Source organism: Citrobacter amalonaticus (assembly GCF_001559075.2).
In the GTDB taxonomy this organism is placed as follows: Bacteria; Pseudomonadota; Gammaproteobacteria; order Enterobacterales; family Enterobacteriaceae; genus Citrobacter_A; species Citrobacter_A amalonaticus_F.
This window is the reverse complement of record NZ_CP014015.2, coordinates 4,196,599-4,657,971: the sequence shown is the minus strand read 5'-3', so window position 1 is coordinate 4,657,971 and position 461,373 is coordinate 4,196,599. Positions and strand designations below refer to the sequence as shown.

Sequence of the window (461,373 nt, the reverse complement as noted above, 5' to 3'; positions counted from 1 at the left end):
CACGCGGTTCAGGCCCGGTTCTTCCAGCCCCAGTTCCTGCATGAATTCGTCGCGCTCGTCATCGTCAAGTTCAGCGATGTCCGCTTCAACCGCCGCACATACCGGAACCACGACGGAACCTTCCTTCGCGGCAATTTCGCGGACCTGGTCGAGATATGGGTTGTTTTCGAAACCGTCTTCGTTAACGTTGGCAATATACATGGTCGGCTTCAGGGTCAGGAAGCTCAGGTAGCGGATCGCCGCTTTGTCTTCGTCCGTCAGGTCCAGAGAACGCAGCATGCCAGCTTCAGAGAGCTGCGGCAGGCATTTTTCCAGCGCGGCCAGCTCGGCTTTTGCGTCTTTATCGCCGCCTTTGGCTTTCTTCTGTACGCGGTGAATCGCGCGTTCGCAGGTATCGAGATCCGCCAGCGCCAGCTCGGTGTTGATCACGTCAATATCTTCCGCCGGGTTCACTTTGCCCGAAACGTGAATAATGTTGTCGTTTTCAAAACAGCGCACCACGTGGCCAATCGCTTCGGTTTCACGAATGTTGGTCAGGAACTGGTTACCCAGACCTTCACCTTTGGACGCGCCTTTTACCAGACCGGCAATATCAACAAATTCCATTGTGGTCGGCAGGATACGCTGCGGTTTGACGATCTCAGCCAACTGGTCCAGACGCGGGTCGGGCATCGGCACGACGCCGGTATTCGGCTCAATCGTACAGAATGGGAAGTTTGCCGCTTCAATACCGGCTTTGGTCAGCGCGTTGAACAGGGTGGATTTCCCGACGTTGGGCAAACCGACGATACCGCATTTGAATCCCATGATTTAAATCACCTTAATATCTTGATAATCAACCTGTTGTAGAAAACAGATTGTAGAAATGGAAATAACTTTGCCTATTATACACAGCGTACGGCAAAAATGCCGCACATCACTGCTTATTGCGCTTTAAAGGCGTGCAATCGGTTCGTTGCTTTGGTCAAACCGTCTTTAAACCATACCTCAGTGCAACGCGCCGCTTCGTCAATCGCGTCGTCAATTAACTTCTGTTCTGAAACAGGCGGTTTGCCTAACACAAAGCCGACAACTTTATTTTTATCGCCCGGATGACCGATTCCGACACGTAAGCGATGAAAGTTAGGGTTATTGCCGAGCTTGCTGATAATGTCTTTCAGCCCGTTGTGTCCGCCATGACCTCCGCCGAGTTTAAATTTTGCCACGCCGGGGGGAAGATCCAGTTCATCGTGGGCCACTAAAATTTCGTCGGGATTGATGCGATAAAAACTCGCCATTGCGCCGACCGCTTTGCCGCTCAGATTCATAAACGTGGTGGGAACTAATAAACGGACATCTTCACCTTCCAGACTGACTCTGGAAGTGTAGCCAAAGAATTTCGGCTCTTCGCGCAAAGGGGCTCGCAACCGCTCTGCCAGTAAATCGACGTACCATGCGCCCGCATTATGTCGGGTGGCTGCATATTCAGCGCCGGGGTTCGCCAGGCCGACAATCAGTTTAATCGTCACGTTTTCTATCCTGAGTGTTTCAATAACTGGCGCGTAGTTTACTGTCTGTCGCCCCGCTTGACAAAGAACCGTGTCACTTCTCCCGGAAACTGAATAATTGCCTGTCTTGATTATTGGAAAGTCAAGGTGTTCAGGGGCTTATTTGTAAAGTTTTGTTGAATAATGAGTTGTAATTGTGATCGCAGGCTCACTACCAAAGCGGTGTGTTGTCTATACTTTACACATAAGGATTAGGGATATTCCCTGAAGCAACCCAAAAGTTCCGGAGGTGACACATGAAACGCAAAAACGCTTCGTTACTCGGTAATGTGCTCATGGGTTTAGGGTTAGTGGTTATGGTGGTTGGCGTGGGTTACTCCATTTTAAACCAGTTGCCGCAATTTAACCTGCCACAATTTTTCGCGCATGGTGCCGTGCTCAGTATCTTCGTCGGTGCCATTTTGTGGCTGGCGGGTGCCCGTGTAGGCGGACATGAGCAAGTCAGCGACCGCTACTGGTGGGTGCGCCACTACGACAAACGTTGCCGCCGTAACGACAATCGTCGTCACAGTTAACGTTTCGCCGCAAGATAATGACCAGCCAGCATCAGGCTGACTGGTCACAGATTGTGATTTCTTTCTCGCGTTTAATGCTGTGCGCGTCTTTTCATTCGTCGCATCATCCATAATAATGCCAGCATAATGGCGAGATACCCCATGACGTACATTCCCTGATGTTTTCTCGCCGTCAGGTCGGGATCGGCCACCCAGGCCAGAAAGGCGGTGACATCCCGTGCGTATTGTTCTTCTGTTTGCGCGACCTGCGATTCTGAATGCCATTCGATTTCGCCATCCGCCAGCGGTTTTGGCATGTTAATCACCCCACCCGGATAGTAACGATTCGCCTTCAGTTCCGGGTCATCGGGCAGATAACCGGTTAAGAGCGCGAAGAGGTAATCCGCTCCTTGCTCAGTGTAGGGAATAAACGCGTCCAGCAGAAATTGCGGAAAGCCGCGATCGTAGGTACGGGCGCGAACGATATAACTCAAATCCACGGGCAGGGCGCCGTTATTCAGGTATCTCGCCTCCTGGTCATTGAGATAAGGCGAAATAAAGCTGTCGTTCAGGGTGCCGTCCCGCTCGCCGGGTTGGCCGTCATCCTGAATAATCGGAAAGACATAGCCGCTGGCGAGGTTTTTTGCGTCTTCTGGCGTCAGTTCCGGGCCGCCGGGTTTGGTCAGCGTGCGAAACGTCAGGTATTTCATGCCATGACAGGCACGACACTTCTCTTCATAGACCTGCAAACCGCGCCGCAGTTGCGCCTTATCATATTCTCCGGAGAGACCGCTGAAGCTCCACGCCTGGCGAGTGGGAACCGGTTCTTGCGCGAATGTAGGGCCTGTCGTGCAAAATGCCACCCACAGCATGCCATATCTGAGTAATTGTCTCATCATTTCAGTCCTGCTTTTCCAGAAAACGACGACAGGGCAGCACCAGTAAAAACCAGGCGAAATAGCCGATTGTCGACAGTTGCGAGACCGCGCGGATCCATCCCTCTTCATTACGAATGCCTTCCGTCAGATCGGGGCCAACCAGTGCTTTTGATCCCAGCCATCCCAGAAAACAGACATTCAGCACCCACAGGCAGAAACCCCATTTCACCCATTTGTTGTAGTGGCGAAAACGCGCGCGGGAGGTATCCAGCCACGGGAGAAAATAGAAGATCAGCACTGCGCCGCACATCGCCGCCAGCCCGACGAGTTCGTTCGGGAAGCAGCGCAGAATGGAAAAGAAGGGGAGAAAGTACCACTCCGGGGCAACAATCGCCGGAGTCACCGTGGGATCTGCCGGGATGAAGTTATCCGCGCTGCTCAGATAATGAGGCGCGAAAAATAAAAACCAGGTGAACAGCATCAGGAATAACGTGATTTTAATGGCATCTGAATCCGTGATTCGGTAATCGAAGAGCAGACTACGGGACGCTTTCTCGCTGAAGGTCCGTTTCATCGCGTGAGCAAAGGCCGACTGTACCGTACGGACGTGGAAAATCGTCATCACCACGACCGCAAAGGGAAGAATAAAGTGCAGGACGTAAAAACGCCCCAGCGTGGGGGTGCCAGGCGCATAGCCACCCACCAGGAAGGTATACAACTTGTCACCCACCACCGGGATGGCGCGGGCGAAACTGGTGATCACCGTCGCGGCCCAGTAGCTCTTTTGCCCCCAAATCAGGCTGTAGCCGAGAAACGCGGTGATCATCAGCAGCACGTACAACGTGACGCTAATCATCCACATCGGCACATACGGTCTGCGGTAGACGCTGTAATACATGCCACGGAAAATATGCAGATAGCAGGCGAAGAAAAACAGCGATGCGCCGATGGTGTGCATACTGCGCAGCAATTCTCCGTGACTCACTGCGCGCATGATGTGGACGATGGAATCAAACGCCAGCGATGTCGTCGGGACGTAAAACATCGCCAGCACGATGCCGGTCAGTATCTGTATTCCAAGCATCACCAGCAGGATCGCACCGACGGCAAACAGCCATACACCGGCGATGGAGCGCGGGAAAGGAATGCGCCAGCGGATCATCTTACACGTCCTTAGCGCCAATACGCACGGTCAGACCATCAGGATGAAAGGCAAACTCTGGAACGGCCAGATTGGCGGTTGCGGGGCCGCGAGTGACCCGTCCGGAAGTATCAAACTCCGAACCGTGACACGGACAAATCCAGCCCTGTCCACCGGGTCTGGTATTGGGTACGCAGCCGGCGTGCGGACAATACCCCTGAACAACCAGCCACTGCGGATAGTCAGACGCGACCCGTTCGCTGTCCGCCTGCGGATCGATAAGCGCGCGGTGGTCAGCCTTGCGGGCCGCGACGATCTCTTCCGGCGTGCGATGATGGATGAGGATCAGCTTTCCTTGCCAGATGCGTCTGATAGTTTGCCCCGCGGCGATCCCCGCCAGCGAGACGTCTATCGGTTCATTTTCCCCGCGCGTTGTTTCGTCCGGGCCTAATGCGGAAATTAACGGCCAGACGGCGGCGGTCACTCCCGCTGCGCCGACAAATTTTGTCAATTTGCACAGGCAGTTGCGTCGTTGTTGCTGAATGTCCTTATCCGGCTGTTTGTTCTCCACCACCACAGCGCTCTCCCTTACTGTTTATCAATGCGCGAATAGATGTCCTGGAAGCGTTTATCGGCGATCCCGGGTGCCGTAAACGCGCGATAACTGTCCGGCAGAGTGGCGTCGCCGACTTTAATCAGCATGACCATCCCTTGCGCATAATGTGGGGTGCATTTAATGCCGTAGAAGCCCGCGTTGTCATACTTCACTGCGATCTCCTCATCGATTTTGCCGATAAATCCTGGGTAGCCCGCAGGCGACAGTTCAGCAATTGAGGCCGCGTTATGACTCTTATGCTTGCGGATAAATTTCACCGTATCGCCAGGTTGAATCTCCAGGTAGTCCGGCTCATAGACCATGGGGCCTGCTGAACCGCGATTCTTCATCAGTACTTCGTGGGTTTGCGCGAAGGCAGAGGCGGTGAGGGCCAGCAAACACAATACGTTCAGGCTCTTTTTGAGATAGTTCATGGGGTCTTCCTTAGGCTTCTTCAGGTCTTTGATAACGAATAAAACAGTTCGCACCATGGGGATCGCGCTCGACGATAGCGTCAATGCCAAACCAGGCGCGGAGATTCTCGCGGGTGAAAATGGCGCAGGGACGGCCCTGCATTTCCAGACGACCGGCGTTCATCACGATGATGCGATCGCAGAACATGGCAGCATGATTGAGATCGTGGAGAGCGGCGACAACCGTCAGTTTTTCGCGTTTCACCAGGCTGAGAAGGCCAATCTGATGTTGAATGTCGAGGTGATTCGTGGGTTCGTCCATCAGCAGCAGTTGTGGCTGCTGAGCGAGCGCGCGGGCAATATGCAGGCGTTGTTTTTCGCCGCCGGAAAAGGTGTGCCAGCAACGATGGCGAAGATGCTGAAGATCGACTTTCTCCAGCATGGTCTGGACGATATTGTCATCGTTGTCCGACCACGGATTCAGCAGGCTCAGCCACGGGGTTCGTCCCAGCGAGACGGCCTGTAGCGCGGTCAGGCGCTCACTGGTTTCTGCCTGCTGCTCAACCAGCGCGACTTGCTGCGCCAGTTGACGGCGTGAATAGCGATGCAGCGCTTTTTGCTGCAACAGGATGTGACCGGCGGTGGGCTTCAGTAGACCGGCCAGCAACGAAATCAGCGACGTTTTCCCGGAGCCATTGGGGCCGATAATGCCGACAAACTCCCCCGGCGCCACGCGGAGTGAAACGTCATTGACAATCACTTTGCCTTTCACCTGCCAGTGCAGACATTCCGCCTGAATCATCGCGTCGCAGGCGGCAACCGGAGTCGGTACAGGATTAACGGTCATTTGGTCGGGTTTCCTCTGATCAGGATGATGGAAAACGCGGGCGCGCCGACCAGAGCCGTAATGACGCCGATGGGCAGAACTTGTCCGGGGAGAAGCGTGCGGGAGATGACATCGGCGACGATCAGGAAAATGGCGCCGATCAGCGCGCTGACAGGCAGCAGACGATGGTGCTGATTGCCTACCAGCAGACGGGCGGCGTGAGGGATCACCAGTCCCACAAAGCCAATTGCGCCGACGATGGAGACCATAATGGCCGTCATACCGGTTACGGCGGCAATCAGCACGCCACGAGTGCGTTTTACCGGAATCCCCAGTGAGGCGGCGGACTCCGCGCCAAAAGAGAAGGCATCCAGATGACGGGCATAACAGAAACATATCGCAACGCCAACTAACGCGGTGGGGATTGCCAGTACCACATCGGGCCAGCGGACGCCGCTCAGATTCCCGAGCAACCAGAACATAATGCCGCGTGCCTGTTCCGCGTTGGCAGAGCGGGTGATGATCAGTGAGGTCAGCGCATTGAATAACTGGGAGCTGGCAATCCCGGCGAGAATGATTTGCGTCGTAACCCCACCGCCTTGCCTGCCGCCTGCCGCTACCGCCAGAAGGGCCACAAACAAAAAGGCGGTCAGGGCACCGACAAATGCGCCGAACGACATGCTGATCATCCCGGCACCCAGTCCGGTCAGCGCAACCAACACCGCACCGGTTGAGGCGCCTGCGGAAATGCCCAGCAGATACGGCTCGGCAAGCGCATTGCGCAGTAACGACTGTAAAACCACGCCCGACACGGCCAGGCAGGCGCCACAACTGGCGGAGACCAGCGCACGGGTCAGGCGATAGTTCCAGACAATCCCGGCATCCAGTGCATCAACCGGATAATGGGTGTCAAACAGATGATTTGCCAGCGTGTTGAGTACGTGCTGCCAGGGAATAAACGTCTCGCCAATGGCGATCCCTGCCAGCAGGACGCCGCACATCAGCACGCTAACCCAGAGGGCGTGGGCGCAAACATTGACCGCTAACCGACTGACGGCGTGACGCGTCCTGCGTAAATCGCTCATAGTGACCTGCGTTTCGGAGTGCATAAAACGCGCCGGACCCGTCGGGATCTGGCGCGAAACGAGGATTAATGCGCGGCCTGAGGATGCGCTAAACCGTACTCAACCAGGGCGTCAGCCAGTTTCTCAACACCGTCGATCGTTCTGATTCCGGCATTCATAGTCTGTACATCAATCACCGGTAAATGATCGGCTTTAACGGCGGGGATCAGTTGGGTGACCGGGTCGGATTTCAAATATTCCATTTTCACCTGCCAGTCATCGGCCGGGAAACGCCGGCGACTCATTTCCCCCAGCACAATCACTGTCGGCTGGGCTTTGGCGATGGTTTCCCAACCGACCGTTGGCCATTCTTCGGCGGAATCAATGACGTTTTTGATACCCAGGGTCTGCGCAATCCAGGCGGCAGGTCCTAATTTCCCGGCGACGTAGGGATCCAGTTGCAGGTCGGCGCTGGAGAACCAGAAAACGGCGGAGACGTTGTTGTCCATCCCGGCGATTTTGTTTTTCGCTGCCGTTTCACGTGCTTTGAGGCTGGCAATCAGTTCGTTGCCCTTATCCTGAACGTCGAAGATCGTCGCTAAGTCGGCCACTTCCTGATAGACCATTGCGATATCAAACATGCCTTTGCGCACGCCGTCACCGCCATCTTCGTTATCTTTCGCGCAGTCTGCCGGTGCGGTATAGACCGGGACCTTCAGTTCGCTGAACTGTTCATAAGAGGCCACCGTGCCCGCAGGACCGATCTGCCATTCGAACTGGCTGGCGACCAGATCTGGTTTTTTGGCAATGATGCCTTCGAAGCTGGGGATGTTCTGGGCAATAACTGCAATCTTGTCATTTGCCGCCTTATACGCGTCGGGAACAGGCCCGAACCACAGCGATGTGCCTACCACTCGATCGGCCAGGCCCAGCGCATACAGGATCTCAGTGCTGTTTTGTCCTACGGTGGCCACACGTTTTGGCGCTGCGTTAAACGTGATATCCCGACCACAGTTTTTTATCGTCAATGGATATTCCGTTTTGGCTGCATGAGAAAGACCTGAGGTGAGAAACAGCGCGGTACCAGCAACAACCAGAAGCATTTTTTTATAAGGTACAGAGGTAACATTAGCGTGCATTATTATCATCCCGTTCATGCCAGAATCTGAACGTCTGGTCATGGATTATATCGTTCCATATATCGGGAGAGTTCATGACGATAGATGACAGGACATCGTGAAATTTACGCATGACGTTATGAAAATAAAGAAAGTCAGCAGTTCAGTCAGAAATCTGATTCACTCTTTCACGGTGGCTTATATCAAATAAATCATCACATGGACCATCCCGTCCACTCAATGGGGCATAAATTTGACAGCAGGTCTCCTGACTCACGGTAATCAGAATATCGGCCTTCCCATAAAGATTCGCTTTACAGTGACCTGCAACAAAATATGCTGCACGAGGATATTCTGCATCCGCCTACAGTTGCGGGGGCAGTCATGGCATGGGATTGTAATAATCCGCACCATGTTCCTATTCATTACAATGTTGGTGTAATGAAATGCTGTCGGAAAAGACTGTATCGGCATTTGTTAACAAGATCAATCGCAAGGGGAAAGAAGGGTTTGTTTGAGATAAATAATGTCTATTTATTAAATATCAATGAGTTATGTTTTATCTGGTAATAAAATTCTGGATAACGAAACGTCATAGTGAAAAGCTAAATGAGAATTGATTGACGTTGATCAAGTAATATTCTTATTCATGCTAATTTATGTGATCTCTCCATATGCACTAATTGCCAGTCATCGTGCATATCCATTACAACCTGAAAATGATTACGTCGCCAGAATGAATAACCTCCCGGTAAAAAATGGTGGGTATGTAAGTATAATAAGTTGTACTGCTGTTGCTCGCAGAATGTTTCAGCAAAAGCGAGTAACTGACCCCCAATACCTTTTCTGCGATAACGTTTGTCCACATAGCAGCGACAAATTTCTGCCGTTTCTGTCAAAATATAGCGTCCGCGAAGTTCGGTAATGCGGTCGTCATATTGGCAGACGGCCAGGGTAGCAATGAGTTCATGCTTTTCGCTCCAGGCACACAGCAATACATTCCGCTGCTGTTGAATATACTGCTGTTGCAGGTTAAAAACATCCTGTCCGGCATCAGGGACTGGCCTGTCCGCCGCAAAGAACTCGTTCAGATGTTGAATCAGAAATAACTGAACCGCCGGAATATCTTCTCCGGTCATTTCACGTAGCGTAAATGAAATCACGAGTTGTCACTCTTATTCGCAGGAACAGAAAGCAGATAATAACAACACGGGAGGGGAAAAACAGGGGGCAGAGCGGAAAATGTTACCGGCCTGTACAGGAACAGACCGGTAATCGCAAAAAGATTATAAATCAGCCAGCGCCGCGTCGCGGTTCGGGAAGAAGGCCAGACGACCCGGAATCGGTTTAATACCAGCGCGCGCCATCGTGCGCAGCGGCTGGAACTCGAGGTTACTTACGCGCAGCTCGCAGCCTTCTGGCAATCTTTTCACAAAGCGCTGGAAGGCATCGAGACCGCCAGCGTCCAGCACCGGTACCGCGTCCCATTTCAGTACGACAATGCGCTTGCCTTCGATGCGCGACTCCAGATCGGTAAACAATCCTTCCGCGGCCGCAAAGAACAGCGGGCCGATCACGCGCAGCACCAGCACATCTTCGGGTACTTCGACGTTCACCGCTGCCAGTCGCGTCATGCGCGCGATACGGCGCATAAACAGTAACGAGGCCAGCACAATCCCGACGCTGATGGCAATGACCATGTCAAACAGCACCGTCAGCGACATACACATCATCATCACAATGATGTCGTCTTTGGGCGCATGACGCAGCAAATCCACAACTTTGTGCGCTTCGCTCATGTTCCAGGCCACCATCAGCAGCAGGGCCGCCATCGCCGACAACGGCAGCCATGAAAGCAACGGCGCCAGCGCCAGCAGCGCCATGATCACCAGCAGCGCGTGGATCACCGCGGAAATGGGGGACGTTGCGCCAGCGCGGACGTTTGCTGCCGAACGGGCAATTGCCGCCGTTGCGGTAATCCCACCAAAGAAGGGGGCGACAATATTACCGAGTCCCTGGCCAATCAGTTCGCTGTTGGCTTTGTGTTTCGTGCCGGTCATCCCGTCGAGCACCACGGCGCAGAGCAGGGACTCGATCGCCCCCAGCATGGCCATTGAGAATGCCGCCGGAAGCAGGGCGCGCAGGGAATCCCAGCTCAATGTGAAGTCAGAATCCGGTAGATTCCACGGCAGCACCAGTTGCGGCAGCAGTTGCGGGATCCCGTTGCCCTGTGAGCCGTCGGCGAGAATATAGTGGAACTGAGAACCAATGGTGGCAACGTGGCCGCCCAGCAGGTTGATGATCCCCATGACGGCACAGCCGGCGAGCAGGGCGGGCAGGTGACCTGGCAGGCGAATGCCCAGACGCGGCCACATCATCAGCGTACCCAGCGTGACCACCCCGATGGCGGCATCGCCCAGGTTAATGGTCGGCAGAGCCATGAAGAGCGCGCCGACTTTTTGCAGATAGTGTTCCGGGACGTGGGCCATCTGCAGACCGAGGAAATCTTTGATTTGCATGGTACCAATGGTGATACCAATCCCTGAGGTAAAACCTAAGGTAACCGAGACCGGGATGTACTCAATCAGGCGGCCAAAGCGGGCCAGGCCAAAGAGGATCAGGAAGACCCCGGACATCAGCGTCGCGACAAGCAGGCCTGCCAGCCCAAATTGTTGCGAAACGGGATAGAGGATCACCACAAACGCGGCGGTCGGGCCTGAAACGCTAAAACGCGAGCCCCCGGTTAAGGCAATAACAATCCCGGCCACAGCGGAGGTATAAAGTCCGTACTGCGGCGCGACACCGCTCCCGATAGCCAGCGCCATCGCCAGCGGGATAGCAATAATCCCGACGGTGATCCCGGCAATCACATCACGGGTAAACCGTGAGGCGGTATATTTTTCCTTCCAGCAAGCGTCGATGAGGGCGCGGAAAGGCATCACATGTGAGGAAAAAATTCTGTTCACAATAATGTTTCATCCATGAGCGCATCATCTGTCAACTCAATGAAATGGCGGGTTGGCAGGTGAAGGAGGCATAAGTCATACAAATAAAGGTTACAGATAAAAAAACCCGCCGCAGCGGGTCTTTGAGCCGGGTTCGATTAATGCTCGAACATAGCAGAAATTGATTCTTCGTTGCTGATACGACGAATCGCTTCGGCCAGCATACCCGACAGGGTCAACGTACGCACGTTCGGCAGTGCTTTGATTTCGTCGGTCAGCGGAATGGTATCGCAGACAACAACTTCATCAATCACAGAGTTACGCAGGTTGTTTGCCGCATTGCCTGAGAAGATCGGGTGAGTGGCGTAAGCGAATACGCGTTTTGCACCACGTTCTTTCAGCGCTTCAGCTGCTTTACACAGCGTACCACCGGTGTCGATCATATCGTCAACCAGGACGCAGTCACGACCTGCAACGTCACCGATGATGTGCATCACCTGAGAGACGTTTGCACGCGGACGGCGTTTGTCGATGATCGCCATATCGGTGTCATTGAGCAGCTTAGCGATAGCGCGGGCACGCACGACGCCACCGATGTCCGGAGAAACCACAATCGGGTTATCCAGATTCAGCTGCAGCATATCTTCTAACAGAATGGGGCTACCAAATACGTTATCAACCGGTACGTCGAAGAAGCCCTGGATTTGTTCAGCATGCAGGTCAACGGTCAGAACGCGGTCAACGCCGACGCTGGACAGGAAGTCAGCGACAACTTTTGCCGTAATCGGCACACGGGCGGAACGTACACGACGATCCTGGCGCGCATAGCCAAAGTAAGGGATAACGGCGGTGATACGGCCTGCGGAAGCACGGCGCAGGGCATCAACCATAACGACCAATTCCATCAGGTTGTCGTTCGTTGGAGCACAAGTGGACTGGATGATGAAAATATCACCACCGCGTACATTTTCGTTAATTTGTACGCTGACTTCGCCGTCGCTAAAGCGACCTACAGCGGCGTCGCCGAGAGAAGTGTACAGGCGGTTGGCAATACGTTGTGCTAGTTCCGGGGTGGCGTTACCAGCAAAAAGCTTCATATCAGGCACGAGAAGAACCTCAGGCATGCGTCCATTGGTGGAAAGAGTTTGCCAAAAACTGTGCGGGCCAGGCAGCACTCTCTCCATGCGGTGTATTAACGAGCGCGATGCAACGTCTGGAACAGGGTGACGTTGTCACCGAAACTCAGCTTGCCCGGCTTACCCGTCATCATTCATGTTTTATGCGCGCTGGCTTCAAGGCCTCACACCAGTCACATACGGGTGTATGCGCCTGGCAATTCGTCATCTCGCCAACGTACTGAAACGTCAATGATTCAGAGTAACGCTCTATGCAGTGGAGAGAGGTTGACACCCTTCGCCACAAAGGCATTGAGCCATTCCGGGGCTTGCTCAAGCACCTGCCGGGCACGAGACTCTGTATCGAATTCAGCAAAGACACAGGCTCCTGTACCAGTCAGGCGCGACGGCGCGTATTCTAACAGCCAGGAAAGCGCCGCATCAACCTCGCGAAAACGTTTTCTTGCGATAACCTCGCAATCATTGCTGAATTCACATTTTAATAACGTTTCTATTGACCTTTTTGGCGTATTACGGGGGAGGTCGGGATCGTTAAAAATCATCGGCGTAGGAATGCTGACGCCAGGATGCGCCACCAGATACCATTTTTCGGCCGGTTCCACCGGCGTCAGGATCTCTCCGACGCCTTCGGCAAAGGCGGCGTGTCCGCGGACAAACACCGGAACATCAGCCCCGAGCGTTAATCCGAGCGCGGCCAGTTCGTCCAGCGACAGACCACACTGCCAGAGATGGTTTAGCGCGACCAGCGCGGTTGCCGCGTTTGACGATCCGCCGCCCAGGCCTCCGCCCATCGGCAGACGCTTTTCGATACGGATATCCGCACCGCTACCGGCTGGCAGCCGACCACGCTCTGCAGCTGTTTTCATCAGCAGTCGCGCGGCGCGGACGATCAGGTTGTCTTCATGCGCCACGCCGTCAACCGGCGTCAGGAGATGAATTTCGCCGTCGCGGCGCGGTTCCAGGCTGAGGGTGTCGCCATAATCGAGAAACTGAAACAGCGTTTGCAGCGTGTGATAACCGTCCGCACGTCGTCCGGTGATGTATAAAAACAGATTCAGTTTTGCCGGAGAGGGCCACTGGGTCATCATTTTACAATCCAGTTATCCATTTTCAGCTTGATACGCTGAGCGCCGTCGGACAGTTCCATATTGGCTGGCATCGCCGGGGTGGTTTTGCTGTCGTACGCGCTGTAGACCACCTTCCAGTTTTTTCCGTCCTGGCGGTAGTTCACTTCGCTCAGGCGGTACTGGTCGTCGAGTTTATAGTCGGTCGCGTCGCCAGGCAGGCCAAGGATCCACTGACGCAGGCTGTTCAGCGGAATCGGCATGCCGGTCAGCTTGCCGATCATCTCTTCGGCATCATCAGCGGTATAGCGCTGGCCTTTATTGTCCATCAACTGCACGTTACCCGGCTGCGCGTTCAGTTCAAGCTCGGTGCTGCCAAGCGGGTTGGTCAGCAGCAGGCGATAGCGATCCTGGCCGGTCTGTTGCCAGAAAAAGCGCGCATAGACCTTCTGCTCGTCGGAAATATAGGCAAACGCGCCGCGCGTCTGATACTGATTCAATTGACGGACCTCCTGCTGATGCTGCCGCCATTGAGGAGAGTCCGGACTTTTCCCCGGGCCTTTCGGCGCGTTGATCGTACAGGCGGTCAGAACCAGGGTTGCCAGCGGAAGCAGGCGGATCAGGCGAAAATCGGGCAGGGTCATAATGATGACGAATCCTTGTGATACGTTGCAATAATAACCCTTAATGCTAGCGCCGCGCGGGTATATCGTCTACGTTCACGTTATCTTAATTTAAGCGGTCAGCGATTACTCCAAAAGGGGGCGCTCTCTTTTATTGATTCCGCGCATCCTGTATGATGCGAGCAGACTAACCATATCAACGCTGGTACTACTCCCGCAGACATGACCCTTTTAGCGCTCGGCATTAACCATAAGACGGCACCTGTATCGCTGCGAGAACGCGTAACGTTTTCGCCGGATACGCTCGATCAGGCGCTGGAAAGCCTGCTTGCGCAGCCAATGGTGCAGGGCGGCGTGGTTTTGTCGACGTGTAACCGCACGGAGCTGTATCTTAGCGTGGAAGAGCAGGACAACCTGCAGGAAGCGCTGATTCGTTGGTTATGTGATTACCACAATCTTAATGAAGAGGAGCTGCGCAGCAGTCTCTACTGGCATCAGGATAACGATGCGGTCAGCCATCTGATGCGTGTCGCCAGCGGTCTGGATTCACTGGTACTCGGTGAACCACAGATCCTCGGTCAGGTGAAAAAAGCCTTTGCGGATTCGCAAAAAGGTCACCTGAACGCCAGCGCGCTGGAACGTATGTTCCAGAAATCTTTCTCCGTCGCCAAACGGGTCCGTACCGAAACCGATATCGGCGCCAGCGCCGTGTCCGTTGCGTTTGCCGCCTGTACGCTGGCGCGCCAAATCTTTGAATCGCTTTCCACAGTCACCGTGCTGCTGGTCGGCGCAGGCGAAACCATCGAGCTGGTGGCGCGCCATCTGCGCGAACACAAAGTGCAGAAGATGATCATCGCCAACCGCACCCGCGAGCGGGCGCAGGTTCTGGCCGATGAAGTGGGCGCCGAAGTGATCGCACTCAGCGACATCGACGAACGTCTGCGGGAAGCTGACATTATCATCAGTTCAACCGCCAGCCCGCTGCCTATCATTGGCAAAGGGATGGTGGAGCGCGCGCTGAAAAGTCGCCGCAATCAGCCGATGCTGCTGGTGGATATCGCCGTTCCGCGCGATGTCGAACCGGAAGTCGGCAAACTGGCTAACGCCTATCTCTATAGCGTTGACGATCTGCAAAGCATCATTTCGCACAACCTGGCGCAGCGCAAAGCCGCGGCAGTGGAAGCCGAAACGATTGTCGCGCAGGAAACCAGCGAGTTTATGGCCTGGCTGCGCGCTCAGGGCGCCAGTGAAACCATTCGTGAATACCGGAGTCAGTCTGAGCACGTACGGGATGAACTGACCGCAAAAGCGCTTGCTGCTCTGGAGCAGGGCGGCGACGCGCAGGCCATTATGCAGGATCTGGCATGGAAACTGACCAACCGCCTGATCCATGCGCCAACCAAATCTCTTCAGCAGGCTGCCCGTGACGGGGATGACGAACGCCTGAATATCTTGCGCGACAGCCTCGGGCTGGAGTAGCAACACATCCTTCTTTTTACAAGGTGCATTTACGCCTATGAAGCCTTCTATCGTTGCCAAACTGGAAGCCCTGCATGAACGCCATGAAGAAGTTCAGGCGCTGCTGGGTGATGCGGGAACCATCGCAGACCAGGAACGTTTTCGCGCACTGTCGCGCGAGTATGCACAGCTAAGCGATGTTTCTCGCTGTTTTACGGACTGGCAACAGATTCAGGACGATATCGAAACAGCACAAATGATGCTCGACGATCCTGAAATGCGTGAAATGGCGCAGGAAGAACTGCGCGAAGCGAAAGACAAGAGTGAACAACTGGAACAGCAGCTACAGGTATTGCTGCTGCCGAAAGATCCGGATGATGAACGCAATGCGTTTCTGGAAGTTCGCGCCGGGACCGGCGGTGATGAAGCGGCCTTGTTTGCCGGCGATCTGTTCCGCATGTACAGCCGCTATGCCGAAACGCGTCGCTGGCGCGTGGAGATCATGAGCGCCAGCGAAGGCGAGCACGGCGGCTATAAAGAGATTATCGCCAAGATCAGTGGCGACGGCGTCTATGGTCGACTGAAGTTTGAGTCCGGCGGGCATCGCGTGCAGCGCGTACCGGCAACGGAATCACAGGGGCGTATCCACACCTCTGCCTGCACCGTGGCGGTGATGCCGGAGCTGCCGGAAGCCGAACTGCCGGATATCAACCCGGCCGATCTGCGTATTGATACTTTCCGTTCCTCCGGGGCGGGTGGTCAGCACGTTAACACCACCGACTCCGCCATCCGTATTACCCACCTGCCGACCGGCATTGTGGTGGAGTGTCAGGATGAACGTTCGCAGCACAAGAACAAAGCCAAAGCGCTCTCGGTGCTCGGCGCGCGTATTCGCGCGGCAGAAGTGGCGAAACGCCAGCAGGCCGAAGCGTCAACCCGTCGTAACCTGCTGGGCAGCGGCGACCGCAGCGACCGCAACCGGACCTACAACTTCCCGCAGGGGCGTGTGACCGATCACCGCATCAACCTGACGCTCTACCGTCTGGATGAAGCAATGGAAGGCAAACTGGATATGCTGATTGAGCCGATCGTGCAGGAATACCAGGCTGACCAACTGGCGGCGCTGTCCGAGCAGGAATAATGGATTTTCAGCACTGGTTACGTGAGGCGATAAGCCAGCTACAGGAGAGTGAAAGCCCACGTCGCGATGCCGAGATCTTACTCGAATTCGTGACCGGAAAAGGGCGCACCTGGATACTGGCGTTTGGCGAAACGCCGTTGACCGACGCCCAGCAGGCACAGCTGGCGACGCTGCTGTCTCGCCGTCAGCGGGGTGAACCGATCGCGCACTTAACCGGCGTGCGGGAATTCTGGTCGTTGCCGCTGTTTGTTTCACCGGCCACGTTGATCCCGCGTCCGGATACCGAATGTCTGGTGGAGCAGGCGCTGGCGCGACTGCCATCAAGTCCGTGCCGCATTCTCGATCTTGGTACCGGCACCGGCGCGATTGCGCTGGCGCTGGCGTCTGAGCGTCCTGACTGCGAGGTCACGGCGGTTGACAGGATGCCGGATGCCGTTGCGCTGGCGCAGCGTAATGCGGCCCATCTGGCGATCAATAACGTCCACATTCTGCAAAGCGACTGGTTTAGCGCCTTGTCGGGGCAGCAGTTTGCGATGATTGTCAGCAATCCGCCCTACATTGACGAGCAGGATCCGCATCTGGCGCAGGGCGATGTTCGCTTCGAACCGCTGAGTGCCCTGGTCGCCGGTGACTGCGGAATGGCCGACATTGTGCACATCATCGAGCAATCTCGCACGCGGCTGGAAGCGGGCGGTTTTCTGCTGATCGAGCATGGCTGGCAGCAGGGTGCCGCGGTGCGAGACGCCTTTATTCGCGCGGGCTACCAGGCGGTAGAAACCTGTCGCGATTATAGCGACAACGAACGCCTTACGCTCGGACGTAAGCCCGTATGAACAGCATTACGCTCCTGCTTGGGGTTCACCTTATCAGCATTGCGCTTTCCGTTAGTCTGTTTGTGTTGCGTTATGGGTGGCGTGAATGTCACTCTGCGCGGGCTCACGCGCGCTGGACGCGCGTTGTCCCACCGATGGTTGACACCGTTTTGTTGCTCAGTGGTGTGGGGTTGATCGCTAAAACGCACATCCTGCCATTCACAGAACAGGGGACATGGCTGACTGAGAAGCTGTTTGGAGTTATCATTTACATCGTTTTGGGTTTTATTGCGCTCGATTACCGTCGGGCGCGCAGTCGGCAGGCGCGATTAATCGCGTTCCCGCTGGCGCTGGTGGTGCTGTACATCATCATTAAACTCGCCACCACAAAAATACCGTTACTGGGGTAAGTCATGAGGTCGTTAGCTGATTTCGAATTTAATAAAGCGCCATTGTGCGACGGGATGATCCTGGCATCGGAATCGATCCGCCTGGATTTCCCTTCGCAAACTGTCTATGACGAGCTGGAACGTCTGGTCAGCCAGGCGCAAGAAGAAATTAGCCAGCTTTTGTCTCAGGATGAGCAACTGGAAAAATTGCTGGCACTTTTCTACGGCGAGTGGGGTTTTACTGACACCCGCGGCGTTTACCGTCTGTCCGACGCGCTATGGCTTGACCAGGTACTGAAGAACCGCCAGGGCAGTGCGGTATCACTGGGGGCAATCTTATTGTGGATTGCCAACCGGCTGTCATTGCCGCTGGTGCCGGTGATCTTCCCGACGCAGCTTATTTTGCGTATTGAGTCGCTGGAAGGCGAAATGTGGCTCATCAACCCGTTTAACGGCGAAACGTTGAATGAGCATACGCTGGAAGTGTGGCTGAAGGGGAATATCAGCCCGGTCGCTGAGTTATTTAACGAGGACCTGGATGAAGCGGATAACGCGGAAGTGATTCGCAAGCTGCTGGACACGCTGAAATCTTCCTTAATGGAAGAACAGCAGATGGAGCTGGCGCTGCGAGCGAGCGAGGCGTTACTGCAATTTAACCCGGAAGATCCGTATGAAATACGTGACCGGGGCTTAATTTACGCGCAACTGGAATGTGAACATGTCGCGCTGACCGATTTAAGCTATTTCGTTGAGCAGTGTCCGGAAGACCCGATCAGCGAAATGATTCGTGCGCAGATTAATAACATCTCGCATAAGCAAATTGTCCTGCATTAATTTATCGACATTCTTACTCATCATTAAGGCGATCCTATGAAACAAAAAGTGGTTAGCATTGGCGACATCAAGGTAGCAAACGATCTGCCGTTCGTGCTGTTTGGCGGGATGAACGTGCTGGAATCGCGCGATCTGGCGATGCGCATTTGTGAGCACTACGTGACCGTTACCCAGAAACTGGGTATCCCTTACGTGTTCAAGGCCTCTTTTGATAAAGCCAACCGTTCCTCTATCCACTCCTACCGTGGACCGGGCCTGGAAGAAGGGATGAAAATCTTCCAGGAACTGAAGCAGACCTTTGGCGTGAAAGTGATCACCGACGTTCATGAAGCCAGCCAGGCGCAGCCTGTCGCTGACGTTGTGGATGTGATTCAGTTACCGGCGTTCCTCGCGCGTCAGACCGATCTGGTGGAAGCGATGGCGAAAACCGGCGCGGTCATCAACGTGAAGAAACCGCAGTTCGTAAGCCCGGGTCAGATGGGCAATATCGTGGATAAATTCCATGAAGGCGGTAACGACAAGGTGATCCTGTGCGACCGTGGGGCAAACTTCGGTTATGACAACCTGGTTGTCGATATGCTGGGCTTCAGCGTAATGAAGAAAGTTTCCGGTAACAGCCCGGTGATTTTCGACGTGACCCACGCGCTGCAGTGCCGCGACCCGTTTGGCGCCGCTTCTGGCGGCCGTCGTGGTCAGGTGACTGAGCTGGCGCGTGCCGGTATGGCGGTCGGTCTGGCCGGTCTGTTCATCGAAGCGCACCCGGATCCGGCCAACGCGAAATGCGACGGCCCGTCCGCGCTGCCGCTGGCGAAGCTGGAACAGTTCCTGGTGCAGATGAAAGCGGTTGACGATCTGGTGAAAAGCTTCGACGAGCTCGATACCGAGAACTAATTGAAAGATTGTGTGCCCGATATTGCATCGGGCAAGATGTAGGCCCGATAAGCGTGTTAGCGCCATCGGGCTTTTTTATATCAGGCAAAGATGGTCATCAGATAGGCGGCAAACAGCGCCAGATGCGCCGCACCGTTCAGTACGTTAGTGCGCCCCGTTGAGAACGAGATATGGCACAGCACCAGCGACGCCACCATCACTACCATTTCTGGTGCGCCTAAGCCGAACACCAGGTCATTCCCTGTAGCCCACGCAATCAGCGTGACCACCGGTACCGTCAGGGAGATAGTGGCCAGCACGGAACCAAAGAACAGATTCATTGCGCGCTGTACCTGGTTATTCAGCACTGCTTTCAGCGCCCCAAGCCCTTCCGGGGAAAGGATCAGCAGCGCGACCAGGAAACCGGTAAAGGCGACCGGGGCGTTCAGTTCGGTCAGCAGTGTCTCCAGCGGGTTTGCGTTCATCTTGGTGACGGCAATCACCGCAATCAGATGGATCACCAACCAGACGGCATGCCACAGATTGCTGTGCGCAGAAGGCTTACCGTGGTGGGGGTCGTCGTCATCGCTGTCATCTTCGTGCTCATAAACAAACAGACTCTGGTGCGTCTTGGTCTGGATGAGCAGGAATACGCCGTACATCGCAGCAGAAATTAAGGCCACCAACAGCGCCTGGCCGGTGGTGAAATTCGCGCCGGGCAGCGCCATCGGAAACACCAGCACGATAATCGCCAGCGGAAACAGGGCAATAAGATACTGTTTAATACCGAACAGATTCATATACTGAGTGGCGAACTTACGCCCGCCCAGTAACAACGAAAAGCCCACCAGACCACCCGTGACAATCATGATGATGGAATAGAGCGTGTCGCGCATCAGCGTAGGCGCCGCATCGCCGGTCGCCATCAGCGCTGAGATCAGGCTGACTTCAAGAATAACCACGGACAGACTCAGAATGAGTGAGCCGTAGGGTTCGCCGAGGCGATGAGCCAGTACGTCGGCGTGACGAACAACGCTAAAGGCGCTGCTTAAGATACCAATCAGGGCAAGAAGGTTAATTCCGATTACCGCTGGTAGTGAATGGCTGCCTCCCCAAAGGAACAGCACTACCAGCGCCACAACCGGGAAAATAAGCGATGTCTCCTTATGGCGGGTTTTCACCGCCTCATGTGCATGTGTCATGAATGCTCTCCATCTCTGCAGGTCGATTTTAGTTATAAATGTAATAAAGAGTGTAAAAAATAACAGAAAACGCAGGCTTTACGGTGATATTTTACGAAATTTTACGGCATTTCGGCCTTTCACCTTTAAAACGACAGAAAGAGAAACTCTTGTTTAGATAGTGTTTAAATAACAGAAGCTTATGCTGGCTGTAGGACGAATAAACCTTATTGTAGTGGCAGAGGCGGTCAGGGTTGACCACACTTAAGGTTTAGCCAAAAAGCGGAGTCAATGATGCCTTATCAAGCAAAAAAAGATCTGCCAGACAGCGTACAACACGTCTTACCCGCCCATGCCCAGGAGATCTACAAAGAGGCGTTCAATAGCGCCTGGGAGCAGTACAAGGACAAAGCCGATCGCCGCGATGATGCCAGTCGGGAAGAGACCGCACATAAGGTGGCGTGGTCGGCAGTGAAAAAAGAGTATGCCAAAGGTGAAGATGATAAGTGGCATAAGAAAACCTAACCACTTCAATTATAAGGTCTAACGCTATAGCCCCCGTGAACGCGTAGGCGAATCGTGCTACCCGTAACCGTTGCTGCCTTGCAAGCGGCCCATGAATTGCATATTGTCGTGATATTGGTTTCAAAATGAGCAGTTAAAATGCCCGGAAGGCGTCAAAAAGTTGTCGCAGGGAAGTATGCAGTGGCGGAGGTGTAAGGTGTTAACGCGTGATTTCTTGATGAATGCCGATTGTAAAACGGCATTTGGTGCTATTGAAGAATCACTCTTATGGTCAGCAGAGCAACGTGCAGCGTCCCTTGCGGCGACGCTGGCCTGTCGACCAGATGATGGACCGGTGTGGATCTTCGGTTATGGATCGTTGATGTGGAACCCGGCGTTAGAATTTGAGGAGTCATGTACCGGTACGCTGGTGGGATGGCATCGGGCATTTTGCCTGCGTCTCACGGCAGGGCGCGGAACCGCGTGCCAGCCGGGACGAATGCTTGCACTCAAAGAGGGCGGACGCACCACCGGTGTGGCTTATCGTCTCCCGGATGCCTCGCTTGAGCAGGAATTAACCCTGTTGTGGAAGCGCGAAATGATCACCGGCTGCTATCTGCCGACCTGGTGCCAACTGGCGTTGGACGACGGGCGAACGGTGAATGCGCTGGTATTTATTATGGATCCGCGCCATCCGCTGTATGAGTCGGACACGCGTGCGCAAATTATCGCCCCGTTGATTGCCGCTGCCAGTGGGCCGCTTGGCACCAACGCGCAGTACCTGTTTTCGCTCGAACAGGAGTTGCAGAAACTGGGGATGCAGGATGAGTGTCTTAACGATCTGGTGACTAACGTGCGCGGTTTGTTAGGGGAGTCTCTGCCTGAAGGTGTTTTGCGACCGGGTTTCGCGTGAGACTTATGTCGGCCCGGCAGGCGTAAGCGCTACCGGGCCATTTGCATATCAGGCGGCAATATAACTGATGGAATGTTCAAGCGACTGGCTATGGCTGTCGATCAGAACATTCCAGACGCCGGTATACGGTACGGTCAACCATGCGTTATCACGGTTCTGCACGCTTAATATGTCGGTCTGCGCGTCTTTAACGTGATTTTTTTCGCTCATCAGATGGATGTGGCAACGCTCCGAACAGCGAACGACCACGGTATCCCCACCAAATAACTTCAAACTTGCCTTTACTAATGCCATTTCTCACCCCGTATTGAAAACAACGTACTTCCTTTCGGAAGTGCTGCGTGATGTTGTTCACATTTTACCCATGAGGAATAACACCAAAGAGTTAGGCTTCGGATGCTGATTTTGATCAAAAAATGGCATAACGATTAAACAATAGTGACAAAATCCCGGAGAAAAGCGTGATCGGGCGCACTTACTTTTGGTAAAGATACGCCCCAATAAGATTAAATTCGGAAATAACCGGATGTTTCAGCAAGCTTGCCTGAAAGGGGGGTCAGAAGGTCAGCACTTTGTCGGCGGCCAGCGTCCATTGTGCCAGTTCCACCAGCGTACCGACTTCCACGCCGTCAATCAGCGGCAGCGTCGTGATCCCGCGCCCGTCCGTGCAGGTTTTGCACAGTTTTACCGGGACGTTCTGGGCAGTAAGGATCTCCAGCATCTGCTGGATGTTATAGCCTTCTGTGGGCTTCTGACCGCGCAAACCCGCCGTAACGGCATCCGACATCAGAAACAGACGCAGGTCGAGGTCGCTCGCCTGCTCACGTAACGCGATCGCCAGCCGCAGGCTGTTGAATAACGATTCGCTACCGTATGCCGCACCGTTGGCAATGATCACTATCTTTTGCATGTTGACTCCTGTTAGCGGGGAAGTTTGTGTTGCCAGTCAGTTATGTTACCGCGCAAGCGGGGTGATACCAACGAAAGTCTGAGGAAAAGGAGAGCCTGGCAAGAGTAAGGATATTCCTGAAAGTGTGAGAAAACCTGCAAAACGACGGGGAGTCAGGTAAGCTTTCAGGGGTTAAGTTAACTGCATTCCGTAAGAAGCTATCGTCGATTTGAGTCATTTTGTATCGCATTCCATCCCTCTCTGGTTACTCTTGCTGCTGGCAGGCGGTCCCGCCAGTGCGCAATCCTCCTTTATGCAACAGGCCGAAAATCCCTTTGATAATAACCAGGACGGGTTGCCCGATCTGGGCATGGCCCTCGAATCGCATGAGGGCGAAAAACATTTCGCTGAGATGGTGAAAGCCTTTGGCGAGGCGAGCATGATCGACAACGGTCTGGACACCGGCGAGCAGGCAAAGCAGTTTGCCTTTGGTCAGGTGCGCGACGCGGTGAGTGAGCAGGTGAATCAACAACTGGAATCCTGGCTGTCGCCGTGGGGGAAGGCCAGCGTCAACGTGCAGGTCGATAACGAAGGCAATTTCAACGGGAGTCGCGGAAGCTGGTTTGTCCCCTGGCAGGATAACTCGCGCTACCTCACCTGGAGTCAACTGGGACTCACCCGGCAGGATGACGGGCTGGTGAGTAATGTGGGTATCGGCCAGCGCTGGGCACGCGATGGCTGGCTGCTCGGCTATAACACTTTCTACGATAATCTGCTCGATGAAAACCTCCAGCGTGGTGGACTGGGTGCTGAAGCGTGGGGGGAATACCTGCGGCTGTCGGCTAATTATTACCAGCCGTTTGCCTCATGGCGCGCCCATACGCCGACGCTGGAGCAACGAATGGCGCGCGGTTACGACGTCACGGCTGAAATGCGTATGCCGTTTTATGAATATCTCAATACCAGCGTCAGCGTGGAGCAATACTTTGGCGACAGCGTCGATCTGTTCGATTCCGGAACGGGCTATCACAATCCGGTGGCGGTGAAGCTGGGGCTGAACTATACCCCGGTCCCGCTGGTCACGGTCACCGCTCAGCACAAGCAGGGGGAGAGCGGTCTCAGCCAGAACAACCTCGGGCTGAACCTGAACTACCGCTTCGGCGTACCGCTGAAAAAACAACTGGCTGCCAGCGAAGTGGCGGAAAGTCAGTCGCTGCGCGGAAGCCGTTATGATCACCCGCAGCGCAACAACCTGCCGACGATGGAGTATCGTCAACGCAAAACCCTGAGCGTATTTCTGGCAACCCCACCGTGGGATCTGCATCCGGGCGAAACGGTGCCGCTAAAATTACAGGTGCGTAGTCTGCATGGCGTTCGTCATGTCACCTGGCAGGGGGACATGCAGGCGCTGAGCCTGACGGCGGGGGAAAATGCAGAAAGCGTTGAGGGCTGGACGGTCATCATGCCGGCCTGGGACAGCCGTGAAGGCGCGAGTAATCGCTGGCGATTGTCGGTGGTGGTGGAAGATGAGAAGGGGCAGCGTGTCTCTTCCAATGAGATCACGCTCACGCTGACGGAGCCCTTTATGGCAATGCCTGAGGACGATCCGCGCTGGAGGTTGCTCCCGGAGGAGTAATCAGAAGATACGTTCCTGATGCACCCACACTGCCGCTTCAACACGTGATTTAAGCTTCATCTTCTTCAGCATATGCTTCACGTGGACTTTCACCGTGCTCTCGGTGATATCCAGGCGGCGGGCAATCATTTTGTTCGGCAGGCCCTGGGCGATAAGCTTGAGAATGTCACGTTCACGCGGAGTCAATTGGCTGACATCGCGATCGGAGGTGGCGCGGTTGGCGCGCAGGCTGGCAGCCAGCACCGGCGTTAACGCTTCGCTTAAGACCATCTCTCCGGCGGCAGCCTGCTGTAACGACTTAAGCAGATCTTCCGGTTCCATATCCTTCAGCAGATAGCCATCAGCCCCGCGCTTGAGCGCCGTCACGACATCTTCCTCATGATTCGACACGCTGAAGACGACGATCCGTCCGGACAGCGCTTTCTCGCGTAATTTGTCGAGGGTTTCCAGCCCGTTCATTCCCGGCATGTTCAGGTCGAGCAGGATCAGATCCGGGTCAAGCGATTCGGCCAGTTCGATACCCTGTTCGCCGTTGCTGGCTTCACCGACCACGGTGATATCGGGCGCCATGCTGACAAGCTGTTTGACGCCGGTCCGCAACATCGGATGATCGTCGATGAGCAGGATAGTTGCCGGTTCCTGATTATTCATGGGTATCTCCTTGAACTTCTGTGAAGTATTTTTCGGGAATAAAAGTGACAGCGACTTCAGTGCCTCCCGTCTCGCGACGGCGTACCTGACAATCTCCGCGCAGGCTCTGTGCCCGGTCGCGCATAATGATCATGCCATAGTGGTTACTGCGTTCGGCGTTCTCAGGAACGCCGCAGCCGTTGTCCTGTACAGTCAATTTTACCTGCTTGCCTTTCAGCGCCACGGTGACCACCACGTCATCAGCGTGAGAGTGCTTAAGCGCATTGCTTAAGGCTTCGCGGGCAATTTGCAGCAGGTGAATCGCCTGATGCGAAGGCACCAGACGCGGGGGTAACTGGTAATCCAGTTTCACCGTAAAACCAAAACGGGCGCTGTATTCCTGACAGCTGGCTTCCAGCGCGGGGCGCAGACCGGGTTCGGTCAGCCGTAAGCGGAACGTCGTCAACAGTTCGCGCAACTGCGCCCATGACGCATTCAGTTCGTTGCGGATCTGGCTCAGCAGGTCGCGGCTGCTGTCCGGCAACGTCTCTCCCTGCATTTGCAGGCAACTGACCTGCATCTTCATACAGGACAGCGATTGTGCAATAGAATCATGCAGTTCGCGCGCAATGGTTGCACGCTCTTCCATGACAATCAACTGCTGCTGACGTTCCTGATTGCGATCCAGCGCCAGCGTGGCGGTGAGCTGTTCCACGACGGTATCCACCAGTTGCTGCTGATCGTGACTCAGGTGACGCCCCTGCGGCAGGGTCGCCAGCAAAATGCCGTACTGGGTATGGGTGTCCGTTAAGCGCCATTTCAGCGTCATTCCCCCTTCACTCGGGGGCAGCGACTCGCGTGGGCAGAGATGACACCCTTTATCATCACAGCTGATATCGGACTGGCAGGTAAATTCCTGATGGTTCTCTTCATCTTCCTGGTCATAAACCCGCAGTTCGATGTCATGCATTTGGGTCAGGTTTTGCAAACCGTTCAGCACCGGGGAGAGACGTTCGCAAAGCGGCACTGGCGAATGCAGACGGCGGTTGGCCTGCCAGAGAAAAGAGAGGATCTGGTTTTTCTGCTCCAGCCCGGCCGTTTTTTCTCTGACGCGTTGTTCGAGCACCGAATAGCTTTCCGCCAGTTCGTCGGACATGTTATTAAGCGCGTCGCCGAGCATCGCCATCTCATTGCGCCCGCCGATCTGTGCGCGCTGAGTAAAATCGCGCTGGCTGACCGCGCGGGCCATCGACAGCAGTTGTTTCCACGGCTGGAGCAGACGTGCCCGCAGCCAGATAATGGTAAAGACCAGCAGCAGTGCCATGAAAATCGCCATCACCCGGTGCACCATCACCACGCGTTCGATGCGCATTTCGGTGGTGTGGTCAAACGCGGAGACGAGCCGATCAAGGCCAGCGACAAACTGGTTAACGTCGGCGGCGACGGCGTCTCTGCTGCGGGCCTGCTGCAGGCCGGGGGAGAGTTCGCGATGCCAGTAATCCTGGAGTGCGCGCAGTTGCTCCTGCTGGCCGTCGCGTTCTGCCGCGCGGGTCAGTTCAGGACTAAACGCGGTCTGTTCCATCTCATCAACCCATTTCTGGTCGTCAGCGCGCAGTGGTACCGCGGCGAGCAGGCGATAGCTTTGCATCCGCAGCGATCCGGCTTTATTAATGGCGTGCGCGCTACCCTGGACGCCCTGAACCAGCCAGCCAGAGACCGCCATACCCGCTACGCCGATAGCGGTAGAGAGCATCACAATGAGCGCCACCTGGTTAACCAGCGTGAGCGGAGAGAGACAACGTTTTAGCATAAAACCTTCTTCCTTCAGGTCTCCGGACAGCGAATGGGGAAACCTCAATGAATGACGAGACTGCCGGGCAGAATCGGCAGTGGCGTTATTCTCGACCATCCCCTGGAGTATACCCATACCTAAAGCGAGTTACCTCTTAATTGCCGTGTTCGGAGGGGATTTGAGGAAGGGGGTAGCAGCGACAGGCAGCACTGTGAAAAACCACGTATTTTTTGGCGGATTATCCTACTCACTTAGGGTGATCATGATTTTTTCGTTGTGATATCGACAACTTTTCCTTTGATTTATATCAACTTACCTCGCGCTGTAAACCCTAATGTTGCAGGCATCGAATCGAGTATCAGAGGTGTCTATGAGTCACTCATCCGCCCCGGAAAGGGCATCTGGAGCTGTAATCACAGAATGGCGGCCGGAAGATCCGGCATTCTGGGCACAGCGGGGTCATCGTATCGCCAGTCGCAACCTGTGGATTTCCGTCCCCTGTCTGCTGCTGGCGTTTTGCGTCTGGATGTTGTTCAGTGCTGTTGCGGTGAATCTGCCGAAAGTCGGTTTCAACTTTACCACTGAACAGTTGTTTATGCTGACGGCGTTACCGTCGGTCTCCGGCGCGTTATTACGTGTGCCTTACTCCTTTATGGTACCGGTCTTCGGCGGTCGTCGCTGGACCGCGTTCAGTACCGGGATCCTGATTATTCCGTGCGTCTGGTTAGGGTTTGCTGTGCAGGATACGTCCACACCGTTCAGTACCTTTATCCTGATCTCCCTGCTTTGCGGTTTTGCCGGCGCAAACTTTGCCTCCAGTATGGCGAACATCAGCTTCTTCTTTCCAAAGCAGAAGCAGGGCGGTGCGCTGGGGCTGAACGGCGGTTTGGGAAATATGGGCGTCAGCGTGATGCAACTGGTTGCGCCGCTGGTGGTCTCGCTGTCAATCTTCGCTGTCTTTGGCAGTCACGGCGTTGAGCAGCCGGATGGTTCGCAACTGTATCTGGCGAATGCCGCATGGATCTGGGTACCGTTCCTCGCCTTCTTCACGCTGGCGGCCTGGTTTGGTATGAACGAACTGGCGACCTCAAAAGCATCACTAAAAGAGCAATTGCCGGTTCTCAAGCGCGGTCACCTGTGGATCATGAGCCTGCTCTATCTGGCGACATTCGGCTCGTTCATTGGGTTTTCCGCAGGTTTTGCGATGCTGTCAAAGACCCAGTTCCCGGAGATTCAGATCCTGCATTATGCATTTTTTGGTCCTCTGGTCGGCGCGCTGGCGCGCTCTGCGGGCGGGGCGATCTCTGACCGCTTAGGCGGGACCCGTGTCACGCTGGTGAACTTCGTGCTGATGGCAATTTTCAGCGGCCTGCTTTTCCTGACCTTACCGACCAACGGCACGGGCGGCAATTTCATTGCCTTCTTCGCGGTCTTCCTTGCCTTGTTCATGACGGCCGGACTGGGCAGCGGTTCCACCTTCCAGATGATCTCCGTTATCTTCCGTAAGCTGACGATGGATCGCGTGAAGGCTGAAGGCGGCTCTGAAGAGAAAGCGATGCGCGAAGCGGCGACCGATACGGCGGCAGCGTTAGGCTTTATCTCTGCGATTGGGGCGATTGGCGGCTTCTTTATCCCGAAAGCGTTTGGTACCTCGCTGGCCTTAACCGGCTCACCGGTTGACGCGATGAAAGTCTTCCTGATCTTCTATATTGCCTGTGTGGTTATCACCTGGTTGGTATACGGACGACATTCGAAAAAATAAAAACAGCAGTCATGTATTCCCCATTGCGCGGCGTTAGACCGCGCTTTTTTTTTACCCGCGCTTCAGAGCAACATCTCCCGGTTAATGGCGCTGCCAGCCTGAAACCCCAACTGGTGATACGCTTCCCACTGTGCTTCATCGAAGAACTGATCGCCGGTCGTTTGCTGCGGAAAATCGCTGTGCCGCCCGGCGTAGCTGAGCGTATCGAGCCCCATTCCTTTCAGCGAGTGTGGCTTCACGATGATGAGCGTGCCCGGCAACACCGGCTGCCCATTGCAATGGGGATAGATAATCTTCGCCCTGAGCAATGGGGGCAGTTCACCGCCTTTCTGCAACTGAGCTAATGAGGTGAAGTGTGGTGAGTGGGCGGCATGAAATACGATGTCGATGCCGTAATCAATACGCGCTTTGCGTACCAGATTTTCCAGATCGTCGAACTGACGTTTGGGGTCGGCGCCGCAGTCTGCCACGACAATGGTCTTCAAATTCCTTTTCAGCAGCGGATAGACCCCCGTATTTTCAAAATGTCCGCCATCTGACAAAAACCAGTATTTGCTGTTGCGGCCAGGAAAACGGGCAAACATTTCGGCAAATAACGCCGGAACGGCAAAGGGGGGCGGTTTCTTCGTCGTCGCCGTTTCCTTTACCGGGCATAAATTTTTCGACCAGTAGCCCAGTCGACCACCTATCACGAAAAGCAGAAATGCCAGACCTGGCGCGGTGCGGGAGCCCATCCCCGTCGCGGCGGCGGCGCCTGAAATCGCAATCCAGTGCGACAGGGTCGCGTCCTTCATGTTGACGACAGGTCCAGGCAGGCGGGTGCCAGTTTCTACACCTAACGCACTGAGCGTTAAGGCAATTCCTTTACGATCGGCGTTGTAATTCCCCGTACGATCGTCAACGGTCTGGTTAATACAGCAGGTGATGAGGTGAATTGGGCCGCCTTGCCTGTGCGGGGCGTATTTATTGAAATTAATATCGTCGCCGGGCAGGTGATCGGTGACACGATGGATATCATTCAGTTTTCCGGACGGTTTGCTGTCGAGGGGATTGTCTGCGAAGCGTTTATTTTTTCCGCCGCCGTAGTTGGCCACCGACAACCAGGCGCGCTCGAGTCGCGAACGATATAAGTTATGCAGCGAACTGAGATTCAGAAATGGGATCAGGATCTTCCCATAGCAAAAGAGGGCGAATATCCCCGCAATCCCCAGCGTCAGCATTGCAGGCAGCCAGGCCAGCATGGTTTGACTGATATTCAGTGTATGGGCTTTACACAGTAAAAAATCAATTTCCGCCGCGCACACGGTCAACAGGGAGAAAATCATAATGACGAAGCCTAAAATATTCGCCAGTTGCAACAGGCTGACGGATACCACCGGGCTTTTATTGGCTAACGAGGTCGCCAGTAATTTGAGGGGGCGCAATTCCCAGATGATTTTTACCCCGGCAACCACGGTAGGCGGGACGATAAGCAGGGAACTGTGAAAGCGCAGGTATAACGCCCATCCACCGCAGTAAATCAACCACAAAAGTAAAACGGCCAGTGCCAGGGTCAGACTGCGGGTTAATGCCAGCGTAAGTCGTTGCCTGAATTGCGCGACATTTTTCCCGGGACAACCGATCGCCAGCGCGATGGCGATAATATTAATCAATCCCAGAGTTCCCGTGACGAACAGGGAATCATTGAAATCGGTCTGCTCCGCGTACTGGCACATCATAAAATAGATACTGGCTGCGGCGGCAACGGTCAGGATAAACCCGACCGTCAGGTCAAGGAGAAAGGGCCATTTTGACAGCGTTAACCAGTAGGTGATCGCCATCCAGGCACTGAACGCGAGGGGCACGGCCAGCGTCATAAGCCATTGCTGTTTTGCGGCAGGAAGCAGTGCCAGACGAAGATCCAACGGGCTCTGCAACGCTAAATTCACGGAAATCGCAATGCCCGCGATCGCGACACATAACAGCGTGACCAGAAATAACGCCGCCACGAATGAACGAAGTATTTGTGCGATACCCAACGAGGTATCCCGCATGCCAGCCGGGATCAGATAGCGACCATTATTGCGCAGCCACGCCAGTAAAATGGTGTCATCCCGGGCAAGCGCGTCCTGTACGGCGACGGGGTCTTTATTTTTCTGATAGAGTCGACCCAGCATACCGCCTAAATATCCGCCGCCGGAAACGGTAGAAAGATAGTCAAAGTGAATGAGCAATTTATTTTTCGCCAGCGCACGCACCACCCCCAGACAAAACGTCGCGCTGCGGATCCCGCCACCCGAAAGCGCCAGTCCAATTGTCGCTGACTGCGCCTGATATTCTTCAGGAAGTTGAGCCCGGCGCGTATTTACGGCATCACGTTCCTTATTTAATTCATCCAATAAACTCGCTGTCTTATCGCTCATTTTTTCACCTGCATCTGAAGTGCGTGAAGAGATAATGTGAATGTAGGTGAAGAAATAAATAATGAGGCTCATACGCAATTCTGAATGACAGCGGAATATGTACCACTTAATAACTATTTGCCGCAGCGTAAATCAGGGGCATTAAACGAAACGATTAAAATGCCTTTAAAAACATATAGTTAAAAAATAGAAAACCGTACCACTTTGGTGGCATCCTCCTGATGGCCTGCCTGAAACAACCTTGCCGCTCTTGATCGTTATCAATTCTCACGACCTTTCAGAGCGTTACCTTCGCTCTCAATCAAGCAATGTCGATTTATCAGAGAGCCGTCAGGCTCCACAGGAGAGAACCGATGAGTAAATTCCTGGACCGGTTTCGCTACTTCAAGCAGAAGGGTGAAACCTTTGCCGATGGGCACGGCCAGCTTCTCGAAACCAACCGGGACTGGGAGGATGGATATCGCCAGCGTTGGCAGCACGATAAAGTTGTGCGCTCAACCCACGGGGTTAACTGCACCGGCTCATGTAGCTGGAAAATCTACGTTAAAAACGGTCTGGTAACCTGGGAAACCCAGCAAACCGACTACCCACGTACCCGTCCGGACATGCCAAACCACGAGCCTCGTGGCTGCCCGCGTGGTGCCAGCTACTCCTGGTATCTCTACAGTGCTAACCGACTGAAATACCCGCTGATGCGCAAACGTCTGATGAAGATGTGGCGTGAGGCGAAGAAACTGCACAGCGATCCGGTTGACGCCTGGGCTTCCATCATCGAAGACGCCGATAAAGCCAAAAGCTTCAAACAAGCGCGTGGCCGGGGTGGTTTTGTCCGTTCTTCCTGGCAGGAAGTGAATGAGCTGATTGCCGCTTCTAACGTCTATACCGTGAAAACGTACGGCCCGGACCGCGTGGCGGGTTTCTCACCGATCCCGGCGATGTCGATGGTCTCCTATGCGTCCGGCGCGCGTTATCTCTCCCTGATTGGCGGCACTTGCCTGAGCTTCTACGACTGGTACTGCGACCTGCCACCAGCATCTCCGCAGACCTGGGGTGAGCAGACCGACGTGCCGGAATCCGCTGACTGGTACAACTCCAGCTACATCATCGCCTGGGGATCTAACGTTCCGCAGACCCGTACGCCGGATGCTCACTTCTTTACTGAAGTCCGCTATAAAGGCACCAAAACCGTTGCGGTAACGCCGGACTACGCTGAAATCGCCAAGCTGTGCGACCTCTGGCTGGCGCCGAAGCAGGGCACCGATGCGGCGATGGCGCTGGCAATGGGTCACGTCATGCTGCGTGAATTCCATCTCGACAATCCGAGCCAGTACTTTACCGACTACGTGCGTCGCTACACCGACATGCCGATGCTGGTCATGCTGGAAGCGCGCGACGGTTACTATGCCGCGGGTCGCATGCTGCGCGCGGCTGACCTTGTGGATTCACTGGGTCAGGAAAATAACCCGGAATGGAAAACCGTTGCCATTAACAGCAATGGCGACATGGTTGCGCCGAACGGCTCGATTGGTTTCCGCTGGGGTGAGAAAGGCAAATGGAACCTCGAGCAGCGCGACGGTACAACCGGTGCCGAGACAGAGCTGCAACTGAGTCTGCTGGGTAGCCAGGACGAGATCGCTGAGGTGGGCTTCCCGTACTTCGGCGGTGAAGGCACCGAGCACTTCAATAAAGTAGAACTGGAAAACGTGCTGCTGCACAAACTGCCGGCTAAACGCCTGCAACTGGCAGACGGTACGACGGCGCTGGTTACCACCGTGTATGACCTGACAATGGCTAACTACGGTCTGGAACGCGGTCTGAACGATGCCAACTGCGCCACCAGTTATGACGACATCAAAGCGTATACCCCGGCGTGGGCAGAGCAAATTACCGGCGTGCCGCGTGCGCAGATCACCCGCATCGCGCGGGAATTTGCCGACAACGCGGATAAGACGCACGGTCGTTCGATGATCATCGTCGGTGCCGGTCTGAACCACTGGTATCACCTCGACATGAACTATCGTGGCCTGATCAACATGCTGGTGTTCTGTGGCTGTATCGGCCAGAGCGGCGGTGGCTGGGCGCACTATGTCGGCCAGGAAAAACTGCGTCCGCAGACCGGCTGGCAGCCACTGGCGTTTGCCCTTGACTGGCAGCGTCCGGCACGTCACATGAACAGTACGTCGTACTTCTACAACCACTCCAGCCAGTGGCGCTATGAGACGGTTACCGCGCAGGAACTGCTGTCACCGCTGGCGGACAAATCGCGTTACAGCGGTCACCTGATTGATTTCAACGTGCGTGCTGAGCGCATGGGCTGGCTGCCGTCCGCACCGCAGCTTGGCACCAACCCGTTGACTATCGCCGAAGCAGCGAAGAAAGCCGGGATGACGCCGGTGGATTACACCGTTAAGTCACTGAAAGAAGGTTCGATTCGTTTCGCCGCCGAACAGCCGGAAAACGGCAAAAACCATCCGCGCAACCTGTTCATCTGGCGCTCCAACCTGCTGGGCTCATCCGGTAAGGGGCATGAATACATGCTGAAATACCTGCTGGGGACCGAAAACGGGATCCAGGGGAAAGATCTGGGTCAGCAGGGCGGCGTGAAGCCGGAAGAAGTGGAATGGCAGGACAACGGTCTCGACGGCAAGCTGGACCTGGTGGTGACGCTGGACTTCCGTCTGTCGAGCACCTGTCTGTACTCCGATATCGTGCTGCCAACGGCGACCTGGTATGAAAAAGACGACATGAATACCTCGGATATGCATCCGTTTATTCATCCGCTGTCCGCCGCCGTTGACCCGGCCTGGGAATCGAAAAGCGACTGGGAAATCTACAAAGCTATCGCGAAGAAATTCTCAGAAGTCTGCGTGGGGCACCTCGGGAAAGAGACGGACGTGGTCACGCTGCCGATTCAGCACGACTCCGCCGCCGAACTGGCGCAGCCGCTGGACGTGAAGGACTGGAAAAAAGGCGAATGCGACCTGATTCCGGGCGTCACCGCGCCACACATTATGACCGTTGAACGCGATTATCCTGCGACGTATGAACGCTTCACCTCTATCGGCCCGCTGATGGAGAAAATCGGTAACGGCGGTAAAGGGATCGCCTGGAATACCCAGAGCGAAATGGACCTGCTGCGTAAGCTTAACTACACCAAGGCGGACGGCCCGGCGAAAGGTCAGCCGATGCTCAACACCGCCATTGATGCGGCAGAGATGATCCTGACCCTGGCGCCGGAAACCAACGGCCACGTGGCGGTGAAAGCCTGGGCGGCGCTCAGCGAGTTTACCGGGCGCGACCATACGCATCTGGCGACGAACAAAGAAGAGGAAAAAATCCGCTTCCGCGATATCCAGGCGCAGCCGCGTAAGATCATCTCCAGCCCAACCTGGTCCGGTCTGGAAGACGAACACGTCTCGTATAATGCGGGCTATACCAACGTACACGAGCTGATCCCGTGGCGCACGCTGACCGGTCGTCAGTCGCTGTATCAGGATCACCAGTGGATGCGTGATTTCGGCGAAAGCCTGCTGGTTTACCGTCCGCCTATCGATACCCGTTCGGTGAAATCGGTGATGGGCGAGAAGTCCAACGGTAACCCGGAAAAAGCGCTCAACTTCCTGACGCCGCACCAGAAGTGGGGGATCCACTCCACCTACAGCGACAACCTGCTGATGCTGACCCTGTCACGCGGCGGTCCGATTGTGTGGATGAGTGAAACCGACGCCAAAGAGTTGGGCATTGAAGATAACGACTGGATCGAAGTGTTCAACAGCAACGGTGCCTTAACGGCGCGTGCGGTGGTAAGTCAGCGTGTTCCGGCCGGGATGACCATGATGTATCACGCGCAGGAACGTATCGTGAACCTGCCAGGGTCTGAAATTACCCAGCAGCGTGGCGGGATCCATAACTCAGTGACCCGTATTACGCCGAAACCGACCCACATGATCGGCGGCTATGCGCAACTGGCCTACGGCTTTAACTACTACGGCACCGTCGGTTCAAACCGTGATGAATTTGTTGTGGTACGTAAGATGAAGAACATTAACTGGTTGGATGGCGAAGGCAATGACCAGGTACAGGAGAGCGTAAAATGAAAATTCGTTCACAAGTCGGCATGGTGCTGAATCTCGATAAGTGCATCGGCTGCCACACCTGTTCTGTGACCTGTAAAAATGTCTGGACCAGCCGCGAAGGGATGGAATACGCCTGGTTCAACAACGTTGAAAGCAAGCCTGGCGTTGGTTTCCCGAATGACTGGGAAAACCAGGAGAAATGGAAGGGCGGCTGGATCCGTAAAATCAACGGCAAACTGCAGCCGCGTATGGGGAACCGTGCGATGCTGCTCGGTAAAATCTTCGCCAACCCGCATCTGCCGGGGATTGACGACTATTACGAGCCGTTTGACTACGATTACCAGAACCTGCACAACGCGCCGGAAAGTAAGCACCAGCCGATCGCCCGTCCACGCTCGCTGATTACCGGCAAGCGGATGGACAAAATCACCAGCGGTCCGAACTGGGAAGAAATTCTGGGTGGCGAATTTGAAAAACGCGCCAAAGACCAGAACTTCGAAAACATGCAGAAGGCGATGTACGGCCAGTTTGAAAACACCTTCATGATGTATCTGCCGCGCCTGTGCGAGCATTGCCTCAACCCGGCGTGCGTGGCGACCTGCCCGAGCGGCGCCATCTACAAGCGTGAAGAAGACGGCATCGTGCTGATCGACCAGGATAAGTGCCGCGGCTGGCGGATGTGTATCACCGGCTGTCCGTACAAAAAGATCTACTTCAACTGGAAGAGCGGGAAGTCCGAGAAGTGCATCTTCTGCTACCCGCGCATCGAAGCCGGTCAGCCGACCGTCTGTTCCGAGACCTGCGTAGGCCGTATTCGTTACCTTGGCGTACTGCTGTATGACGCAGACGCGATTGAGAGTGCGGCGAGCACCGAGCACGAAAAAGATCTGTATCAACGCCAACTGGATGTGTTCCTCGATCCGAACGACCCGGCGGTCATCGAACAGGCGCTGAAAGACGGCATTCCGCTGAGCGTGATTGATGCCGCACAGCAGTCGCCGGTTTATAAAATGGCGATGGACTGGAAGCTGGCGCTGCCGCTGCATCCGGAATATCGCACGCTGCCGATGGTGTGGTATGTGCCGCCTCTGTCCCCGATTCAGTCGGCGGCGGATGCGGGCGAACTGGGTAGCAACGGCATTCTGCCGGACGTCGACAGCCTGCGTATTCCGGTTCAGTACCTTGCTAACCTGCTCACCGCAGGCGATACCCAGCCGGTACTGCTGGCGCTAAAACGTATGCTGGCGATGCGTCACTACAAACGTGCGGAAACCGTTGACGGTAAAGTGGATACCCGCGCGCTGGAAGAGGTGGGTTTAAGCGAAGCGCAGGCGCAGGAAATGTACCGCTACCTGGCGATTGCCAACTACGAAGATCGCTTTGTGGTGCCGAGCAGCCATCGTGAACTGGCACGTGATGCGTTCCCGGAGAAAAGTGGTTGTGGCTTTACCTTCGGCGACGGTTGCCACGGTTCTGACACCAAATTCAACCTGTTCAACAGCCGCCGCATTGACGCCATCGATGTGACCAGCAAAACGGAGCCGCACCAATGATTGAACTCGTCATTGTTTCGCGTCTGCTCGAGTACCCGGATGCTGCCCTGTGGCAGCATCAGCAGGAACTGTACGATGCACTCGCGTCATCTGAAAATCTTGATAAAGAGGATGCGCATACGCTCAGCGTTTTCCTGCGTGATTTAACCGCGCAGGAGATGCTGGATGTGCAGGCCAACTACAGCGAACTGTTTGACCGCGGTCGGGCAACCTCGCTGCTGTTGTTCGAACATGTCCACGGTGAGTCCCGCGATCGTGGTCAGGCGATGGTTGACCTGATGGCGCAGTATGAGCAGCACGGTTTACAGCTCGACAGTCGCGAATTGCCAGACCATCTGCCGCTGTACCTGGAATACCTGGCTCAGTTGCCGAAGAGCGAGGCGTTGGGCGGGTTGCAGGATATCGCCCCGATTCTGGCGCTGCTGAGCGCGCGTCTGCAACAGCGTGAAAGCCGCTATGCGGTGCTGTTCGATCTGCTGCTGAAGCTGGCGAATGCGGCGATCGACAGTGACAAAGTCGCCGAAAAAATTGCGGATGAAGTTCGCGACGATACGCCGCAAGCACTTGATGCGGTCTGGGAAGAAGAGCAGGTGAAATTCTTTGCCGATCAGGGCTGCGGCGAGTCTGAAATCTCCGCTCACCAGCGTCGTTTTGCTGGCGCCGTTGCGCCGCAATATCTGAATATCACCACCGGAGGACAGCAATAATGCACTTCCTGAATATGTTCTTCTTTGACATCTATCCATACATCGCCGGGTCCGTATTTCTGATTGGTAGCTGGCTGCGTTATGACTACGGTCAGTACACCTGGCGCGCCGCGTCCAGCCAGATGCTGGATCGCAAGGGGATGAACATGGCATCAAACCTGTTCCACTTCGGGATTCTGGGGATCTTCGCCGGCCACTTCCTCGGCATGCTGACGCCGCACTGGATGTATGAAGCCTGGCTGCCCATTGACGTGAAGCAGAAGATGGCGATGATCGGCGGCGGTGCGGCGGGTCTGATGTGCCTCGTCGGCGGCGTGCTGTTGCTCAAGCGTCGTCTGTTTAGCCCACGCGTGCGGGCGACGACCACCGGCGCCGATATCCTGATCCTTTCGCTGCTGGTGATCCAGTGCGCGCTGGGACTGTCGACCATTCCGTTCTCCGCCCAGCATATGGACGGCAGCGAAATGATGAAACTGGTGGGGTGGGCGCAGTCTGTGGTGACCTTCCACGGTGGCGCATCTGCGCATCTGGAGGGTGTGGCGTTTATCTTCCGTCTGCATCTGGTGCTGGGGATGACGCTGTTCCTGCTGTTCCCGTTCTCCCGCCTGGTACACATCTGGAGCGCGCCGGTCGAGTACCTGACGCGCAAATACCAGATTGTTCGCGCCCGTCACTGATGGGTGGCTTTCCCAGAAACCTCGCATTCGCGGGGTTTTTTTTCGCCCCAGCCGAGGTTATTGCCTGCCGCCGCAAACAGAATTAACGCGCCACCGGCCAGTTGTGTCGCGTTAAGCGAATGACCAAACACCACGTTATCGACGACGATCGCCACCACCGGATAAATAAAGGATAACGAACCGGTAATCGGCGTGAGCAATTTCTGAATGGCGCTGTACAACAACTGGTACATGATGCCGGTGTGAACAATCCCCAGCGTCAGCAAGATACCCCACGGGTATGCGCTGGAAAGCGCCGGGAACTGGGCCAGCGGCAAGAGCATGATCACCCCCGTCAGCACCTGAATAAAGGCAATATGCTGTGGCGCGATGCTTTTTAGTCTGCGGGTAATGATCGCCGTCAGAGCGTAAAAGAAGGCGGCGCCGAGTGCGAGGGCCACGCCGGTTAACCAGGCCGCGGAATGGCCTCCGGTTAGTTCACCCGATAATAAAATGACCACGCCACCAAAGGCGAGGAACAGCCAGCCCCATTTCACCGCACTGACTCGCTCACCCATCAGCATTCCCATCATCACCAGCATAAAAGGCTGGGTGTTATACACTACGGTCGACAGGCCGATCGAGATGCGCGCATAGGCGGCAAACAACAGCAACCAGTTTACGACCAGCGCGATGCCGCCCAGGATTGCCAGCCCCAGCGTGACGTTGGTCAGCGGGCTAAACGGTTGTTTGCTGATACGGATAAAGAGAAACAGCGCGATAGCCCCAATCAGGCAGCGCCAGAAAACCACGTCAGTAACCGGCAGGCCGGAAAGTAACACAAACGCGCCGATTGAACCGGAAATTACCATTGCCAGGCTCATTTGCCAGACGCCTTGCTGAAGTTCACGCATCACACACCTCCTGATTGAAGGCTCTATTTTCGAAAAAGGGTGTTCGCTTTTACAGCGCTGATATAAGGTGAAAATCGTGAATAACTTTTTATTCTTAGGAAAAATCGATGAATGACCTTATTGATGAAATCGACCGACGGATCGTGGCGTGTCTGGTAGAAGATGCGCGGATGTCGTTAAAGGTTCTGAGTGGCAAGGTAGGGTTAACTTCACCGAGCACCGCTGAGCGAGTGAAACGCCTGGAGGAGCGCGGCGTCATTCAGGGGTATGGCGCGCAGGTGAACCTGACGGCGCTGGGGTATACCTTGCAGGCGCTGGTACGGGTTCGACCATTACCGGGGTTGCTTCATAAAGTAGATAAATACATTCAGGCGATGCCCGAATGTATTGAAAGCGACAAAGTGACCGGCGAGGATTGTTTCGTTATCCGGCTGGTGGTGCGCACCATCGAACAACTCGATACGCTGCTTGATGGACTTTCCGAGCATGCGCAGTGTAATACATCGATCGTGAAAAGCTCGCCGGTGAAGCGCAGATTGCCACCGATGTAGCGTTTTGCCGGGGGGCGGCGATGCCTTACCCGGCCTACGATCGCGGGCTGTCTGCATGGCTATTTGTAGGCCCGGCAAGCGGAGCGCCACCGGGCAACAGGCTTACGCTCGAATCGAACCTTAATCGACGCTTCTCATCCTTCCCCACATGGGCAGAATACAGGGCAATATGGATTGATTTGGCTAAGGTGCAGCAGAAGAGGATGGTGGTGGGGGAAGGATTACTCGCCGCGTTGCGCCTCGCCCTTCGGGTCGTTGCCTGCGGCAACGCGTTCTCGCTACGCTCGAATCGAACCTTAATCGACGCTTCTCATCCTTCCCCACATGGGCAGAATACAGGGCAATATGGATTGATTTGGCTAAGGTGCAGCAGAAGAGGATGGTGGTGGGGGAAGGATTCGAACCTTCGAAGTCGATGACGGCAGATTTACAGTCTGCTCCCTTTGGCCGCTCGGGAACCCCACCAGGGGTAAATATTGTGTCAGAACTCACAGCGTGAATGGTGGTGGGGGAAGGATTATTCGTCGCTTCGCTCCTCACCCTTCGGGCCGTTGCCGTTGGCAACGTTCTCTCGCTTTCGCTCGAGCCGAACCTTAATCGAAGGTTCTTACCCTTCCCCGACAAGCGCAAACTTTTGCATTGCTCATCGAGTTAACTACATCTCTGTAGTGAATAATGGTGGTGGGGGAAGGATTCGAACCTTCGAAGTCGATGACGGCAGATTTACAGTCTGCTCCCTTTGGCCGCTCGGGAACCCCACCACGGGGTAAAAATATTGCGTGCATTCGATAACAGGGAAGGATTACTCGGAGCTAAAGCTCCTCACCCTTCGGGCCGTTGCCGTTGGCAACGTTCTCTCGCTATCGCTCGAGTCGAACCTTTGAAGTCGATGACGGCAGATTTGCAGTCAGCTCCCTTATGATCGCTCGGGAACCCCACCACGGGGTAATGCGTTTTACTGGCCTGCTTCCATTTCGGGAAGCGGGGCGCATCATATCAAATGATGCGCCCCTGTAAAGCATTCCGGTGAGAAAAATAAACTGGTTGTCTGATTTTTACCCGCAAAGGCGTAAAGGTAACCAATTCATTTCTCAGTCGATTAAAGAATAATCGTCCGGTTGCCGTACACAAACACGCGCTGGGCAAGCACCTGATACAACGCGCGGCTCAGAACGTTCTTTTCGACGTCGCGCCCGGCGCGCATCATGTCTTCCGCCGTGTAGGTGTGATCCACATGAATGACGTCCTGCATGATGATCGGACCTTCGTCCAGATTGTCATTCACGTAGTGCGCCGTCGCGCCGATGATCTTCACCCCGCGCTCATAAGCCTGGTGGTATGGGCGGGCGCCGATGAACGCCGGCAGGAACGAGTGGTGAATATTAATAATCTGGTTCGGGAAGCGCGCTACAAATTCCGGTGTCAGCACACGCATATATTTCGCCAGCACCACGTAATCCGGTTGGTGCGCGTCAATCGCGTCCGCCATCTTCTGATCGTGCTCTTCGCGGGTTAAGCCTTCGTGACTGACCAGTTCGAAAGGAATTTCAAAACGCTCGACCAGCGAACGCAGCGTTTCGTGATTACCAATTACGGCGGCGATATCCACATCCAGACCGCCATAGTTGGCTTTCATTAACAGATCGCCCAGACAATGCGCCTCTTTGGTGACCAGAATCACCACGCGACGACGCCCGGCAGGATTCAACTCGCGAATGGAGCCTTCCGGTAAGGCGCTGTCCAGATCGGCCAGCAGCGTGGAGTCGTTAAAAATGCCTTCCAGCTCGGTACGCATGAAAAAACGACCGGTGCGGTGGTCTACAAACTCATTGTTCTGCACGATATTCAGTTCATGCTTGTAGCAAATATTCGTAATGCGCGCGATAAGCCCCTTCTGGTCAGGGCAGATGGTACGAAGCACTTTTCGTTGTAAAGAATGCATTGCAGCGGTAATCCTGTTGATGATGTTTGCTGAGTGAATACTGTCGGGCAGTTGACTAGCCGCAGCATTTTTTAAATTTTTTACCTGAGCCACAAGGGCAGGGGTCGTTGCGTCCAAATTGCGGGCGTGTACCATCGATATAGTACCACTGACTGTTTTCTTTTAAAAAACGAGAACGTTCAATGATCGCCCCCGGTTTTCCGTGTTCGCGAAACCGGGCGACAAAACTGACGTAGCCGGTGTTGTCCGCTTCAGACACGGTGTGTTCGAAAACGGTCAGCCCCAGCCATTCGGTTGTGGCAAATCCGGCACTGATCTCATCCCGGAAACGGGCCGCGTGACAGGCCGAATGCCAGGTTCTGATCAAATAATCTGCGTCTTTCATCACAAAAGCGCAGTAGCGCGAACGCATGAGGTGCGATGGATCGGGTGCGACTTGCTCGCCAGACAGATATCGCTGGCAACATAGGCTATACTCGACTGCGCTACCACAGGGACAAAGCTGAGACACAAAAAACTCCCTGATAAAAAAACGGCGTATAAAAAAGCCTGGGTAGCACTATGTTAACTGAGCGTTGGAGATGTTGCTACGCCCGTAAGCCAGGGGAAGTTTGTCGGTCAAATGAGAAAAATGAAAATAGGTCTGGCGCTAGGCTCAGGTGCTGCGCGAGGCTGGTCCCATATTGGTGTCATCAAAGCTCTCAAACACATGGGCATTGATGTTGATATCGTCGCTGGGTGCTCCATCGGTTCGCTGGTTGGTGCCGCCTACGCCTGTAATAAATTGCCCGCGCTTGAAGAGTGGGTCTGCTCGTTCAGCTATTGGGATGTCCTGCGCCTGATGGATCTTTCCTGGCGTCGGGGCGGACTGTTGCGCGGCGAGCGCGTCTTTAATCAATATCGCAACGTCATGCCCGTGGCTGAAATTGAACAGTGCAGCCGTCGGTTTGCGACGGTGGCGACCAATCTCAGTACGGGGCGTGAACTATGGTTTACGGAGGGCGATCTCCATCTTGCCGTTCGCGCCTCCTGCAGTATTCCCGGCCTGATGTCTCCCGTTGCCCACAATGGCTACTGGCTGGTGGATGGCGGCGTTGTTAACCCGGTTCCTGTCTCACTGACCCGCGCGCTAGGTGCGGATATTGTGATTGCCGTCGATCTGCAACACGACGCACATCTGATGCAGCAGGATCTGTTGTCGTTGAACGTCAGCGATGACGGTCCGGAGGGGAGCGATGACGGACTTTCCTGGCATGCGCGCCTGAAAGAACGGCTGGGCAATATCACCGCGCGCCGCGTGGTGACGGCGCCTACCGCGATGGAAATCATGACCACCTCGATTCAGGTGCTGGAAAATCGCCTGAAGCGTAATCGCATGGCGGGCGACCCGCCGGATATCTTAATCCAACCGTTCTGTCCACAAATCTCCACCCTGGATTTTCATCGCGCCAGCTCTGCCATAGAAGCAGGGCGATTAGCGGTAGAGAAAAAGATGGACGAGCTTTTGCCTCTGGTGCGTGCCGGCGTTTGACGCACCATTTTTAACTACACTTAAGCATATTCTGACAGGCGTGTGTGGCAATAGCATGCCACTATTGAGTAAAGCCAGTCAGGGGAGAGAACATGACGCAGCCATTGGTCGGAAAACAGATTCTAATCGTTGAGGACGAGCCGGTTTTCCGCTCGCTTCTGGATTCGTGGTTTTCCTCATTGGGAGCGACAACAGCACTGGCGGGCGATGGCATAGAAGCACTGGAGCGTTTAGCTGATTTCACGCCCGATCTCATGATTTGCGATCTTGCGATGCCAAGAATGAACGGCCTCAGTCTGGTGGAGCATTTGCGTAATCGCGGTGACCAGACGCCGATTCTGGTGATCTCGGCGACAGAAAATATGGCGGATATTGCCAAAGCCTTACGTCTTGGCGTAGATGACGTCCTGCTGAAGCCGGTGAAAGATCTGACCCGACTGCGGGAAACCGTGTTTGCCTGCCTGTACCCGAATATGTTTAATTCCCGGGTTGAAGAAGAAGAGCGTCTGTTTCGCGACTGGGATGCGATGGTGGACAATCCTGCCGCTGCCGCCAAATTGCTTCAGGAACTTCAGCCTCCGGTGCAGCAGATTATTTCGCATTGCCGGGTCAATTACCGACAGCTGGTTTCGGCGGATAAACCTGGACTGGTGCTGGATATCGCACCGCTTTCGGATAACGATCTCGCATTTTATTGTCTGGACGTTACCCGGGCTGGCGACAACGGTGTGCTGGCGGCGTTACTCCTGCGGGCGTTATTTAATGGCCTGTTACAGGATCAACTCGCGCATCAGAATCAGCGTCTGCCGGAACTGGGGGCATTATTGAAACAGGTCAACCATCTGCTTCGCCAGGCCAATTTACCCGGACAGTTTCCGCTATTGGTCGGTTATTATCACAGTGAGCTTAAAAATCTGATTCTGGTTTCTGCCGGACTCAATGCGACATTAAATACCGGATCGCATAATGTGCAGATCAGTAACGGCGTTCCACTGGGAACATTGGGTAATACCTACCTTAACCAAATTAGCCAACGCTGTGACGCCTGGCAGTGCCAAATTTGGGGGGCGGGAGGTCGGTTGCGTCTTATGTTGTCTGCGGAATGAACAATCGGGAGGGCGGATGCAAATTGCCGTATCTGCCTTTCTCTGCGGGTGTTACTATCTGCGCCAGTCTTATACGTATTTATCTTAATTATACGAACACGCATCCTTTTCGGACCTGAGGCTTGTGTCAGTCCTGATATACTCGATGCGATACAGATTGATGAACACGTTCAATACATGAACAGTCCAGGAGAATTTAAATGGCTGCCATTAACACGAAAGTCAAAAAAGCCGTTATCCCGGTAGCGGGATTAGGAACCAGGATGTTACCGGCGACGAAAGCGATCCCGAAAGAGATGTTGCCGCTGGTTGATAAGCCATTAATTCAGTATGTCGTAAACGAGTGTATTGCCGCGGGCATCACCGAAATTGTACTGGTGACACACTCCTCGAAAAATTCGATCGAAAACCACTTTGATACCAGTTTTGAACTGGAAGCGATGCTGGAAAAACGCGTTAAGCGCCAGTTACTCGAAGAAGTACAGTCTATTTGTCCGCCGCACGTCACGATAATGCAGGTTCGTCAGGGTCTGGCAAAAGGCCTGGGCCATGCGGTATTGTGCGCCCATCCGGTTGTCGGTAATGAGCCTGTCGCGGTTATTTTGCCTGACGTTATTCTTGATGAGTTTGAGTCCGATTTATCCCAGGATAATCTGGCTGAAATGATCCGTCGATTTGATGAAACCGGAAATAGCCAGATTATGGTTGAACCGGTCGCGGATGTGACCGCATACGGTGTGGTTGACTGTAAAGGCGTACCGCTGGCACCGGGTGAAAGCGTGCCAATGGTGGGCGTTGTTGAGAAACCAAAAGCCGATGTCGCCCCGTCAAACCTGGCGATTGTTGGCCGCTACGTGCTGAGCGCGGATATCTGGCCTCTGCTGGCGAAAACCCCTCCAGGCGCGGGTGACGAAATTCAGTTGACTGACGCGATTGACATGCTGATCGAAAAAGAGACGGTTGAAGCCTATCATATGAAAGGGAAGAGCCACGACTGCGGCAATAAATTAGGTTATATGCAGGCGTTTGTGGAATATGGCATTCGACATAATTCGCTTGGTAGCGAATTTAAGGCCTGGCTCGAAGAAGAGATGGGTATTAAAAAGTAACCAGACGTTATAATTAACGAACTGAGACGGCGCTGACATCCAGCGCCGTTTTTTTATACCAACGCTTTATGAAAAATCGGCAGATTGCAGGCATAAAAAATCCCGCAGAACGCGGGATTTTAAGCAGGGTAGTTACAGATTATTCCTTGATCAGGAAATCGTCCAGTTGTTTACCTTGCTCTTCCATTGCTTTCTTGATCACTGCCGGAGTACGACCCTGACCAGTCCAGGTTTTAGTTTCACCGTTTTCGTCAACGTAGCTATATTTAGCCGGACGCGCTGCACGTTTAGCTTTGGTGCCGGATTTAACCGCCGCCATGCTATTCAGCAGTTCATTCGGATCAATACCGTCAGCAATCAGCATTTCACGATATTGTTGCAGTTTACGAGTACGCTCTTCAACTTCAGCGGCTGCCGCGCTTTCTTCTTCACGACGTTCGTTAACAACAACTTCTAATTTTTCCAGCATTTCTTCCAGCGTCTCAAGGGTACATTCTCTTGCCTGCGCACGAAGAGTACGGATGTTGTTCAGAATTTTAAGTGCTTCGCTCATTGTAGTAATCTCAAACTTATATTGGGGTGGTTTGTTGAGCTAATAATAGAGCGTTAAATTCAGATGTGCAATAGCCAGGAATGTAAGGAATTCAAAATTGCCCTTTATTTTTTGCCTGCTATAAATATCCGAACTTAAATTTTTCTTGAAGGAACGCACAAAAAAGGGCTTATTGGCTGAGCGGTTACTCCTTTTTTCAGTCGAGAACATCCGGATTCAGGTCACATTTTCACATGATGAAATAGACGTTCATTGTAGTGATTTCAACCTTTTGTATTAGTTTTGTTGATGGGCACTGTCTATTACTTCGCAACAGTTATGTAGAACAGTAACAATAAGTTCAGGGTTTCCATTAGGTCGGCGTTGATAAGCAGCGTTGATGAATATCAAACGCACATTACGACAAGAATGGGATCTGTCGCGCGTTGTTTGTTCAATTGTTAATTCGTATTTTCCGTACATTCGGCCCTACAGATTTTTCTCGCGCCGGGAGGGTGAGGCGAAAGATATAGCCAACAGGAGCAGAACCAGGCACCGATAACGATTGAAATTATGCTACACTGCGCCCCGTCTTTATTTCACTTTGGTGAGGGTCTGTGGCCGATGGCACAGCTATATTTCTACTATTCAGCAATGAATGCAGGTAAGTCGACTGCCTTACTGCAATCTTCATACAATTACCAGGAACGCGGGATGCGTACTGTCGTATATACCGCGGAAATAGACGATCGTTATGGCGCGGGGAAAGTGAGTTCGCGTATCGGGTTGTCTTCCCCCGCCAAATTGTTTAACCAGAATTCATCGTTGTATGAAGAGATTGCAGCCGATAATGCGCAACAACCTATTCATTGCGTGCTGGTGGATGAATGTCAGTTTTTAACCCGGCAGCAGGTTTATGAATTATCGGAAGTTGTTGATCAACTGGATATTCCGGTGTTGTGCTACGGATTACGTACCGATTTTCGCGGTGAGCTGTTTGTGGGCAGCCAATACCTGTTGGCGTGGTCAGATAAGCTGGTGGAATTAAAAACGATCTGCTTCTGCGGGCGTAAAGCAAGTATGGTGTTGCGTCTTGATCAGGCTGGCAGACCCTATAATGAAGGCGAGCAGGTGGTTATTGGCGGCAACGAGCGGTATGTCTCGGTCTGCCGTAAGCATTATAAGGAAGCGCTGGAGGAGGGCTCTCTGACAGCGATACAGGAACGCCATAGCCACGACTAGTCTCTCTCCTGATAAACGGTTAGCGACGCGCTGAACCGTTTACAGAGCCGCAGAGACGGATTTCGAAGACAAAAAAAGCGGCCTCATCAGAGGCCGCTTTTACGTGGTAACGGTTTAGCGAGAATTACGCAGATTTCTTCGCTTTTTTCTCTGCTTTCGGTGCAGCGGCAACGTCTTTCGCCGCCGGGGTCCCTTCAGAGAACTCACGACCGTAGAAGGTATCCAGCAGGATCTGTTTCAGTTCGGAGATCAGTGGGTAGCGCGGGTTAGCGCCGGTGCACTGGTCATCGAATGCATCTTCAGACAGCTTGTCTACGTGAGCCAGGAAGTCAGCTTCCTGAACGCCTGCTTCACGGATTGACTTCGGAATACCCAGTTCAGCTTTCAGGCTTTCCAGCCATACCAGCAGTTTCTCGATCTTCGCAGCAGTACGGTCGCCCGGTGCGCTCAGACCCAGATGGTCTGCGATTTCAGCATAACGACGGCGTGCCTGCGGACGGTCATACTGGCTGAAAGCAGTCTGCTTGGTCGGGTTGTCGTTCGCGTTGTAGCGAATAACGTTGCTGATCAACAGGGCGTTCGCCAGACCGTGCGGAATGTGGAACTGCGAGCCCAGTTTGTGCGCCATGGAGTGACACACGCCGAGGAAGGCGTTCGCAAACGCGATACCGGCGATAGTGGCTGCACTGTGAACACGTTCACGGGCGACCGGGTTTTTAGACCCTTCGTTGTAAGACGCCGGCAGGTTTTCTTTCAGCAGTTTCAGCGCTTGCAGTGCCTGACCGTCAGAGAACTCAGAAGCCAGTACGGAAACGTAAGCTTCCAGGGCGTGAGTGACGGCATCCAGACCACCGAAGGCACACAGGGACTTCGGCATGTCCATGACCAGGTTAGCATCGACAATCGCCATATCCGGGGTCAGGGCATAGTCAGCCAGCGGGTATTTCTGACCGGTCGCATCGTCGGTAACAACCGCAAACGGAGTCACTTCAGAACCGGTACCAGATGTGGTGGTGACCGCAACCATTTTCGCTTTGACACCCATTTTCGGGAACTTGTAGATACGTTTACGGATATCCATAAAGCGCAGCGCCAGTTCTTCGAAGTGAGTTTCCGGATGTTCGTACATCACCCACATGATTTTCGCGGCGTCCATCGGGGAACCGCCACCCAGCGCGATGATCACGTCAGGTTTGAAGGAATTTGCCAGCTCTGCACCCTTACGGACAACAGAGAGGGTCGGGTCCGCTTCCACTTCAAAGAACACTTCAGTTTCAACGCCAGCCGCTTTCAGCACAGAGGTGATCTGGTCTGCATAACCGTTGTTGAACAGGAAGCGGTCAGTCACGATGAGCGCACGTTTGTGGCCATCAGTAATCACTTCATCCAGCGCGATTGGCAGTGAGCCACGGCGGAAGTAGATAGATTTCGGAAGTTTGTGCCACAACATGTTTTCAGCTCGCTTAGCAACGGTTTTCTTGTTGATCAGGTGTTTCGGACCAACGTTTTCAGAGATGGAGTTACCACCCCAGGAACCACAACCCAGAGTCAGGGAAGGTGCGAGTTTGAAGTTATACAGGTCACCGATACCACCCTGAGATGCCGGGGTGTTGATCAGGATACGTGCGGTTTTCATCATCTGACCGAAGTAAGCCACGCGCTCCGGCTGGTTGTCCTGGTCGGTGTACAGGCAAGAGGTATGACCGATACCGCCCATCGCCACCAGTTTCTCCGCTTTAATGACCGCGTCTTCAAAATCTTTCGCACGGTACATCGCCAACGTCGGGGACAGTTTTTCGTGAGCGAACGGTTCGCTCTCATCAACCACTTTCACTTCACCGATCAGAATCTTAGTGGTTTCTGGCACCGTGAAGCCTGCCAGTTCAGCGATTTTGTACGCAGGCTGACCCACGATAGCGGCGTTCAGCGCGCCATTTTTCAGGATCACGTCCTGAACGGCTTTCAGCTCTTTACCCTGCAGCATGTAGCCGCCGTGGCTGGCGAAACGTTCGCGAACGGCATCGTAAACGGAATCAACCACAACAACAGACTGTTCAGAAGCACAGATAACGCCGTTGTCGAAGGTTTTTGACATCAGTACAGAGGCGACAGCACGTTTGATATCAGCGGTTTCATCGATAACCACCGGGGTGTTACCTGCGCCCACGCCGATTGCGGGTTTACCGGAGCTGTATGCAGCTTTAACCATGCCCGGACCACCGGTCGCCAGAATCAGGTTGATATCCGGGTGGTGCATCAGCGCGTTAGACAGTTCAACGGATGGTTGATCGATCCAGCCAATCAGGTCTTTCGGTGCACCGGCAGCGATAGCAGCCTGCAGCACAATATCAGCCGCTTTGTTGGTTGCATCTTTTGCACGAGGGTGCGGAGAGAAGATGATCGCGTTACGGGTTTTCAGGCTAATCAGAGACTTAAAGATTGCCGTAGAGGTTGGGTTAGTGGTTGGTACGATACCGCAGATGATACCGATTGGTTCAGCAATGGTGATGGTCCCGAAGGTGTCGTCTTCAGACAGCACGCCGCAGGTTTTTTCATCTTTGTAAGCGTTATAGATGTACTCAGAAGCAAAGTGGTTTTTAATCACTTTATCTTCGACGATACCCATGCCGGATTCGGCAACGGCCATCTTCGCGAGAGGAATTCGAGCATCTGCGGCAGCCAGAGCGGCGGCGCGGAAGATTTTATCAACTTGTTCTTGAGTGAAACTGGCATATTCACGCTGGGCTTTTTTGACGCGCTCGACGAGTGCGTTAAGTTCAGCGACATTAGTAACAGCCATAATGCTCTCCTGATAATGTTAAACTTTTTTAGTAAATCATCTGCTCGATACGTGAGTATAGACAGCGGGCGTTAGTTTGTATAACAGCCAGAAAATCAATTGGTTACTTAACGTTCAGTTGGCTCTGATTTACTAAAAGAGCTTATGCGTCAGCGTCATCTAACTCTAACGCGTTACTTCCAGGTGGCGTAAGCAAGGTTACTCACTTCTGAGTAGCGATTACGTGATCTGGATCAAGATTTAGCAAAGCTGACACCTTTCAGCAGGCCGTTTTAGCCCTAAACGCTAAGTGTTGTTTAATTGTAGTGGTGAATGGGTCTTAAATTATCATAATTAAAACATATTAATAACACTCAGGAATGGTAGCAATTTTACGTTTGCCCTGGTGAAATGTGCTGTGAAAAGGCGTATCTTCAGCACGGTTTTTACCCGGTTATTTTAACTTACTTTATACGGCTAACGCTTCGGAGCTAACCGTGATCCAATCGCTGTTTGATTTTCCTGTTTATTTCAAATTTTTCATCGGGTTGTTCGCGTTAGTGAACCCGGTTGGGATTATTCCTGTCTTCATCAGTATGACCAGCTACCAGACAGCGGCGGCGCGCAACAAAACGAACCTCACTGCCAACCTGTCCGTAGCGATCATTCTGTGGACCTCGTTATTCCTCGGCGACGGCATTCTGCAACTGTTCGGTATCTCGATTGATTCGTTTCGTATCGCCGGCGGGATCCTTGTGGTCACCATTGCGATGTCGATGATTAGCGGCAAACTGGGTGAGGATAAGCAGAACAAGCAGGAAAAATCAGAAACGGCGATCCGCGAAAGCGTGGGCGTGGTTCCTCTGGCGCTGCCGCTGATGGCAGGCCCCGGTGCGATCAGTTCAACCATTGTGTGGGGAACGCGTTATCACAGTGTGATGTACCTGCTTGGCTTCTTTGTGGCGATTGCGATTTTTGCCCTGTGCTGTTGGGGACTTTTCCGCATGGCACCGTGGCTGGTGCGTGTTCTGGGCCAGACGGGCATTAACGTGATTACCCGAATTATGGGCCTACTCCTAATGGCGCTGGGCATTGAGTTTATTGTCACAGGTATTAAGACCATATTTCCTGGGCTATTAAGCTAATTCGCTTTCAGATGAAATAACCTACGGAGCTGTTCGCGGCTCCGTCTGTCTTTATCTTCCCGTCTCGTCACCTTTTTTACTTTCAGTTCTGTCCATCGGGAATCATTGATGCCTCTGCCTGTATTAAGCCCCTTGATTTAATTGTGCTTTTAATCCCGTAACGAGCCTTTGCTTTGTTATTTTGCTCACATCACAATCCTGGGCTTGCTGAAGGATAATTGAGATGATATTAGTTAATTCAATGAACTTGCAGAGGAATGTGCTAAAAAATAACCAATTGTTAAATTTTCGTACATTTTTTCGCCTTTTGCAGCGCTCAACGGTCTCAGGCTGATGAGTTGTCAATAATTGCATGATTAATAAGCAATTATCGTTGTTTTGTCTGTTTCGGAACGTTCCGCCGGAACGCTATTTTTTCTCCAAAAGAGAATTGCTTAACAAATCTGTAAATTGTATTGGCGGTTAATTAATGCTTTTGTTACTTTCCGACAGTTCATATTGCAGCGGATTGCTCGTTGATGAGAATAAATATCAACAAAGCGGTTTGGCCACTATTCATGCGCCCCTGGCAGGGGAGGCGTATAACGAATCGACGTAAGGTGATCAAACGAATCGCCAGAATAATTAAAGTCGGTGATAGCAGGCAGTAAACGACCTGACAGCTGAAAGTCTCCGGAGCTGCTCAGAGATCCCTAAGGGGATTAACAGGCTGGTGATAAAACCAGTAATTATAATGAGGGAGTACAAACACAATGACCAACACGAAGAAAAGTTTAGTGGCGGCAGGAATTTTAACTGCGCTCATCGCCGGAAATGTGGCGACGGCTGCCGTCGTCCCCGCAGGTGTTCAACTGGCGGAAAAACAGACGCTGGTGCGAAATAATGGTTCGGAAGTTCAGTCCCTCGATCCGCATAAAATCGAAGGGGTGCCGGAATCCAATATCAGCCGCGATCTGTTTGAAGGGTTAATCATCAGTGACGTCGACGGTAAACCGTCTCCTGGCGTGGCTGAGAAATGGGAAAATAAAGATTTTAAAGTCTGGACATTCCATCTGCGCAAAGACGCAAAATGGTCCGATGGCTCACCGGTGACGGCCCACGATTTTGTTTACAGCTGGCAGCGTCTGGCGAATCCGAATACCGCATCCCCGTATGCCAGTTATCTGCAGTATGGTCATATCGTCAATATTGATGACATCGTTGCCGGCAAGAAACCGCCAACCGATCTTGGCGTTAAAGCCATCGATGATAATACCTTTGAAGTGACCCTCAGCGAGCCTGTTCCATATTTCTACAAACTGTTGGTGCACTCATCCGTTTCCCCGGTTCCTAAAGCTGCCGTTGAAAAGTACGGTGAGAAGTGGACTCAGCCAGCCAATATCATCACCAACGGTGCGTATAAGCTGAAAGACTGGGTCGTTAACGAGCATATCGTGCTCGAACGCAATCCTAATTACTGGGACAACGCCAAAACGGTCATTAATCAGGTGACGTACCTGCCGATCGCGTCAGAAGTGACAGACGTTAACCGCTACCGCAGCGGTGAAATCGACATGACCTATAACAACATGCCGATTGAACTGTTCCAGAAGCTGAAAAAAGAGATCCCGAACGAAGTTCACGTTGACCCGTATCTGTGCACCTACTATTACGAAATCAATAACCAGAAAGCACCGTTTACGGATGTTCGCGTGCGTACCGCGCTTAAGCTGGCGCTGGACCGCGATATTATCGTTAATAAAGTGAAAAACCAGGGCGATCTGCCGGCATACAGCTTCACGCCTCCGTATACTGACGGCGCAAAACTGGCTGAACCAGAATGGTTTGGCTGGACGCAGGAAAAACGTAACGAAGAAGCGAAAAAATTACTGGCCGAAGCCGGATATACCGCTGATAAACCGTTGACCTTCAACCTGCTGTATAACACCTCCGATCTGCACAAAAAACTGGCTATCGCCGCGGCGTCCATCTGGAAGAAAAACTTAGGTGTGAACGTCAAGCTGGAAAACCAGGAGTGGAAAACCTTCCTCGATACGCGTCATCAGGGCAACTATGATGTCTCCCGTGCGGCCTGGTGTGCGGATTACAACGAACCGACCTCCTTCCTGAACATGGTGTTGTCTGATAGCTCAAATAACACGACGCATTATAAGAGCCCGGCGTTTGACAAGATCCTCGCCGATGCGCTGAAAGCAACGAATGAAGAGCAGCGCACTGAGCTTTACGGTAAAGCCGAGCAGCAGCTTGATAAAGATTCTGCGATCGTGCCGGTGTTCTACTACGTCAACGCCCGTCTGGTGAAACCGTGGGTGGGTGGTTATACCGGTAAAGACCCGATGGATAATATCCACGTCAAAGACTTGTATATTATCAAGCATTAATGGCAAAGGGTGGGGCAGCAGACGTTGCCCCACAGTGTCTTTTTTCGTCGACTCTCAACACCTCTCATTAGCGGTTCTGCGTGAAGGGGTGTAAAGGCACTCGCCAGAAGGTACGGGCAATGTTGAAATTTATTCTACGCCGCTGTCTGGAAGCAATTCCGACGCTGTTTATTCTTATTACCATTTCGTTCTTTATGATGCGTCTAGCGCCGGGAAGTCCCTTCACCGGTGAACGCGCGCTGCCGGCAGAAGTTCTGGCAAACATTGAAGCGAAATACCATCTTAACGACCCCATCATGACCCAGTATTTCAGCTATCTGAAGCAGCTGGCGCACGGTGATTTCGGTCCTTCTTTTAAATACAAAGATTATACGGTTAACGATCTGGTCGCTTCGAGTTTTCCGGTATCGGCAAAACTGGGCCTTGCCGCCTTTTTTCTGGCCGTGATCCTCGGGGTGAGCGCTGGCGTGATTGCCGCGTTGAAGCAAAACACGCGATGGGACTATGCGGTCATGGGGGTGGCCATGACCGGGGTGGTGATACCGAGCTTTGTGGTTGCGCCTCTGCTGGTCATGATATTCGCGATCACCCTCAAATGGCTGCCGGGCGGCGGCTGGAATGGCGGGGCGTTGAAATTTATGATCCTGCCGATGGTGGCGTTATCACTGGCCTATATTGCCAGTATTGCGCGTATCACCCGTGGCTCGATGATTGAAGTGCTGCACTCAAACTTCATCCGCACCGCGCGAGCCAAAGGGCTGCCGATGCGCCGTATCATTTTCCGCCATGCGTTGAAACCGGCGTTACTCCCGGTGCTCTCTTATATGGGGCCGGCATTTGTCGGGATTATCACAGGTTCAATGGTTATTGAGACAATCTATGGTTTGCCGGGGATCGGTCAGCTGTTTGTTAACGGCGCGTTGAACCGCGATTACTCGCTGGTGCTCAGCCTGACGATCCTCGTGGGGACATTGACTATTGTCTTTAATGCGATTGTTGACGTGCTCTATGCCGTCATCGACCCGAAAATTCGTTACTGATACTGGAGCTCGCGATGATGCTAGGTAAGAAAAACAGCGAAGCGCTGGAGAATTTCAGTGAGAAGCTGGAGGTCGAGGGGCGCAGCCTGTGGCAGGATGCGCGCCGTCGTTTTATGCATAACCGCGCGGCGGTTGCCAGTCTGATTGTGCTGGTGATGATTGCGCTGTTCGTGACGCTGGCACCGATGCTGTCGCAGTTCACCTACTTTGATACCGACTGGGGAATGATGTCCAGCGCGCCGGATACCGAGTCTGGCCACTATTTTGGTACCGACTCCTCCGGGCGCGACCTGCTGGTGCGCGTGGCGATTGGCGGGCGGATTTCACTGATGGTCGGCATCGCTGCCGCACTGGTGGCGGTGGTAGTGGGGACGCTGTACGGCTCGCTTTCAGGCTATCTGGGCGGCAAAATCGACTCTGTGATGATGCGCCTGCTGGAAATCCTCAACTCCTTCCCGTTTATGTTCTTCGTTATTCTGCTGGTCACCTTCTTCGGACAAAACATTCTGCTGATTTTTGTGGCGATCGGGATGGTCTCCTGGCTGGATATGGCGCGTATTGTGCGTGGGCAGACCCTGAGTCTGAAGCGGAAAGAATTTATTGAAGCCGCGCAGGTAGGCGGCGTGTCGACTGGCAACATTGTACTGCGTCATATTGTACCTAACGTGCTGGGCGTGGTAGTGGTGTACGCCTCCTTGCTGGTGCCAAGCATGATCCTGTTCGAATCCTTCCTCAGCTTCCTGGGGCTGGGGACGCAGGAGCCGCTGAGCAGTTGGGGCGCGTTGCTGAGCGATGGCGCCAACTCGATGGAAGTGTCGCCGTGGCTACTGCTGTTCCCGGCTGCTTTTCTGGTGGTGACGTTGTTCTGTTTTAACTTTATTGGCGATGGCCTGCGTGATGCCCTCGACCCGAAAGACCGTTAAGGAGTGCAGCCATGAGCGTAATTGAAACTGCAGGCGTGCCGTTCGCGCAGCAAAGGGCTAACGCACTGCTGGACGTAAAAGATCTTCGGGTGACGTTCAGTACCCCGGACGGTGATGTCACCGCGGTGAATGATTTAAACTTTACGCTGCGCGCCGGAGAAACCCTCGGCATCGTTGGTGAGTCTGGTTCAGGTAAATCACAGACCGCGTTTGCGTTGATGGGGCTGCTGGCCGCGAATGGCCGGATTGGCGGTTCGGCGACGTTCAGTGGCCGCGAGATCCTCAATCTGCCGGAGCGCGAACTGAATAAGCTGCGCGCCGAACAGATCTCGATGATTTTCCAGGACCCAATGACCTCGCTGAATCCCTACATGCGTGTCGGGGAGCAACTGATGGAAGTGCTGATGCTGCATAAAAGCATGAGCAAAGCGGAGGCGTTTGAAGAGTCGGTCAGAATGCTGGACGCGGTCAAGATGCCGGAAGCGCGTAAGCGGATGAAGATGTTCCCGCATGAGTTTTCCGGCGGTATGCGTCAGCGCGTGATGATCGCAATGGCGCTGCTGTGCAGGCCGAAGTTGCTGATTGCCGACGAACCGACGACCGCGCTGGACGTCACCGTTCAGGCGCAAATCATGACGCTTCTCAATGAACTGAAGCGTGAATTCAACACCGCCATTATCATGATTACCCACGATCTCGGGGTCGTGGCCGGGATTTGCGACAAAGTGCTGGTGATGTATGCCGGGCGGACTATGGAATACGGTAATGCCCGCGATGTCTTTTATCAGCCCGTTCATCCATATTCGATTGGTCTGCTGAATGCGGTGCCGCGTCTGGATGGCGAAGGTGACGAGATGCTGACTATTCCGGGGAACCCGCCTAACTTACTGCGTCTGCCGAAAGGCTGTCCGTTTCAGCCGCGCTGTCCGCATGCGATGGAGATTTGTAGCACCACTCCGCCGCTGGAAGAGTTCAGTCCAGGACGCCTGCGCGCCTGCTTTAAACCGGTGGAGGATCTGGCATGAACGCTGTAGATGAAAAACGTAAAGTCCTCCTGGAAATCGCCGATCTGAAAGTGCATTTCGACATTAAAGATGGCAAGCAATGGTTCTGGCAGCCCTCGAAAACGCTGAAGGCGGTCGATGGCGTCACGTTGCGACTGTATGAAGGGGAGACGCTGGGTGTCGTTGGCGAATCCGGCTGCGGGAAATCAACCTTTGCCCGGGCCATTATCGGGTTGGTAAAAGCAACCGATGGTCGGGTGGCATGGTTGGGTAAAGACCTGCTGGGGATGAAACCTGATGAATGGCGCGACGTGCGCAGTGATATTCAGATGATTTTCCAGGATCCGCTGGCGTCGCTGAATCCTCGCATGACCATTGGTGAAATCATCGCTGAACCGCTGCGGACCTATCATCCGAAACTGCCGCGTCAGGAAGTGCGCGATCGGGTGAAGGCGATGATGATGAAGGTAGGCTTGCTGCCAAACCTGATTAACCGCTATCCGCATGAGTTTTCGGGCGGCCAGTGCCAGCGTATCGGGATTGCCCGGGCGTTGATTCTGGAGCCTAAGCTGATCATCTGCGATGAGCCGGTCTCCGCACTGGACGTGTCAATTCAGGCGCAGGTCGTTAACCTCTTGCAGCAGCTTCAGCGGGAAATGGGCCTGTCGCTGATCTTCATCGCCCATGACCTGGCGGTTGTCAAACACATCTCTGACCGCGTGCTGGTGATGTATCTGGGCCATGCCGTAGAACTGGGGACCTATGATGAGGTCTATCACAATCCACTGCATCCCTACACCAAAGCGCTGATGTCGGCGGTACCGATTCCCGATCCCGATCTGGAAAAGAACAAGACGATTCAGCTACTGGAAGGGGAGTTACCGTCACCGATTAACCCGCCGTCAGGCTGCGTATTCCGTACCCGCTGCCCAATAGCCGGACCGGAGTGTGCGAAAACGCGTCCGGTACTGGAAGGCAGTTTCCGGCATGCGGTTTCCTGCCTTAAAGTAGACCCGCTATAATCGCAAGGGCTGACAAACTGTCAGCCCTTCTTTTCGCAGAGGTTATCGTGTCGTTTACCTTGTCATCGCTTCGCAGGCAGATTTATCACCGTTTGTTCGACCTGAATACCCGTTCTGGCCGACAGGGTGAGATATTTTGTGCATTGTTTGCGTTGCTGAGCGTTCTGGTTATTTTTATTGAATCAGGCATTGGCACGCAATATCACCTGACGTATGACGAATGGCATATTTTTGTCTGGCTTGAAGTGATCATCACGCTGGTCTTTACGCTGGAATATTTTCTGCGTTTAGTGAGCTGGCCGAATCCGGCGAAATATGTCTTCAGCTTCTGGGGATTAATTGATTTAGCCACTATCCTGCCTTTGTATGTTATGTGGCTGTGGCCGGAAATCAGCCTCGATTACGTTTTTGCCTGGCGGGCCATGCGAGCCATTCGTATCCTGCGGATCCTGAAGCTGTTGCGTTTTATGCCTTCGTTAGGGGTATTCTGGCGGGCGATTTTGAGTGCCAGGCATCAGCTGATTCTGTTTTATTCGTTTATTGGCATTTTGATGATTATCTTCGGCACGCTGATGTATCTCATCGAAGGGCCGGAATATGGATTCACCACGCTGAATGCGTCGGTTTACTGGGCGATTGTGACCGTCACGACGGTCGGGTATGGTGATATTACGCCCCATACGCCGTTGGGGCGGATCGTGGCGTCAGTCCTGATTTTGATTGGTTATTCAGTGATTGCCATTCCTACCGGGTTGATTACCACCCACATGAGCATGGCGTTTCAAAAGCGGAATCAACAGCGCCAATGCCCGCAGTGCCAGCAGAGCCTGCATGAGCATAGCGCGAAATTCTGTAACCACTGCGGCAGTAAATTGCCGGACTAAATAAAAAGAGCCGCGCTGGCGGCTCTTCTTTTCGTCATTACTCGCGCCAGAGAATATGGCAGAGCTTGTGATCTTTTTCGCGACACAGCAGCACGCGGGCAAAAATATCGTTGATCTCACCGTCTTCGCTGTCCGCCAGACCAATCACCACTTCGGCAAAGAAGTCCGGGTTCAGGTCATAATCCACGTGATCCTGCCAGTCTTCCGACGGGTCAAATAACTCTGCGCCGCCGCGCTCCTCAAACTGCAGGTTGAACAGAATAATGTCCGCCGGGTCGAGGTTATCGGCCGCCAGTTCGAGAAAAATATCGTAAGCCTGCTCAAGCGTTTCGTCTTCAGTCAGGCGATTGTTCAGATCCATATCCATAATGACTACCTGTTTACCGTCTCTTGGGCACGTTTTACAGCAACGGACTGAAGAAGTAAAACAGTCGCTCGGTGATCCGCTGCCAGAGTGGGCGTTTTACCCACAAACTCGCGTCCAGCAGGCGAGAACGGGAAATATAATCGTCCTGCACGGCAGCCAGATCGCCGCCGAATCCGACGTCATCAATGACCAGCGTGATCTCAAAATTCAACCACAGACTGCGCATATCCAGATTCACGGTCCCGACCAGACTGAGTTCACCATCGACCAGTACGCTCTTGGTATGCAACAGGCCGCCTTCAAACTGATAGATTTTCACCCCGGCCGCCAACAGCTCGGTAAAGAAGGCGCGGCTGGCCCAGCCAACCAGGAGCGAATCATTCTTGCGCGGCAGAATAATACTGACGTCCACACCGCGCTGCGCCGCCGTACAGATGGCATGCAGCAAATCGTCGCTTGGCACGAAGTAGGGGGTGGTCATGATTAAATATTCACGCGCCGAGTAAGCCGCCGTCAGCAGCGCCTGGTGAATCAGATCTTCCGGAAAACCAGGGCCGGAAGCGATGGTATGAATCGTGTGTCCGCTGGCCTCTTCGAACGGCATTATGTTGACGTCCGGCGGCGGAGGCAGGATCCGTTTCCCGGTTTCAATCTCCCAGTCGCAGGAATAGACGATGCCCATCGCGGTAGCGACCGGACCTTCCATTCGCGCCATCAGATCCACCCACTGACCGACACCCGCATCCTGTTTGAAAAAGCGCGGATCCACCATGTTCATACTGCCGGTATAGGCAATATAGTTATCAATCATCACCATTTTGCGGTGCTGCCGCAGGTCCATGCGACGCAGGAACACACGGAACAGATTAACCTTCAGCGCTTCGACCACTTCGATACCGGCATTGCGCATCATCGCCGCCCAGGGGCTGCGGAAGAAAGCGACGCTACCGGCAGAGTCGAGCATCAGTCGGCAATGGATCCCGCGTCGTGCGGCAGCCATCAGGGATTCCGCCACCTGATCCGCCATTCCGCCGGGTTGCCAGATATAGAACACCATTTCGATGTTATGTCGCGCCAACTGAATATCGCGGATCAGCGCCTGCATCACATCGTCAGAATCGGTGAGCAGCTGGAGTTGGTTGCCTTTAACCCCCGCGATGCCCTGGCGACGCTCACAGAGTTTGAACAGCGAAGCGGCGACGCTGCTGTTCTCTTCGGCGAAGATATGTTTGCAGGCTTTGAGATCGTTCAGCCACTTTGCGGTGGATGGCCACATTGCCCGAGCGCGTTCTGCCCGACGCTTGCCCAGATGCAGTTCCCCGAAGGATAAATAAGCAATAATTCCGACCAGCGGCAGAATATAAATGATCAGCAGCCAGGCCATCGCGGAAGGAACCGCGCGACGTTTCATCAAAATACGTAATGTTACACCGGCAATGAGCACCCAGTAGCCCAGAATGACCAGCCAACTCACCACCGTGTAGAAGGTTGTCATAGATTAAAAATCCTTTTGAAAGCGTATTGTTATGAGTTTACGCGTCATGATAAATCTGGCAAATAAAAACACGGCAAAAGCGCTAGCCTGCCTGTCTGTGGGGGGTATAATGCCCATTCTTGCACTGTAAGAGTAGGTATCATGAAGCGGAGTAGAACGGAAGTGGGACGCTGGCGGATGCTGCGTCAGGCCAGTCGCCGTAAAGCGCGTTGGCTTGAAGGACAGTCGCGTCGGAATATGCGGATCCACTCAATCAGAAAATGTGTCCTGAACCAGCAACGTAACTCGCTGCTGTTTGCGATCCATAGCCTCTGAGTGAACAGGGCACCGCATGCGGTGCCCAATGAACACGTCTTTCAGAACGTCTTCTTAAAGGGTTTCACCGAAACCTGCGCGTAAACCCCGGCGGCAACATACGGGTCAGCCTCGGCCCAGGATTTCGCCTCTTCCAGCGAGTCAAATTCAGCAATCACCGTGGAGCCGGTAAAACCTGCCGCACCGGGATCGTTGCTATCTACCGCTGGCATGGGGCCTGCAGTCAGGAGACGTCCTTCGTCGTGAAGCAACTGTAGTCGTGCCAGATGCGCGGGGCGGACGGAAAGACGCTTTTCAAGTGAGTTCTGATTATCTTGCGCGTAGATGACATAAAGCACGGATAGGGCTCCTTGTTCGGTAAAAGTGCTAAATACGTTATTTGAAAGGTCCCTTTACTGCAACGCAAAGATGACAGCCTTGTTAAGGCCGTACAATTGTCAGGGAGTTTTTAGGATAAAAATGGCGCTTATGGCGATGGCTTATTGAATATGATTGCTATTTGCATTTAAAATCGGGGCCTGGTTTTTCAACTGAAACGATTATGACTTCAATGACCCTTGATTTACCTCGTCGCTTCCCCTGGCCGACGTTACTCTCCGTTGGCATTCATGGCGCTTTAGTGGCGGGACTCTTGTATACCTCGGTACATCAGGTTATTGAACTGCCTGCCCCTGCGCAGCCCATCTCCGTAACGATGGTTTCGCCAGCCGACCTGGAACCACCGCAGGCGGTCCAGCCGCCGCCGGAACCGATTGTCGAGCCTGAACCCGAGCCGGAGCCGATTCCCGAACCGCCCAAAGAGGCGCCGATTGTTATCGAGAAACCGAAGCCTAAACCCAAGCCAAAACCGAAGCCGGTGAAAAAGGTGCAGGAGCAGCCGAAGCGTGATGTTAAACCTGCCGAGCCGCGCCAGGCGTCGCCGTTTGAGAACACCGCGCCTTCGCGTCCGGCCACCAGCACCGCGCCGGCAACCAGTAAGCCGACGGTGAGTGTTCCGGCAGGTCCACGGGCGTTGACGCGTAACCAGCCGCAGTATCCGGCGCGCGCCCAGGCATTACGCATTGAGGGGCGGGTAAAAGTGAAGTTTGATGTCACGGCCGATGGCCGGGTGGACAACGTACAAATCGTATCAGCGCAACCGGCCAACATGTTTGAACGTGAAGTGAAGAATGCGATGCGCAGATGGCGCTATGAAGCCGGTAAACCGGGTTCAGGGCTGGTCGTGAATATCGTCTTCCGCCTGAACGGCACCACGCAAATCGAGTGATCGTGACGCGCTAAGAGAAAAGCCTCCACAATGGAGGCTTTTTTGTCATTATTGCGCCGGAAGCGGGCGGGGTTTACCGTCCGGATCCACCGCGACGTAGATAAACAGCGCTTCTGTCGCTTTGTAGCGCTGGCCAATCGGCTCTGACGCCACTTTCTTCACCCAGACTTCAATATTGATGCTGACGGAAGTGGTTCCGCGCTTCACGCAACGGGCGTAGCAGCACACCACGTCGCCGACGGCGACCGGGCGCAGGAAGCTCATTCCTTCCACGCGGACGGTCACCACGCGACCATGGGCAATCTCTTTGGCCTGAATGGCACCGCCAATATCCATCTGCGACATCAGCCAGCCGCCAAAAATATCACCGTTGGCATTGGTATCGGCAGGCATAGCCAGTGTGCGTAAAACCAGTTCGCCCTGCGGGGCGTGAATTGTTGTTGTCATTGTAAAACCGACTGTAGAAAAAAATTCCAGCCGCGATGCTACTATGATTTTAACATGGAGAACAGAGGGGAAACGCCCGCGAGACGGGCGTTTGGGTGATTAGAATGACATCGTTACGCCCGCATAGTAAGCGCGTCCGGGTTCGTTATAGGTTGAGGCGCCATCGTTTTCACGATAGATCTGCTTGTCGAACAGGTTGCTGATCCCGGCGTTCAGGCGAAGATTTTTCGTCATCTGGTAATTAGCGCCGAGTCCGACAACCGCATAGGCACCAATTTCCTTATCCGACATGGCACCCGTCTCATTGCGCGTTTCAGCATACTCGCGCGGTTTTTGTCGACCGTACTGCGTCCACTGTAGCTGCGTGGAGAGCTTGTCGTTCACCTGCCAGTCGAGCAGGGTATTAATGGTGTATTTCGGGATCACGGAGAGCGGGTTACCGGTGTCCTTGTTCTCGGATTTGATCATATACGTCGCGTTGGTGCGCCAGCTTAACGTCTCCGGCACCAGCGGGATCACCACGTTACCTTCCAGACCTTCGACAATCGCTTTGCCGCCATTTTCCCATTGCAGGATGTTATTCCCGTTGGAGGCGTAACCGATAATATCGGTCCCGGCGACAATCTTGTTCTTATAGTCGTTACGGAACCAGGTGATTCCCGCATCCCAGCCAGCGTAATTAAATTCCAGACCGATCTCTTTGTTAATACTGATTTCCGGGTCCAGATCCGGATTGCCCAGCAGATAACAACTGCCGGTGGCGATCGTATTTGGACAGCCGTTGCCGCGCGTGGAGAGCAAATATCCCTCGCTGGACTGATACAGGTTTGGCGCTTTAAAGACGCGCGCAATCCCGGCTTTCAGCTTGAACAGATCGCCCAGTTCCTGCGACATATTCAGACTGGGGCTCCAGTTGCTGCCAAATTCATCGTGATAGTCAAAACGGATCCCCGGAATAATATCCGTGCCAGGCCGCGCTTCGATATTATCTTCCAGATAGATACCGGTGAGCGTGGCGCTATTTTTGGTGCTGCGACTGGAGGCATCACCGGAGACATTGCCAATCTGCACGCCGGATGCGCTGGTGGCCTGCATAGACGCCGGATCGTTGAGTTCGTCACGGTTCCACTCCGCACCCAGCGTCAGGGTTTGATCAACCAGCCAGAAGACAGGGATGTTGAGTTCTCCGGAAGAACGATAGGATTCCAGGCGGCTGGTGGCGTATTCGGTGTTATTGATCATCCCTTCCACTCTACCGGTCGAGCCTTCCTGCATTCGGGTATTGTTGGTTTTTTCGTAGTAGACGCCGAATTTGGACTGTCCCCAGTCCCAGATGCCGTTATGCGTCAGTCCCCACGACTGACGATACATCCGGTTGGTTTCATCGCCGTAGAGGGTACTGACCAGCCCGTCAGGACTGACGTTGCTGTTGCTGTACTGCGTATCTCCGGCATAGATATTACCCTGACGGCTGTAGCTGTAGTCGAAATCCACAATTTGCTGTGGCGTCAGTTTCCAGGAGAGTAGGGCGTTGATGTCTTTATTGCGTACCCCTTCGCGCCCTGCGGCATAGGATCCATTTTGCTGAGTATTAATATCCGCCGCATCGGCGTCGGTTTTGTTGATGTTGCCGTACAGACGCATGGTGAGAACATCGTCAATGAGCGGACCGCTCAGATTGAAGTTCGCACGTTTGGTGGCACCTTCTTTGCTGTTCTCGGGCTGGTTGGTATAAAGAGACAGCGAGCCATGCCAGTCGTTCGTTGGCTGTTTAGTGATGATATTGACGACGCCACCCGCCGCACCGGAACCGTAACGTGCCGCTGCTGGGCCGCGCAGAACTTCAATACGTTCGACCATCTCCGCCGGTACCCAGTTTGTATCACCACGGGTATCACGCTCGCCGCGCCAGCTATAGCGTACTGAGTTTCGCGAGGTGACCGGCACGCCGTCAATCAGGATCAGCGTGTTTTCCGGACCCATGCCGCGAATATCAATCTGACGGTTATTTCCCCGACTGCCGCTGGCGCTGTTGCCCGTCAGGTTCACACCGGGCATGGTGCGAATAATATCGGAGAGGTCGTTGACCGGCGGGGATTTTTCAATGTCTTTGGCGGTGATAATAGAAACGCCGGGTTGCTGCTTGAGGGCTTCTTCGGCGGTGGCCTGGACGACCATCGTTTCACCGTCATTCATGACGTCGTCTGCGGCGAATGCATTTCCGCTTAATGCTGTGGCAATCAAAAGCGCCAGAGGGCGTGGAGAAATTTTTGTTATCGTATTCATCAACTGACATCCATATTGTTTAAAATGCGATACGGAATATCAATGATAATTATTATCATTACAATGTTATGAAGGCAATCTCCATAATATCTTCATGATTCATGCAATTTCGGGTAAGTACGTCAGGGATTGTGCAGAAAGCAAAACCAGGCCCATAGGCCTGGTCTGATGGGCGTTTACGATTTGTCTTCTTGCGGGAGATGGCGATAGATATAGACGCCACTCAGCAGGGTAAAGATCAGCGTCAGCGCGGTGAGGCCGAATACCTTAAAGTTCACCCAGATATTTTGCGGCAGCCAGAAGGCGATGTAGATATTGGCAAGCCCACACAGAATAAAGAAGATGGCCCACGCGAGGTTGAGCTTCGACCAGACCGGCTGCGGCAGCGTCAGTTCTTTACCCAGCATGCGCTGGATCAGCGGTTTTTTCATGATCCACTGGCTAACCAGAAGCGCACCGGCAAACAGGCCGTAAATCACCGTCACCTTCCATTTAATAAATTCATCGTTATGGAAGAAGATGGTCAACCCGCCGAACACGGCTACCAGAACAAAGGTGATCAGCGCCATTTTTTCAACTTTGCGATAGCGGACCCAACTGTAGATGAGCACGATAGCCGTTGCGACAATGAGCGCCGAGGTGGCCGCATAGATGTCATACACTTTGTAAAAAACAAAGAAGACCACCAGCGGTAAAAAATCAAGAAACTGCTTCATTCTTCGATTCCGTAATCAAACGCGTCGGGCATTTCTGCCGGCGACGCAGACAGGGTTATTGGCGAATCAACATATACAGACGGAACAGGTAGATGAGCAATATGGCGGAGATCAGATTGCTCAACGTATTCGCGATAACGGCGCCAACGTTAGGGTCAAGGGCGGCGAAGCTGGAGGCAAACAGCAACAGTAGCGTTTTTGCCAGCAGCCAGCCCATCACCGCCGGGGCGACCAGTCGCATATTAGACCACGCCAGACGCATACTGTTGCGCATTGCGGCGAAAACACCCATTTTATCCTGCACCAGCATAATCGGCGCAAGCGCCAGCAGGATAGCCAACAGGATGCCTGGTACCACGACCAGCATAATCCCGAGCTGTACCAGCAGGGTGGTCAGTAAAATCAGGATGAACAGACGCGGCAGGATCGGCGCACTGGCACCGATCGCGCGCAGGGCGCTGACGCGATGACCCGCTGAAATTAACTGAATCATCAGCAGTACGCCACCGGCCAGGACGGCATTACCAATCAGTCCTGAAAAGGTGGACGCTGCCGAGGCGCGCAACAGGATCTGCTGCTGCTCCGGCGTCATGTTTTGCACCAGTTCGAACAAACCCACGCTTCCCGCAAGATGATCCCCTTCACTCAGTTGCGCAATCTGCGCATCGCTGGGTGAGAAGGCATGCCCTAATACCACCGTGATGAACGCGCACAGCAGCGAGATCAGCAGGATGGTTAAAAATTGATTACGGAAAAAATTCCCGGTGTCACGGTATACGGACTGCGCCGTGATAGACATGCACTCTCCTTGAGTTCTGCAGGTGTTGTTAAGCGGTCAATTGTACCCTGGATAACTGCGCAGTGGCAGCATCAAGGGGTGTATGGAAAAGCATATCTTTGTAAAGCCAGAGTAATTTGAACAACAAATCCACAGCGTGATGACGTTGCCGCCACAAAAATTAAGAAAATACTTTCACCTTGTAAATATTGCAAAATTGATCTGAACAGGAATAACCAGGATTTTGAATGCTACTTCTAACTTAATCTGGATCAATAAATGTTAAATTACACGGCCTAATGTGATCCAGGTTAGATCACTTATTACTCCAATGTAGGTATATTCGTGACGCATTTATAACCATAACGATGGAGCGGGTATGAAAAAGTTAACAGTGGCGGCATTGGCAGTAAGTACTCTTCTCTCTGGCAGCGTTTATGCGCATGAAGCTGGCGAGTTCTTTATTCGCGCCGGTTCGGCGACGGTAAGACCGACGGAAGGCGCGGACGGCACCTTAGGCCATTTAGGCGGCTTTAACGTCAGTAACGACACGCAGCTGGGTCTGACATTCACTTACATGGCGACCGAAAATATCGGTGTTGAACTGCTGGCGGCGACGCCATTCCGCCATAAAGTGGGCACGCAGTTGACCGGTGATATCGCCACCGTTCATCACCTGCCGCCAACCCTGATGGCGCAGTGGTATTTCGGTGATTCCAGCAGCAAGCTGCGTCCGTATGTCGGTGTTGGGGTTAACTACACGACCTTCTTTAATACTGACGTCAATAAGAATGGCAAAGAGACCGGCGTTTCCGATTTGAGTCTTAAAGATTCCTGGGGTGCAGCAGGTCAGGTCGGGATGGACTATCTGATCAACCGTGACTGGCTGATTAACATGTCAGTCTGGTACATGGATATCGATACCACCGCGGACTACAAGCTGGGTGGTGTTAAGCAGCATGACGATATTCGCCTCGATCCGTGGGTGTTTATGTTCTCAGCGGGTTACCGTTTCTAAAAAAAGTCACAACAAATAAAAGCGGGCGCCTTTAGCCCGCTTTTTTTATGCGCCGCGAACAGAACTGCTATCTTTTCTAACAGGCACGCTCTGTGAGTATTGCATCATGAAATTAACACCGTCTTTGCTGGAACAAAAAATCGCGGCGCTTGAGCAGTCACCGACGGGTGAAAACAGCCTGTTTTATCTGCAGGTCTCACGATCGTTACTGGAAGCGATGCGCAAAATTGACTCGCTGGAGAAAGCGCTCGCCACGCCCATCCGCTTACCCTCTTGTAGCGCCAGTCCGGTGTGTGAAATTGAGGCCGGATACGCCGCTGGCGTGAGCGATTGCCGCACTGCCATTCGTCATGCGGGTTATCTGATAGAAGGGGATGATTAACCGTTCTGACCTGTACTGCGTGGGTGAAATCGAATACCGTAGTGATAACAGCGTGTTGATGCTCAGGGTGCCTTGGTGAAAATTGTGCAGGACAGTTTAAGAAACAGACAGGCACTTATTATTTCAGCGCTAATCACGCTGCTTTTTACGTCGCTTTTCCTGTTCATTATTTATGAGCAGCGACTGGCGACGGTCAATGAAGGGATGAACCGCCTGCAAACGCGGATGCTCGATATCTTCAATGATAATGAAATGATCGCGGATGCGACCGGCGTACGCTATCGGCAGATTAAAAGCGCTGGCCAGTGCGGCCAGATGTCGCAATTGACTCCCCGTGGGGAGGCCTGGGGAATTAACGCCGACAGCAAACGCATTCATTCCGCAACGGGTGCGATGGTAGCGCGTGAGCCGACGTTAAACGCGTTGTGTATGTATACCGCCGCTGAGTTTATTCGCGGCAGGGTGAACGCGCTTAATCCGGGTAATTTCGATGCCCATCGCTACGTTATTGCCGAGGATGCAAGCTATTTTTACTGGTTCACTCCCGCCGATGCTAAAGCGTTTGATTATCACTCATCGAAGATGGCGCGTAATATTTCCAGTTTCTTTCTTCCTCCCGTCGATTTTTACACCCGTCTGCTGGAAAAGAACGTCAAAACGAAAGCCTTAAGCTCTACGGATTTTTATGACGATAAAATCACGGATGAGAAAGCCTTCAGCGTCGTGAGTTATATTTATGACCTTTCTGGCAATGAGATCTCCGACCATATCGTAGGCTATCTGGTTTACGATCATGCGAAGCCGGAACTTCAGGAGGCATTACGCGATGCCTTCGATGGACAGGTGCCGCACGGACTGAACGTTTCGCTGGTGAATACTCTGAATCAGCAGTCGCTTTGTCTGACGGGGGAGTGTAAGAAGCGCCCGGAAATCGCCTTCAAGGTGCTCTCCGAAAAGTATGTCATTCACTACGCCATCTCGCTCAGCGGGTTTGCGATGCATGACACTCAGGCGGGGCTGCTGATCCTGATGGCGCCGTTCTTCTTTGTACTGATCATGATGGGGTTAAAATCCTGGCTGAATGAGAGCGATCTGAAAATCTACATCGACTCGTTGACGGGCTGCTTCAACCGTAAAATTCTCGACATCATCAAGCGGCGGGATCTTTCTGACTGTTCGGTGGTGCTGGTTGATTGCAATAAATTCAAGGCAATTAACGATACCTGGGGACACGTCGCCGGGGACAGAGCGCTACAGATCATTGCCAACCGGATGTTGTCCAACACCCGCACCAGCGACGATCTGGTGATTCGCACCGGAGGGGATGAATTCGTGATTGTACTGTATCACGCGAAAACGGCCGATGCGGTCGCCATCGCCGAACGTATCGCCCATCAAATCAATGCGTATCAGTTTATCGTGCAGGACACGCTGGTGCCGCTCTCCATCTCCTGGGGGGTTGCCGAAGTGAATGAGGGAATTGATGATGCCATTCAGTATGCGGATGGCGAGATGTACAAAATGAAGCAGGCCAAATAATGAGACCGCCAGTGCGAGTCTGGCGGTCCCGGTGTTTTATCGGCGGGTGGCGGCTTTTAACCCGCTGACGAATGTCTTCAGTTCAGCCAACATCTGCTCAGGTTGTCCGACGTTCTTTTCAATGATTTTAACGATCGCGGAACCGGAGATTGCGCCAGCGGCGCCTGCGTCAATGGCGGCGGAAACCTGATCCGGCGCCGAAATACCAAAGCCCTGCAAAGACGGCGCGGCGTTGTACTCTTTCAGTTTCTCTACCAGATGATGTAAAGGCAGCGCGGCGCGATTTTCTGCGCCCGTCACGCCCGCGCGCGACAGCAGATAGGTATAACCCCGGCCATAAGAGGCGATCTGGCGCAGCAGGTCATCATCGGCATTCGGCGGGCAGATGAAGATCGGCGCAACGTTGTGGCGCAATGCGGCCTGACGGAATGGCGCAGATTCTTCAATCGGTACGTCGGCAACCAGCACGGAGTCGACGCCGACTTTTTCACACTGCGCGTAAAACGCGTCAATGCCTTTGCTGAACACCAGGTTCGCGTACATCAGCAGGCCAATAGGAATAGTCGGGTGCTTTTCGCGGATGGCGGCCAGCATCTCAAAACAGCGGGTCGGCGTGACGCCAGCGGCAAATGCGCGCAGCGTGGCGCTCTGAATGGTCGGGCCATCAGCGAGCGGATCGGAGAAAGGGATCCCTAACTCCAGCGCATCCGCACCCGCCTCAATCAGAGCATCGATAATGTTCAGCGACTGCTCAACGCCTGGGTCGCCGAGGGTCACGAAGGGAACAAAAGCACCTTCCTTGCGATCGTTCAGTTGTGCAAACAAGCTTTCATAGCGTTCCATCAGATTTCCCCTCGCGCTTTCAGAATATCGTGTACCGTGAAAATGTCTTTGTCGCCACGACCGGAAAGGTTAACCACCAGCAGTTGCTCTTTTTCCGGGTTCTCGCGCATCATTTTCAGCGCGTGGGCCAGGGCGTGTGACGACTCGAGCGCCGGGATAATGCCCTCGTGCAAACAGAGCGTTTTAAAGGCGTCCAGCGCTTCGTCGTCGGTGATCGACACGTAGTCGGCGCGACCAATGCTGTTCAGGTACGCATGCTGTGGGCCGACGGACGGGAAATCCAGACCCGCAGAGATGGAGTAGGACTCCTCGATCTGTCCCTCATCCGTCTGCATCATCGGCGCTTTCATACCGAAATAGATCCCGACGCGACCGTGCTTCAACGGCGCACCGTGCTCACCGGTTTCAATCCCGTGACCACCGGGTTCTACACCAATCAGCCCAACGTTTGGCTCATTAATAAAATCGGCAAACATCCCGATTGCGTTGGAACCGCCGCCCACGCAGGCGATCACCGCATCCGGCAGGTGACCCTCTTTTTCGAGGATCTGCGCTTTGGTTTCTTCGCCGATCATGCGCTGGAATTCACGCACGATGGTCGGGAATGGGTGCGGGCCAGCAGCGGTACCGAGCATGTAGTGCGCGGTTTCGTAGCTACCAGACCAGTCGCGCAGCGCCTCGTTACAGGCGTCTTTCAGCGTGGCTGAACCACTGTGAACCGGGATGACTTCGGCACCCATCAGGCGCATACGGAAGACGTTCGGCGACTGGCGCTCAACGTCTTTCGCTCCCATGTAGATACGGCATTTCAGGCCGAGCAGGGCGCTGGCGAGCGCTGAAGCCACCCCGTGCTGGCCTGCGCCGGTTTCCGCAATAATCTCGGTTTTGCCCATACGTTTTGCCAGCAATGCCTGACCTAACACCTGGTTGGTTTTATGCGCGCCGCCGTGCAGCAGATCTTCACGCTTCAGGTACAGCGTGGTATGGGTTCCGGCGGTGATATTCTGACATTTGGTCAGCGCAGTGGGACGTCCCGCATAGTTCTTCAGCAGGTCGGCAAACTGGGCCTGAAACTCGGGATCTTTTTGCGCACTGACAAACGCGTCTTCCAGTTGACGCAGAGCCGGCATCAGGATCTGCGGCACATACATGCCACCGAATTCACCAAAATAGGGATTGAGTAATGTTGTCATGTCCTTTTCCTTAATATGCGCGCAGTGTCTGAAATACCGAGGCCAGAAGGCGTGCATCTTTGATGCCCGGCTGTGACTCTACACCAGAATTAAAATCGAGACCGGCACAGCCGGTTTTAGCCGCGTCAACGCAGTTGTCCGCGCCAAGACCACCAGCCAGCAATACGTTATCCAGCGATTGTCCTTGCAGTAACGACCAGTCAAAACGCTGACCGCTGCCGCCCTGGCCGTTATCCAGCACGTATTTGTCGACATGCTGATAATCGCGGGCCGGGAGGGTGTCACCGACGCTCAGCGCTTTCCAGATCTGTACGTTTTCAGGCAGCGCGGCGCGCAGCGTATCGACATACGCCTGGTCTTCGCGCCCGTGCAGCTGAACGGCTTTCAGCGAAAGCTGCGTCGCTTTTTCACAGACGTCGGCGATGTCGTGATTACGGAATACGCCAACATACTGTAGCGTGGCGGCGGACTGCACTTCGCGGGCCTGTTCAATGCTGACAAAACGGGGTGAAGAAGGGACAAAAATCAGTCCGCCATAGATCGCGCCAGACTCGCAGGCGGCTTTGGCATCTTCCGGACGCGTCAGGCCACAGACCTTATTTTCGCCAAGCAGAACACGGCGTACGGCGGCGTTAAGATCGTCATGCGCCATGAGGGCGGAACCAATCAGGAAGCCATTGGCAAAATGGCTCAGCTCGCGAACCTGAGCGTAGGTGTTGATCCCTGATTCACTAATCACCGTCACGCCCTGACCCAGTTTCGGCGCCAGTTGACGTGTACGATTCAGGTCAATCGACAGGTCGCGCAGGTCACGGTTGTTAATCCCGACCACTTTCGCGCCGAGCGCAATGGCGCGTTCCAGTTCGTCTTCATTGCTGACTTCCGTCAGCACGCCCATCTTCAGACTGTGCGCCACGGCAGAAAGCTGGCGATACTGCTCGTCGTCGAGTACCGAAAGCATCAGCAGGCAGGCGTCGGCCTGATAGTGGCGCGCAAGGTAAATCTGGTAAGGGTCGATAATAAAGTCCTTACACAGAATCGGCTGCGGCGCGATGCTACTCACGATCGGCAGGAAATCAAAACTGCCCTGGAAGTACTTCTCATCGGTCAGAACGGAAATGGCGGAAGCGTAATGTTTATACACCCCGGCAATCCGTGCCGGGTCGAAATCATCGCGGATCACGCCTTTAGACGGGGAGGCTTTCTTACACTCCAGAATAAAGGCCGTACGCGCGCCCTGTAAGGCGTCATAAAAGTGACGTGAGCTGGGCTGGACAGCGTTCTGAAAACTGGCCAGCGGTTGTTGCTGTTTGCGGGCTTCTACCCAAATCGCCTTGTCTGCGACGATTTTCGCTAAAACGGTTTGCATCATTTACCCTCTTGCCGCCAGAGCGGTGACTCGGTCATAAGCGGAACCACTGTGCAAGACCTCGAGAACGGTTTGCGCATTAGCCTTGAGATCTTCTTCACCATGCAGTCGCATTAACATTGCGACGTTTGCGGCAACGGCAGCCTCATGGGCGGCGTCACCTTTACCTTGTAGTAAGCGTGTCAGAATGTCACGGTTTTCTTCCGGCGTACCGCCTGCCAGCTGTTCCTGGTGGTAAGGGGTCAGGCCAAAGTCGTCCGCCGTCAACTGATAGCTTTTGATCTCGCCGTCATGCAGTTCCGCCACAATGGTCGGCGCATGCAGGGAGACTTCATCCATTCCGCCGCTGTGTACGACCGCGGCACGCTGGTAACCCAGCACGCGCAGGGTTTCGGCAATCGGCAGAACCAGCTCTGGGCTGTAAACGCCAATCAGCGCCAGCGGCGGATGCGCCGGGTTAATCAGCGGCCCCAGTACGTTGAACAGCGTACGGGTCTTCAACTGCTGGCGTACCGGCATCGCGTGGCGGAAACCGGTGTGGTATTTCGGGGCAAACAGGAAGCAAACGCCCAGCTCGTCCAGCGCCTGACGCGATCGGTCGGCATTCATGTCGAGATTGATACCGAAGGCGGCCAGCAGGTCTGACGAGCCAGATTTACTGGAAACGCTGCGGTTGCCGTGTTTTGCCACCTTCAGGCCGCATGCCGCCGCGACAAATGCGCTGGCGGTAGAAATATTAATGCTGTTGCTGCCGTCGCCGCCGGTGCCGACGATATCGGCGAACAGATAGTCAGGGCGCGGGAACGGCGCGGCATTTTCCAGTAAGGCGGTTGCCGCACCGGCAATCTCGTTCGGATGCTCGCCGCGAATCTTCATGCTAACCAGAGCGGCAGCCAGCTGTTCCGGTTTCAGTTCACCGCGTACCACGGCGGAGAACAGCTGGTGGCTTTCCTGCTGACTCAGGGTCTGTGCCTGATACAGTTTTTCGAGGATCGGCTGCAGGGTATTGGTCGGCTCCAGTTTCTGCTGCGCCCAGGCCAGCGTCTGCTCAAGCAGGCGCGCACCCTGGGTGGTCAGAATGGATTCCGGGTGGAACTGTAAACCGCACACGCGATCGGCGTCATGACGAACAGCCATCACCATGCCGTTAAAATGGGCGTTGATGGTCAGGCCAGCGGGAATATTGCTACCGATCAGAGAGTGATAGCGGGCAACCGGCAGCGGATTCGTCAGGCCGGCAAACATGGCCTGTCCATCATGTTCAATACTGGATGCCTTGCCGTGCAGGATCTCGCCAGCCTGGCCGACGTAGCCGCCGTAGGCTTCGACAATCGCCTGATGGCCCAGACAGATGCCGATAATCGGCAGCTTGCCGCGCAGTCGGGTCAGCAGTTCCGGCATACAGCCTGCTTCACTGGGGACGCCAGGACCGGGAGACAGCACCAGAACCGGGTTCTTCATGGTGGCCAGACGCTCAATCAGGGTCTGAGCCGGAATATGGTTACGGTAAATCACCACGTTATGACCGTTGGTACGCAGCTGATCTGCCAGGTTATAGGTAAATGAGTCGATGTTGTCGAGCAGCAGAATGTCAGCCATCAGAAAGTCTCCTGTGCGTGGTGCGCGGTGGCAATGGCACGCAGGACCGCGCGCGCTTTATTACGGGTTTCGTCGGCTTCTGACTGGGGAACAGAATCGAGCACAATACCGGCGCCCGCCTGGACGGTGGCGATACCGTCTTCCACCAGCGCGGAGCGAATCACAATGCAGGTATCCAGATCGCCGTGTGCGGTGAAGTAACCGACCGCACCGCCGTAGCTGCCGCGTCGGCGGCCTTCGGCGTCGGCAATCAACTGCATTGCCCGCACTTTCGGCGCGCCACTCAGCGTGCCCATGTTCATGCAGGCGCGGTAGGCGTGCAGGACATCGAGATCGTGGCGCAGTTCGCCGACGACGCGAGAGACCAGGTGCATAACGTGAGAATAGCGGTCAACCTTGGTCAGGTCTGCCACGTAGCGACTGCCTGGCGTACAGATGCGGGCGAGATCGTTACGCGCCAGGTCAACCAGCATCAGGTGCTCGGAAAGCTCTTTATGGTCGGTGCGCATTTCCAGTTCAATGCGGCTGTCGAGGTCGCGGTCCAACGTGCCGTCGGCGTGACGACCGCGAGGACGCGTACCGGCAATCGGGTAAATTTCAATCTGGCGGCTGGTGGCATCGTATTTCAGCGAACTTTCCGGCGACGCGCCAAACAGGGTGAAATCGTTGTCCTGCATAAAGAACATGTACGGGCTGGGGTTGCTTTTCTTCAGCACGTAATAGGCCGCAAGCGGTGACGGGCAGGGCAGTGAGAAGCGGCGGGACGGGACCACCTGGAAAATTTCCCCGGCGCGGATCGCTTTCTGCATTGAGCGAACCACCGCGCCAAATTCTTCATCGCTCTGATTACATTCGCAGCGCATGTGTGGCACGGAAACGACCGGCAGCGGCGGCGCTGGTTCCGTCAGTTGCTGGCTCAGACGCGCCAGACGAGCGGTGAGACGCTGTTTTTCCGCGTCATTATCGCTAAACAGGCTGGCCTGAATGCGGGAGCTTTGTTTCTGGTGGTCGATCACCACAAGCGTTTCCGCCAGATAGAAACAGTAATCCGGGCAGCGGTTGCCAGCCTCAAGCTGCGGTAAATCTTCAAAACCGGCAACCAGATCGTACGCAAACAGACCGCCAAAGAACATCGCTTCGCGCTCTTGCGCCGGGACGTTAACCAGTCCCTGCAGCAGGCGGAAGGCGTCAAAGACTGAGAGTGCGCACAGACGCGCGTCTTCGTCTAATAATGGGCTGACCGGCGGGAAACGCAGCACGCGACCTGCATCCTGCAGTTCATTCTCAACGCCTGCGGGCAGTGCGGCATCGAGTAAAGTCAACAGCGCGGCACCATTGTTGGTTAAGGCCTGAATAGTGACAGTGTCACCGATGGCGGTAATGCGCAGCGCGCTATCCACCAGCAACAGGCTTTTGAGGTCGTCTTTGCTGTCGATATCCGCAGATTCCAGCAGCAGCGTTGCCGGGCGGTCGCCGCAAACCTGATGGAACAACTCCGTCGGGTTTTTGCGATAGGCGGCATCGCAGGTAATGAGTTCGAGTGTCGGTTTTGATGTCTGCATGGTTATTCTCATTAATTTTGTTCAAAAAAAAGCCCGCTCTGTTGGCGGGCCGGGTATCTGGTGGCGATCTACACGCGAAATACACTGCCCGAAATCAGGAAGTGCGCCACCCACCGTGCAGAACAAACGTTGCTTTCATTTCGATACCCTTTTGCTTGTGAACTTTCGTACTAGTTAACTAGTTCGATGGGTTATTGTCAACACCTGATTTCAGTAAATTTGCCGGAACCGTTATGATGCGCAGGAAAGACTATTTTTGAGAGACGGGAGTTCGCCTTGAGCGACACGAATTATGCAGTGATTTATGACCTGCACAGTCACACCACAGCATCCGATGGACGACTGACGCCAGAAGCGTTAGTCCACCGCGCCGTCGAGATGCGTGTAGGCACGCTGGCGATTACCGACCATGACACCACAGCCGCGATTCCCGCGGCAAGCGAAGAAATTTCACGTTCCGGCCTTGCGCTGAATCTGATCCCTGGCGTTGAGATCTCTACAGTCTGGGAGAATCACGAAATCCATATTGTGGGTTTGAACATCGATATTGAAAATCCGGCGATGCGTGCGTTTCTGGCGCAACAGACGGAACGCCGACAGCAGCGGGCGCGTCTTATCGCTGACCGCCTGGAAAAAGCGCACATCACTGGCGCATGGGAAGGGGCGTTGCGCCTGGCCGACGGCGGCGCGGTGACCCGCGGCCATTTTGCCCGCTATCTGGTGGAGTGTGGTAAAGCGACCACCATGGCGGATGTCTTTAAAAAGTATCTCGCGCGCGGGAAAACAGGATACGTTCCGCCACAGTGGTGTACAATAGAACAAGCTATTGATGTCATTCATCATTCTGGCGGTAAGGCGGTACTGGCCCATCCTGGGCGGTATGATCTTAGCGCTAAGTGGCTGAAAAGGCTGGTGGCGTATTTCGCGCAACATCGTGGTGATGCGATGGAAGTCGCGCAGTGCCAACAGTCCCCTAATGAGCGCACGCAACTGGCCACGCTCGCCCGCCAGCATCAGCTATGGGCATCGCAAGGTTCTGATTTTCATCAACCTTGTCCGTGGATCGAGTTGGGCCGCAAGCTCTGGCTGCCGGCAGGCGTTGAAGGCGTCTGGCAGACGTGGGAGCCGCCGCAGAACACCACAGTGAGGGAAGTATGAGCCAGTTTTTTTATATTCATCCTGATAACCCACAGCAGCGCCTGATCAACCAGGCGGTTGAGATTGTGCGTAAGGGTGGGGTGATTGTGTATCCAACCGACTCCGGCTACGCGCTCGGTTGTAAAATTGAAGACAAAGGCGCGATGGAACGGATTTGCCGTATTCGCCAGTTGCCGGATGGACATAACTTCACCCTGATGTGTCGCGATCTGTCCGAACTGTCGACCTATTCGTTTGTCGACAACGTGGCCTTTCGCCTGATCAAGAACAATACGCCGGGTAACTACACCTTCATCCTGAAAGGGACAAAAGAGGTGCCGCGTCGGTTGTTGCAGGAAAAACGTAAGACCATCGGTCTGCGCGTGCCGTCGAACCCGATCGCGCTCGAACTGTTGCAGGCGCTGGGCGAGCCGATGCTCTCCACCTCGCTGATGCTGCCAGGCAGTGAATTTACCGAGTCCGATCCGGAAGAAATTAAAGATCGCCTGGAAAAACAGGTGGACCTGATTATCCACGGCGGTTATCTGGGCCAGCAACCCACAACGGTGATTGATTTAACCGATGATTCCCCGGTTGTCTTGCGTGAAGGCGTGGGAGACGTTAAACCTTTCTTATAAGGGCGCAACTCTGTATACTACGCGGCCTTAAAATGGCGCTGAGAGGCGCCGTTGATTCTCCTGTTCGACGCCTGTGAAGGCGACAGCTAAAGGAAGCTCTATGAGCGAAAAGTTACAGAAAGTGCTGGCGCGCGCTGGCCACGGCTCTCGCCGTGAAATTGAATCCATCATTGCAGCAGGTCGCGTCAGTGTAGACGGCAAAATTGCCACGCTGGGCGATCGCGTTGAAGTGACTCCCGGCCTGAAAATTCGTATCGATGGTCACCTGATTTCGGTGAAAGAGTCGGCGGAACAAATTTGTCGCGTTCTGGCTTATTACAAGCCGGAAGGCGAACTGTGTACGCGTAACGACCCGGAAGGTCGTCCTACGGTCTTTGATCGCTTACCGAAACTGCGCGGCGCGCGCTGGATTGCGGTAGGGCGTCTGGACGTCAATACCTGCGGTCTGCTGCTGTTCACCACCGATGGTGAACTGGCGAACCGTCTGATGCACCCAAGCCGTGAAGTTGAGCGTGAATACGCGGTGCGCGTCTTTGGCCAGGTTGACGATGCCAAACTGCGCGATCTGAGCCGTGGCGTGCAGTTGGAAGACGGTCCGGCGGCGTTCAAAACCATCAAGTTCAGCGGTGGTGAAGGGATCAACCAGTGGTACAACGTCACCCTGACCGAAGGGCGCAACCGTGAAGTGCGTCGCTTGTGGGAAGCCGTTGGCGTGCAGGTAAGCCGTCTGATTCGCGTCCGCTACGGTGATATTCCGCTGCCGAAAGGTCTGCCGCGCGGCGGCTGGACGGAACTGGATCTTGCCCAGACCAACTATCTGCGTGAGCTGGTGGAGCTGGAGCCGGAAACCACCTCGAAAGTGGCGGTGGAGAAAGATCGTCGCCGCATGAAGGCAAATCAGATTCGCCGTGCGGTGAAACGCCACAGCCAGGTGAGCGGCGGTCGCCGTGCTGGCGGTCGTAATAACAACGGTTAATCTACGATTCCGCAATGCAAAAAGGCCCCGAGGGGCCTTTTTGCGTGATGACAAACTTTATCCCGATACCGGACACGCAAAGATCACTTTATTAAAAACCAGGAAAATCAATTTATTGATTTTCGGCTGATAACCACAAAGAAGGAAAAACCACGTTTTTTCCTTCTTTGTCAGCGGTCAGAAAGGCCCCGAGGGGCCTTTTTTAATAGTCGATCCCCATCTGGGCTTTGACCCCTGCCTCAAAGGCATGTTTGACCGGTCGCAGCTCACTGACGGTATCGGCCAGCTCGAGAATATCCCGATGGCAGCCGCGACCGGTGATGATCACCGTCTGGTGAGACGGGCGCGCATTCAGCGCGTTAATCACCTCTTCAAGCGGCAGATAGTCGTATGCCACCATATAAGTCAGTTCGTCCAGCACCACCATGTCCAGTTGCGGATCGGCAAGCATGCGTTTGCCGTGCTCCCATACTGCCAGACAGGCTGCGGTGTCGGCTTCGCGGTTTTGCGTCTCCCAGGTAAACCCGGTCGCCATTACCTGAAATTCAACGCCGTGCGGCTCCAGCAGGTTACGCTCGCCGTTGGGCCAGGTCCCCTTGATGAATTGCACCACGCCGACCTTTTTACCGTGTCCCACTGCGCGAGTGGCGGTGCCGAAGGCGGCGGTGGTTTTTCCTTTCCCATTGCCGGTAAAGACAATCACGATACCCCGTTCGTCCTGGGCCTGGGCTACCCGGGCGTCAACCCGGTCTTTCACGCGCTGCTGGCGCTGTTGATAGCGTTCTTCACTCATTGGGCGATTCCTGGTTTGCGGCCCGGTTGGGCGTCGAAGGTCATGCCGGTTTTGCGACGGCTGTCATCGCCCATTAGCCACAGGTACAGCGGCATAATATCGGCGGGTGTTTTGAGCTTTTGCGGATCTTCAGCCGGAAAGGCGTTGGCGCGCATGCCAGTGCGGGTACCGCCCGGATTGATGCAATTCACGCGCAGCGGACGGTTTTGGTACTCATCTGCCAGCACCTGCATCATGCCTTCGGTAGCAAATTTAGAAGCCGCGTAGGCGCCCCAGTTAGCACGACCCTGCTGGCCCACGCTGGAGGAGGTGAAGACTAACGATCCGGAATCTGACTTAAGTAATAAAGGAAGCAATGCCTGGGTCAGCATAAACGTTGCATTGACGTTGACCTGCATCACCTGTTGCCAGACCTGCGGGTCTTGCTCGATCATCGGACAGACGTCGCCCAGTAAACCGGCATTGTGTAAGACGCCGTCCAGCCGTGGATATTGTCCGCCGATGCGCTGCGCCAGTTGATGACAGTCATCAGCGGTGCAGGTTAACAGATCGAGTGTAAACCACTGCGGCTGACGGCCCGTTTGCTGGGCAATCCTGTCGGCGACGTGGCGCAATTTCTCATCATTACGGCCAAGCAAAATGACGCTGGCGCCGTAGCGGGCGTAGGTCATGGCCGCTTCACGGCCAATGCCGTCGCTGGCGCCGGTCACCAGAATAATGCGATCCTGCAGGAGGTCTTGTTTCGGTTGATAATGCATGGGGACTCCTCGGCGACATGCCTGGTCGCTCTGCTTCTCGTTGGTGTGTCGGGTTTATGCCTGAAACAGGACCCAATTTCAATCAGCCAACGGCGATAACGCCCTAAAATGAACACTTTGTCATACTTTTATCCATCCGCATATCCCGCGAGACGACGCATTACGCCTGATGTACACTGAGCTGACGCTAAGTTGTTTAACCAAGGTGGAACGTGTGGAATTGTTGTCTGAATATGGCTTGTTTTTAGCAAAAATCGTGACTGTTGTGCTGGCTATCGCGGCGATTGCCACCATTATCGTGAATGTTGCCCAACGTAAGCGCCAGCGTGGCGAACTGCGGGTTACCAACCTCAGCGAACAATATAAAGAGATGAAGGATGAACTGGCGATGGCGATGCTGGATAGCCATCAACAGAAACTCTGGCACAAAGCGCAAAAGAAAAAACACAAGCTGGAAGCGAAAGCCGCCAAAGTGAAAGCCAAACAGGGCGACAGCGGCACGTCAGATAAACCGCGCGTCTGGGTGCTGGATTTTAAAGGCAGTATGGATGCCCACGAGGTCAGTTCGCTGCGTGAAGAGGTGACGGCGGTACTGGCGGTGGTGAAACCGCAGGACCAGGTGGTGGTGCGACTGGAAAGCCCGGGTGGCGTAGTCCACGGCTACGGTCTTGCCGCATCACAACTGCAACGCTTACGCGATAAGAAAATCCCGTTGACCGTGACGGTGGATAAAGTCGCGGCGAGTGGCGGCTACATGATGGCCTGCGTGGCGGACAAAATTGTCTCCGCCCCCTTTGCGATTGTCGGTTCGATTGGCGTGGTCGCGCAGATCCCCAACTTCAACCGTTTCCTGAAAGGAAAGGATATTGATATCGAGTTGCATACCGCCGGACAGTACAAACGGACGCTGACACTGCTGGGTGAGAATACCGAAGAAGGGCGGCAGAAGTTTCGCGAAGATTTGAACGAAACCCATCATCTGTTTAAAGATTTCGTGCATCGGATGCGTCCATCTCTGGACATTGATCAGGTTGCGACGGGTGAACACTGGTACGGGCAGCAGGCGCTGGAGAAAGGACTCATTGATGAAGTCAACACCAGCGACGAGGTGATTCTGGGGCTGATGGAAGGACATGAAGTGCTGAACGTTCGCTATCTGCAGCGTAAGAAGCTGGTGGATCGGGTGACGGGCAGTGCCGCGGAAAGTGCCGACCGTCTGCTGCTGCGCTGGTGGCAGCGCGGACAAAAACCGCTGATGTAAAAAGCTGTATTAACGAAAAACGCGAGGCATTCAGGCCTCGCGTTTTTGCTTTAATCGATCAGGTGATACTTTTCAGAAAGTACATGCGCCAGATGTTTAAACATATTGAACACGGCTGTGCTCTTTGGCGTTGGTAGACCTTGCTCGTCTAAAAAGTAATCCCCACTGAAGACCAACACCCCATTTCGCTGGGTCACACCGGTGGCAACAATGCCAGCCAGCGTATCTTCATGCTCACGAATGATTTTGTTGGCTTCAATCAACAGCGTTTCGCGATCGATAGGTTGTGTCTCTTTGCGCATTTTTTACTCCTTAAACAAGGACATTAGTCTACGCCGACCGACTCTTTTGGGCAAATATTCCCTGAGTGTGTACAAGGGTTTGTCAACCTTTGCTGACTGGCAGGATTTGGTTTTGCATGCTAATAAAGTTGCGTAACGAATTTTATCAGGTACAGTGTGACGCTTTCGTCAACCAGGCAACAGATTTGCTTGACATTCGACCGAAATTCCGTCGTGCTATAGCGCCTCTGTGCGAAAAAACCTGTTAACTCAGTCACCTGGCTATTTAGTGTACAGAGTCAGTACAAGGGGTTGATATCCGCAGACGCTGGGACCATATCCATGGCTCGTCGCCAGTGGATGGTGTATCAACGTGCGACGCATTCCTGGAAGAATCAAATTAGGTAAAGGTGAATATGGGTAAAGCTCTTGTCATCGTTGAGTCCCCGGCAAAAGCCAAAACGATCAACAAGTATCTGGGTAATGACTACGTGGTTAAGTCCAGCGTCGGTCATATCCGTGATTTGCCGACCAGTGGCTCAGCAGCTAAAAAGAGCGCCGACTCTACCTCCACCAAAACGGCTAAAAAGCCCAAAAAGGATGAACGTGGCGCGCTCGTCAACCGTATGGGGGTTGACCCGTGGCACAACTGGGACGCGCATTATGAGGTGCTGCCCGGTAAAGAGAAGGTCGTCTCTGAACTGAAACAACTGGCTGAAAAAGCCGACCACATCTATCTCGCAACCGACCTTGACCGCGAAGGGGAAGCCATTGCATGGCACCTGCGGGAAGTGATCGGGGGTGATGACACGCGTTACAGTCGCGTGGTGTTTAACGAAATTACCAAGAATGCGATTCGTCAGGCGTTTGAAAAGCCGGGCGAACTGAACATTGACCGGGTTAACGCTCAGCAGGCGCGTCGCTTTATGGATCGCGTGGTGGGCTATATGGTCTCGCCGCTGTTGTGGAAAAAGATTGCTCGCGGTCTGTCAGCCGGTCGCGTTCAGTCCGTGGCGGTGCGTCTGGTCGTTGAGCGTGAACGCGAAATTAAAGCGTTTGTACCGGAAGAGTTCTGGGAAATTGACGCGAATACCACCACGCCTTCCGGCGATGCGCTGCCCTTGCAGGTGACCCATCAGAACGACAAGCCGTTCCGTCCGGTGAACCGCGAGCAGACGCTTGCGGCGGTAAGCCTGCTGGAGAAAGCGCGCTACAGCGTTCTGGAACGTGAAGACAAGCCGACCAGCAGCAAGCCGGGCGCGCCGTTTATCACCTCCACCCTGCAACAGGCGGCCAGCACGCGTCTCGGTTTTGGCGTGAAAAAGACCATGATGATGGCGCAGCGTCTGTACGAAGCGGGTTACATCACCTATATGCGTACCGACTCGACCAACCTGAGTCAGGATGCCGTGAACATGGTGCGCGGTTACATCGGCGATAATTTTGGTAAGAAATACCTGCCGGAAAGTCCGAATCAGTACGCCAGTAAAGAAAACTCGCAGGAAGCGCACGAAGCGATTCGTCCTTCCGACGTCTCTGTGCTGGCGGAAACCCTGAAGGATATGGAAGCCGACGCGCAGAAACTGTATCAGCTGATCTGGCGTCAGTTTGTCGCCTGTCAGATGACCCCGGCGCAGTACGATTCCACCACGCTGACCGTTGGCGCGGGTGATTTCCGTCTGAAGGCGCGCGGTCGTATTCTGCGCTTCGACGGCTGGACGAAAGTGATGCCCGCGCTGCGTAAAGGCGATGAAGACCGGACGCTACCGGCGGTGAATAAAGGCGATGCGCTGTCTCTGGTTGAACTGACCCCGGCTCAGCACTTCACCAAACCACCGGCGCGCTTCAGCGAAGCCTCGCTGGTGAAAGAGCTGGAAAAACGCGGAATTGGCCGTCCGTCGACCTATGCGTCGATCATTTCGACCATTCAGGATCGTGGCTACGTGCGGGTGGAAAACCGTCGCTTCTATGCGGAAAAAATGGGTGAGATTGTCACCGACCGTCTGGAAGAGAATTTCCGTGAGCTGATGAACTACGATTTCACCGCGCAGATGGAAAACAGCCTCGACCAGGTCGCGAATCACGAAACCGAATGGAAAGGCGTGCTCGATAACTTCTTCAGTGATTTTACTCAGCAACTGGATAAAGCGGAGAAAGATCCGGAAGAGGGCGGGATGCGTCCGAACCAGATGGTATTGACCAGCATCGACTGCCCAACCTGCGGACGCAAAATGGGAATTCGCACCGCCAGTACCGGCGTGTTCCTTGGCTGCTCGGGTTATGCGTTGTCGCCGAAAGAGCGCTGCAAAACCACCATTAACCTGGTGCCGGAAAACGAAGTCCTGAACGTGCTGGAAGGTGATGACGCGGAAACTAACGCCCTGCGCGCCAAACGTCGTTGTCAGAAGTGCGGCACGGCGATGGACAGTTACCTGATCGATCCGAAGCGCAAGCTGCATGTTTGTGGTAATAACCCGACCTGCGACGGCTATGAGATCGAAGAAGGCGAATTCCGTATCAAAGGGTATGACGGTCCGATCGTCGAGTGCGAAAAATGTGGCTCTGAGATGCACCTGAAGATGGGGCGTTTCGGTAAGTACATGGCATGTACCAACGACGAGTGTAAAAACACCCGTAAGATCCTGCGTAACGGTGAAGTTGCGCCGCCGAAAGAAGATCCGGTTCCACTGCCCGAGTTGCCGTGTGAAAAATCGGATGCGTATTTCGTGTTGCGTGATGGCGCTGCCGGGGTCTTCCTGGCCGCCAATACTTTCCCGAAATCCCGTGAGACGCGCGCGCCGCTGGTGGAAGAGCTGTTCCGCTTCCGTGACCGTCTGCCGGAAAAACTGCGTTATCTGGCCGATGCGCCGCAACAGGATCCGGAAGGCAATAAAACGCTGGTGCGTTTTAGCCGTAAGACCAAGCAGCAGTATGTTGCCGCTGAAAAAGACGGGAAAGCGACCGGCTGGTCCGCCTTCTTTGTTGAGGGTAAATGGGTCGAAGGCAAGAAGTAACCGCCCACGGTGTTGTTGTTCTGAAGAGGGTCGCGTAAGCGGCCCTTTTTTTGTGTTTATAGCGGGCTTATTATTTTTTACTCACCGCTATACAGCCCGGTTATTAATGATATAGTGGTTATAGTTAACAGCTTTTTTATTATTAAATCGTATTAGCAGCGCATCACTGCCTGCTCTGAAACGATGACCTGATGGCGCTAATCTGGATGGTTTAACATGAAATTACAGCAGCTTCGCTACATTGTTGAGGTGGTGAATCACAACCTTAACGTCTCCTCCACCGCGGAAGGCCTTTACACCTCGCAACCGGGTATCAGTAAGCAGGTCCGCATGCTGGAAGATGAACTTGGCATCCAGATCTTTGCCCGTAGTGGTAAGCATCTGACTCAGGTGACGCCGGCAGGTCAGGAGATTATCCGCATTGCGCGCGAAGTGCTCTCCAAAGTGGATGCGATAAAGTCGGTTGCTGGTGAGCATACCTGGCCGGATAAAGGCTCTCTCTATATTGCGACGACGCATACCCAGGCGCGTTATGCGCTACCGAATGTGATTAAAGGTTTTATTGAGCGCTATCCGCGCGTGTCGCTGCATATGCACCAGGGATCGCCCACGCAGATTGCCGAGGCGGTTTCAAAAGGTAATGCCGATTTTGCCATCGCGACCGAGGCGCTGCATCTGTATGACGATCTGGTCATGTTGCCATGCTATCACTGGAATCGTTCGATTGTGGTGACGCCTGAGCATCCGCTGGCCAATAAAGGGTCGGTGACCATTGAAGAGCTGGCGCAGTATCCACTGGTGACGTACACCTTTGGTTTTACGGGGCGTTCTGAACTGGATACCGCTTTTAACCGCGCAGGTCTGACGCCACGTATCGTGTTTACGGCGACCGACGCGGATGTGATCAAAACTTACGTACGTTTAGGCTTAGGAGTAGGGGTGATTGCCAGCATGGCCGTCGATCCGCTGTCCGACCCGGATCTGGTTCGCGTGGACGCACATGATGTCTTCAGCCACAGCACGACGAAGATCGGTTTTCGTCGCAGCACGTTCCTGCGTAGTTACATGTATGATTTTATTCAACGTTTTGCGCCGCATTTGACGCGTGACGTGGTGGATACCGCCGTGGCGTTGCGCTCGAACGAAGAAATTGAAGAGATGTTCAAAGATATAAAATTACCTGAAAAGTAATCGTCACAGAAAACGGTCGGTATCTTTTGTTCGCAGGGGATACCGAAAGTTTTAATTAAGTCGCCATTGGTTTTATTAAGGCTGGCGTAATAATAATTCCCGCATAAGAATTATGGATAATCAGCCATAAAGTAGTGTCTTATTCCCCGCCTCGCAAATTTCCCATTCCAAATATTTATTTTCGATCAAAAGATTGATTTATTCACTGGAAACGATTCGTAAATTCACTGGATTTTTGACTAAAGTTTCATTAGGATTTGTCTCATCTGATGATTAATTGTACCGATTGTTGGTGCTTAAATGATAAGTGATGCCGATTGTATGAGGTTAGCAATGCCGTCTGAAAACCAGGAACCACGTCGGGACCCTGAGATGAAACGCAAAGCATGGCTTGCGGTTTTCCTGGGCTCAGCGCTGTTCTGGGTCGTGATCGCACTGTTGATCTGGAATGCCTGGGGGTAAAAATGGTGGTTCACGACCCACAACAGACGTCGTTACCCACATGTCACTCTGGTGACACTGTACGAGAAACGAAAAATGGCGCGTGCGTGAAAACTGTTCCCGAATCCTGGAAGCTGACTCAACAACAGCAAAAGTTTATTGAACTATTCGACGAAGACGATCAACAGAAACAATAATCGTCACCATTCTTATTACCGTTTCTTTTGTACCGATAAATTATCGCGGTACGCTTTTACCTATACACCGCTGCAATAAAGCGTTGAGAAAGTCTCAACACAATGTATTAAACAAAACGGGTATAGCCGATGATTACTGCAAATATGAAATACTGGTCCTGGATGGGCGCATTTTCCGTCTCGCTGCTCTTTTGGGCTGAACTGCTCTGGATCATGATGAATTAATCTGAAACCTCGCTGCGGCGAGGTTTCATTTTCTCCCCCTCATACACGCGTTCTTCCTCTCTTGTGTGCTCACCGTTCGGTTTTTCCTCTTTTATCAATTTGGGTTGTTATCAAAACGTTACAGTCTGTTTGTGTTATCTTTAATATTCACCCTGAGGAGAATCAGGGCATCGCAACCCTGTCATTAAGGAGGAGCTATGTCGTCAACCCTACGAGAAGCCAGTAAGGACACACTACAGGCCAAAGACAAAACCTACCACTATTACAGTCTGCCGCTGGCTGCGAAATCTCTGGGCGATATCACCCGTCTGCCCAAATCACTGAAAGTTTTACTGGAAAACCTGCTGCGCTGGCAGGACGGCGATTCCGTTACCCATGAGGATATCCAGGCGTTGGCAGGGTGGCTAAAAAACGCCCATGCCGATCGCGAAATTGCTTATCGCCCTGCACGCGTACTGATGCAGGACTTTACTGGCGTCCCCGCGGTGGTGGATCTCGCCGCAATGCGCGAAGCGGTAAAACGCCTGGGCGGGGATACGGCGAAAGTGAATCCTCTCTCGCCGGTGGATCTGGTGATCGACCACTCTGTCACCGTTGACCATTTTGGTGATGACGATGCGTTCGAAGAGAACGTACGCCTTGAAATGGAACGTAACCACGAGCGCTATGTATTTCTGAAATGGGGCCAGCAGGCCTTCAGTCGCTTCAGCGTCGTGCCGCCGGGAACCGGTATTTGCCACCAGGTTAACCTGGAATACCTCGGCAAAGCGGTGTGGAGCGAATTGCAGGACGGTGAATGGGTGGCTTATCCTGACACGCTGGTCGGCACGGATTCACACACCACCATGATTAACGGTCTGGGTGTTCTGGGCTGGGGCGTGGGTGGTATCGAGGCTGAAGCGGCAATGCTGGGACAACCTGTCTCAATGCTGATCCCGGATGTGGTGGGTTTCAAACTGACCGGAAAACTGCGTGAGGGGATCACCGCAACGGACCTCGTGTTAACCGTCACCCAGATGCTGCGTAAGCACGGTGTGGTCGGCAAATTTGTCGAATTTTATGGTGACGGGCTGGATTCCTTGCCGCTGGCTGACCGGGCCACCATCGCCAATATGTCGCCGGAGTATGGCGCGACCTGTGGCTTTTTTCCGATCGACGGTGTGACGCTGGACTATATGCGGTTGAGCGGACGCAGTGAAGATCAAATCGAGCTGGTTGAAAAATACGCGAAAGTGCAGGGCATGTGGCGCAATACCGGCGATGAGCCAGTCTTCACCAGCACCCTGGCGCTGGATATGAATGATGTCGAGGCGAGCCTCGCCGGGCCGAAACGTCCGCAGGATCGTGTCGCCCTGGGCGATGTGCCGAAAGCTTTTGCCGCCAGCAGTGAACTGGAACTGAACACTGCGCAGAAAGACCGCCAGCCGGTAGAATATGTGCTGAACGGGCAGTCATATCAGCTCCCTGACGGGGCGGTGGTGATCTCGGCCATCACCTCCTGTACCAATACCTCTAACCCCAGCGTGCTAATGGCGGCTGGCTTGCTGGCGAAAAAAGCCGTTACGCTGGGACTGAAGCGTCAGCCATGGGTGAAAGCCTCGCTGGCGCCAGGGTCGAAAGTGGTATCGGATTATCTGGCAAAGGCAAAGCTGACGCCGTATCTCGATGAACTGGGTTTTAACCTGGTGGGATATGGTTGTACGACCTGTATTGGTAACTCTGGACCGCTACCGGAGCCTATCGAAACCGCGATTAAGAAGGGTGATCTGACCGTAGGCGCGGTGCTGTCGGGCAACCGTAACTTTGAAGGCCGAATTCACCCGCTGGTGAAAACAAACTGGCTGGCGTCACCGCCGTTGGTCGTTGCCTACGCGCTCGCGGGCAATATGAACATCAACCTTGAGAAAGATCCGCTCGGCCACGATCGCAAAGGCGACCCCGTCTATCTGAAGGATATCTGGCCGTCGGCGCAGGAAATTGCCCGCGCCGTCGATCTGGTCTCTTCAGAAATGTTCCACAAAGAATATGCGGAAGTGTTTGAAGGGACGCCGGAGTGGAAAGCGATCAATGTCGACCGCTCAGATACTTACGGCTGGCAAAACGACTCGACTTATATTCGCCTGTCGCCGTTCTTTGACGAGATGCAGGCGCAGCCAGCACCAGTGACCGATATTCACGGCGCGCGCATTCTGGCGATGCTGGGGGATTCGGTGACCACTGACCACATTTCTCCGGCCGGGAGTATTAAAGCTGACAGTCCCGCAGGGCGCTATCTGCAAAATCACGGCGTGGAACGCAAGGACTTTAACTCTTATGGCTCACGACGTGGGAACCATGAGGTGATGATGCGCGGGACCTTCGCTAACATCCGTATCCGCAATGAAATGGTGCCGGGTGTGGAAGGCGGAATGACGCGACATCTGCCCGGCACTGAGGTGTTGTCTATCTATGATGCGGCTATGCAGTATCAACAGGAGAACATCCCGCTGGCGGTGATTGCCGGCAAAGAGTACGGATCGGGTTCCAGCCGTGACTGGGCGGCGAAAGGGCCGCGACTGCTGGGGATTCGCGTTGTCATTGCGGAGTCGTTCGAACGTATCCACCGCTCCAACCTGATTGGGATGGGGATCCTGCCACTGGAGTTCCCACAGGGCGTAACGCGTAAAACGCTGGGGCTGACCGGGGAAGAGGCGATCGACATTGCTGACCTGCAGAAACTGAAACCGGGCGCAACCGTGCCGGTGACGTTAACCCGGACAGACGGGAGTAAAGAGGTGGTGCAATGCCGCTGCCGCATCGATACCGCGACCGAGTTAACGTACTACCAGAACGACGGTATTTTGCATTACGTCATTCGTAACATGCTGAAGTAAGTTGAAAAAAAAAGCCTGCATAACGCGATGCAGGCTTTTTTACCGCATGACTTACTTACTCAACAAGTGACCCATCTTGGCCGCTTTGGTATCCAGATAATGTTCATTATTGGGATTACGGCCCACAATCAGCGGGACCCGCTCCACGATGTTGATCCCCGCTTCAGTGAGAATCTCAACTTTCTTCGGGTTATTGGTGAGCAGACGCACTGCGTCAACGCCCAGCAGCTTGAACATATCCGCGCAGAGGGTGAAATCGCGTTCATCCGCGGCAAACCCTAACTGGTGATTGGCCTCTACGGTGTCGTAGCCCTGGTCCTGCAACGCGTAGGCGCGAATCTTATTGAGCAGGCCGATGTTACGTCCTTCCTGACGATGATAAAGCAGAATACCGCATCCTTCTTCCGCGATATGCGTCAGGGCGGCTTCCAGTTGAAAACCACAGTCGCAGCGCAGGCTGAACAAAGCATCGCCCGTCAGACATTCTGAATGGACACGGGCCAGAACCGGCGTCTGACCTGAAATATCACCATACACTAACGCGACGTGATCGTGCCCGGTTGCCAGTTCTTCAAATCCCACCATCAGGAAATCGCCCCATGGGGTTGGCAGTTTGGCTTCTGCCACTCGTTTAAGCTGCATGTATTTCTCCAGATATAGCCGGCACGCGATGTTGTGCCGTTGCCTGTTGGCTTATCGTCTTATTTTGCCATAAGGCGACGGACTTCACCTAATCACTGCCGCGCAATCATCATGCGAATGGCACAAATCTGTCAATTTCCCCGGACAGGGGATTTTTCGGTTATGATTGTGGCACTTATCCGTCAAAGAGGTGTTCATGCTGTCGATTGCAAAGCGTACTGCGGCTGGCGCGGGATTGTTGTTGATTATGCCCGTTGCCGTGTGGGTGTCCGGCTGGCGCTGGCAACCGGGTCAGGATACCGGATGGCTGAAAGCGATGTACTGGGTAACCGAAACGGTCACTCAGCCGTGGGGTATCATCACACATGTTATTCTCTGTGGCTGGTTCTTCTGGTGTTTGCGCTTTCGTCTTAAAGCGGCGGTAATGCTTTTTACTATTCTGGCGAGCGCGATCCTGCTTGGTCAGGGCGTCAAGTCGTGGGTGAAAGAGCGCGTACAGGAACCGCGTCCTTTCGTGATATGGCTGGAAAAAACGCATCATATCCCGGTTGATGAGTTCTACACTTTAAAACGTAAGGATCGCAGCGACCTGGTGAAGGAGCAACTTGCCACCCAGCAGGCTATTCCACACTTCTTACGCCAGCACTGGCAAAAAGAGACCGGGTTTGCGTTTCCGTCTGGTCACACGATGTTTGCGGCAAGCTGGGCGCTGCTCGCTGTCGGCTTATTGTGGCCGCGTCGCCGGACGGTGACGATTGCCATTTTACTGGTGTGGGCGACGGGCGTGATGGGCAGTCGTTTGCTGCTCGGCATGCACTGGCCGCGCGATCTGGTGGTCGCGACGCTGATTTCATGGGCGCTGGTGACGCTGGCAACCTGGCTTGCACAGCGGTTCTGCGGGCCACTCACGCCGCCGCCAGAAGAAAGGCAGGAGATTGCTGAACGTGAGCAAAACCGCTGACCAGGGTTGATTTTGTCTGGTTTGCTCTTAAATCATCCAATAGCTGACTGCTTTCCCATTTCGCACACGCCGTGAAAATGGTAATTTAAAAGGCTAAATGCGGTAAGTTGAACACGATTTATTCGCTTAAACCACATAACGGGAAGTAATGTGAAATATTTACTCATTTTCTTACTGGTGTTGGCGATATTTGTTATCTCGGTAACATTGGGTGCGCAGAACGATCAACAGGTGACCTTTAATTACCTGTTGGCTCAGGGCGAGTATCGTATCTCAACCTTGCTGGCCGTTTTGTTCGCTGCGGGTTTCGCCATTGGTTGGTTGATCTGCGGTCTTTTCTGGCTGCGGGTTCGTGTTTCTCTGGTGCGTGCTGAACGTAAAATTAAACGACTGGAAAACCAGCTCTCGCCTGCGACAGACGTTGTGGTGACGTCTGGTACGTCGGTCGCGAAGGAATAATCGTTTATGCTGGAGTTGTTGTTTCTGCTTTTACCTGTTGCTGCCGCCTATGGCTGGTATATGGGTCGCAGAAGTGCGCAACAAACAAAACAGGATGAAGCTAACCGCCTGTCCCGCGATTACGTCGCGGGGGTTAACTTCCTTCTGAGCAACCAACAAGATAAAGCGGTGGATCTGTTCCTCGATATGTTGAAAGAGGATACCGGCACCGTTGAGGCTCATCTCACCCTCGGAAACCTGTTCCGCTCTCGCGGCGAAGTCGACCGTGCCATCCGTATTCACCAGACCCTTATGGAAAGCTCTTCGCTGACCTATGAGCAGCGACTGCTGGCGGTTCAGCAGTTGGGCCGTGATTACATGGCCGCCGGGCTGTATGACCGGGCGGAGGATATGTTTAATCAGCTTACCGATGAAACGGAATTTCGCGTAGGCGCGTTGCAGCAACTGTTGCAGATTTATCAGGCGACCAGCGACTGGCAGAAGGCCATTGAGGTTGCTGAACGACTGGTCAAACTGGGTAAAGATAAACAGCGTATCGAAATCGCCCATTTTTACTGCGAACTGGCGTTGCAACAAATGGGCAGCGACGACATGGATCGCGCCATGGCGCTGCTGAAAAAAGGGGCTGCGGCGGATAAAAATAGCGCCAGGGTCTCTATCATGATGGGCCGCGTCTGGATGGCGAAGGGCGATTACGCGAAGGCTGTTGAATGTCTCCAGCGGGTGATTTCCCAGGATAAAGAACTGGTCAGCGAAACGCTGGAAATGCTCCAGACCTGCTATCAACAGCTAGGCAAAAATGAGGAATGGGCGGAATTCCTGCGCCGTGCGGTAGAAGAGAATACCGGCGCGGCTGCAGAACTGATGCTGGCCGATATTCTCGAAGCGCGCGAAGGGACGGAGACTGCGCAGGTGTATATTACCCGTCAGCTCCAGCGTCATCCGACGATGCGCGTTTTCCATAAGCTGATGGATTATCACCTTAACGAAGCCGAAGAGGGCCGTGCGAAAGAGAGCCTGATGGTGCTGCGTGATATGGTGGGCGAGCAGGTGCGTAGCAAGCCGCGCTACCGCTGCTCTAAATGCGGTTTTACCGCGTATACCCTGTACTGGCACTGTCCTTCCTGCCGCGCCTGGTCAACGATTAAGCCAATTCGCGGACTTGATGGATTGTAATTTTTAAAAAAATCCCGCTTTAGTTACAACATACTAATGGATTTATTCACTTCCTTACGTTGGCATCGGCGCCACATCGCCTGGCAGAGGTGTAATCGCGTCTGTTAATTTGTGCGCCTGACAGGTAGAATGCACGCCGTTTACCCATTTGCCCCCTTAGCAAGAAGGCCTGGTTATGACGTTAACTGCTTCATCTTCTCCCCGCGCTGCCACCGATTCTCCCGTCGTCGTTGCTCTCGATTATAATAACCGTGATAGCGCCCTGGCGTTTGTCGACCGAATCGACCCGCGCGACTGCCGCCTGAAAGTTGGCAAAGAGATGTTCACGCTGTTCGGACCCCAACTGGTTCGCGATCTCCAGCAGCGTGGCTTTGATATCTTTCTGGATCTGAAATTCCATGATATCCCGAACACCGCGGCTCATGCGGTGGCTGCCGCAGCGGATCTTGGCGTCTGGATGGTCAACGTCCATGCGTCGGGTGGGGCGAGAATGATGACAGCCGCCCGTGAAGCGCTGGTGCCGTTTGGTAAAGATGCGCCGCTGTTAATCGCGGTCACGGTGTTAACCAGCATGGAAGCCAGCGATCTGGCGGATATTGGCGTGACACTGTCACCTGCCGGGCACGCTGAGCGCCTGGCGGCATTGACGCAAAAATGCGGTCTGGATGGCGTGGTCTGTTCAGCTCAGGAAGCAGTACGCTTCAAGCAGACGTTTGGCCGTGATTTCAAACTGGTTACCCCTGGTATCCGACCGCAGGGTAGCGCCGCTGGCGATCAGCGGCGGATTATGACCCCTGAGCAGGCACTGGCGGCGGGTGTCGATTATATGGTCATTGGGCGTCCGGTGACGCAGTCTGACGATCCGGCACAGACGCTGAAGGCCATCAACGCGTCACTGAAGCGGGAGGCGTAATGAGCGATTCCAACAGCCGTCTGGTTTATTCGACGGAGAGTGGACGGATTGATGAACCTAAAGCCGCGCCCGAGCGTCCGAAGGGCGACGGGATTGTCCGTATCCAGCGCCAGACCAGCGGGCGCAAGGGGAAAGGCGTGTGCCTGATTACCGGTATTGACCTCGATGACGGCGAACTCAGCAAACTGGCTGCGGAACTGAAGAAAAAATGTGGCTGCGGCGGGGCAGTCAAAGACGGCGTAATTGAAATTCAGGGCGATAAGCGTGATTTAATTAAGACGCTACTGGAAGCCCGGGGCCTGAAAGTGAAACTGGCCGGCGGTTAACGAAAAAGCCACGATATAAATATCGTGGCTTTCATTATTACTGCTAAATAAACTGTGTAGTGCAGACCAGAAAAAAATAATCGTATTATTATATCGAGCCGGACAACCGTAGATTATTTACGATTATTTACCTACCTGGTGGCCGATAATACCACCGACAGCGGCACCACCCAGCGTACCCAGCGTGCTACCATCCGTTAAGACAGCACCACCTAATGCACCAGCACCCGCACCAATAGCGGTGTTACGGTCACGTTTAGACCAGTTAGAACAGGCGCTCAGAGACATTGCCAGGGCAATCGCCAGCACGGCGGCGGTCATTTTTTTGCTCGTTACAAACATAATACTTTCTCCTGAATTAACGATTCACGAAAGTAAGCTCTCTTTAACTATAGTTAAAATATCGGCCATTAAAGAGGGCATCCGTGAAACCTTAGTGCGCAGGGTAATATCACGCAGGTGATAGTCACTTCCTGTTATATCGCTAATATTAATTTTACGACTTTCGCCTGTGAACAACAGGTAAATAGTCTTAATTCAGGCGTCAGAATAGTCTCAGAGCGCAAATGATCTGCGATGAGCAAATCATTTGCGGATATTTTACTCAGCGTCGACGATATTAACGGTCAGCCCACGCTGTTCCATCAGCGCGCGGTCGCCGGCGCTGATTCTGGCATCGGTGATCACACGACTGAACCGTTCGATAGGGCCAAGGGTGTAGGGATGGACCGCGCCGAATTTAGAACTGTCAGTCAGGACAATGGCTTCCGATCCTTTCTCCAGCACGGCATTAACCACATCAGCCCGCATCATGTCGCGTCCAGTGAAGCCGGTCTCGGTCTGCCAGCCATCAATGCCAATAAACGCCTTACTGAAATGGACCTGCTGGATAAACTGGCGGGTCAGCGGTCCCACCATGCTTTCGCTCTTTTTCTGATAAATACCGCCGAGCAGGATCACTTCGCATGGCGTCTCTTTCAGCAGATGCGCAATGTAACTGCTGACCGTGATGATGGTGACGTCTTTTTGTTCCGCCAGCGTTCTTGCCAGCAGGGCATTGCTACTGCCATTTTCAATGAACACCGACTCGCCAGGACTGACCAGCGACGCCGCGAACTCGGCAAGCTGACGCTTCAGGGTGTAGTTGGTCATCATCCTGGTCTCCACATCTTCGCTATCCAGCGAAACGGCGAAACCGTGCGCGCGGCGCAGAAAGCTCTGCTTCTCGAGGGTATTCAGATCCTGTCGAATGGTGACTTCGGAAACGCCAGTGATTTTGGCCAGTTCAGAGACGCTCATCTGGCCTTTATCAATGACCATTTGCAAAATTTTTTGTTGTCGGGAGTTCATAGCGTTAGTTTTTATAGCGGTAATGATACCGCGAGATTAAACACATGCGGCGGTGGGGCATCCAGGCGACGCAAACCGGCAAACCGCGCGCGAAAAATTTAGATCTCCCACGGCGCCCGGGGCTTGTTCGTCGATGATACGACGTCATGCTGCACCTTACTCAACAATTCCGCTTTCAGAATTTCGAGATTATGGATGGCGGAGTGGACATCACCGGCCACCAGGATATCAAGCACGGTATCAATACGCTCGGCAACCCGTTTAGCATCGATATCAAACATGGGGGGATCCTTGGTCAAAGTATGAAAGAATTTAATGATGCAAAAATTGACGGCAAAAGAGAAGGGAAAAATCAGCCAGCGCTGTACCTTTGGGGAATATTATATATTCCGCGATTACATACAGATATGAATAGGGCGAAAAGCGAAACTTTCCGTTCCGCCCGGATGATCATGTTGCCGGCTTAGCGCTTTTTCTTGTTGAGATAACGTCGGTACCAGCGCTCAAACGCAGCGGCAGGCATCGGTTTGGCGAATAAAAATCCCTGTCGCTCATTAACACCGTTTTTCGTCAGAAAAGCATCCTCTTTGCTGCTCTCCACGCCTTCGGCGATCACCTGCAGATTCAGCGCCTGCGCCACGGCGACGATTGCACGCACCATCGATTGCGACACCGATTTTTTGTGAATGTCGCGGACGAAAATCTGGTCCAGCTTGATGGCATCGATCGGGAAACGGGTCAGTTGCGAGAGCGAGGAATAACCGGTGCCAAAGTCATCCAGGTGAACCTGGGCGCCAAGCTGGCTAAACTGCTGAATGACGGACAGCGCGAGCGCTTCGTTCTCGATCAGGCAACTTTCCGTCAGTTCGACATCGATAGGACAATATTCAAAATTGAGCTCGTGCAGGACGCGCTTCAGATCGGTGAAAATTGTCTGGTCGGCCAACTGCCGGGCAGAGATGTTAACCGCTACCCGCAGGTTGATGCCTTTATCACGCCATTTCGCGACCTGGCGCACCACGTCGAGGATCACCCAGCGCCCGAGCGGTACAATCAGCCCGGACTCCTCGGCGTATGAGATGAACTCCAGCGGAGGGATAAGCCCACGTTCAGGGGATTGCCACCGCACCAGTGCCTCAAGGCTGCGGACTTCTCCCCGCCAGGTGACTTTCGGCTGATAGTGAATCAGCAACTGATCGTTTTCCAGTGCTTTGCGCAGGTTGGTGTCCAGCCACAGGTATTCGAATACCCGATCGTTCATCTCCGGCGAGAAGACGCAGAACTGCCCACGTCCGCCTTCTTTGGCGGTATACATTGCGGTATCGGCATTGCGGATCAGGTTCCCGCTATCCTCACCGTGCTGAGGCGCCATCGCGATACCGACAGAACAGCCGGTATAAACTTCTATCAGGCCGATGCGGAAGGGCTGGCGTAGTCGGGTGAGGATCCGCGAGGCGACTGCCTCAAGCGAGCTCTGGGAGGTCTGACTGGCCAGCACAATAAACTCATCACCACCCAGTCGCGCCAGCAATTGATTCTCTTCCAGACAGCTCAGGAGCGCTAACGACACCGCCTGCAAAAGCTGATCACCAAACATATGACCATAGGCATCGTTCACTTTTTTGAAGTTATCCAGGTCGAGATAAACAATGCCCACCTGACTGTCGCCAGCCTGTTCGATGGCCTCATTGATCAGTTCATGGATCGCGTTGCGGTTTGGCAACCCGGTAATGGTGTCGGTATTCGCCAGTACGCGCAACCGCTCTTGAGCACGTCGTTCTTCAGTAATGTCCGTACCGGAACAGATCAGGTAGATTTCGTTTTTGCCGCTGCCGCTGTGGACAAACTTATTACGGAACAGAAACAGACGCTGTCCTTTGCGGGTCTTTACCCAACGTTCCACTTCATACGAATTGCCGTTGCGAAAGAAACCGCTGATGTTGCGACGCGAGGCGGCGGCTTCCCGGCGGCTCATGAAGAGTTTGAACACGCTCTGCCCAATCACTTCCTGCTCTTTCAACCCGGTGTACTCTTCACACAGGCGGTTGAAGCGTTGAATGTTGCCCCGACTGTCGAGGATCACAATCGCAGAGTTGGCTTCAGTCACCACCTGTTCAGCAAACGACAGCCCCTTGACCAGATCACGCGCCACGGAAGGGGTGTCGTGCCACGCCGAGGCGCTGCCAGCCCATTCATGTTTGTTGATTTTGCGGCCCACCAGATGCACCGGGACATCGTTGTCATCAAAGGGGAGCGTCATCATCACACTGGAGGTGATGACGGTCATTTCGCGGATCCGTTCGGCTTGCTCGGGCGCAAGCTCAACGCGCTCCGCTCGGTCGGTCGCTTCGGTGACGGACAAATGCAGGGTGTTGGAATCTTCTGACAAACGCCAGTAAGGCGTGTGAGTACCCAAAAAGCTATACAACGTTGCGGACTCCAGAATGTCTTTCATAATGAACACCCTCCCGTTTAAAGCGCGAAAACCCTTAATGGAAGGGATTAGCCAGCGTTAATTAACAATTACGGTAGCTGAACATCTTGTTTTGTTTATGTATTTATTTGTAATTCAGATCCGGGAAAAAGCATAGGCGCTGTTGAAAATATATCCGGCTGACAGTCAGAGTGTAGTGAGAGAATGGCGATTTGGGGGAAAGAAAACGGCCTTTCCTTAAAAGAAAAGGCCGTTACAGGGCAGGTCGTCAGGCGGCAGGACGGGCGATGATGCTGCGGGTTTCCATCCGCACTTCGGCAATGGTGACATCAATCACATCCGTCACTTTATAGACGGTTTCGCCTTTGATCTGGATGGTGCCGCTCTCCTGGCTACAAACCAGTTCATCGCGCACCGCATGCAGGAATGGCGCAGGGATAAAGGCAACCGCGCCGTTATCCACCAGACGTACACGCATCCCGCCACGGCTGACATCGATGATTTCCGCCGCGAAGCGGGTATCCGTGCCGGCTTTATCACTCAGAAAACGGGCATATAACCAGTCGCCAACATCGCGTTCCGCCATGCGGTTCAGGCGACGGCGCTCAGCCATCTGCACGGTGATCTCTTCCTGCGGACGGTCAATGCTTTCACCTTTGATGACCGCTTTCAGCAGGCGATGGTTGATCATATCGCCATACTTACGAATCGGTGAAGTCCAGGTGGCGTAAGCCTCCAGACCCAACCCGAAGTGCGGACCCGGCTCAATGCTGATTTCCGCAAAGGACTGGAAGCGACGAATACGGCTGTCAAGGAAGCCCGACGGTTGCGCATCCAGTTCACGACGCAGCTTGCAGAAGCCTTCCAGAGTCAGTACCTCTTCGGCGTTCACATGCATTCCGTGGGATTGCAGCAGCGCGGCCAGCGCATCGGCATTGGCCGGGTCAAAGCCCAGATGAACGTTGTAAATGCCAAAGCCGAGTTTGTCGCGCAGCACGCGTGCGGCGCAGATGTTGGCCGCAATCATGCACTCTTCGACAATCCGGTTCGCGATGCGACGCGGTTCTGCGACGATATCCAGCACTTCGCCTTTTTCGCCGAGAATGAAGCGGTAGTCAGGGCGATCTTTAAACACCAGTGCATGCTGATGACGCCACTCGCCGCGGCTCAGGCAGATACGCTGCAGCAGACGAATCTGCCGGGCAATTTCTTCACTTTCAGGCTGCCAGCTACCGCTGTTTTCCAGCCAGTCAGAGACGTTGTCATAAGCCAGTTTTGCTTTCGACTCAATGGTGGCGGCGAAGAACGTGATGTCATCTTCAATGGTGCCGTCAGCGGCAATGGTCATGCGACAGGCGAGCACCGGGCGCACTTCATTGGCACGCAGTGAGCAGAGGTCGTCAGACAGTTCGCGTGGCAACATGGGAATGTTGAAGCCCGGCAGATAGTTGGTGAACGCCCGGATTTTCGCGGCGTTATCCAGTTTGCTGCCTTCGGCGATCCAGGCGGTAGGATCGGCAATCGCCACGGTCAGTTGCAGTTTGCCGTCAGCCCGTTCTTCGGCATACAGCGCATCGTCCATATCTTCCGTGCTGGCGCTGTCGATAGTGACGAAATTCAGCGCCGTCAGATCCTGACGTTCCAGTCCTTCATCCAGCATTTCCGTCGCTACGCCATCCGGCGCTTCTTTTTCAAGATTATGCCGCGCCAGGGTGACCCACCACGGTACGAAGTGGTCGTCAGCGAACGTGATGAACTGGGTTAATTCGGCGTAGAAGGTGCGATCGCCTTTAAGCGGATGACGGCGCATTTCAGCAACGGCCCAGTCACCCTCTTTAAATTCATGCTCCACCCCGCGTGCGGCGCGGCAGGGAATGGCGTCTTTCAACAGCGGATGATCCGGCACGATGGACAGGCGATCGTTCTTACCCTGCACTTTACCGACAAAGCGGGTCAGGAACGGCTCAACCAGCTCTTCCGGCTCCGCAGATTCACGATCTTTTTCAGTGTGAATGACGGCGATGATACGGTCGCCATGCATCACTTTTTTCATCTGCGGTGGTGGAATGAAATAACTTTTTTGCGCATCGACTTCCAGGAAGCCAAAGCCTTTTTCCGTGGCTTTTACCACCCCTTCAGCACGTGGCGTCTGGGAATGCAGTTGCTGTTTAAGCTGCGCTAGCAGCGGGTTGTCCTGAAACATATTTGTCTATTTTCGTGGCCATAAGAGCGGCTGACAGTTTTACGCGAAAGTACCTGATGCGGCAAGCGCTCTTTATGACAATGCAAGGGTTAATGTGTCTCACCCAGCGCGATTTTCAGACGATTCAGCCATCCGCATAACCCCGACCAGACCAGCAGGTTGATTGCCTGTTCAACGGAGGCACAGGACTCGCTGAACGGGTTGAACTGCGCGGCACTGAAACGGTCAGGTGCGCGCGTCAACAATTGTATCGCCTGGAACAGCGGACGCTCAACCGGCTGCTGTCGTTCCCGACGTTCTATTTCGTGTTCGCTCTGGCGCAGTAAGTCGGCGATTTCCGGTGACGTCACCTGTTGGTTAAAGCAGCTTGCACTGCCGTTAATTCGCGATGTCAGCAGCGTGGTGAAACCATGCGCGGGGGACTCAATAGACAATGTACTTTTAAGCAGGGTACCGAGCAGAGTAAGCAGCGTCGGTTGGTGAACCAGATTAGGGGCGATGGGCTGAAGGGCGGCGATTGGCTGATAACACGACAGACACTCTAACTGTTCTGCCGTTGCATAGCGCAGTTCGACCTGTTCGTGTGCTGAATGCCAGACGGCATCGGGTTGCTGGAACAGAGATACGTCGGCGAATGATTGCGTGTCCAGACCCGGTACCCAGCGTACCGGTTGCCCCAGCCATGCCTGAAACGTAGCGACGACACGCGCCTGAAAACCGATATAGCCAATGATTTGGTTCATCAATGCAATATCCCAGGCGGAGAGGCCAACGTCGCATAAATGCTGGCGCGCGCGGTTATCAATCACCGAGGGTGAACTGGCAAGCTGGCGCGCGTACTGAGTAATCTGCGCCAGCCGGTGATTACTCTCACGTGACGAATCCGGGCCGGGAAGCGGCGTCAAACGGGCGGCATAGTGGTTGCAAAGCCGCTGTACGCCATACACCTGGGCGACCGTTAACGCGGTACTCATGCGCTCGTAGGCGCTAAAGGTATGCAGGCGGTTCAGTAAAACGGAGTCAGGGAACAGTTCGTGAGCAAGATGGCGGGCCGGTTGCAGCCAGGACTGAAAGGGTAAAAGCGCGTCTTCAGGGATCACCAAATCCAACAGAAAGCGGTCATCAACGTGTGCGGCTTCGGGCACCAGCGGCAACACGTCCTGCGGGCCGGTGCTGGACTGGGTTTCATGATACCAGTGGCTTTTGCCGTTGAGTCGGCGTTGTTCCATGGGCGTTCCTTGGTCTGTATGTGGCGACCCGGACACGTCGTCGTCGAATCACGCCGGATCGTTTTCGCTGCTTTATCCTGGCGTAAGCGGGGGAAGGGATGAAAGATTGTTGCGTGATAACAAAGATCAAAAAGCTATATTGCGGGGGAAGGCTTTAGAGCATGGGCGGCAGGGCGCCGCCCATGGGGGAAGTCGGAACGATTATTTCAGTTCCAGTTCGTTCATTGCAGCGATGCTGAAGCCGCCGTCAACGTGAACCACTTCACCAGAGATACCGCCGGACAGATCGGAGCACAGGAAGGCGGCTGAGTTGCCCACATCTTCGATAGTCACGGTACGACGAATCGGGGTCACCGCTTCGCAATGCGCCAGCATTTTACGGAAATCTTTGATACCGGATGCTGCCAGAGTACGGATCGGACCCGCAGAGATGGCGTTAACACGTACACCTTCCGGACCCATCGCGTTCGCCATATAACGAACGTTCGCTTCCAGAGACGCTTTTGCCAGACCCATTACGTTGTAGTTCGGGATCGCGCGCTCAGCACCCAGGTAGGAGAGGGTCAGCAGGGCAGAACCCGGATTCAGCATAGAACGGCAGGCTTTCGCCATTGCCACAAAGCTGTAGGAGCTGATGTCGTGAGCGATTTTAAAGCCTTCGCGGGTGACCGCGTTCACGTAGTCGCCGTCCAGCTGATCGCCAGGGGCAAAACCGATCGAGTGAACGAAACCGTCAAATTTCGGCCAGGCTTTGGCCAGCTCTGCGAACATGGTGTCGATGCTTTCGTCTTCTGCAACATCGCATTGCAGAACGATGTTTGAACCCAGTTGAGCAGCAAATTCTTCCACGCGGCCTTTCAGTTTGTCGTTCTGGTAGGTGAATGCCAGTTCCGCGCCTTCGCGGTGCATCGCCTGAGCGATACCGTAGGCGATGGACAGTTTGCTGGCAAGACCGGTTACCAGAATACGCTTACCGGAAAGAAAACCCATAGCTTAAATCCTTATGTTATTGCTTGTTTTAGCTTTGTATTCATGCGATTACAGCCATGAAGCCAGAATCGAATAGAGAGCAAAACGAAATTATAGCCCACTCTGTGCGTGAATTGTCACGTTGTTTTTACAAAGCCCCGGGAATCACGACGCCCGGTACCAGAGAAGAAAGGCGGCATTATAACAGTGACTGTCCACCGAACTGATCCAACCTCATCACTCGTTACCCCGTATTTCTGCGGGAGACCACGCATTTCATCATGATGCGGTGGGAGAGGGGGGGGAGCCTAAGCGTGTTTCTGGATCTGAACGACGTCATTCGGATGCGGTAAGCGAAAATACAGAATGAACATTGAACCTGCACAGTTTGTGTATTTTGTTAAAAAACTGTTGGTTTTAACAATCAAGCACAACAAAAAAATAATATAGGGATATATTTTTTCCGAAAGGGATGGCAAGAAATAATCGTTGAACTGCACGAAATAGCAATTATTTTAAATGTAAAAATACATTAGTCCAAAATTGGACTGATAAGATATTGTTACGATTTTACATCGAAATATAATATTCTTCGAGCGTTGCAGAAGTATCTTGAATTTAATAGGTTTAGTTTGACTAGCTGGTTATGCGTTAGTGTTATCTGTTCCATCGACATCTTTACTGTCCGTGTAATAATAATGGATTAAGCATAAGCCAGTTCTGCATTGCGCGAATGATAAGAATGTTATTTTAAAAAGGAATTAATAAAATGAAACTTTTTACGCTGTTTAAAGTGGGCTTGATTGCGTCTGCGTGCTGCGCTGTTTCGGGTATTTCTATTGCGGCTTCTACTGGTACCATTACCTTCAATGGCAGCATTACTTCCTCAACGTGTGCTGCTGCAGTTGATGGCAAAGGGGCCGACGGCAGTGGTGTCGTCAGTATGCCGGAATCTTCAATCACCGATTTTACAAATGATGGTGATACCGCAGGGCGTACGGAATTTTCACTGGTGTTGACTAACTGTACTCTTACTGACCCGGATACAAAGGTTGCCGCTTTTTTTGAACCGGGCGCCAATGTCGATAGCAATACCGGACGGTTACTCAATACGGGGACTGCGACAGGGGTTAGTCTGCAACTGCTGGACAGTAAAGCGAATGTCATTAATGTAGGTGATTCAAGCCAACTAAATGATGCTGAGTATATTACACCCGATGCTTCTAAAGGCGGAATATTACCTTTCTCCGTCGAATATTATAAAAATGCCGGAGGAACACTGGCGGGGGGTACAGTGAAAGGGACCGTCGTTTATTCACTGATGTATAAATAAACATATCCATTTATGTAGAGTGTTATAAAAGAATGTTAGTTTCTATGAATCCCCAAAAATTTAATCGGAAATTCATCGTTATTGCTTTTTCATGGATGATAACAGGGAGTTATAGCACTCTTTCCTGTGCCGGGATGGTGTTGAATGGAACTCGAGTGGTTTATTCCGCTGAGCAACGCGAAGTCACGGTGAATATGAAAAATACAGGTGCTAACCCTGTGCTGGTACAAAGCTGGATTGATATGGGGAATCTGTCTGACACGCCGGATAAAATCATCTCGCCGTTTATTTTAACGCCTCCGATTACTCGTGTAGATGCAGGAAAAGGACAAACGTTGCGGATTAGCCTGGTTGACGGGAAAAAGCTATCCTCTAATAAGGAATCTGTTTTTTATCTGAACGTGCTGGAAATTCCCGCCAGGTCGAAAAATAATGAACAGCCCAACCACCTCAGCATCGCCTTTCGGACGAGGGTTAAGCTTTTTTATCGTCCACAGGGATTGCCGGGAAATGCTGAGGATGCTCCAGAACAATTAAAGTGGAGTCTCAGTAATGGTGGCGTGACGGTAAATAACCCGACCGCTTATTACGTGACTCTGGGGACCGTTACCTATTCAGAAGATGGAAAGAAGTATGTCGCAGAGGGTGACATGATCGCCCCCGGCGCTTCGGATAATGTCCATTTTAATAATGTAAGCTGTCAGGGATATTCATTCACTCAGTTTTACGTCATTAAATGATTATGGTGCTCCGGTAAAACATAAGCAGATTCAGTAGTTCAGCTTTCTGCCTCTGGTAGCGACTATTATGACAATATTATTCTCTTTTATATTTTTTTTAGCTGTCAATATTTTTGTTGTGCAATATTCCCTGGCTGCAACGCCTGGTGAGGTTACGGCACCATCAGATGGAGATGATATCGAATTCGAGTCATCTTTTGTAAAGCTGCCAGTTGGGCAGTCGGTCGATCTCAGCCGTTTCGCCAAGGGTACATATGTCCTGCCTGGTGTTTACAAAGTAGGGGTTACGCTTAATAAACATTTACTGACAGTGGCTGAAGTCGAGTTTAAAACGACAGACAGTAAAAAAGTCACGCCATGCATTCCCGTCGCGGTACTGAATTTGATCAATTTTAACAAAGATCGAATTAGCGTTAACCAGTGGGATTCGTTAACAGCAGATGCGCAATGCGTCGACATGAAAAAAATCATTCCTGAAGCCACTCTGGAATTTGATAACCAGGCTCAGCAGTTGAATATTTCTGTCCCGCAAATTTATATCAATACTCAGCCTAGAGGATCGGTACCGTCTTCCATGTGGGACAGTGGTATCCCGGCGCTGATGCTGAGTTACAACATGAATGCCTATCAATCGCAAAGTAATGGGTATGAATCTAAAACATATTATTCATCCATTAACAGCGGACTGAACATCGGATCCTGGTATCTTCGCCACAATGGATCGTACAACTGGGCGAATGGGACTGGAGGGCGGTATACCGTTCTCAATACCTATCTCCAGCACGATTTACCGCGGATATCCGGACGTATGCTGGTTGGGCAGTCCAATACCAGCGGGCAACTTTTCGATACGGTTCCGATTACCGGGATTCAGGTCTCTAGTGATGAGCGTATGCTGCCGGAGTCGCAACGTGGTTATGCCCCAGAAATTCGCGGCATTGCGAAAACCAACGCCAAAGTGACGGTTAAACAGGGGGGCGCAACAATTTATGAAACAACCGTTTCTCCGGGCGCGTTTGTCATTAACGATCTTTACCCTACGGGATATGGCGGCAATCTTGATGTCACCATAGAGGAGGCTGATGGGTCACAGCAAAATTACTCCATTCCTTATGCTGCGGTGTCACAGCTATTGAGGTCAGGCAGCCAACGCTACAGCCTCAGTGCCGGTAAATTGCGCAGTGATAACGTGCCGAACGATCCCTCGCTGCTTGAAGCGACCTATCAGCGTGGGTTCAGCAATACCCTTACCGGCTATGGCGGAGTACAGGCCAACCAGGATTATCTGGCCGTAAAACTGGGGGCTGCGCTGGGAATGTCGATTGGCGCACTGGCTTTTGACATCACGCAATCTGAAGCCCGTTTGCCGTCGCCTCAGAACAAGAAACTGTCAGGGCAAAGTTATCAGCTGAGTTACAGCAAACTGGTTACTGAGACAAACAGCAACATCACGCTTGCGGCTTATCGCTTCTCCAGCAGCGGTTACATGGACTATATGACTGCAATGGAGAGTATTCAGGCGATTCATGATGGCGAAGACCCCAATACCATCCAGAGACAGAAGAATCGTTTTACGGTGACGATCAGTCAGGGGCTGCCGGATGAATGGGGACAAATCTATCTCAGCGGATCTCTGGAAGATTACTGGAATCAGGATAATTTTAACCGCCAGTATCAGTTTGGCTATTCCAATCGCTATAACCAACTGAATTACAGCATCAATGTCAGCCGCAGCCAGGATGCGTGGGGAGAAAGCCAGATCAGCTACTATCTGAATTTGTCATTTCCGCTGTGGGAAAGTCACAGTAGCACCTATGCGCCGCAGATGAGTCTCAGTTACAACCAGGACACGGAAGGCGGGTCAAACGAACAGGCGGTGATCTCGGGGAATGCCGGGGCGACTAACCAGTACACCTGGAACGTCAGCGGGTCGCATGACAGCAACGCAGGGAGTTCTGGCAGCTTCGGGGGATCGTATCGTGGTGCCATTTCTCAACTCAGCGGCAGCTACAGTAAAGGTCCTGACTATCATAGCGCATCGCTGGGGATGTCCGGTTCGCTGGTGGCGCATTCCGGCGGGATCACCGCGTCACCATACACCAGCGATACTTTTACGCTGGTGGAAGCCAAAGGCGCGGAAGGGGCCACTGTCCCCTCATATCCCGGTGTTTCAGTCGATCGTTTTGGATATGCCCTATTGCCAGCATCGAACCCTTATCAGATGAACGATGTGGTCATTGATCCGAAAGGAACCTCGCGCAATATAGAACTGGATAACACCTCGCAAAAAATTGTACCTCGCTATGGCGCGGTGGTGAAAGTAACGTTCAATGCTGACAAAGGAACGCCCATTCTGATCAGCTCAACGCTGAAGGGGAGTCCGCTGCCTTTCGGCGCTGAAGTGTTCGATGAACACGATCACAGCGTCGGTATTGTTGCCCAGGGTAGTGTTATTTATGCCCGTGTAGCAAACCCGAAAGGGCAGTTGCGTGTGAAGTGGGGGGATGACGCCGGTTCATCTTGCTCTGTGAGTTACATGCTGGCCCCCGTTCAGGAAGGCGGGCAGGAAAATGCCATTCAACGTTTTAGTCATATATGTGGCTAAATAGTTTGCAGCCAGTACTATATATGACCGCTAAAGGAATACCATGTTTTTAAAATTATACAGACCTTGCTGGCTTTTTTTACTCATTGGCGTCATGACGATATTGATGCCAGTTAAATCTCATGCTTTTGGTTGTGACGGTGCAACAACCGTTTATGTTGATCTTACACTTACGGATTCCAATGAAATGGCGCTGGTGTCGGACATGAGTACATACACCACATGTCATGGAAATATTGGTAATGGTTCGCAAAACGATGCCTTACGCACGAAGACATTCACAATTTCCAATGAGTTAGCTAAAGAAGGATATATGGGATATTTTCAGACACCCACGTCAACATATCCGGATACAACGGCTTTCGCGATTTGCGTTTGGCCAGTTGAAAGCGATGTGAACTGCGACCCCCTTTCTGGAGGTGCTAAATCAGTAACAGAACCGCTGGCAATTAAAATTTATGTCAAACGGGTCGGTATAACCATCGATGATGATCTTATTCTTAAGGCAGGAACAGAAATAGCCAGGCTTTCGCTCGACCAACGTTCAGCCAGTACATGGGGATGGACCAGAACCTGGATCTTTATCCTGAAAAACGATGTTCCTATTCCTGTTCATACCTGCGATCTTGATCCGACAACTCCAGCCATAGTGCCTCTTGAATCTATAGCAAACTCAAGCCTGCCACATCAGGGAAGTACCAGCGAAGCAACAGATTTTGCGATAAAGCTTAACTGCCAGGGAAATGTTGCAGTCAGCGTGTTACTCGATGGTACGGAAGATCAGGATGCACGGGGAAAAGGCGTGCTGGCGAACAATAGTGCGCAAGGTGATTCTTCAGGTGTTGGACTGCAGATATTATTTAACAACAATCCGGCAGCATTTGACGAAACCTTCTATACCGGAACGTCATCGATGGGGGGATACTCAATTCCGATGCAGGTTCGCTATTACAAAACTAAGGCTACACAAATAACAGCAGGTAAGGTCTCAGCATCGATGGTGTACACGCTATCCTACAAATAACAACTGATAACCCTTCTAATGCACAGGAGCAGAAAACTGCCATGTCTTTTGTTCCGTATCTGCCGATAAATTTTGCTACTGACGTTTCCAGATGTATTCATCTCATCACTATTGTTAGTTCCAATAATCAAAGTGTAGCTATATTGATCTCTGATTGTTTCTGAATTGTATGTGAAATAATGGTGGATTATTGTAAAAAAGCCACAAAATGATAATTATCCTCATGTTATCTGATGTTACGTACGTCCAGAATTGGACTGATTAGATATTGTCATAATATAGATTTAAAATATAATATTATTCAGATGCAGAGTATATGTAATATTAATAAGCGTATTCATAGATTACAGGAAAGCATTCTATTAGTATGCTTGTACATGTGAGTAATTAGTGACTGCTTTTAATATTGACTACTTCATCCTGGTGTAGGCTCAGAATCGGATTCGCGTGTCTATATTGCTAATCGCTAAATGTATTAAAGGAATAAGTTATGAAATATCTCTCATACTCTGTTTTGGCTTCCGCATTATTAATGAGCGGTGTCAGCCATGCAACTAACACCATTACTTTTACGGGATCCATCACAGACGTAACCTGCGATGTGAAACTTGTTGATGCTGCGGGAAAAGTACTGGGAGCGGACGGTACGGGGACCGTTGCGTTGATTCCTGTTCCGGCGACAGAACTGAGTGGTGCCGGGTCCACTGCACAGCAAACGCAATTTTCTATTGTAGCGTCTAACTGTGCTTTGGGGACACCGGCAAAAACTAAAATGGCGGCATATTTTACCAGTTCGCATGCAGATAACCTGGGTTATCTTGACAATACCGTGGGGACAGGGGCCGCGACTAAAGTGCAATTTGAGCTGCTTGATTCAAAATTGAATCAGATTAAGGTGAATGATCCTGCTCAGTCTACGGGTATCGTCACTACGGATATCGTTGAGGATGGCGATACCGTTATGGATTATTATGTTCAGTATTATTCAGCGGCAGGCGGTGCGACATCGGGTGATGTATCCAGTACTGTGAATTATGAATTAGTCTATCCGTAATTTTTCGAAAGTTATTTCCCTGATTAAAACCTAGGTATCGTATATGAAGTTGTTATCAAAAAAAACGGCATGGGCAATTTTTATTGCCAGCGCAGGCATGGCGATCAGTCAGCCGAATTATGCCAGCATTGTGATGAATGGAACCAGAGTAATATATCAGGGAAATAAAAATGAAGTCACCATCAGTCTGACGAACAAAAATACAAGACCGGTATTGATTCAAAGCTGGATTGATACCGGGAATGAAAATGCTACACCGGAAAAAATTTCTGTTCCCTTTGTATTGTCCCCTCCGGTCAATCGGGTCGATCCGGATAAAGGCCAGACCATTCGTATCAGTTACACCGGTGTCCCTGCGCTCCCTCAGGACAAGGAATCGGTATACTGGCTAAACGTGCTGGAGGTCCCGTCAAAAGATAAAAAACAAGAAGCCAGTCAGCAAAAATTGAATGTGGTTTTCCGCACAAGGATAAAACTCTTTTATCGACCTGAAGGTTTAGAAGGTGACAGTATTCAAGCGGCCGATAATTTGCACTGGCGTCTGAATGGGCAGAATGCTACAGCACAAAATAATTCAAAATATAACGTGACGGTATTCGCTATTAACTTCAAAGGAAGTGGTGTTTCATCAGAAGCCAAAGGCGCAATGATTGCGCCTGGAGAGTCGCATACGTTCTCTCTGAAAAACAGTGGCAACATTGATGGGCTTTCATTTGACACCATTAATGACTATGGAGCGCTCATAAATCATAAAGCGAAAAGCTAATTTCTTCTCAGGGTGGCAGGCGTGTCCACAAGAAAATATTTTTCTCTAAAAATTCATGTATGTTGTTTTTCAACATTTATGCTGTTTGCATCAACTATTGTTCATGCAGATGACGTCGCTACTGCCATCAAAGAAGAAAAAGCCGCCACTCCAGACGCTGAAAGTAATATCGCGGAATTTGATCCAAGTTTATTACGCCAGGAAGGGCAAAGTCAGATTGATGTAAGCCGTTTTGTGTATGGCTCAAACGTACTTCCGGGGAAATACCGTATTGATATCCTTGTGAATCAGAATATGATAAGTCACCAGGAGGTGACGTTTAAATCAAGCGAAGAAAACAAAAATAAAGTTGAACCCTGTTTATCTCCGGATATTATAAAACTTGTTAATTTGAACAATGAAAAACTGCCTTTCGCTGTGCGTAAGGCATTAACAGAAGCGGCGGCCTGTACCGATCTGCCACAGTTGATTACAGGTGCGACAGTGAAGTTCGATGCTGACCGGCAACAACTTAATATTGACGTTCCGCAAGTCTACTTACAGCATACAGCACGCGGTAATATTGACCCCTCACTCTGGGACAGCGGCGTTCCGGCATTGATGCTGGGTTACTACATGAACGGCTATGAATCGCATTACAGCGGTATGGATACGTCGCGTTCATTCTATTCTTCTCTTAATGCCGGGCTTAATATCGGCAAATGGTACTTCCGGCATAATGGCTCCTATAACTGGGATCAGGATATGGGCGGGCGTTACCAGAGCAACAATACTTATGTGCAGAGGGATATCGAAGCCGTTCGCGGCCATCTTTACCTCGGGCAGTATTACACTTCCGGGCAGATGTTTAATACGGTGTCCTATACCGGTGCGCAGCTGGCAACTGATGATCGCATGTTACCTGCATCTCAGCGCGGATATGCACCGGAAATCAGAGGCGTGGCCAAGACCAATGCCAAAGTCACGGTACGGCAGTCGGGTAATATTCTGTATCAAACCACCGTTCCCCCCGGCGCTTTTCTGATAGACGATCTGGGGCCTACGGGTTATGGCGGCGATCTGGATGTTACCGTGGAAGAAGCCGACGGCACGTTGCAGCAGTATTCCATTCCTTACTCTTCACTGGCGCAATCCCTGCGTCCTGGCGCTCAGCAATTCACTGCGACCGCAGGCAAAATGGATGACTACAATACGTCGGAAAAGCCACTGTTCTATGAAGTGACCTTTATGCGTGGTATTACCAACATCCTGACAGTTTATACCGGTGCACAATACAGCCAGAACTATCAGGCCGTGTTGGCGGGGGGGGCCGTGGGGACAGAAGCAGGGGCAGTCAGCGCAGACGTGACCCAGGCCTGGAGCCACCTCGGAGGAGAAACGGGCGATCTGGTCGGGCAAAGTTATCGTGTTAGCTACAGCAAACTCATTGATTCCACCAACAGCAATATCTCTATTGCGGCGTATCGCTATTCCAGTTCCGGCTATATGGATTTACAAACCGCCGTACAGACGCGCGATGCGGTAAATCATGATGAGGACCCAAATTCAGTCTGGCGTTCTAAGAACCAGTTTTCAGTAAGCCTGAATCAGGGATTACCGGCCGGTCTTGGAAATATCTATATCAGTTCTTCGATGCAAAACTACTGGAACAGCGGCAACGGCTACAACACGCAGTACCAGATTGGCTATTCCAACAGCTATAAATGGCTCAATTACAGTATCAACGCCAGCCGTAATAAATCGGGCACCGGCGAGGATCAAACCAGCTGGTATCTCACGCTTTCTATGCCGTTGTGGCCGGGGCATGCCGGTTCGGTGCCATATATGAGTATGCGTTACAACGAAGACAGCGATGGTCAGCGTGGTGAGCAGGTTAACCTTTCGGGTTCATTCGGCAACACCAGTCAGTACGGTTACAACGTCAGTGGCTCTCATGACAACTATTCGGGAAGTTCTGGCAACGTCAGCGGTTCATGGGCGGGAAGCAAGGCCACGCTGAACGGCAGTTACAGCACCGGCAGCGGCTACAACAGCACGTCCGTCGGGATGTCTGGCGGGGTGGTCGTGCATTCTGGCGGTGTGACGTTTTCGCCGTACAACAGTGACAGCTATGCGTTGATTGAAGCCAAAGGCGCGGAAGGGGCTGAAGTGGCCGGTTATGGCGGTGCAACGGTGGATTCTTCTGGCTATGCGCTGTCGCCTTCACTGATCCCGTACCAGCAAAACCACGTGGCGATTAACCCGGAAGGGTCGGACTTAGGCGTCGAGTTTGAAAATACCTCGCAGAACGTGGTGCCGCGCGCAGGGTCGGTGGTGAAAGTGAAATTTAACACCCATACCGGTACGCCGCTGCTGATTGTCTCCACCTGGAAAGAAGAACCGCTGCCGTTTGGCGCGGATATTGTGGATGATGATAACACCACGATCGGCGCGGTATCGCAGGGCGGGGTGATTTACGTCAAGGTCAGCAAACCGAAAGGGGTGCTGACCGTCAAATGGGGTGAAGACGACCGCTCTCAATGCCGGGTAGCCTATGTGCTGGACTCCTCTGACCCGGATAAAGATAGCAAAAATACCATTCAGCGCTTTACCAGCGTTTGCCAGTAGGGTGAGCCTATGTCTGTTTTTAAGTTAATTGTTATCGTTATTTGTTTTCATATTTATTCAGCTTTAGCAGTAGTAGATACTTGCAATGTTAATGGAAATACTGACGATTGGACTACGGTCCATACTAACTATGAGTTAAAACCCTCAGATGTAAATATAACTTTAGGGTCACAGTTATCAGATTGGGCGCTTATTTACCAGATAAGTGATATCGTCGTTGGACATTCGGATATTCGCTGCACGGCTGGAAATACACAGCTGTATTACACTATGTTTTATAGCTTTGAACAAATTGGGCAAATAGGACAGGATGTTATTTATAGAACCGAGGTGCCTGGTATTGGTATTTCTGTTACCGATAGTCACTATGCTAATTATAATGCATTAAAGCCTTTCCCTTATGTTATTCATTATGGTTACGCCGAGTATGGTACTGTATTTCGTATAACAGTCAAATTCTGGAAAATACCAGGTGAGAATATTCCTATGACGGGTGGGGCAATTTCGGTTACTGGGCCAGAAGTGGCTGAAGTTTATATGGGCAGCGGCTATACTTTTCAAAGTGATGAGCCTGACCGTATTTTTGATGGAGGTAGCGCATTTCTGGTGAATTCAAGAATATTACATGCAACGATGATGTTTCAACCAGGAACCTGTAATATTGAAGGTGATAACATTATTGTGAAGCTAGGTGATTACGATGGTGCAAATGGTCATTCTGACTGGAAGGATGCTAGCTTCAAATTAGATTGCCCTACAGCGTACGGATATAACGGCTCAGTGGAGGCTAACGATGACAACAGCAGCCCCTACAATTTACCAAAAAATCATACAACCAAGGCGAATGCTTCTAAAAACGGCCGAGTCCAAATCAGCATCGTTCCCTATACCGAAACCCTAGACGCCAACCGAGGCATTATCGCCCTCGACGGCACCGGCGCGCAGGGCTACGGCATCCAGTTGGCCTGGGGCGATTACAGCACCCAAAATTTAGCCGAACCCTCGAAACCGGTAATAGTAAACAGTTACGTCGACGCCCACTCTCTTAATGCCGCCTTCAGCGCAGACGACACACCTATCGGTGGTAATGGACTAGTCGGCCTTGATAACACCATCAAAATGGCCGCCCGCTATATCCGCACGACAGGAAAAACGCAACCTGGCCCGGCAAACGCCGTCGTGCAGGTGATTGCCAATTATCAGTAACAAAAGTGGCAGAGAAAGCTCTGCTGCTTTTGCCTTCAACACCGATCCTTCTTAACAAACCAACCTCATTCATTAGTCGCACTTGATCAACCGCCGGTGACATCACTCGCACAAAAAATTGTAAATGGATTTACAAAAAATATCTTGTTTATCTTTTTCTGGACTGAAATATGATTGCGCAATATCTGCGCAATGATACCTTGTTCTTCTTATTTAATTTTTAAAGCATCAAAATCTATGAGATGGCATGCAAATGCGGATGAATATCGTCGGGATCGGGATGAATTTTTTCTCTGAATTTCACCGATAACGATAAAAACCGTAAAACGGTATTTCATTGTTTATCAGCAGGGTAATCCTATGTCTGTTTTTAAGTTCGTTATTATTGGTTTTTGTTTTCAGGTTTGTTCCGCATGGGCAGGCACTTACGATTGTGAACCGTCAAGTTCGCAACCAGACTGGACATCAATGCATACTAATCTGGAATTGAAACCAGCTAATGTGAATATAACATTAGGATCTGACTTGGCAGACTGGCAAGTTATTTATGAAATGGATAATGTGGTTTTTGGTCGACTTTATGCAAATTGCAATAGTTGGAATGATAGTCAATTTACATTGCTTTCAGCGGGTGCTGAAGTAAAGGAAACTGATAGCGATGTTATTTATAAAACAGATGTTCCTGGGATTGGTATATCTGTTCGCTCTAGCAATGGGCACGCGTTAAAGGTATTTCCTGAGACAGCTTATGGTTATGACTCGCCAAGCCAAGGGAGTAGTTACATTATTAATATTAAGTATTGGAAAATTTCTGGGGAAAAAATTCCTTTAAATAACGGTGCGATATCTGTGACAGGGCCTGAAGTTGCAGGGCTGATCGGCGTGGGCTCGTATGACAGTGTAACGAGCAGTCAGATTGATAGAATAATTACCTCTCAATACAGTTATTATATTAATAACTCAAGAATTTTACACGGGACTCTTATATTTCAGGTAGGGACATGCAATGTTGAAGGTGACAACATTAATGTTGATATGGGGGATTATGATGGTTCAAACGGGCATTCGTCCTGGAAGGATGCTAGTTTTAAACTTGTTTGCCCCGATGCCTATGGATATGGTGGATCGGCAGATGCCCAGTCAAATACCAATTATCCCTATCAACTTTCGCCTGGTGCAAAAATTACGGCTAATAACAAACAAAACGGCCGAGTCCAAATCAGCATCGTACCCTATACCGAAACCCTAGACGCCAACCGAGGTATTATCGGCCTCGACGGCACCGGTGCACAGGGTTACGGCATTCAGCTGGCCTGGGGCGATTACAGCACCCAAAACTTAGCCGAACCCTCGAAACCGGTAATAGTAAACAGTTATGTCGATGCTCATTCTCTGAATGCGGCCTTTAGCGGGGGTGACACACCTATCGGCGGTAATGGACTAGTCGGCCTTGATAACACCATCAAAATGGCTGCCCGCTATATCCGCACGACAGGAAAAACGCAACCCGGCCCGGCAAATGCCGTCGTGCAGGTTATCGCCAACTATCAGTAAACAAAAAGGCAGAGAGAACCCTGCCTTTGTTGTCTTTCCGATAAATGAATTACCTGTCCTTTCGCCACGCATCTGCCGTCAGCGCTTCGCCAAAATGACCGGCGATTAATCGTTTTGTCAGTTCATGCAGCGGAGAGGCCAGCACGTCGGCGGTGCTACCGCGCTCGACCACTTCACCCTGGTGCATCACCAGTACCTGGTCGCTGATGTGTTTCATCATGCCCAGATGCTGGGTGACGTAGATGTACGAAATTCCCTGTTTTTCCTGTAGTTCCAGCATCAGGTTGATTAACTGCGAGCGCATCGACATATCAAGCGACGCCAGCGCTTCATCGGCAATAATCACTTTCGGGCGCAGAATCATTGCGCGGGCGAGTCCCAGACGCTGTTTTTGTCCAGGCGCCAGCATATGCGGGTAGTAGCTGACATGATCGGGCAGCAGTCCTACCATCCGCATGGTCTCAATAATCTGCTTGCGCCGCTGTTCCGGCTCCAGATCGGTATTCAGACGCAGTGGAAAATCAAGGATCTGCGAAATACGCTGACGCGGGTTCAACGAGGTCGACGGGTCCTGGAAAATCATGCGGATGCGCTGGCTGCGAAACGAATAATCACCAAATTCGAGCGGATGATCGTCAATCAGTAACTCGCCGCTGGTTGGCTCAACCATTCCTGCCAGCATTTTGGCCAGCGTGGATTTGCCGGAACCGTTCTCGCCGATGATGGCCAGCGTCTGCCTTTCGCGCAGCGTAAAGCTCAATGGTTTCACGGCTTCTACGGTCTGACGGCGAAACCAGCCTGTCCGATAGCGGAAGGTTTTACTCAGATTACGCACTTCAAGTAAGGTCTCGACCATGTCACTCTCTCTCCATATTCAGCGGGAAATGACAGGCGTAGAGATGGTTTTTCACCCCGGTCAGACGCGGCGTTTCAATACATTCGCGCTGTGCGTAGGGACAGCGCGGCCCAAGACGGCAGCCGATGGGCAATTGTTCCAGCAAAGGGATGGCTCCGGGCATGGTGTTCAGACGACTTTTGTGCGGCATGGCGCTACCAAAGTCAGGAATGGCGCGGATCAGCGCCTGGGTGTACGGATGATGCGGCGTCGTCACCAGCTCTTTGCTCAGCGCGGTTTCCACCGTCTGACCACAGTACAGCACGTTAATTTTATCCGCCCACTGGCTGAGCATTTGCAGGTCATGGCTGATCAGCAAAATGGTGGTATTGCTGTTCTGATTCAGCCGCGTCAGCAGGCGGAAGATCTGCGCCTGGGTGGTCGGTTCCATTGCGTTAGTTGGTTCGTCCGCAATCAGCAGTCGCGGTTGATTTGCCAGCGCAATGGCGATCATCACTTTCTGGCATTCACCGTCGGTCAGTTCATACGGGAAGCTGCGCATGGCGTCTTTATGATCTTTAATCCCCACGCGGTGCAGCAGTTCAATGGCGCGACGTTTCCGCCAGCCAATACGCTGCCACCAGCGGCCTTTGTAGGTCCACGCCGGAATGTTTTGCATCAACTGGCGACCCACGCGCTCGGACGGATCCAGACACGACTGCGGCTCCTGGAAGATCATCGAAACGTTATGTCCCACCAGTTTGCGTCGTTCACGTGGCGAAAGGCGTAGCAGGTCGATATCGTCAAAACGCATTCGGTCGGCGGTGACGCGCCAGTTGTCTTTGGCGACGCCGCAAATGGCTTTGGCGATCAGGCTCTTACCAGAACCGGATTCACCCACCAGCCCGCGAATTTCACCTTCGCTCAAGGTCATACTGACGCGGTCGACGGCTTTGACCCACTCTTCGCCAGCTTTAAATTCAATGGTCAGGTTGCGGATATCCAGTAATGGCATTATTCCACCCCCGCAATGATCGCGCGGCGAACGCCGTCACCCAGCAGGTTGACCAGCAGGACGCTGATCATGATGGCCGCACCGGGCAGCATCACCGTCCACGGCGCAACGTAAATCAGCTCCAGCGCATCGCCCAGCATCGCACCCCATTCGGGAGAGGGGAGTTGCGCGCCAAGATCGAGAAAACCGAGCGCGGCAATATCCAGTATCGCCATCGACAGCGCACGGGTGATTTCGGTGATCAGCCCCGCGGTAATGTTGGGCAATATGGCGAACCAGAGGATGTTCAGCGTCGAGGCGCCATCAAGACGCGCCGCGATGACGTATTCTTTTTCCAGTTCGTCATGCACCATGCTGTAAACCGAACGGACCATGCGCGGCAGCAGCGCCAGCCAGACGGCAAACATGGCATGGGTTAAATGCGGCCCGGCGAAGGCGACCACGATAATCGCCAGCAGCAGGGACGGAATCGACAGCAGGGTATCGAGAATATGGTTCAGCACGGCGGAACGCAGACCGTGTGTTGCTCCGGCGACCACGCCGAGAAACAGTCCGCACAGCGTGGCGGCGAGGGTAACGACAAACGCGCCGCCCACGGTGGGGGCCGCGCCACTGAGCAGACGGCTCAGAACATCGCGTCCCAGATCGTCAGTACCGAGGAAGAAGGAGACTTCGCCATAGCGTGACCAGGAGGGCGGCAGCAACTGATAACCGAGGAACTGCTGATCGATGCCATACGGCGCAAACCAGTTGCCGAACAGGCATAACACCACCAGTCCCGCGCAGCCGTACAGGCCGACCATTGCTGTCGTATCGCCATAAAATTTGCGCCATGCGGTGCGCAGCGTACCCGGCGGGCGCTTTTCGCTATAAACGCTATCGTAAGGCATACCATTCCTTATGTTTCAGAGGGTTAGCCATAGCACCCAAAATGTCGGAAATCACGTTGACGATGATGACCAGCGAACCGATCACCATCACGCCAGCGGAAATCGCCGCGTAGTCCTGCTGACGGATGGCGTTAATTAGCCAGCGACCGAGACCCGGCCAGCTAAAGACCATCTCGGTGATCATCGCCAGCGTCAGCATCGTTGAGAACTGTAAGCCGAGGCGGGGGATCACCGGCGGTAAGGCGTTATGCAGTACATGGCGGCGCAGGATCGTAAACCGTGACAAACCGCGCGTGGCCGCGGCCTTCACGTAGTTCTGATCAAACACTTCAATGGTACTGATACGCATCAGGCGAATCACTTCCGTGGTCGGCGCAACCGCCAGCGTCAGCACGGGCAAGACCATATGGCGCACGGCGCTCATTACCATCTCATCGCGCCAGGGAGAGTCAGAGATCCAGGCGTCGACAATAGCCAGACCGGTGACCGGCTTCACTTCGTAGAGCAGATCGAATCGGCCCGACACCGGCAGCCAGCCGAGGGTCAGGGAAAAGAAAAGGGTCAGCAGGAGCGCCAGCCAGAACACGGGGATTGAAAAGCCGAGCAGGGCGAGGGCGCTGATCAAGCGATCCTGCCACTTGTTGCGGGTAATGCCAGCCAGCATACCCACCGGAATTCCCACCATTAGCGCAAAGCCGAACGCCAGCGTGCAGAGTTCCATCGTGGCCGGGAAGACCTCTTTGAGCTGTTCAGAGATAAGCTGTCCGTTGATGCTGGAGACGCCAAAGTCCCAGTGGATGAGGCCATTGAACCAGAACACCCACGCATTCCACAACGATGCGCCTTGTAGCGGCGCATGCGGCGTAAAATAGCTCAGACTGAAGCCAATAAAGGTCAGAAAAAACAGCGTGACCATCAGCAACAGCAAACGACGCAGGGTGAAGATAATCATGGTTTTTTCACCTCATCGTTTTTTTCGCGCGACACGCCGGCGAAGGAAGCATTACCAAACGGGCTTAACACTAGGCCTTTAATGTCATACCGATAGGCCTGCAGGCGCAGTGACGAGGCGAGCGGCAGGATTGGCAACTCTTTGGCGAGGATGTTCTGCGCTTCATCATACGCATCAATACGCGCAGAAAGCTGCTGAGAAGAGAGCGCTTTGCGCAGCACGTTGTCGAACTCCGGATTGCACCAGTGGGCGAAGTTAGTCTGTGAATTGATGGCCGCGCAGCTGAGTAACGGGCGGAAGAAACTGTCCGGGTCATTACTGTCAGTTGCCCAGCCGGACAACGTCAGATCATGGTTCATGTCCATCAACCGCGCCTCCTGGAAACGACCTTCAACCGGTACAATCACCACTTTCACCCCAACCTGCGCCATGTCCGCCTGGATAAGCTCAGCGGTTTTTAACGGACTGGGGTTCCACGCCTGCGAACTGGTTGGCACCCACAGTCGCAGCGTCAGATTCTCCAGTCCCAGCGCTTTGAGCTGCTCACGGGATTTGGCCGGATTGTATTCTGTTATTTTAGCCTCGTTGTCATACGCCCACGAGGCGCGAGGTAAAATAGAGGCTGCCGTTTCCGCCGTGCCGTAATAGATAGACTGCATCAGACGCTGGTTATTGATGGCCAGCGCCAGGGCGTGGCGAACCGCCGGATTATTCAACGGGGGTTTATCGGTGTTAAACGCCAGATAGGCGATATTCATCCCCGGACGCAGCGTCAGACGCAGACGCGGATCGTCACGCAGGATCGTCAACTGGCTGGCGGCAGGCCAGGCCAGTACATCACATTCACCGGTAAGCAGTTTCGATAAACGTCCGGTTCCGCCGGATCCCAGATCCACTACCACCTGCGGCATCAGCGGCTTACCTCGCCAGAATTTTTCATGACGTTGCAGACGGATGTATTGCCCGGCACGATATTCGGAAAGCTGGAACGGACCGGTACCTACCGGCTGGCGGTCGAGCTGCTCCTGGCGATCCTGTTTTGTTAACTGCGCGGCATATTCGGCTGATGTTACGGATGCGTAATGGGTCGCCAGATGCCATAAGAAAGAGGCGTCCGGTTGCGTCAGACGAAATTCTACGGTGTTGTTATCGAGCTTACGCACGCTCTGTACGTTATCGGCGAACTGCAGACTGTCGAAATAGGGGAAATTGCCGCCGTTGACGTTATGCCACGGATGGTTGCGATCAAAGATGCGCTGAAAGGTAAAAACCACGTCGTCGGCATTCAGTTTACGCGTAGGCGTAAACCAGGCCGTTTTTTGAAATGCCACATCGCGACGCAGGTGGAAGCGATAGGTTGCGCCGTTATCCAGCACCTCCCAGCTTTCCGCCAGTTCCGGGACCAGACGATAAGTATAGGGATCAACATCCAGCAGCCGGTCATAGAGCTGGGCGGCCAGGGTGTCGACGATCAGCCCACTGCTCACTTTTTGCGGATTAAAGGTGTTGACCTGCCCACTCACGCAATAGACAAAGCCACTGTCGCGAATATCTTCACGCGGGGCGGTTTCAGGCGCAGCAATAGCCTGACCACTCAGAAGTCCAGCCATCACGATCAGAGACGATAAAACCAGGCGCATAATTTTTAAGGTTTTTAGGTACGATTTGCAAAGTGTATCGCACTATCGCCCGCCAGGTACAAATGTCTGCGGGCAACTGGCGTAAATATGCGCAATCAGGGGGCGGGAAGTGCTAAATCTGATGTTTTTTGAGCAATGCGCGCAACTGGTGATAGGTCAGCCCCAGCAATTCCGCTGCCCGTTTCTGGTTAAATTTTGCCTGTTGCAGACTCGATTGCAGTAGCGTTTTCTCCTGCTGTTGCTGAAATTCGCGTAAATCGAGGGGCAGCGAAGGACCCGTTGCTGCGGTGTCTGCGATGGGGGGCGTTGGCACGTGGCGTTTAAAGGGGTCGATCACAATCTCATCCAGCGGCGCCTCACTGGTGCCGTGCCGGTATACCGAACGCTCGACCACGTTTTTTAGTTCGCGGATATTCCCCGGCCAGCCGTAGTTCAGTAGCGTCTCTCTGGCACGCGAAGTAAATCCGGGGAACAGCGGCAGACGAATTTCACGGCACATCTGGATGGCAAAGTGTTCCGCCATGAGCATGATATCCGCCTGACGCTCACGCAGAGGCGGCAGTTGCACCACGTCGAACGCCAGTCGGTCCAGCAAATCGGCCCGAAAGGCCCCTTCGCTAACCATCGCCGGAAGATCCGCATTGGTCGCGCAAACCAGCCGCACGTTCACCTGTAATGGCTGGCTGCCGCCGACGCGCTCGAGCTCACCGTATTCAATCACTCTGAGCAGTTTTTCCTGCACCAGCATTGGGGCGGTGGCGAGTTCATCCAGAAACAGCGTGCCGCCGTCGGCCCGTTCAAAACGTCCGGGATGGCGCTTTTGCGCCCCGGTGAATGCCCCGGCTTCATGGCCGAACAGTTCGCTGTCGAGCAGGTTTTCATTCAGCGCCGCGCAGTTAAGCGAAATAAACGGCCCCTGCCAACGAGAGGAGAGATAATGCAGGCGGTTGGCAATCAGCTCCTTCCCGGTACCGCGTTCGCCGATAATCAGTACCGGCTTGTCCAGCGGTGCGAGGCGGGAAACCTGCTCCAGTACCTCCAGAAAGCTGTTGGCTTCCCCTAACAAATTATCTTTGTATTCTGCCATGATGAATTTCGCCACATGTTAGTGTATTTCACCACTTTACTCTGTTTTTTTGTCGAGGTAAAACGGTACATCCCTTGCTAAATCAATGGATTAAAAAGTTGGCACGCAGATTGTATTAGAGAATCAGCAGGGCATCGCCCGACATCAGAAAAATGTGAGGATAGAATTATGGGTATTTTTTCTCGTTTCGCCGACATCGTGAATGCCAACATCAACGCACTGCTCGAGAAAGCGGAAGATCCGCAGAAGCTGGTTCGTCTGATGATTCAGGAAATGGAAGATACGCTGGTTGAAGTACGTTCCAATTCGGCACGTGCGCTGGCGGAAAAGAAACAGTTATCACGCCGCATCGAACAGGCGACGGCTCAGCAGTCAGAGTGGCAGGAAAAAGCGGAGCTGGCGCTGCGTAAAGAGAAAGACGATCTGGCTCGCGCTGCGCTGATCGAAAAACAGAAGCTGACCGATCTGATTGGCAATCTGGAGCATGAAGTGACGCTGGTCGACGATACGCTGACGCGCATGAAGAAAGAGATTGGCGAGCTGGAAAACAAACTTAGCGAAACCCGTGCCCGTCAGCAGGCGCTGACGCTGCGTCATCAGGCCGCCAACTCATCCCGTGACGTGCGTCGTCAACTGGACAGCGGTAAGCTGGATGAAGCGATGGCGCGCTTTGAATCTTTCGAGCGTCGCATCGACCACATGGAAGCGGAAGCCGAAAGCCACAACTTTGGCAAACAGAAAACGTTGGATCAGCAGTTTGCCGACCTGAAAGCGGATGATGAAATCAGCGAACAGCTGGCGCAACTGAAAGCTAAAATGCAGCAAGACAAGCAATAATAATACCTGGCGGCGCCCGAACGCGCCGCCGCTCATCACCTGTAAGGAGACCTCATGAGCGCGCTATTTCTGGCCATTCCGTTGACCATCTTCGTGTTGTTTGTGTTACCGATTTGGTTATGGCTGCATTACAGCAACCGTTCCAGTCGCGGGGAATTATCGCAAAGCGAACAGCAACGTTTAGTTCAGTTGACCGATGACGCGCAGCGCATGCGTGAACGTATCCAGGCGCTGGAAGATATTCTCGATGCGGAACATCCGAACTGGAGGGATCGCTAATGGGCGGTATTGATCTGAACAAAAAATTATGGCGCATTCCGCAGCAGGGCATGCTGCGGGGCGTGTGCGCGGGGATCGCGCAGTATCTGGATGTACCGGTAAAACTGGTGCGTATTTTAGTGGTGTTGTCGATCTTCTTCGGGCTGGCCTTTTTCACCCTGGTCGTCTACATCATTCTGGCGTTTGTGCTTGATCCGATGCCGGACAACCTTGCCGCAGGCGAGCAGCAACCGTCCAGCGGTGAGCTATTAGATATCGTCGATAAAGAGCTGGCGGCGGGGGAGAAACGCTTACGTGAAATGGAGCGTTACGTCACCTCGGACACGTTTACGTTGCGTAGCCGCTTCCGTCAGTTGTAAGTCATTAGAGGGCTGAGATGAATAATCGCTGGCAACGCGCCGGGCAAAGGGTAAAACCCGGTATGAAAATAGCAGGTAAGCTGGTGCTTCTGACTGCGCTACGCTACGGCCCCGCGGGTGTCGCAGGGTGGGCGGTGAAATCCGTCGCCCGCCGTCCGCTAAAAATGTTGCTGGCGCTGGCACTGGAACCGTTTTTAAGCCGTATGGCGGCGAAAATCTCAAAACGTTATTCTTGAAGCTAATGTAGAACCAGGCATTGCGTGAGGTTATCGGGTTTGATAAAACCGAAAACCTCATCCTTTAATAACGCGACACTCATGATGCAAAGCCACTCTTTCCAGGTCCCTTTTCAGGGCGAAACGCTTTACGCTGAAAGTACGTCTGGCCGTAATGGACATGTCCTGATGCTACACGGCGGTGGGAAAGACAGCACCATTTTCCACAAATATCGCGTTATGTTGGATGAGTCAGGTTTTGGAACGACGATATTCGATTTTTTAGGTCATGGAGCAACCGGGGGAGACATTCACGATTCCTCGCTGTTCAGCCGCACCCGGCAGGCACAGGCGGTGATGGATTTCCAGGGACAGATTTTTACCGGTTGTGTGGGCGTCAGCATGGGGGCATACAATGCGCTTCAGCTCAGTAAGGTGGTTCCACTGCGCTCGCTGATTCTGATGGTGCCGGGTGTTTATGCAACATCCGCGTATCCGGTTAAATTCGGCCCCGATTTTTCGGCCATCATACGCGAGGATCGCAGTTGGGACGCGACGGATGCCTGGGCTATCGCCGCTCAATTTACCGGTGATTTGTTAGTTATCGCTGCCGAAAATGACACCATCATCCCCGCAGAGATACCGAATAAGCTGGTCACGTCGGCAACGCAGGCCTGTCAAAAGAAACTACTCACGATCGCTGGGGCGGATCATAACTCGCTCTGGGAGCAACTGATGCGTTCAAGAGAGTGCTATGAAAGCGTACGCTCGGCTTTTGAACGCTGCTTATCTCATTAGCATAATTTAATTTCGACCTGTCCTGTTTTCTCTTACCGGGGTTAGTCGGGTGAACACCCCACCCAACACAACACGGTTGATAATCAACGACCTGACCCCATATTACAGGCTATGCGTTATACTTTTTTCTGGTCTTCAGGCATAACGGGATGGCGATGAAGAGACTCACCAATGAACTCAATGCGCTGGTTAATCGCGGCGTAGACCGGCATTTGCGCCTCGCGGTCACCGGGCTGAGCCGGAGCGGAAAAACCGCATTTATCACAGCGATGGTTAACCAGTTGCTGAATATTCATGCCGGGGCGCGACTGCCGCTACTCAGCGCAGTGCGTGAAGAGCGCCTGCTTGGGGTGAAACGCGTTCCGCAGCGCGATTTTGGTATTCCTCGCTTTACCTACGATGAAGGGCTGGCCCAGCTGTATGGCGATCCGCCGACGTGGCCGACACCCACCCGTGGCGTTAGCGAAATTCGCCTGGCGCTACGTTATAAATCCAATGACTCCCTGCTGCGCCACTTCAAAGAGACGTCGACGCTGTATCTGGAAATTGTTGATTATCCCGGCGAGTGGCTGCTCGACCTGCCGATGCTGGCGCAGGATTACCTGAGCTGGTCACGGCAGATGACCGGTCTGCTTACCGGGCAGCGGGCGGAATGGTCGGCGAAATGGCGACAGCTGACGCAAGGGCTGGATCCGCTGGCACCTGCCGATGAGAACCGCCTGGCCGACATTGCAGCGGCGTGGACGGACTATTTGCATCAGTGTAAACAGCAAGGACTGCATTTCATCCAGCCGGGACGGTTCGTTCTGCCTGGTGATATGGCCGGCGCGCCAGCGTTACAATTTTTCCCCTGGCCGGATGTGGACGCGTGGGGCGAATCAAAACTGGCTCAGGCAGACAAGCATACCAACGCCGGGATGCTGCGTGAGCGCTTTAACTATTACTGCGAAAAGGTGGTGAAGGGGTTCTATAAGAACCACTTTCTGCGTTTCGACCGCCAGATTGTGCTGGTGGATTGCCTGCAACCGCTCAACAGCGGGCCACAGGCGTTCAACGACATGCGTCTTGCGTTAACCCAACTGATGCAAAGTTTCCATTATGGTCAGCGTACGCTGTTCCGTCGGCTGTTCTCGCCGGTGATCGACAAACTGCTGTTTGCCGCCACCAAAGCGGATCATGTGACGATCGATCAGCACGCCAATATGGTGTCGCTGCTGCAACAGTTGATTCAGGATGCCTGGCAGAACGCTGCGTTTGAAGGGATCAGCATGGATTGTCTGGGGCTGGCTTCCGTCCAGGCAACCACCAGCGGGTTGATTGACGTTAACGGCGAAAAGATTCCGGCGCTGCGCGGAAATCGCTTAAGCGATGGCTCCCCGCTGACGGTCTACCCCGGTGAAGTGCCGGCGCGACTGCCGGGACAGGCGTTCTGGGACAGTCAGGGGTTTCAGTTTGAAGCGTTTCGACCGCAAAAAATGGACGTCGATAAGCCGCTGCCGCATATTCGTCTGGATGCCGCGCTGGAGTTTTTAATAGGAGATAAATTGCGATGAGCGAACCGATAAAACCGCGGATTGATTTCGCCGGTCCGCTTGAAGTCGAGCAGAACCCGGCCTTTAAAGCGCAACAAACGTTTAGCGAGACGCAGGCCCAGTCCTTTGCCCCGGCCACCGTTGATGAACCGCTGGAAGAAGAGGGGCAAGCCGAAGCGGTGATTGACGCAGCGCTACGCCCGAAGCGCAGTCTGTGGCGCAAGATGGTGATGGGTGGCCTGGCGCTGTTCGGCGTAAGCGTGGTTGGACAAGGTGTGCAGTGGACAATGAACGCCTGGCAAACCCAGGACTGGGTGGCGCTCGGGGGTTGCGCGGCTGGGGCGCTGATTATTGGGGCGGGGGTCGGATCGGTGGCAACCGAATGGCGACGTCTGTGGCGTTTGCGTCAGCGTGCTCACGAGCGCGATGAAGCGCGTGACCTGCTGCACAGTCACGGTGCCGGCAAAGGGCGTGCCTTCTGCGAGAAACTGGCGCAGCAGGCCGGAATCGACCAGTCGCATCCGGCGTTGCAGCGCTGGTATGCCTCGATTCATGAAACGCAAAACGACCGCGAAGTGGTTAGCCTGTACGCGCATCTGGTTCAACCGGTGCTGGATGCCCAGGCGCGGCGCGAAATCAGTCGTTCAGCGGCGGAGTCGACGCTGATGATCGCAGTCAGTCCGCTGGCACTGGTGGATATGGCATTTATTGCCTGGCGTAATTTGCGACTGATTAACCGCATCGCCACGTTGTACGGGATTGAGCTGGGCTATTACAGCCGTCTGCGTCTGTTCCGCCTGGTGTTGCTCAACATCGCTTTCGCCGGAGCCAGCGAACTGGTGCGGGAAGTGGGGATGGACTGGATGTCGCAGGATCTCGCGGCGCGCTTGTCGACCCGTGCTGCGCAGGGGATCGGCGCGGGGTTGTTAACCGCACGACTGGGGATCAAAGCGATGGAGCTTTGCCGCCCGTTGCCGTGGATGGATGATGACAAACCACGCCTGGGAGATTTCCGGCGTCAACTGATCGGGCAGCTCAAAGAGACGGTGCAGAAAAACGGCTCCCCGCGAGAAAAGTAATCTAATCGCAGGCGTTGACCGCGTAACTTTACGCCGAAACGCCTGTTTTTCCGTCATGCTGTCAATATTTGTTGACAGAATCCTTCCTGCTTCCCCATTCCTGGCTTATCATCTTATCTATAGCTCATTATTCAGGTGAAGGTCCCCCCATGCGTCTGGAAGTCTTTTGTGAAGACCGACTTGGTCTGACTCGCGAATTACTCGATTTACTGGTGCTACGCAGCATCGATTTGCGCGGTATCGAGATTGACCCCATCGGGCGAATCTACCTTAACTTTGCCGAACTGGAGTTCACTAACTTCAGCAGTTTGATGGCGGAAATTCGCCGCATTGCGGGCGTCACCGACGTACGCACCGTGCCGTGGATGCCGTCAGAGCGTGAGCATCTGGCGCTCAGCGCGCTGCTTGAGGCGTTGCCAGAACCGGTTTTGTCGCTGGATCTGAAAAGTAAAATTGAGATGGCGAACCCGGCAAGCTGCCAGCTGTTTGCGCTTAACCCGGAGCGGATGCGCAACCATACCGCGGCACAACTGATCAACGGTTTTAACTTCCAGCGCTGGCTGGAGGGCAATCCGCAGGCGTCCCATAACGAACATGTGGTGATCAACGGGCAGAATTTCCTGATGGAAATCACGCCGGTCTATCTGCAAGGGGAAACTGACGAAACCATGCTCACCGGTGCAGTGGTAATGCTGCGTTCAACTATCAGGATGGGGCGTCAGTTGCAGAATCTGGCAACTCAGGATGTCAGTGCTTTTAGCCAAATCATTGCCGTCAGCGGCAAAATGAAACATGTTGTCGAACAGGCACGCAAACTGGCGATGCTGAGTGCGCCCCTGTTGATTACCGGCGATACCGGCACCGGTAAAGATCTGTTTGCTCATGCCTGTCATCAGGCCAGCCCGCGCGCGGGCAAACCGTATCTGGCGCTCAACTGCGCGTCGATCCCTGAAGATGCGGTGGAAAGCGAACTGTTCGGTCATGCGCCAGAAGGGAAAAAAGGCTTCTTCGAGCAGGCGAACGGCGGTTCGGTGCTGCTTGATGAGATTGGTGAAATGTCGCCGCGCATGCAGACCAAGCTACTGCGGTTCCTCAATGACGGTACGTTCCGTCGAGTGGGGGAAGATCATGAGGTGCATGTCGATGTGCGCGTGATCTGCGCGACGCAAAAGAATCTCATTGAACTGGTGCAGAAAGGGCTGTTTCGCGAAGATCTCTATTATCGCCTGAACGTGTTGACGCTGAATCTGCCGCCGCTTCGCGATTGTCCACAGGACATCATGCCGCTGACCGAACTGTTTGTGGCGCGTTTCGCCGATGAGCAAGGCGTGCCGCGTCCTAAACTGGCTGCCGATCTCAGTACGGTATTGACCCGCTACGGCTGGCCTGGCAACGTGCGTCAACTGAAAAACGCCATCTACCGGGCACTGACGCAGCTTGAAGGTTACGAACTGCGACCTCAGGATATTTTGCTGCCTGACTACGATGCGACGACGGTTGCGGTAGGTGAAGATGCGATGGAAGGTTCGCTGGATGATATCACCAGCCGTTTTGAGCGTTCGGTGTTAACCCAGCTTTATCGCAGTTATCCCAGTACCCGCAAACTGGCGAAACGTCTGGGGGTTTCCCATACCGCGATTGCGAATAAGCTGCGTGAATATGGCCTGAATCAGAAGAAGGGCGAAGAGTAAAAAAATGCCTCCGCAATGGAGGCATTTTTGTATGACGGCTGCCTTACGCTTTCAGGACTTCCAGCGCAGCGGCATAGTCAGGTTCGTTAGTGATTTCATTCACCAGCTGGCTGAAGATGACATTGTCATTTTCATCCAGAACGACAACCGCACGAGCGGCCAGACCTTTCAGCGGACCTTCGGTGATTTCAACGCCGTAGTTTTTCAGGAATTCAGCGTTACGCAGCGTGGACAGCGTGATAACGTTGCTCAGACCTTCCGCGCCGCAGAAGCGGGACTGGGCAAACGGCAGATCGGCAGAAACACACAGCACCACGGTGTTGTCGATTTCGGTGGCCAGTTGGTTAAACTTACGTACCGATGCCGCGCAAACGCCGGTATCGATGCTCGGGAAAATGTTCAGCACTTTGCGTTTGCCAGCAAACTGGCTCAGTGCGACGTCAGACAGATCTTTTGCCACGAGGGTAAAAGGCTGCGCTTTGCTACCCGCTTGAGGAATGGAGTTGGCGACTGCAACCGGGTTGCCCTGGAAATGAACGGTTTGTGACATGGTTATCTTCCTGTTTACATATAGTTAACGTCACAGCTAGTTTATGCCAACAGCCGATAACACGGCAAACGCTATTTCGGTGAAGCGCACAAACCACCACGTCATTACTTAAGGAGAAAAAATGCGTTCTGTGAAGGTATACGAGGAAGCCTGGCCGTTACATACCCCTTTTGTGATTGCCCGTGGCAGCCGCAGTGAGGCGCGTGTCGTGGTGGTTGAACTGGAAGAAGAGGGCGTGAAAGGGATCGGTGAGTGCACGCCCTATCCGCGTTACGGGGAAAGCGATGCATCCGTGATGGCGCAGATCATGAGCATTGTCCCGCAACTGGAAAAGGGACTGACCCGGGAAGCATTGCAAAAACTGCTCCCGGCAGGCGCGGCACGCAACGCGGTTGACTGTGCGCTGTGGGATCTGCAGGCCCGCCAGCAGCAACAAACGCTGGCGGAAACCCTCAACGTGGCGCTGCCGGCGACAATCGCCACCGCACAGACCGTGGTGATTGGTACCCCGGAACAAATGGCGGCCAGCGCAGCGGCGCTGTGGGAAGCCGGAGCCCGACTGCTGAAGGTGAAACTGGACGATCGGCTGATCAGCGAACGTATGGTGGCGATTCGGTCGGCGGTACCGGAAGCGACCTTAATTGTCGATGCCAATGAGTCATGGCGGGCGGAAGGGCTGGCGGCGCGCTGCCAGCTGTTGGCCGATCTGGGTGTCGCGATGCTGGAACAACCGCTTCCGGCGCAGGATGACGCCGCGCTGGAAAATTTTATCCATCCGCTGCCGGTCTGCGCCGATGAGAGCTGCCATACCCGCAGCAGCCTGAAAGCGCTGCATGGGCGTTATGAAATGGTCAATATCAAACTGGACAAAACCGGCGGACTGACCGAGGCGCTGGCGCTGGCTACCGACGCCCGCGAACAAGGATTTTCCCTGATGCTGGGCTGCATGCTTTGCACGTCACGGGCCATTTCTGCCGCATTACCGCTGACGCCGCAGGTCAGCTTTGCCGATCTTGATGGTCCTACCTGGCTGGCGGTTGATGTGGAGCCCGCACTGCACTTTACGACCGGACAACTGCATCTTTAGGATGCCAGCGCAGAAGCGTGGACATCGCCTGGAGATATTTCTCGCTGGCCTCATCTGATGAGATCGGCGGGAATTCCGCAGTGATGCAGTGTAAATTCAGATCCGCACACCAACTGCCGAAAGAGCCGGGCGTTTCGTAACCTACGCTTGTCACCAGCGGTAGTTCAAACGCCTGCGCCAGCCATTCACCGAGCTCGCTGCTTTTGGGATCTTCAATACAGGCCAGTGGATCATGGAAAGAGACCACCCACGCGGGGTGAATGCGGTGAATGAGCTGACATAATGCCTGGGTCTCCGGTTCCGAACCCGGATGATCTCCCGTCAACAACACCACGTCACGCGTGTCTGCGGCGCTGTTCCAGCGATAAACCGTCTCTCCGGCTTTCCAGTTAGCCGACGGGAAATTGCGATTAAGATCGACGCCGTTAGCGTTCGCACGCAAACCGAGCTGACAGCCATCCGGGTTCACTGCGAGGATCACATGGTGGCGGCGCAGTGAAGGCGTCAGCGTGCGCAGTGCGCAGGAGAGCGTGACCACTGATGCGTTTTCGTCGCCGTGCGTTCCCGCGATAATCAAGCCACTGTCACGACTGGCAACGGCTGCCGGAAACCAGATCAGCGGTGCACCCAACAGTGAACGTCCATAATGTTCGGTTCCTGGCGGAAAGGCGCCGCGTTCGGCGCGAGGGCGGGTAACGGTCATAAGCGTCTCTGAATTCAGGGATTATTACTCGCAGTGTTGTGCAAATTGGGTCGATAATCAAATCGTTTTCGCATGGACAGATTTTTAGTCGTAATATCAATTTTCTGCAGGAAGATGTTTGCATTTCCTTCAGGCGAAACAAATAATTACGCCATCGTGAATAAGCCGGATTGAGGGGACTCTATGAAGCACGCTGTTTCAGTAACCTGTTGTGCGCTGTTGGTTAGCAGCATTTCTCTGTCATATGCTGCGGATGTTCCCAGCGGAACGGTACTGGCAGAGAAGCAGGAGCTGGTTCGCCATATAAAAGATGAACCGGCGACGCTTGATCCGGCTAAAGCGGTTGGCCTGCCGGAAATTCAGGTTATTCGCGATCTGTTTGAAGGACTGGTGAACCAGAACGAGAAGGGCGAAATCGTGCCTGGCGTCGCCACACAATGGAAAAGCAACGACAATCGAATCTGGACGTTTACGCTACGGGATAATGCATGCTGGTCAGATGGCACGCCGGTGACCGCCCAGGATTTTGTCTATAGCTGGCAGCGTCTGGTGGACCCGAAAACGCTGTCGCCCTTTGCGTGGTTTGCCGCGCTGGCAGGGGTTAATAACGCCCAGGCGATCATTGATGGCAAAGCGACGCCTGATAAGCTCGGCGTGACCGCCATTGATGCCCGAACCCTGAGAGTGCAACTGGATAAACCGCTGCCGTGGTTCGCCAATCTCACCGCCAGCTTTGCGTTCTATCCGGTGCAAAAAGCCAACGTGGCAAGCGGTAAAGACTGGACCAAACCGGGCAACCTGGTGGGTAACGGTGCCTACGTGTTGCAGGATCGCGTGGTGAATGAAAAGCTGGTGGTGGTGCCGAATACGCAGTACTGGGATAACGGTAAAACGGTGCTGCAAAAAGTGACTTTCCTGCCGATTAATCAGGAGTCCTCGGCCACCAAACGGTACCTGGCGGGGGATATTGATATCACCGAGTCCTTCCCGAAAAATATGTACCAGAAGCTGTTAAAGGACATTCCGGGGCAGGTCTATACGCCACCGCAGTTGGGGACCTATTACTACGCCTTTAACACGCAGAAAGGGCCAACGGCGGATTCCCGCGTGCGTCTGGCGCTGAGCATGACCATCGACCGTCGCATTATGGCGGAGAAAGTGTTGGGGACCGGGGAAAAACCGGCCTGGCATTTTACGCCGGACGTCACTGCCGGCTTTACGCCTGAACCGTCTCCGTTCGAGCAGATGAGTCAGGAAGAGCTGAATGCCCAGGCGAAAACGCTGTTGCGTGCGGCGGGATACGGTCCGCAGAAGCCGCTTAACCTGACGCTGTTGTACAACACCTCTGAGAACCACCAGAAAATCGCCATCGCGGTAGCTTCGATGTGGAAGAAAAACTTAGGTGTGGATGTAAAGCTGCAAAACCAGGAGTGGAAAACTTACATCGACAGCCGTAATACCGGGAACTTTGATGTGATTCGCGCTTCCTGGGTGGGGGATTACAACGAACCTTCCACTTTCCTGTCGCTGCTGACGTCGACGCACTCCGGCAATATTTCCCGTTTTAACGACCCGGCGTATGACAAAGTCATCACTCAGGCGACGATGGAAAACACTGATAAAGCGCGTAACGCGGACTACAATGCGGCGGAAAAAATCCTCATGGAGCAGGCGCCCATCGCGCCAATTTATCAGTACACCAACGGGCGCTTAATCAAGCCGTGGCTGAAAGGGTATCCGATCATGAACCCGGAAGATGTGGCCTACAGCCGGACCATGTACATCATCAAGCATTAACCATCTGTCAGCGGGCGCGGGAACGCGCCTGCTGATCACACTGTATAAATGCGAATATCATGTTCGCGAAACGCCTCGCAGTACTCCTTGCTGATATTCGCTTCAACCACAATGACATCGATCTCACCACTTTGGGCGACAACATAGCGAGCCACGGCCGGGATCTTGTCTGCCGTCAGCGCGACAATGGTCTCATTGCACTGCCGGAGCACTGCGCGCTTAAATTCACAATCGGCGTAATCAAACCCGGTCAGACCGGATTCCGGCGCCATCGCACAGCCGCCGATAAACCCCTGGTCGAATAACATCCCCTGAACCTGCGCGATCGCCGATGCGCCGACGCAACCACCCGAAGAGCGCTGCAGCTGACCGCCGAGCATGATGACGTCATACAGAGGCTTTTTTAACAGTACGGCAGCGATTTCCGGCGAGTTGGTCACCACGGTCAAAGAGAGTTCTGCCGGAAGCGCCTCCGCCATCGCCAGGTTGGTCGTGCCGGTGTCGATAAAAATACAGCTACCGGATTTGACCAGTCGTGCACATTTTTGCGCGATACTGCTCTTTTGATCTGGCTTCTTCGTTTTGCGGATCGAATAGTCACCCGCTTCCGGCAGCATCATTACCGCGCCGCCATACACTTTCTTGCAGATGCCTTCCTTGCTGAGTTCATGGAGATCGCGGCGAATCGTGTGCTCCGACACGTTCAGCCGGGAGGCGAGGTCACTGCATACCACGCGCCCATTCTCCTGCAGGATCTGCTGAATCAGGGCTTGTCGTTGTTCCGGGAAAGCTGCATAATCGAGCATAATAAATCCTGAAAACCATATCATCGAGCAATATAGCGCATGATCGGGCAAAACGGTCGGTGCTGTCAACATTCTGACGGGTTGAAACGAGGTGAAACATGAAAATCGCACATATGGCGCTATGGACCACGGAACTGGAGGCGCAGGCGCGCTTCTGGTCTGGCTTTTTTGGCGGAACGCTTAATGAGAAATACATCAGCAAGAACAATCCCGGATTCGAATCTTACTTTGTGCGCATCGGTGATGATATTGCGATTGAACTGATGACGAAACCCGCACTGCGAGCCCTGCGCCCGGATAACCAGACGACCGGGTGGGTGCATCTGGCGATCGCGGTTGGCAGTGCTAAAAAAGTGGATGCGCTGGCAAAAAAAGCGCAGGCGCAGGGGATTCTGGTTTCACCACCGCGTACGACCGGGGACGGTTATTATGAAGCGGTCATCAAAGACCCGGACGGGAATTTTATCGAAATTGTTGAGTGAACGGATAATAACGCATTATCTGAGTAAGGTGCCTCAGGTCAATATGTCCTGAGGCTATCACGTGTCGCGAATAGCGTTTTACTTTAACCCTGACTGCTATTATTGAGATAGAGTGTCTGGCTCGGGAAGGCGAAATCAGCGCCATGGCTCTGCACGATATCAATAATATTAAGATAAACCTGTTGCTGAACCGCTAACCACTCTTCCCAGACCGTTGTCCGGGTAAAACAATACACCATAATATTTAATGAAGAGTCACCAAAGCCGTTAAAATAGACCAGCAGCGTTTGTTGCTGATCGATATCGGCATGGGTTTGTAGCATTTGCCGAATGGCATTGACGATCGTACCCACTTTACTGGCATCTTCGTAACGTAACCCGACAACCGTGTTGATTCGACGGTTGCTCATCCGGCCGGGATTCTCTACGCTAATCGAGGAAAAGACAGAGTTAGGAACGTATAACGGACGATGATCAAAGGTGGTGATTTTGGTCATCCGCCAGCCAATTTCCGCCACGGTGCCTTCAATATTGCGATCCGGGGAACGCACCCAGTCGCCGATACTGAATGGGCGATCGAAATACAACATAATGCCGGAAAAGAAGTTGCTCAGGATATCTTTCCCTGCCATGCCCACGGCGATGCCGCCGATACCGCCAAAGGTGAGTAATCCCGACAGGCTCATGCCGAAGTGTTCACCATAAAGCAAAATAATGACGACAATGAGGGTGATTTTGATAATCCGCGATAAGATTCGCGCGCTGGTGACGTCTCGCCCTTTTTTAATTTGCGATTTTTCAAACTGATTAATCACCAGAAACAGTTTTATCGTCAAAATCAGGGCAATCAACGACGTACAAACAAAGTCGATAATACTGGATGAAACCGCGCTGATGTTATAATGAGTAATAACGGTATTAGCGATGCGTCCTAATGTACCGATCATCAGCGCATAAATAAGAAACTGAGCCGTATGGAAGACAAACCCTTTCTTGCGTTTATGTGCATGACGAAAGAAAACATTCATCAGGATTAAGCTAAAGACGCTACTTAAAATAACCGTCAGATTGAAGATGTTTTTGACGAACAGCTCTGCAAACATATTTATCCCCGGCTTTCCGCTGCCTCTGAAATGACAAGAAATAACCTGTATATTACTAATGGTACTCAGGATAAACATTCAAGTCATCAATAAAAAGGGGTAATAAATAGCGCTTTCAGCGATTTTACGCCAAGAAGCTTTCAATGTGACGGATTTATCGGGGGAACTGATGCAGACTTTTTCATAATGTCATGGTATTGTTGCGCCAAGGTAACAAAAATTTGGTAACAGAAGGACACTACGATGATAATGGAAAAGCTGAAGACGGCGAAGGGCAAAAAGTTTCTGCTCTGCCTGCTGGGTGTGTTTATTATTGCCGCATCGGTTGTCACGCGCGCCACGATCGGTGGGGTGATTGAACAGTACGATATTCCGCTTTCTGACTGGACGACGTCGATGTATGTCATTCAGTCATCAATGATTTTCGTCTATAGTCTGGTTTTCACCGTGCTGCTGGCCATCCCGTTGGGGATTTATTTCCTTGGCGGTGAGGACAAGCACTAAAAGAAAAGGCCCAAATAATTGGGCCTTTCGTTTTTTTACAACGCGTTAGTCGTCTTCTTCGTCGTCGAGTTCAACGGGCGTCTGATACTGGTCAGGTTTGATGACCAGCAGGTCACAACGCAGATGATCGATGACCTGTTCTGCCGTATTCCCCAGGAAGGCCGCGGAAATTCCCGTGCGGCCCACTGTACCCAGAACCACAATCCCCGCCTGCAAATGTTCCGCTAAATCGGGGATCACCTCTTCCGGTAATCCTTTCTCAACGTGTGTGACTTTCTCGTCGATACTGAATTTTTGCCGCAGCGCTTTCATTGCCAGCAGGTGCTGACCGCGAATCGCATCGTTGTAGACGCTGGGATCAAATTCCGGCAGTTCAATCGCGATATTGATCGGCGTGACAGGGTAGGCCCCGACCAGATGCACCTCAGTATGGTTAACCTGTTCGGCGAGTTGCAGCGTCTCTTTCACCAGTTTTTCATTCAGTGCATTGTGGTAGGGCTCTTCACTGGCGAGGTTCACCGCCACCAGCGCTTTGCCGCCTTCCGGCCAGGGCTGATCTTTCACCATCCATACCGGACTTGGACATTTACGCAGCAGATGCCAGTCGGTAGGAGTGAAGATCACGGCCTCCAGTCGGTCATGCTGATGCGCCATTTTCAGCACCAGATCGTGCCCGGCGCTGATCACTTCCTGAATAATGGCTTCAAAAGGACGGTTGTGCCAGACCACTTTAATGTCAACAGGAACGCCTGCTTCAATGTAGTATTTTGCTTGTTCGCGTATCCACGCCGTGCGTTGACTAATGACGCCCTGGCGCATTGCCGTACGCTCATCGGGCGACAGCAGGGTGGTCATCTCGTAGGAAAAGTCATAGATCGGCAAAAAGGCTTTAATTTTGCCACCAATCCGTTGATGCAAATAAACCGCACGCCGTAACGCAGGTTGATCGTCCTGATTCGGATCGATAACCACCAGCATGTTTTGATACATAGCCATACAGGGTCTCCTTACAACTGTCATCGCAGTTTGTAACTAAAAGAGTAACCCAAGAATGTGAATTGAAACAGGGAAGAACCTTCTGTCAGATCAATAAATCAGGAAAATTTAACGATTCGACAGAAGGGTTTCTGAAGGGTTGCGGAAAGATTAAGCAACGTTGCGGGTGTGTCCGGCGAGAACCGCCAGCGCATCACTGTTTTCGATAGTGATGTATTTCCCTTTCACCGCCAACATCCCGCTTTTCTGGAAACGACCCAACAGACGGCTGATCGTTTCAACGGTCAGGCCCAGGTAGTTACCGATATCGCCACGGGTCATGGTCAGACGGAATTCACGTGGAGAGAAGCCACGCTGCGCAAAGCGACGGGACAGGTTATAGATAAATGCTGCCAGACGCTCTTCCGCGTTTTTCTTCGACAGCAACAGGATCATATCCTGGTCACCTTTGATCTCACCACTCATCAGACGCATCATCTGCTGACGCAGATTCGGCATTTTGCCGGACAGATCATCAAGTGTCTCAAACGGGATTTCACAGACCATTGAGGTTTCCAGTGCCTGCGCAAAACTCGGATGATGACCGCTACCGATCGCGTCGAAACCGACCAGGTCGCCCGCGAGGTGGAAGCCGGTGATCTGCTCATCGCCTTGTTCAGTAATGGTATAGCTCTTGATCGTACCGGAACGAATGGCATAGAGCGATTTCAGCTCATCACCCGCTTTAAACAGCGTCTGGCCTTTCTGGATCGGCTTTTTACGCTCGATAATATTATCAAGCTGATCAAGCTCATGCTCGTTAAGTGTGAACGGGATGCAAAGCTGGCTGATACTGCAATCCTGGCAATGGATAGCACAACCGCCAGACTGAATGCGCCGTATAATTCGCTTTTCCGGGATCATAGGTCTGCTCAAGCCGTAATTGATATTTGTCAATTTTAACATCTTTTTGGTGAGCACGTAAGTCTGAGGTAACCCCAATAGCGGATAATTCCGGCATGTGTGAGCAAAATATTTCTATCCCTTTGAAAATCCTTACTTTCCGTGTGGCGTCTTTACGTAAAAGTGTGAGCAAGAAGGCACGAATTGCCTGGAGACTACAGCAACAGGTAACCTTCATGGCGCAACAACCACTCTTTCCGCTGCACGCCGCCGGCGTAACCGGTCATGGTGCCGTTTCGTCCGATGACGCGATGGCAGGGCACCACAATGCTGATTGGATTCGAACCGTTCGCCGCGCCAACCGCTCGTGCCGCGCCTGGGCGTCCCAGCTGCTCAGCCAACTGACCGTAGTGCATCACCTGACCACAAGGAATGGTTCGCAATGTTTGCCAGACTTCCCGCTGAAAAGGGGTGCCGCCGGTGGCGGTGGGCAACGCATCGATCGCGCTGAGGTTACCGGCAAAATAGTCGGCAAGTTTGTCGCACAGACCACCAGGATTGGTTGCACTGATGCGGGTATAACCTTCGACGCGGTAATGAATATCCAGCAGTTGCACCATGCGTTCGCTGTACTGTTCCCACTCGATAGCGCGAAGCCTGAACTGCTCATCGCAAATTACCCAAAGTGGACCCAGCGGGGTCATCATTTTCTCTTCCAGTAGTGTCAGCATCGGTTGCCTCGTTGGCATGCAGTCGGTGGGGCGTCAACGTATCATGGTCACTGCCAGCAGTGCTATACCCCTGATTTGGGATAAAAAAATAGAGCCTGTCGACATCCGCCAGACTCTACAGTACACACAGCAGTTTATCCTTCATGTGTTCCCGTTATTATTCCGTGTGGCGGGTAATGTCTTATAGCAAGAACTGTTTACTGAAGCCAGCCATCATGGGTGATTGATTTCACGAAAATCTAAGTTAAATCAAACGGATTTAAGAATCACTCAATTTGAGTTAATCACGAATGAAATCGCATGGGCTTAGTGCATCATGGCTTTATGACACCCTGATGTTTACTGGAAGCATCTGTAAACCGTTGTCGCCCTCCTGGGGGACGGCTATGATAGTGCCTGTCTTTAAAAAGCGGGAGGACACAGCATGAACCTTGACGACAAATCGTTATTTCTTGACGCCATGGAGGATGTTCAGCCGCTGAAACGTTGCGCCGACGTATACTGGCAGCCCGTGCGCAATGCGCGGACCCCGCAGCGTATTGATACACTCCAGCTTGATAATTTTCTCACCACCGGCTTTCTGGAGATCGTCCCGCTGACGCAACCGCTGGAGTATCGCCGGGAAGGGCTGCAGCAGGGCGTGCTCGATAAGCTGCGCACGGGGAAATACAGCCAGCAGGCGAGCCTCAATCTGTTGCGTCAGCCGGTGGAAGCCTGCCGTCAACAACTGTTCAGTTTTCTTCTCCAGTCGTTACAGGATGGACTGCGTAACGTGCTGATCATTCACGGTAAGGGGCGAGACGATAACTCACATGCCAACATCGTGCGCAGCTATCTGGCACGCTGGTTGACCGAATTCGACGACGTTCAGGCCTACTGCGTGGCGCTGCCGCATCATGGCGGCAGCGGGGCGTGCTATGTGGCGTTGCGCAAATCCGCGCAGGCGAAGCAGGAAAACTGGGAACGTCACGCCAAGCGCAGCCGTTAATGCAGTAAAAGCGACAACTCCTGCGCGGCTTTCTGCAGCTCGGGCAGTACGCGGCTGCGCAACTCGTCCGCCGTCACCTGTCCGGCATGTACGCCCACGTTAAGCGCCGCCAGCACCTGACCCTGGCTGTTCATCAGCGGCACGGCAATGGACCGCAATCCCATCTCCAGTTCCTGATCGTTTAGCGCATAACCCTGGTGCCGCACTTGCTTCAGTTCGGCGCGCAGGGCGGGGACGGAATCCACGGTCTGCGAGGTGTAACGGATCATGGTGATGCGCCCGAGCATGTCGTTCAGTTTGTCCTCGGAAAGATGACTGAGCAAAACGCGTCCCATTGAGGTGGACCACGCGGGCAGCCGACTGCCGATGTCCAGATCGATGGTCATAATGCGTGAGCTGGAGGCGCGGGCGATATACAAAATATCGTCACCGTCGAGGGTGGCGATGGAACAGGATTCATTGAGCATTTCGCTCAGATGTTTCAGAACCGGTTGAGTGGCGCGAGCCAGCGGAGTGGAGGCCAGATAGGCATGGCCCAGCGCCAGGATCCGCGGGCGTAGTTCGAAATTTTTCCCATCTTCGGCATAGACGAAACCCAGTTTTCCCAGCGTATACAGACAGCGTCTGACCGCCGCGCGCGGGATCCCGGTTTTCTGGCTAATCTGCGATATCGACATCACCCGCCGCTGCGGCGTGAACGCCTGAATCACCTCCAGCCCGCGTGCCAGCGACGCCATATAGTTTGGATCGCCCTTGAACGGATCGGTCTCATTGTTCAGTCGGTCATCAGGATGTTTTTCCACTGTTTTCCTCTCGTTGTTCGCCACGGATCACATTCTTCGTACAAACATAAACGATGTTCGATTATCGCACCATATTTCGATTATCGCCCTTGCCTGACTTCGTTAAGTGGGTCACATTTTGTGCGAACAACGCAAAAATGTGCGAAATCCGCACCACAAGGAGCGAGCTGATGATTGATAAAAGTGTGCCTTCGCTGGAGGAGGCCATCGCCGGGATCCCGGACGGCGCCACCATCATGATTGGTGGTTTTGGTACTGCCGGACAACCCACCACATTGATCGATGCGCTCATCGCGCAGGGCGCTCGCGACCTTACCATCATCAATAACAATGCGGGCAACGGTGAAGTCGGTCTGGCCGCGCTGTTGAAGGCCAGACGCGTACGCAAAATGATCTGCTCTTTTCCGCGTCAGGTGGATTCACAGATTTTCGATGCCCTGTATCGCCGTGGCGAGGTTGAACTGGAGCTGGTACCCCAGGGGAATCTGGCGGCGCGCATTCAGGCGGCCGGGGCTGGCCTGGGGGCTATCTATACGCCAACAGGCTTCGGTACGCCGCTGGCTGAAGGCAAAGAAACCCGCCACATCGAAGGGAAAAACTATGTGCTCGAATACCCGATTAGCGCTGATTTTGCCCTGATAAAGGCACATCAGGCCGATCGCTGGGGAAATCTGGTGTACCGCAAAGCGGCGCGTAATTTTGGCCCGATCATGGCAACCGCCGCGCAAACCACGGTGGTGGAGGTGAATCAGATTGTCCCTCTCGGCGAACTTGATCCCGAGCACGTCATCACGCCGGGGATTTTTGTCCAGCGCGTGTTTTCTCTGGAAAACCTCACCCATGCAGCGCTGCGCGCCTAAGGAGTCAACGATGAAGACATTATCCCGTGACGACATGGCCAAACGCGTGGCGCAGGATATCCCGGAAGGGGCATATGTCAATCTGGGGATCGGTTTGCCAACCCGTATTGCGAACTACCTGCCAGCGGAAAAAGAGATTTTCCTGCACAGTGAAAATGGCCTGCTCGGGATGGGGCCAAAACCGGCGGAAGGGGAAGAAGATCCGGAGCTGATTAATGCCGGGAAAGAGTACGTCACGCTGTTGCAGGGCGGTTGCTATTTCCACCACGGCGACTCCTTCGCCATGATGCGCGGCGGGCATCTGGATATCTGCGTGTTGGGGGCGTATCAGGTCTCGGCCTCCGGGGATCTCGCTAACTGGAGCACCGGCGCGCCGGACGCCATTCCCGCCGTGGGCGGCGCGATGGATCTGGCGATCGGCGCGCGTCAGGTATTTGTAATGATGGACCATCTGACCCGCGACGGCGAATGCAAACTGGTTGAACACTGTACTTATCCCTTAACCGGCATGGGCTGCGTCAGTCGCATCTATACCGACCTGGCGGTGATCGACATTACCGATTCGGGCCCGGTTGTCCGGGAAATTTTCAACGGTCTGTCTTTTGAGGAGCTGCAACGTCTGACGCCGGTGACTCTGAGCTGTGAACCGCTGGCGCAAAGCGCATAAGGAACTATGATGAATCAGGCATTTATCTGTGATGCAGTGCGCACGCCGTTTGGTCGATTCGGCGGAACGCTGGCGAACGTCAGGGCTGACGATCTGGCCGCTATTCCACTGAAGGCGCTGCTTGAACGCAACCCTGGCCTCGATCCCGCGTTGATCGATGACGTGATTTACGGCTGTGCGAATCAGGCGGGAGAAGATAACCGCAACGTGGCGCGAATGGCGCTGCTGCTGGCCGGGTTGCCGGAAAGCGTTCCGGGCAGTACGGTAAACCGGCTGTGTGGTTCCAGCCTCGATGCCATTGGTATTGCCGCGAGAGCGATTAAAAGCGGCGAAACACAACTGATGATCGCCGGTGGCGTGGAGAGCATGTCACGTGCGCCGTTTGTGATGGGCAAAGCGGAAAATGCCTTCAGCCGCAACATGAAAATCGAAGACACCACGATTGGCTGGCGCTTTATCAACGCGCAAATGAAAGCACGCTATGGTGTGGATTCTATGCCGGAAACGGCAGAAAACGTGGCGCAGGAGTTTGGCATAACGCGCGCCGATCAGGATGCGTTTGCGCTGCGCAGCCAGTTGCGCACCGCTGCCGCTCAGGAACAGGGGCTGTTCGCGCAAGAGTTAATTTCAGTGACAGTGTCACAAAAAAGAGGCGAGCCGCTGATTTTTGGCGAAGATGAACATCCGCGTGCGACATCGCTGGAGGCGCTCGCCAGGCTGAAAGGCGTCGTCCGTCCTGACGGTACGGTGTCGGCGGGCAATGCGTCTGGCGTTAACGACGGTGCCTGTGCGCTGCTCATCGCCAGCGAGCAGGCGATGGCGCAGCAAAGTCTACAACCGCTGGCGCGGATTGTCGGCGTGGCAACGGCTGGCGTCGCCCCGCGAATTATGGGGTTTGGCCCGGCGCCAGCGGTTCGCAAAGTACTGGCGCAGACGGGTTTAACGCTTGGTCAGATGGATGTTATCGAGCTTAACGAAGCGTTTGCCGCGCAGGCGCTGGCGGTGATGCGTGATTTGGGGTTACCCGATGATGCCGCGCAGGTGAATCCTAACGGCGGTGCGATCGCCCTCGGTCACCCGTTGGGGGCATCGGGCGGGCGTCTGGCGATGACCGCCGCTTACCAGCTACAGCGTACCGGCGGACGCTATGCGCTCTGTACCATGTGCATTGGCGTCGGTCAGGGGATCGCATTGATTATTGAACGCGTGTAAGGAGCAGGAATGACCTTGCTAACCCCGTTGATGCGCGGAACGGCGCTCACGGCAGAATTTTCAGACATATCGCTTCTTCAGAGGATGCTCGATTTTGAGGCCGCGCTTGCCCGCGCGCAGGCTGCCTGCGGCGTGATACCGGCAACGGCTGTCGGGCCTATCACCCAGGCCTGTCGCGCGCAGGAGTTTGATCGGCAGGCGCTGGCGGAATCGGCGCGGGCGGCGGGCAATCTGGCCATTCCGCTGGTGAAACACTTAACCGCGCGGGTGAAGAGCGAGGATCCTGACGCCGCACGTTACGTACACTGGGGGGCAACCAGCCAGGATGTGATCGATACCGGGCTGGTCCTGCAACTGCGAGCGGCGCTCAATCACACGCAACGTGCGCTGGAGCAATTGACTGCGGCCTTTGCTCAGCAGGCGCATCGCTATCAGCATACCGTCATGCCGGGTCGCACCTGGATGCAGCAGGCGCTGCCGGTGACCTGGGGACTGAAACTGGCCGGTACGCTTGATGCGCTGCTGCGCTGGCAGGAACGCCTGCAACCTCTGCTGTCGCGTGTACTGGTGCTGCAGTTTGGCGGCGCGGCGGGAACGCTGGCGTCACTCGGGCAGAACGCTCTACCGGTGGCAGAGCGACTCGCGCAGGAACTGGCGCTGACGCTGCCGGATACGCCCTGGCATACCCAGCGCGATCGGCTGCTGGAAGTGGGGGCATGGTACGCCGGTGTTGGCGGTACTCTCGGCAAGTTTGCTCAGGACTTCGCGCTGTTGATGCAGACCGAAGTGGCGGAAGTGAGCGAACCCGTCGTCGCGGGTCGGGGCGGATCGTCGGCGATGCCGCACAAGCGAAATCCGGTGAGCTGCGCGGCGATCCTCACTGCCATGCAGAAAACGCCAGGACTGATGGCCACACTCTACAGCAGTCAGTTACAGCAGCATGAACGCGCGCTCGGCGGCTGGCAGGCAGAATGGGAAGTCCTGCCGGAGATCGTCATGCTGGTCGGGCATGCCATCGAGGAAACCCAACAGCTCGTCCTGAATATGCAGGTCTTCCCGCAAAAGATGCGTGACAACCTGGATATCACTCACGGCCTGATGATGGCGGAATCGGTCACTCTGGCTTTGGCGGCATTTATCGGCAAACAGGATGCCCATCATCTGATTGAAGGGCTGTGCCATCGCGCGGTGGCAAGCGGTCATTCCCTGCATTCGGTACTCGTTAAGGAGCCGCAGGTGATGGCCCATCTTAATGAATCACAACTGGCGGCGTTACTGGACCCAGGCACGGCAACGGGCTGCGCGGCGCAATTTGTGCAACGCGTGCTTGCACGTTATGAGGAACAACAGCATGGAACTGAATTACCAGATTGATGGCCCGGACGACGCGCCGGTGGTGGTGCTATCCAACTCTCTGGGCACGACGCTGGCGATGTGGGCGCCACAGCTTGCGGTGCTGAGCGCGCAATATCGGGTGCTGCGCTATGACACCCACGGGCATGGCGCGACGAACAATGCGGGGCCAACCGATCTCGCCCGGCTGGGGCAGGATGTGATTGCGTTGCTCGACCACCTGGATATCCCGGCAGCGCATTTTTGCGGGATCTCGATGGGGGGACTCACCGGACTGTGGCTGGCCTGTCATCAGCCGCAGCGACTGCTGAGCGTAACGGTGATAAACAGCGCCGCGCGTATAGGCGACGAGGCGGGCTGGCGCGCCCGCGCGCAAAGCGTTCGTCAGAATGGACTGCGCGATATTGCCGTCAGCGCTCCGGAACGCTGGTTCAGCCCTGCTTTTCGTCAGTCGGCACCGCAAACGGTCGCCGCATTGTGTGAGGCACTCGCTGCGTCGTCAGCCGAAGGGTACGCCGCCTGCTGTGAAGCGCTGGCAACGGCCGATTTGCGTGAGCAGATTGCCGGGATTACACGACCGACGCTGTTGATTGCCGGTGAAAATGATCCCGTCACCACCGTGGCCGACGCTCAGTTTATGCACCAGCGTATTGTCGGTTCTGTACTGACCGTGGTGAAGGCGTCCCATTTATCCACTATTGAAGCGCCGGGTGCGGTGAACGCGGCGTTGTTATCGTTTCTGGGAGGACAACATGCAGGATGAAGAACGCTATCAGCAGGGAATGGCCGTACGCAGGGCGGTTCTGGGCGATGCGCATGTTGACAGGACGGTGCAAAACCTGACGCCGCTGAATGAAGACTTTCAGCAGTTTATTACCCGTTATGCCTGGGGCGATATCTGGAGTCGCCCCGGACTGGATCGGCATACGCGCAGTATGATAACCATTGCGATGCTGATTGCGCTGAACCGCGAGGCGGAGCTAAAAATGCATCTCAATGCCGCGTTCAACAACGGCGTGACGCGTGAGGAGTTGAAAGAGCTGATCATGCATTCGGCACTTTATTGCGGTCTGCCCGCCGCCAATGCGACGTTGCATCTGGCGCAGCAAGTGTTCGACCAGCGCGACGCCGACGGGAAGTAAATCAGGTTCCCCGACGACGGTACGCGCCGTCGGGGCATCGTTTCTCAGGCGGCCAGTACCCGGTTTCTGCCATCGTTTTTGGCCCGGTAGAGCGCGGCATCCACCCGTTTAAACAGTTCATCGATACTTTCGTTCGGTTCGCGGTGGGCGACGCCAATACTCACGGTAAAGCGCGGCAGGCCGGGAAGGCCGATTTTCGCTACCGATGCGCGTATGGATTCGGCTAACTGCAACGCGGTCTCCAGCGGAGTGCGCGGTAACAACAGGACAAACTCCTCGCCGCCCCAGCGAAACACTAAATCCCCTTTGCGTGCACAGGACTCCAGGTTTCGAGCCAGCTCGCAGAGAACTTCATCGCCTTTCAGATGACCATACAGGTCATTAATGCTTTTAAACCGATCGGTATCAATGAGCAGCAGACTGTAATCCTGGGCCAGGGTGAGATGCTGCATCTGCCCCTGTTCGGTCAGTTGATAGAACTGGCGGCGATTGAGTAATCCGGTCAGAGCGTCATGCAGGGCGGCGCGCTCCAGTTCCTGTTCGAGACGTTTCTGTTCGGTAATATCGTGAATGATGCACAACATCAGTCTGTCGCCGTAGATTTCAATCGGCCCGGCATAGGTTTGCACATGACGGGTGGTGCCATCGGCAATTTTATGGACAAAATTTAACGGCTTATGCCCGCCCGGCAGTCGCGCGATCTCATGCATAACGGGCAGAACCTGGCGACCCAACATATTGATTTCCCAGGTGTGCTTTTGGCACATCGCTTCCAGGCTGTAGCCGTAGAAATTGAGTGCCGCCAGGTTGGCGTCGACAATCAGGCCATCTCTTGACGGATCGATCAGCAGCATAGGGGCGGAGTTAGTGAGAAAAAATCGGGCATAGAATCCCTGCTTTTTACGCTGATAAGTGGCGGACCGGCTGGCTTTCAACCCCTGTACCGCCGGGATATCAATGCCTTCAAACAGAATCACTTCACCGGTTCCTGGCAGATCGTTAATCGACAACCGACAGGTGAGTGCAGCCTGATGATTCTCACGAGGCACCGTCAGAATCTCGACAATATCCCGCTGGCGACGAAGATCGGTAATATAGTTCGGCAATGTATTCTGCGCATGGGTGGAATACACCCCTTTACGCAGTTGGCTGAAGGTGTACCCCTGCATCACCTCTCTGGCGATACGATTGGCAAAAACTAATTCTTCGGTACAGGGGGAGACGATCCAGACCGGCAGTGTTAATAAATCCAGTGCATTCAGGTTGTGTGCAATCATCAGTAATCCTGTTATTTTTATTAATTATTGTGCAACCATGCGAATATCGTTTTTTATAGTGTGATAGAACGTTGTTGCGGTAAACAGGAAACAACGTTCAGCTGTTTAATGAGGCTATCCCTTTGTAATAGTGTTGGTATTTGCTGCGCTGGTATGGGTTGCGCATATAAAAAGCCTTGCAGTACGCCACAGCCCATCTGCGTCAGAAGTCGCTCTTGTTCTGGCGTTTCGATCCCTTCCGCGACGACGCGTAAATTCATAGAGTGGGCAATATCAATAATCGTCGAGACAATTTTGCTGCTCTTGTTGTTCTCATTGATATCTTTAATAAAGATACGATCGATCTTCAGTTCCCGGGCCGGGAGGGATTTCAACATTAGCATGTTTGAATATCCGGTTCCGAAATCATCAATAGAAACCGTGATCCCGGCAGTCGAGAAAGCATTAAGGATCTCGATGCTCCGCCCGAGATTTTTCAGCGCGGCACTTTCGGTTATTTCCAGCGTTAACCGTGACGGCGGGATCTGATAGCGGGCAAGCGCGCTACAGACGATATCAACAATATCATGCTGTTCAAACTGTGTGGGAGAAAGGTTAACCGCGAGCGACCAGTCGGTATGCCCTTGCTGGGTCCACTGACAGAGCTGTGAGCAGGCCTGCTGAATCACCCATTTCCCGACCGAAAGCATGAGGCCCGTATCTTCAAGCGTGGCAAGAAACGCGCCAGGCAGCAGTAACCCGTGTTCCGGATGCCGCCAGCGCAGTAGCGCCTCGAAGCCGGTCAGCGTGTGATCGCTGGCGGTGTATTTGGGCTGATACCACAACTCGAATTCATTACGCGCCAGTGCCTGGGACAGGCCCTGTAAGAAGGCTGGCGCAGTGGTCACAGTGGCTTCCATTTCCGGCTGGTAGATGGCCCAGCCATCCCGACCCTGTTGTTTCACATGATACATCGCGACATCCGCCTTCACGCGTAACTCATGGGTGGTGGTGCCATGTTCGGGATAGAAGCTGAGTCCGGCGCTGAGCGAAACACGAATAATATGACCTGAAAGGGAGAAAGGCATTCGCAGGGCGTTGGCAATACGGTCCATTCGCGAGGAGATGGCTTCGGTATTGTTCTCTGGCATCAACAGAATAAATTCATCGCCGCCTAAGCGGGCTAGCGTCATGGTGTCATCAAGGCAGGCGAGGATGCGTTGGCTACTGGCTATCAATAACTGGTCGCCTATATGGTGCCCCCAGGTATCATTGACGATTTTAAAGCGGTCAAGATCGATAAAGGCAACGGCAAATCGCCGCTGCTGGAGCGCCGAATCTTCCATACAGTTGAGTAAGCAGGTATCGATTTGCGCGCGGTTTGGCAGTCCTGTTAGCGCATCAAAATGACGTTGCTGCGTCAGTTGTTTGTTGAGTTGAGAGAGCGTTTCCGCCAACTGCGACGTCCGCATGTGCGAGTCCAGCATCGCGATGATTAGCATCATACCCAGCGTGACCAGCGTAATACCTGCGACGCAAACGGCGAGTTCGACCTGGCTTAAGCCCGTGTGGAGTTCGTGGTTGTGATGACTGAATGTGGCGGCGCTCATGCCGGTGTAATGCATGGCGGAGATCGCCAGGGCGACAATCAACGACGCGGCCAATCGGTTAAGCAAGGCCTGACGTGTAGTCTGGCGCGGCGTAAAAGCCAGCCGCAGGCCGAGACCGGAGGCCGCAACGGCAATAATAACGGACAGAGCAACCAGCCCCTGATTCCAGACGATAGCGCCGTGCCCAACGATCGCTGCCATCCCGATATAATGCATGGCCACCATTCCTATGCTCAGAACCGTGGTGGCGGCAAGTAGTCTGATTCGTGAAAGTGGAATACCGGAAATGGCAATGTGAATCGCCAGCGACGCCGCAATCAGGGCGATCGCAAAGGAGAGGGCGGTCAGCGGAAGATGATAGTTAAGGGGCATGCTCATTTTCATCGCCAACATTCCGATGAAGTGCATTGACCAGATCCCCATACCGAGCGTAATACCACCCGATAAGCGCCAGAATGTCGATTCTCGCCGCACAGAAATAGCCACTTTACCCGCGCTATCGAGGGAGACAAATGCAGCTATGAACGCAACAAGAAACGAGATGCCGATTAAAACCGGATCCCATGATACGTGCAACATCTGGCTTTCCATCGAATGTCTGTCGTGCAGTTAAATTTAGCAGGGATTCATCCATTCGCATGAGAAATGAAAGGACAAATACCGAAATTTTTGCCCACCTCATTAGCGTTCAAAGGCGAAAAGCGGCAAGAGCGTGACTGTGCGTACTCAAACGTTATGAAATCTAATCATTTAAGTCAGATTAAACGTTTATCAAAGAGAGTGTTGTATCGCTTAACTGTTAAGCAGTGGAATCGCTTGGGCGTGCAGGGGAAAGCGGTCTCACCTCATGATTAACGGTAAGCATAAGGCAAACTTAATTGGCATTATCCTTCTTTAAAGTAAATTCGATGGATCTCTGCGTGAAGTTCGAATAGCGAGCTGAACGTGAAGAATATATGCTTTTCTGATGCTATATAAATATGACCTGCCATATTAACCACTAACAGGTTTAAAATGTTAAAACACATTAGCGTCAGAACATTTATTATCGTATTTCTGCTATTTACCTTTAGTCTGATTAACATTGTACAAATAATGTACTCGGTCAGGCTGTCGGTTATTATTTCAATGAACGTACTTTTTTTGTTGGCGTTATTCGCATTATGGTGCTACATGACAATATATCTTGTCACGCCCATCAATACGGTAAAGAAAAGTATTGAACAGGTGACAGCGGGAAATCTCGCCGTTCATATTCCTGAATTTGGTAATAACTGCGCCGGGAGACTGATTCCGGGTATCAACAGTTTATCCGGCAGTATCGCGACGCTGGTGCGCGAGATCCGACTTTCCTCGAAAACGGCGCTGTTGTTGTCAGAGCAACTGGCCGCCCGTAGCGCTGAATTATCCGTAAAAACGGAACAACAGTCTGCCTCTTTAATCCAGACGGCTGCCAGCATGGAACAGATGGCGGCCAGCACGCGTAACAACGCTGACCACACGCGACTCGCTAATCAGCAGGCCAATAGCGCGATGCAATGCGCGTACAAAGGCAGCGAATTAATGGTTCAGGTTGCCAGCAACATGCATTCGATCACGACGTGTACACAGCAAATGACAGAAATAATTACCCTGATTGATGATATTGCGTTCCAGACCAATATTCTGGCCCTGAATGCTGCAGTCGAAGCGGCGCGCGCCGGTGAGCAAGGAAAAGGATTTTCCGTTGTGGCGACGGAGGTGCGAAATCTGGCGCACAGAAGTGCCGAAGCCGCAAAAAATATTCGGGGACTTATCGACGTCACGCATCAAAATGTACAACAAGGCGCAACGGTCGTAGGCGAAACAGAAAAGAATATGCAGGAAATCGTTCAGGGCGCAGGGCAGTTAAGTCAGTTGATGCAGGAAATATCAACCACCACGGCTGAGCAGGAAAAAGGAATAAATCAGATAACCCAGGCAATGAACGAACTGGAAAAAGTTACCCAAAGTAACGCGTTGATGGTGGATGAATTATCCGGATCGTCGGATGTGCTGAAATCGCAGGTTGTCGATCTCCAGTCGAAAACACATCAGTTCCGTTTAAGTGATTCGACAGAAGAGATTTCTACCTCAGCACACAAGCGCTACGCCCGTGGCTTTTCATGAGCCCTGGCAGCACATTGGGAGAATGAGTGGTTGCTTAACATACGTCGACGGCTAGACTAACCAGAAAAGCGCGAAGTATGGGAAGCAAAATGGAAGCCATTAAAGGGTCTCAAGTTAGTGTGCCGGATGCGGTGTTTGCCTGGTTGCTGGACGGCAAAGGCGGCGTGAAACCGCTGGAAGATGATGATGTGATCAGCCGTGAACATCCGTGCTGGCTGCATCTGAACTACACGCATCCGGACAGCGCGCAATGGCTGGCGACAACGCCGCTGCTGCCGAATAATGTCAGGGATGCGCTGGCGGGAGAAAGCCTTCGTCCACGCGTCAGCCGCCTGGGCGAAGGGACGCTTATTACGCTGCGCTGTATCAATGGCAGCACTGATGAGCGCCCGGACCAACTGGTGGCGATGCGTCTGTATATGGATGAACGGCTGATTGTCTCCACGCGTCAGCGGAAGGTGCTGGCGCTTGACGATGTCGTCAGCGATCTCCAGGAAGGCACCGGGCCTGCTGACTGCGGCGGCTGGCTGGTTGACGTATGCGATGCGCTGACCGATCACGCCAGCGAATTTATCGAACAGTTGCACGATAAAATCATCGACCTCGAAGACAATCTGCTCGATCAGCAAATCCCGCCGCGCGGCTTCCTCGCGCTATTGCGAAAACAACTGATTGTGATGCGCCGCTATATGGCGCCGCAGCGCGATGTCTATTCGCGACTGGCCAGCGAGCGTCTGGCGTGGATGACGGACGATCAGCGACGCCGGATGCAGGACATTGCCGACCGGCTGGGAAGAGGGCTGGATGAAATTGATGCCTGTATCGCCCGCACCGGCGTGATGGCGGATGAAATTGCCCAGGTGATGCAGGAGTCACTGGCAAGACGTACCTATACCATGTCATTGATGGCGATGGTTTTCCTCCCCAGCACGTTTCTGACCGGACTGTTCGGCGTCAATCTCGGCGGCATACCCGGAGGAGGATGGCAATTTGGCTTTTCACTCTTTTGTATTCTGTTAGTGGTTCTGATTGGTGGTGTTACTTTATGGTTGCATCGTAGTAAATGGTTGTAAAAACGGGTGTTTTAAGAGATTTCTCTGCCTAAAAACGGTGTTAAGATTGAGCGAAGTCAATAAATAGCACGCCTGTTCGGGGCAATATCACTCTTGCAGGTGAATGCAACGTCAAGCGATGGGCGTTGCGCTCCATATTGTCTTACTTCCTTTTTTGAATTACTGCATAGCACAATTGATTCGTACGACGCCGACTTAAATAAGTCGGCTTTTTTTTGTCTGCCTGTTTTCAGCGACTACCCTAAGAAGGGAGTCCACGACAGACCGGAGGCAACTATGTATCAATTGTTAACTCTGCACGATCGGACGATTCATTTCTCTGATTCTGTGCCAACTGAACCCATTCCCATCCCTGACCCGATTCCTCGTCCGCAGCCGATGCCGGATCCGCCGCCGGATGAAGAGCCGATTAAAATGTCGCATCGCACGCGCAGATCTGCGAGGATACGCGCCTGCCGACTGTGAGTCGTTTACCGTGAGATTAAATTGTGACTGCTTTTGCTACCCTGAATGTGTTACCCGCCGCCCAGCTCGAGAATCTGAACGAGTTGGGGTATCTGTCCATGACCCCCGTCCAGGCGGCGGCGCTGCCAGCGATCCTTGCCGGGCAGGATGTTCGGGTGCAGGCGAAAACCGGCAGCGGTAAGACGGCAGCATTTGGTCTCGGCTTGTTACAGCATATTGATGTCGCCCTGTTTCAGACGCAGTCGCTGGTTCTTTGCCCGACGCGAGAACTGGCGGATCAGGTGGCCGGTGAACTGCGTCGTCTGGCGCGTTTCTTACCGAATACCAAAATCCTGACGCTTTGCGGTGGCCAACCCTTCGGAGCGCAGCGCGATTCTCTTCAGCATGCGCCGCATATTATCGTCGCCACACCCGGTCGTTTGCTCGACCACCTGCAAAAGGGCACCGTTTCGCTGGACGCGCTGACCACTCTGGTGATGGACGAAGCTGACCGGATGCTGGATATGGGGTTCAGTGAGGCAATCGACGAGGTGATCCGTTTCGCGCCCGCGTCGCGTCAGACGCTGCTGTTTTCTGCCACCTGGCCGGAAGCGATTGCGGCAATCAGCGGTCGCGTGCAGCGTAATCCGCTCTCTATCGAAATTGATGCGGTGGATGCGCTCCCCGCCATCGAACAGCAATTCTTTGAAACCTCTGCGCACGGTAAGATTCCGCTGTTGCAAACGCTGCTCAGTCAGCATCAGCCAGCTTCCTGCGTGGTGTTCTGTAATACCAAAAAGGATTGTCAGGCGGTGTGCGATGCACTCAATGAGGCCGGGCAAAGTGCGCTGGCGCTTCATGGCGATCTGGAACAGCGTGACCGCGATCAGACGCTGGTGCGTTTTGCCAACGGCAGCGCGCGGGTGTTGGTGGCGACTGACGTTGCGGCACGCGGGCTCGATATTAAATCGCTGGAGCTGGTGGTGAATTTCGAACTGGCGTGGGACCCGGAGGTTCACGTTCACCGGATTGGCCGTACCGCGCGTGCCGGGAACAGCGGTCTGGCTATCAGTTTTTGTGCTCCGGAAGAGGCGCAGCGGGCGAATATTCTCTCTGAAATGCTGCAGATCACCCTTAACTGGGTCCCTGCGCCAACGCAACGCAGCGTAGCGCCGCTGGTCGCTGAAATGGCGACGTTGTGCATCGACGGCGGCAAGAAAGCCAAAATGCGTCCAGGCGATGTGCTGGGGGCGTTAACCGGAGATATTGGTCTGGATGGCGCGGACATTGGCAAAATTGCCGTGCATCCGGCACATGTCTATGTGGCGGTCCGTCAGTCGGTCGCGCATAAGGCGTGGAAACAACTGCAGAACGGGAAGATTAAAGGTAAAACCTGTCGGGTTCGTTTGCTGAAATAAACCCGTGTTGGGCCGGAGATGAAAACTATCCGGCCCATTGCTATTACTTCACTTCGACAACGTTCAGGCGAAGTTCATCAAGCTGATTGTCGTCTTCTTCCGGTTGCCAGCCTGCAGGCTGGAGCGGGATCTCTTCACGATCAAACGCCAGATCGCCGCCGTCAACAATGTCAGAACCGTGCTTAATACCTTTGAAGTCGAACAGGTTAATGTCGCTCAGGTGTGAAGGCACCACGTTCTGCATGGCGCTGAACATCGTCTCGATACGGCCAGGATAACGCTTATCCCAGTCACGCAGCATATCGGCAATCACCTGACGTTGCAGGTTCGGTTGCGAACCGCACAGGTTGCAAGGGATGATCGGGAAACCTTTGGCTTCGGCAAAGCGTTCGATGTCCTTTTCGCGGCAATAGGCCAGCGGGCGGATCACGATATGTTTACCATCATCGCTCATCAGCTTCGGCGGCATACCTTTCATCTTTCCGCCGTAGAACATATTCAGGAACAGGGTTTGCAGAATGTCGTCGCGATGGTGACCCAGCGCAATTTTAGTGGCGCCCAGCTCCGTCGCCGTGCGATAGAGAATACCGCGACGCAGGCGTGAGCAGAGAGAGCAGGTGGTTTTGCCTTCCGGGATCTTATCTTTCACGATCCCATAGGTGTTCTCTTCGACAATTTTGTACTCAACGCCCAGTTGCTCAAGATACTCAGGCAGAATGTGCTCAGGGAACCCGGGCTGTTTCTGGTCCAGGTTAACGGCAACCAGCGAAAAGCTAATCGGGGCGCTTTGTTGCAGATTGCGCAAAATTTCCAGCATCGTGTAGCTGTCTTTGCCGCCGGACAGGCAGACCATGATGCGGTCGCCATCTTCAATCATATTAAAATCGGCAATCGCTTCGCCCACGTTACGACGCAGACGTTTTTGCAATTTGTTCAGGTTGTACTGCTCTTTCTTATTCATTTCTTGATTTTGCGACATGTAATCTTTACTCAACGCTCAAATGGGGCACCAGTGAGGCAAAGGCGTTTTAATTCGCCTGCATCGATTTCATACACTATCTGCGCATATTTGTGCCCCATCTGATTAGCTATATAAGACGGGTTTGCGCCTGCGGGCCAAAAACCGCATGCGAAAGTGTGCCGTGTATGGTACGGATTGCGGCGACGAATGCCAGCACGTTTTACCGCTGAGCGACAAATCGTAGGGATGCACACTGAGCATCAGGTAACGCATCCGGTCTGCATTACTCATCATTAAGGATGATGATCAGAAGCCTGCGCGTATTCCGGGTCATGGCATCGTAGGGTATATTGCGAGTCATGCCGGGCATAATGATTGGTTTTATCGTCAATTATCCCGAATAAACTGGATACGCATTGTGCTTACCATGAATCGGGATGATTAATCAGATGGCTGCCGAACATACCCTGCCTGTCGCCGCACAAAATAATAATATTCTTCGCCTGTCTGCCGCGCAGGCGCTCGCTGGCGCTAACTCTGTGGTTTTCTACGCCACAGGGGCCATTGTCGGGGATGCTATCGCGCCCAGTAGCACGCTGGCCACACTGCCCATCACTATGTTTGTACTGGGAATGGCGGCCTGTATCTTGCCATTAGGCGCGCTGGCGCGAAAACGCGGTCGTAAAGCCGCATTCATGGTCGGCACGGGGGCGGGGGTTATTACCGGCTTGAGCGCAGCTCTGGCCGTGGTTATTGGTTCATTTTTGCTGTTTTGCGCGGCGGCATTCATGGGCGGCGCATACGCGGCGGTCGCGCTGAGTTTCCGTTTTGCGGCAACCGATGGCGTCACGGCCGAACGCCGGGCGCGGGCGTTGTCACTGGTGATGGGAGGCGGTGTCATTGCCGGAGTGATTGGTCCAACGTTGGTTTCCGGTACGATGAACCTCTGGCCGCCTCACACCTTCGCGGTGACGTTCCTTGCGCAGGCATTCGTCGCCGTGATATCGGCGCTGATACTCAGCGGTGTGACCCCAGCGGAATCGACTGTCGCGACAACATCAGGGGGGCGCCCTTTGCGCGAGATCGTGCGTCAGCCTGGGTTTATCCGAACGGTATTCAGCGGCGCGGTGACGTACATGATCATGAACTTTCTGATGACCGCAGCTCCACTATCCATGCACATGCACGGGATCTCACAGCAGGCGTCGAATCTCGGTGTCCAGTGGCATGTTATTGCAATGTATGGCCCCGGCTTTTTCACCGGCAGATTGATTCAGCGCTTTGGCGCCATGCGAATAGCATCGGTCGGATTATTGATCACCGCAGGCTCTGTGCTGGTCGGTCTTAGCGGAACCGACATCTTCCATTACTGGCTGTCGCTGATTTTGCTGGGGCTGGGCTGGAACTTTGGGTTTACTGGCGCATCGGCGAAAATCATTGACTACCACCGGCCCGAGGAAAAAACACAGGTACAGTCTCTGAACGATTTTGTCGTATTTGGGGTAATGATCGTAGGTTCATTCTCGTCGGGAGCATTACTGAATCACTACGGCTGGAATGCGGTGCTCTGGGGTTCACTGATACCGGTTGGCATTGCGCTGCTTTGCAACGTCAACGCGTGGAATGTGAAAAACACGCGTAAATAAGCCTCTGAAGAGTGATGCAAAAAGCCCGCAGCGATCTGCGGGCTGAAAATGTCAGCGTACGACCAGTACGGAACACTCGGCGTGGCGTACCACGGCTGCGGCGTTTGACCCCAGCAAATACGTGGTAATGTCCGGGCGGTGTGAAGCAATAATCACCATATCCACCGCTAATTTTTTCGCCATTTCCAGAATTTTGTCTTTTGGCGAGCCTTCAACGACATGGATCTGTACTCTGTCCGACGGGATAGTGAACTTCTTGATAATCTCTTCCAGTTGAGATTTCGCTTCGGCTTTCAGATCATCCATGGCAGGCAACTCCGCAGAGTAGGCCAGGCCCAGTGCAGAATAGTAAGGCAGAGACGGGATGACGGTCAGGAAATGAACCTGTGCATCGTCAATTTTCGCCTCGGCCTCGACATGATTAATCACACGTTGAGTTAATTCTGAGTCTGAAATATCGATGGGTACAAGAATTGTTCTGTTCATTAAACCTCCTGTTTGAGTATCCATATAAAGTGTAACGTCTTATCACCGATTCAGTACAATGACAAAGATCACAATTCAACATTATTTGCTTTTGATTTCCGGGTACTTTCCCTTAATTACCCCGTCATAAAATCGGCCTTTTGAGACCACGGAAAGAAAATTCCGGTATATATGCGCAGGAACGCCGCGATATTGCAGAACACCCGTCTGGTAGAAACGGATTTCCAGCGTAGAGGATTTCTCGTCATAGCCGACGGATGCAATTCGTGATGATTTTACAGGCTGATGGTTCATGGCGGCATCCTCAACGGCAGGTCATACCCTGAATATATCATTTAACCAACGGGGATTTTAGTCTTCGTGATATCGCATTTTGTTATAGGCAAAACGAATGGGTTATGACGGCGAGGAAAATGAAAAATGCCCGCCGTTGCCAGCGGGCAGAAGGGGCTTAGAACTGATAGACCATACCGAGTGCGACGACATCATCGGTATTAATATTGTTACGAGAATAGAAGCTGTCGTCGTTGTCCAGCAGGTTGATTTTATAATCAACGTAGGTGGACATGTTTTTGTTGAAGTAGTAAGTCGCGCCAATATCCGCGTATTTCACCAGATCTTTACTGTCATCATTGCCCTGGCCGGTCAGATCTTTACCTTTTGACATCAGGAAGGACACCGCCGGACGCAGACCGAAGTCGAACTGGTATTGCGCCGTCACTTCAACGTTCTGGGTTTTGTTTGCTACGCCGTCATCACCGTACGGGGTCATGTTACGGGTTTCAGAGTACATGGCAGCCAGATAAATGCTGTTGGCGTCATATTTCAGGCCCGCCGTCCAGGCATCTGCCTTATCGCCACCCGCAACGCGGCCACCGGCATTGACTTGCTCGTTGGTACGATCGGAGGTGGTGTAGGCAGCGCCGAAACTCATTCCCATCCCGAAGTCATAGGTCGAAGAGAGACCAAAACCGTCGCCATTAGAGTTCTGGACAGTACGATCGCCGCCGTTGCCGGTACCTTCCTGTTCATTGGTGATTTGATCTTCGTTAGCCCCTTGATACTGAAGGGCGACGTTCAGGCCATTAACCAGACCGAATAAATCCGTATTGCGATAAGTCGCGACACCGTTGGTACGGCCAGTCATAAAGTTGTCTGAGCGGGTATAGGAGTCACCACCGAATTCAGGCAGCATATCGGTCCAGCCTTCCACGTCATACATGACGCCGTAGTTACGACCATAGTCGAATGAACCGTATTCACCCCATTTCAGACCTGCAAAAGCAAGACGAGTGAAGCTGTTGCCATGATCGCTTTCGGTGGTGTTGGCGTTAACCTGATATTCCCACTGGCCGTAACCGGTCAGTTGGTCATTAATTTGTGTTTCACCTTTAAAACCCATACGGACATAAGTTTGATCGCCATCACTGTTAGCATCATCAGAGAAATAATGCAGACCATCAACTTTGCCATAGAGATCTAATTTGTTGCCGTCTTTATTATAAACTTCAGCGGCGTGTGCTGCGCCTGCCGCTAACAGAGCAGGGATAACAAGGGCCAGTACTTTTCTTTTCATCGAAATAATCCTTTAGTTTTTTATTTGCCTGTAACTCCCTCTCTTGGGGAGTAAAAACATGCTAAAGGAGAAGTTCCGTAAAGAGATAAGTATCAATTGTTACGTCTTAAGTAAAACCTTAATGAATTAATTCCATAGAAATGATAATAATTGGCATGAATATAATTCTATAAAGCATACAAAATAAAAATTATACAAAATAAATCCAGTGCGATATTCTTCGTTCGTTATATGCCTTTATTGTCACATACTGCTTTTTTGTTGGTCCAATGCGACGCGTACTGATTTACCGACAACGAATTTGACAAGCCCGAACAGCTGTTCGGGCTTTTTTTTGGTATCCAGATAACGACATTTATCAATCGATCAGTCGGTACTGGTTTTCTCTGCTTTACCGGCGAGTTGCGCCAGGAAGTCATAGCGTTTTTGCAGATCGGCCGCGGCGTCCTTCCATAACTGCTCGGCCACTTCCGGTTGCTGTGCATTCAGGCGACGGAAACGTTGCTCGTTGAGCAATGTCTCTGCCAGCGCATCTGACGGCGGGCGAGAATCCAGCGCCAACGGCAATTTGCCTTCATCCGCACGACGTGGGTCAAAACGGTAGAGTGGCCAGAAGCCGGTCGCCGTCAACTGACGCATCTGATCGTGACTCAGCGCGAGGTCATAGCCGTGTTCTTCACACGGGCTGTAGGCGATGATCAGCGACGGACCAGGGTACGCTTCCGCTTCCTGAATCGCCTTCACGGTCTGGTTGAGTTGCGCCCCGAGCGAAATCTGGGCGACATAGACATGACCGTACATCATCATGCTGACGCCCAGATCTTTACGCGCCTTCCGCTTGCCGTGCTCACCAAATTTCGTCACCGCGCCAAGCGGCGTGGCTTTTGAGGCCTGACCGCCGGTGTTGGAGTAGCACTGCGTATCCAGCACCAGAATATTGACGTTTTCAGTCAGGCTCATCACATGATCCAGCCCGCCGAAGCCAATATCGTAGGCCCAGCCATCGCCGCCAATCAGCCAGATGGATTTTTCAACCAGCGCGTCGGCGTCGGTGAGCAGTTCACGTGCGCCATCGACATCCTTCAGATGCTGACGCAGCGCGGCAACCTGCTCACGACGCACGTCAGGGGTCGCGTCTGTATGTAATGCCTCGTTCAGTTCAGCCGGGATCTGGTCGGCAAACTGTTCGAGCAGACGCAGCACGCGTACGCGATGCTGATCGACCGTCAGACGAAAGCCCAGACCGAACTCTGCGTTATCCTCAAACAGCGAGTTTGCCCACGCGGGGCCGCGCCCATTGGCATCGGTCGTGTACGGTGTGGAAGGCAGGTTACCACCGTAAATTGACGAACACCCCGTGGCGTTGGCAATCAGCATTCTGTCGCCATAGAGTTGGGTCAGTAACTTGATATACGGCGTTTCGCCACAGCCGGAACAGGCACCGGAATACTCAAACAGCGGCGTAATCAACTGAGAGGTACGAATATCGATGCGCTCGAGTTTACTGCGGTCAATTTCCGGCAGATCGAGGAAGAAGTCATAATTCACTTTCTCTTCTTCGACGTGTTCAAGGCGCGACATCATATTGATGGCCTTGATCTCCGGATTCTGACGGTCTTTCGCCGGGCACACTTCCACGCACAGATTACAGCCGGTGCAGTCTTCCGGCGCGACCTGCAGAACGTATTTCTGTCCGCGCATATCGCGTGATTTCACATCCAGCGAATGCAGGCTGGCGGGAGCGTTCTCCATTGCTTCAGGCGAAACCACTTTGGCACGAATAGCCGAGTGCGGGCAGGCCGCAACGCAGTGGTTACACTGGGTGCAAAGTTCCTCTTTCCAGATGGGGATCTCTTCGGCGATGTTGCGTTTTTCCCAGCGCGTAGTACCCATAGGCCAGGTGCCGTCGGGCGGCAGCGCAGAGACAGGAAGGGCATCGCCGAGCCCCGCGAGCATCGCCGCGGTCACGGTCTTCACAAAGTCAGGCGCGGCGTCAGACACCACCGGAGGACGGTTGGCGCTGTGCGGATCAACCGCCTGCAGCGGCACTTCAGCAACAGATTCGCGCGCCAGCGCCAGTGCCTGCCAGTTGCGTTCCACCAGGTCCTGACCTTTGCTGCTGTAGCTTTTGGCGATTGCTCCCTGAAGTTCAGCCAGCGCGCTATCGCCCGGCAGAATTTGTGTCAGATGAAAAAACGCCATCTGCATGACGGTGTTAATACGCGCCGCCAGTCCACATTCACGGGCGATTTTCGCCGCATTGATGACGTAAAAACGCGCTTTCTTCTGGTTCAGTACCGCCTGTACTTCCTGCGGCAAGCGCGACCAGACCTCATCCGCGGGATACGGCGTATTCAGCAGGAAAATACCGCCAGGCTTCAGTCGCTCAGCCATCTGGTACTTATCGATAAACTGCAGCTGGTGACAGCCGACAAAATCGGCCTGTGAGATCAGGTAAGCAGAGCGGATCGGCTGTTCACTCACGCGCAGGTGAGACACCGTCAGACCGCCTGCCTTCTTGGAGTCATACACGAAGTAGCCCTGGGCATACCACGGCGTCGAATTACCAATGATCTTGATGTTGTTCTTGGTCGCCGAAACGCTACCGTCACTGCCGAGACCGTAAAACAGCGCTTCCAGCTTCGCCGTCGCCGGCAAGGTGTTATCAGGCAGCGGCAGCGACAGGTTGGTGACATCATCGTAGATGCCGACGGTGAAGCGCGGTTTCGGTTTCGCCTGGCGGAGTTCATTAAAGACCGCGAGCACGCAGTCCGGGCCAAACTCTTTTGACGAGAGGCCATAGCGGCCGCCAATCACGCGCGGCAACGTTTCACGTTCACCGCTGTTGAAAGCTTCCGCCAGCGCGGTCATCACGTCGAGATAGAGCGGTTCGGCCTGGGCACCCGGTTCTTTGGTGCGATCGAGCACGGCAACCGCACGGATAGAGTCAGGCAAGGCCTGCAGCAGATGTTTAGCCGAGAAGGGGCGGAACAGGCGGACTTTCAGCACTCCGACTTTCTCGCCGCGCGTCAGCAGTTCGTCAACCACCTCTTCGCTGGTGCCGATAGCAGAGCCCATCAGAATGATGACCCGTTCGGCCTGCGGATGACCGTAATATTCGAACGGCTGATAGTGACGGCCGGTTGCGGCAGCGAAATCATTCATCGCCTGCTCGACATGATCGTATACCGCGTCATACCACGGGTTGGTCGCCTCGCGGGACTGGAAGTAAGTGTCCGGATTCGCAGAAGTGCCGCGGATCACCGGGTGCTCCGGGTTGAGCGCCCGGGCGCGGTGCGCGTCAATTTCAGCCTGCGGCATCAGGCCGCGAATCGTGTCATCTGCCAGCGGGATGATTTTGTTGATTTCATGCGAGGTGCGGAAACCATCAAAGAAGTGAATAAAGGGAACCCGGCTTTTCAGGGTCGCGATTTGCGAGATCAGTGCGAAATCCTGCGCTTCCTGTACGCTCGCGGCGCACAGCATGGCGCAACCGGTCTGGCGGACCGCCATGACGTCAGAATGATCGCCAAAAATGGACAACGCGTGGGTTGCCACGGTACGGGCGGCGACATGCAGTACAAAGGGGGTTAATTGCCCCGCCAGTTTGTACAGCGTGGGGATCATCAGCAGTAACCCCTGTGAAGAGGTAAAGGAGGTGGCAAGCGCGCCGGTTTGCAGCGCACCGTGAACGGTCGCGATCGCACCGCCTTCCGACTGCATTTCGACGACGCGCGGCGTATCTCCCCAGATGTTTTTAAGCCCGTTGCCTGCCCAGGCGTCAGCCTGTTCAGCCATCGTTGAACTGGGCGTAATGGGGTAGATGGCGATAACTTCACTGGTACGAAACGCCACCGAAGCGACTGCACCATTACCGTCAATTGTTTGCATATGACACCCTTACATTGCGCAAAAAAAGAGGGACGCAGGAAACCACTTAGCGTCCTGATAGTTATTCCTTTAGTATAGGACTTTCCTGTATTCCCTAGAAGTTGTGCCGCTTTCGAGTGCACAAATTGACACAAGGCTCGCAAAAACAACGACAATTTCATTACCCGGCACGTAACACCGGGTTGTATATTTAATTGTGCTTTTTTGTTATGAGTTAGTTATTGCTTGCGCGAGAGTCGATATATAAAACGCATTGTCCAAAAATGGATTGAGATTTCCTTTGAGGATTTTCTTAATGAATTTATTATCCTGGCCATTATCTCATGATGTGAATTTCTTAATAAGACTTTTTAAGTTCGGTATCAGGCCGCCCGCGTCTATACTGAGCGCCGTTCAGGACGGGAAGGGGATGTAAACCTTTGCGTTATTGAATGCTAATAATCTTTTTTATCGCGAATACGCGTTATAACAAAAATGACTCTTTTATTTATCGTTATCGATAACTCTTCTTCGTGCGCCAAAAGTATGGATGTGTTCAGATATTTAATTGTTTTGATTAGGTTATGTTACGAATATTACTGCTTACTTTACTTATTTCCGTCTCATCGTCGTCATTTGCCTTCGTGAAAATCCAGGCCAAAGACTGGGGATTCAATACCTTTTCGCAACTCTCTTATTCTGAAGGGCACTTTTCACAAGCGCCTGTTCAGAATAAGAAAGCGCAACTTAAGCGTCGCATTATGAGTGAATTTGCGGTGTGGAGAGGAACCGATTACCGCTGGGGAGGTGACAGCCGCAATGGTATTGATTGTTCGGCGTTTACGCGCAGAATTATTGCCTCGGTTATCCATAGACGCTTGCCGCGTACCGCGCAGGAGCAAAGTCATATGGGGCAGAGAGTCAGTCAGCGTGAGCTGAAAGTCGGCGATCTGGTGTTCTTTAAGACAGAGCCGAACGTGCATCACGTTGGCGTCTATATCGGCAATGATGCCTTTATTCATGCCTCCAGCTCGCAAGGCGTGACAATGTCACATTTATCGAATCAGTACTGGCAGGCGCACTATTTGACCGCTCGCCGGGTGAGCGCATAACGACAGAACAGGGCCATGGGATCCAAATCCGGGTGAAAAAGCGCAATAAAATGCGGCGGGGCCGCATAATTGCGCGTTTTGACTCTCGACGCGACGGATTCGGATGCCTATTATTAGTGCGGCTTGTTTACGCTTACAGAATATGAGGGGAGTCAAATGCGCGCAGCGTTTTGGGTAGGATGTGCCGCGTTATTATTGTCGGCTTGCAGCAGTGACAATGAACCTGTTCAGCAGGCGACAGCAGCGCATGTCGCACCGGGTTTAAAAGCATCGATGACCAGTTCCGGTGAGGCCAATTGCGCCATGATAGGCGGTTCACTTTCCGTTGCCCGTCAGTTAGACGGATCGGCAATCGGTATGTGCGCGCTTCCCAACGGCAAACGTTGCAGCGAACAATCCCTCGCCGCGGGAAGCTGTGGTAGCTATTAAGCGCCCATTACTGCATTAAATCGGCAAGTTTATAGCTTAACGTATGTTCCGCTGTGGCCAGAGTGAGCTGGTTGGCGGTCAGGTCTACTTGTGCGCCCTGTTTCAGCATGGTGCTGAGGGTATTATCCAACTCGCTAAGCTGGGGATCGGCGCACATCATCCGGGTCATCGCCATCTCTTTTACCTTCAATGCACCGTCAGAAAGTGATGCCTGACCGTTGAAGCGATTACACATATTGCCCGAAATCATCATCTTTTCGCCAAAACTCAGTTCAAGCGGATGACCCGTCGCATTGATCGGTTTACCGTCTACGCTCTCCAGCACAAAGCGGTGATGCTGTAATTGCTCACGGCTGACCGACACTTTTCCATTGCTTACACAACCTGCAACCAGCAGGCTCAGCGCAACCAGCGCTACGACCTTCTTCATGTTAACTCTCTGCATTAAAACGTAATCGCCACCGACAGCATACCGATCTTATCGCCAGTGGCATTGGGGAAATTCTGAAATGCCCTCCTGCGAACAGGAGGGCGGCGGATCAGAACAGGGCGTTAGGGCAGGTTTCTCCGTTCGCTAACTGCTGTAAATTTTGCAGCGTGGTCTCAGAAATACTGGTCAACGCTTCAGCGGTCAGGAAGGCCTGATGCCCGGTGAACAGGACGTTATGACAGGCCGACAGGCGACGGAAAACATCATCCTGGATAACGTCGTTCGACTTATCTTCAAAGAACAGATCGCGTTCGTTTTCGTAAACGTCCATTCCCAGTGAACCAATTTTCTGATTTTTCAACGCTTCAATCGCTGCCTGAGAATCGATCAGGGCGCCGCGACTGGTGTTGATGACCATCACGCCATTTTTCATCTGATCAAACGCTGCATGGTTCAGCAGGTGATAGTTTTCCGGCGTTAACGGGCAGTGCAGCGAAATCACATCGGATTCGGCGAACAGCGTCGGCAGGTCAACATATTCCACGCCGAGCTCGAGCGCAGCTGCGCTGGGGTACGGATCAAACGCCAGCAGACGCATTCCAAAGCCTTTCAGGATACGCAGGGCGGCGATGCCGATCTTCCCGGTACCAATCACACCCGCTGTTTTTCCGTGCATTGTGAAGCCGGTTAACCCTTCCAGTGAGAAGTTAGCATCGCGGGTACGCTGATAAGCGCGGTGAATGCGGCGGTTAAGGGTCATCATCATGCCCACTGCATGTTCCGCGACGGCTTCCGGAGAATAGGCCGGGACACGAACGACCTGCAGACCTAACTCTTTTGCCGCATCCAGATCGACGTTATTGAAACCCGCGCAACGCAACGCAATGTACTTAACACCATGATTTTTCAGTTCTTCGAGCACCGGACGACTGCCATCATCGTTCACGAAGAGACAAACCGCTTCGCAACCATGTGCGGTTTTAGCCGTTTTCTCCGTCAACAGAAAATCAAAGAATTCAAGCTCAAAACCAAAGGCTTCGTTAACCTGCTGCAGGTACTTTTTGTCGTACTGTTTTGTACTGTAGACGGCGAGTTTCATAAGTCTTTCTCCAGTGATGTCGAATCACAATTATCGAATTAAAATTATTTTACAAAACATAAAATATTATTGAAAGTGATACCTCTAATGAATAATTCTAGAGCATCCATAGGCTGTTCGTTCAGTGTGTCGATTGCAGATTTTAGTAAGGTGGTCGCGCTGCTCCTCACATCTGTTTCGGTGACACAAACAACCCTTAGTTCGTCAGGTTACGACAGATATGGCGTCAACATCGATTAATATCAATATGTTCCTGTGTAACAGACTGCATAAGCAGAACAAGGAGATAAGTAAATTTAACAATACTGATGATTAAATAAAACAACAATGCAACAATAAGCCCAATATCACTTTTGCTGTCTATATAAAATATTTATTACTTCATTGATGTAAGGTTTAACTACCGAACAAACCACAATCACAAAATCAATTATTTGAATATAAAAGCTAATTGTGAATTACGTTTAGGTGTTTTGTTCTTTAATTTTGCATTTATGTGGACTTTTATTCTTCACATATGCTTTTATAGCTATCTGGGTTTAATGAGAAAAAATGCGCGTTATGATAGCAAAAACAAAATTAATTTTAGAATATAGATCAGTGACGAATAAGCATATGAATAAACCGTACGGATATCTCATCGATTCCTCTGTTCTTTATTTACCCTCGCAGTTGCAACTTATAAGCAACAAAGGAAAAGCTTGCCAGCTCAGGCATACGATGAGCAAGTTGCTTCTTTATCTTATACAGCATGCTGGAGATGGCATTGTTACTGATGAGGAAATTATATTTAACGTGTGGGAAAGAAACAATCTATCTGGTACCTATAACCGCCTCTGGCAGGTTATGCAGAATTTGAAGAAAATCTTTAGTAAGGTGGGTATCGAAAACGAACTATTTATCCGCGTCAGAGGGAAAGGGTACTATCTGAGAGGCGATATAATCACGCCGCTATACACCCGAGCGGATGAAATTAATTGCGATATTAATGGGCTTGAGAAATAAACTATTTCTACGTGATGCCATGTAATAAAAATTCATCATTGGAGATGCCAGGATTAACCTGGCAGGTATTCAACCCTTTAATGTGGGGGGGGGGGTTACGGCCGGTATTGATAAAGCATCTCTGGATGATAATAAATCTGCAGGAAAACCAGCAGATAGGGTTATATCAATAAAATGGAGTTTTACATATGAAAGCAAATCGTTTGTTACTTTCTGCACTGGTCTCTTCTGCACTGATGTCTGCAGGGGCGATGGCGGCGGATGGCACCATTAACTTCTCGGGCAGCATCACGGCATCGGCCTGTGAAACCATTGTTGGCGCGGTTCAGGACGGTAACAGCACCCCAAGCCTGACTGCCACGGTCAACCTGCTCAGTGCAACCAGCGATGCATTCTCCGCAGTCGGTGACATTGTTAACAAAACCCCGTTCTCAATCCAGCTGTCGGGTTGCGCTGCCTCGACTGGCGCTGAAAACGTCAGGGCCCTGTTCTCCGGTACGGCACCTGTAGCAGGTGAACCTAACCTGCTGGCGAACACCGGTGGGGCGACCAACGTCGGAATTGTGATCCTCAACTCAGCCGGAACCAGTGAAATCAGCCTGAACCAGAGCAACCCCAGCCCTGATGATACCACCATCAACCTGGATGAAGGCGCGGCGATGCCTTCCACATCTGGAGACGTCACGCTCAGATACCAGGCGGCCTACAAAGCCAGCGCGCTGCCTGTCGGTGAAGGGACGGTGACGTCACAGGCCACCTACGTCATTAACTATTTCTAAACGCCTTTGGACATTTCTTCAGGCCCCGGTGAGTTGGGGCCTGTAACAGAGCGTGGTTGATAAAGGGAATATACCCGGCGGGGTGAAGGGAGTGTTTTATGCGCGAGTTAAAGCCAGAGTCTTCTGCCATCAACAGCCTGCAGGTGATGGTCAGGTTGTTGTTGACAGCGGGATTCATCAGCGCCGGCTGTGCTCTGCCTGGATATGCGCTTGCCGAATCTGGTTTTGAAGAGGCCTTTCTGCTGAAGGATAAAAATGGCGTCACACCGGATGTGTTTATTACCCGTAACGCTATTTCGCCCGGCTTAAAGCAGGTAGATATTCGGGTTAACGATCAGCTTGCAGAAAACTGGGAAGTCATGTTTGTGGTGAACCAGGATCAGTTGACCGTGCCTTGCCTGACTCATTCACAGTTGAAAATGTTGGGACTGAAGGTCAGCCTTTACGAAGGCTGGGCAACCCGTGACCAGAAAGGCATGGAGGCGGTGTCCGGCTCTGAATCGCAGCAATGTGAAGATCTCCCGCAGCGGATACCGGCGTCCATCATCAGTTACGATGATGCCAGCCAGGTTCTGCAGATTACGGTGCCTCAGGAAGCCGTCGACAGGCAGCGCTTCGCCATGATTTCCCCTCTTGAATGGGACGAGGGGGTGCCCAGTCTGCGGACGGCTTACCGGGGGTATTTCTATTCCTCCAGCGTCAAAGGGCACTCGGGTAATGGCTCGAGAACCAGTGACAGCACATATCGCAGTGCTTATCTCAGCCTGAACAGCGTGGGTACGCTCGGCGCATGGCGGTTTTACAGTATCGATTCTTTCTACCGGAATCCGGGAAAGGGCTGGGATTCAAATCATGACCGGAGCTACCTTGCCCGTGACATTGCGTCACTTCGCAGCCAGTTCCAGGCCGGGGAAATTTACTCCAAAACGTCAGGTTACATGACAGGAACGGTGCCGGTCAGCGGTGTTTCGCTGGCTACCAGTGAGCGCATGCTGCTGGACAATCAGTTCCGTTACGCACCCGTGATCCGGGGCGTTGCGCGGACTAACGCCCGCCTGGTGGTCCGCCAGCGGGGGAACATTATCTACAGTAACACGCTGACCCCGGGGCCATTTGCCATTGATGATCTGTACAGTGCGCAGGTTGGCGCAGATCTTGACGTTACCGTGGAAGAATCTGACGGCCAGTTCCAGGTGTTCCGCGTACCCTATACGGCGCTGCCGAATATGATTCGCCCGGGTGCATTTCGCTACAGCGCCACCGCAGGGAAATACCGCAGCCAGAATTCCGGAACGGAAGAGCCGCTGCTGGTCACTGGCAGTATGGAATATGGTTTTGAGCACTTCACGCTTAACAGCTCCCTGTTGACCTCAGAAGATTATCAGTCCCTCAGTACCGGGTTGGCCTGGAATATCGGCAGTATTGGCGCCTTTTCCACGGAGGTGGCCTATGCCCGTCACCGGGAGACCTGGAATAAGGATCAAAGCCAGGAAGGTGCGGCAGTGCGCTTTCTTTATGCCCGTTATTTTGACCTGACCGCCACCTCCCTGCAGATCCTGGGCTACCAGTACCGTTCAAAGAATTATCTCGATTTCTCCGAATTCATCTCGCGGCACAGCCATACTGACATCGACGGCTATGAGCCGGGACAGTCGGAATGGAATCGCCGTAAGCGCAGTCGGGTAGAGATGAACGTCAATCAGAATTTGTACGATTTTGGCAACCTGTATCTGTCCCTGAGCCAGGATCGGTTTTATGGCACAGGCCGTAAAAGTACCTCGATCAGCGGCGGGACAGGGACAACCATCGGCCCGGCCAGCGTGTCACTCTCCTGGACGCATACCCGCGACAGCAGCATTAATGACAATATTCTGAGCCTGTCCGTCAGCCTGCCGCTGGGGGGCTACGATGAGCGGAGAAGTAATTACGGTTCAGTGAACTATGGACTCACCCGTGACCGGGATAACCGTTACAGCCAATCACTGGGATATTCCGGTAGTGCCCTTGACAGTGCCGTGAGCTATTCCGCCAACGTCCAGCGCAGCAGTCAGGGGAAATACAGCGAGTCTGGCTCGCTGGGATATAACGGTAGTATGGCGAACTTCAGCGGCGGCGTGAGCCACAGCAGCGATTACAACCAGTATTCCGCAGGAATGAGCGGGGGCGTCACGCTGTACAGCGGAGGTGCCATTCTCTCCCCGGCGCTTGGCGATACCATCGCCATTGTCGAAACCCCCGGGGCATCAGGCATTGGCGTGTCAGGAAACAACCGCGCCCGGACTGATTATTTCGGCCATGCCGTCGTGACGTATCTCACGCCTTACCGCTACAACACCGTCAGCCTGGATACCACCGGAACAGACAACGTGGAGCTGAAAGAGTCCTCCCGCAAAGTGGTACCGACCCCTGGAGCAGCGGTTCACCTTAAATTTGCGACCCGTGTAGGACGTCGGGCGATGGTGGAAATCCGCAGTGCCAGATCGGTTCCTCTCGGTGCCATGGTGTATCTGGACGGGGAAAAGGATGAGGCCGGTATTGTGGGGAATAAGGGGCTGGCCTATCTCAGTGGTCTGGATGCCCGCCAGTCCCAGACGCTTCGTGTGGTCTGGGGTGAAGGAAAAAATGAACAGTGCACGTTTACGGTACCTGTTGCCACCGAGGAGCAGCGTAAACCGGAGAACTGGCATCATAAGATTGTGGTGGACTGCCGGTAACGCAGCCATAGCCGTCACACGTTAAGGAGATAACAGGATGAAATTCAAAAAAGGAATTTGGGCAGGTCTGCTGATGGCCGGTGTGCTGGTGAGTGATACGGTCAGTGCCGGGGTGCGCCCGCAGCTGACCCGCATTGTGGCGTACGCCTCCGATAAAGAAACGCCGGTGGAGGTGATTAACGACAGCAGCGAGACCTATATGCTGCAGTCGTGGCTGGAAGACCTGCAGGGACAGGACAACAATATTCCGCTGGTGCTGACGCCTCCGGTGATGAAGATAGAAGGGAAAAAGCACGGCAAGCTGCGCCTGGTGGTGATGAAAAGCGAAATCCCTCAGGACCGGGAGTCGGTGTACTGGCTGTCCCTGCAGGAAATCCCCCCGAAGGCGAAAAACGGCGCGGATAATCGTCTGGTGGTCGCTGTGCGCAGCCGGCTGAAGGTATTTGTTCGCCCGGACGGTCTGAATGCGGCGGGAGCCATAGAGGCAGCAAAACAGCTGACCTGGCGTGTGGAGCAGGAGGGGGGGAAGCGCTGGTTAACCGCCACCAACCCGTCGGCCTATTACATCAGCTTTGGCGAGCTGTCTGTCAGCCAGAACGGCGGAAATAAAGTCAGCGTAGCCGGTAAAACCCGGATGCCGCCACCGAAAGGCAGTCAGCGCTATCCGCTGCCGGAGTCGATGAAAGGTGGAAAACTGACCGTGACCTGGACGGCCACCCATGACTGGGGCGGGCAGGGGGAAGCGCTGAAAGCAGAGGTCGGGTTATGAGGATAAATAAACTGAAAAAAGGTGAGGGTCGGAAAACCGGCAAACCTGCACCTCTGATCTTTTCGGCAATGCTCTATTTTGTGCTAATGAACAGTAGCGATGCCGGTATGAAAACGGGGACAGTGTACTGGCCAGATACGGATACGTATGCACCAGGACAGGTTGCAGAGTCCTGCACGTTCAACTGGAGTGATATTAAACCCTTTCAGCAGGTACGGAACCTGATCGTTGATAATACCGCTCCGGTTGGAACGGTGCTTTATAGTTGGGGTTATGGCGATTTTGCTGATTATCAGTTCAATTGTACGGGAGGGGTATTGGGTAGTTCCAGCAATTTCAGCTCCAGCACGGCAACAATCTATTTTTCTATCATTCCATTTTCTGATATTGCATCGGTAGATGGTGGCGTGGATTCTCCAATGCCAACAAATATTAATGGAATAGGCATTAAGTTATATTATACCTTCCATGTCGTTGGAGATGATTTCACTTCCGGAACTTCTGTATACACGCCTCTTGTGTACCCTCCTGATGCTGGTCAGGAGTATTATGGTTATAGCAGGACGGGTGTTGTCTTTAAACATTGGCCAAGATCTACATCAGTGTCAGGAACAGGAAGTGGCTATATGTTTAAACCGGCAAGTACAAGCTTTTCTCTCAGGGCTGAGTTAGTAAAAACAGGTGATGTCAGTGCTGATGATTATGGCCGACCATTAACGGTTTCCTTTAATGACGGAGCATTGAGACTTTTTAATTATAATTCCGCAGTAATAGAAACAGGTGATGATTTCTCCGTCGCGTCGCAGTTTAGCGGGAATGGCATTACGATAACGTCCCCGGCCTGTATGTTGAATAACGAAAACTACAATATCAATATGGGCGACTGGGTCGCTTATAACTGGACCGGTGCTGTTCGCAGAGGAAACGAAGAAATGGTGGATATTTCACTCAAGTGTACGGGGGCGGCAAATAACGTCTATTTCCGCTTTGAAGATGCCGGTAATGCGACGGCAAGTGCCGACAAAAATATCCGGGTTTATGAAAGCGCGTCATCGGGAACCGATGTTGTTGACGGACTGGAAATAGAACTGCTGTACAACGGGGAACACGTCGATGTGGATGGGATTACATTAACCAATACCGGTACGCACGGTAGTTATGTGAGCACCAACAACAGTGAAACGCAGATCTATTCCTCGCCGGGGACGGCTCGTTTTACCGCCCGATATCTGCAGAATGGTCCTATAAGCTATCTTGGGCCTGTAACAGGGAAAGTGAATATGTGGGTGACCTATGAATGATTACTGCCATGCGATGCCACAGGCATAAGCCACTGTTGGCATCTTTCATCGCAACTGAACACGGGACTAAAAGCCGAATTGTGGGCAATCGTTTTCCGGCTATTGCCCGCTGGTAGTCTTTAGATTTATCTGATAAGCCTCTGTAATTTATCTTACTTTCTGATTTTAACGATGACGAAAAGTTTGTGTGTCATCCTGGAGCATCTATTCTTAATCTGGGCATGGTTAACTAAACATGACACAATAGCGGCCTAATTCGGCTTAATTTTTCGCTAAATCAGGATATTAACTGCCCATGAAGGGTAAATATAAAGCCGTTCTGGCGCTTCTGTTACTCGTGATCCTCGTGCCGCTGACTCTGGTGATGACGCTGGGGTTGTGGGTTCCCACGCTGGCGGGCATCTGGTTGCCGGTTGGAACGCGCATTGCGTTGGATGACAGTCCCCGATTCACGCGCCATGGTTTACATATTCCTGAACTTCGCTATCTGGTTGATGATTGCCAGTTGGCCCGGGTCAGTCAGGCCCGGTTGTCGCATCCCAGCCGTTGGCAACTGGATATTGGCACGCTGGAACTCGATTCTGCCTGTCTGGCAAAACTGCCGCAAACGGAACAATCTCCCGCCGCGCCGCGCACTCTCGCTGAATGGCAGTCCATGCTGCCCAATACCTGGATCACTATCGACAACGTTATTCTTTCACCCTGGCAGGTATGGCAGGGCAAACTGAACGTCTCGCTGACCGCTTCCCTCCAGCAACTGCGCTATCAGGGCGATAAAGTGAAATTTCAGGGGCAGTTGCGCGGTCAGACACTGACGGTGAGTGAGCTTGATGTCATGGCGTTTAAAGGCCAACCGCCGGTCAAACTGGTTGGTGAGTTCACGATGCCGCTGGTGCCGGATGGACTGCCGGTGAGCGGACATACCGTCGCCACGCTCAGCCTGCCGCAGGAGCCATCGCTGGTCGATGCGGAACTGGAGTGGCGTGAGAATGCCGGGCAGTTAATCGTGATGGCACGGGATAATGCCGATCCGCTGCTTGACCTGCCGTGGGAACTCACGCGCCAGCAGTTAACCATCAGCGACGGGCGCTGGTCATGGCCTTATCAGGGCTTTCCCCTCAGTGGGCGTCTGGGCGTGAAGGTGGACAACTGGCAGGAAGGCACCGAGAACGCGGTGATCAGCGGACGGCTTAATGTGCTGACCCAGGGGGAAGCAGGGAAAGGCAACGCGGTGCTTTCGTTTGGGCCGGGAAAACTGAGCATGGACAACAGCGCGATGCCGCTGCAACTGACCGGCGAAGCCAAGCAGGATGATCTGATTTTCTATGCCAGATTGCCTGCCCAGTTGACCGGCAGCCTGACCGATCCGGAACTGACGTTTGAACCTGGCGCGCTGCTGCGCTCGCGCGGACGGGTCATCGACTCGCTGGATATTGACGAAATTCGCTGGCCGCTGGCGGGCGTGAAGGTCACTCAGCGTGGCGTGGACGGACGATTGCAGGCAATTCTGCGCGCCCATGAGAATCAGATGGGGGATTTCGTTCTGCATCTGGACGGTCTGGCGAATGACTTTCTGCCCGATGCGGGGCGCTGGCAGTGGCGCTACTGGGGCGAGGGCAGTTTTACCCCGATGCACGCGAAATGGGATGTGGCAGGCAAAGGTGAGTGGCATGACAACACCATCACGCTGACCGATTTGTCCACGGGATTTGACCAGCTTCAGTACGGCACCATGAAGGTTGAAACCCCCCGTTTGATCATGGATAAACCGGTCGAATGGGTGCGTGATGCGGCACACCCCCGGTTCAGCGGAGCGCTCTCGTTCGATGCCGGAGAAACGCATTTCTCCGGCGGCAGCGTTTTGCCGCCCTCAACCCTCAAGTTCAGCGTAGAGGGGCGCGATCCAACCTTTTTCGTGTTCAAAGGCGATTTACATGCCGGGGCGATCGGCCCCGTGCGGTTAAACGGTCGTTGGGATGGCTTACGTTTACGCGGCCAGGCCTGGTGGCCAAAACAGTCGCTGGAGGTGTTCCAGCCGCTGGTGCCGCCAGAGTGGAAAATGAAATTACGTGAGGGCGAACTGTATGCCCAGGTGGCGTTTTCGGCAGCGGCAGAGCAGGGATTCGAGGCCGGAGGTCACGGCGTCTTAAAAGGCGGCAGCGCCTGGATGCCGGATAACCAGATCAACGGCGTCGATTTCGTATTGCCGTTCCGCTTTAGTGCGGGCGCGTGGCAACTGGGGACGCGCGGACCGGTTTCGCTACGCATTGCCGAAGTCGTCAACCAGGTGACCGCTACCAATATCACCGCCGATCTGGAAGGCGCTTATCCGTGGAGTGAAGCCGATCCGCTGCTACTGACTGACGTGAATGTGGATGTGTTGGGCGGTAAGGTTTCCATGCAACAGCTGCGCATGCCGCAGCACGACCCGGCGCTGGTGCGGGTGCAAAATATCTCCTCAAGCGAACTCATCAGCGCGGTAAATCCGAAACAGTTTGCCATGTCCGGGCCGGTGAGTGGTGCGCTCCCTTTGTGGCTGAATGATGAGAAATGGATTATCAAAGACGGCTGGTTAACCAATCCTGGTCCGATGACGCTGCGCATCGATAAAGACACCGCCGATGCGGTGGTGAAAGACAACATGGCAGCAGGGGCGGCCATCAACTGGTTGCGGTATATGGAGATTGCCCACTCGTGGACCAAAATCAATCTGGACAATCTGGGCGTATTGACGATGCAGGCGCAAATTCGTGGCAACAGCCATGTGGATGGCAAGGTCGGCACGGTGAATCTCAACTACACCCACGAAGAGAATGTCTTTACGCTGTGGCGCAGTCTGCGCTTTGGCGACAATCTCCAGGCATGGCTTGAACAAAACGCGGCGCTGCCGGAAAAAACCTGTCAACAAGGCAAGGAATGTGAGGAAACCCAATGAAAACAATGACGGCCATGCTGGCGCTTCTCCCGCTGTGGTTAGTAACGGGCTGTACGCCGCGCATTGAAGTCGCGGCGCCAAAAGAGCCCATCACCATCAATATGAACGTCAAAATTGAGCATGAAATCCATATCAAAGTGGATAAGGACGTTGAAAGCCTGCTCAAATCCCGCAGTGACTTGTTCTGAGGTGATAATGAAAAGAACCTTTATTCTGGCGACGCTCGTTCTGAGTTTGCTGAGTGGCAGTGCCTTTGCGCTGACGTTAAATGAGGCCAGAACCCAGGGCCGGGTCGGTGAAACGTTCAATGGTTATCTGGTGGCGCTGAAACAAGATGCACAAACGCAGGCGCTGGTCAGTGAAATCAACAAAGCACGCAGCGCCAGTTACCAACAGTTGGCCGAGAGTCACAACATCCCGGTCGATGAAGTGGCGAAAATGGCCGGACAGAAACTGGTCGAACGCGCGAAACCAGGAGAATATGTCCAGGGCATCAACGGGAAGTGGTTGCGGAAATAACGAACGTTAATCGCTGTCTGCGGTTTTTCCTTTTTGTTGGGTTGCGCGTAATAATTTGCAGGGTAAGTTTCTATACTGTCTTTTCTTACGCGCTATTCAGCAGAAGGGGCAGTTATGGCAAGTCATAGTAAATCTGACACGTTTTCACTCGGTTCCCGGCAGGTCAAACGCATAGGATATGGGGCGATGCAACTGGCTGGGCCTGGGGTTTTTGGTCCACCGCGCGATCGTCATGTTGCATTGACGGTGCTTCGGGAAGCGATCGCGCTGGGCGTCAATCATATTGATACCAGCGATTTTTACGGTCCGCACGTCACCAATCAAATCATTCGCGAAGCGCTGCATCCTTATCCGGACGATCTGGTGATTGTCACTAAAATCGGCGCCCGCCGTGGAGACGATGCCGCCTGGCTACCGGCATTCTCGCCAGCGGAACTCAGGCAGGCGGTTCACGATAATCTGCGCAATCTTGGTCTGGATGTGCTGGATGTCGTTAATTTACGCATTATGCTGGGCGACGGTCACGGCCCTCATGAAGGATCCATTGAAGAGAGTTTTACCGTGCTGGCTGAGCTTCAGCAGCAGGGGCTGGTCAAACACATCGGCCTGAGTAATGTGACTGCCAGTCAGGTGGCGCAAGCGCGCCGTATCGCAGACGTGGTTTGTGTGCAGAATGAGTACAACATCGCCCATCGTCAGGATGATGCGCTGATCGACTCACTGGCGGAAGACGGCATTGCTTATGTCCCCTTTTTCCCGCTGGGTGGGTTTACTCCGCTCCAGTCTTCAACGCTCTCAGAGGTGGCCGCGAGCCTCAATGCAACGCCGATGCAGGTCGCTTTGGCCTGGTTGCTGCACCGTTCGCCGACTATTTTGCTGATACCGGGAACGTCGTCGGTGACGCATTTGCATGAAAATATGGCCGCAGGGGATCTGACTCTGTCAACTGACGTGCTGGCAACGCTGGATAGTATTGCGCAAAAGGCATAAGGCGGAGGTTAAAAATGACTGAAAAACTGACTGCGCAGTGCCACTGTGGTGCCGTCAGGTTTACCGTTCATCTCAGCGATGGATTCAATACCATCCGGCGTTGTAACTGCTCATTTTGTCGGATGCGCGGTGCGGTAGTGGTTTCTGCGCCGTTGATGGGGATAACGGTTCTCTCTGGGCAGGATAAACTGACGGAGTATCGTTTCAATACCGGCACAGCAAGGCATTTTTTTTGTTCAGTGTGTGGGATATACACTTTCCACCAGCGACGCTCCAGTCCGGATCAGTATGGCGTGAACGTGGCATGCATTGAGAATGTGTCGCCGTTCGATTTTGCCTGCGTGGAAGTTACTGACGGGGTGAATCATCCGAGTGACGGTGCGAGTAACGGAGTGGTGGGATATTTGCGTTATCAGGCAAAGTAATCAAAAACCTCCCGCCGGAGCGGGAGGGGAAGAACTTATGCTGCAACTACGCTATCAATGGCGGCTTTTGCGTCAGACTGCGCTTTAGACGCCACTTCCGGACCGTAGGCGATCCCTTCTGCGAACACGAAGTTCACGTCGGTGATGCCGATAAAGCCGAGGAAGACTTTCAGGTACGGCGCAATCAGGTCAGTTGGGGTGTCTTTGTGGATACCGCCACGGCTGGAGAGGATCACCGCACGTTTACCGGTCACCAGACCTTCCGGACCTTTCTCGGTGTAACGGAACGTCACGCCAGCACGAGCAATCAGGTCGAAGTAGTTTTTCAACTGCGTCGGGATGTTGAAGTTGTACATCGGCGCGGCAATAACAATCACGTCGTGCGCTTTCAGTTCAGCGATCAGTTCATCAGAGAGCGCCAGCGCGTCCTGTTGACGAGGCGTCAACGGCGCGTCGCTCGGGCGCAGGGCACCCACCAGTTCGCCATCCAGTACCGGGATCGGATTAGCAGCCAGGTCACGAACGGTGATTTCGTCAGCAGAGTGCTTTTCACGCCACTGTTCAACAAAATAATCAGACAACTGACCAGACTGAGAGTACCCTGCCAGAATACTGGATTTGAGAACTAATACCTTGCTCATGGGTGTTTCCTTAATAGGTGTTTGAATGGGCTATGCCCCGTTGCTTGTTGACACTTTATTCACAATCCTGTCGCAGAGAAAGCGCAATATATCGAATCCTATGTTCGAATTTATTGAACAACACACAAAATGTGCTGATGTGGTACTCTATACCTATCATTTAGAAGAGATTTAATCAGGCAGTGCTCTGCCTTTTAACGCTATGACAGAACAACAAAAATTATCCTTTCATGCCTTACAGCAGCAGCTGGATTCACTGATGCTGCGCGATCGGCAGCGCTTTTCGCGCCGCCTGCACGGTGTGAAGAAGGTTAAAAATCCTGATGCACAACAGGCCATTTACCAGGAGATGGCGAAAGAGATTGAACAGGCGGCAGGTAAAGTTGTGCTACGTGAAGCGGCCCGACCTGAGATTACCTACCCGGAAAACCTGCCCGTCAGTCAGAAGAAACAGGCGATCCTCGACGCCGTTCGCGACCATCAGGTGGTGATCGTGGCCGGGGAAACCGGCTCAGGTAAAACCACTCAGCTCCCGAAAATCTGTATGGAACTGGGGCGTGGAGTGAAAGGGTTGATTGGCCACACCCAGCCGCGTCGTCTGGCGGCACGAACGGTGGCGAACCGTATCGCGGAAGAGCTGCAGACGGAGCCGGGCGGATGCATCGGTTATAAGGTGCGCTTTAGCGATCACGTCAGCGATAACACCATGGTGAAGCTGATGACCGACGGTATCCTGCTGGCGGAAATTCAGCAGGACCGTCTGCTGATGCAATATGACACCATCATTATTGATGAAGCGCACGAACGCAGTCTGAACATCGATTTTCTGCTCGGCTATCTGAAAGAACTGCTGCCGCGCCGTCCGGACCTGAAAATTATCATCACCTCCGCGACCATCGATCCGGAGCGTTTTTCGCGCCATTTCAATAATGCGCCGATCATTGAGGTCTCTGGGCGTACGTATCCGGTGGAAGTCCGCTATCGACCGATCGTCGAAGAGGCTGATGACACCGAACGCGACCAGTTGCAGGCCATTTTCGATGCGGTAGATGAACTGGGGCGGGAAAGCCCCGGCGACATTCTGATCTTCATGAGCGGTGAGCGTGAGATCCGCGATACCGCCGACGCGCTGAATAAACTCAATCTGCGCCATACGGAAGTGCTGCCGCTGTATGCGCGACTGTCGAATAGCGAACAGAACCGCGTCTTCCAGTCGCACAGCGGGCGGCGTATTGTGCTGGCGACCAACGTGGCGGAAACCTCGCTGACGGTGCCGGGGATCAAATATGTGATCGATCCTGGTACGGCGCGTATCAGCCGCTACAGCTATCGCACTAAAGTACAGCGTCTGCCGATTGAGCCCGTATCGCAGGCGTCCGCCAATCAGCGTAAAGGGCGCTGCGGTCGCGTATCCGAAGGCATCTGTATTCGTCTCTATTCTGAAGACGATTTCCTGTCGCGTCCGGAGTTTACCGACCCGGAAATTCTGCGCACCAACCTGGCGTCGGTCATTTTGCAGATGACGGCGTTGGGGCTGGGCGATATCGCCGCGTTCCCGTTTGTCGAAGCGCCGGATAAGCGCAACATTCAGGACGGCGTGCGTCTGCTGGAAGAGTTGGGCGCGATAACCACCGATGAACAGGCGACGGCCTATAAGCTGACGCCGTTGGGCCGCCAGTTGAGCCAGTTGCCGGTGGATCCGCGTCTGGCGCGAATGGTGCTGGAGGCGCAAAAACACGGCTGCGTGCGCGAGGCGATGATCATCACCTCGGCACTGTCGATTCAGGATCCGCGCGAACGTCCGATGGACAAGCAGCAGGCGTCTGATGAGAAACACCGCCGCTTCCACGATAAAGAGTCCGATTTCCTCGCGTTTGTGAATCTGTGGAATTACCTCGGGGAACAGCAAAAAGCGCTGTCGTCAAACGCGTTTCGTCGCCTGTGCCGGACCGACTATCTGAACTATCTGCGCGTGCGTGAGTGGCAGGATATCTACACCCAACTGCGTCAGGTGGTCAAAGAGCTGGGTATTCCGGTGAACAGCGAACCGGCGGAATACCGCGAGATCCATATTGCGCTGCTGACCGGACTGTTGTCGCACATTGGCATGAAAGATGCTGATAAGCAGGAATATACCGGCGCACGTAACGCGCGCTTTTCGATTTTCCCCGGTTCCGGCTTGTTCAAAAAGCCGCCGAAGTGGGCAATGGTGGCGGAACTGGTGGAAACCAGTCGTCTGTGGGGACGTATTGCCGCGCGGATCGATCCCGAGTGGGTGGAACCCGTCGCTCAGCATCTGATGAAACGTTCGTACAGTGAACCGCACTGGGAACGGGCGCAGGGCGCCGTGATGGCGACAGAAAAGGTGACCGTTTACGGTCTGCCGATCGTCGCGGCGCGTAAGGTGAACTACAGCCAGATTGACCCGGCGCTGTGCCGGGAACTGTTTATCCGCCATGCGCTGGTGGAGGGCGACTGGCAGACGCGTCATGCTTTCTTCCGCGAAAACCTCAAACTGCGTGCCGAAGTGGAAGAACTGGAACATAAATCGCGTCGCCGCGACATTCTGGTGGACGACGAGACGCTGTTTGAGTTCTACGACGAGCGCATCAGCCATGATGTCATTTCCGCCCGTCACTTTGATAACTGGTGGAAGAAAACCAGTCGCGAGACGCCAGACCTGCTCAATTTTGAAAAGAGCATGTTGATCAAAGAGGGCGCGGACACCATCAGCAAGCTGGACTACCCGAACTTCTGGCATCAGGGCTCGCTGAAACTGCGGTTGAGCTATCAGTTTGAACCGGGAGCGGATGCGGACGGGGTGACCGTGCATATTCCACTGCCGCTGCTTAATCAGGTCGACGAGAGTGGTTTTGAATGGCAGATCCCGGGCTTGCGCCGCGAACTGGTGATTGCGCTGATCAAGTCGTTGCCGAAGCCGGTGCGGCGTAACTTTGTTCCGGCCCCTAACTATGCCGACGCGTTTCTGGGCCGCGTAACGCCGCTGGAACTGCCGCTGCTGGACGCGATGGAGCGTGAGCTACGTCGGATGACAGGCGTGACGGTTGACCGCGAGGATTGGCACTGGGATCAGGTGCCCGATCATCTGAAGATCACCTTCCGGGTGGTAGATGATAAAAACAAGAAGCTGGAGGAAGGGCGCTCGTTGCCGGAACTGAAAGACCGGCTGAAAGGAAAAGTGCAGGAGACGCTCTCGGCGGTGGCCGATGACGGTATAGAACAGAGCGGGCTGCACATCTGGAGCTTTGGGCAACTGCCGGAAAGCTACGAGCAAAAACGGGGTAATTACAAAGTCAAAGCGTGGCCGGCGCTGGTGGATGAGCGCGACAGCGTGGCGATCAAACTGTTTGATAATCCGCTTGAACAACAGCAGGCGATGTGGTCAGGCTTACGCCGTCTGCTGTTGTTGAACATCCCGTCGCCGATCAAATATCTGCACGAGAAGCTGCCGAATAAAGCCAAGCTGGGTCTGTACTTCAACCCGTACGGCAAAGTACTGGAGCTGATTGACGACTGTATTTCCTGCGGCGTGGATAAGCTGATTGACGCCAACGGTGGCCCGGTCTGGACGGAAGAGGGCTTTGCCGCGCTGCATGAGAAGGTTCGTGCCGAGCTGAACGAGACGGTTGTGGAGATTGCGAAGCAGGTCGAGCAGATCCTGACTGCCGTCTTTAACATCAATAAGCGGCTGAAAGGGCGCGTGGATATGACGATGGCGTTGGGGTTGTCGGATATCAAAGCGCAAATGGGCGGGCTGGTGTATCGCGGATTTGTCACCGGCAACGGTTTCCGTCGTCTCGGCGATACGCTGCGTTATCTGCAGGCGATTGAAAAACGTCTTGAGAAGCTGGCGATCGACCCTCACCGCGATCGCGCGCAGATGCTGAAAGTCGAAAGCGTACAGCAGGCATGGCAGCAGTGGTTTAACAAACTGCCGCCGGCGCGGCGCGAAGACGAGGATGTGAAAGCGATTCGCTGGATGATTGAGGAACTGCGGGTTAGCTATTTTGCCCAACAGCTGGGGACGCCGTATCCGATTTCGGATAAACGTATCCTGCAGGCGATGGAGCAGATTAGCGGGTAATTCAGTGCCGGATGGCGGCTTCGCCTTATCCGGCCTACAAGTTCAATGGTATCGGCGTGGATAACGTGTTCCAGCAAGCGCCGGATGCCATTGCATTGTCCGTAGGCCCGATAAGTACAGCGGCATCGGGCATGGATTACGCGTTCCAGCCCCCACCCAGCGCTTTATACAAATCAATCTGCGCCAGTAGCAGGTTATTCTTCACCTGCACCACGCTGGTCTGCACCGAGAACAGTGTTCGCTGCGCGTCCAGTACGTCGAGATAGGAGGAATAGCCGTTGCGATAGCGGTTTTGCGCGATACGTAAGGTCTCCTGAGCGACCGCCTGCTGCGCCTGTAACTCCTGTAACTGTTCCTGATAACGGGCGATGGCATCCAGACTGTTGTTGACTTCCCTGAAGGCGTTGCGCACGGTTTTCTCATAGCCGTACAGCGCCTGATTCCGTTGCGATTGCGCAATATCCACCTGCGCGTTTAGCGCCTGACGGTTCAACAGCGGCGCAAGAATGCTGCCGCCAAGACTCCATAGCTGGAGGGGGTTATCGAGAAGACCGGGCAGGGTGCGATCCTGTATCGACCCGCCTGCGGTGAGGTTGATCGACGGCAGCAGGCTGGCGCGAGACGCCGCCAGCGAGGCATCGGCGGCAATCAACTGCCGCTCGGCCTGAACAATATCCGGACGGCGGTTAAGCAATGTTGACGGTAATTGTGCAGGAATTTTCAGCGGCGTCAGCGCCTCGAAATCCGCGCTGCGCTCGACGCGTTGCGGGTTCGCGCCGAGCAAAATACTTAGCGCGTTCTCCTGTTGGGCAATCTGATGCTGCAATAGCGGGATTTGCGCGCGCGTGGAGCGCAGTTCAGAGTCGGACTGCATCAGCTCAAGCCGCGAGCTGTAGCCTGTTTCATACTGCCGTTTCGCCAGATTCAGCGCGTCTTCACGGGATTTTACCGTCGCCTGGGTAACGTCCAGTTGTTCATCAAGCGCCAGCAGCGTGACATACCCGGAGGCCACCGATGACGCGACGGTCAAATCTGCCGCAGCGGCGGCTGCTTTTTGCGCCTCCAGCGAGGCCTGTGCCGCCTGTGCGGTGCTACGATTAACGCCCCAGATATCGACATCATAGCTGGCGGTCAGGCTGCCTTTATACAGCGTACTGTAGATGGGCAGGCCAGTGGCGGCGGACTGCGTGCGGGCACGAGTTCCACCGACGCTGGCATCCAGCGAGGGAAACAGGCTGCCCTCAGCGGCATAAACCTGCGCCTGATATTCATTGATGCGCTCGCGGGCAATCAGCACATCGCTGTTATTTTGCAGCGCCTGATCGACATACTGGTTCAGATAGCGGTCATGAAAATTCCGCCACCATACCTGCTCAGCGGGACTGGCGGGGCCGCCCACTGCTCGCCACGCGGCGGGGATCGCCAGCGACGGTTTCGCGGGCTGAACATCGACAGCCTGACAGCCAGCCAGAAGCAGGGCTGCCGCCACGCCCGACAGGGAACGGAGGATCATGGTTTCACCTCCCGGGTATCAATGTGCACCTGCACCGACATACCAGGGCGCAGCAGCGCTACATCTTCAGGTTTGCCAAGCACCGCGACCCGTACCGGAATGCGCTGAGCAATCTTCACAAAGTTACCCGTCGCGTTATCTGGCGTGATGGCGCTAAATTCCACCCCCGTCGCTGGCGAGATGCTCTCAACGCGGCCTTTATACTGTTTGTCGTTTAAGGCATCGACGCTGAAATTCACCGGCTGTCCGACACGAAGATCCGCCAGCTGCGTCTCTTTGATATTGGCAATCACCCAATGCTGAGGCGGAACCAGCGTGGTGAGATGCGTACCGGCAGTGACGTACGCGCCAAGCCGTACGGCGATTTGCCCAAGCTGACCGTCGCGTGGCGCGGTGATCCGCGTGTTTTGCAGATCAATTTCCGCCAGTTCCAGCGTTGCTCTGGCGTTTTCCACATCCGCCTGCAGCGCGTCGCGGTTAACAATGACGGTCTGCAAATCCTGGCGCGACATATCCAGCGTTGCTTTAGCCTGGTCGATATCCGCGCTGCCCTGAGCGGCGCTGGCGAGGGCGGCATCACGTTCGCGTATCGACAGTGAACCATCGGCAGTCAGATCTTTTACCCGCTTCAGATCGGCCTGGGTTTTCAGGCTTTGCGCTTTAGCATTTTTCAGAATGGCTTCGTTGCGTACAATCACGGCTTCTGCGCTTTTACGCTGTTGCTGGTTATTGTTGAGTGCGGCCATTTTCATCGCCAGTTGCGCCTGAGCCTGATGCACCCGTTGACGATAGATACGGTCATCTATCTGCAATAACAGATCGCCTTTTTTAACCTGCACGAAATCCTGCACGTTCACCTGGGTAATATAGCCGTTCACCTGCGGGCTGATAAACGTCGTTTGCCCCCGGACATAGGCGTTATCGGTAAACTGCGTATGGCGGGTAAACGGCGGCAACTGCCACGCATACAGGATCACCAGTACGCCGACGAGGCCAATGGCGGCGGCGGCGAAAATAGAGACAATACGCAAATTATTGCGGGTGTGGGCCTGATCTTTAGCGGCATCCTGCTGACTCATAACTGCTCCTGAGAGAACTCTTTCAACATCATCATGTTCCGTTATTTAGTACCCGTGGCTTTCTTCAGCGCCAGATGCGCCGTCACGCGCAGACGCAACAGACGCCAGAAAATCCACACCAGCGTGGCGGTGGCGATGCTGGCCGTCAGCAGGTAAGTATCGTTGTAAGCGAGAATGTTAGCCTCAAGAGCGCTAACGTTCTGGAGTTGCAGTACCGCCTGGGTATTCAACAGCGCGCTGTCGCCAATCAGACTTTTGTACATCTGCGTATAGAGCTGTAGCCGCTCATTCACCAGTGGATTGAGCGTGGTGAGCTGATCGGCCAGCAGACTGGAGTGGTATTTCTCTCGCCAGGTCTGAAAGGTGCCGAGGATTGCCGACCCTAACAGGCCACCGATATTCTGGCTCATGCCGAACAGCACCGAAAAGCTGACCAGATTTCGCGGATCGGCGACCACGCCGCCGATCCCGGCCAGCATCGCCGGGGCGAGAAAGAACGCGCTGCCGAAGCCAAGTAAAAACTGGCTAATCATCAGTTGATCCGGGCGCGTCAGGTTGTTCGACTGGCTGTCCAGCAGTGAGGCAACAATCATCAGCACCAGTGACGTGACAATGGGCCAGGCAAGTCGCGTCGGTTTAATTGTCAGACAACTGGCGATAATGCCGCAGACAATCCCGGCAAAGATCGACCACGCGAGGTGAGTCATCTGCTCATTCTGTAGCCCGGCGTACTGTAGCCAGCCGATCACGCCGGTGTTTTGCTCCGCCAGTACAATACGGATCAGCAGCATAATCAGCCCGAGACGTAAGATACTGCCGCTCGACAGCCAGCGGGTGTTGAGCAGGGGATTACTGCGGTTATGTTCAAAGGTAATCGCAGCGATGATGAGTACCGTTGCCAGCGCCAGCGACCAACCGATCCACGGCGCTTCAAACCACCAGTCCAGACGTCCCAGCGACAGCACCGCGCAAATTAACGCCATCCCCGGCGCCAGCAAAATAAACGTGATGAAGTCTTTCTTTTCAAACACCTTTTTACGATCGCCCGGCGGCAGTTTCAGGGCAATGACGCAGCCCAGTGAGATCAGCGCCAGACCCAGCTCAAAAAAGTACAGGCCGCGCCATTCATCAAGCTGTAGCAGTTCGGTCGAAAACAGACGGGCCATCGGGATCGCCAGCGACGAGCCGGTAATGCCGATTGTCAGCGCCTTGAGACGGTGTTTCGCGGGCCACGCCTGAATCTGGTAATAAATCCCCAGTGAACTGAGCGCGGCGGCGACCATGCCGTGCGCGGCGCGCACCATCAGCGCGGAACTCAGGTCGTTAACGAACAGGTGGAAGAAGGTGACCAGCACGTAGAGAACCAGAAACCCTTCGGTGAATGCCCGCAATCCGTATTGCTGGCGAAATTTCACCAGCAGCAGGTTAATTGAAACGTTGGTCATCACGTAGACCGCGGGTAGCCAGGCGATCTCTGTTGACCAGGCCGCAAAGGTTCCCTGCAAATTTTGCAGGTTGGCGGAAACCATCGCGTTGCCTAATGCCCCCGTCAGACACACCAGCAGACCAACCACACCATAAGCGATACGCTTTGGCGTGCTGTGAACAGGCGTTGAGGGAGAGCCCAGCAGAGCCGGTTTTTCGTGAGGCTGCCAGTCGCGAGGCGCGTAGGGATCGCGTTGCGGCAGACGCATAAGGTTTTTTACCTTCATTGAATCTATTGGTTAGCAGGCTAATGGTAATGTATGTTACGTAAATAATAAGTCAAGTGAATAGGAAAACGCCTGGTAAATCAAATGTTCCGTGCAGGTATTACATCAAAGCGGCCAGAGGATCTGGCCGCGAAGGGATTACAACTCATTAGGCTGGGCGTTGATCGCCGGGCTACGCTTCACCCGACTGGCAAAGAAAATGGCAACCAGTGAAATCGCCACGGTGGTAAGCAGATACCACGCCACGGGCACCCAGTCGCCGTCATATTTCGCCAGCAACCCGGTAGCGATGAGGGGAGCGGTACCGCCCGCCAGCGCGGCGCCAATCTGGTAGCCGAGAGTGATGCCAGTGTAGCGAACATTAGCGCTGAAAATCTCAGAACACAGCGTTCCCAGCACCGCGGTCACCGGTGCCCACAGCACGCCGAACATCACGATTGTCGCCAGCATAATGCCCCAGGTGGTGCCGGTATTCAGCAGCAGGAACCATGGCACGATAAACAGGCCGAGCAGGGCGACGCTGATGGCATACATCCGTTTACGACCAATTTTGTCCGACAGCAGTCCCATCAGCGGGATCATTACCGTAGCAATCAGTGCGCCAACGGTGACGGCTTCCAGCACCTGGGACTTCTGATAACTCAGCGTGCTGGTGGCATAGCTGACCACAAAGGTCGAGAAAATATAGAACGGCGCGGTTTCCACCACCTTCAGCCCCGCGGCAATCAGCACTTCACGCCAGTGATGAGTCAGCGTATCGCGCAGCGGCGCTTTGGCAACCTGACCCGATGCTTTGACTTTTTTGAAGTCTGGCGTTTCATCGATATCCCGACGGATCCACAGTCCTAACAGCACCAGCACAGAACTCAGCAGGAACGGAATACGCCAGCCCCAGGAGAGGAAATCTTCCTCGCTAAACAGAGTCATCAGCGAGACGATAAACGTCGCCATCAGCATGCCAATGGTCACGCCCGCCTGCGGAATACTGCCGAAGAAGCCTTTGCGTTTTTCCGGCGCGTACTCATAGGCCAGCAGCAGTGCGCCACCCCATTCGCCACCAATGCCCATCCCCTGAATGATGCGCATCAGGATAAGCAGAATGGGGGCCCAGATACCGATCATCTCATAGGTGGGCAACAGACCGATCATCACCGTCGCGCCGCCCATCAGGGAAAGCGTCAGTACCAGCGTTTTCTTACGCCCGATGCGATCGCCGATGTGGGCAAAAATTACCCCGCCAATCGGGCGAATAAAAAAGGTCAGCGAGAAAGAGAGATACGAGAGGATCAAACCGATTACCGGGTCGACCATCGGGAAGAAAATCTTGTTAAACACCAGCGCTGCCGCGGTGCCATACAGAAAGTAGTCGAACCACTCAATCGCACTGCCGGTCAGACTGGCGACGAGTACCTTCTTATTTTTCTTCAGAATAACCGTACTGCTTTCATGGGTTGTCATTAACTTAAAACCTCCGCCAGAGAACAAAAAGGTGTCACCTGGCAGTGCGGCAGGTGCAACCTGTTACGTTAAAAGGTTGTGAAATTGTTAATCAAACTAGGTGTGTTAGTAACATTTAACAAGAGGAGACACGCCGTAATGGGCTAAAAAGAGAGCATTTTGCCAGGATGATTTTCTACAATTGCAGAATAAATGACGTTAATCGTTCATTAGATGACAATTAAACAGGATAATATGCAGGTGCAACCGCCCGATTTTTAGACGTTTTGTGTTATTTCACTAAGATGACAAAAAAAGCGTCGAAATATCAATCATCAGCCTTTCAGAGAGATCTACTGTTTATTCAGCGTGGGTACGGTACTCTGCTGAAATATGAGGAGGAGCTTATGATGCAACCGTTCCCGAGACTTTCCGCCACCACCCTTGAGGCGATCAATACGGTGGGACAGTGGCTGGCGCAGGATGATTTCTGTGCAGGGCCTGCTTACCCGGCAGACTGCGTGGTACTGGCGGGCAATGCCGTCATCCCGACAATTGACGCGGCCTGCCAGATTGCCCAACAGCAAGACGTTCCGCTGCTGATCGCCGGTGGGATTGGTCACTCCACGACCTTCCTGTATGCCGCCGTTGCCCAACATCCACGCTACAACACGATCCAGACGACCGGACGCGCCGAAGCCGCCATCCTGGCGGATATTGCCCGGCAGTTCTGGCACATTCCCGCAGACAAAATCTGGCTGGAAGATCAGTCAACCAATTGCGGAGAGAACGCCCGTTTTAGTGCGCAGATCATCGCGCAGGCTGCAACGCCGATTAACACGGCCATTGTGGTACAGGATCCCACGATGCAGCGACGTACCGTGGCGACCTTTCGCCGGGTCACCCGTGACGACCCGGACGCGCCGCCCTGGCTGAGCCATCCTGGGGTTACGCCTGTATTGTGTCAGCAGGAGGACGATATCGTGTTCGCTAATGACCCTGGCGGTCTGTGGACCGTCGATCGCTATTTAGCGCTGGTGGTGGGCGAAATCCCGCGCTTGCGCAATGATGAAACCGGCTATGGTCCTCGGGGGCGCGACTTCATTGTGCATGTGGATTTTCCGCCGGAGGTCGAGGCCGCGTGGCAGATCCTGCAACAGGATACGGCGCTGAATGACGCGATGAACCACCGTTCGTTACGCTAAACCCTGCCCGTTTGGGAGCGTTTTCTCTCAAACGGGCAAAACAAAAATGCCTGCGTTTTCGTTCTCCCCAGCCTGACCCCTCTCTTTTATGAAGCAGTTCACAGAATCACGACGCCAGCCGGGATCGCGGAGGCATGATTGATATTTATTAACAATAGTTTTACCTGTTAAAAACAATTCAATCACAGGAGTAGCGCATGTCAGTACCCGTACAACATCCTATGTATATCGATGGACAGTTTGTGACCTGGCACGAGGATGCCTGGATTGATGTCGTCAACCCGGCGACGGAAGAGGTGATTTCGCGTATTCCAGATGGTCGTGCAGAAGACGCGCGCAAAGCCATTGCAGCGGCAGACCGCGCTCAGGCAGAGTGGGAAGCGCTGCCGGCGATCGTTCGCGCCGGCTGGCTGCGCAAAATTGCCGCCGGGATCCGTGAACGTGCTGGCGAAATCAGCGCCTTAATTGTTGCGGAAGGAGGCAAAATTCAGCAACTGGCAGAGGTGGAAGTCTCTTTTACTGCCGACTATCTCGACTATATGGCGGAGTGGGCTCGTCGTTACGAAGGCGAAATACTGCAAAGTGACCGTCCCGGCGAGAATATTTTGCTGTTTAAGCGCGCGCTGGGGGTCACCACCGGGATCCTGCCGTGGAATTTCCCGTTCTTTCTGATTGCCCGTAAGCTGGCTCCGGCACTGCTGACCGGGAACACTATCGTGATTAAGCCCAGTGAATTCACGCCCAATAACGCGATTGCGTTTGCCAAAATCGTTGATGAGATTGGTCTGCCGCGCGGTGTGTTTAACCTGGTGCTGGGGCGTGGTGAAACCGTCGGCCAGGAGCTGGCGGGTAATCCGAAAGTGGCGATGGTCAGCATGACCGGCAGCGTGGCGGCGGGTGAAAAGATTATGGCGACGGCGGCGAAGAATATCACCAAAGTGTGCCTGGAGCTGGGTGGCAAGGCGCCAGCCATTGTGATGGATGATGCCGATCTTGAACTGGCGGTCAAAGCGATTGTGGATTCCCGCGTCATCAATACCGGGCAGGTCTGTAACTGCGCTGAGCGCGTCTACGTACAAAAAGGGATTTATGACCAGTTTGTGAACCGCCTCGGCGAAGCCCTGAAAGCGGTACAGTTCGGCAACCCTGGCGAGCGTAACGACATCGCCATGGGGCCGCTGATCAATGCCGCCGCCCTGCAACGTGTGGAGCAGAAAGTGGCGAGGGCGGTACAGGAAGGGGCGCGGGTGGCGCTTGGTGGCAAAGCCGTTGAGGGCAAAGGTTACTACTATCCGCCAACGCTGCTGCTGGATGTCCGCCAGGAGATGGCCATCATGCACGAAGAGACCTTTGGTCCGGTGCTGCCTGTGGTGGTCTTCAACACGCTGGAGGAGGCTATCGCGATGGCGAATGACAGTGATTACGGCCTGACGTCGTCTATTTATACGCAGAATCTCAACATCGCGATGAAAGCCATTAAAGGGCTGAAGTTTGGTGAAACCTATATTAATCGCGAGAACTTTGAAGCGATGCAGGGCTTCCACGCGGGCTGGCGTAAGTCGGGAATTGGCGGCGCAGACGGCAAGCACGGGCTAAACGAGTATCTGCAAACCCAGGTTGTCTATTTGCAGTCCTGATCGACGGAAAAGGGCGGAGGTTTCTCTCCGCCTTCATGCCTACAGTTTGACGAACTTATCAAGGGTACGGATCAATTGCGTCACGAATCCGTATTCGTTGTCGTACCAGGCCACGGTTTTTACCAGTTGCAGATCGCCCACCTCGGTGATTTCGGTCTGGGTGGCATCAAATACGGAACCAAAGTGCGAACCGATAACGTCTGAGGAGACAATTTCTTCATCGGTATAGCCAAAAGAGTCATTGTTGTGTGTCGCTTTCTTCAACGCGTTGTTAACCTCTTCCGCCGTCACTTTCTTCGCCAGAATCGACACCAGTTCAGTGACAGAACCGGTTTTCACCGGCACGCGTTGAGCATGACCTTTCAGCTTGCCGCTGAGATCCGGGATAACGAGACCAATCGCTTTTGCCGCGCCCGTGGTATGCGGAATAATGTTTTCAGCGGCCGCACGCGATGCGCGCAGATCTTTGCCACGCGGACCGTCCACCAGCGACTGCGTGCCGGTGTAGGCGTGAATCGTGGTCATGGTGCCCACTTTAATACCAAAGTTGTCGTGCAGCGCTTTAGCCATCGGCGCCAGGCAGTTGGTGGTGCAGGAAGCCACCGAGACAATCACATCACTGGCATTCAGCGTGTCATCGTTAACGTTGTAGACAATGGTCTTCATATCGCCCGCAGGCGCGGAGATCAGCACTTTTTTCGCGCCAGCATCGATATGCGCCTGAGACTTTTCAGTTGAGGTATAAAAGCCGGTGCATTCAATAATGACGTCCGCCCCTTTCGCTTTCCACGGGATATTTTTGGCGTCTTTTTCTGCATAAACCGCGATCGTTTTGCCATCAACAATCAGCGCGTCTTCGGTAAAGTCAACGCTCCAGGGGAACGGACCGTAGTTAGAGTCATGCTTAAGCAGATAGGCAAGGATTTTAGGGGAGGTGAGGTCGTTGATCGCGACCACATCAACATCGCTTTTGACTTCCAGTAACCGACGCAACACCAGGCGACCAATACGACCAAAACCGTTAATGCCAATTTTACTCATGATTAACTCCTGTGAGGATGTAGCGGATACACTTTTTTCCCTTCCAGGCTTAGTTCAGTATGGCGGGGTGAGCAATCGCCGTTTTTGTCGTAAAGGCTAACTGACTGATAAGCGGTGAAGAAAAGTTAATGAATTTTTAACAAAAGCTCGCTATGTTGTCGCTTTATTGTTTTTACTCAGGAAGTGTTATGGGCAATAAGTACTCAAGCCTGCAGATTGGCATTCACTGGCTGGTCTTTTTACTGGTGATTGTCGCCTACTGCGCGATGGAGTTCCGGGGCTTTTTCCCGCGAAGCGATCGTCCTCTCATTAATATGATTCATGTGTCCTGTGGGATCGCTATTCTGGTACTGATGGTGGCGCGTCTGCTGATCAGACTGAAATATCCGGCTCCTCCTATCGTGCCCAAACCGAAGCCGATGATGACCGGACTGGCGCATCTGGGGCATTTGGTGATTTATCTGTTATTCATTGTGCTGCCATTAATCGGCATCGTGATGATGTACAACCGTGGTAATCCGTGGATGGCCTTTGGTCTGGTGATGCCGCATGCGGCAGAAGGGAACTTTGATCTGGTGGATACGCTGAAATCCTGGCATATCACGCTGGCGAATCTCGGTTACTTTGTCATTGCGCTGCATGCCGCCGCCGCGTTGATGCACCATTATTTCTGGAAAGACAATACGCTGCTGCGCATGATGCCGCGTAAGCGATAGCGTGATTTTTGCCGGCGCGGGGATCGCTTCCCCGCACTGATCCTGTATGTAATGCGACTGAAGTCGCCGCCGTCTTTGTTCTGTCACTTATCCTTAATCCCATTCTCTACAGGCATGACGCTCTCCTTTTCATTCTCATCATAATGCTGTTACTATACCCCCCTATAGTATTAAGGAGGGCGTATGCCGCATTCACCCGCAGATAAAAAACGTATTCTGACTCGCGTCCGGCGCATTCGGGGGCAGGTGGATGCCCTGGAGCGTGCGCTGGAGTCCGGCGAACCTTGCCTGGCTATCCTGCAACAAATCGCCGCGGTCCGCGGTGCGTCCAACGGTTTAATGGGCGAAATGGTTGAGATCCACCTGAAAGATGAGCTGGTCAGCGGTGAAACCACCCCTGACCAACGCGCCGTGCGTATGGCTGAAATCGGCCACCTTCTTCGCGCTTATCTAAAATAAACATATCACCTCGCAATAAAGGGAAGAGACAGATGAAATCACGTGCAGCAGTCGCGTTTGGCCCCGGTCAGCCGCTCAAAATTGTTGAGATTGACGTCGCACCGCCGAAAAAAGGCGAAGTTCTGGTTAAAATTACCCACACCGGCGTTTGCCACACTGACGCATTTACGCTGTCTGGCGATGATCCGGAAGGGGTTTTCCCGGCGGTACTGGGACATGAAGGCGGCGGTGTGGTGGTTGAAGTCGGTGAAGGCGTGACCAGCCTGAAACCGGGCGACCATGTTATCCCGCTGTATACCGCCGAATGTGGCGAGTGCAAATTCTGTAAATCCGGGAAGACCAATCTCTGTCAGGCCGTGCGCGCCACTCAGGGAAAAGGCCTGATGCCGGATGGCACCACCCGCTTTTCTTACAACGGCGAACCTGTCTATCACTACATGGGCACCAGCACCTTCAGCGAATATACCGTATGTGCGGAAATCTCACTGGCGAAAGTCAACCCGCAAGCGCCGCTGGATAAGGTTTGTCTGCTGGGGTGTGGCGTCACGACGGGCATCGGTGCCGTGCATAACACTGCGAAAGTCAAAGAGGGCGATACCGTTGCCGTGTTTGGCCTTGGCGGGATCGGTCTGGCGGTGATCCAGGGCGCTGTACAGGCGAAAGCGGGGCGTATTATTGCTGTCGATACCAACCCGGAAAAATTCACACTGGCGGGTGAAATGGGCGCAACTGACTTCATTAACCCGAAAGACTATGACAAACCGATCCAGGAAGTGATTGTTGAGCTCACCGACGGCGGCGTCGACTTTAGCTTCGAATGTATCGGTAATGTCAACGTGATGCGTGCGGCGCTGGAATGCTGCCATAAAGGATGGGGCGAGAGCATCATCATTGGCGTTGCCGGCGCGGGCCAGGAGATTAAAACTCGTCCGTTCCAGCTGGTGACAGGCCGCGTCTGGCGCGGTTCCGCGTTTGGTGGCGTTAAAGGGCGTACCCAGTTACCGGGCATGGTGGAAGAGGCAATGGCCGGGAAAATCCAGCTGGATCCGTTCATTACCCATCGTCTGCCGCTGGAGCAAATCAACGACGCGTTTGACCTGATGCACGACGGTAAATCCATCCGTACCGTTATCCATTTCGGCGATAACTGATTCATCTGCCAGCGGAAATCACCGCTGGCGCTTTCCTTTTTTTAACATAAATGTTGTCAAACTGTGACGAAAACGGCGCTTTTCCCGGTAAGTAAAATTCGCGGAATGCCGATGACTATCTTACGGGCGCGTATTACGCATTAATCCTACAAGAGAGTCGACGGTCATGGACAACACATCATCGATGCAAGCACCACATAAGCTGGGCTTTTTGCATCACATCAGGCTGGTTCCGCTGTTTTCCTCCATTCTCGGTGGCATCCTTTTACTGTTCGCGCTGAGCTCAGGTCTGGCGGGCTACTTTCTCATGCAGGCTGACCGCGATCAGCGGGATGTGACGGATGAGATCCAGGTGCGCATGGGATTATCGAACAGTTCGAACCACCTGCGTACTGCGCGAATCAACATGATTCATGCCGGCGCGGCGAGCCGAATTGCTGAAATGGATGACATGAAAGCCAATATTGCGGCGGCGGAAAAGCGTATTAAGCAGTCTGAAGAAGGGTTTAACATTTACATGGCGCGCAAGGTGAAAACCCCTGCGGATGAAGCGCTGGATGGCGAACTGGAAAGCAGTTTCAAAGCCTATATTGCGGGAATGCAACCGATGCTCAAGTACGCCAAAAACGGCATGTTTGAAGCGATTATCAACCACGAAAGCGAACACGCAAGACAACTGGATGACAGTTACAACAAGGTCCTGCTGAAGGCGATCGAACTGCGCATGGCGCGCGCTAACCAGTTAAGCGAGCAGGCGCATCAGCGCACGCAAATGGGCATGATATTCATGATTGGCGCTTTTGGTCTGGCACTGGTGCTGACGCTGATGACGTTTATCGTTCTGCGTCGTACCGTCATTCAGCCGTTGCAGCATGCTGCGCAGCGTATTGAGCAAATTGCCGCCGGCGATCTCACCATGCAGGATGAACCTACCGGGCGTAGCGAGATTGGGCGTCTGAGTCGCCACCTGCAACAAATGCAGCGTTCGCTGGTGCAAACGGTCGGATCGGTACGTCAGGGGGCAGAAGAGATTTACCGCGGTACCAGCGAAATCTCAGCGGGCAATACCGACTTGTCTTCACGCACCGAAGAGCAGGCGGCGGCGATCGAACAAACGGCGGCCAGCATGGAAGAGTTGACCGCGACGGTGAAGCAAAACGCCGATAATGCGCACCATGCCAGCAAACTGGCGGAAGACGCGTCCGGCAAAGCCAGCCGTGGCGGGCAGATGGTCTCCGGCGTGGTCCAGACGATGGGCAATATTTCAACCAGTTCGAAGAAAATCTCTGAGATCACCGCGGTTATCAACAGCATCGCTTTCCAGACCAATATTCTGGCGCTGAACGCCGCGGTAGAAGCCGCGCGTGCCGGTGAGCAAGGGCGTGGATTCGCCGTGGTCGCCAGTGAGGTCCGCACGCTGGCCAGTCGTAGCGCCCAGGCGGCGAAAGAGATTGAAGGGCTGATCAGCGAATCCGTCCGTCTCATCGATCAAGGTTCTGGTGAAGTGGTCGCGGCGGGGAACACGATGACCGATATCGTGGAGGCGGTAAAACGCGTCACCGATATCATGCTGGAAATAGCAGCGGCGTCGGACGAGCAGAGCCGTGGGATCGTGCAGGTCAGCCAGGCCATCTCTGAGATGGACAAAGTGACTCAGCAGAACGCTTCGCTGGTGGAAGAAGCCTCTGCGGCGGCGGCATCGCTGGAAGAACAGGCGGCACGTCTGACGGAAGCAGTGGGGACGTTTCGCTTACAGGGCGGACGGACGAGCAAGCGCGTACCGACAACAAACACCCCCGTTCAGCCTCTGGCACAGCCGGTTACCGATCACGGGGATAACTGGGAAACCTTCTAAGCGCCATTGCCGGGTGAAGGCGCAAAGGCGCCTCATCCGGCCTGTTATAACGGCATCGATTTACGGATAGCGGCAATTAAGCGTTGCGCGCCAGAAGAGAGCGATGAATCCACGCGGGTGAGAATACCGATCGGCTCGCCTGCGCCCTGCGTTGGTACAGGCAACGAAACCAGCGTCGCCTGGCGCAAATCCTCTTTCACCGCGCCTGACGGCACAAACCAGACGTAGTTATAATCAACCGTTAACTGGCGCGACAGCGATGCGGAGAGCGTCTCAATGCAGCCAGTTGGCATCTTACAGCCCTGGCTTTGCAACAGCGTCTCGGCATTCTGCCGCGGTACAGTGCCTTTTGGCGAGACAACCACGGGCCACTCCATTACGCGACTCAGCGTCACGTTTTCCTGCAATAGCGGGTGATTAGGGCGCACGACCAGCTTTAATGACTCGAGAAAAAGCAGCTCATAATTGAGGCCGCTCATCAGTTCCGGATCGGACATCCGGCCAATGCCGATGTCGATCTCGCCGGATTTCAGGCCCGCCAGCAGCATGGTGTTGTTCATCGTCGCCACCTGCAGCGTGGTCTCTTTTTGCTGCTGATGAAACTGACCGATGACCGACGGAAGAATACCCAGCGCGGCGGTCGGTAGCGCGCCTATTCTTACCACATCATTGTTAAGACCTTCTTTACGATTCAGCGCCTGCCCGGCGGTGTTGAGCGCATCAAGAACTTTCACGGCGTGGGTTAAGAACTGCTCGCCAGGTAACGTCAGCTGCGCCCCGAGCCGTCCGCGTTCAAAGAGGCGGGTGCCGGTCAGTTGCTCCAGTTCGTTAAGCGTTTTGGAAAGCGCAGGCTGGCTGAGGTTAAGGGTTTCGGCTGCGCGCCCCAGGGTTCCTTGTTGAGCGACAGCGACAAATGTATGAAGATGGCGCAATCGGATGCGCTGACTGAACAGACTATTTTTTTCCATAAGCGATGTTAAGAACAGAGCGATGCCGGTGACAAGTAAAGTTGTTTGTTTTTGATAACTTGATTGCAAAATATTATTAACATTTAACTTATTTAAGTAACAGCACTTTCTCTTCGGAGGCGAAAATGATCCATGTCGTAGGCCACCTTAATCCGGACAGTGACGCCATTTGCACCGCTTTTATGGCTGCCCGCTGGTTGAACATGCGCGGACGTCAGGCCACGGCCTTGCGCCTGGGTGAGCCCAATCGTGAAACCCAATTTCTGTTCAAACGCGTGGGGCTGGACATGCCTCCGTTGCTGGCGATGCCGCTGACCGACCTCGACGTCTGGCTGGTGGATTTCACCGAGCCAACGCAGGGACCGGAAACCCTCCAGACGAGCAATATCGTGGGTATTATCGACCATCACCGTCTGGGTGGACTGGTGACCCGTTTGCCGCCAGAAGTCTGGGTAAAACCGGTGGGCAGCAGCGCCACGCTGCTATGGCAACTGATGAGTCCGGAGGACAGGGCGCAGATAACGTCTGCGCAGGCGCTATTACTACTGGGCGCGATACTGAGTGACACCGTCACGTTGCGCTCGCCGACCACCACGGAGGATGACCGTCTGGCCGTTGAAGCACTGACGACGCTTGCCGGGGTTGAGCTGGCGGCGTTCAGCGCTGACCTGTTGAGTGCCAAAACCAGCGTCGAAGGATTAAGCGCCAGTGAACTGCTGCAAAAAGATATCAAGCGTTTCACCATCAAGGATCAGCAGGTGAGCGTTGCGCAGATCGAACTGTATGCGTTGAGCCAGGTCGCCGACGTGATGGACGTCCTGCGTGAAGAGATGGCCGATTATGCGACCCGCAGCGGAGTGGATCTGGTGGTGCTGATGTTGACTGACATCAACGCTGGCAATTCGCAGCTCTGGTTTGCCGGTCCGCGGCAACTGGAAGTGGCGCAACCGGTGACAGTAGAAGGGATGTTGAGCCGCAAGAAACAGATGCTGCCGTGGCTGGAAAGCCATGTCGCGAAAACAGACCAGTCCTGATAAAACGGGCTGAGAGATTCAGCCCGTTCTCATCATCAGACGTCAAAAAAGACGGTTTCGTTTTCGCCCTGCAGATGAATATCGAAGATATAGACGGTCTCACTACCACGCTGTTCGCGGCGGGCAATCAGGGTCTGACGGCGAACTTCCCATTCGATCAGGTTGAGCACCGGATCGCGCTGATTAGCTTCTTGCTCATCCGCAAAATAGAGGCGGGTGTTCAGGCCAATGTTGATGCCGCGCGCGACGATCCACAGATTGACGTGTGGAGCCATCAGGCGGCCATCGCGTCCTGCTACGCAGCCCGGCTTAATGGTATCGAAACGCCACACGCCGCTGTCGAAGTCTGAACAGGTTCGTCCCCAGCCGCGAAAGTCCGCGTCGAGCGGCTTCTCTTCCTGACGATCAGCCGGATGGTTGTAGCGTCCGTGGGCGTTGGCCTGCCAGATCTCCAGCAGAACATCGCGCACCGGCGTACCGGAACCATCAATCACCCGTCCTTCAATCACGATCCGCTCGCCTTCAGTATGGCTGTTGGTTAGCGTGGAGCTGAAATTCTTCTCAAAGATGTGAAATCCAGCGGCATCAGGCGCAAGCCCAATGTGCACATACGGTCCTGCCGTTTGCGAAGCGGTTTCCTGCAAATACTCTTTCATCATGCGCCTCCCTGAGTGCGGTTTTCAAACAAGGTGGCACGCTGTCCGCGGAGCACAAGGTCAAAGCGCCAGGCCAGGCAGTCGAGCGGTACAGCGGCGTGGGTATCCAGTTCGGCAATCAGTGTGCGGATTGCGTCATCGTTATTAATGGTCTTCACAATCGGACACTGTTTGATCAGCGGATCGCCTTCAAAATACATTTGCGTAATTAAACGTTGGGCAAAGGCCTCGCCGGAGAGAGAAAAGTGAATGTGCGACGGACGCCAGTCGCTGACCTGATTGCGCCACGGGTAAGGGCCGGGTTTGATGGTACGGAAAAAGTAATAGCCGTTTTCATCGGTTAATACCCGTCCGCAGCCGCCAAAATTAGGATCGATCGGCGCGAGATACTGGTCTTTTTTATGACGATAGCGACCACCGGCATTGGCCTGCCAGACTTCGACCAGCGTATTTTTCAACGGACGGCCAAAACCGTCGCGCACGTAGCCGTGGACGATAATCCGTTCGCCAATCGGCAGGCCGTCTTTGGCGTAATTCATAATCAGGTCATTATCCAGCGGACCAAGATCGTTGTCGCTGAATACCGGTCCGGTGATTTCAGACAATGAATTTTGCAACGAGATCAGCGCGTTGCGCGGCGAGCGCAGAACGCTGGTCTTATAGCCAGGGACGAAGGCGGGCGGATGGCTGTTATAGTCGCGATGGATCACCTCGCGAGAGGACATTTTTTCACGCATAGCGGGCTCCGGTACAGGGAAGAGAGTTATTGTTTTATGATGACCTGACGCAGTGTGTGTAAATGTACTGTTAATTAAAAGTGAATTTATATCGCTTGTTTCATAACCAGAGGCTATACAATGGCGCAGGGACTGATGCAGAGCGAATTCAGGTGAGATCACACTTTGTAAATTCTTCCCCCCAGAGTGAATGGCGTTTCCTACACTCCAGGTAACATTCACTGGAGGCATGACATTATGGCGAACACCATCACGGCAGATGAGATTCGGGAACATTTTTCGCAGGCAATGTCAGCAATGTACCAGCAGGAAGTTCCGCAATACGGCACGCTACTGGAACTTGTGGCTGACGTGAATCTGGCGATTCTCGAAAATAACCCCACGCTGCATGAAAAACTGGCCAATGCGGATGAACTGGCGCGCCTCAACGTGGAACGTCATGGCGCAATTCGTGTCGGAACGGCAGACGAACTGTCCACGCTGCGACGCATGTTTGCGATCATGGGGATGTTTCCGGTCAGCTATTACGATCTCTCTCAGGCCGGGGTGCCGGTACACTCAACGGCATTTCGCCCTATTGACGACGCCTCGCTGTCGCGAAATCCGTTTCGCGTCTTTACCTCCTTACTGCGTCTTGAACTGATTGAAAACGCGTCGCTCCGTCAGCGTGCGGCGGAGATCCTCGCTCAGCGCGATATCTTTACGCCACGCTGTCGCGAACTGCTCGACATCTGGGAGAGTCAGCAGGGGTTTAACGCGACGCAGGCTCGCGAGTTCGTGAAAGAAGCGCTGGAAACTTTCCGCTGGCATCGCCACGCCACCGTGGATGAACAAACCTATCATGCGCTGCATAACGAACATCGCCTGATCGCCGATGTGGTCTGTTTCCCGGGCTGTCACATTAATCATCTGACGCCCAGAACGCTGGATATCGACCGGGTGCAGTCGATGATGCCGGAATGCGGCATTGAACCGAAAGTCCTTATCGAAGGCCCGCCGCGCCGTGAGGTGCCGATTCTGCTGCGCCAGACCAGTTTCAAAGCGCTGGAAGAACCGGTGCTGTTTGCTGGCGAAATGCAGGGGACACACACGGCCCGCTTCGGCGAGATCGAACAACGCGGCGTGGCGCTGACGATAAAAGGGCGTCAACGGTACGATGAATTACTGCGCAACGCCGGTACCGGGAAAGACAACCTGACGCACCAACTGCATTTGCAGGAGGTGTTTAACGCGTTTCCGGACAGCGAATTCCTGCTGCGCCAGCAGGGGCTGGCCTGGTTCCGCTATCGTCTGACTCCGTCAGGCGAAGCGCACCGCAAGGCGATTCATCCTGGTGACGATCCGCAACCGCACATTGAACGTGGCTGGGTGCAGGCGCAGCCCATCACCTATGAAGATTTCCTGCCGGTCAGCGCGGCGGGGATTTTCCAGTCGAATCTGGGTAACGAAACGCAGGCGCGCAGTCATGGCAACGCCAGCCGCGAGGCCTTTGAACAGGCGCTGGGGTGTCCGGTGTTTGACGAGTTTGTGTTGTATCAGGAAGCGGAAGAACGCAGCAAACGACGTTGCGGCCTGCTTTAATCCAGGTATCCTGTAGGGATCTGCGATTAACGGGTAAATATGGACATGGTCAATCCCAGTATTCCACTGATTGAAACGGTACAGGGCCAGTTGATGGGTGTCGTACAGGATGACATCCATCTCTGGCGCGGTATTCCTTACGCCGCGCCACCGACGGGGGAACGGCGCTGGCGAGCGCCGCAGCCGGTCATTCCCTGGTCCGGGATTCGTGACGCGAATACCTTCTCCAGCGCCAGCTGGCAGGATATTGAGTACTGCAAAGAGTTGGGCGGCGGCGATCCCGGCGCATTTTCTGAAGATTGTCTCTATCTCAACGTCTGGTCTCCGGCGGAGCGCCATCAGCCGCTTCCGGTGATGGTCTGGCTGCACGGTGGCGGCTACACCATTGGTGCCGGCAATCTGCCGCCTTACGACGGCGTTGCGCTGGCGAAGCGTAACGTGGTTGTCGTTACCGTCAACTATCGCCTCGGTCATCTTGGCTTTTTTGCCCATCCGGCGCTGGAAGGTGAAGAGGGTGAGGCTCTCAATAACTTTGCGCTCCTCGACCAGATTGCCGCGCTGCGCTGGGTACAGGAAAACATCGCCGCGTTCGGCGGCGATCCGCAGAACGTTACGCTGTTTGGTGAATCGGCCGGGGCGCGTAGCGTGCTCTCGCTGTTAGCTTCGCCGCGAGGAAAAGGGTTGTTTCATAAAGCGATTGTCCAGAGCGGCTACACCTTGCCAGACACGCCTTGTGAAATAGCGCTGGAAAACGGCGTTGCGCTGGCTGAACACTTCGGTTTGCAGAATGCGACGGCGGCGCAGCTACGCGCGATTCCGGCCGACGCTTTCTGGCCGTTGGGCGCACCGTACAAAATTGCGCCAACACCTATCTCCGGCGATGCGGTTCTGCCGGAGCCGATGCTGGATGTCTTTTTCGCCGCCAGACAGCACCCGATGCCCGTCATGATTGGCTCTAACAGCGATGAAGCCAGCGTGATGGCCGTCTTCGGCGTCGATCTTGCCGGACAAATTCAGAAACTGCGTCGTGAACGCAGGCTGGGACTCGGCCTGATTAAGCTGCTGTATCCGGGCGTGAAGGGCGATGAAGAACTGGGGCGACAGGTGTGTCGGGATATGGCGTTTACGGCATTAGGCTATGTGGTGATGCAGGCGCAACAGCGGGTCGGCGAGCCGTGCTGGCGTTATTGGTTCGATTACGTTGCGGAATCGGAGCATCACACCTATGCCAACGGCGCCTGGCATGGCAACGAAGTGCCTTACGTGTTTAATACCTTAACGCTCGCTGAACCTTCGCGAAATTATGTGAACGAAAACGATCTCGCCTTCGCTGTCCACGTTGCGGATTACTGGGTCAATTTTGCCCGTCATGCCAGTCGGACCTGCGATGTTCTGCATGGCCCGGTCCGCTGGCCTGCCTGTATTCAGGGCCGCGATCGGGTGTTACGTATTGGGCTGAAAAAGTTTGCCGGTTTTAAGGTCGAGAACCGGTTTATGCGGGCGCGGCTTTCGCTCTTTAAACGGGTGATGACCCAGCACGTCAGTCTCGACTAGCTTTGCAAAAGCTGAAAGTTTGTGCGGGAAAATTTACGTGGGAATCAGTCTGTTCTCATCGACAGTAAATATTTTCCGTTTTGTGGCGATAATCAGCGGCCAACAATTGGATTCTTAATGAATTTTGTCTAGAGTGAGCGGTCAGAATTATGCATCTTCTTGCCGCTGTCGAGCGCCAGCGCGGGACCCTTCACATGACCAGAAGGATTTACTTTCAGGTATGAATCGCAGACGATTTATTAAAGGTTCAATGGCAATGGCCGCCGTGTGCGGTACCAGCGGTATTGCTTCACTTTTCACCCGTGCAGCTTATGCGGCGGAATCCGACATTGCGGACGGACAAACCGTCCGCTTTGATTTTTCCGTACTGCAATCGATGGCGCACGATCTCGCGCAGAAACCGTGGGGCGGTGCGCCGCGTGCGTTGCCCAATACGCTGGCGAATCTGACGCCGCAGGCTTACAACAGCATTCAGTACGATGCCGCGCAATCGCTGTGGAACAACGTCGAAGACCGTCAGCTGGATGCGCAGTTCTTCCACGTCGGGATGGGCTTCCGTCGTCGCGTGCGCATGTTCTCCGTGGATTCCGGCACCCATCTGGCGCGTGAGATTCACTTCCGTCCGGAACTGTTTAAATACAATGATGCCGGCGTTGATACCAAACAACTGGAAGGGCAAACCGATCTCGGTTTTGCCGGTTTCCGTGTCTTTAAAGCGCCCGAACTGGCACGTCGCGACGTGGTTTCCTTCCTCGGCGCGAGCTATTTCCGCGCGGTCGATGATACCTACCAGTACGGGCTTTCCGCACGTGGTCTGGCGATTGACACCTACACTGACACCAAGGAAGAGTTTCCGGATTTCACCGCCTTCTGGTTCGATACGGTGAAACCTGGCGCCACCACCTTTACCGTGTACGCGCTGCTGGACAGTCCGAGCATCACCGGTGCCTATAAGTTCGTGATTCACTGCGAGAAGAGCCAGGTGATCATGGACGTTGAAAACCGTCTGTATGCTCGTAAAGACATCAAACAGCTGGGCATCGCGCCGATGACCAGTATGTTCAGTTGCGGCAATAATGAACGCCGCATGTGCGATACCATTCACCCGCAAATCCATGACTCCGATCGTCTGGCGATGTGGCGGGGCAACGGCGAGTGGATTTGCCGCCCGCTGAACAACCCGCAGAAGCTGCAATTTAACGCCTATACCGATAACAACCCGAAAGGGTTCGGTCTGCTGCAACTGGATCGCGATTTCACCCACTATCAGGACATCATGGGCTGGTACAACAAGCGCCCAAGCCTGTGGGTTGAACCGCGTAATCAGTGGGGCAAAGGCACTATCGGGCTGATGGAGATCCCGACGACCGGTGAAACGCTGGATAACGTGGTCTGCTTCTGGCAGCCGGAAAAAGCCATCGAAGCGGGTGATGAGCTGGAATACAAATACCGTCTGTACTGGAGCGCACAGCCGCCAGTCCGTTCGCCACTGGCGCGCGTGATGGCCACCCGCACCGGTATGGGAGGATTCCCGGAAGGCTGGGCGCCGGGCGAGCACTATCCGGAGAAATGGGCGCGACGTTTTGCGGTCGATTTCGTCGGCGGCGATCTGAAAGCAGCCGCGCCGAAAGGCATTGAGCCGGTGATTACGTTGTCCAGCGGTGAAGCGAAGCAGATCGAGATCCTCTACGTTGAGCCGTTTGACGGCTATCGCATCCAGTTTGACTGGTACCCCACGTCCGACTCGACCGAACCGGTGGATATGCGTATGTTCCTGCGCTGCCAGGGGGAAGCGATCAGTGAAACCTGGCTGTATCAGTATTTCCCGCCCGCACCGGATAAACGGACCTACGTCGACGATCGCGTGATGCGTTAATCTGCGCCAACGCCCTTCGTCATGCGAAGGGCGTCAACAGCCAGGCACGCGAAATATCTGTTCAGGAATTAAACACGATCCTGTTCGCATTTTTCCCTAAGTCAAATAGGTAAGCTGGAAGCGTGTATTTCTTATACACATGGTTTATCACTAACAGGGAGAGCGTATGTTTCCAGAATACAGAGATCTGATTTCCCGACTGAAATCCGAGAATCCTCGCTTTTTGTCGCTTTTCGAAAAGCACAACAACCTTGATCATGAAATTGCCAGGCTGGAAGGTTCCGATGGTCGGGGATACAATCTCGACGTCGTTCGGCTGAAAAAACAGAAACTTCAGCTGAAGGACGATATGCTCAAAATACTGCAGAAAGAAAGTGTTGACGCGGGATAATCCGCGTTTCTAAGCCGCCAGCCCAGGCGGCTTTTTTGTGCCTGTTATTCAACGATGTGGCAAAACCAGCTGGCATCCCGCGTGGGTGTATCGCTGCACAATGTCATCCGCTAACGCGCTGTCGCTGATAATCGTTTTAATACAAGAGAGCGTGGCGACGGCATGGGGTTCCACTGCATCAAACTTTGAGTGATCGGCCATCAGTATCACTTCTCGTGAACGCTGAATAATCCGCGTCTTCACGCCGACTTCAAACATGGTGGCGTTGGTGATCCCCGTTGTCAGCGACAGCGCATCGCAGGAGATAAAGGCCCGTTCCACCGAAAACGCATTGATCATCTCCAGCGCCAGGCTCTCACCCACTGAAAAGTAACCCGGACGAATAAGCCCGCCGATGATGTAGCTTTCGACGTGCGGAAAACAGCCCAGTTCATTGGCGATTTTGATGTCGTTACAGATGACTTTCACCCGCGCATCGGCCAGACATTTCGCCAGCTCAAGGCAGGTGGAGCCGGAATCGAGAAAGAAACAGTCGCCGTCTTTGATCATGGTACGGGCAAGGGCGGCAATCTCTTTTTTCGCCTCCGCCTGCAGCGTCCGTTTGACGTCGAAAACATACTCTTTGTCATCCATGCTGTCGTCAAAATCCAGACTGCCGTGACCGCGAATCATGCCAGGATACTGGCTGGCGATATACTGGAAATCACGACGGACGGTGGCCTCCGCATAACCAAACAGTTCCATGGCCTGTTGGGTGGAGAGATGACGATGTTGCCACAGATAGTGCAGCATCTGTTTGATACGATCAGGGCGCTGTTGGCTCATCGAAGCAATCTCCTCTTACAGTCCCGCAAACCGGGATAACGTGGCGTGGTAATTCTCTGATGAGAACAGGGCGCGACCCACGACAAGATGTTGTGCGCCGGCCGTCGCCAGGTGTTGCGCCGCAGAAAGCGTAATGCCGCCGTCAGCCCAGCACGCGGCTTGCGGAAAATACTCGCGTACCTGACGGACTTTTGCGCACAGGGTGGGAATAAACTGTTGTCCGAATCCGTCAGGTTCGCTGGTCATCACCATTAGCGCATCCAGTTGCGGGGCCAGATAGCGATACCCGTCAATTGGCGTGGCCGGATTCACCGCCAGCCCGGCCTTTGCGCCGATTTCGCGAATGTCTGCCAGCGTCTCAGAAGGGTATGCCAGCGCTTCGGCATGAACAAAAATCCACGCCGGTTTGAGCTCCGCCAGGACAGGAAACCAACTCTGCGGGCGGGCAATCATGAAATGAAACGAGAGAGGATGCGCCGTCTGTCGGGCGACAGCCTGCACGGTTTTGAGGCCAAAAGTGATGTTGTTGATAAAGCTGCTGTCTTCGATATCCAGATGCAGTGAGCCGATATCGGCATCGGCCAGCGCGGTCAATGTCGCCCCATAGTGCAGCGGATCTGCCGACGCGAGAGAAGGGTGCAGAATCATCATCGCCTCCGTTAACCGGTAACCTGCGCGAACAGCGCGGCGTCGGTTTGCGCGTGTCGGACCGCCGCGAGCCGTTCGGGTGAATCGATAAACTGGCTGATGCGCTGGATGGTGAGGATGTGCGCATTAGCATCCGTTGCGCTGACGCACAGCAGCAGCCAGACCGGGTCACACTCCTCATGGCCAAAAGCGACGGGTGTTTTTAACGTCGTGATGCTGACCTGATTACGGTTAGCGCCCTGTTCGGGCCGTGCATGGGGCAAAGCGATGCCGGGAGCAATTAAATAGTACGGTCCCCAGCTCAGGGTGTTGTCGATAATACCGTCCACGTAGCCCGGTTGCGCAGCGCCAAAGGTAATCAGCGGGCGAGCAGCGATTTCGACGGCCTGACGCCAGTCCCTGGCGTCGCGCTGCGCCTGTACCCACTTAACATCGTTTATCATCAGTCGTTGACTCCTTGCCGGTTAGGGTTACTCTGATAGCGATCCCCGTCGAGACTTTTGACGAAGGCGGCAGGGATCGCTGTTCTACCGGGGGTAAGCGCTCTGCTTATCCCCTTTTTTATTGCCGTATGTGATGCACTTTTTCCATAAAGCGACTGACCCGCGCCTGATCGACAAAGTTGGCGAATACGCCGTCCTTTTTAAAGGTGGTGGCGGTTACGCAACCGTCGGCGATGCTAAGTTGCTCCTCGACGTTTTCCAGACACACGCCGGTATTCGCCAGCACCACGGTATCCGGCACCGTATCTTTGACCCGCTTCAACAAGGCGCTGTCGGTGCGTGCGCCCGCCGTCAGACCAGAGACGCAGAGGGCATCCGGATGGTTGTTAAAGACAGTGGATTTGGCAATGGAGCAAATATCGCGATTGCCCAGATACACCGCCGCTTCAGGCACGATGTTGAACAGGGTTTTGACCTCACCCGCGCCGATGCGGTGCTGATGACGAATGGTCTCGCCGACGTTGGTGTCCCAGACCCCGAAGTCGCTGGCGTAGGCGCCGGTAAAAATCTCGCGAATGAATTTAGCCCCCGTCGCCATAGCCAGATCGAACGACGCGACCGGATCCCACAACACATTGACGCCAAACGGAATGCGAATTTCGCTCATCAATTGCCCAATAACTCTCGCCATTGCCGCCGTGGTTTCCGGGCGAACCTTCGTGAGATAGGGAAGACTAAACTCGTTGGAAAACATCACGGCATCCACGCCGCCATTTTGTAACGCCAGCAGATCGTCCCGGGCGCGGTCGATAACCCAGTTCATCCCTTTCTGCACATCAAAGCTCGGGTCGCCGGGCAATGCGCGCAAATGACACATGGCAATGACGGCTTTTTCCGTTCCAATAACCTCTTTCAGCCAACTCATGAAGGTACTCCTTATTCCGATAGTTCACGTTTACGTAAGAACAGCACGACGCTGGCGACGATACCCACCGCCACGACGACGCCAATAATGCCAAGCGATATCAGCTCCGAGATTGACCAGCCAAACATGTTGCCCACGGACAGCGCGGAGATTTGCGCGTTTTCACCGGCAAAACTGAAGCCGCCCTTAAGCGCCATGTCGGTGAAATACGGGGCAAACTGCGTGGCAATCAACAGGACGGTGACCATGACAATCACGCCGCTGATCAGGGTACGAATCAGGTCGCCGCGATGGATCACCGTCGCCATACAGATAAAGAACGGCGCGACGGGCAGATCGGCAAGCGGCAGCACTTTGTTGCCGGGTAAGATGCTGGCCAGAATCAGCATGATGGGGATCAGCAGCAGGCCAACGGCAATAGTGGTGGGGTGGCCGAGCGTGACGGCGGTATCCAGGCCGATATACACTTCGCGCCCCTTGAAATGTTTCTGGAAAAATTTCCGTGCGCCGTCGGAGATGGGAAGCAACCCTTCAACAATCAGGCGGATCATGCGCGGGAACAGCACCATAATCGCCGCGACGGTAATCATCAGGCTGGCGCATCCCTTAAAACCTTCACCTGCGGCGAGGCCAAAGATCAGGCCGAGCACGACGCCGATAATGACCGGGTCGCCCACCATCCCATAGCGTTTCTGGATCTCCTGGGCATCAATGTTGCGTCCCTTCATGAACGGAATTTTTTCGTAGATAGCATCCAGCAGAACGAACAGCGGTACGGAACTGGAACCATAACCTTGCGGTATCGAGATCCCCTCCAGACCGACAATGCTTTGCACGCGTTTTGCCGTCCAGTCGGCCATTTTTAACGACAGCGCCGCGTGGCAAATGGCCCCCAGCACGCCATAAATCAGGCTGCCGGTCATTAACTGGACCACGGTGCCGGTAATGGCGTAGTGCCAGTAGTTATAGATATCGACGTTCATGGTTTTGGTCAGACGAGTGACCAGCATCGCGACGTTGAGCAGAAAAATGATTGGGATAATCATTGCGCCAATGGCGGTGGCATACCCGACGCCGGAGGCCGGCCCTGCGCCGACGTCAAACACATGCAGGGTCAGGCCGAAGCGTTCAATCATCACTTTGATGGGCGGACTGAGGCTGTCGATCGCCATCACGATCACCAGCCCCATCCCGACAAAACCAATCCCTACCGTCACCCCGGCCTTGATTGCCTGCAGCCAGGGAATACGGAAGATCAACCCAATCACAATCATGATGATGGGGACAAAAACAGTACCGCCGAGAGACAGGATGTAGTCAAACATAGTGCCTCCTTGTTATTGCGTTAACAGTGCCTTGATTTCTTGTTTTAAGGCGTCGTCATTAATTCCCGTTAGCAGGGCTGCGCCGTTTAACGTGGGAATACCGTAATCGTTGTTGGTGCGCATGGAGGTCACAATCAGGTCCATGCCGTTACAATTCAGCGGGATCTCATTGAGACAGCACTGGGCGGTGCTGGCCGCAATGCCTTGCTCGGCAAGGAACTCCTGCAACTTGTGCGCAATCATAGTTGACGTCGACATGCCGGTACCGCATGCCACAAGGATCTTTTTCATAATGGATTTGCCTCTTGTGTAGTGCCTGAGTCAGGCTCAACGGGAAAGTGCTCGGCTGGCAGGCCAGCCAGGGCGGTCAATAAGCGGATGCAGTCAGTCAAATCACGCAGACTGGCGACTTCCGCCGGAGAATGGGTATAACGACAAGGGATGGAAAGGCTGGCGCAGGGAATGCCGTCCTGCTCAACCTGGATATAGCCGGTTTCGGTGATGACGCCAGGCGCCACTTCGCGCTGCACGGGAATATGGTGCGCAAGGGCCGTTTGCTCGAGCATCTCAATCAGCCGTGGCGGCGTAATTAATCCGGCCAGCGTGCCACGACCGTGGTAGTTCAGGCAGGTGATGCCAACACCCTGATTGATTCGGACATCTGAGTAGTCCTGTAGATCCGGCGTATCGCATGATGGCGTGATATCAATGCCGATGGCGAGATCCGGTTTAACGCGACGTAATACCGGGACAATGCCGCGGATGTTGAACTCTTCCTGCACGGAGGCCACCAGATACACCGCAATATCCAGAGGCGCCGCGCCGATGGCATCCGCGACGCCCAGTAGCGCAGTACATCCCAGACGATCGTCCAGCGCTTTGCTACACACCAGGTCGTTCGCCAGCAGTTGCGGTGGGTTATACAGCGTCACCGGTGTGCCGACCTGGATGCCCATCCGCCGGGCGTCGGCTTTATCTTTCGCGCCAATATCAATCCACAGTTTGTCAACGGAAGGCGACTGCGTGCGCTCATCCCCCTTTGCGAAGTGGTACGCCTTAATACCGATGCATCCCATCACCGGGCCGTTATCCCCGGCGAGCGTGACGACCGAACCGGACATGGTGACCTGCGCCGGGCCGCCCACGCGTTCGAAGCGCAAAAAACCGGACGGCTCAATTTTGCGCACCATAAAGCCGACTTCATCCATATGGGCAAACATCATCAGTCGCAAGGCGTTTGGGTTATCACTGCCGTAGCGGGCGACGACATTTCCTAGTCGATCGCGCCAGACCTCTTTTGCCTGACGCTTAAATTCGCGTAGCATGACCTCAGCGACGCTGTTTTCATGCCCGGAAACGGCATTGAGATGCAAAAGCGAGAACAGTGTTTCCTGCACAGAAAATGACATAAGGATCTCCGTAGACAATAAAACAATCACTCGTTGAGCGTTTTATAGGCGCTGGCTGGGCGAATAATTGTGAGCAGCTTCACGTGGAAATAGTGAAAGCTGAGGAAATAAAAAATAATGTGAGGTGAGTGGAATAAAAACGCTCAATGCTGATGAAAGTCTGAACGCGGGAGGAAGGAGAGGATGAGCGAAATTATTGAGATCAATGACACGCTGCAGCTACGGGCGGTAGAAGAATGTCACGTTGCCGGGTTGCATCAACTGGTCCGTAAAAACAGCGCCTGGCTAATGCAGTTCTTTGACTGGCCGCAATACGTCAATACGGAAGAGGATACGCGCAAAACGGTGCAGGGCAATATGGTGCTGCATCAGCGGGGCTACGCCAAAATGTTCCTCATTTTTGACGGCGATCAGATGCTGGGCGTGCTGTCGTTTAATCAGATCGAGCCGATGAACAAAGCGGCCTATATCGGTTACTGGGTAGACGAAACGCAGCAGGGGAAAGGGATCCTGTCGCGCGCGTTGCAGGCACTTATTCATCACTATGCCGGGCGAGGCGAAATCCGTCGCTTTGTGATCAAATGCCGGGTAAAGAACCAGGCAAGCAATCAGGTTGCGCAGCGTAATGGCTTTGAACTGGAAGGCTGCCTGAAACAGGCAGAGTTTCTGAACGGTCACTATGACGATGTTAACCTGTATGCGCGCATCATTGATTCGGCGCTACAGTGAGCCAATCAGCGGCGTGCGGGTGATATGCTGATCGCCATCGATGACTTTTGGCCCGCGCAGGTGAATGGCGTCGTCTGCGGCGGCCTCCACGGTGGTATGTCCACGGAGGTCGACGTGATTTTCAATCAGCACCTCACCGAGAATGCGCGCATCGCCTTCAATCAGAATGTGATCGTCGAGTAAAATGGGACCACCGCGCAGTACGGCGTTCCCGCCCACCAGAACGTGGTGTTTAAGCACGCAGTTGCCTTCCACGCTGGCCTGCTCCGCCACCTGCGAACTGTAGCGCAGGGTGGGGATCGCATCGTCCCCTGTGCCGGCGATCACCTGCGCCCGACCGTACACTTTCGCGCAATCGCATATCCAGACGTTGTTTTCGTCATTACCTTCAATCAGCGCGTCATCGAAGACCTCCGCACGATGCTCAATAAAGGCGTAACTGACGATGGCATCGCCATAGATTTGTGCCTGATGGACAATGCGCGAATGGCTGACCGTGGCGCGGTCATAGATTTGCAGGATCTGATCGCGCTCGACGGTCAGCCCGCGTGCCGCGACGATTTCAGATTGCTGCAAAATTCGCGCGTCGCCAAAGAGGTGGCAATCGCCGCGAACCGTGGATGACTGAATCGTGACGTTGTCACTGATTCTGGCGCCGTGACTGAGTTCAGCGTGGTCAATCCAGACATTATCGCTAATGTGAACGTTGTCGCGCAGGAGGCAGGGTTGCGTGAGACGCGCATTCCCTGAAATCGTACAACCGCCGAAGGCTAACGCGTTTTCGTCGTAAATCCAGCAGTGTCCGGCGTGGTCCAGCACGCTTTCATCATCAATCCAGCCGCCAGCGTCACCGGCTTTCACATCATTAAAGTCAATGAGTGCGACAATCTGGCGTAGTAAAACGCTCATTTTATTGCCATTATCCTGGTAGCTGAACGCGCGCGGTTCGTCGCTGAGTCGGTATTTACGCATGAAGGCATTCCGTTTAGTGGCTTACTCTAACCGTAGCAAATTCTGCGGCACTGGCTAAAACGGATGAAATTCCATAAAATGCATTTCAAATATACTTTAAAAAATAAACAAAATGAGTAACAGCAAGCGTAGCGATCGTGTTCTGAACCTTCCCGCCGGCTACTTTGGCATGGTCCTGGGGACGATTGGAATGGGGTTTGCCTGGCGTTATGCCAGTCAAATCTGGCCTGTCAGCCACTGGTTTGGCGACGGCCTGGTGATTCTGGCGATGATGATATGGGGGCTGTTGACGCTGGCGTTTATTACGCGTCTGATTCGTTTCCCGCACAGTGTGATTGCTGAGATTCGCCATCCGGTGATGAGCAGTTTTGTCAGCCTGTTTCCGGCTACCACGATGCTGGTGGCGATTGGTTTTGTACCGTGGTGTCGTCCGCTGGCGATTGGTCTGTTCAGCGTCGGGGTGGTTATTCAGCTGGTTTACGCCGCGTGGCAGACCGCCGGGCTGTGGCGCGGTTCGCATCCGCAAGAGGCGACAACGCCCGGACTCTATTTACCGACGGTCGCCAACAACTTCATCAGCGCGATGGCCTGCGGCGCATTAGGTTATACCGATGCCGGACTGGTCTTTTTAGGGGCCGGCGTTTTTTCCTGGCTGAGCCTGGAACCGGTTATTCTGCAACGTCTGCGCAGTGCCGGGGAATTACCCACTGCCATGCGGACGTCGCTTGGGATCCAGCTTGCGCCTGCGCTGGTGGCCTGTAGCGCCTGGCTAAGCGTCAACGGCGGTGAGGGCGACACGCTGGCGAAAATGCTGTTTGGCTACGGCCTGCTGCAACTGCTGTTTATGCTCCGCCTGATGCCCTGGTATCTGTCGCAGCCGTTTAACGCCTCATTCTGGAGTTTCTCGTTCGGCGTGTCAGCGCTGGCGACCACCGGATTGCATCTCGGCCACGCCAGCACGTCAGGCTTTTTTCACACACTGGCGGTGCCGCTGTTTATCTTTACCAATGTTATCATCGCATTATTGCTGGTACGTACGTTCGCACTGCTGATGCAGGGAAAACTGCTCATTCGTACGGAGCGTGCGGCATTACTGAAATCTGAGGATAAAAAATGACCCTTCGTGACGAAAATTACTTCACTGAAAAATACGATTTAACCCGCACTCATTCTGACGTTCTCGAGGCGGTGAAGGTCGTCAAACCGGGAAAAACGCTGGATTTAGGCTGTGGCAATGGGCGTAACAGCCTGTATCTGGCGGCGAAAGGGTATGACGTGACCGCGTGGGATAAAAACCCGATGAGCATCGCCAACGTCGAACGTATCAAAGCGGCTGAAGGGCTGGACAATCTCCAGGCGAAAGTGGTGGATCTCAACGCGCTGACGTTTGAGGGAGACTATGATTTTATTCTCTCCACCGTGGTAATGATGTTCCTTGAAGCCAAAACGATTCCGGGTTTAATCGACAATATGCAGCGTTGCACCAAACCCGGTGGATATAACCTGATTGTGGCTGCCATGGATACCGCTGATTTTCCGTGTACCGTCGGATTCCCGTTTGCGTTTAAAGAAGGGGAACTTCGTCGTTATTACGAAGGCTGGGAATTACTGAAATATAATGAAGACGTTGGTGAACTGCATCGTACGGATGCGAATGGCAACCGAATTAAACTGCGTTTCGCCACGCTGCTGGCGCGTAAAACCGCTTAATTAGCCGAACCGCTAACCCCCTCAGCGCCCGGCATTTTTTCGCCAAATGGGCGCTCTGAAAAAAATGTGGATGACATACCATTTTTTATCCAACGCAGGTGATTTCCCTTTGCTACGCTTTCACATGCATATCTGCATATTCTAAGGGATCGTTTCATGCGTACTCATACTTTATTTAAAGTTGCAGTGCTTACTGGTTTACTGGCCTTATCCGGCTGTGCGTCAAAAGTGACACAGCCAGATAAATATTCTGGGTTTTTAAAAGACTATTCCGGTCTTAAGGAAACAAAATCCGCTACCGGGCAGCCGGTACTACGTTGGGTCGATCCCAGCTACAGCGAAACCAAATATGACAACATTGTCTGGAATCCCATAACGTATTATCCGACACCGAAACCCACCACTCAGGTTGGTCAGAAAGTGCTCGATCAGCTGTTGACCTATACCAACACGAAATTGAAAACCGCCGTTGGTCAACGTAAGCCGCTGGTGACCACGCCAGGGCCGCGTAGCCTGATTTTCCGTGGGGCGATCACCGGGGTGGATACCAGTAAAGAAGGACTGCAGTTCTATGAAGTGGTGCCTGTGGCGCTGGTGGTTGCCGGTACGCAAATGGCAACCGGTCATCGCACCATGGACACCCATCTCTACTTTGAAGGCGAGTTAATCGACGCAGCAACCAATAAGCCGGTGATTAAAGTCGTTCGTCAGGGTGAAGGCAAAGACCTGAACAACCAGAGCACGCCGATGGCGTTTGAAACGTTGAAGAAAGTGGTTGATGACATGGCGACTGACGCCACCATGTTTGACATAAACCGGAAATAATTACGACGCGCCATCGTTCTGATGGCGCGTTTTTTTATGCCATCTTGCGACGCAACAGTGCCGGTGGGCGGGCAAACATCACCAGGTTACCTGACAGAATCAAAAGCAGTCCAACTACTGCATTCATTTGCCAGATATAGCCTTCATAAACCGTGGAAAATGACAGCGCAACCAGCGGAAAGAGCAGCGTGCTGTACGCGGCATTGCTCGGGCCAATTCTCCCCACCAGCGTAAAGTACGCGCCAAAGGCGATGACCGATCCGAAAACGGCCAGATACAACAGGGCGCCGAGATAACTGAAGGTCCACTGCGGGGTGAAGTTATCCCCACGCAGAAGGGCAATCATTGCAATCAGCAGCGTGCCGTACAGCATGGCCCAACTGTTGGTGGTCATCACTTCCAGACCTTTTTTCTGATGACGGAGGCTTATCATATTTCCCAGCGAGAAACCAAACGTCCCCAACGCGCTCAGAGCGATGCCCAGCAGCAGCGAGCCGCTAAAACCGCTGCTCATCAGATCCTGCCAGAAGAGGGTGACGATACCGGTCAGTCCCAGCGCGGCGGCGCAGTAAAACCGCAGCGGAGGTTTTTGCCCAAAGAAAAAGAAGCTGTTCACCGCGTTAAACAGCACTGCCATGGAAAAAATTACCGACTCCAGCCCGGTATTGATCCAGGCGGCCGCGGTGTAAAAACACCAGAAGTTAAAGCAAAAGACGCAACTGCCTTGCAGTAGACAGAACAAATGGTCCCGTAACGACAGCGTTCGTAGCTTTCCACGAATCCGCATCATCAACATCATCAACGCCGTCGCCACCGCAAAACGCCAGAAAATCGAGACGGGGGCTGCAACCGGGCCTTGCTGTAAATAAATGGCGATCCACGTGGTACCCCAGATCACCACGACCAGACAATATAATAGTGCGTTCATTATTTTCTCCCTTCATACCCAATAATTAACTGTCGCAGATCGCAGGGGCGACGCGCTTTCATCGGTTTGCGGGATACTTGCAAAATCTTGCGCTTTTTTCCGTCGGGCGGGTGGTAACCGCAATGACCTGCGATAGACTGAATGCCTGAATAACAGTGTTTATGTGGTGGTATGACCCGGTCTTACGATGCCTTTGAAAATTTGAGTCAGCACAATGCCGTGTTGCAGGAGTCGGTCGAGCTGCGCTCGGGCGTCCAGCTGGCGGCATGGTCGAATAAGCGCGATACCATCACGCAGTATTGCGATCACCACACGCTCAGTCTGTATGTGGCGGATGGCTACGAGAGCTATCAAAAAACGGCCTCAGGCTGGAAAAATGGGGGCGGGCCGGACCGGTTTTGCCTGTTGCCAAAAGAGAGTGAATCTACCTGGGATATCCGCGACGACCTCTCGTTCGTGCATCTTTACTGCACCGACGCGCATTTGCGTGAAGTCGGGGAAAAAGTCTGGGATAAAAGCCCCTACCGTTTTACGCTGGATGAGCGGACATTTGGCAACGACCCGGGGATTACGGCGGTCTACCGGCAGTTTTTACTGGGCAACGACTGGCATCAGCCCGCGAACCATCTGACGCTCAGCGCCGCGTCGTCACTTCTGATGACCCACATGATTCAGCACTACAGCAACGTGCAGTGGCGATTGCCGACGGTGACGGGTGGACTCGCGCCGGTGACACTGCGCAATGTGCTGGCGTATATCGACGCCCATCTGGCGGAACCGTTGACGCTTGCCGATCTGGCGTATGAAGCCGCGCTGAGCGAATTTCATTTCGCCAGAATGTTCCGTCAGTCGATGAAAATGGCGCCGCATCAGTACGTGATGCAGCGGCGGATGGCAGTGGCAAAGCAACTGGTTTGTCACTCACAGCGTCCGTTAACGGAGATTGCGCTGGCCTGCGGCTTCAGCTCTCCGAGCCATTTCAGTAATCGCTTCAAGCAGGTGACCGGGAAGACGCCGTCGCAGTTACGCGCGTCGCGCTAGCCTTAAGACGGTGTAACAGATCCCCCCTGCGATCAGCCCCCAGAATGCCGAACCCACTCCCCACAGCGTCAGCCCGCTGGCGGTGGCCAGAAAGGTCACCACGGCGGCATCACGTTCGCTTTCATGGCTCAACGCCTGATACAGACTGCCCGAAATCGTGCCCAGCAGCGCCAGTCCCGCCAGCATCTGTATTCCGCTCGCTGGCAGCGCCGCCATCACTCCGGTAATCGAACTGCCGAAAATACCGGCCAACAGATAGAACACGCCGGCGGCAGCGGCGGCCAGCCAGCGTTTAGCCGCATCCGGATGGGCCTCCGGACTCTGGCAAATTGCTGCGGTGATAGCGGCAATACAGATGGAATAGACGCCGAAAGGGGAAAACAGTAGCGCCAGTACGCCAGTGACAATAATCAGGGGCGAGACGGGGACATCGTAGCCTGCGGCTTTCATGGTCGCTACACCGGGCGCATTCTGCGACGCCATCGTCACCAGAAAGAGCGGCACGGCAATCCCCAGACTGTGGGCCAGCGAAAACTGAGGGGCAATAAATGTAGGTAACACCGGGGCCATCGCTAACGAAGAGGTGACAATGTCACCTTCAAGTAACGCAATGACCGCACCAGCAACCAGCGCCGCGATCACCGCATAGCGCGGCGCAATCCTCTTCAGAATCAACCATGCCAGCAACATGCCGCCACAAAGCAGAAACGGGTCACTGAGACTGGCAAATGCCTGCAGGCCAAAGCGGAGCAAAATCCCGGCCAGCATGGCCGCCGCCAGCGAATGAGGGATGACCTGCATCAGGCGAGCGAATAATCCGGTCACGCCGCACAAGACGATCAGTGCGTTGGCGATGATGAACACGCCAATCGCCTCTGGCAGCGTCAGTCCCTGGAGTCCTGTCACCAACAGCGCCGCGCCGGGTGTTGACCATGCCGTCAGTACAGGCGCACGATACCAGAGCGTCAGGATGAGCGTACTGGCCCCCATTGCGAGGCCCAGGGCGCTCATCCAGCCGGCAATTTGCGCTGTACTGGCACCCGCCGCCACGGCGGCCTGCCAGATGATGGCCGCTGAACTGGCATAGCCGACCAGTACGGCGACAAAGCCAGAAAGCAGCGTGGGTAAGGGGATGGAAAACGAACGCATTAGCATTCCTTGTGCGTTATAACGGTCATTTAATTTAGCATCTGGGCGTTATAACGTACAAGTGGTAAGCTGGTATTTTGAGAGGATATCAATGGACAATCTGACACACTATCTTGCGAACACTTTAAAAACATTGCGCAAACAGCGTGAGTGGAGTTTATCGCGCCTGGCGGAGGCCACCGGTGTGTCAAAAGCGATGCTCGGGCAAATTGAGCGCAACGAGTCCAGTCCCACGGTGGCGACGTTATGGAAGATTGCTACCGGGCTGAACGTCCCGTTCTCTACCTTTATTTCGCCGCCGGAATCTGAGCCGCTGCCGACGTTTGATCCGCAAGAGCAGGCGATGGTCGTGACGCCGTTGTTCCCGTGGGATCCGGTGCTGTGCTTTGATCACTTTTCAATTTTGCTGGCACCCGGCGCGCTCAGCGAATCCACGCCGCACGAAGCGGGCGTGATTGAACATGTGGTTGTAATCGCAGGCGATCTGGAGATGTGCATTGACCAGCAATGGCGCGTCATCAGGGCTGGAGAAGGCATTCGTTTTGCCGGTGATAACGCTCATGCCTATCGCAACAGCAGCGAGCAGACCGTGCACTTTCATTCGCTCATCCATTACCCACGCAGTTAAGCGGGAAAACTATTTCGCAAAACGGCGCTTCTGACTACAATAGCCGCCATTTTGCTGCTACTGGATAAAAACAACGCTATGCGCCCGTCTCCACATCGCCTTGAATTGTTAAGCCCGGCACGTGATACCATCATCGCCCGCGAAGCCATTTTACATGGTGCGGACGCCGTCTATATCGGTGGTCCCGGCTTTGGGGCGCGTCATAATGCCAGCAATAGCCTGAAAGATATCGCCGAGCTGGTGCCGTTCGCCCATCGCTATGGCGCAAAAATCTTTGTCACGCTGAACACGATTCTTCACGACGATGAACTGGAACCCGCACAGCGACTGATTACCGATCTCTGGCAGAACGGCGTTGACGCGCTGATCGTCCAGGACATGGGCATTCTGGAGCTGGACATCCCGCCCATCGAACTGCATGCCAGCACCCAGTGCGATATCCGCAGCGTGGAGAAAGCCAAATTTCTCGCTGACGTGGGGTTCACGCAGATCGTGCTGGCGCGTGAGCTGAGTCTTGAGCAGATTCAGGCCATTCATCAGGCGACCGATGCCACTATCGAATTTTTTGTTCACGGGGCGCTGTGCGTGGCGTATTCCGGGCAATGCTATATCTCGCATGCGCAAACGGGGCGCAGCGCCAACCGTGGCGACTGCTCGCAGGCGTGCCGCTTACCGTACACCCTGAAAGACGATCAGGGACGGGTGGTATCGTATGAAAAACACCTGCTGTCGATGAAAGATAACGATCAGACCGCCAACCTGGGCGCGCTGATCGACGCTGGTGTGCGTTCCTTCAAGATTGAAGGGCGTTACAAAGACATGAGCTACGTGAAGAACATTACCGCGCACTACCGGCAGATGCTGGATGCCATCATTGAGGATCGCGGTGATCTGGCGCGGGCTTCTGCCGGACGCACGGAACATTTCTTTACTCCGTCAACGGATAAAACCTTTCATCGCGGCAGCACCGACTACTTTGTGAATGCGCGTAAAGGGGATATCGGCGCCTTTGATTCGCCAAAGTTTATCGGCCTGCCGGTCGGTGAAGTATTGAAAGTGGCGAAAGATCACCTCGACGTTGAGGTCAGCGAGCCGCTGGCGAACGGCGATGGTCTTAACGTCCTGATCAAACGTGAAGTTGTTGGCTTTCGCGCCAATACGGTCGAAAAAACCGGACAAAATCGCTATCGTGTCTGGCCGAATGAGATGCCTGCCGATCTGCATAAATTGCGTCCCCACCATCCGCTGAACCGCAATCTTGACCATAACTGGCAGCAGGCGTTAACCAAAACCTCGAGCGAGCGTCGGGTGGCGGTGGATATTGAACTGGGCGGCTGGCAGGAACAACTGATCCTGACGCTGACCAGTGAAGAGGGCGTCAGCATCACCCATACGCTGGATGGACAGTTTGATGAGGCCAACAACGCTGAAAAAGCGCTGAACGGGTTGAAGGACGGGCTGGCAAAACTGGGACAGACAATCTATTACGCCCGCGATATCGCAGTGAATCTGCCAGGCGCGCTGTTTGTGCCGAACAGCCTGCTTAATGCGTTCCGCCGGGAAGCGGTGGAGATGCTGGATGCCGCGCGCCTTGCGAACTACCCGCGCGGCGTTCGCAAGCCGGTGTCTGAGCCTGCGCCGGTTTATCCACAATCGCACCTGAGTTTTCTGGCCAACGTTTACAACCATAAGGCGCGGGAGTTTTACCATCGCTATGGCGTGCAGTTGATTGATGCAGCGTATGAAGCGCATGAGGAAAAGGGCGAGGTGCCGGTGATGATCACCAAACACTGCCTGCGCTTTGCCTTTAATCTGTGTCCGAAGCAGGCGAAAGGCAATATCAAAAGCTGGAAGGCGACGCCGATGCAACTGGTGAACGGCGATGAGGTGCTAACGCTGAAATTTGACTGCCGTCCGTGCGAAATGCATGTGATCGGGAAAATCAAAAATCACATTCTGAAGATGCCGCTGCCAGGCAGCGTGGTGGCTTCCGTCAGCCCGGAAGAGCTAATGAAAACGCTGCCGAAGCGTAAAAACTAACCAGGTGCCGGAGGCGGCTATCACCTTATCCGGCACAAACTTAATGCGATTTAAACCCTGCCGCCGTCATGATCAGGCGAAAGAACATCCCCACGGCGGCCAGCGCCAGCACGCTGCCGCCCCACAAAATCACCAGCCACATCAGGCGTTTCCAGACGGATTGTTGCATCAGTGATACCCCTCGCCATGTTGAACTTTGCCGCGAAACACGTAGTAACTCCAGAAGGTGTAAACCAGAATAACAGGGATGATCAGTAACGCGCCGACCAGCATAAAGCCCTGGCTCTGCGCGGGCGCGGCCGCCTGCCAGAGCGTAATGGCTGGCGGAATGATATGCGGCCAGATGCTGATCCCCAGTCCACTGAAGCCGAGAAAAATCAGTCCGAGAGTTAACACAAAGGGCAGCGCGTGGCGGTTTCTCTGGCCAAGCGCTCGCCATAGCCAGACGCCAATCACCGCAACCAGTAGCGGAACCGGCAGCAGGAACCACAGATTCGGCAACGTAAACCAGCGTTCCGCTATCGCCGGGTGCGCCAGCGGCGTCCACAGGCTGATCATCGCAATTACCAGCAGCATCAACAGCAGTAACTGTTTCGCTGCGGTGCGCATTTTATCCTGCAACGGATTTTCGCTTTTCATCACCAGCCAGGTGGCGCCCAACAGTGCGTAAGTGACCACCAGTCCTGCGCCGCAGAACAGGGTGAAAGGGGTGAGCCAGTCAAACGGTCCGCCGCTGAAACGACGACCAGTGACGGCAAAACCGTTAATCACCGCGCCTACCACCACGCCCTGGGTGAACGTCGCCAGGATCGAGCCACCGATAAACGCCTTATCCCAGAACGGGCGATGCGCGGGCGTGGCTTTGAAGCGAAATTCAAAGGCGACGCCACGAAAAATCAGCCCGATGAGCATCAGCGTCAGCGGGATCGTCAGGGCGTCAATGATCACCGCATAGGCCAGCGGAAACGCACCAAACAACCCGGCACCGCCGAGAACCAGCCAGGTTTCATTGCCGTCCCAGACCGGGGCGACGCTGTTAACCATCACGTCACGATCGTCAGCATCGCGGATGACGGGAAATAAAATGCCAATACCCAAATCGAATCCATCCATCACGATGTACATCAGTGTGGCGAAGACGATGATGACGAACCAGATTACCGATAAATCAATACCCATTAGCGGTGTGCCTCATGTTGAGAGTCGAGGACGGCAGCAGACAGTGGTCTGGCAGGCGTGCCGGTAGGCGGCGTCGGGGAAATCGTCTCCTGCGGCCCTTTGCGGATGAGGCGGATCATGTAGCTGTAACCCACGCCGAAGACGGCGCTATAGACGATAAAGAACGTCAGCAGAGAAAGACTCATGTGCAGGTCGCCGTGAGCAGAGACCGCATCCGCCGTGCGTTGCAACCCGTAGACGACCCACGGCTGGCGGCCCACTTCCGTCGTGACCCAACCGGCAAGAATCGCGACCAATCCTGACGGTCCCATCCATAAGGCAAAGCGCAGAAACGGTCGCGAAGTATAGAGACGCTGCCGGTAGCGTAACCACAGCGCGCAAACACCTAGCAGGATCATTAACATACCCAGACCTGCCATGATTCGAAACGACCAGAAGACCATCGTGGAATTGGGGCGATCCTCTTTCGCGAACTCTTTAAGCGCCGGGACCTGTTTATCCATGCTGTGAGTGAGGATCAGGCTACCCAGCGCCGGGATCGCCAGCCCATAGCGGGTGCGTTCCTGTTCCATATCCGGCCAGCCGAACAGCAGAAGTGGAGTCGGTTCGCCTGGCGGATTTTCCCAGTGACCTTCAATGGCGGCAATTTTGGCAGGCTGGTGTTTGAGGGTATTCAGACCGTGCATATCGCCAATGAGCGCCTGTAGCGGTGCGACAATCAGCGTCATCCACAGCGCCATCGAAAACATGGCGCGAATGGCGGGCGTCGCGTTTCCGCGCAGTAAATGCCAGGCCGCAGAGGCCCCGATAAATAACGCGCTACTGAGAAACGCCGCCACCGACATATGCAGCAAACGGTAAGGGAACGATGGGTTGAAAATGACGGCGAACCAGTCCACCGGCACGACCTGACCGTTGACGATCTCATAGCCCTGCGGCGTCTGCATCCAGCTGTTGGAGGCGAGGATCCAGAAGGTGGAAATGATCGTGCCCAGCGCGACCATACAGGTGGAGAAAAAGTGTAATCCGGGGCCAACCTTGTTCCAGCCAAACAGCATCACACCGAGGAACCCGGCTTCGAGGAAAAATGCTGTGAGCACCTCATAAGTCAGCAATGGCCCGGTGATACTGCCGGCGAACTCGGAAAACCCGCTCCAGTTGGTGCCAAACTGGTAAGCCATCACCAGGCCAGACACCACGCCCATCCCAAAGTTAACGGCGAAAATTTTTGACCAGAACTGATATAGCGAGCGCCAGACGGGATTTTTGCTTTTCAGCCAAAGACCTTCCAGTACCGCAAGATAGCTGGCCAGGCCGATGGTGATTGCCGGAAAAATAATGTGGAAGGAAACCGTAAAGGCAAACTGGATCCTTGCCAGATGAAACGCATCAAGACCAGACATGCATAACTCCGCACTAAAAATTGATTCAGCGCAATTCTAGGCCGGTAAGAGTTTCAGTGGCAGAAACAGAATGGCTCTATTTAACCATAACAGTTGCGTGAATGTTACAAATTACGTCTGTTGATATAAATTCTGGAAGCGGCCTTCCTGAATTGATACGAGCGGCTCTACACGACGGGCATTTTTCTGTATTTTCCTTTTGTCAGGCGAGAAAGTAAGCATAAATGTTTACTTTGTGTGTAGAATAGGGAACAGGGAGGCGCAGTGAAGCAGAGCGAATTCAGACGCTGGCTGGAATCTCAGGGAGTCGGGGTAACGAATGGATCGCACCATTTGAAGCTCAGATATCGCGGAAAACGCAGCGTCATGCCCAGACATCCGGGTGATGAGATCAAAGAGGCCTGCGTAAAGCCATTTTAAAGCAATTAGGCCTGTCGCCATCATCACTGATATGAGGTTGTTCAGATGAGAGAGTTTGAAATTATGCGCTATCCCGTTCGTCTCGTTCCTGCGCCAGAAGGTGGCTATGTGGTTTCGTTTCCGGATATTCCGGAAGCGCTCACCCAGGGGGAGACCCGCCAGCAATCCCTTGATACCGCACTGGAAGCGTTGGTCACCGCCTTTGAATTCTATTTCGAAGATAACCAGTCCGTCCCGCTACCTTCGCCGGTGAAAGAGGGCGATGACTTTGTTGAAGTTCCGCTCAGCGTCGCGTCAAAAGTCCTTTTACTCGACGCTTTTCTGGCATCAAAAATCAGCCAGCAGGAGCTGGCGAAACGCATCGGCCGACCGAAACAGGAAATTACTCGTCTGTTCGACTTGCGGCATGCAACAAAAATTGATGCTGTGCAGACGGCGGCGCGTGCGCTCGGCAAAGAACTGTCACTTACGTTGTCGTAACCATAACAGTTCTTAGGATGTTGAGTATTTCATTCGCTGATATACACTGCGAGGGTCACCTGCCACGGATCCACGAGTGAATAACAATGAAAAAGTACCAGCGTCTGGCTGAACAACTCTGCGAGCAGATTGCCTCTGGCGTCTGGCAACCTGGCGATCGCCTGCCGTCGCTGCGTGAGCAGGTGGTCAGCAGTGGGATGAGCTTTATGACCGTCGGGCATGCCTATCAGTTGCTGGAAAGTCAGGGGCGGATCATTGCGCGTCCGCAGTCTGGCTATTATGTCGCGCCACGCCCGGTTTATCAGCCAACGGTGCAACCGGTCCAGGTGATGCGCGACGAAGCGGTGGATATCAACACCACTATTTTTGAGATGCTACAGGCCAGCCGGGATGCGTCGGTGATGCCGTTTGCCTCAGCATTTCCCGATCCACGTTTATTTCCCCTCCAGCAACTGAACCGTTCTCTGGCGCAGGTGAGCAGAACCGCAACCGCGATGAGCGTAATTGAGAATCTGCCGCCGGGTAACGCGGAACTACGCCACGCCATTGCCCGTCGCTACGCCTTACAGGGCATTACCGTCTCGCCGGATGAAATCGTCATCACCGCCGGGGCGCTGGAGGCGCTCAACCTCAGCCTGCAAGCGGTGACGGAACCGGGTGACTGGGTGATTGTCGAAAACCCTTGTTTCTATGGCGCGTTACAGGCGCTGGAACGACTGCGGCTTAAAGCGCTGTCGGTTGCCACTGACGTGAAGGAGGGGATCGATCTCGCGGCGCTGGAGCAGGCGTTGCAGGCATATCCGGTTAAAGCATGCTGGCTGATGACCAACAGCCAGAACCCGCTCGGCTTTACTCTCAGTCCGGAGAAAAAGGCGCGTCTGGTTGAGATACTCGATCGCCATAATGTGATGTTGATTGAAGATGACGTTTACAGCGAACTCTATTTTGGCCGGGAGAAACCGCTGCCAGCCAAAGCGTGGGATCGGGCAGACAAGGTGCTGCACTGCTCGTCATTCTCCAAGTGTCTGGTACCGGGTTTTCGCATTGGTTGGGTCGCCGCAGGCAAACACGCCCGCCAAATCCAGCGTTTACAACTGATGAGCACACTCTCCACCAGTTCGCCGATGCAACTGGCGCTGGTCGATTATCTCTCGACGCGCCGTTATGACGCCCATCTGCGCCGCCTGCGTCGTCAACTGGCAGAACGTAAGCAGCAGGCCTGGCAAACGCTGCTGCGCCATCTCCCTGCCGAAGTGAAAATACATCACAACAACAGCGGCTATTTTCTCTGGCTGGAACTGCCGGAATCACTGGATGCGGGCGAACTGACCGCGCAGGCGTTGGCTCACCATATCAGCATCGCGCCGGGGAAAATGTTCTCGACCTCAGACACCTGGAAACGCTTTTTCCGCTTCAATACCGCATGGGGTTGGGGAGAACGTGAAGAAGCTGCGGTAAAACAACTGGGGCAACTCATTCGCGCGCAGATGAAATAAAACGTGCGCGCGATTCAATATAAAAGAATAGCGCGTTCTTATTTAGAAAATATCAGCAAAAAACGTACGACTTTATTTCCCGCAGACCATCATAGGAAATATCAATAGCTTTTACTTTTCCTCCGCGTCAGCTAACCCCTTGTCTATACTCCAGAAGATAACCACATAACGCCGCAGTCCGGGGCGTTATGCGCGTCATGTCACAACCTGATTAAATTTCCTCGTGCCGGGAGGTGCGCTGACGGCGCGCCGACTATTTTTAGGAAAGGACATATATTTACGGCAAGGCTGCCGCTCAATATTTTGCGACAGGAGTAAGATCTTATGAGCAAGAAATTTGCCCGCAGCAGCCTGTGCGCGCTCAGTATGACGCTGATGACCGCGCACGCCGCCGAACCGCCCACCTCTTTAGGCCAGGCCGAAGGCCGCCTGGATATTATCGCCTGGCCGGGTTACATCGAACGCGGTCAGACCGATAAACAGTACGACTGGGTAACACAATTCGAAAAAGAGACCGGCTGTGCGGTTAACGTCAAAACGGCGGCGACATCGGATGAGATGGTCAGCCTGATGGCTAAAGGGGGCTACGATCTGGTCACGGCCTCTGGTGATGCCTCGCTGCGTCTGATCATGGGTAAACGCGTGCAGCCGATCAATACGGCGCTCATCCCGAACTGGAAAAACGTCGATCCCCGCGTGGTCAAAGGCGACTGGTTCAACGTGGCGGGCAAAGTCTACGGCACGCCATATCAGTGGGGGCCGAACCTGCTGATGTACAACACACAAACCTTCCCGACGCCGCCCGATAGCTGGAACGTGGTGTTCGTTGAACAAAACCTTCCGGACGGAAAAACCAACAAAGGCCGCGTTCAGGCCTATGACGGACCGATTTACATTGCCGATGCGGCGCTGTTCGTGAAGGCTACCCAGCCGCAACTGGGGATCTCGGACCCGTATCAACTCACCGAAGAACAGTACCAGGCGGTGCTGAAAGTGCTGCGCGCACAGCAACCGTTGATTCACCGTTACTGGCACGACACCACGGTGCAAATGAGCGATTTCAAAAATGAGGGCGTCGTGGCCTCGAGCGCCTGGCCATATCAGGCGAACGCGCTGAAAGGCGAAGGACAACACATCGGCACAGTGTTCCCGAAAGAGGGCGTCACCGGCTGGGCTGATACCACCATGTTGCACAGCGAAGCCAAACACCCGGTTTGCGCCTACAAGTGGATGAACTGGTCGCTGACGCCAAAAGTTCAGGGGGATGTGGCCGCCTGGTTTGGATCGCTGCCCGTGGTTACCGAAGGCTGTAAAGCCAGTACGCTGCTGGGCGATAAAGGCTGTGAAACCAATGGTTACCGTTATTTTGACAAAATCGCCTTCTGGAAAACGCCTGTCGCTGAAGGCGGTAAATTCGTGCCGTACAGTCGCTGGACACAGGATTACATCGCCATCATGGGCGGTCGTTAACGTCACTGGGGTGATTTATGACGTACGCAGTGGAGTTTGACAACGTCTCGCGCCTGTACGGTGACGTGCGGGCGGTCGATGGCGTCAGTATTGCGATTAAAGACGGGGAATTTTTCTCTATGCTGGGGCCATCCGGCTCCGGCAAAACCACCTGCCTGCGCCTGATTGCCGGATTCGAGCAGCTTTCGGGCGGCTCGATTGCCATCTTTGGCAAGCCAGCCAGTGATTTGCCGCCCTGGGAACGGGATGTGAACACCGTGTTCCAGGACTATGCGCTGTTTCCGCACATGTCGATTCTCGACAATGTCGCCTATGGTCTGATGGTCAAAGGCGTGGATAAAAAACAGCGTCATGCTCAGGCTCGCGAGGCGCTGGAGAAGGTGGCGCTGGGGTTTGTCTTTGAGCGCAAGCCGTCACAGCTTTCCGGCGGTCAGCGTCAACGGGTGGCGATCGCCCGGGCGCTGGTCAACGAGCCGCGCGTGCTGTTGCTGGATGAACCGCTCGGTGCGCTGGATCTGAAACTGCGTGAGCAGATGCAACTGGAGCTGAAAAAACTCCAGCAGTCGCTGGGGATCACGTTCATCTTCGTGACGCACGATCAGGGCGAAGCGCTGTCGATGTCCGATCGTGTGGCGGTCTTTAACAATGGACGCATTGAACAGGTGGATTCACCGCGTGAGTTATACATGCGACCACGCACGCCGTTTGTTGCGGGTTTCGTCGGGACATCGAACGTCTTTGATCCGGCGATGGCCTCGAATGTCTGCGGGATGACGGGCAGTTTCTCGCTGCGCCCGGAGCATATCCGGCTCAATGTCCCAGGCGAGATCCAGGCGCAGGGGGTGATTCAGGCGGTGCAGTATCAGGGTGCCGCCACTCGTCTTGAGCTAAAGCTTACCGGCGGTGAAAAGCTACTGGTCAGCCAGGCCAATCAGACGGGAGAACCCTTTGCGACCACACTTGCACCCGGTCAGCCGGTGATGGTGTCCTGGCCACGCGAGGTCATGGTACCGCTGGTCGAGGAGAGGTGAATGGCAATGAACGTGCTCTCCACGCCTTCACGGCCCGGCGGTTTGAGTAAACTCACCGGTTTTTTCTGGCGTCATCCCGGGCTGGGACTGTTTTTGCTGCTGCTTGGCCCGCTGATGTGGTTTGGTATTGTCTATTTCGGTTCGCTACTGACGCTGCTGTGGCAGGGGTTTTACACCTTTGACGACTTCACGATGTCGGTGACGCCGGATCTTACGCTTGCCAATCTTCGTGCGCTATTTAATCCCGCCAATTACGACATTATTTTACGCACGCTGACGATGGCGATCGCGGTGACGATAGCCAGTGCGATTCTGGCGTTTCCGATGGCGTGGTACATGGCGCGCTATACCCGCGGCAGGATGAAAGCGTTTTTTTATATTGCGGTCATGCTGCCGATGTGGGCGAGCTATATCGTTAAAGCCTATGCCTGGACGCTGCTGCTGGCAAAAGATGGCGTGGCGCAATGGTTTCTGAACCATCTTGGTTTAGAACCCTTACTGACCAGTCTGCTGACGCTGCCAGCCGTGGGAGGAAATACGCTCTCGACGTCGGGATTAGGGCGTTTTATGGTGTTTGTCTACATCTGGCTGCCGTTCATGATCCTGCCGGTTCAGGCCGCGCTGGAGCGGTTGCCGCCGTCGCTGCTGCAGGCGTCCGCCGATCTGGGCGCTCGTCCCCGCCAGACCTTCCGTTATGTGGTTCTGCCGCTGGCGATCCCCGGAATTGCCGCCGGTTCGATCTTCACCTTTTCCCTGACGCTGGGTGATTTCATCGTGCCGCAGTTGGTGGGCCCGCCGGGTTATTTCATCGGCAACATGGTCTATTCGCAGCAGGGGGCGATTGGCAACATGCCAATGGCGGCGGCGTTTACGCTGGTGCCGATCGTGCTAATAGCCCTTTATCTGGCGTTCGTGAAACGTCTGGGAGCGTTCGATGCACTCTGAGCGCGCACCGTTTTTCCTCAAACTGGCGGCCTGGGGCGGGGTTATTTTCCTGCACTTCCCGATTCTGATCATCGCGGCCTATGCGTTTAACACTGAGGACGCGGCCTTCAGCTTTCCACCGCAGGGACTGACGCTGCGCTGGTTTAGCGTTGCTGCGCAGCGTAGCGATATTCTGGATGCCGTGACGTTGTCACTAAAAATTGCCGCGTTATCGACGGCGATTGCGTTGGTGCTGGGCACGCTGGCTGCGGCGGCGCTCTGGCGGCGTGATTTTTTCGGCAAAAACGCCATCTCGCTGTTGCTGCTGTTACCGATCGCCTTACCGGGGATTGTCACCGGTCTGGCGCTACTGACCGCGTTTAAGACGGTCAATCTCGATCCGGGTTTTTTCACCATTGTGGTCGGTCACGCGACATTCTGCGTGGTGGTGGTGTTTAACAACGTGATAGCCCGCTTTCGCCGTACTTCATGGAGCCTGGTGGAGGCGTCTATGGATCTTGGCGCGAATGGCTGGCAAACCTTCCGCTTTGTCGTGCTGCCAAATCTGGGCTCGGCGCTGCTGGCCGGGGGAATGCTGGCGTTCGCGCTGTCATTCGATGAAATCATCGTCACGACCTTTACTGCCGGTCATGAACGGACGCTGCCGTTGTGGTTGCTCAATCAGTTAGGGCGACCACGCGACGTGCCGGTGACGAACGTCGTGGCACTGCTGGTTATGCTGGTCACAACCATTCCGATTCTGGGGGCGTGGTGGCTCACGCGTGAAGGCGACAGCGTCGCCGGAAACGGTAAATAAACAACGATATGGGAAAATGCTATGCAACATCAATTACTGATTAACGGCGAGCTGGTCAAGGGTGAAGGTGAAAAGCAGCCCGTCTATAACCCTGCCACCGGCGAGGTGCTGCTGGAAATTGCAGAAGCGTCTCCCGCTCAGGTGGATGCGGCCGTCCTTGCCGCCGATCGTGCGTTTAGCGAATGGGGGCAGACGACCCCGAAAGTGCGCAGCGAACTGCTGCTGAAGCTGGCGGATGTCATTGAGCAGAATGCGCAAGAGTTTGCTGAACTGGAATCGCGCAACTGCGGTAAACCGCTGCACTGCGCGCTCAATGATGAGATCCCGGCGATTGTCGATGTGTTTCGCTTTTTCGCCGGTGCCGCCCGTTGTCTGAACGGTCTGGCGGCGGGGGAATATCTGGAGGGACATACCTCGATGATTCGCCGCGATCCGGTCGGCGTGGTGGCCTCCATCGCGCCGTGGAACTATCCGCTGATGATGGCGGCGTGGAAGCTGGCCCCCGCGCTGGCTGCCGGTAATTGCGTGGTGATTAAACCTTCGGAAATCACGCCGCTGACTGCGCTGAAACTGGCGGAATATGCCAAAGATATCTTCCCGCCGGGTGTGCTCAATGTGCTGTTTGGCAGAGGCAAAACGGTTGGCGATCCGCTGACCGGACATAAGAAGGTGCGTATGGTCTCGTTAACCGGCTCGATCGCTACCGGTGAGCACATTATCAGCCACACTGCGCCGTCGATTAAGCGCACGCATATGGAACTGGGCGGTAAAGCGCCGGTGATTGTGTTTGACGATGCCGATGTGGATGCGGTGGTGGAAGGCGTGCGCACGTTCGGCTTCTACAATGCCGGTCAGGATTGTACCGCCGCCTGTCGCATTTACGCGCAAAAGGGCGTTTACGACGCGCTGGTTGAGAAACTGGGGGCTGCCGTAGCCAGCCTGAAAACCGGTGCACCGGAGGAAGAGTCGACCGAACTGGGGCCGCTGAGTTCACTGGCACATCTGGAGCGCGTCACCAAAGCTGTTGAGGATGCGAAAGCGCTGGGACATATCAAGGTGGTCACCGGGGGAAAAAAAGTGGACGGGCCGGGCTATTACTTTGCCCCGACGCTGCTGGCTGGCGCTAAACAGGAGGATGCGATTGTCCAGCGGGAAGTGTTTGGTCCGGTGGTCAGTGTGACCGTCTTCGAGGATGAAGAGCAGGTACTGGACTGGGCCAATGATTCGCAATATGGCCTCGCGTCGTCGGTCTGGACGCGTGACGTCGGACGCGCTCACCGGGTCAGCGCGCGTCTGCAGTACGGCTGTACGTGGGTTAACACCCATTTTATGCTGGTGAGCGAAATGCCGCACGGCGGACAGAAATTGTCCGGTTATGGCAAAGATATGTCACTTTATGGGCTGGAGGATTACACCGTGATCCGCCACGTAATGGTTAAACATTAAGGGTAATTTACGCCCGAAAAGTGGCGTGGGAAGATCGTCAGTCGAAGGCAGAGAGAAACCTTCTCTCTGCCTGTCTGCGCCGCAAGCACTCAAGAATTACATAAACCAGCCAAATCTCAATGAGATAAGAGCAAAAAGACCCACAGCAGCAAAGAGATTTATCAACACTACGGTTCTACTGGAAACATTCATATTTGCCACCTTGCGTTAGTGCCCCTTTGTGTATAGTCCGGCATCCTGTGATCCGCAATAGTACGAACCAGGGACTTAACGTAAGCGGCCATAAAAAATGGCAAATGGTTTGACCGAAAGGGATAAAACTTGATGTATGTCAAAAAATGGAGCATATTGCGCGCGATTTATTCCTCTGGCCGGATGCCCGTAAATGTCTTTGTACCAAAAAATGTTGATGTTCTATGCAGTGATGGCCGCGATTGCCTTTCTGATCACCTGGTTTCTCTCGCACGATAAAAAACGCATCCGCTTTCTGAGCGCCTTTCTGGTCGGGGCCACCTGGCCCATGAGTTTCCCGGTGGCACTGTTGTTTTCGCTGTTTTGAGCGGACGTCGCCGGAATCCTTCCCGGCGGATCTCTCAAATCATTGCCAGCAGCGCGTTTAGCGCCTTTTGGTCGGCTTCAGTCACATCCTGCGGATGCTGATATCCCTTGTTTTCCGTTGCCCGCGTATACAGCGCAACCAGCCAGTCATAAACATAGCGGCTGGCGGCGTGCACCGGCTGTTCTTCCAGATGCGTCAGACGCGTCATCGGCTGGCGTTTGACCGCGCTGAAAATCGCCGTTCCTTTCGCGATTCGACTGGCGGGTCGCTCCGTTTCTGCCACGTCGGCATAGCCGAGCCAGGCAATAAAGTTGGCGATGCAGGCGTGCAGCTGAGCGCCGCAAACTTCTTCACGCTGCAATATCTGTTGCAGTTGCTGCGGCAGTTGCAGGCGATAGCTGGCGATCGCCAGTATGTCGACGACCTGACGCAGCGCAGCGGGCGTCAACCCCAGACGCTGCGCCTGACTGTCATCGCGGCTCCACTGACGAATATGGTTGAGCCACAGGCGGTGCGCCTGATAGCCCGTCTCTTTGTTCTCTGACTGCTGCGGCGCGTCACGGACCTCGGCGAAAAGGTCAATGGCCTCATTGAATAAACCGCTGACCTGTTCTTCACGCGGTTGCTGGACGCGGAGCAGGGTTTCAAACTGTTGTACCGCCGGTAACAAACCGTCGAGCAGATCGCCGTGATGCGCCGCCTGCTGCTGTAGCTGTCGAACCACCGCTTCCGCGCTAAGCGCTTCGGCAGGTTGCGCGAGCATCAGTTCACGAACACGCTGTTGATGCTGTTCGCCCAGCGCCTGCAGGCGTGCCTGACGCTGCGGGGCTGAAGTGGCTTGCGACAGCCACTCGATCAGGCGCAGCAGACTGTGTTTGTCCAGCGCCTGCAGGGTGCCCCAGTGCTGGCCTGGTTTTCCCATCAGATGCTGGACCGCTTCGTCCAGATTCTGTTGCGTTGTAAAACGCGCATCTTGCGGCGTAATGGCCCACACGACGCCGGGCAACGCCGTCTCGCGCGTCGGTTGCGTATCGTGCACCCAGTTGAGCAATGTTCTGGCCGTAGACGGTGTTTGCGTGCGGGTGGCGGTGGCGTTGCAGACGACCAGCACGTCGGGCTGCAACTGCTGGCGGTAATGCTCCAACAACCAGCCGAGTTTGGCCTGCCAGAGCGGCTGTGGGTGACAGAGCGGCGCAAGCGGAATATCCAGCAGATCGACGTTATCGAGTACACCATCTTCCACGCTCAGTACCAGCTCGCGGGTCAGCAGAGCCAGTGATTCCTGGGCCAGACTGACGGCGTTAAGTAATTTCTCATTCACGATCGGATGGACAACCACATCGCTTTGCGCCTCTTGCGAGGCCAGAAATTCCTGGGTGATAAAACTCTCAGACGGTAAGCCAAACTGATCGACCAACAGGCTCAGCGGCGCGGCGACTTCGCCGGCATGGCCCGTCTGCTGGAGGACCTGCGCCAGTTTCAGCCACTGCTGCGTCAGTTCTGGCTGTTCACCCCACAGCAACGACCAGGCGCTGGCACGGGTTGAGAGGTCGACCGTCGGGAGCAGCAGGGCAAACTGGTGCCACAGCGCGTCATCAATCTGCTGTTGTGATGCGGGGATACAGCGCTGCCAGAAGCGGGCAATGGTCGCCACTTCCTGTGCCGTCACGCCCTGAACCGGGTGCAACTGACGCAGCGACTGCCACTTCTCAATACGCGATTCGATAATCGCTTTTTCCACCTGCCGGTACGCGGGCTGCGTGCAGGCCTGGGCGATGAATATCTGCACCAGTTCCGCTTCCGTGACCAGCCGCAGGCGTAACGGCCACTCGTCATCCGGTAGGTTCTTTTGCCGTGTAAAGCGCAGCGCCATGTTGGTTGGCGCGTGTCCGGGGTTGAGATGACTGAAATAGTCAAAGCTGCGATCCGGGGTAATGACATTGACCTTACCGTTGCCGCTGCTGCACAGCGCGGCAAGGAGGTGCGCTTTCGCTGCCTGCGAGTAGCCGTAAAGTCCAATGCTGGCGCGATCGTGTCGGGCGGCATTGAGGGCGGATTCGGTGGCGGCAGCGCGGTTGAGTTGCGCCAGCAGCGCATCCGCTTCGTCGTCCAGCGCCATAGCGTGCTGACGGGTGCGATTTACCCACGCGATCGCGGCCTGAGTGGTATTCAACATCTTGCTCATTTCAGGTACACGCTCCCGCTGTCAATCCAGTAATGGCTGCCGCTGTGTCGGCGGTCAGCCAGGGTATTCAGTTTTAAGGTCAGGGCATTTGCCGCCACCGGCGTGCCATCCTGTAGCCACGCATCGCTCAGCACAAACGACTCCGGGCCGGTCTCTTTGTTGCCGCCGCGCAATTGCAGACGCACGTTTAACACGCCGTCACCCGCGATATTCTTCGCCAGATCGGCGGAGTTAATGCTCAGCGTATACAGTGGCGTCGCGGGCCAACGACTGTTCGCCAGTTGGCGGAAACCGAGCGTGACGTTGCCGCGTAGCGGGAAGTGCACGCGGGTGTCGAGCTTCGCACCGGGTTTATCAAGATCGATATCCTGATACCAGACGTTTTCCTCACGTAACGTATTCACCGTATTGTCGAGTACGCCGAGGTAACGCACGGTCGAGTAGGCGCCAATATCAGCGGCTTTAAAGTTAAAGCGCGGCAGGCGCAGATCCAGCGCCAGGCTGCACAGCATTGCGCCGACCGCGGCGGTGGATTTCGGATTGCCGATGCGCCCCTGTTGGCTGAACGGATACCATTCATGGACGCGGTAGTTGTCCATCCACACCATGCGATTGACCGGAACCGGCTGCAGATGGCGGATCAGCGCCTGAACCGCCGGGATACAGGTCGGTCTGCCGGTGACCAGCAGGATATCGCAGCAATAATGTGAAATGGCTTCACAGACCGCATGCAGCGGGGAAGTCAGGGTAAACTGACCTGCCAGCATCGCGTCCTGTAACTGGCTGAACTGCACCTGTAACGGGACGCTAAAGAGATCAAACGTCGGCGAGCCCGACGGCAGGGCGTGATCAATCGCCTGCTGAATGTAATTGAGCACGTTGCGTGTCGGACGATGGTTCAGCAGATCGCCAAAGGTGGCGTGCAGTCCGGCCAGCGGATCGTTAATGTCGCTCTTTTCCCATGCAGAAAGGACCGCGTGACCGAGCGGCATAAAGAGTTGAAGCGCCGTTTGTTGTCGCAAAACAGCCTGGGTATCGATACGCCCGGAATCGCCAAACAGCGTGGCGAGCAGGGCGGCGGCATCCGTCACTCCTGCCTGCTGCAGCCGGGTTTGCAGGGCCGGTAAAATGCATTTCTGGATCACATCCAGCAGCATGTCGTCGCCCGCGACCTTAAAACCTTCGCGGAACAGCAGATGCGGCGTGATTTTTACATTGGCGCCGACGCCGTCGTCCAGTTGATAGTGGACAATCGCCATATCGGTGGTGCCGCCGCCGATATCAATCGAGGCCACGCGTAGCGCCCGGCCTTTCGTTTCGCCAGGTTCCGGCAGACGATCCGGGCGGGCAAGGGTGTTGAAGAATGCTTCGCTGCGTCCGGCGTAATGGGAAATGGCTTCGTTATACAGCCAGACCAGTTGACCACAGCTGGCCTCGTCCCATTCCATCTGAATTTCTGGCACCGGAACCACGCTTTTTTCCTGCTGCTTGCGGGTGCTGAAGTCTTCATCCTGCGGGTGCCAGCCCATCGCTTTCCAGACAAGGGCTATTGCTTCGAACATGCGCAGACGGAAGATTTCACGTTCCTGTTTCGGCATCGCCGAAGGGAGAGTCAGGATCAACGAACGCAACTGACGCGGAGAAGCAGGGAAACCCAGACGCAGTCGGGTCGCGACACTGTTAATTTGTCCCAGCGCCTGGGCGAGGATCTCGCACAGCATGTGGGTCATCAGCGTACTGCGGCTGTACTGAGGTGAAAACACCGGCAGACGATCATCCTGCGGCAGCGAGTAGAGCGGCTGTCCGTCATCGTTCATCAGGTTCATCAGCGGAAAGGCGGTGGCAAGCGGTTCGCGCTGGGTTTTGCTGTTCATCTGGCTGAAGCGCCAGTCATGCAGTACCGGCGTTTCATCCCACAGATAGCGGCGCGGGCTGGAAATGCCGCTGTTACCGTCCGTTCCCGTACGCTGCATCGCCAGCTTGCGCGCTTCGTCACCGACCCGCACAATTGACGGCCAGATGAACGCATCTTCACGGCCGCTTTCGACCGAGAAATGCTGCTTACCAAAGCGGGCTTCTGAAAATTCAAGACGACTGGTGAACAGCGGGTCGTTGAGATACTGCGGTTCGCTGAGCGAACGGACCTGCAGTTCCGCCGTCTGGCGCAGCCCGTCATTGGCGTCGCCGTGATCTTCAATCAAGACGCCGCAGGTATGGGTATTACCGACATCCAGAATCAAATCGACCGGGATCGCCGGGGTACTGAGGGTGTGGGTCACCAGTTTGACTTCCGGTACAGCGAGTTGTTCACCCAGCAGCGTCAGCAGGTTCAGCCAGTGCGCCTGATACTCAAAGTTACGCAGCGCCAGGCTGATGGTCTGTTCAGTCCGGTTTTCCTGCAGGCTGGCGTGGTTGAGGAACGCCTCGCGTAGCCAGCCGTCAATCCAGGTCTGATCGAGAAAATCGGCGATCTCATCATCGCGCCAGGCGAGGGCAAAACGGGTGCCGTTCAGCAGATCGTTTTCGCCGGGCGCAAGCGAGGCGGGGGCATTCTCGCTCAGCTGGCTATCGAGCGCGAGCGTCACGCGATGGGTGTTGCCCGCGCTGTCGGGTTCGGCAAGCTTCCGCACCTGAACACGCGCCCAGTTGTCTGGCCCTTCAACGAAGGTGCGCGGCGGATTAAAACGCAGGAACGGCAGCGGCAGCCAGATGCCGTCGAGAACCTCCAGAGAGTAATGCAGCGTTTGCGTACTTTCCGGTTTCACCACTTCCGGCTGTGAGCCCGGTCGTGCAGGCAGGGTATAGCGACCATTGGCCAGATCGTAATCCAGACGCAGCAGGGGGCCGTTGGCCGTTTTACGCACGAAGCGACCATGATGCGCGGATTCCTGCGGCGTCAGTCCGAAGTCGAGAAACTGTACGCCGCTGTTTGCAATGAGCGTGACGCTCTGTTTGTAATCACACAGATTCACCAGCATAAAATCAGGCCCCTGTCTTCTTGAACGTCAACGGGATCGCGGCTTTCGCATCAAAGCGAGCGGTACAAACGGCGACATCGTTGGTCCCGGTTTTACAGGTGATTTCCGGCATCGGATAACGTGAACCGTCGGTGCAGCGCGCATTACCGCGACTCTTAATCATTAATTCCCCGCTCTGATGTAGCCCTGAGAAGAGATCCGCGCGGCAGACGATGTTATCGCCGTGAACCACGCGCGCCGTACCTTTATTGTTCTGGATCTGGTAACGCAGAGACGGCGCTTTACCGGTGACGGGATCTTTCACGTCCACCATGACACGCCAGTTCCCGTTGAGAAAGCGCGTGGTGCCAGCCTTCATCTGATTCGCATCCATTACCAGCGCGTCTTTCGGGATCGCGGCAATCACCACCGGCTCATCGGCCGGTTTATCTTTTTTCACTGGCGCAATGACCTCTGCCTGATGCAGCGGCAGCGCGACGATGAGCGTTGGCAAAGGCGCCATTTCCGGTTGAGGCGCATTGACCACTTCTGTGGCAATGGCGGGTGTCGGCGATTTCCACAGCAGCGGGGCGGCAATGGCGGCAACGATCACCGCGGCGACAGGCAGACTCCAGAGCGGCAGACGACGTAACGGTTTGACCGGAACAGGCGTCACTTTTTCTTCTGTGATCACGGGAACCGGCTGCGGGGGAATCACCGGTTCAGGCTCGCTGACTGGCACGATTGGCGTGGAGAGCAGCGGTTCATCCGCCTGGGCAAACGTCACTTCAGGAGCGGGCTCTTCGACAGGTTCTGGTTCAATATGAATTTCCGGTTCGGGTTCTTCCTGGATGCGCAGGCATTCCAGTACATCCTCACGGGTGTTCTCATTGAGATTGATAAATCCCCAAAAAGTGATGACCGGTTTGCCATCTACCAGAAAAACGTGATTCTCACCCGGAAACTGGACGGCCTTTTCCAGCAGCGAACCAAACAGCTGCAATGATGTTTTCCCGGACTGCAGGCTTTTGCGGCTCAGCGATGCGGCGCTTTCCAGCGTCGCGGAAAGGTAGCGCAGGGCGCGAAAGCGAGCCTCTTCATCGGCGGCTTTCCACGCGACGGATGCGCCTTCGAGAGGGGAATACCAGTCAACCCGATCGCCGCTGTCATTGACTTGTGGAATGGCGAGACAATCTACCATCGCCTGCTGCTTACGCAGACGGAGCGTTTCACGAATTTGTAGTGCTGAATCAAAGACGGCCTGGCCGCCACCGCCGACGGCCTGATAATCATCCAGATTGCCGCTGCGCAAGAGTGTTTTTGCCACGATAAGGTCCCTAAGACTTTTTCACGCATCTACTTTACGGATTCGTGGCTCAGGCAAACGGTGGAAGAGAGGCAAAAAGGGGTGAATTTTCTGGGCATAGAGGCGTTGACGTTTTCGAAAAGCCTTAACGGAAATTCTGTGGCGAAAGATCCAACAAAAATGCGCGGATTCGCATAACCTGAGACGGATTTGTTATTTTTCAGTTTTCTTAATCTATGCTCCTATAACCCCCTCAATAATAACGATGAAGGTTCATATCATGTCCACAGGGAAAACGCTGCTCGCACTGGCGCTCAGTGCGGTGCTACCGACCGGAGCCGCGCTTGCGGCAAATAACGATACGATTGTTTACTGTTCAGAAGCTTCGCCAGAATCCTTTAATCCGCAAATTGCCAGCTCAGGTCCGTCGTTTGTCGCCAGTTCGCAGGTGCTCTACAACCGGCTGATCAATTTCGACCCGGTAAAAAACACGCCGGTACCGTCGCTGGCAACGGACTGGACCATTTCAGAGGATGGCAAAACCTATACCTTTACGCTGCGTCAGGGCGTGAAGTTCAACAGCAACAAGTTCTTCAAGCCGACCCGCGATTTCAACGCCGATGACGTTATTTTCTCGGTATTACGCCAGAAAGAGGCCACGCACCCGTACCACAATGTGTCGCAGGGCAGCTACGAGTATTTCAACGACGTCGGCTTCGATAAGCTGATTAAAGAGGTGAAAAAGGTCGACGACTACCACGTGCAGTTTGTGCTGAGTGAGCCAAACGCCGCGTTCCTTGCCGACTGGGGAATGGATTTTGCCTCGATTCTCTCGGCGGAATACGCCGACGCCATGCTGAAAAAAGGGACACCGGAAAACGTCGATAACTGGCCGATTGGTACCGGCCCGTACGTGCTGCAACAGTACAAGCAGGATTCGCAGATTCGCTATCTGGCGAACCCGAATTACTGGGACGGCGAGGTGCCGACAAAGCATCTGATCTTCTCCATCACGCCAAACGTTCAGACGCGGATGGCGAAACTGCAAACCAACGAATGTCAGATTATCCCGGCGCCATCACCGGTGCAGTTTGATGAAATCAAAAAGAATAACGATCTGACGCTGCATGCCGTTGAGGCGCTCAACGTCGGTTATCTGGCCTTTAACACCGAGAAAAAGCCGTTTGATAATGTGCTGGTGCGTCAGGCGCTGAACTACGCCACCGATAAACAGGCGATCGTGAAAGCCGTCTTCCTCGGTTCGGCGAAAGTGGCAAAATCACCGATCCCGCCAAACATGATGGGTTTTAACCCGGAACTGAAGGATTACGCGTACGACCCGGAGAAAGCGAAAGAACTGCTGAAACAAGCCGGGCAGGATAAAGGGTTTGAGGTGACGCTCTGGTCAATGCCGGTGCAGCGTCCGTATAACCCTAACTCGCGACGCATTGCCGAGATGATTCAAAGCGACTGGGCAAAAGTGGGGGTCAAGGCGAAGATTGTCTCTTACGAGTGGGGCGAATACCTTTCCGGTATGCGTAAAGGCGAACATGACAGCGCGCTGTTTGGCTGGATGTCGGATAACGGCGACCCGGACAACTTTGCCGATGTGCTGCTGAGCTGCAACAGCATCAAGACCGGATCGAATGCCGCACGCTGGTGCGATAAAGAGTATGATTCACTGGTCCAGAAAGCGAAGCTGGTCAGCAAGCCGGAAGAGCGTGTGAAACTCTACCAGCAGGCGCAAGAGATTTATTATCAGCAGGCGCCGTGGATTGCGCTGGCAAACGGCAAAACGTTCTACGCCACGCGCAGTAACGTGACCGGTTACAGCGTCAGCCTGATGGGCAGTGATTTTTCAAAAGCAAAACTGAATTAAGGAGTTTTTATGTCGCACCTGGATGAGGTCAGCGCCCGTGTTGATGCCGCCATTGATGAGGGCATCATTACCCATATGAACGAACTGTTGGTAGCCCTGAGCGATGATGCGCAGTTAAGCCGCGAAGACCGCTATACGCAACAGCAGCGGTTAAGAACCGCAATTGCGCATCACGGTCGTCAGCATAAGGAAGATATGGAAGCGCGTCGCGAACAACTCACGAAAGGCGGCTCGATCCTTTGATTTTGGTGCAGTGTGCCGGATGACGCTGCGCTTATCCGGCCTACGGGGAAATGGTGTACCGGATGACGGTGCGCTTATCCGGCATAGGGTGTAGGCCTGATAAGCGTAGCGTCATCAGGCGTTCAAAACTGGCGTCTGGCCACCAGCCAGGCGCCGACCACCAGCATTACGGCGCCGCAGACCGGGCCAATCAAGGCTCTGAGCGGGACGCCGTGGCTGCGTAGAATATCCAGTACGAGACCGCCAATGAGCTGGCTGGCGACCAGTACCGCAATCGTGGTCGCAGCCCCCACATGCTGATAGCCGCTGATGCTGGCGAAAACGAAAAACGAGCCCAGCAGCCCCGGAATCAGCGTCCACCAGCGCACGCTGGCGACCAGCTCACCAAATCCCGCCATTCCCTGTTTAAACCACAGAATGCTGACAAACAGCACAATTCCGACCAGCGAGTTCAGTAACATAGCGATCAGGATAGTCGATGAGGTTTGCGTAATCCGCACCATCAGGGTGTTTTGCACCACCAGACCGATACCGGCGGCGATCAGGAAGGCGAGGGTGAGCGACTGGTTCATCCGTGCGCGTCCGGTTCGCGGCGATCGTCAAGCTGTAACTGCATGAAGGTCAGATCCAGCCAGCGGCCAAATTTGGTGCCTACCTGCGGCATCTGCGCTGTGGTGTTAAACCCGAGCGTTTCGTGCAGATGCAATGAGGCGTGGTTCTGTGACTCAATGCCGGCGACCATCACATGTTTACCACAGCGGCGGGCTTCCTCAATTAACCGGCTCAGTAACTGGCGTCCCAGTCCTTTTCCCTGATGATCCGGATGGACATACACCGAGTGTTCGACGGTATGGCGAAAGCCATCAAAGTTGCGCCAGTCCCCAAATGAGGCGTAGCCTGTGACAACGTCACCTTCCACGCTCACCAGTACCGGATAACCCAGCGCCTGCCGCGCCTCATACCATGCGATGCGATTATCAGTATCGACCGTCTGGTCGTTCCAGATGGCCGCCGTATGCAGCACCGCATGGTTATAGATCTCTGCGATGGCGGCGCAGTCCTCTTTGCTGGCGAATCGAATAGACATGTTGAACCTCAGGGGTTGTTCACTATAGTATTACGATATGAATACTATTGAAGACAGCATAAATCAACGGATCAGTGCAAGAATTCGCATTGAACGAGAATCCCGCAGCTGGTCGCTTACCGATCTGGCTGAACGGGCAGGCGTGTCGCGCGCGATGATCCACAAAATTGAACGCGGTGAAAGCAGTCCAACGGCGACGCTGCTTGGCAGGCTCTCAGGGGCGTTTGGCATCAGTATGTCCACGCTGATTGCCCGTGCTGAAATGCAGGAGGGCAAACTGTCCCGTTTCGCCGATCAGCCCGTCTGGCACGACCCGCAGAGCCACTATCTGCGCCGCCATGTGTCGCCGCGCAGCGATTTACCGATCGATCTGGTGCAAATTGAATTGCCGGCGGGCAGCGATATCCCGATGCCTGCGTCATCGTATGTTCAGGCCCGGCAGCTGATCTGGCTGCAGCAGGGCGAACTGGTGTTTGTGGAAGGTGACACGCGCCACGAGATGAAGGCGGGTGACTGCCTGGAACTGGGGCCGCCGAATGACTGTCGTTTTATCAATGAGACGGCGCAACCCTGCGTTTACCTCGTTGTGCGCTTAAATCAGGCCGGGAGTTAATGACCGCCGCGGCCTGCTACTATTGATGGATTCATGCCAAAAGCAGAGGAGAACATCATGGCTCAACAAACACACCGTAACCGTCGCTGGGTGTTAGCATCCCGGCCCCATGGCGCGCCGGTGGCAGAGAATTTTCGTCTGGAAGAGGACGATGTCGCCACCCCTGGCGAAGGTCAGGTTTTACTGCGTACGATTTTTCTCTCGCTCGATCCCTATATGCGCGGGCGTATGAGCGATGAACCGTCATACTCGCCGCCGGTTGAGATAGGCGGTGTGATGGTGGGGGGCACCGTCAGTCGTGTTGTGACGTCAAACCATCCTGACTATAAACCGGGTGAATGGGTTTTGAGCTACAGCGGCTGGCAGGATTATGCGATCTCCGACGGCACGGAACTGGTGAAGCTTGGGGATCATCCTGAGAATCCGTCATGGGCGCTTGGCGTGCTGGGGATGCCCGGATTCACCGCTTATATGGGATTACTGGACATTGGCCAGCCAAAAGCGGGCGAGACGCTGGTCGTAGCGGCCGCCACCGGTCCTGTCGGCGCCACGGTTGGACAAATCGGTAAGCTGAAGGGCTGTCGCGTGGTGGGCGTGGCTGGCGGTGCGGAAAAATGCCGTCATGCTACCGAGGTGCTGGGCTTCGATCTCTGTCTGGATCACCATGCCAGCGATTTTGCTGAACAACTGGCGAAAGCCTGCCCGCAAGGTATTGATGTCTACTACGAAAACGTGGGCGGGAAAGTGTTTGATGCCGTGCTGCCGTTGCTGAATACCTCGGCGCGGATCCCTGTTTGTGGTCTGGTCAGCGGTTATAACGCGACAAACTTACCGGCAGGGCCTGACAGACTGCCGCTGCTGATGGCGACGCTGCTGAAGAAACGGATCCGTATGCAGGGCTTTATCATCGGTCAGGATTACGGGCATCGCATTCACGAATTCCAGCAGGAGATGGGGCGCTGGGTGAAAGAGGGGAAAATCCACTACCGCGAGCAGGTTACCGACGGCCTGGAAAATGCACCGCAGGCTTTCATCGGCCTGCTGACCGGTAAAAACTTTGGCAAAGTGGTGATACGTCTGGCCGACGACGCGTAAACAATATCTGGCGGCGAGAGCCGCCATAAAAAAATGGGCAAATTTTTAAATTCCAGCTTTAATTATACCCTAAATAATTCGAGTTTCAGGAAGGCGGCAAGGGAGTGAATCCCCAGGAGCTTACTCAAGTAAGTGACTGGGGGGAATGAGCGCAGCCAACGCATCTGCAACTTGAAGTATGACGGGTTTATAGCACCGCGTAACCGACGAATAATCTGTCGGGGCAGTTAAAATAACGTGGGTAAATTACTGTTCTTTACGTTTTACATTTTTCATACCAGGCGATATTTATATCAATTAGGCGATTTAGCTTAATTGCGATTGGCTATGTTATGAGGTGAAGAAATAGAATGCCTGGTATGGAAAAAACGCAACATATAAGTCTGACCACGCAGGTTGAAAGAGGGCTAAAAGACAAACTAAGCATTGGCGCTTTACGCCCCGGGGCCAGGCTTATCACCAAGAATATCGCGCAGGAGATGGGGATCAGTATCACCCCGGTCCGGGAAGCGCTGCTACGACTGGTCTCCGCCAGCGCGTTGGCAATCGCGCCCGCACAGGCGTTTATGGTTCCGGATATCACGATGTCGCGGTTTAGCGAGATCATACACATCCGCTGCGAGCTTGAAGGCATGGCGGTAATGACGGCGACGGGCGAGGTGACGGCGGAGCGGATGGACATTCTGCATGCGCTTCTGGCGGACTATCAGCAGGCCCACGAGAGTGGTACGGTTGAGGATCGCCTGCTGGCGAACCGGGCGTTGCGCTTCAAAATCTATCAGTTTGCAAATATGCCCACCCTGGTTGAAATGATCGAGCAACTTTGGGTGCGCATGGGGCCGAGTCTGCATTTTCTCTATGACAGGGCGAAGCATGATGCGTATCAACACAACGTCGGGCATTATCAGGAATTGCTGAATGTGATGGCGGCGGGAAATAAAGACGCCAGCCGTCATTGTTTAATTGATCTCATCAATAAAAATGTAGCGATAATTAAACAACAATACCATCATTAAGTCTGGCTTAAATATAGCGGGGAATATCCCCGCTAGTACGTCATGAATAATCGATTTTACTCAAAACGCCAGGCCAGATTGACACCAACGCCATAGTTTCGTCCTGGCGCCGGTTCGTAGTAGCGGCCATTCGACTCATTCACAATGACCGAGCCGACATACTCTTTGTCGAAGAGGTTATCGACACGACCAAACACGTCCACCGTCAGACTGCTGAGGTTAAATTTATAGCCGGTATTCAGGCCGACGACGGTGTAAGACGGCGCTTTGGCGGTGTTTTCATCGTCGGCCATGATATCGCCCATATAGCGCGCATCGGCACCCGCATACCAGCCCTCATCAGGCACGTAGCCCAGCGAGGCAAACCCCATGTTGCGTGCGATGCCGGGCATTCGGTTACCACTGCAGTTCTGGTCGTTACACACGTTACTGCGATAAGTGGCATCCAGCCAGGTCCATGAGGCGTTGAACCGCCAGTTTCCGGCAATGCGTTGATCCCAGGCGAGCTCCGCCCCCTGGCGACGCGTCTTACCGGCATTCTTATAGGTCGTGCGTCCGCCGCTGCTGGAATCTACCACCAGTTCATCGTCGGTATCGGTCTGGAAAAGCGCCGCCGTCAGCAACCCGTCACCGATCCGGGTCTTACTGCCAATTTCCACCGTATCGTTGGTTGAGGGTTTGAGATCAAAGTTCATCCCGCTTTGCCCGTCTGCGCGGTAGGAAAGCTCGTTGATGGTCGGCGTTTCGAAGCCCCGGCCCGCGGCGAGATAGAGGTTCCACGCCTCGGTTAAGGCGTATTTCAGCGAACCAGCAGGCAACCACTGATGGTAGCTGGCCTCACCGCTGTCATCGCCATTGCCTGGCGTGACATAATGATCGTTGGAATCGAACCACACCGAACTGTAGCGCACGCCCGCATCGAGCGAGAGTTTGTCAGTCAGTTGCCACTGGGTTTGCAGATAGGGATCCACGTTCCACATCAGGTTACGTTCATCGCGGCGCAGATCGCCTTTCTGACCGTACTCCGGCACGCCATTGTTCAGTCGATAGTTGTTATAGCCTTTACGGTTTTCACTCATGTTCTCGTAGTTCAAACCGGTGGTGAAGGTCACGGGGACGCCCAGTTCCCCGCGATGCGTCCAGCGACTGTCGATACCCTGGTAATGACGCTGCAAAGCGATCACGCCGCCCGCATGAGAGGGGCGAAGCTGTGGCGCCATAGGGATCGACTGATACTGCGTGGTTTCGCGTTCTCCGGCGTACATCATGACGCTCATGTCATCCTGCGCGCTGAGCTGACGCTCATAACGTAATCCGGCCTGGGTCTGTTTGATGGTTTTGCGCGTGTTGTATTGTTCAGCGCGGGGGGATTGTTGGGGATCCGCCCGCCATTCCGCTTCAGTCAGCCCCCCCGGATCGTCGGCTTTAATATCGACGCTATTGAAAATCAGACTCAGCTTGCTGGCGTCATCGATACGTACGCCCAGTTTTGCGTTGGCCAGATTTTTTTGCGCGCCGCTGCGATCGCGATAACCGTGGGTGGTGAAACGGGTAGTGGAGACCGTGTAATCCACGTCGCCCGCCTGAGTGCCATCACCCATCGCGCCCGTGGCTTTCAGCCCATAACGCCAGCTCCCGAAACTGCCGTAATAGCTGCTCGCTTCTATCGTCGGCGGCTGCTGACCGGTTTGGGTAGTGACATTCATCACTCCGCCGGAAGCATTACCGTATAGCGCAGAGAAGGGTCCGCGCAGCACTTCAACGTTCTGCACGCTGCTGAGATCGATGTTCGATGTCTGCCCCTGACCGTCCGGCATCGTCGCCGGAATCCCGTCAACATACAGACGGATACCGCGGATCCCATAGGTGGATCGGGAGCCGAATCCGCGCATCGAAATCTGCAGATCCTGCGCATAGTTTTGCCGGTTTTGTACCTGTAGTCCCGGCACGCGGGTCAGCGATTCCGACAGGTTGATGCGCGGCGCGGCCAGGCGAATCTCATCGCCGTCGACGACGCTGACGGCTGCCGGGGTATCCAGCTCTGATATTGCCTGGGGCGAAGCGCTGACGATCATGGTTTGGGCATCGCTAGCCTCATCTGCCAGAACTGGCGATGAAAAGACGAGCGGGAGAAAAAGTGCGGGAACTGCGGTATGTCGTGCGGAAATAATCTTCATGAAAAAGGCCAGTTAAATTGAACGTACCCAGAGGTATGTAAGTTCTATGTTAATGGATTTGTAAATGTTTGAAAATTTTAACGGCGCGATGCGTTAAGAATTAATGGAGAAATTAAGAAGATTGTAGCCAGAATGCGAATAAATGCTCCACATTCACATGAATAATGATTACCATTCCCATCTATAAACAAGAGCAATACCAGGATGTTGCTCGTTGAAGCGATGTGAAGCAGCAAAATAGCTATTTATCAAAGGGAGTCGTCATGCATTTTCGTCATCTATTCTCGCCGCGCCTGCGGGGGTCATTGCTGTTAGGTTCACTGCTGGTTGCTTCTTCATTCAGCGCTCAGGCTGCAGAAGAAATGCTGCGTAAAGGCGTGGGCAAAGGCGCCTACGAAATGGCCTACAGCCAGCAGGAAAACGCGCTGTGGCTGGCTACCTCGCAGAGCCGCAAGCTGGACAAGGGCGGTATCGTCTATCGTCTTGATCCGGTGACGCTGGAAGTCACGCAAGCTATCCACAACGATCTCAAACCGTTTGGTGCCACCATCAACAATGCGACCCAGACGCTGTGGTTCGGCAACACGGTCAACAGTGCGGTGACGGCTATTGATGCGAAAACGAGTGAAGTGAAAGGGCGACTGGTTCTCGATGCCCGTAAGCGCTCAGAAGATGTGCGTCCGCTACAGCCGCGTGAACTGGTTGCCGATGAAGCGACCAATACGGTCTATATCAGCGGTCTCGGCAAAGAGAGCGTGATCTGGGTGGTGGATGGCGAAAAAATAGCGCTGAAAGAAACAATCCAGAATACCGGTAAGATGAGCACGGGTCTGGCGATCGACAGCCAGGCGAAACGGCTGTACACCACCAATGCCGATGGTGAATTCATTACCATCGATACCGCCAGCAACAAAATCCGCAGTCGTAAAAAACTGCTGGATGATGGCAAAGAACACTTCTTCATCAACCTGAGCCTTGATACGGCAGGCCATCGCGCATTTGTAACCGACTCAAAAGCGGCTGAAGTGTTGGTCGTCGATACCCGTAACGGCAACGTGCTGGCGAAAGTCGCGGCGCCGGAGTCGCTGGCCGTTCTGTTCAACCCAACGCGTAACGAAGCCTACGTCACGCACCGTCAGGCGGGTAAAGTGAGCGTGATTGACGCGAAGAGCTACAAAGTGGTGAAAACGTTTGATACACCGACCTTCCCGAACAGCCTGGCGCTGTCAGCCGATGGCAAAACGCTGTACGTAAGCGTGAAGCAAAAATCCACGCGTGAGAAAGAAGCGACTGAACCGGATGATGTGATTCGCATCGCCCTGTAAGACGCCCGAGGGCGGTTATGTTATGACTATCGCCTGAGTGGTGTTGTAGGCCGGGTAAGGCGAAACCGTCACCCGGCAGATACGTGAAGGTGCAATCTGATAAGGCCTGCCCGAAAGTGCAGGCCTTATTATTTATGGCGCAGTCCGGTGTATTTCCGCCACGCGTTTACGCACGCCATACCAGCCAGCGACCAGCAGGATGGCAATCAGCGGCAGGGAAGCAATGGTCCAGGTCCCGTTCGGATAATCGAATGCCATCAGCACCAGTACGCTCACCAGGAACAGTAGCGTTAACCACGAGGTAAACGGCGCACCAGGCAGTTTGAAGCTGACATCGGCGGCTTTCCCTTCTTTGATCGCCTGACGCAGACGCAGCTGGCAGACCACGATAAAGCCCCATGAGGCGATGATCCCCAGTGACGCAAAGTTCAGCACGATTTCGAAGACCTGCGACGGCACCAGATAGTTGAGAAAAACCCCGACAATGTACACCGCCAGCGTCGCCAGAATTCCCGCGTAGGGCACATGCTGACGGCTCATCTTACTCATGAATGTTGGCGCAGAACCGCCCATTGCCATCGAACGCAAAATACGCCCGGTACAATAGAGGCCGGAGTTCAGGCTCGAGAGGGCGGCGGTTAGCACAACGATGTTCATGATGCTGCCAATGTAAGGCACGCCAAGTTTTGAAAAGAAGGTGACAAATGGGCTTTGCCCCGCCTGATAGGCGTTCCATGGCAACAGCAGAACCAGCAGTACCACCGAACCGACGTAGAACAAGCCGATACGCCAGATCACGCTGTTGATGGCTTTCGGCACCATCGTCTGCGGATCTTTACACTCGCCAGCGGCGGTTCCCACCAGTTCGATAGACGCAAAAGCAAAGACCACCCCTTGCACCAACACCAGCGCTGGCAGCAGGCCGTGGGGGAAGAATCCGCCGTTATCCGTAATCAGATGAAAACCTGTGGCGTTACCGTCCAGCGGTTTACCCGAGCCGAGGAATATCGTGCCGACCACCAGAAAGAGAACAATGGCCAGCACTTTGACCAGTGCGAACCAGAATTCCATCTCCGCAAACCACTTCACGCCAATCATGTTCATGGTGCCAACAATCGCCAGCGCGCCGAGGGCAAAGACCCATTGCGGAACGTCGCCAAACGCGCCCCAGTAGTGCATATACAGCGCGACAGCAGTGATATCGACAATACCCGTCATTGCCCAGTTGATGAAGTACATCCATCCCGCGACGTAGGCGGCTTTCTCACCGAGAAATTCACGGGCGTACGACACGAAGCTGCCGCTGGAAGGGCGGTGTAAAACCAGTTCACCCAAGGCGCGCAAAATAAAGAACGAGAAGATCCCGCAGACCAGATAGACCAGCGCCAGCGCCGGACCCGCCATCTGCAGACGAGCACCGGCCCCCAAAAATAACCCGGTCCCAATGGCGCCGCCGATGGCGATCATCTGGACCTGACGGTTGCCCATGGCTTTGTGATACCCCTCTTCATGGGCATTCAACCAGCGTCGTTTCGCCGCGTGCTGCTCCGACACCGTTGTTTCTTGTGTATTCATTACGTTACCTGTTTACCTGTCTGATAAGTCGAACTTTTCGTCGCTACCACCCGGCGCGACGCGGGTGATGCTTCCCGTCATTCTGGGTAGGGATAACACCACCGGCGGAGCATCCTACCTGCAAATAATAAACGGTGCAAAATAGTCCATTCACAATGGTCAGATTGCGTAATAATCAACCAAAACTGAAGTGAGAACCCGCTCTGAACAGGCAGAGCGGGTAGGGGAATCAGGCGGAGGTGCCGAAGACACGCACCGCCTGTTGCAGGCGTGAGGAGCGCCTGGAAAGATTGCCGGCGGCATCTCTGACGCTTTCCACCATCGTGGCGTTGTTATCGGTCATGGTGCCGATGCGGGAGATCGAATCGTTAATCAGTTCCAGCGCCTGCGTCTGTTCACGCGTCGCAAGGCCAATTTCTTTAATCATTGTCGACATCTGGAACACGTCGTCGATCATCCCGGTCAGATGGGTTTCCGTTTGCTCAACCATACTCACCCCGGCATTGACGTTGGCGACGTTCTTCTCAATCAGCGAGGTAATCTCTTTGGCAGCCGACGCGGAGTGCTGTGCAAGATTTCGTACTTCGGCGGCAACGACCGCAAACCCGCGCCCGGACTCACCGGCGCGCGCGGCTTCGACCGCTGCGTTAAGCGCAAGGATATTGGTCTGGAAAGCAATACTGTCGATCACGCCGATGATGTCGACGATCTGCCCGTTGTCGCGGGAAATCGACTGCATCATGCCGATCGTCTGCTTCATAAAATCGCCCCCTTCGCTGGCGTTAGCGCTGGTTCTGTCGGCCATCGTCATGGTTTGAGCGGCGGTATCCGCCGTTTGTTGTACTGCGCTGCCAATCTCTTCGATGGCTGCCGCGGTTTGTTGCAGGTTGGCCGAGGTCTCTTCGGAACGCTTATGCAGCGCGGTGCCTTCCTGACTGACGCGCTTGCTGATTTCCTGAATCCCGGCAATTTGGGTACTCACATCATCCACCAGGGAATTCAGATTTAATCCGGCCTGATTAACCAGACGCATCATCATCCCCAGTTCATCGACACGGTTTAAATGAATGCTGTCAGGTTTTCGTCCGGCGACCACTTTCTGCATCTGGGCCAGGATCTGTTTAACCGGATGACAAATTTGATACTTAAGGTAAATAGCCAGCAGCAAAAACAAGAGGGTAAATGCGCCTGCCTGAATAAGCGGATGAATGGCTAAGAAAATAATACCCAACGCGATAAGCAAACTGATACCGATAGCATAATTGACACGTTGACGGATGGATAACCATTTAAATGCTGACAAACAGGCCAGCACGCCACGACGGATAATAATTCCCTTAAATAAACGATGACCCTTGAAATTGTTATTATTTATCTTTTGATAAAGCTGCTCGCTTTGCTCAATTTCCTGACGCGCGGGAACGGTGCGTACCGAGATGTATCCGGTTAATTGTTCGTTATGCCAGACGGGGGTGACGTTGGCGCGAACCCAGTAATGATCGCCGTTGTGACGGCGGTTCTTGACCATACCGGTCCAGCTGTCGCCTTGTTGCAGGGTAAACCACATATCGGCAAATGCGGCAGGCGGCATATCCGGGTGACGGATGATATTGTGCGGCTCGCCCATCAGTTGATTTTCGCCAAATCCGCTGGCGTCGATAAACGCGGAATTCGCATAGGTAATATGGCTTTGCGTATTCGTTGTCGATAACAGCGTCGTTTTCTCGTTAAGTAAATACTCTTTCTGTGTAACGGGAATGTTACTTCTCATGAAAGACTCCTGGTGATGCTGTGCGGAATAAACACAAAAGTCCGTCAGCCTGGGCTGATGGATAATAGAGATTGATGTATTTAGAATGCTGCATTCTCTACTAAACATAAGAATGACGAAAGTATTTAAAATGAAATTTTCATGCTTTAATTAAACTGTAATGTCATTAAAATGAAAAATAAATACATCTGCGTAACCTGGAAAGTATAGGGTGCTCCCTTAAGTAAAACCTGACCGATAAAACGATGACAAAAAGAAAATAGGGCTGTGCTATTACGGTTCACATCATAAGTTTTACTGACCTATTAATTTTTGTAGGGATCGGTCGCGAGGAACGGTCAGAAAGCCATGCCAGAAATGCAGGTTACTCTACACTTAGAGTTTTAACCTGCAGGAGGCAGTATGATTAAGGTTTATGGGGCACCAGGGTGGGGGTCAGCAATCAGCGAATTAATGCTTACGCTGGCGGATATTCCGTATCGTTTTGTTGATGTCAGCGGTTTTAACAGCGAAGGGCCGCAGCGCGACCTGCTGCAAAAAATCAATCCGCTGTGTCAGGTGCCGACGCTGACGCTTGAAAATGGCGAGGTGATGACCGAAACGGCGGCTATTGCGCTGATGATACTCGATCGTCGCCCCGATCTGGCGCCGCCCGTCGGACGTACTGAGCGTCAGCAGTTTCAGCGTCTGCTGATCTGGCTGGTGGCCAATATCTATCCGACATTTACGTATGCCGACTATCCGGAACGCTGGGTTCCTGATGCGCCCGCACAGTTGAAAAAGAACGGTATTGAATACCGTAAATCACTCTATCTCTGGCTCAACGATCAACTCAGCGCGGAACCGTATGCCTTCGGCGAACAGTTGACGCTGCTCGACTGCTATCTGTGCGTGATGCGCACCTGGGGGCCGGGGCATGACTGGTTTCAGGATAATACGCCGAATATCAGCGCGATAGCGGATGCTGTGTGTCAGCGGGCAGAATTACGTCAGGTACTGAAAAACAATGAGATCATCTGAAAAATGCAACGGCGGTCGCGGGTAAACGCGGACTAAAAAAACGCTGTTCCGGGGAGTGCAGTCCCGAAACAGCGGGGCGAAAGCGTCGCCATACGGACGATCAGGCAGCAGACGGGGTTAGCGTAATGCGATCCAACGGTCCAACAATAAACAGGTAGGAAATAAGGCCAATGAGGCCCATTGAGCCGACGTACAGAATGGCGAAGTCAAACGACTGGGTATTGGCCAGAATCACGCCGATCACCAGCGGGGTGATGATACTTGCCATGTTGCCGCACATATTGAAGACGCCGCCCGCAATGCCCAGCACCTCTTTCGGCGATGTATCGCTGAGGACGCACCAACCAAGGTTGCCAAATCCTTTGGCGAAAAAGGCCAGGCTCATCGCGGCAATCACCACGAACTCCGAAGAGGTGTAGTTAGCAATAACGATCACACAGGAGAGCAGCATGCCGCAAATTACCGGCAGTTTACGCGCGATGGTGAGGCTGTAGCCGCGCTTGAGCAACCAGTCGGAGAAGACGCCGCCGAGCAGGCCGCCAATAAATCCGGCAATCGCCGGAATACTGGCGACAAAGCCCACTTTCAGAATCGACATCCCTTTGGCCTGGTACAGGTAGGTCGGGAACCAGGTCAGGAAGAACCAGGTGATAGAGGTGACGCAGAACTGCCCGATGTAGACACCGATCATCATCCGGTTGACGCAGACGCTTTTGATCTGCGCGAACGAGACCTTTTGCGGCTCTTTTTTACTGCCCAGCGTCGGTTCACCGCCACCCTCGCGAATATAGTCAATTTCCTGTTGATTCACTTTGGGATGGTGCATCGGATCTTTGACTTTAATTAACCAGAAGACACCGAGAATAACGCCAATGGCACCGATGTAATAAAAGACAAAATGCCAGCTCAAGTTATGCAAAATAATGGTCATCAGTGGGGTAATAATTCCCAGCGAGATATATTGCGCCGCCTGATAAACCGAGGTGACAAAACCCCGTTCATTATTCGGAAACCATTGTACGCTTAAGCGACTGTTTGCCGGGAAGGCGGGAGCCTCGATTGCGCCCATCAATAAACGCAGAATAATCAGTACGATCAACGGGCTGGCATACAGATAGATGGTGCCCTGAAACATGGTCACCAACGACCAGCCGATCAGCGCGCAGCCGTAAACCAGGCGCGAACCGTAGCGATCTAATAACCAACCGCCGGGTAATTGCATGATCACATACGCAATACCAAAAGAAGAAAAAGCCAGCCCCATGGCTTCCGGGTCAAAGCCTAATTCTTTACTCATAATCGGCGCGACGACGGATAATGTTGCCCGGTCGGCATAATTAAATACAGTGGCAAGAAATAAAAATATAAGGATGCTGTAACGCACTTTAGTGCGTTTTATCATTGTGTTCATTCTCTACTCCTCGGTAAGGGCAGAAAGCGTTCTGTAAGGTCAGAGGGCGGGAATTATTCCCGCCAACGCGGATCAGGGGCGTTTGCCAAATTCGCAACTTAACTGCGTCCAGCGGCGCGCCTGTTCGCTCAGGGTGAAGCCCAGACCGTGACGATCGGAGACCCACATGCGTCCGTCGCGCAATTCAAGCTGTTCATTAAACAACGGGTTCAGCCATTCGAAATGCTCCAGCCACGGCTCCAGCGGATAGGCGGCGGACAGATGCAGGTGAACTTCCATGGCAAAGTGCGGCGCCAGCTTACGTCCGTGTTTGGCGGCCAGATCCATAATTTTCAGGAACGGTGAGATACCGCCCACGCGCGGGGCGTCTGGCTGGACGAAGTCGCTGGCGTTCCCCAGAATCAACTGTTCATGCTCGCGGAAGCTGGTCAACATTTCACCGGTGGCGATGGGGGTATCCAGCGCGGCGGCAAGCTGGGCGTGACCTTCAACATCATAGGCGTCAAGCGGTTCTTCAATCCAGATGAGGTTAAATTGCTCCATTTTGCGCCCCATGCGGATCGCCGTTTCGCGATCCCACTGCTGGTTGGCATCGACCATTAACGGGAAGTCATCACCCAACGCCTCGCGAACGGCGGTTAAACGGCGGATATCCTCGGCACAGTTGGGCTGTCCGACTTTCAGTTTGATCCCGCCAATACCGTTTTCACGCGAAATCACCACATTCTTCAGCACCTGATCGAGTGGCGTGTGCAGGAAGCCGCCGGAGGTGTTGTAGCATTGCACGGAATCCCGGTGCGCGCCCAGCAGTTTTGCCAACGGCAGGCCAGCGCGTTTGGCCTTCATGTCCCAGAGGGCGATGTCGATAGGGGAGATGGCCTGTACCGCCATTCCGCTGCGACCAACGGATGCGCCAGCCCACAGCAGCTTGGTGTAGATTTTGTCGATATCATTCGGGTCTTCACCCAGCAGGTTGTCGGCGATCTCTTTGGCATGAGCGTAAATACCCTGACCACCGGCGCGTTTTGAATAGCTGAAGCCGACGCCTTCAAATCCATCGCGGCTGCGGATCTCCGCAATGATAATCGCCACCTCGGTCAACGGTTTCTGGCGACCGGTCAACACTTTGGCGTCACTCACCGGGGTTGCCAGCGGCAGAAATGCCAGTGACAGCTTCACCCATTCGATACGATCGCCGGTTTCCGCTGCCGTTCTGGCATTGGCCGCTTTGGCATAGGTTACGGCGTCAGAATTCGCACTTAAAGACATGTCATTCTCCTGATTGATGTAAAATGATTGCGCTAACATTTCTATTCTTATGGCAAAAATTAATCCAGAGAGTGGGTGTTGAATTGAACAATCGATCACACATAGCGAATAAAAAAGAAGAATTCCTGCAAAACAGGTCACGATCCAAAACATTCTGGTAAAATGCACAACATTAAATGATGGCGCTAACATTTAAGTGTGCGAACGGAAAAGTAAGCTGCTGTATTTGCGGCGTTTCCTGGTCTGAAGCTGGCAATAGCCACACGCATGATGAATAATGCACAGATAAATCAGTGAATTTTGCAGGGGCATCCACAGTGAAGAGCACTAAACCACCTCGCGCGCCGACGCTGGAAGATGTTGCCCGCAGTGCCGGACTGTCACCCATGACGGTGAGTCGGGCGCTGAATACGCCACAGCTAGTGCGCCCCAAAACGGTTGAGAAAGTGATGCAGGCGGTGCGGACGACCGGCTATATCCCCAACGCGCTGGCGGGGGGGCTGGCGTCACGGCGCAGTAAATTGATTGCTATTGTGGTGCCGCAGATCAACAACAACATGTTCGTCGATACGATCCAGTCGCTGAGCGATGAACTGGCAAGGCGCGGCTATCATATTCTCCTGTGCGTGGCGGGGTATACCGAACAGACGGAAGCGGAACTTGTCGCCACGCTGCTTTCGCGGCGTCCCGATGGCGTGGTGCTAACCGGCATTCACCACACCAGCGAACTGAAAAAAGTGATTCTGAATGCGGCCATTCCAGTCGTGGAAATCTGGGATCTCACCCCCACGCCACTCGACATGCTGGTCGGTTTTTCCCATGAAAAAGTCGGGCAGGCCACCGGCGAATATCTGTTGCGTAAAGGGTATCGTCGACCCGGTTTGTTGTGGACGGCCGATCGCCGTGCCGGTCAGCGTAAGCAGGGGTTGTGCAGCGTTCTGGCGCATCATGAAATTCATGATGTGCCGCAGGTGGATGTGCCGCTCCCGGCGTCGCTGTCGCTGGGCCGCAGTGGACTTTCGCAACTCTTCAGTGAAGGGGAATTTGACGTGATTGTCTGCAGTTCTGATACCCTGGCGCAGGGCGCAATGATGGAAGCGGAAAGCCGTGGATTACGTATTCCGCAGGATTTGGCCGTCATCGGTTTTGGCGACCTCGATTTTGCCGCCAGCAATCGCCCGTCGATCACCACCGTCAGCGTCGACCGCCGCGCCATTGGTCAGCGAGCCGCCACGCTGCTGGCGAATCGCATTGAACAGACGGCAGTGGAAGAGGCCATTATCGATATCGGGTTTCACCTGATTGAGCGGGAATCCGCATAAACCGACACATGCATGTTGTCGAGTGTGCTAGCGTTAACGTCACACTGACAATAAGGAACCGGCTATGCCACACGTTGATATTAAATGTTTTCCGCGCGACCTGAATGATGAACAAAAAGCGGCGCTGGCCGATGATATTACTGAGGTGATCATCCGTCATCTGAAAAGTAAGGAACGCTCGGTGAGCGTGGCGCTGACTGAAGTTCCGGAGGATAAGTGGCAGGGCGTCTGGGATAGCGAGATTGAACCGCAGATGGACGTGCTGATTAAAAAGCCAGGCTACAGCATGTAAACAAAACGCCCGGTCACGAAAACTGACCGGGCAACGTCGGGTTACGGCGTGACGATATTGAACCAGAATTCAAATTTATCCATATAGCCAAGCAGTTCGTTCAGTTTTTCTGCATTGCCGGTGATTTTTACGTCGCCTTTATCTGTGGCTTCTTTCAGCGTTTCTTCTTTCAACACAATCCGGTTTAGCGCATCGCGCGACAGGCCGATCGTGGCATCGGCGTTGGCGTCTTCTACGTTCGCGGTATGGTTCAGTACGCCGTTTTCCAGCTCGATTTTGTACTTACCGCCGTCGTCACCGAAATCGAAGTTAAGGACCATTTTCGCATCTGCTGCTTTTTGGCCGTTAATATGGACGGCGAGGTAGTCAAAGAACATCTCAGGCGTCATCGCGCGTACGGTATCCGGGCTGGCGGTATTTGGCGTTGGCCCCTTCACGACGCCGTTACGCAGTTCCTGCGCGCCGGTCAGGTAGAAGTTACGCCACGGGCCGGATTCAGCCTGGTATCCCAGTTGTTCCAGCGCGTCCGCTTCCAGATTTCTCGCTGCCTGATTATTCGGATCGGCGAACACAACCTTGCTGACCACTTGCGCAACCCAACGATAATTGCCCTGATCGTAGTCCTGCTTCGCTTTTTGCAGAATGGCATCGGCGCCGCCCATGTACTCCACAAATTTCTTCGCGCCGTCTTCCGGCGGCAGTTCGTCCAGCGTAGCCGGGTTGCCGTCAAACCAGCCGAGATACAGCACATAGGTTGCCTTCACATCATGGCTGACCGAACCATAGTAACCGCGGTTAGCCCAGGTATTGGCCAGCGAGGGCGGCAGGGTAAAGTTTGCGGCGATTTCATCACGGGTTAAGCCCTGGTTGGCCATTCGCAGCGTCTGATCGTTGATATAGCGATATAAATCGCGCTGGCTTTTCAGCAATTTGACCACATTGTCATTGCCCCAGGTCGGCCAGTGGTGCTGTGCGAGGATAATTTCGGCCTTATCGCCCCACAGGTTAAGCGCTTCATTAATGTATTTGGACCATGGCAGCGGCTGGCGAATTTTAGCGCCGCGCAGCGAATAGGTGTTGTGCAGGGTGTGGGTGACATCTTCTGCGGTTTCGATAATTTTCTTCTCTTCGATATACCACAGCATTTCGGATGGGGCTTCAGAACCCGGCGCCATCAGGAAATCATAGGTCAGTCCGTCAATGACCTCTTTCTGCCCGGTTTTGGTAATATAATTGGTCGGCGCGATCAGCGTCACCGTACCGGCGGAGGTGGTGGTTCCCAGACCTGCGCCGACCTGGCCTTTAACATCCGGTTTCAGCAGGTTGCCGTACATATAGCTGGCACGGCGACTCATCACGTTCCCGGCCATGATATTTTCTGATACCGCTTCCTCCATGAATCCGGCAGGGGCGTAGATTTTCACCTTGCCCGCTTTCACATCGGCTTCATCGACCACGCCGCGAACGCCGCCGTAGTGATCCACATGGCTGTGGGTGTAAATCACCGCCACAACCGGTTTTTTACCCCGGTTCTTGAAGTACAAATCCATGCCCACTTTCGCCGTTTCTGCCGAAACCAGCGGATCGACAACGGTAATGCCTTCTTTACCTTCGATAATCGTCATATTCGACAGGTCAAGATTACGGATCTGATAAACCCCCTCCGTCACCTCAAACAGGCCGCTAATATTAATCAACTGCGCCTGACGCCAGAGGCTGGGGTTTACTGAGTCGGGAGATTTATCGCCTTCTTTAATGAATGCATATTGCTGAGGATTCCAGATAACATTGCCTTGCTCGCCCTTAATCACTTCCTGGGGAATGGGGGCAATAAAGCCTTTATGGGCATCGGTAAAATCGGTGTTATCGGAAAAGGGCAGCTGATTATAAAGCGCATTGTTCGCCTGTTGAGTGGCGGCAGTGGCATCTTTAGGCGCTTCAGCCGCAATAAGCGGAAGAGAAAAAGACGTTAACAGCCCGGCAAGGAGTAGACCCCTGGCGATGGTATTGAGTTGCATTGTAAAACCTCACTTATCGAAATGGAGGACATTTTGATGTGGAAATGCAGGTGTATATGCGTTTGACGTGAAAATTTGAGGTAATGCAACATTAACTATAGCCAGCTTCAGCCAGACGGCAATTAACGTGCAGATATTGTTAGTGTATTGATACCTGCACGATTTTTGATCAGTTCTGCGGGATGTCCTCGACAGAAGTATAGAGCGTCAGGCCATGTTGACGAGCGACCTCGATATCCATATCGGCGCCCTTAGACGCTCCCGCAATTCGGTAAACCGCGTCACAGCGAGCGATGAGTCGGTGGGCAACCGGGTAGAGCATGGCTTCGCTAATCTCATCATCTAACGACGTGGAACCTGCCGCCTTAGCCAGCGGCAACGCGAGCCATTCGCCAATCAGCGGAATATGCCCGCGCTGGTATACGGCCAGCGCTGCCGCTTCCAGACGCTGAAGGTTGGCGTCGATCAGAGCCTGTTTTCCATCTGTGCCGCTGCGATAAGGGCCGGCGATTAAAATCAGTTGTGCTGTCATGATATCCTCGTTGCTTGTTTGTCGTAGGCAGAAATGCACATTTCTGCACGTTTTTGTTGCCTGTCAGGCATTCCGTTTGTAGAGTAAATATCATAAACAGCAAATTCGTGCATGATCAAGATAAATCGTGCATATTCAGGAATAACCCTATGCTTACCGATCAGCGTAAAAAAATGATCCTTGAACTGCTGGCCGCCGAAGGTCAGGTGTTGTCGAAAGCGCTCAGCAACCGGTTTTCGGTTTCAGAGGACACTATCCGCCGCGATTTGCGCGAGCTTGCCGCAGAAGGATTTCTGCAGCGCGTACACGGCGGGGCGCTGCCATCGTCTGGTGCGACAGCGCCATTTCTTGAACGAAAATCATTGAAAACCGACGCCAAAAAGCGCGTGGCGCAAAAAGGGGCCACGTTGATTTCCCCCGGTCAGGTAGTGATCATTGACGGCGGCACGACCACGACTGAGCTGATTGCGTGTCTGCCGGATGATTTAAACATTACCGTCGTCACCCACAGTCCGGGCATCGCATTAGGGTTGGTCAATCATCCGCTTATCGAGATCATTCTTATCGGTGGGCGCGTGTATAAACACTCCATTGTCACGGTGGGTGCGGCGACGATTGAGGGAATGCGCAACATTCAGGCCGATCTCTTTTTCATGGGCGTGACGGGCATTCACCCGGAAGCGGGGTTAACCACGGGAGATTACGAAGAAGCGTGCATCAAACGTGCATTTTCCGGCAGAGCCGCGGAAACGATTGTCCTGGCCTCGCCGGAGAAAATCAGCACCGCGTCTCCCTTTGCCATTGGCGACGTGTCGCTGATTAATACGGTCGTCGTGGAAGAGAACACCGACGAGAGCTGGATACGCGCCATGAACGCGAAGGGGATCACCGTGGTGACGGCGTAGTTAGCCCGCCGTCACGCGTTTGCCGCTGGTGACAAATGTACCGGCGCCAAGATGATGCAGGGTGTTGAGTTTGTCGTCATCGAACTGCCAACGGCCTTCGACAAACACCCGCTCATCGGCAGCGGCAGAAACCACTTCACCGAATAAGGTGTCGTATTTTTCCTGCGCGGCGGTGGCGGGGAGGAGGCGACACTCCATCCAGGCCAGACATTTTTCCTCAACGACCGGCAACCCCAGCACCGGACCTTTCACCACCGGGATGCCGTAACAGTTGAATTTGTCTTCATCGCGCCCGGAAACGCTGCCAACGGCGTAAGTCCAGTTGGTAGCGGCGACGCCGGGAATGACAATACCGAACAGGCCGCTGCGCTCAATTAACTCGCGCGACCAGGCCGTTTTATCGACCACGATCGCCAGACGCGGCGGTTCAAACTCGACGGGCATAGACCACGCGGCGGCCATGATATTGCGTCGGTTGCTGATCTCATCGCGACTGGTGATCAGTACCGTGGGGCCATGATTGAGCAGACGGCTGGCGTGGCGTAATTCGACAGGACGGAATCGACTCATAGAATTGTCTCGCAAAGGTTTTTTTTGAGTATTAATGAAAACTGACGTAGCGCCAAGCGTCTCATAACACCCGCCTCACTCTTTGGTACATCGTTTATACTCGGATAACGATTTAAGGCCCACGACAGGAAATCTGATGACGCCTATCCTGAATGCTTATTTTGCTCGACTGAACTGGTCAGGGCGTGCCGACGTCAATATTGAGACGCTTCGGGCGCTACATTTGCAGCATAACTGTACTATCCCGTTTGAGAATCTCGACGTGCTGTTACCGCGAGAAATGCACCTTGATGACAGGTCGCTGGAAGAGAAACTCATTACCGCACGTCGCGGCGGCTACTGTTTTGAGCAAAATGGCGTGTTTGAGCGCGTCCTGCGCGAACTGGGGTTTACTGTGCGCAGTCTGTTGGGGCGCGTGGTGCTGGCCAACCCTCCGAACCTGCCACCGCGAACTCACCGTCTGCTGCTGGTCGAACTGGACGACGAATTGTGGATCGCCGATGTGGGATTTGGCGGTCAGACGCTGACTGCCCCCATTCGTCTGCAAGCGGACATTATCCAGAAGACGCCACACGCCGAATACCGTTTGCAGCAGGAGGGGGACGACTGGATCCTGCAGTTCTGTCATCACGATCGCTGGCAATCCATGTACCGTTTTGATCGGGTGGTGCAGCAGCAAAGTGACTACGTGATGGGCAACTTCTGGTCCGCGCACTGGCCGCAATCGCATTTTCGTCATCATCTGCTGATGTGCCTTCATTTGCCGGACGGGGGGAAACTGACCCTCACCAACTTCCACTTCACGCATTACGAAGGTGACAGGGTGGTAGAACAGCGCAATTTACCGGATGTCACCTCATTGTATGCGTTGCTACAGGAACGTTTTGGTCTGGGGGTGACAGACGCGAAGCATGGTTTTACGGAAACTGAACTTGCCAGGGTGATGGCGGCGTTTGATACGCATCCGGATGCGGGAAAATAATCAAAACCCGGCAGGCGCAGGCTCTTGCCGGGCATAATACTGGCGCAATTCCATTCCCGGTGGGTTCTTTGGCTGCCTATCTATGTGAGCAATGAGGATTTAATGACAGAGGAGACTGAACGTTAAATTCTTACACAATAGGGTAGGGAACGTTTGTGCCATTGGAACCGCAAAAAAGATGATGAAAACGCGTAAACGCCCGTAGTTAGCGGTGTTTGGGGAGTGAATTGGTTGCAATTAGCTGGTGGCTAATGTAGATTTAATGAACGGGCGTCAAGAGATTCTTACCCGTTATTAACCAGGCAGCGAAGCGTTTTCGTAGCCTCTAAACCCCGATGGGGTCGCCGCAATGACATAAACTTGTTAACGGCTAAGGTGGAAACATGCACAACGCACCGAGCACATCGCGTTCTATACAGACAATCCGTGATTGTACGAGCATTATTGAGACTCACGTGCTTGCTAAGCACAAGATTGAAGTCCGTAAACTCAACAATGATGCGGTTGAACTTAAAGACACTCGCTTCATCGTTACCTTTAAGGACGATGTTGAGATGGCTCGTGCCAGCGTAAAACCGTTAGCGGAAGCAATCTTCCTGAATGGTCGTGTACGTTTTGTCGTAAAACCTGATAAGCAGTACCCGGAATTCTTGCGTCATTTAAAAGAGTTTTCCGAGGTGATTGAACATTCCATTCGTCGCTTCGTATTAGGTCATGGTAGCATTGACAGTCATGTAAAGGCTGATAAATCTGCTACCCAATGGCTCCTACATTAAATAGCGCTTACTCAAAAGATCTTAGCGAGTTTCCTCATTCTGGGGAAACTCGTGTTTCTCATTATGGTTTTTTGATAAACGAAGCCTCTCTCTTCAAAATCTCCGAGATCACCATTGTCAACCCTGAAGACGATATTGTTTTATATACACTTATCGAAAAGGTTGGCGCATTTGATCAAGAGCAATTGATGGAGTTCGTGCTGGATAGAGCTGATAACGAGATCTCTGAAGAGGATATTATCAAAGAGCTTCTTACATCAGAAATCATTGATGAAAGCAAAAATACAGTAGCAGGACGAATTGCTCTGCGAGAATACAGCTTCATTGAAGAGAATGGGGATGAGGTTAACAGCTATCAGGTCGCGGGCGTTGAGACGGTAAAAGCCATCCGTCAGAGAGGGTTATGCTATCGCACATATCTGTTTCTGCTTCACTGGTACACACATTTAGTTTGCGACGATACGCAGACTATTCCCGGTGCAAAAATTTGGGCCGGTCCGTTAATGCGCACGGGAGATGTTCGAATTTATAACGCTAAAACCGCGAAGTTTGAGGATGTGCTGGGTGAATTTGGCGTAGGAAAGAATACAGGCTTAATTCCATGGAACAGAGGTAAACTTCTCGATATGGAGTTGAGCACGTGGAACCCTAATCGCATACAGATAACGGTGCAGAAATTCATTGTACTTGTCATCTCCCGTTGTTCTCGCATACCTGTCGGGCTAAAGATTGAGTAAACCATAGGCGGTTCCACGCCGCCCATGCCCATCATCATCACGTTTTACCTCTCATCAGATAAATTTAGTGGCTGGCCGTGAATATCGTTTATTCTCGCTGCAGGATGAGACAGAGCGGTTCGAGAAAGCGGTTTGATTACCGCGATACGTTCCGCTACTGACCACCCGTACTCCTGCATCATGCTGTCACATGGTCGTAAGCGCTATTAAAAATCTATCGCCCATTGCGCGTGAAACAAAATGACCGCGTTACCCGTGATGGTGACTTTTTCCGGCTGGTTATCCTGAATCGTCACGTCAATTTCAACGGTGCCATCGCGACCTAATGCCCGTCCCTGATGTCCTTTCACCTGCAGCAATTTCCCGTCGTGTTCCAGTAAACCGTGATGCACCAGCCAGGCACCCATCGGGCCGTTGGCATTGCCGGTCACCGGATCTTCCACAATACCAATTGCCGGTGAGAACATGCGCCCATCAGTTTCATTTTTGCCCGGACGGATCTGGAATGGGAAAAAGCCATTGCAGCCAATCTGTTTGCTGATGGTGCAAAGGGCATCAAGATCGGGAGCAAGGGCATCGATATCGACTACAGACTTAAGCGGAATCATCACTTTAGAATGCCCGGTCGACGCCACCTGAATCGGCAAGCCCGGTAACATATCGCTTTCGTTCAGGTACAGCGCACGAAGAATAGCTGCACGGATGTCACCTTCGAGCGGCGCTTCAAAGCTGGGCGTGCCTTGTTCCAGCGAGATACGATAATCGTCACCATCATGATGGATCTCGACCCGGTGACGACCCGCCAGCGAGGTTTGCCAGACGGTGGTATTGCCCAGTCCCAGCACCGTGGCGCGAACATAATGCGCCGCAACGGTAGCGTGCCCGCAGATTGGCACTTCTACCGTCGGCGTAAAGTAGCGAATACGGACATCGCTGTCATCGCTTTGCAGCAGGAATGCGGTTTCGGAGTGACGTAATTCGCGGGCAATTAGCTGCATCTGTGTTTCGCTGAGGCCATCAGCATTCAGAACGACACCTGCAGAGTTGCCGCGAAAGGGGGTTCTGGTAAAAGCATCAACGTGGTAAACCTGTGGTTTCATTAGCGTTCTCCCTGAGTGAGAGAAGTATCATAACGTGGAAAAGGCCGGATAGCGATGCATCTGTCTGTCCGGCGCGTGAAAGGATAAAACCCGGCAGGCATCTACGCGAGCCGGGTGTTTTAGCATCAGAATGAGGCCTTAATACCTACCATCGCGGAGGTATCGCTGTAACCTTTATCACCGATCTGCTGACCGATGTTACCCCACAGGGCAACGTTCTTCGTCAACTGACCTTCAACACCGGCTTTCAGTTCGCCAATATTGCGGGTGCCCTTCAGATTCACGTTTTCACCGTTCATTGCGACGCCAAAATCTTTGGTGTTGTGGATCCAGTTGGCTTCCACAAACGGCTGGAAGGTGCGGCCTTTGCCGTCATCCAGTTTGTTGTGGCCCTTGCCGAACAGACGCACACCAACACGGGTCTGGATGTTGCCGTCACCGTTGCCTTCCACGCGGGTACCGTTAACTTCTTTGTGCTCATCGGCCTTCACGCCCATCCAGGTAACCTGGGCTTTGGGCTGGATGTACAGCGCGTTGCGCTCACTGAGTTCGGCCAGTTTCCAGGTGTAGCCGGATTCAACAGACGCGGTGAAGCCTTTAGAATCATACTCTTCAGATTCGACGCCACGCCCGGACACCGTGTTATCAAACCAGCTGTACTGCGCCCAGGTATCGACATACGCGCCTTCGTGCGTAGCGTTGTCCTGCAGCCAGGTGCCGTACAGGCCGACGCTGTAACCGCTGACGCGGCTGTCGGCACGGTTACCGTTACGCTGGTTTTCGGCGCGCGCTTTCTGGTTGGCATAACCGGCCATCAGACCCAGATGATAGCGGTCGGCGTTGTCCGAAAACCACTGCGCGAGATCGCCACCGAGCTGCATGACATAGCGGTTGGCCTGCATATCCAGTTGACCGCTGCTGTCTTTCTGACGGGTATGACCGCCCACATTACGCAGCCACATACTGGTGACGGCGTCTTCGCCGGTCAGCGCGTCAACGTAGTGCGTTTCACCGAGACGATCCTGCAAACGGGTATTGAACAGCGTGTTCGCCGCCTGCAGGTTCATGCCATACAGGCCTGCTTCCGGACGCACTGCGTGTTCACGCGGGAGTACCGGGTCGGAGGGATCATTGGGATCCGGCTTAGCAGGTACAGCACCAGGCAATTCATTACTCAGATACCAGTTTTTCGCATTCTGACCGTCACCGCGTTGCAGGGTGTAGTCGTAGGCACCGGCCACGATACGACCATCCTGTTTGAACTCGCCGTCGGACGTGCCTGCCACGCTGATCAGTTCAATACCGTTGACGGTGTAGTTACCCGCGCCACCTGCGTTAACGACCTTCACATTGGTCGTACCGGAGGTATTACCGTTGACGATCAGGCGATCGGTCGGGGAGTTGTCGTCGCCCAGTTGTGTGTTCATCACGAGATTACCGTTGTCACCATGGTAATCGCCGTTCACCGTCAGAGTTTTGAACGTCGCCGCGCCACGAGTCAACTTGCGAGGCTGTACGTCGCCCGGCAAGAAGTTCAACGTTGAATCTTTCAACGTCAATGTTGTCAGGGTGGAATCGCCAACCATATCCCAGCGGCTGTTGCTGCCGTTCAGCGCCAGGTTGATGGTACCTTGCTCTGTAATAGCCGTATCACCGTAAATATAGGAGTTGTCGCCGGAAACAATATTGATGGCGTGATTGCCCTTAACCAACATTTTCCCGTAGGCAACCAGTTTGTTGTTGTTGGTAATATCCGTTGAACCCCAGCGACCATAGATGGAGTAGAGCGTTCCGGCAACCGACTCATAGGCATTCATATCACCTAAAATGACATCGCCGGTAAAGAGAGCATCGGCCTGATATAACATGTAGGCATTATTACCGCCTTCGGAGGTAATGTTGATATTACCTACAATGGTATCAGCGTCCCAGTCGACAGGATTGTCACCATTCGTGACGTTCGCACTGAAGAAACCCCACAACGTCGCCTTATCATTGCCTGATAATTTAATGGTCGCATCGCCAATCCGAACCTTTGCCTTACCCGTTTGATTATCGTCCCATAAATAGATACCGCGGACGATATCGTTACCCGACGCATCGATATTAATTCTGTTAATGGTGAGTTCGGTATCACCCCGGCCACCCAGGTATAAGACGCCATCAGAATAACCATCGACAGTGGTGCTCGACGTCTTGATGTTTACATCATTAAAGATGCGCTTTCCTGTTAGACCAGAACTGCTTATGGGATCAAAAATGAGAATAGCGGTGACATCCGCATAGGGGTCGGTTGAATTGCTGGTCAGTTGAATATCCGTGTGACCGGCAATTTCGAGATCGGTATACGTCCGAATCCCTTCCAGGTAAAAGGTGGGGGAGACGATATTAATGGTAGCGTCACCCGAGATTTTTACTTTTCCACCCCACAATGCCATACCGGTATCAGTTGAGTCGTTAGTACTCATACCCGGGCGAGAAAAGGCGATATCGATATCGTCAGCGTTTAACGTACCGTTAGATCCCGCACTGATACCGCCCCCACGAATAGTCGTTAAACCTTTCAGATTGGCTTGCGCATTCTCGCCGACATATAAGGCATCAGCTTCATAAAAGTCGTTAGTATTATTAAATGTAAAATTCTCAACATTTAACTTACCTGTGCCGTAAAGCGCAATGCCGTTTGTGGACTGAACGTTATCACCGGTGGCGGGACTGAAATTGAGGGTAAAGTGGTTACCGAGGTTCAACTCACCTGCGGTCAGATAAGCGAACTGGATGATAGGTGAGCCAATTGTGTTAATGACGCCAGCACTGTTCATCGTGATGTTGTCAGCAAAATTGACGAGACCGTCGGCAACGTTGATATCGATTCTTGAAACCTCATCGCCGGCTTTGATGTTTACCGTACGCTCGCTTGAGGGGGTATTACCGTCGATTTTATATGCAGTCGGGGCGGCAAAGGCTGAAAGTGGCGTTGTCGCTAACAAAATACTTAACGCCATTGCGATTTTTTTGGGTTTTAATCCGGGTGATGTTGGTCGAATATTCATCAAATACATCCATATCCTTAAGTGACTATTAGCAAAGAAACCCATCCAGGTTTCTTTCTTAATAACTTCATTTCCATTTTATTTATTGCAAAGTGAATAATGACAGGGAGGATTCGACAGGGTCGATAATTGACGCAATTAAAAACAAATGAATAAATAAAATTTCCTGACAATTTTCTTATTGCCGTGATGTGATGACAAATGAAATGGTTTTAATTCAGCGTGATAAGAAACCTGTCTACGAAGATGAAAATCACTGGATTAATGTATGGGATTTAAGATTATGTCTGGAAGATTGCTCTGAATCAGGTGGTAAAGATCACTGTCTTAAACAGAAATTCCAGGGATTTAAGAAATGGCCCGGTGCGTTTTCCGCGACCGGGCAAGGAGGCTAGCGACGAGAACGAACGATCTGGTAGCGACGACTGAAGTACTCAAATGGCGCGCTCCAGACGTGAACCAGACGGGTGAACGGGAAGATCAGGAAGATGGTCATTCCCAGCACCAGATGCACGCGGAAGATAAACGCCACGCCGTCGAGGTGGGCTGAGGCGCCGCCACGGAAGGTGACAACCGACTGTGCCCATTCCACCAGTTTCAGCATTTCACTGCCGTCCGGGTGCTGTGCGGAGAAGGGTATTGTGCTTAAGCCCAGAATGCACTGAATCAGCAGAATGCAGAGAATCAGGATATCTGCCGTGGATGAGGTGGCCCGGACGCGAGAGTTAGTCAGACGACGCACCAGCAATCCCGCACCGCCGACCAGCGTCAGTACGCCGCAGATCCCGCCGGCAATCATTGCCATCTGTTGTTTCACCGCAACCGGCAGGAACCAGGCGTACATCCAGTGTGGGGTTAACATCCCGAACAGGTGACCAAAGAAGATCCCCAGAATGCCGATGTGGAACAGATTCGACCACAGAACCATCCCGCGCTTGTCCAGCATCTGACTGGAGGACGCCCGCCAGGTGTACTGCCCGTAGTCATAGCGCAGCCAACTGCCAAGGATAAACACCGTCCCGCAGAGATAGGGGTAGATGTCGTAAAAAAAGACGTTCAGGAACTGTATCATTTCGGGCCTCCCGCGCTGACGTCGACGTACTGCGGCGCCACGTCCTGGCTAAAGCGTCGTTGATATTGCTGTAACGGCGAACTGTCACAGGCCGTGGCGTTATCTTCGATAAATTTCACCTGTTCCTCTTCCCAGACGGCATCCAGCGCCTGGCGGGTATCGTCACGGGCCTCGGTGTCTACCTGTTTTGTGACGCTGTCACTCGACAGCGGACTGCCCGCCAGGAAAAGCAGGGCATCGAACAGTTGATACCACGGCGTGTCGCGCTGCTTTAAGCGTCCGCCCAGCAGGGCCAGAATCGGCGCAACGTTCTGCAAACCTTCGCGCGCTTCCGCTTCCGGCAGTACGCTCAGGTATTCCAGATACAGCGGCAGATGGTCCGGCAGTTCGCGACAATCAAGCTGTAGCCCGACCTTCTCGTACTGCGCCAGCAAATCGACCATCGCCTGGCCGCGATCGCGCGATTCCGCATGCACGTGCTCGAACAGCAGCAGCGAGGTGGCGCGCCCACGGTCAAACACTTCGCACCATTCGGCCTGTTTATCGAGCAACGGCGCGCTGAGCAGGGCGTCGGTGAAGTCGTTGAGCATCGGTGCCTCGTGTCTCACCAGCGCCAGCGCGTCATCTTTACACTCCCACAGCAGCTCATCCGGATACTCCATCAGCAGGCCAATCACCTTGAGGATTTGCATTATTCCCCCTCCGCCTTATCACGTACTTCGGTGATGTTGATAGCGTCAATGCGGCTACTGTTGAACAGGTTGAATTTGGTATCGGAACCGTGGCACCCGTCGCCGAAAGAGAAGCCGCAACCGTTGCGCTCAGGGAAGGCGTCACGCGCCATTTCGCGGTGGCTGGTCGGAATGACAAAACGGTCTTCGTAGTTGGCAATCGCCAGGTAGCGATACATCTCTTCAATCTGTTCTACGGTCAGCCCGACTTCGTCAACCGCGCGGGTATCGGTGACGCCTTCCACGGTCTGCGAGCGCATATAATGACGCATCGCCATCATGCGTTTCAGCGCGCGCAGCACCGGGCCGGTGTCGCCAGCGCTCAGCATATTGGCGAGGTACTGCACCGGGATACGCAGGCTTTCGATTGCCGGCAGCACGCCGTCGCTTTTCGGCAGTCCGCCCGCATCGGCGTAAGACTGAATCGGCGACAGCGGCGGTACATACCAGACCATAGGCAGAGTGCGGTATTCCGGATGCAGCGGCAGCGCCAGCTTCCAGTCCATCGCCATTTTGTAGACCGGCGAACGCTGCGCCGCGTCGATCACGTTCTGTGGAATGCCCTGTTTCAGCGCTTCTTCAATCACCGCCGGGTCATGCGGATTCAGAAACACGTCGCACTGACGCTCATACAGATCGGTTTCATGCTCGGTGCTGGCCGCTTCTTCAATACGGTCCGCATCGTAGAGCAGCACGCCGAGATAGCGGATGCGCCCGACGCAGGTTTCGGAACAGACGGTCGGCTGACCAGATTCAATACGCGGATAACAGAAAATGCATTTTTCGGATTTGCCGCTTTTCCAGTTGAAGTAGATTTTTTTGTACGGACAGCCGCTGATGCACAGACGCCAGCCGCGGCATTTATCCTGATCGATCAGCACAATGCCGTCTTCTTCACGCTTATAGATGGCGCCGCTCGGGCAGGTGGCGACACAGCTTGGGTTCAGGCAGTGTTCGCACAGGCGCGGCAGATACATCATGAAGGTGTTTTCAAACTGGCCGTACATCTCCTTCTGGATCTTGTCGAAGTTACGGTCTCGCGCGCGCTTTTCGAATTCGCCGCCAAGCAGCTCTTCCCAGTTCGGCCCCCAGATGATTTTATCCATCCGCTTGCCGTCAATCAGCGAACGGGGACGGGCGGTAGGTTGATGTTTGCCTTCTGGCGCGCTGTGCAGATGCTGATAGTCGTAGGTGAACGGCTCGTAGTAATCATCGATTTGCGGAATGACCGGGTTAGCGAAGATTTTGGTGATAACACCCATTTTGCCGCCCAGACGCGGTCGGATTTTACCGTTAACGTCACGAACCCAGCCGCCTTGCCATTCCTCCTGGTCTTCCCAGTTTTTTGGATAACCGATGCCGGGTTTCGTCTCGACGTTGTTAAACCACGCGTACTCCATCCCTTCACGTCCGGTCCAGACGTTTTTACAGGTGACGGAGCAGGTGTGGCAGCCAATGCATTTATCGAGGTTCAGTACCATGCCAACCTGTGAGCGTATCTTCATTTTTTCGCCTCCTGTACCTGATCCCGACCTTCATCATCCAGCCAGTCAATGTTTTTCATTTTTCTAATCATGATGAACTCGTCGCGGTTGGAGCCGACGGTACCGTAATAGTTAAAGCCGTAAGCAAGCTGCGCATAGCCGCCAATCATGTGGGTCGGTTTCGGGCACACGCGGGTGACGGAGTTGTGGATCCCGCCGCGCATCCCGGTGACTTCCGAACCGGGGATATTCATGATGCGTTCCTGCGCGTGGTACATCATCGTCATGCCGGGCGGCACGCGTTGACTCACCACCGCACGGGCGGTGAGGGCGCCGTTGGCGTTGAAGGCTTCGATCCAGTCGTTATCCTCAATGCCCAGCTCTTTGGCATCCGTTTCACTGATCCAGACAATCGGCCCGCCGCGCGACAGCGTGAGCATCAGCAGGTTTTCGCTGTAGGTGGAGTGAATGCCCCATTTCTGGTGCGGCGTCAGGAAGTTCAGTGCTTTTTCCGGGAAACCGTTAGGCGGAATTTCCCGCATTTCGCTGACGCTACGGGTATCAATCGGCGGACGATAAGCCACGAGGCTTTCGCCGAACGCCCGCATCCATTGATGGTCCTGATACAGCTGTTGACGACCAGAGAGCGTGCGCCACGGGATCAGCTCATGGACGTTGGTATAGCCCGCGTTATAGGAGACATGCTCGCTTTCCAGACCGGACCAGGTCGGGCTGGAGATGATTTTGCGCGGCTGCGCCTGGATATCGCGGAAGCGAATCTTCTCGTCTTCTTTGTTGAGCGCCAGATGCGTATGTTCACGACCAGTCATCGCGCCGAGCGCTTCCCACGCTTTCACGGCGACCTGACCGTTGGTTTCCGGGGCGAGGGCGAGGATCACTTCCGACGCGTCCAGTGCAGTTTCAATCAGCGGACGGCCTTTCGCCGGGCCTTCGCGCTTGGTGTAGTTGAGCTTGCCGAGGAAATCGACCTCCGTCTGGGTGTTCCACGAGATCCCTTTACCGCCGTTACCCAACTTGTCCATCAACGGTCCGAGCGAGGTAAAACGCTCGTACGTCGCGGGATAATCGCGTTCCACCACGGCGATGTTCGGCGCGGTTTTACCGGGGATTAAATCGCATTCCCCTTTACGCCAGTCCTGAATGTCGAACGGCTGCGAAAGTTCTGCCGGTGAATCGTGCTGCAGCGGTTGCAGCACCACGTCGGTTTCTTGTCCCAGATGGCCGACACAGACCTCAGAGAACACCCTGGCGATGCCTTTGTAGATTTCCCAGTCGCTTTTTGATTCCCACGCCGGATCCACCGCCGCAGACAGCGGGTGAATAAACGGATGCATATCCGAAGTATTCATGTCGTCTTTTTCATACCAGGTGGCAGTGGGAAGAACAATGTCGGAGAACAGACAGGTACTCGACATACGGAAGTCGAGCGTCACCAGCAGGTCGAGCTTGCCTTCGATCGCCGCTGACTGCCATTCCACCTCTTCCGGTTTAATGCCTTCACTGGAACCCAGCGCTTCCCCCTGAATGCCGCTCTCTGTTCCCAGTAAATATTTGAGCATGTACTCATGGCCTTTACCGGAAGAACCAAGGAGGTTAGAGCGCCAGACAAACAGGTTACGCGGATGGTTCTTACCGCTGTCGGGCTGTTCGCAGGCAAAACGAATATCGCCGGATTTCAACGCCTGAATGGTGTACTCCGCAGGCGATAATCCGGCCTTTTCGGCGCTGGCTTTCACCGTCAGCGGGTTGAGGTTGAGCTGCGGCGCAGAAGGCAGCCAGCCCATGCGCTCGGCACGCACGTTGAAATCGATCAGATGGCCGGTGAATTTCGAAGCATCCGCTAGCGGCGAGAGCAGTTCCTGGGCGGTTAGTTTTTCATAACGCCACTGGCTGGCGTGATTGTAGAAAAACGAGGTGCTGTTCATCTGGCGTGGCGGACGGTTCCAGTCCAGCGCAAAAGCCAGCGGCAGCCAGCCGGTTTGCGGACGCAGTTTTTCCTGGCCGACATAGTGCGCCCAGCCGCCGCCGCTCTGTCCGACACAGCCGCAGAACACGAGGATGTTGATCATTCCCCGGTAATTCATATCCATGTGATACCAGTGGTTGACACCGGCACCAAGGATAATCATCGAACGTCCGTGAGTTTTATGCGCGGTATCGGCGAACTCACGGGCGATGGTTTCAATCTGGAAACGCGGCACGCCGGTGATCTGTTCCGCCCAAGCCGGGGTGTAGGCTTTGACCTCGGAATAGTCCTTCGCACCGTACGCGTCATCCAGACCGCGATCGAGGCCGTAGTTTGCCAGCACCAGATCGTAGACGCTGACCACCGGACAACGGCTGCCATCGGCAAGCGTCAGTTGCTTCACCGGCAGTTGGCGCACCAGCACCGGCTCCTGCTTCACGCTGCGAAAATGCGGGTTTTCGTTGCCGCCAAAATAGGGGAAGGCGACGCCCAGCACCTCATCGTGTTGACCGAGCAATGACAGCGTCAGCTCGGTTTCCGTTTCCGCCGCCAGCGACTCAAGGTTCCATTTGCCTTTTTCGCCCCAGCGGAAACCGATCGAGCCGTTAGGCACCACCAGTTCACCGGCGCTGTTGCAGGCGACGGTTTTCCACTCCGGATTGTTACTTTCACCCAGACCATCAACCAGATCCGAGGCACGCATCATTCGTCCTGGCACATAGCTGCCGTCCTCGCGGGCATCCAGCAATACCAGCATCGGCATATCGGTATAGCGACGGCAATAGTTAAGGAAGTAGTCGCTGGGATTGTCGAGGTGGAACTCTTTTAAGATCACATGGCCCATTGCCATCGCCAGCGCGCTGTCGGTGCCTTGTTTTGGCGCCAGCCACTGATCGCTTAGCTTGGCGACTTCAGAGAAGTCAGGGGTAATGGCGACCGTTTTGGTGCCTTTGTAACGGACTTCGGTAAAGAAGTGCGCATCCGGCGTCCGCGTTTGCGGCACGTTGGAGCCCCAGGCGATGATATAGCTGGAGTTGTACCAGTCGGCCGATTCCGGCACATCAGTCTGTTCGCCCCAGGTCATCGGTGACGCGGGCGGTAAGTCGCAGTACCAGTCGTAAAAACTCAGACAGGTACCGCCGAGCAGGGAAAGATAACGGGTACCTGCGGCATAGGAGACCATCGACATTGCCGGGATCGGCGAGAAGCCGGCAACGCGGTCCGGCCCATAGGTTTTCACTGTCCAGACGTTGGCGGCGGCGATTAACTGGTTAAGCTCTTTCCAGTTGGAGCGGATGAATCCACCGTGCCCACGTACCTGTTTGTAGCTCTGGCACTTTAGCGGGTCGTTCATGATCGACTCCCACGCCAGCACCGGATCGGCATGGATGGACAGCGCGTCGCGCCACAGTTCGATCAGACGCTTACGTACCAGCGGGTATTTCAGGCGGTTGGCGCTGTACAGATACCAGGAGTAGCTGGCGCCACGCGGGCAGCCGCGCGGTTCATGGTTAGGCAGATCCGGACGTGTCCGCGGATAATCGGTCTGCTGGGTTTCCCAGGTCACCAGACCATTTTTGACGTAGATTTTCCAGCTACAGGAGCCGGTACAGTTCACCCCGTGGGTGGAACGGACAATCTTGTCAAACTGCCAGCGCTGACGGTAGCTGTCTTCCCAGTCCCGGTTGGTATGCATCACCTGGCCGTGACCGTCAGCAAAGGTGTCACCCTTTTGTTTAAAGTAACGGAAGCGATCCAACAGTTTACTCATGACATTTCTCCTGCTCCATAGGGTCTTGTAGGCCGGATAAGTCCTGTAGGTCTGATAAGACGCCTCGGCGTCGCCATCAGGCGTAAACTCTTGCCGGATAGAGGCGCAAGCGCCTTACCCGGCCTACAAAACATCGGTGAATATGTTGTTATTTTTGCTTCGGTTTACGGCGGCCATAGACCAGCCAGGTCACCAGCACGCAGACGATGTAAAACACCAGAAAGATTTTCATGGCGCCGACGGGAGAACCGGTCATCGCCAGCGAACTGCCGAAGGCTTTAGGAATGAAAAAACCGCCGACGGCGCCAATAGCGGAAATAAAGCCCAGCGCGGCGGCGGTGTCGGTCACCGCTTCACGCTGGGCCTGTTCGTCGCTTCCACCACGCAGTTTCACCTTGTACATGGTGAGCTGGCGGAAGATGACGGCGATCATCTGGAAGGTAGAGCCGCTGCCCAGACCGGCGGTCAGGAACAGCCCCATAAAGACCAGATAGAAGGCGATAAAGCTGCCGGAACCCGAGCCGGGCAGGGTCAGGAACAGCAGGGCCGAGAACAGGGCCATAAAAATGAAGTTAATCAGCGTCACCCGGACGCCGCCGAACTTATCGGAGATGACGCCGCCCGCAGAACGCGCCAGCGCGCCGATAAACGGGCCAAAAAACGCCAGATTGAGGATATTCACGTCGGGGAACTGCGTCTTCGCCAGCATGGCAAAGCCCGCGGAAAAGCCGATAAACGATCCGAATGTGGCCAGATAGAGCAGGCTCAACAGCCAGAGGTGTAAGCGCTTGAGCACCGGTAACTGAGAGGCGATAGAGGCTTTAGAGCTGGCGATGTCATTAGTGCCCAGCCAGGCGGCAATCGTGGCAATCGCCAGCAGTGGCACCCAGATCCAGGCGGCGTTTGCCAGTGAGAGCAGTGACCCATCGGGTTGCGGTATGCCCTGAACGCCGAGGAAGGCGAAGATCGGCAGAAAGATCACCAGCGGCGCGACGAGTTGCATCACGCTGACGCCCAGATTACCCAGCCCTCCGTTCACCCCCAGCGCGCTGCCTTGCTTCGCTTTTGGGAAAAAGAAGCTGATGTTACCCATGCTGGACGCAAAGTTTGCGCCAGCAAAACCGCACAGCAGCGCGATGACGATAAATACCTCGAAAGGAGTGGTGGTATTTTGCACCGCAAAGCCGAGCCAGACGCAAGGAATAATCAGGATTGCGGTACTAAAAACCGTCCAGCGACGTCCGCCAAATAGGGGTACCATAAAGGAGTAGGGAACGCGTAATATTGCACCAGAAAGTGAAGGTAATGCGGTTAATAAAAAGAGTTGATCGGTAGTGAAATTAAAACCGATTTTATTGAGATTAACGGCGACGGCGCTGAACAACATCCAGACACAGAAGGCAAGCAATAGGCAAGCGACTGATATACAAAGGTTTCTTCGTGCTATGTGTTTTCCTTTATTCTCCCAAAATGCGGGATTTTCCGGCTTCCAGTCACTTAAAAGATAACGATTATTTTTCTCATTTTGTCGTGCCATATTACCCCTCACATGCACATGTCGTTCATGAAAAATAAGAAATAGTCTGCACAAAGGGCGCTATAAGCCCTTTTTAGAATTTATTGATGCTTTTAGGAATATTGATGAAAGGATAGATAAGAATGCGCAACCACGCGGAGTGAAGGGGGAATAACAGGTTGCTTAAGTGTTACCAAATGTAAATAAAAAAGTGCAAGCGCTTAACATTCATTCGTTCAGGAAAAAAGCTCCAGCGTAATCATATGATCCAGATGGCGATCAAACGCCGGATCGGCCATCTCCTGAATGCCGAGAACGTACATGCCATCAAGGCCGCACACCAGCGCGATCAGACGCCAGGCAATGTCTGCAGCTGCGGAGGCGGTAGTAAACTCACCGGCAGCGAGCCCGTTTTCGATAATGGCGACCGTCTCTTCATGCCACATGCGCATGGTGAGGAGATAGGCGCTTTTGATTTCCGGGTCTTTATCCGCAAGGATCTGTGCTTCGCGCCAGAGCTTGATATAGGGCTCGAATCCGCGGTCATCACTGCCCAGCGTGGCGTGCAAACGTGTGCGCCAGCTGGCATCTTCCGCGACCAGCTCTGCATCCAGCAGGGTGCGAATCAGACGAACAAAAGCCTGCGATTTCAGTTCTCCGGAAGAGGTGAAATGGTGGTGGACTTGTCCGGTTGCCACTTTTGCTTCTGTGGCAATCCGCCGGACGGTCATGGCCGAAAAGCCATCTTCAAGCGCCACGCGCATGGCTGCCTGCAAAATCACTTCGCGGCGTTCATCTTTATTCAGATAGCTCATACCACCTCCATTCATCCCGGAGAGGCAGTGTATCAATAAGCTGGACAGATGTTCAATTACGGGCGGAGCAGACCTTCCCAAATTCAATCACGCTCATTGTTGATAATCACGTAGCTGAACAAAAAGTTGGACATACGTTCAATTTTCCGTAGGATCGGCAAAGCTGGACATGTGTCCAGTTTGTTTTTGTAGGGAGTTTTATGTTTCGTCAGTGGTTAACGTTAGTGATTATTGTGCTGGTCTACATTCCTGTTGCGATTGATGCAACGGTGCTGCACGTTGCCGCACCCACGCTGAGTATGACGCTGGGTGCCAGTGGCAACGAACTGTTGTGGATCATTGATATTTACTCGCTGGTGATGGCAGGGATGGTACTGCCGATGGGGGCGCTCGGCGATCGCATCGGTTTTAAACGCCTGCTGATTCTCGGCGGGGCGCTGTTCGGTCTCGCCTCACTGGCTGCGGCCTTTGCCCACACCGCCAGTTGGCTGATCGCCACTCGGGCCATTCTGGCGATTGGCGCGGCGATGATCGTGCCGGCGACGCTGGCCGGGATCCGCGCCACCTTCTCGCAAGCACGCCACCGCAACATGGCGCTTGGCGTCTGGGCTGCGGTGGGTTCAGGCGGGGCGGCATTTGGTCCACTGGTGGGCGGCATGCTGCTTGAGCACTTCTACTGGGGCTCGGTGTTCTTAATTAATGTGCCGATTGTTCTTGTCGTGGTGGCGCTCACCGCGCGCTATGTTCCGCGTCAGGCCGGACGCCGCGATCAGCCGCTCAATCTGGGACATGCCATTATGCTGATTGTCGCGATTCTGCTGCTGGTTTACAGCGCGAAAACGGCACTGAAAGGGCACATCGCCACCGGCGTTATCGCGCTGGCGCTGGTGAGCGGCGCACTGTTGTTGGCGCAGTTTGTCCGCATTCAACTGGCGGCGAGTCGTCCCATGATTGATATGCGCCTGTTCACCCATCGCATTATCTTAAGCGGCGTGGTGATGGCGATGACGGCGATGATTACGCTGGTCGGTTTTGAGCTGTTAATGGCGCAGGAGCTGCAGTTTGTTCATGGCTTAACGCCATATCAGGCAGGATTGTTTATGCTGCCAGTGATGCTGGCCAGCGGATTTAGCGGTCCGATTGCCGGGATGCTGGTATCACGACTGGGGCTGCGGAAAGTGGCCACTGGCGGAATGGCGCTATGCGCGCTGAGTTTCTATGGTCTGGCGGCAACGGATTTCAGTACTCAGCAAATCCAGGCCTGGATATTAATGGCGCTACTGGGATTCAGTGCTTCCAGCGCACTGCTGGCCTCAACGGCGGCAATTATGGCGGCGGCACCCGCCGAGAAAGCGGCAGCGGCCGGGGCGATCGAAACGATGGCCTATGAGCTGGGGGCGGGACTGGGGATTGCTATCTTTGGTCTGTTGCTCAGCCGCAGCTTCTCTGCGTCGATTACGCTGCCTGACGGTCTGAACGCCGGGGAGGTAGCGCGCGCGTCGTCCTCGATGGGAGAAGCGGTACAACTGGCGCAGACACTTCCTGCGACATTGGCGGATCCTGTCCTGCTGGCCGCGAAGCAGGCTTTTACCTGGTCGCATAGCGTGGCATTAAGCAGTGCCGGAAGCATGCTGATTCTGCTGGCTGTGGGCATGTGGTTTAGTCTGGCGAAGGCCACACGCGAATAACTCAGTGGGTGAACTGGCAGCGGTTATCCAGTTCTTCAACTTCCTTCCCGCTCAGACGCGCGTACTGACCCGTGAGCCGCCAGAACGCGGGTTGCGTTTCGGTATAAATCTCAGCGGCGAGGATCAGACGACGGCGATCGACCTCGTTGAATTCGAGCAACGTCCAGGGAATGAAGTAGCGCTCAGTATCGGTCAACTTGATCCACAGCGGACATCCACAGCCGGAGCAAAAATACCGTTCGCCGCGTGGTGACGACGCAAAATGTGCCGGGTCGGATGCTTCGGGATCTATCATCGGTTGCCCACAGGCTTCCAGATACATGGCGATACCACCGGACCATTTCTGGCATATCGTACAATGACAGGCATAGACGTCGAGGGATTCGACATCGACGGTAAAATGGCTCTGCCCGCAGAGGCAACGTCCTGTGTAGGTTTGCACGGCATTCTCCTTATGACCGGTTCAACGTCGGGGAAAAAAAACCAGCCCATCGTGGGCTGGCTTTTGTACAGCTCAATTCTAAAAAATTAGAACTGATAGGTCAGGCCAACGGCAACGATGTCGTCAGTGCCTACACCAGCAGCACGAGTAAAGTTGCTTTCGTCGATCAGGTTGATTTTGTAATCAACATAGGTAGACATATTTTTGTTGAAGTAGTAGGTTGCGCCAACATCAATGTACTCAACCACATCCTGATCGCCCCATGCACCCAGGTCTTTAGCTTTGGATTTCAGGTAAGCCAGGGACGGACGCAGACCGAAGTCGAACTGGTACTGAGCAACAACTTCAAAGTTCTGAGTTTTGTTCGCGATATGATCATCACCGAACGGAGTCATGTTGCGAGTTTCAGAGTAGGTGGTTGCCAGATAGATGTTGTTCGCATCATATTTCAGACCAGCAGCCCACACTTCAGCGTTGTCGCCGGAAGCATTCAGACTGTTGTTACCGTAGGCAACCTGGTCGTCAGTACGGTCAGATTTCGCATAAGCGGCGCTTGCTGCAAAACCTTCGTACTCATAGCTGGTAGACAGACCGAAGCCATCACCGTTCGCTTTAACTTCGTCGCCGCGATCGTTTTTACCCTGATACTGCAGAGCAAAGTTCCAGCCTTCAACCAGACCGAAGAAGTCGGTGTTACGGTAGGTCGCAACGCCAGTTGTACGAGCAGTCATGAAGTTGTCAGTCTGGGTCCAGGTGTCACCACCGAACTCAGGCAGAACGTCGGTCCATGCGCCAACATCGTAAGCAACGCCGTAGTTACGGCCATAATCGAAAGAACCGAATTCAGCAAATTTCAGACCAGCAAATGCCAGACGAGTTTTGTTGCCTTTGGCGCCATCTGATTCAGCGTTGTTGCCTTTGAATTCATATTCCCACTGGCCGAAACCGGTCAGTTGGTCATTAATCTGCGTTTCGCCTTTGAAACCCAGACGTGCATAAGTTTTGTCGCCATCATCGCCGTCATTGTCGGAGAAGTAGTGCAGAGCGGTAACTTTACCGTACAGATCCAGTTTGTTGCCGTCTTTGTTATACACTTCTGCCGCATTCACGACGCCTGCTGCCAACAGGCTAGTCACTGCCACTGCAACTAATTTAAGTTTCATTGTTAACAATCCTTATAATTTTCTTGGTGTGATTCCTGAACCATTGTCGATCGAAGCTTTTCCTCAATGGCAAACTATTTTTAAATTACGCAGCAGTATCAATTCAATAATAAGTTTCATGTAATTGCAGATTATTTCTATTTGTGTGATCCAGATCGCCTTAAGGTAAATCTGAGACGCGGAAATTCTTAGAAATAACCTTTTATGCAATATTTTCGCAGGGAATTATATACGGCTTATTGGTTATTAGCTGAGTTAGTTATCAGTGTGTACTATATACAGGTTAATAATTGTTAAACAATGTAAACCTCTGATTTATTAGCGTCTTGTTATCATAAATTTAACATAAGTTTAAAGACTTAATGCTCTTATTAGAGATGAAATAAATAAAACCGATTCTGAAGATTAATAAAGGTATGGTTGAGTGGTCAGAAAAAATCAAATAAGAATTTTCTAACAAAAGATGAATATCCTAAGAATGGGCTGGTGACGATTTGTCGCGCGAAAGCAAAGTCCGGGCCAGAAAGCGTACCGACCCGGGAGAGCGTTACGCGCGGCGTGTGGCCCACCAGCACAGCAGAGAACCGATGCAAACCATAATGGCACCCTGCCAGAAAGAGAACGATAGCGGGGCGCTCAGCAGCACGGCTGCCAGCGCAGATGACAGCACCGGTGTGAAATACGAGCCTACCGCCATGATGGTGACGTTGCCGTGCAAAATTCCCACGTTCCAGGCCGCATAGGCAAAACCCAGCGTCAGGGCGGCAGAGACCAGTTTAATGATGACCGGCGTACTGAACTCCATTTCAGGTTGTGGCGTCAAAAAATAGTGAACCCACAAACTGAGTGCGGTCAGTAAAACGAAAACCGTGATGCCATTAAATCCACGCGCATATTTATTGGTTACGGTACAGTAGGTCGCCCAGATAAAAGCCCCGAGAAAGGCGAGAAAATAGCTCAATGGACTGCTGGTGATATTGCTGATAATTTCCCCAGGATTCAGGCCGTTTTCGCCACCCAGCACCCAACAAATACCGGTTATCGCGAGCAGTAGTCCAGGAACGATTATCCAGGTGGTTTTTTGACCATTAAACAGAATCGCGAATAAAATAGTCAGACTTGGCCATAAATAATTGACCATACCGACCTCAATCGCCTGATGACGTGTGGCGGCATAGCCCAACGATAACGCCAGACATATTTCATAACTGACAAACAGCACGCTACCGGCGATTAAATAACCAACAGGAAAACGACGGATATTGGGAAACCCCACGGTAAATATCAGCAGCAGTCCACTTAATGAATAGATTGCCGCCGCACCGCCGACTGGCCCAAGTCCTTCACTGACGCCGCGAATCAGACCTACCATTGTGCTCCACAGCACAATCGCAATAAGTCCAATCAGCGTTGCTTTTTGTTTCGTCATTCTGTTTGCCGTTTCCCATGCCTATCTAAAAAGAAGTTGAAATATATAGCACTTTTTTAGCGAAATTATCCAGGCGAATACTGAGAGGGCTTACCACCTTAGTGGTATATAAAACCGACAATTGGGACTATTTAGTAGCGGAACCGTTTCGTTATTGATTTGACTCAAAAAAAATATGGGTATTGCTGTTAGTTTCCACGGCGACATGACAACTCTGGAAAAAGAGGGAAAGCAATGAACGTCAGCCGCAGAAAGTTTTTTAAAATCTGCGCGGGCGGTATGGCTGGAACAACGGTTGCTGCGCTGGGATTTACCCCCAAAATGGCACTGGCTCAATCGCGAAATTATAAGCTGTTGCGCGCGAAAGAGATCCGAAACACCTGCACATACTGTTCCGTAGGTTGCGGGCTATTAATGTATAGCCTGGGAGATGGAGCAAAAAACGCCAAAGAAGCGCTTTATCATATCGAAGGGGATCCGGATCATCCGGTAAGCCGTGGCGCATTGTGTCCGAAGGGCGCCGGTCTGCTGGATTACATCCATAGCGAAAACCGTCTGCGCTACCCGGAATATCGCGCACCAGGCTCCGACAAATGGCAACGCATTAGCTGGGATGATGCACTGACCCGCATTGCAAAACTGATGAAAGCCGACCGCGACGCCAACTTTATCGAGAAAAACGAACAGGGCGTCACGGTAAACCGCTGGCTTTCCACGGGGATGCTCTGCGCCTCCGCGGCCAGTAATGAAACCGGCATGCTGACGCAAAAATTTGTGCGCTCACTCGGCATGCTGGCAGTAGACAACCAGGCGCGCGTCTGACACGGACCAACGGTAGCAAGTCTTGCTCCAACATTTGGTCGCGGTGCGATGACCAACCACTGGGTTGATATCAAAAACGCAAACGTCGTGATGGTGATGGGCGGTAACGCCGCTGAAGCCCATCCAGTGGGTTTCCGCTGGGCGATGGAAGCGAAGAACAACAATGACGCCACGCTGATTGTTGTCGATCCCCGTTTTACTCGTACCGCCTCGGTTGCTGATATTTATGCGCCGATTCGCTCCGGCACGGACATTACGTTCCTGTCCGGTGTGCTGCGGTATCTGATTGAAAATAACAAGATTAATGCCGAATACGTCAGACATTACACCAACGCCAGCCTGCTGGTGCGGGATGATTTTACCTTTGATGACGGTTTATTCAGCGGTTATGACGCGAAAAAACGGCAGTACGATAAGTCGTCCTGGAACTACCAGTTCGATGAAAACGGCTATGCCAAACGCGATGAAACTCTGACGCATCCTCGTTGCGTATGGAATCTGCTGAAACAGCACGTTTCCCGCTACACGCCGGACGTCGTCGAGAACATCTGCGGGACGCCGAAGGCTGACTTCCTGAAAGTATGTGACGTGCTGGCCTCCACCAGTGCGGCGGATCGTACCACCACATTCCTGTATGCGCTGGGCTGGACTCAACATACGGTTGGGGCGCAGAACATCCGTACGATGGCGATGATCCAGTTGCTGCTCGGCAACATGGGGATGGCCGGCGGCGGCGTGAACGCCCTGCGTGGTCACTCCAATATTCAGGGACTGACCGACCTCGGACTGCTTTCAACCAGTCTGCCTGGTTATCTGACGCTGCCGTCGGAAAAGCAGAGCGACTGGCAGACCTGGCTGAACGCTAACACGCCAAAAGCCACGTTAGCGGACCAGGTGAACTACTGGAGCAACTATCCGAAGTTTGCCGTCAGCCTGATGAAAGCGTTCTACGGCGATGATGCGCAGAAAGAGAATGACTGGGGCTTTGACTGGTTGCCGAAATGGGATCAGGCCTACGACGTCATTAAATACTTCAACATGATGGATAGCGGGAAAGTCACCGGCTACATCTGTCAGGGCTTTAACCCGGTGGCGTCCTTCCCGGACAAAAACAAAGTGGTTCGCAGCCTGAGCAAGCTGAAGTATATGGTGGTGATCGATCCGCTGGTGACCGAAACCTCAACCTTCTGGCAGAACCACGGCGAGTCGAACGATGTCGATCCGGCGTCGATTCAGACGGAAGTGTTCCGCCTGCCGTCCACCTGTTTTGCCGAAGAAGATGGCTCCATTGCCAACTCCGGACGCTGGTTGCAGTGGCACTGGAAAGGGCAGGATGCGCCGGGTGAAGCGCGTAACGACGGCGAAATTCTGGCCGGGCTTTTCCATCGTCTGCGCGAGATGTATCGCACAGAGGGCGGGAAAGGCGTAGAACCGCTACTGAAAATGCGCTGGGACTACAAACAGCCGGACCATCCAGAGTCAGAAGAGGTCGCGAAAGAGAACAACGGTTATGCGCTGGCCGATCTCTACGACGCCAACGGTGTTCTGATTGCGAAGAAAGGGCAACTGCTCACCAGCTTCGCGCAACTGCGTGACGACGGTACGACCTCGTCTTCCTGCTGGATCTACACCGGTAGCTGGACGGAGAAAGGCAACCAGATGGCCAACCGCGATAATGCCGATCCGTCAGGGCTGGGCAATACACTGGGTTGGGCATGGGCATGGCCGCTGAACCGTCGCGTGCTGTATAACCGCGCCTCCGCGGATATCAACGGTAAACCGTGGGATGCGAAACGCATGCTGATCCAGTGGGACGGGGCGAAATGGACGGGTAACGATATCCCGGACTTCAACACCGCGCCTCCGGGCAGCGCCACCGGGCCGTTTATCATGCAACCGGAAGGTCTCGGCCGTCTGTTTGCCCTTGATAAACTGGCGGAAGGTCCATTCCCGGAACACTACGAACCGATGGAAACGCCGCTGGGTACTAACCCGCTGCATCCGAACGTGGTGTCCAGCCCGGTCGTGCGCATCTATGAAGATGACGTGCTGCGCTTAGGGAAGAAGGACGCGTTCCCGTATGTCGGAACGACCTATCGTCTGACCGAGCACTTCCACACCTGGACCAAGCACGCGCTGTTGAACGCCATCGCGCAGCCGGAACAGTTTGTGGAGATCAGCGAAACGCTGGCCGCCGCCAAAGGCATAGGCAACGGCGACTACGTGAAGGTAAGCAGCAAGCGCGGATTCATTCGTGCGGTTGCGGTGGTCACACGTCGTCTGCGTACGCTGCACGTCAACGGTCAGCAGGTTGAAACCGTCGGGATCCCGCTGCACTGGGGCTTTGAAGGGGTGGCGCGTAAAGGCTATATCGCCAACACCCTGACGCCAAACGTCGGTGACTCAAACTCGCAAACGCCGGAGTACAAAGCGTTTTTAGTCAACATCGAGAAGGCGTAAGGGGGCGAGCATATGTCTTTGGAAACGCAGGACATCATCAAAAAGTCCGCAACAAACGCAATCACGCCGCCGCCGCAGGCGCGTGATTACAAAGCCGAGGTCGCCAAGCTCATTGACGTCTCCTCCTGCGTGGGCTGCAAAGCCTGCCAGGTGGCTTGTTCTGAGTGGAACGACATCCGTGACGAGGTAGGGCATTGCGTCGGGGTGTACGACAACCCCGCCGATCTCAGCGCCAAGTCCTGGACGGTGATGCGTTTTAGCGAAACCGTGCAGAACGGCAAACTGGAATGGCTGATTCGTAAAGACGGCTGTATGCACTGTGAGGATCCGGGCTGCCTGAAGGCCTGCCCGTCTGCGGGTGCGATCATCCAGTATGCCAACGGGATTGTCGATTTTCAGTCCGAACACTGCATTGGCTGCGGCTACTGCATTGCCGGGTGTCCGTTTAATATTCCGCGCCTCAATAAAGAGGACAACCGCGTCTATAAATGTACACTCTGCGTCGATCGCGTCAGCGTGGGTCAGGAACCGGCCTGTGTCAAAACCTGTCCGACCGGGGCGATTCATTTCGGCACCAAACAAGAGATGCTGGAAATGGGCGAGCAGCGCGTCGCGAAGCTAAAAGCACGCGGCTACGAACATGCTGGCGTCTATAACCCGCAGGGCGTTGGCGGTACGCATGTGATGTATGTCCTGCATCACGCGAATCAGCCAGAGCTCTACCACGGTTTACCGAACGAGCCGAAAGTCGACACCTCTATCAATCTGTGGAAAGGGGCGCTGAAGCCACTGGCGGCCGCCGGATTTATCGCCACCTTTGCCGGGCTGATCTATCACTACATTGGTATTGGCCCGAACAAAGAAGTGGACGATGACGAGGAGGACCATCATGAGTAAGTCGAAAATGATTGTGCGCACGAAGTTCATCGACCGCGCCTGTCACTGGACGGTGGTGATTTGCTTCTTCCTGGTCGCGCTGTCGGGGATTTCATTTTTCTTCCCGACGCTGCAATGGCTGACGCAAACCTTCGGTACGCCGCAGATGGGGCGCATTCTGCACCCGTTCTTTGGCGTAGCGATTTTTGTCGCGCTGATGTTCATGTTTGTCCGCTTCGTCCACCACAACATCCCGGATAAGAAAGACCTTCCGTGGTTGAAAAACATTGTCGAAGTGCTGAAAGGCAACGAACACAAAGTGGCGGATGTCGGCAAATATAACGCCGGGCAGAAGATGATGTTCTGGTCGATCATGAGCATGATTTTTGTGCTGTTGGTGACCGGCGTGATTATCTGGCGTCCGTATTTCGCGCAGTACTTCCCGATGCAGGTGGTGCGTTACAGCCTGCTGATCCACGCGGCGGCAGGGATCATTCTGATCCACGCCATCCTCATTCATATGTATATGGCATTCTGGGTGAAAGGATCGATTAAAGGGATGGTTGAAGGGAAGGTGAGTCGCCGCTGGGCGAAAAAACACCACCCGCGCTGGTACCGTGACATCGAGAAAGCAGATGCGAAAAAAGAGAGTGAAGAAGGGTTGAACTAATTCTCTTTTTCACCGCTAAAGGCGCTACACCGGTAGCGCCTTTTTTTTGCCATAAAAACGTCATGAGACTGTCATCGGCTAAACGTAACGTGTTGTCTTCACAAATAACCGAAGAGTTAACCGACAATGCATCTGGTCAAGAAATTGCTCGCTGTGAGCGTACTTCTTTCCGCGTCAGTTCAGGCGCAGAACGTCCTCGAGTTCCCACAGCCGGAGAACAATCCGGAAGAATTTTATGCTGTGACGGAAATCCCGGCTGGCGGGATCATTAAATATGAAACCGACGCTAAAACCGGGTTTATCATCGCGGACCGCTTTCAGTCGATGCCGGTGGCCTATCCGGCAAACTACGGCTCGCTGACCCAGTCGCTGGCAGGTGATGGCGATCCGCTGGATGTGATTTTTTACACCCGCGCCCCGATGGCTCCGGGAACGCTGATCAAGCTGCGTGCAATTGGCGTACTGAAGATGATTGATGGCGGCGACAAGGATGACAAAATTGTGGCGGTTCCTGCCAGCAAAATTGATCCTACGTATGACGACATCAAGGAACTGGCCGACCTGCCGAAAATTGAGGTTCAGCGGCTGGAATCGTTCTTCCGCGTCTACAAAGAATTACCGGAAGGGCGCAAGAAAGTAGAGCTGAACGGCTTTAACGACGCGGCGACCGCGAAGCAGGAAATCAAACAGGCATGGGATGCCTGGAAAGCGAAAAACCCACAGCAATAAGCGATTTTGCCGGACGGCGTTTGCCAGTCCGGCTGTCAACGCGGCTACTGCACCGCCAGACGGCGCAGGCGGGAAATGTCTACGCTTTTTTGCGCTTGCGCCAGACTCCAGGTACTTTGCAGATTCAGCCACATTTCCGGGGAACTGCCGATCACCACCGAAAGTTTGATCGCCATTTCCGGGGTGAGTGCCGCTTTGCCCGTGAGTAACCGGCTGGCGGTTGAGGGCGCAATCTCCATTGCTCTGGCAAATTCACGCAAACTGACGTTCAGTTCGTCCAGCGCTTCCTGAATGATATCCCCGGGGCGGGGATGATTCGCCATTTTCATCAGTGATAATCCTCGTAATCCAGAATGTACGCATCGCCATTGACGAATTCGAACGTCATACGCCAGTTGCCTGAAACCGATATTGACCAGACGCCATCACGATCGCCGCTCAGGGGATGCAGTCGGTAACCGGGCATGTTGATATCGTTCACGCAGCCTGCGGCGTCAATCACGGCGAGGCGGTGTCGCAAACGTTTGACGTGCTTTGCCAGCACGCCTGACGTTTTACCGTGAAGAAACAGGTCGCGTAATCCCTTGTGCCTGAAATTCATGATCATCCATTTCACCTCGTTCCTTCATGAGGAACAGTAGCATTATGTTCCGTTAGGCGCAACAATTTTCGCCATCGCGTGTGCGATTGTGTGGCGAAATGAAGAAAGAGAAAAGAAGAGGGGATGAATACTGGAAAGCGCTACGCAAATTGCCCGGCAAACTTCGCGTTGCCGGGCATTGAGGGTTAAAGACGCGCGGTGATGTCGTCTATCTCTTTACGCCACTGAGCTTGCAACTGCGGCTTCTGGTGTCTGGGTTTACGGGCCAGATCCTCAGCCAGACGTTGCTCAAGCATCAGCAGCTTTTCCAGCAGACTGTCATCGTCGCTGCGCTCCGCGATAAGTGGATCGTACTCTTTTACAACCGCCGACGAGTGTTCCAGCGTGGTTTGCCGGATACGGGCATAGACGGCGTCCAGATCGTGCCATTCGCTCAGCTCGCCGTCGTCAACAAACCAGAACCGATTACAGCTCTGGCTGATGAGTTGACGATCGTGACTGACCAACAGCACGCCGCCTTCAAAGGTTTGCAGGGTCTGTGCCAGCGCCTCTTTACCTTCCATATCCAGATGGTTGGTCGGTTCATCCAGCATCAGCAGGCTATAACGCGCCAGCGACAGGCCGACAAACAGCAGACGAGAACGCTCGCCGCCGCTTAACGTACTGACCAATTGCGCGTGGCGTATCCACGGAAATCCCGCGCTAATCAGCGCCATTTTGCGGATATCCGGCTGCGGGGCGAACGGTTCAAGGGCGTCAAACAACGACGCGTCATCCGGTAATTGATGCAGCGTCTGATCGTAGTAGCCCAGCGTTACGCGAGGGTGGAGGCGCAGCGAATCTGATGCCAGTTCCGTCTGATAATGCTGCCAGATCAGTTTTAACAGTGACGATTTACCGCAACCGTTGCGCCCGACGATCGCCACCCGGTCACCACTTTTCAGGCGGATGCCGTCAATGGTAAACAGCGTCGGCGCTTCTGGGGCAGGCGTGACCGACAACTGCGACAGTTCCAGCAGACGGTCTGCCCGTAGCGCGTCTCCGTGCAATGTTAGTGACCACTGACTTCCTGCCGTCAGATCCGTTTGCACCTCCTTGAGACGTAACACCTGTTTTTCCATTTGCTTCGCTTTGCGCGACAGATCTTCGTTGTCATACACCCGGCCCCAGGTTGCCAGCCGTTTAGCACTGGCGGTGACGCGATCGATCTCTTTTTGTTCCGCCTTATGACGCAACGCGTCGCTGGCATCGCGCTCAAGCAGTGCCTGGCGTGCCGCGCTGCAGGGCAATGCAAAGGCGTGCAGGGTACGATCGCGCAGGATCCACGTGCCGTTTGTGATCGCATCCAGCAGTTGCGGATCGTGGGACACCACCACAAAACTGCCGGACCAGTTCTGTAAAAACTGCTCCAGCCACAGTAACGTCGGCAAATCCAGGTGGTTTCCCGGTTCGTCAAGCAGCAGCAGATCAGGCTGGCGCATCAGCGCGCGGGCCAGCAACAAACGCGTATGCTGACCGCCACTCAGGGTTTGCGCCGTTAATTGCAGATCCTGGACACTGAAGCCCATTTGCGCGAGTAACGCCTCCACCTGCCAGAGCTGGCTGGCCCGTTCATGTTCAGGAAGTTGTGCCAGAACGGCTTCCTGTAACGTCAGCGGCAGGATCTCGTCGGGCAGGTGCTGTTCGACACGCGCAAGATGGCAGTGGTTCGCCAGCGCCAGAGTGCCGCCAGTCGGGACAATCGAACCGTCGAGAACTTTCAGCAGCGTGCTTTTGCCGCAGCCGTTGTAGCCGATCAGCCCAATGCGATCGCCTTTTTTTAGGGTAAACGTCAGATCGTCGAAAAGCGTGCCGAACGCCGTATCAACGTGCAGGGATTGTGCGGTTAGTAATGTGCTCATTGTTGCTTACTCAAGAGTTACAGGCGTCAAAACGCCTCGTCAAACATCGCTGACGATAACCCGGTAAGCCCGAGAGAAGGGGAATTCAGAAGTTAGCTTCGCTCAAGCAGAAGTTATCGCAGCACGATACCGATAACGCTTGAGCACTGGCGATCGCCAAAAGCATGTGAAGCGATGAAGCGTTCACAGTACAGCATAAGTATCCTCCTTTTATTTATCCGAATGTTAATCGATGGCGAAAGTGTAATCGCAAGTGATGAGACAGCGCAAGCCTGAAGGCCCGGCAGCAGGCGCCGCCGGGCGGTTCGTCAGATAGAAGTACGACGATAGTCGCGATATTCCGCTTGCCAGAAGTTCTCTTCGATAGCCTGCAACAGCGCTTCGGCGGAGGTTTTCACCGCCACGCCCTGTTGCTGCGCCATCTTCCCGACGGCAAACGCAATGGCGCGCGAGACGGTCTGAATGTCTTTCAGTTCAGGCAACACCAGACCTTCGCCGTTAAGCACCAGCGGCGAGTACTGGGCCAGCGTTTCACTGGCGGACATCAGCATCTCATCGGTAATGCGGGAGGCGCCGGAGGCAATCACGCCCAGCCCAATCCCCGGGAAAATATAGGCATTGTTACACTGGGCGATAGGATAGACTTTGTCTTTCCAGACCACCGGCATAAATGGACTGCCGGTAGCGACCAGCGCGTTGCCTTCGGTCCAGGCGATGATGTCCTGCGGCGTCGCTTCCACACGCGAGGTGGGGTTCGACAGCGGCATCACGATCGGACGCGGGCAATGCTTGTGCATTTCGCGGATGATCTCTTCGGTGAACAGACCGGTTTGCCCGGAAACCCCAATCAGAATGTCAGGCTTAACGTTACGGACCACATCAAGCAGCGACAGCACCTCGTTGTCGGTATCCCACGCCTGCAGATTTTCACGTTTCTGCACCAGTTTGGTCTGGAAGGAGAGCAGATTCGGCATCTGGTCGGTCAGCAGGCCAAAGCGATCCACCATGAAGACTCTCTGGCGCGCGGCCTCTTCACTTAATCCTTCACGCTGGATCTGGGCAATGATCTGTTCGGCAATACCGCAACCGGCTGAACCCGCGCCGAGGAAGACAATTTTCTGTTCGCTAAGCTGGCTGCCTGCCGCCCGGCTGGCGGCGATCAGCGTGCCAACGGTCACCGCGGCGGTGCCCTGAATGTCATCGTTGAACGAGCAGATTTCGTCGCGATAGCGGTTAAGCAGCGGCATGGCGTTTTTCTGCGCGAAGTCTTCAAACTGCAGCAGAACGTCCGGCCAGCGGTGCTTAACGGCCTGAATGAATTCATCGACAAACGCATAGTATTCGTCGTCGGTGATGCGCGGATTGCGCCAGCCCATGTATAACGGATCGTTGAGCAGTTGCGGGTTGTTGGTTCCCACATCCAGCACGACCGGCAGGGTGTAGGCCGGGCTGATGCCGCCACAGGCGGTATACAGCGAAAGCTTACCGATGGGAATGCCCATCCCGCCGATCCCCTGGTCGCCCAGGCCAAGAATCCGCTCGCCGTCGGTGACCACAATCACTTTGATGTTGTGGTTGGGGACGTTTTGCAGGATGTCATCCATGTTGTGGCGGTTCTGGTAGGAGATGAACACGCCGCGCGCGCGACGATAAATCTCGGAGAAACGTTCACAGGCCGCACCGACCGTTGGGGTATAGATCACCGGCATCATCTCATCGAGATGGTTATGCACCAGTCGGTAGAACAGGGTTTCGTTGGTATCCTGAATATTGCGTAGGTAGATATGTTTGTCGATTTCCGTTTTGAATCCCTGATACTGGATCCAGGCACGTTCTGCCTGTTCTTCAATCGACTCGACCACTTCCGGCAGTAACCCCAGCAGGTTGAAGTTACGGCGCTCTTCCATACTGAAAGCACTGCCTTTATTCAGTAAGGGGAATTCCAGCAATACAGGGCCAGCGTAAGGAATATAAAGGGAACGCAGTTTTTTGCTTTTGGTTTCCATGTCACTCACTCTTTTTTTGAATATCCGTCCCTGGCACTTTTTATAATATGTTGCCATTCCACCAGGGCATCGGGCACAGAGTATAAAGCATCGCGCATGGATTAAGGCTTTTGTAAGCAAAAACACCATCGCGTTTGCGATGGTGTTTATCGTCATATTCGGGCTGTGCGGTTACTTTTTGCTGTCTGCGTGGCGTTTTCTGCCGGTAGGGTTGTTCACCACGCTGGATTTTTCACCTTCAGTCACCACTTTGCGCTGATTGGAAATTTTATGGTCCAGTCCAAGAATATGACGGGCCTGACGGTTCGATTTCATTCTAACTCCTTTATCCTGTTACTGGTTTCAAGGATGAGTCCATGTGACTTCGGACGAAATATAACCCTTAAGGTCGACGGTACCGATGGATACCGACCTGATTGATAGTCGGACATTTAATCGGAAAGGTCAATGTGTAAGCAGGGAATTAAGAAGTCTCTGCTAACAGCCACGAAATCGGGTGAACGTCCTATACTTGTTATCCCGACGACAATAAGGAGCGAACGATGACAATCCATAAGAAAGGTCAGGCACACTGGGAAGGCGATATCAAACGCGGAAAAGGCACCGTTTCGACGGAAAGCGGCGTGCTGAACCAGCAGCCTTATGGTTTCAATACCCGTTTTGAAGGGGCGAAAGGCACCAATCCGGAAGAGTTGATCGGCGCAGCGCATGCCGCCTGTTTCTCAATGGCGCTTTCATTGATGCTTGGCGAGGCGGGCTTTACGCCGGATGCCATCGACACCACGGCTGACGTGTCGCTGGATAAAGTTGATGCCGGTTTTGCGATTACCAAAATCGCGCTGCACAGCGAAGTGAACGTGCCGGGAATCGATGCCGCCACCTTCGACGGTATCATCCAGAAAGCGAAAGCCGGCTGCCCGGTGTCGCAGGTGCTGAAAGCGGAAATCACCCTCGATTATCAACTGAAGTCGTAATGACAGTATTGCCCGGTCGCGTGATGCTGACCGGGCATAAACATGTTGAAATCAGCCTCCGGTAACCGTGCCTGTCATCAGGCACGCCAGCAACGTACGTCCGTTCCCACATCAAGCCTGCGTAGCGCCTGTCGTGCTTCGCAGCCGTGGGTCGCTAACGGGCACCGGTCACGAAAAAAACAGCCCGTCGGCAATACCCGGTTGCCAGGTAATTCCGTTTTGCGTATCACCCGTTCTTCAGCCAGCGGCGCGCCGGTTTTTGGCACGGAATCCAGCAGCAGGCGGGTATAAGGATGTGCCGGGGTGGAGAGCACCTGCGCCGTCTCGCCGAGTTCGACGATTTGCCCGAGGTACATCACTGCCACCCGGTCGCTCATGTGGCGTACCACTGAGACGTTATGCGAGATCAGAATGTAGGTCAGATTGCGACTGACCTGCAACGCGACCAGCAGGTTCAGGATCTGCGCCTGGACGGAAATATCCAGCGCTGACGTCGGCTCATCCAGCACGATCACATCCGGTTCTGACGACAGCGCCCGGGCAATCGCGATGCGCTGACGCTGTCCGCCGGAGAAAGCGTGCGGCAGGCGGTCGAGGTATTCCGGGCGGATCCCAACCTGACTGGCTAAGGTTGCCGCCAGCGCCCGTCGCTCCCGTTCGCTGCTGCGTTTCTGAATCCATACCGGCTCGGTGATAATCCGCCACACCGGCAGACGTGGATCCAGTGAGGAGAGCGGGTCCTGAAATACCATCTGCATTTCGGTCGATGATGAATCCTGTTGATACTGCCCCTGGCTTGGCTTCAGCATCCCCATGAGCAACTGCGCCAGCGTGCTTTTTCCACAGCCGGATTCACCGACAATCCCCAGCGTCTCGCCCCGGCGGATCTGTAAATCCATCCCGTTGAGCGCATGCACGCGTTCGGTGACCCGTCCCAGCCAGTTTTTCTTCGCCGGGAAATTGACGTGCACATCCTGTAAAGCCAGTAACGTTTCAGACATGGGGATTCTCCAGAAGAGGATACCAGCAGGCTGAGCGCTGGTCTCCAGCGCCATGCGGGCTCATGGCGGGTATCGTTTCGCAAAGCGGACCTGCGGCAAAGCAGCGATCCCGAAACGCGCAGCCGCGCGGCAGGCGGGTGAGATCCGGTACGGTGCCAGGGATCGCCGGCAGCGGCTGACGCGGTTCCCCTTGCTCCGGCGCGCATTTCAGCAGGCCAATCGAATAGGGATGGGTCGGATGGTGGATCACGGCATCGGTCTGGCCACTTTCAATTACGCTTCCGGCATACATCACGTACAGCCGGTCGCACAGTTGCGACACCACCGCCATGTCATGACTGATAAACAGCACGGCCGTGCCGCTGGCGCGGGCCTTGTGTTTCAGCAGACGCAGCACTTGCAACTGTACGGTGACGTCCAGCGCGGTGGTAGGTTCATCAGCGATGATCAGCTCCGGTTCGCAGGAGAAGGCAAGGGCGATCATCACCCGCTGACGCATGCCGCCTGAAAGCTCAAACGGAAAGCGGGTCATCACCCCGGCGGCGTCGGGGATCTGCATCTCTTCCAGCAGGGTAATCGCCTTTTCCCGGGCCTGCGCGCGGCTTACCGTCTGATGGTGGCGAATCACTTCCACCATCTGCTGGCCGATACGTCGCGTTGGGTTGAGTGCCGTCATCGGCTCCTGGAAGATCATCGCCACCCGTGCGCCGCGCCATTGACGCATTTGCTTCTCGCTGGCGTTAAGCACATCTTCGCCCAGTAGCGAGACGCGCCCCTGATGAATGCGGTAGCTACCTTCCGGCAGCAGGCGCATGGTGAGCATCGCGGTGACTGACTTCCCGGAACCCGATTCGCCCACCACGCCGACAATTTCGCCGCGTTGAATGCGCAGCGACACATGGCTCAGGGCGTGAACGTCGGCTTTATATCCCGGAAAACTCAAGTGTAAATCGTCTATTTCCAGCACCGGTTGAGTCATTACTGTTTTCCTCCTGCTTTCGGATCCAGCAAATCACGGATCCCGTCACCGAACAGGTTAAAACCGACGGCCGTGATCAGGATGGCGGCGCCAGGGAAAGCGCAATACCACCACTGATCGAGAACGTAATTACGGCCAATCGCGACCATCGCGCCCCATTCGGCGCTTGGTTGCTGAGCGCCAAGCCCGATAAAGCCCAGCGTGGCCGCCATCAGAATGGCGCTGCCAATATCCAGCGATGCCTGCACAATCAGCGGCGGCAACGAGTTACGCAGGATGTGCCAGCTAATCAAATGCCAGCGGGAAGCGCCGTACGTGCGGGCGGCCTGGACATAGGTAAACTGGCGCACGACCAGCGTTTGCCCACGCGCCAGACGTACGTAAAAGGGAATGCGCACAATAGCAATCGCCAGCATCGCGTTAAACAGGCTCGGCCCGAGCGCGGCAGCCAGCGCCATTGTCAGCACCAGCGAGGGAATCGACAGCATAATATCCATCATCCGCATGATGATGGCGTCAGCACGACCGCCCATCACGCCGGACAGACAGCCCAGCAGTGAGCCGACACCGCCAGCAATTCCGACCACCACCAGCCCGGCAACGATCGACTGCTGGCTGCCCACCAGCACCCGACTGAACAGATCGCGTCCGACTTCATCAGTTCCAAACCAGTGCGTCGCCGTTGGCGGCAACAGCCGCGCACTTAAATCGATCGCGTTGGGATCGTATGGCGCGATCCACGGCGACAGCACCATCAGTAACAGCATCAGGACAATAATCACGCCGCCAATCATTGTCAGCGGACTGCTTTTCATCAGCCAGAACAATCTGGCCCAGTCAATGCGCCGACGCGTCACGCGTACCGGCGTCGGCGTCTCTTCGGTTAACATCATTCAGCACCTCCACGCCCAATGCGCGGGTCCACCCACAGATAGAGCAGATCCACCACCAGATTGACCAGCACATAAGCAAAAGAGACCACCACGGCGAAGCCCATTACCGCCGGGAAATCGAGCGCCTGAATAGAGGTCACCACCCAGGCGCCCATTCCGGGCCAGGCAAAGACGGTTTCGGTCAGCACCGCGCCATACAGCAAGTCACCCAGCGCCAGTCCAAGCACGGTAATCGACGGGATCAGCGCGTTGGGCAGGGCATAACACAGCACGATGTACCAGCCGGGAAGGCCGCTGGCTTTCGCCGTGCGGATATAATCTTCACTGAGCTGTTCCAGCATCGCGGAACGGATTTGCCGCGCCACAATCCCCAGGTGAACAAACGCCAGCGTCAACGACGGTAAAATCAGATGCTGTAAGGCATTAAAAAAGACCTCGCCGTTGCCTTCCAGCAGGGCATCGATCAGATAAAACCCGGTCACATGCGTTGGCGGATCCAGCCAGTCATCCAGCCGTCCGCCACCCGGCAAAATTTGCAGATGGCCGTAAAACAGCACGATCACGCCTAGTCCCAGCCAGAAGGCCGGCGTCGAAATGCCGGTGATCGCCATCAGACGCACCAGGTGATCCAGCCAGCGGTTACGCCAGACGGCGGAAAGAATGCCCAACGGAATACCGATGACCAGTGCCAGCAGCAGTGAACAAAAGGCCAGTTCCAGCGTTGCCGGGAAAAAGACGCGCAGTTCTTCCATCACCGGACGCCCGGTGCGAATTGAAATGCCTAAGTTCCCCTGGAAGACATCGCTTACATAGCGCGCAAACTGCACATACAGCGGTTGATTCAGCCCAAGCTGTTGGCGAATATTTTCGACAATCTCTTCGCTTGCCCGATCGCCCGCCAGCAGGCGGGCCGGATCGCCGGGGATCAGGTGCGAAATAATAAAGGTGATGACGCAAACGCCGGCCACCACAAGGACAAGTCCCCAGCAGCGCTGGCGCAAAATGCTCCAGAAAGTCATTGGCTTCCCCTGGCGGAGCCAGTACGGCTCCGCATTAACGTGGCTTATTTGCTCATGGTGCCGATATTAAAGACCTGCTCGAGCATCGGGTTGAACACGAAGCCTTTGACCTCTTTGTTCATCGCTAACTGGTAGTTCTTCTGGAACAGATAGACGTAGGCCGCTTCATCAATGACGATTTTTTGCGCCTGCTGGTAGTCCTTAGTTCTGGCGGCCTGATCGGTGGTACTCAGCGCGCTGCGCAACAGCTTGTCGACGTCGGCGTTTTCATAGAACGAGCGGTTACCGGGCAGTCCTTTTTTGTCAGACTCAAACCAGTAGTTCATGAACATATAGGGGTCGGCGAAGTCCGGGCTCCAGTTGCCGATGGCGATGTCGTAATCGCCTTTACCCACGCGATCACGCATGGTGGCGTTCGCCAGTTTCTCTAGCTTCACGGTAATCCCCAGTTTGCTGAGGCTGGCCTGAGTGGCAAGGGCGATCGGCTCCCAATTGGGATCGTTGTCAGAGTAGAGGAAGCTCAGGCTGGTGGGTTTGCTGGCGACTTTGTCCCATTCCGCTTTCGCTTTGGCTTCATCAAAGTTGTATTGCAACGCAGAGGCATCGTAGCCCCACATGCCTTCCGGGATCGGCCCGCGCATCTGTTTGCCGTTGCCGCTGAGGATCCCTTTCACCATTCCCTGATAATCGGTGGACCAGGAAATCGCCCGACGCAGATCTGCCTGATTCAGCGGTGCTTTGCTGTTGTTCAGATAGAGATAGGTCACGCGAAGCGACGGATAGTCAGCCACGGCGACTTTGCCTTCCTGTTTTAACGCGCTGAGCTGATCCACCGGCAGGGCATCCGCGATGTCGATATCGCCGCGCGACAGTTGCAGACGGCGCGACGCGCTCTCACCGATAATTTTCACCGATACGCGTGTAAAGTTCGGTTTTGGACCAGCGTAATGTGGATTCTGGACCAGCACCAGTTGTTGGCCTTTCTGCCAGCTTTTCAGCATAAACGGCCCGGAACCTGCGGTGTTTTGCGCCAGAAAACCACGGGCGTCATCCGCGGCATGCGCTTTCAGCACCGCCGGGTTGATGATCGACGCGCCGTCATTGGCCAGCGTGTAAAGGAACGGAGCGAACGGTTGACTGAGGGTAAATTTCACCGTGTGCGCATCGACAGCGTCTACCTTGAGATCTTTAGGAAACGCTTCTGCCGGTCCCTGACCGATTTTCAGCAGACGTTCGAAGGACTGTTTCACCGCCTCAGCGGTGACGGGGGAACCATCGGCAAATTTGGCCTGATCGTTAAGCGTAAAGGTCCACTCTTTTTGGTCGTCAGAGGATTTCCAGCCGCTTGCCAGGTCACCTTCTACCTCGGTAGAGCCTTTATCGCCTTCGGTTTTGTACTTCACCAGACGCTGGTAGGACGGGTAGGTCACCGTCCAGTCGTTATTATCGATAGTCACCGCCGGGTCAAGGGTTTGCGGATCAGCGGCTTTACCGATCACCAGCATGTCTTTCGGGACGGCAGCCTGGACCGCAGGCAGGGCCATCGCCAGGGAAACGGCAATCAACGCGGGACGAAACAACGAAGTTAATTTCATGACGACGCTCCGGAATCAAAAAGAGGTGTGTGTTGTTGTGGTTGTAACGGGAAAGCAGGCAATACAGTCTTCCAGCAGCGGATAACGACTCGCGGCAGGTAACTCAAAATGCCACCACTCGCTGCTGATGCCGACAAAGCCACCGCCAAACATAATGGCGTTGAGTAACAGCCGGTTACGCTGCGCGGCGGCAGGAACAGAAGGGTGATACGCATGTGAACGGTCGTGCATTTCATCAAAACCCGCCCCCATATCGAGGATCTTGCCATTCGCGTCTTTCAACGTGACGTCGATGGCCGTTCCGCGACTGTGGTTCGAGCCGATGGCAACATCGACCACATATTGCGGATCGGGGCAGGCATCCCACAGGATGGACTGTGCCTGTTGCGGACGATAGGCGTCATAAACCACCAGAGAAAGGCCCGCCAGTTGCGCAATGCTGATGCTTTTCGCCAGCGCGGTGACCGCATCCTGGTGCAGCAGGCAGCACGATTCGCGATAAATCGGCGCGCCGGTCAGGTTATCGGCGGTCGCATATTTGAGGTCGATATCCAGCGTCGGAAAAATCACCGACAGATCGACCAGTTGCGGAGTTTCAGACATAGCACGTTTCCTGTTTATTGTTCGAATTGACCAAATTCTTGTTGTAACTGGCGGTTGGTCTGTAGCCGCCCGGTAAGTGAATCGCCCAGCTGTTCCGCCACGCCGGAAAGCAGAAGATTAAACAGACAGCTCACCGGCGCCAGCGAATCCCAGAAGTGTCCGGTGTCCGTTTTCACCTGCAGTAAATCGATGGCGTAATCCCGTGCCCAGGGGCACCAGACATCGGTGATCAGCGCCAGCGGAATGTGCCGCTCGCTGGCGACGCGGCAGTACTGCCGGGCAATGGCGGAGTAAGCGCGGGTATCGGTCAACACCACATACGGTTTCTCAAACCCGGAATTGAGGGATTCCACCCAACTGCCGGAGAGCCCTTCGGAGTAGTTCACCCGAGGACGCAGATATTCGAGATGACTGAAGAAGGCATTGGCGATCCCCCGCGTCGACTGGATCCCCAGCACATACACCGCTTCCGCCTGCGCCAGCTGCCGGGTAATACGCTGGAAAGCGTCCCCTTGCGCCAGTTGATAAACATGGGCGATCGCGTCAATCTCCAGCGATAGCGACTGACGTGCGCGGTCCGGCAACTGTTGCTGTTGTTGCCAGGAGTCCAGACGCTCGTTCATGCCCCAGGGCTGATAGGGGACAGAAGGCAGTTCACGCAGGCTGGCTTTAGCATCTTCCAGATTTCGATAGCCGATTTTGCGCAGATAGCGTCCAACGGTAATCCCGCTGGTACCCGTCGCTTTGCCAATGCTGTCGGCGGTTTCAAACGGGATTTGCGCCACATGGGTCAACAGCCAGCTGGCAACACGCTTTTCACTCGGCGTATGCAGGCTGAAGGTCTGTTCAATTCGGGTCAGTAACTCAGGTTTTGCTGTCATCACCGTCTCGCTGTTACCAGGCTGTCAAAAGTCCGCTCACTGTTAGTTCATTAACAATGCAGGACGCGTGCCATGTTCAAAAACGCCGCCGCGACAGGCGTCAATTGTTAAATTGATGCCGCATTAATTAACTTATGATCAACATTTGTGCAGCGTAGTGCAGTTTTGGTGCAACGGTAAGGCTAAAGGGCGGTTATCTGCCGGATACGCAGGCGCGATCACACTCTCGCGGCGAAATAAACGGCAAACATCAGGATCGGTACCGGGAAATATCAATAACAGCCATAACAAGTATGGGTGTATTTATTTCTGAGAAGGGAGCGGTATTATTCTCTTCGTTCTACATTAACGGTTTAAAGCGCTCATGTAGAGGTTATTTATATCATTAACGGAGCCATCATAATGAACAAATTTTCCCTTTCTACAGCAGGTATTTTAGTAGCAGCGCTGTTGACCAGTGTCAGCGTCAATGCAGCAACGACTGACGCGAAAACCGACGTCACGCCTAAGAGCATGAGCTGCCAGGAGTTCATCGACCTGAACCCGCAGACGATGGCGCCGGTTGCTTTCTGGGTATTAAACGAAGATGAAGACTTTAAAGGCGGCGACTACGTCACTTTCGATGAAACAGTGACAACTGCGGTTCCTTTAACCGTTGAAATCTGTAAAAAACATCCGCAGAGCGAACTGACTAAAATTAAAGATGAAATCAAAAAAGAATTAAGCAAATAAGATTAAGCACTTATTTAAACCCAGCCAGAGTGCTGGGTTTTGCTATATGTGACAACGTCACATTATTAATTTAAGACAATACGGAATTCTGTATAAAGCTCTAAAAACACGTGCCGATACTGAATATAAATTAGCCTGAAAATAAAAGGATGTTTATATGGTCTGGTATCCGTCACGTATTTCGACTCGTTTGACACTCGGGGGGATCGCGTTACTTGCCGTAACGACGTTAGTGATTGTTGTCATTATGCTTTGGCGCGGGCAACCCCGCGTCGTTGAAGTCAATACGGCGTTGATCGAGGAGACCGGGCATGGCCTGACGCGTCAACTCAGCAGCGTCCTGTCACGTATTGAGGGAGAAACCGTAAGTTTGTCGCGACTGGCCGAAGTCCTGCCAAATGATGAAGCGCTGTACCGCGCCGTCGTGCCGCATCTTCTCGGCGAACAAAATAATTCGATCATTACCGGGGGCGGGATCTGGCCTGAACCGGACGCGTTTACGCCTGGTGTTGCGCAGCGCAGCTTTTTCTGGGCGCGCGGTAGCGACGATAAGCTGGTGTATTCCGACGAATACAACGCAGCAGGTGGCAACGGCTACCATAACGAAAGCTGGTATCAGGGCGCGAAGGGCCATTCGCAGGAAAACTGTGTCTGGTCTGATGTTTATCAGGATGCCATTTCCGGGATCAACATGGTGACCTGCAGCATTCCGTATCAACTGGCGGGTAAATTCGCCGGTGTGGCAACCACCGATATTCGACTCGATAACGTTGCCAGCTTTATGCAGCAGCAGGGTGGACGCACCGGTGGATACGCCTTTGTCGTTGATAAACAGGGTCAAATTCTCTATTTCCCACAAAACGATCGGGATCACTCCAGGACCGTCGGCGATCTGGTGAAGGCATCAGGCTGGCTGAGTCCTGTCGCTCAACGTTTGCAGAAACTGCGCACCTCAACCACCGATGTCACCTCCGTGGCGCTGGAAAATGATGGCATTCTGAACGCACCGTCACGCGTAATGTTGTTCCCGATGGCCGATACCGGTTGGGTGGTGGGACTGGTAACACCGCAAGAACGCATCGTCGGGCTGGCGAAAGTGATGATGCGCGATGTTCTTGAAGTTTTGATCCCGGTCATGACGCTGCTGCTGGTGGGCTCCTGGCTGGTTGTCCGCCGGTTGATTGCTCGTCTGGACGACACACGGCAGGCGCTGGACGATATCGCGCAGGGAGACGGCGATCTGACCCGGCGCTTAGACGTGAAGGGCAAGGACGAAATTTCAGCGATAGCGGAGGCGTTTAACCTCTTCGTGGACAAAATTGCCGCCATTATGCTTACGGTGCGCAGCAGCAGTGAAGTGGTGGCGAATAACGCCGTTAGCCTTGCCGACAGTAATACCGAGCTGTCTACACGGGTCACCCAGCAGGCGGCCGCGCTGGAAGAGAGTGCGGCCGCAATGGAACAGCTTAATGCGACCGTTCATCAGAATGCGGGTAACACTCAACTGGCGGATGAACTTTCAGAAAGCACGGCGCAAACGGCCAACCGCTGCGGCGATGTCATGCATGGAGTGATTTCAACCATGGATAACGTCAGCGCCTCATCGGGCCGAATGGTTGAGATAGTCTCAGTGATTGACAGCATTGCCTTCCAGACCAACATTCTGGCGCTCAATGCGGCCGTGGAAGCGGCTCGCGCCGGGGATGCCGGACGTGGATTTGCAGTGGTAGCGTCTGAAGTGAGAACGCTGGCGCAGCGCAGCGCGACCGCCGCCCAGGAAATCAAAGCGCTCATTGATGAGTCGGTGTCGCACGTCGATAACAGCAGCCAGCAAATTCATCATGCCGGTGATCGCTTACAGGAACTGGTGGGGCATGTTCGTCAGGTGCGTCAGTTAATGGGGGAAATTCGCGTCGCGGGGGAAGAGCAGCGTAAAGGCGTCGCCGAAGTGACACTTGCCGTCACGGAAATGGACAGCACGGTCCAGCAGAACGCCTCGTTGATTGACGATGCAGCGGCGCGTACGCAGATCTTAAAAGCGGAAGCCGAAGAGCTGGCCCTCCAGGTGTCGTCGTTTAAATTGCCGTAATGTTCTGGTGATGGAATGCCCGGTAAGCGATAGTGCCACCGGGCATGTTCTGCATATCAGATCGTCAACGGTAGCGCCGTCTTCATCCAGTCGGCGATTTCATCAGCCGGTATGGGACGGGAAAAATAATATCCCTGAATCACCGGGCAATTCATCGAGCGCAATAACTCAAATTGTTCTTTCGTTTCAACCCCTTCGGCAATGACCATCAGGTTCAGACTTTGCCCAATGCTGATAATCGCTTCCAGTAAAGACTGAATGCGTTTCTCGGTCTGGCAGCGATCGACAAAGGTTTTATCGATTTTCAATTCCGTTACGGGCAGGCTGACCAGCCGTGAGAGGCCGGAAAAACCGGTGCCAAAGTCATCGATCGACAGTCCCACCCCCATGTTGCGTAAGATCTCAATGCGCCTGAGGATCTCTTCATCCTGCTCCATCATCATGCTTTCGGTGATTTCAACCGTCAGCTGATCGCCCGGAATGGCAAATTCCACCATCGCTTCCGACACCTGGTCCGGCAGTTGATTGCTGCGAAAGTGCAGGGCGGAGAGGTTCACCGACAGCGTCGGAATGGACAGCGACATCGTGCGCCATTCCGCCAACTGGCGACACGCTTCTCTGACCACCCAGCGACCTATGTTCTCAATTTCGCCGGTCTCTTCGGCGAGGGGAATAAAGCGGTTGGGCGGCACGTGACCGTGCACCGGGTCGCTCCAGCGCGCGAGCGCTTCAAAACCATACAGCTCGCCGGTCTGGGCAAAGATCTGCGGTTGATACACTAACCGCAACTGGTTATTGGCAATGGCGTTTTTCAGCGCGGCGCCGAGCTGCAAACGCTCTTTTACCGCGAGGTTCATTTCCGGGTTGAAGAACTGCCAGCCGTTGCCGCCCGCTTTACGAATAAAATCCATCGCGTTGTGGGCGGTGGAAAGCAGATAGTCACGATTTTTTCCCGCTTCATCGCTAATCCCGATGCTGAAGGTCAGCGGGAAGGGTTTATCGTCATAAAGCGTGGCTTCACTGCCGATATTGATCAGTTCATCCGCAAACTGGGTGATATTACTCATTTCGTTATCGTCACTGACCAGTACAAACTGCGTGCCTTCGATACGGCTCAAATATTGCTCGGGTTTGAGCCGCTCGCGGATTTTATTGATGACCTGTTGCAAGACCTGATCGGCCACGGCGTAGCCGAGACTGTCGATGACATCCTGGAAGTGATCGACGCTGATGAGAAACACCACCGGCGAAAACGCTTTCGCGCCGTTAATGAGATCATCGAGGTAGGAGTGCAGATGATTGCGGTTGGGCAAACCGGTGAGCGGATCAAACTGCAGGAGATGCTCAATATGCTGACGGCTTTTCTCCTGTTCCAGCGCCAGGGCCGCCATATGCTGACTGATGTCCGCTACGCGTTCAATAAAGGCGCTGGTTTCTTTTCCTTTCGCCGTTTTAATTAACAGCGTCCCGGCTGGCTCACCATCCCGTTGCCGGATGGTGAGCGTCCAGACGTTCAATGCTTTTGCGTCAATCTCTTTCGATGATGCCGCCCAGAACTGGCGGACGTTGTCTTTCAACGCATACAGTGAAACATGTGTTTCCCGCAGCACCGCTTCAATATTGCGACAAATAATGTCGCCCATTTCGTGAAACGGCGGGCTGCTGCACATCGCCGCCAGAATATTGCCTTCGAGTTGGCGAATCTGCCGTTCTTCGGTGATATCGGAAAAGGTCATGACCAGGTTTTGCAGTTCACTACGCGGGTCGTGAACCGGACTGACAGACACTTTAATCCAGATCTTTTCACCTGCACGGGTGATCACCAGAAACTCATCCTGATCGCGCGTCGTTTTCCCGAGTAACTGTTTGAGTCTCAGGCGATTATCCGACGGTTCTTCGGGAATATTGAGCAGATCATCCGGTTGTTGGCCTGCCGCTTCGGTGATCCCGTAGCCAAACATCTCGGTAAACGCACGGTTACACTGAACAATACGCCGCGCAGGGTCGAGCACAATCACCGGACGGTCGAGGTGATCGACCGCCAGCACCAGCAGACGTTTCTGTTCTTTCTGCTCCATTTCGACGCTGGCATCACGGACAAGCGCCAGATAGAAAATCTTGCCTGCCACGTTCACTTTTGACAGGGCAAAACGCGTCCAGACTTTGCTGCCGTCTTTGCGTTCCAGCAATAACTCCCGACTCATGCCCTCCACGCGGGGTTGACCGCCTTCACGGTTATGACGAATGTAATCCGGGTGTGCCGGGCGTAAATCATGGGGAATGAGCATCGAAATACCGTTACCGATCACCTCGTCCCGACGATATCCCCAGAGTTTTTCCGCTGCCGGATTAAAAAACAACACTTCGTCATTGTCATTAATTAATACTGCTCCCATCATATTCTGCTCAAGAGCAGGAAAGAAAATGCTGTCTCCGGAGCCTTCAACATCGGTTAGCTTCATTTTTTTACCCCTGCATCCGGATATTTATCAGGAGGCTGGTTTCCAGAGTTCAACACAATTCCTGCCCCGTCTTTTTGCCGTATACAACGCTTCATCAGCGATTTGTATTAAGCGCTCGTAATCCGGATGACCATTAAACATGGCGGCGCCAATTGACAGTGAAAGTGGGATGATTTCGCCATCCGGCGCTTTAATTTTGGTTTTTTCAACGCGACTGCGAATACGCTCAGCGGTACGCAGCGTATCGGTCTGGTTCGCTTCGGTGAGCACGATAACAAATTCATCGCCACCGTAGCGGAAAACATAGTCACTGCTGCGTACGTTATCATAAAAAGCCTGAGAAACCCGACGCAGAATATCATCACCGGTATTGTGTCCCCAGGTATCATTGATCTCTTTAAATTTATCGACGTCGATAATCAACACCGAGAGCGAAGTATTGGCGCGATTAGCATGAGCAATTTCACGCTTAAAAATGGTCGGCAGGAAGCGGCGGTTGAGTAATTTAGTCAGCACATCCATCCCCACCTCATGGCGGGACACTTCCTCAAACAATTCACGCAGCAGGGTAATGATTTGCGAGACAGAATTGCGGATTTGCAGCAGGAACTTCACCCGTGATGCTTTATTGTTCAGCGCTTTGGCCGTACTACTGGTGCTATGAAACACACCGTCAAAGTCCTGAATTAAACGCGAAATATGACCGACTTCCGCAATACCGCTGAAATAATGGCGTCCTTTGTGATTAAACCACAGACCAAAATCCGCCTGACTTAAGGGCAGACTGCTACCGAGGTCGGAATCCAGCAACACTTTATAGATAATGTCCATTTCCCATGAAAGCAGGGCGGCAATTTGCCGCTCTTTCTCTTCTTCCGCATTTTCCAGCAGGGTAAAAATACGATAGTTTTCATCTTCTTTGGCGGCAGTACTTTCACTGAAGGAGAAGGCCCGGGACATCACTTCCATTGCCAGATCGATACTGTTTATCGAGTAATGATAAACCTGAAGTTTTTCAACTGAATCATACTGACCATCAATAATGATCGGATAGAGGATCTTTTTCAGAACCCTGAACCCCATTTCGACCAGTTCGACCGGAATACCAATACGCGCATGCACTTCAGCAACCGTGTGCTGTACTTTTATCAGTTCATCAATATTATCGGCTTCGCCGGATAGCACATCCACAATCCACTTTTCAAGTGCACTTTTGAGTTGGCGTTCAACCTGCTCATTACTCAAAAACTCCTCAGCATGCGGATCGGCGAGAACAATGCGATAAAACTCAATGCTCAATGCGTGGGCATGCGCAATCGCTATCTCAGAAGCAAGTTTCCGAATATGAGGGTCGGTTTGTTCAACCAGTGCGACCCATTCATCTTTCATTCTCTTAAGATACATCTCCATGATGTAGATCCTTACAGTGGTTAGCGAACAACATTGCGGCCAGGGTCATAAGCACAGTCTGGATAGTAAGACGAATCTAAATCACAAAACACCTGAAAGGGGACAGGATGACAGTAATGAGATAGTGTAATGCCTTAAGCCATATTTTCATGCGTTCAGGCGAAGTAAGCCTGAAACAATTATAGATATAGCCAAAAGTAGCAAGAAAAATCCTTTTTAAGCGACTTTTAACACTAATCAACATCTAAAAAGTATAGTCCATCCGTTTGATCGTTGAGAGTAATGATGTAACCCACATAAGGTAGCTCACAGAATCTTTGAATGTCAGTCTGTTTTTCAAATCATAAAATAATATGAGCGATTTGTTGAGCAATAGCGTCATCATTATGTAATAAATCCCGTTTTTTACTCCGGGAAATAATTAGCGTGTATTTAACTATTCTTTATCGCGTCATTTATTGAACATTTACCGTAGCGTTGATCGCCAACAATTCTTCAGAACGTACATTGCGTTCTACTTTCTCTTCAGTCACAGCATATCCGCAGCGAAACAGTGGAGGTTACGATGGGACGGCAACTGGTTATTTTTCTCGATGGCACGGGCAATCGCTTCAGTCATAAACCGACGAATGTGATTCGGCTGTTGCGCTCACTGCCGAAAGGGAGCGCAGACGTGCTGACTTATTACGATCAGGGCGTCGGAACGTTCGGCGTCAAGGAGACGCTTTTTGAATGGCAAAAATTGCCGTCGCGGATCTGCGGACTGGCGTTTGGCTGGGGGCTCAAACGTAATGTCGAAGGGGCGTATCATTTTCTGGCGGAGAATTACCGGGCGGGTGACGAAATCTATCTGTTCGGTTTTTCCCGCGGTGCCTATGCCGCCAGAGCGCTGGCGGCATTGATTCACACAGCGGGTATTGTCGACGGTCATCAGGCACATCTCTTTGACTATGCGTGGGCGATGCTGCTGGCCAGGAGCGGGGAGAATAATGCGCCGGACTTCAAACTGCAGGCGCGCTTCAAATCGACTTTTGGCCGGCGGGTTAACGTCCATTTTCTGGGCCTGTTTGATACGGTGAAGTCGGTGGGCTGGATTTATGATCCGGTGATCATTCCCTATACCGCGAAGAACCCCGCCGTCGACATCGTCCGTCATGCGGTGTCTATTGACGAGCGGCGCTGCTTCTTTCGCCAGCATCTCTGGCGCAGAAATAGCGATGTGAAAACGGATCTTAAAGAGGTGTGGTTTGCCGGGGTACATTCTGACGTTGGCGGGGGGTATCCGCCACCGCAGGCACAACTGGCGCTGACGGCTTTTCGCTGGATGCTGGGGGAGGCCTGGCGTGCAGGACTACGCATCGATTTCTCCCGCGCCAGAAAAGAATTGTCGATTCGCTTCCCGGGATTTCCTGCCATTCACGACTCGATGCTGTTGGGCTGGAAACTTGCCGAATGGCTCCCACGCCTGGTCTGGACCGGAGAAGATCATCAACGTGAGCTCAAAATTGGGGCGATGCCGCCGTTTGGTCAGCCGGTACCGCGGCCAATGACGGGCGCCATCAGCGTGCATGCGTCGGTGGTCAATTTGATGAACACGAATCCGGATTATCGGCCGCCTAATCTTCCTCGCTATTATTCGGTCGAAGGGGATGATCCGGGTATCGCAAGTTTGCCCTGAAAATACACGTTTTGCCTGGTTATCTTTACCGTTAATAACCCTGTTCTGAATATTCGCGAACAGGGTTATTAAATTAATGCCTCAGTATGATTCCCATCGGTTGAATAATCTTTTTCTCTTAGAGTAACCCATTAAATCATTACACTATCCTGAAATGTATTACTGGCATAAATAATGCTATCCCGCCTGTTCAGGAGTTAAATGATGAGCACTCGTTATACCGTAGAAATTACCGCTTCCGACGGACATTCTGCCCGCTTAACAATCGACATTTCTTTTCTTCCTGGACAGTCAGAATGGATGTCAGAGCAACCTGATGTTTTTTCTATCGACAAGGGGCCGATGCTTAACGATTTTCTGTTAATGGGGCTTGGCGTCACGCCAGTGGCTTTTCTGACGGGTTTCCCCGACAAAAGCGACGGAGAGGGCGGGAAGAACGATCCGGGAGGAACATTTCCACAGGGTGAACTGAACTGGGAGATCGTGTCCCGGGAGTGATCGCTCGACGGATACCGCAGTGTCGTCTTCACTATTCCCTGGAGGTTGCAATGTCAGAACTCACCACCGCCTGGCAAGACTTGATGGAAAGCATCGAAGCGGGCTGGCGCCGCAGTCGACGTAGCGACCGGGTCAGTCTTTTACCGATGTTCACGAAGGATAACAACCTCCAGTTAAACTTTGATGTGGATAAGAACGACCCTGTGGTCGTCACGTTTGCTCTCAGTAAGAGTCCTGGTTTTCGCTGGTCCCCATCGAAAAAGTATCCTGAATTCTCTGAGCGCACCGCCGACAACGTAGCGCTTCACAGTCAATCGCGAAAAACGGTCTATTTTGATGGACTGGCTCTGAACCTGGCGACGTCCGGGCACGCAGTCAGCCTGTTCCTGACAGAAAACAGCTTTAATATGCGTTATGAACTGACGCTGCAACTGGACAGCGTCAGTCTGTCGCCGGTTCTGGCGGAATCAAATTTGCATCGTTCAGCCCTGCGTAACATGACAGCGGATGAAGCCGGGGATGAGCTGCATTATTTCAGCGCCAACTGCGGTGAAGCCATTGTTATCGCCGACCAGCAGGCCGGAGCCAGTCTGAAAATTGTGTGCGAAGGCGGACAGCCCGGGCGAGATACCACGTGGACTCTGACGCTGGAACAGGCGGAGCGCATTCTTACGCTCCGGCAGGCGACCACGATTCAGATTAACCACACCCCGTTTATTGTCTCGCAGCTACAACAACCGACGCTGACTGAAGAGGCCGGCAACATCATTGCGCAATGGAAGAGTGACGATCCTGACGGGGCACAGTGGCGGTTTGGTATCGAGAGCGTCTCCCTGAATTTTCCGCCGCAGGCAGTGGGCGAAGCGATGGTTCGCGGGGATCGTTTTCGTCCCGCCGGACAGGCCAGTCCCATTGTTCGAGGCCAACCGCTTCCGTTTCGCTTTTCTCGCCGTACTGAACTGACGGTGCGTCCTTCCCGTCTGGATCGACGCTATACCGTACATCCTGGCGATACGTTATCCATTCTACGGGAGGCTGAACTGACGCGGATGGTGAGTGAGATGGTCTATCCGCTGGAGTTGACCTATCTGCGCACACCTGAATTGCAGCGCACGGTGATTGTTTCTGAGATCGCCCGCGCACTGGGGCAACCCGCGATTGCCTTGCCGGTAAGCGAACAGGACTTTGCCATGAGTCCGTTGCTGGAAGCCTATTTTCGCCATAAACCGCAGAAAGATATTGATAAACTGAATGCGCGCATCAACACGCTGAGAACGGACCATCTCGCTGCTCGACAAAATTTCATCAATCGCCTGGCCCGGTTCACACTGAAAGATGCGAACTACCCGCAGCGTAAGCTGGATCTGACAGAAGGTCTTAGCGCCCTGGTGCGCGGCAAAAGGCAGGGGGCCGTTGCCGTTTATCCGTTACCTGCCTCGGTATCGCTGGATGAGTCCCAGCGCAAAGAACTGGATGATTATATCGGCGAGCCCGCCACCGCGCGGACGCTGCCGATTGGACTGCTGTACTCCATCGAATTCGCCTCCGAACTGATGGCGGTGTTACGCACTCCTGTCACGAAATCCGTGCGTTTGCTGGAACTGACGCTCTCATCGCTTGGTGCAACCGGCGCGGTGCAGGCGACCTTTGATGAGGGACGCACGCAGTTCGATGCCAGCGTTGAAAACGGTCAGCTGTCACGACTGGTGAAAACGCGTTATGGCCGCATAGCCACTGTCTGGAACAAAGCGCGTCATGTGGTGGTTTATTCTCGCAGCGCAGCGCCCGGCGCACAGTTTGCCGGGGAGCAGAAGGCGGAAGAATTTTTGGGGCGTCCGCTACTGCGCAAAATGGAGGAGTACATTGAGATCCTCGAACCGTATCGCCTTTTCGAGAGTGAAACGTCTGCGGAAACCAATAAACCGGGATGTCTGCACGCCTTTCATTTCGCCACGCAGCGCATTTACGTCAATGGCGCATGGAGACACGATGTTGAAGCGGGCTACGAAATCCCATTGTTTAACGAACTGGACAGCTCCGGTTTTTATGTTAAGCCGTGGGCAGGGCCGGTTGCGCGGAGCGGAGGCGATGAGCTGACGCAGCACTGGCACGACCAACCGCAGCATCTCTATTTTTTTACTAACACCAAAGCGGGTGCCGGAGCGGATACGGACAAGTGGGAGGCGCAGTTAGCGATCGACTGTGACGAGCATTACTGCTTTGGTGGCATGACACGCCCCACGACAGACAAACTTCTGGGATATCATCAGGTTCCCAGCCTGACCCTACAGGCCCTGGCCAATCCCCGGTTTTCGATGCCATTACGTCCGGAAGGCGTCTCTAACATTGTGCATGGTCGCGGCACAGAAGAACTGGTCGCCAGTATTCGCACAATGCAGATTGAACGTACGCTTGCGATACGCAGGGTGGATCTGAGTAAGCAAACGGGGAATCTGAAAGATAAGATTGAGGCGCTAACCCAGCACGCGACATACAGCGCTGAGCTTAACAGTCTGGACGCGACCCTCCAGACGCTGTTACAGGATGCCAAAAAGCTTTGGACGTTGTATGAGGAGAACAACGTTGAGAAGTTCAAAGTGCGCCTGCTCAAACAAGTCAATGACGTCTTTGCAGAATGTAGCAACCGGCTGAATATCGAGGTTGCAAAAATTACGCATGGTGAGGGCGAAGCCATTGATCACGTCAAAAAGAGCCTCGGTCTGGCGCGATCTCTGGCGGTCACGATGGTCGATGAACTCTGCGCGCAGGGGCATGCGGCGATCGATGATTTGCTGACAACGTTATCGACAATCCGCGATCCGAATCATGAGGTGGAGAGCATAACGTCGTTGCTGGCGAATCGTTACCTCAATCTCCCCGTACAGACTTTTGTCAGACGCTCCGGCGAATCATTGAACGGCGTGAAAGCGGTCATTGAGAATTTGCACCGCTTTTGTGTAGAGGTTTCCGATCAGGTTGATGCTCTGCATCCGGTACTGAATGCCATTATTACGCGTGCGAATGAGGAGTATAAGGCGCTGCTGGAGATAAAGGATCGCGATGCGTTGCTCATGGCGGTCGACACGTATTGCAGCAATATAGCGGCTGCTCTGAGTGATAACATGAAGCGTGTTGACGATATTTGCACCGCGATCAACGCGCTGACGTTTCCTTCGCAATGGCAGGGGCCTCAGCATCTGCGCGATCTGCTCATGTTGCCGCTGAACAATCTGAAACGAGCCGTTTCTGCATTTACCGCGACTCTTGACAAGGTGCCAGAACACATCAGGAACATCAGCGAGCGGGATGCCCAGATTGCTGAACTGGAAAAGCGAATCCCACCTGTGCTGACGCCACTGGATGACACGCTGAGTCTGCTTGAGAAGAAAAACAGGCAGGTAATACGCGATACTGCCACGAGGCTGGAGTCGGTACTCGCCGCCATCGACACCCTGCAAGGCAACCTCTTCGGCGCCGATAATCTAAAGCAAACCTTCTTCCAACAATGGCAACAGGCATGCGTTGCGTACCGGGCGCTGCTCAAGAACATTGAAGAGAAAAATTCGATTGATAAACAATTTGCTGACTTTGTCGCGGCGCTGGACGCGCTAAACCAGTCTCTGATCGTCACCCCCTTCGTCAACAGCTCGCCGTTTTCAACCGCCTTTACTGACTACTGGAACCAGACGTTTATCAACGAGATAGATAAGGCCATTGGGGAACTCTCCACCGGGCTCGATGAGGTTAATAAACAGGCCATCGTATTACTGAGTCACAATACCGAAGTCGTGCAGGCAGAACTGGCACGGCGCAAAGAGGAAGTGATAACGCTGATTAATGGACTATCGGACGCCGGGAAATGGCTCTCTTTCGTCAACGATCTGCAAAAACAGGTAGTGGATACGATCCGGCAGATCCGTGAGCAGTTTGTTGATCAGGCCACGCGACTGTTTGATCAAAAAAGCCGCGAGTATGCGAAAGTCATCGATACGGCGCTAAAGGAAGCAAATTCGGTCATCGCCGATGCGTTTCCCAAAGCCGGACAGGCCATCAAACTGATGAAGCTGCTTTCGGATCCGCCAGCGCTTCCACAACTGACCATTCGTACCGACAACATTGAATATATTTTCGATGATGTAAAAGACCAGATCGAAACGTCGCCGTTTGTGGCCCGACTTCGTGAAGTAGAGTCGGGGATTAAGGAACTGGGGCTGACCATTCCGTCCTGTGAACTAAACGGTAACATTGTGCCCGTCTCGCTTCAGGGCGTTAATTTCTCGCAGATCATTCGTAATACGGCGATGGATTTTGAGAACTTCTTTAAGAAATTCAAGTTGCCGGACTTACCCGATGATGCCATTCGCATCAGCCATCACATCGATCCCAAAACGCGTAGCGCCAGTATCAAAGCGGTCATTGATCATCAGTTTACGAGCACAGAGTCACTGTTTGAGATCTCCGCGCTGAGTCTTGATGTCCGTAAACCGAAGCTGGTGGCCACCAGTGATGTCGATATCTCCGTCGGTGATGCGACCAAAACCCGCACCCAGGCGCTGTTCAGCGGCGACTGGATCCTTAACTTTTCTGGTCAGCCGTTGGTGACCTTTGCGGAGGCCCGTATTCAGTACAGCGAGGCCACAGGCTTTACGTTTGATATCGATCCGAAGAATATTGAGCCACATTCCGCGCTGAAATTCATCGGCGATGTGTTGCGTGGCGCGATGCCTGAGCTTCCTCCCAATGTGGAAATCGTTAAAAACAACGCCGGGATGCCAACGGGGGCGGCGGTGAGTCAGAAACAGGCATTTGGTCCGCTGGAGTATGGCGGTGTTTCGCTGGGCAAATCGGTACTGGCCTCCGGGTTTCGTCTGAACATGAACGACGGGCTGATGCAGATTGAAACCTACTTTGGCATTGGTGAAAAAGCCTCCCCGGTTTCCATGCAGATAGGCGTCTATGGCGGCGGCGGTTGGCTGACGACCCGGGCAGCGGCTGCGTACAAGAACGGCGAGCTGATCCCCGTGTATGAGGCATCGATTGGTGTGGCGCTGAGCTCGACGAAAACGTTCAACCTTGCCGGCGTCGCTGAGGGGAGTTATGCCATTCGCCTGTTTGTTGAAGCCGGTTTCTCTTCCACAGCATCACAGAACTTTTTTGCCGCCGGTGTGCAAATGACCGGTAGTGCGAAGGTACTGGGCTATCTGACTGCGTATCTGAATCTGCTGGTGCAGGTCGAGCATAACAACGGGCGCATGAAAGGGCGTGGACATCTGGATATTTCCATTGAAGTTTGCTGGTGCTACACGGCACATATTTCCCGCACAGTTGAACAGGATTTGTGAGGTGTCTATGTCATTAACAACGTTTAGCTGGATGATGCATGGCAACGATGAAGGGCTGGTGGATGATAAGCGTCAAATCTCGGTTAACTGGGTGGTGCCAACGGGCGAAATAACCGCAGGTGATGCACCGCCAGACGGACAGACGGTGATTGACACCGTCGGTTCTCTGCTCTGGCCCTGGCAGATGCGCATTACCGGCTGGGCATTGATCTCTGAGGGAAAATTGACGCTCGTCACGCCAGTTCCACCCACTACGTTGACCGATCCGCTGGGTTTACAGGAAAAGATGGCGGACGAAATCAGGCAAAAGTGCAGCCGTTGTCAGCAGCCGTTTTCCGCCGACATTGCGCTGGCACAGGCCAGTCCTGGTGAAATCAGTCTGCCGCACCTGTTTGCTCCCTTGACGTTGTTACCGGCCGGCGTGAGTCAGGATATGCTGGGGATGACCCGACGTTTTACCCTCAACGATTCAACACGACCTGATGCCTGTGCTCCGGAATTCATCATTACTCATCACGGCCAGGCTATCGTTTTCAGTCCAGTGGGATCCATCACAACGGACGATATCGTGACGATTAGCTACGAGGCGAAGACGCAGAAAGAGGATGAACCTTACACAGGTTTGCCTGCGTTCACTGTCGTGATGCAACCGATCAAACCCGCCGTTGACGTGACGCTGACGCCGACACTGCAGAGTGCCGAGCGAACGGAAACGGGGATGCGTGCCTGGCTGGCCGATGCGGTTCTGGCACCGCTGCCGATGTTGGCTCAGGTACTTGCCACCAACACAAATGATGATGAATGGAAGATAGAAATTAAGAAACACCAACTGCTGAACCGTACGCTCGGCCCCGGATATCTGCGTTCTGATACCCGTAATAATCCGATTCAGCATTTCTGGTTCTGGGATCGTCTTCAGGATAGCAATCCGGTGGTGATTCCCTTAGAGGAATGGGACGATAACGACAGGGTCTGGGGAACCCTCCGGGAGGCCATTAATCACGCCGGGGCAGGTGAACACCGGCTATTGCAACCCATTGCCGACAGTAACACCCTTCGCGACTTTGCGCTAAACGTAGGGATGATGTTAAGTACCGCCGATGGCCGACGGATAATGATGACCTCATGGCTGGCTGCTGTGGCGGTGAATTATGCCAGTCATCCGGCAGGCACGTTTGGCGACTGGTATCCGTTGATATCGCTTCATTATGCAGACCACAGCATTGCGCAATTGCAGGCGAACTGGTGGTTTTACCATCTGTCTGAATCAGCACCCGCAGCAACAGAAACCCTGCGCACCGGCATCGAATTCTGGATTGCGGGAGAGATGTCACCCCAGGTCGCCGTTCTCAGCGACCGCTATCAGGAGATGCTGGCTCTGCTGGTGGAATGCAAAAAACCTGACGCGCAGAATGCCAGCATCAGTGCAGCCTTTCAGGTACTACAGCAGCATTTACAGTTGCCGGGTACGCAACAGGTCAACAGTCTCGGGGAGGAGCGCGATTTAGCGGTTGAGGTTTGCTCGCCAGCCGGAGCCTATGACGATCGGGACATTCGCGGCTATGCCGTCGCCATGGCGATGGGGAAAGAACAGATCGTACACAAATTAGGCTGCGCATGGCTGACGGATACGGCGCTACAGGTGAAAGTTCACGGAAAATGGACGCCGCTCGAACAGCGCTTTAGCGACACCGTAGGGGCTACCATGCAAAACGGTCGCAAAATGGTGGCGTTTGCCTATTCTGGCGCACCGCTGAGTGGCGCAGTGAGCCTCAAAGACGGCGTCGACTGTCTCGATTTTGGCTGGCCTGAAGATCCGAAAGAAAACTCAGATACCTACACCTCCCCGTGGCGCCTCCCTCCGTTAGCCTATGGTTTTCGCTACTGGGTAACAGGAACGGCAATCGGCAATGGCGGACAGGTTTTGGGCAAGCACTTTCAAATCAGTGGCAACCCGTGTGAACTCAAAGAGGCCAGCAAACTGAATTTTTTACCCGGTGAGGATGAGAAGGCGAAACCGGTTGCGGGATATCTTTATCTGTGCCGGGTTGCGCCGGGTGCCGTGACGCTTCAGTCAGCAGAGAAGGCCGTTGATCCGTGGCTAATGGAAGGGGAATCCCGCGCCTGGAATCAGACAGGTTTAGTGGCAGGGAGCAAACGTCCTCGCGTTGCTGTTATTTGCAACGATAAACCCGGCTGGAACGGCAGCGCGCTGAGGAGCGTCACGCTGACGTTGACCCCTCCGGATGCCACAGAACAGGTTCTGACAAGGTGGATGGAGGCCGATATCAGTCAGGCATTGCTCATACCTGACCTCAAGGAAAGTCAGAAGCTCAAAGCCCTGCGCACCACGCTAACAGGTAAGCTTCGCAAAACGCCGAAAAATCGGCCTGAGGATCGTGTCGATCTCCCACGCCATCCTGCCGTTCGGGCCATCGGGCTGAGTGTGGAGTTTGATGACGGCACAAGCAAAGTGAATACCCTCGTTGAACCTGATTATATGGCAGTCAGAGGTTTTTTAACGCCAGCCACACTTCGTGTTGAGTCGGGAACGTCGTCAACCGTCGTGGTCAACAAGGGCGAGATCGCACTCACACTGAAGCCCGGAACGATTGCCACGGTGACCGTCTGGTCGCTGGTACCAGAGCGATACTTTACGTCTGAGAAAGATATCCGGATGGCAGACCTGGCCATCGACAAGACGCAACCACTGTGGAGCGGGGAGGCGTACCGTGGGTTCTCACCTGTGGTGCACCTGTTTGAATGTTTACCCGACGCAGGCACTCTGCTTAAGACCACGAATGAGGCGTTGGAAGCAATTCAGAAACAGCTCAGTTTCGCGACGCAAGAGTCTGATATCCTCGCACATCTGAAGGTGGAAGAGGGGTTCGATGCAAACTGGCTGAAGGGGTTTCTGGTGCAGCGACACGAATGGCACTGGACGGGCTATCCACTGGCGTTACCAAAACGACTGGATGACAACACCCAACTCGAGCAGTGGGCCGAAGCGTTCGCTGGTACCTCGTCATTACGTGAAACGCAAAGTCATATTCTGCAAACCAACCGCGCGGCACGACCGACGGACTGGCGTTTTGGTTCTCTTGCTGAGCCGGCGATACTGTGTCGCCTGCGATTGCCGGGTTATCACGGTGCGCGTTTTTTTGCCTGCATCTTGCGCCCGATCCTGCGTTATCGCAGCTGGCTGGATAGCAAGGTGGTCCGGGAACTTGAGAACACGATTGTGGCTAAAGGGACCGTTGTACCAGCGCGGATCAACTGGAACGATCCGTCACTGCGACTCGGCCCGCCGATCATTCAGGACACCATTCCGCTGGTTCGCACGGTGATGGCCCGGAAGAAGGAAAATCTGGCGGAGATCCGTACCAGCGCAAATGGTGCGCTGGTATGTCTGAATGACGCGCTGTGTCGGACGGATTCGTTGACGCAGTACAGCGGCGTCGGTGAAACCTTCGACATTGATCTCGAAGCGACCCGTTATGCTACCGTGAATGAAATTGGCCCCAATCCTGTCTTCCACGCAGGGCCGGATCAGGGTGAGGATGAGGCGAAGAAACTGACGCTTTATCTGCCTGACAGTAGCTGGTTCACCCAACTGGGCGAGCCGGTCAAGCCTGCACCCGTGATGAACTGGGGAATTGAGGTCGGTCGTCCCTTTGGCCTGACCTTTGACACCGACAGTAATGCGAAAGTGGCGCAGACGGCCATTATTGTCCGTCCGACAGGCCATGACGTTTTTGCTTACTGGATAATGGCGAAGATTCGCATCCGTCGAATGCTCGACCCACACGAAAAATGGACGCTCAGCGATGAATTCCCCCTCAGCGCGGATGGGCAGAGTTGGTTACTCGGACGCCGGGAAGAGGGTGACGATCGCGTTCCATTTGATTTCGTCGTCGAGGTTCCTCCTGGCACCGATTTTCTCCTCACAATGCATCTCCCCGGAGGAAAACGACTGGAAAAACAGGGCGATGTAAACGACTCACGCCGTCTGCTGTGCAGTTGGCACAAAGGTCAGTGGGGCAAAACGGCTGAAATGCTCTGGGGGTTGCAGGTGATCGATCAGGTCATGGCCTTTGGTAGTGAGCAATGGACCACCGCTAAGCGTTATTCGCCGTGGGAAACCACCGAGGCGACGACCGGGTTGCCGATAAAATCTGCGCTGCCCGTGGCGTTGAAAAACGCAGGGGATTGTCACGCCCGCCGCCTGTTGCTCAGCGACTACGGCGAGTCGCACTGGTTGACCTTTATTGGTATGCCGTACCGCCATCTGGCCATTTCCCGGCAGTCCTTCCGGATGGCGATTGAGGCCGAGTACGATCAATCGCTGCCAAATCATGAACATGCCATTACGCTAACCCGTAGCAGCGAGATACAAGCCAGTGAAAACATTTCCCGCGATTTGTTGATTGAACCCCTGGAACCGATTAAGAAAACCGGGACAGGGGAAGAGGAGCAGCCTTGTATCAAACCGGGGGGAGGCACCTTTCACCTGTTACTGGTGTTTGAACCTGTTAATGACGTGGCGGCACCGATGCCCGGCCAGCAACTGGGGAGGCTGACCGGTGTTTATTACCCGCAGCGCGATCCCATAACGGATAAAACGCGCTATCCGCAACTGCGCTTCCATTCTTATATGGCCGATTCGCCGATAAAGGACAACTTGCCCGATGGCTCAATCGGTTACATCTATAAGTTTCAATATACCGACTGTTTGCCAACGGACTGGACGGCCCTGCAGGCGCAGCTGTTTCCCGAAAAGAATGCGGATGGCTCAGGTGAAGAGGCGAAGGTTCGCTGGTTGCCTGAAATTATTGGTCCCATTACCACAGCACCGTTGCCTGCACACGATGGTAACTGGCCGAAGCCCAATGTCGTGCTCAAGACAAAAGAGGGGAAAGAGAAGTCTTTCAGCCTGAATGTTGATGAAGATCGGGGATGGCGCTGCCAAAAAACAAAAGAAACCGGGGTGTTTGATACGCTCAGTTGGGCTACAGACTTGCTTGGTGGTCTGTGCACCCTGCTTGACGGCGATCAACTGGCGTTGGTGGGGGGGGGAGGACGACTCATCGCAACGTTCACAGACTGGTCGCAGAAAAAGGGCGATGTGCAGACCTATGATGACAGCGGCCAACTCCGAAGTGAGCGCTGGAGCTGGAGACTAAATCCATAAATGGCAATGAAAAGAGAGTACGGTGGCTCTCTTTTCGTGACAGTGTCACTTAGACCAGCGGTTTCTCAGGTAACTGACGGCCTGCTGGGCCTGCGGTTGGTTGAGATTGTTCTCTCTGAACAAAATCGTGCCGCTGATTTGCGGCATTGATTCATTTAAATCGAGCTGTTTCTTCAGTTCCGGAACGCCGCCGTTGACCGTCCAGTCCGGTTCATTGCGAGAGGGCTCACCGACCTTATACAACGCAACACCAATATAGAGCCGTGTTTTTGTCGGTTTCACGACGTCCGCCCACCATTTTGCCAACACATCATAACGTGCCGCATCGCGGGAGAAGGGCCAGTAAATTTGCGGGGCGATATAGTCCAGCAGGCCTTGTTGAACCCAAAGCCGCGTGTCAGCATACGATTCATCATAAGCCGCAGCGCCACGGGTATCCGATCCGGCAGGATCGTGCGAACGGTTACGCCAGACACCGGCCGGACTGACGCCGAACTCCACGTCCGGATTGATCTGTCTGATCGTCCGGGAAACCTGTTCAATGAGTCGTTGGGTGTTATGTCGACGCCAGTCTGCTTTTGAGCTAAATCCCTGGCCGTAGCGCCGGAAGGTCTGGTTGTCGTTCAGCGCAGAACCGGGGGATTCAGCATAGAAATAGTCGTCAAACTGGACGCCATCTACCGGATACCGTTTCACCACTTCAGCCACGATACTGGTTATCCAGTCACGGGCCTCCGGGATCCCAGGGTCGAGAACATAGCGGTCACCGGCGGTACGGATCCAGTCGCGATGGAGGACAAACACGCTGGCTGGCTGAAGCGACACGGTACGGTTCAGTTCGTTCACCGTTGACGGTTTCACATTGGTGGAGACGCGATAAGGGTTGAACCAGGCGTGAACGCGCATGCCACGTTTATGCGCTTCATCGAGCATGAACTGGAGCGGATCGTAGCCCGGATTTTCACCAATCTTCCCGGTGAGCATATCCGACCACGGTAAAATAGATGACGGCCAAAGGGCAGTGCCATCCGGTTTGACCTGGAAGAAGACGGTATTAATACCCAGTGACTGTAAATTATCGAGTTTGTCTGTTAAGGCCTTCTTTTGCATGGCGATCCGCGTGGTGGCGCTACTGACATTCACGGACGCCACTGGCGGCCAGTCAAGCCGGGAAACCGTCGCCAGCCACACGCCGCGAACAGGCTGGTTCAGTTTTTGCGTTTTATACGGCGATGTCGGCGTCGATTTTGGCGGCGTCACCAGCGAAACAGGCGGTTTTGATGAACAACTTGCCAGAAAGATTGTTGCGACAACCAGCGTACTGATTTTTTTAACGCGAGACAGAGAGAAAACGGCACGAGAACAGATATCCATATAGGCCAGTCATCCGGTTAACACAAAAGAGAAATTATTTTGTTCCTAATCGACGTTAAGTCAAGCCGGAGAAGGGGTGAGACGGACAATAAACAGGCTATCGGAGAGGAATGATTTGTTCAACTGCTAAAAATGTTTACGAATCACCAGAACGCATCTTACTGAGTATGAATGAAAACCAGAGCGGTCCTGAAGGCCAAAACAGCAGGGAATGGCTCAGGCATTGGTACAGTGCGGTTGGTGATATTGTATTTAACTTATGTTGATGGTAAACATGGTTCATGGGGGTGAAATCAATTAACTATCTGCTTTTAAATGCCTTTAATTCTTTTTTCATGGCTGTGACAGTTTTTAACTTCATGAACTAACTTTAATGTGGTCAATTTGGATAAGTGTTGAACAGTTCAGCCAGGTACTACTTTAACTGATAAAACCGATGGTCTTCCCGACTAGAAGTTGACTGAGAATATCCTTATCTTTGTGGTATTAGCGTATCGTACAAAACCACGCCTTAAAGGAATAACTCATGTCAGGTTTCATTCGCGACCCTCTGAGCGATATACAGCTCATTGCCGATAACTTACGAGATCGTTACAAAAGCGGTTTTCCCGTACTAAAAGAGATCGTTCAGAATGCGGATGATGCCAGAGCTGCATCACTGCTACTCGGCTGGCATGAGGGGCTTAAAGATGCGGAGCACCCTTTATTACGTGATCCTGCCATTTTCTTTGTCAATGATGCAAAGCTGAGTGATGCCGATGCGAAGGGAATTCGATCAATAGGCTTGGGGAGCAAAGCTGGTAATCAGCATGCAGTCGGTAAGTTTGGGCTGGGAATGAAAAGCCTTTTTCATCTGGGGGAGGTCTATTTTTATGTCGGTAGCGACTGGCAGGAATATCAAGGACAGTACGCTAAAGCCGATGTAATTAACCCGTGGAGCGATGAACGGCCTGACTGGGAGCATTTCAGCGACAACGATAAGCGTCTGCTGCAAAGCACAATAGATTCCATTGATCCTGGTTTATCGTCTAAAGCCTATACGTTTATTGTCTGGATCCCGTTACGTTCGGAGTCCATTGCCGCTGCGCGGGGTGAAAAATACAATTACATCATCAATAGCCCCGATTTTAAACGTAGCACACCTTCATTTATTACCGATCCCCGCCTTCCTGTACAGCTGGGGCATCTATTGCCCATGTTAAAAACGCTCAAATCTGTCTCCGGATACTCGGTGACATCAGGCAGTACAACGCCGCTTTTTACTGTGCAGTTACAGGATGGCTCTGGCAGATGCACTTTTCCGAATACCGGACAGGAACAACACTGGCAGGGGAAAGTCTCCCTGCAATCCGGGCAGGGTAGCAACTTATCTCCTCTTAGTTACGTTGGCGTTGAGACGATGCTGGAGTCTGCGCCTTTTTCGCATCTAAAAGCCCATCCATTCTGGCCAATTAGCTACGGGCGCGACTCCTCAGGCGCAGAGCAAAAAATTGAGGACAAAACAAAACCTCACGCAGCGGCGCTATTGGTTGCCAGAAAGTTGGAGGATGAACAAGCGACGCTTACCGTTCGTTGGGCGGTATTCCTGCCACTGGGCGATCAGGATGTTTCTCAGTCGAAGCAAGTGTTTGTAACGCACATCGCCGGGAATACCAGCTTTGAACTCATTCTTCATGGCTACTTCTTTATTGATGCAGGACGCGTTGGTATTCACGGTCGACAGAGTATCGGTGAGGATACTCCCCTTGAACCCAGCTCTGAGGAGAATGTTACACATGAATGGAACCGCTTGCTGGCAAATGAGGGCACGCTGGCACAGATATTAGCCTCTGTTAGCCTGGGTGCTGCCCGGCTTTCGCTGACAGCTGAGCAGACAATGGGGCTGAGCGCAGGATTACAACGCTATTTTAACAGTAGTGAAGGAAGCCGTTATCAGAATTACGCCACTGCGAAATCTCAGTGGATTTTCCGGATGCAGCCAGGCGAGCGAAGCCGCTGGTTGCTCATTGCAGGGCATCAACCCACGCGACCGCTTCCAACCCCGGTATCTGATGATTATGACCGCGTCTGGGATACGTTACCCGAACTGAAAATACTTGCTGAAGGCTATGCATTATTTGAACAGAATAAACCCAATATTCTGGCATCGCAGAATATATGCTGGACGGGTGAAGAGATTGCCGCACTTTTGAAGTCCGTTCCCCCACACGTATTTGAGTCTCAGACCCAACTGGGTTATCTGAATACCTTCCTCGGGAGCCTTCCTGAGTCGTTTCTGAAGAATAACGAGCGTTGCCTTAATGCCTTGATACGCCTGGCGAAATACGTCATGGCGGAAACAAAATTACCGGCGCTATCCGGGAACAAAGCCGCTGTCTGGCAGTTTCTCTGCTTTATTCCCGAGACGTTTCGCTGGGTATTTTTGATTGAAAGGGACGAACAACGTTTATGGGATACGCTACCGGTCATCGGGATCGGTCGGGTGATTGTTCCAGCCTGTGTTGTTCCCGATCGCGAACGTGGCACAGGTACGCTGAATGTTGATGATGCAGAAAAATGCCTGGTCGCGATTGCCCAAAGCACCATTCAGGATGAGCGGAAAGAGAAAGCTTCGCTTGAATTTCTCTCTGCGCTGACACCATTCGACAGAGATGAAATACTTAAAAAACGCGATACGATAAAGCTATTCAGGGTTTATCGTCCGGGGCAATCCAGGGCGTTTCTGGAGTCCCGACGGACGCTCCAGAAACTTTTCCAGCAGCGCCGCTTATTCCGACGCGGTGAGGTCGGAAACTATCAGCTTGGCGAGCCTCTCGAAAATGCCTTAGCGGATAGTCAGGTTGTCTTCATCAATAAAGACGTAAACGACAAGCTGTTTAGCGGCAAAGTCACCGTGTGCGACACGCGGGCAGTGCTGCATTTACTGGAAAGCAGACCGACGCTTGCAGTTGCAGAACGGCGCGCTGAATTAGCCTCGAAGCTCCAGATTGACCAAGCGTTAAGCACCGAAGAACAGCTTGCCGTGCGGTATTTACTTCATGCCAACAAGCTGGATATCGATCCGTCCTGTGAGCTCTGGTCCGTTGTCCAGGAAAATCCAGTCTGGTCCTTGCTGCATAAAGCTACGCTGGCCAGTAATGAGGACTGGCATATCATTCCTTCTGCTCTTTCTCGCGCCCTTAGGTTTAGCTACCAGGAAAGAGAGCGTATCAATCTTAAAGAGATGGATGCCCACAATGTACTGGAGGCACTTGGCGAGGATATCCTGGCCGTAGATTTTTCTTCGCTGGTGCATACGCAGGAATATGCGGAGGAGATTCTGCGTTACATTGAAGATGACTCCATCTGGCGAAAACTTCCTCTTCACAAAACGGTCAGCGGTGAATTTGTAGCCATTACAGACCAGTGTGCGCTTTACAGTGACTATCCGCTTCCGGAAAAGCTTGCACAATCGGTCATCTGGATTGAACGCGCCTTGTCGCGAGAGGTTCAGAAACAGCAGGACAACTTTTTGCAGGGGATTGACGCGGACAAGGCGATTGCCCTCGCTCTCGGCCAGCAGATGCCATCACAATACAATCGCTTTATTATTGAACAACTAAACCAGTCCGGTAGATTGCCAGGGCTGGTCGAACTCAAAACAAAGCCCTGGCTACTGGCCAATGGCCGCCCAATAGCACCTGCTTATGTCATTGCCGAGCAACCTGAAAACTGGCGCTCGTGTTATTTGCTGAGCAAAGAGAGCAATCAGATTTTCTTCGCTGGACAGATAGACTCCGCCAGTACACATGATCTTGCCCTGATTAAGCCACTTTTGCTAAACAGCGCGGATGAGATCGCTGCCGCTGCACTGAAAATAGCGGCAATTACGCCGGGTTATCAGATTGGCCAGTGCCAACCGACAACGGAAGTGCTGAAACAAGCGGCGAATTATGCTGACGTCTTTAGCTCTCTCAGAGGCTGGAAACTACTCATTGAGTGTTTTAACTTTTCCAGCGAAGGCGTTATTCCGCCAGCTAGCGCGGGAGCCCTAACAGGAAACCAGGTTGATGCCGACCAACTGGTGCAGGCGCATGAGCATCTGGTCTCTCTGGGCATCCCGGCAGAGGAGGTTGCGCAACTTCGGAGAGCCCTGCTCACCGCCATATGCGCCACCTCTGCGTCGCGTAATCTGTTGCCAACATTAACATTGCGCACCCAGGCGAACAGCTACGTGAACGCAACACAGCTCTGTTACGGCGTTATCGGTGCAGCAGGGAAAACGTTGGTCCATGAGCAGGACTGGCAAATCATCAAATCAGCGCTACCGGAGAGTGTACAAGAGTCTTCAGCGTTCGAATCGTCCATCGGTCTGGCTGATAATACGGCCTTTTTGGGCACGGCTAGTATTCTGGAATCCTATTTCTCTCAATGGCACAGTCAGGTCACTAATGGGTTAGCGGTCGCGGCCAATATGCTGTTGATGTCCGGCACTCCGGGTGTCGAAAGCGTGAGTATCCCCTATCTTGGGCAACATACTCCCGATGATCTTATTGGCAAAATGGGGGAAAACTGGAAGGTACTGACTTCTACTCCGGATAATCCTGTGCTCTTTCCGGGGAAATCGCTTCGGCAGGCAGTCTCCTCTATGACGTTTTCTCTGACCCAGTTTGAAGGTGACAGGGCGACGGTTCACTCGATCATGAACACCCCGATCGAAATTGAACTGGAATCCGACGCCCGGACGTTGTTCATCTGGGAAAGACACCGTTTCGCAAGTTCGACAAAAATAGGACTCATGCTACGCAAGCTGCCGGTAATGGAGATGGGGGAGGAGCGTCTGCTTGAAATTCTCAAGCAAAGTGCCGAGTTGCTGTTAGAAAAAGTCTACGGTCAGCGACTCCCACTAGACCATATATGGGGTAAATTCACAGGTGCCGAGCAGTTGGATATTTTGACAGCCAAAATAACCATGCTCGACAGTATCGTGTATCAGTTAGAAGAGCTTCGTCTGCATGATGCGCCACTGGCAACGCTGATAGCGGGATATTACCGGGCACGCGATCCGGAAAAAGGGCGCTTCAATGAAGTTGAACGTGCTCGGGCACTTGAGAAAATTAGCGCAGAAATTGAGCGTCGAAACGACCTGCAGATAGCAATTCTGGAGGCTGTGCGCCATAAAATCACCCAGGCACAGTACCATCCGCAGAGTATCCCCTTCGAATTATTCCAGAATGCGGATGATGCGGTCATCGAACTGGCAACATTGGGTGTTGGAACGGATGAAATCAATGACCGCAGTGTGTTCAGAGTGCGATCTGGTCACGGTGAACTGCAATTTTTTAACTGGGGACGAGAAGTTAACCAGTTCCGGGCTGCGGGCAGCTCGATTGATGGTACAGAGTTCAAATTTAAAACCGATCTGGAGAAAATGATTGCCCGGAATCGGTCGAATAAAGATGAGAAAACCACCGGTAAATTTGGTCTGGGCTTTAAAAGCTGCCTGCTTGTTACCGACAAGCCGCATATCGTTTCAGGGCGTCTGGCTGTTCAGATTGAGGGCGGGATTTTACCCAAAGTCAGCGAGGATCATGATGCCTTGTTCAGGTTGGTACGGGAGGAGCGCCTTGAGGGAGTGTACAAACCGACGTTGGTGTCATTACCACTGCAGGAAAAGTTTACTCCTGATATCGTGCTCCAGGCTTTCAACCGACACGTCGCACTACTGCCGGTCTTTGCCAGACAGATTCATACTATTCAACTCAACGGCGAGTCGTATCACTGGAAGCCAAAATCCAGCGAACTCATTGAAGGCTTGAGTTTTGGGTCAGTGCGGGTTTCATCCTCAAAACGTAAGAGTGATATGACTATTGCGGCCCTGAAAACAGAGGCGGGGAGCTTTGTATTCCGCCGGGGAGCGAAGGGCCCCATTCCATTAGGAAATAATTACAGCATACCGCGTCTCTGGAATCTCGCACCGCTTCTGGGAGAGATCAAACTCGGCTTTGCGATCAATGCGAATTTCGATGTGGATATTGGCCGAAATCAGTTGGCGATCACTTCGGCTCATAACCGGCAACTCTTCACTCTTCTTGGCGGTAAGCTTGCGGTTTTCCTAGCACAACTATTCCAGCGCAGCCAGCAAAACTGGCGGGCGATTAAATCCGAGTGGGAACTGGATGATGAGACTGACTTCGTCACGTTTTGGGGAAACCTGTGGCAGGTGCTGCAGGAGAGCATTCCCGGCGTAAAAAGCCAGGCTGGGAGTGACAACGATGTTGATTCTTATGCTGATTTGATTCTGCAAATGTTCAGCGCTGAGGCTGGAGGGATCTTGTCGTTCTATCACTCACATAAAGCGCTGCCCACCGATATGAGCGATGCATCAGCTCCTCTTATCTCGATGACGACAGTAACCCACCGGGCAAGCGAATTACTGAGTAATATTTCTTCACAGGTTTCAGGGCTTTCAGCCTTACAGCGCTACTTCAAGAATGAGCAATTGGTAAGCTATACGGTAGGGCGTTCCCTTATCGATTTAGGCCTGCTAGTTCCTGCACTGGAACTGGAGACATTACTGGACGAAGAGCTGGATGACAGCTACCTATCACCGTCTAAAGCCGCACAGCTTCAGCCAATTTTTGATGAAACCTTTGATAACCTGCTAAACAAAGAGAAGGCGACTCAGGAACAGGTTGAACGATTCAAAGATCGATTGGCGAAAGTGACCTTATTGATGGAAAACCGTGCCCGCCGACCGGTTAAAGAAACACTGTTGCGACAGGTACACCCTCTCTCTGAGGATGAAAATTTAGTCATCGATTTTGCTCCACAATCTTTCATTTTGTCGTCTCAGTATAGTGACAATGATATTCGATTTATCGAGAGATGCCGGCGTGCTACCCGGCCATACGATGCAAAAATACTGGCTCAGTGGGCGAAGTTATCGGAGGTTGAATCTGACTCCCGCAAACAAAAAGCACTGTGCCGGTATCTTGTTAGCGGGTTGCACGGTGAGGCGCTCGCCGATGGCTTCAAAGCGACACTCGCTCCTCATTGGCTGTTTACTATCGATGTCCAGCATTTGCAAAAATGGGGCTGGAAGAAAAAAGATATAGATATCTTCCGTAACGTTCGTATGGTGACGGACAATGAACGTAACAAACGAATAAATGAGCAGCTCATTAAAGAAGGTCGGTCATCACTGGGCTTAACTGAGGCACTGGAGCGAATTTATAATTGGTGGGAGAAAGAGGCTCCAGAACGCACAGTGTATGAAAGCCAGCTTTATCCAGATGGACAGTTTGACTGGTTAGCTATTAAAGAGGATGACAACCCTGAACGTTTCAACAAAGCATGGCTCCAACTGCTGTTTTTAGGCTCCTGCCAGACTCTGGGACGTACTCGGGAGTATCAACATCGTGATGCGCTGAAATACTTTAGTCAGCAAAAATGGTGGGATGTTTTCGTTCGTACGGATAATGCAGATGATTGGTTTGAGGTTATGGATCGTTACCTGGCTAAGTCCATCACCGGTGAGGCGTACCGGGTATGGCTGCAGATACTGCCGCTGTATCGTTTCTCCAGTAACATGACGGATTATATTGATCTCTTTTGGTCAGCAAAATCGGGGTTGCCGAATATTAACGACCTTATCCGGCCAGGAGAGACTGCAATGTTGTCCGGTAGCAATTTTGCGCCACCCGAGTTGAAATCAACGCTTGGCATCGGAGTGAATTTTATCTTACGTGAACTATGCCGCCATAATGTTTATGAAGATCACTCACTCGCCCCCCATTGCTATATGGCCTCTGCTGGGGTCCGAGATTTGCTAAGTAATCGGTTACCGGAAGGGGGATTACAGCTGGATTCAGCCTCTGCGGAATATTCAAAGGCAATTCACGCTTTTCTCTGTCAACACATGGGTGAAGAAAAGGCCACGTTTAACGGTGCTTTTGATATTCCGTTACGCGTCCTGGCCAGAAGCGAAAATCGAGAGTGCCTGGCGGATATTCTGAAAATTGGCAGCTGGAACGAGAAAAATGATGAGTGATGACGAAATTATCTTAAGTGTAGGCAGCCAGGTCAGACATCCTCGCTTTGGGATTGGCGAGGTGCAACTGGTCCGAAATGGAACTGCGCTGGTCCGGTTTGAAAGCGGTTTTCAGGAACGCCCGGTTAACGAGCTTGAACTCGTTAAAAGTTCCATTGATGCAATCGCCGAGGGCCAGTTTGATAACCTCCGTGAAGTCATTGCCCGCTGTCAGGCACTGGCGATTCGCTCGATCAATGATAGCTGGGGAGTCTTTTCGACGTCACGTATCAACCTGCTGCCGCATCAGCTATGGGTATGCCACAACGTTCTGCGGAAATGGCCGGTTCAGAAATTAATTGCAGATGATGTTGGCCTGGGAAAGACCATTGAAGCCGGTTTAATCTTATGGCCGCTGATTGCAAAAAAGCGAGTGCGGCGTTTGCTGGTGTTAACACCGGCTTCGCTGGTATCGCAATGGCAGGAACGACTCCGTCTGATGTTTGATATCAGGCTGACGCTATATTCTCCGGATATCGATACGGAACGTTCTGATTACTGGAATACACACGATCTGGTCGTGGCTTCATTGCCCACATTGCGCAAAGACAGCCATGGCCGACATGATCGAATGCTTAATGCCGAAAACTGGGATCTGTTGATCGTGGATGAAGCCCATCATCTCAACAATCAGGAAGATACGGGTGCAACACTGGGCTATCGTTTTATCCAGAACTTAATAGAGCATAATAAATTTGAATCACGGCTGTTTTTCACCGCTACGCCCCATCGCGGGAAAGACTACGGCTTTTTCGCATTGCTGCACCTGCTGCGACCCGATCTGTTTGAACCTAATAAAGCGGCTGACGCTCAGCTTCAGAGCGTTAAACAAGTCGTCATCAGAAATAACAAGCAACAAGCCACTGATATGGAAGGGAATAAGCTGTTTAAACCCGTCCAGGTCGGTTCCAGAACGTATATGTTCTCTGCCGTCGAACAAGCTTTTTATGACAAATTAACCAACTTTATTCTAACCGGCCAGGCTTACGCATCCTCTCTGACGAAAGTCGATCAGCGTGCCGTTCAACTTGTGCTGATCGCGATGCAAAAACTTGCTGCCAGCTCGGTTGCCGCAATTTACGCGGCAATCAGTGGCCGTATTCGTCGACTAGGAGACAGTAAGCTTCGGTTACAGGACATTGGGCAGGCGTTATTGCTTCTTGCTGAAGAGCTCGAAGCTCCCGAACTGGATGACCATTACGTCGAACTGGAAGAAGAGTACGCCAGTGTGTCGGTACAGGTGGCACTCATGGAGAATGAGCTGCCAATGCTTGAAGAGCTGCAGCTCCTGGCCTCAGAGGTTCAACAGGAAACAAAGATCCAAACGCTAATTGATGTGCTTGAAAATGAATTCAAGAACCGAACGGTTGTCTTCTTCACGGAATATAAGGCTACACAGGCACTTATCGCCAATACTTTACATCAACGCTACGGCTTTGGTTCAGTCGGTTTTATCAATGGAGAAGGGCATCTGGAGGGTATTTTTAATGAATCTGGAGAGCGCTTCAGTTGGACGATGAACCGCTATGATGCTGCGGGGAAATTTAAAGAGGGAAGCATCAGATTTATTATTTGTACCGAAGCCGGTGGGGAAGGGATCGACCTGCAGGATAATTGCTATTCCATGATTCATGTTGACCTTCCATGGAATCCCATGCGCCTGCACCAACGTGTCGGACGACTTAATCGCTATGGCCAACGTCAGCAAGTAGAAGTCATCGCTTTACGCAACCCGGACACCGTAGAGTCAAGGATCTGGGATTTGTTAAATACAAAAATTGAAAACGTTATGCGCTCTTTAGGCGCTGCCATGGAAGAACCGGAAGATCTGTTACAGCTCATTCTTGGTATGACGGATAAAGGCTTTTTCAATGCGCTTTTCTCAGAGGGATTTGCTGAGGACCCTGAGAGCTTAAAAAAATGGTTCGACTCCAGAACGGGAACATTTGGCGGACAGTCTGCCGTGAGTGTGGTTAAAAATCTGATTGGTCATGCAGAAAGGTTTGAATATCAGAATCTCGACGAGGTGCCCAAACTGGATCTTATCAATATGCAGGGCTTCTTTGACAACATACTTAAGCTGAACGGACATCGCCTTGAGATGAGTGACGAGGGGCTAATGAGCTTTAAAACGCCAAAAATCTGGAGTAATCAGTTTGGCATCAGGCGCCGGTACGATTCTCTCTCATTTGACCGTTCAGTGAAGGATAAAAAAATTGAAATCCTTGGAGTCGGCCATCCCATTTTCGATAAAGCCATAAACCAGGCAGAGCAATTTGATGCCACAGCGGCTATTGCAAAAGGTATAAAGGCTCCGCTATTCGTATATTTGCTGCGAGATCAAATCACCGGTGATAACGGCAATCAGTCATTTACTATTGTTGGTTTGAGTGCAGGCCCAGAATTCAAACTGCTTATCAATGAAGAACTTATGCTTGAACTTTCCAGACTTTACGAAAAAATCCCCAGAAATGTGAGAGATGTTTTCTGGGATACAGAATATCTGTTTGACCACACGTCGTGCCTTTCCGAGACGGAAAAGGAACTTGAGAAAAGGTTACCCATAATGAGCCTGCCATATGAGCATATCACTTACTCGTTGATAGCGACTTTTTTGCCATATGAAGACAATGAGACAAACTCTGCTCACTCAGGCTAGACCCGCAACTTTCTTTCGACATTAGTTGACCTACTTTTGTTAATGATTAACTATGTACTCAGTTTACTATGGTGCGTTAGGCGGAGAAGGGCTGATTTTGAACCAAAGCGAGACTTTACTATTTTACAAAAGCCTCCAATAGTCATTGCAAATGATATCGTTTCAATATCAGTTATTACTTAAAGAGGATAAAGTAAAATTGATTAAGACAGATTGGGATATATTTAAAGCAAAATTTTCAACAAATCCACAAGACGCTTTTGAATGGATGTGTTATCTCCTTTTTTGCAATGAATTTCGAGTGAAAACTGGAATTTTTCGATATAAAAACCAATCGGCAATAGAAACCAATCCAGTTTCCTCAAATGGAGTTAATGTTGGTTGGCAAGCTAAATTTTATGAAGCCGCATTATCCACTCACAAAAATGACTTACTAGAAACGATTACAAAAGCGAAACGTGATTACCCTGATTTAAATAAAGTTATTTTTTATACAAATTCAGAGTGGGGGCAAAACAAGGGAAAGGAACCACAAGGAAAAATAGAAGTAGAAACGAAGGCAAAAGCAAACAACTTAGAAATTGAATGGAGATGCTGTAGCTTTTTCGAATCGCCGTTTGTTGTCGATGATTGTAGCCGGATCACTTCGTACTTCTTCACTCGTTCTGATAATTTATTTAGACTTTTGGAGTCGTTTGAGTCTCATACCCGTGCAATTCTGGACGATATTGAAACTGTTATAAGCTTTGGCGATGAGGATGTTTCAATCAATCGCTCTAATATTATATCTGAAATTGAAAAATCAGATACTAGCGCGTTAATTATAAGTGGAGAAGGTGGCACAGGAAAAACATCTCTAATAAAAGAGCTTTATGGCAATAAAGGTCTGGGGGATGTCTTTTATGTCCATAAGGCGACGGAATTTTCTGTCAGCAACTTGAATGAGTTTTTGTCGGGTGTTTTTTTAAGGGATTTTATTGAAGCACATGAAGGAGTTGATAATAAAACAGTTGTCATTGATTCTGCGGAACACTTAATTGCTCTAGAAAACACCAATCCTATTAAAGAGTATCTATCCAGTTTAATTAAATCCGGATGGAGAGTGTGGTTCACCACGAGAAACACCTATCTGGATGATTTGATTTTTCAGCTATATGAAGTGTACAAAATTAGTTTTAAGTCGGTACACCTAGAAAACCTGAATGAAGATACATTATTCGAGCTTGCTAAAAAACATGATTTTGTCATTCCTGATGATAAAAATCTCAAAGTGCTCATATTGACTCCATTTTATCTCAGAGAGTATTTGAGACATTATCGAGAAAACAAAGGTGCAAGCCACTTTGAATTCAAAGAGTCGTTATGGCCAAGAGTTATTGCAAAACGGTCACCACAACGAGAACAATTTTTTATATATCTTGCCGAAGAAAGGGCTAATTCAGGAAGGTTTTTCGTCATTCCAGACGCCAGCTACTCAAATGAAACAGTAGAAAAATCGTTAGTTTCCGATGGAATAATTAGCTATGAGTCCACTCGTGGGTATTTTATTACTCATGATATTTATGAAGAATGGGCCCTCGATAAATTCGTCGAGAGCAACTTTTTATCCTCAGAAAATGCAGAAATATTTTTTGATAGAATAAAACAATCTTTGCCTATAAGAAGAGTTTTCAGGCGGTGGCTATCAGAGAAACTTAGCGCAGCCAATAAAGAAGTTAGCCATCTTATTGTAGAAACTTTGTCATCTCGCAAAATATCTAATTTGTGGAAAGATGAAGTCCTCGTTTCCATGCTTCTATCCGACTATTCTGATTACTTTTTTAACGTTAATAAAGATTCATTATTAGAAGACAATTTCCGGCTTCTCAAACGGATATGCTTGTTGATAAGAGTAGGATGCAAGGAGATAGACAATAGCTTTTTTGATAGGCTTGGCGTGAGAGCACCAGATATTTTATCAATGGAATATGTAATAACCAAACCGAAAGGAAACGGATGGAAATCGCTTATCAAGTTCATTAATGACAATCTAGAAAAAATAGGAACTAATAATCTTAATTTTGTGTTACCTGTTCTCTACGACTGGAACTGTCACAACAAGTCCGGCGATTCAACCAAATATTCCAGCATAATTGCATTATCTTTTTATAAATCGACAATCGAAGATGATGTCTATATTAGCGATGATGATTTTTCCAAGAGTTTAATCCTCACCATTCTTTATGGGGTAGGTGAAATTAAAAGTGAACTTGAAGCGATCATTGATGAAATAATCATAAATGATTGGAGGAAACATAACGATCCATATCATTTAATGAGTGAATTTATTTTAACAAGAATGGAATGCTCTAATGTTGCTATGGAAATTCCGGAAAAAGTGATCGCTCTTGCAAAATGTCTGTGGATGTATAAATCACCAGAAAGTGATGATTATTTTTATAGTTCGAGATTAGAGATAGATCATGAATTTGGTATGGAGAATGGACATCAAAACTATTTCCCAGCCAGTGCTTATCAAACCCCCATATACGCTCTACTGCAAACTAATTTAGAATTAACATTAAATTTTATTACTGAACTAATAAATTATGCGTCAAAAAAATATGCTGAATCGAGTCTTGATAAGGGCCAGATTGAAACAGTGAAACTGTTACTGGATGATGGGAAGAAAATTTATCTCCCAATTTCAAATCGTCTTTGGTGCATGTACCGAGGTACACAGGTAAACCCTGATTTATTAGAATCAATATTAATGTCATTAGAACGTTTCTTTCTTGAGAGAGGAAAAAATACTAAAGCTCAAACACTTGAATATTATCTAAACTATATCCTAACTAGATCTGAGTCTTCTGCACTCGTGGCAGTTGTCGCAAGCATTGTATGTGCGTTTCATGAGAAAACATTTAATGTAGCTAAAATTCTATTCAGGACAAAAGAGTTTTTCTTCTTTGACACATCTCGAATGATGCTGGATCAAACTCATAAAACTCAGCTTACTTCGTTAAAAAATTTTAGTATCAATCGGATGAATGAACATCACGAAAATGAAAGGATGAGCGCCTGTGACCAAAAACATCGGAAACTATCATTAGAAAGTATTGCGCTTCACTACCAGTTTTTTAGAACAGAGGAAGTAAGCGAGGAAGAATCAGAGAAAAGGCTTCAGGAAATTTGGAAGATTCTTGATGTTCACTACACAGATTTACCAGATAAAGAACAAGAAAGTCATCAAGATAAAACATGGCGTTTATATTTGGCCCGTATGGACAAAAGGAAAATGTCACCTGAAGTGAAGGAAGTAGAAAATGGCTTAGCAATAGATTTCAACCCAGAGATTGATTCAGAGCTTAAGGAATATAGTGAAACGTCTCTGAGAGAAGTGAACAAACCGTTTACATATTCCGGTTTAAATATTTGGGCTGATAGCAGACTCTATAATAGAGATAATTACAAAAAATATGAATCCTATGAAAATGATCCACTGACTGCTTTGGGCGAGGCAAAAGAAATATGGAATCAACTTTCAGAAGGTAACATGGGGGAGGGGGAATTACTGTTTTGTCGAGCCACGCCATCGTATGTGTGTGCTGTGTTATTGCGGGACTTTAAGGAAAAATTAGCAAAAACCGAACTAGAATTTTGTAGGGAAGTCATATTTGAATATGCAAACATCGTTAACAATGATGATTACATGCACCAGGTCGGCGACGGTCTTGTGCCTGCGTTATTTGTGCTCCCAAGATTAATAGAAGATTTTCCGGACGAACGACTAACCATCAAGCTGCTATTAATCAAAGCACTAATGAGGCATGATTCAATATCCATGATGGGAATGGACAGGATAAGTTCAGTAGCCATTCAAGCAGTTCAGCGCCTGTGGAATAAAGAACCTCAGTTCATGAAATCGCTGTACATTGGTTATTTAGTAGTATCTCAAAAATATAGAGATATTCAGGAGCGTTTAAGGCAAGAAGCATATAAGCAGCACAAATATGAAATTAACGAGAATGACTTTGAGCGTGAGTTATCTAAAGAATTAGAGAGTGTAGTGAGGAGTATTGAAGATGAAACCATCGCGGAATCCGTAATAGACAATATTGAAAGCATAGATAATGATATTTTGATAACTGCTTTTCAGCTTGCACTAGTGGATGGCGAACACAAGAAACCAGTACCATTTGCTGAGGAAATCATTGGGATAATTTCACAACAATTGCTTTCACGAGACAGAAAAGACCGGATTGATTATACTTTCAGACATCAATTTTTAAAGCACTATGCCCGTTTTATCCTTCATCTAGAGAATAGTGAGAAGGACAAATATCTTAAGTGTTTTACCGCTAATTTTACCTTGAGTGAAGGTATGGCAGATTTGTTAAATGAATTTGTTAGTGCTGAAGACTCATTGAATATGCCAGACTCATTTTGGTATGTTTGGCGTAGATTTAAAGACCATATCATTGATTCAATCAGCAATCAAAGTTGGAAGCATGATAAAGAGCGCATCATCGAATCCTTTTTATTTGCAAGAGTCCCTTGGAAGGATGAAGCAAAGACATGGCATACATTTTCACCGGAGAATAGGTCGTTTTTTAGTGATTTAAGCGCTAGGATAGGTGGTGAATCTTCTTTTATATATAGCATCTGTAAACTCCTTTGTGGCATAGGAAGCGAATTTTTAGATGATGGGATTTATTGGGTCAGTCATGCAATAAAGACCTTTGATATCGATTTGTCACAAGATAAATCAGGGAATACACTATTTTTGCTGGAAAAATATATGAGAAGATATCTATTCAAAAATCATGACAAAGTTAGACGAACACCAAGCCTAAAAGCACAGTCAATGGTGGTTCTGGATTTTCTAGTCGAACAATATTCCATTACAGGTTACCTCCTTAGAGAAGATATAGCCTAGCGAAAATGCTTGTCGCTGTTTATCTGCATCCAGGGACTGGATGCACTATACACTGACCTGCTCCCCGTTGATTAACACACCCCGATGCTAGTAATGTCTTCATAAGCAACAGGAGGACATTCCCATGAAGAAGCGTTTTTCCGACGAACAGATCATCAGTATTCTTCGCGAAGCGGAAGCCGAAGTTTCTGCCCGTGAGCTCTGCCGTAAGCACGCCATTTCCGATGCCACTTTCTACACCTGGCGCAAGAAGTTTGGTGGCATGGAAGTTCCTGAGGTGAAGCGGCTTAAATCTCTTGAAGAGGAGAACGCCCGCCTTAAGAAGCTACTTGCCGAAGCCATGCTGGATAAGGAGGCACTTCAGGTGGCTCTGGGGCGAAAGTACTGACGACAGGCCAGAAGCGGGAAGCCGTTGAGTTTATGTGTAATGCGACCGGTCTGTCGCAACGTCGTGCCTGCAGGCTTACAGGTTTGTCTCTGTCGACCTGCCGCTATGAGGCTCAGCGTCTGGCAATTGATGCGCATTTATCAGGGCGCATCACTGAGCTGGCACTGGAGCGCAGGCGTTTCGGCTACCGCCGCATCTGGCAGTTGCTGCGTCGGGAGGGCCTCCACGTCAATCACAAGCGGGTATACCGTATTTACCACCTTAATGGACTGAGCGTAAAACGCAGACTACGCCGTAAAGGGCTGGCAACCGAACGGTTTCCGCTTCTGCGCCCGGATGCGCCGAACCTGACATGGTCGATGGATTTCGTTATGGACGCACTGGCCAACGGTCGGAGGATCAAGTGCCTGACCTGTGTGGATGATTTCACTAAGGAGTGTCTGACGATCACCGCTGCTTTCGGTATTTCAGGCGTTCAGGTCACGCGTATTCTGGACAGCATCGCGCTGTTTAGGGGCTATCCGGCGACAATAAGAACCGATCAGGGCCCAGAATTTACCTACCGCGCACTCGATCAATGGGCCTTTGAGCATGGTGTGGAACTACGGCTTATCCAGCCAGGTAAGCCAACGCAGAACGGATTTATTGAGAGTTTTAACGGACGCTTTCGCGATGAGTGTCTGAATGAACACTGGTTCAGCGATATTCTTCATGCCCGGAAAACGATTAATGACTGGCGGCAGGACTATAACGAGTGCCGCCCCCATTCATCGCTGGATTACCAGACACCAGCTGAATTCGCAACAGACTGGCGAAACAGGAAATATGAAGAAAAACCAACCGACATTACTAACTGAAGATTGTATCTAATCCTGGGGGCAGGTCAGAGCGCGGTTACTCTGTTGCTGAAGTATCCGACCGTCTGGGCGTTTCTGCGCACAGCCTCTACAAGTGGCTACGGGCTATCAAGCCTGATAACAGCGAACATCTTACCTCGCTTCAATACCAATACATTTTTAATGGGTATAATATGTGGCTGCTTTTGCCGCATTATTGACAGGAACAAGGACTGGTGATGAATATTGATTTCAGTTTAATTCGCAGCGCCCCCAAAAGCCGTAACGATAGCTTTGAAGCACTCGCCGTACAGTTATTTAGGAAAACCTGTCGAGTACCGACAAATTCAACATTTATTAGTCTGCGTGGAGATGGTGGAGACGGTGGAGTTGAGGCATATTTCCGCTCACCGGACGGTGCCGTATTCGGTGTTCAGGCAAAATACTTTTTCCAGCTTGCTTCCGCAGAGCTTACACAGATTGATAGTTCCCTTAAAGCCGCGCTAAGCAACCATCCCACACTAACCGAATACTGGATTTATATACCGTTTGACCTGACCGGGCGTGTTGCTGCGGGAAAGCGAGGAAAAAGCCAGGCGGAACGCTTTGAAGAATGGAAAAGTAAAGTCGAATCGGACGCGTCAGCGCAAGGGAAGTCACTTTCTATTGTCCTTTGTACCGCAGCTGTTATCTGCAATCAATTACTTGAGATAGACCCTAATGGAGGGATGCGTAGGTATTGGTTTGATGACACGCTGCTGACATCTGCTCAAATTCGACAATGTCTGGATGACGCCATTGCTTTTGCCGGGCCAAGATATACTTCAATGCTGGATGTGGTGACGAATGCTCATGTCGGCCTGGATTTCTTTGGTGGGACTGGTGACTTTTGCGAGTGGTACGAAACATCATTAACACCAATCGTTCGAGAGTTCCATTCACTGAATGGATACGGACGCAAATCGCTGGATATACTCGGCGAAACCCGTGCTACATCCGCCACGGCATTGATTGAAGAAATAATTGCCTACTGTGAGAGCATGAGAGATAACAATGTCACGGCCACATCGGTTACAGATCTTTGCGTCGCTCTGTCATCTCTATTGACACTTTTCGCTGATGCCCGCCATGCTCAAGAAGATAAATTTTATGAAAAGCATGGCAAGCATAGTGATACAGAATCGTTCCGACAGTTCCACGCAGAGTATATGTGTGCATTTCCTGCCGGAGATATGGATGCGGCGAGAAAATGGGAAGAGCAGGCGCAGCAACTGCAAAATTTGCTGACTTCTCAGGTCATTGGTGCCGCAACAGCACATTCCTTACTGCTGGTTGGGCCAGCGGGTATCGGCAAAACCCACGCGATTGTCAGCGCAGCATTGCGTCGACTGGAACATGGTGGTTTTTCCCTGGTCGTCTTTGGAGACGACTTTGGCAAAGCAGAACCTTGGGAAGTGCTACGCAGTAAAATAGGGCTGGGTGCCGCCATCGATCGTTCGACATTATTTGAATGCATACAGGCCTGCGCCGAACATACTGGCTTACCTTTTGTCATTTATATCGATGCCTTGAACGAAAGCCCGCGAGAAGTGCGCTGGAAGGACAAGCTTCCCGAATTGCTCGCTCAATGCAAGTCTTATCCAGACATCAAAATCTGTGTTTCAACCCGAGATACCTATCGCAATCTTGTGGTCGATTCACGCTTTCCAGGGTTTGCTTTCGAACACATCGGTTTTTCAGGACATCAATTCGAAGCGGTACAAGCTTTCGCAGCCTACTATGGGCTGGATGCAGAGATTACACCACTTTTTTCACCCGAACTCAGTAATCCTTTATTTTTACACTTGGCCTGTAAAACGCTAAAGGGCGAAGGCCGTGACAGTCTGGATATTTCTTTGCCGGGTTTTACCTCTCTGTTTCAAGGACATCTCAAACATTGCGATGTTTTAATTCGAGAACGCCTCCACTACGCAAACCCTCGCAATCTGGTAAGGGCTGCAATGATGGCACTCGCGAATACCCTGACACATGAGTTGCCGCAGAACCGAACCTGGGAAACCTGTTGCGAAGCACTGAGCAAAATAGTGGGAACTGAGACCACACCTGAATCCTTTTTAAATGCATTGGCACATGAAGGCCTCATTATCCTTTCTGTTGTAGATGAGGATACCTTCCTAATCCGTCTGGGTTATCAACGCTACGGTGACATACTCCGTGCTATCAGCCTTGTGGAAGCTCTTGATTCGGATACAGCAAAACTAGCGGAGAAAATTGCAGCGTTAACAGAAGAAGATGCTGGATTGCTGGAAGCTCTTGCCGCCGTGCTGCCAGAGAAAACTGCTCTTGAAATTACTGCTGAAGAAGTAGGATTACCATCCGAACAAGCCCATAAGCTGTTCATCCAGTCATTGGTTTGGCGCTCCCGACAAAGTGTAGTGGAAGAAATTGATGAACACATCCATGCAGCACTGCATACACCTGGATTATGGGAGTCGGTTTATGAAGCGCTGTTTTCACTTAGTCTGGTTCCTGACCATCGTCTAAACGCAACTAACTGGCTGGGGCCATTTTTACGGCAGTCATCCTTAGCTGAACGTGACACCTACTTGTCATTAGCTGCGCTGGGATCATTTGATAACAAGAATGCTGTCTATTCACTCATCCATGCAGCACTATTTGCTGACATAACCCATTGGCCTGCTGAAAGCCGGAGGCTGGCCAGTCTAACACTTGCCTGGCTCACTTCGTGTGCTGACCGCCGAATCAGAGATTTATCCTCAAAAGGGCTAAGCAGAATCCTGGCAAACTACCCTGAGAACTGCCAAACAGTAATCAGTGAATTTGCATATTGTGATGATGATTACGTATTAGAGCGTATTAGCCTTGCTATCTACAGTGCATGCTTATTGTCACACCAACGCAGAAATGCGTTTATGCCAGCGCTCCCTGGTCTATTAAGCATTGCGTCAGATAGCAAGAATATTCTGCTCCGGGATACGGTTCAGCTATTAGTAAACTTGTTGAAAACAGGAGAATTTCCCACAGCAGTAACAAGCCAATTACAGCATTACCAGACAAACGTATCATTACCATCACGATGGCCTGTACTGGCGGATGTCAAACCCCTCCTAGATCTGGAACATTTACCATCAAACATGGTGCTCTGGGGAGAATCCATGGCCCCGGATTTCTGGCGTTATCAGGTGGAATCGAAGATTTCCGGCTTTGACTTGGAGAGCGCCAATATCAGCCATGAAAACATTGCCTGTTGGTTAATGCGAGAAGCACTTAATTTAGGATATCCCGGTTATAACCACTGCGCGCTCAATTATGATCGCCATATCGGGAGTAAGTATGGCTCGGGAAGGGGTAGAAAAGGGTATGCTGACCGACTCGGTAAAAAATATTACTGGATCGCCTTACATCGACTACTGGGCATTCTGGCCAGTAATGTTCCCGCACTGGAAGACCCATATTCCGACTACGAACCTACAAGTGATCATCTATGGTCAGTCGACGTCCGTAAAGTTGACCTGACCGATGTACGCGATATCACCGCAGAAGGGGTCTATCCAGTACTGATGGAGGAAACAAATTATGCATTCCCTGACCACAATTCAGATATCAAAGGTTGGGTTCGGACCGATGATTTTCCACCTTATGAAGCTTGTCTTATTCGAACTGACGAGGAAGGAGAGCAGTGGGTAGCGCTTTCACATAGCTGTTGGGATGACGATAAAGCGCCGAATGAAAATAGCTGGGATTCCCCGTACTTGGGAGTGCGTGCTTCCTACTCAAGCGCACTCATAAATGAAAGCATCCAGACCTTTAAACAGAAAAGAGCACGCGATATTTTCCAATATAATCAGGGAAGTAGTTGTTATCGCGGTTATCTTGCTGAATATCCTGACAGCCCGATATACAAACAACTTCTTAATAGTGATGAAGATAGTGAAGCGTTTAATTTTACAGAAGTCAGTTTACTGCGCGGAAACGAATGGGAATACGACTACTCATATACCATGCCCGAGCGCCAAGATAACCTCATTGCGCCATGCCTGGGAATCATTCAAAAACTCGAACTTTTATGGGATTGTCAAAGCGGTTGGGTTGATCATTCTGGCAAACTTATCGCCTTCCATCAAAAAGGTGTAAAACAACGCGGACTTTTCATCCATCGTTCGGCATTGAACGCCTATCTGTCCATAACAGGTGAAGAGCTTATACATCGCCGTTTTGCTAACAGAGGATATTTTGATTTAGCTGGTCGTAATAGCACGCAAATAGACCTGAAAACTTGGATCCAGTACCGGGCAGACAAGGCACCGGTTGTTTTACGAGAAGAAGAACTGCCGTTTAACTGCTGACAACGATACTTATTAAGTAATCAACTGGCTGCCTTGGCATCGAATGCCAGAAGAGCCATTTCGCACTACCAATTTAAGTAGACTGAAGGAATACTTGGTACAAGCAAACGCACGCCATATCGGATAGAGGGGACTATGAACGAAACCATCGAAAAACTGATTGCCAGTGGCAAGGAAGGGCCATGGTGGGACTTTAAACAAACCTACCACCAAAACAATGCAGCCCTTGTTCACGATATCCTCTGCATGGCAAACGTCCTGCATGACGGTGACCGGTATCTGATTTTTGGCGTGAATGATGAAGGGGTGATTACCGGCGTGCAGGAAGATGGTAAGCAACTTAACCAGGCAAATTTAATCGATCTGTTAAGAAAAGTCAGTTTTGCAGAGCACCATTGTCCGGATATTCAGCTGCACCACATCACACTCCAGCATAAGGTGCTGGCTATTCTACAAATTCGTAACGTCAGAATTAAACCCTACTATCTGACCCAGGACTATATAAAAGAGGGAAAAACTGTCAGAGCCGGTGTCGTTTACACCCGGCAACAAGATGCCAATACGCCCGTAACTAGCTGTGCCAGCCCTGGAGATGTCATGGCAATGTGGAGAGAGCGCTTTAACCTGGACCTGGCACCCGCTGACCGCATAGTCAGACTGCTTCTGGATTACGACAATTGGGAATATGACGGTATCAGTGAGGCCTATTATCGGTTGGACCCGGATTATGCCATTCATATTGGCGACACAGAAAAAGATATAGGAGGACAACACTGGTGGTCAACGATTAGCATTGAGCAACCTTGTCACTATGAATACATCCTCAAATACCGTGGGCGTGTACTTGAACGAGTGCCAATCGTACATTACAGAAATGAGGGTTTACAGTTTCCCTTTCCAGAGATGGATACACTGGCTTATCCAGGAAAAAGGGATGGATTCGTAACTGATTATTATGCAGACGTTTTTTACTTCGTAAAAAACACCTTACCCTACAATCTGTTGAGTCATATCAGAGAATTACACTCACTGCCTGGCCGTAATTCAGGCATAACCATGCCGTTAACCACCCAAACCAAACCGCCGATTATCGAGCTGCCATTCATGGTGTTTGAGAACGCAGGGGAAAAAGAAGAAAAGCTAAAGTTTATTCAAAGTCAGCTTGCTGATTTTTGTCCGGATGGTATGCCTGGTACAGCATCGATGAAAACTGACCCAGAACTAAGAATGGAAGCAGAGAGACAATTTTCCTGGTGGGTTTTTAACCATATGCGTTGAGCCGAAGCCAGTAACCCTGCCTGGGAGTTGTTCATTTTTGACGTTGCAACTAAATGTCAGCGCTACGATAGCGTGTTTTAGTGCGCACTCGCGTATTTTCTCCCTCTTGGGTGAATTTGGCCTGCTTTCGCAGGCCATATACTGCTACCACGCACGACGATGTGCTTTAAGAGAGTCAACGGCAATACCAAGAAAAAGCACTCGGTTGCACGATGTGGACAGCATCCTGATATGGCTCCCATGGACTTACCCCCCAGCCGCGTCCAGCATAGCGAAGCCAGCACTCAGGCTCCATGACATTTTTTATACTTTACTCCCGACCCGCAGGGACAAGGTTCATTTCTGCCTACCGCCCCGAAAAATCGCGTTACTTCGGATTTAGCCGCCTTGTAAGCAAGCTGCGCGATGTAGTTCGACTGATTTTCAACCTCCTGTCGCTGCTCACCTGTTAACCCTTCAAAAAAAGGGGCTAGCCGACACATCTCCGCTTCTGCCTGCTCATATTCGCCTGCAAGTGCCAGTATAACGGCGTACTGGCTTCGGACCTGAACCAGTCGCATGGAACGGTACGAGCCATCCCCGTGAGATGGCTTTTCCAGAACGTTTTATTCGCGAGAGACCTATGGATATTCGACTTACCGGCCACCCTCGCCATGTTCTGCGGGGTATAGCCTCGAAATGCCGTCGAGGGGGCCGACATACCATAATAACGGGGACGGACGACGATGACCGAGAAGAGAATGAGAAATACACTGTTCACTTTGGCTAAAAGTTGGGAGTAATTTAATTTTCTGATATTTAAAAGGATTTATAATCATCAGAAAGAATTCCTTGAATTTCTATAAGATCATTTAATTCAATAATCCACTGATGTATCTCATCCACATCACAAGTTTGAAGTTCATGTTCTTCAGTGACCTCATTACACTTATCAGCAAGTTGTCTTTTAATACAATCTAATAAAACGATCTTAGACTTCATTTGCTTTGCCGCCGGAAGGTTGATTATTAACCACTATGAACCATCTTTAATTATATAAAAAAGATGGTTCATCTACAATATTCATTAGCGTGTTTATTTTTTCATTGACTCTAATGTATCTTCTTTCTTGCTCAGATGAAAGTTTTTTGAATTCTTGTTCCCGAGCTGGTACGTTAATGCATAGCTCATCATATATCTCTTTTGCCCCTGAAATCTTCTCGAGCTCATTAGTATATTTATTAATCATCTCTTTTAATATTGACCTTATGTCACTATTGATTTTTATCTCATCAGGAAAAATAGCGATATTTGATAAACTAATTGAAAGGTCAATTAATTCAACACTAGTTATTGCGGTCTGAAATGCAGTTGTTTCAGAATATAAATTCTGATAAATACCTTTCTGTCGAGTCTTCGTTAAGAGCCCACGCTTCACAAGAATTTGTAACTGACTATAGGAAAATGCCTTCGCTTTAAAATAAGTCTTTGGTAGATTAAAACGCTTAACGAGTATTTTAGCTATATCAGTACTGGTGAAATTACTACTGTTAATATAGTTAATTGCAGAAAATATGTACGATTCAGGGTTGATTATTCGACTACTCATAGCAGTTAAAACAAGTTAGTTAGCTTAGGATTGCTAAGTATACAACAATGACAGATACTTAGACAATCTAAGCACTCGAGGCTAATGAAGATGAATCAGTGTCTGAAAAAAATCCGATACCAGAACGGCTTAAGGAAGCGAGATGCAGGGCGGGATTATCACAGCGCACTCTGGGTCTCCATGTTGGTTTTGATCCCGCATCGGCTAGCAGTCGTATGAATCATTATGAGAAAGGACGTCATGTCCCCGATATTGATACGCTTCGACGTATGGCGGCAGAGTTAAACGTGCCGTTGAACTATTTTTTTTGTGATGATCAAACAACAGCAGAACTTGCGTTACTCATCTCCCGAATGACAGAGGAAGAGCGAAGTAACCTTATCGAAACACTCAAAACATCCTCAGGTGTAACATATGCTGACAAAAAATGATGTTATACAAAAGGCTACTGAACTTTTTGAAGGTAACGAAAGTGCGGCATTAAATTGGTGCAATGAACCAAACAGAGCATTACAGTGGAAGACACCCTATGAGATAATGGACTCTGAAGAGGGGGCATTGAAAGTTGCCATGCTAATTTTTCGAATAGAGCAAGGCGTTTATTCATGACTTTGTTGTGCAAATATAGCATTTTACCTATCATTGTTTTTTTTCCTTTCGTGTAGCTCCATAATCAAGTGCGGAGCAAGAAGGCTTTCTACCGGTATAACCGTATTGATTTTTACCGCTTTGACAATTTCAATTAATGACAAGGTATTCTGTGCTAGCTGTTCGCGCAGCTCTTTGTTCTCTTCCTGAAGCTGCTGATTACGACCAAGCAAAGCCTGACGAGTTTTACGATTCACATACTGCTGCTTTTCTTTGGGGCGAAGATTTAGGGGAGTTAGTTGTTGATCGACATAGGCTGCAATAAGACGTTTTCGTTCAATGCTACTTAATGTACTTAAGCCGCCATTGATGATGCCTTTTGATTTAAGTCTGGCGTGTAAACTTTTAGCTGAAATTGGCGATTTATCAAACCCTTCAATCAACATCAGCTGGAGCTCATGTTCAATCTGAGTATCCAATTCTTTACCCCGCATCAGTCGTCTCCTTGTTTGATTTTTTGGTACTCGAGGGCAAATAGTTGAGCCAGAGTACGAATTTCACCTTCTACTTTTATCTCTCCGGATAGGACCACCTGTGAAGGGATTACTTGCAGGGAGTTTGAGCGATTGCGTAATTGCTTAGTTAAGGCACCTAGTTGTGCTAGATTTTCTTCGATATTGCCTTGCATTAGCTGGTTGCCCGGAAGGGCCGCGGTATACTGTTCAAAAGCAAACGTAGCCTCGTTTAATGCCCGACCTTTGACTTGAACAGTGGAGTATTCATCAATACGACCTGTTAAAGTGAAATGCTCACAGGGCTTCAATGCCTGGCATTTCATTCGATAAGGACATCCCCACAAATTTACGTCTCTCATGCAGGATCCCAATTTCAAGGGAAGCAGTACCGCGTGTCTTTGCACCATTTCAGACGCTTGCGATGGCCCTTCATTTTTACTGATATCCTCGAACGCAGCGGCTATGTCTTCGAATAATCCATCGTCTAACGACGCTTCAATGAATCCTGCAACATCGTCACGATTATCGAAGGAATGCAGGTTCATCTTTATGTTGGTTTCCAGATTCTTCGTGCTGCTAAACACCATCATACCACTTTGTTTTACCGTATCGAGCGGTGTATGAGCGTCAATAGCAGTTAGTGTTGTCTGCTCCTGTACGATCGGAACTAACGGAATAAGAGAAGCAGTCTTACGGCGTTCCTTAAGAGCCAAATGCTGGTAATGCTTATTTTGAGTAATATCAACACGCCCCATCAACATGGCTTGTAAGTGGTCTGAAATTTCAGCAATAGCGAGAAAAGTGTTTATATTGTGACGAGGAATATGAGTACGAAGCTGGGTAGGGCGACCGTCATCTTCGAGAAGTCTGTATTTACTGAAGACCGAAGCATAGCCATCAAAGTTACCGAGAAACTTGTTTATGCCAGCATTACTCAGTGGTAGCGGTGTTGCTTTTAGTCCCAATGCTCTCTTTAACGTCATAGACCCTTTGGGATAAAGGAACAATAAATCCTCATACATAATCTCAAATCTTTTGCCGTTTTCTACCCAGGCGTGAGTGCAGGGAGTATTTGCGCTACTATCACCAAATTCATTTTTAAGGTACAGGCTAAGGTCTGATTTTAAATAATATTTCCTTTTTTCATTACCCGGAAGGAGAATGACTTCAGTCGGAATACAGCCTCGTTTCGCTAACGCTTTTGATGCTTTATCACGTAATCCGGAACGCCCCCGAAGCACTGATGAGGATTGGGCTATGTGTTCTACAATATCATCCAGTTCAACAAGTTCACCTGCAATATCACTGATCGCCTCTGGTAAATAATCAGCAAATCCTTTTAAACGTAAGTTTGTGAGATGCTTTCGTAACTCACATGTTAGTGACTTAACCGATTTGAATATGTTTTCAACTAAAGGAACAGCTAAGGGTTCGACCCAATGTGTTCGATCACCAGCTCCCTTGACACCAACATAGCGAATGCCAAGAAAATAATCCGGCAACCCTTTATCGCGTAGACGTCTGCTGATATCAGCATCATCTATCTTTCGTTTTACCAACGCATCCAGCCTGAGGTTGAATGCTTCAACGGACCGAAACCCCGTGATGATGAGTAGCAGAAGGCAATTGAGCGCTATCTTTTCAGTGCCGTTTTCTACACGCTGGATAAGTGACACGATATTGAGGAATCCTCGAATTGTAATAAGTGCACCTTCACCATCAGTGACTGTATCATCGAGCCTGTCCTGGTGTTTGAGGGCTACTGTTTCCCGGGCTTTCTGGGTCAAATTGGTCCGGTTAGTGTAATTTTCGTCGGACACATAATGTAGAGTTACCAATGTGAAAGCATGATGATTTACTAATTTTTGAATCTTAACGCAACGCCCCTTGTAGTTGGCTATGTTAGGATCACCTGGCTTGGATGCTGCACTCATAGTATCCATCGCACTACGTACAACATCTGTAGCCAGATAGATGGGATGAGTCTGCCCAGTCGATTTAATCAGCGCACAGTACCAGCGTTTCAAAATAATCAGAGTTGCAATAGCAACCGCAGGGGAAATGCTGCGATTTCTGCCTCGATAGACGAGTACCAGCATGGCTTTCATAAACAACTGATAAGTATCGGATACAGTATAGTGTTCATCGATTCCTTTTAGCCGGTTAATCTCATCAAATCGCAATACATTAACACCATTGCCTCGTAACCAGCCGGAACCTTTTTTCCCACATATCCAGACAAGGCTATCCCATGATTCTGCAAAATCAGCTGCCAGATTCTCTTCGAACCAAGCTTTCTGTTCTACGATAAAAGTATCAAAATTCTCTATATTTTTTTTCATTTCCCACAACCTCTGACGTTATGCAAATGACAACGGGCAATCACTGACTTGATTTCTATTTGCGTCGTCTCGTGGATAGAAATTAGTGGATTGTGAGCATTGCCCACACTATCTGACACAGCTATCAGCTCATCGACTTCTTTCAAGATGCTATCTAGTACATCCTGGTGTTGGCCATCAAGGAAAGGGCGGTAATATAAGCAACCATAGCAGCAACGGACTTCACAGAATGGGCATTCGTCATCGGGTCTCGCACAACCACCAATCTCATAATGTAATCGATCACCAACCATGCCAACTACTCGTCGACCTTGCCATTCTTTTGAAGGGACCAACTTCCCAGTCATCATCATAGCCACCATGTTTTGCCACACGGGGTTAGAACCTAGTGCTTTAGCGCGGATCAAGGCCAAGGCCGGTGTTGCCAAGATGTAATGCTTTGCTACAACTAAGGATGAATGACCAAGAATGTGAGCAATCTCTTCGGCACTTACTCCTTGCATAGCCAGTGAATGACCAACGTTGTGGCGTAAATCAGTTGGTGTGATTGATGGGGGGGCTGCTTCTCCGCGAGCAACGGCAGCTTGATAATCAGGTGGGCTGAAGTTTAGAATGGTTTGTCTAATAGACTGAGATACAAACTTAGGTGCTGATGCCCCCATATCAAACATCTTATCGGTAGGTAACAATCTTGCTTTATCTATATAATGGTTAACCAGTGTACCGATTTCCGGCGGGAGCGCCAGAATCAACCGATCAGTAGTTACGTACCTTTGTTTAGCATAAGGTAAAAGAACGCTATAACGAACTAACCCTGTAGCCGTATTACAAGTATCGATTCGAAAGTCACCAGCAGCCAAAGTGGTTATAATCATTTATGTCTAACGCTAAAACCCGATGCGCCCATGAGTTTTTTAATGACGGCAGCCTCTTTCTTGGATCTCTAACATCATCATCTACAGACGTCACTATGATACTGAACTGTACGCCCTTGATGTTAGGTTTAATTGAGTTTTTTTTTAACAGAAGCAACTCACTTACACGTAAACCATAATTCAAAAGAAGACGACAGATTAAATAATTTCTGAATTGAATTTCTCCAGCAGGGAAGGGATTAATAGGATTTGGCTTGGAAGACGATTCTGGTCTAATAATCTCATAAAATTTCCTGACCATGTCTTCTGTAAGGCTATTAAAATGTTTGTTTGAATGCTTTTGCTTGCTGGGTCGAAAATCCGAACGATAGGCCGACAAACGCCTAGATAATTGTAAAGCGTAACGAGAAAGCTCTTTTGGGGTGCCATCCATATAACGAGAAGAAACGTAAGTATTGATTAGATAGTTGATAAAACGGCAGACTGCATGTACATGATTAATATTTGTATTGTGCTTGCTAATTACAGCACGTCCGAGTGTAGGCAACACAAACTTTCCTGATTCAAGATAATGAAGAAATGCTTCAAGCTCACTAATTGCAATCGAAGGATTGTATCCAGACAGATGGAAACTCAAACAGAAAGTAACATCATGTTTTTGATACCAGTACTCATAAAAAAATTTTAGAGCCTGTAGCGTAGATGACTGCGTGGATTCGGAACGTAAAGACAAGCGATCAATGAGAAAGAGAAGTGGAAACAGAAGCGGTAAGTTAGTAGTGGTGTCAACCAATGTCCAAATCCGCCGGTTTGGAGCAACACTCAACTGTTCGAGTATATACATCTGAGACATCCTCAGAGAAGTTCGTGGATATGAAGAAAATAGCTCTTAAACATAATGCCAGCAAACGAAAGATTAAGGGGAGACTTAACCCTATGATTTTATGCGAACCATCTTGGTTCATGAAGTAAGTTAGCAATCAACATGATTTAACATAATATACATTATGCGCACTTAAATAGAGTAAGGAAGAATCCGATGTTCTTCGGCCGTCATTTGTCTTGCTGATTGCAAGCGTTCGCCAGTTCCTCTGATGCCGACAAACCTTCTGTCGCATTAGGTTTTGCCATTCAGCATCCCGTCAAATACGCTCTGCCGTTACGTTCGTTTGATGTATCCTGACACATCTCAGCCTTGAGCTTTGCGTATGTGAAAATCGCGCAGATGAATTCTAACTCTGCAACCTGCATCGTCGATGATTCAGATCCATTTTGAATTCATACCGCCACTACATTTCGCATAAGCCTCACGGCTCCACATGATGAGATTTACATTCTGCGGACAGTGTCGGTAAAACGCGATGACCTCAGTGATATGATTACTCGGTTGTTAAACGGTAAGATGGATTGCATAAGGTTATAAATTTAAAATGGACTCAATTGTAAATATATTCAAAAAGTTTCTGGCATTATGGGGAGTCATTCTTTACATCGTATTCACCATCATTCCAGTTTTAATGGATTTACCTGATGTTGTACAAAAAATAACGATCCCCTTAGGGACAACCATTTTCATTGGCTTGACTATCACCTTTTATATCAACAAAGTCATCACCAGTAAAACCAACTATGAAATCAAAGAATTAATTAATAACAAGTTCCCTAACCTGATATCGCTGGATAAGATAGGGATAAAAAAAATTGAGTACCGGAACGATCTGGATATCTTAGGAATTGATATATTGGGTGCCGAAGAGTTGCATATTGCTATGAATGACGGCAGGAATTTTCTATCTGTTAACGCTGGCGATTTTGCAAAAAGGCTCACAAAATCAAACAAAAAGACGATAATTTTCCTTATCGATCCTGAATCTGATGCTCAGTCATTTTTGTGCAAAAAAAATGGAAAAGCGCGGGATTACTATAAATCCAAAATCAATGAATCCATATCTGAAATCAGGTCATTTGCGGTAAAGCTGCCTGAAAGTAGCATGCTTGAAATTTATCTTATCCCGACGATTTTATCGCAAAATGTCATTCTGACTGAAAATTGTGCTCTGGTGGGCATCTATAGAAATGCGCCAGGTAAATCTAACCACCCTCCCCAGTTTGTCTATGAAAAATCCGGTCTGGACAATGAGTATACCCGCGTACGTATAGACCTTAATTCTCTAACAGAGATGGAAAATACCCGAAAGGCCGAAATACAGCCTCCGTCGCAGCAGTGACGCTAAGCTGCGGCAGAAACGGAGTTCGCTGCAGCCTCTTCGATAAATGATATTCAACTCACCAGGCCTCCGGCTCTCTTAGCATATGGACAATGTTGCACGGATTCATGATCCAGCCGCCCTTGAAACCGTCGGGTAACGGTTCAACGGCATCACAACGGACTACACCACATTGTTCGATGTACTTTTCTGCACCACTGAAATTGGGCGTGAATAATTCCAGCCAGAGTTCTGCCTGACTAAGTCCCGGAGCTTCATCAATCCAGAGTTTGTTCGGCCCGAGTTCAAATCCCACTGCCGGCGGCTTATCGATAATTTCGGGTAACCGAATAATATTCCGATAAAAATCAATCGTCTGCTGATACTGATGTGATGGGACCTTCATCGCGATGTCGATACCACCTTTGATATCGGTTTTATTCATAAGGAATTTCCTTCCCGGGCGATGGCAATACTAAACTAGTATAGTTCATACCTTGTGCACACTTAGCTAAATCATTGACAGGAGAATTGATGATGTCCGACTGGAATCCGGCGCTGTATATGCAATATGGTGCAGAGCGTTCAAGACCCGCCGCAGAACTGCTGGCCAGAATTCAACTTGAGCCTGTCTCTTCCGTGGTTGATTTGGGATGTGGCCCCGGTAACAGTACCGCGTTACTGCAACAGCGCTGGCCTGGCGCGAGCATTACTGGCGTGGATACCTCCCCGGCAATGCTGGACGAGGCGCGAAAGGCTTTGCCAAATTGTCATTTTGTTGAAGCGGATATTCGCCAGTTTCAACCCGTCACACCGCCCGATGTCATTTACGCTAATGCCTCGCTGCAATGGATCCCCGATCACTATGATCTGTTTCCACACCTGGTCAACCTGCTGAATAACAACGGTATTCTGGCCGTACAAATGCCGGATAACTGGCTGGAGCCTTCGCATGTGCTGATGCGCGAGGTTGCTTACGAACAGGACTATCCGAATCGCGGTCGCGACGCCCTGCCCGGCGTTCACGCGTATTACGACATTCTGAGCGAAGCGGGATGCGAGGTAGATATCTGGCGCACAACCTATTATCACAGGATGCGTTCACATCAGGCGATTATTGACTGGGTCAGTGCGACAGGGTTACGCCCGTGGCTGCAGGATCTCAATGAACACGAGCAGCAACGGTTCCTGAAACGCTATCATCAGCTATTACAAGAGCAATACCCACTTCAGGAAGATGGTCAGATATTACTGGCATTTCCGCGCTTATTCCTGATTGCGCGTCGCCAGTCCTGATCTCACTCTCTCAGCGGACAGGCTGCTTTCCAGGCGGCCAGCTTCGCTTTATTATTCCCTGTCGGCCGTGATAATAGCCAGTGTGAAAGCTGACGATCGTCCGTTGCGGTACGCTTCTTTGCTTGACGAGTTGCAGGTGTCGCTTTGGCAGGCGGTGTCGATACGATTCCGGTCGTCGCCGGAGAGTGTATTTTGACTAATAGCTGACAATGTCCGCCTTGCACCGCCGTCTTGCGAACGCTGAATTCGATGTCGCGTTTGTCGTGGCGGTGACAGAGATAATGCAGAATCCCGCTGGCCCGGCGCAAGTCAATATGAAATGCCTGGCTTACGTCATGGCGCGAAAACTCTTTATTGCGCAGAAATCCCCACCAGGCAACGGCTCTGAACAGCGGCATTTCCCCTAAATGCTGGATTTCCTCGGGCATGTGAAAACGGTGCTCCACGCGTCTTTTCGTGGTGGAGGACGATGGATTAATAAACATCGCGTTCCCTTGATACTGATTGGCCTGAATATCAGGTGGATTAAAAGTGTCCAATACATTTATCACGCAAATAGAGTGGATTTATTTGATCTCAATGAGCCTGCGATAAATCACTTTAATTACCTTGTAACGGAGGTTTCCTGCGTTATTCGTCAGGTAATAGAGTGATGCAGTCTATTAATTCACACTTTTCGTTAATAGATCAGGGAAGTGTTGATGATAGAGACATCCCCGCGCATCCTACAGAATGCGCGGGGTTAAGTTTTAAAAGCGCAGCTTCAAACCAAGCACTGCCTGGGTATCGCTAAATCCCTCACTGCCGATCTGCTGACCAATATTTCCCCACAGATGCAGGCGCGAATTTATTTTCGCCTCGACGCCCGTTCTGAGTTCTGCAATATTTTTCGCTCCATCGATCGAGCTGCTGATCTCATTCATTGAGACCGCATCATTACGCGTATTATGCAGCCAGTTCAACTCAACAAAGGGCTGAAAGAGTCGATCTTTACCTTCATCGCGAATAGAGTAGCCCTGCATAAAAGCTTTTACCCCAAGACGACTTTGTAGATTACCCTTCCCTTTATCCCGCACCCATGTGCCGTTATCTTCACGATGATCGTCGGCAGAGACGCCCATCCAGATTAGCTGTGCTTGCGGTTGCAACCAGTAACTCAGTCGCGGTTGTTCAGTCAGTTTAACGGTATGTCCCATCTCCAGAGACGCGGTCATTCCTTTCGAGCGATAGCGTTCTTCCGTCAGAGATTGTCCGCGCACCGTGTTATCAAACCAGTTGTAGAGCACCCATGCGTCTATCCAGGTCCCCTGCTTCGCGGCGTTATCGGCATACCAGGTCGCATACAAGCCTGTGCTGTAACCCGAAACCGTGCCGTCAGCACGATAATGGGATAATGATGACCGGGTATTGCTCTGACTGTTGGCATAACCCGTCATGACACCAAGATGCCAGCGATCCTCCTGACCGGAACTCCATTGAGCCAGATCGCCGCCAATCTGCACCACATAACGATTACTTTGACTGCTTAACTGCCCTGAACGGTCATGAAAACGAGTATGCCCACCGACATTACGTAGCCACAGACTGGTGACACGCGTTTCCCCGGAGATCGGATCGATATACTGCGTTTCACCTAACCTGTCGTGCAAACGGGTAGCAAACAGGGTGTTAGCCGCCCTGCGGTTTGCCAGGTACGCTCCCATTTCCGGGCGCATCACCACGGCGGATGCGCGCTCGATGCCTGGGGACGGCGTAGGCAAGGGCTTCTGATCACCCTCTTTCGGTTCGATAATCGGGTCAGGGTCATCTATGGGATCGGTATCGTCGACGGGCGCCCAGTTATTGACCAGATACCAGTGGTTGGAATCCATGATCCCATCATCATTTTCACTTTCAACTCCGCGTAATAGCGCGTAGTCATACGCCCCGGCAACCAGACGGTTTTGGGCAACAAATTCACCCGTAGAATCTCCAGCCACCTGGACAACTCGCGCACCGTTCAGATCACCAACCGCGACACTGCCTAATTCCTTCAACACGACCCGGGTTGTTCCTGTGGTGTTTCCTGAAACATTAAGCTGGTTAACCACCGGTTTTTGCTGCACTTGATCCTGCGTGGTGTTCAGGATAAGTAAGCCATTGTCACTGGCATAATCGCCCCTGACCGTCAGGACACTGCTGGACAGCGCCAGAGCATCGCGGTTGACCAGCGGATCGCCAAAGCTCAGCGTCCCACCAAGCTGAAGTGACTGAATGGTTTGACTGTAACCGTTAAGATCGAGCGTGGCACCGTCCCCGACTGTGAAATCAGAATTCGGGCTAAAACCTGTGACGCTTCCAGCGCTGAGCGTTCCGCGACTGATGTGAGTATTTCCGGTATAACGATTATCGCCGCTCAGTTGCGTCCGGCCGGGTCCGCTATGGTTGACATTACCGTAGCCTTCTATTGCTGCATTCAGAGAGTAATCATCGCTGGTGTGGTTGAAGTTCAGTGTTGCGGTACTGTTATTCTGATTTGTGTCGCTCAGTACAATGAGCGGCGTCTCGATAGATCCTGCTTCTTGTGCGGTTTCACCGGGTTTACCACCGATATTGATTGTAGCGGTACTTCCTGTCCCAATACCGAGCCTGATTTTCTCTCCTGCCTTAACTTTGCCGCCATTACTGATATTGAGTTCGCCTTTGGCATCATTTGGCGTGGTTTTAAAGCCCCCCAAAATGAGCGATGTACCGACCTCTAAAAGTGAATTTTCACCCTCGACATTGACGACGCCGTTTCCTTTGCGATTCGTGGTGAGCGTTTTGCCGACATAGCCAATATTCATATGTTCACGAACAAAGAGTTGCCCACCATTCAAAATATCCAGTCGGCCTTCTGCCTGATCGCCCACAACAGTCCAGCCGGAACGGATCGAAGAATTCTCACCTTCTATGGTGGTAAGCCCCTTTGCATCAGCATAAAACTCGCCAATACGCAGTTCGTCGATATTAGTGATCTGACTTCCCTCTTTAACCGTTAATGTTCCATCGCCGTTATTTTTGCCGACAAACAAATTCTCGCCACTGAGGTCCCATTGCGCACCTTCGGTTAGCGTCACAATACCGACAGCACCATCACCAATCGCGCTTTCAGATGATTTAATGGTGCGTCCTCTTATTGTGAGTTCACCTTTTGTGCCTTCACCGACAGTCAGGGAACCAAACTCACGCCAACCCAGTTCGTTATTCTCTTTAGCAGATAAAATCACATGGGCATTTTTATTGATAAGAACATCACTGTCCGGAGCCGTAGGCGTCCAGGTTGCCATGACGTTATTTGCTGCTTTAAGTTTTTTCTCAACACAGTATGTTGCCGATTCACTTTCGCAACGTACCTCTTCCGCCAGCAGTCCTGTCGGGGCAATAAGACCAGTGGTGGCAAGTAACAATCCTTGAATAGCCGGCAATGGTGACAGAGACTTTATTGATACGAGTGACGGCGTCGACTTCTTTATATCAACGTGTGGGATCGTGTTCATTCCTGATTGAATAGCGTTCATAGATAATCCTCCTGATCATCGTTTAACATCCTGATATGCACTGATGGCATGCGGATGTTTTAAGAACGCCTTAAATCCCTTATCAAGAGTTATTTATGTTCGTACAGAAATTATGCGGTCATTATCTGAAATTCAATCATCGATAATAAGATAATCCTGAAAACCGGCATTAGCGCATTGACACGCACAGTCTGTCGTTCATTAACTGGAAGGTTCTCTTCTTTCATGTCAACTGGTAGTGCTTATCCGACATCAGTTTAGCTGGAATGGCTGATTCATCATTCATCTCCAGCAGATCAATTTCGATGGCATTACAGATAGCATCAAGGGGCAAGTCGTTGTTCTCTGTCCCAAACGGATCTTCCAGTTCTTCCGCCAGTGCATCCAGAGAGATAAAGGTGTAGGAGATGAGGACCGAAATAAAAGGCGTCATGTAATGCAGATCGACCACCAGGGCGAAAGGCAGCATGATGCAAAACAGATAAACGGTGCGATGAAGGATTAGCGTGTAGGCAAACGGCACCGGCGTATTGGCGATTCTTTCGCAACCGGCAAGAACGGCGGACATGTCATTTAAGCGATTGTTTAAACTATGAAACAGGATATCCGAAAGCTGTCCGTCGCGACGACGTATCGCCAGCCATTCCCCCATCATCAGTAAAATGCGGTTTGCCGGAGAGTGAGAGGCAAACACACGTTGCAGATCTTCCGTGCTAAGATACTTCGCCAGCGGCTCAGCCTGTGGTTTGTGCCGTAGCGTCATGCGCAGGCAGTGAGCGAAGGCGATTTGCAGCCGGACAAACTGCCCTAACTCGCGGTCATCCGGTAATACCGTTTTGACTTCCCGCAGCAACGAGCGAGACGCGATCATCAGTTGTCCCCAGAGTTGACGCGCCTCGACATAACGGGAATAACAGGCGTTATTGCGAAAGCCCAAAAAGATAGCGATTGCCACACCGAGAATACTGAACGGTGCGAGGGTAAATTTGATACCCAGCATCGTATACCACGGCAGCAGGACGATCACGGCAATAGACAGCAGAAAATTGAGCAGCAAGCGGGAAGAGATTTTTGCCAGTACAGAGCCGTGCCAGACGAATATCAGGCGTAACCAGTGCTGTTGGGGACGAACGATCATGACGGTTTTCTGGAAAGAGACGAATCCCGCTATTAAACGTGATCTGGATCAAACATTCAAGCACGTTACACGTTACACGTGACATTGTCACCTGTTTCTCGCTGAAAGACCCTTTCATGCACAGGACTTGCATTGGGGGAAATAGTATTAATCACATTGTATGTTGTAACTATAACGATCGTATAAGAAACCCGGCCTTAGCCGGGTCACTGTTTTAGCACAGCGGTTTCACCGCTTCACGCATTCCTTTTGACAGAATCGCATCGAGATCGGCTGCCACTTGCTCAACCAGCCCTGCCACTTTCGTCAGGTCTTGTTCCCAGTGTTCCTCCACCGCCAGAACGTGACTCACCAGTTGTTGAGTCGTCATCTGGCGATCGCCATGCTGGCTCCAGAGTTGCTGGAAACGGGTGATCCAGTGCGCATCGTCCTGAACCGGATACGTTTCCCCATTACGCTCACCGCGATAGAAAGCAATCAGGGCGGCTAATGCGAAGGTCAGACGAGCCGGGAGTTGGCCGTTCGCCTTCTGCCCTGCCAACAACTGCGGAAGAATGCGGGTGCGGAACTTGGTCATCCCGTTCAACGCAATCGACAGCAACTGGTGCTTAATGTAGGGGTTACGGAAACGTCCGGTTACCGCACTGGCAAAGGATTCCAGCTCATCACGCGGCAGATCGAGAACCGGGATGATCTCCTCATAAATCGCTTTTTCCACAAAGGCGCAGATTTCGGTGTCATTCATCGCCTCGCCGACCGTATCCAGTCCGGCCTGGAATGCCACCGGTACCAACGCCGTGTGCGCACCGTTAAGGATAGCGACTTTGCGCTCTTTGTACGGCTTAATATCGTCAACAATCAGAACGTTAAGCGGATATTTATCGAGACGCAGTTCTGCTGCCAGTGATTTCGGTCCCTGGATCACAAACAGATAGAAGTGTTCGGCTGTATCAAGGAAACCATCGTGATAGCCCAGTTCGGTCTCCAACTGCGCCGCTTCATCGCGCGGGTAGCCCGTAACGATACGGTCCACCAGCGTGGAACAGAAGATGTTTGCCTGATCCAGCCAGGTGATAAATGCCGCTGGCAGTGCCCACTCCTGCGCATAACGCAGCACCAGTTCACGCAGCGCATCACCATTATAATCAATCAGTTCGCAAGGGATGATGATCCAACCTTTATCCTGCGCGCCGTTGAAGTGGCTGTAGCGTTCAAACAGAAGACGCGTTAGCTTCGCCGGATAACTTACCGCTGGCGCATCATCAAATTTATCACCGGCGTGATAACTGATGCCCGCTTCCGTGGTGTTAGAGAACACAAAACGCATCTCAGGATTGTGCGCCAGTTTCAGGAACGCATCGTAATCACCGTAAACACTGATTTCACGATTCACCGAACGAATCAAACGGGCATCGCTGACGGCTTCTCCCTGTTCATTCAGACCACGAATGATTGTCGTGTAAAGGCCATCCTGCGTACTGAGTGAAGGTGGGAATGTACTTTCAATAGGTCGAACAATGACCACACCCGAATTCAGATCGGTATGTTCATTCAGCAGATCAACCTGCCAGTCAACAAAGGCGCGAAGGAAGTTACCTTCACCAAACTGAATGATGCGTTCAGGATAGTGAGCACCGGGAAAATCGCGACGGTTAAGTGTTTTCACAATGGGTTCCCTTTCGATTAGTCATACAACCTGATTAAATTGGTAGAACAGGTTAGCAAAACTTTACGAGAGTAAAACCCTGTTTTGATCAATTCATGACAACTATTTATAGAGATTTATAGAAAAGCGTGGTGCCGGTCAGCTTTCCATCGGGCATCAACGCATAATCAGGGATCTCACCGGCTTTGAGCCAGCCACAAGAGTGGTAGAACAACTCAGCATCACTTCCCGTAGCGGTATCGAGTACCAGCTGCGTTTTTTGCTGCTGTATTGCACACGTTTCCAGCGCAGTCATCAGCTGACGGGCTAATCCCTGGCGACGCGCGCTGGAGTGAACAAGAAGTTTCGCCACGTCCGCGCGATGAGGTTGATTTTCCGGCTGCTGGAGGATGAGTTGCACCGTACCGACAATCACGCCTGAGGGGTTGTCGACCGCAAGAACGACGCGCTCCCCTCTGCCCGCGCTTTGCGCGACGTCATGCCAGAATGCACGTGCTTTTGAGTGTGTAAAAGGTAAAACAAAACTGACTGATGCACCGCGCGTCACGCAGTCGGTCAGGACGTCACAGAGCTCATCAATTCTCGCCTCGATGGCTGCCGCATCCAGCACATAACAGGATTTTGCCAGGGTCATGTTGTCTCCTTTATTGAGACAACACCATGCACTTAACATTGTGATAACACAACAGACAGTGACATAGGATATTGTTATGCCAGATCGCTTCCAGCGAAAACTGTCTTATCCGTCCGGCGGTCACTGGTCCGATTACGACCTTCATTCTTCGAACGGTATAAACACTCGTCCGCTTCAACCATCAATTTGTTGAATACGTCCGTCAGCAAATGGGAACCCATACTGCCATTCCCAAGGCCAATGCTCACCGTCAGATAGATATTCTGCTGGTTCCAGGTAAAGGGATCACGAGCGACAGCGTTGCGAATATTTTCCGCCAGCAGCATCCCTTCCTCGGGATGTATTGAGGGAACCACGACGGCAAACTCTTCCCCTCCCATACGCGCCACCAGTCCCCGGTCGCCGATAATTTGTTGAATACGCTGCGCAAACACGCTGAGCACCCGATCGCCACATTCATGACCGAAGTTGTCATTAATGCTCTTGAAGTAATCGATGTCCAGCAGCATGACGGTAATATGCTGCGAGCGCGGATACTCCTGACGCTTCAGCGCTTCATAGAGTCCGGAACGAGAATAGACATGGGTAAGAAAATCGAAATCGGCACGCAGGGAAACTTGCTTCATCAGGGAATTAATCGCCGCAACGCTGACCGAAACCATAATGGGGCAAATCGCCATTGTGGCAATGCCCAGTCGCGCAGAGAACATCTGCGGCGTAGACAACGGTGACTCCACCGCGATATTGATAATCGAATTGGCCACCAGCACAATTTCAACGGCGCCGGTAATAAAGGTCAGCAGACAGGTGACCTGCGGGGTGTAGCGCACTGCGCACCAGATCAGTGCCGGCAACGGAAAGGCCAGGCTTCCGGCGCCCCCAATAATGACCGATGCCAGTACCGAAATCATTAACGCCACCACGGGCATTAGCTGTTCGGGTTTAAAACGTTTCACCGCACCGGGAATACCCAACGTCAACATACAGGGCACAATCAGCACCCCGGTCGAGAATTGTTCGCTAAACCAGTCAGCCACCAGTGGCCAGAATGACAGTCGGTCGATACCCACAGACCCCATCGCGCCAATTATTGCGCAGAACAGTGCCGCAATCAGACAGTAATTAAATAAGCGCAACGCACTGATGGGCTCATATTTATTTTTCCCCAGTCGTTTATCACGGATCACCAGTTGGGCGACAATCACGATAAACACCATGTTGGAAAAATTAATGACCAACGACGCCCATCCCCACTCGGTGGTGATCGCATCATAGCCCAGCATGGCAACATAGCTGACAGCGTAATAATGCAGTTTGTTAAGCCAGACGTAGCGTGCGAAAACCCCGGCTATCACGCCGTTGAGCGGCCAGAACAGCGAGAGCTCATGCACCAGACGCAGCTCGGCGCCAATAAAGTAGAACAGTGTGGTTAAGGCAAAAATAACGCTGGCGTTACGCAGTGGATGACCTTCCTGAAACAGCCGGAAAGGAGGAATGTGGAGTACGTGCATTAAATATCTATCCATATAATTGCCGTAGGCAATTATCTCTGCGTAATGGTTATAATATTTAAGAGAATAGCATGAATTATTCTCAAAGGTAGCCGTCCTCCTGCCGCGTTAACATTTTTATTTGTTAACTCCGCCAGCAATAAACCACGCTTATTTTATGGGATTAACGTAACCATTTAATTATTACGGTGTATTCATTTGAAGCACTAACCAGTGATGGATAACAGCGACCACATACTGCTGTTGCTCATCGCTCAACGGCTGTCCCTGGGCGATATTATGCCACTTGGCAAGACAGCCGCGACAGCAGGTCGCCGTGGCATGTTGGGCGATAAATACCGGATGACCGCGCATCGGCGTTTGTTTGCCATCATTGACCGGTGTGGCTGGCGCAAGTCGCTTCGCCACAAAATCCGCAGCATGCCGATCGATAACCTCTGCCCCTTTATCCCAGCAATACTGTCTCTCTTTCGTGCCCAGTCGAAAACGGGAGCGAAACGGCGAGCGCGACAGACGGGCAAAAAGCGGATCAAACGTGTTCATCAGTAAACTGAGCGTCCTAAGCGTTGTGTTAGCTGTTCAAGCACCGCGATACCCGCGAGCGAATTCCCGGTCGGATCCAGTTCAGGACTCCACACGGCAATCGCCATCTCATGCGGCACTATCGCCACAATCCCCCCACCAACGCCCGATTTCGCTGGCAAGCCAACGCGCCAGGCAAATTCCCCGGCATTCTGATACATTCCGCTGGTCGCCATCAGCGCATTTATCTGTCGCGCCTGCATCGGCGTCACCACGGGCTCATCAAGATGAAACGCTTTCCCCTGGTTCGCCAGAAAGACAAACGTCTTCGCCAGTTCCACACAGCTCATTTTCAGCGCACAGTAATGAAAATAGTTTTGCAGGACCGTCGTCACGTCATGATGAAAATTGCCGAAGGATTTCATCAGCCAGGCAATGGCGGCATTGCGGGCGGAATGTTCGAACTCTGAGCGGGCCACCACCGCATCATACGCGATATCAGGCACGCCGCTCAGCGCGCGAACCACTTCCAGCATACGCTGACGCGGTGCGCTGAGTCGCCCCTGTAACATATCGCAGACGACCAGCGCCCCGGCATTAATAAACGGATTACGCGGAATGCCGGACTCCATTTCTAACTGCACCAGCGAATTAAACGGTGAACCGGACGGATCTTTCCCCACACGCTGCCAGATCTCATCCTCTGAATAGTGACGCATCGCCACCACCAGACTGAGCACCTTTGAAATCGACTGAATGGAAAAGCGTTCCGCCGCATCCCCGGCCTGCCAGAGCTGACCTTCCACGGTGCAAATCGCAATACCCAGTCGGGAACCCTCAACCGAGGCCAGCGCAGGAATATAGTCCGCCACTTTGCCCTGACCAATCAGCGGGCGAACCTCCGCCAGAATGGTCTCTAAAATTGAATTGTCCAGGGTGATTGCCACACCACGCTCCTTGCCTGCCGGTCTGAAAAGGGCTGCGAGTATAGCAGAGCGGAATACCCCACGTCAGGCCGGAAGTCGGAATCTCGCCACGGCGTGAATCAACTGGTGCGATTCATGATGCAACTGCTGCGAGGAGGCGGATGCCGTATCCACCAGTTCGCGGGTGTCACGAGCGACCAGGTTCAGCGCCTGTAGCTGACGCGTCATCTGATGGATCCGGGTTCCCTGATGCAGCGTCGCGGCGGAGATATCATTCAGCGAGGCACCCAGATTTTCCACCAGCGCGATCACCTGCTGTAAGTTCTCTTCCAGATGCGTCACCGCGCTCGATCCTTCTTCAATCCCCTGCAGAGAGTGATAGATCAGCGCCTGAATATCCTGCGTGGACTGACTGCTCTTGCGCGCCAGCAGCCCCACTTCTCTTGCCACCACTGCAAAACCGCGTCCCTGCTCACCGGCATGGGCGGCTTCAATGGCCGCGTTCAGCGCCAGAATGTTAGTCTGGAAGGCGACGTTATCAATCAGCGCAATAATCCCGCGCATCTCCGCCGAGCGCGTCACAATCGCCTGCATTGAACGATTCACGGTATCCATCATTCGGTCACCGCCAGCCGCAATGGCGCGCGCTTCCTCCGCACGCTGATTCGCCAGTTGGGCAAACCCGCTGTTATCTTCAACGTGCGTTTCCAGTACAGAAATATGCGAGGTGACGTTATTCAGTTCTTCGTTCTGTTTCGCCGACTGCTGATACAAGCGGGTATTGTTTTGCGCCAGCCTTTCGATATTGTCAGCCATCGCCGTTGTTGCCTCACTGACCTGCTGGACGAGCTCACGTAGTCCCTGCTGCATCGCGCCAATACGCACGTGGAGCTGCGACACTTCCCGGTTAGACCCAGGTACGGCAGGAATCGGCTGTGAGAGATCGCCTGCCGCCAGAATATCGATATGTGCGATCAACCGGCGCAGCGGAGAAATCACCCAGCGCGACATTCCCCACCAGACCGCGATCGCAATGGCCAACAGCATTACCGGAAGTAATAAGAACAGATGCTGGAGATCGAGTAGACGATCCAGCAGTTGTTGTCGTCCGCTTTCCCGCGCCTGCGCAGTGACCTTTTGCACTCTGGCATAGTTATCGTTGAAGTCGGCCTGAAACGCCTGAATGGGTACTGCAAAGAACGCATCGATCGACTGCGTCTTACTTAACCCTGTCACCTGCTCCTGGATACCGCCGCTAAAGCGCTGATAACTCTCAACCAGCCCGTCGTCCGCCTGCGGGTTCATGTCGCGCCACGCCTGCCACGCGGTTGTTGACTGGGTTAACGCCTGCCGGGCTTCGTCGATCAACGGCTGCCAGCTACCTTCAGAACCCGTGGCGGCATCCTGCATAAAGTAGACCCCCGCCCGATTGAGCAGATCGCTGGCGGTCAGAAGCGCGATCCGCGCCTCTTCGACTTTTGTCTGCTGACGCAACGCCAGTTGGTTACGCTGCTCGTTTTCCCTGGCCTGACTGACAGAAAACGACAGCATCAGTGATGACGTCATTTGCAGCACGGAAAACAGCGCGATAATGCAAAAAATCCCGGTTAACAGGCCAAACTGCTGAGGCAGAAAACGGCGCATAACGCGACGAAAAGTTTGAGTTAAGTTCATAATATTCTTCAGTATCAACACGTTAAACGCGAGTCTACGAAGCGTAAATGACAAAACTATGGCAGAAATGTGACAAGGCGCCCCGCAGAGCGCCAGAAAGATTAGCGTCGGTTCTTCCAGACGGTCTGCACATTACAGAATTCATGCAGACCAAAGTGCGAGAGTTCACGACCAAAACCGCTCTTCTTAACCCCACCAAACGCCACCCGGGCATCGCTGGCGCTGAAGCCGTTGATGAAGACACCGCCGCATTCCAGACGTGCGGTCATCTCCAGTGCCCGGGCTTCATCGGCGGTAAAAAGGGTCGCCGACAGACCGAAGTCACTGTTGTTTGCAAGTTCCAGCGCATGTTCAGCACTCTTCGCCACGGCGATCGCCGCAACCGGTCCGAAAAGTTCTTCGCGAAACGCCGTCATCTCAGGGGTCACGTTGGTCAGCACAGTAGCCGGATAAAAGTTACCGGCTCCGGATAGCTTCTCGCCGCCAAGCCGTAGCTGAGCGCCTTCGGCAATCGTAGCCTGCACCTGCTGATGCAACTCGTCACGCAGATCGGCACGCGCCATCGGCCCAAGTTCGCTCTCTTCCGCCAGCGGATCGCCCTGCTTCAGTGCGGCGGCAGCAGCGACAAAGCGCTCGGTAAAACACTCTGCGATCCCCTCTTCGAGAATAAAGCGTTTTGCCGCCGCACAAACCTGCCCGCTATTCTGATAGCGTCCGGCCACCGCCGCCTGCACCGCCAGATCCAGATCGGCGTCGTTAAGCACGATAAACGGATCGGAACCGCCCAGCTCCAACACACATTTTTTCAATGCTGCACCGGCCTGAGCGCCAATGGCCGCCCCGGCACGTACGCTACCGGTCACCGTCACGGCCGCAATCCGCGCATCGTTAATCAATGTACTGACGCCCTGATTATCCGCATTCAGCCAGCCGTAAACGCCAGCGGGTATCGCCGCATCAGTAAAGACCTGGCTGATGATTTTTGCGCAGCCGGTAACATTTGGCGCAGGCTTAAGCAGATAGCCATTCCCGGCCAGTAAAATCGGAACCGCCCCGCGCAGCACCTGCCACAACGGAAAGTTCCACGGCATGACCGCCAGAATGGTACCTAACGGACGGTACTCAATCACCGCCTGTTGGTTTTCCACCTGTGTGGGTTCGGCGTCCAGCATCGCCGGGCCATGTTCTGCGTACCAGTCACACAACGCCGCTGATTTTGCCACTTCTGCACGCGCCTGTTTAATTGGTTTGCCCATCTCACGGGTAATGCACTGCGCCATCTCTTCGCCACGCACGCGTAATGCCTGGCCGATGTCGCGTAATTTCTGCGCCCGATACGCCACCGTGGTCTGTTTCCAGTCACGAAATCCCACAGCCGCAAGCTGTAGCGCCTGTTCAATGTCCTGGGCCGTAGACCACGGCAGCGCTGAAAGACGTTCGCCATTGCACGGGTTGATGGAAATGGCATGGGTTGCCGGTGAAATCGTCATACAGTCTCTCCGTCGTTCTTGATGTCATCATCATGGACGCGTTTACTCTTTCCGAAAAATGAATAATATTAACCAAACCATTCACGAAGAGAGAAAACCATGGATCTGACCCAACTGGAGATGTTTAACGCGGTCGCCGAAACGGGCAGCATCACCCAGGCGGCGGTGAAGGTGCATCGTGTCCCCTCCAATCTCACCACCCGCATTCGCCAACTGGAGGCGGATCTCGGCGTCGATCTGTTTATTCGCGAGAACCAGCGCCTGCGCCTTTCCCCCGCCGGGCACAACTTTCTGCGCTACAGTCAGCAGATACTCGCGCTGGTTGACGAGGCGCGGATGGTCGTCGCCGGTGATGAACCCCAGGGGCTATTCTCGCTGGGCGCGCTGGAGAGCACGGCCGCCGTGCGCATACCGGCCACGCTTGCCCGCTACAATCAGCGTTACCCCAAAATCCAGTTCTCTCTGGCGACCGGCCCCTCTGGCAACATGCTGGACGGCGTGCTTGAAGGTCATCTCAATGCGGCCTTTGTAGACGGACCGATTACCCACCCCGGCCTTGAAGGGATGCCGGTATATCAGGAAGAGATGATGGTGGTCACGCCGCACGGTCACGCGCCGGTGACCCGCGCCAGCGAGGTCAACGGCAGTAATATTTACGCCTTTCGCGCCAACTGTTCCTATCGCCGCCATTTCGAAAACTGGTTTCATGCCGATCGGGCAATGCCGGGCACGATCCACGAAATGGAGTCCTATCATGGCATGCTGGCCTGCGTGATTGCCGGTGCCGGTATCGCGCTGATCCCCCGTTCGATGCTGGAAAGTATGCCCGGACATCAGCAGGTCGACGCCTGGCCGCTGTCCGGGAACTGGCGCTGGCTGACCACCTGGCTGGTCTGGCGGCGCGGGGCGAAAATGCGCCAACTGGAGGCGTTCATTAAGCTGTTAACGGAACAGAGCTAAAAACGGGATCTGAATCACAAAACGATTGTCTTTTCATCAGCAAACGTTTTAAGATCGCATCCTCTCCTTTTCGCAACGAACCGATTCATTTTTATGACAACTCAAACGGTTTCCCGCAAAGTCGCGTGGTTACGGGTCGTTACGCTGGCTATTGCTGCGTTTATTTTCAATACCACCGAATTTGTCCCCGTGGGTCTGCTTTCCGACATCGCTCAGAGTTTTAATATGCAGACCGCACAGGTCGGGATCATGCTGACGATCTACGCCTGGGTTGTCGCGCTGTTGTCCTTGCCGTTCATGTTGCTGACCAGTCAGGTTGAGCGGCGTAAGCTGCTGATATGTTTGTTTGCGCTGTTTATTGCCAGTCATGTGCTCTCGTTCCTGGCGTGGAACTTCACCGTGCTGGTGATTAGCCGTATCGGGATTGCCTTTGCGCACGCGATCTTCTGGTCGATTACCGCCTCACTCGCTATCCGCCTTGCCCCGGCGGGCAAACGCGCTCAGGCATTAAGTTTACTTGCCACCGGAACGGCGCTGGCGATGGTGCTGGGCTTACCGCTCGGTCGTATTGTTGGTCAGTATTTTGGCTGGCGAACCACCTTCTTTGCCATCGGGATGGGCGCGTTAATTACCCTGATTTGCCTGATCAAGCTGCTGCCGAAATTACCAAGTGAACATTCCGGCTCACTGAAAAGTCTGCCGCTGCTGTTCCGCCGTCCGGCGCTGATGTGCCTCTATCTGTTGACGGTGGTGGTAGTGACGGCGCACTACACGGCGTATAGCTATATCGAGCCGTTTGTGCAGACCGTTGCCGGGCTGAGCGCGAATTTCGCCACCTTACTGTTACTGGTGCTGGGCGGTGCGGGCATTATCGGCAGCGTCATCTTTGGGAAGCTCGGCAATCGCCACGCCTCGGCGCTCATCAGCATCGCCATCGCGCTGCTGCTGGTCTGTCTGGTACTGCTGTTACCTGCCGCTGACAGTGAATCTCATCTGGCTGTTCTGAGCATTTTCTGGGGGATTGCTATCATGGTGATTGGCCTCGGGATGCAGGTGAAGGTGCTGGCGCTGGCCCCCGATGCCACGGATGTGGCGATGGCGCTGTTTTCCGGCATTTTCAATATTGGTATTGGCGCGGGCGCGCTGGTGGGAAATCAGGTGAGTCTGCACTGGTCAATGTCAACCATTGGCTATGTGGGTGCCGTTCCGGCGCTTGCCGCGCTGATCTGGTCGGTGATTATCTTCCGTAAATGGCCGGTCTCGTTAGAAGAACAGCCGCAGCATTCCTGACAGACAGCCCGGTCATCGCGACCGGGCTTTTTGATCAGTAGGTTTTAATAATTTCCAGCACGCCGTTAATAATAAACTGCACGCCCATACAAACCAGCAGAAAACCCATCAAGCGGGAAATGGCTTCAATGCCGCCCTTGCCCACCAGACGCATAATCGCCCCGGAACTGCGTAAACATCCCCACAGGATCACTGCGACCAGCGCAAAGATGAGCGGCGGCGCGACGGTAATCACCCAGTCCGGAAAATCAGTGCCGTGGCGCACCGTTGAGGCGGAGCTGATAATCATCGCAATGGTTCCTGGCCCCGCCGTGCTTGGCATTGCCAGCGGCACAAACGCGATATTGGCGGTCGGCTCGTCTTCCAGCTCTTCCGACTTGCTCCGCGCCTCCGGCGATTCATGCGCTTTTTGCTGCGGAAACAGCATGCGGAAACCGATAAACGCCACAATTAAGCCCCCGGCGATACGCAGACCCGGAATGGAGATACCGAAAGTATTCATCACCAGTTGGCCTGCATAGTAGGCCACCATCATGATGGCAAACACGTAAACCGAAGCCATTAGCGACTGATGATTGCGTTCTGCGCTGTTCATATTCCCGGCAAGGCCGAGAAACAGCGCGACGGTCGTCAGCGGATTCGCCAGTGGCAGAATCACCACCAGCCCCAGCCCTATTGCTTTAAACAAATCCATCATATTGGCCGTCATTCCTGTTTCACTCATGTATTAGCGGCAAGTATAAGTGGAAAACCATGAAGTTAGCCATTCTGGCGCTGTAAGCATTCGTTATCGACCAGAGATATAACCAGTAATTATCATTAACAAAATGAAATGTGATGCAGAGCACGTCTTTTCGCTTTTAGCAAAACGTGTGATCGGTAAATCCATTCGTTTGACTTATAGTTGCCTGGGCAATATTATCTGCCGTAACTAACTACTTGCCAGGGCAACCATTGTGAAAAGCACCAGTGACTTATTCAATGAAATCATCCCACTGGGGCGCTTGATCTACATGGTCAATCAGAAGAAAGATCGTCTGTTGAACGACTATCTCTCACCGCTGGATATCACGGCAGCACAGTTTAAGGTGCTCTGCTCTATCCGTTGTGCGGGCTGCATTACCCCGGTTGAACTGAAAAAAGTGCTGTCTGTCGATCTCGGCGCTTTAACGCGCATGCTCGATCGTCTGGTTTGCAAAGGCTGGATTGACAGACTGCCTAACCCGAATGACAAACGCGGTGTGCTGGTGAAACTCACCGAACACGGCGCGGCAATTTGTGAGCAATGTCATCAATTAGTAGGACAAGACCTGCACCAGGAATTAACAAAAAACTTAACGGCGGACGAAGTGGCAACGCTTGAGCTTTTGCTTAAGAAAGTACTGCCGTAAAAACAAGAAGAGGTATGACGATGTCCAGACGCAATACTGACGCTATCACCATTCATAGCATTTTGGACTGGATCGAGGATAACCTGGAATCACCGCTCTCACTGGAAAAAGTGTCTGAGCGTTCAGGTTACTCTAAATGGCACCTGCAACGGATGTTCAAAAAAGAGACCGGCCATTCATTAGGCCAGTACATCCGCAGCCGTAAAATGACCGAAATAGCGCAAAAATTAAAAGAGAGTAACGAGCCGATTTTATATCTGGCGGAACGTTACGGTTTCGAGTCGCAACAGACGCTGACCCGGACATTCAAAAACTATTTCGACGTTCCGCCACACAAATACCGTATTACCAATATGCACGGTGAATCACGGTATTTGCTTCCGCTGAACCATTGTAACTAACCATCGCCTGTAAACGACGTAATCGAGGAAATCATGAAACTGTTGTCTTCTGCAATGCTGGTCCTGCTGCTTGTTGTTTCAGGTCAGAGCGTTGCGGAGCAATCCGCGCAGCCCACCACGACAAACAGTCGTGACACGATGATTGTCCCCACCTCTCTGGAGCAGTCACCGTTTGATTTTAACCACATGGGCGCGGGAAGCGATAAGTCCGACGAACTGGGCGTGCCCTATTACAACCGGCACAGCCTGTGATTCGTTTTGCCCTGCTGAAAAGCGGGGCTTTTTTTTGCCGATCGCGATAGCCTGACAAGCGCAGCGCAATCACTGCACTAATTGCCAGGCTTTATCCGGCCTACGATCCCCTCACCTGCGCCGCTCTGCGTAAGCGAAAACCAAACACGTTGATGTACAGACCCGCCATAATCAGCACGGCGCCAAACAACTGTAACGCGCTCAACGTTTCATCGAGCAGCAATGCCGCGCTGGCCAGACCCACCACCGGCACCAGCAGAGAAAGCGGCGCGACGCGCCAGGTTTCATAACGACCGAGCAGCGTACCCCAGATCCCGTAACCGACAATCGTGGCGACAAAGGCCAGATAGACCAGCGATAAGATCGTGGTCAGATCGATAGCAATCAGGCTTTGCACGATTTGCGTCGCCCCGTCGAGGAACAGCGACGCCGCAAAGAACGGCAGTATCGGGATCAGCGCGCTCCAGACCACCAGCGACATCACCGGCGGGCGCGAAGCATGCCCCATTATTTTCTTGTTGAAGATATTGCCGCACGCCCAGCTAAATGCCGCCGCCAGCGTCAGCATAAAGCCAAGCAACCCGACATGCTGTCCGTTGAGACTGCCTTCAATCAGCACCAGCACACCAAAGATGGCGAGCGCAATTCCGGCAATTTGTTTGCCCTGCAAACGTTCGCCAAAGGCAAATGCGCCCAGCACAATGGTGAAAAAGGCCTGAGCCTGCAATACCAGCGACGCCAGCCCAGCTGGCATGCCAAATTTGATCGCGCAAAACAGAAAGGCAAACTGACCGAAGCTGATTGTCAGACCGTAACCGAGCAGCAGCGGCAGCGGAATACGCGGACGCGCAACAAAAAATATCGCCGGAAACGCCACCAGTAAAAAGCGTAACCCCGCCAGCATCAGCGGTGGCATTGCATGCAGCCCCACCTTAATGACGACAAAATTCAGCCCCCAAACCACCACCACCAGTAATGCCAACAGCCCGTCTTTGCGCGTCATACCACCGCTCCGCGAAGTTTAAATTTTTGTAAACAAGTTAAAGTAACGGAAATTATTAGCATGCAACAGATCATTAATTCTGGTAGGGATGGCAGTGCACAATAGAACCATTTATCCGCTATACATCACAATTTTACCGTGTTATTTCTTTACATATCTAAAACAAAAATGACGAATCGCACTGTCGGGCAGAGAAATGAACAAGACGCTGAGACGATCCACCCTCGCTTTACTCGCCTCCTCACTGTTACTGACGATCGGTCGTGGCGCAACGCTGCCCTTCATGACCATTTATCTGAGTCGCCAGTACGACCTGAGCGTGGATCTGATCGGTTATGCCATGACCATTGCGTTGACCATCGGCGTGGTCTTTAGCCTTGGCTTTGGCATTCTGGCGGACAAATTCGACAAGAAGCGCTACATGCTGCTGGCGATTTCCGCCTTTGCTTTTGGCTTTATCGCCATTCCGCTGGTTGATAGCGTGATGCTGGTGGTGCTGCTTTTTGCCCTGATCAACTGCGCTTATTCGGTATTTGCTACCGTGCTGAAGGCCTGGTTTGCCGACCATCTCTCGCCCGGCGCGAAGGCAAAAATCTTCTCACTCAACTATACCGTTCTGAATATCGGCTGGACCGTTGGCCCGCCGCTCGGCACGCTGCTGGTGATGCAGAGCATCAACTTACCCTTCTGGCTCGCCGCCTTCTGCTCCGCCTTTCCACTGGTGTTTATCCAGTTTATGGTCAAGCGTTCTGCCGCCGCCGTTAATAGCGAAAACAGCGTCGCGTGGTCGCCAGCGGTACTGCTGCACGATAAAGCGCTGTTCTGGTTTACGCTGTCAGCGTTTCTGGCCTCGTTTGTGTCCGGGGCGTTTGCGTCCTGCCTCTCTCAGTACGTTATGGTCGTCGCCGATGGCAATTTCGCCGAGAAAGTGGTGGCGGTGGTGTTGCCCGTCAACGCCGCGGTGGTCGTCAGCTTGCAGTATGCCGTGGGGCGCAGACTGACGCCGGGAAACATTCGTCCGCTGATGGGTTTTGGCACCGTCTGTTTTGTCATTGGCCTCGGCGGGTTCATGATCTCCGGCAACAGCCTTTTGCTGTGGGGCGTATCCGCCGCGATCTTTACCCTTGGCGAAGTGATCTACGCGCCGGGCGAATACATGCTGATCGATAACATTGCTCCTGCGGGCATGAAGGCCAGCTATTTCTCGGCGCAGTCGCTGGGCTGGCTGGGAGCGGCGTTTAACCCACTGGCCAGCGGCGTCATTCTGACCTCTTTCCCCGCCTGGACGCTGTTTATCGTCCTGATGGTGGCGATTATTGCCGCATGGGCGCTGATGCTTAAAGGCATGCGCGTCCGCCCCTGGGGCCAGCCAGCGCTGTGCTGAACCGATGTCGTGCAGGCGCAGGCCTGCACGTCTGTCAGATAGCCACTAAACCGCGTACCCCTTCCGATTCCATATTTTCACCGCGTCCGCGTTGAATAATGCTACCGCGCGACATCAGCAGATAGTTATCCGCCAGTTCCGCTGCGAAGTCGTAGAACTGCTCAACCAACAGAATCGCCATATCGCCGCGACGGGCGAGCTGAGCGATCACCTGACCTATCTCTTTGATAACCGACGGCTGAATCCCCTCCGTCGGCTCATCGAGGATCAATAACTGCGGACGACTCGCCAGCGCACGGCCAATCGCCAGTTGCTGCTGCTGACCACCGGAGAGATCGCCGCCGCGTCGCTGTTTCATCTCTTTCAGTACCGGAAACAGCGTGTAGATCTCTTCCGGAACCGCTTTCGCTTCGCGCGACGAAAAGCGTGACAGCCCCAGCAGCAGGTTTTCTTCGACCGTTAGTCGCGGGAAAATTTCGCGGCCCTGCGGTACATACGCGATGCCTGCCTGCACCCGCTGATGCGGCTTGCGATGCGTGATGTTCTTCTCCTGCCAGGTTACCGTTCCGCTACGCGCCGGTACCAGCCCCATCAGACACTTCAGCAAGGTGGTTTTACCGACGCCGTTGCGTCCCAGCAGGCAGGTCACTTCACCAGGGCTGGCGTCAAAGGTAACGCCGCGCAGAATATGGCTGCCACCGTAGTATTGATTCAGTTCATTTACCTGTAGCATCTGTACTCCTTAGCGCCCAAGATAGACGTCAATCACCTGCTCGTTGGCCTGTACCTCGCGCAGACTGCCTTCCGCCAGCACGCTTCCCTGATGGAGCACCGTGACGTGGTCGGCAATGGTTTCTACAAAGCCCATATCATGTTCCACCACCATCAGCGAATGCTTGCCCGCCAGCGTACGAAACAGTTCTGCCGTATATTCCGTCTCCGCATCGGTCATGCCGGCCGCGGGTTCATCCAGTAATAGCAGGTGCGGTTCCTGCACCAGCAGCATACCGATCTCGAGAAACTGCTTCTGACCGTGTGACAACATTCCGGCACGACGCCCTCTTTCTGTCCGCAGCCGCAGCAAGCCAAGCATCTCATCGATGCGGTCGCGCTGTTCGCTGTTTAACCGTGCGCGCAGTGACGCCCACACCGATTTATCGTTTTTCATCGCCAGCTCGAGGTTTTCTGCCACCGTCAGCGCTTCGAACACCGTCGGCTTTTGAAACTTACGGCCAATACCCTGGCGGGCAATGGCGATTGGGTCCAGCGTGGTCAGATCGGTTGACTGGTCATACAGCGCCTTACCGCTTTGCGGACGCGTCTTCCCGGTAATCACATCCATCAACGTGGTTTTCCCCGCGCCGTTAGGGCCAATGACACAACGCAGTTCACCAACGCCAATATTCAGCGTGAGATTGGTTAATGCCTTAAAACCGTCAAAGCTGACGTTGATGTTTTCCAGTTGCAGCACCGGGTCCGTCTGCTGGCGATAGCGATCGCCGGGAACCTGGCGGGTAAAAAGGCCTTCATCCGGCTGCATTATTTGTCTCCTTTGCGGAACAGGCCAATCACGCCACGGGGTAAAAACAGCGTGACGCCTATGAAGATCAGCCCCAGAAACAGCTGCCAGTATTCCGGCATGATGACGGTGAAGAGGCTTTTGGCACCGTTCACGACCACCGCGCCAATGACCGGGCCGATCAACGAGCCACGCCCGCCAAGCGCCACCCAGATGGCGGCTTCGATAGAGTTAGTGGGCGACATTTCGCTGGGGTTAATAATCCCGACCTGTGGCACATACAATGCCCCTGCCAGGCCGCACAACACGGCAGAAAGCGTCCAGACCAGCAGCTTGAAGCCTTTTGGGTCATAACCGCAAAACATCAGCCGGTTTTCCGCGTCGCGCACGGCGGTGAGGATCCGGCCAAACTTACTGCGCGCCAGCGCAAACCCCAGCCACAATGCCAGCACCAGCAGCAATAGCGTCGCCAGAAACAACCCGATACGCGTGGTGGTGGCAGTAACCGGCAGCCCCAGAAGCGTGGTAAAACCGGTAAACCCGTTGTTGCCGCCAAAACCGGTCTCATTGCGAAAGAACAGCAGCATACCGGCGAAGGTCAGCGCCTGAGTCATGATCGAAAAGTAGACGCCTTTAATCTTCGAGCGAAAAGCAAAGTAGCCAAAGATCAGCGCCAGCCCGCCGGGCACCAGTACCACCAGCGCCATTGCCCACGCAAAATGCTGGGTTCCCCACCAGAACCACGGCAACTCGCTCCACGAGAGAAAGGACATAAACGCGGGCAGCCCTTCACCGGAGGCCTGACGCATCAGGTACATCCCCATCGCGTAGCCGCCAAGCGCAAAGAAAAGACCGTGCCCCAGCGACAGCATCCCGGCATAACCCCAGACCAGATCCAGTGCGACCGCCACCACCGCGTAGCAGAGAATTTTCCCGGCCAGCGTCAACGTCCACACGGAAATCGCCAGCGGATGATCGGCGGGCAGCAAGGCAAGAAACGGCAGGATCATCAGCGCCAACAGGATAATCCCCGCCAGCGCCCGACTGATGCGCGGCGCTTTACGCGCCAGTGTTAAGGTCATTGGCATCGTCATTATTCGGTAACTCTCCCTTTCAGAGCAAACAATCCCTGGGGTCGCTTCTGGATAAACAGAATGATCAACACCAGAATGACAATCTTCCCGAGTACCGCTCCCATCTGCGGTTCGAGGATTTTGTTGAACACGCCGAGACCGAACGCCGCCGCCACGCTACCGGCAAGTTGACCGACGCCGCCCAGCACCACCACCAGGAAGGAGTCGATGATATAGCCCTGGCCCAGTTCCGGACCGACGTTACCCAGTTGCGACAGGGCGACGCCGCCGAGTCCGGCAATACCTGAACCCAGTCCGAAGGCCAGCATATCCACACGCCCGGTCGGAACGCCGCAGCAGGCCGCCATACTGCGGTTCTGGGTCACGGCGCGTACCCGCATACCCAGTCGCGTTTTGTTCAGCAGCAGCCAGGTGAAGAACAGCACCAGCAGCGCGAACCCCAGCACCACAATGCGGTTCCACGGTAGCACCAGACTGGCGTAAACCTGTACGCCACCCGACAGCCACGCCGGATTCGCCACCTCCAGGTTTTGTGCCCCGAAAGTCATCCGCACGAGCTGGACAAGCATGAGGCTGATGCCCCACGTCGCCAGCAGCGTTTCCAGTGGACGTCCGTAAAGATGGCGGATCACCCCGCGTTCCAGAATCATTCCCGCGCCAGCAGTAAACATAAAGGCAACCGGCAAGGCGACCAGCGGATAAAAGGCCAGCCACTGCGGTACAAACTGCGCCATCGCCTGTTGCACCATCCACGTACAGTAGGCCCCAAGCATCAACATTTCGCCGTGCGCCATGTTGATCACCCCCAACAGGCCGTAGGTGATCGCCAGACCGAGCGCCGCCAGCAGCAGCACCGATCCGAGCGACAGTCCCATAAACGCCTGTCCGAGCAGATCGCCAATCGCCATCCGCTGTTGGATACGCGCCAGGCTGTCACTGGCCGCCGCGCGCACGCTGGCATCCGGTTCATGCGCCGTGTCGGTAAACGGTTGCAGGCGTGCCTGCATTTCCGGATCGCTGGAATCGCCCAGCAGCATGATCGCCTGACGGCGAACTTCTGCCGACGGACTGGTCAGTTGCAGGTTAGCCAGAACGCGGGTCAGGCGTGATTTCACTTCCGCATCGGTTTCCTGTGCCAGTCGCTGTTGGATAAAAGGCAGCATGGACGGCTGTGCGTCGCGCTGTAGCGTACGGGTCGCCGCCAACCTTTTCGTGACACTGTCACTAACAAGTTGATGCGTCGCCAGTGCGCCGGCCACAAGAATGCGCAGTCGGTTGGTCAGGCGCAGAGGTTTTAACGTTCCCGTCGGGCTACTGGCCGTTCCCAGGGGCACAACCTGCGTCCCTTCACGGGTGAAAGCCTGTTTTGTGCTGTCGGTGAGCAGCGCCTCCCGGCTCAGCGCCGTCAGCAGCGGCAGACGCTGGGGGTCAGGGGTTGACGCCCACTGTTCGAGCAGTTGCGCCTGGCCGGTACGGCTGGCAGCGACAAACGCATCGGCATCGCTGGCCTGAACGAACCATGGTAGAAGCCCGCACGCCAGCAACAAACCGCGAATAAAGCCCATGGCTTTCATGTCGTGATCTCCAGAAGTCCCCCTCCGCGGGAGGGATAAGAACGTTGACAAACCTTGCGACGCTTTCGCCGGATGACGGCTTGCGCCCTATCGGGCATTTCGCCGTCTGCGCCCGCAGGAGGGCTTATCGTTAGTTGCTGGCTGTTTTCACCGGCTGTTCAGATTTCTTGTCATTACCGGCAATAAACGGGCTCCACGGCTGAGCGCGAACCGGTTCTTCGGTCTGCCAGACGACGTTGAACTGACCGTTGCCTTCAATCTCGCCAATCATCACCGGTTTGTGCAGATGGTGATTGGTGGCATCCATCGTCAGCGTAAAGCCCGACGGCGCCTTGAAGGACTGTCCGGCCATTGCCGCCCGGACTTTATCCACATCCGTCGTCCCGGCTTTTTCGACGGCCTGCGCCCACATATGCAGACCCACGTACGTCGCTTCCATCGGATCGTTTGTCACCACGGTATCGGCATTCGGCAGCTTATGGGCTTTGGCGTACGCTCGATAATCGGCAACGAATTTCTGGTTGGTGGCGTTATCGACCGATTCGAAGTAGTTCCAGGCGGCAAGGTTGCCAACCAGCGGTTTGGTATCAATCCCGCGCAGTTCTTCTTCACCAACCGAGAACGCGACCACCGGAACATCAGTGGCTTTCAGGCCCTGGTTTGCCAGCTCTTTATAAAATGGGACGTTAGAATCGCCGTTAATGGTTGAAACGACAGCCGTTTTTCCACCTGCGGAGAATTTTTTGATATTGGCGACAATGGTCTGGTAATCACTGTGCCCAAATGGGGTGTAGACCTCTTCGATGTCTTTATCGGCAATCCCTTTCGAATGCAGGAACGCACGCAGGATCTTGTTGGTGGTGCGCGGATAAACATAGTCGGTGCCCAGCAGGAAGAAGCGTTTAGCGCTTCCCCCATCCTCACTCAGCAGATACTCCACCGCCGGGATCGCCTGCTGGTTAGGCGCCGCGCCGGTGTAGAAGACGTTCGGCGACATCTCTTCCCCTTCGTACTGGACGGGGTAGAACAGCAGGCCGTTCAGCTCTTCAAAAACCGGCAACACTGACTTACGCGACACAGAGGTCCAGCAGCCAAACACCACCGCCACTTTATCCTGACTCAATAGCTGTCGGGCTTTCTCGGCGAACAGCGGCCAGTTTGAGGCCGGATCAACCACCACCGGTTCCAGCTTTTTACCCAGAACGCCCCCTTTGGCGTTGATCTCATCAATCGTCATCAGAGCCACATCTTTTAGCGGCGTTTCGGAAATCGCCATCGTGCCGGACAGTGAATGCATAATGCCCACTTTGATGGTATCGGCGGCCTGAACGCTAAAACTGAGTCCCATCGCGACCACCGAGGCCGAAAGGGCAAACGCTTTGAGTAAGGTACGACGCTGCATAATTTCACTCCTGAAAATAGAAATGCTGTGAGTTCTGGTGCTACCGACAAACAACACGGCGCAAAAAAGAGTTCAGGAGGGATAAGGCAAAAAGGATGCCAGGACGAAGGCAAAGAGGAAAAAGGGTTGGCGTGCGCGGCCTGCAAGGCTTCGCGCGGGGGATGCTCCACAATGAACCCGCGTTGCATTATTTATGTGCAACGCGGTGTGCATTATTGAGGCAACTTACCAGACCTGTTGAGCTATTTCGGTGATAAGTTTGATTTTGTTCCACTGCTGGGCTTCCGTGAGCGTGTTCCCTTCTTCCGTTGAGGCAAAGCCGCACTGCGGGCTGAGACAAATTTGCGCTTTGTCGACATATTGCGCCGCTTCCTGCAGGCGTGCTTTTACGCCATCCGGGTTTTCCAGTTCGCCATTTTTAGTGGTCACCAGTCCGAGAACCACCTGCTGATGGCCTGGACGGATAAAACGCAGCGGCGCAAAATCGCCAGAGCGATCGTTGTCGTACTCCAGGAAGAAGGCATCGACATTGACGCTGCCGAACAGGATCTCCGCAACCGGCTCATAGCCGCCTTCAGAGATCCAGGTTGAACGGAAGTTGCCCCGGCATACGTGCAGTCCCACCGTCAGGTCGGCAGGCTTATCCGCCAGCGCCCGGTTGATCACATCGGCATAAATCCGCGCCAGCGTGTCAGGGTCGTCGCCACGTTCGCGAATTTGCTGACGCTGAGCATCAGAACAGAGATAAGCCCACACCGTGTCATCCAGCTGCAGATAGCGACAGCCTGCGGCGTAGAAGGCGTGGATCGCATCGCGCCAGGTGGTCGCCAGATCGTCAAAATAGTCCTTCAGATCCGGATAGACCGTCGCATCGATATCTTTACGTCCGCCGCGAAAGTGCAGCACGCTGGGGCTGGGAATCGTCATCTTCGGCTGGGCGTTACCGCTGATGCGCTTCAGATAGCGAAAATCTTCCAGCATCGGATGATCGCCGAACGCCAGTTTACCCGTGACCCGAACGCCATGCGCTTTGGTCTGTACGCCGTTAAACTGAATCCCCTGCTGTGAGTCATAACGCTCGACCCCTTGCAAACCATCGAAGAAATCAAAATGCCACCAGGCGCGGCGAAACTCGCCGTCCGTCACCACATGCAGACCGCAGGCGCACTGCTGTTCGACCACCCGACGAATGGCTTCGTCTTCAATGGCGCGCAGCTGTGGTGCGCTTAACTCGCCACGTGAAAACTGCTGACGAGCAACTTTGATGTCGTCGGGACGTAAAAAGCTGCCAACGACTTCTGCGCGAAATGGGGCCTGTTGTCTTTGCATGTGATCTCCTTCGTCGTCAGGCAAAGGTTGCCTGACGTGATAGTTTCTTATTTGAACATTTAGACTTCTGGATGTCTATGCGTCCAAATTGACATACCCTTGTCGCTCAGGCAAACGAGATAAATTCATGGATGATGAAAAAAATTCATCTTCACTCCACAAGACAGGAAAACGCGAACCCTTCATCTTCCCATCCGGTGATGCCGCCAATCATTACCTTCACCGGTATGCCCAGTCTGGCGAGCCTTAATGCCGCGCGGTCGGCACCGTTACAGTGAGGCCCGGCGCAGTAAACCACGAACAGCGTATCCACAGGCCACTGCGCCATGCGTTCGGCGGTCATCATGGCGTGCGGCAGATGGATCGCCCCCGGAAGATGGCGACGTGCAAACATATCCGGTTTTCCCACCACGTGGAGTAAGACGAAATCCGGTTCCCCATTGCGGATGCTCTCATGGACATCGGCACAATCGGTTTCCAGACTCAGACGCGACAGGAAATGGTTGACCGCAACGGTGGATGCGGCGGCGGGAAACTCAGTGACATGACTCATTCTACTTTCTCCTCAGGGACGATTGTGTTTACAATAATTTAACCATCTCTGAGCTGACGTACCGCCTTCGACCATGCCAAAAAACACCAGGATTATGCCAAAATCGCCGCGCCCGCTTGTGGTTGTACTCGCCTATGACGGGCTGTGCACCTTCGAGTTTGGCGTAGCGGTCGAAATCTTTGGTCTGCCGCGCCCGGAACTGGGCGCAGACTGGTATCGTTTTGCCGTCGCGTCGGTCGATGCCGGTCCACTTCGCGCGACCGGCGGCGTGCGGTTAATGGTGGATGGAGGGCTGGAACTGTTGGCTGAGGCCGATATCGTTGTGGTTCCCGGCTGGCGAGGCAGCGACGCGCCGGTACCCGAAGCCTTGTGTGCCGCGCTACGTGCTGCATGGGCGCGAGGTTGCCGTCTGTTGTCGATCTGTTCTGGCGTGTTTGTGCTGGCAGCAACAGGGTTGCTGGACGGGCGCAAGGCCACCACACACTGGCGCTATACGGACACGCTCCGGCAGCGTTTTCCGGCTATCGAGGTACTTGACGACGTTCTCTATCATGATGCCGGACTGTTACTGACCTCGGCGGGCAGCGCTGCGGGGATCGATCTGTGTCTTTATCTGATCCGCGAGGACTACGGTCTTGAGGTTGCCAATAGCGTTGCCCGACGGCTGGTGGTGCAGCCCCATCGCGACGGCGCGCAGCCACAGCAACTTCTGCGCCCCGTTGCCCGGCAGCGTGAAAGCCAGACGCTGGGCCAGCTGTTTGATTTTCTGCACCAGAATCTGACGATGACTCACGATACCGCCTCGCTGGCCAAACGCGCCGGGATGAGCCCACGAACGTTTTTGCGCCGGTTTACCGACTGTACCGGCACCACGCCTGCACGCTGGATCCTCAACGAGCGTTTATTACGGGCGTGCGATTATCTGGAAAATTCACCGCTCAGCGTGGAATTGATCGCGGAACAAACTGGTTTTGGCAGCGCAGCGTTATTTCGCCACCATTTTCGACACATATATTGTCTGTCCCCCTCACAATATCGAAAGAAATTTACTTTTATCCCTAAATAATCACCTAATTCAGCTTTTGTTTAGGTTAAAGCTGCTATTATCTCTTTCACCAACCGAAATTAAGGTAAGCGAGGAAACACACTACCAATTAAATGGAGGCAACGATGCTGGGTAATATGAACGTTTTTATGGCCGTTCTGGGAATTATTTTATTTTCTGGATTTCTGGCCGCGTATTTCAGCCACAAATGGGATGACTAATGAACGGAGAAAGTCCTGAACCGATAAGGCCCCTTGTCGCATCACTGCACAAGGGGCCATTTTTTTTTGCGTCTGACGGGCAAAAAAAAACCGCCGGATAACCGACGGTGAATGCTTGCATGGATAGATTTGTATTTTACTTTTTCCACCGTCCCGCCAGTCCCGGCAGCGACAATGGATCACCTACACCCTACCACACCGATTCTCAATGAACGTTAAACGGCAGGCGCTAAGATCCCGGCGTTTCTCGTTTCCACTCTTTTTTGCTCTGGCAACATGCAGTACGGGAAGACCACGGTTCAGCTGAACGTGTATTTTGTAAGTCCTGCGATTCGGGACGGGAATTCCAGCGTTTTCTCTGTAATTTCTTGCGCATGAACAGCTGCATATTACCTCCGGTTGTCACTGTTTTAGTCCATTAATCAACTTGTTGATGGGAATTTAGCATATCGAGTGCAGGTTAATGTCAATAAACCGTCTGTTTTGTAAAGACGGCACCCCACCACGCATTATTTAACGTGGAAACGTCAACAAGCGGTTTAATTTACCGCGGCGCTAACTGACTGAGAATGGTATGCCCCAGATAATTACTCCAGTTAAAACTATTTTGCAGAACTACCACCGCATTCTGGTTCTGTTTATCAAAGCCAATATAACTGGAATAACCGCCAATATATCCGACCTGATAAGTGACCTGACGATCGGCTAACGTATCAGTTACCCATGCAATATTCGCGGCTTCTTTCTGACGATAAAACTGGGTACGGGAGACGTCCGCAAATGCGCGGGCAAGCACGGCGTTGTCTTGCGACGCAAAATGCGCTCGCGCATAGTCCGCCAGATCGCGTGCGCTGCTGTATAAACTCGCCGCCCCGACCATATTGTGGTTAAACGTCCAGTCTGGCGTCAGTTCACCGCGTCGAATGAGCTTGGGCTGATCTCCCGCATGGCCTAATGCACGATACGGATAGGCGTTGAGCGTCTTGGGCTCAAAACTGCTGTTGTTCATCTGTAATGGCTGGAAGATCAGACGATTCGCCAGCGACGGGATCGACTCGCCGGTACGACGCTGCACAATGTAGCCCAGCAGCGCATAACCGATATTGGAATAGTGCGGCACACGCGCCTCTGGCGCGGTGAAGTCGGCAAGAGAAGTCAGCACCGTATCGTTATCCAGTTGGGTATAGAAATTTTCCCCCGTACTGAAATAACGCAGAAGATTTTCCAGAGTCAGCAGATCCATCGGCTGTCTGGGCAGACCGGAGGTATGCGTCGCCAGTTGCAGTAGAGTAATCTTTCTGGCGTCATCGCTCAGCGGCGTATTCGTCGGCAGAAGCTGCGCCAGCGTGTCGTTCCATTGCAGCACGCCCTGATTCACCAGCACAGTAGTGATTTCAGCCGTCACCCCTTTACTCAGCGACCCCAGCGCAAACAGCGTGTCCGGGGTGATCGGATAACGATGTCGGCTGTCGGTCACACCGTAACTGTGAAACTCAGCCGGTCCGTTATGTTGAATGACAGCAACCACCATTCCACTCACCTGCTTTTCCTGCATATACTGGCGGATCATCGGATCGATGCCGCGCGCATAGTACCCCACGACCGCCTGCGCACTCTGTTCGGCAGGCATATCCAACTGCGATAAGGTGCTGTTGCCACAACCGGTCAGCAGCAGAGCAGAAGAAAGAAGGAGTGGCGCGAACGCTTTCATGAACAGAAAGTCGCCTGAAGGATATCAGCGCAGAAAGGCAGGAAAACAGACATGTACAATGCGGACTCCGGAAAAAGGAGCCCGCATTGTACATCAAGTTGCTAATAATGAGGGGGCGATTGTGTTATCCCGCCAGGCCGCGATGTTTGAGCATGTGGCCGATCTGCGGCTCACTCCCCCGCCATGCCGGGTAAAGGCGTTCTAAATCTTCACTGTTGCCCCGTGACAAAATCGCGTCACGGAACCGCTGGCCGTTCTCACGCGTCAGTCCGCCCTGCTCCACAAACCACTGAAAGCCGTCATCTGCCAGCATCTGCGTCCAGAGATAGGCATAGTAGCCCGCCGCGTACCCGCCGCCGAAAATATGGGCAAAATAGCTGCTGCGATAGCGCGGCGGCACCGCCGGAAGATCGAGTTGCTCCGCCGCCAGCCGCTGTTTTTCAAACATTTCAACGTCCTGAGGGGGCTCGTCAACAGACAGACTGTGCCAGCCCATATCCAGCAGCGCGGCGCTGAGCAGTTCGCTCATGTCATAGCCTTTATTGAACAGGCTTGCCTTACGCATTTTGTCCTGTAACGCCTCTGGCATTTTTTCACCGGTGACCGCGTGGCGGGCATAGCGCGCAAATACCACTGGATGGCTCGCCCAGTGTTCGTTGATTTGCGACGGAAACTCGACGAAATCACGCGGCGTATTGGTTCCCGACAGCGACGCATAGCGCTGTGACGCAAACAGTCCGTGCAGAGTATGGCCGAACTCATGGAACAACGTGATGACATCATCCCAGAGTAACAGCGCGGGCTGTCCTGAGGCGGGTTTCTGATAATTACAGACGTTGTAAATAACCGGTTGGGTTTCGTTGAGCCTCGACTGCTCGACGAAATTGCCCATCCAGGCGCCGCCGCTTTTCGAATCACGGGCAAAGAAATCACCGTAAAAAAGCGCCAGCCCGACGCCGTTATGATCGAAGATTTCCCAGACGCGGACATCCGGATGGTAGACCGGAATATCAAAGCGCTCGATGAATTTGATGCCGAACAGTTGGTTGGCGGTCCAGAATACCCCTTCGTGCAAAACGGTATTCAGTTCGAAATAGGGTTTGAGCTGCAATTCATCTAACGCATATTTCGCACGTCGCACCTGCCCGGCATAAAAAGACCAGTCCCAGGCCTGTGCGGTAAACCCGCCCTGTTCATCATCAATCACCTGTTGGATCTCGGCCAGTTCACTCAACGCCCGTTGGCGCGCTGCAGGGACGATCGCACGCATAAAGGCCAGCGCAGCCTCCGGCGTTTTTGCCATCTGATCGGCGATTTTCCACGATGCATAATCGGCAAACCCCAGCAGTTGCGCCTGGCGGGCGCGAAGGGCTACCAGCCGCTGAATCAGCGCTCGCGTGTCGTTGTCATCGCCTTTTTCAGCACGACGCCACCCGGCGTTAAACAGATTCTCCCGGGTCTGGCGATCGCGCAGCGCGCTCAACGCCGGCTGTTGCGTGGTATTCAGCAGTGGTATCAACCATCCCTCGGCTAGCCCTTTTTCGCTCGCCGCCTGTCGCGCGCTGGCGATCTCTTCCGCGCTGAGTCCCTCCAGTTGATGGGCATAATCGACCACCAGTCCACCGGATTTATTCGCCGCCAGCAGGCGCTGGTTAAACTGGCTGGTGAGCGTCGCGGCTTCGGTATTGAGCGCACAGAGTTGCGCTTTATCGGCGTCGCTCAGTTGGGCGCCGGCGAGAACAAAGCGTTGGTGTGTCACCTCGATCAGACGCATGGATTCATCGTCGAGCCCCAGCGCATCACGCTGTTGCCAGACGCAATCAACGCGGGAAAACAACGTGCTGTTCAGCCAGATATCATTCGCCAGTTCCGCGAGCTCGGCAGAAAACGCCTCATCGAGACGCTGAAGTTCATCATGAGTATGTGCCGCGGTCATGGCGAAGAAGACGCTGCTGACGCGGGTTAACAACTCACCACTTTTCTCCAGTGCAAGAACCGTATTGGCAAAATCCGGGGCAGCGCTGTTGGCAATAATGGCGGCAATGTCCGCGCGCTTTTGCTTCATCCCTTCGTCAAATGCGGGACGATAGTGTTCCGTCTTAATCAAATCAAAACGAGGAGCCTGGTACGGTAACAGGCTGTGGCTAAAGAACGGATTCGTTAACGACATCTTTCACTCCTGAAAACGATTTGTTCAATAGAGTAGGCTTCAGGGTAAAAGACCGCAATCCTGTAAAACCAGGATTACCCGCGAGGGCGGATCGCGTGCTATGGTAGTTAAACGTAAAAAGCGTTGAGGAACAGTGAGATGATCGTTTTAGTAACCGGAGCAACAGCAGGTTTTGGTGAATGCATTACACGTCGTTTTGTTGAGAACGGGCATAAAGTCATTGCCACTGGCCGTCGCCAGGAACGCCTGCAAGAGTTAAAAGAGTCGCTGGGGGATAACGTGCTGACCGCGCAACTGGATGTGCGTAACCGCGCAGCCATTGAAGAGATGCTGGCATCCTTACCTGCTGAGTGGCGTGACATCGACCTGCTGGTCAACAACGCCGGGCTGGCGCTGGGTCTGGAACCTGCGCATAAAGCCAGCGTGGAAGACTGGGAAACCATGATCGATACCAACAACAAAGGGCTGATTTACATGACCCGCGCCGTCCTGCCAGGCATGGTCGAGCGTAACCGCGGTCATATCATCAACATCGGCTCTACCGCAGGCAGTTGGCCTTATGCCGGCGGCAACGTGTATGGCGCGACCAAGGCGTTTGTACGTCAGTTCAGTCTGAACCTGCGCACCGACCTGCACGGCACAGCCGTTCGCGTCACGGATATCGAGCCGGGTCTGGTGGGCGGTACCGAGTTTTCCAATGTGCGCTTTAAAGGCGATGACAATAAAGCGGGCAAAACCTATGAGAACACCACGGCACTGACGCCGGAAGATGTGACCGAAGCGGTCTGGTGGGTCGCCACCCTGCCTGCCCATGTAAACATCAATACGGTAGAAATGATGCCAGTGACGCAGTCTTTTGCCGGACTGAGCGTTCATCGCGGTTAATTTTGCCTCCCGGCCCACGGGCCGGGTATAGCTCGCGACAAAAAAGTGGTAGAATTTGTGGGTTAACTTTCTAAAAAGTAAGAGCGAATGACTGTCGAAACGCAACTCAATCCTACACAGCCCGTAAATCAGCAGATTTATCGCATTCTTCGCCGTGACATCGTCCACTGCCTTATTGCGCCAGGCACGCCGCTGTCCGAAAAAGAGGTGTCTGTTCGCTTCGATGTGTCTCGCCAACCGGTGCGTGAAGCGTTTATTAAGCTCGCGGAAAACGGCTTGATTCAGATCCGTCCGCAGCGCGGCAGCTACGTCAACAAGATCTCCCTCTCGCAGGTGCGAAACGGCTGCTTTGTCCGTCAGGCTATCGAATGCGCGGTGGCGCGGCGGGCCGCAGCCCAAATCACCGACAGTCAGTGCTATCAGCTTGAGCAGAACCTCAATCAGCAGCGGATTGCGATTGAGCGCAAACAGCTGAATGATTTCTTCGAGCTGGATGACAATTTTCACCAGAAACTGGCAACCATTGCGGACTGTCAGCTGGCCTGGGACACCATCGAAAATATCAAAGCCACCATCGACCGTGTGCGTTATATGAGCCTCGATCACGTCTCTCCGCCGGAAATGTTGCTCCGCCAGCATCTCGATATTTTTGCTGCCCTGGAAAAACACGACGCCGATGCCGTCGAGAAAGCCATGACTCAGCATCTGCAAGAAATCGGCGAGTCGGTCCTGCTGATCCGCCAGGAAAACAGCGACTGGTTCAGCGAAGAGTAATTCCCCTGCCTCATCTCTTCTGAGATGAGGTCTCTCCGTTTTCTCCCCTGCATGTCCACATCAAAAAAGATGTGAGATTGATCAAAAACAAAAAAATTCCTGACTGATAAGCGTATTTATATAGCGCCCGTTACGTGGGACCTGAGCCCACGGGCTTTGACGGTAAGTTAGAAAGGAGAAAATACCATGATGACATACGATCGTAACCGTAACGCAATCACCACAGGCAGCCGCGTGATGATCAGTGGCACCGGCCATACCGGTCGCATCAAAGCGATTGAGACCGAAGGCCTGGATGCGGCGCAAATTCGTCGTGAAAAAACAGTCGAAGTGGAAGGCTGTGAAGGCAAATTTGCCCCGGTAGAATTGATTCGTCTCGGCATGAACTAATGGTGTGAGTGCCGGATAATGCCTTGATTATCCGGCAGTCCTGAGGCAGTTACTTCATTTTTGCCGCATATTTTGCCACGGTGGCTTTCGCCCCTTCCGCCAGCAACGTCTGATACGCTTCTTTCACGGCCTGCGTGAACAACGCAACCTGCGGCAGTTCGTTACCAAAAATCGCCTCGATTGCCAGCAGCGCCTCAACGCGGCTTTCACCTTCCGCACTGTTTTGTACCGCCTGTTGGATCACCGGCAGAAGCGGATCGTTGACTTCAATGGCATTTCCCTGTTCGTCCACGCCGCCGACGTAGCGCATCCAGCCCGCCACGCCCAGCGCCAGCAAATCAAAACGACTATTATGTGCCAGATGCCAGCGCACAGAATCGAGCATCCGCTGAGGTAATTTCTGGCTACCGTCCATCGCAATCTGCCAGGTACGGTGACGCAGCGCCGGGTTGCTGTAGCGTTCGATGAGCAGATCGGCATAACGAGTGAGATCCACCCCTTGCACTTTCAGCGTGGGCGCCTGCTCATTGAGCATCAATGCACGGGCAGCCACACGATAATTTTCATCACCCATGCAGTCGTTGATATGCTGATACCCGGCGAGATAGCCCAGATACGCGAGGAATGAGTGGCTGCCGTTGAGCATCCGCAATTTCATCTCTTCAAACGGGATCACGTCAGAAACCAGTTCCGCCCCGGCTTTTTCCCACTGCGGACGACCGGCAACAAAGTTATCTTCAATCACCCACTGACGGAATGGCTCGCAGGCTACGCCTGCCGGATCGCGCACACCAGTCAGGTTTTCAATTTTATCCAGTGTGTCAACGGTGACAGCCGGAACAATGCGGTCAACCATCGTCGACGGGAACGTGACGTGTTGTTCGATCCACGCGGCCAGTTCGGCGTCCACGGCACGCGCGTAGGCGGTGACCACGTTACGCATCACATGACCGTTTTCCGGCATGTTGTCACAGGACATCACGGTGAAGGCGGCTAAGCCCGCCGCTTTACGGCGCGCCAGCGCTTCAACCACCACACCCGGCGCAGATTTCGGTTGATGTGGGTTTTGCAGATCGGCGGCAATCATCGGGTGATCCAGCATCAGCTGTCCGGTCGCCGGGGAATGGCAATACCCTTTCTCAGTAATCGTCAGTGAAACAATCGCAACCTGTGGTTCACACATCGCCGCCAGCACGCTCTCCAGCCCGTCAACCTGAGCATGCAGCGCCTTTTTCACCACGCCCACGACTCTCGCGGTCCAGGCATCGGCAGACATTTCCGCCACGGTATAGAGATTATCCTGCTGTTTGAGATCGGCGATCTGCTGCTCGCCGCCGATCAGGTTCACTTCGCAGTACCCCCAGTCGCTGTTGTGCTCCGCCGCGAGGATATCGGTATAGACACCCTGGTGCGCACGGTGGAAAGCACCAAAACCAAGATGGACAATACGCGGGATCAGTCGGTTGCGATCGTAGCCAGGCAGCGTCGCTTTTGCCGTTAAGAGCTTGTTTTGCATTGTATGACCTACTTTGAATGAAATCAGGACGGTCCCAGAGTAACGCCTGTATGGTTGTATGTTTTGATTTGAATTAATATTTTGCTAATTGGTATAACATCATTTGAAAGTTATGTGACAGGATGCAGTTCCTGATGCTGAGCCTGACGCCCAGGGCAGGTTCCCTGGGCTGAGAGCTGGCTGCATCCATGCAGCCATTAGGGGGTAATCCTCTTAATCGTGCTTATGCCACTCCTGGTATTCACGCTTGAGTCGCTGAGGTGCCGTTTCAGGCATCATGAGCAAGCCGATAACAGAAATGATACCGAGAACAATCACATAGCTTGCTAATCCGTAGTAATGCCCACCGGTCATCTGCAAAATCTTCACTGCCACCAGCCCCAGCACCCCGCTGCCAATCAGTGAACCCAATTGCCAGATTAACGCGATGCCGCTGCAACGAATGTGCGTCGGGAAGAGTTCCGGGAAGAACGATGCCTGTGGTGCGTAGCACATGCTATGCCCAAAACTAATGACGATAATCATCACCAGTTGCGTCAACCAGAAATTGTCCTGATTAATGGCCAGGAAGAACGGAATAATCATGATGACCTGAATCAGCGCCCCCATGATATACACCGGCTTACGACCAATTTTGTCGCAGAGCGCGCCCATCATGGGTATGGCAAGCACTTCGATCACCACCGCGATAATCATGGTTTCCATTAAGATATTGGCATCCAGATTATTGGCTTTGCCGTACGCCAGGACGATTACCGTGAACATGGCAAAAGTACAGGCTTCAATCAGTTTTGCGCAGACGCCTTTTACCACGATGCCAGGAAAATCGCGGATGACTTCAATCAGTGGACGAGACTCTTCCGCTTTCGTCTCACGAATCTGCGCAAAAACCGGTGATTCATCGATTCTCAGGCGAATAAACAGGCCAACAATTACCAGCAGCAGACTAAGCAGGAACGGAATACGCCAGCCATAATCCATCATTGCTTCAGGGGATAACGTGGCATTGAGTAGTGCAAACAGAGCCATCGGTAACAAAAAGCCGACCGGCGCACCGATTTGTACCCAACTGGCAAAGAATCCCCGCCGCTTAGGTTCGGCATATTCAGCCGTCATCAATACCGCCCCTGCCTGTTCGCCACCAACACCAAACCCCTGGAGTACACGAATGAAGATCAACAGAACGGGCGCCCAGACACCGATTTTTTCGTACGTTGGCAATAAGCCAATGCAGAATGTCCCAAGGCCGACAATCAGTATTGTAATTACCAGCGCTTTTTTACGCCCCACTTTATCGCCGATATGACCAAAGACAATTCCCCCCAAAGGCCTTGCCAGGAAGCCCACCGCATAGGTAGCAAATGCGGCCAGCGTACTGATTAACGGATCGTCACTGGGGAAGAACAAGTGGCCAAAGAACAGCACCGCCGCAGTGCCATAAGCAAAAAAGTCATAGTATTCAGCTGCAGTACCAATCGCTGAAGCAGAAGCGACGCGACGAACTACAGGTTTGCTATCAACATCATTTTTAATATCAACGGAACTAACCATAAATAATTACCTTCGTTGGTTCAGAGGTGAACAACATCCATGTCGTATAAATTTTAACTTACCAGTTCCACAAGGTGCCATCTTCAAGCCGGGCAACCGGCAGATAGGCGGGGTCATAGGGATATTTCGCCGCCAGTTTTTCATCGAACTCGATACCCAGTCCCGGCTTCTCGCCCGGATGCATATAGCCGTTGTCAAAGGTCCAGTTGTGCGGGAAGACTTCCAGCATCTGTTCGGAATAGCCCATGTATTCCTGAACGCCAAAGTTCGGTACCCACAGGTCAAAATGCAGTGCTGCCGCCATACAAACCGGAGAAAGATCGGACGGTCCGTGTGAACCTGTACGCACCTGGTAGAGCGAGGCGAAGTCGGCGATGCGACGCATGCCGGTGATCCCGCCCGCATGGGTGATCGTGGTGCGGATATAATCGATGAGCTGTTCTTCTATAAGCTGCTTGCAGTCCCAGATGCTGTTGAAGACCTCACCGACGGCAATCGGGGTTACCGTGTGCTGACGGATCAATCGGAAGCACTCCTGGTTCTCGGCAGGCGTCGGATCTTCCATCCAGAAAAGGCGATAATCCTCGATGCTTTTCCCAAAGCGCGCCGCTTCAATGGGCGTCAGACGGTGGTGCATGTCGTGCAGCAGATGCTCGTTGAAGCCGAACTTATTGCGTACCGCCTCGAACAGTTTCGGCGTGAAATCAAGATACTTTTCTGTCGACCACAGTTGCTCTTCCGGCCACTGTCCTTTGGTGGCGGGTTCATAGGCCTGCCCTTTTCCCTTCGCCATACCGTAAGTGGTTTTCATACCCGGCACGCCGCACTGAACGCGGATGGCTTTGAAGCCCATCTCTTTATGGCGCGCATAGTCTTCCAGCACATCATCAACGGTGTGACCGGTGGTGTGGCAGTAGACCATCACCCCTTCGCGCGATGCGCCACCCAGCAGTTGATACAGCGGCATGTTGGCGGCTTTGGCTTTGATATCCCACAGCGCCATGTCGACGGCGGAGATAGCAGACATGGTCACCGGGCCACGACGCCAGTACGCGCCTTTATAAAAGAACTGCCAGATATCTTCGATGCGGTGCGCATCACGACCGATCAGCTGCGGGCAAAGATGATCTTTAAGGTAAGACGCGACGGATAACTCACGTCCATTCAGCGTGGCGTCTCCCAGACCGGTGATACCGTCCTCGGTCGTAATCTTCAGTGTGACAAAGTTACGTCCCGGACAGGTGACAAAAACCTCAGCCCCTACAATCTTCATTTTTTCTTCCTGGTTCTGTGTGGTGATGGTGAGAATCTACGAAATACACATACTACCATACAAGTATAAGAGGCATGTTTTTCTATCTTGATCACAAAAAATTGCGGGCTATAAAAGAAGACTTTGCAGGGGATACGTCTGGTGGATGCCTGCGCAGAGACGCGCAGGACATCTTAATCAATTGAATTAAAAAAGAATAAAGAGGTAATCACGGGAAATGGCACATGTCATACGACTATAGCGTGACGCATTATGCGCAAGGGACGCTTAACCACGCCCCCATCCCGCCACAATGATCAGCATTCCACAGAGCGCAATGAGCGCACCGCTCCAGTCATACAGGCTGAGTTTTACCCCATCCACGACGCGCAGCCAGATCAGTGCGGTACACACGTAAACCCCGCCATACGCGGCATACACCCGACCGCTGGCGGCCGGATGCAGCGTCAGCAACCAGACGAACAGCGCCAGCGCAACGCCTGCGGGTAACAGCAGCCAGACGGTGGCCCCCCGCTTCAGCCAAAGCCAGGGAAGAAAACAACCGATGATTTCGCAAAGCGCGGTAGCAAAAAATAGCAGCGTGGTTTTAAGCATCTGAATCGTTCATTGACCTGAGGTTCAGGCATGATACGCCATAATCACCCGATCTTATCCATAACCTTCCGCCGGGTATGCCGTGTGCGAGGAATGGTGTAGAATTTACCTGCTAATGATGCTTTTTGCGTCGCTCATAAAAGGAACTTGCCATGAACATTACGCTTCGCAAACGCCTGTGCCTGACGGCAATGTTGCTGCTGGGTGCTGTCGTCTACACCGCGACCGCGCAGGCTGAGACCAGCCGACTGGTGATTGAATCAGGCGATAGCGCCCTGAGTCGTCAACAGGCAGCCATGCAAAAAGAACAGTGGGATGACACGCGCAGTCTGCGTCAGAAAGTGAACAAACGCGCGGAAAAAGAGTGGGATAAAGCGGATGCCGCCTTTGACAACCGCGACAGCTGCGAACAGAGTGCTAACCTGAACGCGTACTGGGAACCGAACACCCTGCGCTGTCTGGATCGTCGCACCGGTCGCGTGGTCGCCCCCTGATACAACGTAGTAAATACAAAGCATTAAACGAGACGTTAAGGATTTGGTATGACAAGCGCCCTCAGTGTAAAGCTGCGCCCGCTGGAGCGTGAAGATTTACGTTTTGTCCATCAACTCGACAACAACGCCAGCGTGATGCGCTACTGGTTTGAAGAGCCTTACGAAGCGTTCGTCGAGTTGTCCGATCTCTACGATAAGCACATTCACGATCAAAGCGAACGTCGTTTCGTCGTGGAATGTGACGGTGAAAAAGCTGGCCTGGTCGAACTGGTTGAAATTAACCATGTCCACCGTCGGGCTGAATTTCAGATCATTATTTCCCCGGAATACCAGGGAAAGGGTCTGGCCTCACGAGCCGCTAAACTGGCGATGGACTACGGATTTACCGTACTTAACCTCTATAAGCTGTACCTCATCGTTGATAAAGAGAACGAAAAGGCGATCCACATCTACCGTAAGCTGGGCTTTATGGTCGAAGGCGAGCTGATTCATGAATTCTTTATTAACGGGGAATACCGCAACACGATCCGGATGTGTATCTTCCAGCATCAGTACCTGGCAGAGCATCGCTCACCCGGTCCGACGATGTTAAAACCTACCGCGCAGTAATCGCTGCGCGGTCCTCTCAATAGTAATCGATGGTATTTTTGATCGTGTAATTGTGCTCGACCGCGGGCTTAACGCTTTCATCAACGATCACCAGCGTACAGTCCGTGGGATTGGCATGACGGTCATAGTCACAGGTTTGCTTAACGTTCCCCAGAGGGTGATCGTTTAGCAGGCTTATCGCCGTGTAATCCAGCTTCTTACGTGGATCGGTCGACGGTTTTGCGCTGACGGATAACGTCTGGTCCTTGCTGATCGTGGTTTTGCCGAGCGGATACCCTTCTGCATCGTAGCGATACTGGACTTTCATCTCTTTTCCCGTCGCCGTAACCACAAAGCCGTTATCATCGGTATCCCAGACAACGCCCGCCGACGGCAGTTCTGCGAGCTGGCATTTCCCCTGCAAACGCACCTTTTTCTCCAGCGTTTCGGCATCGCGATAAAAGTTCGCGTCCAGCACCAGCGCCACGCCGGTATTGTTTTCGAGATCGTGCAACTCCAGCGAGTCAAAACAGCCTTCCTCAGACAGCGTGCCGTTGACGCGCTTCGTCACTTCACCCTTTTCATTAAGCAACGTCTGGCTGAAGTCTTTTACTGGCCCGCGTAAGGGGTCAAAATCAAATTCATTAGAAAAGCTGGCCATTTCCGGCGTAAAGGAGAGCGGCACCGCGCTGTTGTCGCATCCCACCAGCGCAACGCCAAGCGCAAAAAGAAATATCTGTTTTTTCACAGGTTCCCCAGGAGAAAAGGATGATCTTCAGTCATAGTAGCAAAGACTGTCGTTTACTGTATACCTGCGCGAAAGTGGCAAAAAATGGGTAAAACGTGACCAGAATTCACTTATCTCTATCGCGTAATCTGATCAAGATCAAACATATTGACCATCAACGGCAATTATGCGGGCAACAACGGTCTGCTGGCCTTGCGCACCGTACTCGGTGATGATCTTTCAGCGACCGATAAACTAGTGGTTCGCGGAGATACCAGCGGCACCACGCGTGTCAGCGTCACTAACGCTGGTGGCGGCGGTTCACAAACGGTAGAAGGTATCCCCATTGTGGAAGTAGAAGGTTCTTCCAACGGTACCTTTATCAAAGAAGGTCGTATCGTCGCGGGCGCTTACGATTACAACATCATTAAAAAGAACAACCAGAACTGGCATCTGACCAGCGAGGCTATTGCGGAGCCGTTACCGCCGGATGAACCCGCGCCAGCCTCACCGGAAACGCCAGAACAACCCATTCCCCAACCTGGTGAACATCAGTATCGCCCGGAAACCGGCAGCTATCTGGCGAACACCCTTGCCGCCAACACGCTGTTCACCACCCGTCTTCATGATCGTCTGGGTGAAACCCAGTACACCGACGCGTTAACCGGCGAACAGAAAGTCACCAGCCTGTGGATGCGTCATGTCGGTGGACATAACCGCTTCAAGGACGGTTCCGGGCAGATCAGCACCCAGAGCAACCGTTATGTGATGCAACTGGGCGGTGATATCGCGCAATGGAGCACCGACGGTCTCGATCGCTGGCATCTGGGTCTGATGGCCGGTTACGCCAACAGCAAGAGCCGCAGCCACTCCAGCCTGACCGGCTACACCTCACGCGGGGAGATCAGCGGCTACAGCGCGGGTCTGTACGGCACCTGGTATGCCAACGACGCCGATAAAACCGGTGCGTATGTTGATGGCTGGATGCTCTACAACTGGTTTGACAACACCGTCTCCGGACAGGGCCTGGCGTCTGAAAAGTATGACTCGGACGGCATCACCGCCTCTGTCGAAACGGGCTACACCTGGAAACTGGCCGAATTCAGCGAGCGTAATGCGCTGTACATCCAGCCTAAAGCCCAGATCACCTGGATGGACGTGCAGGCCGATACTCACGTTGAGAAAAACGGTACCCGGGTGGTGGATAAAACCGACGGCAATCTGCAAACGCGACTGGGCGTGAAAGCCTATCTGCAGGGGCATAACGCCATGGATGACGGCAAAGACCGCACCTTCCAGCCGTTCGTCGAAGCCAACTGGATCCACAACACCAGCAGCTACAGCGTGAAGATGGATGACATCAGCAACGACGTGAAAGGCAACCGCAATATTGGCGAACTGAAAGCCGGTGTTGAAGGTCAACTGACGAAGAACGTCACCCTGTGGGGTAACGTTGCCCAGCAGATTGGCGATAATGGTTACAAAGATACGCAAGGTATGCTGGGGCTGAAATACAGCTTCTAACCCCTTCCTCCGTGGCGACACAGAATTTCTCACAAACCCCGACGAGGTCGGGGTTTGTGTTTTGCGGAGTAAAGCGATCTTTCAGATTCATCAACGGGTTGCCGGCAATGACAATAGCTTACACTGGCAATGCTATGCTTATTTTGAGCATCTCAACAATGGAGCTGATGATGAAATTATCCCGAGGACTACTGACAGGCATTCTGCTGGCCGCCTCCCCGCTGGTTTTTGCCGCCCCTGACTCCTGCGAACGCGTTAAGAGTGATATTGAGCAGCGCATCATCAATAACGGAGTGCCGGAGGCCAACTTCACCCTGAGCATCGTGCCGAACGATCAGGCCGATCAGCCGGACTCACAGGTCGTCGGACATTGCGCCAACGACACACATAAAATTCTCTATACCCGAACCAGCAGTGGTAATGCCCCCGCCAGCACTACGCCTTCTCAGGATGGCGCCAACGCCGAACCGCAATAATTCCGCCTGTTTTTTTACCCTCCGGCAACGGAGGGTTCCTCTCATTTTGATATGGATTAATACCCCCTACTCACTAAGGGGTAAAATCCCCTCTGTTAGCATGTCTTTGATATCGCTATAAAAAATATTATATAACGCTCTGTTTGACGGTGCGGTATCTGTACAACACTTTCCGCACCACGTTGATTAAAACAGAAAAAGTACGAATGGCTGTTCCCCGGACAAGGAAGCAACCAGGTCAGTTTTTTGACATTAGCAAAGTGAGCAACCATGAAAATCACCACGCCTGAGGCCCTCATGAAGGCCAATATCAGCCGCCGTAGTCTGGTGAAATCATCCGCCATTGGCAGCCTTGCGCTTGCCAGTAGCGCTTTCACCCTTCCTTTCACCCGTATCGCCCGCGCCGCAGACGGCATGACGCCTGCGCCGATCAACGAAAAAGCCGTCTGGAGTTCCTGCACCGTGAACTGCGGAAGCCGCTGCCTGCTGCGTCTGCACGTTAAAGATGACACGGTTTACTGGGTGGAATCAGATACCACCGGCAACGATGAATACGGCAACCACCAGGTCCGCGCCTGCTTGCGCGGCCGCTCCATACGTCGACGCATGAATCATCCGGACAGACTGAAGTACCCGATGAAACGCGTCGGTAAACGTGGCGAAGGCAAGTTTGAACGCATTTCCTGGGATGAAGCGCTCGATACCATTGGCGACAATCTGAAGCGGATCCTGAAAGAGTATGGCAACGAGGCGGTCCATGTGCTTTACGGCACTGGCGTCGACGGCGGCAACATTACCAACTCCAACGTTCCTTACCGTCTGATGAACGCCTGCGGCGGCTACCTTAGCCGTTATGGCAGTTACAGTACCGCGCAAATCAGCGCCGCTATGAGCTACATGTTTGGCAGTAACGATGGCAACAGCCCGGATGACATTGCCAACACGAAACTGGTGGTGATGTTTGGTAACAACCCTGCGGAAACCCGTATGAGCGGCGGCGGCGTCACTTACTACGTTGAGCAGGCACGCGAACGTTCAAATGCGCGAATGATTGTGATCGATCCGCGTTATAACGACACCGCTGCCGGACGCGAAGACGAATGGCTGCCCATCCGCCCCGGTACGGATGGCGCACTGGCGGCTGCGATTGCCTGGGTGTTGATTACCGAAGATCTGGTCGACAAACCGTTCCTCGACAAATATTGCGTCGGCTACGATGAAACCACCCTGCCTGCCGACGCGCCGCGTAACGCGCACTACAAGGCCTATATTCTCGGTGAAGGCCCGGACGGCATCGCCAAAACACCGGAGTGGGCTTCTCATATCACCAGTATTCCGGCGGATAAAATCATTCAACTGGCGCGTGAAATTGGTTCGGCGAAACCGGCCTATATTTGCCAGGGCTGGGGACCTCAGCGTCACTCCAACGGTGAGCAAACCGCGCGGGCGATTGCCATGCTGTCGGTGCTCACCGGTAACGTCGGTATCAACGGCGGTAACTCAGGCGTGCGTGAAGGCACCTGGGATCTCGGTGTGGAATGGTTTTCAATGCTCGATAACCCGGTGAAAACGCAAATCTCCGTATTCACCTGGACCGACGCTATCGATCACGGCACCGAAATGACCGCCACACGCGATGGTGTGCGGGGTAAAGATAAGCTGGATGTTCCCATCAAGTTCATGTGGTGCTACGCCAGTAATACGTTGATTAACCAGCACGGCAATATCGCCCATACCCATGAGGTGCTTCAGGACGACAGCAAGTGTGAAATGATTGTCGGCATCGAACATTTCATGACGGCGTCGGCGAAGTACTGCGACATTCTGCTGCCGGATTTAATGCCGACCGAGCAGGAAGACCTGATTTCTCACGAATCTGCCGGCAACATGGGCTATGTGATCCTCGGTCAGCCCGCGACGTCAGCGAAGTTTGAAAGAAAACCGATCTACTGGATGCTCAGTGAAGTCGCCCGCCGGCTCGGCCCGGACGTCTACCAGACGTTCACCGAAGGCCGCTCGCAGCATGAATGGGTGAAATACCTGCATGCGAAGACCAAAGAGCGCAATCCGGAAATGCCGGATTACGAAGAGATGAAGCAAACCGGTATCTTCAAGAAAAAATGCCCGGAAGAGCATTACGTCGCCTTCCGCGCCTTCCGTGAAGATCCCCGCGCTAACCCGCTGAAAACGCCGTCAGGGAAAATTGAAATTTACTCTGCGCGGCTGGCCACGATCGCCGATACCTGGGAACTGAAAAAGGATGAGATTATCCATCCTCTGCCCGCCTATGCGCCCGGTTTTGACGGTTGGGACGATCCGATCCGCAAAACGTACCCGCTGCAGCTCACCGGATTCCACTACAAGGCGCGCACCCACTCCAGTTACGGCAACATTGATGTCCTGCAACAGGCCTGTCCCCAGGAGATCTGGATTAACCCGATTGATGCCAGCGCGCGCGGGATTCAACACGGCGACACCGTCCGGGTATTTAACAACAACGGACAGATGCTGATCCCTGCCAAAGTGACCCCACGCATTCTGCCCGGCGTCACGGCCATTGGTCAGGGGGCGTGGCTCAAAGCCGATATGTTTGGCGATCAGATTGACCACGGTGGCTCCATTAACATCCTGACGTCGCACCGCCCTTCGCCGCTGGCCAAAGGCAATCCTTCGCACAGTAATCTTGTTCAGGTTGAAAAGGTCTAAGGAGTAACCGATGACAACTCAGTATGGATTTTTTATTGATTCCAGCCGTTGCACCGGGTGCAAAACCTGCGAACTGGCCTGCAAGGACTACAAGGATTTAACCCCGGATGTCAGCTTCCGCCGCATTTATGAATACGCGGGCGGAGACTGGCAGGAAGACAACGGCGTCTGGCACCAGAACGTCTTTGCCTACTATCTCTCTATTGCCTGTAACCACTGTGAAGATCCGGCCTGTACCAAAGTCTGCCCGAGTGGCGCGATGCACAAGCGGGAAGACGGCTTTGTGGTGGTGGATGAAGATGTCTGCATCGGCTGTCGTTATTGCCATATGGCCTGTCCGTACGGCGCGCCGCAGTACAACGCGGCCAAAGGTCATATGACGAAGTGCGACGGTTGCCATGACCGCGTGGCTGACGGCAAAAAACCGATCTGTGTCGAGTCTTGTCCGCTGCGCGCGCTGGATTTCGGACCTATCGATGAACTGCGTAAGAAATACGGTGAGCTGGCGGCGGTTGCTCCGCTGCCAGGGGCACACTTCACGAAGCCGAGTATTGTAATCAAACCGAATGCCAACAGCCGTCCGACCGGGGATACCACCGGTTATCTGGCGAATCCGAAGGAGGTGTAAAATGGGAAATGGATGGCATGAATGGCCGCTGGTGCTGTTTACGGTACTCGGCCAGTGCGTCGTAGGCGCGCTGATTGTCAGTGGACTTGGCTGGTTTGCGATGAAAGACGATGCCGCCGCCCGGCAACGTCTGGTCCGCAGCATGTTTTTTCTCTGGCTGGTCTTGGGGCTTGGATTCCTGGCGTCGATCATGCACCTGGGGTCGCCGATGCGGGCATTCAACTCGCTCAATCGCATTGGCGCATCCGGGTTGAGCAATGAAATCGCCGCAGGTTCAGTCTTTTTCGCCGTGGGGGGAATCTGGTGGCTGATCGCTGTTCTGGGTAAAATGCCGCTCGCGCTGGGGAAATTCTGGCTGCTGGTCAGCATGGTACTGGGGATCGTCTTCGTCTGGGCGATGACCCGCGTTTATCTGATCGATACCGTGCCGACCTGGTATACTGGCTATACGACGCTGGCGTTCTTCTTGACGGTGTTGCTCAGCGGCCCACTGTTCGCGGCATTACTGCTGCGGGCGTCCCGCGTCACCTTTAATGGAGCCCTGTTTGCCAGTATCAGCGTGCTGGCGTTGCTGGCCAGCGTGGCGGTCATCGTTCTGCAAGGTATGTCGCTGGCGACGATTCACAGCTCGGTTCAGCAAGCTTCTGCGCTGGTGCCAGATTACGCCTCTCTGCAGGTATGGCGCGTAGTGCTGGTCGCTGCCGGACTGGGCTGCTGGATCTGTCCGCTGGTGCGTCGCAAAGCGCCGCACGTCGCCGGGTTGCTGGTGGGGCTACTCCTCGTGCTTGGCGGCGAAATCATTGGCCGTGGCCTGTTTTATGGCCTGCATATGACTGTCGGTATGGCGGTGGCAGGTTAACAAATCCGTGCGGGGAAACCCGCACTTTTCAGGATGTTTCAGATGACTGATTTTACTCAACGTGATGATTTTGCGATGACGGCACGCGTGCTGGGGGCGCTGTTTTACTACGCTCCCGACAGCGCCGTAGCCGCGCCGCTGGTGTCAGCATTAACCGCTGATGACTGGCAGACACAATGGCCGCTGGCAGCGGAAACACTGTCCTCGCTGGCAACGGATTTTAAACGCGTCAGCGATGAGTCACTTCCCGAGGCATTCCAGCGCCTGTTCGTGGGACCCTACGCGTTACCGTCGCCGCCCTGGGGATCGGTCTGGTTAGATCGTGAAAATGTCCTGTTTGGTGAATCGACGCTGGCCCTGCGTCAATGGATGCGCGACAACGGCATTCACGTCGAGACAGAGCAAAACGAACCCGAAGATCATTTTGGCTCGCTGCTTCTGATGGCAGCCTGGCTGGCCGAAAGCGGCCGACACAGTGAATGCGAACAACTGCTGGCGTGGCATCTGTTCCCGTGGTCATCCCGCTTTCTCGACGTTTTCATTGACAATGCCGGGCATCCTTTTTATCAGGCGCTTGGTGAACTGGCCCGCTGTACCCTGGCGCAGTGGCAGTCTCAGTTGCTGACGCCCGTCGCGGAAAAACCACTATTCCGCTAATCCACTGAAGGCAGGTTTTTCCTGCCTTTTCTGATACCTGCATTATTCTATATTGTTACAGTGTCACTTTTTACCTGCGTTTTTAAGACAATTCTTTACATACCCTGTTTATCCTTTACGGCATAAGGCCAAATCGCATTTCGCGATTAATAGTCTGCGAATCTAATTTGTCTCTGCGCTGGAATCCTTCCCGCCCTGTTGCTATAGCTCAAAACACCCTGCCGAACCATGGCATAACAACATGCGACGATTTTTCGCCGCCATAACGCATGCAAACAGGGAGACACACTGCAATGCACACATCCACGTTAAAACGCGTGCTGGGCTTTAGTATCGCCATCATTCTGCTACTGGCGCTGCTGGTATGGGGAATTGGCATCGATACCCTCAAATCGCGTCAGGTTGATTTGCTTTATCTTGGTCAACAGCATTTGATTTTAGTCCTTACCTCGATGTTTTTTGCCCTGCTGGTCGGTATTCCAAGCGGTATTTTGCTCAGTCGCCCTGCCGCCCGCGGCATTGCCGAATATGTCATGCAGATTTTCAACATTGGCAACACGCTGCCCCCGCTGGCCGTTCTCGCACTGGCGATGGTGATTATCGGCATTGGCGACATGCCCGCCATTGTTGCGCTGTTTCTGGCGTCGCTGCTGCCGATTGTGCGTAACACCTACGCAGGATTGAGTTCTGTGCCGTCATCGCTGATTGAAGCGGCAAACGGCATCGGTATGACGAAATGGCAGCGGTTGCGTCAGGTAGAAATCCCCAACGCCTGGCCGGTCATGCTTTCCGGGATCCGCATTGCCACCGCGATCAACGTAGGTACCGCGCCCCTGGCGTTCCTGATTGGCGCCAGTAGCTACGGCGAACTGATTTTCCCTGGCATCTATCTTAACGACTTCCCGACATTGATTCTGGGGGCGACCGCCACCGCGCTTTTCGCCCTGATCCTCGACAGTCTGCTCGCCTGGCTTGGGCGTGCCCTGAGCCCGCATACGGCCTGATGACAATGATAAGAACAAGGAGCGCTACATGAATCTCAAAAAAAAATGGCTGGGATGGCTCGCCGCCGCGCTGTTCATCAGCGCACAGGCCCAGGCGGCCCCCATTATTCTCGCCACCAAGAGCTTTACCGAGCAGCACATTCTCTCGGCAATGACCGTTCAGTATCTGCAAAAAAAGGGATTTCAGGTTCAGCCGCAGACCAATATCGCCACGGTGATCTCGCGTAATGCAATGATCAATAAACAGATTGATATGACATGGGAATACACCGGCACCTCACTGATTATTTTCAACCACATCAATAAGCGCATGAGCCCGCAGGAGTCGTATGACACGGTAAAACGCCTTGATGCCAAACTGGGACTGGTATGGCTGAAACCGGCTGATATGAACAACACCTACGCCTTCGCCATGCAGCGCAAGCGTGCCGAAGCGGAGAACATCAACACCATGTCGGAGATGGTGGCGAAAATTGAACACATTCGCCAGACCGATCCGGACAACAACTGGCTGTTGGGTCTCGACCTGGAATTTGCCGGGCGTAGCGACGGAATGAAGCCGTTGCAGCAGGCTTATCAGATGGATCTCGACCGACCGCAAATCCGCCAGATGGACCCCGGACTGGTTTACAACGCCGTACGCGATGGCTTTGTTGACGCCGGTCTTATCTACACCACTGATGGCCGTGTGAAAGGTTTTGATCTCAAAGTGCTTGAAGATGATAAGGGCTTCTTCCCAAGTTACGCTGTCACGCCGGTGGTGCGTAAAGATACGCTGGAAGCCCATCCGGGACTTGCTGAGGCGCTCAATACCCTCTCGGCTCAGTTGAACAATGACGTGATCAGTTCGCTGAATGCGAAGGTCGATATCGATCACCAGTCGCCTCAGCAGGTTGCTCGTGAATTCCTGCAACAAAAGAACCTGCTGTAAGGAGCGCATATGGATACGATTCACTACATGATGGATAACGCGGGTTATCTGGCGACTCTCACCTTTCAGCATCTGTGGCTGGTGGCGCTGGCTGTGGGGCTGGCGATTGTGATTGGCGTACCGCTGGGGATCCTGATTGTCCGCCACAAATGGCTGGCAACGCCGGTGTTAAGCGCCGCCACGCTGCTGCTGACGATTCCCTCCATCGCCCTGTTCGGGTTGATGATCCCCCTGTTTTCGCTGATCGGTCACGGAATTGGCGCACTGCCCGCCATTACCGCCGTGTTTCTTTACTCGCTGCTGCCTATTGTGCGTAACACCCATACCGCGCTGGACAGCATCCCGCCAGGCTTACGCGAAGCGGGTCGCGGGATTGGCATGACCTTCTGGCAGCGCCTGCGCTGGGTGGAGATCCCGATGGCATTACCGGTGATTTTCGGCGGTATCCGCACCGCCGTGGTCATGAATATCGGCGTCATGGCGATTGCCGCGGTGATTGGCGCTGGCGGCCTGGGATTACTGTTACTGAACGGCATCGGCGGCAGCGACATTCGCATGCTGATTGCCGGCGCATTGATGATTTGTCTTTTAGCGATTGTGCTCGACTGGCTGTTACACCGCCTGCAAGTCGTTCTGACACCTAAGGGGATACGATAATGATAAAACTGGAAAACCTCACTAAACAATTTTCACAGAAAAATGGTCAACCGCTGAAGGCCGTCGATAACGTTAATCTGAACGTGCCGGAGGGAGAAATGTGTGTACTGCTGGGGCCATCGGGCTGCGGTAAGACCACTACCCTGAAGATGATTAACCGCCTGATTACCCCGAGCAGTGGCAACATCCTGATAAACGGTGAAAATACCAATGAGATGGATACCGTGACCCTGCGCCGTAATATTGGCTATGTGATCCAGCAGATTGGTCTGTTTCCAAATATGACGATTGAAGAGAACATCACGGTCGTCCCCCGCATGCTGGGCTGGGACAAAGCCCGCTGTAAAAGCCGCGCCGAAGAATTGATGGAGATGGTGGCGATGGATGCCAAAAAGTTTCTGCATCGCTATCCAAAAGAGATGTCTGGCGGTCAGCAGCAGCGTATAGGTGTGATTCGCGCCCTGGCGGCGGATCCGCCGGTGCTGCTGATGGATGAACCGTTTGGTGCCGTCGATCCCATCAACCGCGAAGTGATCCAGAATCAGTTCCTTGAGATGCAACGTACGCTGAAAAAAACCGTCATGCTGGTGAGCCATGATATCGATGAGGCGCTGAAGCTCGGCGATCGTATTGCCGTGTTCCGTCAGGGACGCATCGTCCAGTGCGCCAGCCCGGATGAACTGTTGGCTAAACCGGCCAACGAGTTTGTCGGGTCGTTCGTTGGTCAGGACCGCACGCTTAAGCGTCTGCTGCTGGTTTCGGCGGGCGACGTGACCGATCAACAGCCGACGCTGACTGCCGAGCCGTCCACGTCGCTGAATGAAGCCTTTGGCATTATGGATGACAACGATATTCGCGCCATTACGGTGGTGGATGGTGAAGGAAAACCGCTGGGCTTTGTGAAACGTCGCGAGGCGCGCCAGGCCACCGGCACCTGCGCAGATATCCTTCATCCCTTCCGCATTACCGGTAAAGCCGAAGATAACCTGCGCATTGTGCTCTCCAAACTGTATGAAAGTAATACCAGCTGGATGCCGATCGTTGACGAGGAAGGACGCTACAACGGTGAGATCTCACAGGATTATATCGCCGATTATCTCAGCTCCGGACGTACCCGCCGGGCGCTGAACATTCACGAAGGCAGTTAGCACGCACAGCTTTTGCGTCTCCGCAGCTTTCCCCGCAAAATAGGCGGTTTCTGACTCTCTGTGTAACCGCCTATGCACCGTCTACATTCCTGGCCTGACTTACGCGCAATGTTCCGCCGTCTGCTGATCGCCGCACTGATTGGTGTGCTGGCCGCTCTGGCGGTGTCCGGCTTTCGTCACGCTATGCTGCTACTGGAATGGACCTTCCTGAGTAATAACTCCGGCAGTCTGGTCAACGCGGCGACAGGATTAGCCCCCTGGCGGCGTGTACTGACACCGGCACTGGGCGGACTGGCGGCAGGTTTACTGCTCTGGGGCTGGCAAAAGTCTCACCAACAACACCCGCACGCGCCCACCGACTATATGGAAGCCCTACAGACTGACGGTCAGTTTGATTACGGCGCCAGCCTTGTCAAATCTCTTGCCTCGCTGCTGGTGGTCGCCAGCGGCAGCGCTATTGGTCGCGAAGGGGCGATGATTTTACTCGCCGCGCTGGCGGCCTCCTGCTTTGCGCAAAAGTTTACCCCGCGCAAGGAGTGGAAGTTATGGATCGCCTGCGGCGCGGCAGCCGGGATGGCCGGAGCCTACCATGCCCCGCTGGCGGGCAGTCTGTTCATCGCTGAAGTATTATTCTGTACGCTAATGCTGGCCTCGCTTGGCCCGGTGGTGATTTCCGCCGTCGTCGCTCTGCTCGCCACCCGTTTTTTAAGCGGCGGTAACGATCTCCTTTATACGGTGCATCTCAGCGCCCAACTGCACTATGCTCAGTATGGCCTGCTCCTCGGCACTGGACTGTTCGCCGGGCTCTGCGGCCCGCTACTGATGTGGCTAATTTCCACCAGCCACACTGGCTTTCTGCGGTTGAAATTAGCCCCGCCGTGGCAACTGGCGCTCGGTGGTCTGCTGGTCGGTCTGCTTTCCTTGCAAACGCCCACGGTGTGGGGAAATGGTTATAGCGTGGTGCAGTCTTTTCTGCTCACGCCCCCGCTGTTGTCGGTCATTGCCGGTATTTTTTTGTGCAAACTGTTAGCGGTACTGGCCAGTAGTGGCTCCGGCGCGCCTGGCGGTGTGTTTACCCCGACGCTGTTTATCGGACTGGCAATGGGCATGATGCTCGGGCGACTCGGCGGCGTCTGGCTGCCAGGTGCGGATGAAATGACATTGCTACTGGGTTTGACGGGAATGGCCACGCTGTTGGCGGCGACGACGCATGCGCCGGTCATGTCTGCATTGATGATTTGTGAAATGACCGGGGAGTATCGTCTTCTCCCCGGTTTATTGATGGCCTGTGTGCTTGCGTCTGTCCTGTCGAGGACGTTACGCCATGATTCTATCTACCGACAGCAAGCTACCCAGCATTGACAGGCGAATGTACTGTCCGAGTTCGCGCTGCTCGGCACGCGGCAAATACGGCAGTTCGCCAATCAGCGGTGCTGGCAGTTTTTTGCTCAGTACATCAATAATCTCTGCGTAATGTGCCAGACCCGGATTAATACGGTTAGCGACCCAACCGATCAGCGGTAAACCGTCGTTGGCGATCGCCTGTGCCGTCAGCAACGCATGGTTAATACAACCTTCCTGAATACCGACCACCATCAACACCGGTAACTGCTCCTGCACCACCCATTCGGACAGTGGACGCAGATCGTTCATCAGACTGCGCCAGCCGCCAGTTCCTTCAACCACGACGTGATCAACCTTTTCGCTCAGGCTAGCCAGCCCGTTAGAGAGCAAGGTGTAATTGATCGGGCCACAGTGGGCTACGCTACTTTCATCTTCGCTCAGGGCGATGGGGTTAACCGCCTCATAGGGTAATTCCAGCGTCGACACGCTTTGCAGCACCAGCGCATCCCGGTTACGCAACCCTTCGGGCGTCTCTTTGCTGCCCTTCGCAACCGGTTTATATCCCGCAACGCTTTTACCCCCCGACGCTAACGCTTGTAGCAATGCGCGGGAAACAACCGTCTTCCCAACAGAAGTGTCTGTACCTGTAATAAAGAAACGCTTCAGCATCACCAACTCCACCGTTATGCTTCGAAAATATAAGCCAGGAAAATAATACAGTGGAGAAAGTCTAAGGTATGCCAGGTCGAATCAGCTTGAGTTAGCGCAATTTTTGGTAGAACAGTTAAAAAATGTTAACCCTGTAATAGACGAATCAACAAAGAACCATTATACATCGCGTCTTTTACCAGCGCGGCTCCCGCCATTGTCCCCTGATTAGAGAACTGTGTGCTCTCAACGACCATATTTTTGCTGTAGGCCGGTAGCGCCTGCTGGCGGATGCTGTCCGCAATCGCCGGAAACAGCACGTCTGCGGCTTTACTGAGTGGCGATCCAATCAGGATTTTTTGCGGATTGAACAAATTGACCATAATGGCGAGGATACGGCCAACGTGGGTCCCCACGCCGCTGATAATGTCTTTTGCCAGCAAATCCCCCTGTAGCGCCGCCTGACACAGCGAATCGACCGTCAACGGCTGACCGTGAAGCGAAGAGCTCATAGATTGCGCCAGTCGCAGTTGCGCCAGCTCCAGTACGCTTTCCACGCTGGCGATAGTTTCCAGACAGCCGTGGTTGCCGCAGTAGCAGCGTTTTCCGTAAGGATCGACCTGTGTGTGGCCAATCTCCACCAGGCTGCTGCTACCCGCATGCAGTAAATGACCGTCGGTAATCACCCCGGCGCCAACGTTATGATCGATAACCACCTGAATGACATCGCGCGCGCCGCGGGATGCGCCAAACAGCGCCTCTGCCATCGTCCAGGCGCTGATATCATGCTGAATGTAGACCGGCACGCCGGTGTGCTGCGCCAGCGTATCGCCGAGCGGCATCTCTTTCACATCGGCATAAAACGGCATGCGATGTACGATCCCGTTCTCGGTATCGATAATGCCGGGTAAGGTAATGGCGATGGAGGTCAGACGTTCGAGCTTCTGCTGATGACGAATAAAAAACTGATCGACCAGCGTGACAATTCGCGCCAACAGCGGCGTTTCATCGTTAAGCGGCAGTTCAAGACAGTCTTCCACGACCAGCTTGCTGCTGAGATCGCGCAGGGCGAGAAAGATTTCTCCACGGCTGATGCGAAGGGACAGATAGTGCCAGGCTTCGGTTTCCACCACCAGCCCCACCGCCGGGCGTCCGCGACTGCCGGCTTCTTTAATTTCCAGTTCCTGGACCAGATGCGCTTCAAGCATTTCACGCACTATCTTCGTGATACTGGCGGGTGCCAGTTGCGCAAGACGCGAAAGATCAATACGCGATACCGGTCCCAGCTGATCAATCAGGCGATAAACGGCGCCCGCATTGGTCTGCTTTATTTGATCGATGTGCCCAGGCTGACTATCAGCAACCACCTCTGACTCCCTTTATTTTCGCGCTCCGAAATAATCTGTGGGCTATGGTGAAGCACTTCAATACACAACGTCAACTTTTTACTTAGCCGTGTGATTAACTGCACATTTTCAGCCGTTATTAAATTAATTTAAGCGCCCCTGACGGCCTGAACTAACTGCTGACGAAAACGTAGCGCCGCCTGACTCGGCTCATGATGCGCCGACCAGACCAGCCACATTTCTGAAACGGCGTCCTCTTCTGCAATCGGTACCCAACACATCTCATTGAGCTGTACTTTTTTAAATGAGGCCGGAAGGATCGACACCCCTAAGCCGGCAGCGACCAGCCCAATGATCGTCATCGCCTCACCGACCTCCTGAGTAATCATCGGTGTCAACTGGTAACGGCGCATCATGCCGAGGATATCGTCGTAAAGACCGGTTCCGACGTGCGGATCAAAGAAAACAAACGGCTCTTTCGCCAGTTCAGCCAGCGTCACCACCGGCTTTTGCGAGAGCGGAAAAACCCTGGGGATCATCGCCATCAACGGTTCATGCAAAATCACCTCATGATGCAAGCTCTCTGGCAAGGGGGTATTGCGCATCAGGCCCAGATCCAGCGCCCCTTCGCTCAGCGGCGCCAGCTGTTCGCGGGTATTCATCTCGCGGGTCTGCAAATGCATGTCCGGGTATGACTGGCGGAACAGCGACAGGGTATCCGACACCGCGCGGATAAACGGTGCCGACGAGGTAAAACCGATACGCAGTTCTCCAGCTTCCCCGTGATGCAGACGCTGCGCACGGGCGGCGGCATCGTTGACCAGCCCGAGGATCTGTCGACTGTCGGCGAGAAATTGCTTGCCGGCGGCAGTCAGGGCGACGCTGCGGTTTGTTCGCGCGAGCAGGCGCGCGCCGACCTGCTGCTCAAGCATCTGTATTTGCTGGCTCAGCGGCGGCTGCGAAATATTCAGACGAGCCGCGGCGCGTCCGAAATGCAGTTCTTCCGCCACGGCAACAAAGTAGCGAAGGTGACGCAGTTCAATATTCATATTTTAAAAGTATCATTTGAGACTATTAATATATTAGACAGAATAATGAGATTTTCCTACTCTAATCAACAAGGTTATGCCCGTCCCCTCAAAACACGGGTTTGTTGCGCAAGGATTTCCAGTGAGTCGTACTACTACAGTCAATGACGCGACGGCGAGCGATATTGACGACCAACGCATTTCTCAGCCGGTTCAGTTTATTCAACGCGGTACTTCTGCCTTTATGCGCGTCACGCTGGCGCTCTTTTCTGCCGGACTGGCGACTTTCGCCCTGCTGTACTGCGTCCAGCCCATTCTGCCGGTGTTGTCTCATGAGTTTGGCGTATCTCCCGCCAGCAGCAGTATTTCACTGTCGATCTCTACCGGAATGTTAGCCGTTGGCCTGCTGTTTACCGGTCCGCTGTCGGATGCTATCGGGCGCAAGCCGGTGATGGTGACCGCGTTGCTGCTCGCCTCCTGCTGTACGTTGCTCTCGACGATGATGACCAGCTGGCACGGCATTCTGATAATGCGCGCACTGATTGGCCTTTCACTCAGCGGCGTGGCGGCGGTCGGGATGACTTATCTGAGTGAGGAGATCCACCCCAGCTTTGTCGCTTTCTCAATGGGGTTGTACATCAGCGGCAACTCGATTGGCGGGATGAGTGGACGTCTGATTAGCGGCGTGTTTACCGATTTCTTTAGCTGGCGCATTGCGCTGGCTGCCATTGGCTGCTTCGCGCTGGCGTCGGCCCTGATGTTCTGGAAAATTCTGCCGGAATCACGCCACTTCCGTCCCACGTCGCTGCGCCCCAAAACGCTGTTCATCAACTTCCGACTCCACTGGCGTGACCAGGGACTGCCGCTGCTGTTTGCCGAAGGTTTTCTGCTGATGGGGTCATTTGTCACCCTGTTTAACTATATCGGCTATCGTCTGATGCTTTCGCCGTGGGAGCTCAGTCAGGCGGTGGTCGGCTTGCTTTCCGTCGCGTATCTGACCGGAACCTGGAGTTCGCCAAAGGCCGGTTCGATGACGGTACGTTACGGACGCGGTCCGGTGATGCTCTTTTCCACCGCCGTGATGCTGTTCGGTCTGTTAATGACGTTGTTCAGTTCGCTGTGGCTGATTTTCGCCGGGATGCTGCTCTTCTCAGCTGGATTCTTTGGCGCGCACTCGGTGGCCAGTAGCTGGATTGGGCCGCGCGCGCGTCGCGCCAAAGGCCAGGCCTCTTCGCTGTATCTGTTCAGCTACTATCTGGGATCCAGTATCGCCGGTACGCTGGGCGGTGTGTTCTGGCATAACTATGGCTGGAACGGCGTCGGGGGATTTATCGCGATTATGCTGGTACTGGCTATTCTGGTCGGCACACGACTGCATCACCGTCTTCACGTCTAGTCTGAAAGAAAAGCCCGGGTTCACCGGGCTTCTCGCCTCTCGACCAACAGTGGTTACCAAATTCCTAAGATTGATGAAAACCCCATCAATTCTCTGACGGCATCCAGTGCCAGAAGAGCAAAGACAACCCAGTGGAGTGGATTCATTTTGCTGTGTGTGTTTATTGTTATTGGACGGGTACGATGTTCCCGTTGGCTACTATAAAAAAGGCTATCGATAAACATAACTACCCATTATGGTGGGGAAACTCAACCCACCTGTCACGTCGAAGAGGTTACATGGACAACAAAAACTATCAACAACTTACCCGCACCTTCCTGCGACTCTCTCGCTTCTCTTACCTCTCCGCTATCGCCAGTTGGAATATGTTCGCCGTTAGTCATTAATAAGTAAATTCATTAAGAGACCAAAAGAAACCGCTGTTTGCCGGGCTTAGGCTACTAAGCGATGTGAAGTAGATCAATTATTCAAGATGTTAACAATACGGTACTGATATATTTCGATTTTGATTTTAAAATTTTGAAATTGATAAGTTTTTGATGGTATTTTATAGTAAGGGATCATTTACAGACTGGAGGTAAATTATATGACGCCAAAAGAAATACTTTGCCAATGGGTTGACGCATTTAATAATGCAGATATAGAAATTATTTCTGAATTATATGATGATAATGCAATAAACCATCAGGTTGCCAATGATCCCGTTATTGGGAAAGAGGCAATAAAGAAAATGTTTGAACAAGATTTTGCCATCCCAGAAATGGTTTGTATCGTTGAAAATATTTTCGAAGATGGACAATGGGCAATTTTAGAGTGGCGTGACCCATTAGGTTTGAGAGGTTGCGGTTTCTTTCAAATAGTAAACAATAAAATTGTATTTCAAAGAGGCTACTGGGATAAGCTATCTTTCTTAAAACAGCACAATTTGCCTATTGAATAGTTTACAAATTTCTCAAAATGTACATTAAGGGAAGTATAACAACTTACCTTAAAAATTGTTATAATATCAGCACTGTATTAAAATATAACCTAATCAATTAAAAATCAATGAGTTAAATGCATTTAAAATATTATGCCGAATGCTTTTTATATAAATCACGTACTGAATGAGTATTCGCACCAGTTTTTATTAGTTCTGGTATTAAGGCATTTAGTAAGGGTATCTTTAACGATGATATCATTTGAAATACTTCTCATGTTTTGACGATAAGCTACTTCTTTGGAGTAACCGCTCAAGTACTTATTAGATATTTTGTGTACATAGCAAACTAACTGCTTTGTTTTTCCTTCTGCATAAATTTGATGTCTGCTGGTAAAGGTTGCTGGTGGCGTTCAGCCAGAAGTATTTATTAAACTGTTGATACACCTGGTTGTATTATGATGTAGTGACTTCAGTCTTACTGTTCACAGTGACTACTTCCACATAAGTTAAACTCCCTGAACGCCCCCACACGATAAGGTAGAACAAGAATGGAAAAATCATCAGCTTATCATGATGTTACACGCATCTTCCTGCGACTCTCTCGTTTTTCACACCTCTCCGCTATCGCCAGTTGGGATATGTTCACCATGATGCCGCCCGGCGGCAGTGCAGCGCGTGGCGAAGCGCTGGCGGAGCTGAGCGTTCTGGAACATCAAATCCTGACTGAACCAAAAGTGGCGCAATGGCTTGCCGCTGCCGCCCAGGAGGATCTCAATGATGTGGAACAGGCCAATCTGCGGGAAATGACGCGACTGCATACCCAGGCCGCGTTGTTACCAGAGTCGTTGGTGGAGGCCAAATCTCTCGCCGGAAGTCGCTGCGAACACGCCTGGCGCAGCCAGCGTCCCGCCAACGACTGGCAGGGATTTTCAGCGAATCTGAAGGAAGTAGTAAAACTGAGCCGCGAAGAGGCCAGACTGCGTGCGCAAGTCAAAGGCGGCTCGCCGTATGACGCGCTGCTGGACATTTATGAGCCGGAAATGACCAGCGCACAGTTGGATGGCCTGTTTGCCGATCTCAAATCGTGGCTGCCGGATCTGCTCAGTCGCGTGGTTGCCCGCCAGTCGCAGCAGTCGCTGATTGCCCCCGTCGGCCCCTTCCCGACTGTCGTTCAGCGCGAACTGGGGCTGGAGACGATGTCGGTACTCGGTTTCGATTTTAACGCCGGTCGCCTCGACATCAGCGCGCATCCATTCTGCGGCGGCGTGCCTGAAGACGTGCGAATCACGACGCGTTATGACGAAAACGAATTACTCAGCGCCCTGTTTGGCGTGATCCACGAAACCGGCCATGCCCGCTACGAGCAAAACCTGCCGCGTAACGGGTTGGGTCAGCCCGTCGCCCTTGCCCGTTCCACCGCAATCCACGAATCCCAGAGCCTGTTTTTTGAAATGCAGGTAGGTCGCAGCAATGCATTTTTAAGGCAACTGTTACCTGCCGTGAAGCGTCATTTTGGCGATCAGGCCGCCTTTGAAGAGCAAAACTTCATCGCCTGGAATCAGCGGGTAAAACCCGGTTTTATCCGCGTGGATGCCGATGAAGTCAGCTATCCGGCGCACGTCATCCTGCGCTATGAAATTGAGCGCGCATTGATCAATGGCGATATCGAAGTGGACGACATTCCGGCGCTGTGGGACGAAAAAATGCAGGCCTGGCTGGGACTGTCGACAAAAGGGAACTATCGCGACGGCTGCATGCAGGATATTCACTGGACTGACGGCGGGTTTGGTTACTTCCCTTCTTATACGCTGGGCGCAATGTATGCCGCACAGTTGTTCAGCGCTGCAAATCGCGCATTGCCAGGTCTCAGTCAGCAGATTGCCGGCGGCGATTTCAGCGCCTTGTTTGACTGGCTGCGACAGAATATCTGGCAGCACGGCAGTCGCTTTACCACGGCGCAGTTGATTACTCAGGCCACCGGAGAAGCATTGAGCAGCCGTCATTTCCGCGCTCATCTTGAATCTCGCTATCTGTAAACCCCCTCGCCGGGCCGCTGCGCCCGGCGTTGTACATATCGTTACACGCCGAAACCAATGACTCACGGAAGCGCGCATCACCCAGCGATATAGTTATTTCAACGGCCCCGCAGTGGGGTTGAATGAAAAACCAAATCGAGGGTATGAGAATGAAAAAAGTATTAGCTCTGGTTGTTGCCGCTGCTATGGGTCTGTCTTCTGCTGCGTTTGCGGCTGACACTACATCAACTGCACCGGCTGCGGCGCCTGTTGCGAAATCGGCTCCGGCAAAAACCATGCACCACAAAAAACATCACAAAGCGACTACCCAGAAAGCGCCAGAACAAAAAGCGCAGGCCGCTAAAAAACACCCGAAAAAAGCCAAAGCCACGACTGAGCAGAAAGCGCCTGAACAGAAAGCTCAAGCCGCTAAAAAGCACACCAAAAAACACAGCCAAAAACCGGCCGCTAAGCCTGCCGCTCAACCGGCCGCTTAAGTCCTGAATCGGTAAACTGGCGCGCCCCCTCGCGCCATTCTTCAACGGCGCTGAACGCTTTCCCGGTTTAGCGCCGTCTTTTTCGGAGGGTAACATGGTGCGCCGTTATCGCTTTGAGTTCATCCTTATCTCGCTTATTTTATGTGCGCTCATTGCCGCCCGCTTTTATCTTTCCTGATTGTAGTACTCTGATTTTGCTCTCACTTTCCCACCGTTACGTCTATAGTAATTACTGAGGGTTCTCTTTTAATAATCATAATTACCCACACAGAGTGTGATATGCGTAAAACCGTTGCTGTATTACTGGGTTCGTTGTGCTTTTCATCGGGTATTGCGCATGCGGATAAGCCTGACGCGGATACCGGAACCAGTGAAGTCAAAACGTTATTTTTTGGTCAGGACGATCGCGCGCCGGTAAGCGATCCTACCCAATCGCCGTGGGATGCCATCGGACAACTGGAAACCGCCAGCGGTAACCTCTGCACCGCGACGCTAATCTCCCCACATCTGGCGCTCACTGCCGGACATTGCTTATTAACGCCGCCAAAAGGGAAACCGGATAAAGCCGTCGTCCTGCGTTTTGTTTCGAAAAAAGGTCTCTGGCGTTATGAAATTCACGGTATTGAAGGACGGGTGGATCCTGGTCTTGGAAAACGTCTGAAGCCCGATGGCGACGGCTGGATTGTGCCGCCTGCAGCTGCGCCGTGGGACTTTGGCCTGATTGTGTTGCGCTATCCCCCTTCCGGCATCACGCCGTTACCGCTGTTTGAGGGTGATAAGGCGGCACTGACCGCCGCACTCAAAGAGGCCGGACGCAAGGTCACGCAGTCGGGGTATCCGGAAGATCATCTGGATACGCTCTATTCTCATCAGGATTGTATCGTCACCGGCTGGGCGCAGAATTCAGTGTTGTCACACCAGTGTGACACGCTGCCGGGCGACAGCGGTTCACCGCTGATGCTGAAAACCGAGGCGGGCTGGCAGTTAATCGGTGTTCAAAGTTCTGCCCCGGCGGCGAAAGATCGCTGGCGCGCAGATAACCGGGCGATCTCGGTGACGGGATTTCGGGAAAAACTGGATGCGCTGGCCGGGGAGCAATAAGGCGCATCGAGCTGCCCGCGGGCGCGGGCAGCGATACATCAGGCCAGTTTAATCATCACCATACCAGCCAGCAGCAACACAACGCCGATCCAGCCTTTATGATTCAGACGTTGCCCGAACAGTATCCATCCGGCAGCCAGCGTCGCGGCGATACCAAATCCCCCCCACAGCGCGTAGGCAACGGACAGGTCAATGCCCTTTACCGCCTGTGAAAGCGCACTGAACGCGGCGAGTACCGCAACCAGCGAGAGAATGCCGTACAATTTACGACGAAAGCCGTCAGAGAATTTTAAAAAGACGTTGGCGATAATTTCCAGCACGATCGCCATCCCTAACCAGGCGGCGTGAACCCATTCAAACTGTTGCATGGGTCACCTCTTTCGCTGACTGACGCGACTTGCGGGTACCGGATTTGATCAACACGATGCCCACTACCAGCGTTGCCAGACCGGCAATTTTCATGGCCGACAGCGACTCATCAAATAACAGCACGCTAAACAGCGTAATAAATAAAATGCCGATCCCTTCCCACAATGCGTAAGCCACACCAAGGGCGATTTTTTTAACGGCAAAAGAGAGAAAAATATACGAGGCGGCGATCATCACCAGCATTAAAATAAACCCGCTGTTGCCATCGCTTACGCTTGCCCATTTCATCGACAATGTGCCGGTAATTTCAGCGGCAATCGCCAGACCTAATAAAATCCAGTAAAACATAGTGCTTCTCCTGCTTGAGAATATAATCCCTGGGCTTGCACAACGTTGCAAACCAGAAAATAAAATCAGTTAGCCAGACGCGTGGCGTCAGCTCGAACAGAAGAAGGGACTAAAGCGCGTTGCGCCAGTGTTGCTCACCTGCAAGCAAGAAAGAGGAGGAAGTGCGAAGAAGAATTTGTGTAGAAAAAAACGTCCTGAACATATTGTCCATAATATTACAATTATCCGCAGTGTTGCTTCTCGTCATCGCGGATGATAATTGTCCTCGGTAGTTGAACACGCCTGATTTGTATCATAGGCCAGGAATTAACTCAAAACCTTTTCACTTCTTTACCCGAATCGTTTGATTTTTCTCAGGACGATTCGACCCGAATCACATTATTATACGCGGCAAGCAGAAAAATACAGGACGCTCCATGGCAAAACCAATCATCACGCTGAACGGTCTTAAGATCGTCATTATGCTGGGAATGCTGGTGATCATTCTTACCGGTATCCGCTTTGCGGCGGATATTATTGTGCCATTTATTCTGGCGTTATTTATTGCCGTCGTCCTTAGCCCGCTGGTACAGCGGATGGTGAAACTGCGCGTTCCGCGTGTGCTGGCGATCTCCCTGCTGGTGATCATTATCGTGATGGCGATGGTGTTACTGCTGGCCTATCTGGGTACGTCCCTCAATGAACTGGCGCGCACCCTGCCCCAGTATCGTTCTTCACTGGTCATCCCGCTGAAAAGTCTCGAGCCCTGGCTGGTCCGCTTAGGCATCGGCGTCTCGGTGGATGAGATGGTGAAGTACATCGATCCCAACGCGGCGATGACCCTGATCACCAATTTACTGGCGCAGTTAACCAACGCCATGTCATCGATCTTTTTACTGCTGCTGACGGTGGTCTTTATGCTGCTGGAAGTGCCGCAGCTCCCCACGAAATTCCAGCAGATCATGGTTCGTCCGGTCGAAGGGATGGCAGCCATTCAGCGCGCCATCGATAGCGTATCGCACTATCTGGTGCTGAAAACGGCAATCAGTCTGGTCACCGGGCTGGTGGTCTGGGGTATGCTGGCGGCGCTGGACGTTCGTTTCGCCTTTATCTGGGGGCTGTTGGCCTTTGCGCTCAACTACATTCCCAACATTGGTTCAGTGCTGGCGGCGATCCCGCCCATCATTCAGGTGTTGGCGTTTGGCGGCCTGTACGATGCGCTGGTGGTGCTGGCGGGTTATCTGATCATCAACCTGGTGTTCGGCAATATCCTTGAACCACGAATCATGGGACGCGGCCTGGGGCTTTCTACGCTGGTGGTGTTCCTGTCGTTGATCTTCTGGGGCTGGCTGCTGGGGCCGGTGGGGATGCTGCTTTCGGTACCGCTGACTATTATCGTCAAGATTGCGCTGGAACAATCCGTTGGTGGGCAAAGTATTGCCATTCTGTTAGGCGATGCAAACAAAAAGTGACCGACGTAAAAACGGCCTCCGCAGAGGCCGTTTCAACAGAACAACGGATTACAGCGCTTTCAGAATCGCATCCACGCTGGCTTTGGCATCGCCAAACAGCATATGAGTGTTCTCTTTGAAGAACAGCGGGTTCTGCACACCGGCGTAGCCGGTATTCATTGAACGTTTGAAGACAATCACGTTCTGCGCTTTCCACACTTCCAGCACCGGCATACCGGCGATAGGACTGTTTGGATCGTCCTGCGCCGCCGGGTTCACGGTGTCGTTCGCGCCAATAACCAGCACGGTGTCGGTATCGGCGAAATCATCGTTGATCTCGTCCATTTCCAGCACGATGTCGTAAGGCACTTTCGCTTCCGCCAACAGCACGTTCATGTGACCAGGCAGACGTCCTGCCACCGGGTGGATACCGAAACGTACCTTGATACCGCGCGCGCGCAGCTTCTCGGTAATTTCCGCGACCGGATACTGTGCCTGCGCCACCGCCATGCCGTAGCCCGGGGTGATGATCACCGTATGCGAGTTTTTCAGCATATCCGCGGTCTCTTCCGCACTGATCTCACGGTGTTCGCCCACTTCTTCATCACCGCTGGACGCCGTACCATCGGTACCGAAGCCCCCTGCAATGACGCTGATGAACGAGCGGTTCATCGCCTTACACATGATGTAAGACAGAATCGCACCGGACGAACCGACCAGCGCGCCGGTCACGATCAGCAGGTCGTTGCTCAGCATGAAGCCCGCCGCCGCTGCCGCCCAACCAGAGTAGGAGTTCAGCATGGAGACCACGACCGGCATATCCGCCCCGCCGATGGACGCCACCAGATGCCAGCCAAACGCCAGCGCGATGATGGTCATCACCAGCAGCGCCAGAACCTGCAGGCCAACGCTTTCGGTACGGACAAAAACCACCAGCAGCAGGAAAGAGACCACCAACGCCGCGAGGTTCATTTTGTGACGGTTCGGCAGCATCAGCGGTTTAGAAGAGATCTTGCCGCGCAGCTTACCAAATGCCACCACCGAACCAGTGAAGGTTACCGCACCGATGAAGATGCCCAGGAACACTTCGGTCAGGTGAATATTGACCAGAATCGGCTCCAGGCCTGCTTCGTGATACAGATAGCTGTTGAAGCCGACCAGTACCGCAGCCAGACCGACGAAGCTGTGCAGAATCGCCACCAGTTCCGGCATTTCGGTCATTTCAACTTTCTTCGCCAGACGAATACCAATCGCGCCGCCGATGATCATTGCCACCAGGATCCAGGCAACGTTGCCGGTATCTGGGCCAAAAATCGTGGCAATCAGCGCAATCGCCATCCCGGCGATACCGAAGTTGTTACCCTGCTGAGACGTTTCATGTTTTGAAAGTCCTGCCAGACTGAAAATAAACAGGATCGCGGCAACAATGTATGCAGCTGTAACTAATCCTCCAGACATGTGTTACCCCTTAGTTTTTCCGGAACATTTTCAGCATGCGCTGAGTCACGGTGAAGCCACCGAAAATATTGATGCTGGCAATCAGGACCGCGATGAAGCTCAGGAAGCTAACCCAGCCGCCCTGGCCAATCTGCAATAGCGCGCCAACCACGATGATCCCTGAAATGGCGTTGGTCACGGACATCAGCGGCGTATGCAGAGCATGAGAAACGTTCCAGACCACGTAGTAGCCCACCACGCAGGACAGTGCGAACACCGTAAAGTGACCGAGGAACTCTTTCGGCGCGACGTCTGCCAGCCAGCCGAACAGAATGATCACCAGCGCCATCACCGCGTATTTACGCCACGGCGATGCCGGTTTTTCCGGCTCTTTTGCAGCCGGCGCGGCTTTCGCGGCGGCCTGCGGCTGTGCAGATACCTGAATCGGCGGCGCCGGCCAGGTAATTTCGCCGTCACGCACTACCGTGACGCCGCGCACGACCACGTCGTCGAAATCAACGGTGATATTGCCGTCTTTCTCTTTGCACAGCAGTTTAAGCAGGTTAACAAGGTTGGTGCCGTACAGTTGTGAAGACTGTGTCGGCAGACGCCCTGGCAAGTCGGTATAACCGATCACCTTAACGCCGTTTGCCGTGGTCGTGACCTGATTGGCGACCGTATATTCACAGTTACCGCCGTTTTGCGCCGCCAGGTCGACAATCACGCTGCCCGCCTTCATGGAGTCAACCATCTCACGGGTGATCAGTTTCGGTGCCGGTTTACCCGGAATCAGGGCGGTGGTGACAATAATGTCGACCTCTTTTGCCTGCGCGGCAAACAGCGCCATTTCCGCTTTAATAAACGCCTCAGACATCACTTTGGCGTAACCGTCGCCGCTGCCTGCTTCCTCTTTGAAATCCAGTTCGAGGAATTCAGCGCCCATACTCTGGACCTGCTCTTTCACTTCCGGACGGGTGTCAAAGGCACGCACAATCGCGCCCAGGCTGTTCGCTGCGCCAATGGCGGCCAGACCAGCAACACCGGCCCCGATCACCATCACTTTGGCGGGAGGAACTTTACCCGCAGCGGTGATCTGCCCGGTAAAGAAGCGGCCAAACTCGTGCGCGGCTTCCACGATCGCCCGATAACCGGCGATGTTTGCCATCGAGCTCAATGCATCCAGCGACTGCGCACGTGAAATACGCGGTACAGAATCCATTGCCATCACCGTCACATTACGCTCGGCGAGCTTTTGCATTAACTCTGGATTCTGCGCAGGCCAGATAAAACTGACCAGCGTGGTGCCCGGATTGAGTAACGGAATTTCCTCATCTTCCGGTGCGTTAACCTTCAGAATGATCTCTGATTGCCAGACAGCGCTGCTATCGACAATTTCCGCGCCCGCTTCTACAAAAGCTTTATCGTCAAAACTCGCCAGTCCACCCGCGCCGCTCTCTACCGCGACGGTGAAACCCAACTTCAGCAGTTGCTCAACCGTTTTCGGCGTCGCGGCTACACGGGTTTCATTGGTAAACCGTTCTTTTGGTATGCCAATTCGCATAATGTTCCCTTCCATCGGTATTTTTGATGATGGTTTGTCAGTTAACGTGGAATTGCGCAGGCAATTTCACGCAGGGGTATAGGTTACCCCGGAAAAATAAAACAGTAACAAACTCTCTATAACGTACTGAAAATAGCGCTTGTGATCTAGCGCCAAAAAACAGTATTTGTCGGGTTATCAGCAAAACAGGAACGATTCAGCCCTCTGACCGGGATAATGACCTTCAATTCCTCGTGAAAGGCCCATAATTCGCTCAGACGAAGCGGCAAAACATGATTAAGCGCCACGGAAGATCAACTAATTAACATTAAATTAACTTATAAAATTCAGTGCGTTCATCAGTTTTCACTGTGAAATGACCATTTTTTCGACATATCATAATTTGTTATCGACCTTGTGACCTCATCTGCTGTGTCGATTGAAAAATCACGCAGACAGTCACCGGGTTTAAATGCAATAATCAGCCACGTTTCTAGTCAATAACAATACCAGTACCTGGTTTGCGCAAGGCGAAGGATTATTTTTATGAAGCTTAAGAACACTCTCCTGGCGTCCGCACTTCTTTCTGCGACGGCTTTTTCCGTAAACGCAGCAACAGAATTGACGCCGGAGCAAGCGGCAGCACTGAAACCTTACGACCGTGTCACGGTCACAGGCCGTTTTAATGCGATTGGCGATGCGGTGAAGGCCGTTAACCGCCGCGCAGATAAAGAAGGCGCCGCCTCATTCTATGTTGTCGATACATCTGATTTTGGTAACAGCGGTAACTGGCGTGTTGTTGCAGACTTCTACAAAGCCGACGCTGAGAAAGCGGAAGCCAGCAAGAACCGCGTGATCAATGGCGTGGTTGAATTGCCAAAATCAGAAGCTGTAATGCTGGAACCGTTTGATACCGTTACGGTACAGGGTTTCTACCGCAGCCAGCCGGAAGTGAATGACGCCATCACCAAAGCGGCAAACGAAAAAGGCGCCTACGCTTTCTACATTGTGCGTCAGATCGATGCGAACCAGGGCGGCAACCAGCGTATTACCGCTTTTATCTATAAAAAAGATGCGAAGAAACGCGTGGTGCAGAGCCCTGACGCGATCCCGGCGGATTCCGATGCCGGTCGCGCAGCGCTGGCAGCCGGTGGCGAAGCGGCGAAAAACGTCGAAATCCCAGGTGTTGCCACCACCGCGTCGCCGAGTTCTGAAGTTGGTCGCTTCTTCGAAACGCAATCCACTAAAGGTGGACGTTACACTGTCACCCTTCCGGATGGCACCAAAGTTGAAGAGCTGAACAAAGCCACGGCGGCCATGATGGTGCCGTTCGACAGCATCAAGTTCACCGGCAACTACAGCAGCATGACTGAAGTCTCTTACCAGGTTGCCAAGCGTGCAGCGAAGCAAGGGGCTAAGTATTACCACATTACCCGCCAGTGGCAGGAACGTGGTAACAACATGACCATCAGCGCCGATCTGTATAAGTAAGGCTCTCCGGTCATAAAATAAGGCGGCTTTATGCCGCCTTTCGCTTTATTAGTCACAAATTTTCCTCTGATCATTGCATGCAGTCTCTTCTCTCCGTAAAATCCCGCGCCTTAGTGGCTTTCACCATTTTTATGCGCTTTGCCACAATAATTATTCTCCATCGATCGTTTGTACCACGGGATAACCATGGAAAAGAAACTGGGACTGAGCGCTCTCACCGCGCTGGTTTTAAGCTCAATGCTTGGCGCTGGTGTTTTCAGTCTGCCGCAGAATATGGCCGCTGTCGCCAGCCCGTCGGCATTGCTTATCGGCTGGGCGATTACCGGGGCCGGGATATTGCTGCTGGCGTTTGCCATGTTAATCCTGACCCGTATCCGTCCCGAACTGGATGGCGGTATCTTCACCTATGCCCGCGAAGGTTTCGGTGAGCTGATCGGTTTCTGCTCGGCCTGGGGCTACTGGCTATGTGCGGTGATTGCCAACGTCTCCTATCTGGTCATTGTCTTCTCTGCTCTCAGTTTCTTTACCGATACGCCTGAACTACGTCTGTTTGGCGACGGCAATACCTGGCAGGCAATCGTGGGCGCGTCGGTGCTGCTGTGGGTGGTACATTTTCTGGTGCTGCGCGGCGTACAAACGGCAGCCAGCATCAACCTGGTGGCGACGCTGGCAAAATTGCTGCCGCTCGGTCTGTTTATTGTGCTGGCCTTTATGGCATTTAAACTGGAGGTTTTTAGCCTCGACTTTACCGGCCTCGCGCTGGGAGTCCCGGTCTGGGAACAGGTTAAGAACACGATGCTTATCACGCTGTGGGTATTCATCGGTGTGGAAGGCGCAGTCGTCGTCTCGGCGCGGGCACGTAACAAACACGATGTCGGTCGCGCTACGCTGTTAGCGGTGCTCTCCGCGCTTGCTGTTTATCTGCTGGTCACTCTGCTCTCGCTTGGTGTGGTGGCCCGCCCGGAACTGGCGGAGATCCGTAACCCGTCAATGGCAGGTCTGATGGTCAAAATGATGGGGCCGTGGGGTGAGATTATCATTGCGGCGGGTCTGATTGTCTCCGTTTGCGGGGCCTATCTGAGCTGGACCATTATGGCGGCGGAGGTCCCGTTCCTTGCCTCAACGCATAAAGCCTTCCCGCGGATTTTTGCCCGTCAGAATGCGCAAGGCGCGCCATCGGCTTCGCTGTGGCTCACCAACCTCTGCGTTCAGGTCTGTCTGGTGCTGATCTGGCTAACCGGCTCGGATTACAACACGCTGCTGACTATCGCCTCAGAGATGATTCTGGTCCCCTATTTCCTCGTCGGTGCTTTCCTGCTGAAAATCGCTACCCGTCCGCTTCACCAGGCGGTAGGTGTCGGTGCGTGCATTTATGGCTTATGGTTATTATATGCTTCCGGACCGATGCATCTGCTGCTCTCCGTGGTGCTTTATGCGCCGGGTCTGCTGGTGTTCCTGTATGCTCGTAAGACGCATACGCATGATAACGTTTTGAACCGACAGGAAATGGTTCTGATTGGTCTGTTGCTGGTGGCCGCCGTACCGGCGACCTGGCTGCTGGTGGGGTAAACGCATCCCATCGTTTGACGCTAATAGCCTGATTCGCAGGCGCATAAGGAGTTTTTCGATGGGAACGCAACACCCTCTGCCCATTTTAGTGACCGGTGGTGGCCGCCGTATCGGCCTCGCCATTGCCTGGCACTTTATCAACCAGAAACAGCCGGTGATCGTCAGCTACCGCACGCATTATCCGGCCATTGACGGACTGACCAACGCGGGCGCCCTGTGTATTCAGGCTGATTTCTCCACCAATGAAGGCATTCTGGCCTTCGCCGATACGGTAAAAGAACGCGCCAGCGGTCTGCGCGCCATCGTCCATAATGCCAGCGCATGGATGGCAGAGAAGCCGGGAACGCCACTCTCTGACGTACTGGCCTGCATGATGCAAATCCACGTCAATGCCCCCTATCTGCTCAATCATGCGCTCGAAGGCATGCTTCGCGGGCACGGTCACGCCGCCGCTGACATCATTCATTTCACCGACTACGTTGTGGAGAAAGGCAGTGATAAGCATATTGCTTATGCCGCCAGTAAAGCGGCGCTGGATAATATGACCCGTTCATTTGCCCGCAAGCTCGCGCCAGAGGTGAAGGTCAACGCCATTGCCCCTTCGCTGATCCTGTTTAACGAGGGCGATGACGCCGAGTACCGCCAGCAGGCGCTGAACAAATCGCTGATGAAAACGGCGCCGGGTGAAAAGGAGGTGATCGATTTAATCGATTATCTGCTGACCAGTTGCTTTGTGACCGGCCGTAGCTTCGCCGTGGACGGCGGTCGGCATCTGCGTTAGTGCAGTTTGACCCAGCAAAAGATCAGCAGCCAGGCGCTCAGGCACCAGCAGATCACTGCCCCGCCCAGCGCCACCGGCAGCTTCAGAAAACCGGTGAAATACCACAGCGAAACGAGATAGACAAAATAGGGAATAATCGACCACATGCTGAATACGATGGTCGTTCTTAGCGCGTCAATTCCCCGCTCGCTGGCCACGATATAATGGGCAATCAGCGCGAATGTCGGGAACAGCGGGATTAGCCCTGCGATGTAGTAATTCTTCGTTTTTGCCAGCAACCCAATCAACACCACCACCAGCGCACCCAGCGCGGCTTTAATCACGAGTCCCATTACCTTGCCTTTACACATCAATAACATCGGCAACCAGCATAACGGAAGCGTCACCGTTTAGGAAAGATTAATGGAAGGCAACGCCCCGGCGGTGTATGTTGACGTTTTCTGATCGGCAATCAAGACGATGAACACGATTGTATTTGTTGAAGACGATCCTGAGGTCGGCGCGCTCATTGCGGCCTATCTGGCGAAACACGATTTCGACGTGATCGTCGAGCCACGTGGCGATCTGGCAGAAGCGCGGATCCTCCAGGTTCAGCCGGACCTGGTCTTGCTGGATATTATGCTTCCCGGTAAAGACGGCATGACCCTCTGTCGTGACCTGCAAGGGCAATGGCAGGGGCCGATCGTCCTCCTCACTTCGCTTGACAGCGACATGAACCACATCCTGGCACTGGAAATGGGCGCCTGCGATTACATTCTGAAAACCACGCCGCCAGCGGTCCTGCTGGCCCGTCTGCGGCTGCATCTGCGGCAGAGCGATCAGTCTGGTCATAGCAAAGGGATTCAGCCTGCCGCCGTCACGCCGCATAAAACGCTGCGCTTTGGTTCCCTGACTATCGACCCCATCAACCGTGTCGTTTTGCTCAGTGGTGAACAGGTCATACTGTCCACCGCGGATTTCGAGCTGCTATGGGAACTCGCCACGCACGCCGGACAGATTATGGACCGCGATGCGCTACTGAAAAATCTGCGCGGCGTTAGCTACGACGGCATGGATCGCAGCGTTGATGTTGCCATCTCGCGTCTGCGTAAGAAACTGCTCGATAATGCGGCTGAGCCCTATCGTATTAAAACGGTACGCAATAAAGGCTATCTGTTTGCCCCGCACGCCTGGGATGATGTGCCATCACCGCATTCGGGGATGTAAATGAAGAAACTGTTCGTGCAGTTTTATCTCCTGCTGTTTGTCTGCTTTCTGGTGATGACCCTGCTGGTCGGGCTGGTTTACAAATTCACCGCAGAGCGGGCTGGCAGGCAGTCGCTCGATGACCTGATGAAAAGCTCGCTGTATCTGATGCGCAGCGAGCTACGCGAGATCCCTCCGCGCGACTGGGGTAAAACGCTCAAAGAGATGGACCTCAATCTCTCTTTTGACCTGCGCGTTGAGCCGCTGACAAAATTCTCGCTGGATGAACAGAGTATGCAACGTCTGCGTGAAGGCGACATCATTGCACTCGACGATCAGTACACCTTTATTCAGCGCATTCCGCGCAGCCATTACGTGCTGGCCGTTGGCCCGGTTCCCTACCTCTATTTTCTCCATCAGATGCGCCTGCTGGATATCGCGCTGATGGCGTTTATCGCCATCTCACTGGCCTTTCCGGTGTTCATCTGGATGCGTCCTCACTGGCAGGAAATGCTGCGACTGGAGGCCGCCGCCCAGCGGTTCGGCAAAGGTCATCTCAGTGAACGGCTGCACTTTGACAGCGGCTCCAGTTTTGAACGGCTGGGCATTGCTTTTAATCAGATGGCGGACAACATTAATGCGCTGATCGCCAGTAAAAAACAGCTGATCGACGGGATTGCCCATGAACTGCGCACTCCGCTGGTTCGCCTGCGCTACCGACTGGAGATGAGTGAAAACCTCACGGAACAAGAATCTCTGGCGCTCAATCGCGATATCGGACAGCTCGAAGCCTTAATTGAGGAGCTGTTAACCTACGCCCGCCTCGACAGGCCGCAGAATGAACTGCATCTTAGCGAACCGGACCTCCCGGTCTGGCTCACGGCGCATATTGATGATGTGCAAAGCGTGAATCCTGAGCGAACGCTGCGGATTACGCGTCTCGTCCGCGGCGATTATGGCGCGCTGGATATGCGACTCATGGAACGGGTGTTGGATAATCTGCTGAACAACGCGCTGCGCTACTGCCAGTCGACGGTGCAGATAAGCCTGCAACTCAGCGATCGTTTCGCCACGCTGACCGTCGAAGATGACGGGCCGGGCATTGCCCCGGAAGCGAGGGAGACTGTTTTTGAACCTTTCGTCCGTCTGGATCCAAGTCGGGATCGCGCCACCGGCGGGTGCGGTCTGGGTCTGGCGATTGTCTATTCCATCGCCCAGGCGATGGGGGGCACGGTCAGCTGCGGGGAAAGTGAACTGGGCGGCGCCCGCTTCAGCTTTAGTTGGCCGATCTGGCACACACTTCCTGAATTAACCGCTGGCTGACGCTATTCGCACGGTAGTCGCAGGCGATATAACGTGCTATACATTGAGTATGTTGTAACTAATGAGGTGCACAATGGCCCGTTACGATCTCGTCGACAGACTGAATACCACGTTTCGCCAGATGGAGCAGGCGCTGGCTGAACTGACGCAAGCGCTTGGAGAACATCATCTGATGATAGCCCGTGTCTTTTCGCTGCCGGAGGTGAGCAAAGAGGCCGAGCACGCCCCGCTGGATACTATTGCGGTGAAGCAGCATCTGGGTAAGGAGGCCGAAACGCTGGCGTTGGCGCACTATCGCCATCTGTTTATTCAGCAGCAGTCTGAAACGCGCAGCAGTAAAGCGGCGGTGCGTCTGCCGGGCGTGTTGTGCTATCAGGTGGGCAGTGCCAGCCAGGCGGCGCTGGAAAATCAGGTGCAGCGCATCAATCAGTTGAAAACCACCTTTGAGCATATTGTCACCGTGGAGTCCGGGTTGCCGTCTGCTGCGCGCTTTGAATGGGTCCACCGCCATCTTCCGGGGTTGATTACGCTCAATGCATATCGGACGCTAACGGTGATAAACGATCCGGCGACGCTGCGCTTTGGCTGGGCGAACAAACATATCATCAAGAATCTGAAGCGCGATGAGGTGCTGGCGCAACTGGAAAAGAGTCTGAACACGCCGCGCAGCGTACATCCCTGGACCCGCGAGGAGTGGCAGGCAAAACTGGAGCGGGAATATCAGGACATCGCCGCCCTGCCGCAACAGGCAAAACTCAAAATCAAGCGTCCGGTCAAGGTCCAGCCCATCGCCCGGGTCTGGTACAAAGGCGAGCAAAAGCAGGTACAGCATGCCTGCCCGACGCCGCTTATCGCGTTGATCAATACGGAAAACGGCGCAGGCATGCCGGATATTGGCGAGCTACTGAACTACGATGCCGAAAACGTACAGCATCGATTTAAACCGCAGGCGCAGCCGCTGCGTCTGATGATCCCACGACTGCACCTGTATGTGGCGGATTAACGCCCCGGTTTCATACTGCCAACCATCTGCTCTGGCCGCACCCAGCTGTCGAACTCCGCTTCGGTGAGATAGCCCAGCGCCAGAGCCGAAGCTTTCAGCGTCAGCCCTTCTTTATGCGCTTTCTTGGCGATTTCCGCCGCTTTGTCGTAGCCGATATGGGTATTCAACGCGGTGACGAGCATCAGTGATTCATTGAGCAACTGATTAATTCGCTCACGATTGGGTTCGATACCGACCGCACAATGTTCGTTGAAACTCTCCATACCATCCGCCAGCAGACGCACCGATTGCAGGAAGTTGTGGATTACCATCGGACGGAAGACGTTCAGTTCGAAGTTGCCTGATGCGCCGCCGATGTTGATCGCCACATCGTTCCCCATCACCTGACAACACAGCATCGTCAGCGCCTCACACTGGGTTGGGTTAACTTTGCCCGGCATGATCGAGCTGCCCGGTTCATTTTCCGGGATAGCGATTTCGCCAATGCCGCAGCGCGGCCCCGACGCCAGCCAACGCACATCATTGGCGATTTTCATTAGCGACGCCGCCAGCCCTTTCAGCGCGCCGTGGGCATGAACCAGCGCATCACAGGTCGCCAGCGCTTCGAACTTGTTCGGCGCGGTGACAAAAGGAGCCTGGGTGATGGCCGCCAGTTCGTCAGCGACGCGGCGGGCATATTCCGGATGCGTATTCAGCCCGGTGCCGACCGCTGTACCGCCCAACGCCAGTTCGGCCACGTGCGGCAGACTGTTTTCAATGTGCCGCAGGTTGTGTTCTAACATCGCCACCCAGCCAGAAATCTCCTGCCCCAGCGTTAGCGGCGTAGCGTCCTGGAGATGAGTACGGCCAATTTTGACAATATCGGCGAAAGCGTGGGATTTCTCGTTCAGCGTCTTCGTCAACACCTGCAACTGCGGAATCAGATGACTGCGCAACGCCAGCAGCGCAGCCACATGCATCGCCGTCGGAAAGACGTCGTTCGAACTCTGGCTCTTGTTGACGTCATCATTAGGATGGACTTTGCGCTCCATGCCGCGAACGCCGCCCAACAGTTCACTGGCCCGGTTCGCCAGCACTTCGTTCATATTCATGTTGCTTTGCGTACCCGACCCGGTCTGCCAGATAGCCAGAGGGAATTCCTCCGCGTGTTTATCTGCCAGCACCTCATCCGCGGCCTGCATAATGGCGGCGGCTTTGTCGGCGGCCAGCAACCCTAAATCGTCGTTAACCTTTGCCGCTGCACGCTTGGTGAGCGCCAGCGCGTGGATCAGCGAGATGGGCATTTTCTCGGTGGAGATCCGAAAATGCTCAAGCGAACGCTGGGTTTGCGCTCCCCACAGTTTATCTGCCGGGACATCAATCGCGCCCATCGAATCTTTCTCGCTGCGTACCGTTACCATGACCTGCTCCTTAGATAATGAATTGATTAGGTTATGTTCGACATTGCCCACTTGCTTGCGGTCTTATGAGTATCAACGATGTCAGCACCACCGTTTGGTGGTTTGTGCGATAAAAAAAACCGCCCCGAAGGGCGGCTGACGTTACTTAACGCAGCGTGCGCACTGCGACGTCTGAATCTGCTGGAAGAAATCGTTGCCTTTATCATCAACGAGAATAAAGGCCGGGAAATCTTCAACTTCGATTTTCCAGATAGCTTCCATTCCGAGTTCCGGATATTCCACGCACTCCAGGCTCTTGATGCTGCCCTGCGCCAGTACGGCTGCCGGACCGCCAATGCTGCCGAGGTAGAATCCACCATGTTTTTGACAGGCGTCAGTCACCTGCTGGCTGCGGTTACCCTTGGCCAGCATGATCATACTCCCGCCCTGCGACTGAAGCTGATCAACATACGAATCCATACGCCCGGCGGTGGTCGGGCCGAGTGAACCGGAGGCATAGCCTTCCGGCGTCTTCGCCGGACCGGCGTAGTAAATCGGGTGATCTTTTACATACTGCGGCAGCCCTTCGCCATTATCCATCCGCTCTTTTAATTTAGCGTGCGCAATATCACGACCGACGATGATCGTGCCGTTCAGGGAAAGACGGGTCGACACCGGATATTGCGACAGCTGTTCGAGGATCGCTTTCATTGGACGGTTCAGGTCAACGCGTACCGCTTCCCCTTCGCCCGCTTTACGCAGTTCTTCAGGAATGTATTTGCCCGGATTGTGCTCCAGCTTCTCGATCCAGATGCCTTTACGGTTGATCTTCGCTTTGATGTTGCGATCCGCCGAGCAGGAGACGCCCATTCCGACCGGACAGGATGCGCCGTGGCGCGGCAGACGGATCACGCGAATATCGTGAGCAAAGTATTTGCCGCCAAACTGCGCGCCTAAACCAAGGTTTTGCGCTTCCGTCAGCAGCTCCTTTTCCAGCTCGACGTCACGGAACGCCTGACCATGTTCATTCCCCTCGGTCGGCAGTTCATCATAGTATTTCGCCGACGCCAGCTTCACGGTCTTCAGGTTTGCCTCTGCCGACGTCCCGCCGATCACAAAGGCAATGTGGTATGGCGGACACGCTGCGGTCCCCAGCGTCCGCATCTTCTCAACCAGGTAGTTTTTCAGCTTGCCCGGAGTGAGCAGCGCTTTGGTTTCCTGATAAAGATAGGTCTTGTTCGCGGAACCGCCGCCCTTCGCGATGCAAAGGAATTTGTACTCATCGCCATCGACGCTGTAGAGGTCAATCTGCGCAGGTAGGTTGGTGCCGGTGTTCACCTCTTTATACATATCCAGCGCGGCGTTTTGCGAATAGCGCAGGTTATCTTCGATGTAGGTGTTATACACCCCACGCGCCAGCGCCGCTTCATCACCACCGCCGGTCCAGACGCGCTGGCCCTTTTTGCCGACGATAATCGCCGTGCCGGTATCCTGGCAGGTTGGCAAAATACCCTTCGCCGCGATGTCAGAGTTACGCAGGAACTGCAGCGCCACATATTTGTCGTTTTCACTGGCGTCTGGGTCGCGCAGAATGTCGGCAACCTGCTGTTGGTGTGCGGGGCGCAGCATAAATGAGGCGTCATGGAAGGCCTGACGCGCGAGCAGCGTTAACGCTTCCGGGTCGACTTTGAGGATCTCTTGTCCTTCAAATTCGGCAACGGAGACGTATTCACTGGTCAGCAGGGTGTATTCGGTATCATCCTTTTTAAGGGGAAAAGGATCCTGATAATGAAAGGGTTTGTTTGACATTGTTCTCTCACTTACTGCTCGGTCTGATTTTCTTAGGCTTCAGGGCAGATGTTCCATTGCCCTCGTTAAAAGCGAGTTACACTATCCTACACAATTTTTTAACAAAAACTGAGACAAGTACGACTTTTTGCGCCCACAGGTTACTTCCCACAGGTTTCTTGCTTTAATAGTCGAATTAAGTTTCCACTGATTTCCAACTTGCAACAGGGCATTGAACATGCAAAAACTCATCAACTCCGTGCAGAACTACGCCTGGGGAAGTAAAACGGCGCTGACGGAACTCTATGGTCTGGCGAATCCGCAGCAGTTACCCATGGCGGAACTGTGGATGGGCGCGCACCCGAAAAGTAGCTCCAGGATTGAAGACGCCAGCGGGCAGATCGTCTCGCTGCGTGACGTGATTGACGAAAATCAATCCGCACTGCTGGGTGATGCCGTGGCGCAGCGCTTCGGCGAATTGCCGTTCCTGTTCAAAGTGCTGTGCGCCGCGCAACCGCTGTCCATCCAGGTACATCCGAATAAGCGTAATTCTGAAATCGGCTTTGCTAAAGAGAACGCCGCCGGTATTCCGATGGATGCCGCAGAGCGCAACTACAAAGATCCGAACCATAAGCCGGAGCTGGTTTTCGCGCTGACCCCGTTCCTTGCCATGAACGCATTCCGCGAGTTCTCTGAAATCGTTTCGCTGCTGCAACCGGTGGCTGGCGCACACACCGCCATCGCCCATTTTCTCGAACAGCCCAACGCGGAGCGGCTGAGCCAGTTGTTTGCCGGTCTGCTGAGTATGCAGGGTGAGGAGAAATCCCGTGCGCTGGCGATTCTGAAAGCGGCGCTGGAAACCCAGCAAGGCGAGCCGTGGCAGACTATCCGCCTTATCGCAGAGTTTTACCCGGACGACAGCGGCCTCTTCTCACCTCTACTGCTGAACGTGGTGAAACTGAATCCTGGCGACGCGATGTTCCTGTTCGCCGAAACGCCGCATGCCTATCTGCAAGGTGTCGCGCTGGAAGTCATGGCGAACTCCGATAACGTGCTGCGTGCGGGTCTGACGCCGAAATACATCGACATCCCGGAACTGGTCGCCAATGTGAAGTTTGACGCGAAACCGGCTAACCAGTTGTTGACCACGCCGGTGAAACATGGCGCGGAGCTCGATTTCCCGATCCCGGTCGATGATTTCGCGTTCTCTCTGCATGATCTGTCCGCCCAGGAGACAGCGATCGAGCAGCACAGCGCGGCTATCCTGTTCTGTGTTGAAGGCGAAGCGGTGTTAAGCAAAGGCGAACAGCGTCTGGTGCTGAAACCGGGTGAATCGGCGTTTATCAGCGCCGAAGAGTCACCGGTGAGCGTCAGCGGCGTGGGCCGTGTGGCGCGGGTTTACAACAAACTCTAGCAACTTACTGAATTTTGTAGTAACTCTTGCTAAGCTTGTAAAAGGCTTATGACTTTGCCAGGCGGTCTCTACCGCCTGGTTTCATTTTATGGATAAACAATATGAAAAAATCGCTGGTAGCTGCAGGTGTGATCGTCGCACTCGGCGTCGTCTGGACGGGCGGTGCATGGTACACAGGTAAAAAGCTGGAAACCCATCTGGCTGAGATGGTCAGCCAGGCCAATGCGCAGATTAAACTCACCGCGCCGGAAGCAAACGTGGAACTCGCTTATCAGAGCTATCAGCGTGGCGTCTTCAGCAGCCAGTTACAGTTGGTGCTTAAGCCGGTAGCCGGAAAAGAAAATCCATGGCTGAAAGCTGGCCAAAGCGTGGTGCTTGACGAATCCGTCGATCATGGTCCCTTCCCGTTCGCTCAACTGAAAACCTTTAATCTTCTGCCGTCGATGGCCTCAGTAAAGACGACCCTGGTCAATAACGACGTCAGCAAACCGCTCTTTGAGATGGCGAAAGGTGAAACGCCTTTTGAGATCAATTCACGGATTAGCTACAGCGGAGATACCCGTTCCGCAATGTCGCTGAAACCGCTGAACTACGATAAAGGGGCGGAGAAAGTCGCATTCAGCGGCGGCGAATTTATTTTCAATGCCGATAAAGAAGGCAAAGTGGTTTCCCTTTCCGGTGAAGCGAAGAGCGGTCTGGTCGATGCGGTGAATGAGTACGATCAGAAGGTCCAGCTCTCCTTTAACGACCTGAAAACAGAAGGTTCCAGCACGCTTGCGAGCTTCGGTGAGCGCGTCGGCAATCAGAAAGTCACGATTGGGAAAATGTCCCTCGCCGTTGAAGGCAAAGAGATGGCGCTGCTGGAAGGCATGGAGATCAGCGGGAAGACCGATCTCGTGGATGACGGTAAAACCATCAACAGCCAACTGGATTACACTCTGAACAGCCTCAAGGTTCAGAATCAGGATCTGGGAAGCGGCAAGCTGACGCTGAAAGTCGGTCAGATTGACGGCGCGGCATGGCATCAGTTCAGCCAGCAGTATAATGCCCAGACCCAGGCGCTGTTATCGCAGCCGGAAGTGGCGAACAACCCGGAACTGTATCAGCAGAGAGTGACCGAAGCTTTCTTTGGCGCCCTGCCGCTGTTAATGAAAGGCGAACCGGTCATTACCATTGCGCCGTTGAGCTGGAAAAATGCCAAAGGCGAAACGGCGCTGAATCTATCCCTGTTCCTGAAGGATCCGGCCACCGCGCAGGGTGAACCGCAGACGCTGGCCGACGAAGTCGACCGTTCGGTGAAATCGCTCGACGGTAAGCTGTCGATTCCAGTGGATATGGCCGTTGAGTTTATGACTCAGGTCGCCCGTCTGGAAGGTTATCAGCAGGAGGAAGCCGCTAAACTTGCCAACCAGCAGGTGAAGGGCCTCGCCGCGATGGGACAGATGTTCCGCATTACCACCCTTGAGGACAACACCATTGGCACCAGCCTGCAGTACGCTAATGGTCAGGTGACCTTAAACGGGAAGAAGATGCCGCTGGAAGAGTTTGTCGGAATGTTCGGCATGGTTCTGCCCCAGCAGTAATCGCCAGAACCCCTCTACGGAGGGGTTTATTCTTGCACCACCAGTCGCGCAGACAACGTCTGACTGCGGGTGTGACTCTCCTCACGCGCAATGCGTTGCAGGATGCGTTCCGCCAGACTGTAACCCATTTCCCGCGCCGGCATTGTCGCCCAGACAATCGGCAGATCGTCCAGCGCGTTTTCCGCCACATCGGCAAAGGCGCCTAATGAAACCTGCTGCTCAAAGTAGCGATCAACCCCCACTTCACCGCTCTGCCGTCCCGCCCGCATCAGGCCAAACCACGCGCCCATCGCAATCGTTTCGTTATAGCACACCACGGCGCTGATGGTCGGATTCCGTCGTAGTAACGCACCGATTGCCTCGGCGGCCTGCTTCTGGCTGGACACGCATTCCATTACCCAGTCGCTATGAAACGGTAAACCGTATTTCAGCAGTGTCGCGCAGTAGCCGCCGACGCGTTCCGCACGCGTTAATGATGAACTCTGCCCCCCTAGCCATGCGATGCGCTGATGGCCGTGACGAATCAGATGCTCCGTCAGCAGTTGCGCGGCCTGCATGTTGTCCGGACGCACGGTATCCACATCGTCCAGATAACTGGCTCGTGAGGCGAAAACCACCGGAATGCCCTTTTCTTCAGCCATCAGACGCAGATCATCGCTACTGCCAGCCGCCCCGGCGATCACCACGCCGTCAACGCCCTGATTCAGTAGCATGGCAAAACGCTGCGCCAGTTGTTCACCATCCTGACCGCCATGCAACAAAAACGCCATCCGGCCCTGTGCTTCCAGCGCTTCCGTTAACCCCGCCGTCAGTTCTGCATAAAACGGTGCCGTCAGATCGCGGACAATCAGTCCAATCACCCCGCTCTGGCCTCCCCGTAACACCGAAGCCTGACGGTTACGCACAAAACCCAGTTGTTCTATCGCCGCATTTACTCGTTCGCCGGTGGCGGTTGAAATGCGGCCTTTGCCGCTGAGCACCAGTGAAACCGTGCTGACGGAGACGCCCGCCGCCAGTGCGACATCGTGGATAGTGATTTTTTTGGCTATGGCCATAAAAACGCCAGACTCCCTGATAATGTGACAGATAAAACGTTTTATCTATTACATCTATTTATACGCGTTAATATCCTCTGATAATGTGATTTTCACCGCACTAAAAAGTGATAAAACGTTTTATCTTCTTGATCAAATTTTCTCATTACCCATGGATTTGCACAAGGAGTCGTTAGATGACGGCGAAGACAACACCAAAAATTACGCTGTGGGAATTTTTCCAGCAGTTAGGGAAAACGTTTATGCTGCCCGTGGCGCTGCTTTCGTTTTGCGGCATTATGCTCGGGATTGGCAGTTCGCTCAGCAGCCACGATGTGATCACCCTGCTTCCGGCACTGGGTAACCCAGTGCTTCAGGCCATCTTTACCTGGATGAGCAAAGTGGGCTCATTCGCCTTCAGTTTTCTGCCGGTGATGTTCTGTATTGCGATCCCGCTCGGGCTGGCCCGCGAAAACAAAGGCGTTGCGGCATTTGCCGGTTTTGTCGGTTACGCGGTAATGAACCTCGCCGTCAACTTCTGGCTGACCGCAAAGGGTATTCTGCCGACCACCGATGCGGCGATCCTGAAAGCCAACAACATCCAGAATATCCTCGGCATTCAGTCAATTGACACCGGGATCCTCGGCGCGGTGATCGCCGGTATTATCGTGTGGATGCTGCACGAGCGTTTCCATAACATCCGTTTGCCGGATGCGCTGGCATTCTTCGGCGGTACCCGCTTTGTCCCCATCGTCTCTTCAGTGGTGATGGGGCTGGTGGGTCTGGTGATCCCGTTGGTGTGGCCGGTTTTCGCGATGGGGATCAGCGGGCTGGGTCATATGATCAATAGCGCGGGCGACTTTGGTCCGATGCTGTTTGGTACTGGCGAACGCCTGTTGTTGCCGTTTGGTCTGCATCACATTCTGGTGGCGTTAATTCGCTTTACCGACGCTGGCGGTACCCAGGAAGTGTGCGGTCATTCGGTGAGCGGCGCGCTGACCATTTTCCAGGCACAGCTGAGTTGCCCGACCACCCAAGGCTTCTCGGAAAGCGCCACCCGCTTCCTGTCACAGGGTAAAATGCCAGCGTTCCTTGGCGGCTTGCCAGGTGCGGCGTTAGCGATGTATCACTGCGCACGTCCGGAGAATCGTCACAAGATCAAAGGGCTGCTGATTTCGGGTCTGATTGCCTGTGTCGTTGGCGGCACGACGGAACCGCTGGAATTCCTGTTCCTGTTTGTTGCACCGGTGCTGTATGTTATTCACGCGTTGTTGACCGGTCTGGGCTTTACCATGATGTCAGTACTGGGTGTAACGATCGGTAACACTGACGGCAATATCATCGACTTTGTGGTGTTTGGGATCCTGCACGGACTGTCCACCAAGTGGTATCTGGTCCCGGTCGTCGCGGCAGTCTGGTTCGTGGTGTATTACGCCATCTTCCGCTTCGCTATTACTCGCTTTAACCTCAAAACACCGGGTCGCGACAGTGAAATCGCCAGCTCGATCGAAAAAGCCGTTGCCGGAACGCCGGGAAAATCGGGTTATAACGTGCCTGCTATTCTGGCCGCGCTGGGCGGTGCCGATAACATCGTCAGTCTGGATAACTGCATTACCCGTCTGCGTCTTTCCGTTAAGGATATGTCGCGGGTCGATGTACAGGCGCTGAAGGACAATCGCGCCATCGGCGTCGTGCAGTTGAATCAACATAACCTGCAGGTGGTGATCGGCCCGCAGGTCCAGTCGGTTAAAGACGAAATGGCTGGCCTGATGAATACCGTTCAGGCATAAGGACACGCACATGTTTGATTTTTCACAGGTTGTTGACCGTCACGGTACGTGGTGCACGCAATGGGATTACGTGGCCGATCGCTTCGGCACTGCCGACCTGCTGCCGTTTACCATCTCCGATATGGATTTCGCGACGGCTCCCTGCATCCTGGAGGCGCTGAACCAGCGCCTCGCTCACGGCGTGCTGGGCTACAGTCGCTGGAAGAATGATGAGTTTCTCGGCGCGGTTGCCCACTGGTTTGCCCGGCGCCACAACACGCGCATCGATAGCGGATCGCTGGTGTATGGCCCTTCCGTAATCTATATGGTGTCACAACTCATCCGCCAGTGGTCTTCTGTCGGTGACGGCGTGGTGCTCCATACTCCGGCCTATGACGCGTTCTATAAAGCTATCGAAGGCAATCAGCGTCATGTTGTCCCGGTGGCGTTGGAACAACGCAATGGCAACTGGCATTGCGATATGGAGAAACTGGATACGGCACTGGCGCGCCCGGAAAGTAAGATTCTGCTGTTGTGCAGCCCGCATAACCCGACCGGTAAAGTCTGGACGCGCGAGGAACTGGAAGCGATGGCGGAACGCTGCCAGCGTCACGGCGTGCGGGTAATATCTGATGAAATTCATATGGATATGGTCTGGGGCGAACAGCCGCACATCCCCTGGAGCCATGTGGCGCGTGACAGTTGGGCGTTGTTCACCTCTGGCTCCAAAAGCTTCAATATTCCGGCGCTGACCGGCGCTTACGGGATGATTGAAGACGCTGACAGCCGTGATGCGTATCTCAACGCGTTAAAAGGTCGCGACGGTCTGTCCTCTCCCGCCGTGCTGGCGCTGACTGCTCATATCGCGGCCTATGAACAGGGCGAGGCGTGGCTGGACGCGCTGCGGGCGTATCTCCGGGATAATCTACGCTACATTGCGGATACCCTGAACGACGCTTTTCCTGAACTCAACTGGCCGGTGCCGCAGTCGACCTATCTCGCGTGGATCGACCTGCGGGCATTGAACATTGATGATAAGGCATTGCAGAATGCGTTGATTCAACAGGAGAAAATCGCCATCATGCCCGGCTATACCTACGGTGATGAAGGACGCGGTTTTGTACGACTGAATGCCGGGTGCCCGCGTTCAAAACTCGAAAAAGGCGTGAACGGATTAATTAACGCGATCCGATCGGTACGCTGACACCCCATTGCGCAATGGAATTAATCATTGCGCAACATAGCTTTTCCCCTGCTTTTGTTTTTATAATAGCGCGCACTTTTATCTACGAATAATGAGTGCGACCATGATTGATACTTCCCTGCCGTTAACTGACATTCATCGCCACCTTGATGGTAACATCCGGGCACAAACCATTCTGGATCTTGGCCGCCAGTTCAATTTGCCCCTCCCTGCGCAAACCCTTGAAACGCTGATCCCTCATGTACAGGTCACGGCCACTGAACCGGATCTCGTGAGCTTTCTGTCGAAACTGGACTGGGGTGTAAAAGTCTTAGCTTCCCTCGACGCCTGTCGCCGCGTCGCGTTTGAAAATATCGAAGACGCCGCACGCAATGGCCTGCACTACGTTGAGCTGCGTTTTTCCCCGGGTTACATGGCAATGACGCATCAACTGCCGGTTGCTGGCGTGGTGGAAGCCGTTATTGCCGGCGTGCAAGAAGGCTGCAAAACCTTTGGCGTGCAGGCGCAACTGATCGGCATCATGAGCCGGACTTTCGGCGAGGCCGCGTGTCTACAGGAGCTGGAAGCGCTGCTGGCGCACCGCGATCGGATCACCGCACTTGACCTTGCCGGTGATGAACTGGGCTTCCCGGGCAGTCTGTTCCTGTCCCATTTCAACCGCGCGCGTGACGCGGGCTGGCACATTACGGTGCACGCCGGTGAAGCCGCCGGTCCGGAAAGCATCTGGCAGGCTATTTGCGAACTGGGCGCGGAACGCATCGGTCACGGCGTGAAAGCGGTAGAGGATCCGGCGCTGATGGATTTCCTCGCGGAACAACGGATTGGCATCGAATCCTGTCTGACGTCGAATATTCAGACCAGCACCGTGGCATCATTGTCCGTGCATCCGCTGAAAACGTTCCTTGAGCATGGCGTCCTCGCCAGCCTGAATACGGATGATCCGGCGGTCCAGGGGGTGGATATCATTCACGAATATACCGTTGCGGCACCGGCAGCAGGACTGAGCCGTGAGCAGATTCATCAGGCACAGATTAACGGACTGGAAATCGCCTTCCTGAGCGCGGCGGAAAAGCAGGCGCTGCGAGATAAAGTGGCGGCGGCATAACGAAAAGAGGCCCGATGTGTTCATCGGGCCTTTCAGACATCAGGCAAGGCATAACGTCGAACGATGTTTCGCCGACTCAATTCCCAGCTCAATCAGTTCCATAATCTGGATAGCCTGGCTCGCCGGCACCGGATTCTCTCCGTGACCATTCAGCGCATCGCGGATCCCGGCATAGTACGCCGGATAATTCCCCGGCACGGTCAGCCAGGTCTCTTCCACTCGCGTTTCACCTTCAACGCGTGTGACGATGCCATCACGCATATCGTAGCCCCAGTCTTCCTGCGGCAGGCGTTCGCCACTTTTCAGACGCTCTTCCTGCGGATCCAGGCCGTACTTCACATAGCTGCCGCGCGAACCATGCACGATGTAACGCGCCGATTCCGCTGCCGCCAGCATCGTGCCGTGTAAGATCACCCGACGCTGCGGGTAGGACAGCGTGGCATGGAAGTAGTCCGTTGACTGCGCCCCCGGGCGTAACTGGGCCAAATCTACCGTCATGCTGACAGGCAGACCGAACAGATTGATCGCCTGGTCAAGAAGATGCGGTGCCAGATCGTACCAGATACCGCTTCCCGGTCCCCCTTGCTCACGCCAGCGATCCCGCACCTGCGGACGAAAGCGGTCGAAATGCGATTCAAAATAGGCGACTTCGCCCAGTACGCCTTCCGCCAGCATCGCTTTCAGGGTCAAAAAGTCACTGTCCCAACGACGGTTGTGGAAAACGGAGAGCACCCGCCCCAGGCTGCGCGCCAGCGCATCCAGTTCACGAGCTTGTGACAGTGTCACGGTAAAGGGTTTATCGACCACCACATGTTTACCCGCTTCCAGCGCGGCTTTGGCCAGCGGGAAGTGAGTATCGTTAGGCGTGGGAATGACGATTAGATCGATATTCGGGTCGTTAAACAGATGCTTCGGCTCAGAGACAACGGCCACGGAGGGCCAGTCCGCCTTCACTTTCGCTGCATCGCTACTGGAAACGACGGCCAGTTCCAGTCCCGGCGTGCCGTCAATCAGGGGGGCATGGAACGTTTTACTGGCGTATCCGTAGCCAATCAGTCCTACACGGATGTTGTCACTCATATATATGCCTCTCGTTTCAGTCTGCGACTATTTCACACTATCCATGAACCACTCACAATAGTTTACTAACCCTGACGCGATAAAGGTCGTTATTTAACTTAAGTCAAATAAATGTCACTTTCGCGCAGTTTGTCGGTATAAAGTCGCTGAAATCGTTCCCGAAACACTTGCCGGGATAATTATTGCTAAGTAACATCTGCTGCCTGTATTTAAGGATAAATCAAGCAAATGTCGTCAGTCATCGATCGTCTTATTGAATTAACAGGTTGGGTGGTTCTTGCGGTTTCCGTGGTCCTCCTTGGCGTCGCCAACCATATTGATAATTATCAGCCTCCCGAACCGACCGCCGCTGTTCAGCAGAAATAGCGCACCAGGCGGCGTATGTCGCCTGGAAGGTTGGTTTTCCCGTATTACTTGCAGAAAAAGCTGAAAAATTATCTGAAAAAGCGAATTGTGCAGCCTCCCGCGCCTGTGCTTATTGCCAGTCATGGCGAAGCGCGTTACCCTTCGCTCTGGTGTCGTCTGGCACTGCAAACACCACTTAAGAAAATACTTTTTTTCGGCCTTCGCCTGCCGGTTCCTTTCGCCGGGACAGGTTTATTTTACCTTCACCACTCGTGGCTTTATTTTTATAATAGGGATCCCTGTTTATGACTGTTCAGGATTATTTATTAAAATTTCGCAAAATTAGCTCTCTCGAAAGCCTGGAAAAACTGTTTGATCACCTGCACTACACCCTGACCGACGATCGCGACATTATCAATATGTATCGCGCGGCCGATCATCGCCGCGCAGAACTGGTCTCCGGCGGTCGCCTCTTTGATGTTGGACAGGTACCGAAATCCGTCTGGCACTACGTGCAATAAGAAAGTAGCGCTTGCCGGTAAAAGCTTTATAATAATTGCCCCAAAAAGAACGGTACGTCTGGCAATTCCGGAGATTTTATGACCACAACACCGGCACAGCGCATTGGCGGTTGGTTACTGGGCCCGCTGGCCTGGCTTTTAGTCGCCTTGCTGAGTGCGTCGCTGGCCCTGTTTCTGTATGCTACGGCGCTCGCCTCGCCCCAGACATTGGCGACGCTGGCAGAACAAAGTACCGGCAACCTGCTGTTGTGGGGCGTCTCTTTTCTCACCGCCATCGCCATGTGGTATTACACCCTGTGGTTGACGATTGCGTTCTTTAAACGCAGACGCAGCGTGCCGAAGCACTATATTATCTGGCTGCTGGTCTCCGTCTTACTGGCGGTCAAGGCTTTTGCCTTTTCACCGGTGCCCGACGCATTAGCCGTGCGTCAGTTACTATTCCCGCTGCTGGCGGCAGCACTGTTAGTGCCCTATTTCAAGCGCTCGTCGCGCGTGAAAACGACTTTTGTGAACCCGTAATAACCCTACAGTTAACCTGTTGTCGCCTGCTGTAGATTGTCAGATAATAGGCGGCTTTTTTATTTCAGGCCGAAAAATGACTGATTACCTGCTGCTGTTTGTCGGAACTGTACTGGTCAATAACTTTGTACTGGTTAAGTTTCTGGGCCTTTGTCCCTTTATGGGCGTTTCCAAAAAGCTGGAAACTGCGATGGGGATGGGGCTTGCGACCACTTTTGTGATGACGCTAGCCTCTATCTGCGCCTGGCTGATTGACACCTGGATCCTGATCCCGCTCGATCTCATTTACCTGCGCACGCTGGCCTTTATTCTGGTTATCGCGGTCGTGGTGCAATTTACCGAAATGGTGGTGCGCAAAACCAGCCCAGCGCTCTATCGTCTGCTGGGGATTTTCTTACCGCTGATCACCACCAACTGCGCGGTGCTCGGTGTCGCGCTGCTGAATATCAATCTCGGCCATAACTTTTTACAGTCGGCACTGTACGGTTTTTCCGCCGCCGTCGGCTTCTCGCTGGTGATGGTGCTGTTTGCGGCGATTCGCGAGCGTCTCGCCGTTGCAGATGTCCCGGCACCGTTTCGCGGTAATGCCATTGCGCTGATTACCGCCGGATTAATGTCTCTGGCCTTTATGGGCTTTAGTGGTTTGGTGAAGTTGTAATGAATGCTATCTGGATTGCCGTTGCCGCCGTGAGCCTGCTGGGCCTGGTGTTCGGCGCTATCCTGGGTTACGCCTCCCGCCGTTACGCGGTGGAGGATGATCCTGTCGTTGAAAAAATCGATGAGATTCTGCCGCAGAGCCAGTGTGGGCAATGCGGCTATCCCGGCTGTCGCCCCTACGCGGAAGCCATTGGTAGCCAGGGAGAGAAAATTAACCGCTGTGCGCCCGGCGGCGAAGCGGTGATGTTAAAAATAGCTGAACTGCTGAACGTGGACCCTCAGCCGATTGATGGCGATGAACAGGATGTTGCGCCAGTCCGCATGCTGGCGGTGATTGATGAAGCCAACTGTATCGGCTGCACCAAGTGTATTCAGGCCTGTCCGGTGGACGCCATTATTGGCGCAACGCGCGCCATGCACACGGTGATGAGTGATTTGTGCACGGGCTGCAATCTGTGCGTGGACCCCTGCCCGACTCACTGCATTGAACTGCGTCCGGTCGCCGAAACGCCTGACAGCTGGAAGTGGGATTTGAACACGATCCCCGTGCGTAATATCCCCGTGGAACAACATGCTTAAGTTATTCTCTGCTTTCAGAAAAGATAGGATCTGGGATTTCAACGGCGGTATTCATCCGCCGGAAATGAAAACCCAGTCAAACGGCACGCCGCTGCGCCAGGTTCCCCTCGCGCAGCGCTTCGTTATGCCGCTCAAACAGCATATCGGCGCACAGGGGGAACTGTGCGTCGCCGAAGGGCAACATGTATTGCGCGGACAAGCGCTGACCTGTGGATGGGGAAGAATGCTTCCGGTTCATGCCCCCACCTCCGGGACGGTGGTCGCCATTGCCCCCCATTCAACGGCGCATCCTTCGGCATTAGCTGAGCTGAGCGTGATCATCGATGCCGACGGCGAAGACCGCTGGATTGAACGCGAAGGCTGGCAGGATTACCGTTCGCAGAGCCGCGAAACCCTCATCGAGCGCATTCACCAGTTCGGCGTCGCTGGACTGGGCGGCGCTGGCTTTCCAACCGGCAATAAATTGCAGGGCGGCGGCGACAAAATTGAAACGCTGATCATCAACGCGGCGGAATGTGAACCCTATATCACCGCCGACGACCGTCTGATGCAAGATTGTGCGGCGCAGGTTGTCGAGGGTATCCGCATCCTGGCGCATATTCTGCAGCCGCGTGAAGTCCTCATCGGTATCGAAGATAACAAACCGCAGGCCATCTCAATGCTGCGTGCGGTGCTGGCCGACGCGCGGGATATCTCACTGCGCGTCATCCCAACGAAATATCCGTCGGGCGGCGCAAAACAGCTGACCCAAATCCTGACCGGGAAACAGGTTCCGCACGGCGGTCGTTCCTCCGACATCGGCGTGCTGATGCAGAACGTCGGTACGGCGTATGCGGTAAAACGCGCGATCGTCGATGGCGAACCGATTACCGAACGGGTTGTGACCCTCACCGGTGAAGCGGTCAGTCGTCCAGGCAACGTCTGGGCGAGGCTGGGGACACCGGTGCGCCATCTGTTAAATGATGCCGGTTTTTGCCCTTCTGCCGATCAGATGGTGATTATGGGCGGCCCGCTGATGGGCTTCACCCTGCCGTGGCTCGATGTGCCGGTAGTAAAGATCACCAACTGTTTGCTGGCGCCGTCAGCGACAGAGATGGGTGAACCTCAGGAAGAGAAGGGCTGCATTCGCTGTAGCGCCTGCGCCGACGCCTGCCCGGCCGACCTTCTGCCCCAGCAGCTTTATTGGTTCAGTAAAGGGCAACAGCATGACAAAGCCACGGCGCATAACATTGCCGATTGCATTGAATGCGGCGCCTGTGCCTGGGTTTGCCCGAGCAATATTCCGTTGGTGCAATATTTCCGTCAGGAAAAAGCCGAGCTTTATGCAATAAGCCAGGAAGAGAAACGCGCGGCAGAGGCTAAAGCGCGGTTTGAAGCGCGTCAGGCTCGCCTGGAGCGAGAAAAAGCGGCGCGTCTGGAACGTCATAAGAAAGCCGCCGTGCAGCCTGCGGCGAAAGATCAGGATGCCATTGCCGCCGCTCTGGCTCGCGTAAAAGAGAAACAGGCGCAAGCAACTCAACCGGTGATGATCAAAGCTGGTGAGAAGCCGGACAATAGCGCGGTCATTGCCGCCCGCGAAGCGCGTAAAGCGCTGGCACGAGCAAAACAGGCCGAGAACGTCACCGCAGTGGACGCCGATCCGCGCAAGGCTGCCGTCGAAGCCGCTATCGCCCGTGCGAAGGCGCGCAAACAGGAACAACAGGCCAGCAGCGAACCGGCCGCGCCGGTTGAACCGGTGGATCCGCGTAAAGCCGCCGTCGAGGCCGCTATCGCCCGTGCAAAAGCGCGCAAACAGGAACAACAGGCCTGCGGCGAACCGGCCGCGCCGGTTGAACCGGTGGATCCGCGTAAAGCCGCCGTCGAGGCCGCTATCGCCCGTGCAAAAGCGCGCAAACAGGAACAACAGGCCTGCGGCGAACCTGCCGCACCGGCTGAACCGGTGGATCCGCGTAAAGCCGCCGTCGAGGCCGCTATCGCCCGTGCGAAGGCGCGCAAGCAGGCGCAACAGGCCAGCAGCGAACCGGCAGAACCCTCCCCGGAACCGGTCGACCCACGCAAGGCGGCCATCGCCGCCGCGATAGCGCGCGCAAAAGCCAAAAAAGACGCTCAGCAGCAGGTTGTTAACGAGGAATAAATGGTATTCAGAATCGCAAGTTCTCCCTACACGCATAATCAGCGTCAAACCTCGCGCATTATGCTGCTGGTCTTACTGGCTGCGGTGCCGGGCATCGCCGTGCAATGGTGGTTTTTCGGCTGGGGAACGCTGTTCCAGATCGTACTCGCCTGCGCCAGTGCGTTGCTGGCGGAGGCCGCTGTACTCAGATTACGTAAACAGCCGGTAGTGGCGATTTTAAAAGACAACTCCGCACTGCTGACCGGTCTGCTGCTTGCCGTCAGTATTCCTCCCCTCGCCCCCTGGTGGATGGTGATCCTCGGTACGGTATTCGCGGTGATCATCGCTAAGCAACTGTATGGCGGTCTGGGACAAAACCCGTTCAACCCGGCGATGATTGGCTATGTGGTGCTGCTCATCTCCTTCCCGGTGCAGATGACCAGTTGGTTGCCACCGCAGGATATTGCCGCCACCGCGCCGGGACTGGTCGATGCGCTGCAGATCATCTTTACCGGACATACCGCCAGTGGCGGTGATATGAATACGTTGCGTATGGGGATTGACGGGATCAGCCAGGCCACGCCGCTGGATACGTTCAAAACCTCTCTGCATGCTGGCCATTCTGTTGAGCAGATCATGCAGTACCCCATTTACAACGGTATGTTTGCCGGTGCGGGCTGGCAGTGGGTCAACCTGGCCTGGCTGGCTGGCGGTGTTTTTCTGCTGCAGCAAAAAGCCATTCGCTGGCACATTCCGGTGAGCTTCCTGCTCTCACTGGGCGTCTGTGCGACGCTGGGCTGGCTGTTTGCCCCCGAGTCGCTGGCTTCCCCGCAAATTCATCTGCTCAGTGGGGCAACGATGCTTGGCGCGTTCTTCATTCTGACAGACCCGGTGACGGCCTCGACGACCAATCGCGGTCGTCTGGTATTTGGTGCGCTGGCGGGCCTGCTGGTGTGGTTAATCCGTAGCTTCGGCGGCTATCCGGATGGCGTGGCCTTTGCCGTACTGTTGGCCAATATTACGGTCCCGCTGATTGACTACTACACGCGCCCGCGCGTGTACGGACACCGCAAAGGATAATCCATGCTGAAAACGATTCGTAAACATGGCATCACTCTGGCGCTGTTTGCCGCGGGCTCGACCGGACTGACCGCCGCCATCAACCAGATGACCAAAACCACCATCGATGAACAGGCGACCATTCAGCAAAAGGCGCTGTTTGATCAGGTCCTGCCTGCCGATCGCTATAATAACCGTTTGCAGGATCGCTGCGTCGTGGTCAACGCCCCTGAGCTGGGCAAAGGCGAGCATCGCGTTTATATCGCTGAACAGGACGGCACCCCCGTGGCGGCGGTACTTGAGACGACGGCGCCGGATGGCTATTCTGGCGCCATCCAGTTGTTGGTCGGCGCCGATTTCAGCGGCACGATTTTGGGCACTCGCGTGACGGAACATCATGAAACGCCGGGTCTGGGCGATAAAATAGAACTGCGCCTGTCTGACTGGATCACTGGTTTCAGCGGCAAAAAAATCCAGGGTGATAACGACAACCACTGGGCCGTGAAAAAAGACGGCGGGGATTTTGACCAGTTTACCGGGGCGACGATTACGCCACGCGCGGTGGTCAATGCCGTCAAGCGTGCAGGGCTTTATGCCCGGACGCTGCCTGCACAACTTCCTCAACTTCCGGCTTGCGGAGAATAAATCATGAGCGAAATTAAAGACGTCATCGTTCAGGGATTGTGGAAAAACAACTCGGCGCTGGTGCAACTGCTGGGGATGTGTCCACTGCTGGCCGTTACGTCGACCGCCACTAACGCGCTCGGGCTGGGACTCGCCACCACGCTGGTGCTGACGCTGACCAACCTGACTATCTCCACGCTGCGGCGCTGGACGCCAGCGGAAATTCGCATTCCGATTTACGTGATGATCATCGCCTCGGTGGTCAGCGCGGTACAAATGCTGATCAACGCCTATGCCTTTGGCCTCTACCAGTCGCTGGGGATTTTCATCCCGCTGATCGTGACCAACTGCATTGTGGTGGGACGTGCTGAAGCCTTTGCCGCCAAAAAGGGTCCGGCGCTCTCTGCGCTCGACGGGTTTTCCATCGGGATGGGCGCGACCGGCGCTATGTTTGTGCTGGGCTCTCTGCGCGAGATCATCGGCAACGGAACATTATTTGACGGTGCCGACGGGCTGCTCGGTAGCTGGGCGAAAGTCCTGCGCGTGGAAATTTTCCACACCGACACCCCTTTCCTGCTGGCGATGTTACCGCCCGGCGCCTTTATTGGCCTGGGACTCATGCTGGCGGTGAAATATCTCATTGATGAGAAGATGAAAAAACGTCGCGCCAGTGCGTCAGTCGCAACGGAGTTGCCCTCCGGTGAACCAGGGAATGCCTCATGAATAAAGCAAAGCGGTTAGAAATTTTAACCCGTTTACGCGCGAACAATCCGCATCCGACCACCGAACTGAATTTCAGCTCGCCCTTTGAACTGTTGATCGCAGTGCTGTTATCAGCACAGGCGACGGATGTCAGTGTGAACAAGGCCACGGCGAAACTCTACCCGGTTGCCAATACCCCCGCCGCCATGCTGGAACTCGGCGTTGAGGGCGTGAAATCCTATATCAAAACGATCGGCCTGTTTAACAGCAAAGCCGAAAACGTGATTAAGACCTGCCGCATTCTGCTTGAGCAACATCATGGCGAGGTGCCAGAGGATCGTGCGGCGCTTGAGGCCTTGCCGGGCGTGGGTCGCAAGACGGCAAACGTCGTACTGAATACCGCCTTCGGCTGGCCCACTATCGCCGTCGACACGCATATCTTTCGCGTCTGTAACCGTACCCACTTTGCGCCCGGCAAAAACGTTGAGCAGGTGGAAGAGAAACTGCTGAAAGTGGTACCTGCAGAGTTTAAGGTCGACTGCCACCACTGGCTGATCCTGCACGGTCGTTACACCTGTATTGCCCGCAAACCGCGCTGTGGCTCCTGTATCATCGAAGATCTTTGTGAATTCAAAGAGAAGGTGGATATCTGACCGATTGGGGCTGAGCAATCCGCCCCGCCATAACTTTTTGTTATCCTCTGTTTCTTCCTCTTCATTCCGTCAATGATTCCACTCCCTCAGGCTTAGACAAATGAATAATCCTGGTGATTAGCGCTTATTCAGGTTAATCCTTTTTTTAATAACGAAAATTTCTATCCAATTGTGATCCCGATCATAGTGATAACTCTATGTAAATTTTTTTGTTCAGTTTGGTTAATTCTACAATCAGATGACAATGAGTCAGTTTTTATACACAAAACATTACACTGGCTATTTTTTAGATGCTGGCCTTTATCACTACATTAAACGGCAGATAGCAGAACATATCGCCATACAGCGATTTTCAGGGCCAGTTGACAGCGTAAAAAACTGCCATTCTGCAATTAAAGAAATTTAACGCTAGATAACATTTACCAACCCCGATGAATCCACCAGATGAGATATATGTAACAGGTTATTACAAAAGACTTGTCTGAAAGTGCAAGATAGTGAACATTACTTGCCGTTTCCCCTCCCACTATAACAATTTCACGGCTACCCAGTGGTATCACGTGACAGAACACCCCCGTTAATATGGGATGTAAAAAAAGAGGCTAAAGTGTCTACTGCAAACAAGAAACCAACGGAAAGCGTCAGTCTTAACGCTTTCAAACAACCGAAGGCGTTCTATCTCATTTTCTCGATTGAGCTCTGGGAGCGCTTCGGTTATTACGGCTTACAAGGAATTATGGCCGTTTACCTGGTTAAACAACTGGGTATGTCTGAAGCGGATTCAATCACTCTTTTCTCGTCCTTTAGCGCCCTGGTTTACGGTCTGGTCGCCATTGGCGGCTGGCTAGGCGATAAAGTTCTGGGTACCAAGCGCGTCATTATGCTCGGTGCGGTAGTACTGGCTATTGGTTATGCCCTGGTGGCATGGTCCGGACACGACGCCGGAGTCGTTTATATGGGGATGGCCGCCATTGCCGTGGGTAATGGTCTGTTTAAAGCTAACCCGTCCTCGCTGCTCTCGACCTGTTATGCAAAAGATGACCCGCGTCTTGATGGTGCATTTACGATGTACTACATGTCCGTCAATATCGGTTCATTCTTCTCTATGCTGGCAACACCGTGGCTGGCCGCGCATTACGGCTGGAGCACCGCGTTCGCGTTGAGCGTTGTCGGTATGCTGATCACCGTAGTGAACTTCGCGTTCTGCCAGCGTTGGGTGAAAAACTACGGTTCTAAACCTGACTTCGAACCGATCAACTTCCGCAACCTGCTGCTGACCATCGTCGGCGTTATCGCGCTCGTCGCGATTGCAACCTGGCTGCTGCACAACCAGCAAATCGCCCGCATGGTTCTGGGTGTGATTGCGCTTGGTATCGTGATTATCTTCGGTAAAGAAGCCTTCTCTATGCAGGGTGCGGCCCGTCGTAAAATGATTGTGGCGTTCATTCTGATGCTGGAAGCGATCATCTTCTTCGTGCTGTACAGCCAGATGCCGACGTCGCTGAACTTCTTCGCTATCCGTAACGTTGAGCACTCCATTCTTGGTATCGCGTTCGAACCTGAACAGTATCAGGCGCTGAACCCGTTCTGGATCATCATTGGTAGCCCTATCCTCGCGGCTATCTATAACAAGATGGGCGACACCCTGCCGATGCCGACGAAGTTTGCCATTGGTATGGTGCTGTGTTCCGGCGCGTTCCTGATCCTGCCGCTGGGTGCCAAATTCGCCTCCGATGCGGGCATCGTTTCCGTTAACTGGCTGATCATCTGCTACGGCCTGCAAAGTATCGGTGAGCTGATGATTTCCGGTCTGGGCCTGGCCATGGTGGCACAACTGGTTCCACAGCGTCTGATGGGCTTCATCATGGGTAGCTGGTTCCTCACCACCGCCGGCGCCAACATCATTGGCGGTTATGTCGCCAGCATGATGGCGGTTCCGGAAAACGTAACTGACCCGCTGATGTCTCTGGAAGTGTATGGTCGCGTGTTCCTGCAGATTGGCGTGGCGACCGCAGTGATCGCCGTTCTGATGCTGCTGACGGCGCCGAAACTGAACCGCATGACTCAGGACGACGAACCTCGCGAGAAAGCGTCTAAAACCGCTGCCGCGTAAATTTCTGGGAAACGCATAATGAAGCTGCTAACTTTGCGTTAGCGGCTTTTTTTTTGCCTGAACCCGAACCAGGATACGTTAAACCTCAGTTGAAAGGAGTGATCGATGAAACTGTTCTACAAGCCAGGCGCCTGCTCTCTTGCTTCCCATATTACCCTTCGCGAGAGTGGGAAAGATTTCACGCTGGATGGCGTGGATTTGATGAAAAAACGTCTGGAAAACGGCGATGATTTTTTCGCGGTCAACCCGAAAGGACAGGTTCCCGCCCTGCTGCTCGATGACGGTACGCTGCTGACCGAAGGCGTAGCGATTATGCAATATCTCGCCGACAGCGTTCCTGATCGCCAGCTGCTGGCTCCCGTGAGCAGCATTTCACGCTACAAAACGCTGGAGTGGCTTAACTACATTGCGACTGAGCTACATAAAGGCTTCACGCCGCTGTTTCGCCCTGACACTCCAGAAGAGTACAAACCGACCGTTCGTGCGCTTCTTGAGAAGAAAATGCAGTACGTTGATGCCGCGCTCAAAGAGGGACAATGGATTTGTGGCTCGCGTTTCACTATCGCCGATGCCTACCTTTTCACCGTGCTGCGCTGGGCGTATGCGGTAAAACTCAATATGGACGGGTTAGACCATATTGCGGCGTATATGAAGCGAATGGCTGAGCGTCCGGGCGTTGCGGCAGCGCTGAAGGCGGAAGGAATACAGTAAGCGAATCAGACCGGATGGCGGCGGTCAACGCCGCCTCCGGCAGGCAAGTCAAAGCTGTGTGGCGCTAAAGTAATGGTCTGGTTGAGCGATACGATCCTGCGCCGCCACCACCTGCAGTTCATATTCCTGCATTGCTTTGGTGGCAATCATAATTTCATACACCGCCGCCGTCACATGTTCCAGCGCCTGCTGGATTGTCGCTCCCTGCAGCAACTTCACTAACAGCAAGCCACTGGTGACATCGCCCACGCCGACCGGCTGGCGGGCGCCGAAATCCACCAGCGGACGACTGATGTGCCAGGCGTCATCGGCAGTAACCAGCAGCATTTCAAAACGATCCTGGCTGTAACCCGCTCGCGCCAGGTGTTTGACCAGCACAATCTCCGGCCCCTGCGCAATGAGCTCGCGGGCGGCGGCAACCGCTTCGTCCACATTGCTCACCGCGTGTTCACAGAGAATTTCCAGCTCAATCAGATTTGGGGCGATGATGTCGCTGGCGGGTAACGCGTGGCGAACATGAAACTCGGCGACGCCAGGCGCGACAATGCACCCCTTTTCCGGATGTCCCATCACCGGGTCACAAAAATATTTCGCCGCCGGGTTGGCCGCTTTCACCTGACGCACGATCCCCAGAATATGCTCGCCCTGCTCGGCAGACCCCAGATAACCGCTCAGCACCGCATCACAGCGCTTCAGCTGATCGATATCGGCAATGCCCTGCACAATCTCCGTCAGATGCGAGGGCGGCATGACGCAGCCCGTCCATTTGCCGTATTGCGTGTGATTAGAGAATTGAACCGTGTTGAGGGGCCAGACGTTGGCACCAAGGCGGCGCATCGGAAACTCCGCGGCGCTATTGCCAGCATGTCCAAAAACAACGTGGGACTGAATGGCGAGGATATTCTTCATTTTTTGCTTACCACAACCCTGAAAAAATAAAGGGGCGTGGTTTCCCACGCCCCTGCTAACTTTCGATTACTTCCAGCACACCAGACAGTAATTCTTCTTACCGCGACGCAGCAGCGTGTAGCGGCCATACAGACGATCGCCTTCGACGAAGGTGTACTCCGGATCCGACTGCTTCTCGCCGTTAATAGTGATCGCGTTTGACGCAATAGTCTTACGCGCCTGACCACGAGACGGCTGCAGTTCGGAATCCACCAGCGCCTGCATCAGGTCAGCGCCTTTTTCCATCTCCACCATCGGCACACCGTCCTGCGCCAGTTGTTCGAAGTCCGCTTCGCTCAAATCGCTCAGCGTACCGTTGAACAGGCTCTCGGTGATGCGTTTTGCCGCGATAAGGCCCTCTTCGCCATGCACCAGACGCGTGACCTGCTCGGCCAGCACGTACTGCGCACGCGGCGCTTTACCGCTGTTCTTGTCTTCTTCTTCCAGCGCATTGATCTCTTCAATGTCCATGAAGGTGAAGAACTTCAGGAAGCGATACACGTCGGCGTCCGCCGTGTTGATCCAGAACTGATAGAATTTGTACGGACTGGTTTTCTTCGGATCCAGCCATACTGCGCCGCCTTCGGTTTTCCCGAACTTGGTGCCGTCCGCTTTGGTGATCAGCGGAACGGTCAGACCGAAGACCTGATTCTGATGCAGACGACGCGTCAGGTCGATCCCGGAGGTGATGTTACCCCACTGATCGGAACCGCCGATTTGCAGCGCCACGCCATGCAGTTTATTCAGGCAGGCAAAGTCATAACCCTGTAACAGGTTGTAGGAGAACTCGGTGAAGGAGATCCCTTGATCGTCACGGTTCAGACGCTGTTTCACCGCTTCTTTGTTGATCATCTGGTTTACAGAGAAATGCTTACCGATATCACGCAGGAAGGTCAGCACGTTCATGTTGCCGAACCAGTCATAGTTATTCGCCGCGATAGCGGAGTTGTCGCCGCAGTCGAAATCCAGGAACGGAGCAACCTGTTTACGGATTTTGTCTACCCACTCCTGAACGGTGTCTTCGGTGTTCAGTTTACGCTCGGCGGCTTTAAAGCTCGGGTCGCCAATCAGACCGGTCGCGCCACCGACCAGCGCCACAGGTTTGTGACCTGCCTGCTGGAAGCGTTTCAGGCATAACAAGGGAACCAGATGCCCCAAATGCAAGCTGTCAGCGGTAGGATCGAAGCCGCAATAGAGCGCGATCGGGCCTTGCGCCAGTCGCTCTGCTAACGCTTCCTCGTCCGTCACTTGGGCGACCAGCCCCCGCTCTTGCAATTGTTTAATCAAGTTACTGCTTGCCATCAAAATCTCCATGTATAAAACGACTGCACCTTTGCCGGTACACGACTTTTCGCCAGACGCGAAAGCTCTATAGAATAAAGCGCTGGCGCACACAGCGCTAGCGCTTAACACAACAATTTTCCGGGTTTATGGCGCGAGACGGTCAATTTTCCATGCGTTATTTTCACGCTGGTATAAAAAGCGGTCATGCAGTCGGTGTTCACCGCCCTGCCAGAACTCCATCTGTTCAATGCTGACGCGGAATCCGCCCCAGAAACTGGGCAGCGGCACTTCGCCTTGCTGGAATTTCTGTTTTAATTCGAGGAATTTACTTTCGAGGATCCCACGCGCGGAAATACGGCTGGACTGTTTCGAGACCCATGCGCCGATCTGGCTGTCACGCGGGCGGCTGTGGAAATACTTCACCACTTCCAGCGTTGATAAGCGTTCGGCTTTCCCCGTCACCATCACCTGACGTTCCAGCATATGCCAGGGAAACAGCAGGCTGATGCGAGGATTTTTTTCGATTTGATGCGCTTTACGGCTGCCGAGGTTGGTATAGAACACCAGCCCTTTTTCATCGTAGTGTTTCAGCAACACAATACGCTGATACGGTTGGCCATTTTCGTCAACGGTCGCCACAACCATGGCGGTGGGATCCGCCAGTCTGGCGTCACATGCCTGAGCCAGCCAGCGTTCGAAAAGCGTTAACGGCTCAGCGGGAAGATCGCGGCGGCGCAGACCGCCTTTGGTGTATTCACGGCGCAGATGCGCGATTTGCTGCAATTCGTCGTTATCAGACATGGGGTTCGCTACGGATTGTCAGTGGGTGGCGCTATTGTGCGCCGCCCTGCTGGAAATCTCAACGCTTCGGGTTTTGTAACTGGCAGTTATTCAGCACGATACGGTCACGTTTGTAGACGGTCGCTCCGTCGCCCTTCGACCAGAACACATAGATTCCGTCGGTATAGCGCGCGCCTGACGCCGAGATGCCCTGCTTCAGATTAAGCAGTTTATTGTCATAAACAAAATTCACCTCCTGACGGGTATTATTCAATTTTACCGTCAGCGGTTTTTCATCACACTGGTATTCCAGTGTGTCCGTTTGCATACGTTCAACAAACTGGTTGTAGACGCTACAACCAGAGAGCATAAGCGGGAAACAGATGAGTAGCAGTTTTTTCATAGACGTATCCTGAAGACTTTCCTGGTCCGGGAGGGTGAATTCACCCTCCTTAATCTCCACAGTGTAACGGCAGAAGACGAAAGAAAAATTCAGTTAACTCTGAGTTCGTGGGTTGGCAGGAAACACCGCGCCCAGAATGCTTGCTTCACAGGCGCCGGTCACCGACGGTAAATTGCCCGGAAGACCGGCCAGCGTGCGCCATGCCAGCCAGGCAAATGCCAACGCTTCCATATCATCGCCGCTGATCCCGGCCTCATCGGTGGTCGTCACTTCCGTTCCCGGCAGCAGCCCCGCCAGTCGGGTCATTAACAAAGGGTTACGACTGCCGCCACCGCAGACCATCAGACGTTCGCAGCCCCCGCTCAATAGCACCTGTTCGGCGATGGTGACCGCCGTCAGCTCCGTCAGCGTCGCCTGAACATCGCGCGGCGCGATCCCCGGGAACGCCGCCAGTTGGCGTTCGATCCAGCCGTAGTTGAAGTATTCCCGCCCGGTACTTTTCGGCGCGGGTAGCGAGAACCAGGGGTCGCTGAGCATATTTTGTAGCAACGGAATAATCACCGTCCCACCGCAGGCCCATTGCGCATCTTTATCATAGGGTTTGCCGCACTTCCGCCAGATCCAGGCATCCATCAGCATATTGCCGGGCCCGGTGTCGTATCCACGCACGGGCTGCCCCGGAATCAACAGCGACAGATTGGCGATGCCGCCAATATTGAGCACCATTCTTCGCTCAGTCGGATGCGCGAGCAGCGCCTGATGAAATGCAGGTACCAACGGCGCGCCCTGTCCGCCCAGCGCAATATCACGACGGCGGAAGTCGCCGACTACCGTGATACCGGTATGCGCCACAATCTGATTGTTATCGCCGATCTGTAGCGTATGCGGCGCCGCGCCGGTGGGTTCATGCCACACCGTTTGCCCGTGGCAACCAATAGCGATAATGTCTTGCGGACGCAATTTTTCCTGCGCCAGTAGCGCGTTGACCGCCTCAGCAAACAGCTTGCCCAACCGAACATCCAGCTGACCCAACTGGGAAAGCGTCAGAGATTGCCCCTGGCAAATATCGAGAATCGCCTGTTTAAGGGAAACCGGCATCGGCCAGCTGAGGCTCCCCTGTTGGGCCACCATCGTGTCATCTATCGTCGCCAGTACGACATCGACACCATCAAGGCTGGTGCCTGACATCACGCCAATATAACGGCCCGATTTCATACATGTTCCTTTTTAAGCATGACTTTGCGTCAACACTCCATCATAAACGCGCAGTCAATGCTACGCTTCATTCACGTTTTTCCCGAAAGCGCCCTCGCCGTGCTGATTTAATAAATTCACTGAATAGTTCGTTTAAAGTTGGTTAAGCTGCCTGTTATTATGATTTCTGTATCATTCAGACAGAACATGTGACCTTAAACGCGCAAATGCCATATAATTTGACCATGAGGGATGCTTGGGTAGCGTTTCATGGTGAACAGGAGATTTTTAAATGATTAAACGTGTACTGATCGTTTCACTGGCTGGCTTGTCTTTAGTGGGTTGTGCCAACACGGATAGCCTTTCAGGCGATGTCTATACCGCTTCTGAAGCGAAGCAGGTTCAGAACGTTACCTACGGGACGATTGTAAACGTGCGTCCGGTAAAAATTCAGGCCGGTGATAATGATAACGTGATCGGCGCCATTGGTGGCGCTGTGCTCGGTGGCTTCCTGGGTAACACTGTTGGTGGTGGTACCGGTCGTTCTCTGGCAACGGCGGCGGGTGCTGTCGCGGGTGGCGTTGCCGGACAAGGCGTACAGGGTGCGATGAACAAAACACAGGGCGTTGAGCTGGAAATCCGTAAGGATGATGGCAACACCATCATGGTTGTTCAGAAACAAGGGGATACGCGTTTCTCTGCGGGACAGCGTGTCGTACTGGCCAGCAACGGTCGTCAGGTTACCGTTTCTCCGCGCTAAGTGAATTAACGTGTGGTCAGGATCTGACCACACGTTTCATGACATTAATCGTGCGACTGTAGCTCAATGATATTGTGTTCAAGTCGGGTGATCAGTTTAATCAGCAGGTCAATTTCCTGCGCAGAAATCCCTTCCAGAATTTCACCACGCGTTTTGTTGATAACCGCTTCCATATCAGCAATCAGCGGCTCTGCCTTTTCCGTGAGTTTAATCCGCTTGGCCCGGCGATCGCTGACACAGGTCTGACGCGAAATAAGCCCTTTCTCTTCGAGCTGATCCAGCGTACGTACCAGTGACGGCTGTTCGATGCCAATCGCTTTTGCCAGTTGTATCTGTGATTGATCCGGTGGCAGTTGATGAATATTATGCAGCGTAACCCAGTGCGTCTGCGTCAATTCCAGAGGCTTAAGACGGTGGTCTATCAAAGCACGCCAAATGCGCACCAACCGTGCCAGATCAGAACCTAATGGCGATTCCAATTTCATCTCCTTATAATTAGCTTGCTAAGATATTATACTGATTTTAGAATAGTGTGCAGCAATTGTATTGCTAAAACAAATGTATTGCTGCATTTGGTTACCGCCAGACATATTTTTCAGACATTACGCGAAAAAAGCACGCTTCGTACCGGTTTTTGCTAAACCTGGATAAACGTAGCCTGACGCAAAGGACTATTGCTTGTGACCTCCGCACTCAATACAACAGGGATGCCCTTACAGGACTTAGTGATTGGCGCATCTGTTTACTTCCCGCCGCTGTTCAAGGCCTTTGCGCTGGGATTTCTCCTCTGGCTTTTCATCCATTGCCTGCTGCGCGAACGTATTTACTCCGGTGAAATCTGGCATCCTTTATTGATGGATCTGTCAATTTTTGCTCTCTGCGTCTGTTCGGGTCTTCTTTTATTGGTTGCGTGGTAATTATGACGCTGAAAACACTGAAATATTTCTCCACCATTGTGGTTGCTGCCCTTGCCGTCCTGGCGGGATGGTTTATGTGGAATTATTACATGCAATCCCCCTGGACACGTGACGGGAAAGTGCGCGCCGAACAGGTCAGCGTAACGCCGCAGGTGTCAGGCGCTATTGTCGATCTTCCGGTAAAAGATAACCAGTTCGTCAACGCCGGCGATCTGCTTTTTCGTATCGATAAGACCCCTTTTCATATCGCCGAACTCAATGCGCAGGCGCAACTGGCTAAAGCGCAATCGGAGCTGGCGGAAGCCAACAATGAAGCCAACCGTCGTCGTCATTTGTCGCAGAACGTTATCTCCGCAGAAGAGTTAGATACCGCTAATCTGAATGTGAAAGCGATGCAGGCAAGCGTAGACGTCGCCCAGGCGACGCTCAGACAGGCGCAGTGGCAACTGGCGCAGACGGATGTCCGCGCTCCGGTCTCCGGTTGGATCACCAATCTGTCGACGCGTACTGGTGACTTCGCCACCACCGGTCAGCCGTTGTTTGCCCTGGTGGATAGCCACTCCTTCTATGTGATGGGCTATTTTGAAGAAACCAAGCTGCGTCATATCCGCGAAGGCGCGCCTGCCCAGATTACGCTTTATAGTGGTAACATTAAGTTACAGGGTCACGTATCCAGCATTGGCCGTGCCATTTACGACCAAAGCGTCGAGAGCGATTCCGGACTGGTGCCGGATATCAAGCCCAACGTGCCCTGGGTCCGTCTGGCGCAGCGCGTTCCGGTACGTATCGAATTTGACCAGGTTCCGCGTGACGTGACGCTGGTTTCCGGCACGACCTGTAGCGTGGCAATCGGTAAATAAATGAAGCGTCTGCACGTGTCTCTGAGCAATACGCCGTGGCTGAAAGCGACTGCCGGGCAGTGGCGCTATGCCCTGCGTAATACCCTCGCGATGTGCCTGGCGCTGACGTTTGCCTACTATCTCAATCTGGATGAACCGTACTGGGCCATGACCTCTGCCGCCGTGGTCAGTTTTCCCACCGTCGGCGGTGTGATCAGTAAAAGTCTTGGACGCATTGCGGGAAGTCTGCTGGGGGCGACTGCAGCGTTAATTCTCGCCGGGCATACCCTCAACGAACCGTGGCTGTTTCTGTTGAGCATGTCCGCCTGGATTGGTTTTTGTACCTGGGCCTGCGCGCAGTTTACCAATAACGTGGCCTATGCCTTCCAGCTCGCAGGTTACACCGCTGCCATTATTGCCTTCCCGATGGTGAACATTGTCGACATCACTCAACTCTGGGATATCGCGCAGGCGCGCGTCTGTGAAGTGATTGTCGGGATCCTCTGCGGCGGCACGATGATGATGATTTTGCCCAGCACCTCCGATGGCACTGCGCTACTGACCGCGCTGAAGAACATGCATGCGCGCTTGCTGGAACACGCCAGCCTGCTGTGGCAACCCGAGACGACCGACGCCATTCGCTCTGCGCACGAAGGGGTGATCGGACAAATTTTGACGATGAATTTACTGCGTATTCAGGCATTCTGGAGTCATTACCGTTTCCGTCGACAGAATGCGCTGCTGAACGCCCTTTTGCATAATCAACTGCGCCTCACCAGCGTCATCTCGAGTTTACGCAGAATGTTGCTGAACTGGCCCAATCCACCGGCCCCTGTGCGGGAGATCATTGACCAACTTCTGGCGGCGCTGGCCCGTTCACAGACCGACAGCTATGCCGTAGCGCGGATTATTGCGCCACTTGCCCCCACCGACGCGAGCGACTATCGTCACGTCGCCTTCTGGCAGCGGTTACGCTACTTCTGCCGCCTCTATCTGCGCACCAGTCACCAGTTACGCGTGATCGAAAATGGCGGGCCGCTAACCACAGTTAACATCCCGCGAACCCCTGCGCTGGCGCGGCACACCGATAATGCTGAAGCCCTCTGGAGCGGCCTGCGCACCTTCGTCACGCTGATGGTCATTGGCGCCTGGAGTATTACGTCACAATGGGAGTCGGGTTCGGGAGCGTTAACGCTGGCGGCCATCAGTTGTGTGCTCTACTCCGCCGTTGCCGCGCCGTTTAAATCATTGACCTTGTTGATGCGCACGCTGGTGTTGCTCTCGCTGTTCAGTTTTGTGGTCAAGTTCGGCCTGATGGTCCAGATTAGCGACCTCTGGGAGTTCTTGCTGTTTTTGTTCCCCTTGCTGACCACCATGCAATTATTGAAATTGCAGATGCCAAAACTGGCGGGGCTATGGGGACAACTGATTGTCTTTATGGGGTCGTTTATCGCCGTGACCAATCCACCGGTCTATGACTTTGCCGATTTTCTGAATGACAATACGGCGAAGATTGTCGGCGTGGCGCTGTCATGGCTGGCCTTCGCAATATTGCGTCCCGGATCGGATGCACGCAAAAGCCGCCGTCATATTCGGGCGCTGCGCAGGAGCTTTGTCGATCAGTTGAGTCGTTATCCGACGTACAGTGAAAACGAGTACGAGTCGCTGACCTATCACCATATCAGTCAGTTAAGCAACAGTCAGGATGCGCTGGCACGGCGTTGGCTGCTGCGCTGGGGCGTGGTGTTGCTCAACTGTTCGCACGTCGTCTGGCAGCTTCGCGGCTGGGAGTCGCGTTCTGACCCGCTGTCGCAGGTCAGGGACATCTGTATTGCCTTACTGCATGACGTGATGAGCGAACGCGGCGTCCAGCAACGACCGCTTGCCACGACGCTGGCTGAACTCCTGCGGATTTGTCAGACGCTGTCGCACCATCATCAACCCGCCGCGCAAGAGCTGGCGGCGATCGTCTGGCGACTGTATTGTTCGCTTTCTCAGCTGGAACAAGCGCCGCCAGAGGGGTCGTTGACATCCTGATTACTTGATCACGCCACAAGCGAAGCGTGCCCCACCGCCGCCCAGGGGTTTGGGCTGATCGGACATATTATCGCCACCGACGTGGATCATCAGCGCTTTGTCTTTGATGTCGTTAAGGGATTTCAGGCGCGTTGCTGTGACAGGAACAATGGCTTTACCTTCGTTATTCACCACCAGCACGGGCAGATCGCCAAGATGCCCTTCGCCATCCGGCCCGGCATGTTTACCGGTTTTGTGCGGGTCAAAATGTCCGCCCGCAGACTCAGCAGCAGACGCTTTACCATCTTTAATGGCTGGCTGACAGCTGCCGTTGGCATGGATATGAAAACCATGCTCTCCCGGCGGCAGCGCTTTTAGATCCGGCGTAAACTCCAGCCCATTCCCGGTTTCCGCAATAGTCACCTCCCCGATGGACTGCCCGACACCTTGCGAGGTAACCAGATTCATCTCCACTGTCTCACTGGCGGCTTGCGCGCCCGCACAGGCTAACAGGGTTAACACAGCCAGACTCAATCGCTTCATAGGACCTCCGTTCGGTATGTATGTCGGTTAAGTGTAAACCAGTGACGCCATTTTGAACGGAGATCCGCGATTTTACGCTTACGGTACGTCGTAACCCAGCGCGGCTTTACGGATACGGAACCACTGCTGACGACTCATTTTCAGAGACTCCGCTTCCACCGCTGCGCGCACACGTTCGATTTTACCAGAACCAATGATCGGCAGCGGCTGCGACGGCAGACGCAGGATCCAGGCGTAAACCACCTGCTCAATGGAAGAGGCGTTCAGTTCTTGTGCAATGACCGCCAGCTCATTACGCAGCGGCTGGAACGCATCGTCATTGAACAGGCGCCCGCCGCCGAGACAGGACCAGGCCATCGGGCGAATACGCAGTTGTTGAAGCTGATCGAGCGTGCCGTCTAACAGCAGCGGTTGGTGAACCGGAGAGATCTCCACCTGGTTGGTCGCCAGCGTGAACGGAAGGCGCGATTGCAGTAGCGTAAACTGCGCAGGCGTAAAGTTGGAAACGCCGAAGTGGCGTACTTTTCCGCTCTGATGCAGGTGTTTGAAGGCTTCGGCGACCTCATCAGCATCCATCAGCGGGTCCGGGCGGTGGATCAGCAGCAGATCCAGATGGTCGGTCGCCAGATTGGTCAACGACTGTTCCGCGCTTTTCACAATATGATCGCGGTCGGTGATGTAGTGGCCCAGCGCGTTTTCCGCACGGGCGGTGGTGGCGATCCCGCATTTGGTGACGATCTGCATCCGCTCACGCAGATGAGGAGCCAGTTTCAGCGCTTCGCCAAAGGCGGCCTCGCACAGATAGCCACCGTAAATATCCGCATGGTCCACGGTCGTGACACCTAAATCCAGGTGTTCTTCAATAAAGTTCACCAGCTCCTGGGGGGACATATTCCAGTCCATCAGTCGCCAGTATCCCATGACAAAGCGGGAGAATTCCGGGCCTTGTGGCGCAAGAGTAATACGCTGAACCATAACTGCTTCCTCATGAAGTAAATTACAGCGAGTATATACAATTAGTGGCTTAAAAGAGTGAAGGCTGTTGAGGTTCTTCTGGCGCGGCGGGTTTATTTGCGCGTAATTTACGCAGCAGACGCTGGCGGCATAACCGCAGCACATCTTGTTTTTGCGCGTCGCTCATATTTTGCCAGTTGAACCGCTCATCCCGGCTGCGCAGGCATCCCCGGCAAAAACCGCGCTCATCTGACTGGCAAATTCCCCGACACGGGCTCTGAACGGGGAAAAACTCTAACTGCTCTGCCACGCCCTTTCCTCTTCATTAGGTCTTCACTCTATTGAAGACGTAAACACGATTTCTGGCAACCTGACTTGCATTAGACCGACTGGTCTATTACACTCCCTGCCATGAACAAGCAAACTGAATACGATACCCGCGAACACTTACTGGCTACCGGTGAGCATCTTTGCATGCAGCGAGGCTTTACCGGTATGGGGCTGAGCGAGTTACTCAAAACCGCCGGGGTGCCGAAAGGATCGTTTTATCACTACTTTCGCTCAAAAGAAGCCTTTGGCGTCGCCATGCTGGAACGGCATTTCGCCGGTTATCATCAGCGGCTGGCGGTGCATTTTGACACGGGTCCGGGCAATTATCGCGATCGCATTCTGGCTTATTATCAGGAAACCCTGAATCAGTTTTGCCAGCAAGGGATCATCAGCGGCTGCCTGACGGTTAAACTTTCCGCCGAGGTGTGCGACCTGTCGGAAGATATGCGCACCGCGATGGACCAGGGAGCCGGGAAGATTATGCTCATCCTGGCGCAAGCGCTGGAAAAAGGTCGTGACAGTCATTGTTTGACGTTTGCAGGAGAACCGCTGCAACAGGCGCAAATTCTGTATGCGCTATGGCTGGGGGCGAACCTGCAGGCCAAAATTTCGCGTAGCGCCACCCCGCTGGAAAATGCGCTGGCGCACGTAAAAAATATCATTGCAACGCCTGATGTTTAACAGGCGTTTTATTTAATCTCTCACTAGACGACCGGTCTATTCATAACGGAAAACATTATGTCATCTGATAAACTGTTTACCCCACTGAAAGTGGGCGCGATCACCGCACCAAACCGTATTTTCATGGCCCCGCTGACGCGCCTGCGCAGCATTGAGCCTGGCGACATCCCGACTCCGTTAATGGCCGAATATTATCGCCAACGCGCCAGCGCGGGTCTGATCATCAGCGAAGCGACGCAAATTTCCGCACAGGCGAAGGGTTACGCTGGCGCGCCGGGTCTGCACAGTGATGAGCAGATCGCCGCGTGGAAGAAAATCACCGCCGGTGTTCATGCTGAAAACGGCCATATCGCCGTTCAGTTATGGCACACAGGCCGTATTTCTCACTCCAGCCTGCAACCGGGCGGCCAGCAGCCGGTGTCCGCATCCGCTATCAGCGCCGGTACCCGTACTTCCCTGCGTGATGAAAATGGTCAGGCAATCCGTGTGGATACCTCAATGCCCCGCGCGCTGGAAACTGAAGAGATCCCGGGAATCGTCAATGATTTCCGCCAGGCGATCGCCAATGCGCGTGAAGCCGGTTTTGATCTGGTTGAACTGCACTCCGCCCACGGTTATCTGCTGCACCAGTTCCTTTCCCCTTCTTCTAACCATCGTACCGATCAGTACGGCGGTAGCGTGGAGAATCGCGCGCGCCTGGTGCTGGAAGTGGTCGATGCGGGTATTAAGGAATGGGGTGCGGACCGTATCGGGATTCGCGTTTCACCTGTTGGCACCTTCCAGAATGTCGACAATGGTCCGAACGAAGAAACCGACGCGCTGTATCTGATTGAGGAACTGGGTAAACGCGGCATCGCCTATCTGCATATGTCTGAACCAGACTGGGCAGGCGGCAAGCCGTATACCGACGCGTTCCGTGAAAAAGTACGCGCCCGTTTCCACGGTCCGATTATCGGTGCCGGCGCCTATACGCCAGAAAAAGCAGAGAGCTTAATTGAGAAGGGTCTGATCGATGCCGCCGCGTTTGGTCGTGATTATATCGCTAACCCGGATCTGGTGGTGCGTCTGCAACGTAAAGCTGAACTCAATCCGCAACGCAGTGAAAGTTTCTACGGCGGCGGTGCGGAAGGCTATACCGATTACCCGACGCTCTGATCCCCTCCATCGGCATTCCTTCATTGATAGCGGCGTAAAAACGCCGCTATACTAAAACAACATTTTGAATGTATTGACCATTTTTTAAGGGGACAAAACATGCGTTTACTTCATACGATGCTGCGCGTTGGCGATCTGCAACGCTCCATTGATTTTTACACTAACGTTCTGGGCATGAAGCTGCTGCGTACCAGCGAAAATACCGAATACAAATACTCTCTGGCGTTTGTCGGTTACGGTGAAGAAAGTGATGAAGCGGTGATTGAACTGACCTATAACTGGGGCGTCGACAAATACGAGCTGGGTACGGCGTATGGGCATATCGCCCTGAGCGTCGACAACGCGGCTGAAGCCTGTGAGCGTATTCGTCAGAGTGGCGGTAACGTCACTCGTGAAGCCGGTCCGGTTAAAGGCGGCACTACCGTGATCGCTTTTGTTGAAGATCCGGACGGTTACAAAATCGAGCTGATTGAAGAGAAGGACGCCGGGAAAGGTCTCGGAAACTGATTGTTCGCGGGCGCATGATGCGCCCGCTGCTTTTTACGCAGATGACCGTTATTGATAGGACAGTTCGTAAATCACCGAAGCCGAGATCTTCCCGCCCACAATCGCCTCATCCGACGTGCGGTAATAGCGCGCAGCCATAGGAATGGTGTACTGCCCTTCTGACGCCTGTCCCACTCTGAAGGACTGGTTGAGCTGCACCGTTCGCGGTATTTTCCCACCGTCTTTGACCGATAAGATTTGTACGCCTACGTGTTGCGCCAGTCCGTCCCCCGTATCGTTAAACACCACGCCGTTTGCCGGGTCACCACCATTGGGGTCGGTCAGTGTCATTGTGATGGTAGTGGCGGCGTTACATTTGAGACTGAGATTGAACGTCACGTTTTTACCGACATCGCCTTTTTTAGGCAGTTCATTGGCATTAATGCGATTTAAATGGATGGTTGACGGCGTTTCGGGATTAATATCGCAGCCGCCAGGTTTAATGGAAATAGTAAACGCGTTGTAGCCCACAGAGGGACAGATATCGTGTGTATCACTCGTCTGGGAGGATGATAGACAGATATTCCCGAAGTTCGTCTTTGGCAACGTAAAATTTCCCGTGGTCAATGAGCCAGTAGTGACAATATAAAGCTTATATCTCACGCCCAGAACGCCATACCATATAGCATGGTTATCAGCCCAAAGCGCTTTTGTCGGATTTTGCTGGAGACCCTGCCAGGGATTGTTTGGATCTGCGACAGCCATTGCCAGACCTATTCCCGGAACACCAGTCAGAGAATAGACCGGTAAATTACCTTCCGGCGCGGTATAGGTTCCAACCGC

402 protein-coding genes, 2 tRNA genes, 3 other RNA genes, 8 pseudogenes, 1 riboswitch and 1 other annotated feature (2 of these 417 cut by a window edge) are annotated in these 461,373 nt (G+C 53.4%); of the genes and pseudogenes, 217 read left to right on the top strand and 198 right to left on the bottom strand.

Annotated elements, in window-relative coordinates; genetic code table 11:
- Both ychF and pth read right to left on the bottom strand, forming a co-directional pair.
- On the bottom strand, positions 1-807 hold the 5' portion of the coding sequence (gene ychF, locus AL479_RS22475) for a redox-regulated ATPase YchF (RefSeq protein ID WP_042318577.1). It extends 285 nt beyond the left edge of the window; only the first 807 of its 1,092 coding nucleotides appear in the window; it begins with the start codon at positions 805-807; its stop codon lies beyond the left edge, outside the window.
- Positions 808-923: 116 nt separating this feature from the next.
- Entirely contained in the window at positions 924-1,508 is a 585-nt protein-coding gene (pth, locus tag AL479_RS22470; protein WP_043000471.1) for an aminoacyl-tRNA hydrolase, read from the bottom strand.
- A 275-nt stretch (positions 1,509-1,783) separates the two neighbouring features.
- Here pth and ychH point away from each other — a divergent pair, with 275 nt between their 5' ends.
- A complete protein-coding gene (gene ychH / locus AL479_RS22465; protein ID WP_012132144.1) occupies positions 1,784-2,062 on the top strand; it encodes a stress-induced protein YchH in 279 nt (92 codons plus the stop codon).
- 71 nt (positions 2,063-2,133) lie between these two features.
- On the opposite strand, the gene AL479_RS22460 is transcribed toward ychH, so the two are convergent.
- The 12 genes from AL479_RS22460 to lolB form a co-directional block, all read right to left on the bottom strand.
- Positions 2,134-2,937, bottom strand: coding sequence for a cytochrome c1 (locus AL479_RS22460; protein WP_061078052.1), 804 nt, complete (start codon positions 2,935-2,937; stop codon positions 2,134-2,136).
- Positions 2,938-2,941: 4 nt separating this feature from the next.
- Positions 2,942-4,081: a cytochrome b gene (locus AL479_RS22455; protein ID WP_061077721.1), complete on the bottom strand. Its 1,140-nt coding sequence runs from the start codon at positions 4,079-4,081 to the stop codon at positions 2,942-2,944.
- A gap of 1 nt (position 4,082) precedes the next feature.
- Positions 4,083-4,634: a ubiquinol-cytochrome c reductase iron-sulfur subunit gene (gene petA / locus AL479_RS22450; RefSeq protein WP_061078051.1), complete on the bottom strand. Its 552-nt coding sequence runs from the start codon at positions 4,632-4,634 to the stop codon at positions 4,083-4,085.
- A 14-nt stretch (positions 4,635-4,648) separates the two neighbouring features.
- A complete protein-coding gene (locus AL479_RS22445; protein WP_061077720.1) occupies positions 4,649-5,089 on the bottom strand; it encodes a pseudoazurin in 441 nt (146 codons plus the stop codon).
- A 10-nt stretch (positions 5,090-5,099) separates the two neighbouring features.
- Complete coding sequence (locus AL479_RS22440; RefSeq protein ID WP_061077719.1) at positions 5,100-5,915, bottom strand: ABC transporter ATP-binding protein; 816 nt, start codon at positions 5,913-5,915, stop codon at positions 5,100-5,102.
- On the bottom strand, positions 5,912-6,979 hold the full coding sequence (locus AL479_RS22435; protein ID WP_061078050.1) for a FecCD family ABC transporter permease: 1,068 nt from the start codon (positions 6,977-6,979) through the stop codon (positions 5,912-5,914). The genes AL479_RS22440 and AL479_RS22435 overlap by 4 nt, the downstream gene beginning before the upstream one ends.
- A gap of 65 nt (positions 6,980-7,044) precedes the next feature.
- Entirely contained in the window at positions 7,045-8,097 is a 1,053-nt protein-coding gene (locus tag AL479_RS22430) for an ABC transporter substrate-binding protein (RefSeq protein ID WP_061077718.1), read from the bottom strand.
- A 219-nt stretch (positions 8,098-8,316) separates the two neighbouring features.
- Positions 8,317-8,545, bottom strand: a riboswitch (cobalamin riboswitch).
- A 178-nt stretch (positions 8,546-8,723) separates the two neighbouring features.
- Positions 8,724-9,215 (bottom strand): GNAT family N-acetyltransferase, encoded by a 492-nt coding sequence (locus AL479_RS22425; protein WP_061078049.1) that lies wholly within the window; start codon positions 9,213-9,215, stop codon positions 8,724-8,726.
- Positions 9,216-9,362: 147 nt separating this feature from the next.
- The gene (gene dauA / locus AL479_RS22420) at positions 9,363-11,015 is read right to left on the bottom strand and encodes a C4-dicarboxylic acid transporter DauA (RefSeq protein WP_061077717.1); all 1,653 of its coding nucleotides are present in this window, start codon (positions 11,013-11,015) and stop codon (positions 9,363-9,365) included.
- Positions 11,016-11,179: 164 nt separating this feature from the next.
- Positions 11,180-12,127, bottom strand: coding sequence for a ribose-phosphate diphosphokinase (prs, locus tag AL479_RS22415; RefSeq protein WP_001518537.1), 948 nt, complete (start codon positions 12,125-12,127; stop codon positions 11,180-11,182).
- A 266-nt stretch (positions 12,128-12,393) separates the two neighbouring features.
- Positions 12,394-13,245, bottom strand: a complete 852-nt coding sequence (gene ispE, locus AL479_RS22405; protein WP_061077716.1) for a 4-(cytidine 5'-diphospho)-2-C-methyl-D-erythritol kinase — start codon at positions 13,243-13,245, stop codon at positions 12,394-12,396.
- Positions 13,242-13,865, bottom strand: coding sequence for a lipoprotein insertase outer membrane protein LolB (lolB, locus tag AL479_RS22400; protein ID WP_061077715.1), 624 nt, complete (start codon positions 13,863-13,865; stop codon positions 13,242-13,244). The genes ispE and lolB overlap by 4 nt, the downstream gene beginning before the upstream one ends.
- Positions 13,866-14,066: 201 nt before the next feature.
- Between lolB and hemA the strand changes: the two genes are divergently transcribed.
- From hemA to kdsA, 6 genes are read left to right on the top strand one after another with little or no spacing between them, the layout of a single operon-like run.
- Positions 14,067-15,323, top strand: coding sequence for a glutamyl-tRNA reductase (gene hemA, locus AL479_RS22395; RefSeq protein WP_061077714.1), 1,257 nt, complete (start codon positions 14,067-14,069; stop codon positions 15,321-15,323).
- A gap of 37 nt (positions 15,324-15,360) precedes the next feature.
- Positions 15,361-16,443, top strand: a complete 1,083-nt coding sequence (gene prfA, locus AL479_RS22390) for a peptide chain release factor 1 (RefSeq protein WP_044257688.1) — start codon at positions 15,361-15,363, stop codon at positions 16,441-16,443.
- On the top strand, positions 16,443-17,276 hold the full coding sequence (gene prmC, locus AL479_RS22385; protein WP_061077713.1) for a peptide chain release factor N(5)-glutamine methyltransferase: 834 nt from the start codon (positions 16,443-16,445) through the stop codon (positions 17,274-17,276). The genes prfA and prmC overlap by 1 nt, the downstream gene beginning before the upstream one ends.
- Positions 17,273-17,665, top strand: coding sequence for an invasion regulator SirB2 (gene sirB2 / locus AL479_RS22380; RefSeq protein ID WP_061077712.1), 393 nt, complete (start codon positions 17,273-17,275; stop codon positions 17,663-17,665). The genes prmC and sirB2 overlap by 4 nt, the downstream gene beginning before the upstream one ends.
- A 3-nt stretch (positions 17,666-17,668) precedes the next feature.
- A complete protein-coding gene (gene sirB1, locus AL479_RS22375; protein ID WP_046481065.1) occupies positions 17,669-18,478 on the top strand; it encodes an invasion regulator SirB1 in 810 nt (269 codons plus the stop codon).
- A 36-nt stretch (positions 18,479-18,514) separates the two neighbouring features.
- A complete protein-coding gene (gene kdsA, locus AL479_RS22370) occupies positions 18,515-19,369 on the top strand; it encodes a 3-deoxy-8-phosphooctulonate synthase (protein ID WP_046481064.1) in 855 nt (284 codons plus the stop codon).
- Positions 19,370-19,449: 80 nt separating this feature from the next.
- Here the strand turns inward: kdsA and chaA are convergent, their stop codons facing one another.
- A complete protein-coding gene (gene chaA, locus AL479_RS22365; protein ID WP_061077711.1) occupies positions 19,450-20,550 on the bottom strand; it encodes a sodium-potassium/proton antiporter ChaA in 1,101 nt (366 codons plus the stop codon).
- A 273-nt stretch (positions 20,551-20,823) separates the two neighbouring features.
- Here chaA and chaB point away from each other — a divergent pair, with 273 nt between their 5' ends.
- Together chaB and AL479_RS22355 are read left to right on the top strand one after the other, a co-directional pair.
- On the top strand, positions 20,824-21,054 hold the full coding sequence (chaB, locus tag AL479_RS22360; protein ID WP_061077710.1) for a putative cation transport regulator ChaB: 231 nt from the start codon (positions 20,824-20,826) through the stop codon (positions 21,052-21,054).
- A gap of 196 nt (positions 21,055-21,250) precedes the next feature.
- Positions 21,251-21,946, top strand: coding sequence for a gamma-glutamylcyclotransferase (locus AL479_RS22355; protein WP_044257693.1), 696 nt, complete (start codon positions 21,251-21,253; stop codon positions 21,944-21,946).
- Between the two features lie 48 nt (positions 21,947-21,994).
- On the opposite strand, the gene AL479_RS22350 is transcribed toward AL479_RS22355, so the two are convergent.
- Positions 21,995-22,240, bottom strand: coding sequence for a DUF1883 domain-containing protein (locus AL479_RS22350; protein WP_061077709.1), 246 nt, complete (start codon positions 22,238-22,240; stop codon positions 21,995-21,997).
- A 262-nt stretch (positions 22,241-22,502) separates the two neighbouring features.
- On the bottom strand, positions 22,503-22,856 hold the full coding sequence (locus tag AL479_RS22345) for a DsrE/DsrF/TusD sulfur relay family protein (protein WP_043000489.1): 354 nt from the start codon (positions 22,854-22,856) through the stop codon (positions 22,503-22,505).
- Between the two features lie 208 nt (positions 22,857-23,064).
- Here AL479_RS22345 and AL479_RS22340 point away from each other — a divergent pair, with 208 nt between their 5' ends.
- Entirely contained in the window at positions 23,065-24,471 is a 1,407-nt protein-coding gene (locus AL479_RS22340; protein WP_061077708.1) for a YchO/YchP family invasin, read from the top strand.
- Here AL479_RS22340 and narL read toward each other — a convergent pair whose 3' ends face one another.
- Both narL and narX read right to left on the bottom strand, forming a co-directional pair.
- The gene (gene narL / locus AL479_RS22335; RefSeq protein WP_061077707.1) at positions 24,472-25,122 is read right to left on the bottom strand and encodes a two-component system response regulator NarL; all 651 of its coding nucleotides are present in this window, start codon (positions 25,120-25,122) and stop codon (positions 24,472-24,474) included.
- Complete coding sequence (gene narX, locus AL479_RS22330; protein WP_061077706.1) at positions 25,115-26,911, bottom strand: nitrate/nitrite two-component system sensor histidine kinase NarX; 1,797 nt, start codon at positions 26,909-26,911, stop codon at positions 25,115-25,117. Before narX ends, narL begins: the two co-directional genes overlap by 8 nt.
- A 352-nt stretch (positions 26,912-27,263) precedes the next feature.
- Here narX and AL479_RS22320 point away from each other — a divergent pair, with 352 nt between their 5' ends.
- Positions 27,264-28,655 carry a NarK family nitrate/nitrite MFS transporter gene (locus AL479_RS22320; RefSeq protein WP_061077705.1) on the top strand — a complete coding sequence of 464 codons (1,392 nt, stop codon included), beginning with the start codon at positions 27,264-27,266 and terminating at the stop codon, positions 28,653-28,655.
- A gap of 62 nt (positions 28,656-28,717) precedes the next feature.
- Here AL479_RS22320 and AL479_RS22315 read toward each other — a convergent pair whose 3' ends face one another.
- Positions 28,718-31,057, bottom strand: a complete 2,340-nt coding sequence (locus AL479_RS22315; protein ID WP_225851858.1) for a patatin-like phospholipase family protein — start codon at positions 31,055-31,057, stop codon at positions 28,718-28,720.
- A gap of 353 nt (positions 31,058-31,410) precedes the next feature.
- Between AL479_RS22315 and AL479_RS22310 the strand changes: the two genes are divergently transcribed.
- Genes AL479_RS22310 through narI (AL479_RS22295) form a run of 4 tightly spaced genes read left to right on the top strand, consistent with a single transcriptional unit; the run spans position 31,411 to position 38,070 of the window.
- Positions 31,411-35,154 (top strand): nitrate reductase subunit alpha, encoded by a 3,744-nt coding sequence (locus tag AL479_RS22310; RefSeq protein WP_061077703.1) that lies wholly within the window; start codon positions 31,411-31,413, stop codon positions 35,152-35,154.
- Positions 35,151-36,686, top strand: a complete 1,536-nt coding sequence (gene narH / locus AL479_RS22305) for a nitrate reductase subunit beta (RefSeq protein WP_044327858.1) — start codon at positions 35,151-35,153, stop codon at positions 36,684-36,686. The genes AL479_RS22310 and narH (AL479_RS22305) overlap by 4 nt, the downstream gene beginning before the upstream one ends.
- On the top strand, positions 36,683-37,393 hold the full coding sequence (gene narJ, locus AL479_RS22300; RefSeq protein ID WP_061077702.1) for a nitrate reductase molybdenum cofactor assembly chaperone: 711 nt from the start codon (positions 36,683-36,685) through the stop codon (positions 37,391-37,393). The genes narH (AL479_RS22305) and narJ overlap by 4 nt, the downstream gene beginning before the upstream one ends.
- Positions 37,393-38,070: a respiratory nitrate reductase subunit gamma gene (gene narI / locus AL479_RS22295; protein WP_046481052.1), complete on the top strand. Its 678-nt coding sequence runs from the start codon at positions 37,393-37,395 to the stop codon at positions 38,068-38,070. Before narJ ends, narI (AL479_RS22295) begins: the two co-directional genes overlap by 1 nt.
- Here the strand turns inward: narI (AL479_RS22295) and AL479_RS22290 are convergent.
- Positions 38,064-38,963 (bottom strand): DMT family transporter, encoded by a 900-nt coding sequence (locus AL479_RS22290; RefSeq protein WP_061077701.1) that lies wholly within the window; start codon positions 38,961-38,963, stop codon positions 38,064-38,066. The two genes, narI (AL479_RS22295) and AL479_RS22290, sit on opposite strands and share 7 nt — an antisense overlap.
- A gap of 107 nt (positions 38,964-39,070) precedes the next feature.
- Here AL479_RS22290 and AL479_RS22285 point away from each other — a divergent pair, with 107 nt between their 5' ends.
- The gene (locus AL479_RS22285; RefSeq protein ID WP_061077700.1) at positions 39,071-39,514 is read left to right on the top strand and encodes an Lrp/AsnC family transcriptional regulator; all 444 of its coding nucleotides are present in this window, start codon (positions 39,071-39,073) and stop codon (positions 39,512-39,514) included.
- Between the two features lie 204 nt (positions 39,515-39,718).
- Here AL479_RS22285 and AL479_RS22280 read toward each other — a convergent pair.
- The 7 genes from AL479_RS22280 to AL479_RS22250 all read right to left on the bottom strand — a co-directional run bounded on the left by AL479_RS22280 (position 39,719) and on the right by AL479_RS22250 (position 41,967).
- A non-coding RNA gene (locus AL479_RS22280) (RtT sRNA) lies at positions 39,719-39,849 on the bottom strand.
- A 45-nt stretch (positions 39,850-39,894) separates the two neighbouring features.
- Positions 39,895-39,979 (bottom strand) — tRNA-Tyr (locus AL479_RS22275).
- Between the two features lie 35 nt (positions 39,980-40,014).
- A non-coding RNA gene (locus AL479_RS22270) (RtT sRNA) lies at positions 40,015-40,146 on the bottom strand.
- A gap of 44 nt (positions 40,147-40,190) precedes the next feature.
- Positions 40,191-40,275: transfer RNA gene (locus AL479_RS22265), tRNA-Tyr, on the bottom strand.
- 24 nt (positions 40,276-40,299) lie between these two features.
- Positions 40,300-40,442, bottom strand: a non-coding RNA gene (locus tag AL479_RS22260) — RtT sRNA.
- 171 nt (positions 40,443-40,613) lie between these two features.
- Positions 40,614-41,456: a formyltetrahydrofolate deformylase gene (gene purU / locus AL479_RS22255; RefSeq protein WP_061077699.1), complete on the bottom strand. Its 843-nt coding sequence runs from the start codon at positions 41,454-41,456 to the stop codon at positions 40,614-40,616.
- Positions 41,457-41,511: 55 nt separating this feature from the next.
- A complete protein-coding gene (locus tag AL479_RS22250; protein WP_061077698.1) occupies positions 41,512-41,967 on the bottom strand; it encodes a YchJ family protein in 456 nt (151 codons plus the stop codon).
- A 111-nt stretch (positions 41,968-42,078) separates the two neighbouring features.
- On the opposite strand from AL479_RS22250, the gene rssA reads away from it, so the two are divergent.
- The 3 genes from rssA to galU all read left to right on the top strand — a co-directional run bounded on the left by rssA (position 42,079) and on the right by galU (position 45,202).
- Positions 42,079-42,987 carry a patatin-like phospholipase RssA gene (rssA, locus tag AL479_RS22245; protein WP_061077697.1) on the top strand — a complete coding sequence of 303 codons (909 nt, stop codon included), beginning with the start codon at positions 42,079-42,081 and terminating at the stop codon, positions 42,985-42,987.
- Between the two features lie 92 nt (positions 42,988-43,079).
- Positions 43,080-44,093, top strand: a complete 1,014-nt coding sequence (gene rssB, locus AL479_RS22240; RefSeq protein ID WP_061077696.1) for a two-component system response regulator RssB — start codon at positions 43,080-43,082, stop codon at positions 44,091-44,093.
- Positions 44,094-44,293: 200 nt separating this feature from the next.
- On the top strand, positions 44,294-45,202 hold the full coding sequence (gene galU / locus AL479_RS22235; RefSeq protein WP_043000503.1) for a UTP--glucose-1-phosphate uridylyltransferase GalU: 909 nt from the start codon (positions 44,294-44,296) through the stop codon (positions 45,200-45,202).
- A gap of 139 nt (positions 45,203-45,341) precedes the next feature.
- On the opposite strand, the gene hns is transcribed toward galU, so the two are convergent.
- Positions 45,342-45,755 (bottom strand): histone-like nucleoid-structuring protein H-NS, encoded by a 414-nt coding sequence (gene hns / locus AL479_RS22230; protein WP_042318627.1) that lies wholly within the window; start codon positions 45,753-45,755, stop codon positions 45,342-45,344.
- Between the two features lie 603 nt (positions 45,756-46,358).
- Between hns and tdk the strand changes: the two genes are divergently transcribed.
- Positions 46,359-46,976 (top strand): thymidine kinase, encoded by a 618-nt coding sequence (tdk, locus tag AL479_RS22225; RefSeq protein WP_061078048.1) that lies wholly within the window; start codon positions 46,359-46,361, stop codon positions 46,974-46,976.
- Positions 46,977-47,100: 124 nt separating this feature from the next.
- On the opposite strand, the gene adhE is transcribed toward tdk, so the two are convergent.
- Positions 47,101-49,776, bottom strand: a complete 2,676-nt coding sequence (gene adhE / locus AL479_RS22220; RefSeq protein ID WP_061077695.1) for a bifunctional acetaldehyde-CoA/alcohol dehydrogenase — start codon at positions 49,774-49,776, stop codon at positions 47,101-47,103.
- Between the two features lie 476 nt (positions 49,777-50,252).
- Between adhE and AL479_RS22215 the strand changes: the two genes are divergently transcribed.
- The 7 genes from AL479_RS22215 (at position 50,253) to AL479_RS22180 (ending at position 58,154) form a co-directional block, all read left to right on the top strand.
- A complete protein-coding gene (locus AL479_RS22215) occupies positions 50,253-50,900 on the top strand; it encodes a YchE family NAAT transporter (RefSeq protein ID WP_061077694.1) in 648 nt (215 codons plus the stop codon).
- Positions 50,901-51,652: 752 nt separating this feature from the next.
- Positions 51,653-53,281: an oligopeptide ABC transporter substrate-binding protein OppA gene (oppA, locus tag AL479_RS22205; protein WP_043000506.1), complete on the top strand. Its 1,629-nt coding sequence runs from the start codon at positions 51,653-51,655 to the stop codon at positions 53,279-53,281.
- A gap of 119 nt (positions 53,282-53,400) precedes the next feature.
- Positions 53,401-54,321, top strand: a complete 921-nt coding sequence (gene oppB / locus AL479_RS22200) for an oligopeptide ABC transporter permease OppB (RefSeq protein WP_043000507.1) — start codon at positions 53,401-53,403, stop codon at positions 54,319-54,321.
- 14 nt (positions 54,322-54,335) lie between these two features.
- Positions 54,336-55,244, top strand: a complete 909-nt coding sequence (gene oppC, locus AL479_RS22195) for an oligopeptide ABC transporter permease OppC (protein ID WP_061077693.1) — start codon at positions 54,336-54,338, stop codon at positions 55,242-55,244.
- An 11-nt stretch (positions 55,245-55,255) separates the two neighbouring features.
- Positions 55,256-56,269, top strand: coding sequence for a murein tripeptide/oligopeptide ABC transporter ATP-binding protein OppD (gene oppD, locus AL479_RS22190; protein WP_061077692.1), 1,014 nt, complete (start codon positions 55,256-55,258; stop codon positions 56,267-56,269).
- The gene (oppF, locus tag AL479_RS22185) at positions 56,266-57,270 is read left to right on the top strand and encodes a murein tripeptide/oligopeptide ABC transporter ATP-binding protein OppF (RefSeq protein ID WP_061077691.1); all 1,005 of its coding nucleotides are present in this window, start codon (positions 56,266-56,268) and stop codon (positions 57,268-57,270) included. Before oppD ends, oppF begins: the two co-directional genes overlap by 4 nt.
- A 47-nt stretch (positions 57,271-57,317) precedes the next feature.
- Entirely contained in the window at positions 57,318-58,154 is an 837-nt protein-coding gene (locus AL479_RS22180) for an ion transporter (protein WP_061077690.1), read from the top strand.
- Between the two features lie 37 nt (positions 58,155-58,191).
- On the opposite strand, the gene AL479_RS22175 is transcribed toward AL479_RS22180, so the two are convergent.
- On the bottom strand, positions 58,192-58,521 hold the full coding sequence (locus tag AL479_RS22175; protein WP_061077689.1) for an HI1450 family dsDNA-mimic protein: 330 nt from the start codon (positions 58,519-58,521) through the stop codon (positions 58,192-58,194).
- A 34-nt stretch (positions 58,522-58,555) separates the two neighbouring features.
- On the bottom strand, positions 58,556-60,016 hold the full coding sequence (gene cls, locus AL479_RS22170) for a cardiolipin synthase (protein ID WP_061077688.1): 1,461 nt from the start codon (positions 60,014-60,016) through the stop codon (positions 58,556-58,558).
- 141 nt (positions 60,017-60,157) lie between these two features.
- Between cls and AL479_RS23910 the strand changes: the two genes are divergently transcribed.
- On the top strand, positions 60,158-60,331 hold the full coding sequence (locus AL479_RS23910) for a YciY family protein (RefSeq protein ID WP_086512586.1): 174 nt from the start codon (positions 60,158-60,160) through the stop codon (positions 60,329-60,331).
- A gap of 41 nt (positions 60,332-60,372) precedes the next feature.
- On the opposite strand, the gene AL479_RS22165 is transcribed toward AL479_RS23910, so the two are convergent.
- Positions 60,373-60,669 carry a YciI family protein gene (locus AL479_RS22165; protein WP_046481037.1) on the bottom strand — a complete coding sequence of 99 codons (297 nt, stop codon included), beginning with the start codon at positions 60,667-60,669 and terminating at the stop codon, positions 60,373-60,375.
- Positions 60,670-60,881: 212 nt separating this feature from the next.
- Between AL479_RS22165 and tonB the strand changes: the two genes are divergently transcribed.
- Positions 60,882-61,598 (top strand): TonB system transport protein TonB, encoded by a 717-nt coding sequence (tonB, locus tag AL479_RS22160; protein ID WP_061078047.1) that lies wholly within the window; start codon positions 60,882-60,884, stop codon positions 61,596-61,598.
- 48 nt (positions 61,599-61,646) lie between these two features.
- Here tonB and yciA read toward each other — a convergent pair whose 3' ends face one another.
- The 5 genes and pseudogenes from yciA to AL479_RS22135 all read right to left on the bottom strand — a co-directional run.
- Positions 61,647-62,045 carry an acyl-CoA thioester hydrolase YciA gene (yciA, locus tag AL479_RS22155; RefSeq protein WP_061077687.1) on the bottom strand — a complete coding sequence of 133 codons (399 nt, stop codon included), beginning with the start codon at positions 62,043-62,045 and terminating at the stop codon, positions 61,647-61,649.
- A 99-nt stretch (positions 62,046-62,144) separates the two neighbouring features.
- Positions 62,145-64,331, bottom strand: coding sequence for a TonB-dependent siderophore receptor (locus AL479_RS22150; RefSeq protein ID WP_061077686.1), 2,187 nt, complete (start codon positions 64,329-64,331; stop codon positions 62,145-62,147).
- Between the two features lie 176 nt (positions 64,332-64,507).
- Positions 64,508-65,047, bottom strand: coding sequence for a septation protein A (locus AL479_RS22145; protein WP_046481035.1), 540 nt, complete (start codon positions 65,045-65,047; stop codon positions 64,508-64,510).
- Between the two features lie 55 nt (positions 65,048-65,102).
- On the bottom strand, positions 65,103-65,846 hold the full coding sequence (locus tag AL479_RS22140) for a YciC family protein (RefSeq protein ID WP_061077685.1): 744 nt from the start codon (positions 65,844-65,846) through the stop codon (positions 65,103-65,105).
- Between the two features lie 28 nt (positions 65,847-65,874).
- Positions 65,875-65,952: pseudogene (locus AL479_RS22135) on the bottom strand (YkgJ family cysteine cluster protein); the annotation flags it as partial.
- 252 nt (positions 65,953-66,204) lie between these two features.
- Between AL479_RS22135 and ompW the strand changes: the two are divergent.
- From ompW to AL479_RS22120, 3 genes are all read left to right on the top strand, one after another.
- A complete protein-coding gene (ompW, locus tag AL479_RS22130; RefSeq protein ID WP_061077684.1) occupies positions 66,205-66,843 on the top strand; it encodes an outer membrane protein OmpW in 639 nt (212 codons plus the stop codon).
- Positions 66,844-66,949: 106 nt separating this feature from the next.
- Entirely contained in the window at positions 66,950-67,225 is a 276-nt protein-coding gene (locus tag AL479_RS22125) for a hypothetical protein (RefSeq protein ID WP_061077683.1), read from the top strand.
- 75 nt (positions 67,226-67,300) lie between these two features.
- Complete coding sequence (locus tag AL479_RS22120; RefSeq protein ID WP_061077682.1) at positions 67,301-68,764, top strand: GGDEF domain-containing protein; 1,464 nt, start codon at positions 67,301-67,303, stop codon at positions 68,762-68,764.
- Positions 68,765-68,800: 36 nt separating this feature from the next.
- Here AL479_RS22120 and trpA read toward each other — a convergent pair whose 3' ends face one another.
- Genes trpA through trpE form a run of 5 tightly spaced genes read right to left on the bottom strand, consistent with a single transcriptional unit; the run spans position 68,801 to position 75,330 of the window.
- Positions 68,801-69,607, bottom strand: coding sequence for a tryptophan synthase subunit alpha (gene trpA, locus AL479_RS22115; RefSeq protein WP_061077681.1), 807 nt, complete (start codon positions 69,605-69,607; stop codon positions 68,801-68,803).
- Entirely contained in the window at positions 69,607-70,800 is a 1,194-nt protein-coding gene (gene trpB / locus AL479_RS22110; RefSeq protein WP_061077680.1) for a tryptophan synthase subunit beta, read from the bottom strand. The genes trpA and trpB overlap by 1 nt, the downstream gene beginning before the upstream one ends.
- 10 nt (positions 70,801-70,810) lie before the next feature.
- Entirely contained in the window at positions 70,811-72,169 is a 1,359-nt protein-coding gene (gene trpCF, locus AL479_RS22105; RefSeq protein ID WP_061078046.1) for a bifunctional indole-3-glycerol-phosphate synthase TrpC/phosphoribosylanthranilate isomerase TrpF, read from the bottom strand.
- Between the two features lie 3 nt (positions 72,170-72,172).
- Positions 72,173-73,768 carry a bifunctional anthranilate synthase glutamate amidotransferase component TrpG/anthranilate phosphoribosyltransferase TrpD gene (gene trpD / locus AL479_RS22100; protein WP_061077679.1) on the bottom strand — a complete coding sequence of 532 codons (1,596 nt, stop codon included), beginning with the start codon at positions 73,766-73,768 and terminating at the stop codon, positions 72,173-72,175.
- Positions 73,768-75,330, bottom strand: coding sequence for an anthranilate synthase component I (trpE, locus tag AL479_RS22095; protein ID WP_061077678.1), 1,563 nt, complete (start codon positions 75,328-75,330; stop codon positions 73,768-73,770). Before trpE ends, trpD begins: the two co-directional genes overlap by 1 nt.
- Positions 75,331-75,353: 23 nt before the next feature.
- Positions 75,354-75,448: a sequence feature (Trp leader region), on the bottom strand.
- Between the two features lie 158 nt (positions 75,449-75,606).
- Here trpE and rnm point away from each other — a divergent pair.
- From rnm to rluB, 3 genes are all read left to right on the top strand, one after another.
- Entirely contained in the window at positions 75,607-76,488 is an 882-nt protein-coding gene (gene rnm / locus AL479_RS22090) for an RNase RNM (protein WP_061077677.1), read from the top strand.
- Positions 76,485-77,105 (top strand): L-threonylcarbamoyladenylate synthase, encoded by a 621-nt coding sequence (locus tag AL479_RS22085; protein WP_061077676.1) that lies wholly within the window; start codon positions 76,485-76,487, stop codon positions 77,103-77,105. The genes rnm and AL479_RS22085 overlap by 4 nt, the downstream gene beginning before the upstream one ends.
- Positions 77,106-77,205: 100 nt before the next feature.
- Positions 77,206-78,081: a 23S rRNA pseudouridine(2605) synthase RluB gene (rluB, locus tag AL479_RS22080; protein WP_043000531.1), complete on the top strand. Its 876-nt coding sequence runs from the start codon at positions 77,206-77,208 to the stop codon at positions 78,079-78,081.
- A gap of 202 nt (positions 78,082-78,283) precedes the next feature.
- Here the strand turns inward: rluB and cobO are convergent, their stop codons facing one another.
- Positions 78,284-78,874: a cob(I)yrinic acid a,c-diamide adenosyltransferase gene (cobO, locus tag AL479_RS22075; RefSeq protein WP_061077675.1), complete on the bottom strand. Its 591-nt coding sequence runs from the start codon at positions 78,872-78,874 to the stop codon at positions 78,284-78,286.
- Positions 78,871-79,632 carry a YciK family oxidoreductase gene (locus AL479_RS22070; protein ID WP_061077674.1) on the bottom strand — a complete coding sequence of 254 codons (762 nt, stop codon included), beginning with the start codon at positions 79,630-79,632 and terminating at the stop codon, positions 78,871-78,873. Before AL479_RS22070 ends, cobO begins: the two co-directional genes overlap by 4 nt.
- A gap of 214 nt (positions 79,633-79,846) precedes the next feature.
- Between AL479_RS22070 and sohB the strand changes: the two genes are divergently transcribed.
- Entirely contained in the window at positions 79,847-80,893 is a 1,047-nt protein-coding gene (sohB, locus tag AL479_RS22065) for a protease SohB (RefSeq protein WP_061077673.1), read from the top strand.
- A 50-nt stretch (positions 80,894-80,943) separates the two neighbouring features.
- Here the strand turns inward: sohB and AL479_RS22060 are convergent, their stop codons facing one another.
- Positions 80,944-81,195 (bottom strand): YciN family protein, encoded by a 252-nt coding sequence (locus AL479_RS22060; protein ID WP_042318668.1) that lies wholly within the window; start codon positions 81,193-81,195, stop codon positions 80,944-80,946.
- Positions 81,196-81,590: 395 nt separating this feature from the next.
- Here AL479_RS22060 and topA point away from each other — a divergent pair, with 395 nt between their 5' ends.
- The 5 genes from topA (at position 81,591) to acnA (ending at position 89,115) form a co-directional block, all read left to right on the top strand.
- Positions 81,591-84,188 (top strand): type I DNA topoisomerase, encoded by a 2,598-nt coding sequence (topA, locus tag AL479_RS22050; RefSeq protein ID WP_061077672.1) that lies wholly within the window; start codon positions 81,591-81,593, stop codon positions 84,186-84,188.
- Positions 84,189-84,404: 216 nt separating this feature from the next.
- Positions 84,405-85,379 carry an HTH-type transcriptional regulator CysB gene (gene cysB / locus AL479_RS22040; protein ID WP_043000536.1) on the top strand — a complete coding sequence of 325 codons (975 nt, stop codon included), beginning with the start codon at positions 84,405-84,407 and terminating at the stop codon, positions 85,377-85,379.
- A 321-nt stretch (positions 85,380-85,700) separates the two neighbouring features.
- Positions 85,701-85,841 (top strand): YmiA family putative membrane protein, encoded by a 141-nt coding sequence (locus AL479_RS22035; protein WP_212807457.1) that lies wholly within the window; start codon positions 85,701-85,703, stop codon positions 85,839-85,841.
- 305 nt (positions 85,842-86,146) lie between these two features.
- A complete protein-coding gene (gene ymiC / locus AL479_RS23905; protein ID WP_146109685.1) occupies positions 86,147-86,242 on the top strand; it encodes a small membrane protein YmiC in 96 nt (31 codons plus the stop codon).
- A gap of 197 nt (positions 86,243-86,439) precedes the next feature.
- A complete protein-coding gene (gene acnA, locus AL479_RS22030; RefSeq protein ID WP_061077671.1) occupies positions 86,440-89,115 on the top strand; it encodes an aconitate hydratase AcnA in 2,676 nt (891 codons plus the stop codon).
- Positions 89,116-89,166: 51 nt separating this feature from the next.
- Here acnA and ribA read toward each other — a convergent pair whose 3' ends face one another.
- The gene (gene ribA, locus AL479_RS22025) at positions 89,167-89,757 is read right to left on the bottom strand and encodes a GTP cyclohydrolase II (protein ID WP_061077670.1); all 591 of its coding nucleotides are present in this window, start codon (positions 89,755-89,757) and stop codon (positions 89,167-89,169) included.
- A 196-nt stretch (positions 89,758-89,953) separates the two neighbouring features.
- On the opposite strand from ribA, the gene pgpB reads away from it, so the two are divergent.
- The 5 genes from pgpB to yciH all read left to right on the top strand — a co-directional run bounded on the left by pgpB (position 89,954) and on the right by yciH (position 93,592).
- Entirely contained in the window at positions 89,954-90,718 is a 765-nt protein-coding gene (gene pgpB, locus AL479_RS22020) for a phosphatidylglycerophosphatase B (RefSeq protein WP_061077669.1), read from the top strand.
- Positions 90,719-90,868: 150 nt separating this feature from the next.
- Positions 90,869-91,177, top strand: coding sequence for a LapA family protein (locus AL479_RS22015; protein ID WP_042318731.1), 309 nt, complete (start codon positions 90,869-90,871; stop codon positions 91,175-91,177).
- A 6-nt stretch (positions 91,178-91,183) separates the two neighbouring features.
- Positions 91,184-92,353 carry a lipopolysaccharide assembly protein LapB gene (gene lapB, locus AL479_RS22010; RefSeq protein WP_061077668.1) on the top strand — a complete coding sequence of 390 codons (1,170 nt, stop codon included), beginning with the start codon at positions 91,184-91,186 and terminating at the stop codon, positions 92,351-92,353.
- 175 nt (positions 92,354-92,528) lie between these two features.
- Entirely contained in the window at positions 92,529-93,266 is a 738-nt protein-coding gene (gene pyrF, locus AL479_RS22005) for an orotidine-5'-phosphate decarboxylase (RefSeq protein WP_061077667.1), read from the top strand.
- Positions 93,266-93,592 carry a stress response translation initiation inhibitor YciH gene (yciH, locus tag AL479_RS22000; RefSeq protein ID WP_061077666.1) on the top strand — a complete coding sequence of 109 codons (327 nt, stop codon included), beginning with the start codon at positions 93,266-93,268 and terminating at the stop codon, positions 93,590-93,592. Before pyrF ends, yciH begins: the two co-directional genes overlap by 1 nt.
- Before the next feature lie 123 nt (positions 93,593-93,715).
- Here the strand turns inward: yciH and osmB are convergent, their stop codons facing one another.
- The 7 genes from osmB to fabI all read right to left on the bottom strand — a co-directional run bounded on the left by osmB (position 93,716) and on the right by fabI (position 101,798).
- The gene (gene osmB, locus AL479_RS21995; protein ID WP_042318738.1) at positions 93,716-93,934 is read right to left on the bottom strand and encodes an osmotically-inducible lipoprotein OsmB; all 219 of its coding nucleotides are present in this window, start codon (positions 93,932-93,934) and stop codon (positions 93,716-93,718) included.
- A gap of 258 nt (positions 93,935-94,192) precedes the next feature.
- Entirely contained in the window at positions 94,193-94,942 is a 750-nt protein-coding gene (locus tag AL479_RS21990) for a DNA-binding transcriptional regulator YciT (RefSeq protein ID WP_061077665.1), read from the bottom strand.
- Between the two features lie 98 nt (positions 94,943-95,040).
- Complete coding sequence (locus AL479_RS21985) at positions 95,041-95,223, bottom strand: hypothetical protein (RefSeq protein WP_061077664.1); 183 nt, start codon at positions 95,221-95,223, stop codon at positions 95,041-95,043.
- A gap of 182 nt (positions 95,224-95,405) precedes the next feature.
- Positions 95,406-97,397, bottom strand: a complete 1,992-nt coding sequence (pdeR, locus tag AL479_RS21980) for a cyclic di-GMP phosphodiesterase (RefSeq protein WP_061077663.1) — start codon at positions 97,395-97,397, stop codon at positions 95,406-95,408.
- A 247-nt stretch (positions 97,398-97,644) separates the two neighbouring features.
- Positions 97,645-99,579, bottom strand: a complete 1,935-nt coding sequence (locus AL479_RS21975; protein ID WP_061077662.1) for an exoribonuclease II — start codon at positions 99,577-99,579, stop codon at positions 97,645-97,647.
- A gap of 89 nt (positions 99,580-99,668) precedes the next feature.
- The gene (locus AL479_RS21970; RefSeq protein WP_061077661.1) at positions 99,669-100,808 is read right to left on the bottom strand and encodes a carboxymuconolactone decarboxylase family protein; all 1,140 of its coding nucleotides are present in this window, start codon (positions 100,806-100,808) and stop codon (positions 99,669-99,671) included.
- Between the two features lie 201 nt (positions 100,809-101,009).
- The gene (gene fabI, locus AL479_RS21965; RefSeq protein WP_046481005.1) at positions 101,010-101,798 is read right to left on the bottom strand and encodes an enoyl-ACP reductase FabI; all 789 of its coding nucleotides are present in this window, start codon (positions 101,796-101,798) and stop codon (positions 101,010-101,012) included.
- Between the two features lie 748 nt (positions 101,799-102,546).
- Between fabI and AL479_RS21960 the strand changes: the two genes are divergently transcribed.
- The 9 genes from AL479_RS21960 to AL479_RS21920 all read left to right on the top strand — a co-directional run bounded on the left by AL479_RS21960 (position 102,547) and on the right by AL479_RS21920 (position 114,666).
- Complete coding sequence (locus AL479_RS21960) at positions 102,547-103,110, top strand: fimbrial protein (RefSeq protein WP_081093704.1); 564 nt, start codon at positions 102,547-102,549, stop codon at positions 103,108-103,110.
- 44 nt (positions 103,111-103,154) lie between these two features.
- Entirely contained in the window at positions 103,155-103,850 is a 696-nt protein-coding gene (locus AL479_RS21955; RefSeq protein ID WP_192575242.1) for a molecular chaperone, read from the top strand.
- A gap of 67 nt (positions 103,851-103,917) precedes the next feature.
- Positions 103,918-106,455 carry a fimbria/pilus outer membrane usher protein gene (locus AL479_RS21950; RefSeq protein ID WP_071887681.1) on the top strand — a complete coding sequence of 846 codons (2,538 nt, stop codon included), beginning with the start codon at positions 103,918-103,920 and terminating at the stop codon, positions 106,453-106,455.
- A 43-nt stretch (positions 106,456-106,498) separates the two neighbouring features.
- The gene (locus AL479_RS21945) at positions 106,499-107,479 is read left to right on the top strand and encodes a fimbrial protein (protein ID WP_061077660.1); all 981 of its coding nucleotides are present in this window, start codon (positions 106,499-106,501) and stop codon (positions 107,477-107,479) included.
- 490 nt (positions 107,480-107,969) lie between these two features.
- Positions 107,970-108,533 carry a fimbrial protein gene (locus AL479_RS21940; protein ID WP_061077659.1) on the top strand — a complete coding sequence of 188 codons (564 nt, stop codon included), beginning with the start codon at positions 107,970-107,972 and terminating at the stop codon, positions 108,531-108,533.
- 43 nt (positions 108,534-108,576) lie between these two features.
- A complete protein-coding gene (locus AL479_RS21935) occupies positions 108,577-109,299 on the top strand; it encodes a fimbria/pilus periplasmic chaperone (RefSeq protein ID WP_071887680.1) in 723 nt (240 codons plus the stop codon).
- Between the two features lie 78 nt (positions 109,300-109,377).
- Entirely contained in the window at positions 109,378-111,906 is a 2,529-nt protein-coding gene (locus tag AL479_RS21930; RefSeq protein WP_105291799.1) for a fimbria/pilus outer membrane usher protein, read from the top strand.
- Between the two features lie 9 nt (positions 111,907-111,915).
- Positions 111,916-113,112, top strand: a complete 1,197-nt coding sequence (locus AL479_RS21925; RefSeq protein WP_081093702.1) for a fimbrial protein — start codon at positions 111,916-111,918, stop codon at positions 113,110-113,112.
- 360 nt (positions 113,113-113,472) lie between these two features.
- The gene (locus tag AL479_RS21920; RefSeq protein WP_146109684.1) at positions 113,473-114,666 is read left to right on the top strand and encodes a fimbrial protein; all 1,194 of its coding nucleotides are present in this window, start codon (positions 113,473-113,475) and stop codon (positions 114,664-114,666) included.
- A 49-nt stretch (positions 114,667-114,715) separates the two neighbouring features.
- On the opposite strand, the gene sapF is transcribed toward AL479_RS21920, so the two are convergent.
- The 6 genes from sapF to pspF form a co-directional block, all read right to left on the bottom strand.
- Positions 114,716-115,522: a peptide ABC transporter ATP-binding protein SapF gene (sapF, locus tag AL479_RS21915; protein ID WP_043000548.1), complete on the bottom strand. Its 807-nt coding sequence runs from the start codon at positions 115,520-115,522 to the stop codon at positions 114,716-114,718.
- A 1-nt stretch (position 115,523) separates the two neighbouring features.
- Entirely contained in the window at positions 115,524-116,516 is a 993-nt protein-coding gene (gene sapD, locus AL479_RS21910) for a peptide ABC transporter ATP-binding protein SapD (protein WP_046480997.1), read from the bottom strand.
- Entirely contained in the window at positions 116,516-117,406 is an 891-nt protein-coding gene (gene sapC, locus AL479_RS21905; protein WP_043000550.1) for a peptide ABC transporter permease SapC, read from the bottom strand. The genes sapD and sapC overlap by 1 nt, the downstream gene beginning before the upstream one ends.
- Positions 117,393-118,358, bottom strand: a complete 966-nt coding sequence (gene sapB / locus AL479_RS21900) for a peptide ABC transporter permease SapB (protein ID WP_061077654.1) — start codon at positions 118,356-118,358, stop codon at positions 117,393-117,395. Before sapB ends, sapC begins: the two co-directional genes overlap by 14 nt.
- On the bottom strand, positions 118,355-119,998 hold the full coding sequence (sapA, locus tag AL479_RS21895; RefSeq protein WP_061077653.1) for an ABC transporter substrate-binding protein SapA: 1,644 nt from the start codon (positions 119,996-119,998) through the stop codon (positions 118,355-118,357). Before sapA ends, sapB begins: the two co-directional genes overlap by 4 nt.
- 112 nt (positions 119,999-120,110) lie before the next feature.
- Positions 120,111-121,085, bottom strand: coding sequence for a phage shock protein operon transcriptional activator (gene pspF, locus AL479_RS21890; RefSeq protein ID WP_061077652.1), 975 nt, complete (start codon positions 121,083-121,085; stop codon positions 120,111-120,113).
- Positions 121,086-121,253: 168 nt separating this feature from the next.
- Here pspF and pspA point away from each other — a divergent pair, with 168 nt between their 5' ends.
- The 8 genes from pspA to tyrR all read left to right on the top strand — a co-directional run bounded on the left by pspA (position 121,254) and on the right by tyrR (position 127,875).
- A complete protein-coding gene (gene pspA / locus AL479_RS21885; RefSeq protein ID WP_061077651.1) occupies positions 121,254-121,922 on the top strand; it encodes a phage shock protein PspA in 669 nt (222 codons plus the stop codon).
- Between the two features lie 54 nt (positions 121,923-121,976).
- Positions 121,977-122,201 carry an envelope stress response membrane protein PspB gene (pspB, locus tag AL479_RS21880; RefSeq protein ID WP_042318763.1) on the top strand — a complete coding sequence of 75 codons (225 nt, stop codon included), beginning with the start codon at positions 121,977-121,979 and terminating at the stop codon, positions 122,199-122,201.
- A complete protein-coding gene (gene pspC, locus AL479_RS21875; RefSeq protein ID WP_043000555.1) occupies positions 122,201-122,560 on the top strand; it encodes an envelope stress response membrane protein PspC in 360 nt (119 codons plus the stop codon). The genes pspB and pspC overlap by 1 nt, the downstream gene beginning before the upstream one ends.
- A 17-nt stretch (positions 122,561-122,577) precedes the next feature.
- The gene (pspD, locus tag AL479_RS21870; protein WP_061077650.1) at positions 122,578-122,796 is read left to right on the top strand and encodes a phage shock protein PspD; all 219 of its coding nucleotides are present in this window, start codon (positions 122,578-122,580) and stop codon (positions 122,794-122,796) included.
- 81 nt (positions 122,797-122,877) lie between these two features.
- Positions 122,878-123,573: an alpha/beta fold hydrolase gene (locus tag AL479_RS21865; RefSeq protein ID WP_061077649.1), complete on the top strand. Its 696-nt coding sequence runs from the start codon at positions 122,878-122,880 to the stop codon at positions 123,571-123,573.
- Between the two features lie 155 nt (positions 123,574-123,728).
- Positions 123,729-125,126, top strand: coding sequence for a YcjX family protein (locus AL479_RS21860; RefSeq protein WP_061078042.1), 1,398 nt, complete (start codon positions 123,729-123,731; stop codon positions 125,124-125,126).
- Complete coding sequence (locus tag AL479_RS21855) at positions 125,123-126,184, top strand: YcjF family protein (RefSeq protein WP_061077648.1); 1,062 nt, start codon at positions 125,123-125,125, stop codon at positions 126,182-126,184. Before AL479_RS21860 ends, AL479_RS21855 begins: the two co-directional genes overlap by 4 nt.
- 149 nt (positions 126,185-126,333) lie before the next feature.
- Positions 126,334-127,875: a transcriptional regulator TyrR gene (gene tyrR / locus AL479_RS21850; protein WP_061077647.1), complete on the top strand. Its 1,542-nt coding sequence runs from the start codon at positions 126,334-126,336 to the stop codon at positions 127,873-127,875.
- Between the two features lie 43 nt (positions 127,876-127,918).
- On the opposite strand, the gene tpx is transcribed toward tyrR, so the two are convergent.
- Positions 127,919-128,425, bottom strand: a complete 507-nt coding sequence (gene tpx, locus AL479_RS21845) for a thiol peroxidase (RefSeq protein WP_043000571.1) — start codon at positions 128,423-128,425, stop codon at positions 127,919-127,921.
- Positions 128,426-128,546: 121 nt separating this feature from the next.
- On the opposite strand from tpx, the gene ycjG reads away from it, so the two are divergent.
- Positions 128,547-129,512: an L-Ala-D/L-Glu epimerase gene (ycjG, locus tag AL479_RS21840; protein WP_061077646.1), complete on the top strand. Its 966-nt coding sequence runs from the start codon at positions 128,547-128,549 to the stop codon at positions 129,510-129,512.
- Here ycjG and mpaA read toward each other — a convergent pair.
- Positions 129,487-130,215 carry a murein tripeptide amidase MpaA gene (gene mpaA, locus AL479_RS21835; RefSeq protein WP_061077645.1) on the bottom strand — a complete coding sequence of 243 codons (729 nt, stop codon included), beginning with the start codon at positions 130,213-130,215 and terminating at the stop codon, positions 129,487-129,489. The two genes, ycjG and mpaA, sit on opposite strands and share 26 nt — an antisense overlap.
- Before the next feature lie 183 nt (positions 130,216-130,398).
- Between mpaA and AL479_RS21830 the strand changes: the two genes are divergently transcribed.
- Positions 130,399-132,012, top strand: coding sequence for a peptide ABC transporter substrate-binding protein (locus tag AL479_RS21830; protein ID WP_061077644.1), 1,614 nt, complete (start codon positions 130,399-130,401; stop codon positions 132,010-132,012).
- A gap of 35 nt (positions 132,013-132,047) precedes the next feature.
- Here AL479_RS21830 and AL479_RS21825 read toward each other — a convergent pair whose 3' ends face one another.
- Complete coding sequence (locus tag AL479_RS21825) at positions 132,048-132,818, bottom strand: DeoR/GlpR family DNA-binding transcription regulator (protein ID WP_061077643.1); 771 nt, start codon at positions 132,816-132,818, stop codon at positions 132,048-132,050.
- Positions 132,819-132,916: 98 nt separating this feature from the next.
- Here AL479_RS21825 and AL479_RS21820 point away from each other — a divergent pair, with 98 nt between their 5' ends.
- Positions 132,917-133,300, top strand: a complete 384-nt coding sequence (locus AL479_RS21820) for a VOC family protein (protein WP_061077642.1) — start codon at positions 132,917-132,919, stop codon at positions 133,298-133,300.
- A gap of 83 nt (positions 133,301-133,383) precedes the next feature.
- Here the strand turns inward: AL479_RS21820 and AL479_RS21815 are convergent, their stop codons facing one another.
- Complete coding sequence (locus AL479_RS21815; RefSeq protein WP_061077641.1) at positions 133,384-134,403, bottom strand: mechanosensitive ion channel family protein; 1,020 nt, start codon at positions 134,401-134,403, stop codon at positions 133,384-133,386.
- A 243-nt stretch (positions 134,404-134,646) separates the two neighbouring features.
- On the opposite strand from AL479_RS21815, the gene AL479_RS21810 reads away from it, so the two are divergent.
- The gene (locus AL479_RS21810) at positions 134,647-134,907 is read left to right on the top strand and encodes a DUF2534 family protein (RefSeq protein WP_043001925.1); all 261 of its coding nucleotides are present in this window, start codon (positions 134,647-134,649) and stop codon (positions 134,905-134,907) included.
- A gap of 45 nt (positions 134,908-134,952) precedes the next feature.
- Here AL479_RS21810 and uspE read toward each other — a convergent pair whose 3' ends face one another.
- From uspE to ogt, 3 genes are all read right to left on the bottom strand, one after another.
- Positions 134,953-135,903 carry a universal stress protein UspE gene (gene uspE, locus AL479_RS21805; RefSeq protein ID WP_061077640.1) on the bottom strand — a complete coding sequence of 317 codons (951 nt, stop codon included), beginning with the start codon at positions 135,901-135,903 and terminating at the stop codon, positions 134,953-134,955.
- A gap of 150 nt (positions 135,904-136,053) precedes the next feature.
- On the bottom strand, positions 136,054-136,806 hold the full coding sequence (fnr, locus tag AL479_RS21800; RefSeq protein ID WP_003020397.1) for a fumarate/nitrate reduction transcriptional regulator Fnr: 753 nt from the start codon (positions 136,804-136,806) through the stop codon (positions 136,054-136,056).
- Between the two features lie 194 nt (positions 136,807-137,000).
- Positions 137,001-137,516, bottom strand: coding sequence for a methylated-DNA--[protein]-cysteine S-methyltransferase (gene ogt / locus AL479_RS21795; protein ID WP_061077639.1), 516 nt, complete (start codon positions 137,514-137,516; stop codon positions 137,001-137,003).
- A gap of 424 nt (positions 137,517-137,940) precedes the next feature.
- On the opposite strand from ogt, the gene smrA reads away from it, so the two are divergent.
- Positions 137,941-138,504 carry a DNA endonuclease SmrA gene (gene smrA, locus AL479_RS21790; protein ID WP_061077638.1) on the top strand — a complete coding sequence of 188 codons (564 nt, stop codon included), beginning with the start codon at positions 137,941-137,943 and terminating at the stop codon, positions 138,502-138,504.
- Here smrA and AL479_RS21785 read toward each other — a convergent pair.
- Positions 138,501-139,307: an IclR family transcriptional regulator domain-containing protein gene (locus AL479_RS21785; RefSeq protein WP_061077637.1), complete on the bottom strand. Its 807-nt coding sequence runs from the start codon at positions 139,305-139,307 to the stop codon at positions 138,501-138,503. The genes smrA and AL479_RS21785 overlap by 4 nt on opposite strands.
- Positions 139,308-139,477: 170 nt before the next feature.
- Here AL479_RS21785 and AL479_RS21780 point away from each other — a divergent pair, with 170 nt between their 5' ends.
- Genes AL479_RS21780 through pcaC form a run of 6 tightly spaced genes read left to right on the top strand, consistent with a single transcriptional unit; the run spans position 139,478 to position 144,541 of the window.
- A complete protein-coding gene (locus AL479_RS21780) occupies positions 139,478-140,167 on the top strand; it encodes a 3-oxoacid CoA-transferase subunit A (RefSeq protein WP_061077636.1) in 690 nt (229 codons plus the stop codon).
- A gap of 10 nt (positions 140,168-140,177) precedes the next feature.
- Positions 140,178-140,834 carry a 3-oxoacid CoA-transferase subunit B gene (locus AL479_RS21775; protein WP_061077635.1) on the top strand — a complete coding sequence of 219 codons (657 nt, stop codon included), beginning with the start codon at positions 140,178-140,180 and terminating at the stop codon, positions 140,832-140,834.
- Between the two features lie 9 nt (positions 140,835-140,843).
- Complete coding sequence (pcaF, locus tag AL479_RS21770; RefSeq protein ID WP_061077634.1) at positions 140,844-142,046, top strand: 3-oxoadipyl-CoA thiolase; 1,203 nt, start codon at positions 140,844-140,846, stop codon at positions 142,044-142,046.
- 9 nt (positions 142,047-142,055) lie between these two features.
- Complete coding sequence (locus tag AL479_RS21765) at positions 142,056-143,420, top strand: 3-carboxy-cis,cis-muconate cycloisomerase (RefSeq protein ID WP_061077633.1); 1,365 nt, start codon at positions 142,056-142,058, stop codon at positions 143,418-143,420.
- Entirely contained in the window at positions 143,398-144,162 is a 765-nt protein-coding gene (pcaD, locus tag AL479_RS21760) for a 3-oxoadipate enol-lactonase (RefSeq protein WP_061077632.1), read from the top strand. The genes AL479_RS21765 and pcaD overlap by 23 nt, the downstream gene beginning before the upstream one ends.
- Positions 144,152-144,541, top strand: coding sequence for a 4-carboxymuconolactone decarboxylase (gene pcaC / locus AL479_RS21755; RefSeq protein ID WP_061077631.1), 390 nt, complete (start codon positions 144,152-144,154; stop codon positions 144,539-144,541). Before pcaD ends, pcaC begins: the two co-directional genes overlap by 11 nt.
- A 44-nt stretch (positions 144,542-144,585) precedes the next feature.
- On the opposite strand, the gene AL479_RS21750 is transcribed toward pcaC, so the two are convergent.
- Both AL479_RS21750 and AL479_RS21745 read right to left on the bottom strand, forming a co-directional pair.
- Positions 144,586-145,818 carry a sensor domain-containing diguanylate cyclase gene (locus AL479_RS21750; protein WP_061077630.1) on the bottom strand — a complete coding sequence of 411 codons (1,233 nt, stop codon included), beginning with the start codon at positions 145,816-145,818 and terminating at the stop codon, positions 144,586-144,588.
- Between the two features lie 53 nt (positions 145,819-145,871).
- Complete coding sequence (locus AL479_RS21745) at positions 145,872-147,986, bottom strand: putative bifunctional diguanylate cyclase/phosphodiesterase (RefSeq protein WP_061077629.1); 2,115 nt, start codon at positions 147,984-147,986, stop codon at positions 145,872-145,874.
- Positions 147,987-148,421: 435 nt separating this feature from the next.
- Between AL479_RS21745 and AL479_RS21740 the strand changes: the two genes are divergently transcribed.
- The 4 genes from AL479_RS21740 to dbpA all read left to right on the top strand — a co-directional run bounded on the left by AL479_RS21740 (position 148,422) and on the right by dbpA (position 152,490).
- Positions 148,422-149,555, top strand: coding sequence for a methyl-accepting chemotaxis protein (locus tag AL479_RS21740; protein ID WP_061077628.1), 1,134 nt, complete (start codon positions 148,422-148,424; stop codon positions 149,553-149,555).
- Positions 149,556-149,644: 89 nt separating this feature from the next.
- Positions 149,645-150,628 carry a zinc transporter ZntB gene (gene zntB, locus AL479_RS21735; protein ID WP_061077627.1) on the top strand — a complete coding sequence of 328 codons (984 nt, stop codon included), beginning with the start codon at positions 149,645-149,647 and terminating at the stop codon, positions 150,626-150,628.
- Between the two features lie 276 nt (positions 150,629-150,904).
- Positions 150,905-151,093, top strand: a complete 189-nt coding sequence (locus tag AL479_RS24110) for a hypothetical protein (RefSeq protein ID WP_071887678.1) — start codon at positions 150,905-150,907, stop codon at positions 151,091-151,093.
- Between the two features lie 23 nt (positions 151,094-151,116).
- Entirely contained in the window at positions 151,117-152,490 is a 1,374-nt protein-coding gene (gene dbpA, locus AL479_RS21725; RefSeq protein ID WP_061077626.1) for an ATP-dependent RNA helicase DbpA, read from the top strand.
- A 43-nt stretch (positions 152,491-152,533) separates the two neighbouring features.
- Here the strand turns inward: dbpA and ttcA are convergent, their stop codons facing one another.
- Together ttcA and AL479_RS21715 are read right to left on the bottom strand one after the other, a co-directional pair.
- Positions 152,534-153,469 (bottom strand): tRNA 2-thiocytidine(32) synthetase TtcA, encoded by a 936-nt coding sequence (gene ttcA, locus AL479_RS21720; protein WP_061077625.1) that lies wholly within the window; start codon positions 153,467-153,469, stop codon positions 152,534-152,536.
- 65 nt (positions 153,470-153,534) lie between these two features.
- Positions 153,535-153,681: pseudogene (locus tag AL479_RS21715) on the bottom strand (site-specific integrase); the annotation flags it as partial.
- A 219-nt stretch (positions 153,682-153,900) separates the two neighbouring features.
- On the opposite strand from AL479_RS21715, the gene AL479_RS21710 reads away from it, so the two are divergent.
- Positions 153,901-155,097, top strand: a complete 1,197-nt coding sequence (locus AL479_RS21710) for an MFS transporter (protein ID WP_061078041.1) — start codon at positions 153,901-153,903, stop codon at positions 155,095-155,097.
- Between the two features lie 51 nt (positions 155,098-155,148).
- Here AL479_RS21710 and uspF read toward each other — a convergent pair whose 3' ends face one another.
- The 4 genes from uspF to nifJ all read right to left on the bottom strand — a co-directional run bounded on the left by uspF (position 155,149) and on the right by nifJ (position 161,050).
- Positions 155,149-155,583, bottom strand: coding sequence for a universal stress protein UspF (gene uspF, locus AL479_RS21705; RefSeq protein ID WP_061077624.1), 435 nt, complete (start codon positions 155,581-155,583; stop codon positions 155,149-155,151).
- An 81-nt stretch (positions 155,584-155,664) separates the two neighbouring features.
- The gene (locus AL479_RS21700) at positions 155,665-155,877 is read right to left on the bottom strand and encodes a KTSC domain-containing protein (RefSeq protein ID WP_043000601.1); all 213 of its coding nucleotides are present in this window, start codon (positions 155,875-155,877) and stop codon (positions 155,665-155,667) included.
- 157 nt (positions 155,878-156,034) lie between these two features.
- Positions 156,035-157,159 carry a porin OmpC gene (gene ompC, locus AL479_RS21695; protein WP_061077623.1) on the bottom strand — a complete coding sequence of 375 codons (1,125 nt, stop codon included), beginning with the start codon at positions 157,157-157,159 and terminating at the stop codon, positions 156,035-156,037.
- A 366-nt stretch (positions 157,160-157,525) separates the two neighbouring features.
- The gene (gene nifJ, locus AL479_RS21690; RefSeq protein WP_061077622.1) at positions 157,526-161,050 is read right to left on the bottom strand and encodes a pyruvate:ferredoxin (flavodoxin) oxidoreductase; all 3,525 of its coding nucleotides are present in this window, start codon (positions 161,048-161,050) and stop codon (positions 157,526-157,528) included.
- Positions 161,051-161,613: 563 nt separating this feature from the next.
- Between nifJ and AL479_RS21685 the strand changes: the two genes are divergently transcribed.
- Positions 161,614-162,141, top strand: a complete 528-nt coding sequence (locus AL479_RS21685; protein ID WP_071887676.1) for a C40 family peptidase — start codon at positions 161,614-161,616, stop codon at positions 162,139-162,141.
- 156 nt (positions 162,142-162,297) lie between these two features.
- Positions 162,298-162,570 carry a DUF333 domain-containing protein gene (locus AL479_RS21680; RefSeq protein WP_043000605.1) on the top strand — a complete coding sequence of 91 codons (273 nt, stop codon included), beginning with the start codon at positions 162,298-162,300 and terminating at the stop codon, positions 162,568-162,570.
- Positions 162,571-162,577: 7 nt separating this feature from the next.
- Here the strand turns inward: AL479_RS21680 and hslJ are convergent, their stop codons facing one another.
- Together hslJ and AL479_RS21670 are read right to left on the bottom strand one after the other, a co-directional pair.
- Positions 162,578-163,000, bottom strand: a complete 423-nt coding sequence (hslJ, locus tag AL479_RS21675; RefSeq protein ID WP_061077621.1) for a heat shock protein HslJ — start codon at positions 162,998-163,000, stop codon at positions 162,578-162,580.
- A 109-nt stretch (positions 163,001-163,109) separates the two neighbouring features.
- Positions 163,110-164,099 carry a 2-hydroxyacid dehydrogenase gene (locus tag AL479_RS21670; RefSeq protein WP_061077620.1) on the bottom strand — a complete coding sequence of 330 codons (990 nt, stop codon included), beginning with the start codon at positions 164,097-164,099 and terminating at the stop codon, positions 163,110-163,112.
- 552 nt (positions 164,100-164,651) lie between these two features.
- Here AL479_RS21670 and AL479_RS21665 point away from each other — a divergent pair.
- From AL479_RS21665 to AL479_RS21620, 10 genes are all read left to right on the top strand, one after another.
- Positions 164,652-165,104: a winged helix-turn-helix domain-containing protein gene (locus AL479_RS21665; protein ID WP_081093701.1), complete on the top strand. Its 453-nt coding sequence runs from the start codon at positions 164,652-164,654 to the stop codon at positions 165,102-165,104.
- Positions 165,105-165,292: 188 nt separating this feature from the next.
- Complete coding sequence (locus tag AL479_RS21660; RefSeq protein WP_061077618.1) at positions 165,293-165,883, top strand: fimbrial protein; 591 nt, start codon at positions 165,293-165,295, stop codon at positions 165,881-165,883.
- Positions 165,884-165,981: 98 nt separating this feature from the next.
- Positions 165,982-168,597, top strand: coding sequence for a fimbria/pilus outer membrane usher protein (locus AL479_RS21655; RefSeq protein WP_105291798.1), 2,616 nt, complete (start codon positions 165,982-165,984; stop codon positions 168,595-168,597).
- Between the two features lie 37 nt (positions 168,598-168,634).
- Positions 168,635-169,366 carry a molecular chaperone gene (locus AL479_RS21650; RefSeq protein ID WP_105291797.1) on the top strand — a complete coding sequence of 244 codons (732 nt, stop codon included), beginning with the start codon at positions 168,635-168,637 and terminating at the stop codon, positions 169,364-169,366.
- Positions 169,363-170,667 (top strand): fimbrial protein, encoded by a 1,305-nt coding sequence (locus tag AL479_RS21645; protein ID WP_081093699.1) that lies wholly within the window; start codon positions 169,363-169,365, stop codon positions 170,665-170,667. The genes AL479_RS21650 and AL479_RS21645 overlap by 4 nt, the downstream gene beginning before the upstream one ends.
- 295 nt (positions 170,668-170,962) lie before the next feature.
- The gene (locus AL479_RS21640; RefSeq protein ID WP_061077612.1) at positions 170,963-173,602 is read left to right on the top strand and encodes a YdbH family protein; all 2,640 of its coding nucleotides are present in this window, start codon (positions 170,963-170,965) and stop codon (positions 173,600-173,602) included.
- On the top strand, positions 173,599-173,790 hold the full coding sequence (locus AL479_RS21635) for a YnbE family lipoprotein (protein WP_042318873.1): 192 nt from the start codon (positions 173,599-173,601) through the stop codon (positions 173,788-173,790). Before AL479_RS21640 ends, AL479_RS21635 begins: the two co-directional genes overlap by 4 nt.
- Positions 173,791-173,797: 7 nt before the next feature.
- On the top strand, positions 173,798-174,121 hold the full coding sequence (locus AL479_RS21630) for a YdbL family protein (protein WP_061077611.1): 324 nt from the start codon (positions 173,798-173,800) through the stop codon (positions 174,119-174,121).
- A gap of 114 nt (positions 174,122-174,235) precedes the next feature.
- A complete protein-coding gene (locus AL479_RS21625) occupies positions 174,236-175,111 on the top strand; it encodes an aldo/keto reductase family oxidoreductase (RefSeq protein ID WP_061077610.1) in 876 nt (291 codons plus the stop codon).
- 14 nt (positions 175,112-175,125) lie between these two features.
- Positions 175,126-175,536: a GFA family protein gene (locus AL479_RS21620; RefSeq protein ID WP_061077609.1), complete on the top strand. Its 411-nt coding sequence runs from the start codon at positions 175,126-175,128 to the stop codon at positions 175,534-175,536.
- A 35-nt stretch (positions 175,537-175,571) separates the two neighbouring features.
- Here the strand turns inward: AL479_RS21620 and azoR are convergent, their stop codons facing one another.
- Complete coding sequence (gene azoR, locus AL479_RS21615; RefSeq protein WP_043000613.1) at positions 175,572-176,177, bottom strand: FMN-dependent NADH-azoreductase; 606 nt, start codon at positions 176,175-176,177, stop codon at positions 175,572-175,574.
- Positions 176,178-176,379: 202 nt separating this feature from the next.
- On the opposite strand from azoR, the gene hrpA reads away from it, so the two are divergent.
- Positions 176,380-180,282 carry an ATP-dependent RNA helicase HrpA gene (gene hrpA, locus AL479_RS21610; protein WP_061077608.1) on the top strand — a complete coding sequence of 1,301 codons (3,903 nt, stop codon included), beginning with the start codon at positions 176,380-176,382 and terminating at the stop codon, positions 180,280-180,282.
- A gap of 136 nt (positions 180,283-180,418) precedes the next feature.
- Here the strand turns inward: hrpA and AL479_RS21605 are convergent, their stop codons facing one another.
- The 4 genes from AL479_RS21605 to AL479_RS21590 form a co-directional block, all read right to left on the bottom strand.
- The gene (locus tag AL479_RS21605; RefSeq protein WP_061077607.1) at positions 180,419-181,795 is read right to left on the bottom strand and encodes an efflux transporter outer membrane subunit; all 1,377 of its coding nucleotides are present in this window, start codon (positions 181,793-181,795) and stop codon (positions 180,419-180,421) included.
- Positions 181,792-182,874 (bottom strand): HlyD family secretion protein, encoded by a 1,083-nt coding sequence (locus AL479_RS21600; protein ID WP_061077606.1) that lies wholly within the window; start codon positions 182,872-182,874, stop codon positions 181,792-181,794. Before AL479_RS21600 ends, AL479_RS21605 begins: the two co-directional genes overlap by 4 nt.
- 41 nt (positions 182,875-182,915) lie before the next feature.
- Positions 182,916-184,568: an MFS transporter gene (locus tag AL479_RS21595; protein ID WP_061077605.1), complete on the bottom strand. Its 1,653-nt coding sequence runs from the start codon at positions 184,566-184,568 to the stop codon at positions 182,916-182,918.
- Between the two features lie 156 nt (positions 184,569-184,724).
- The gene (locus tag AL479_RS21590; protein ID WP_061077604.1) at positions 184,725-186,044 is read right to left on the bottom strand and encodes an MFS transporter; all 1,320 of its coding nucleotides are present in this window, start codon (positions 186,042-186,044) and stop codon (positions 184,725-184,727) included.
- Between the two features lie 389 nt (positions 186,045-186,433).
- Here AL479_RS21590 and AL479_RS21585 point away from each other — a divergent pair, with 389 nt between their 5' ends.
- Together AL479_RS21585 and aldA are read left to right on the top strand one after the other, a co-directional pair.
- Positions 186,434-187,228 (top strand): YdcF family protein, encoded by a 795-nt coding sequence (locus AL479_RS21585; protein WP_061078039.1) that lies wholly within the window; start codon positions 186,434-186,436, stop codon positions 187,226-187,228.
- 197 nt (positions 187,229-187,425) lie between these two features.
- The gene (gene aldA / locus AL479_RS21580; protein WP_061077603.1) at positions 187,426-188,865 is read left to right on the top strand and encodes an aldehyde dehydrogenase; all 1,440 of its coding nucleotides are present in this window, start codon (positions 187,426-187,428) and stop codon (positions 188,863-188,865) included.
- A gap of 39 nt (positions 188,866-188,904) precedes the next feature.
- Here the strand turns inward: aldA and gap are convergent, their stop codons facing one another.
- Complete coding sequence (gene gap, locus AL479_RS21575) at positions 188,905-189,906, bottom strand: type I glyceraldehyde-3-phosphate dehydrogenase (RefSeq protein ID WP_061077602.1); 1,002 nt, start codon at positions 189,904-189,906, stop codon at positions 188,905-188,907.
- 188 nt (positions 189,907-190,094) lie between these two features.
- Here gap and cybB point away from each other — a divergent pair, with 188 nt between their 5' ends.
- From cybB to AL479_RS21550, 4 genes are all read left to right on the top strand, one after another.
- Positions 190,095-190,622: a cytochrome b561 gene (gene cybB, locus AL479_RS21570; protein WP_061077601.1), complete on the top strand. Its 528-nt coding sequence runs from the start codon at positions 190,095-190,097 to the stop codon at positions 190,620-190,622.
- 183 nt (positions 190,623-190,805) lie between these two features.
- Positions 190,806-191,081 carry a metal/formaldehyde-sensitive transcriptional repressor gene (locus AL479_RS21565; RefSeq protein WP_061077600.1) on the top strand — a complete coding sequence of 92 codons (276 nt, stop codon included), beginning with the start codon at positions 190,806-190,808 and terminating at the stop codon, positions 191,079-191,081.
- A 32-nt stretch (positions 191,082-191,113) separates the two neighbouring features.
- Positions 191,114-192,232 (top strand): S-(hydroxymethyl)glutathione dehydrogenase/class III alcohol dehydrogenase, encoded by a 1,119-nt coding sequence (locus AL479_RS21560; RefSeq protein WP_061077599.1) that lies wholly within the window; start codon positions 191,114-191,116, stop codon positions 192,230-192,232.
- A 166-nt stretch (positions 192,233-192,398) separates the two neighbouring features.
- A complete protein-coding gene (locus AL479_RS21550; RefSeq protein WP_061077598.1) occupies positions 192,399-194,087 on the top strand; it encodes a methyl-accepting chemotaxis protein in 1,689 nt (562 codons plus the stop codon).
- A 44-nt stretch (positions 194,088-194,131) separates the two neighbouring features.
- Here the strand turns inward: AL479_RS21550 and AL479_RS21545 are convergent, their stop codons facing one another.
- Positions 194,132-195,055, bottom strand: a complete 924-nt coding sequence (locus tag AL479_RS21545; protein WP_061077597.1) for a LysR substrate-binding domain-containing protein — start codon at positions 195,053-195,055, stop codon at positions 194,132-194,134.
- 125 nt (positions 195,056-195,180) lie between these two features.
- On the opposite strand from AL479_RS21545, the gene AL479_RS21540 reads away from it, so the two are divergent.
- Positions 195,181-196,089 carry a manganese-dependent inorganic pyrophosphatase gene (locus AL479_RS21540; protein WP_061077596.1) on the top strand — a complete coding sequence of 303 codons (909 nt, stop codon included), beginning with the start codon at positions 195,181-195,183 and terminating at the stop codon, positions 196,087-196,089.
- A 35-nt stretch (positions 196,090-196,124) separates the two neighbouring features.
- Here the strand turns inward: AL479_RS21540 and pcaG are convergent, their stop codons facing one another.
- Together pcaG and pcaH are read right to left on the bottom strand one after the other, a co-directional pair.
- Positions 196,125-196,745, bottom strand: a complete 621-nt coding sequence (pcaG, locus tag AL479_RS21535; protein ID WP_061078038.1) for a protocatechuate 3,4-dioxygenase subunit alpha — start codon at positions 196,743-196,745, stop codon at positions 196,125-196,127.
- A complete protein-coding gene (pcaH, locus tag AL479_RS21530) occupies positions 196,745-197,482 on the bottom strand; it encodes a protocatechuate 3,4-dioxygenase subunit beta (protein ID WP_061077595.1) in 738 nt (245 codons plus the stop codon). Before pcaH ends, pcaG begins: the two co-directional genes overlap by 1 nt.
- Before the next feature lie 237 nt (positions 197,483-197,719).
- Here pcaH and AL479_RS21525 point away from each other — a divergent pair, with 237 nt between their 5' ends.
- The 4 genes from AL479_RS21525 to AL479_RS21505 all read left to right on the top strand — a co-directional run bounded on the left by AL479_RS21525 (position 197,720) and on the right by AL479_RS21505 (position 202,884).
- The gene (locus AL479_RS21525) at positions 197,720-199,063 is read left to right on the top strand and encodes a VOC family protein (RefSeq protein ID WP_061077594.1); all 1,344 of its coding nucleotides are present in this window, start codon (positions 197,720-197,722) and stop codon (positions 199,061-199,063) included.
- 45 nt (positions 199,064-199,108) lie between these two features.
- A complete protein-coding gene (locus AL479_RS21520; RefSeq protein ID WP_061078037.1) occupies positions 199,109-200,617 on the top strand; it encodes a carboxylesterase/lipase family protein in 1,509 nt (502 codons plus the stop codon).
- Positions 200,618-200,837: 220 nt separating this feature from the next.
- Positions 200,838-202,493 (top strand): glucan biosynthesis protein D, encoded by a 1,656-nt coding sequence (locus AL479_RS21515; protein ID WP_061077593.1) that lies wholly within the window; start codon positions 200,838-200,840, stop codon positions 202,491-202,493.
- 166 nt (positions 202,494-202,659) lie between these two features.
- Positions 202,660-202,884: a YdcH family protein gene (locus AL479_RS21505; protein WP_061077592.1), complete on the top strand. Its 225-nt coding sequence runs from the start codon at positions 202,660-202,662 to the stop codon at positions 202,882-202,884.
- Positions 202,885-202,932: 48 nt separating this feature from the next.
- Here AL479_RS21505 and AL479_RS21500 read toward each other — a convergent pair whose 3' ends face one another.
- The 7 genes from AL479_RS21500 to AL479_RS21470 form a co-directional block, all read right to left on the bottom strand.
- Complete coding sequence (locus AL479_RS21500; RefSeq protein WP_061077591.1) at positions 202,933-203,709, bottom strand: DeoR/GlpR family DNA-binding transcription regulator; 777 nt, start codon at positions 203,707-203,709, stop codon at positions 202,933-202,935.
- 15 nt (positions 203,710-203,724) lie between these two features.
- Positions 203,725-204,357: a ribulose-phosphate 3 epimerase family protein gene (locus AL479_RS21495; RefSeq protein WP_061077590.1), complete on the bottom strand. Its 633-nt coding sequence runs from the start codon at positions 204,355-204,357 to the stop codon at positions 203,725-203,727.
- Between the two features lie 11 nt (positions 204,358-204,368).
- On the bottom strand, positions 204,369-204,800 hold the full coding sequence (gene sgcA / locus AL479_RS21490) for an SgcA family PTS sugar transporter subunit IIA (protein WP_061077589.1): 432 nt from the start codon (positions 204,798-204,800) through the stop codon (positions 204,369-204,371).
- A 118-nt stretch (positions 204,801-204,918) separates the two neighbouring features.
- Positions 204,919-205,725: a BtpA family protein SgcQ gene (sgcQ, locus tag AL479_RS21485; protein ID WP_061077588.1), complete on the bottom strand. Its 807-nt coding sequence runs from the start codon at positions 205,723-205,725 to the stop codon at positions 204,919-204,921.
- Between the two features lie 11 nt (positions 205,726-205,736).
- Positions 205,737-207,050 carry a PTS sugar transporter subunit IIC SgcC gene (sgcC, locus tag AL479_RS21480; protein WP_061077587.1) on the bottom strand — a complete coding sequence of 438 codons (1,314 nt, stop codon included), beginning with the start codon at positions 207,048-207,050 and terminating at the stop codon, positions 205,737-205,739.
- A 12-nt stretch (positions 207,051-207,062) separates the two neighbouring features.
- Positions 207,063-207,341: a PTS sugar transporter subunit IIB SgcB gene (sgcB, locus tag AL479_RS21475; RefSeq protein WP_102601768.1), complete on the bottom strand. Its 279-nt coding sequence runs from the start codon at positions 207,339-207,341 to the stop codon at positions 207,063-207,065.
- Positions 207,338-208,459: a M42 family metallopeptidase gene (locus tag AL479_RS21470; protein WP_061077585.1), complete on the bottom strand. Its 1,122-nt coding sequence runs from the start codon at positions 208,457-208,459 to the stop codon at positions 207,338-207,340. The genes sgcB and AL479_RS21470 overlap by 4 nt, the downstream gene beginning before the upstream one ends.
- A gap of 183 nt (positions 208,460-208,642) precedes the next feature.
- Here AL479_RS21470 and rimL point away from each other — a divergent pair, with 183 nt between their 5' ends.
- Entirely contained in the window at positions 208,643-209,188 is a 546-nt protein-coding gene (rimL, locus tag AL479_RS21465) for a 50S ribosomal protein L7/L12-serine acetyltransferase (protein WP_061077584.1), read from the top strand.
- On the opposite strand, the gene ydcK is transcribed toward rimL, so the two are convergent.
- A complete protein-coding gene (ydcK, locus tag AL479_RS21460; RefSeq protein ID WP_061077583.1) occupies positions 209,180-210,160 on the bottom strand; it encodes a YdcK family protein in 981 nt (326 codons plus the stop codon). The genes rimL and ydcK overlap by 9 nt on opposite strands.
- Positions 210,161-210,272: 112 nt before the next feature.
- On the opposite strand from ydcK, the gene tehA reads away from it, so the two are divergent.
- From tehA to AL479_RS21445, 3 genes are all read left to right on the top strand, one after another.
- Positions 210,273-211,277, top strand: a complete 1,005-nt coding sequence (gene tehA / locus AL479_RS21455; RefSeq protein WP_061077582.1) for a dicarboxylate transporter/tellurite-resistance protein TehA — start codon at positions 210,273-210,275, stop codon at positions 211,275-211,277.
- Entirely contained in the window at positions 211,274-211,870 is a 597-nt protein-coding gene (gene tehB, locus AL479_RS21450) for a tellurite resistance methyltransferase TehB (RefSeq protein ID WP_061077581.1), read from the top strand. Before tehA ends, tehB begins: the two co-directional genes overlap by 4 nt.
- A gap of 156 nt (positions 211,871-212,026) precedes the next feature.
- The gene (locus AL479_RS21445) at positions 212,027-212,695 is read left to right on the top strand and encodes a DUF3313 domain-containing protein (protein ID WP_061077580.1); all 669 of its coding nucleotides are present in this window, start codon (positions 212,027-212,029) and stop codon (positions 212,693-212,695) included.
- A 34-nt stretch (positions 212,696-212,729) separates the two neighbouring features.
- On the opposite strand, the gene AL479_RS21440 is transcribed toward AL479_RS21445, so the two are convergent.
- A complete protein-coding gene (locus tag AL479_RS21440; protein WP_061077579.1) occupies positions 212,730-213,623 on the bottom strand; it encodes a DMT family transporter in 894 nt (297 codons plus the stop codon).
- A gap of 171 nt (positions 213,624-213,794) precedes the next feature.
- On the opposite strand from AL479_RS21440, the gene AL479_RS21435 reads away from it, so the two are divergent.
- On the top strand, positions 213,795-214,664 hold the full coding sequence (locus tag AL479_RS21435; protein ID WP_061077578.1) for a helix-turn-helix domain-containing protein: 870 nt from the start codon (positions 213,795-213,797) through the stop codon (positions 214,662-214,664).
- Here the strand turns inward: AL479_RS21435 and AL479_RS21430 are convergent.
- A complete protein-coding gene (locus tag AL479_RS21430) occupies positions 214,647-215,813 on the bottom strand; it encodes a benzoate/H(+) symporter BenE family transporter (protein WP_061077577.1) in 1,167 nt (388 codons plus the stop codon). The genes AL479_RS21435 and AL479_RS21430 overlap by 18 nt on opposite strands.
- A 91-nt stretch (positions 215,814-215,904) precedes the next feature.
- On the opposite strand from AL479_RS21430, the gene AL479_RS21425 reads away from it, so the two are divergent.
- Positions 215,905-216,441 (top strand): helix-turn-helix domain-containing protein, encoded by a 537-nt coding sequence (locus AL479_RS21425; protein ID WP_061077576.1) that lies wholly within the window; start codon positions 215,905-215,907, stop codon positions 216,439-216,441.
- 78 nt (positions 216,442-216,519) lie between these two features.
- A complete protein-coding gene (locus AL479_RS21420; RefSeq protein WP_061077575.1) occupies positions 216,520-218,481 on the top strand; it encodes a peptidase U32 family protein in 1,962 nt (653 codons plus the stop codon).
- A 40-nt stretch (positions 218,482-218,521) separates the two neighbouring features.
- Here the strand turns inward: AL479_RS21420 and AL479_RS21415 are convergent, their stop codons facing one another.
- The 3 genes from AL479_RS21415 to AL479_RS21405 are packed head-to-tail and all read right to left on the bottom strand — an operon-like array spanning position 218,522 to position 221,063.
- Positions 218,522-218,650, bottom strand: coding sequence for a DUF2474 domain-containing protein (locus tag AL479_RS21415; protein ID WP_071887674.1), 129 nt, complete (start codon positions 218,648-218,650; stop codon positions 218,522-218,524).
- Positions 218,650-219,660 carry a cytochrome d ubiquinol oxidase subunit II gene (gene cydB / locus AL479_RS21410; RefSeq protein ID WP_061077574.1) on the bottom strand — a complete coding sequence of 337 codons (1,011 nt, stop codon included), beginning with the start codon at positions 219,658-219,660 and terminating at the stop codon, positions 218,650-218,652. Before cydB ends, AL479_RS21415 begins: the two co-directional genes overlap by 1 nt.
- On the bottom strand, positions 219,660-221,063 hold the full coding sequence (locus AL479_RS21405) for a cytochrome ubiquinol oxidase subunit I (protein ID WP_061077573.1): 1,404 nt from the start codon (positions 221,061-221,063) through the stop codon (positions 219,660-219,662). The genes cydB and AL479_RS21405 overlap by 1 nt, the downstream gene beginning before the upstream one ends.
- A 264-nt stretch (positions 221,064-221,327) precedes the next feature.
- Here AL479_RS21405 and AL479_RS21400 point away from each other — a divergent pair.
- From AL479_RS21400 to patD, 8 genes and pseudogenes are all read left to right on the top strand, one after another.
- A pseudogene (locus tag AL479_RS21400) lies at positions 221,328-221,518 on the top strand (type II toxin-antitoxin system HicA family toxin).
- A 28-nt stretch (positions 221,519-221,546) separates the two neighbouring features.
- Entirely contained in the window at positions 221,547-221,963 is a 417-nt protein-coding gene (locus AL479_RS21395; RefSeq protein ID WP_146109694.1) for a type II toxin-antitoxin system HicB family antitoxin, read from the top strand.
- Between the two features lie 86 nt (positions 221,964-222,049).
- Positions 222,050-223,459: a PLP-dependent aminotransferase family protein gene (locus AL479_RS21390; RefSeq protein WP_061077571.1), complete on the top strand. Its 1,410-nt coding sequence runs from the start codon at positions 222,050-222,052 to the stop codon at positions 223,457-223,459.
- 324 nt (positions 223,460-223,783) lie between these two features.
- Positions 223,784-224,929 (top strand): putative ABC transporter substrate-binding protein YdcS, encoded by a 1,146-nt coding sequence (gene ydcS, locus AL479_RS21385; protein ID WP_061077570.1) that lies wholly within the window; start codon positions 223,784-223,786, stop codon positions 224,927-224,929.
- A gap of 17 nt (positions 224,930-224,946) precedes the next feature.
- A complete protein-coding gene (locus tag AL479_RS21380) occupies positions 224,947-225,960 on the top strand; it encodes an ABC transporter ATP-binding protein (RefSeq protein ID WP_061077569.1) in 1,014 nt (337 codons plus the stop codon).
- Positions 225,961-226,905 carry an ABC transporter permease gene (locus tag AL479_RS21375; RefSeq protein WP_061077568.1) on the top strand — a complete coding sequence of 315 codons (945 nt, stop codon included), beginning with the start codon at positions 225,961-225,963 and terminating at the stop codon, positions 226,903-226,905. It begins immediately after the preceding gene.
- On the top strand, positions 226,895-227,701 hold the full coding sequence (locus AL479_RS21370; protein ID WP_105291796.1) for an ABC transporter permease: 807 nt from the start codon (positions 226,895-226,897) through the stop codon (positions 227,699-227,701). Before AL479_RS21375 ends, AL479_RS21370 begins: the two co-directional genes overlap by 11 nt.
- A 21-nt stretch (positions 227,702-227,722) precedes the next feature.
- A complete protein-coding gene (patD, locus tag AL479_RS21365; RefSeq protein ID WP_061077567.1) occupies positions 227,723-229,147 on the top strand; it encodes an aminobutyraldehyde dehydrogenase in 1,425 nt (474 codons plus the stop codon).
- Between the two features lie 96 nt (positions 229,148-229,243).
- On the opposite strand, the gene yncL is transcribed toward patD, so the two are convergent.
- Complete coding sequence (gene yncL, locus AL479_RS21360) at positions 229,244-229,339, bottom strand: stress response membrane protein YncL (RefSeq protein ID WP_071887673.1); 96 nt, start codon at positions 229,337-229,339, stop codon at positions 229,244-229,246.
- A gap of 193 nt (positions 229,340-229,532) precedes the next feature.
- Between yncL and ortT the strand changes: the two genes are divergently transcribed.
- Positions 229,533-229,706 (top strand): orphan toxin OrtT, encoded by a 174-nt coding sequence (gene ortT / locus AL479_RS21355; RefSeq protein ID WP_042318948.1) that lies wholly within the window; start codon positions 229,533-229,535, stop codon positions 229,704-229,706.
- Positions 229,707-229,740: 34 nt separating this feature from the next.
- On the opposite strand, the gene AL479_RS21350 is transcribed toward ortT, so the two are convergent.
- The 3 genes from AL479_RS21350 to AL479_RS21340 are packed head-to-tail and all read right to left on the bottom strand — an operon-like array spanning position 229,741 to position 236,175.
- Complete coding sequence (locus tag AL479_RS21350; RefSeq protein ID WP_061077566.1) at positions 229,741-231,891, bottom strand: virulence factor SrfC family protein; 2,151 nt, start codon at positions 231,889-231,891, stop codon at positions 229,741-229,743.
- Positions 231,888-234,869, bottom strand: a complete 2,982-nt coding sequence (locus tag AL479_RS21345) for a virulence factor SrfB (RefSeq protein ID WP_061077565.1) — start codon at positions 234,867-234,869, stop codon at positions 231,888-231,890. Before AL479_RS21345 ends, AL479_RS21350 begins: the two co-directional genes overlap by 4 nt.
- Before the next feature lie 4 nt (positions 234,870-234,873).
- A complete protein-coding gene (locus AL479_RS21340) occupies positions 234,874-236,175 on the bottom strand; it encodes an SrfA family protein (RefSeq protein WP_061077564.1) in 1,302 nt (433 codons plus the stop codon).
- Positions 236,176-236,434: 259 nt separating this feature from the next.
- On the opposite strand from AL479_RS21340, the gene AL479_RS21335 reads away from it, so the two are divergent.
- Positions 236,435-238,033 (top strand): ABC transporter substrate-binding protein, encoded by a 1,599-nt coding sequence (locus AL479_RS21335; protein WP_061077563.1) that lies wholly within the window; start codon positions 236,435-236,437, stop codon positions 238,031-238,033.
- Between the two features lie 9 nt (positions 238,034-238,042).
- Positions 238,043-238,276, top strand: a complete 234-nt coding sequence (locus AL479_RS21330) for a YdcY family protein (RefSeq protein ID WP_061077562.1) — start codon at positions 238,043-238,045, stop codon at positions 238,274-238,276.
- 122 nt (positions 238,277-238,398) lie between these two features.
- On the opposite strand, the gene AL479_RS21325 is transcribed toward AL479_RS21330, so the two are convergent.
- Both AL479_RS21325 and AL479_RS21320 read right to left on the bottom strand, forming a co-directional pair.
- On the bottom strand, positions 238,399-238,848 hold the full coding sequence (locus AL479_RS21325; RefSeq protein WP_061077561.1) for a DMT family transporter: 450 nt from the start codon (positions 238,846-238,848) through the stop codon (positions 238,399-238,401).
- Entirely contained in the window at positions 238,845-239,363 is a 519-nt protein-coding gene (locus AL479_RS21320) for a GNAT family N-acetyltransferase (protein ID WP_061077560.1), read from the bottom strand. The genes AL479_RS21325 and AL479_RS21320 overlap by 4 nt, the downstream gene beginning before the upstream one ends.
- A 37-nt stretch (positions 239,364-239,400) precedes the next feature.
- Between AL479_RS21320 and AL479_RS21315 the strand changes: the two genes are divergently transcribed.
- The 3 genes from AL479_RS21315 (at position 239,401) to AL479_RS21305 (ending at position 242,087) form a co-directional block, all read left to right on the top strand.
- On the top strand, positions 239,401-239,976 hold the full coding sequence (locus AL479_RS21315; RefSeq protein WP_061077559.1) for a helix-turn-helix domain-containing protein: 576 nt from the start codon (positions 239,401-239,403) through the stop codon (positions 239,974-239,976).
- Positions 239,977-240,033: 57 nt separating this feature from the next.
- Positions 240,034-241,071, top strand: a complete 1,038-nt coding sequence (locus AL479_RS21310; RefSeq protein ID WP_061077558.1) for an NADP-dependent oxidoreductase — start codon at positions 240,034-240,036, stop codon at positions 241,069-241,071.
- Between the two features lie 350 nt (positions 241,072-241,421).
- The gene (locus tag AL479_RS21305; protein ID WP_061077557.1) at positions 241,422-242,087 is read left to right on the top strand and encodes a GntR family transcriptional regulator; all 666 of its coding nucleotides are present in this window, start codon (positions 241,422-241,424) and stop codon (positions 242,085-242,087) included.
- A gap of 56 nt (positions 242,088-242,143) precedes the next feature.
- Here AL479_RS21305 and pqqU read toward each other — a convergent pair whose 3' ends face one another.
- Positions 242,144-244,264 carry a TonB-dependent receptor PqqU gene (gene pqqU, locus AL479_RS21300; RefSeq protein ID WP_061077556.1) on the bottom strand — a complete coding sequence of 707 codons (2,121 nt, stop codon included), beginning with the start codon at positions 244,262-244,264 and terminating at the stop codon, positions 242,144-242,146.
- A gap of 263 nt (positions 244,265-244,527) precedes the next feature.
- Here pqqU and AL479_RS21295 point away from each other — a divergent pair, with 263 nt between their 5' ends.
- The gene (locus tag AL479_RS21295) at positions 244,528-245,589 is read left to right on the top strand and encodes a YncE family protein (protein ID WP_061077555.1); all 1,062 of its coding nucleotides are present in this window, start codon (positions 244,528-244,530) and stop codon (positions 245,587-245,589) included.
- A gap of 132 nt (positions 245,590-245,721) precedes the next feature.
- On the opposite strand, the gene ansP is transcribed toward AL479_RS21295, so the two are convergent.
- Together ansP and AL479_RS21285 are read right to left on the bottom strand one after the other, a co-directional pair.
- Positions 245,722-247,164 carry an L-asparagine permease gene (ansP, locus tag AL479_RS21290; RefSeq protein WP_061077554.1) on the bottom strand — a complete coding sequence of 481 codons (1,443 nt, stop codon included), beginning with the start codon at positions 247,162-247,164 and terminating at the stop codon, positions 245,722-245,724.
- 229 nt (positions 247,165-247,393) lie between these two features.
- Positions 247,394-248,935: a methyl-accepting chemotaxis protein gene (locus tag AL479_RS21285; RefSeq protein WP_061077553.1), complete on the bottom strand. Its 1,542-nt coding sequence runs from the start codon at positions 248,933-248,935 to the stop codon at positions 247,394-247,396.
- Between the two features lie 402 nt (positions 248,936-249,337).
- On the opposite strand from AL479_RS21285, the gene AL479_RS21280 reads away from it, so the two are divergent.
- Positions 249,338-249,955, top strand: a complete 618-nt coding sequence (locus AL479_RS21280; protein ID WP_061077552.1) for a glutathione S-transferase family protein — start codon at positions 249,338-249,340, stop codon at positions 249,953-249,955.
- 100 nt (positions 249,956-250,055) lie between these two features.
- Here AL479_RS21280 and AL479_RS21275 read toward each other — a convergent pair whose 3' ends face one another.
- Complete coding sequence (locus AL479_RS21275) at positions 250,056-251,366, bottom strand: MFS transporter (protein WP_061077551.1); 1,311 nt, start codon at positions 251,364-251,366, stop codon at positions 250,056-250,058.
- A gap of 72 nt (positions 251,367-251,438) precedes the next feature.
- Positions 251,439-252,635, bottom strand: coding sequence for an L-talarate/galactarate dehydratase (locus AL479_RS21270; protein WP_061077550.1), 1,197 nt, complete (start codon positions 252,633-252,635; stop codon positions 251,439-251,441).
- A gap of 317 nt (positions 252,636-252,952) precedes the next feature.
- Here AL479_RS21270 and AL479_RS21260 point away from each other — a divergent pair, with 317 nt between their 5' ends.
- Positions 252,953-253,957 (top strand): LacI family DNA-binding transcriptional regulator, encoded by a 1,005-nt coding sequence (locus AL479_RS21260; RefSeq protein ID WP_061077549.1) that lies wholly within the window; start codon positions 252,953-252,955, stop codon positions 253,955-253,957.
- A gap of 64 nt (positions 253,958-254,021) precedes the next feature.
- A complete protein-coding gene (gene pptA, locus AL479_RS21255; RefSeq protein WP_061077548.1) occupies positions 254,022-254,249 on the top strand; it encodes a tautomerase PptA in 228 nt (75 codons plus the stop codon).
- Positions 254,250-254,290: 41 nt separating this feature from the next.
- Here the strand turns inward: pptA and AL479_RS21250 are convergent, their stop codons facing one another.
- On the bottom strand, positions 254,291-256,267 hold the full coding sequence (locus tag AL479_RS21250; protein WP_061077547.1) for an alkyl/aryl-sulfatase: 1,977 nt from the start codon (positions 256,265-256,267) through the stop codon (positions 254,291-254,293).
- Between the two features lie 169 nt (positions 256,268-256,436).
- On the bottom strand, positions 256,437-256,799 hold the full coding sequence (locus AL479_RS21245) for a DUF4406 domain-containing protein (protein WP_061077546.1): 363 nt from the start codon (positions 256,797-256,799) through the stop codon (positions 256,437-256,439).
- Between the two features lie 149 nt (positions 256,800-256,948).
- On the opposite strand from AL479_RS21245, the gene AL479_RS21240 reads away from it, so the two are divergent.
- Positions 256,949-257,704: a DeoR/GlpR family DNA-binding transcription regulator gene (locus tag AL479_RS21240; protein ID WP_061077545.1), complete on the top strand. Its 756-nt coding sequence runs from the start codon at positions 256,949-256,951 to the stop codon at positions 257,702-257,704.
- Here the strand turns inward: AL479_RS21240 and AL479_RS21235 are convergent, their stop codons facing one another.
- Positions 257,705-258,274 (bottom strand): flavin reductase family protein, encoded by a 570-nt coding sequence (locus tag AL479_RS21235; RefSeq protein WP_061077544.1) that lies wholly within the window; start codon positions 258,272-258,274, stop codon positions 257,705-257,707.
- A gap of 136 nt (positions 258,275-258,410) precedes the next feature.
- Here AL479_RS21235 and nhoA point away from each other — a divergent pair, with 136 nt between their 5' ends.
- From nhoA to AL479_RS21220, 3 genes are all read left to right on the top strand, one after another.
- Positions 258,411-259,256 (top strand): N-hydroxyarylamine O-acetyltransferase, encoded by an 846-nt coding sequence (gene nhoA, locus AL479_RS21230; protein WP_061077543.1) that lies wholly within the window; start codon positions 258,411-258,413, stop codon positions 259,254-259,256.
- 383 nt (positions 259,257-259,639) lie between these two features.
- Positions 259,640-260,032, top strand: coding sequence for a hypothetical protein (locus AL479_RS21225; protein WP_061077542.1), 393 nt, complete (start codon positions 259,640-259,642; stop codon positions 260,030-260,032).
- A complete protein-coding gene (locus tag AL479_RS21220) occupies positions 260,017-260,769 on the top strand; it encodes a hypothetical protein (RefSeq protein WP_061077541.1) in 753 nt (250 codons plus the stop codon). Before AL479_RS21225 ends, AL479_RS21220 begins: the two co-directional genes overlap by 16 nt.
- A gap of 206 nt (positions 260,770-260,975) precedes the next feature.
- On the opposite strand, the gene AL479_RS21215 is transcribed toward AL479_RS21220, so the two are convergent.
- From AL479_RS21215 to AL479_RS21175, 8 genes are all read right to left on the bottom strand, one after another.
- Complete coding sequence (locus AL479_RS21215) at positions 260,976-261,869, bottom strand: PhzF family isomerase (RefSeq protein ID WP_061077540.1); 894 nt, start codon at positions 261,867-261,869, stop codon at positions 260,976-260,978.
- 125 nt (positions 261,870-261,994) lie between these two features.
- Positions 261,995-264,922: an autotransporter outer membrane beta-barrel domain-containing protein gene (locus tag AL479_RS21210; protein ID WP_081093751.1), complete on the bottom strand. Its 2,928-nt coding sequence runs from the start codon at positions 264,920-264,922 to the stop codon at positions 261,995-261,997.
- A 391-nt stretch (positions 264,923-265,313) separates the two neighbouring features.
- Entirely contained in the window at positions 265,314-265,994 is a 681-nt protein-coding gene (gene narI / locus AL479_RS21200) for a respiratory nitrate reductase subunit gamma (RefSeq protein ID WP_061077537.1), read from the bottom strand.
- Complete coding sequence (gene narW, locus AL479_RS21195; RefSeq protein ID WP_061077536.1) at positions 265,991-266,686, bottom strand: nitrate reductase molybdenum cofactor assembly chaperone; 696 nt, start codon at positions 266,684-266,686, stop codon at positions 265,991-265,993. Before narW ends, narI (AL479_RS21200) begins: the two co-directional genes overlap by 4 nt.
- Complete coding sequence (gene narH / locus AL479_RS21190; protein WP_061077535.1) at positions 266,686-268,230, bottom strand: nitrate reductase subunit beta; 1,545 nt, start codon at positions 268,228-268,230, stop codon at positions 266,686-266,688. The genes narW and narH (AL479_RS21190) overlap by 1 nt, the downstream gene beginning before the upstream one ends.
- Positions 268,227-271,967, bottom strand: a complete 3,741-nt coding sequence (locus AL479_RS21185) for a nitrate reductase subunit alpha (protein ID WP_061077534.1) — start codon at positions 271,965-271,967, stop codon at positions 268,227-268,229. Before AL479_RS21185 ends, narH (AL479_RS21190) begins: the two co-directional genes overlap by 4 nt.
- A 148-nt stretch (positions 271,968-272,115) precedes the next feature.
- The gene (locus AL479_RS21180) at positions 272,116-273,504 is read right to left on the bottom strand and encodes a NarK family nitrate/nitrite MFS transporter (RefSeq protein ID WP_061077533.1); all 1,389 of its coding nucleotides are present in this window, start codon (positions 273,502-273,504) and stop codon (positions 272,116-272,118) included.
- Between the two features lie 215 nt (positions 273,505-273,719).
- Positions 273,720-274,298, bottom strand: coding sequence for a TetR family transcriptional regulator (locus AL479_RS21175; RefSeq protein WP_061077532.1), 579 nt, complete (start codon positions 274,296-274,298; stop codon positions 273,720-273,722).
- Positions 274,299-274,498: 200 nt separating this feature from the next.
- Here AL479_RS21175 and AL479_RS21170 point away from each other — a divergent pair, with 200 nt between their 5' ends.
- The gene (locus AL479_RS21170; RefSeq protein ID WP_061077531.1) at positions 274,499-275,986 is read left to right on the top strand and encodes an MFS transporter; all 1,488 of its coding nucleotides are present in this window, start codon (positions 274,499-274,501) and stop codon (positions 275,984-275,986) included.
- A gap of 1 nt (position 275,987) precedes the next feature.
- Here the strand turns inward: AL479_RS21170 and AL479_RS21165 are convergent, their stop codons facing one another.
- The 3 genes from AL479_RS21165 to yddG all read right to left on the bottom strand — a co-directional run bounded on the left by AL479_RS21165 (position 275,988) and on the right by yddG (position 279,020).
- The gene (locus tag AL479_RS21165) at positions 275,988-276,308 is read right to left on the bottom strand and encodes a GFA family protein (protein WP_233623225.1); all 321 of its coding nucleotides are present in this window, start codon (positions 276,306-276,308) and stop codon (positions 275,988-275,990) included.
- Between the two features lie 206 nt (positions 276,309-276,514).
- A complete protein-coding gene (gene ompC / locus AL479_RS21160; protein WP_042319003.1) occupies positions 276,515-277,591 on the bottom strand; it encodes a porin OmpC in 1,077 nt (358 codons plus the stop codon).
- A gap of 547 nt (positions 277,592-278,138) precedes the next feature.
- Entirely contained in the window at positions 278,139-279,020 is an 882-nt protein-coding gene (gene yddG / locus AL479_RS21155) for an aromatic amino acid efflux DMT transporter YddG (RefSeq protein WP_061077529.1), read from the bottom strand.
- 234 nt (positions 279,021-279,254) lie between these two features.
- Here yddG and fdnG point away from each other — a divergent pair, with 234 nt between their 5' ends.
- From fdnG to AL479_RS21135, 4 genes are all read left to right on the top strand, one after another.
- Positions 279,255-282,302, top strand: a complete 3,048-nt coding sequence (fdnG, locus tag AL479_RS21150) for a formate dehydrogenase-N subunit alpha (protein ID WP_081093698.1) — start codon at positions 279,255-279,257, stop codon at positions 282,300-282,302.
- A 12-nt stretch (positions 282,303-282,314) separates the two neighbouring features.
- On the top strand, positions 282,315-283,199 hold the full coding sequence (gene fdxH, locus AL479_RS21145) for a formate dehydrogenase subunit beta (protein WP_061077527.1): 885 nt from the start codon (positions 282,315-282,317) through the stop codon (positions 283,197-283,199).
- Positions 283,192-283,848 carry a formate dehydrogenase-N subunit gamma gene (gene fdnI, locus AL479_RS21140; protein ID WP_061077526.1) on the top strand — a complete coding sequence of 219 codons (657 nt, stop codon included), beginning with the start codon at positions 283,192-283,194 and terminating at the stop codon, positions 283,846-283,848. Before fdxH ends, fdnI begins: the two co-directional genes overlap by 8 nt.
- Positions 283,849-283,974: 126 nt before the next feature.
- Positions 283,975-284,577 carry an inorganic diphosphatase gene (locus tag AL479_RS21135; protein ID WP_061077525.1) on the top strand — a complete coding sequence of 201 codons (603 nt, stop codon included), beginning with the start codon at positions 283,975-283,977 and terminating at the stop codon, positions 284,575-284,577.
- Positions 284,578-284,621: 44 nt separating this feature from the next.
- Here the strand turns inward: AL479_RS21135 and AL479_RS21130 are convergent, their stop codons facing one another.
- The 5 genes from AL479_RS21130 to sra all read right to left on the bottom strand — a co-directional run bounded on the left by AL479_RS21130 (position 284,622) and on the right by sra (position 289,400).
- Positions 284,622-284,906 (bottom strand): HigA family addiction module antitoxin, encoded by a 285-nt coding sequence (locus AL479_RS21130; RefSeq protein ID WP_061077524.1) that lies wholly within the window; start codon positions 284,904-284,906, stop codon positions 284,622-284,624.
- Positions 284,906-285,184: a type II toxin-antitoxin system RelE/ParE family toxin gene (locus AL479_RS21125; protein ID WP_043000694.1), complete on the bottom strand. Its 279-nt coding sequence runs from the start codon at positions 285,182-285,184 to the stop codon at positions 284,906-284,908. The genes AL479_RS21130 and AL479_RS21125 overlap by 1 nt, the downstream gene beginning before the upstream one ends.
- Before the next feature lie 179 nt (positions 285,185-285,363).
- Complete coding sequence (locus AL479_RS21120; protein ID WP_061077523.1) at positions 285,364-287,079, bottom strand: ABC-F family ATP-binding cassette domain-containing protein; 1,716 nt, start codon at positions 287,077-287,079, stop codon at positions 285,364-285,366.
- Between the two features lie 308 nt (positions 287,080-287,387).
- Complete coding sequence (gene maeA / locus AL479_RS21115; RefSeq protein WP_061077522.1) at positions 287,388-289,085, bottom strand: malate dehydrogenase; 1,698 nt, start codon at positions 289,083-289,085, stop codon at positions 287,388-287,390.
- Between the two features lie 171 nt (positions 289,086-289,256).
- Positions 289,257-289,400, bottom strand: coding sequence for a stationary-phase-induced ribosome-associated protein (sra, locus tag AL479_RS21110; RefSeq protein WP_061077521.1), 144 nt, complete (start codon positions 289,398-289,400; stop codon positions 289,257-289,259).
- 227 nt (positions 289,401-289,627) lie between these two features.
- Here sra and osmC point away from each other — a divergent pair, with 227 nt between their 5' ends.
- The gene (osmC, locus tag AL479_RS21105; RefSeq protein WP_061077520.1) at positions 289,628-290,059 is read left to right on the top strand and encodes a peroxiredoxin OsmC; all 432 of its coding nucleotides are present in this window, start codon (positions 289,628-289,630) and stop codon (positions 290,057-290,059) included.
- Between the two features lie 77 nt (positions 290,060-290,136).
- Here the strand turns inward: osmC and AL479_RS21100 are convergent, their stop codons facing one another.
- Genes AL479_RS21100 through AL479_RS21070 form a run of 7 tightly spaced genes read right to left on the bottom strand, consistent with a single transcriptional unit; the run spans position 290,137 to position 297,030 of the window.
- Positions 290,137-291,060, bottom strand: a complete 924-nt coding sequence (locus tag AL479_RS21100; RefSeq protein ID WP_061077519.1) for an oligopeptide/dipeptide ABC transporter ATP-binding protein — start codon at positions 291,058-291,060, stop codon at positions 290,137-290,139.
- Positions 291,053-292,039: an ABC transporter ATP-binding protein gene (locus AL479_RS21095; protein ID WP_061077518.1), complete on the bottom strand. Its 987-nt coding sequence runs from the start codon at positions 292,037-292,039 to the stop codon at positions 291,053-291,055. Before AL479_RS21095 ends, AL479_RS21100 begins: the two co-directional genes overlap by 8 nt.
- Positions 292,039-292,932 (bottom strand): D,D-dipeptide ABC transporter permease, encoded by an 894-nt coding sequence (gene ddpC, locus AL479_RS21090; RefSeq protein WP_061077517.1) that lies wholly within the window; start codon positions 292,930-292,932, stop codon positions 292,039-292,041. Before ddpC ends, AL479_RS21095 begins: the two co-directional genes overlap by 1 nt.
- Positions 292,929-293,951: an ABC transporter permease gene (locus AL479_RS21085; RefSeq protein ID WP_061077516.1), complete on the bottom strand. Its 1,023-nt coding sequence runs from the start codon at positions 293,949-293,951 to the stop codon at positions 292,929-292,931. Before AL479_RS21085 ends, ddpC begins: the two co-directional genes overlap by 4 nt.
- A gap of 44 nt (positions 293,952-293,995) precedes the next feature.
- Positions 293,996-295,546, bottom strand: coding sequence for an ABC transporter substrate-binding protein (locus AL479_RS21080; RefSeq protein WP_061077515.1), 1,551 nt, complete (start codon positions 295,544-295,546; stop codon positions 293,996-293,998).
- 15 nt (positions 295,547-295,561) lie between these two features.
- The gene (gene ddpX, locus AL479_RS21075; protein WP_061077514.1) at positions 295,562-296,149 is read right to left on the bottom strand and encodes a D-alanyl-D-alanine dipeptidase; all 588 of its coding nucleotides are present in this window, start codon (positions 296,147-296,149) and stop codon (positions 295,562-295,564) included.
- Positions 296,150-296,163: 14 nt separating this feature from the next.
- The gene (locus AL479_RS21070) at positions 296,164-297,030 is read right to left on the bottom strand and encodes a MurR/RpiR family transcriptional regulator (RefSeq protein WP_061077513.1); all 867 of its coding nucleotides are present in this window, start codon (positions 297,028-297,030) and stop codon (positions 296,164-296,166) included.
- Positions 297,031-297,432: 402 nt separating this feature from the next.
- Here AL479_RS21070 and hdeB point away from each other — a divergent pair, with 402 nt between their 5' ends.
- A complete protein-coding gene (hdeB, locus tag AL479_RS21065) occupies positions 297,433-297,762 on the top strand; it encodes an acid-activated periplasmic chaperone HdeB (protein WP_042319050.1) in 330 nt (109 codons plus the stop codon).
- Between the two features lie 157 nt (positions 297,763-297,919).
- Entirely contained in the window at positions 297,920-299,851 is a 1,932-nt protein-coding gene (locus AL479_RS21060; protein ID WP_061077512.1) for a methyl-accepting chemotaxis protein, read from the top strand.
- 56 nt (positions 299,852-299,907) lie between these two features.
- Here AL479_RS21060 and dosP read toward each other — a convergent pair whose 3' ends face one another.
- Positions 299,908-302,313 carry an oxygen-sensing cyclic-di-GMP phosphodiesterase DosP gene (gene dosP, locus AL479_RS21055; protein ID WP_061077511.1) on the bottom strand — a complete coding sequence of 802 codons (2,406 nt, stop codon included), beginning with the start codon at positions 302,311-302,313 and terminating at the stop codon, positions 299,908-299,910.
- Between the two features lie 27 nt (positions 302,314-302,340).
- The gene (locus AL479_RS21050; RefSeq protein WP_061077510.1) at positions 302,341-303,723 is read right to left on the bottom strand and encodes a diguanylate cyclase; all 1,383 of its coding nucleotides are present in this window, start codon (positions 303,721-303,723) and stop codon (positions 302,341-302,343) included.
- Positions 303,724-304,288: 565 nt separating this feature from the next.
- On the opposite strand from AL479_RS21050, the gene AL479_RS21045 reads away from it, so the two are divergent.
- The 4 genes from AL479_RS21045 (at position 304,289) to AL479_RS21030 (ending at position 316,432) form a co-directional block, all read left to right on the top strand.
- Positions 304,289-305,401, top strand: a complete 1,113-nt coding sequence (locus AL479_RS21045; RefSeq protein WP_061077509.1) for a DUF2235 domain-containing protein — start codon at positions 304,289-304,291, stop codon at positions 305,399-305,401.
- Between the two features lie 201 nt (positions 305,402-305,602).
- Complete coding sequence (locus AL479_RS21040; protein ID WP_061077508.1) at positions 305,603-305,899, top strand: hypothetical protein; 297 nt, start codon at positions 305,603-305,605, stop codon at positions 305,897-305,899.
- Positions 305,900-305,949: 50 nt separating this feature from the next.
- Positions 305,950-311,241, top strand: coding sequence for a hypothetical protein (locus tag AL479_RS21035; RefSeq protein WP_061077507.1), 5,292 nt, complete (start codon positions 305,950-305,952; stop codon positions 311,239-311,241).
- A gap of 7 nt (positions 311,242-311,248) precedes the next feature.
- Positions 311,249-316,432 (top strand): hypothetical protein, encoded by a 5,184-nt coding sequence (locus AL479_RS21030; protein WP_061077506.1) that lies wholly within the window; start codon positions 311,249-311,251, stop codon positions 316,430-316,432.
- 45 nt (positions 316,433-316,477) lie between these two features.
- Here AL479_RS21030 and AL479_RS21025 read toward each other — a convergent pair whose 3' ends face one another.
- Entirely contained in the window at positions 316,478-317,806 is a 1,329-nt protein-coding gene (locus AL479_RS21025; protein ID WP_061077505.1) for a glycoside hydrolase family 10 protein, read from the bottom strand.
- 526 nt (positions 317,807-318,332) lie between these two features.
- On the opposite strand from AL479_RS21025, the gene AL479_RS21020 reads away from it, so the two are divergent.
- From AL479_RS21020 to AL479_RS20995, 7 genes and pseudogenes are all read left to right on the top strand, one after another.
- On the top strand, positions 318,333-325,838 hold the full coding sequence (locus AL479_RS21020; RefSeq protein WP_061077504.1) for a sacsin N-terminal ATP-binding-like domain-containing protein: 7,506 nt from the start codon (positions 318,333-318,335) through the stop codon (positions 325,836-325,838).
- On the top strand, positions 325,828-328,536 hold the full coding sequence (locus AL479_RS21015; RefSeq protein WP_225851856.1) for a DEAD/DEAH box helicase: 2,709 nt from the start codon (positions 325,828-325,830) through the stop codon (positions 328,534-328,536). Before AL479_RS21020 ends, AL479_RS21015 begins: the two co-directional genes overlap by 11 nt.
- Positions 328,537-328,735: 199 nt before the next feature.
- Positions 328,736-333,454 (top strand): AVAST type 4 anti-phage nuclease Avs4, encoded by a 4,719-nt coding sequence (gene avs4 / locus AL479_RS21010; protein WP_225851854.1) that lies wholly within the window; start codon positions 328,736-328,738, stop codon positions 333,452-333,454.
- A 124-nt stretch (positions 333,455-333,578) separates the two neighbouring features.
- Positions 333,579-334,699 (top strand): IS3 family transposase gene (locus AL479_RS21005; protein WP_105291793.1). Its coding sequence is split into 2 segments (ribosomal slippage): positions 333,579-333,837 and positions 333,837-334,699, totalling 1,122 coding nucleotides; the frame shifts between segments, so codons are not numbered across the junction.
- Positions 334,696-334,827: pseudogene (locus AL479_RS23900) on the top strand (transposase); the annotation flags it as partial. The gene AL479_RS21005 and the pseudogene AL479_RS23900, both read left to right, overlap by 4 nt.
- A gap of 90 nt (positions 334,828-334,917) precedes the next feature.
- The gene (locus AL479_RS21000) at positions 334,918-339,045 is read left to right on the top strand and encodes an ATP-binding protein (protein WP_061077500.1); all 4,128 of its coding nucleotides are present in this window, start codon (positions 334,918-334,920) and stop codon (positions 339,043-339,045) included.
- A 135-nt stretch (positions 339,046-339,180) separates the two neighbouring features.
- Entirely contained in the window at positions 339,181-340,323 is a 1,143-nt protein-coding gene (locus AL479_RS20995; RefSeq protein ID WP_061077499.1) for an ATP-binding protein, read from the top strand.
- Between the two features lie 284 nt (positions 340,324-340,607).
- Here the strand turns inward: AL479_RS20995 and AL479_RS20990 are convergent, their stop codons facing one another.
- The 3 genes from AL479_RS20990 to AL479_RS20980 all read right to left on the bottom strand — a co-directional run bounded on the left by AL479_RS20990 (position 340,608) and on the right by AL479_RS20980 (position 341,911).
- Positions 340,608-340,805: an SEC-C metal-binding domain-containing protein gene (locus AL479_RS20990; protein WP_225851917.1), complete on the bottom strand. Its 198-nt coding sequence runs from the start codon at positions 340,803-340,805 to the stop codon at positions 340,608-340,610.
- Between the two features lie 316 nt (positions 340,806-341,121).
- Positions 341,122-341,304, bottom strand: coding sequence for a hypothetical protein (locus AL479_RS20985; protein WP_061077497.1), 183 nt, complete (start codon positions 341,302-341,304; stop codon positions 341,122-341,124).
- Positions 341,305-341,350: 46 nt separating this feature from the next.
- Complete coding sequence (locus tag AL479_RS20980; RefSeq protein WP_061077496.1) at positions 341,351-341,911, bottom strand: hypothetical protein; 561 nt, start codon at positions 341,909-341,911, stop codon at positions 341,351-341,353.
- Positions 341,912-342,009: 98 nt separating this feature from the next.
- Between AL479_RS20980 and AL479_RS20975 the strand changes: the two genes are divergently transcribed.
- Positions 342,010-342,342 (top strand): helix-turn-helix domain-containing protein, encoded by a 333-nt coding sequence (locus tag AL479_RS20975; protein ID WP_071887672.1) that lies wholly within the window; start codon positions 342,010-342,012, stop codon positions 342,340-342,342.
- Complete coding sequence (locus AL479_RS20970) at positions 342,326-342,520, top strand: MbcA/ParS/Xre antitoxin family protein (protein ID WP_061077495.1); 195 nt, start codon at positions 342,326-342,328, stop codon at positions 342,518-342,520. The genes AL479_RS20975 and AL479_RS20970 overlap by 17 nt, the downstream gene beginning before the upstream one ends.
- A 23-nt stretch (positions 342,521-342,543) precedes the next feature.
- On the opposite strand, the gene AL479_RS20965 is transcribed toward AL479_RS20970, so the two are convergent.
- The 4 genes and pseudogenes from AL479_RS20965 to AL479_RS20950 all read right to left on the bottom strand — a co-directional run.
- Entirely contained in the window at positions 342,544-342,993 is a 450-nt protein-coding gene (locus tag AL479_RS20965; protein WP_081093697.1) for a hypothetical protein, read from the bottom strand.
- Positions 342,993-345,356 carry a hypothetical protein gene (locus AL479_RS20960; protein WP_061077493.1) on the bottom strand — a complete coding sequence of 788 codons (2,364 nt, stop codon included), beginning with the start codon at positions 345,354-345,356 and terminating at the stop codon, positions 342,993-342,995. The genes AL479_RS20965 and AL479_RS20960 overlap by 1 nt, the downstream gene beginning before the upstream one ends.
- A pseudogene (locus AL479_RS20955) lies at positions 345,353-346,216 on the bottom strand (site-specific integrase); the annotation flags it as partial. The gene AL479_RS20960 and the pseudogene AL479_RS20955, both read right to left, overlap by 4 nt.
- A pseudogene (locus AL479_RS20950) lies at positions 346,215-347,075 on the bottom strand (site-specific integrase); the annotation flags it as partial. The pseudogenes AL479_RS20955 and AL479_RS20950, both read right to left, overlap by 2 nt.
- 586 nt (positions 347,076-347,661) lie before the next feature.
- Here AL479_RS20950 and AL479_RS20945 point away from each other — a divergent pair.
- Positions 347,662-348,459, top strand: coding sequence for a hypothetical protein (locus tag AL479_RS20945; RefSeq protein WP_061077492.1), 798 nt, complete (start codon positions 347,662-347,664; stop codon positions 348,457-348,459).
- A gap of 58 nt (positions 348,460-348,517) precedes the next feature.
- Here AL479_RS20945 and AL479_RS20940 read toward each other — a convergent pair whose 3' ends face one another.
- On the bottom strand, positions 348,518-348,883 hold the full coding sequence (locus AL479_RS20940) for a hypothetical protein (protein WP_061077491.1): 366 nt from the start codon (positions 348,881-348,883) through the stop codon (positions 348,518-348,520).
- 92 nt (positions 348,884-348,975) lie between these two features.
- Here AL479_RS20940 and tam point away from each other — a divergent pair, with 92 nt between their 5' ends.
- Positions 348,976-349,734, top strand: a complete 759-nt coding sequence (gene tam / locus AL479_RS20935) for a trans-aconitate 2-methyltransferase (protein WP_061078035.1) — start codon at positions 348,976-348,978, stop codon at positions 349,732-349,734.
- A gap of 2 nt (positions 349,735-349,736) precedes the next feature.
- Here the strand turns inward: tam and AL479_RS20930 are convergent, their stop codons facing one another.
- The 10 genes from AL479_RS20930 to sad all read right to left on the bottom strand — a co-directional run bounded on the left by AL479_RS20930 (position 349,737) and on the right by sad (position 362,834).
- Positions 349,737-350,219 carry a CaiF/GrlA family transcriptional regulator gene (locus AL479_RS20930; protein ID WP_061077490.1) on the bottom strand — a complete coding sequence of 161 codons (483 nt, stop codon included), beginning with the start codon at positions 350,217-350,219 and terminating at the stop codon, positions 349,737-349,739.
- Between the two features lie 264 nt (positions 350,220-350,483).
- Positions 350,484-353,273: an autotransporter outer membrane beta-barrel domain-containing protein gene (locus AL479_RS20925; protein ID WP_081093695.1), complete on the bottom strand. Its 2,790-nt coding sequence runs from the start codon at positions 353,271-353,273 to the stop codon at positions 350,484-350,486.
- 223 nt (positions 353,274-353,496) lie between these two features.
- Positions 353,497-354,411: a bestrophin family protein gene (locus AL479_RS20920; RefSeq protein WP_061077488.1), complete on the bottom strand. Its 915-nt coding sequence runs from the start codon at positions 354,409-354,411 to the stop codon at positions 353,497-353,499.
- 214 nt (positions 354,412-354,625) lie between these two features.
- On the bottom strand, positions 354,626-356,077 hold the full coding sequence (locus tag AL479_RS20915; protein ID WP_061077487.1) for a tagaturonate reductase: 1,452 nt from the start codon (positions 356,075-356,077) through the stop codon (positions 354,626-354,628).
- Positions 356,078-356,183: 106 nt separating this feature from the next.
- Complete coding sequence (locus AL479_RS20910; RefSeq protein WP_061077486.1) at positions 356,184-356,711, bottom strand: GNAT family N-acetyltransferase; 528 nt, start codon at positions 356,709-356,711, stop codon at positions 356,184-356,186.
- A 74-nt stretch (positions 356,712-356,785) separates the two neighbouring features.
- Complete coding sequence (locus tag AL479_RS20905) at positions 356,786-358,222, bottom strand: GGDEF domain-containing protein (RefSeq protein WP_061077485.1); 1,437 nt, start codon at positions 358,220-358,222, stop codon at positions 356,786-356,788.
- A gap of 183 nt (positions 358,223-358,405) precedes the next feature.
- Positions 358,406-358,765, bottom strand: a complete 360-nt coding sequence (locus AL479_RS20900) for a DUF4186 domain-containing protein (protein WP_061077484.1) — start codon at positions 358,763-358,765, stop codon at positions 358,406-358,408.
- On the bottom strand, positions 358,765-359,691 hold the full coding sequence (gene glsB, locus AL479_RS20895) for a glutaminase B (protein ID WP_061077483.1): 927 nt from the start codon (positions 359,689-359,691) through the stop codon (positions 358,765-358,767). Before glsB ends, AL479_RS20900 begins: the two co-directional genes overlap by 1 nt.
- 63 nt (positions 359,692-359,754) lie before the next feature.
- Complete coding sequence (locus AL479_RS20890) at positions 359,755-361,344, bottom strand: methyl-accepting chemotaxis protein (protein WP_061077482.1); 1,590 nt, start codon at positions 361,342-361,344, stop codon at positions 359,755-359,757.
- A gap of 101 nt (positions 361,345-361,445) precedes the next feature.
- Positions 361,446-362,834 (bottom strand): succinate-semialdehyde dehydrogenase, encoded by a 1,389-nt coding sequence (gene sad / locus AL479_RS20885; RefSeq protein WP_061077481.1) that lies wholly within the window; start codon positions 362,832-362,834, stop codon positions 361,446-361,448.
- Positions 362,835-362,933: 99 nt separating this feature from the next.
- Between sad and ptrR the strand changes: the two genes are divergently transcribed.
- Positions 362,934-363,794 carry a putrescine utilization regulator PtrR gene (gene ptrR, locus AL479_RS20880; protein ID WP_061077480.1) on the top strand — a complete coding sequence of 287 codons (861 nt, stop codon included), beginning with the start codon at positions 362,934-362,936 and terminating at the stop codon, positions 363,792-363,794.
- A gap of 93 nt (positions 363,795-363,887) precedes the next feature.
- A complete protein-coding gene (locus AL479_RS20875; RefSeq protein WP_061077479.1) occupies positions 363,888-365,084 on the top strand; it encodes a sugar transporter in 1,197 nt (398 codons plus the stop codon).
- Positions 365,085-365,118: 34 nt separating this feature from the next.
- On the opposite strand, the gene AL479_RS20870 is transcribed toward AL479_RS20875, so the two are convergent.
- A complete protein-coding gene (locus AL479_RS20870) occupies positions 365,119-365,781 on the bottom strand; it encodes a MarC family NAAT transporter (RefSeq protein WP_061077478.1) in 663 nt (220 codons plus the stop codon).
- A 259-nt stretch (positions 365,782-366,040) separates the two neighbouring features.
- Here AL479_RS20870 and marR point away from each other — a divergent pair, with 259 nt between their 5' ends.
- The 3 genes from marR to marB are packed head-to-tail and all read left to right on the top strand — an operon-like array spanning position 366,041 to position 367,128.
- Entirely contained in the window at positions 366,041-366,475 is a 435-nt protein-coding gene (marR, locus tag AL479_RS20865) for a multiple antibiotic resistance transcriptional regulator MarR (RefSeq protein ID WP_061077477.1), read from the top strand.
- Positions 366,476-366,495: 20 nt separating this feature from the next.
- Positions 366,496-366,876: an MDR efflux pump AcrAB transcriptional activator MarA gene (gene marA / locus AL479_RS20860; RefSeq protein WP_146109693.1), complete on the top strand. Its 381-nt coding sequence runs from the start codon at positions 366,496-366,498 to the stop codon at positions 366,874-366,876.
- 33 nt (positions 366,877-366,909) lie between these two features.
- On the top strand, positions 366,910-367,128 hold the full coding sequence (marB, locus tag AL479_RS20855; RefSeq protein WP_061077475.1) for a multiple antibiotic resistance protein MarB: 219 nt from the start codon (positions 366,910-366,912) through the stop codon (positions 367,126-367,128).
- 100 nt (positions 367,129-367,228) lie between these two features.
- On the opposite strand, the gene eamA is transcribed toward marB, so the two are convergent.
- Entirely contained in the window at positions 367,229-368,131 is a 903-nt protein-coding gene (eamA, locus tag AL479_RS20850) for an O-acetylserine/cysteine exporter (RefSeq protein ID WP_061077474.1), read from the bottom strand.
- A gap of 196 nt (positions 368,132-368,327) precedes the next feature.
- Between eamA and ydeE the strand changes: the two genes are divergently transcribed.
- A complete protein-coding gene (ydeE, locus tag AL479_RS20845) occupies positions 368,328-369,515 on the top strand; it encodes an efflux MFS transporter YdeE (RefSeq protein WP_061077473.1) in 1,188 nt (395 codons plus the stop codon).
- Between the two features lie 34 nt (positions 369,516-369,549).
- On the opposite strand, the gene urtE is transcribed toward ydeE, so the two are convergent.
- The 7 genes from urtE to AL479_RS20810 form a co-directional block, all read right to left on the bottom strand.
- Positions 369,550-370,248 carry an urea ABC transporter ATP-binding subunit UrtE gene (gene urtE, locus AL479_RS20840; RefSeq protein WP_061077472.1) on the bottom strand — a complete coding sequence of 233 codons (699 nt, stop codon included), beginning with the start codon at positions 370,246-370,248 and terminating at the stop codon, positions 369,550-369,552.
- 9 nt (positions 370,249-370,257) lie between these two features.
- A complete protein-coding gene (urtD, locus tag AL479_RS20835) occupies positions 370,258-371,055 on the bottom strand; it encodes an urea ABC transporter ATP-binding protein UrtD (RefSeq protein WP_061077471.1) in 798 nt (265 codons plus the stop codon).
- Positions 371,055-372,128: an urea ABC transporter permease subunit UrtC gene (gene urtC / locus AL479_RS20830; protein WP_061077470.1), complete on the bottom strand. Its 1,074-nt coding sequence runs from the start codon at positions 372,126-372,128 to the stop codon at positions 371,055-371,057. Before urtC ends, urtD begins: the two co-directional genes overlap by 1 nt.
- Positions 372,128-373,702, bottom strand: coding sequence for an urea ABC transporter permease subunit UrtB (gene urtB / locus AL479_RS20825; protein ID WP_061077469.1), 1,575 nt, complete (start codon positions 373,700-373,702; stop codon positions 372,128-372,130). Before urtB ends, urtC begins: the two co-directional genes overlap by 1 nt.
- 130 nt (positions 373,703-373,832) lie before the next feature.
- Complete coding sequence (gene urtA / locus AL479_RS20820) at positions 373,833-375,104, bottom strand: urea ABC transporter substrate-binding protein (protein ID WP_061077468.1); 1,272 nt, start codon at positions 375,102-375,104, stop codon at positions 373,833-373,835.
- Positions 375,105-375,329: 225 nt separating this feature from the next.
- Positions 375,330-376,433 carry a cobalamin-independent methionine synthase II family protein gene (locus tag AL479_RS20815; RefSeq protein WP_061077467.1) on the bottom strand — a complete coding sequence of 368 codons (1,104 nt, stop codon included), beginning with the start codon at positions 376,431-376,433 and terminating at the stop codon, positions 375,330-375,332.
- Positions 376,434-376,584: 151 nt separating this feature from the next.
- Positions 376,585-376,986: a rhodanese-like domain-containing protein gene (locus AL479_RS20810; RefSeq protein WP_061077466.1), complete on the bottom strand. Its 402-nt coding sequence runs from the start codon at positions 376,984-376,986 to the stop codon at positions 376,585-376,587.
- A gap of 94 nt (positions 376,987-377,080) precedes the next feature.
- Between AL479_RS20810 and ftrA the strand changes: the two genes are divergently transcribed.
- The 3 genes from ftrA to AL479_RS24270 all read left to right on the top strand — a co-directional run bounded on the left by ftrA (position 377,081) and on the right by AL479_RS24270 (position 378,353).
- A complete protein-coding gene (gene ftrA, locus AL479_RS20805) occupies positions 377,081-378,052 on the top strand; it encodes a transcriptional regulator FtrA (protein WP_413228143.1) in 972 nt (323 codons plus the stop codon).
- Positions 378,053-378,156: 104 nt separating this feature from the next.
- Positions 378,157-378,252, top strand: coding sequence for a protein MgtS (gene mgtS / locus AL479_RS20800; protein WP_000901367.1), 96 nt, complete (start codon positions 378,157-378,159; stop codon positions 378,250-378,252).
- Entirely contained in the window at positions 378,252-378,353 is a 102-nt protein-coding gene (locus AL479_RS24270; RefSeq protein ID WP_420535879.1) for a hypothetical protein, read from the top strand. The genes mgtS and AL479_RS24270 overlap by 1 nt, the downstream gene beginning before the upstream one ends.
- A 443-nt stretch (positions 378,354-378,796) precedes the next feature.
- Here the strand turns inward: AL479_RS24270 and AL479_RS20795 are convergent, their stop codons facing one another.
- Entirely contained in the window at positions 378,797-379,963 is a 1,167-nt protein-coding gene (locus AL479_RS20795; RefSeq protein WP_061077464.1) for a serine hydrolase domain-containing protein, read from the bottom strand.
- 124 nt (positions 379,964-380,087) lie between these two features.
- Positions 380,088-382,133 carry a peptidyl-dipeptidase Dcp gene (gene dcp, locus AL479_RS20790; protein WP_061077463.1) on the bottom strand — a complete coding sequence of 682 codons (2,046 nt, stop codon included), beginning with the start codon at positions 382,131-382,133 and terminating at the stop codon, positions 380,088-380,090.
- A gap of 138 nt (positions 382,134-382,271) precedes the next feature.
- On the opposite strand from dcp, the gene ydfG reads away from it, so the two are divergent.
- The 3 genes from ydfG (at position 382,272) to ydfZ (ending at position 384,182) form a co-directional block, all read left to right on the top strand.
- Positions 382,272-383,018, top strand: a complete 747-nt coding sequence (gene ydfG / locus AL479_RS20785; protein ID WP_042319121.1) for a bifunctional NADP-dependent 3-hydroxy acid dehydrogenase/3-hydroxypropionate dehydrogenase YdfG — start codon at positions 382,272-382,274, stop codon at positions 383,016-383,018.
- Between the two features lie 87 nt (positions 383,019-383,105).
- Entirely contained in the window at positions 383,106-383,792 is a 687-nt protein-coding gene (locus tag AL479_RS20780) for a GntR family transcriptional regulator (protein ID WP_061077462.1), read from the top strand.
- 186 nt (positions 383,793-383,978) lie between these two features.
- On the top strand, positions 383,979-384,182 hold the full coding sequence (ydfZ, locus tag AL479_RS20775) for a putative selenium delivery protein YdfZ (protein ID WP_042319125.1): 204 nt from the start codon (positions 383,979-383,981) through the stop codon (positions 384,180-384,182).
- 49 nt (positions 384,183-384,231) lie between these two features.
- On the opposite strand, the gene AL479_RS20770 is transcribed toward ydfZ, so the two are convergent.
- From AL479_RS20770 to AL479_RS20755, 4 genes are all read right to left on the bottom strand, one after another.
- Positions 384,232-385,698: a mannitol dehydrogenase family protein gene (locus AL479_RS20770; protein WP_061077461.1), complete on the bottom strand. Its 1,467-nt coding sequence runs from the start codon at positions 385,696-385,698 to the stop codon at positions 384,232-384,234.
- Between the two features lie 213 nt (positions 385,699-385,911).
- Complete coding sequence (locus AL479_RS20765; protein ID WP_061077460.1) at positions 385,912-387,249, bottom strand: MFS transporter; 1,338 nt, start codon at positions 387,247-387,249, stop codon at positions 385,912-385,914.
- 58 nt (positions 387,250-387,307) lie between these two features.
- Positions 387,308-388,522 carry a starvation-sensing protein RspA gene (rspA, locus tag AL479_RS20760; protein WP_061077459.1) on the bottom strand — a complete coding sequence of 405 codons (1,215 nt, stop codon included), beginning with the start codon at positions 388,520-388,522 and terminating at the stop codon, positions 387,308-387,310.
- Positions 388,523-388,789: 267 nt separating this feature from the next.
- The gene (locus AL479_RS20755) at positions 388,790-389,116 is read right to left on the bottom strand and encodes a YnfA family protein (RefSeq protein ID WP_043000743.1); all 327 of its coding nucleotides are present in this window, start codon (positions 389,114-389,116) and stop codon (positions 388,790-388,792) included.
- A 152-nt stretch (positions 389,117-389,268) separates the two neighbouring features.
- On the opposite strand from AL479_RS20755, the gene AL479_RS20750 reads away from it, so the two are divergent.
- Entirely contained in the window at positions 389,269-389,610 is a 342-nt protein-coding gene (locus AL479_RS20750; RefSeq protein WP_061077458.1) for a DUF1283 family protein, read from the top strand.
- 48 nt (positions 389,611-389,658) lie between these two features.
- Positions 389,659-390,219, top strand: a complete 561-nt coding sequence (gene speG, locus AL479_RS20745; RefSeq protein WP_061077457.1) for a spermidine N1-acetyltransferase — start codon at positions 389,659-389,661, stop codon at positions 390,217-390,219.
- A gap of 16 nt (positions 390,220-390,235) precedes the next feature.
- Here the strand turns inward: speG and AL479_RS20740 are convergent, their stop codons facing one another.
- On the bottom strand, positions 390,236-390,946 hold the full coding sequence (locus AL479_RS20740) for a YnfC family lipoprotein (protein WP_061077456.1): 711 nt from the start codon (positions 390,944-390,946) through the stop codon (positions 390,236-390,238).
- A gap of 147 nt (positions 390,947-391,093) precedes the next feature.
- On the opposite strand from AL479_RS20740, the pseudogene AL479_RS20735 reads away from it, so the two are divergent.
- The 11 genes and pseudogenes from AL479_RS20735 to clcB form a co-directional block, all read left to right on the top strand.
- Positions 391,094-392,449 (top strand): annotated as a pseudogene (locus tag AL479_RS20735) (autotransporter outer membrane beta-barrel domain-containing protein); the annotation flags it as partial.
- Positions 392,450-392,616: 167 nt separating this feature from the next.
- Positions 392,617-392,925 carry a DUF1161 domain-containing protein gene (locus AL479_RS20730; protein ID WP_081093747.1) on the top strand — a complete coding sequence of 103 codons (309 nt, stop codon included), beginning with the start codon at positions 392,617-392,619 and terminating at the stop codon, positions 392,923-392,925.
- A 270-nt stretch (positions 392,926-393,195) separates the two neighbouring features.
- On the top strand, positions 393,196-395,631 hold the full coding sequence (ynfF, locus tag AL479_RS20725; RefSeq protein WP_061077454.1) for a selenate/tellurate reductase subunit YnfF: 2,436 nt from the start codon (positions 393,196-393,198) through the stop codon (positions 395,629-395,631).
- 10 nt (positions 395,632-395,641) lie between these two features.
- The gene (dmsB, locus tag AL479_RS20720; RefSeq protein ID WP_061077453.1) at positions 395,642-396,259 is read left to right on the top strand and encodes a dimethylsulfoxide reductase iron-sulfur subunit DmsB; all 618 of its coding nucleotides are present in this window, start codon (positions 395,642-395,644) and stop codon (positions 396,257-396,259) included.
- Between the two features lies 1 nt (position 396,260).
- On the top strand, positions 396,261-397,118 hold the full coding sequence (locus AL479_RS20715; RefSeq protein WP_061077452.1) for a dimethyl sulfoxide reductase anchor subunit family protein: 858 nt from the start codon (positions 396,261-396,263) through the stop codon (positions 397,116-397,118).
- 42 nt (positions 397,119-397,160) lie between these two features.
- Positions 397,161-397,775 carry a Tat proofreading chaperone DmsD gene (gene dmsD, locus AL479_RS20710; RefSeq protein ID WP_061077451.1) on the top strand — a complete coding sequence of 205 codons (615 nt, stop codon included), beginning with the start codon at positions 397,161-397,163 and terminating at the stop codon, positions 397,773-397,775.
- Between the two features lie 293 nt (positions 397,776-398,068).
- Positions 398,069-398,779 carry an osmoprotectant ABC transporter permease OsmY gene (osmY, locus tag AL479_RS20705; protein WP_061077450.1) on the top strand — a complete coding sequence of 237 codons (711 nt, stop codon included), beginning with the start codon at positions 398,069-398,071 and terminating at the stop codon, positions 398,777-398,779.
- A 28-nt stretch (positions 398,780-398,807) separates the two neighbouring features.
- On the top strand, positions 398,808-399,710 hold the full coding sequence (gene osmX / locus AL479_RS20700; protein ID WP_061077449.1) for an osmoprotectant ABC transporter substrate-binding protein OsmX: 903 nt from the start codon (positions 398,808-398,810) through the stop codon (positions 399,708-399,710).
- Between the two features lie 9 nt (positions 399,711-399,719).
- Positions 399,720-400,367 (top strand): osmoprotectant ABC transporter permease OsmW, encoded by a 648-nt coding sequence (gene osmW / locus AL479_RS20695; RefSeq protein ID WP_061077448.1) that lies wholly within the window; start codon positions 399,720-399,722, stop codon positions 400,365-400,367.
- Positions 400,367-401,515, top strand: coding sequence for an osmoprotectant ABC transporter ATP-binding protein OsmV (osmV, locus tag AL479_RS20690; protein WP_061077447.1), 1,149 nt, complete (start codon positions 400,367-400,369; stop codon positions 401,513-401,515). Before osmW ends, osmV begins: the two co-directional genes overlap by 1 nt.
- A gap of 72 nt (positions 401,516-401,587) precedes the next feature.
- Positions 401,588-402,877, top strand: coding sequence for a voltage-gated ClC-type chloride channel ClcB (gene clcB / locus AL479_RS20685; RefSeq protein WP_061077446.1), 1,290 nt, complete (start codon positions 401,588-401,590; stop codon positions 402,875-402,877).
- Here clcB and bioD read toward each other — a convergent pair.
- The 3 genes from bioD to AL479_RS20670 form a co-directional block, all read right to left on the bottom strand.
- Positions 402,833-403,528: a dethiobiotin synthase gene (gene bioD, locus AL479_RS20680; protein WP_061077445.1), complete on the bottom strand. Its 696-nt coding sequence runs from the start codon at positions 403,526-403,528 to the stop codon at positions 402,833-402,835. The two genes, clcB and bioD, sit on opposite strands and share 45 nt — an antisense overlap.
- Positions 403,529-403,653: 125 nt before the next feature.
- A complete protein-coding gene (mlc, locus tag AL479_RS20675) occupies positions 403,654-404,874 on the bottom strand; it encodes a sugar metabolism global transcriptional regulator Mlc (protein ID WP_043000757.1) in 1,221 nt (406 codons plus the stop codon).
- Positions 404,875-405,002: 128 nt separating this feature from the next.
- The gene (locus AL479_RS20670) at positions 405,003-405,902 is read right to left on the bottom strand and encodes a LysR family transcriptional regulator (RefSeq protein ID WP_061077444.1); all 900 of its coding nucleotides are present in this window, start codon (positions 405,900-405,902) and stop codon (positions 405,003-405,005) included.
- Positions 405,903-406,023: 121 nt separating this feature from the next.
- Here AL479_RS20670 and AL479_RS20665 point away from each other — a divergent pair, with 121 nt between their 5' ends.
- Complete coding sequence (locus AL479_RS20665; RefSeq protein WP_061077443.1) at positions 406,024-407,277, top strand: MFS transporter; 1,254 nt, start codon at positions 406,024-406,026, stop codon at positions 407,275-407,277.
- A gap of 53 nt (positions 407,278-407,330) precedes the next feature.
- Here AL479_RS20665 and AL479_RS24265 read toward each other — a convergent pair whose 3' ends face one another.
- The gene (locus AL479_RS24265; protein WP_225622886.1) at positions 407,331-407,423 is read right to left on the bottom strand and encodes a KPN_01571 family protein; all 93 of its coding nucleotides are present in this window, start codon (positions 407,421-407,423) and stop codon (positions 407,331-407,333) included.
- A gap of 440 nt (positions 407,424-407,863) precedes the next feature.
- On the opposite strand from AL479_RS24265, the gene AL479_RS20660 reads away from it, so the two are divergent.
- The 5 genes from AL479_RS20660 (at position 407,864) to AL479_RS20635 (ending at position 411,812) form a co-directional block, all read left to right on the top strand.
- Positions 407,864-408,217 (top strand): ester cyclase, encoded by a 354-nt coding sequence (locus tag AL479_RS20660; RefSeq protein ID WP_061077442.1) that lies wholly within the window; start codon positions 407,864-407,866, stop codon positions 408,215-408,217.
- 530 nt (positions 408,218-408,747) lie between these two features.
- Positions 408,748-410,235 carry a carboxypeptidase M32 gene (locus AL479_RS20650; protein WP_061077441.1) on the top strand — a complete coding sequence of 496 codons (1,488 nt, stop codon included), beginning with the start codon at positions 408,748-408,750 and terminating at the stop codon, positions 410,233-410,235.
- A gap of 149 nt (positions 410,236-410,384) precedes the next feature.
- A complete protein-coding gene (gene asr / locus AL479_RS20645; protein ID WP_061077440.1) occupies positions 410,385-410,711 on the top strand; it encodes an acid resistance repetitive basic protein Asr in 327 nt (108 codons plus the stop codon).
- Positions 410,712-410,805: 94 nt separating this feature from the next.
- Entirely contained in the window at positions 410,806-410,889 is an 84-nt protein-coding gene (locus AL479_RS20640) for a hypothetical protein (protein WP_102601868.1), read from the top strand.
- A gap of 101 nt (positions 410,890-410,990) precedes the next feature.
- Complete coding sequence (locus tag AL479_RS20635; protein ID WP_061077439.1) at positions 410,991-411,812, top strand: trypsin-like serine peptidase; 822 nt, start codon at positions 410,991-410,993, stop codon at positions 411,810-411,812.
- A gap of 38 nt (positions 411,813-411,850) precedes the next feature.
- Here AL479_RS20635 and mdtI read toward each other — a convergent pair whose 3' ends face one another.
- From mdtI to AL479_RS24260, 3 genes are all read right to left on the bottom strand, one after another.
- A complete protein-coding gene (gene mdtI, locus AL479_RS20630; RefSeq protein WP_043000763.1) occupies positions 411,851-412,180 on the bottom strand; it encodes a multidrug/spermidine efflux SMR transporter subunit MdtI in 330 nt (109 codons plus the stop codon).
- On the bottom strand, positions 412,167-412,529 hold the full coding sequence (gene mdtJ, locus AL479_RS20625; protein WP_061077438.1) for a multidrug/spermidine efflux SMR transporter subunit MdtJ: 363 nt from the start codon (positions 412,527-412,529) through the stop codon (positions 412,167-412,169). Before mdtJ ends, mdtI begins: the two co-directional genes overlap by 14 nt.
- A gap of 109 nt (positions 412,530-412,638) precedes the next feature.
- Positions 412,639-412,809, bottom strand: coding sequence for a hypothetical protein (locus tag AL479_RS24260; RefSeq protein WP_080343303.1), 171 nt, complete (start codon positions 412,807-412,809; stop codon positions 412,639-412,641).
- A 136-nt stretch (positions 412,810-412,945) separates the two neighbouring features.
- Between AL479_RS24260 and AL479_RS20615 the strand changes: the two genes are divergently transcribed.
- The gene (locus AL479_RS20615) at positions 412,946-413,980 is read left to right on the top strand and encodes an AI-2E family transporter (RefSeq protein WP_061077437.1); all 1,035 of its coding nucleotides are present in this window, start codon (positions 412,946-412,948) and stop codon (positions 413,978-413,980) included.
- A 48-nt stretch (positions 413,981-414,028) separates the two neighbouring features.
- On the opposite strand, the gene pntB is transcribed toward AL479_RS20615, so the two are convergent.
- On the bottom strand, positions 414,029-415,417 hold the full coding sequence (gene pntB, locus AL479_RS20610; protein ID WP_043000766.1) for a Re/Si-specific NAD(P)(+) transhydrogenase subunit beta: 1,389 nt from the start codon (positions 415,415-415,417) through the stop codon (positions 414,029-414,031).
- 10 nt (positions 415,418-415,427) lie between these two features.
- Entirely contained in the window at positions 415,428-416,957 is a 1,530-nt protein-coding gene (gene pntA, locus AL479_RS20605) for a Re/Si-specific NAD(P)(+) transhydrogenase subunit alpha (protein ID WP_061077436.1), read from the bottom strand.
- A gap of 525 nt (positions 416,958-417,482) precedes the next feature.
- Here pntA and ydgH point away from each other — a divergent pair.
- From ydgH to folM, 3 genes are all read left to right on the top strand, one after another.
- On the top strand, positions 417,483-418,427 hold the full coding sequence (gene ydgH, locus AL479_RS20600; RefSeq protein WP_061077435.1) for a DUF1471 family protein YdgH: 945 nt from the start codon (positions 417,483-417,485) through the stop codon (positions 418,425-418,427).
- Between the two features lie 186 nt (positions 418,428-418,613).
- On the top strand, positions 418,614-419,996 hold the full coding sequence (locus AL479_RS20595; RefSeq protein ID WP_061077434.1) for an amino acid permease: 1,383 nt from the start codon (positions 418,614-418,616) through the stop codon (positions 419,994-419,996).
- A gap of 58 nt (positions 419,997-420,054) precedes the next feature.
- Positions 420,055-420,777 (top strand): dihydromonapterin reductase, encoded by a 723-nt coding sequence (gene folM, locus AL479_RS20590; RefSeq protein WP_061077433.1) that lies wholly within the window; start codon positions 420,055-420,057, stop codon positions 420,775-420,777.
- Here folM and AL479_RS20585 read toward each other — a convergent pair.
- Positions 420,774-421,109: a GlpM family protein gene (locus tag AL479_RS20585; RefSeq protein ID WP_042319174.1), complete on the bottom strand. Its 336-nt coding sequence runs from the start codon at positions 421,107-421,109 to the stop codon at positions 420,774-420,776. The two genes, folM and AL479_RS20585, sit on opposite strands and share 4 nt — an antisense overlap.
- A gap of 127 nt (positions 421,110-421,236) precedes the next feature.
- Between AL479_RS20585 and rstA the strand changes: the two genes are divergently transcribed.
- The 3 genes from rstA to tus all read left to right on the top strand — a co-directional run bounded on the left by rstA (position 421,237) and on the right by tus (position 424,288).
- A complete protein-coding gene (gene rstA / locus AL479_RS20580) occupies positions 421,237-421,983 on the top strand; it encodes a two-component system response regulator RstA (RefSeq protein ID WP_061077432.1) in 747 nt (248 codons plus the stop codon).
- Positions 421,984-423,285: a two-component system sensor histidine kinase RstB gene (gene rstB, locus AL479_RS20575; RefSeq protein ID WP_061077431.1), complete on the top strand. Its 1,302-nt coding sequence runs from the start codon at positions 421,984-421,986 to the stop codon at positions 423,283-423,285.
- 73 nt (positions 423,286-423,358) lie between these two features.
- Entirely contained in the window at positions 423,359-424,288 is a 930-nt protein-coding gene (gene tus / locus AL479_RS20570) for a DNA replication terminus site-binding protein (RefSeq protein WP_061077430.1), read from the top strand.
- On the opposite strand, the gene fumC is transcribed toward tus, so the two are convergent.
- Together fumC and fumB are read right to left on the bottom strand one after the other, a co-directional pair.
- Positions 424,285-425,688, bottom strand: coding sequence for a class II fumarate hydratase (fumC, locus tag AL479_RS20565; RefSeq protein ID WP_061077429.1), 1,404 nt, complete (start codon positions 425,686-425,688; stop codon positions 424,285-424,287). The two genes, tus and fumC, sit on opposite strands and share 4 nt — an antisense overlap.
- A 141-nt stretch (positions 425,689-425,829) precedes the next feature.
- A complete protein-coding gene (fumB, locus tag AL479_RS20560) occupies positions 425,830-427,476 on the bottom strand; it encodes a class I fumarate hydratase (protein WP_061077428.1) in 1,647 nt (548 codons plus the stop codon).
- A gap of 217 nt (positions 427,477-427,693) precedes the next feature.
- On the opposite strand from fumB, the gene manA reads away from it, so the two are divergent.
- Both manA and AL479_RS20550 read left to right on the top strand, forming a co-directional pair.
- Positions 427,694-428,869 (top strand): mannose-6-phosphate isomerase, encoded by a 1,176-nt coding sequence (manA, locus tag AL479_RS20555; protein ID WP_061077427.1) that lies wholly within the window; start codon positions 427,694-427,696, stop codon positions 428,867-428,869.
- A 101-nt stretch (positions 428,870-428,970) separates the two neighbouring features.
- Positions 428,971-430,452 carry a YdgA family protein gene (locus AL479_RS20550; RefSeq protein ID WP_061077426.1) on the top strand — a complete coding sequence of 494 codons (1,482 nt, stop codon included), beginning with the start codon at positions 428,971-428,973 and terminating at the stop codon, positions 430,450-430,452.
- Between the two features lie 26 nt (positions 430,453-430,478).
- Here AL479_RS20550 and AL479_RS20545 read toward each other — a convergent pair whose 3' ends face one another.
- Complete coding sequence (locus AL479_RS20545; RefSeq protein ID WP_061077425.1) at positions 430,479-431,507, bottom strand: Mal regulon transcriptional regulator MalI; 1,029 nt, start codon at positions 431,505-431,507, stop codon at positions 430,479-430,481.
- Positions 431,508-431,683: 176 nt separating this feature from the next.
- Here AL479_RS20545 and malX point away from each other — a divergent pair, with 176 nt between their 5' ends.
- From malX to add, 3 genes are all read left to right on the top strand, one after another.
- Entirely contained in the window at positions 431,684-433,276 is a 1,593-nt protein-coding gene (gene malX, locus AL479_RS20540; protein WP_061077424.1) for a PTS maltose transporter subunit IICB, read from the top strand.
- Positions 433,277-433,286: 10 nt separating this feature from the next.
- Positions 433,287-434,459, top strand: a complete 1,173-nt coding sequence (locus tag AL479_RS20535; protein WP_061077423.1) for a MalY/PatB family protein — start codon at positions 433,287-433,289, stop codon at positions 434,457-434,459.
- 103 nt (positions 434,460-434,562) lie between these two features.
- Positions 434,563-435,564: an adenosine deaminase gene (add, locus tag AL479_RS20530; RefSeq protein ID WP_061077422.1), complete on the top strand. Its 1,002-nt coding sequence runs from the start codon at positions 434,563-434,565 to the stop codon at positions 435,562-435,564.
- Positions 435,565-435,603: 39 nt separating this feature from the next.
- Here the strand turns inward: add and AL479_RS20525 are convergent, their stop codons facing one another.
- Positions 435,604-436,644: an oxidoreductase gene (locus AL479_RS20525; protein WP_061077421.1), complete on the bottom strand. Its 1,041-nt coding sequence runs from the start codon at positions 436,642-436,644 to the stop codon at positions 435,604-435,606.
- 240 nt (positions 436,645-436,884) lie between these two features.
- Between AL479_RS20525 and blr the strand changes: the two genes are divergently transcribed.
- The 12 genes from blr (at position 436,885) to gstA (ending at position 447,240) form a co-directional block, all read left to right on the top strand.
- Entirely contained in the window at positions 436,885-437,010 is a 126-nt protein-coding gene (blr, locus tag AL479_RS20520; RefSeq protein WP_061078033.1) for a division septum protein Blr, read from the top strand.
- A gap of 284 nt (positions 437,011-437,294) precedes the next feature.
- The gene (gene ydgT, locus AL479_RS20515; protein ID WP_061077420.1) at positions 437,295-437,510 is read left to right on the top strand and encodes a transcription modulator YdgT; all 216 of its coding nucleotides are present in this window, start codon (positions 437,295-437,297) and stop codon (positions 437,508-437,510) included.
- A gap of 78 nt (positions 437,511-437,588) precedes the next feature.
- Positions 437,589-438,029: a DUF2569 domain-containing protein gene (locus AL479_RS20510; protein ID WP_061077419.1), complete on the top strand. Its 441-nt coding sequence runs from the start codon at positions 437,589-437,591 to the stop codon at positions 438,027-438,029.
- A gap of 76 nt (positions 438,030-438,105) precedes the next feature.
- The gene (gene rsxA, locus AL479_RS20505; protein WP_005121199.1) at positions 438,106-438,687 is read left to right on the top strand and encodes an electron transport complex subunit RsxA; all 582 of its coding nucleotides are present in this window, start codon (positions 438,106-438,108) and stop codon (positions 438,685-438,687) included.
- On the top strand, positions 438,687-439,265 hold the full coding sequence (gene rsxB / locus AL479_RS20500; RefSeq protein WP_061077418.1) for an electron transport complex subunit RsxB: 579 nt from the start codon (positions 438,687-438,689) through the stop codon (positions 439,263-439,265). Before rsxA ends, rsxB begins: the two co-directional genes overlap by 1 nt.
- Positions 439,258-441,399, top strand: a complete 2,142-nt coding sequence (gene rsxC / locus AL479_RS20495) for an electron transport complex subunit RsxC (RefSeq protein ID WP_061077417.1) — start codon at positions 439,258-439,260, stop codon at positions 441,397-441,399. The genes rsxB and rsxC overlap by 8 nt, the downstream gene beginning before the upstream one ends.
- A complete protein-coding gene (gene rsxD / locus AL479_RS20490; protein WP_061077416.1) occupies positions 441,400-442,458 on the top strand; it encodes an electron transport complex subunit RsxD in 1,059 nt (352 codons plus the stop codon).
- Positions 442,459-442,461: 3 nt separating this feature from the next.
- The gene (rsxG, locus tag AL479_RS20485; RefSeq protein WP_061077415.1) at positions 442,462-443,082 is read left to right on the top strand and encodes an electron transport complex subunit RsxG; all 621 of its coding nucleotides are present in this window, start codon (positions 442,462-442,464) and stop codon (positions 443,080-443,082) included.
- A 3-nt stretch (positions 443,083-443,085) separates the two neighbouring features.
- Positions 443,086-443,784, top strand: coding sequence for an electron transport complex subunit E (locus tag AL479_RS20480; protein ID WP_061077414.1), 699 nt, complete (start codon positions 443,086-443,088; stop codon positions 443,782-443,784).
- On the top strand, positions 443,781-444,416 hold the full coding sequence (gene nth, locus AL479_RS20475) for an endonuclease III (RefSeq protein ID WP_061077413.1): 636 nt from the start codon (positions 443,781-443,783) through the stop codon (positions 444,414-444,416). The genes AL479_RS20480 and nth overlap by 4 nt, the downstream gene beginning before the upstream one ends.
- 607 nt (positions 444,417-445,023) lie before the next feature.
- On the top strand, positions 445,024-446,529 hold the full coding sequence (gene dtpA / locus AL479_RS20470) for a dipeptide/tripeptide permease DtpA (protein WP_061077412.1): 1,506 nt from the start codon (positions 445,024-445,026) through the stop codon (positions 446,527-446,529).
- Between the two features lie 105 nt (positions 446,530-446,634).
- On the top strand, positions 446,635-447,240 hold the full coding sequence (gstA, locus tag AL479_RS20465; protein WP_061077411.1) for a glutathione transferase GstA: 606 nt from the start codon (positions 446,635-446,637) through the stop codon (positions 447,238-447,240).
- 48 nt (positions 447,241-447,288) lie between these two features.
- Here the strand turns inward: gstA and pdxY are convergent, their stop codons facing one another.
- The 5 genes from pdxY to anmK all read right to left on the bottom strand — a co-directional run bounded on the left by pdxY (position 447,289) and on the right by anmK (position 451,870).
- On the bottom strand, positions 447,289-448,149 hold the full coding sequence (gene pdxY / locus AL479_RS20460; protein WP_061077410.1) for a pyridoxal kinase PdxY: 861 nt from the start codon (positions 448,147-448,149) through the stop codon (positions 447,289-447,291).
- A gap of 66 nt (positions 448,150-448,215) precedes the next feature.
- Positions 448,216-449,490, bottom strand: coding sequence for a tyrosine--tRNA ligase (gene tyrS / locus AL479_RS20455; protein WP_061077409.1), 1,275 nt, complete (start codon positions 449,488-449,490; stop codon positions 448,216-448,218).
- 126 nt (positions 449,491-449,616) lie between these two features.
- Complete coding sequence (gene pdxH, locus AL479_RS20450; RefSeq protein WP_046480507.1) at positions 449,617-450,273, bottom strand: pyridoxamine 5'-phosphate oxidase; 657 nt, start codon at positions 450,271-450,273, stop codon at positions 449,617-449,619.
- A gap of 58 nt (positions 450,274-450,331) precedes the next feature.
- The gene (mliC, locus tag AL479_RS20445) at positions 450,332-450,655 is read right to left on the bottom strand and encodes a C-type lysozyme inhibitor (RefSeq protein ID WP_044254665.1); all 324 of its coding nucleotides are present in this window, start codon (positions 450,653-450,655) and stop codon (positions 450,332-450,334) included.
- A 93-nt stretch (positions 450,656-450,748) separates the two neighbouring features.
- Entirely contained in the window at positions 450,749-451,870 is a 1,122-nt protein-coding gene (gene anmK / locus AL479_RS20440) for an anhydro-N-acetylmuramic acid kinase (RefSeq protein ID WP_061077408.1), read from the bottom strand.
- Between the two features lie 271 nt (positions 451,871-452,141).
- On the opposite strand from anmK, the gene slyB reads away from it, so the two are divergent.
- Positions 452,142-452,609 carry an outer membrane lipoprotein SlyB gene (slyB, locus tag AL479_RS20435; RefSeq protein ID WP_043000799.1) on the top strand — a complete coding sequence of 156 codons (468 nt, stop codon included), beginning with the start codon at positions 452,142-452,144 and terminating at the stop codon, positions 452,607-452,609.
- 44 nt (positions 452,610-452,653) lie between these two features.
- Here slyB and slyA read toward each other — a convergent pair whose 3' ends face one another.
- Positions 452,654-453,094: a transcriptional regulator SlyA gene (slyA, locus tag AL479_RS20430; protein WP_080343305.1), complete on the bottom strand. Its 441-nt coding sequence runs from the start codon at positions 453,092-453,094 to the stop codon at positions 452,654-452,656.
- A 222-nt stretch (positions 453,095-453,316) separates the two neighbouring features.
- Between slyA and AL479_RS20425 the strand changes: the two genes are divergently transcribed.
- The 3 genes and pseudogenes from AL479_RS20425 (at position 453,317) to AL479_RS20415 (ending at position 456,460) form a co-directional block, all read left to right on the top strand.
- Positions 453,317-453,526, top strand: coding sequence for a DUF1656 domain-containing protein (locus AL479_RS20425; RefSeq protein WP_061078032.1), 210 nt, complete (start codon positions 453,317-453,319; stop codon positions 453,524-453,526).
- Between the two features lie 2 nt (positions 453,527-453,528).
- The gene (locus AL479_RS20420; RefSeq protein WP_061077407.1) at positions 453,529-454,386 is read left to right on the top strand and encodes an HlyD family secretion protein; all 858 of its coding nucleotides are present in this window, start codon (positions 453,529-453,531) and stop codon (positions 454,384-454,386) included.
- Positions 454,387-456,460: pseudogene (locus AL479_RS20415) on the top strand (FUSC family protein).
- Here the strand turns inward: AL479_RS20415 and sodC are convergent.
- The 3 genes from sodC to AL479_RS20400 form a co-directional block, all read right to left on the bottom strand.
- Positions 456,403-456,924, bottom strand: a complete 522-nt coding sequence (gene sodC, locus AL479_RS20410) for a superoxide dismutase [Cu-Zn] SodC (protein ID WP_061077405.1) — start codon at positions 456,922-456,924, stop codon at positions 456,403-456,405. The pseudogene AL479_RS20415 and the gene sodC overlap by 58 nt on opposite strands.
- A 78-nt stretch (positions 456,925-457,002) precedes the next feature.
- Positions 457,003-457,899, bottom strand: coding sequence for an aldo/keto reductase (locus tag AL479_RS20405; RefSeq protein WP_061077404.1), 897 nt, complete (start codon positions 457,897-457,899; stop codon positions 457,003-457,005).
- Positions 457,900-457,948: 49 nt separating this feature from the next.
- Positions 457,949-458,188 (bottom strand): DUF1289 domain-containing protein, encoded by a 240-nt coding sequence (locus AL479_RS20400; protein ID WP_061077403.1) that lies wholly within the window; start codon positions 458,186-458,188, stop codon positions 457,949-457,951.
- Positions 458,189-458,289: 101 nt separating this feature from the next.
- Here AL479_RS20400 and AL479_RS20395 point away from each other — a divergent pair, with 101 nt between their 5' ends.
- From AL479_RS20395 to gloA, 3 genes are all read left to right on the top strand, one after another.
- The gene (locus AL479_RS20395; protein WP_061077402.1) at positions 458,290-458,889 is read left to right on the top strand and encodes a TetR/AcrR family transcriptional regulator; all 600 of its coding nucleotides are present in this window, start codon (positions 458,290-458,292) and stop codon (positions 458,887-458,889) included.
- A gap of 57 nt (positions 458,890-458,946) precedes the next feature.
- Positions 458,947-460,044 (top strand): alkene reductase, encoded by a 1,098-nt coding sequence (locus tag AL479_RS20390; protein ID WP_061077401.1) that lies wholly within the window; start codon positions 458,947-458,949, stop codon positions 460,042-460,044.
- 99 nt (positions 460,045-460,143) lie between these two features.
- Positions 460,144-460,551 carry a lactoylglutathione lyase gene (gloA, locus tag AL479_RS20385; protein WP_061077400.1) on the top strand — a complete coding sequence of 136 codons (408 nt, stop codon included), beginning with the start codon at positions 460,144-460,146 and terminating at the stop codon, positions 460,549-460,551.
- A gap of 48 nt (positions 460,552-460,599) precedes the next feature.
- Here the strand turns inward: gloA and AL479_RS20380 are convergent, their stop codons facing one another.
- Positions 460,600-461,373 carry the 3' portion of a fimbrial protein gene (locus AL479_RS20380; protein ID WP_081093692.1) on the bottom strand. The gene runs 318 nt beyond the window's last position, so only the last 774 of its 1,092 coding nucleotides appear in the window; its start codon lies off the right edge, out of view; its stop codon occupies positions 460,600-460,602.

Coding starts and splice junctions, on each gene's coding strand:
- ychH (WP_012132144.1), top strand. CDS start 1,784: ATGAAACGCAAAAACGCTTCGTTACTCGGTAATGTGCTCATGGGTTTA.
- AL479_RS22460 (WP_061078052.1), bottom strand. CDS start 2,937: ATGAGACAATTACTCAGATATGGCATGCTGTGGGTGGCATTTTGCACG.
- AL479_RS22455 (WP_061077721.1), bottom strand. CDS start 4,081: ATGATCCGCTGGCGCATTCCTTTCCCGCGCTCCATCGCCGGTGTATGG.
- AL479_RS22445 (WP_061077720.1), bottom strand. CDS start 5,089: ATGAACTATCTCAAAAAGAGCCTGAACGTATTGTGTTTGCTGGCCCTC.
- AL479_RS22440 (WP_061077719.1), bottom strand. CDS start 5,915: ATGACCGTTAATCCTGTACCGACTCCGGTTGCCGCCTGCGACGCGATG.
- AL479_RS22435 (WP_061078050.1), bottom strand. CDS start 6,979: ATGAGCGATTTACGCAGGACGCGTCACGCCGTCAGTCGGTTAGCGGTC.
- AL479_RS22430 (WP_061077718.1), bottom strand. CDS start 8,097: ATGCACGCTAATGTTACCTCTGTACCTTATAAAAAAATGCTTCTGGTT.
- AL479_RS22425 (WP_061078049.1), bottom strand. CDS start 9,215: ATGACCGGAGAAGATATTCCGGCGGTTCAGTTATTTCTGATTCAACAT.
- dauA (WP_061077717.1), bottom strand. CDS start 11,015: ATGCCTTTCCGCGCCCTCATCGACGCTTGCTGGAAGGAAAAATATACC.
- ispE (WP_061077716.1), bottom strand. CDS start 13,245: ATGATGACCCAGTGGCCCTCTCCGGCAAAACTGAATCTGTTTTTATAC.
- lolB (WP_061077715.1), bottom strand. CDS start 13,865: ATGACCCTGCCCGATTTTCGCCTGATCCGCCTGCTTCCGCTGGCAACC.
- hemA (WP_061077714.1), top strand. CDS start 14,067: ATGACCCTTTTAGCGCTCGGCATTAACCATAAGACGGCACCTGTATCG.
- prfA (WP_044257688.1), top strand. CDS start 15,361: ATGAAGCCTTCTATCGTTGCCAAACTGGAAGCCCTGCATGAACGCCAT.
- prmC (WP_061077713.1), top strand. CDS start 16,443: ATGGATTTTCAGCACTGGTTACGTGAGGCGATAAGCCAGCTACAGGAG.
- sirB2 (WP_061077712.1), top strand. CDS start 17,273: ATGAACAGCATTACGCTCCTGCTTGGGGTTCACCTTATCAGCATTGCG.
- sirB1 (WP_046481065.1), top strand. CDS start 17,669: ATGAGGTCGTTAGCTGATTTCGAATTTAATAAAGCGCCATTGTGCGAC.
- kdsA (WP_046481064.1), top strand. CDS start 18,515: ATGAAACAAAAAGTGGTTAGCATTGGCGACATCAAGGTAGCAAACGAT.
- chaA (WP_061077711.1), bottom strand. CDS start 20,550: ATGACACATGCACATGAGGCGGTGAAAACCCGCCATAAGGAGACATCG.
- chaB (WP_061077710.1), top strand. CDS start 20,824: ATGCCTTATCAAGCAAAAAAAGATCTGCCAGACAGCGTACAACACGTC.
- AL479_RS22350 (WP_061077709.1), bottom strand. CDS start 22,240: ATGGCATTAGTAAAGGCAAGTTTGAAGTTATTTGGTGGGGATACCGTG.
- AL479_RS22345 (WP_043000489.1), bottom strand. CDS start 22,856: ATGCAAAAGATAGTGATCATTGCCAACGGTGCGGCATACGGTAGCGAA.
- narL (WP_061077707.1), bottom strand. CDS start 25,122: ATGAATAATCAGGAACCGGCAACTATCCTGCTCATCGACGATCATCCG.
- narX (WP_061077706.1), bottom strand. CDS start 26,911: ATGCTAAAACGTTGTCTCTCTCCGCTCACGCTGGTTAACCAGGTGGCG.
- AL479_RS22320 (WP_061077705.1), top strand. CDS start 27,264: ATGAGTCACTCATCCGCCCCGGAAAGGGCATCTGGAGCTGTAATCACA.
- AL479_RS22315 (WP_225851858.1), bottom strand. CDS start 31,057: ATGAGCGATAAGACAGCGAGTTTATTGGATGAATTAAATAAGGAACGT.
- AL479_RS22310 (WP_061077703.1), top strand. CDS start 31,411: ATGAGTAAATTCCTGGACCGGTTTCGCTACTTCAAGCAGAAGGGTGAA.
- narH (WP_044327858.1), top strand. CDS start 35,151: ATGAAAATTCGTTCACAAGTCGGCATGGTGCTGAATCTCGATAAGTGC.
- narJ (WP_061077702.1), top strand. CDS start 36,683: ATGATTGAACTCGTCATTGTTTCGCGTCTGCTCGAGTACCCGGATGCT.
- narI (WP_046481052.1), top strand. CDS start 37,393: ATGCACTTCCTGAATATGTTCTTCTTTGACATCTATCCATACATCGCC.
- AL479_RS22290 (WP_061077701.1), bottom strand. CDS start 38,963: ATGCGTGAACTTCAGCAAGGCGTCTGGCAAATGAGCCTGGCAATGGTA.
- AL479_RS22285 (WP_061077700.1), top strand. CDS start 39,071: ATGAATGACCTTATTGATGAAATCGACCGACGGATCGTGGCGTGTCTG.
- purU (WP_061077699.1), bottom strand. CDS start 41,456: ATGCATTCTTTACAACGAAAAGTGCTTCGTACCATCTGCCCTGACCAG.
- rssA (WP_061077697.1), top strand. CDS start 42,079: ATGAGAAAAATGAAAATAGGTCTGGCGCTAGGCTCAGGTGCTGCGCGA.
- rssB (WP_061077696.1), top strand. CDS start 43,080: ATGACGCAGCCATTGGTCGGAAAACAGATTCTAATCGTTGAGGACGAG.
- galU (WP_043000503.1), top strand. CDS start 44,294: ATGGCTGCCATTAACACGAAAGTCAAAAAAGCCGTTATCCCGGTAGCG.
- hns (WP_042318627.1), bottom strand. CDS start 45,755: ATGAGCGAAGCACTTAAAATTCTGAACAACATCCGTACTCTTCGTGCG.
- tdk (WP_061078048.1), top strand. CDS start 46,359: ATGGCACAGCTATATTTCTACTATTCAGCAATGAATGCAGGTAAGTCG.
- adhE (WP_061077695.1), bottom strand. CDS start 49,776: ATGGCTGTTACTAATGTCGCTGAACTTAACGCACTCGTCGAGCGCGTC.
- oppA (WP_043000506.1), top strand. CDS start 51,653: ATGACCAACACGAAGAAAAGTTTAGTGGCGGCAGGAATTTTAACTGCG.
- oppB (WP_043000507.1), top strand. CDS start 53,401: ATGTTGAAATTTATTCTACGCCGCTGTCTGGAAGCAATTCCGACGCTG.
- oppC (WP_061077693.1), top strand. CDS start 54,336: ATGATGCTAGGTAAGAAAAACAGCGAAGCGCTGGAGAATTTCAGTGAG.
- oppD (WP_061077692.1), top strand. CDS start 55,256: ATGAGCGTAATTGAAACTGCAGGCGTGCCGTTCGCGCAGCAAAGGGCT.
- oppF (WP_061077691.1), top strand. CDS start 56,266: ATGAACGCTGTAGATGAAAAACGTAAAGTCCTCCTGGAAATCGCCGAT.
- AL479_RS22175 (WP_061077689.1), bottom strand. CDS start 58,521: ATGGATATGGATCTGAACAATCGCCTGACTGAAGACGAAACGCTTGAG.
- cls (WP_061077688.1), bottom strand. CDS start 60,016: ATGACAACCTTCTACACGGTGGTGAGTTGGCTGGTCATTCTGGGCTAC.
- AL479_RS23910 (WP_086512586.1), top strand. CDS start 60,158: ATGAAGCGGAGTAGAACGGAAGTGGGACGCTGGCGGATGCTGCGTCAG.
- tonB (WP_061078047.1), top strand. CDS start 60,882: ATGACCCTTGATTTACCTCGTCGCTTCCCCTGGCCGACGTTACTCTCC.
- yciA (WP_061077687.1), bottom strand. CDS start 62,045: ATGACAACAACAATTCACGCCCCGCAGGGCGAACTGGTTTTACGCACA.
- AL479_RS22150 (WP_061077686.1), bottom strand. CDS start 64,331: ATGAATACGATAACAAAAATTTCTCCACGCCCTCTGGCGCTTTTGATT.
- AL479_RS22145 (WP_046481035.1), bottom strand. CDS start 65,047: ATGAAGCAGTTTCTTGATTTTTTACCGCTGGTGGTCTTCTTTGTTTTT.
- AL479_RS22140 (WP_061077685.1), bottom strand. CDS start 65,846: ATGTCTATCACGGCGCAGTCCGTATACCGTGACACCGGGAATTTTTTC.
- ompW (WP_061077684.1), top strand. CDS start 66,205: ATGAAAAAGTTAACAGTGGCGGCATTGGCAGTAAGTACTCTTCTCTCT.
- AL479_RS22125 (WP_061077683.1), top strand. CDS start 66,950: ATGAAATTAACACCGTCTTTGCTGGAACAAAAAATCGCGGCGCTTGAG.
- trpA (WP_061077681.1), bottom strand. CDS start 69,607: ATGGAACGCTATGAAAGCTTGTTTGCACAACTGAACGATCGCAAGGAA.
- trpB (WP_061077680.1), bottom strand. CDS start 70,800: ATGACAACATTACTCAATCCCTATTTTGGTGAATTCGGTGGCATGTAT.
- trpCF (WP_061078046.1), bottom strand. CDS start 72,169: ATGCAAACCGTTTTAGCGAAAATCGTCGCAGACAAGGCGATTTGGGTA.
- trpD (WP_061077679.1), bottom strand. CDS start 73,768: ATGGCTGACATTCTGCTGCTCGACAACATCGACTCATTTACCTATAAC.
- trpE (WP_061077678.1), bottom strand. CDS start 75,330: ATGCAGACATCAAAACCGACACTCGAACTCATTACCTGCGATGCCGCC.
- AL479_RS22085 (WP_061077676.1), top strand. CDS start 76,485: ATGAGCCAGTTTTTTTATATTCATCCTGATAACCCACAGCAGCGCCTG.
- rluB (WP_043000531.1), top strand. CDS start 77,206: ATGAGCGAAAAGTTACAGAAAGTGCTGGCGCGCGCTGGCCACGGCTCT.
- cobO (WP_061077675.1), bottom strand. CDS start 78,874: ATGAGTGAAGAACGCTATCAACAGCGCCAGCAGCGCGTGAAAGACCGG.
- AL479_RS22070 (WP_061077674.1), bottom strand. CDS start 79,632: ATGCATTATCAACCGAAACAAGACCTCCTGCAGGATCGCATTATTCTG.
- AL479_RS22060 (WP_042318668.1), bottom strand. CDS start 81,195: ATGCGCAAAGAGACACAACCTATCGATCGCGAAACGCTGTTGATTGAA.
- topA (WP_061077672.1), top strand. CDS start 81,591: ATGGGTAAAGCTCTTGTCATCGTTGAGTCCCCGGCAAAAGCCAAAACG.
- cysB (WP_043000536.1), top strand. CDS start 84,405: ATGAAATTACAGCAGCTTCGCTACATTGTTGAGGTGGTGAATCACAAC.
- AL479_RS22035 (WP_212807457.1), top strand. CDS start 85,701: ATGAGGTTAGCAATGCCGTCTGAAAACCAGGAACCACGTCGGGACCCT.
- ymiC (WP_146109685.1), top strand. CDS start 86,147: ATGATTACTGCAAATATGAAATACTGGTCCTGGATGGGCGCATTTTCC.
- acnA (WP_061077671.1), top strand. CDS start 86,440: ATGTCGTCAACCCTACGAGAAGCCAGTAAGGACACACTACAGGCCAAA.
- ribA (WP_061077670.1), bottom strand. CDS start 89,757: ATGCAGCTTAAACGAGTGGCAGAAGCCAAACTGCCAACCCCATGGGGC.
- pgpB (WP_061077669.1), top strand. CDS start 89,954: ATGCTGTCGATTGCAAAGCGTACTGCGGCTGGCGCGGGATTGTTGTTG.
- lapB (WP_061077668.1), top strand. CDS start 91,184: ATGCTGGAGTTGTTGTTTCTGCTTTTACCTGTTGCTGCCGCCTATGGC.
- pyrF (WP_061077667.1), top strand. CDS start 92,529: ATGACGTTAACTGCTTCATCTTCTCCCCGCGCTGCCACCGATTCTCCC.
- yciH (WP_061077666.1), top strand. CDS start 93,266: ATGAGCGATTCCAACAGCCGTCTGGTTTATTCGACGGAGAGTGGACGG.
- osmB (WP_042318738.1), bottom strand. CDS start 93,934: ATGTTTGTAACGAGCAAAAAAATGACCGCCGCCGTGCTGGCGATTGCC.
- AL479_RS21990 (WP_061077665.1), bottom strand. CDS start 94,942: ATGAACTCCCGACAACAAAAAATTTTGCAAATGGTCATTGATAAAGGC.
- AL479_RS21985 (WP_061077664.1), bottom strand. CDS start 95,223: ATGTTTGATATCGATGCTAAACGGGTTGCCGAGCGTATTGATACCGTG.
- pdeR (WP_061077663.1), bottom strand. CDS start 97,397: ATGAAAGACATTCTGGAGTCCGCAACGTTGTATAGCTTTTTGGGTACT.
- AL479_RS21975 (WP_061077662.1), bottom strand. CDS start 99,579: ATGTTTCAGGACAACCCGCTGCTAGCGCAGCTTAAACAGCAACTGCAT.
- AL479_RS21970 (WP_061077661.1), bottom strand. CDS start 100,808: ATGGAACAACGCCGACTCAACGGCAAAAGCCACTGGTATCATGAAACC.
- fabI (WP_046481005.1), bottom strand. CDS start 101,798: ATGGGTTTTCTTTCCGGTAAGCGTATTCTGGTAACCGGTCTTGCCAGC.
- AL479_RS21960 (WP_081093704.1), top strand. CDS start 102,547: ATGAAACTTTTTACGCTGTTTAAAGTGGGCTTGATTGCGTCTGCGTGC.
- AL479_RS21955 (WP_192575242.1), top strand. CDS start 103,155: ATGAATCCCCAAAAATTTAATCGGAAATTCATCGTTATTGCTTTTTCA.
- AL479_RS21950 (WP_071887681.1), top strand. CDS start 103,918: ATGACAATATTATTCTCTTTTATATTTTTTTTAGCTGTCAATATTTTT.
- AL479_RS21945 (WP_061077660.1), top strand. CDS start 106,499: ATGTTTTTAAAATTATACAGACCTTGCTGGCTTTTTTTACTCATTGGC.
- AL479_RS21940 (WP_061077659.1), top strand. CDS start 107,970: ATGAAATATCTCTCATACTCTGTTTTGGCTTCCGCATTATTAATGAGC.
- AL479_RS21935 (WP_071887680.1), top strand. CDS start 108,577: ATGAAGTTGTTATCAAAAAAAACGGCATGGGCAATTTTTATTGCCAGC.
- AL479_RS21930 (WP_105291799.1), top strand. CDS start 109,378: ATGCTGTTTGCATCAACTATTGTTCATGCAGATGACGTCGCTACTGCC.
- AL479_RS21925 (WP_081093702.1), top strand. CDS start 111,916: ATGTCTGTTTTTAAGTTAATTGTTATCGTTATTTGTTTTCATATTTAT.
- AL479_RS21920 (WP_146109684.1), top strand. CDS start 113,473: ATGTCTGTTTTTAAGTTCGTTATTATTGGTTTTTGTTTTCAGGTTTGT.
- sapF (WP_043000548.1), bottom strand. CDS start 115,522: ATGGTCGAGACCTTACTTGAAGTGCGTAATCTGAGTAAAACCTTCCGC.
- sapD (WP_046480997.1), bottom strand. CDS start 116,516: ATGCCATTACTGGATATCCGCAACCTGACCATTGAATTTAAAGCTGGC.
- sapC (WP_043000550.1), bottom strand. CDS start 117,406: ATGCCTTACGATAGCGTTTATAGCGAAAAGCGCCCGCCGGGTACGCTG.
- sapB (WP_061077654.1), bottom strand. CDS start 118,358: ATGATTATCTTCACCCTGCGTCGTTTGCTGTTGCTGATGGTCACGCTG.
- sapA (WP_061077653.1), bottom strand. CDS start 119,998: ATGCGCCTGGTTTTATCGTCTCTGATCGTGATGGCTGGACTTCTGAGT.
- pspF (WP_061077652.1), bottom strand. CDS start 121,085: ATGGCAGAATACAAAGATAATTTGTTAGGGGAAGCCAACAGCTTTCTG.
- pspA (WP_061077651.1), top strand. CDS start 121,254: ATGGGTATTTTTTCTCGTTTCGCCGACATCGTGAATGCCAACATCAAC.
- pspB (WP_042318763.1), top strand. CDS start 121,977: ATGAGCGCGCTATTTCTGGCCATTCCGTTGACCATCTTCGTGTTGTTT.
- pspC (WP_043000555.1), top strand. CDS start 122,201: ATGGGCGGTATTGATCTGAACAAAAAATTATGGCGCATTCCGCAGCAG.
- pspD (WP_061077650.1), top strand. CDS start 122,578: ATGAATAATCGCTGGCAACGCGCCGGGCAAAGGGTAAAACCCGGTATG.
- AL479_RS21865 (WP_061077649.1), top strand. CDS start 122,878: ATGATGCAAAGCCACTCTTTCCAGGTCCCTTTTCAGGGCGAAACGCTT.
- AL479_RS21860 (WP_061078042.1), top strand. CDS start 123,729: ATGAAGAGACTCACCAATGAACTCAATGCGCTGGTTAATCGCGGCGTA.
- AL479_RS21855 (WP_061077648.1), top strand. CDS start 125,123: ATGAGCGAACCGATAAAACCGCGGATTGATTTCGCCGGTCCGCTTGAA.
- tyrR (WP_061077647.1), top strand. CDS start 126,334: ATGCGTCTGGAAGTCTTTTGTGAAGACCGACTTGGTCTGACTCGCGAA.
- tpx (WP_043000571.1), bottom strand. CDS start 128,425: ATGTCACAAACCGTTCATTTCCAGGGCAACCCGGTTGCAGTCGCCAAC.
- ycjG (WP_061077646.1), top strand. CDS start 128,547: ATGCGTTCTGTGAAGGTATACGAGGAAGCCTGGCCGTTACATACCCCT.
- mpaA (WP_061077645.1), bottom strand. CDS start 130,215: ATGACCGTTACCCGCCCTCGCGCCGAACGCGGCGCCTTTCCGCCAGGA.
- AL479_RS21830 (WP_061077644.1), top strand. CDS start 130,399: ATGAAGCACGCTGTTTCAGTAACCTGTTGTGCGCTGTTGGTTAGCAGC.
- AL479_RS21825 (WP_061077643.1), bottom strand. CDS start 132,818: ATGCTCGATTATGCAGCTTTCCCGGAACAACGACAAGCCCTGATTCAG.
- AL479_RS21820 (WP_061077642.1), top strand. CDS start 132,917: ATGAAAATCGCACATATGGCGCTATGGACCACGGAACTGGAGGCGCAG.
- AL479_RS21815 (WP_061077641.1), bottom strand. CDS start 134,403: ATGTTTGCAGAGCTGTTCGTCAAAAACATCTTCAATCTGACGGTTATT.
- AL479_RS21810 (WP_043001925.1), top strand. CDS start 134,647: ATGATAATGGAAAAGCTGAAGACGGCGAAGGGCAAAAAGTTTCTGCTC.
- uspE (WP_061077640.1), bottom strand. CDS start 135,903: ATGGCTATGTATCAAAACATGCTGGTGGTTATCGATCCGAATCAGGAC.
- fnr (WP_003020397.1), bottom strand. CDS start 136,806: ATGATCCCGGAAAAGCGAATTATACGGCGCATTCAGTCTGGCGGTTGT.
- ogt (WP_061077639.1), bottom strand. CDS start 137,516: ATGCTGACACTACTGGAAGAGAAAATGATGACCCCGCTGGGTCCACTT.
- smrA (WP_061077638.1), top strand. CDS start 137,941: ATGAACCTTGACGACAAATCGTTATTTCTTGACGCCATGGAGGATGTT.
- AL479_RS21780 (WP_061077636.1), top strand. CDS start 139,478: ATGATTGATAAAAGTGTGCCTTCGCTGGAGGAGGCCATCGCCGGGATC.
- AL479_RS21775 (WP_061077635.1), top strand. CDS start 140,178: ATGAAGACATTATCCCGTGACGACATGGCCAAACGCGTGGCGCAGGAT.
- pcaF (WP_061077634.1), top strand. CDS start 140,844: ATGAATCAGGCATTTATCTGTGATGCAGTGCGCACGCCGTTTGGTCGA.
- AL479_RS21765 (WP_061077633.1), top strand. CDS start 142,056: ATGACCTTGCTAACCCCGTTGATGCGCGGAACGGCGCTCACGGCAGAA.
- pcaD (WP_061077632.1), top strand. CDS start 143,398: ATGGAACTGAATTACCAGATTGATGGCCCGGACGACGCGCCGGTGGTG.
- pcaC (WP_061077631.1), top strand. CDS start 144,152: ATGCAGGATGAAGAACGCTATCAGCAGGGAATGGCCGTACGCAGGGCG.
- AL479_RS21750 (WP_061077630.1), bottom strand. CDS start 145,818: ATGATTGCACACAACCTGAATGCACTGGATTTATTAACACTGCCGGTC.
- AL479_RS21745 (WP_061077629.1), bottom strand. CDS start 147,986: ATGTTGCACGTATCATGGGATCCGGTTTTAATCGGCATCTCGTTTCTT.
- AL479_RS21740 (WP_061077628.1), top strand. CDS start 148,422: ATGTTAAAACACATTAGCGTCAGAACATTTATTATCGTATTTCTGCTA.
- zntB (WP_061077627.1), top strand. CDS start 149,645: ATGGAAGCCATTAAAGGGTCTCAAGTTAGTGTGCCGGATGCGGTGTTT.
- AL479_RS24110 (WP_071887678.1), top strand. CDS start 150,905: ATGTATCAATTGTTAACTCTGCACGATCGGACGATTCATTTCTCTGAT.
- ttcA (WP_061077625.1), bottom strand. CDS start 153,469: ATGTCGCAAAATCAAGAAATGAATAAGAAAGAGCAGTACAACCTGAAC.
- AL479_RS21710 (WP_061078041.1), top strand. CDS start 153,901: ATGGCTGCCGAACATACCCTGCCTGTCGCCGCACAAAATAATAATATT.
- uspF (WP_061077624.1), bottom strand. CDS start 155,583: ATGAACAGAACAATTCTTGTACCCATCGATATTTCAGACTCAGAATTA.
- AL479_RS21700 (WP_043000601.1), bottom strand. CDS start 155,877: ATGAACCATCAGCCTGTAAAATCATCACGAATTGCATCCGTCGGCTAT.
- ompC (WP_061077623.1), bottom strand. CDS start 157,159: ATGAAAAGAAAAGTACTGGCCCTTGTTATCCCTGCTCTGTTAGCGGCA.
- nifJ (WP_061077622.1), bottom strand. CDS start 161,050: ATGCAAACAATTGACGGTAATGGTGCAGTCGCTTCGGTGGCGTTTCGT.
- AL479_RS21685 (WP_071887676.1), top strand. CDS start 161,614: ATGTTACGAATATTACTGCTTACTTTACTTATTTCCGTCTCATCGTCG.
- AL479_RS21680 (WP_043000605.1), top strand. CDS start 162,298: ATGCGCGCAGCGTTTTGGGTAGGATGTGCCGCGTTATTATTGTCGGCT.
- hslJ (WP_061077621.1), bottom strand. CDS start 163,000: ATGAAGAAGGTCGTAGCGCTGGTTGCGCTGAGCCTGCTGGTTGCAGGT.
- AL479_RS21670 (WP_061077620.1), bottom strand. CDS start 164,099: ATGAAACTCGCCGTCTACAGTACAAAACAGTACGACAAAAAGTACCTG.
- AL479_RS21665 (WP_081093701.1), top strand. CDS start 164,652: ATGCGCGTTATGATAGCAAAAACAAAATTAATTTTAGAATATAGATCA.
- AL479_RS21660 (WP_061077618.1), top strand. CDS start 165,293: ATGAAAGCAAATCGTTTGTTACTTTCTGCACTGGTCTCTTCTGCACTG.
- AL479_RS21655 (WP_105291798.1), top strand. CDS start 165,982: ATGCGCGAGTTAAAGCCAGAGTCTTCTGCCATCAACAGCCTGCAGGTG.
- AL479_RS21650 (WP_105291797.1), top strand. CDS start 168,635: ATGAAATTCAAAAAAGGAATTTGGGCAGGTCTGCTGATGGCCGGTGTG.
- AL479_RS21645 (WP_081093699.1), top strand. CDS start 169,363: ATGAGGATAAATAAACTGAAAAAAGGTGAGGGTCGGAAAACCGGCAAA.
- AL479_RS21640 (WP_061077612.1), top strand. CDS start 170,963: ATGAAGGGTAAATATAAAGCCGTTCTGGCGCTTCTGTTACTCGTGATC.
- AL479_RS21635 (WP_042318873.1), top strand. CDS start 173,599: ATGAAAACAATGACGGCCATGCTGGCGCTTCTCCCGCTGTGGTTAGTA.
- AL479_RS21630 (WP_061077611.1), top strand. CDS start 173,798: ATGAAAAGAACCTTTATTCTGGCGACGCTCGTTCTGAGTTTGCTGAGT.
- AL479_RS21625 (WP_061077610.1), top strand. CDS start 174,236: ATGGCAAGTCATAGTAAATCTGACACGTTTTCACTCGGTTCCCGGCAG.
- AL479_RS21620 (WP_061077609.1), top strand. CDS start 175,126: ATGACTGAAAAACTGACTGCGCAGTGCCACTGTGGTGCCGTCAGGTTT.
- azoR (WP_043000613.1), bottom strand. CDS start 176,177: ATGAGCAAGGTATTAGTTCTCAAATCCAGTATTCTGGCAGGGTACTCT.
- hrpA (WP_061077608.1), top strand. CDS start 176,380: ATGACAGAACAACAAAAATTATCCTTTCATGCCTTACAGCAGCAGCTG.
- AL479_RS21605 (WP_061077607.1), bottom strand. CDS start 181,795: ATGATCCTCCGTTCCCTGTCGGGCGTGGCGGCAGCCCTGCTTCTGGCT.
- AL479_RS21600 (WP_061077606.1), bottom strand. CDS start 182,874: ATGAGTCAGCAGGATGCCGCTAAAGATCAGGCCCACACCCGCAATAAT.
- AL479_RS21595 (WP_061077605.1), bottom strand. CDS start 184,568: ATGCGTCTGCCGCAACGCGATCCCTACGCGCCTCGCGACTGGCAGCCT.
- AL479_RS21590 (WP_061077604.1), bottom strand. CDS start 186,044: ATGACAACCCATGAAAGCAGTACGGTTATTCTGAAGAAAAATAAGAAG.
- AL479_RS21585 (WP_061078039.1), top strand. CDS start 186,434: ATGCAACCGTTCCCGAGACTTTCCGCCACCACCCTTGAGGCGATCAAT.
- aldA (WP_061077603.1), top strand. CDS start 187,426: ATGTCAGTACCCGTACAACATCCTATGTATATCGATGGACAGTTTGTG.
- gap (WP_061077602.1), bottom strand. CDS start 189,906: ATGAGTAAAATTGGCATTAACGGTTTTGGTCGTATTGGTCGCCTGGTG.
- cybB (WP_061077601.1), top strand. CDS start 190,095: ATGGGCAATAAGTACTCAAGCCTGCAGATTGGCATTCACTGGCTGGTC.
- AL479_RS21565 (WP_061077600.1), top strand. CDS start 190,806: ATGCCGCATTCACCCGCAGATAAAAAACGTATTCTGACTCGCGTCCGG.
- AL479_RS21560 (WP_061077599.1), top strand. CDS start 191,114: ATGAAATCACGTGCAGCAGTCGCGTTTGGCCCCGGTCAGCCGCTCAAA.
- AL479_RS21550 (WP_061077598.1), top strand. CDS start 192,399: ATGGACAACACATCATCGATGCAAGCACCACATAAGCTGGGCTTTTTG.
- AL479_RS21545 (WP_061077597.1), bottom strand. CDS start 195,055: ATGGAAAAAAATAGTCTGTTCAGTCAGCGCATCCGATTGCGCCATCTT.
- AL479_RS21540 (WP_061077596.1), top strand. CDS start 195,181: ATGATCCATGTCGTAGGCCACCTTAATCCGGACAGTGACGCCATTTGC.
- pcaG (WP_061078038.1), bottom strand. CDS start 196,745: ATGAAAGAGTATTTGCAGGAAACCGCTTCGCAAACGGCAGGACCGTAT.
- pcaH (WP_061077595.1), bottom strand. CDS start 197,482: ATGCGTGAAAAAATGTCCTCTCGCGAGGTGATCCATCGCGACTATAAC.
- AL479_RS21525 (WP_061077594.1), top strand. CDS start 197,720: ATGGCGAACACCATCACGGCAGATGAGATTCGGGAACATTTTTCGCAG.
- AL479_RS21520 (WP_061078037.1), top strand. CDS start 199,109: ATGGTCAATCCCAGTATTCCACTGATTGAAACGGTACAGGGCCAGTTG.
- AL479_RS21515 (WP_061077593.1), top strand. CDS start 200,838: ATGAATCGCAGACGATTTATTAAAGGTTCAATGGCAATGGCCGCCGTG.
- AL479_RS21505 (WP_061077592.1), top strand. CDS start 202,660: ATGTTTCCAGAATACAGAGATCTGATTTCCCGACTGAAATCCGAGAAT.
- AL479_RS21500 (WP_061077591.1), bottom strand. CDS start 203,709: ATGAGCCAACAGCGCCCTGATCGTATCAAACAGATGCTGCACTATCTG.
- AL479_RS21495 (WP_061077590.1), bottom strand. CDS start 204,357: ATGATTCTGCACCCTTCTCTCGCGTCGGCAGATCCGCTGCACTATGGG.
- sgcA (WP_061077589.1), bottom strand. CDS start 204,800: ATGATAAACGATGTTAAGTGGGTACAGGCGCAGCGCGACGCCAGGGAC.
- sgcQ (WP_061077588.1), bottom strand. CDS start 205,725: ATGAGTTGGCTGAAAGAGGTTATTGGAACGGAAAAAGCCGTCATTGCC.
- sgcC (WP_061077587.1), bottom strand. CDS start 207,050: ATGTTTGACTACATCCTGTCTCTCGGCGGTACTGTTTTTGTCCCCATC.
- sgcB (WP_102601768.1), bottom strand. CDS start 207,341: ATGAAAAAGATCCTTGTGGCATGCGGTACCGGCATGTCGACGTCAACT.
- AL479_RS21470 (WP_061077585.1), bottom strand. CDS start 208,459: ATGTCATTTTCTGTGCAGGAAACACTGTTCTCGCTTTTGCATCTCAAT.
- rimL (WP_061077584.1), top strand. CDS start 208,643: ATGAGCGAAATTATTGAGATCAATGACACGCTGCAGCTACGGGCGGTA.
- ydcK (WP_061077583.1), bottom strand. CDS start 210,160: ATGCGTAAATACCGACTCAGCGACGAACCGCGCGCGTTCAGCTACCAG.
- tehA (WP_061077582.1), top strand. CDS start 210,273: ATGAGTAACAGCAAGCGTAGCGATCGTGTTCTGAACCTTCCCGCCGGC.
- tehB (WP_061077581.1), top strand. CDS start 211,274: ATGACCCTTCGTGACGAAAATTACTTCACTGAAAAATACGATTTAACC.
- AL479_RS21445 (WP_061077580.1), top strand. CDS start 212,027: ATGCGTACTCATACTTTATTTAAAGTTGCAGTGCTTACTGGTTTACTG.
- AL479_RS21440 (WP_061077579.1), bottom strand. CDS start 213,623: ATGAACGCACTATTATATTGTCTGGTCGTGGTGATCTGGGGTACCACG.
- AL479_RS21435 (WP_061077578.1), top strand. CDS start 213,795: ATGACCCGGTCTTACGATGCCTTTGAAAATTTGAGTCAGCACAATGCC.
- AL479_RS21430 (WP_061077577.1), bottom strand. CDS start 215,813: ATGCGTTCGTTTTCCATCCCCTTACCCACGCTGCTTTCTGGCTTTGTC.
- AL479_RS21425 (WP_061077576.1), top strand. CDS start 215,905: ATGGACAATCTGACACACTATCTTGCGAACACTTTAAAAACATTGCGC.
- AL479_RS21420 (WP_061077575.1), top strand. CDS start 216,520: ATGCGCCCGTCTCCACATCGCCTTGAATTGTTAAGCCCGGCACGTGAT.
- AL479_RS21415 (WP_071887674.1), bottom strand. CDS start 218,650: ATGCAACAATCCGTCTGGAAACGCCTGATGTGGCTGGTGATTTTGTGG.
- cydB (WP_061077574.1), bottom strand. CDS start 219,660: ATGGGTATTGATTTATCGGTAATCTGGTTCGTCATCATCGTCTTCGCC.
- AL479_RS21405 (WP_061077573.1), bottom strand. CDS start 221,063: ATGTCTGGTCTTGATGCGTTTCATCTGGCAAGGATCCAGTTTGCCTTT.
- AL479_RS21395 (WP_146109694.1), top strand. CDS start 221,547: ATGCGCTATCCCGTTCGTCTCGTTCCTGCGCCAGAAGGTGGCTATGTG.
- AL479_RS21390 (WP_061077571.1), top strand. CDS start 222,050: ATGAAAAAGTACCAGCGTCTGGCTGAACAACTCTGCGAGCAGATTGCC.
- ydcS (WP_061077570.1), top strand. CDS start 223,784: ATGAGCAAGAAATTTGCCCGCAGCAGCCTGTGCGCGCTCAGTATGACG.
- AL479_RS21380 (WP_061077569.1), top strand. CDS start 224,947: ATGACGTACGCAGTGGAGTTTGACAACGTCTCGCGCCTGTACGGTGAC.
- AL479_RS21375 (WP_061077568.1), top strand. CDS start 225,961: ATGGCAATGAACGTGCTCTCCACGCCTTCACGGCCCGGCGGTTTGAGT.
- AL479_RS21370 (WP_105291796.1), top strand. CDS start 226,895: ATGCACTCTGAGCGCGCACCGTTTTTCCTCAAACTGGCGGCCTGGGGC.
- patD (WP_061077567.1), top strand. CDS start 227,723: ATGCAACATCAATTACTGATTAACGGCGAGCTGGTCAAGGGTGAAGGT.
- yncL (WP_071887673.1), bottom strand. CDS start 229,339: ATGAATGTTTCCAGTAGAACCGTAGTGTTGATAAATCTCTTTGCTGCT.
- ortT (WP_042318948.1), top strand. CDS start 229,533: ATGTCTTTGTACCAAAAAATGTTGATGTTCTATGCAGTGATGGCCGCG.
- AL479_RS21350 (WP_061077566.1), bottom strand. CDS start 231,891: ATGAGCAAGATGTTGAATACCACTCAGGCCGCGATCGCGTGGGTAAAT.
- AL479_RS21345 (WP_061077565.1), bottom strand. CDS start 234,869: ATGCTGGTGAATCTGTGTGATTACAAACAGAGCGTCACGCTCATTGCA.
- AL479_RS21335 (WP_061077563.1), top strand. CDS start 236,435: ATGTCCACAGGGAAAACGCTGCTCGCACTGGCGCTCAGTGCGGTGCTA.
- AL479_RS21330 (WP_061077562.1), top strand. CDS start 238,043: ATGTCGCACCTGGATGAGGTCAGCGCCCGTGTTGATGCCGCCATTGAT.
- AL479_RS21325 (WP_061077561.1), bottom strand. CDS start 238,848: ATGAACCAGTCGCTCACCCTCGCCTTCCTGATCGCCGCCGGTATCGGT.
- AL479_RS21320 (WP_061077560.1), bottom strand. CDS start 239,363: ATGTCTATTCGATTCGCCAGCAAAGAGGACTGCGCCGCCATCGCAGAG.
- AL479_RS21315 (WP_061077559.1), top strand. CDS start 239,401: ATGAATACTATTGAAGACAGCATAAATCAACGGATCAGTGCAAGAATT.
- AL479_RS21310 (WP_061077558.1), top strand. CDS start 240,034: ATGGCTCAACAAACACACCGTAACCGTCGCTGGGTGTTAGCATCCCGG.
- AL479_RS21305 (WP_061077557.1), top strand. CDS start 241,422: ATGCCTGGTATGGAAAAAACGCAACATATAAGTCTGACCACGCAGGTT.
- pqqU (WP_061077556.1), bottom strand. CDS start 244,264: ATGAAGATTATTTCCGCACGACATACCGCAGTTCCCGCACTTTTTCTC.
- AL479_RS21295 (WP_061077555.1), top strand. CDS start 244,528: ATGCATTTTCGTCATCTATTCTCGCCGCGCCTGCGGGGGTCATTGCTG.
- ansP (WP_061077554.1), bottom strand. CDS start 247,164: ATGAATACACAAGAAACAACGGTGTCGGAGCAGCACGCGGCGAAACGA.
- AL479_RS21285 (WP_061077553.1), bottom strand. CDS start 248,935: ATGAGAAGTAACATTCCCGTTACACAGAAAGAGTATTTACTTAACGAG.
- AL479_RS21280 (WP_061077552.1), top strand. CDS start 249,338: ATGATTAAGGTTTATGGGGCACCAGGGTGGGGGTCAGCAATCAGCGAA.
- AL479_RS21275 (WP_061077551.1), bottom strand. CDS start 251,366: ATGAACACAATGATAAAACGCACTAAAGTGCGTTACAGCATCCTTATA.
- AL479_RS21270 (WP_061077550.1), bottom strand. CDS start 252,635: ATGTCTTTAAGTGCGAATTCTGACGCCGTAACCTATGCCAAAGCGGCC.
- pptA (WP_061077548.1), top strand. CDS start 254,022: ATGCCACACGTTGATATTAAATGTTTTCCGCGCGACCTGAATGATGAA.
- AL479_RS21250 (WP_061077547.1), bottom strand. CDS start 256,267: ATGCAACTCAATACCATCGCCAGGGGTCTACTCCTTGCCGGGCTGTTA.
- AL479_RS21245 (WP_061077546.1), bottom strand. CDS start 256,799: ATGACAGCACAACTGATTTTAATCGCCGGCCCTTATCGCAGCGGCACA.
- AL479_RS21240 (WP_061077545.1), top strand. CDS start 256,949: ATGCTTACCGATCAGCGTAAAAAAATGATCCTTGAACTGCTGGCCGCC.
- AL479_RS21235 (WP_061077544.1), bottom strand. CDS start 258,274: ATGAGTCGATTCCGTCCTGTCGAATTACGCCACGCCAGCCGTCTGCTC.
- nhoA (WP_061077543.1), top strand. CDS start 258,411: ATGACGCCTATCCTGAATGCTTATTTTGCTCGACTGAACTGGTCAGGG.
- AL479_RS21225 (WP_061077542.1), top strand. CDS start 259,640: ATGCACAACGCACCGAGCACATCGCGTTCTATACAGACAATCCGTGAT.
- AL479_RS21220 (WP_061077541.1), top strand. CDS start 260,017: ATGGCTCCTACATTAAATAGCGCTTACTCAAAAGATCTTAGCGAGTTT.
- AL479_RS21215 (WP_061077540.1), bottom strand. CDS start 261,869: ATGAAACCACAGGTTTACCACGTTGATGCTTTTACCAGAACCCCCTTT.
- AL479_RS21210 (WP_081093751.1), bottom strand. CDS start 264,922: ATGAATATTCGACCAACATCACCCGGATTAAAACCCAAAAAAATCGCA.
- narI (WP_061077537.1), bottom strand. CDS start 265,994: ATGATACAGTTCCTGAACGTCTTTTTTTACGACATCTACCCCTATCTC.
- narW (WP_061077536.1), bottom strand. CDS start 266,686: ATGCAAATCCTCAAGGTGATTGGCCTGCTGATGGAGTATCCGGATGAG.
- narH (WP_061077535.1), bottom strand. CDS start 268,230: ATGAAGATACGCTCACAGGTTGGCATGGTACTGAACCTCGATAAATGC.
- AL479_RS21185 (WP_061077534.1), bottom strand. CDS start 271,967: ATGAGTAAACTGTTGGATCGCTTCCGTTACTTTAAACAAAAGGGTGAC.
- AL479_RS21180 (WP_061077533.1), bottom strand. CDS start 273,504: ATGGCACGACAAAATGAGAAAAATAATCGTTATCTTTTAAGTGACTGG.
- AL479_RS21175 (WP_061077532.1), bottom strand. CDS start 274,298: ATGAGCTATCTGAATAAAGATGAACGCCGCGAAGTGATTTTGCAGGCA.
- AL479_RS21170 (WP_061077531.1), top strand. CDS start 274,499: ATGTTTCGTCAGTGGTTAACGTTAGTGATTATTGTGCTGGTCTACATT.
- AL479_RS21165 (WP_233623225.1), bottom strand. CDS start 276,308: ATGTATCTGGAAGCCTGTGGGCAACCGATGATAGATCCCGAAGCATCC.
- ompC (WP_042319003.1), bottom strand. CDS start 277,591: ATGAAACTTAAATTAGTTGCAGTGGCAGTGACTAGCCTGTTGGCAGCA.
- yddG (WP_061077529.1), bottom strand. CDS start 279,020: ATGACGAAACAAAAAGCAACGCTGATTGGACTTATTGCGATTGTGCTG.
- fdxH (WP_061077527.1), top strand. CDS start 282,315: ATGTCTTTGGAAACGCAGGACATCATCAAAAAGTCCGCAACAAACGCA.
- fdnI (WP_061077526.1), top strand. CDS start 283,192: ATGAGTAAGTCGAAAATGATTGTGCGCACGAAGTTCATCGACCGCGCC.
- AL479_RS21135 (WP_061077525.1), top strand. CDS start 283,975: ATGCATCTGGTCAAGAAATTGCTCGCTGTGAGCGTACTTCTTTCCGCG.
- AL479_RS21130 (WP_061077524.1), bottom strand. CDS start 284,906: ATGAAAATGGCGAATCATCCCCGCCCCGGGGATATCATTCAGGAAGCG.
- AL479_RS21125 (WP_043000694.1), bottom strand. CDS start 285,184: ATGATCATGAATTTCAGGCACAAGGGATTACGCGACCTGTTTCTTCAC.
- AL479_RS21120 (WP_061077523.1), bottom strand. CDS start 287,079: ATGAGCACATTACTAACCGCACAATCCCTGCACGTTGATACGGCGTTC.
- maeA (WP_061077522.1), bottom strand. CDS start 289,085: ATGGAAACCAAAAGCAAAAAACTGCGTTCCCTTTATATTCCTTACGCT.
- sra (WP_061077521.1), bottom strand. CDS start 289,400: ATGAAATCGAACCGTCAGGCCCGTCATATTCTTGGACTGGACCATAAA.
- osmC (WP_061077520.1), top strand. CDS start 289,628: ATGACAATCCATAAGAAAGGTCAGGCACACTGGGAAGGCGATATCAAA.
- AL479_RS21100 (WP_061077519.1), bottom strand. CDS start 291,060: ATGTCTGAAACGTTACTGGCTTTACAGGATGTGCACGTCAATTTCCCG.
- AL479_RS21095 (WP_061077518.1), bottom strand. CDS start 292,039: ATGACTCAACCGGTGCTGGAAATAGACGATTTACACTTGAGTTTTCCG.
- ddpC (WP_061077517.1), bottom strand. CDS start 292,932: ATGATGTTAACCGAAGAGACGCCGACGCCGGTACGCGTGACGCGTCGG.
- AL479_RS21085 (WP_061077516.1), bottom strand. CDS start 293,951: ATGACTTTCTGGAGCATTTTGCGCCAGCGCTGCTGGGGACTTGTCCTT.
- AL479_RS21080 (WP_061077515.1), bottom strand. CDS start 295,546: ATGAAATTAACTTCGTTGTTTCGTCCCGCGTTGATTGCCGTTTCCCTG.
- ddpX (WP_061077514.1), bottom strand. CDS start 296,149: ATGTCTGAAACTCCGCAACTGGTCGATCTGTCGGTGATTTTTCCGACG.
- AL479_RS21070 (WP_061077513.1), bottom strand. CDS start 297,030: ATGACAGCAAAACCTGAGTTACTGACCCGAATTGAACAGACCTTCAGC.
- hdeB (WP_042319050.1), top strand. CDS start 297,433: ATGAACAAATTTTCCCTTTCTACAGCAGGTATTTTAGTAGCAGCGCTG.
- AL479_RS21060 (WP_061077512.1), top strand. CDS start 297,920: ATGGTCTGGTATCCGTCACGTATTTCGACTCGTTTGACACTCGGGGGG.
- dosP (WP_061077511.1), bottom strand. CDS start 302,313: ATGAAGCTAACCGATGTTGAAGGCTCCGGAGACAGCATTTTCTTTCCT.
- AL479_RS21050 (WP_061077510.1), bottom strand. CDS start 303,723: ATGGAGATGTATCTTAAGAGAATGAAAGATGAATGGGTCGCACTGGTT.
- AL479_RS21045 (WP_061077509.1), top strand. CDS start 304,289: ATGGGACGGCAACTGGTTATTTTTCTCGATGGCACGGGCAATCGCTTC.
- AL479_RS21040 (WP_061077508.1), top strand. CDS start 305,603: ATGATGAGCACTCGTTATACCGTAGAAATTACCGCTTCCGACGGACAT.
- AL479_RS21035 (WP_061077507.1), top strand. CDS start 305,950: ATGTCAGAACTCACCACCGCCTGGCAAGACTTGATGGAAAGCATCGAA.
- AL479_RS21030 (WP_061077506.1), top strand. CDS start 311,249: ATGTCATTAACAACGTTTAGCTGGATGATGCATGGCAACGATGAAGGG.
- AL479_RS21025 (WP_061077505.1), bottom strand. CDS start 317,806: ATGGATATCTGTTCTCGTGCCGTTTTCTCTCTGTCTCGCGTTAAAAAA.
- AL479_RS21020 (WP_061077504.1), top strand. CDS start 318,333: ATGTCAGGTTTCATTCGCGACCCTCTGAGCGATATACAGCTCATTGCC.
- AL479_RS21015 (WP_225851856.1), top strand. CDS start 325,828: ATGATGAGTGATGACGAAATTATCTTAAGTGTAGGCAGCCAGGTCAGA.
- AL479_RS21000 (WP_061077500.1), top strand. CDS start 334,918: ATGAATATTGATTTCAGTTTAATTCGCAGCGCCCCCAAAAGCCGTAAC.
- AL479_RS20995 (WP_061077499.1), top strand. CDS start 339,181: ATGAACGAAACCATCGAAAAACTGATTGCCAGTGGCAAGGAAGGGCCA.
- AL479_RS20990 (WP_225851917.1), bottom strand. CDS start 340,805: ATGTGTCGGCTAGCCCCTTTTTTTGAAGGGTTAACAGGTGAGCAGCGA.
- AL479_RS20985 (WP_061077497.1), bottom strand. CDS start 341,304: ATGAAGTCTAAGATCGTTTTATTAGATTGTATTAAAAGACAACTTGCT.
- AL479_RS20980 (WP_061077496.1), bottom strand. CDS start 341,911: ATGAGTAGTCGAATAATCAACCCTGAATCGTACATATTTTCTGCAATT.
- AL479_RS20970 (WP_061077495.1), top strand. CDS start 342,326: ATGCTGACAAAAAATGATGTTATACAAAAGGCTACTGAACTTTTTGAA.
- AL479_RS20965 (WP_081093697.1), bottom strand. CDS start 342,993: ATGCGGGGTAAAGAATTGGATACTCAGATTGAACATGAGCTCCAGCTG.
- AL479_RS20960 (WP_061077493.1), bottom strand. CDS start 345,356: ATGAAAAAAAATATAGAGAATTTTGATACTTTTATCGTAGAACAGAAA.
- AL479_RS20945 (WP_061077492.1), top strand. CDS start 347,662: ATGGACTCAATTGTAAATATATTCAAAAAGTTTCTGGCATTATGGGGA.
- AL479_RS20940 (WP_061077491.1), bottom strand. CDS start 348,883: ATGAATAAAACCGATATCAAAGGTGGTATCGACATCGCGATGAAGGTC.
- tam (WP_061078035.1), top strand. CDS start 348,976: ATGTCCGACTGGAATCCGGCGCTGTATATGCAATATGGTGCAGAGCGT.
- AL479_RS20930 (WP_061077490.1), bottom strand. CDS start 350,219: ATGTTTATTAATCCATCGTCCTCCACCACGAAAAGACGCGTGGAGCAC.
- AL479_RS20925 (WP_081093695.1), bottom strand. CDS start 353,273: ATGAACGCTATTCAATCAGGAATGAACACGATCCCACACGTTGATATA.
- AL479_RS20920 (WP_061077488.1), bottom strand. CDS start 354,411: ATGATCGTTCGTCCCCAACAGCACTGGTTACGCCTGATATTCGTCTGG.
- AL479_RS20910 (WP_061077486.1), bottom strand. CDS start 356,711: ATGACCCTGGCAAAATCCTGTTATGTGCTGGATGCGGCAGCCATCGAG.
- AL479_RS20905 (WP_061077485.1), bottom strand. CDS start 358,222: ATGCACGTACTCCACATTCCTCCTTTCCGGCTGTTTCAGGAAGGTCAT.
- AL479_RS20900 (WP_061077484.1), bottom strand. CDS start 358,765: ATGAACACGTTTGATCCGCTTTTTGCCCGTCTGTCGCGCTCGCCGTTT.
- AL479_RS20890 (WP_061077482.1), bottom strand. CDS start 361,344: ATGAACTTAACTCAAACTTTTCGTCGCGTTATGCGCCGTTTTCTGCCT.
- sad (WP_061077481.1), bottom strand. CDS start 362,834: ATGACGATTTCACCGGCAACCCATGCCATTTCCATCAACCCGTGCAAT.
- ptrR (WP_061077480.1), top strand. CDS start 362,934: ATGGATCTGACCCAACTGGAGATGTTTAACGCGGTCGCCGAAACGGGC.
- AL479_RS20875 (WP_061077479.1), top strand. CDS start 363,888: ATGACAACTCAAACGGTTTCCCGCAAAGTCGCGTGGTTACGGGTCGTT.
- AL479_RS20870 (WP_061077478.1), bottom strand. CDS start 365,781: ATGATGGATTTGTTTAAAGCAATAGGGCTGGGGCTGGTGGTGATTCTG.
- marA (WP_146109693.1), top strand. CDS start 366,496: ATGTCCAGACGCAATACTGACGCTATCACCATTCATAGCATTTTGGAC.
- marB (WP_061077475.1), top strand. CDS start 366,910: ATGAAACTGTTGTCTTCTGCAATGCTGGTCCTGCTGCTTGTTGTTTCA.
- eamA (WP_061077474.1), bottom strand. CDS start 368,131: ATGACGCGCAAAGACGGGCTGTTGGCATTACTGGTGGTGGTGGTTTGG.
- ydeE (WP_061077473.1), top strand. CDS start 368,328: ATGAACAAGACGCTGAGACGATCCACCCTCGCTTTACTCGCCTCCTCA.
- urtE (WP_061077472.1), bottom strand. CDS start 370,248: ATGCTACAGGTAAATGAACTGAATCAATACTACGGTGGCAGCCATATT.
- urtD (WP_061077471.1), bottom strand. CDS start 371,055: ATGCAGCCGGATGAAGGCCTTTTTACCCGCCAGGTTCCCGGCGATCGC.
- urtC (WP_061077470.1), bottom strand. CDS start 372,128: ATGACGATGCCAATGACCTTAACACTGGCGCGTAAAGCGCCGCGCATC.
- urtB (WP_061077469.1), bottom strand. CDS start 373,702: ATGAAAGCCATGGGCTTTATTCGCGGTTTGTTGCTGGCGTGCGGGCTT.
- urtA (WP_061077468.1), bottom strand. CDS start 375,104: ATGCAGCGTCGTACCTTACTCAAAGCGTTTGCCCTTTCGGCCTCGGTG.
- AL479_RS20815 (WP_061077467.1), bottom strand. CDS start 376,433: ATGCAAAGACAACAGGCCCCATTTCGCGCAGAAGTCGTTGGCAGCTTT.
- AL479_RS20810 (WP_061077466.1), bottom strand. CDS start 376,986: ATGAGTCATGTCACTGAGTTTCCCGCCGCCGCATCCACCGTTGCGGTC.
- ftrA (WP_413228143.1), top strand. CDS start 377,081: ATGCCAAAATCGCCGCGCCCGCTTGTGGTTGTACTCGCCTATGACGGG.
- mgtS (WP_000901367.1), top strand. CDS start 378,157: ATGCTGGGTAATATGAACGTTTTTATGGCCGTTCTGGGAATTATTTTA.
- AL479_RS24270 (WP_420535879.1), top strand. CDS start 378,252: ATGAACGGAGAAAGTCCTGAACCGATAAGGCCCCTTGTCGCATCACTG.
- AL479_RS20795 (WP_061077464.1), bottom strand. CDS start 379,963: ATGAAAGCGTTCGCGCCACTCCTTCTTTCTTCTGCTCTGCTGCTGACC.
- dcp (WP_061077463.1), bottom strand. CDS start 382,133: ATGTCGTTAACGAATCCGTTCTTTAGCCACAGCCTGTTACCGTACCAG.
- ydfG (WP_042319121.1), top strand. CDS start 382,272: ATGATCGTTTTAGTAACCGGAGCAACAGCAGGTTTTGGTGAATGCATT.
- AL479_RS20780 (WP_061077462.1), top strand. CDS start 383,106: ATGACTGTCGAAACGCAACTCAATCCTACACAGCCCGTAAATCAGCAG.
- ydfZ (WP_042319125.1), top strand. CDS start 383,979: ATGATGACATACGATCGTAACCGTAACGCAATCACCACAGGCAGCCGC.
- AL479_RS20770 (WP_061077461.1), bottom strand. CDS start 385,698: ATGCAAAACAAGCTCTTAACGGCAAAAGCGACGCTGCCTGGCTACGAT.
- AL479_RS20765 (WP_061077460.1), bottom strand. CDS start 387,249: ATGGTTAGTTCCGTTGATATTAAAAATGATGTTGATAGCAAACCTGTA.
- rspA (WP_061077459.1), bottom strand. CDS start 388,522: ATGAAGATTGTAGGGGCTGAGGTTTTTGTCACCTGTCCGGGACGTAAC.
- AL479_RS20755 (WP_043000743.1), bottom strand. CDS start 389,116: ATGCTTAAAACCACGCTGCTATTTTTTGCTACCGCGCTTTGCGAAATC.
- AL479_RS20750 (WP_061077458.1), top strand. CDS start 389,269: ATGAACATTACGCTTCGCAAACGCCTGTGCCTGACGGCAATGTTGCTG.
- speG (WP_061077457.1), top strand. CDS start 389,659: ATGACAAGCGCCCTCAGTGTAAAGCTGCGCCCGCTGGAGCGTGAAGAT.
- AL479_RS20730 (WP_081093747.1), top strand. CDS start 392,617: ATGATGAAATTATCCCGAGGACTACTGACAGGCATTCTGCTGGCCGCC.
- ynfF (WP_061077454.1), top strand. CDS start 393,196: ATGAAAATCACCACGCCTGAGGCCCTCATGAAGGCCAATATCAGCCGC.
- dmsB (WP_061077453.1), top strand. CDS start 395,642: ATGACAACTCAGTATGGATTTTTTATTGATTCCAGCCGTTGCACCGGG.
- AL479_RS20715 (WP_061077452.1), top strand. CDS start 396,261: ATGGGAAATGGATGGCATGAATGGCCGCTGGTGCTGTTTACGGTACTC.
- dmsD (WP_061077451.1), top strand. CDS start 397,161: ATGACTGATTTTACTCAACGTGATGATTTTGCGATGACGGCACGCGTG.
- osmY (WP_061077450.1), top strand. CDS start 398,069: ATGCACACATCCACGTTAAAACGCGTGCTGGGCTTTAGTATCGCCATC.
- osmX (WP_061077449.1), top strand. CDS start 398,808: ATGAATCTCAAAAAAAAATGGCTGGGATGGCTCGCCGCCGCGCTGTTC.
- osmW (WP_061077448.1), top strand. CDS start 399,720: ATGGATACGATTCACTACATGATGGATAACGCGGGTTATCTGGCGACT.
- osmV (WP_061077447.1), top strand. CDS start 400,367: ATGATAAAACTGGAAAACCTCACTAAACAATTTTCACAGAAAAATGGT.
- clcB (WP_061077446.1), top strand. CDS start 401,588: ATGCACCGTCTACATTCCTGGCCTGACTTACGCGCAATGTTCCGCCGT.
- bioD (WP_061077445.1), bottom strand. CDS start 403,528: ATGCTGAAGCGTTTCTTTATTACAGGTACAGACACTTCTGTTGGGAAG.
- AL479_RS20670 (WP_061077444.1), bottom strand. CDS start 405,902: ATGAATATTGAACTGCGTCACCTTCGCTACTTTGTTGCCGTGGCGGAA.
- AL479_RS24265 (WP_225622886.1), bottom strand. CDS start 407,423: ATGAATCCACTCCACTGGGTTGTCTTTGCTCTTCTGGCACTGGATGCC.
- AL479_RS20660 (WP_061077442.1), top strand. CDS start 407,864: ATGACGCCAAAAGAAATACTTTGCCAATGGGTTGACGCATTTAATAAT.
- AL479_RS20650 (WP_061077441.1), top strand. CDS start 408,748: ATGGAAAAATCATCAGCTTATCATGATGTTACACGCATCTTCCTGCGA.
- asr (WP_061077440.1), top strand. CDS start 410,385: ATGAAAAAAGTATTAGCTCTGGTTGTTGCCGCTGCTATGGGTCTGTCT.
- AL479_RS20640 (WP_102601868.1), top strand. CDS start 410,806: ATGGTGCGCCGTTATCGCTTTGAGTTCATCCTTATCTCGCTTATTTTA.
- AL479_RS20635 (WP_061077439.1), top strand. CDS start 410,991: ATGCGTAAAACCGTTGCTGTATTACTGGGTTCGTTGTGCTTTTCATCG.
- mdtI (WP_043000763.1), bottom strand. CDS start 412,180: ATGCAACAGTTTGAATGGGTTCACGCCGCCTGGTTAGGGATGGCGATC.
- mdtJ (WP_061077438.1), bottom strand. CDS start 412,529: ATGTTTTACTGGATTTTATTAGGTCTGGCGATTGCCGCTGAAATTACC.
- AL479_RS20615 (WP_061077437.1), top strand. CDS start 412,946: ATGGCAAAACCAATCATCACGCTGAACGGTCTTAAGATCGTCATTATG.
- pntB (WP_043000766.1), bottom strand. CDS start 415,417: ATGTCTGGAGGATTAGTTACAGCTGCATACATTGTTGCCGCGATCCTG.
- pntA (WP_061077436.1), bottom strand. CDS start 416,957: ATGCGAATTGGCATACCAAAAGAACGGTTTACCAATGAAACCCGTGTA.
- ydgH (WP_061077435.1), top strand. CDS start 417,483: ATGAAGCTTAAGAACACTCTCCTGGCGTCCGCACTTCTTTCTGCGACG.
- AL479_RS20595 (WP_061077434.1), top strand. CDS start 418,614: ATGGAAAAGAAACTGGGACTGAGCGCTCTCACCGCGCTGGTTTTAAGC.
- folM (WP_061077433.1), top strand. CDS start 420,055: ATGGGAACGCAACACCCTCTGCCCATTTTAGTGACCGGTGGTGGCCGC.
- AL479_RS20585 (WP_042319174.1), bottom strand. CDS start 421,109: ATGGGACTCGTGATTAAAGCCGCGCTGGGTGCGCTGGTGGTGGTGTTG.
- rstA (WP_061077432.1), top strand. CDS start 421,237: ATGAACACGATTGTATTTGTTGAAGACGATCCTGAGGTCGGCGCGCTC.
- rstB (WP_061077431.1), top strand. CDS start 421,984: ATGAAGAAACTGTTCGTGCAGTTTTATCTCCTGCTGTTTGTCTGCTTT.
- tus (WP_061077430.1), top strand. CDS start 423,359: ATGGCCCGTTACGATCTCGTCGACAGACTGAATACCACGTTTCGCCAG.
- fumC (WP_061077429.1), bottom strand. CDS start 425,688: ATGGTAACGGTACGCAGCGAGAAAGATTCGATGGGCGCGATTGATGTC.
- fumB (WP_061077428.1), bottom strand. CDS start 427,476: ATGTCAAACAAACCCTTTCATTATCAGGATCCTTTTCCCCTTAAAAAG.
- manA (WP_061077427.1), top strand. CDS start 427,694: ATGCAAAAACTCATCAACTCCGTGCAGAACTACGCCTGGGGAAGTAAA.
- AL479_RS20550 (WP_061077426.1), top strand. CDS start 428,971: ATGAAAAAATCGCTGGTAGCTGCAGGTGTGATCGTCGCACTCGGCGTC.
- AL479_RS20545 (WP_061077425.1), bottom strand. CDS start 431,507: ATGGCCATAGCCAAAAAAATCACTATCCACGATGTCGCACTGGCGGCG.
- malX (WP_061077424.1), top strand. CDS start 431,684: ATGACGGCGAAGACAACACCAAAAATTACGCTGTGGGAATTTTTCCAG.
- AL479_RS20535 (WP_061077423.1), top strand. CDS start 433,287: ATGTTTGATTTTTCACAGGTTGTTGACCGTCACGGTACGTGGTGCACG.
- add (WP_061077422.1), top strand. CDS start 434,563: ATGATTGATACTTCCCTGCCGTTAACTGACATTCATCGCCACCTTGAT.
- AL479_RS20525 (WP_061077421.1), bottom strand. CDS start 436,644: ATGAGTGACAACATCCGTGTAGGACTGATTGGCTACGGATACGCCAGT.
- ydgT (WP_061077420.1), top strand. CDS start 437,295: ATGACTGTTCAGGATTATTTATTAAAATTTCGCAAAATTAGCTCTCTC.
- AL479_RS20510 (WP_061077419.1), top strand. CDS start 437,589: ATGACCACAACACCGGCACAGCGCATTGGCGGTTGGTTACTGGGCCCG.
- rsxA (WP_005121199.1), top strand. CDS start 438,106: ATGACTGATTACCTGCTGCTGTTTGTCGGAACTGTACTGGTCAATAAC.
- rsxB (WP_061077418.1), top strand. CDS start 438,687: ATGAATGCTATCTGGATTGCCGTTGCCGCCGTGAGCCTGCTGGGCCTG.
- rsxC (WP_061077417.1), top strand. CDS start 439,258: ATGCTTAAGTTATTCTCTGCTTTCAGAAAAGATAGGATCTGGGATTTC.
- rsxD (WP_061077416.1), top strand. CDS start 441,400: ATGGTATTCAGAATCGCAAGTTCTCCCTACACGCATAATCAGCGTCAA.
- rsxG (WP_061077415.1), top strand. CDS start 442,462: ATGCTGAAAACGATTCGTAAACATGGCATCACTCTGGCGCTGTTTGCC.
- AL479_RS20480 (WP_061077414.1), top strand. CDS start 443,086: ATGAGCGAAATTAAAGACGTCATCGTTCAGGGATTGTGGAAAAACAAC.
- nth (WP_061077413.1), top strand. CDS start 443,781: ATGAATAAAGCAAAGCGGTTAGAAATTTTAACCCGTTTACGCGCGAAC.
- gstA (WP_061077411.1), top strand. CDS start 446,635: ATGAAACTGTTCTACAAGCCAGGCGCCTGCTCTCTTGCTTCCCATATT.
- pdxY (WP_061077410.1), bottom strand. CDS start 448,149: ATGAAGAATATCCTCGCCATTCAGTCCCACGTTGTTTTTGGACATGCT.
- tyrS (WP_061077409.1), bottom strand. CDS start 449,490: ATGGCAAGCAGTAACTTGATTAAACAATTGCAAGAGCGGGGGCTGGTC.
- pdxH (WP_046480507.1), bottom strand. CDS start 450,273: ATGTCTGATAACGACGAATTGCAGCAAATCGCGCATCTGCGCCGTGAA.
- mliC (WP_044254665.1), bottom strand. CDS start 450,655: ATGAAAAAACTGCTACTCATCTGTTTCCCGCTTATGCTCTCTGGTTGT.
- anmK (WP_061077408.1), bottom strand. CDS start 451,870: ATGAAATCGGGCCGTTATATTGGCGTGATGTCAGGCACCAGCCTTGAT.
- slyB (WP_043000799.1), top strand. CDS start 452,142: ATGATTAAACGTGTACTGATCGTTTCACTGGCTGGCTTGTCTTTAGTG.
- slyA (WP_080343305.1), bottom strand. CDS start 453,094: ATGAAATTGGAATCGCCATTAGGTTCTGATCTGGCACGGTTGGTGCGC.
- AL479_RS20425 (WP_061078032.1), top strand. CDS start 453,317: ATGCCCTTACAGGACTTAGTGATTGGCGCATCTGTTTACTTCCCGCCG.
- AL479_RS20420 (WP_061077407.1), top strand. CDS start 453,529: ATGACGCTGAAAACACTGAAATATTTCTCCACCATTGTGGTTGCTGCC.
- sodC (WP_061077405.1), bottom strand. CDS start 456,924: ATGAAGCGATTGAGTCTGGCTGTGTTAACCCTGTTAGCCTGTGCGGGC.
- AL479_RS20405 (WP_061077404.1), bottom strand. CDS start 457,899: ATGGTTCAGCGTATTACTCTTGCGCCACAAGGCCCGGAATTCTCCCGC.
- AL479_RS20395 (WP_061077402.1), top strand. CDS start 458,290: ATGAACAAGCAAACTGAATACGATACCCGCGAACACTTACTGGCTACC.
- AL479_RS20390 (WP_061077401.1), top strand. CDS start 458,947: ATGTCATCTGATAAACTGTTTACCCCACTGAAAGTGGGCGCGATCACC.
- gloA (WP_061077400.1), top strand. CDS start 460,144: ATGCGTTTACTTCATACGATGCTGCGCGTTGGCGATCTGCAACGCTCC.